Here is a 448,353-nt window from a genome sequence, read left to right as displayed (position 1 = left end):
ATATTGGCCGCCACGCTCCGGCGCAGCAGGATCGGGCGCTGGAACACCATCGCCTGCGCCTCTGGGCGGGGCGATCCATCCGCCCAGAGACACCGGCCCGAGGTCGGCGCGATCAACCCGTGGCACAGCCGCAAGAGCAGGCTCTTGCCCGCCCCGTTCGAGCCCAGCACGACCAGCCGCCGCCCCGGTTCCACCGTCAAGGACACATCCGACAACAGGGGCTTGCCGCCCACGGCATAGCCCACCCCCTCGAGCCGGAGCGGCAGGATCGACGGCACAAGCGCGCGCAGATGCGTCATCCAAGCCGCCCCCTTGCCCATTGCCCCGCCCCCCAGGCCGCCGCGTTCAGCGTCAGGGTCAGCGCAAGCAGGATGATCCCCAAAGCCACCGCAAGGCCCAGGTTGCCCCGGTTGGTCTCCAGCGTGATCGCCGTCGTCATGGTGCGGGTATGGCCCGCGATATTGCCGCCCACGACCAGAACCGCCCCCACCTCGGCACTGGCGCGGCCAAACCCCGCCAGAACCCCGGTCAGCAGACTGACCCGACCATCCCACAAAAGCGTCGGCACTGCCCGCAGGCGACCCGCGCCCAGGCTCTGCAACTGTTCGCGGTATTCGGCCCAGATATCCTCGACCACCGACCGCGTGAGCGACACGACGATGGGCAGGATCAGCACGACCTGCGCAAGGATCATCGCCTCGGGCGTGAACAGCAGCCCCAGATCGCCCAGTGGCCCCGAGCGCGACAGCATCAGGTAGACGATCAGACCCGCCACCACGGGCGGCAGACCCATCAGCGCGTTGAACAGGACAATGACCGCGCCCCGGCCGGGAAACCGTGCCAAGGCCAGCGCCGCCCCGAGCGGCAGACCGATCAGGCAGGCGATCAACACCGCCGTCAGCGTCACGCGCAACGACAGGCCGATGATCTGCATCAGCACCGGATCGGCTGCCAGCAGCAGGCCGAAAGCGGTCGCGAACGGTCCCTCCACAGGCACCCCTTTCCCCGAAACCCGCTGGAAATTAGGAGCAAACTGCAATATCGTTCAACAACGTAATTTTTGCATGGAACTGCAAGATAATGCAGAACTCGACCCCATCCCCCGCGCCCGGCACCGAGGCATCGACCCTCATGACCACGGGCGAAGTCGCGACCTACCTGCGCCTGCGGGAACGCACGATCTACGAGATGGTGGCCCGCCAGACGATTCCCTTCACCCGCGCCACCGGAAAGATTCTCTTTCCGCGCCGCCTCATCGACGCCTGGCTCGAGGCACAGACCGAATTGCCGGATGCGGGCATCGCCCCGGCCCCACCGATCTATGCGGGGTCGAACGATCCCTTGCTGGAATGGGCGCTGCGCCAATCGGGCAGCGGTCTGGCGGTGCTGGCGCGCGGCTCGGCGCAAGGGCTCGACGATCTGGCGGCGGGCCGGGCGGTCATGTCCGGCCTGCACCTGGTCGATCCCCAAAGCGGGGCGTGGAACATCGCGGCTGTCCGCGCGCATCTGCCCGGATCGCGCCACGTCCTGATCCATTGGGCGCGCCGGACCCAGGGCCTTTTGCTGGCACCCGGCAATCCGCAAGGCGTCACGGGACTGGCCGATGCCGTGGCGCGCGGCCTGCGTTTCGCGCTCCGGTCCGAGGGGGCGGGCTCCCAACGCCTGCTCGAGGTGCTGCTCGCCCGCAAGGGTCTTTCGCATGCCGACCTTGTCACCGCCGGTCAGGCCGCCGACACCCATGCCGATCTCGCGGCCCTGATCGAGACCGGACAGGCCGATTGCGGCCTCGGGCTTCAGGCGGCGGCGGGTGCGCTGGATTTCCTGCCGCTGATGTCGGACGAAAGCTTTGACCTGGTGATGACCCGCCGCGCCTATTTCGATCCGCCGATCCAGAAGCTCCTCGCCTTTGCAAGGACCGACACCTTTGCCACGCGTGCAACGCATCTGGGGGGCTACGACCTGAGCGACCTGGGCGCAGTGGTCTGGAACGGCTGAACCCCGACACGCCACCGAAAGACCCCGTTAAAGTTTGGCCTTCACCCCGCTTTCCATTGTTTGTCGGTGGTCAGCAAGCCTGCAATCCTCGGGCGGCACGGGGAAAGGCGAGATGGCGATCTGCAAGGACATCATGCACGGCGCAGGCGCGGCAGCTTGCGATGCGGCCGAATGGCAAGGTGTCGGTCCCAAACCCCGCGCCCTGCCCCTGTCGGACGGGGCCGCGATGAACCCGCCCTTGCGGGTCGGGCGCTTTGATCGGTTGCGCGGCGTCGACGCCTTGGCCCTTCCCGACCCTGGGCCGGCCGGGGCCCGCGCACCTACCATCACGTCGGCCATGCGCGCCGCCGACCTGATCGCTGCGGAGGCCTGAGGCGCATGGACCGGATCACTCGGATCGACAGTTTCACCACCCGCGACGTGGGCTTTGTCCGCGTCACGATGGAGGATGGATCACAGGGCTGGGGGCAGGTTTCGACCTATCACGCCGATATCACCTGCACCGTGCTGCACCGACAGGTCGCGCCCTGGGTCCTGGGGCGTGATGCGACGGACCTCGACGACCTGATGGACTGGGTGACGGAGCGCGAGCACAAATTCCCCGGCTCCTACCTGCGGCGGGCGATGGGGGGCGTGGATACCGCCATCTGGGACATGCGCGGCAAGCGCGCGGGCCTGCCGGTGACCGCCCTGATCGGCGGCGCGCCGGGCCGCGTGCGGGCCTATGCCTCCTCGATGCGGCGCGACATCACGCCCGAGGACGAGGCCGAGCGGCTGAAACGACTGTCGGGCGAGGACGGCTATACCGCCTTCAAGATCCGCGCCGGCTCCGAAGTGGGGCGCGACCGCGACGAATGGCCGGGCCGCACCGAGGCGATCATCCCCGCCATGCGCCGCGCCCTGCCCGAGGCCGAGCTGCTGATCGACGCCAATTCCTGCTATTCCGTCCCGCGCGCGATCGAAGTCGGGCGGATGCTCGAGGACAGCGGCTTTTCCCATTACGAAGAACCCTGCCCCTACTGGGACCTCGACGCGACCAAGGCCGTCGCCGACGCGCTGAGCATCGACGTGACCGGCGGCGAGCAGGATTGCCAGCTCTCGACCTGGAAACGCATGATCGACATGCGCGCGGTCGACGTGGTGCAACCCGACATCATGTATCTCGGCGGCCTCTCCCGCACCTTGCGGGTGTGCAAGATGGCAGCGGCCGCAAACCTCCCCGTGACACCCCATTGCGCTAACCTGTCCATGGTGACGCTGTTCACCCTTCACCTGCTGCGGGCCATTCCCAATGCGGGCAAATACCTCGAATTCTCGATCGAGGGACCCGAATACTACCCGTGGCAATACGATCTTTTCACCACCTCGCCCTACCGGATCGAGGATGGCCACGCGATCCTGTCGGACGCGCCGGGCTGGGGGGTGGACATCTCGTCCGATTGGCTGTCGCGGGCGACGGCGCAGTCCAGCACCTGGCCCGAGCACGCCGCATTTTGGCCGACCGAGTAGCGAAAGGAGGAAAAAACCGGCCTTTCGGGGCAAATCAACGCTTTGTCATGAAGCCCCTGTATGTATGATCGCACCATCACCAACCGGACAGAGCAGGGAAAATCCCCGCATCTGCACCGGGGTCCAACCGGAAAACCGGAAAAAACATGCCCTCGCGATGCTGCGAAACGGGCAGACAAGGGAGGAAGACCGACCATGACACGACCCAGAATTCCCGCAATGCCGCTGTCGCGCAGGGGCGTCCTGAAAGGGGCGGCCGCCGTCACCGCCGCGGGCCTTATCCTGCCCCACACCTCGCTGCCTGCACGCGCACAAGCCCGCGGCGGCACCTTCCGCGTGGGCATCGGCCATGGCTCGACCACCGACAGCCTCGATCCGGGCCTGTGGGAAAACCTCTATGTGCAGACCTTCGCCGCCTGCCGCCACAACTACCTGATCGAAGTCGGATCGGACGGTCAGCTGGTCCCCGAGATCGCCGAAAGCTGGGACAGCACGGACGGCTCCACCTGGGTCTTCTCGATCCGGCAGGGCGTGACCTTCCACTCCGGCAAGGATGTCACCGCCGAGGATGTCGTGGCCTCCATCAACCATCACCGCGGCGACAGCTCGACCTCGGTCGTCAAGCCGCTGCTGGCCGCCATCACCGACGTCCGGGCCGATGGCAATACCGTTGTCGTGACGCTCGAAGCCCCGAACGCCGACCTGCCCTACCTGATGACGGATTACCATATCCCGATCATGCCGGGCATGGACGGGCGCATCGATCCTGCCTCGACCGATGGCTGCGGCGGCTACATCGTCGAAAGCTTCGAACATGGCGTGCAATCGACCGTGAACCGCAACCCGAACTACTGGAAATCGGACCGCGCCTGGTTCGACCGGGTGGAACTGGTCTCGATCCTCGACCCGGCGGCGCGTCTGAACGCGCTGATCACCGGCGAAGTGCACCTGATCGACCAGGTCGATCCGGCCACGATCGGCATGCTGGAATCCCGCGGTGTCGCGCGCATCCTGTCGATCCCGGGCAACGCGCATTACGGCTTCCCGATGGACAGCCGGCAAGGGCCCTATGACGACAACAACGTCCGTCTCGCGCTGAAATACGCGCTCGACCGCGAAGCGATGGTCGACGTGATCCTCGGCGGCCATGGCGCGGTGTCCAACGACAACCCGATCGGGCCCGCGAACCGCTACTTCAACACCGAGATGGAGATGAAGACCTACGATCCCGACCGCGCGCGCTTCCACCTGCGCGAAGCCGGGCTCGAAAGCCTCGATGTCACCATCGCCGTGGCCGATGCGGCCTTCTCGGGCGCGGTCGATGCGGGGACGATGTTCTCGGAAACCGCGCGTGCGGCGGGGATCAACCTCAACGTCAACCGCGTGCCGAACGATGGCTACTGGTCCAACGTCTGGCTCAACCCCAACGGCGACACGCCGTTCTGCGCCACCTATTGGGGCGGCCGCGCGGTCGAGGATCACATGTTCACCACGGCCTATGCCGCCGGTGCGGACTGGAACGAAGGCCATTGGAGCAACGACCGCTTCAACGAGCTGCTCGTCGCCGCCCGCTCGGAGGTGAACGAAAGCCTGCGCCGCGAAATGTACATGGAGATGCAGCAGATCGTGTCCTTCGAGGGTTCGACCATCATCCCGATGTACAACAACTACGTGATGGCCGTGGCCAACGGCGTGGCCACGCCCGATCAGATCTCGGCCAACTGGAACTTCGACGGCTTCCGCTGCGTCGAGCGTTGGTGGATGGCCTGATCTTCCCTCTCGCCCCCGGCGCGCACCGTCGCGCCGGGGGTCTTTCCAACCTGCGAGGGAGGACGGACCCCTGTCCAACGTGATCCGCATGATCGCCCTGCGCCTTGCGCTGGGGATCGGACTTCTTTTCATCGTATCGCTGATCATCTTCGCCGCCACCGAACTTCTGCCCGGCGACCTGGCGCAACAGATCCTCGGTCAGGGCGCCACGCCCGAAACGCTGGCCGCCCTGCGCGAACAGCTGGGCCTGAACGACCCGGCGCCGGTGCGCTACTGGAACTGGCTCTCGGGCGCGCTGACAGGCGATTTCGGAGTGTCGCTTTCGAATGGCCGCCCGATCTCGGAACTGATCGGCGCGCGGCTGGGCAATACCGTCTTCCTCGCGCTCTATGCCGCGGCACTCTCGGTGCCGATCTCGCTCATCCTCGGCATTCTCGCGGCGCTCTGGCGCAACTCGATCTTTGACCGCGCCGCCAATGCGGGCGCGCTGACCGCGATTTCCTTCCCCGAATTCTTCGTCGCCTATATCCTCGTCCTGTGGCTGGCGCAGACGGGGCTGTTTCCCTCGATGGTGCGGATCAGTCCCGCGACCACCTTCGGCGACCGGATCTACATGACCTTCTTGCCCGCGCTGACCCTGACGCTTGTCGTCACCGCGCACATGATGCGCATGACCCGGGCCGCGATCATCAACCTTCTGGCCAGCCCCTATATCGAGATGGCGCGCCTCAAGGGCCTGTCGCCGCTGCGCATCGTGTTGCGCCACGCCCTGCCCAATGCGCTGGCCCCCATCATCAACGTGGTGGCGCTGAACCTCGCCTATCTGATCACCGGCGTCGTCGTGGTGGAGGTCGTCTTCGTCTACCCCGGTCTCGGGCAATTGATGGTCGATGCCGTGTCCAACCGCGATATCGCCGTGGTGCAGGCTGTCGCGCTGATCTTCGCCGGGGCCTATGTCGCCCTCAACCTCCTCGCGGACGTGCTCTCGACGATCACGAACCCGCGCCTGATGCACAGGAGGTAGCGACATGGGTTTCGCCACTTCCGTCATCCTCGGCCTGCTCGGCCTATTCGCGCTGGCATGGGTCATGCGGGCAGCCGGCCGGGTCATTCTGACCGGGCAATCCCGCAGCCTTTTCAACGATATGCCCCTGACGGCCGCCTTTGGCCTCTTGGTCATCGCGATCTATGCCGCGGTCGCGATCGCGGCCCCCGTCCTTGCTCCCTTCCCCGAGCGCGAGATCGTGGGCACGCAATTCGCGGCATGGTCGGCCGACCATCCGCTCGGCACGGACCGGATCGGGCGCGACATGCTCTCGCGGCTGATCTTCGGGGCGCGCAACACGGTGGGGATCGCCTTTGCCACGACCGCGCTCGCCTTTGTCGTGGGCGCGGTGCTGGGGCTTTGGGCGGCGCTGACGGGCGGGTGGCTCGACCAGGTTCTGTCGCGCTTCGTCGATGCGCTGATGTCGATCCCGGCGCTGATCTTCTCGTTGTTGTTGCTCACGATTTTCGGCACCTCGGTGCTGACCCTGATCCTTGTCATCGCGGCGGTCGATGCCACGCGCGTCTTCCGCTTGGCGCGCGCCGTGGCCCAGGGCATCGTGGTGATGGATTACATCGAGGCCGCGAAACTGCGCGGCGAAGGCGCGTGGTTCCTGATCCGGCGCGAGATCCTGCCCAATGCGATGGCGCCCCTCGTGGCCGAATTCGGCCTGCGCTTCTGCTTCGTGTTCCTGACGATTTCCTCGCTCAGCTTCCTCGGTCTCGGGATCAAGCCGCCAACGGCCGACTGGGGCAGCATGGTGCGGGACAATGCGACGCTCATCACCTTCGGCGACGTGACCCCGCTCTTGCCCGCGGGCTGTATCGCGCTCTTGACGGTGGCGGTGAATTTCGTGGTCGACTGGCAGCTCCACCGCGCCTCAGGCCTTAAGGAAGTGTAAAGATGCGCGGCGAAATATTACTGAAGATTGAAGATCTGCGGATCGAGGGACGCTCGGGCGACACCTGGTCCGAGATCGTCAAGGGCGTGAACCTGACGCTGCACCGGGGCGAGGTTCTGGGCCTGATCGGCGAAAGCGGCGCGGGCAAATCGACCGTGGGTCTGGCCGCGATGGGCTTTGCCCGCGACGGCTGCCGGATCACGGGCGGCACCATCGATTTCGACGGGACCGACCTGCGCCGCGCGACCGAGGCGGCCAAACGCGACCTGCGCGGCGCGCGCATCGCCTATGTGGCGCAATCGGCAGCGGCAAGCTTCAACCCCGCCCACAAGCTGATCGACCAGTATTGCGAGGTGCCGGTCGTCCATGACGTGATGTCGCGCGACGCGGCCGAGCGGGACGCGATCGACCTCTACCGCCGCATGCAGCTGCCCGACCCCGAGGGGATCGGCTTTCGTTACCCCCACCAGGTTTCGGGCGGGCAATTGCAGCGCGCGATGACGGCCATGGCCATGGCCTGCCGGCCGGACCTGATCATCTTCGACGAGCCCACCACCGCATTGGACGTGACGACCCAGATCGAGGTTCTGGCCGCGATCCGCGACATCGTCCGGCAGTTCGATACCGCCGCCATCTACATCACCCATGACCTGGCCGTGGTGGCGCAGGCCGCCGACCGGATCAAGGTGCTCTTGCGGGGCGAAGAGGTGGAAGAGGCCGAGACGCGCCAGATGCTCGAGGCACCGCGCGAGGAATATACCAAATCGCTCTGGGCCGTGCGCAGCTTCGCCCGCGCCGAACAGCCTGCCCCCACGGGCACGCCGATCCTGTCGGTGCGCAATGTCACCGCCGCCTATGGCACCGTGAACGTGCTGGAGGATGTCAGCTTCGACATCCACGCGGGCCGCACCGTGGCCGTGGTGGGCGAAAGCGGCTCTGGCAAGTCGACGACCGCGCGAGTCATCACCGGGCTTTTGCCGCCGAAACGGGGCGAGGTGCTGTTCGAGAACAGCGCCCTGCCCCCGGCGCTCAAGGGGCGCACGCGCGAACAGTTGCGCCAGGTCCAGATGATCTACCAGATGGCCGATACCGCGCTGAACCCCAAGCTGCGCCTGCGCGAGCTGATCGGGCGGCCTGCGCAGATGTATCTTGGCTTGCAGGGGCGCAAACTGACCGAAAGGGTCCGCGACCTGCTCGCGCTGATCGAACTGGACCCCGACACCTATATCGACCGCCTGCCCGGCGAATTGTCCGGCGGACAGAAGCAGCGCATCGGCATCGCCCGCGCGCTGGCCGCCGAGCCAAGGCTGATCATCTGCGACGAGGTCACATCGGCGCTCGACCAGATCGTGCAGGAAGGCATCCTGAAGCTCTTGGACCGGTTGCAGGGGGAATTCGGGCTGGCCTACATGTTCATCACCCATGACCTCGGCACGGTGCGGGCCATCGCGGACGAGGTGGTGGTGATGCAGCGCGGCCGGGTCGTGGAACAGGGGCCCAAGGCCGAGATGTTCGCGCTCGCCGCTCCGCACGAACCCTATACGGAGTTGCTCTTGTCCTCGGTGCCCGAGATGGACCCCGATTGGCTGACCCGCCTGCTGGAGGCGCGCGAGGCCGGGCAGGTAGCGGCGGGCGCCTGACCGCGCCCCCTGCCCTTCATGTTTCTCCAAATATGCAGATCCGCGGCCGACGCCCGCCCGACCCGCAAAAGGCCGGGCGCGCAGGGCCAGGCATCTTAGCCCCGCGGCTGGTTCAACACGATGCGGTCGGGCCTGGGATGATCGGCATGGGCCGCGACATAGGCGGCGGTCCGCTCCGCCACGGGGCCTTCGGGGGCCACGACACGCCGGGTCGACAGGTCGACATGCAACAGCAGCGTTTCCACCGTCGCGGCGGGGGTCTCGCCCCCGGTCCAGAAACGGTTGAGCAGGTGCAGCTTGCGCCCGTCGCCCCCCAAAGCCTGTGTCGTCACCGTGACGCGGTCGCCGATGGCGATCTCGGCGAAATAGCGGATGTGGTTCTCGGCGGTGAAATAGCTGAAACCGCCCGCGATATAGGCGTCATCGGCCCCGACCATCGCCATGAAACGGTCCGAGGCGCGCGAGGCCACCTCCATGTAGCGCGCCTCGTTCATGTGGCCGTTGTAATCGACGAAACTGGTCGGCACCTGGATGTCGAGCGTCACCGGCAACCCGTCGGGCCCCGTGCCGCCCAAGGGCAGGCTTTGTTCATGGGCTCGGATCACGCCCCCCGCGCCCGAGCCGGTGCGCTTGAGCGCGCGCATGATCCCGACGAGGTTCTCATCGCGCAGCCGTTCCAGGTCGCGGATCGAGCGATGCCCCGATTGCGCATCGGATTGACCCGCGATCAGGTCGACAAGCGCGTCGTTGAAGTCGGGCACATCCATCAGCTTGGTCCAGGGCCATGTCAGGCAGGGCCCGAACTGCGCGAGGAAATGGCGCATGCCCGCCTCGCCGCCCGCGATCCGGTAGGTTTCGAACAGGCCCATCTGCGCCCAGCGCAGGCCAAAGCCCATGCGGATCGCCTCGTCGATTTCCTCGGTCGTGGCGATGCCGTCCTTCACGAGCCACAGCGCCTCGCGCCAGACGGCTTCGAGAAAGCGGTCGGCGATATGGGCGTCGATCTCCTTGCGGAGCGTCAGGGGGAACATGCCGATGGTGCGCAGGATGTCGGCGGCCTTGGCGGTCTGATCGCTTGCGCCCACCAGTTCGACCAAGGGCAAAAGATAGACCGGGTTGAACGGGTGGGCGACGATGGCGCGCGCGCCTTTCTCGTTCAATTCGGAGGGTTTGAAGCCCGAGGTCGAGCTGCCGATCACGGCGTCCGCTGGGGCTGCCGCCATGATCCGGGTCAGAACCCCGTGCTTGAGGTCCAGCCGTTCGGGCACGCTTTCCTGCACCCAATCCGCACCGGCCACGGCCTCTGCCAGATCGCTGTGATAGCTCAACACCCCCTCGGGCGGCAGCGCGCGTTCATAAAGGCCCGGCAGCGACCGGCGCGCATTGGCCAGCACTTCGCCGATCTTGCGCGCCGCCTCCGGGTCGGGGTCGAAAACCGCCACGTCCCAGCCGTTCAGGAGGAAGCGCGCAGCCCAGCCGCCGCCGATGACGCCGCCCCCGATGATCGCCGCTTTCCGTCCCATCATGTCGTCCTTTCGGTATGTCCATCCACCGCGAGCGCCTGCCCGCTGATCGCCGCCGCCCCCGGCGAGGCAAGAAACAGCGCCATCGCCGCGACCTCGTCCGCGGTCACGAAGCGGCGCAGCGCGGCCCCTTCGGTAAAGCCTGCGCGCACCGCGTCCTCTGTCACGCCACGGGCCGCGGCCTCCATCGCGAGAACACGGTCCATGCGCGGCCCCTCGACTGCGCCGGGGCAGATCGCGTTGACGCGGATACCATGCGGCCCAAGCTCGGAGGCGAGCGCCTTGGTCAGGCCCACGATCCCCCATTTCGCCGCCACATAGGGCGTGCGGAAGGGAAAGCCGAAGAGCCCCGAGACGGAACTGGTGAGCAGGATCAGCCCCGCGCCCTGCCCCTTCATCACGCGGGCCGCCCAGCGGCAGGTCAGAAAGGCCCCGTCGAGATTGACAGACAGGCAGCGTTGCCAATCGTCGAACGCCAGATCTTCGAGCGGGCCTGCGGGTCCGCCGATGCCGGCGTTGGAGATGACCACATCGGCCCCGCCCCAATCGGCCTCGATCTGTCCAAGGAAGCGCCCCATCGCGGCCTCGTCGGTCACGTCGGCCACATCGGCGCGCAGGCCATCGGGTACGGCGGCCACGGCGGCGGGGTCGGCATCGCAGACGGCGACGCGATCGCCCTGCCCCATGAAGGCGCGCGCCATGGCCAGGCCAAGGCCCGAGGCACCGCCGGTGATGACGATGCGGCGGCTCATGCGCCGGGCGCCCGTTTCACCAGCCCCAGTTTCGCGCGCACCTCGGCCGGGGTCATCACGCGGGCGCCCATCCGTTCGACGATGCCCACGGCACGCTCGACCAGTTGCGCGTTGGTGGCCAGCACGCCCTTGTCGAGCCAGAGATTATCCTCGAGCCCGACGCGGACATGGCCCCCCGCCAGCACGGCGGCGGCGGCATAGGCCATCTGGTTGCGGCCCAGCGAAAAGGCCGAAAAGGTCCAGTCCTGCGGCACGTTGTTGACCATCGCCATGAAAGTGTTGAGGTCATCGGGCGCGCCCCATGGCACGCCCATGCACAGCTGGACAAGGGCGGGGCTGTCCAGCACGCCTTCCTTGACCAGTTCCTTGGCGAACCAGAGGTGGCCGGTGTCGAAGGCCTCGATCTCGGGCTTCACGCCCAGATCGGTCATCATCCGCCCCATGGCGCGCAGCATGCCTGGCGTGTTGGTCATGACGTAATCGGCCTCGGCGAAATTCATCGTGCCGCAATCGAGCGTGCAGATCTCGGGCAGGCATTGGGCGACATGCGCCACGCGTTCCTCGGCGCCGACCATGTCGGTTCCGGGGGCCACGGGCAGCGGGCTGTCGGTGCCGCCAAAGACGATGTCGCCGCCCATGCCGGCGGTCAGGTTCAGGACCACGTCCACCTCGGCGTCGCGGATGCGCTCGGTCACCTCGCGGTAGAGGTCGAGCCGGCGCGAGGGCGCGCCCGTCTCCGGGTCGCGGACATGGCAATGGACGATGGCGGCCCCCGCCCGGGCCGCGTCGATGGCGCTCTTGGCGATCGCTTCGGGGCTGCGCGGCACATGGGGGCTGCGGTCCTGCGTGCCGCCCGATCCGGTCACGGCACAGGTGATGAAAACCTCTCGGCTCATGGTCAGCGGCATCTGGGTTATCTCCCTTTCCAGACCGGATCGCGTTTCTCGGCAAAGGCGCGCGCGCCTTCTTTCTGATCATCCGAACGATAGAGACGTTCGACCGTTTCGAACTGGCTGCGCGTGATCCGGTTGAGCGCATCGGTGAAGGCCATCGCCTCGGCCTCGCGCACGATTTCCTTGATCGCGGCAAAGACCAGCGGCGGACCTGCGGCCAGATCATCGGCCATGGCGCGGGCGGCCTCCAACAGCTCGGACCCCGGCAGCACGCGGTTCACAAGACCCCAACGCGCCGCTTCGGCGGCGTCGAACCAGCGGCCGGTGAACAAAAGCTCCATCGCGATGTGATGGGGGATGCGTTTGGGCAGCTTGATCGAGGCCGCATCGGCCACCGTCCCCGAGCGGATTTCCGGCAGGGCAAAGGTCGCGTGATCGGCGGCAAGGATGATGTCGGCACACAGCGCCAGTTCCAGCCCACCCCCGCAGGCGATGCCGTTGACGGCGGCGATGACGGGTTTGTTGAGGCCCCGCAGCTCCTGCAGGCCACCAAAGCCGCCGACACCGTAATCGGTATCCGGGGCCTCGCCCGCGGCGGCGGCCTTGAGATCCCAGCCGGGGCAAAAGAATTTCTCGCCCGCCCCGGTCAGGATGGCCACGCGCAAGTCGGGGTCGTCGCGGAAACCGGTAAAGACCTCGCCCATGATCCGGCTGGTGGCGGCATCGATGGCATTGGCCTTTGGCCGGTCCAGCGTCACCTCGAGCACCGCGCCACGGCGGGTGGTGCGGATGGGGCTGGGGCTGTCGGTCATGGTCTCTCTCCCAGTTGGATCAGGGCATCGACCGCGACGGCGCGGTCAGGGGTGGCGATGAGCGGGTTGATCTCCAGCTCCAGAAGGGTCGCGGCATGGGCCATGGCGCAATCCTGCACGGCAAGGATCGCGGCGATCAGGCCCGCGCGGTCGGCGGCGGGTCTGCCCCGATAACCGCGCAGCAGCGGTGCGATGCGAAGCCGGTCGAGGGCCGCGTCGATGTCATCGGCACGCACGGGAAGCAGGAGCGAGGTCGTGTCGGCCAACACCTCGGTCAGCACACCGCCCGCGCCCAGCGTCAGAACGAAACCATGGGCCGGGTCGCGCAGGATGCCGACAAGGACCTCGGCCACGCTGCCATCCACCATTTCTTCTACAAGAAATTCGGCGCCGCCCATCCGCGCGGCAGCCGCCGCGACCGCAGGGGCGTCGGACAGGTTCAGCGCAATCGCGCCCGCCTCGGTCTTGTGGGCCACGCCCAGCGCCTTGAGCACCACGGGAAAGCCGATCCGCGCTGCGGCCTCTGCCGCCTCGGTCGGCGATGCGGCAAGGGCCCGGCGCGGCACGGGCACGCCATGCTCGGCCAAAAGCGCCTTGGCTTGGGCTTCGGTCAGAAGGCGGGCGTTGACCGGCTCCGGCCCCGGCACAAGCGGATCGCCCGCGCGATGCCCCTGCCCCGGCACCTGTCCCAGCCGCGCGGCCGCCTCGAGCGCGGCCAGACCTTCGGCAAAGCCCGCCAGCGGCACGACACCGCGCGCCATCATCGCCTTGGCCGTCGCCTCGGGCATCGTTTCGGTGAGGCTCGACAGGATCGCCATGGGCTTGCCCGTCGCCGCCATCGCATCGGCGCAGGCCTCGATCACGATCTCCCACGCGGCCGCATCGCAGCGGTCCGGGCGCGGAAAGTCGAGGATGGCGACCCCGATGGCGATATGGGGGGCCAGCATGGCGGCAAAGACACGGGCCAGCGCATCCCGGTCGCCCCAGATATAGGTGTGGTAATCAAGCGGGTTGGCGAGCGCCACCTTGGGCCCAAGGGCCGCGCGCAACCCGTCGCGCTGCGTCTGCGTCAGGGGGGGACAATCGAGCGCGCGATGCTCGACCATATCGGCGATGATCCCGGCCTCACCCCCCGAGCTCGACAGGACCCCGATGCGGGTCGACGACAGCGGGCCGATCGCGTGGAGAAGCTTCAGCGCCTCGACCATTTCGGCCGGTGTGCGGACCCGCGCCATGCCCAGCCGGTCGAAAAGCGCCCCCGCCCCCGCATCATTGCCCGCAAGCGAGCCGGTATGCGACAGGGCGGCGGCACGCGCCCCTTCGGAGGACCCGGATTTCAGGATCACCACGGGCTTGCCCAAGGCCCGCGCGCGCGCGGCCATGGCGATGAAGGCGGGCAGGTGGCCCACCCCCTCCACATGCAGGCCAAGCGCGGTGACGCGCGGATCCTCGAGCAAGGTCTCGGCGATCTCGGGCAGGCCCGATTGCGCCTGATTGCCGACCGTCACGACATAGGCGAGCGGGAGGCCACGCGCCTGCATGGTCAGGTTCAGCGCAAGGTTCGAGGATTGGGTGACGATGGCGACACCGCGCGTCCCCCGTTCGGCCCCATGCTGATCGGGCCAGAGCGATGCCCCGTCGAGCAGGTTGAGAAAGCCGTAGCAATTCGGCCCGAGGATGCGCATCGGACCCGCGGCCGCGACCAGCGCCGCCTCGAGCGCCGCGCCATCCCCGGTTTCGGAGGTGGATTCCCGAAAGCCCGAGGCGAAACAGACAGCCCCCCCTGCCCCCATGGCAGAGAGCGCGCCGAGCACCTCGATGCTGGCCGCGCGATTGACGCCGATGAAAACGGCATCAGGTGCCTCGGGCAGCGCCGCAACAGAGGCAAAGGCGGGGAGGCCCGCGATCTCGGGCCTGGTCGGATGCACCGGCCAGACGGGTCCGGCGAACCCGATGCGGCGACAGCCCTCGACGACCGCCGCGCACCACGTGCCCCCACCCACCACGGCGATGGAAGCTGGGCGCATGAGGCGCGCGAGCGGTTGCATCTCAGGCGCCCTTGGGGCGAAAGATCTCGCGCCCGATGATGTGGCGTTGGATTTCCGATGTGCCATCCCAGATGCGTTCCACGCGCGCATCCCGCCAGAAGCGTTCGATGGGCAGGTCATCCATCAGGCCCATGCCGCCATGGATCTGCAGGGTGGTATCGGTGACGCGCGCCAGCATCTCGGAGGCATAGAGCTTGGCGGAGGCGATCTCGCGGTTGGCGGGCAGGCCCTGGTCCAGCCGCCAGGCCGCCGCAAGCGTCAGCCAATCGGCGGCGTCGATCTCGGTCACCATGTCGGCGACCTGGAAACTGACGCCCTGGAACTTGGCGATCTGTTGGCCGAACTGCCGCCGCTCGGCGGCCCAATCGACGGCCATGTCGAAACAGCGCCGCGCGCGGCCCACCGAAAAGGCCGCAACCGTCAGACGGGTGGCGTAAAGCCATGTGTTCATCACGTCGAAGCCACCATCGACCGCGCCCAGCACCTGGGCGTCCGGCAGGCGGCAATCGTCGAATTCGAGGATGCAGTTCTTGTAGCCCCGGTGGCTCACCGAATTGTAGCCATCGCGCACGGTAAAGCCGGGATGCCCGCGATCGACCAGAAAACAGGTGATCCGCTTTTTCGGCCCATGGGGCGTGTCATCGACGCCGGTGGCGACGAAGACGATGAAGAAATCGGCGTGATCGGCACCCGAGATGAAATGCTTGGTCCCGTTGACGACCCAATCGCCGCCATCGCGTACCGCCGTGCATTTCATCCCCCGCACGTCCGAGCCGGCATCGGGTTCGGTCATGGCCAACGCATCCATCCGCTCGCCGCGCACGGCGGGCAACAGGTAGCGGTCGCGCTGATCGCCCTCGCAGGCCATGAGGATGTTCTGCGGCCGTCCGAAGAAATGCGTCAGCGCCATGGACCCGCGCCCAAGCTCGCGCTCGACCAGCGTGAAATCCAGATGGCCAAGGCCCCCGCCGCCCACCGCTTCGGGAAAATTGCAGGCCCAAAAGCCCATCTCGATGACCTTGCGGCGCAGATCGGCGGCCAGATCGGGGGGCACCCGGCCCGTACGTTCCACCTCGGCCTCATGCGGGTAGATCTCGGTCTCGACGAAGTCGCGGACCGTCGAGACGATCATCTCCTGTTCCGGTGTCAGACCGAAATTCATCACGCCCTCCCCGCATCTCCTTCATTGCTAGGAAGGGCCGCTTTGGCCCATCCTGCAGACTTGGGCGACAACCCTGCAGGATTCGAAAATTGCGCGCATGATCACCTTTGCCGTCCTCCTCTTTCCCGGCTTCTCGAACCTGTGCCTGGCCAATGCGGTGGAACCCTTGCGCGCGGCCAACGGCCTGTCGCGCCGACCGCTCTATCGCTGGACCTACCTGGGGCTCGACGCACTGCCGCTGCACGCCTCGAGCGGGCTGCCGGTCACGCCCGAGATGCGCCTGTCCGAGATGCCGGGGGCCGATTACCTGATGGTGATGCCGGGCTACGGGCACCGCCAATTCGCCACGCCTGAAACGCTGCGCGCGCTGCGCTCGGCCGCGCGGCGCTGTCAGGCGCTGGTGGGGCTCGATACGGGCAGCCTGCTACTGGCGGCGGCGGGGCTGCTCGACGGCTATGCCGCGACCTCGCATTGGGACGTTCTGACCGAGTTCGAAGAAGGCTTTCCCGAGGTGCAGGTGCTGCGTGACCGCACCGTGATCGACCGCGACCGGTTGAGCTGCGGGGGGGCCACCACGACGCTGGAATTGATGCTGGAGCTGATCGCGCGCCACCATGGGCCAAGGCTCAGCCTCGATGTCGCGGCGCTTTTCATGCATGGCGAGCGGCCCGCGATGGGACCGCATCTGCCCGGTTTGACGGGCGACAGGGTGCTGCGCGCCGCCGCGGCGCTGATGCGGCGACACCTCGAACAGCCCTTGCCGATCCCCAAACTGGCCCGACGGCTGGGCGTGAGCCAGCGGGGCCTCGAGACGCGCTGCCGGGCAGCGGCGGGCCGCTCGCCGCAAGGCGTCTACACCGCCATCCGCATGTCCGAGGCCTTGCGGCTGGTGCAAGACAGCGCCCTGTCGGTGACCGAGATCGCGGGGCGCGTGGGCTATGCCGATGCCTCGGCGATGACGCGGCGCTTCCGGGCCGAATTCGGCGCAACCCCGCAAGAGATCCGCCGCCAGCAGAACGGGGGCTGACGCGAGCGCCCGGCATGACCGCCACGCGGGGGCATATGGGCGATCTGCAGTGCCCGAAGGTCCGTGGCGGTGCCGGTGGACCAATTCGGCCGGGACAGGGGCGTTGCGGGTGGCCTTGCAACCGGCTCTGTCGGAGAGGCTGCGATCCAGATTGAAGTTGTTGACGAACAGGATCGTTTTGCAATTTATGGTTGCAATACATGTTTGCTCTTGGATCTGGCGGGCATGCAGCATGTCTTGCCGTCTCGCGCAGGGCGTGCCCCGCTGAAAATCGAGCTGTAGCGTCCCAGCCCTCCAAGTGCCCTTCAAGATCGCGTGCCAGCACGACGCCGGACAAATCAGGGGCGCAGATCGTTTGACCAGGCATCTTCGCCAGATGAGAGAAACCTCAAAGAGCACGAAACAGGATGTCGCGGGCATGACAAACCCACAATTGTGTATGGCACCGGAGCCAAAGGCCCCACGGACCCGGCAATCGGTTTCCGGCACGCAGGCAGGCAAGATGCACGGATCGGCAGACAGAGCCGCATGAAACGCGAAATCACGCTTTTCAAGATCTTGCTGCTGCTCGCCGCCGTCTTCGTGGTGGAAATGTTCGTGATGTTGGTGCTGTTCCAGCTCGAGGCACATTTTCCGTCGATCTTCAGGCACCGCATCATCGAGGCTGTCGTCGATCCGCTCATGCTGAGCGTTCTCATCGGGCCCTTCATCTACGTGTTGCTTGTGCGCCCGATGCAGGTCTCCAATTCGATGAAGTCACGCTTCCTTGACTTGGTCAGCGACCAGCTTCGAAACCCGCTCAACGCGCTTCAGGGGCTGGAAGCGATCGGCCAGGACAGCCCGGACGACCCACTCCGAAAGGCGCGATCAAATGCCGTTTCGATGCTGCAGTTTCGCGTTGACCATATCATCGCCTTCAGTGCGCTGCAGGCCGACGAACCGCTGGCCTGCAACAACGTGCATACGCTGGCGGACCTTGGCACCGAGGCGCATCGGCGCATCGGCTTTGCCTTTGACGCTGCGGGGACCGGCCTCGACATCGCCCCCGACCTTCCCGACCTGCCCTTGGAGGCAATCGATGCCGAGACCCTGCTTCAGATCCTCTTGCTGATGCTGGAAATCGCCATGATCACCTCCGGCACCAGCTCCGTGACCCTCGGAGCGAAGATCCTCGGCCAAGCCAAGCGCGGCACCCGCGCCCGGATCTTGGTTACCCATGACGGCAACGCACATGCCGACAGCGCGGATCCAGAGAGCTATGACCGGATCGATATGGCCTGGGAAATCGCGTCCCACATGGCCCGGCGAATTGGCGCAAGGGTCAGGATGGAACGGGGTCGCACCCTTGTGCTCGAGATCACACTGCCAACAACAGCAATCCCGTCCTGAGATCCGGGGAACCGACATCTGCCGCGGCGCTTCTCCGATCGTCAGGAGAGGCCGCGGATCGAGGCGCGACGCGACGCGGCGCGCATGTCCAGCTGGATGAGGGTCGGGGCGCGGGTCATATCCGCGGCACCCCTCAATGAGCTTCACGAGGTCACTGGTGCGACCACGAAGTCGGCCCTCACGCTGGGATTGATCAGATCGAAGCCGCAGGATTTGCCCGCTACGATTACCTGATCGATGTGGCGCCAATCCATGCAAACCATGGCCACGCCCCCCGGGACGAGTGCGTCAAGCACCCTCCCAAGGAAGGTCCGCAGGAAGATCGCGAACTGATCCTCACTCATTTCGCCCGAAGCCATCGCGAACTCACGGTGCCCGTTTTTGGCGCTGCGCACATGCCCGTTCACCGGAACATTGTAAGGCGGGTCCGTGAACACCATCCGCACCCCTCCCCCATGATCACCGCCAAGGAGCTGAGCATAGGTCTCCCGGTCCAGAGCGTCGCCGCACAACAGCCTGTGACGTCCCAACTGCCAAAGATCGCCACGTCGTGTCACCGGCACCGTAGCGCGATCTGGATGCTCGATGACTTCGCAAGGCGATGCACTCTGCTCCTCAGGATCGAGGATCAGCAGATCGATCTCGGGCGTATCAAAGCCAGTGATGGTAAGATCAAACGCAAGCGCGTCCTCCAGCTGCAGTTCAGCAAGTTCGGCGAACTCGAGGCGCAACGCATCGCGGTTCCAGCTCGACAGCTCGGCCAGACGGTTCTCGGCAATCCGGTAGGCCCGAACCTGCTCCCGCGTAAGGTGGTCGACGCGGATCGCAGGGACGCTCTCAAGACCAAGTCGCCGCGCCGCCTCAATCCGCGCCTCCCCGGAGACGATACCCCCTGCGCCGTCGATCACGACCGGGACAACGAACCCAAACTCGGCAATCGCTTCAGCAAGGCGAGCGAGGCTTTTGTCGTCATGAGACCGAAGTCGCTTACCGTAACGGGTCAGCTCGGTGATTGGCACCTGCTCGATCTGCTGGCTGCACCAGATCGGCCGATTGCGGCGCGTACGGGTTTGGGGTGTTTCGGGTTTCGACATTAAAGCCTCCATTCGTGGTGACGCCGTTCGGGCGCTTGATCGGAATGGATCGCTGCTGATCTCGGGAGCGCTGAACAGACCGCCGCCTCCCGGATCACGCGATCCGGTGAAGTGGCTTCGGACTGCCCAGAGGCCCTCCTCCGAGGGCCCTCATGCCCCAGTCGTGAGGGCTGTTCTGCTGAAGCACTGTCACCTTGCCAAAAGGCGCGAGCGTGTCAAGCGAGATCAAGGGGCCTGACGTAATATTTTTGCTTTATTACAATTGGTTACAGCTACTGATGCTTAGTCAAACCGCTCAATCTATCGCAGCTATGGCACCGCGTAACTTGGCCTCTCAGGCAGCGCAGAACGCGCTCGACTTCCTCTGCGAACAGAGCGGTACTGCACCCACGCCCGGATCACTCCCGGGCCTGCCTCGGTACAAGGACCGACACGTCGTCGGTCCAACCAACCGAGGAGAGAACTCATGTCCAAGCCCAAGCAAACGAAGATAGAGATGGTGCGGGCGCTGCTCGCGCAGCCAAAGGGTGCAAGCCTTGCAGCAATCTGCTCAGCCACCGGCTGGCAACCGCATTCGGCACGCGCAGCCCTCAGCGGGCTTCGCAAGGCCGGGTATGCGGTCGAGCGCACAGCGACTGAAGAGGGCACGACCGGCAGCGCAGTTTACCGCATCATCGCCACGCCCGGATCAGCCACATGATCCGCCTCGCTGATCTTGAAGGTATGGATCGGGCCGCGCTTCTCGCGGCCTGGTCACAGATCTTCGGCAGACCTGCACCAAAGGGAATAGGCCGCACCTGCCTGCGCCGCTTCTTGGCCTTCGAACTCCAGGCCAGAAGATCGGGCGGACTGCCAAAGCAAGTTCTCGCAGCGCTCAGGCGAGACACAGAAGGTGGCTCGGGCCGGAGCATATCCCCCAACCTCAAGCCCGGTGGCCGCCTGTTGCGGGAATGGAACGGCGTCACCCATGTCGTTGAGGTTGTCGAGAATGGCTACCTTTGGAACGGCCAGCGCTGGCGCTCCCTCTCAGTCATTGCCCGCGAGATCACCGGCGCGCACTGGTCCGGACCACGCTTCTTTGGCTTGAATGCGAAGGCCGCGTCATGACCAAGCCGGCTATCCGTTGTGCGATCTACACACGCAAATCCTCCGAAGAGGGTCTCGATCAGGATTACAACTCGCTTGATGCGCAGGCGGAAGCCTGCGCCGCCTACATCGCCAGCCAAAAGCACGAGGGCTGGAAGTGCCTGCCGTCCCGTTATGACGACGGCGGCGTTTCCGGCGGCACGCTGGAGCGCCCTGCGCTACAGCGCTTGCTCAGCGACATCGAGGCAGGGCGCGTCGACATGGTCGTGGTCTACAAGATCGACCGGCTGACGCGATCCCTCGCCGACTTCGCAAAGCTCGTGGACCGCTTTGACGCCGCAAGCTGCTCCTTCGTCTCCGTGACGCAGGCCTTCAACACCTCGTCCTCCATGGGGCGCCTGACCCTCAACGTGCTCCTCTCCTTTGCCCAGTTCGAGCGCGAGGTCACCGCCGAGCGGATCCGCGACAAGATTGCCGCCTCGAAGAAGAAGGGGCTCTGGATGGGTGGTCTGCCGCCTCTCGGCTATGATCCCCATCCCGACACGAACCGACGCGAACTCGTGATCAACAAAGCCGAGGCCGAGACCGTCCTTCGTCTATTCACCCTCTACCTTGAGCGTGGCTGTCTCAATGCCACCGCCCGGGCCGCCGCGGCTGAAGGGCTACGGTCAAAACATCGCTGCTTCACGAGCGGACGCACGCAAGGCGGCGGCCTCCTCGGTCGAGGCCATATCCATCGGATCCTGACCAACCCGATCTACCGCGGTCAGATCCGACACCACGATCGGATCTGGCCGGGAACGCACAGCGCGATCATCGATGAGGTGCTCTGGGAAAGGGTGCAGGTACAGCTACAATCGGCCAGCGCCCGGCAGCGTGGATCGCAACACCCAACCGGATCCCTGAAGGACGCGACCCCGGACGCCCCGCTCTTAGGCAAGCTACGGGACGAGACTGGCGATCTGCTCACGCCCACCCATACGCAGGCACGTGGTCGACGCTTCCGATACTATGTCTCGAACCGCCTTATCTCTGCTGGACCAGACCCCAAAGGCTGGCGCCTTCCCGCCCCGGCGCTTGAAGCCGCCATCGTCGAGGTGATTGCGGGACATCTCGAGACGCAAGCGACACGCCACGAGGTGCTGCAATCGGGATCCGCGACCGAACAGGCCAGCGCCGCAGCTCAGGTCCAAGGCATGGCCAAATCGATCAGAGCCAAGGGCTGCGCCGTCATCGCGCATGCAATAGCCTCTATCGAGATCATCCAGGACCATCTCCACATCCGGCTCGACAGGACAGCCATTGCAAGCCTGTCCGGTCTCGACGGCGCTCTGCTCACATCCAGCTTGCTTGCCTTCCAAGCGCCCCTCTCCCTTCGTCGCCGTGGCGTGGAAACAAAGATCATCGTCGGCTCAAGGGCACCAAAACCAGATCGGACACTTCTTCGAGCCCTACGGCTCGCGCATCGATGGGCTGACATGATGAAGAGTGGATGGTCGCTCAAAGACATCGCCCAAACCGAAGCTCGCTCTGAGAGCTATGTCGCCCGTCTCCTGCCACTGGCCACGCTATCACCCTCCCTGCAGCAAGCCATCATCACCGGCACCCAACCCGTCGAGCTCTCTCTTGAAGTTCTCGTCCGCAGCTCGCTGCCGTTAACTTGGTCTGATCAGGAGCGCCGCTTCGGGCTCACGGCCTGATCGCCTTCCTGCTGCGCACGACAAGATCCCTGTTTCTTGTGGATGTTTCCCTGTTCGACGGGAAAAATTCCCTGTTCCGGGGCGCAGGGAATTTGCGAGCAACCAACTGAAAACGCTGAGCGATTCAGAGCCCCAGACCACCACAATGGCGGAAAACGGCGGGAATTCCCTGTAAAATACCCAGCATCAGGGAAATCCCGAAAAACCACACCGGCAAATCGGGCCAACAGAGACCGCATCCGAAAACCAGCGCAAACGACCAGTTACAGTGAGTCTCTGTTCGCAGGCCTGCCTCGCAAGCCACGGGAATAAGGCGGGAATTTGACGCGGAATCTGTAATAAAAACAGAGACATAGGGCGGTGGCGGAGGAGGTGGGATTCGAACCCACGGTACGCTCTCACGCACGCCGGTTTTCAAGACCGGTGCCTTAAACCGCTCGGCCACTCCTCCGGCCTGGCGCTCTGGTAAGCGCGCTCCGGCGATTCTGAAAGATGCTCCGGGCCGCACCCTATCGGCGATCCGCTGCCGCGCCCTCGGCAAACGGGTTTCCAGACAAGGCCGAACAGGGTATCTATCCGCCAAACGAAAGCGGCACCCTGCCCGAAAGACGGCATCGGGCCGCGAAACCAGAGGCACCATGGTGCCCGTCGAGCGCGGACAGAGCAGCAGATGACCCGATTGCACAAGACACCCAAGCAGGCCCGGCTGGGTCTTGCCGCCTGCGCCCTCCTGGCGCTCACCGCCTGCGGCGAGGGCGGCTCGCCCTTCGCCAATCTCCGCGCGGGTTCCGCGGCCGAGGGCACCCCCGCCCCCATCGGCGCGACGCGGCTTGTCGAACGCGATGTCGAAGCCCCCGAAGTCTTCCAGGTCACCGAGGAAGGTCTGTGGGATGGCCGACCCTCGCTCGGCGGGGTCTGGGTGGCCCATCCCACCGCCGACGACCCCGAGCGCGTGATCATCCGCAACGAGGAAAACGGCCGCTTCGTCATCGGGGCGTTGTTCCGGCGCGAGATCGACCGACCCGGGCCCGCGCTGATGATATCCTCCGATGCCGCGGCGGCGCTCAACATCCTTGCGGGCGATCCGACGCAGGTGCAGGTCACGGCACTCCGCCGCGAGGAACGCCCCGACCCCGTCGTCACCCCCGCCCCCGAGGCTCAGACCGCCGAGGTCGCCGGGGCGGAGACCGCGATCGCCACGCCCGAGATCACCGCCACCCCGATCGGCGACCCCATCGCCGCCGCCGCCGCCGCCATCACCGAGGCCGAACGGGCCGAGGAAACGGCCAGCCCCGCGCCCAGGCCCGCCGCCGCTGCCGCGCCCGCGCCCGCAGCGACAGCAACCAGCACGCTCGAGCGGCCCTTCGTCCAGATCGGCATCTTCTCTGTGCAGGAAAACGCCAACAACACCGGGCAGGCCTTGCGCAATGCCGGTCTTGTGCCGACAATATATGACCAAAGCACCAACGGCCGCCGGTTCTGGCGGGTGGTTGTCGGCCCGGCCCAGACGGAACAGGAACGCGCGACCATGCTGCGCACCGTGCGGGATCTCGGCTTCGCGGACGCCTACCCGGTCACGAGGTGACGCCAAAGACACAGGACCCGGAATGCCCTTTTCGCTGACCCGACTGACCTCCTGCGCCGCCCGGATCGTGGTGGCGCTCTCCCTCGCGCTCGGGGCGGGCGCCGCGCTGGCGCAGGCCTACCAGACCGAGGCGACGGCGGCCTATGTGATCGATCACGGCACCGGCCAGGTCCTGTTTGCCCATGACGCCGAGGTGCCGCTGCCCCCGGCCTCCATGTCCAAGCTCATGGTGCTTCTGACCACCTTCGAGGCGCTGGACGAGGGGCGGCTGTCGCTCGACACGCGCCTGCCGGTCAGCGCCCATGCGATGAGCTTTGGCGGCTCGACCATGTTTCTCAACACCTCCGACCGCCCCACGGTCGAGGATCTGATCCGCGGCGTGATCATCGTCTCGGGCAATGACGCCTCCGTCGCGCTCGCCGAGGCGCTCAGCCCCGACGGGACCGAAGCCGGATGGGCGCGCATCGCCACCGACCGGGCGCGCGAACTGGGCATGAACCAGACGACGCTGATGAATGCCTCGGGCTGGCCCGCGCCGGGCCATGTGATGAGCATGCGCGACCTGGGCATCCTGGCCGAGCGCATCATCACCGAACATCCCGAATACTATCGCTATTTCGCCGAAACCGAATTCGATTACGAGAACCGCTCGCCCGCCAACCGGTTCAACCGCAACCCGCTTCTGTCGTTGGGGATCGGGGCCGACGGGCTCAAGACCGGCCACACCTCCGAGGCGGGCTACGGGCTCGTGGGTTCCGCCGTGCAGGGCACGCGCCGGGTGACCTTCGTGATCACCGGCCTGCCCAGCGCCGAGGCCCGCGCGCGGGAGGCCGAGCGCATCACCACCTGGGCGCTGCGCCAATTCGTCGAACGCCAGGTCGTGACCGGCGGCACGGAAATGGCCCGCGCGCCCGTCTTCATGGGGGCCGCCGCCGATGTGGGCATGGCGCCCGCCAGCGATCTGACGCTGCTCCTGCCCGCCAGCGGCACGCCCGATCTTGCGGCCGAGATCACCTATACCGCGCCCCTCCCCGCGCCCGTTTCGGCGGGTGACCAACTGGGCGAACTGGTCGTGCGCATGGGCGAGGGCGCGGATGCCATCGAACACCGCATCCCCCTGCTCGCGACCGAAGATGTGGCGCAGGGCGGCATTGGCACGCGGCTTGGCACGGCCACGCGCGATGTGCTGCACCGGCTGATCGGGCCGCCGCCGACGCTCGTGGGCGGCTGATGTCGCGCACGGGGCCCGCGGGGGGCGCGCTCTTCATCAGCCTCGAAGGCATCGACGGTTCGGGCAAATCCACACAGGCCCAGCGCCTTGCCGCGCATCTGGCCCATCTTGGCCGCGATCCCTTGCGCACCCGCGAACCGGGCGGCGCGCCGGGGGCCGAGGAGATCCGCCGCCTCCTTGTCGAAGGCGATCCGGACCGCTGGTCGCCCGAGACCGAGATCCTCCTGTTCACCGCCGCGCGCCGCGATCACCTCGAACGCACGATCCGCCCGGCGCTGGCGGCAGGGCGCGACGTGATCACCGACCGCTTCGCCGATTCGACCCGCATCTACCAAGGCGCCACGCGCGGCGACCTGCGCGGGCTGGTCGATGACATCCACGCCCGCGTGATCGGCATCGAACCCGACCTGACGCTGATCCTCGACATGGACCCCGAGGTCGCGCTGACCCGTGGCCTTGCCCGCCGCTCGGGCGAGGACCGGTTCGAGGATTTCGGCCTCGCCTTCCAGCACCGCTTGCGCGAGGGCTTTCGCGCGCTGGCCGGGGAATATCCCGACCGCTGCGTCCTGATCGATGCGGGCCGCGACGCCGACGCCATCGCCACCGATATCGAGGCCGCCGTCGCCCGCCGCCTGCGCTGACCCGAAAAACTGCAGTTTTTCACGCGGGAAATCTGCAGATTTCCCAACCGGAAAACTCGAGTTTTCCGCCCCCTCCCCCCATGCTACCACCATGCCATGACCGAGGACGCCCTCCCAGAACCCGACCGCCTCGACGGTGCGCCGCACCCGCGCCAGACCGCGCGGCTCTTCGGCCAGCCCGAGGCCGAGGCGGCGTTTCTCGCGGCCTTCACCTCGGGCCGGCTGCCCCATGGCTGGCTTCTGACCGGACCCGAGGGCGTGGGCAAAGCCACCTTCGCCTGGCGCGCCGCCCGCTTTCTTCTGGCCACGCCCCCCGATACCGGCGACAGCCTGTTCGGCGCGCCCCCGCCGCCCCAAACGCTCGACATCGACGACGACCACCCCGTCGCCGCCCGCCTGCGCGCGCTCTCCGAACCGGGGCTCTGCCTCATCCGCAGGCCCTGGGACGAAAAGACCAAGAAACTCAAATCGCAGCTCACCGTGGACGAGGTGCGCCGCGTCAAATCCTTCTTCCACATGTCCGCAGGCGACAGCGGCCGCCGCGTCGTCATCGTCGACAGCGCCGACGAGATGAACGCCTCCGCCGCCAATGCGCTCCTCAAGGAGCTGGAGGAACCGCCCGCCGACGCGGTCCTGTTCCTCATCTCGCACCGCCCCTCGGGTCTTTTGCCCACGATCCGCTCGCGTTGCCGGACCCTGCGCTTCGGCCCGCTCTCGCCCGATGACCTGACCGCCGCGCTGGCGCAGGCCGGCCAGACCCCGCCCGAAAACGCGGCAGCCTTGGCCGAACTGGCCGCAGGCTCGGTGGGCGAGGCGGTGCGCCTTGCCGCCCATGGCGGTCTCGGCCTCTACCGCGACCTCGTCATGCTGCTCGATGGCCTGCCCCGGCTCGACCGCGCGCTGGCGCTCCGCCTGTCGGAGGCCACGGCCGGCAAGGGCGGCGAGACGGCCTTTGACCTGACGCTCTCGCTCCTTGACCGCGCGCTGGCCCGCCTTGCCCGGCAAGGGGCCACCGGCCATCCCCTGACCGAGATCGTTCCGGGCGAGGCGAAAACCTTGGCCCGCCTTGCCCCCGATCCCGTCGCCGCCCGCCTCTGGGCCGATCTTGCGGCCAACCTGACCCAACGGGCGCGGCGCGGGCGGGCGGTCAACCTTGACCATGCCGCGCTCACGTTCGATATGTTCCTCGACCTCGACCGGACCGCCGCACAGCTTCCCGCGGCCTGACCCCCGCGAAAGCCCGCCATGCAAGACCCCCTGCCCCAGATCGTCGACAGCCATTGCCATCTGGATTTCGACGACCTCGCCGCCGATCTGCCCGATGTCGTCGCGCGCGCCACGGCGGCGGGCGTCACCCGCATGGTCACGATCTGCACCCGCCTGCGCAACGCGGCCCACGTCCGCGCCATCGCCGAGACGCATGGCCCCGTGTTCTGGGCCGCGGGCACCCATCCGATGAGCGTGGCCGACGAACCCATGGCCACCCTCGACGAGCTGGAAAAGCTCGCCCGCCATCCGAAATTCGTGGGCATCGGCGAAACCGGGCTCGATTATCACTACACCGCCGAAACAAAGGCCCTGCAACAAGACAGCCTGCGCCTGCATATCGAGGCCGCGCGCCGGACCGGCCTGCCGCTCATCATCCATGCCCGCGACGCCGATGACGACATGGCCCGCATCCTGACCGAGGAATATCGCGCAGGCCCCTATAGCTGCGTGATGCACTGCTTTTCCTCGAGCGCGGAACTGGCGCGCGCCGCGCTCGACCTCGGCTTCTATCTGTCCATGTCGGGCATCGCCGCCTTTCCCAAAAGCGCCGAGTTGCGCGCGATCTTTGCAGCAGCACCGCTCGAGCGCATCTTGCTGGAAACCGACAGCCCCTATCTCGCGCCGCCGCCCCATCGCGGCAAGCGCAACGAACCGGCCTATACCGCCCATACCGCACGCGTCGGCGCCGAGGTCTTCGGCCTCGATTACGCGGATTTCGCGGCGGCCACCTCGACCAATTTCGACCGGCTGTTCTGGAAAGCCGCCGCTTGGGCAAAGGCCGCCTGACCCATGGCCCAACTGAGCTTCACCATCCTCGGCTGCGGGTCTTCGGGCGGTGTGCCGCGTCTGGGCGGGCATTGGGGCGATTGCGATCCGACCAATCCCAAAAACGCCCGGCGGCGCTGTTCGCTCCTGATCCGGCGGCGCGATACGGCGGGCGAAACCGCCGTTCTGATCGACGCCTCCCCCGATCTGCGCGCCCAGCTTCTGGATGCCGGGATCGGCGAGCTTGACGCCGTCGTCTTCACCCATGCCCATGCCGATCACGTCCACGGGATCGACGATCTGCGCATGATCGTCTTCAACATGCGCCGCCGCCTGCCGGTCTGGGCCGATGGCCCGACCCAGAACGACCTTCTGAACCGCTTCGGCTATGCCTTCGTGCAACCGCCCAATTCCGCCTATCCCCCGATCCTCGACCTGAACGCGATCGAGGGCGATGTGACGATCACGGGCAAGGGCGGGGCGATCACCCTGACCCCGTTCGAGGTGGAACACGGCAATATCGACGCGCTCGGCTTTCGCATCGGCGACCTGGCCTACCTGCCCGATGTCTCCGACATCCCCGATCCGGCCTGGGCGGTGCTTGAGGGTCTCGATTGCTGGATCCTCGACGCGCTGCGCCGCACGCCCCATCCCAGCCACGCGCATCTGGACCGCTCGCTCGAATGGATCGCGCGTGCGAAACCCCGCCGCGCCGTGCTGACGAACATGCATATCGACCTCGATTACGCGACCGTCGCCGCCGAAACCCCCGATCACGTCACGCCCGCCCATGACGGCCTGACCCTCACCTACGAGGTCTGAGCGATTGCTCGATATCCTTGCCATCGTCGTGCCCGTCTTTCTGGTCGTGGGCGCGGGCTACCTTGCGGTCTGGGCCCGGCTTTTCGCCGACAGCGCCGTCGACGGGCTGATGGTCTTCACCCAGAAATTCGCCATTCCCTGCCTGCTCTTCTCGGCCATCGCGACGCTGGATCTGGGGGCGGATTTCGACCTGTCGCTTCTGGTCAGCTATTATACCGGCTCCACCATCAGCTTTTTCGTGGGGATGCTCGGCGCAAGGCTGATCTTTCGCCGCCCGATGATCGACAGCGTGGTGATCGGCTTTTGCGGCCTCATGGCCAATTCCGTCCTTCTGGGCCTGGCCATCGGGGAAAGCGCCTATGGCATCGACAGCCTTGGGCCGAATTACGCGATCATCGCGCTGCATGCGCCCTTTTGCTACCTGCTCGGGATCATCACGATGGAAATCGTCCGGGCCGAAGCGGGCGGGCCCCGGCTTGCCACACGGGTGCTCAAGGGGATCTTCAGCAATGCGCTGATGATCGGCATCGGGCTTGGCTTTGTCGTGAACCTCTCGGGCCTGCCCATTCCGGGCGTCGTCGATGACGCGCTCGCCCTGATGATCCGGGCTGCGCTGCCCGCAGCGCTCTTCGGCCTTGGCGGTGTGCTCTACCGCTACAAGCCCGAAGGCGACGCGGGCGTGATCGCGATGATCTGCGCCATCTCGCTCGTGCTGCATCCGGCCATCGCCTTTGCCATGGGCAGCACGATCGGCAATCTCTCGCAGGGGCAGCTGCGCGCCGCGGTGATCACGGCGGCCATGGCGCCGGGCGTGAACACCTACATCTTCGCCGACATGTATGGCGCGGCGCGGCGGGTCGTGGCCTCTTCGATCCTCATCGGCACGGCCCTGACCGTGCTGGCCGCCTCGGCCTGGATCTGGATTCTGGGATAACCCGTCCCGCCCGCCCCTGTGCTCAGGCCGCGCGCAGCAGCCGTTCCTCCCGCTCCGACAGAACGGGCAAGGCCGCCTCGGACGGCAGGGGCGCATCGACCATCGGCAAGGCCGGGTGTTCGAAAGCCTCGGCGCAGGCCGCAAGCCCTGCAAGCAACAAGGCCGTTTCCGCACCGGGCCGCAGCGTTTCGCAAGCCACGTTCTCGGCCAGGATGATCTCGTGGCGCTCCAGCATCAGGTGGATATAGGTGACCGTCTCGGCGCTGTCGTCGATCCGGATGCCTGCCCCGTCCACGAAACTCCGCGCGCTGGCCAGAACGGCCCCGGTATCGAAGAGAAGCTCGGCCTGCCAGCCCTCGAACCGGACAAGATGCCCCTGTCCGACGCGCAGCGGCCGGATGTTGTCCATGACGCCCGTCTCGATCAGGACCGGCGCAAAGGCGCCCTGTCCCGGCATCTGGCTCGCCCCTGACCAAAGGATCGTGGCATGCCGTCCATCCGCCGTCAGAACGCTGTCGCCAGCCCGGAGCCGTTCGACCGCGACATAGCCCATGGGCGTGGCGATCCGCGTTCCCGCGACAAAGCCCGTGGCCTCCAGCCCGGCCGCTTCGGGCCCGGTGGAGGGGTCACGCGCCAGCGCGCGCGGCGTGGTTAAGAATTCGTGGCGGAATGGTGCGGACATTTACATACCCTTTGTGACTCTACCCTGCCTGGTAAGGTCTAGGTAAGGTCTCGGGCAGCAATGCGAACCGATCTGGGCATTTTGGGGACCGGCCTTGCGCCCTGCCCCAATTCCGCCACGACACTGCGCCTGTCGCCGTCTCAGACGCCTTCGACGACGAGGATCACGCTGTCGGCCGTGCGGCGACGGATGTCGGCCACCTCCTGGTAGGCGGGATCGTTATAGGCCGCAAGCGCCGCCGCGTAGCTCGGGAATTCGATCACGACATGGCGCATGAGGGTCTCGCCCTCCATCACCTGCGCCTGTCCGCCGCGCACGATGAACTGCCCGCCCAGACCCAGAAGGATCGGCGTGTCGCGTTCCACGTATTCCTTGTAGGCTTCGGGATCGTTCACGGTGATATGGCCGATGATATAGCCCTTGGGCATGGTTTCCTGTCCTCCTCGTTGCAGGGTCGGACCGCTCATAGCGTGATGCCCGCCGCTTGTCTGCCCCGCATCCATCGCGTAAGCCACGGGCTCGACACCTTGCACCGCCTGCGGAGCCGCACCCTGCCGACCGCCGTCTCCACCTCCGCCCACCCCGAGGCCAAGGCCCGTCACCTGTTGGGGCGTCTGTGGCACGATCACGTGCGCGCGCACTTGCCCCGCTTGCTCGTGGCCGCCGTGCTGATGACCATCGAGGGCGCGACGCTCGGCGTTCTGGCCTACATGGTCCAGCCGCTTTTCGACGACATGTTCGGCGCGGGCAGCATGGATGGGGTGGGCTGGATCGCGCTGGCCATCGCGCTGATCTTCGTGGCGCGCGCCATCGCGGGCTTTGCCCAGCGCCTGATCATCGTGACGATCGGCCTCAAGGTCACGACAGAGCTGCAATCGCGCCTCGTGACCCATCTTCTGGCGCTCGACATCGGCTATTTCCGCGACAACCCGCCCGGTGCCCTGATCGAACGGGTGCGGGGCGACACGCTGGCGCTGCAGGGGCTTGCCTCCTCCACCGTCATGTCGCTGGGGCGGGACACGATCACGCTGGTCTCGCTCCTGACGGTGATGCTGACCAATGACTGGGTCTGGACGCTTCTGGCGCTGATCGGCCTGCCGCTTCTGGTGCTGCCGATCATGGCCATCCAGGGCTATATCCGCAAGACCGCCACCGCCAGCCGCGAGGCCGCAGCGCGGCTTTCCACCCAGCTCGACGAGATGTTCCACGGCATCCAGTCGATCAAGCTGAACCGGCTGGAAGCCCATGAAACCGGCCGCTTCGGCGAAGAGGTCAAGGCCTTCTTGCGGCAGGCGGTCCGCTCGCAGCGCGGGCTTGCGGCCAATCCGGCGATGATCGACGTGATCTCGGCGGCAGGGTTCGTCGCGGTGCTCTATTTCGGGGGCGGCCAGATCGTCGCGGGCGAAAAGACCGTGGGCGAATTCATGTCCTTTTTCACCGCGCTGGCCCTCCTGTTCGATCCGCTCCGGCGGCTGTCGAACATCGCGGGGCAGATCCAGGCCGGGATCGCCTCGCTCGACCGGCTTTACGCCGTGCTCGAAGCGCGCCCGACGATCCTGCCGCCCAGCGATCCGCAGCCTGTGCCGCGAGGCGACATCCGGTTCGAGGATGTGCGCTTCGGCTATGACGGCCTGCCCGTCCTGCAAGGTCTGAGCCTGACAGCTGCGGCTGGCCAGACCACGGCGCTGGTCGGCCCGTCGGGCGCGGGCAAGACCACGGTTTTCGGCCTCCTGACGCGGCTGATCGACCCCGATGCCGGGGCAATCACCATCGGCGGCACCGAGCTGCGCCGGCTTGGGCTGGACGGATTGCGCGATGCCATCGCCGTCGTCGGGCAGGAAACCGCGCTGTTCGATGCCAGTATCGCACAGAACATCCGTCTTGGCCGTCTCGACGCGACCGAGGCCGAGGTGCGCGCCGCCGCCGAGGCGGCATCGGTCCTCGAATTCGCCGACAACCTGCCGCAAGGCCTCGATTCGCCCGTCGGGCCGCGCGGCTCCGCCCTGTCGGGGGGGCAGCGCCAGCGCGTGGCGATTGCGCGCGCCATGCTCAAGGCGGCACCGATCCTGTTGCTCGACGAACCGACCTCGGCGCTCGACGCGCGGTCCGAACAGCTGGTGCAGGAAGCCTTGGCCCGCCTTGCCGAGGGTCGCACGACTCTGGTGATCGCGCATCGCCTGTCCACGATCCGCGACGCCGACAAGATCGTCGTGCTCGACCGGGGCCGCGTGATCGAAGAGGGGCGCCACGCCGATCTGATGGCCAAAAACGGGGCCTATGCCCGCCTGCACGATCTGCAGGCCGCAGGGGTCGCCACACCGCTTTGACGCCGGTGTTCGCGGCGACCCGCAGAGGGCCGCCGCCACGTCCGGCTAAAGGCGACTAGACGCGCGCCCTGACCTCCGAACGCTGCGCGCCAAGGCCGTCGATGGACAATTCCACCACATCGCCATTGGCAAGGTAGCGCGGCGGCTTTTGGCCCATGCCCACGCCCGGCGGCGTGCCCGTGACGATCAGGTCGCCCGGCTCGAGCAGGGCGAATTGGCTCAGGTATTCGACGATATGGGCGACGCCGAAAATCATCGTCGCGGTCGTGCCCTTTTGCATGACCGCCCCGTTGACCGACAATTCCATCCCCAGCGCCTGCGGATCGGCGATCTCGTCCCGGGTGACAAGCCACGGGCCGCAGGGGCAGAAATTTGGATAGCTCTTGCCCTTCATCCACTGGCCGCCGCGCTCGATCTGCCAGGCGCGTTCGGACACGTCATTGGCCGCGACATAGCCAAAGACATGATCCATCGCCGTCCCCGGCGCGATGTCGAGCGCGGGCGCGCCGATCACGATGCCCAGTTCCACCTCCCAGTCGATCTTGGTCATGCCGGGCGAAGTCAGGATCGGGTCATTCGGCCCGCAAAGCGCGCTCCCCGGCTTGCTGAAGACGATGGGTTCGGAGGGCACGGGCATCCCCGCTTCGGCGGCATGGTCCGAATAATTCAACCCGATGCACCAGATGTTGCGCGGCCGCGCGATGGGGGACCCGATGCGCTGCCCCGCCATGTCGAGCGCGGGAAGGGTCGACAGATCGACGCCGGCAAGCCTTGCGCCAAGATCCGCGATCGTCTCGGGCCCGATATCGGGCACGATGGTCGAGATATCGCGCGCAACGCCTGCTGCATCCAAGATGGCGGGGCGTTCCGCCCCTGCCGTACCGATCCGCATGAACCGCATGACCGCCCTCCTCCGCTGAATGGTCGGAGGCGACTAACCATAGCTTGGCGTCGGTGTCACGGGAGAAAGGCCGGGGCCGTCCGGCATGGCCTTAAGGCCTGATTGGTGCGGTCGAGAAGACTCGAACTTCCACGGGAGTTACCCCACAGCGACCTCAACGCTGCGCGTCTACCAATTCCGCCACGACCGCACGTGATCAGGTAGTGGCAGGCGTTTAGCCGAGCGTTTCGGGCTTGTGAAGAGGGTGTGACGCGATTTTTCGCATCCGGCCCACAACAAACTTTGCCCGGCCTGAAAAGGGGGCCGGACAAAGCCAAGGGTCAGCGTGGGATCACTGCGTGATGCTGCTGCTCGGAACGGGAACCGGGACGGGCACCGGAACCGGAACCGGCTGGGCCGCGGGCACGGGCATGGGCATCGCACCACCCCCCTGCATCCGCGCCGTGGCAGCACGCAACAGCTGGGTGCGCTCGGGCTGGCCGGGCATGAAGGCGGGCTGCGCGCCCTGTTCCACCGCGCTCAGGCTGGCATTGTACCATTGCTGGGCAAGATCGGGCCGCGTGGTCGTGCCGAACCCTTCGCGCAGGTGGTGGCCCAGCAGTTCGCCATAGGCGACTTCGCCCATCGCGGCGAGGGCAAGGACCGATCCCACCGCCATGCGCATGTTGTCCTGTGCATAGCCGACCGACAGGCAGACCCGCGCGGTGGCCACCAGATCGGCGGGCGGAATGCCCGTGCCCAGCGCGACAGTCGTCACTTGCGGCATCAGCTGCGCCTGCGGCATCAGGGAGGCCTGGTCGATCTGGGTGGCGAACAATTGCGTGAACTGGCCGCATTGGTCGCTGATCTGCGCCGGAGACAGCCCCGCGATGGCCTGCATCAGCTGCTCGCCCTGTGCCATGGCATAGGTCCGCGCGACGCAGAATTGTTCGCTCAGCGCGAAATCGGGATCGCTCAGGTTGGCCAGGGTGACATAGCCGCCATTCGTCGAGGTCTGAAGCATCACGCCATTGCAGGTATTGGCCAGCGAGGCCGTGGGCGCGGCATTGGCAAAGAGATTCGGGACCGCCGGTGCCGTGGCCGCCAGCACACCGGGCGCGGGAACCGGGGCTGCAGGCTGCGGATTGACGATGACGGTCGTCGCGGGCGGCTGCGGCGCGAAAGGCTGCGGGGCAAAGGGTTGGGGGGCTGCCGCAGGCAGGGTCCGCCCCTCGCGGCTGTCCCGATAGGCGAAGAGCAGCGGCTGACCGGCCAGCCCGGTCTGCTGCGCGCCCCCGTTCTGGCCCCAGTAATAGGCATCCATCAGGTAATCGAACTGGTAGCTCGAAAACTCGCGCCCATTGACCGGATAGCCCATCGCGCGCTGGAAGCGTTCGATGGCGGCGCGCGTCCCGTTGCCGACCTGTCCGTCCACGGTCCCGGCGTTGAAACCGAAATAGTTCAGCGCGAGCTGGGTTTCGCGCCCCTGCTGGGTGGCCGGGATGCCGGGGCGCACGACCCGTGTCGTGGTCGTCGTCCGCGTCGTGTTGCGGTTGCCCTGCGTCAAGGCATGGGCGATCACCCCGCCGATGATGGCACCGCCGAGAAATTCGGCGGCATCGGCCTCGGCCCGCTTGGCCGGCACAAGCGCAAGCGCAGCAACAAGGCTGGCCGAGGTCAGGAAACGTGCGATCATGTTTGTCCCTCCAGGTCACGGTACAGGCCCAAAATGCGGCAGCGGGGCCCTTATCGGGCATGAAGCTAGCACAGCTCGTCCGAAACCCGAGGCAAAAATGCCGCAGGGTCAGGAAAACCCGCCCCGTCACGCAGGCGGGGTGGGCAAGGTCTGGAACATCACCCGACCAAGCGCCGCACGGACCGCAGGCGCATGAAACGCATCGAAAGGGCCAAGCCGACGCCACAGATCACGACCACCCCAAGCATGGGACGCTCCGGGAAAAGCAGCGTGTTGAGCGTCCGTCCCGGCAAGAGCGTGAAGCTGCCCGCGATGATCAGCGCCTGCCAGTAAAGCGCGCGCATCCAGCCGGAATGGGTCGCCACATCGCCCGCGCGCGCCGCGAAAACGCCGCGCCACAAACCATAGAACACCAGCACCGACAGCGCGTGAATGGGACCAAATCCATAGCCGATGGGCAGGACCGCCGCCTCGATCCACAAGGCGCTGCCCGCCGTGAGCGCCATCAACCCGACCCAGAGATATCCCGCCCCCTTGTGCCAGATGTCGCGGCGACGCCGGGTCAGGGCAAAGGGACCAAGCACCAGCGCGCCGAGGGCGGGCCACAGATGCAGATGCACGGCAAGCGGCAAGGCGGCGAGTTCGGAAGCGGTCATCGGGTCTTTCCCTGTGTCAGCTGCGCAACGGCTTGTGAGCGCGGCATGGCTTTGGCACCCTCCTGTTCTGACCGCGCGCCGCCGTGCCAGCGCGCCTTCGCAAGAAACGGATGGACTTCGTGACTGACCGCCCGCCGTCATCCGCGCTTCGTGAGTTGCGGGCCCATCTTGGGCGACCGATGACCCTGTCGGGTCTGGCCGGGGCCGTGGCGCTCCTGGTGCTGGCCGGTCCCTTCGGCACGCTCGAAAGCCTGACGCTTACCGCGCGCGCAGGCTATTGGGGGATCGTGGTGATCAGCACCTATGCGACGGGAACCGCCATCGACATCTGGCTGCGGCCCCGTCTTGCCGCGCGGGGTCGGGCGATCCGGCTCGCAGGCGTGGCCATGGCGACGGCATGCGCGGTCACGGGTCTGGTGAGCGTGCTGAACGGGGTGCTTCTGGGGCTATGGCCCCAAGATGACGGCATGATGCCCATCATCGCATCCATCTTTCTTGTGGCCGCCATCGCCAGCTTGCTCTTACAACTGCAGGGACAGGCGACAGCGCCTGCCGGCCCAGTCGAAACCCAACCCATCCTGATGGACCGTCTGCCGCTCGACAAACGCGGGCCGCTCATCGCGCTGTCGGTCGAGGATCATTATGTCCGCATCCGCACGACGCGGGGCGAGACGATGCTCCTGATGCGGCTTGCCGATGCGATCCGGGAAACGGCGCCCACGCCGGGCCTGCAGGTCCACCGCTCGCATTGGATCGCCATCGATGCCGTCCGCGCCGTGCGCCGCGAGGGGGATCGCGCCATTCTCACGATGACGACGGGACGTGACATTCCCGCCTCGCGCTCGCATATGACCGCCCTGAGGGATGCGGGCCTTCTGCCGCGCTGAGAACAGGTGCCACATGGTCGAATGGATCATCTCGGACAGCCCGGTCGCCTATGCGGAGGCCGTCGCCTGGATGGAGGCGCGCGCCGATGCCATCGCGCGCGGCGAAGCGCCCGAGGCGATCTGGCTTCTGGAACACCCCCCGCTCTATACGGCCGGAACCTCGGCCAAGCTGTCCGATCTCAAGGATCCCGACCGTTTCCCGATCTTCGAAACCCGGCGCGGCGGGCAATATACGTATCACGGGCCGGGCCAGCGCGTGGTCTACGTGATGCTCGACCTGAACACGCGCGGGCGCGACGTGCGCGCCTTCGTCGCCGCGCTCGAGGCTTGGGTGATCACGACGCTCGCCAGTTTCAACGTCACGGGAGAGGTGCGCGCGGGCCGTGTCGGCGTCTGGGTCGCGCGACCCGACAAGCCCCCCCTGCCCGACGGCACCCCGCGCGAGGACAAGATCGCGGCCATCGGCGTGCGCCTGCGCAGATGGATCAGCTTTCACGGGCTGTCGATCAATCTCGACCCGGACCTGTCCCATTTCGACGGGATCGTGCCCTGCGGAATCACCGGCCATGGCGTCACGAGCCTGATCGATCTGGGCCTGCCGGTGACGATGGACGACCTCGATGTTGCGCTGCGCGGTGCGTTCGACGCGGTTTTCGGCGAAGAGCGCGAAAGCTGATCCTTCTGGTCGGCACGAATGGTTTCCGCGCGCCTTGATCTGAGACAATTTTCCTCACCCCCCGGCGCGGCTGATTGACGCCAGCAACATTGCGGCACTGACAGGATCGCCCTAGAAGGTCATCATGGAACGCGCGCGCAGCCATCCGGCACTAGCCTGGCTGCCGTGCGACGAGCGACAGACAGGAGTTTCACATGGCAGACGCCGCCATTTCGGGGCATGACCACGAACGCCCGGGTTTCTTCACCCGGTGGTTCATGTCCACAAACCACAAGGATATCGGGATCCTCTACCTGTTCACTGCAGGTATCGTGGGTCTGATCTCGGTCATCTTCACCGTCTACATGCGGATGGAGTTGATGGAACCGGGCGTCCAGTACATGTGCGCCGAAGGCGCGCGGGTGCTTTCTGCGGCCGCCGAGGGTGAATGTACCCCGGACGGGCACCTGTGGAACGTGATGATCACGGGCCACGGCGTTCTGATGATGTTCTTCGTGGTGATTCCCGCGCTGTTCGGCGGCTTCGGCAACTATTTCATGCCGCTGATGATCGGCGCGCCGGACATGGCGTTTCCGCGTCTGAACAACCTGTCCTACTGGCTGTATGTCGCGGGCACGGCGCTGGCTTTCTGCGCGGTGTTCATCGATGGCGGCGCAGGCCCCGGCTGGACCTTCTACCCGCCGCTCTCGTGGCAGGATGCGCCCACCAGCCGCGCGGTCGATTTCGCGATCTTCGCCGTGCACGTTTCGGGGGCGTCCTCGATCCTCGGCTCGATCAACATCATCACGACCTTCCTGAACATGCGCGCACCGGGCATGACGCTGCACAAGGTGCCGCTCTTTGCCTGGTCGATCTTCGTCACCGCCTGGCTGCTGCTTCTGTCGCTGCCGGTTCTGGCGGGCGCGATCACCATGCTTCTGACCGACCGCAACTTCGGCACGGCCTTCTTCGACGTGTCGGGCGGCGGTGACCCGGTCCTGTTCCAGCACATCTTCTGGTTCTTCGGCCACCCCGAGGTCTACATCGTGATCCTGCCGGCCTTCGGCGTGATCAGCCATATCGTCTCGACCTTCTCCAAGAAGCCGATCTTCGGCTACCTGCCGATGGTCTACGCGCTGGTCGCCATCGGGGGCCTGGGCTTCGTCGTGTGGGCGCACCACATGTACACGGTCGGCATGACCCTGACCCAGCAGGCCTATTTCATGGTCGCAACCATGGTGATCGCGGTGCCCACGGGCATCAAGATCTTCAGCTGGATCGCCACGATGTGGCAGGGCTCGATCAGCTTCAAGACGCCGATGCTCTTTGCCGTGGGCTTCATCTTCCTGTTCACGCTGGGGGGTGTGACCGGCATCATCCTGAGCCAGGCAGGCGTGGACCGGGCCTATCACGACACCTATTACGTCGTGGCCCACTTCCACTACGTGATGTCGCTGGGCGCCGTTTTCGGCATCTTCGCGGGCATCTACTACTGGATCGGCAAGATGTCGGGCCGCCAGTATCCCGAGCTGATGGGCAAGGTGCATTTCTGGATGTTCTTCATCGGCACCAACCTGACCTTCTTCCCGCAGCACTTCCTGGGCCGTCAGGGCATGCCGCGCCGCTACATCGACTACCCGGACGCTTTCGCGCTCTGGAACTACGTCAGCTCGATCGGCGCGTTCATCTCCTTCGCCTCGTTCCTGCTTTTCATCGGCATCGTCTTCTACACGCTGCGCGCCGGCAAGAAGATCGAGGAAAACGCCTATTGGGGCGAACATGCCGACACGCTGGAATGGACCCTGCCCAACCCGCCGCCGGAGCACACCTTCGAAGAGCTTCCGACGCGCGAGATGTGGGACCGTCAGCCGCATCACTGACAGGGCCATGCCGGTAGAGATCGAAAACCTGAACGGGGCCCCGGACAAAACCGGGGCCCTTTTCCGTGAGGGGCACGGAACACCCCGGCTGCGCCTGACGCTCAGGCCGCACAAATCGCTGACGCCCGAGGGATTCGTCTGGTTCATCGGGCTGACGGCGGCGCTGATCTCGGTGCCGCTGTTCGCCATCCTCGGCACTGCCGTGTTCTGGGCGCTCCTGCCCTTTCTGGGGGCGGCGGTCTGGGGCATCTGGGCCGCGCTCAAACGCAACTGGCGCGACCATGACATCTACGAGGAAGTCGTGGTCTGGGATGACCTGATCCGGCTGGAACGGCACGAACCGCGCCGCCCGCCCCGCGACTGGGAGGCCAATCCCTACTGGGTCCGCGTCGTGCTGCACGCGCGCGGCGGGCCGGTGCCGCAATACCTGACGCTGCAGGGCGGCGACAGGGAGGTGGAACTGGGCGCCTTCCTGACCCCGCCCGAGCGCGTGGGGCTCAAGGACACGCTGGAACGCGCCCTGCGCGCTGCCTGACGCGGGGCGCGCGGCAAAGACGCACGAAAAAAGGGGCGCACCCATGCCGGATGCGCCCCTTTGCATTTGACCAAGCCCGATCGGTGCTCAGGCCAGCCGCGCCTTCACCATCGGGCCCACGGCGCCGAAATCCATCTGGCCGGTGTATTTTTCCTTGAGCGCCGCCATGACGCGGCCCATGTCGCGCAGGCCCGCAGCGCCGGTATCGGCAATGGCGCGGGTGACCGCGGCCTCGACCTCTTCGGCGGACAATTGGCGCGGCAGGTATTCCTCGATCACGCCGATTTCCGCGCGCTCCTTTTCGGCCAGTTCGAGCCGTCCGCCTTCCTCGTAGGCGCGCGCGCTTTCCTGGCGCTGCTTGACCATCTTGCCGAGGATCGCGAGCACACCCGCCTCGTCCACGCCATCGGCCCGGCCTTCGCCGCGCAGCGCGATGTCCTGATCCTTGATCGCGGCATTGATCAGCCGCAGCGTGCTGAGCCGCGCGGCATCCTTGTCGCGCATGGCCGCTTTCAGGCCCGCGCCGATCCGTTCCCTCAGATCCATACCCATGACAACCCCCACGATGTGTCCAAGCGGGACAGATAGGACAGACAGGGCGCGGCAACAACACCCCCTGCACCGCCTTGACCCGACCCCGCGCCCCCCTTAGACCACGCCCAATTTGCCCGGACCCCTGCACGGAGCTGCCGCCATGCCCGCAAAACCCACCGCCTGTCTCGCACTTGCCGATGGTACGTTGTTCTATGGGCGCGGCTTCGGCGCGACGGGGATGCGCGTGGCCGAGCTGTGCTTCAACACCGCCATGACCGGCTACCAGGAGATCATGACCGACCCGTCCTATGCCGGGCAGATCGTGACCTTCACCTTCCCCCATATCGGCAATACCGGCGTCACCCCCGAGGATGACGAAACCGGCGATCCCGTGGCCGAAGGCATGATCGTGAAATGGGACCCGACCGAGCCGTCGAACTGGCGCGCGACCGGCGATCTGGTGTCCTGGCTGGAAAAGACGGGCCGCATCGGGATGGGCGGCGTCGACACCCGCCGCCTGACCCGCGCCATCCGTCAGCAGGGCGCGCCCCATGTGGCGCTCGCCCATGACCCGGAGGGCAATTTCGACATCGAGGCGCTGGTTCAGGCCGCGCGCGGCTTTCCGGGGCTTGTCGGCCTCGACCTCGCCAAGGGGGTCACCTGCGCGCAATCCTATCGTTGGGATGAAAAGCGGTGGGCCTGGCCCGACGGCTATACCCGCCGCGAAGGTCCCGCCCCCAAGGTCGTGGCCATCGACTATGGCGCCAAGCGCAACATCCTGCGCTGCCTTGCCTCCGTGGGCTGCGACGTGACCGTGATGCCCGCGACCACCACCGCCGAAGAGGTGCTGGCCCAGAACCCCGACGGCGTCTTCCTGTCCAACGGCCCCGGCGATCCGGCCGCGACCGGCACCTATGCCGTTCCCATGATCCAGGGCGTGCTCAAGGCCGATCTGCCGATCTTCGGCATCTGCCTCGGCCACCAGATGCTGGCGCTGGCGCTGGGGGCCAAGACCGTCAAGATGAACCACGGCCACCATGGCGCCAACCACCCGGTCAAGGATCTGGAAAGCGGCAAGGTCGAGATCACCTCGATGAACCATGGCTTTACCGTGGACAGCCAGACCCTGCCCAAGGGCGTGATCGAAACCCATGTGAGCCTGTTCGACGGCTCGAATTGCGGGATCCGCATGGCGGACCGTCCCGTCTATTCGGTGCAATACCACCCCGAGGCCAGCCCCGGCCCGCAGGACAGTTTCTACCTGTTCGAACGCTTCGCCGAAGCCATCCGGGCACGCGGGGCAGCCTGATCCGGTCCCTTGCACCCGCCACGACCAAGGCGGGTGCGGATTAACCGTCCCTTAACCAAACTGCCCCATCCTGACGGCGACCGAAGGTGTACCAGCCGCGCCGGACGTCCTGATGCTGCTTGTCATTGGCCGCCAGGGGCACGTGCGGATGGAACATATCGAGATGCGGGGTGCATCCCCGACCACGGAGCATGCGGCATGGCCGCAGCAGGCCCGCAGTCCTGCACCGGACACAAGCCATCCCCCTCACTCGACACGGGCACGTCTTGAGCGTCGGCTGACCACCGCACACCGCGCGCATGACAGGCTTCCGGCGCTCTTGATGCTGCGTGGCGCGGTCCCGGCGGTGGATATGTCGACCGCGGAACGGCTGCGCGCCACGACGGGGGCCGATCTTGGGGAGGTCCTGCTTGCGCGCGGCTTCGTTTCCGAACCCGACCTGATTGCCGCACAGGCGGAATGCCACGGTCTTGGTCAGGTCGATCTGTCCCTTTCCCGCCCCGATCCTGCGCTTGCACGGTATCTCGACCCGCACGACGCGCTGGCGCTGAACTGTGTGCCGATCCGGCGCGCGGGACCAATCCTGGTGGTCGCGACCTCAAGACCCGAAAATGCGGAGGCCATCCGAGCCGCGACAAAGGCCCAAGCGGATCGGCTTGCCATCCTGCCGGGTTCCGGCCCGGTTTCCGCGCTGCCCTCGGCATGGCAGCGGGACCTGCACACCGTGGTCACCCTTGCCCCGCGCGCGCAGATCACGATGGCGCAGGTCGCGCTCTACGGCCAATCCCTCGCCCGGACGGCAGAGGGTCAGGCGCCCCGGAATTCAAGTTGCCGCACCTGGCGCGCGGCGATGGCCAAGCGTTGGGCGCTGTTGTTTGCGATCTGTATTGTTCTTTCAGCCATGGTGTTCCCGAACATCCTGACAGCCGTCTTGTTCTCGGTCGCCCTGCTCGTCTTTGCAGGCAACATGACGCTCAAGATCGCCGCATTCGCGGCAGCACGGCGTGCCAAGCAGACCTTGGTGACATCGCCGGATCCCGCCCCCCTGACACGTCAACCTGTCGTCTTGCTTCTCGTGCCCCTCTATCGCGAACAGGATATCGCGGCGACACTGGTGTCGCATCTGTCGCGCCTCGACTATCCGCCCGAATTGCTCGACGTGCTGCTGATCACCGAGCTTGATGACACAACCACGCACAAGGCGCTGGCCGACACGTGTCTTCCGCCGACATGGCGGGTGCTCACCGTGCCCCCGGGGACGCCGCGGACCAAGCCGCGCGCGCTGAATTTCGCCCTGCCCTTCGCCCGTGGCGAGATCATCGGGGTTTATGATGCCGAAGATCGACCGGAACCCGACCAGATCGACAAGGTCGCCCGCCGCTTTGCCACATGCCCCCCCGATGTCGCCTGTCTTCAGGGACGGCTCGATTACTTCAATGCCCGCCACAACCTCCTGTCGCGCCTGTTCGCCCTCGAATATGCCAGCTGGTTCCGGGTCATGCTGCCGGGTGTCCAGCACATGGGACTGGTCGTGCCGCTTGGGGGCACGACACAATTCCTGCGCCGGGACGTTTTGATCGCCGTCGGCTGCTGGGATGCCCATAACGTGACCGAGGATGCGGAGCTGGGCCTGAGGCTCGCCCGCAGCGGATACCGGACCGAGATTCTCGAGACCACGACCTACGAGGAGGCGAATGCCGCAATCCTGCCCTGGATCCGGCAACGCGCGCGGTGGCAAAAGGGCTACCTGATGACATGGGCGACGGCGATGCGCGCGCCTCGATCCCTTTGGCGCGATCTGGGCCCGATCCGGTTTCTCGCGCTTCAGGTGCAGATTCTCGGGGCGGTGGCGGGTTTTCTCGTCGCACCGCTCCTGTGGTCGTTGATGATCAAGCCCTTTGGCCAGGCCCATCCGCTCGACGCGATTGTCGGTCCGACGGGATATGGTGTGTTGGGGACAGCTTTCGTGGCCAGCTCGGTCTTGTCGATCGCCGTTACCCTGCAAGCGACGGCTGCGCCGCACCTGCGCCATCTGCGACCCGCGATCCTCTTGATCGAACTCTATTTCCTGCTCGCCACGCTCTCAGCCTGGAAGGCACTGGCGGACATGATCTGGCGGCCATTTCTCTGGGACAAGACGGAGCATGGGAAATTCGGCGGCGCGGCAGCCCCGGATCCGGATACGGATCTCATCCCTCGACCTTCTGGGCCTCTTCCTTCAGACGCACCACGAAGGCGATCGACAGGTGATCCTTGAGCGCTTGGGCCGCGCGCGCACCGTCCCGGGCGGCGATGGCCTCCACGATCTCGGCATGTTCGGCGAGCGCCTTTTGCCCGCGCCCCTGCGCCGCCAGAGAGGTGCGCGCCATCAGCGCCATGGAGCGGTAGACGAGATCCAGTTGCTGGACGAGAAACCGGTTGTGGCTGGCCAGGTGGATCTGGTGGTGGAAACGGCGGTTCGCGCGCGCCAGCGCCTGGGGATCGCCCAGAAGCGCGTGATCGGCCTCGACCATGCCGCGCAGAACCTCGATCTCCTCGATGGCGGCATGCTGGGCCGCAAGCCGGGCCGCCAGCCCCTCCAGCTCCTGGCGGACGGCATATAGCTCGGCCATCTGCGCATGATCGAGCGAGGCGACGATCAGCGACCGTCCGTCGCGGGTCAGCAGGCTTTGGGTTTCCAGCCGCTGGAGCGCCTCGCGGATCGGCGTGCGGCTTACCCCGAAACGGTCGGCCAGTTCCGATTCCACCAGCCGGTCGCCTGGGCGGTAGATGCCCTGGTCTATCGCATCGAGGATCAGGGCATAGGCATCCTTGTGCGGATCGGGGGCGGGTCGCATGGCCATGGGTGCGGTATCCTTTCGTATGCCGCAGGACGCTAGGGGGTGATCCCGCCCCTGTCCAGACTTGCGGCGCGCGCCGCGCGGCCCTAGGCCATGGCGCATGAGCCAGACATATCACGCCCCCGCCGCCCTGCCGGGCTTTGCCCATGTCGAGACCTGGGTCTTTGACCTCGACAACACGCTCTATCCGCCTGAGATGGCGCTGTTTGACCAGATCAACATCCGCATGACGGATTGGGTGATGCGGGCGCTCGGCGTCGACCAGCCCGAGGCGGATCGGCTGCGCCACCGCTACTGGCGCGACCATGGGACGACGCTTGCGGGCCTGATGCGCCACCACGGGGTCGATCCCGGCCCCTATCTCGAAGAGGTGCATGACATCGATTTCACCGTTCTCGCCCCGGATGCGGCGCTGGCCGAGGCCATCGCGGCGCTGCCCGGGCGCAAGATCGTCTATACCAACGGCACCAGGCCCTATGCCGAACGGGTGATCGCGCATCGCGGCCTCGATGGGCTGTTCGACGCGATCTACGGGGTGGAACACGCAGGCCTGATCCCGAAACCGGAACGCGCGGCCTATGAGACGGTCTTTGCCGCCGATGGCCTGACCGCGACGCGGGCCGCGATGTTCGAGGATGATCCGCGCAACCTGGCCGTGCCCCATGCCATGGGGCTGCGCACGATCCATGTCGCCCCCGCGCCCGAACCGGCGGATTTCATCGAGCATCACACCGACGATCTGGCCGGGTTCCTGTCGCGCCTCCGGTAAGCTCAAAAAATTCGTACGAATTTTTTGAGCCGGCGATTTTTTCGTACGAAAAATCGCCTTGGGACAGCCTGTCGCGTCGTCGTGGGCCCCAGATCGCCCTAGCTCTGGACCATGGCTCAGATCGAACACACCGACATCTTCATCTCGGGCGGCGGCATCGCCGGCCTGATCGCCGCCGCAGCCTTCGGGAAAGCGGGCTTGTCGGTGATCTGCGCAGACCCGGCCCCCCCAGTGACCGACGCGGCGGCCGAAGGCTCCGACCTGCGCACCACGGCCTTTCTTCAACCCTCGCGCCAGTTCCTCGACCGCGCGGGGCTCTGGGATCGCCTTGCCCCCCATGCCATGCCGCTGCAGGTGATGCGGATCGTGGATGCGGGCGGCGAGATCGCGGAACCCCGCGTGGCCCATGATTTCAACGCCGCCGATATCTCGGAGCTGCCCTTTGGCTGGAACCTGCCCAATTGGCTCTTGCGGCGCGAGATCTCGGCGCATCTGGCAGAGCTGCCCAATGTGGATTTCCGCCCCGGCAAAGGCACGGCGCAGCTGATGACCCGCGAGGCCGAGGCGCGCGTGAGCCTGAGCGACGGTGCCCGGATTTCGGCGAAACTCGTGATCGGCGCCGATGGCCGCACCAGCCCCGTGCGGGAGGCCGCAGGCATCGCCGCGACCACGCTGCGCTATGGACAAAAGGCGCTGGCCTTTGCCGTGACCCACCCGATCCCGCACGAGAACGTATCGACCGAGATCCACCGCTCGGGCGGGCCCTTTACGCTTGTGCCGCTGCCCGATCATGACGGCAGACCCTGTTCCGCCGTGGTGTGGATGGAACGCGGCCCCGAGGCGCAACGGCTTGCCACCCTGCCCGAGGAGGCCTTCAACGCCGAGATGACGGAACGCTCCGCCCATCTGTTCGGGCCGCTGACCCTGATCCGCCGGCGCACGATCTGGCCCATCATCAGCCAGATCGCCGACCGGATGGAGGCGGAACGGATCGCGCTTGTGGCCGAGGCCGCGCATGTCGTCCCCCCGATCGGGGCGCAGGGATTGAACATGAGCCTCAAGGACCTGCGCGTTCTGCTGGACCTGGTCCTGGCGCAACCGGCCGATCCGGGCGCGCGCGAGCTGTTGCGCGCCTATCATCGCGCGCGTCATGCGGAGGTTCTGGCGCGGGTCACGGGGGTGGATGCGCTCAACCGCGCCTCGATGGCCGAGGCGCAGGGCTTGCGCGACATGCGGATGCGGGCGCTGAACGCGATCTATTCGGTGACGCCCGTCCGGCGCGTCATGATGCGCGCGGGGCTTGGGGCCACCGGGTAAAGGGGGCTCTGCCCCCGCCGCGCCCCTTTGGGTCGCGTCTCCCCCGGAGTTTTCTTGCCAAGATGAAGAGGCTCAGCCCAAGGGACCGGGGCGGCGTTCCTCGGACAGAAGGACATTGGCCTCCACCTGTCCGACACCGGGCAGGGTCATGATCCGGCGGCGCAGCACCCGCTCGAAATCGGGCAGGTCGCGGGCCACGACGCGCAGGCGGAAATCATAGAGACCGAGCACATGTTCGACCGTCTGCACCTCGGGGATGGCGGAAACCGCGCGTTCGAAATCCTGCAGGCTGACGCGGCCCTTGAGCGCGAGTTTCACGCCCAGAAACACCGTGACGCCAAAGCCCAGCGCCTCGAGGTCGAGATCGAGGGAGCGCGCGCCCAGGACACCCGCCTCGGTCAGGCGTTTGATGCGGCGCCAGGCGGCCGGTTGCGACAGGCCGATGCGGCGGCCAAGCGCGGAGGCGGCAAGCGTCGCATCCTGTTGCAGCGCGCGCAGGATCGCGCGGTCGGTGGCGTCAAGGTCGATCATAGGGGCAGTGTTTGCTGGTTCTTGACGCTGGCCACATGCATCAGCGCCTCGATGTCGGCGATATGCGGCAGGGACAGGATGCGGTCGCGGTAGATCTCCTGATAATGCGACATGGAGCGGGCGATCACGGCAAGCCGTGCATCGACGCGGCCCAGAAAGGTCTGGATCTCGATCACCTCGGGCACGTCGCGGGCGGCGGCGAGGAATTCGTCGAAGGCGCGGGGATTGGTCTTGTCGAGGGTGATGCGCAGGCTGACCTCGACCGCGTAGCCCAAGGCGGGCCAGTGGATCGTCATGCGCTGCCCGCGCAAGATGCCCTGCGCCTCGAGCCGTTCGAGACGTTTGTAGGTGGTGGCCAGCGCGAGGCCGGCGGCGCGGGCAAGCTCGGTCACGGGTTGGGCGGGGTCTGCCTGCAACTGGCGCAGGAGACGGCGGTCGCTGTCATCAAGCATTGTTTTTTGCGTATTTCTTTTTATTGCGCATGACTTTCTAACATGTCGATAAAATTTTGCCAATTGCGATGCAGCGGATTGGTGAGGTCTGGGGCAAGTTGCCCGCGACAGACGAGTCAGCCAGACGAGGAGAAACCAAGATGCGCGTCTATTACGATCGCGATTGCGATGTGAACCTGATCAAGGACAAGAAGGTTGCGATCCTGGGCTATGGGTCCCAGGGCCATGCCCATGCGCTGAACCTGCGCGACAGCGGTGCCAAGAACGTCGTCGTGGCGCTGCGCGAGGGATCGCCGAGCGCCAAGAAGGCCGAGAGCGAGGGCCTGAAGGTCATGGGCATCGCGGAAGCGGCGGCCTGGTGCGACCTGATCATGTTCACCATGCCCGACGAATTGCAGGCCGAAACCTACCGCAAATACGTGCATGACAACCTGCGCGAAGGTTCGGCCATCGCCTTTGCCCATGGTCTGAACGTGCATTTCGGCCTGATCGAGCCGAAGGCCGGCGTCGACGTGATCATGATGGCGCCCAAGGGCCCCGGCCACACGGTGCGCGGCGAATACACCAAGGGCGGCGGCGTGCCCTGCCTCGTCGCGGTGCACAACGATGCCTCGGGCAAGGCGCTGGAAATCGGCCTGTCCTATTGCTCGGCCATCGGTGGCGGGCGTTCGGGGATCATCGAGACGAACTTCAAGGAAGAATGTGAAACCGACCTGTTCGGTGAGCAGGCGGTTCTGTGCGGTGGCCTGGTCGAGCTGATCCGGATGGGCTTCGAGACGCTGGTCGAAGCGGGCTATGCCCCTGAAATGGCTTACTTCGAATGCCTGCACGAGGTGAAGCTGATCGTGGACCTGATCTACGAAGGCGGCATCGCGAACATGAACTATTCGATCTCGAACACGGCCGAATACGGCGAATATGTCAGCGGTCCGCGCATCCTGCCCTACGAGGAAACCAAGGCGCGGATGAAGGCGGTTCTGGACGACATCCAGCAAGGCCGGTTCGTGCGCGACTGGATGCAGGAATGTGCCGTGGGTCAGCCGAGCTTCAAGGCGATCCGTCGCAACAACGACGCGCACCAGATCGAGAAGGTCGGGGAAACGCTGCGCGGCATGATGCCCTGGATCACCGCGGGCAAGATGGTCGACAAGGCCAAGAACTGAGCCAAGAACCAAGACCTGACGCTGTCGCCGAGGCGATGGCCGGACGGCCCCGGGGGAGGAACCGGGGCCGTTTTTCTTTTTAAGATCATTTAGTTGGAACGCTCGGGGCGGGTAGCGTCAGGCCCCGCTTTTGCGCGATATGTGTGACCTCAGCACGGGCGCGCAAGGACGAGGACCCACGTGTCGCCGGTGCCGGCGAAGCCGAACTGGGTGACTTGGGGATTGAGGATATTGGCGCGCTGATCGGGGTTTTCCATCCAGGTCGCGATGGTCGAGCGGATGTCGGGCGTGCCTGTGGCGGTGTTTTCGGCGGAGGCGCAGGCGGTGTAGCCCGCGCGGCGCAGGCGGTCGGAGAGCGCGGTTCCGCCCGCGCCGATTTGGCCCATGCTGTTGGAAACATTCAGGTTTTGCGCCTGCTCTTCGGCTGCGGCTTGCAGTTGGGGGGAATGGCTGAGGGGGCGGATGATGCCGCCGCCCGCGCGCTGGAAGGACAGCTGCGTGCCCGCCGAGGCGATGTCGACGGTCGCCCCGGCGGAGAGGCGTTCGGTGCCCGATTGCGGCGCACAGGCGGCAAGGGCTGCGAGAAAGGCGAGCGAAAGCAGGGCGTTGCGGGGGATCATGGGGAGCCTCGGGTCTGCGTTCTTGGGGTTATGGAAACAGGATGAGGCCACGACGGGCGCAAGGCAAGGGCGCGCTGCGGGGGCAGGCGCGCAAAGCTTTCGAAACTGTTAACAAAACTGGGGATAGGTTGCGAAAGTATTAAGAATCTTCGAGATTCGAGGCGTTGGATCAGAGATTGATTGAGAAACTGTTACTCGTTCCGCGCAAGAGCCTCGGCAAGACGCCGCTGATCGGCGAGAACGGCGGGCAGATCGAGGGTGACCACCTGCCCCTCGGCCACGACGCGGCGACCTTCGACGAGGAGGTCGCGGACGCGGGTGGGACCGGCGAGAAGGAGGGACGCGGGATCCCAGGACCCGGCCGCCTCGACGCCCGAGACATCCCAGATGGCGAGATCGGCGCGGTAGCCCGGTGCGATCTGCCCCAGATGATCGTCACGGCCCAGGACCTCGGCCCCGCCGCGCGTGGCGATGCGCAAGGCTTCGCGCGGGGACATGGCGCCGGGGCCGGAGGCAACGCGTTGCAGGAGCATGGCCATCCGCGCCTCGGCCACGAGATTGCCCGCGTCGTTGGAGGCGGAGCCATCGACGCCCAAGCCCACGGGGACGCCCGCGTCGCGCATGGCGCGCACGGGTGCGATGCCCGAGGCGAGGCGGCAATTGGAACAGGGGCAATGCGCGACACCGGTGCGGGTGCGGGCGAAAAGGTCGATCTCGGCGGCGTCGAGCTTCACGCAATGCGCATGCCAGACATCGGGGCCGGTCCAGCCGAGGCTTTCGGCATAATCGCCGGGGCGGCAGCCGAATTTGGCGAGGCTGTAAGCGATATCTTCATCATTCTCGGCCAGATGTGTGTGCAGCATCACGCCCTTGTCGCGGGCCAGGATCGCGGCATCGCGCATCAATTCGCGGCTGACGGAAAAGGGCGAACAGGGAGCCACGCCAATGCGGATCATCGCGCCGGGGGTCGTATCGTGAAAGGCATCGATGACGCGCAGGCAATCGTTCAGGATCGCGGCTTCGTCCTCCACCAGGCTGTCGGGGGGCAGGCCCCCGGCGCTTTGCCCGATGGACATGGCCCCGCGCGTCGCATGCAGGCGCAGGCCGATCATGCCCGCCGCCTCGATCGTGTCGTCGAGCCGGGACCCGTTGGGATAGAGATAGAGGTGATCGGAGGAGGTGGTGCAGCCCGACAGCGCCAGTTCCGCAAGGCCCGTGAGGGCGGAGACACGCATGTGGTCGGGGGTGAAGCGCGCCCAGATCGGGTAGAGCGTGGTGAGCCAGCCGAAGAGCGCCGCATCCTGCGCGCCGGGCACCGCGCGGGTGAGCGTCTGGTAGAGATGGTGGTGGGTGTTCACGAGACCCGGCGTGACGACGCAGCCCGCGCAATCGAGCGTGTCGCCCTGCGTGGCAAGCCCCTGGCCCAGCGCCACGATGACCCCGTCGCGGATCAGGATATCGGCATCGGACAATTCGGTGCCCGCGTCGTCCATGGTGACGAGGGTGCGGGCGTTGCGCAGGAGAAGCTCAGGCATGGCGGTGGACCTTGGGGGAGAGAGGGGTGGTTCGGGCGGTGCGATGGCCGGGGAATGGGTGCGGTCGAGGGCGGCAGGAGACGGATTGGGTGAGGGTGGGGCGTGTGTGGCGGGGCGACGGGGACATGTGGTGGTCGGGTCGGGGGTGCGCCTGAAGGCGGCACCCTACCGAAGGGGTTAGGATGGGGCCTGTTTGGCGGTGCGTTTGGGAGCGGCGGTGCGAGATCGGGTGCGCGTAAAGGCTGCACCCTGCGCAGGAGGGGAACGTGGTTTGCGGATGGTGGGGGATTTGGTGCGCCTGAAGGCGGCACCCTACCGGAGGGGTGAGGGTGGCGTGTTGTTCGCCGCGTGTTTGGGGGTGATGGTAAGGGGGTGGGTGCGCCTGAAGGCGGCACCCTACCGAAGGGGTGAGGGTGGAAAGCGCATGGCGGGGCGACGGGGAAATCTGGTGGTCGGGTCGGGGGTGCGCCTGAAGGCGGCACCCCACCCAAGGAATGAGGGTGGGGCGTTTGTGGGCGCGCCTTTTGGGGCGGTGGTGTGAGGGTTGGTGCGCCTGAAGGCGGCACCCGACCGAAGGGGGGAACGTGGTTTGCGGGTGGTGGGGAGTTCGGTGCGCCGGAAGGCGGCACCCTACGGAAAGAGTGAGGAGGGGGCGCGCGGGCGAGGCCGGGGGCGGCTCAGCCATGGCGGATGGTTTTCAGGATGGCGAGGGCCGCGGCGTGGATGTCGGGATTGGCGGCGGCGAGCGCGCGACCGCCGGCATGGACGGGGCCGCCCTGCCAATCGGTGACGATGCCGCCCGCCGCCTCGATCACGGCGATGGGGGCGCAGATGTCATAGGCGGCCAGCCCCGCCTCGATCACGAGGTCGATCTGGCCTGCGGCCAGCAGCGCATAGGCGTAGCAATCCATGCCGTAGCGGATGAGTTTCACGCGGTCGCGCACCGCCTCGAAGCCCGCGCGTTCCTGGGGCGTGCCGACCTCGGGGAAGGTGGAAAAGAGGATCGCATCGGACAGCGCTGCCGTGGCGCGGGTTTGGAGCGGGTGGGTGCCGCGCGGGCCGGTCAGCTGGGCGCGGCCAAAGCCGCCCTCGAACCTTTCGCCGATATGGGGCTGGTCGATCAGCCCGTAGAGCGGGCCCGTCGCATCGCAAAGCGCGATGAGCACGCCCCAGGTCGGCGTGCCGGACATGAAGGCGCGGGTGCCGTCGATGGGATCGATCACCCAGGTCAGGCCCGATGTGCCGGATTTGGTGCCCTGTTCCTCGCCCAGGATCGCATCCTCGGGGCGGTATTGGGCGAGGATGGCGCGCATTGCGGTTTCGGCGGCGCGGTCGGCCTCGGTCACCGGGTCGAAGCGGCCGATGCCCTTGTCCTCGGTCAAAAGCGCGGGGTTGCGGAAATGGGGCAGGATCGCCGTGCGCGCCGCATCGGCCATCGCATGGGCGCAGGCGACAAGATCAGCTTGGGGAAGGTGGGCAGGGGCGCCGGGCGTGGGATCGTGCATCTGGGGCCTCGGGGCTCTGCGGGTCTGGGACGCAGAGCGGAGGTGGCACGATCCCCCCACCGGGGTCAAGCGGCCAGGGTCGGTTCAGGCGGCCGCATCCGAGAGCACGCGCGCCAGTTCGAAGAGGCGGCGGCGTTGGTTTTCGGGGATCGCGTAATAGGAGCGGACCAGTTCGAGCGCCTCCTTGTCGGCGAGGATGTCGCCCGGCACGCCCTGGAGGTTGGCGGCGGTCTGGGTTTCAGCCTCGTCCCCGTTCATGCCTTCGAAGAAATAGGCGACGGGCACCGAGAGCGTTTCGGCGATGTCCCACAGGCGCGAGGCGCTGATGCGGTTCATGCCGGTTTCGTATTTCTGAATCTGCTGGAACTTGATGCCGACCTTTTCGGCCAGCTGCTGCTGGGTCATTCCGACCATCCAGCGGCGATGCCGGACGCGTTTTCCGACGTGGACGTCTACAGGGTGCTTCACGAGCCCCTCCCTTGATTGCCAAACCGATCCTTGATCGCCCGCGCCGGTCATCCCGGGCGATTTGCACCACGGGAGGCCCGCAGCGCGATACAGATAGCGCGACCCGTTCCGGGATCAATCCTTTGGAGAATTCGGGCACACACGCTCGTCCTATGAGGCAGTTACCCAGGCAAAGGATCAATTCGACGCGAGTTCGGGGCAGGTTAGTCGCCTTTTGCGTGTCAAGCAACGGGGCGTTTGCGCGCGGTGTCCGGGCGGGGCTATGCAGGGGCGACAGAGGCAGGAGGAGGCAGGCGATGCGCGCCTTTCGCGTTACCGAAAGCGGGACGGCCCCCGCATTGGTCGAGATCGCACGGCCGGAGCCCGGACCGGGCGAGATCCTGGTGCGGGTCGCGGCCTGCGGGTTGAATTTCGCCGATCTGCTGATGATCGAGGGGAGCTACCAGGACACGCCCCCCCTGCCCTTCACGCTGGGCATGGAGGTTGCGGGCGTGGTCGAGGCGCTGGGGCCGGGGGTGACGGAGCCTGCGGTGGGCGCGCGCGTGGCGGGGTTCGCGGGGCATGGGGGATTGGCGGAGTTTTGCGTGATCGAGGCGGGCCGCGCCGTGGCCCTGCCCGACGCGATGGGGATGGAGGCGGCGGCGGGGTTTGTCGTGGCCTATGGCACCTCGCACCTCGCGCTGGCGCATCGGGCCAGGTTGCGGGCGGGCGAGCGATTGCTGGTCCTGGGGGCTGCGGGCGGCGTGGGGCTGACGGCGGTGGAGCTGGGCAGTGCCATGGGGGCCGAGGTGATCGCGGTGGCGCGGGGGGAAGAGAAACTGGCCGTGGCGAAGGCTGCGGGGGCCAGGCACCTGATCGACAGCGGGGCGGGCGATCTGCGCGGGGCGCTGAAGGCGCTCGGCGGGGTCGACGTGGTCTATGACGCGGTGGGGGGCGAGGGGTTCGACGCGGCGCTGCGCGCGACACGGCCCGAGGGGCGCATCCTGTGCATCGGCTTTGCCAGCGGGACCGTGCCGCAAATCCCGGCCAATCTGCTGCTGGTCAAGAACGTGACGGTGATGGGGGTCTATTGGGGCGGCTACCTGCGGTTCGCGCCCGAAGTGGTGACCGGATCGCTGGCCGAGGTCATGGGCTGGCAGGCGGAGGGGCGCATCCGCCCGCATGTGAGCGCGGTCTACCCGCTGGAGGAGGCGGGCGCGGCGCTGGCGCTGTTGCGGGCGCGCAAGAGCACGGGGAAGGTCGTGATCCGGCTGTGATCTTCTGCTGTCGCATGTCCGGGGAGCGCAAAACCGGTTCCCACTTTTGCGCGACATGCTCTCTGATTCCGCATGTCCGGGGAGCGCAAAACCGGTTCCCACTTTTGCGCGACGTGCTCTCTGGTTCCGCATGTCCGGGAAGCGCAAAACCGGTTCCCACTTTTGCGCGACATGCTCTTGGCCGCCGTCACAGGCTGCGGAAGCCCGAGCGGGTCAATTCGACGAGCGCGTCGAGCGGCTGGCCCCGGTTCAGGTCGGAGCGGTAGAGGTTGATCTTGATCTGGGGCAAGGGCGGCAGCGCGCCGCCATGGGCGATGCGTTCGACATAGGGCGGTTCGGTGCCTTCGATACAGGCATGGACGGCGAGATCGGCGCTGACGGACGCCTCGACCGTGCGGATCGAATCGGATTCCACCGCCATTTCCCAAGGGATGCCCGCCCGGTCGAGCGCGGCCTGCACGGAATTGCGGAAGATGCAGGCATGTTCGAAGGCAAGCCGCAGGGGGCGCTGTTTCCACATCTGCCCGCCCTCGGCCCCGACCCAGACGAGGGGGCGGGTGATCAGCGTTTCGCCGCCCGCGTCGCAATCGGCTTCGGTCGTGAGGATGGCGTCGACCTCACCGCGGGCGAACATGCGCTTGAGCCGTTCGGTGTAGGAGGAGACGAGCTGCACCTTGACGCGGGGAAAATCGACGGCGAGCCGGTGCAGGACGCGGGGGATCGCGGGATAGACGATGTCATGGGGCACACCGAGCGTCAGTTTGCCCTCGTAGTCGGAGGCGGTGAGGCGCGTCAGAACCTCGTCGTTGAGATCGAGCATCCGCCGCGCATAGCCCAGCATCTGTTCGCCCGGCCCCGTCAGGATCAGCCGCCGGGTGGAGCGGTCGAAGAGGCCCACGCCCAGCATGTCCTCGAGCCGTTTGAGCTGCATCGAGACGGCGGATTGGGTGAGGTTGAGATAGCCCGAGGCCTTGGTCACGCCGCCCGCATCGGCGACGGCGACGAAGGCGCGGAGGGCGGTGAGGTCGAGATTGCGCGGCATATCACATCCTGTGATCTGAAACTTCAGAAACATTCACTTTCAAGATGCATAAGGCTGCGCATATATCAAGACTCGAAATCATTCCCCGATTTTGAATCACGAAACACGAAAGGATACCCCGATGGCCAACCTCATGGCTTCGCACGGGGCGACCGCCATGGGTCGCGCCGTTTTCACCCCTTCGGTTCTGGCGCGGCTGACCGCGTGGACCGGGGCCTATCGTCTGCGCGCGCTCGAAGCGCGATATATGCGCGCGCTCGACGCCCGCCAGCGGCGGGACGCGGGCCTGATCGATCCGGCCGCGCCCGCCGTCGCGGTCCAGCCCGGCTGGGACCTGCGGCTTCAGGGTCTGCGCTGATCCCGGCACCGAACGGCGCCGACCGGAGCATTCAATAGGAAAAAACTATCGCGCCGCAGGCCCCGCTTGCGGCGCGACTTTCTTGAAATGCGGGCCAAGTCCCCCGATATTGGGGTCAAGGATGGAAGCGTGCGCGCGCAACCCGCGCGAGGCGTTTTCCGGACGATGTCTTTCTTGGAGGGATACATGGCAGACTATCAGACGATCCGGGCCGGCATTTCGGGTGCCCGCGCCGCAGCGATCGACGAGGGCCTCAAGGCCCATATGAACAAGGTCTATGCCACCATGTCGGGTGGCATGCTCATCACCGCTGCCGCCGCATGGGCGATCAGCAACCTCGCCACCACGGCCGATCCGGCGATGGCCGCAGCCCAGCTGGGCAACGGCACGCTGCTGACGGGTCTGGGTGCGGCTCTCTACCTGTCGCCGCTGCGCTGGGTCGTGATGCTGGCACCGCTCGCCTTCATCCTGTTCGGCTGGGGCGCACTGATGCGCCGTGGGTCGGCCGCCGCCGTGTCGCTGGGCTTTTTCGCCTTTGCCGCCGCGATGGGCGTCTCGATGAGCTCGATCTTCATCGTCTTCACGACCTATTCCATCGTGCAGACCTTCCTTGTGACGGCCATCGCCTTTGCCGGTCTGAGCCTTTGGGGCTACACCACCAAGCGCGACCTGTCGGGGATGGGCACCTTCCTGATGATGGGCGTGATCGGCCTGTTGGTGGCGATGATCATCAACATCTTCCTGCAGTCGCCCGCGATGATGTTCGCGATCTCGGCGATCGGCGTTCTGGTCTTTGCGGGCCTGACCGCCTTCCACACGCAGGAGATCAAGGGGACCTATGTCGCCCATGCCGCGCATGGCGATCAGGAATGGCTGGACAAGGCGGCCATCGACGGGTCGCTGAGCCTCTACATCTCGTTCCTGAACATGTTCCAGTTCCTGCTCATGTTCATGGGTCAACAGGAATAAGACCCGACCAAGGGTCAAGGTGCGAAGGGCCGGGGATTTCCCCGGCCCTTTTGCTTTTCGGCCCACCGCTTTTCCCGGCACGTCATCCTGTGCTGTCCGACACAACGCCCGACTGCGCGTCGGGTCAGGATGCAACGCAACGGATTTGCAGGTCAGCGGAGGGCGGATCGATGAGTGTGAGCGGGATTGGCGGCGGCATCAGCCCGTTGCGCGGGATGGAGGGTGTTCAGGCCGGTGGCGCCCTGGGCGAGCACAAGGTCGAGCAGATCGAAAACACCCGCGCGGAACCGCGCCAGACCTCGATCGGGAGCAAGATCGCGGCGTTCTTCAAGGGGATCGGCGCGTTCTTTGCCAACCTGAAGGCCGAGCACAATGAAGCGAAAGCCGCGCGGAAGGAGGCGAAAGCCGAAAGGGCAGTTACCGCCAATGCCAAAGCATTTGCCGAAGGTCTGGCAGCCCCCACTCCGACCGCATCGAGCGCAGCGTTCACAAAGGTGATGACACTCTCGGTGCAGCGGCATGGCCCGGAAGAGGGCATGACCGTCGCCTTGGGCAAGATCATGGATGCGATCGACGCCATGCCCGATCCGGGGCGCACCATCGCCGAAAACCATCTGAAGAATTTCAATGAGGCGGGCGGCATCGCGGCGGCGCTGACCGCAACCTTCGACGCGAGCATAGCGCGGGCCTTGGAGCAGGATTCCACGTTGCGCGGATACGGCCTGCCGGGGACGCTGAGCGGCACCGATGATCTGGAGGGCAAGCGCGAGGCCTTTGTCGACCAGCTTGCCGCATTCGGGGATGCGCTTGCCGCTGCGCGTGAGCGTCAGGAGCAGATGGACCATCCGATCACTGCCTTGGTGGAGGGTCAGATGGACGGCGTGCTCTTCGACAAGCTGGACCAGGTTTTCGCGAAGAAATTCGCCGACGAGAACACCAAGTTCATCAAGGCCGTCAACGACTGGAAGGGCGTGATCGAGGGAGGCGATGCCACGCTGGCGCGCGACGGGTTCGAGGCGCTGATGGACAGGTTCGTGCGCGACACCGGCAGCACGCAGGTGGATGTGACCGACCAGGTCATGGCACGGTTGAAAGCCGTGGCCGACGGGGCGCAGCCGCTGACGCAGGACGTGTTCGATGATGCGGTGACTTGGCTGGCCTCGTCCTTGATCCATGATCAGGGCGCGATCAGGGAGTTCCGCGATGATCCGGCCGTCCGGGCCTATGTGCATTACGGCAAGACGGGCGAATGACGCCCCGGGAGAGTATGCGATGAAGACCAAAGACGCGATCAGGAGCCTTGGGGCGGCGATGGGCCTGCCGGGGCTGGCGCTGGATGCCGAGAATACCTGCAACCTGATGATCGACGACCGGCAGGAGGTCTACCTGTCGGGCGATCCCGAGGGCAGCGTGCTGCGGCTCAATGCGGTTCTGGGCGATCTGGCGGAGCTGCGGGTCGATCCGACGAAGATGCTGGAGGTGAATTACACCGCCGCCGAAAGCGGGGGCGGTGCGCTGTCGGTCAACCGCCAGACGCGCGAGGTGGTCTATGTCAGGACGCTCGACCTGACCGGGCATGACGAGAGAAGCGTGACCAAGGCGCTGGAGAGCTTCATCGGCTATGCGGCGTTCTGGCTGGAGAACCTGGGCGACTTGACGGCCCCCGACACGGCGGCGCTGCGCGGCCCGGCGGTTTCGGCGGAGACGGAGACGATCATCCGGGTCTGATCCGGGGGGCGGTGCATCCCGTGGCGGCGCGCGCGCGCGGTGGCTCTGCTGCGCCGTTGCCGTCATGGTGCCGACATGCGAGCACTCTAGGCATGGGTCGAGACAGGAAGGATCACCATGCCCAAGCCGCCTGCCACGATTCCGGATGCAGCGCCGGATGCAGCGCCGGATGCCGCGCGCGATTCTGGCACGGCGAGGGGCGAGATCCTGCGCGTCTTTGGCCGGATCGGGCTTTTGTCCTTTGGCGGGCCCGCGGCGCAGATCGCGTTGATGCACAAGGAGCTGGTCGAGGACAGGCCCTGGCTCAGCGAGGCGGACTTCCTGCGGGCGCTGTCGTTTTGCATGCTTTTGCCGGGACCCGAGGCGATGCAGCTGGCCACCTATGCGGGCTGGAAGCGGGCAGGCGTCACCGGCGGGCTGATCGCGGGGCTGTTGTTCGTCATCCCCGGCGCGCTGGTGATTTTCGCGCTGGCCGCTCTTTATGCGGCCTATGGGGGCGTGCCGCTGGTGCAGGCCTTGTTCCTCGGCATCAAGGCCGCGGTGATCGTGATCGTCGTGCAGGCCTTGGTGAAAGTGGCGCGGCGCGCGCTGACGGGCGGCTTGGCCTATGGGATCGCAGGCGCGGCTTTCGTGGGCATCTATGCTATGCAGCTGCCCTTTCCGGTGATCGTTCTGGGGGCGGGTGTGTTGGGGGCGGTCCTCATGGCCAGGGCCGCGCCGGACGGGGGAGCGGTGGCGCGCGTGCCCGTGGCCGCGACGGTGAGGACCGTGGCGATCTGGGGGGCGATCTGGCTGTTGCCGCTGGGGGCGCTGTGGCTGGTCGATCCGGGTGGCCTGTTGGCTCAGGTGGGGCTGTTCTTTGCCAAGCTGGCGGTCGTGACCTTTGGCGGGGCCTATGCGGTTCTGGCCTATATGGTGCAGGAGGTGGTGGGCGATTACGGCTGGCTGAGCACGGCGCAGATGATGGATGCGCTGGGTCTGGCCGAGACGACGCCGGGGCCGTTGATCCTGGTGACGCAATTCGTGGGCTTCATGGCGGGCGCGCAGGCGGGCGGTTGGGCGCTGGGGCTGGCGGCGGCGCTGGTTACGCTGTGGGTGACCTTCGCGCCCTGTTTCCTGTGGATCTTTGCCGGCGCGCCTTATGTCGACTGGATTGCGAGCCGCCCGCGTCTGACCGGCGCGCTGCAGGCGATCACGGCGGCGGTGGTGGGGGTGATCCTGAACCTGTCGATCTGGTTTTCGGCCCATGTGCTGTTTGGCGCCTTGGACACCCTGCCCGTGGGGCCGCTGGCCGTTCTGGTGCCGGTCTGGACGAGCCTTGACGAGCTGGCGCTGGGGCTGACGGCTGTGGCCGGGGCGCTGATCTGGGGCCTGCGCTGGGACCTGATGCGGGTTCTGCCGGTCATGGCATTGGCGGGGTTGGGGGCCACATGGGCGATCGGCGGGATATGAGCCGGCGAGATGGGGTTGACTCGGGTGTCGGCACGGGTAAAAGGCCCAAACTCAAGACTTGACGCGGTGCGCCCGACGCTCCGCCCCGATTTGTGCAGGAGCCCGACCCATGGCGAAGCCGACGACCATCAAGATCCGCCTGAACTCGACCGCCGGGACGGGCCATTTCTACGTGACCAAGAAAAACGCGCGCACCATGACCGACAAGATGACCGTACGAAAGTACGATCCCGTCGTGCGCAAGCATGTCGAATACAAGGAAGGCAAGATCAAGTAATCCGCCTTTCCATATCCGACCTGAGGGCCGCGACGGGAACACCGCCGCGGCCCTTTTTCGTTTTCAGCGGTCCGAATGACCGATCCCCGAAAGCCAAGACCATGACCGACACGATCACGATCCGGACGACGACCGGCGCCGATCTTGGTGCCATCGACACGCTGCTTGCCACGAGCTACCCGGCGCTCTTGAAGCGCGATTACGCGCCGTCGGTGCTGGTGACGGCGCTGCCGCTGATGTCGCGCGCAGAGCCTGCGCTGCTGCGGTCGGGCAGCTTTTTCATGGCCGAGGACGAGGAGGGCCGCGCCTTGGCGGCGGGCGGCTGGAGCCGCTCACCGCCGCAGGGCGGCGCGGGCCTGCCCGAGATCGGGCATATGCGCCATGTCGCCACCCATCCCGACCATCTGCGCCAAGGGCTGGGTCAGGCCATCGTCACGCGGGTTCTGGCCGATGCGCTGGCCATGGGCGTGGACCGGATGATCTGCCAATCCACCAAGACGGCAGAGACATTCTACCGCGCGATGGGATTCCGGACACGGGGCGAGATCGTCATCGCGCTGCGCCCCGGCATTACCTTTCCGGCGGTGGAGATGGAACGCGCGCTTTAAGAGCTTTGCGCACGCCGTCCCTCAGACCTCGATCGTCACACCCGGATCGGGGTCGAGGACGCGGACACCCGGCAAGGCCGCCTTCATTGGGTCGGCGGATTGTTCGAGGGCCGGGAAGGTCTTGTAATGGTAGGGAATCACGGTCTTGAAGCTGAAGAGTTTCGAGGCCGCATAGGCCGCGCGGCTCATGCCCATCGTGTAATGGCCGCCCGCGCAGAGGATGCCCAGATCGGGGGCGTGGATATCGGCCCAGATCTTCATGTCGGCCATCACGTCGGTATCGCCCGAGACATAGACGGCGCGCCCCTCTCCCTCGATCATGTAGCCTGCGGGCTCGCCGGCATAGATCGGCGGGCCGTCGCGCCCGACGGAGGAGGAATGGACGGCATGGACCATGGTGACGGCGACATCGCCAAGCCGGATCGTGCCGCCCTTGTTGAAGCCGGTGAAGCTGACGCCCTGTTCCTGCGCGCCGAGCCAGCCCATCAGTTCGACCATGCCGTAGACCGGCACATCCAGTTCACGCGCCAGGTCGCCCAGACCCGCGATATGGTCGAAATGGCCATGGGTGATCAGGATCGCGGTCGCGCCCGCGAAAACCGCGGCCCGGTTTTCGGCGGGAAACATCGGATTGCCCTGTTCCCATGGATCGATCAGGAGCACCTGGTCGCCGATGTCGAGCCGCACCCCGGCATGTCCGAGCCATGTGTATTTCATGTTCCCCTCCCTCGGGATGATCCGTATCGGGCGGCAGGATAGACAGGCGCGGGGCACAGCGCAAAGGGGCTGTCCGACATGCTTGCGGGCGGGGCGTGGCGCGGCTAAACCGCCCCCTGTCCCGCCGCATCGGCCCAAGGAGAAATCAGCCCATGTCGATTGACCGCGCCACCGCCGCCAAGGTCGCCAAACTTGCCCGCATCCGCGTGGAAGAGGCCGACCTGCCCGCGCTTGCCGATGAATTCAACGCGATCCTCGGCTTCATCGAGCAATTGCAGGAGCTGGACGTGAGCGACGTGGAACCGATGACCAGCGTCACGCCGATGCGCCTGCCCCGCCGCGAGGATGTGGTGAGCGACGGCAACCAGCAAGCCGCCGTCCTGTCCAACGCGCCCGATGCGCGCGAGGGCTTTTTCGCGGTTCCCAAGGTGGTGGAGTGAACATGTCCGACCTGACGAAACTGACCATCGCCGAGGCCCGCGACGCGCTGCGCCGGGGCGAGACGACGAGCGTGGCGCTGACCGAAGCCTGTCTGGCCGCCATCGATGCCGCCGATGCGCTGGGGGCCTTTGTCCACAAGACGCCCGAGATCGCGCTGGAGCGGGCGCGTGCCGCCGATCAGCGGATCCAGGCGGGCGATGCCCCCGACATGTGCGGCATCCCGGTGGGGATCAAGGATCTGTTCTGCACCGAGGGCGTGGCGAGCCAGGCGGCGTCGCGCATCCTCGAAGGGTTCCGGCCCGAATACGAATCGACCGTGTCGGGGCAGCTGCGCGATGCGGGTGCAGTGATGCTGGGCAAGCTGAACATGGATGAATTCGCCATGGGCTCGTCCAACGAGACCAGCGTCTATGGCAATGCGATCAACCCGTGGCGCGCGGGCAATTCGGATGCGGCGCTGACGCCCGGCGGTTCCTCGGGCGGGTCTGCCGCCGCTGTTGCCGCCGATCTGTGTCTTGCGGCCACCGGCACCGATACGGGCGGGTCGATCCGCCAGCCTGCGGCCTTTACCGGCACGGTGGGGTTGAAGCCGACCTACGGGCGCTGTTCGCGTTGGGGGATCGTGGCCTTCGCCTCGTCGCTCGACCAGGCGGGGCCGATGACGAAAACGGTGCGCGATGCCGCCATCATGGGCGCGGCGATGATGGGCCATGACCCCAAGGATTCGACCAGCGCCGATCTGCCCGTGCCCGATTTCGAGGCGATGCTGACCGGCGACATTCGCGGCAAGGTCATCGGCATTCCGCGCGAATACCGGATGGAGGGCATGCCCGAAGAGATCGAGGCGCTCTGGGCGAAGGGCCGCGAGATGCTGGCCGATGCCGGTGCCGTGATCCGCGACATCAGCCTGCCGCATACGAAATACGCGCTGCCCGCCTATTACGTGATCGCGCCCGCCGAGGCCTCGTCGAACCTGGCGCGCTATGACGGGGTCAGGTTCGGCTATCGCGCCAAGCTGTCGCCGGGCGACGGCATCACCGAGATGTATGAAAAGACCCGCGCCGAAGGCTTTGGCGCGGAGGTGCGCCGCCGGGTGATGGTGGGCACCTATGTGCTGTCGGCGGGCTATTACGACGCCTATTACAACCGCGCCCGCAAGGTCCGCACCCTGATCAAGCGCGATTTCGAGACGGTCTTTGCCGAGGGCATCGACGCGATCCTGACGCCCGCCACGCCGTCGGCCGCCTTTGCCCTGGGACAAAAATTCGACGATCCGGTGCAGATGTATCTCAACGATGTCTTCACGGTGACGGTGAACCTTGCCGGTTTGCCGGGTCTGGCCGTGCCTGCGGGGATCGATGCGCAGGGGCTGCCGCTCGGCCTGCAGCTGATCGGCAGACCCTGGGAAGAGGGCGATCTGCTCAACATCGGCCATGCGCTGGAACAGGCGGCGGGATTTGTGGCGAAACCGGCGAAATGGTGGTAATGTCTCGAAAACGATAATGTTTCGAGGCAGTCATGTTGGCAGGTTTCCGGAAGGGCGGTGTCCCCGCTGTCCTTGGTCTGTGCGTTGTTCTGGGGCTTGCGGGCTGCACGGGTGGCGCGCCGCCCAATGATGTGGCCCAGGGCGTGGGCTTCAGCGATCTTCAGGCTTTCGAGGCGCGGCGCGCGATGCTGCGCGGCGAGGCTGCGGTGCGTGTGCCCGAAACGGTGATCTCGCCGCTCGCCCCGGTGAGCGCGGCCCTGCCGCCTGCGGGGGCGGGTGCGACGCCGGTTGCGGCCCCTGCCCCGGTGATCGTGACCGCTGCCGCGCAGCCCGAGAGCATCGCCGCCGCGACCATGGCCGCCCTGCGCGACAGCCCCGCAGCGCCGGTGGCGCCCGCCCCTGCCCCGGTCGCGCCCGAGCCTGTGGTTCTGGCCAGCGCCCTGCCCGGCAATCCCGGTATCTCGGACGAGCAGGATTTCGACGCCGTGGCCACCCGCGAAACCATCGAAAGCGATGCCGAACGGCGCGCAAGGATGCAGGCCGAACGCGTGGTGGTGGCCCCGAGCGCCCTGCCCGAGCGGCCCGAGGGGCTGGGCCCCAATATCGTGGATTACGCATTGGCGACCAATCATGGCCTGGGCGAGCGGCGCTATACGCGGCGGCCCATCTCGGCCGAGCGGCATGAGCGCGCCTGCCGCGCCTTTCGGTCGGGGGATTTGGCGCAGGAATGGTTCTTGCAAAACGGCGGGCCGGGGCGCGATCGGCAGGGGCTTGACCCCGATGGCGACGGCTATGCCTGTGGCTGGGACCCGTCGGTCTTTCGCAGCGCCGCGGCGGCGGCCCGGAATTGAGCCTGTCGCCCAATTTCGGGCCGCGCCGGGATGGGCTGAGGCCGGAGCTGGTGGTGATCCATTACACCGCCATGCCCGATTGCGAGGTGGCGATCCGGGCGCTCTGCGATCCCGCGCGCGAGGTGTCGGCGCATTACCTGATCCGCCGCGACGGGCAGGTCGTGGCGCTGGTCGAGGAGGGAGCGCGCGCCTGGCATGCGGGGGCGGGGGAATGGCGCGGGCGCGGCGACGTGAATTCGCGCTCGATCGGGATCGAGCTGGACAATGACGGGGCCTCGCCCTTTGCGGCACCCATGATGGATGGGCTGGAGGGGCTTTTGCCCGGGGTCCTGGCGCGCTGGTCGATCCGGCCCGAGGGCGTGATCGGCCATTCCTGCATGGCGCCGGGACGCAAGATCGACCCCGGCCCGCGGTTCGACTGGGAAAGGCTGGCGCGCGGCGGGCTGGCTCTTTGGCCCGAGGGTCGGGCCGCATCGCCGCTTGATCCCGCAAGGTTCCGCGCCGATGCGCTGGCCTATGGTTTTCCCGATGTGGAGGAGGCGCTGCTGCTCGCGGCCTTTCGCCTGCGGTTCCGGCATGGGCGCAAGGGCCCGCTTGACGGGCGCGATTGCGCGATCATGGCCGAGATGGCGGCGCGCATCGGCGCTTGAAGACGGGCGCATTGCAGCGTAGCTGGGGCTTGCGCGGAGGGCTGGATGGCCGCGGGCGGGCAACCGTTCGAGGAAAGTCCGGACTCCCCGAAGCCACGGTGCCGGGTAACGCCCGGGCGGAGCGATCCGACGGACAGCGCCACAGAAATGAAACTACCTTCGGGCATCGCCTCGGCGATACCCTGAGGAAAAGGTGAAACGGTGGGGTAAGAGCCCACCGCGCGACTGGCAACAGGAGCGGCACGGCAAGCCCCACCGGGAGCAATGCCGAATAGGGATGTCGCGGGGGCAACCCCGGGGGATGGCTTCGCCCCCAGGCATCCGGGTTGGCAGCTTGAGGCGCGAGGGCAACCCCGCGTCCAGAGGAATGGCCATCCAGAGGGGGCGACCCCTTGGACAGAATCCGGCTTACAGGCTCTCCGCGCAAATTCTTTCCTGTCGCCCGTGGCGGCTGCGGGAGCCTCCGGCGGGAGTTTTTTCGCCAAGATGAAGGCGCGGCCTCCCCTTCATCTTGGCCGGAAAACTCCGGGGGAGTCGCCAAAGGCGACGGGGGCAGAGCCCCCTTACTTGGGATTCGTCGCCTTTGGCGACGGGGGCAGAGCCCCCTCACTCAGGAATCGTCGCCTTTGGCGACGGGGGCAGAGCCCTCTGATCCGACCTCAGGCGTCGCGGACGGTGTAGGGGGTGGGAAACCAGTGTTCCTCGAGGTTCGCGCCCTCGCCGATCCGGTCGATCACGGCGAAAAGACCCGGCGCGTGAAGGGGGGTCAGAACCCCGTGCCAGGTGTTGCGCGCGATGTTGATCCCCTGCCCGGGCGCGGTGCGGAAGGCCAGAGGGCGGCCCGGGCGCCCGCCCTCGTCGGGGGCGACGATCACGAGGAACGGGTCATGGGACATCGGGAGGAAGGCCTGGCTTCCCAGCGGGTGGCGTTCGACCATGTCGAGACTGTAGGGCAGCGCGCGGGTCTCGGATCGAAAGAGGCTGATGCCCGCCTGCCCATCAAGGATGTCGAGGCGCGCGCGGTCGTGCCAGCGCCCGCAGAGACCCTGGTTGATGATCCGGTCGGGATCGCCCGAGGTCTCGAGCACCTCGCCGAAGGGGGCGAAGGCCGTTTCCGTCAGGGGCTGGATGAGGATCGTCTCGCTCATCCCAGTTTCTCCCGCAGGCGCAATTCGGCGATGCGTTCGACCTGGCGGCAGGCCTCGGCGAATTCGGTGTCGCGGTCCTGCTCGAGGCGGCGGCGGAAAGCGTCGAGGATCGAGGCCTTGGTGTTGTCGCGCACGGCGATGATGAAGGGGAAGCCGAATTTCTGGGTATAGGCCGCGTTGAGCGCGGTGAAATCGGCGCGTTCGGCATCGGTGAGCGCGTCGAGCCCGGCGCTGGCCTGTTCCGCCGTGCTGTCGGGGGTCAGCCGCTTGGCCGCTGCCAGTTTTCCGGCCAGATCGGGATGGGCGGTGAGCACGCCCATGCGGTCCGCCGCGCTCGCGCTGCGGAAGATGCGGGCAAGGGCGGAATGGACGCCCGTGGCCGTGTCATGGGTGGGGCCAAGCTCCAGCCCATGGGCGCGCTCGGCAATCCAGGGGGAATGCTCGAAGATGCCGCCGAATTCCGCGACGAAGGTGGCGCGGTCCATCTCGGAGGGGCGGGTGCGGGCCTGCGGGGGATGGGTGCGCGCCCAATGTTCGGCGATCTGGAGGCGGGTGGCGAACCAGACGCCCTCATGGGAGGCCATGTGGTCGATGGCGCGCTTGAGGGCCAGCGCGCGGCCCGGACGCCCGGCGAGGCGGCAATGCAGGCCGATGGACATCATCGCAGGCCGGCCGGCCTGACCTTCGGCATAGAGGCAGTCGAAGGTGTCGCGGATATACTGCTCGAACTGGGAACCTTCGGTGAAGCCTGCCTGGATGGCGAAGCGCATGTCGTTCACGTCGAGCGTATAGGGGATCATCAGCTGGTCGCGGTCGCCGAAGCGGCGCCAATAGGGCAGATCATCGGCGTAATCATCGGCGATATAGGCGAAAAGCCCGGTTTCGGCCGCGAGCGGCACGGAATTCATCGAGGAGCGGCCGGTGTACCAACCGCGCGGGGGCGCGCCCGTCACCTCCGTATGGAGCGCGATCGCCTGCTCGACCAGGGCGCGTTCCGTCGCCTCGTCCATATCCTTGTGTTCGATCCACTTGAGCCCGTGGGAGGCGATTTCCCAGCCCGCCTGGTTCATCGCGGCGACCTGTTCGGGGGCGCGGGCGAGCGCGCTGGTCACGCCGTAGACGGTGACGGGCAGATGCGCGAGCATCCGGTGCAGCCGCCAGAAGCCCGCACGCGCGCCGTATTCGTAGATCGATTCCATGTTCCAGTGCCGCATCCCCGGCCAGGGCTGGGCGCCGGTGATCTCCGACAGGAAGCCTTCGGAGGCGGCATCGCCATGCAGGATGTTGTTCTCGCCGCCTTCCTCGTAGTTCATCACGATCTGGACGGCGATCCTGGCGCCGTTGGGCCATTGCGGATCGGGGGGGGTGGCACCGTAGCCGGTCAGGTCGCGGGGGTATCTGTGCATGGCGGGGTCTCCGGTTCTGGCGGCACAGCTTTGGCCAAGGGCGCGGGCGGTTGCAAGGGGCGCGCGTGTCGGGCGAGGTGACGCGACGTTCCGACGGATTTCGTTTCACGCGCAAGCGGAGTTGCGCTAGCGTCCGCCGTCAGGAACGACGTGAGAGGGGAGGCTCATGGACCATCCGGACAAACCCTGGACGGCATTCTACCGCGCGGGCGCGCGCACCGAGATTTCGGAGCCCGCCTATCGCAACCTGGCGGAGATGATCCGCAGCGTGGCCGGGACCCATGGGCGCAATCCCGCCTTCACCTGCTGTTTGCCCAACGGCATGAACGGCACGCTGAGTTTTGCCCGCGTCGACGAGATGTCGGATGCGCTGGCCGTCTACCTGCGCGAGATCGCGGGGTTGAAGGCGGGGGACCGGGTGGCCTTGCAGATGCCCAATGGCCTGTCCTTTCCGGTGGCGGCTTTCGGGGTGCTGAAGGCGGGCTGCGTGCTGGTCAATGTCAACCCGCTCTATACCGCCGAGGAAATGGCGCGGCAGTTCGCCGATGCCCGCCCCCATGCGCTGATCATCGCCGACATGTTCGCCGACAAGGTGCCGCAGGCCACCGCGGGCCATCCGATCCCCAATGTCATCGTGACGCGGGTGGCCGAATTCCTGCCCGTCCTGCCGCGCGGGATCGTGGGGTTGGTGCAGAAATACTGGGACCGGTCGGTCAAGCCCATCAGGATCGCCCATATCCGCCTGCCCGAGGCGCTGGCCGCAGGCCGGGCCAAGGCGGCCCAAGCGCGGATCGAGGTCGATGCCTATCACCAGGGCGTGGGTCCGGGCGATGTCGCGGTGCTGCAATATACCGGGGGCACGACGGGCGTGTCCAAGGGCGCGATGCTGAGCCATGCGAACCTGCTCGTGAACATGGAACAGGTGATGGAATTGCTGGTGGGCGACCTGGACAAGGGGCGCGAGGTCGCGCTGACCGCCTTGCCGATGTACCATATCTTTGCCTTTACGGTGAACCTGTTGGGATTCTGGTGGCTGGGGGCGCGCAACGTGCTGATCCCCAATCCCAAGCCCTTGTCGAACCTCAAGAGGGCCTTCGAGAATTACAAGATCACCTGGATGAGCGGGGTGAACACGCTGTTCAACGCGCTCACGAACGAGGTCTGGTTCACCGACAGCCCGCCCCGGCATCTGAAATTCGCAAGCGCGGGCGGCATGGCGCTGCAATCCTCGGTGGCGGAGAAATGGGAGCGGATCACGGGCGCACCGGTCATCCAGGGTTATGGATTGACCGAAACGGCGCCGGTCCTGACCTTTGAGCCGGTGGGCAAGGCGCGGGCCGGGTCCATCGGCGTGCCGGTGCCGGGGACCGAGATCGCCTGTCTGGACGATGCGGGCCAGCCGGTGGCGCAGGGCGAGCCGGGCGAGATCGCGGCGCGCGGGCCGCAGGTGATGCTGGGCTATTGGGAAAAGCCCGAGGAAACCGCCAAGGTCATGCATGGCGATTGGTTTCTGACCGGGGATATCGGGGTGATGGATGCCGATGGCTATGTGCGCATCGTGGACCGCAAGAAGGACATGGTCGTCGTCTCGGGGTTCAATGTCTATCCCAACGAGGTGGAGGATGTCCTGGCCGCCCATCCCGGCGTGCTGGAGGTGGCCGTGATCGGCGTGCCCGACGAGGCCACGGGCGAAGCGGTGAAGGCCTATGTCGTGAAATCCGATGCCGCCCTGTCGGTCGAGGCCTTGCGCGCCTATGCGCGTGAGCATCTGACGGCCTACAAGGTGCCCAAGCGGGTGGAATTCCGCGACGAGCTGCCGAAGTCGAATGTCGGCAAGATCCTGAGAAAAGACCTGCGTGCCGAGGAACTGGCCCGCATCGCGGCGGAGTAGGCGGGATGGTCGACGAGTTTACCCAGACGCTCCTGGGCATCATGGTGGCGGTGATCATGCTGGGCATGGGCGCATCGCTCACGCCGCGGGATTTCTACCTCGCGCTCAAGCGGCCCTACGGGCTGATCATCGGGGTGGTCGCGCAATATGGCATCATGCCGTTCCTGGGCTTTTTGCTGGTCACCTTCCTGACCCTGCCCGAGGCCATCGCCATCGGCGTCCTGATCATGGCCTGTATGCCGGGGGGCACGACCTCGAACATCTTCACCTATTTCTCCAAGGGCAACCTGGCGCTGTCGGTGCTGATGACGGTCACATCGACGGTGACGGGGGTGATCCTGATCCCGATCATCTTGATGCTTTACGCCAATGTGCTGGGCCTGGAGATCCCGAGGGAGGATATCATCCGGGTGCTGATCGTGCTTCTGGTGCCGGTCGCCATCGGCATGGGACTGCGCAAGCTCAACGCCAATGTGGGCGCGGTGATCGAATTCGGGGGATCGGTTCTGGCGCTCTTCTTCATCCTGTTCATCATGGTGACATGGGTGCCGCAGAACTGGCAGTTCCTGCTGTCGACGACGCCCGCCACTTATGTCGCGGCGATCGCGCTGGGGCTGGTGGGGATCACCATCGGCTACCTGTTCGCCAAGTCGCTGCGTCTGCACCCGCGCAATGCGCGGACCATCGCGCTGGAAACGGGGATCCAGAACGGGCCGCTGGCGATCGCGATCATCGCCTTCACCTTTGCGGGGGATGAGGCGCAGAGCTACATGGCGGTCCCGGCGCTCTATTCGCTGTTCATCGTGATCGTCTCGACGCTGGTGACGCTGGTGTTCCGGCGGGCCAATACGGCGGCGGAACAGAAGCTGCCCGAGGGCATGCTGTAGGGTGGGTGCAACCCACCCTTGTCGCGGATGGTTGGGGCGTTTGGTGGGTTTCACCCACCCTAAGGTCATATGGTGATCGGGCGCGTCGGCGGTGCGCCGTGAGCGGCGCACCCTACGGAGCATGGGGTTGGCGTAGGGTGTGCGTTCACGCGCACCATGGCACTGCGTCGGGTGGGATGGCGTAGGGTGGGTGCAACCCACCGTACGTCCCCACCCCACCTCACAAATTCGTTGACGCTGGTAACAAAGTCACCGACACCGCCCTGCCCCATGGCGTAAGCCCCTCTCCGATCAAGGAGAGCATAGCCATGTCCAACATCCACAAACGACCCGCCGACCAATGGTCGCCGCTCTATTTCCTCGCCTCCGTGGGCGCGGGCGGCCTGTCCGTCACCTTCTACATGTACCTGATGCATTGGGTGCCGCATCCCGGCCGCACCGTCGCGGTGTTCGAGGATATCGCGGCGGCCCTTGCCACGGGCAACCCGGCCCTGACCTTTGCCATCGTCGTGGCGCTGGCGGGCATCGCCGTTTTCGGGGCGCTGAACCTGTCGCTCCTGATCTGGAACCTGCGCAAGATGCGCGGCTTCTGGGCCAGCGAAAAGGGCCAGGCACTGGCCAATTCCAACGCCCAGACGCAGATGATGGCCCTGCCGCTGGCGCTGGCCATGTCGATCAATGGCGGTTTCATCCTCGGCCTCGTCTTTGTTCCGGGGCTGTGGTCGGTGGTCGAATACCTGTTCCCGCTGGCGATGGTGGCCTTTCTGGCCGTGGGCTGGCTGGCGTTCACGCAACTGGGCCGGTTCATCGCGCGGGTGACCGCATCGGGCGGGTTCGATTGCGCCAAGAACAATTCCTTTGCCCAGATGCTGCCGGCCTTTGCGCTGGCGATGACGGGTGTGGGTCTTGCGGCGCCTGCGGCCATGAGCGGCAATGTCACCGTCGCGGGCATCGCGCTGATCCTGTCGAGTTTCTTTTTCGTCGCCGCAGTGCTGATCGCGGTTGTCGGTCTGATCCTTGGCCTGCGGTCGATCCTGGAGAATGGCGTGGCCGCCGAACAAGCCCCGACGCTGATGATGGTCGTTCCGATCACGACGATCCTCGGCATCGTGATGCTGCGGCAGGCCCATGGGCTTGGCACGAGCTTCGGGGCGCATATGGAGGCCGCAGATCGCATGATGCTGTTGACGCGGCTCTTGTCGGTCGAGGTTCTGTTCGCGCTTTTCGGTCTGACGGTTCTGGCGGCCACCGGCTATGCGCGCCGGTTCCTTGCCGGTGACGCGATCAGCCCCGGCAATTACGCGCTGGTCTGCCCGCCCGTGGCGCTGTCGGTGCTGGGCCAGTTCTGGATCAACAATGGCCTTGTCGCGGCCGGTCTGATCGAGAAATTCGGGACGGCCTATTGGGCGCTGACTGCCGTGGCGCTGGCCCTGCAGGCCGTGGCGGTGGGGCTGGTGGTCTATCTGCACCGCCGCCATTTCCGGGCGGCCCCCAAGGCAGCGCTGAGCACGGCCTGAGCGCCCCCCTGCCCCGGACGCACCAGACCGGCGCGGTACACCCGCGCCGGTCTTTCGTTTGCCTTGATCCTCCGACGTGGTAGAATCACCGAAAGTCGAAGACGCCGGGGCACCGGGCGCAGGGGCACGATGCAGCATCTCAAACCCAGCTCGAAACACGGGACCGTCATGGCCGTGTCGATGATGAAGGACGAGGCCCCGTTCCTCCTGGAATGGTTCGCCCATCATCTGGCCGTGGGGTTCACCGATATCCTTGTCTACACCAATGATTGTTCCGACGGCACGGACGAGATGCTGATCCGGCTGGAGGAGCTGGGGCTGGGATATCACCGGGCCAACGTGATCCCCGAGGGGGTCAAGCCGCAGCCTTCGGCGCTGAACCATGCGCAAAACGAGCCCCTGGTGGGGGCCGCCGACTGGGTGCTGGTCTTTGACGCGGACGAATTCCTGAGCGTCAATCACCCCTCGGGCAACCTGGAGGGGATGCTGGATGACACGGTGGCGCGCGGCGGCACGGGCGTTGTCATCACCTGGCGCATCTTCGGCTCGGGCGGCGTGGTGGATTGGTCGCGCGCGCCCGTGACCGAGCAATACACCCGCGCGGCCCCGCCGCTCTGGAACAAGGGCTGGGGGGTCAAGACGCTGTTCCGGTTCGATCCCGAATACTGGAAGCTCGGCATCCACCGGCCCACGATCAAGAACAAGCACCTGGAGGACGGGTTTCCCGACCAGGTGAAATGGCTGAACGGATCAGGCCTGCCGATGGAGGATTATTTCAAGTTCCGCGGCTGGCGGTCGATCCGGCGCACCATCGGCTACAACTGGGCGCAGATGAACCATTACGCCGTCAAATCCGTCGACAGCTACGCGGTGCGCAAGTTTCGCGGCAACGTGAACAACAAGAAGGACAAGTACAACGCCGATTACTGGTCGCTGCAGGACCGCAACGAGGTGGAGGATCGCGCCATTCTGCGCCATGCGCCCGAGCGCGCGCGGATCATGGCCGAATTGCTGAAAGACCCGGTGCTGAACCGGCTGCATCACGCGGCCCTCGACAGGGTGGAGGCGCGGCTGGAGGAATATCGCAAGACGCCCGCCTACGAGGAGCTGCGCGCAAGCCTGATCGCGGCGTCGCAGGTGCCGATCACCGATGTGGAGGCGAAACCGCCCAAGGCGCGCGACCCCGCCAAGATCGCCGCCCTGATGAGCGAGGTGGAAAAGAAATCGAGCGCGCGCCCCAAGGAGGAGCGGCGGACCGAAACCGTGGCGGGATGGGCCGTGGAAGGGGGCGATCCCTATATGCCCGCGCCCATCGACCTGAGCCAGGATATCCCCACCGACTGGATCCCCAACCACGAGATCGCGCTGCCGGCCGATGCCCGCGTCTTTCGGCCCGAGGCGCTGACGGCGATCGTGGCGGGACGGTTCGAGCGGCGGCATGCGCGCAACATCGCGGGGTATCTGGAGGGTTGCGCGCGGGTGCTCGAGATCGGGACCGGCGTGGGGTTCTTGCCGATCCGGCTGGTGCGGATCGCGCAAAACGTGACCGTGATGGCGCAGGACATGCGGAGCGAATTGGTCGCGCTGGGCCAGGAGATCGCGCGGCGGGCGGGCGTGGAGAATTCCGCCCGGCTGAAATGGAGCGACGGGCCGTTGCGGCTGGCGGCAGATCGCGGCGCAGAGGCGGGCGGGCTGGCCGCCTATCTGCGCGATTTCCGGCCCGTGGCGTTGCGTCTGAACCGTCCCGCCGATGTTCCGCCCGAGGTTCTGGCGGCGCAGGATCCGGGCACGGTGCGGCGGGTTCTTTTTCCCTTCGTCACGGAGGAGGAGGCGGCAGGACTGCGCGCGGGATATGGTCCGGTTCTGGAGGCCATGGGCTTTGCCGAGACCCCGGATCGGGCGGGGGGCGGCAGCTTGCAATTCGACAGGTCGGGCGCGTGACGGGGGGCGCGGTACGCGTGGGGGTGGTTGTGCGTGGTTGGGTGGTGCGCCTGAAGGCGCACCCTACGGATAGGGTTCGGGACGCGTTGGCGGCGCGCAACGGGAAGGGAGGCCGAGGTGACGGGCAAGGATGAAACCGACCCGGAGCTGATCGCGGGACATGGGGTCGTGGTGCGCGCGGCCAATGGCGACGTGATCCGCTACGATCCCTCGGGGCTCGTGATGCGGCTGTCCGATACGGTGATCGCCGATATCGCGCTGCGCTTGGGGGCTGGGGCGGGCGCAGGGATGGTGCGCCTGAAGGCGCACCCTACGGAGGGGGTTGGAGAGGCGGCGGAGGGGCCTGAGGAGCGGTCGGAGGAGGAACTGCTCGAGGGCATCGACGCCTGGGCTGTCCGCCGGGAGGGCGATTGGCTGCGCTTTACCGCGCGAATGGCGGGGGCGCAGGGGGTGCGGGGGTTCCGCCGCCATGTCACCGGCGGCGCGGTTCTGGGCGACGGGCCGGGGGCGGTTCTGGGGATCCTCGGCCTTGGGGGGCCGCGCGCGGCGCTGGCCAATCCCCGCGCGTCGGATTTTCCGCATCACATCGTGGCGCCCGAAGACGATATCGGCGCGGTCGGCATGGCGGGGATCGAAGCGGCCCCCGAAACCGACCGGCTGGAGCCCCTGCGCGAGGTGACACATGAGGCATTGGTGGGCGAAACCATCCTGCATTGGCAGATCGAGAAATTCGCCCCCCTGCCCCTGATCGTGGCACGGGTGGAAACCGACGCCTCGGCCAGTGCAGCCGATCTGGCGCGGGGTCAGGCGGTGGCCAACCTGATCCGCGCGGCGGGCAACCTGCGGGCGGCGGCCCTGCGCATGGGCAAGCGGGCAAAGATCCTCGCGATCTGCCTCGATTACGCGCTGGAGGATCTGGGCGGCGATACCATCGCCTATCGCGACGGGATGCTCGCCGTCATGCGCCGGATCGAGGGGGAATTGGGGCGGCTGGGCTTTGACAGGCCGCTCTTTGTCGCGCGGTTCGAGGCGGGGCTCGACCCCGAAACGGCGGCGGCGGTGTTGCAGGGCCAGTGGGAATTGGCGTGGAACCATGGCGATCATCGGCTGATTTTCTCCAGCCCCAGCTATGCCTTTGCCCGCGATGCCTATGACCGCCCGACCGACGCGGCCCGGCTGCGCATGGCCGAGATGACGGCGGCGGCGATCTCGATGGGCGAAGGATGGCGCTGCCCGACCCTGTTTCTGGCCGAATGGGAACCGGGGGGTGCGCCGCTGATCCGGGTCACGGCGCAGGCCGAGGGGCCCCTGGTGCTGGAGGGCGGCGGGGCGGCGGGGTTTGCCGTGCTTGGCGGGGGTGTGACGGTCGAGGCGGTGACGCTTGCGCCCGACGATCCGCAGGCCCTGCTCGTGCGGGTGAGCGGCAAGGAACAAGGCCTGCAGCTGGCCTATGGCGCGGGTGTGCCGGGCGGGGTGCGGGATGGTTGGCAGCTGGACAGCCGGAGCGGCGCGCCGCTCAACCGCTGGGCCTTGCCCGCGATCTTGCCGGTGCATGAGGGAAAAAGCGGGGGGGCGGCATGATCGCTTTGTCCGAAAACCTGCCGCCCGGTGTTCTGTGCGATGGGGGTGCGGATATCCTGTCGGAGGCGTTGGATGGGTCCGGTGCGCTCTGGTGGGACGGGGCGCGGGTCGTCACGGACAAGGCCGGGGCGGTGACGGACTGGGCCGACCGGATCCGTGGTGCGCGCGCGCGCCCGACCGCGCCCAATACCGGCAATGGGCTGAGCGGGGCGGCGGGCGATCTGGCGGGTCTGCAGTGCCGCGAGGGGCTACATTGCGGGATGGTGGCCGAGGATGTGGCCCCGGATGCCGCCACCGCCAGTTTCGCCGCGCGCTACCTGCCGGGTTGGGGGGAGGAGGCGAAAACGATCCTCACCTTCAACACGGGCGGCGGGACGAAGAAATCGGCGGTCGAGAATTACCTTTACCTGTCCGAGGCCGAGGGGCGGGTGACGGTCAAGGATGACAAGGGCCTGGTCGAGATCACCCTGCCCGCGCCCGAACCGGAGGCGACGCGGCTGGTGCTTGTCTCGCTGATGCGGGACAGGCTGGCGGTGGCGGTTCTGGGCGGACCGGAGGCGGAAGCACGGGCCAGGGCGCAGGTCCTGTCGGGGGCGGGCAACCTGTTTTTCGGCTGCCGCAACCAGCGCCCCGGCCTGACCAAGACGCTGGGCGCGGCCTTGATCGCGGATGTCTGGTTCTGGCCGGGGCGCGCGCTGCTGCAGGCGGAGGGGGCGGAGGAGCGCGCGGCGCTGGTGGCGCTGAGGCGCTTTCACCTCTGGGCGGAGGTCCTATGAGCTTTGCCCGCGAGACCATCGCCGGTGGCAATATCGTGGTGATCTGGGTCGATGACCTGATCGATGTCTACACCTGGCGCGACGCCTTTGGCCTGAGGATCGAGACGCCGAACCTCGACCGTTTCATGGCGCGGGCGGCGCGCTTCACCAATGCCTATGCGACCGTACCGCTCTGCGCGCCCTGCCGGGCCGAGGTGGCGACAGGCATCAGCCCGTTCCGGTCGGGGTTGGTCGACCTCAACCGGTTCTGGCGCGATATCTACCGGCCCGAGAAAGCCTGGGCCTATGACCTGCGGCGGGCGGGGTTTCACACCTTCACCACCGGCAAGGTCGACAGCAATTACCAGCCCATGCCGGAGGAGTACCGCCGCATCCTGTTCCACGAGGAGCCGGAGGCCACCGACGGCGGCAAGCGCGCAAGGGTGAAGACCTATCTCGACCGCGGTCCCGGCATCAAAGGGGTGAACCACCCCGATGACGACGGATCGCAGGATGACACGTTCTACGATTTCCACGTCGCGCAGAATGCCATCGATTTCCTGCAGCGCGCCGATCCGGGGCGGCGGCACCTGATCCAGCTGGGCTTCAAGCATCCGCATTACAACCTGATCACGCCCGACAGGTTCTATGCGCAATATGACCCGGCCAAGATCCGCTGGCCCTCGATCGCGCATGCCGATGATTACCACGGGCCCCAGCCCGGTTTCGCGGTCTACGAGGCGGCCTATATCGCCAATGGCCAATGGACCCCGGAAAAGGCGGGCGACGAGGCATGGCGGCAGGTGGTGCGCGCCTATTTCGCGGCCATTTCCCACATGGATCACGAATTGGGCCGGTTTCTGCAGGCGCTGGAGGCCTCCCCCCTCGGGGGGAACACGACGGTCGTGTTCTTTTCGGACAACGGCTTCAACCTCGGGACGCATGACAGTTTCCACAAGATGAGCCAGTGGGACAGTGCGGCCCATATCCCGCTGGGCATCCACCATCCTGCGATGGAGGAAGGGCGCGAAATCACCCTGCCCGTGAGCCTGCACAACATCGCACACACGATCATGGATCTGGCCGGTCTGCCGCCGCGCCCCGATTGGACATCGGGTCAATCGCTCTTGCCGCTGATCGATGCGAGTTTCGGGGAATATGACCGGCAATGGTCGCCCGTCACCTGCGTGTTCGGCACGTTGTCGGTCCGCCCCTCGGTCGAGGGGATGACGCAATACCGCTACTTCCGCTACCCCAATGGCGAAGAGCATGTCTATGACCTGATCGCCGATCCGGGCGAGACGGAGAATATCGCGGCCTCTGCCCCGCTGGCGGATTTGCGCGCCGAACTGGTCAAGGGGGCGCTGAACCTCGGCCTCGACCTGCGAGGGATGGAAAACCCCGCCGATGGGGTCAACGCGATGATGGCGGTCGATGGATCGGTGATCCTGGCGGGGGGGCGCGGGAACAACGATTACTGGGCCTATGGGGCGGATGCGGAAAAGATCGTCGAGGAGAAGGACGGCGGCACCGATACCTTGTGGTACATGGCGGGCCCCGACGATTACGTGCTGCACTGCCCGCCCCATGTGGAAAAGATCCGCATCGCCACGGTGGTCAGCCGATCGGAGGCCGATGGCCAGACCGGCAAGGTGATCCGCATCGTCGCCCATCCCGACAGCCCGATCGAATTCGAAACCTCGGAACGGGTGGAGATCGACCTGAAAGGGTCGGATGGCGATGACGTGATGATCGGACCCAAGCACGGGGCGGCCACGTTTTTCGGGGGCAAGGGCAACGACCTGATGATCGCGCGGGCGAAACAGGCGAACCGGCGGCATGCGTTCTACGGCGAGGCGGGGAATGACACGCTGCACGGGGGCCCGGGGCGCGACACGCTCGACGGCGGCACGGGCGACGATGTGATCTACGGCTATACGGGCCGGAACCACATCTACGGCGGCCATGGCAATGACGTGATCGAGGATGGGGAGGGGGCATCGACCATCGATCCGGGGCCGGGGCGGAACCTGGTCCGGTTGGCCGAGGGCGAGCACGAGGTGGTCGTGGGCACGGGCGTCACACGGATCGAGGCAGGCGCCGGGGCGAAACGCTACCGCATCCGCTGGGGCGGCGTCTGCGTGATCGAGGGCTGGGATGCGGGTGCCGTCTATGACCTGTCGGGCTGGCCGGGGGTGCCGGAGGTGCAGGAGATGGGCGGCGGTGTCTGGCGGCTGCGGCTGGGGCTGGGGATCGTGGAGGTCAGGGGCGTGGCCGAGGGGGTGAACCTGGGGGCGCAGGTGCGGTGAGGGGGGGGCGGTGGCCTGCCAGTCCGAGAGACCGGGACCTTTGAGCGCACAAGATTTTCTAGGGTTTTTGAGGGTTCTTGCAGGTCACCTGTTCGATCTTGTCGAGCCAATTGGCAGCGGTCTCGCTCCGCCATGCGACGACCGCGCGAATGCGATCATATTCTTCCCGGATATTGCGGCGGAAAATAGGTTCATGATGCGCGATGCGGTTCCGTAGATCCCGTATCGCCTCCAACATCTGGTATGCGTCCCTGCGCAGGTCCTGAACGGATTTGGCGGCATCGGTATGGGGCAGAACCGTTCGTAAGTGCTTGTTCCAGATCGTGTCATCATGGCGGCGCGTGAACATCCGCTCCCAGAAGACGAACTTCAATTCGGCGATCACCTTGCCTGTCGTGGGTTCGTTGCGATGTTGGATAAGGTTTTGTCGCGGGCTGTAGGCCCGGGAGGGATTGGGCAAAGCGATCTCGAAGCTGCGTTCGTATGGCCAGTTTGGTCCGTAGGTCAGCTCGATGGCTTCGGCGATTGCGTTGCGCACACTGACCTCGCCCATTTGCAAGGGCGCGAGGAAGGCAGACGAAACCTCCATATTCCACTGATACAATTCGAGGGCCCTGACCTTGTCCCCCTGCGTTTCGGCAAGATAGGTCGCAAATCTCGGCGCGGAAAAAACAGTCGGCAGCGCGTGCAACTCGTCCTGAGTGAAGGGCATTGAGCCGCCGTTAATCAAAAACCGTCAAACACGCCCCAAGCGTTCCCGAAAGTCGGCGCCAAATCAACCAAAGATGAAACAGGCATCGACCGTTTGTTGACTATTCAGGGTGTTTTGATACCTTGGCCGTGCAAGGCGTGTGGGGTCGCGGGCTTCGGCCACCCCCACCGTCGACCGACCACGCAAAAAGTCCGCCCTTGGCGGACTTTTTCGTTGATGGGCCAGAGTTGGGTATCACACACACCGTTTAGACCAAGACGCGGATCAAGAACCGCGCCAGTGCTTGCCCCCCCGAAAGCACTGCAAACGCACCAAGCCCCCGCCTCCCCCAGAGGTGAAAAGGGCCGCACCCAAAAGGATGCGGCCCTGTCCTTGTCAGCGGCTTTGCCGTCGCGAGCCGGTCACTCCCCCGGCATCGAGCCGCGGCCGTTGCCGGCCATGCCGCCCGAAACCTCCTCGGTCGCTTCGGCGGCGAGTTCGGTGGGCAGGACGAGGTTCAGAACGATGGCGATCAGCGCTGCGGGCAGGATGCCCGAGGTCGCCAGAACCTTGACCGTATCGGGCAGGTATTGCAGCGCCTGGGGCTCCAGCTGCAGGCCAAGGCCCAAGGACAGCGCGATGGCGAAGATCACCATGTTGCGGCGGTTCCAATCCACGTCCGACAGCATCGAGATGCCCGCCGCGACCACCATGCCGAACATGACGATCACGCCGCCGCCCAGAACCTCGATGGGCACGGTGGAGATCACCGCGCCGACCTTGGGCACGAGGCCGCAGAGGATCAGGAAGATCGCGCCGATGGTCACGACATGGCGGCTCATCACGCCGGTCATGGCGATCAGGCCCACGTTCTGGCTGAAGGAGGTGTTGGGAAGCGCGCCGAAAAGACCCGACACGGCGGTGCCCAGACCGTCGGCATAGGTTGCGCCCTGGATCTCCTTGTCGGTCGCCTCGCGGCCCGCGCCGCCCTTGGTGATGCCCGAGACATCGCCCACGGTTTCGACCGCGCTGACAAAGGACATGGCGCAAAAGCCCACGATCGCGGCGACCGAGAATTCAAGGCCGAAGTGGAACGGATTGGGCAAAGCCACGGGGGCGGCGCGGCCCACGGCGGCGAAGCTCACCATGCCCATGGACCAGGCGACCGCATAGCCCGCGAGCAGCCCCAGAAGAACGGCCGAGACCGACAGCATGCCGCGCGCGAAGAATTTGAGCGCCAGCGTGACGAGGATGACGGTTCCCGCCACGGCCCAGTTCTGCAGGCTGCCGTATTCCGGCGTCCCGATGGCGGGCACGCCACCTGCCGCGTACTGGATGCCGACCTTGACCAGCGCGAGGCCGATCATCATCACGACAAGCCCGGTCACGAGCGGCGGCAGCGCAAAGCGCAGACGGCCGATGAACATGCCCAGACAGGCATGGAAGAGGCCGCCCACAAGGATGCCGCCCATCAGCACGGCGATGGCATCCACCCCCTGCCCCGCCACCAGCGGCACCATGATCGGGATGAAGGCGAAGGACGTGCCCTGCACGATGGGCAGGCGCGCACCGACCGGACCGAAGCCGATGGTCTGGAACAGGGTGGCGATGCCGGCAAAGAACATCGACATCTGGATCATGTAGATCATCTGGGGAAAATCGGGGCTGTTCGAGCCGAAGCCGAAGCCCGCAGCCCCGCAGACGATGATCGCGGGCGTGACGTTCGAGACGAACATCGCCAGCACATGCTGGATGCCGAGCGGCACCGCCTTGACCAGCGGCGGGGTATAGGTTGGATCGCGGAGTTGCTCCGGCGTTCCGAGGGTTGCGTCTGCCATCATTTGTCCTCCCTGACAGGTTCCGCCGCCGCGTCTTGCGGTGGGGAAAGCGGCGGCCCCGGCTCCTCCTTCCGGGGCACGGCCGCGATGGCGGGCAAGCCCGCCTAGAGCATGCCGCCCGGCAGGGCCGGGTGGCGGTTCACGTCCTTGTAAAGCAGGTAGCGAAAGCGCCCCGGCCCACCCGCGTAGCAGGCTTGCGGGCAAAAGGCGCGCAGCCACATGAAATCGCCCGCCTCGACCTCGACCCAGTCGCGGTTGAGCCGGTAGACGGCCTTGCCCTCGAGCACGTAGAGCCCGTGTTCCATCACATGCGTTTCGGCAAAGGGGATGGAGGCGCCGGGTTCGAAGGTCACGATGTTTACATGCATGTCGTGGCGCAGATCGGCGGGATCGACAAAGCGGGTGGTGGCCCAGCGCCCCTCGGTGCCGGGCATCGGCGTGGGGGCGACGGCATCGTCGCTGGTGAAAAACGCCTCGGGGTGGTCGAGCCCCTCGACCGGCTCGTAGCGCTTGCGCACCCAATGGAGCGTGGCGGGCCGGTCGCCTTGGTTGCGGATGGTCCAGCCGCTGCCTGCGGGCAGATAGGCATAGCCGCCGGTCGCAAGATCATGATCCCTGCCGCCCAGCGTGACGGTGACGCTGCCGCCCACGACAAACAGCACGCCCTGCACGCCCGCATCGGGTTCGGGACGGTCCGAGCCGCCGCCCGGTCCGATCTCGAGGATCGATTGGGCGAAGGTTTCGGCGAAACCGCTCAAGGGGCGCGCCAGCACCCAGGCGCGTGTCGCATCCCAAAAGGGCAGCGCGCTGGTGACGATGTCGCGCATGACCCCCTTGGGGATGACGGCATAGGCCTCGGTAAAGACGGCGCGGTCGGTCATCAGCTGGGTCTGGGGCGGGTGGCCGCCAAGGGCGGTGTAATAGCTGCGGTCGGGATTGCTCATGGCATCAGGACATCCGTTAGGCGGTGGTGCGCGATGCGTTCCACCTGGTGGCAGGCTTCCGCGAATTCGCTGTCGCGGTCATGGGTGAGGCGGCGCTCGAAGGTTTCGAGGATCGCTGCCTTGTCATGATCGCGCACCGCGAGGATGAAGGGAAATCCGAACCGCGCGACATAGCGCGCGTTCAGGTCGGAAAAGCGCGCGCGCTCGGCGTCGGTCAGGGCATCGAGACCTGCGCCTGCCTGTTCGGCCGTCGATTCCGGGGTCAGGCGGCGCGCGGCGGCCAGCTTGCCCGCGAGATCGGGATGGGCGGTCAGGACCTGCAGCCGCGCCGCGTCATCGGCGTGGCGGAACACATGGGCCAGCTCCGCGTGGAGCCCCGGCGCGCTGTCCTGATCGGGGCCGATCCCCGCGTCGAAGGCTTGTTCCGCGATCCAGGGCGAATGCTCGTAGATGCCGCCGAAACGCTGCACGAATTCCGCGCGGCCCATCCGGGACGGGCGCGGGGGTGCTGCTTGCATTTCGGGGCGATTGCGTGTCACGTCATCCTCCTGAGATTGATCTTCAGGTTAGACCGGGATGAAAGATCACGGTTTCAAGAATTTCTTGAAAGTGTTTCGCCCAAGGATGCTGTTTGCCGCCCGCATCGAACGGGCCAGAACCGGATGAACCGCAGGAGGACACGATGCCGGGCTACCTGACCACACATGTTCTGGACACCGCGCGCGGGCTGCCCGCCCAAGGCGTCACCATCACGCTCGACCGGGTGGAGGCAGATGGCACGCGCATCCGTCTGGCCGAGACGCGGACCAATTCGGACGGCCGCACCGATGCGCCGATCCTGCCCAAGGACGGCTTTGCCACCGGGGATTACGAACTGGTGTTTCACGCGGGCGATTACCTGCGGGCCCATGGCGCGCCGGATACGTTCCTCGACCTCGTGCCCTTGCGGTTTCGCATGGCGGAGGAGGCGCATTACCACGTGCCGCTGCTGCTCTCGCCCTTCGGCTATTCGACCTATCGCGGGAGCTAACCCGGCGCGCGGAGCCGCGTCTTGATCCGGTCGACCATGTAGTCGATGAACAGGCGGTTCTTGGGGGCCTGGTTGCGTTTGTGCGGAAAGAGCACGGCCAGTTGCGCGCGCGGCGGCGGGGTCTTGCGGCAGACCGGCACCAAGCGCCCCGCGGAAAGGTGGTCGGCCACGTCGAAGACGGGCTTGTTCACGATCCCGCGCCCGTCGAGCGCCCATTGCGTCAGCACGTCGCCATCATCGCAACTGACCGGCCCCGCCACGGCAAAGGATTGCGGGCCGTCGCTGGTGTCGAGCGTCCAGCGAAACTCGGTCGAGCCGGGAAAGCGCAAAAGCAGGCAATCATGCGCATCGTTCACCAGATCGGCCCCGTGTTCGGGCGCGCCGCGCCTGGCGATGTAGTCGGGCGCGGCGCAGAGCACGCGGGCGCATTCGGCAATCACCCGGATGCGATGGGCGGAATCGGGCGGATTGCCGAGGATGAAGGCCACGTCCAACCCTTCGGTCGTCATGTCGATCTTGCGGTCCGACAGGCGCAGGCGGACGTAGATGTCGGGATAAAGCGCCTGGAACCCCGCGATTTCCGGGGCGATCAGGCGGCGACCGACGCCAAGGGGGGCCGCCACGAAAAGCGATCCGCGCGGCTTGCGGGTGACCTCGTGCACTGCGGCCTCGGCATCGTCGACGGCATCGAGGATCGCCACCGCCTTGTCATAGAAGATGCGCCCCTGTTCGGTCGGCTGGATCGAGCGGGTGGTGCGGGTGAAGAGCCGGACGCCCAGGTGCTTTTCCAGCTCGCCCACCCGGGCCGAAGCGACAGCCGCCGACACGCGCAGGTCGCGCGCGGCCGCCGACATGTTTTCCAGCTCGTAGACGCGCACGAACATGCGGATGTTGTTGATGTTGTTCATGGCGGCATTCTTTTGAAATTCTTGAAAGTGCTTGGCACAATCAGGAATTATCAGAAAGTAGCCCACCGCGATAGCCTGAGGGTCCATTCCCGTCGTGAAAGGACCTCTGCCGATGCTCGACCTTGCCATCCTGACAGACTGGATCGCCTTTGCGGTTCGCTGGCTGCATGTGATCACCGCCATGGCCTGGATCGGGTCGAGTTTCTATTTCATCGCGCTGGACCTGAGCCTGCGCAAGGCGCCGGGCCTCCCCCCCGGCGCGCATGGCGAGGAATGGCAGGTGCATGGCGGCGGCTTCTACCAGATCCGCAAGTTCCTGGTCGCGCCCGAGGCGATGCCCGAGCACCTGACCTGGTTCAAATGGGAAAGCTACACGACATGGCTGTCGGGGGCGGCACTTTTGGCGCTGGTCTATTGGGCCGGGGCGGAAATGGTGCTGATCGATTACGACAAGGTCGATCTGGCCGCCTGGCAGGCGGTGGCGATTTCCGCAGGCTCGCTGGGGATCGGCTGGCTGATCTACGACACCCTGTGCAAGAGCCCCTTGGGCAACCGCCCCACGACGCTGATGGTGCTCTTGTTCGGGGTTCTGGTGGCCATGGCCTGGGGCTACGACCAGGTCTTCACCGGGCGCGCGGCGCTGCTGCATCTGGGGGCCTTTACCGCCACGATCATGACGGCGAATGTCTTCCTGATCATCATGCCCAACCAGCGGATTGTCGTGGCCGACCTCAAGGCCGGGCGCGCGCCCGATCCCAAATACGGCAAGATCGCCAAGCTGCGCTCGACCCACAACAATTACCTGACGCTGCCGGTCGTGTTCCTGATGCTGTCGAACCATTACCCGATGGCTTTCGGGACACAAAACGCCTGGATCATCGCAAGCCTCGTCTTCCTGATGGGGGTTCTGATCCGGCATTGGTTCAACACCCGCCACGCGGGCACGGGCAATCCGCATTGGACATGGGGGGCGACGGCGGTGATTTTCGTGGCGATCATCTGGCTGTCCGCCCTGCCCGCCCCCCGCGCGGCAGAGGGTAGCGCCGCCATTCCCGACACCCTGGCCCCGATCGTGGAGAGCGCGGGGTTCGAGGAGGTGACGAATATCGTTCTGGGCCGCTGTTCCATGTGCCATGCGGCAGAGCCTGCCTGGCCCGGCCTGCACTGGGCCCCGCGCGGCGTGCATCTGGATGATGAGGCCGCCATCGCGCGGGCGGCGCGCGCGATCTACCTGCAAGCGGGCGTCAGCCACGCCATGCCGCCCGGCAATGTCAGCTTCATGCAGCCCGAGGAACGCGAGACCATCGCGCGCTGGTATCAAGGGCTGGAGGCAGGGAGCGCCCCCGGCCCCTTGGCACTCTTGTCAGGCCGTTAGGCGCGAACCTTTTGATGGCGCATGTTCGAGAAGCGCAAAACCGGTCCCCCTTTTGCGCAACATGCTTTAGGCCCGCGCAGCTGCCTCGCCCCGCGCGCCCCACCAGTTCGCCCCGAGAATGGCGAGGATCAGGGCCACGCCCGCCACCTCGACCATGATGTCGGGCCAGAAGATCGCGATGACACCGGGCACCAGGGCCACGCGCTGCCAGATGGGCATGGCGCGCCACAAGAACCCTTCGAGCGCGGCGGCAAAGGCCACGAGTGCAATCACGGCGATCACGCCGCTCCAGATCACGAGGGGCAAGGGACCGCCGAGGATGATTTCCTCGTTGAACACCATGAAGAGCGGGATAAGGTAGAGACCCTTGGCGTATTTCCACGCCTGAACGCTCGTCTCCATCGGTTTCGATCCGGCAATGGCCGCGCCCGCAAAGCCCGCAAGCGCCACGGGGGGCGTGACATTGCTGTCTTGCGAATACCAGAAGACGACCAGATGCGCGATCAGGATCGGGATGCCGAATTCCTCGGTCAGGGCGGGACCGACGAGGATGATCAGCACGATATAGGCCGCCGTCACGGGCAGCCCCATCCCGAGGATCAGGCTTGCGATGAGAACAAGGATCAGCGCCAGCACCAGGTTGCCGCCCGAAAACGCGATCATCATGGCCGAGAATTTCAGCCCCAGACCGGTCAGGCCCACGACGCCCACGATGATGCCCGCGACCGCGCAGGCCATGGAGACGGCGACCGCGTTGCGCGCGCCCAGCTCCAGCGCCTGAAGCGTGAGGTCCAGCCCACGCTTGCAGAGCGCGACGAACCCGCCCCAGCTCGGCTGGCTGGAGAAAAAGGTCCAGAGCGCCTTGGCCGACGCGGCGGCCACGACCGAGACGATGGCGTAAAAGCCCACTCGCATCGGCGAATATCCCGCGACGAGAAGCCATGTGAGGGCCACAAGCGGCAACAGGAAATGCCAGCCTTCGGCCAGAACCGAGCGGACGCTGGGCAATTCCTCGGCGCTCATGCCGGTCATGCCCTGTTTCACGGCGGCGATATGCACCAGAAGGTAGACCGCGCCGAAATAGAGAATGGCGGGAAAGATCGACACGAGAACGATGTCGACATAGGGCGTGCGGGTGAATTCGGACATGAGAAAGGCGCCCGCCCCCATCAGGGGCGGCATGATCTGCCCGCCGGTCGAGGCCGCAGCCTCGATCCCGCCGGCCTGCGCGGGGCGGTAGCCCAGTTTCTTCATCAGCGGGATGGTGAAGGCCCCGGTGGTGACCACGTTCGCGATGGCCGAGCCCGAGATGGAGCCCATGCCCGCGCTGGCGATCACGGCGGCCTTGGCCGGGCCGCCGCGCTGCCTTCCGGTGGCGGCATAGGCCAGATCGATGAAGAACTTGCCCGCGCCCGTCACTTCGAGGAACGCACCGAACAGGACGAAGACGAAGATGAAGGTTGCGGCCACACCCAGCGGGATGCCGTAGATCCCCTCGGCCCCGAGCGTCATCTGGCTTGCCACGCGGTCAAGCCCGTAGCCGCGATGGTTCAGGATGCCGGGCATCCAATCGGCGAGGAAGGGCAATTCTCCCCGGCTGCCCGCGAAGGCATAGGCGATGAAGAACGCGCCGATGATCGTCATGCCGAAGCCCACGGCGCGCCGCGCCCCCTCGAGCACCACGATCATGGTCAGAACGCCCATCCACACGTCGATGTCGCGCGGAAAGATCTGGTTGGCGATGATGTCGATGTTGAGCGGCACCCATGCGCCGACCGCGACACCCGCCACGATCAGCGCCCCGTCGATGGCCCAGCCCAGCGCCCCGCGCGGGCGGTGGCGGCCAAAGACCGGGTAGATCAGGAAACACAGGACAAGGATGAAGCCCAGGTGGATGGGCCGTTGAAAGAACAGGCCAAGCGGCTGGAGACCCGCCGCGTAGAGCTGGAACAGCGACAGGGCGATGCCCACGACGGTGATGGCACGCAACGCGAACCGGGGTTGCGGGGCCTCAACGGGGCGGATTTCGGTGTCGCCGCTCATCACTCGTTCCCTTCTGTCAGGGCGATGCGCACCCGGTCGCGCGGGGCCAGCGCCGAAAGCGACACGATGGTGTCGCCCATCTCGATCCGGTGATCGACCGCGCCTGCGCCGGGGCGCAGGACATAGGCGTCACCCGGCACGGCTTCGTCGATGTCGAGGATCCAGTAACCGCCCTCCCCGTCCGAGACCTGACGGCCCCTACCGGGAATATGCCCGAGCCCCGCCGCGAAATCGGGCTGGCGCGAGCGCACCAGCACCATTCGCCCGGACCGGTTCTCGTAGCAATCCGTCACCGGAAAGCCCTGCACCGAATGGTTCCAGAGAATGCACCAGCCCACACCATCGGGCGCGGGCAGCCGCAGGATCTCGGCCCCGTCGCTGCGCGTGACCACCAGGTCCTGCGCAAGGGTCGGGCCCGAGACGAGAGCGGTCAGGAGGAGGGCTGAAAGCCCCCCTCCGATCCTCCTGCTCACGGGCGCAGCGCGTCCGGGATCATGGTGCCGATTTCCTCGTAGTAGCGGATCGCACCGGGGTGCAACGGAACCGGGGTCGCCGCGATGGTGAACTCGACCGTGGTCTCGTTCGCCGCCGGGTGCACGGCCTGCAGATCGGCGATGTTCTCGAACATGGCGCGGGTGATCGCATAGGCCAGATCGTCCGACATCTCTTCGGAGACGACCAGAACGTTCGGGATGCCCAGAACGGTGATGTCGGAGTCGACACCGGTGTAGGTGCCGCCGGCCAGCGTGGTCACCGCAAAGGTCGCATCGGCGGCACGGGCCGCTTCGAGCTGGGCATCGGTCAGTTCGAGGATGACGATGTTGTTGGTGGTCGACAGGTTCAGGATCGAGGAGGTGGGCGCGCCCACCGACCAGAAGCCCGCGTCGATGTCACCATTGGCCAGCGCGTCGGCGGTTTCGTTGAAGTTCAGGCGCTGTTCTTCGATATCGTCATAGCTGATGCCGTTGGCCGACAGGATGGCTGCGGCATTGACCTCGGTGCCCGAACCCGGCGCGCCGATCGACACGCGCTTGCCGCGCAGATCGTCGAGCGAGGTGATGCCCGAGCCGTCCAGCGTCACGATCTGGACCATGTTGGCATAGAGCGAGGCGAGGCCGCGCACCATGGGCAGCTGCTGGCCTTCGAACCGGCCGGTGCCGGCATAGGCCTGTGCAACCGTATCGGCCAGCGCGATGGCGAGATCGGCGTCGCCGGTGGCGATCAGGCCCATGTTCTCGACGGATGCGCCGGTGACCTCGGCGGTGGCCGAATAGCCCTCGACCTGTGCGTTGATGATCTCGGCCAGACCGCCGCCCATCGGGTAATAGACGCCGCCGGTGCCGCCGGTGGCGATGGACAGCTGTTCCTGTGCGAAGGCGGGGGTTGCGACGGCGACCAGTGCACCGGCTGCGAGAGCCTTGAAGAACGACATGATTTTACCTCCCTGAAAGGTTTGTTGTCCGGCCCTTCTAAAGGCTCGGACGCCATGCGCCAAGCCCTTGAGGGATCATGCAATCCTGACGGGATCGAGTAATTTCGCACTCGCCTTCAGATGGAGCCCCGCGTGGACGGAACGGGCCCGGACACGAGCGGGCCAAGGGCCGCCATCTCGGCCACGAGCCAATCGGCGAAAAGCCGCGCCTCGGGGCGGGGATCGGTGGTTTTGGGGACAAGGACGAAATGCGCCTGATCATGCGGCAGCGTCAGGCGGGGTTCGACGCTGATCCGCCCCTGCGCCAGAAAGGGCCGTGCCAGATCGCGGGCCATCAGCGCGACACCAAGACCTGCGGCGACCATTTCGAGCGCGGCATGGGAACTGTCGACCGCGACGGCGCGACCGACGGAGGTTTCGGGGATACCGTGAAGCCGCGCAAAGCCTTCCCAGAAACTGTCGCACCCGATGATGTGGATCGCCCCCTGCCCCAGCATCGGGGCCAGCACGGCGAGCGGGTCAGGCCCGAAATCGATCCCCGGCGGGGCGACGACGACCGACCCCGGTTCCGTCAGCGGGCGGACATCCTCGACCGGCCAGCGCCCATCGCCGTAGCGGATATCGACATCGACCCGATCCTCGGGCGCCGTGTCGGCCCATGTCGACGAGCACAGCCTGAGGGGAATGCCCGGATGCAGCGCGCGAAAGGCGGAAATGCGCGGCGCAAGGCAGAGCACCGCGAAACTGGGCGGGGCGCGCACCACCAGGGGGCGGCCCTGGGCGACACCGAAAAGCCCCGCCGTGGCGCTCGCCAGATCCTCGAAGGCGCGGCGGACAGCGGGCAGATAGGATTGGCCCAGTTCGGTCAGCGCCACGCCGCGCGGCAGGCGGTGGAACAAGGGATAGCCCAGCCGCGCCTCGAGGCTGCGGATCTGCTGGCTGACGGCGGCGGGCGTCAGGCCCAGTTCGGCGGCGGCCGCGGTGAAGCCGCCAAGACGCGCTGCGGCCTCGAAACTGCGCAGCCAGGCAGGGGGCGGGAGATGTCGCATGAATGACCCCATTCCATTTAGGCCTTTCCCCCGTTTTCCATTGTTTGTCCGATGGCATCAAGCCTGCGATTTTCCGCGCGTCGGAGGAGCGATTGGACATCTGGGATTACATCATAATCGGGGCGGGATCGGCCGGATCGGTGCTGGCCGAACGGTTGAGCGCGGATGGGCGCGCGCGCGTTCTGGTGGTCGAGGCCGGCGGCACGGACCGGCGGCCCGACATCCGCGTGCCGATCGGCTATGGCCTTACGTTTCATGGCAAATCCGTGAACTGGCGGATGCATTCGGAACCGGACCCGGAACTGAACGGCCGCCGCATGTATTGGCCGCGCGGCAAGGGTCTGGGCGGATCATCCTCGATCAATGCCATGGTCTATGCCCGTGGCCTGCCCGGTGATTACGAGGATTGGGCGAGTGCCGGAAACCCCGGCTGGGGCGCGGCGGACGTGGCGCAGGTCTACGCCCGCGTCGAACGGCGCATCCATGCGGATGGGACACGGACGGGCAACGGGCCGCTCTGGGTCAGCGACCGCTCGCCGGAATTCCACCCCTTGGGACGGCATTACATCGACGCGATCCGCGCCTTGGGATTGCCCGAGGGCGACACCGTCACCGGCGAGGGCGCAGGCCCCTATTGCACCACGACCCGCAAGGGATGGCGGCATTCGGCGGCCGATGCATTCCTGCGGCCTGCCATGAAACGGCCGAACCTGCGGGTCATCACCGGGGCCGAGGTTCTGGGCCTGATGCTGGAGGGGCGGCGCGCGACCGGCATCCGCTATCGGCGCGGGGGCCAGATCATGACGGCAGAATGCCGGGGCGAGGTGATCTTGTCGGCGGGTGCGGTGAAATCCCCGCAACTTCTGCAAGTGTCGGGCATCGGACCGGGCGATCTGTTGCAGCGGATGGGCCTGCCCGTGGTGCTGGACGCGCCGGGCGTGGGAGGCGCGCTGCAAGATCATCTTGCCGTCACCTATACCTATCGCTGCGAGGAACCGACGCTGAACCAGGTGATGGGCAGCCGAAAGGGTCAGGTGATGGCGGCGCTGCGCTATGCGCTGTTCCGCGACGGCCCCTTCAGCCTGAGCGTGAACCAGATGGGCGGGCTTGTGCGGTCGCGGCCCGATCTGGCGCAGGCCGACATGCAGCTTTACTTCAACCCCTTGTCCTATTCGACCGTCTACCGCGACAAGCGCCCGCTGTTGCGGCCCGATCCATGGCCGGGCTTCATCATCTCGTTCAATCCCTGCCGCCCGACCAGCCGGGGGCGGATCGACATAGCCAGCCCCGATCCGACGGCCCAGCCCGCGATCCGGCCCAATTCGCTGTCCACCGCGCGCGACCTGGACGACATGGTCGCGGGCGGGCGGCTCATCGCCCAGCTGATGGAGGCGGAACCGCTCCGCAAGCTGGCGGTGGCGGCGCATGGGTTCAGCCCTGTCGGGCAGCAAGATGACGCGATCCTTGCCGATGCGCGGGACCGCGCGGGCACGGTCTATCACCCCTGCGGCACCTGTCGCATGGCCCCGCAAGAGGCGGGCGGCGTGGTCGATCCGACCTTGCGCGTGCATGGGATGGACCGGCTGCGCGTGGTCGATGCCTCGATCTTTCCCAACATCACCTCGGCCAACACGAATGCGCCCGTGATCATGGCCGCGATGCGGGCGGCCGATCTGATCCTGTCGGGAGCCTGAGGCGCGAGGCCGGGACGGGTCTCGCCCGCGCCCCGCGCTTTGTCGCGGCGATATGGCTTGACCGGCGCGCGGCGGCGGCGTCTGATGGTGGTGATGGTGACCGGGGGCGATGCCTTCGGTCTGAAAAGGGAACGCGGTGAAAACCCGCGGCTGCCCCCGCAACTGTGAGCGGCGAGCGACCCCGATGAACCACTGGGCAAAAGACCGCCCGGGAAGGATCGGACGAGCCCAGACCCGCAAGCCAGGAGACCTGCCATCGCCCTTGAACCGAAACCCGGGCGGGGTGTCCGGACAGGAGTGATCGACATGCGAGCAGACCCGCGCCGCGCCCCCTCACGCCTGCCCTTTGCGGCACTCGCCCCCTTGCGCGGAGGGCGCAATGCTGACCGAAAAGACGCTGATCCAGCTCTTGAGCCACCAGGGACCGGAGGCCGCGCCTGAGCGGGCGCGCGAGCTGGGGCAATTGGGCTACATGCAATGGCTGGGCGGATTGCCCGGGGATGCCCCCTATCCGCAGACGGCGCTTGCGGCACTGCGGCTGGCCGAACCCTATGCCGGGGCATCGGGCGCGGTGGCGGAATTCTGCGCGCTGCTGGCCGCGTCGCTGACCTTGCCGCTGACACCGCTTGACCTGTCCCTGCCCCTACCCCGCAGGCGCGGCGGCGCGCGGACGCGGCGGCTGTCGCTTTAGGCGAAGGACCGCACAAGGGCCGCGACATCAACCGTCGCGCCCAGTCGCGTGGCGAGCAGATACAGACCCCCGATCTTGCGTTGCAGGAAAAGGGTTTCGGGCGGCGGCAGGTGCCACAATTCGCGCTCGCCGCCGATCTCCATCCCGCGTTTCCGTAGGCGGTCGGCGAAATCATTGCCCCGGAAATCGAAGGGCCCCGGCCCGCGCAACAGCGTGAAGCCCATCTCGGACATGTCGAGGATGGTCTGGCGATGCATGTCTGACAGGCCCGGCTTGATGAACCCGATCCCCTCGAGCGCGGCCAGAACGCCGGGTTGGTCATGGTCAAGGCCCGCGCGCAGAAGGGTGCGATAGGCCTCGGCCACGGGCGAGGAAATCTCGCGCGTGGCGCCGAAATCCAGAAGCACGATCTGACCCGTGTCGGGCCGCCAGCGGTAATTGGCGAAATTCGGGTCCGTCTGCATCAGGCGAAACTCGAACAATTCGCGCAGGCACAGCTCCAGTAGCGCGCTGACCGCCCGGTCGCGGATCGCGGGCGAGGCATGGGCCAGCGTTTCGATGGGTTCGGAGCGTTCAAAGCTCATGGCAAGCGCTGCCGGGCGGGTGCGGCTGTCGTCGAGCCGGGGCACGACGAAGCGCGCATCACCTGCCAGAAGCGCGCCGAAGCGCGCCAGCGCCGCGCCTTCGCGGGCGTAATCGGCTTCTTCGTGGAGTTGGACGCGCGCCTCGGCCATCAGGGGTTTGAGGTCGAGTTCGGCGGGCCAGAGACCGGACCAGCGGATCAGCGCCGCGACATTGTCGAGATCGCTGTCGATGGCCTCGCGGACGCCGGGATATTGCAGTTTCACGGCCAGCGTTTCGCCCTCGGGGGTCGTGGCGCGGTGAACCTGCCCGATGGAGGCGGCGGCAAGTGGCGTCGTGTCGAAACTGCGGAAAAGCTTGCGGAAATCTGGGCCGTAGGCGGTTTGTAGCACCTGCTTCAACTGCTGCGGCGGCATCACATGGGCCTGCGCGCGGAGCCGCGACAGGATCGCCTCCAGCTCGGGCGGCAAAAGATCGCCCGCCTCCATCGACAGAAGCTGGCCGAGTTTCATCGCCGCCCCGCGCATTTCGGACAGGCGGTCGGCCAGGCGGGTGATGTTGGCGGGCGTCATGACCAGATCGGCAAGGCGCGGGCGCTGACCCCGCAACAGCGCCTGCGCACCGCTGAGCGCCACGCCACCCGCAAGGCCGGTGGCCAGCCCGCCCATGCTGCGCGCGCGGGCGAACCGGCCTGCGGGCACGGGATGGGGGCGAAGATCGTTGGACCTGGTCATGGGGGCCTGCGCTGCGACGGATCAGGGCCAGATAGCGCCGCGGTGTCCCCGCTCAATCCCCCGGCGGATATGCCACGCCATCCGCCGCGCGGCGGGCAGCCGGGGCGACAGGCGGGACATGCGCCGCCCAGCGCCGGCGCCCGGCGCGTTTGGCGGCATAAAGCGCGGCATCGGCATCGGCCAGTAGGCGGGTCAGATCGGGCCGCTTGGGATAATCCACGCTGGCCGCGAACCCGATGGAGGCGGAGACCCGGCACAGATGATCCTGAAAGGGCAAGGGTTCCTCGATCGTGGCGATGAGGCGGGCTGCGACCTGTTCCATCTCGGCCCGCCCGGCGCAGTCTCGGAGCAGCACGAGGAATTCGTCGCCGCCGACACGACCCGCCAGATCGCGCTGCCGCAGCTGGTGGCGCAAGATCGCGCCCACGCGTTCCAGGACGGCATCGCCTGCGGCATGTCCGAAACTGTCATTGACCTGTTTGAACAAATCGAGGTCGAGATGCATGATTCCGAAATCCTGTGTCGGGTCGTCAAGGCAGCGGGCGATGGCGGCATCCATCGCGCGGCGGTTGGCCAGACCGGTCAGGGGATCGCTCAGGGCCTGCGCCTCGGCCTCGGCACGGGCGGCGTCGAGGCGTTGGGACAGGTGGCGCGACAGCGCCATCGTCGCGCTGTTGGCCTCGTGCAGGTAGAGCAGTTCGACAGTCTGGTCACAGGGCGAGAAATCGTTGAGCGTCAGGCCGAATTCCGAAACCGCGCGGGCAAAGGACAGGCCCAGCGAAATGTCGAGGATCAGGCCGGTTCCCGCAGGCAGCGTGGTCAGCGCCCCGCGCAGCGGCAGGTCGGGCGCATTGCGCAGGACAAGCCCGAGGCGTTGACCGGCCAGCGCCTCGAGCCCCGGCATCGTGGCGACCCGCGACGGTCGGCGCAATTCGATCAGCCGAAAGAGCGGCAGGCCCGCCAGCGGGCCGCGCCGCGCCATCTTGGTCAGGGTGGGGCCCGCCTGCACCACGCGCCCCTCGGGATCGGCCCAAAGATGCATCGGCATCAGCACGTCGAGCGCACCACCCGACAGGCCGATCACCCGGTCAAGGCTGGGCGGAAGGCCGATCATGCCCGCACCCGCCCCGGATCGAAGCGGCGCCCAGTCGAAAAGGCCGGGTCGAGCAACTGCACCTCGAGCCGTTCGACCGCCCCATCAAGCCCGTCGAGCCGCAAAAGCGCGAGCGCCCCGTAATCATCGGCCATGGCGCGCAGGCAACCCATCAGGATCGGCCCGATTCCCGGCAGCGACCAGCGGGCGTGGATCGTGAACGTCGCCGCATCGCGGCGTTCCAGCACGATCTGCGGCAGGTCCAGATCGGGCATCGCCAGCCGCCCGCGATCGCCCAATTCCTCGAGCGAATGGAGGAAATCGACGAAACCGGCACCGGAAAACCGCATCAGGCGGCGCAACGGTTCAAGGTGCGGATCGGTCACCAGCCAAGTCCCGATGTCCTCCAGCAGCACGTTGGGCGGCTTGTGCAGCACGTGGCAGGCGGCGTCGAAACAGGCCAGCGTCATCGCGTCAGGATAGTCGAGCATCGCTTCGAAATCGTCGAAGGGCAGGCCCGCCTGTCCCCGAACCTCGGCCCAGACGCCGGGTCCGTAGGTCGCAGTCAGAAACCCCTGAAGCGCGCGGTTCACCATGCCATGCATGCCATCCACCCGTTGCAGTCGCGGAGCCGTCACAGCGCCCGCCCCAAAGGGATAGGGGGCGGGACGTAAACGAAACCTTGCGCAATCAGGGCGTTTTCAGGGCATTTGCGGCAGCTTCAGAAATCGGTCGGCGCGCCCCCCTCGGCCTTGCGGCGGGCGACGAAGGCGGCCAGTTCCTCGTGGATGGCCGGGTCCATCGGCGGTGGCTCGAATTCGGCGAGGATCTTCTTGTAGAGCCCATGCGCACGTTCGGCGGTCCACAGGCCCCCCGCGCCCTGCCATGCCTCGTAATTGCGCCAATCCGACAGGAAAGGGCCGTAAAAGGCCTGTTGGTAGCGGTCCTGCGTGTGCTGGCAGCCAAAGAAATGGCCACCCGGCCCGACCTCGGCGATGGCGTCGAGCGCCAGATCGGCCTCGGTCGTGCCAAGGATCGAGGGCTCGAAATAGCGCTGGAATTGCTGCAAGACCTCGCAATCCATGACGAATTTCTCGGGCGAGGCGATCAGCCCGCCCTCCAGCCACCCTGCCGCGTGATAGACCATGTTGGTCCCCGATTGGACGGCAGCCCAGAGCGAATTCATCGTCTCCCACATCGCCTGCGCATCGGGGACATTGGCCGCGCAAACGCCAGACGAGCGCAAGGGCAGGCCGTAGAACCGCGCCATCTGGCCCGTCATCTGGGTCGCGCGGATATATTCGGGCGTGCCGAAGGCGGGCGCGCCCGATTTCATGTCGACATTGGAGGTGAAGGTGCCGATGGCCACGGGGCAACCCGGTGCGATCCACTGCAAGAGGGCGATGGCGGCCAAAGCCTCGGCCAGGCTCAGCATGACGGCGCCCGACAGCGTGACCGGGGCCATGGCGCCGGCCAGCGTGAAGGGGGTGACGACCACCGGTTGCCCGCGCCTGGCGAGCCGCATCGCGCCGTCAAGCATCGGCCAGTCGTGCTTCAACGGACTGACCGAATTGATGTTGGTGAACATGCGAGGGGCGGCATCGAATTCCGCATGGCTCAGGCCGCCCGCGATGCGGACCATCTCCATCACATCCTCGACCCGTTCGGGGCCGAGCGAATAGGCATGGACCGCCTTGTCGGTGAGGGTCAGCTTGTCGAACAGGCAATCGAGATGGCGCACGCCCGCATGCACATCGATGGGTTCGACCGGATAGCCGCCCGCGAAATGGATGCAGTTGAAATACTGCGTCAGCTTGATGAATTCGCGGTAGGTCGCCATGTCGCCCGGCCGCTTGCCGCGCTCCAGGTCCCAGGCATTGGGCGGGGAGGAGACATTGCCGAACAGCATGTGGCCCTCGCCCATGGTGATGGCGCGGTCGGGGTTGCGCGGCGTGATGGTGAAGGAGGGCGGCGCCTTGGCCACCATCTCCTCGACGAAGGCGCGGTCGAAGCGGACCATCTGCCCCTCGACCCGGCAGCCTGCAGCCCGGAGATGGCCCAAAGCCTCGTCGTTGAGGAATTCGATCCCGATCTCGGACAGGACGCGCATCGCGCCATCGTGGATGGCCTGCACCCCCTCGGGCGGGAGGGGTTCTGTCGGGCGGTCGGTGTTGACCGGCACGCGCCACGGCATCTGGTCGATGACATGGCCCCCCGCCCGGGCGGAATGGCCCGCGCGCCCGCCCCCACGGCGGCGTTTCGGGGCGGCTAGGTCGGTCATGTCACTCATCGGGCGGCCTTTCGCTGGCGGGCGGGCTGGTCTGGCCCGCGCCTGTCAGGGGGCAGGTTTGCCCATCGCCCGACCACCTGATTGCCCGGAACCGACGCGCGGAGGTCGCATTTCCGCGCCCCGACCTGCGCACCAGCAATGCCTCAGGCGCGGGTCGACAGCCAATCGGGCAGCGCGCCGATATCGGGCAGCACCGCATCGGCAAGGGGGGTCAGCTCCGCCGGTCCCGCCATGCCGGTCAGGACCGCAACCGTCACCATCCCGGCGGCCCGTCCCGCGACCAGATCATGGGCGCTGTCGCCCACCATCACGCAGGTCGCGGGATCGAGACCATGGGCCTTGGCAAAGCCAAGACACATGCCGGGGGCCGGTTTGGCCCCGTATCCCGAATCATACCCGGCGATATAGTCGAATTTGTCAATTATTTCAGCGCCTTCAAGATGCCTCCGCGCGGCGGATTCCGCGTCGTTGGTGGCAAGACCCACGGCCAGCCCAGAGGCGCGAAACCCCGTCAGAAGCGGGGCCAGCGGCACGGCCGGAACCATCGCCACATGGGCGGCGGCTTGCACCAGATAGCGCTCGATCGCGTCGGTGGACCAATGCGGAAGCGCCGGGGAAAGCACCGCAGCCTGTTCCTTGACCGTGCCCGCGATGGACAGGGCACCGGGCAGGAAACGTTTGTTTTCCCAATCATATTCGAGGCATTCGGCAATATGGGCGCGGCGCGCGTCCACCCCTTCGGACAGGGTGTCGATAAGCCCCGCGATCCAATGCGACCAGCTGAGGTGAAAGTCGAACAGCGTGCCGTCCTTGTCGAACAGGAGGCCCCGGATCGCGGTATTGGACGGCTGGGACAAGATACAACTCCAGGTTGAAAATGAGTGGAATGTCTCGCGCGAACTTCATATCGGCGTGACAGAATGACCTCTTGGCTCTATAGCGCAGGCTCACGATGGACGGCATTGGCAAAAAATTCAGCCTGCAAGACAGCGTAGGCCACCAGATCACCCGCACCGCACGGATTCTCGAGCGGCGGGTGGAGGATGATCTTCGCCGCTTCGGCTTGACGCGTGTGGGATGGTGCGTGCTCGTCGCCGTCGCCGAGGAAGGCAAGAAGAACCCCTCCGACATCGCCAATTTCGTGGGTATCGACCGCACCGCCACATCGCGCGCGCTGCGCCAGCTCGAAAGCGACGGGTTGATCCTGCGCGAGATGGGCCGCGACGACCGCCGCACGACCGAGGTGCGCATGACCGAATTGGGCCAGGCGCAGTTCATCGCGGCCCTGCCCTTTTGCCGGGCGGCATCGATCCATTTCCACAGCAAGCTGAGCGAGCCGGAACTGGAAACGCTCAAGGGGCTCCTGGCGAAACTGACCGCCGACGAACTGCCCTGAGAGAGCTTTCGCAGCGCGCTCAGGTCCAGTGAGGCAGATCGCCCCCCGGCAGCGCGGCGCGGATATGCAGCATCTGTTCGGGCGGGCAGCCCAGCGCCGCGGCGCAGTCGATGACCCAGGCATCATCCATCAAGACGAAATCCAGCACCGCCGCGAGGAATTCGGGATCGCCGGCGCGACGGCGCAGATCGCTCTCGCTGGTGCCGGTCGCACCGAGAAACGCCGGAAAGATCTCGTCCTGCCCGGCAATCCAGCCCAGCACCGCCAAGGCGCGGGTTTCCGCCAATTCTTGATTCATCCCCAAGACAATCCCGCTCGCTAAAGCATTTGTTAACCATTCCAGACCAAAACCGGTGCACAGTCTCCGACCATGACGCGGGTTTGGTGACATACGAGTAACGGGTGCGAGGCGGGCATGACAGGGCGAATACTTGTTGTCGACGACGTCGCGACGAACCGCATCGTCATGAAGGTCAAGCTTGCCGCTGCCTGCTATGCCGTGGAACAGGCCGATTGCGGCCATGCCGCGCTGGCCGCCGCCCGCAGCAATGCGCCCGATCTGATCTTGCTCGATGTCGTGATGCCCGAGATGTCGGGGCTTGAGGTGTGCCGCCGTCTCAAGGCCGATCCGGAAACCGCCGATATTCCCGTCATCCTGATCACCGCTCTGGCCGATCACGCCTCGAAAATGGCGGGGCTGGAGGCGGGAGCGGATGATTTCCTGACCAAGCCCGTGGACGAGGTGACGTTGCTGGCGCGGGTGCGTTCGCTGCTGCGGGCCCGCGATACGGCGCGGGAATTGCGCCAGCGGGGCGAGACGGCACCGGGTTTCGCCGAGGCCGCCGCCGGATTTGCAGCCCGCGAACGCCCCGGCCGGATCGCGTTGATCGCATCGGGCCCCAAGGGCGCGGTGCTGTGGAAGACGGCGCTGGACGACCGCGTCGCGGGCGAGGTGTCGATCCTGCCCCGCGATGCGGCACTGGGGGGGTTCGCGGTCGAGGATCCGGAGGTTCCCGATGTCTTTGTCATCGCCGCCGACCTGTCGCATCGCAACGAGGGGCTGCGCCTGTTGTCCGATCTGCGCTCGCGGCCCGCGACACGCCATGCGGCGACGGTGATGATCCTGCCCGACGGCGATGCCGAACGCGCGGCCATCGCGCTGGATCTCGGTGCGCATGACATCTTGTATGACCCGTTCGACGCGGCCGAACTGGCGATCCGCATCCGTGCGCAGCTGGGGCGCAAGCGGCAGGCCGACCGGCTGCGCGCTTCGGTCAGGCTGGAACTGGAAATGGCCGTGACCGACAGCCTGACCGGGCTGCACAACCGCCGAAAGGGCCTGTTCGAACTGGAGCGGATGCTGGCCCGCAACAGCGACGGCCTGGCCGTGATGCTGCTGGACATCGACCATTTCAAACAGGTCAACGACAGCCTTGGCCATGCGACGGGCGACCGGGTTCTGCACATGGTGGCCCGCAGATTGCGGGGCAAGCTGGACGATGACGCGCTTCTGGCGCGGATCGGCGGCGAGGAATTTCTCGTGGCGCTGCCCGGCTGCAATCAGGCCACCGCACTGGCCAGGGCCGAGGAATTGCGCCAAGCCATCGCGATGCAACCCTTTGGCCTTGGCGGCGCGACGAAACCCCTCGACATCACGTTGAGCGTGGGCATCGCCCTGTCGCAACCGGGCAGCGCGGAAACCGCGCAAAGCCTGCTCGACCGGGCCGATGCGGCGCTTTACGGGGCAAAAGCGCTTGGCCGCGACCAGGTCACGCTGTCGACGGTATCGGCGACCTGACACGGCCAGATGCCCTTGGCCTGCGGCCTGCCCGATCAACGCCCCCCGTCGCGCCCGCCCATCCGGCGCAGCGCACGACCCAGACGTTCGACCAAGGCGGCGCGTTCGGTCGCGTCGAGCGTTTCGAGATGATCGAGCAAGGCGCGATGCCCCTGCCCTTGCGCGGCGCTGGCGGCATCGCGCGACCGGTTCAGCGCAGCCTCGGCAGCGGCCCGGTCGAAAGGCTCGGACAGAAGTGCCGCGCGCAGATCGGCCATCGCCTGCCCCATCTCGCGTCGATCGGCGCGGAGTGCCGCGCGGTCGATCCTGTCGGTCACCGCCTGCCGTTCGTCGCGCGGCAAGGCGATGGCGAAAGGCCCAAGGCCCAGACTGCGCAGGCGCGGATCGTCGTCGCCCATGGGCCGCCCCGACCCGATGGAGGTCACGGCCCCCACGACCAGCCCCACGATCAGGAGGTTCAGACCCAGCGACAGGCCCAGCGCGATCTTCAGACCGCGCGCGCCGCGCCGGGGTGCCTTGTGTTCGCCCGACGGGTCAGACATCGCCCCCCTCCTCCCATGTTCCATCCCAGAGCGCGCCCATCTCGGGCATCGTGCCGGCGCCACCGGACAGGGTCCAGATCTGCCCACCCGACCAGCTGTCCACGACATCGGGCGCGGCAAAGCCGAGGACAAGGCCCGCAACACCGGCAAGCGTCACGCCCGAGACCGCAGGCCAACCCCCAAGCGCCGCGATCCACCGGCCGAACGGGCCGGAGCGGCGGACCGGGGGTGTCGCCGGGGCGGACTGGGCGCGCGTTTCGGCCTGCACCCGGTCCGCATCGGCCAGCACGCGCGCGACCAGCGCATCGGGGGGCGCTGCGGCCTGCCTTGCCGCGTCGAACAGCGCGTCGAGCGCATCATCGTCACGTTCAGTCGTCATGGCCCAGGGCCTCCTTCCTGCCGGCAAGAGCGGCTGTCAGTGCCCGCTTGCCCCGGGCGGTCAGGCTTTCGACGGCCTCCACCCCCACATCCAGTATTTCAGCGATCTCGGGGTTGGACAGCCCCTCGATATGGCGCAGCACCACGGCCTGTCGCTGCCTTTCGGGCAGACGCGCCAGCGCGGCATCGAGCGCGGCCATCCGGTCGGCGGCGACCATCCGCGCCTCGATCCCCGGCATGCCATCGGCGGCAAGATCGGGATCGTCCAAGGGCTCCGTCCGCCCCCGCCGCCTGAGCCGGTCGGTGCACAGGTTCGCCACGACACGGTAAAGCCAGGTCGCGGGTTCGGCTGCCCCATCCTGCCGCCAGCCCCCCGCCGCCCGCCAAAGCCGCAACATCGCCTCTTGCGCGATATCCTCGGCCTCGGCCCGGTCGCCCAGCACGCGGCTGGCATGACGCAGGGCGCGCGGCAAAAGCCTTTCGGTCAAAAGCCGGGCCGCCCCCGGATCGCCATTGGCGAAGAGGACCATCAGCGCCCCGTCGGAGAGCCGGTCGAGCCCGGACATTTCCTGCGTCATGCTTTTGTCTATCGCTCCGTGCCGCGCGCGGAAAGCACCCGGCGCGGAGCATGTCACCTGCCCCGCGCCGGGATCGGTCGGGATCAGCCGCGCCAGAAACCCTGGCCATGCCGCCCGCCGCGCTCGCCGCCATGCTGGCCGCGCCGTGCGCCCATCTGCTCCATGGCGGCCTCGAATTCGGCCTCGGTCACGCTGCCATCGCCATCGGCATCGACGCGCCCGAACATGCGCTCCATCCCCGCCGTCCGACGATCATCGCGCAGCGCCTCGTGTTCGGCGGTGCTGATCGCGCCATCGCCGTCGGTGTCGGCCCGTTCGAGCATCCGGTCCACGCCGGCCTCGGCCCGCGTCATCGCCTGTGCGATCAGCTCGTCCCGGGTCACGAGACCATCGCCATCGGCATCGGCGCGGGCAAACCGGTCCTGGGCGGCGGCCTGCATCTCTTGCAGGGTGAGCGCGCCATTGCCGTCGAGATCGAGCTCGGAAAAGGTCATCCGGGGGCCGGGGCCACGGCCATCTTGCGCCAGCGCGGGGGCTGCGAGGGCCAGGGGGATGAGGGTGGCCAGAAGGCCTGCCTTGAGGATGGACATCTGCATAACTCCTGTTGCTTGCTGTCTCTGCCCCGTTCCACGCAGAGGCCGCAGATTTCCGTCGCGGCTTTTTTGATCGGCGCGTGAGGCGCGGCGAGAGGTCACTGGACGGGGCGCGCGCGGCGGCGCATTTAGGGGGCATGAGCCATGACGACGCGACGCTGCGCCCCGAATTTCTGCCCGGCCCACCCGAGCGGCCCACCGGCCCCGCCATCCTGCGCGGCCTGCGCCGCCGCTGCCCCAATTGCGGCGAGGCGGGGCTGTTCGAGGGCTACCTGAAGCTCAACGGGTCCTGCACCGCCTGCGGCGAGGATCTGAGCCATGCCCGCGCCGATGACGGCCCGGCCTATCTGTCGATCCTCTTGACGGCCAAGGTGATGGGGACCTTGCAGCTCTTCGTCTACGAGATGTTCCAGCCCGGGCCCTGGGTCATGGCGGGGACGTTTTCGATTGGCGTGGTGGCCATGGCCCTCTACCTTCTGCCCCGGTTCAAGGGCATGATCGTGGGGATCCAGTGGGCGAAACGGATGCACGGCTTCTAGTGGACAAAAGCGCCATCAGGAATGCCGCCACGGTGATCGTACTGCGCGACCGCGCCACCCGTCCGAGGGTGCTGATGGGCCAACGCGGGCAGGATGCGGCCTTCATGCCGTCGAAATTCGTCTTTCCGGGTGGGGCCGTTGACGCGGTGGATGCCGTCATCCCGCTCGCCTTCGACCCGACCCCAGGCTGTGCGGCGGCCCTTGCGCGCGAGAGCGATCTGGGCCCCGCACCGCTTGTCGCGGCCGCGACCCGCGAATTGTGGGAAGAAACGGGGCTTTTGATCGGCGCGCCCGATGCACGGGCGGGCAGATTGGACAAGCCGCAGGGTTGGCGCGGCTATCTTGGCACAGGCCATCTGCCCGATGGCACGGATCTGACCTTTCTCTTTCGCGCGATCACGCCCCCCGGCCGCCCGCGCCGCTTCGATGCGCGGTTTTTCCTGGTCGAGGCCGAGGCGCTCAGGAACGATCCCGACGATTTCAGCCGCGCGGAGGCGGAGCTGGGCCATCTGCATTGGGTGCCGCTCGACGAGGTCAGGGGCTATGACATGCCCTTCATCACCGAAGTGGTGCTGGCCGAATTGTCTGCCCGGCTGGAGGGGCGGCAAGCCCCCGGCGTGCCGTTTTTCGACAACCGGACCGAGGTGAGCCGGTTCTCGCGGTTGTAAGAGGTTTCGCCGCGCGTGCCGCGCGCCGACCCGTCGGGGGCTCTGCCCCCGAACCCCCGGCATATTTGGAGAAAGATGAAGGGGGGATCAGAGGCCGAAGACCCATTCCCCGAGACCCAGCCAGAGCGGCATGAGCGCGAAGGCCAGAAGCGTCTGGACCGTGATCATCGCGGCCATGAGCGGCGCATCACCCCCCATCTGGCGCGCGAGCGTATAGGCGGCGACCCCCGTGGGCAGCGCGCCGTAGATCAGCGCCACCTGCGCGGTGAGCGGAGGCAGGCCGAGCGCCAGGGCAAGGGCGAAGATGACGAGGGGGAAAAGCACGAGCTTTCCCCCCGCCGCGATGGCCATGGGCAGGAGATCGGCCTGAAGCCCGCGCAGCTTGAGGCTCGCGCCCACGCACAAGAGCATGATGGGAAGGGCCGCCTGCCCCAGCACCGCAAGCGTTTCGGTCAGAACCGGGATCGGCGCCCAGCCCAGCGCATTCACCACGGCACCTGCAAGGATCGACAGGATCAGCGGGTTCGTGGCAAGCCCGCGCGCGGCATTCACGAGGACCGGACTGCCCGGCTTGGGCAGAAGGACCGAGAAAAGCCCCACGACCGTCAGGTTGACCACGGGCACGAGCACCGCCGCCGCCAGAACCGCCAACTGCAACCCCGCCGCCCCGTAGAGCGTTTCGGCCACGGCCAGCGAGATGAAGGTGTTGAAGCGGCTTGCCCCTTGCAGGATCGAGGTGGCTTGCGGCCCCTCGTAGCGCAAGGTGACGGCAAGGGCGGTGGCCGCCCCCACGGCGAGGAAAAAGCCCGCGTAGAGCGTCGCGGTGAAGGAGAGAAGGTTCGGGTCCGACAGGTCCGTCTGCGAGATCTTCACGAAGAAGAGCGCGGGCATCAGGACGAAATAGACGAGGCGGTCATTGAGGGTCCAGAATTCCTCGGACGGGATGCCGCCGCGCCGGAGCGCGTAGCCGGTGACGATCAGCAGGAAGATCGGCGCGATGGAGAGCGCGATGGCGATCATGGCAGCGCCCCGAGGAAGATGATGAGGACCGATACGACCAGCAGGAGCGCCCCCGCAATCTCCTTGGCCGAGGAGCGTTCGCCAAGCCAGAAGGCCGAGACGAGAAAGGTGAAGACCAGTTCGATCTGGCCCAGAGCCTTGACATAGGCGGCCGTCTGCAGCGCGAAGGCGGTGAACCAGGCGAGACTGCCGAGCATGGAGGTCAGCCCCATCGGCCCCGACACGCGCCAGGAGGCCAGGACGCGCCCGATCTGCCCCGCCTCGCGCCAGGCGAGCCACAGGCCGAGTGTGAGTGTCTGCACGAAAGTGGCCACCACCAGCGCCGTCGCCGCCCGCAACAGGTCATCCCCCCCCTCAAGGCTCAGCGTCGCGCCCCGGTAGCAGACCGCCGACAGCCCGAAGAGCAACCCCGACAGAAGCCCGTAACCCGAGGCGGCATTGAAAAGCCGCGCGCGCAGGCCTAGCGCCACATCGCCCCGCGGCGGATCGGACAGGAGCATGACACCCGCAAAGCCCACCACGATGGCGAGCGCGACGGGCAGCGAAACGGCCTCTCCCAAAAGAACGAGGCCGATGAGCGCGCTCAGGATCACATCGGTCTTGGCCAGCGTCACACCGACCGCGAAATTGCGCCGCCCGAAGAGCGTGACGACACAGGCCGTCGCCAGCATCTGGCCGATGGCCCCGGTCAGCGCATAGCCCCAGAAGGCGGGCGTGGGGCTTGGCAGGGCCTGCCCCGTCACCCCGAGCCAGAGCGCCAGCGCGAGGGCAGCGAGCGGCATGGAAAAGGCGAACCGCGCCCAGGTCGCCCCCATGGTCGACAGCGTCGTGACCTTGAGATGGCGCTGCAGCAGGAACCGGAGGTTCTGGAAGAAGGCAGCGAGTATCGTGGCGATGATCCAGACGGGCATGACCCCTCACATGCGCCGCAAACCCCCGGCCTGCAATCTAATTCTTGGGGTAAAGGGGATGGGGCACCGGGTCTTTCGCGCGCCACAGATAGGCCCGGAAGATCGCGCCATAGCCCGGATAGCTGTAGCCCGCGTTCCGGCCCAGATAGGCCTCGCGGTTGTTCCAGTAGATGCGCGGCAGTCGGTACCAGGGCAGCTTGGGGTGCATGTGGTGAACGACATGGAGGTTGTTGTTGAGAAACAGAAAGGCCAAGGGCCCGCGATCCTCGATGATCACCGTGCGGCCGCGCGCGCGCTCATGGGCCTGGTGTTCGAGAAAGGTCCGGATCTTGAGGATGGCCAGCGCCACGTAGCACGACACCAGGTAGGCCCAGAGCGGCAGAGGCGCGGCCACGACCAGCGCCACAAGGGCGATCGTGGGCGGCAGATGCCAGAGCCAGGCGCGCAGGACGGCCATGTCGCCCGCCCGGATGCTCCGCCAATCGGCGGCCATGAAACCGACCTGCCCGATCAGCGGCCCGAGGATCATCCGACCGGCAAGCGTGTTGTTGGCGTTCAAGAGCCGCCGGTGCAGCGGCGACAGCTGCGCCCAGACGACAGGGTCGAGGTAATTCGATTCCGGATCGTCATAGGGGTCGGTCAGGCGGGCATCCATGTGATGGGCCAGATGCGTGTCGCGGAACCGCAGGTAGGGAATGGCAAGGTTGAAGGCGGGAAAGACCAGCGCCTCGCCCAGCCGCCGTTCGGAAAAGGGATGGCCATGGATGACCTCGTGCTGGAGCGAGGATTGCAGCGCGATGGTGGGGATCAAGACCGCCATGGCCAGCGCCACGCTGATCCCCGGCAGCACGAAAAGGCCCAGCCAAAGCCCGACATAACTGGCAAGGATCAGCGCCAGTGTCGGCCATTCGATGCGCATGATCTGCCCGGTCCCTTGCGTTGCGGGGCCTCCGCGCCCCTGCCCGGGATCACGGATATGTGAGCTTGCGCTTTGCGGGCAGTCGGGGTTTTCTCAGCGGATACTCAACATCGTTGTGGAAAATCAGCAATGCTGGAAAAATCCGACAAACGCAGTGTGGCAGCCACGTTCCGCGACCGGTTGGCGGCGGCGCTGGCGATCTCGGGCCAAAGCCGGGCAGGGCTGGCGCGCGCCATCGGGGTGGATCGCTCCAGCGTCACGCAGATGCTGGCGCCCGGCGAAACGCGGATGCCGGGGGGGCATGTGGTGGCCGCCTGCGCGCAGGCGCTCGATGTTTCGGCCGATTGGCTTTTGGGGCTGACCGACCGGCCGGAACAGGCGGGCGCGCTGTTGGACAGCTCGCTGTCGATCTCGGAAACGGGCCGCGCGACGGGGCTCGATGACCAGATCTTTGCCTGGCACCGCGAGGCCGAGGGTTACAAGATCCGCCATGTGCCCGCGACCCTGCCCGACATGCTGAAAACCAACGCGCTCTTGCGCTGGGAGTATGCGCCGCTGACCCATCGCCGCCCCGATGCCGCCATCGATGCCGCCGCCGAGCGGCTCGACTGGATGCGGCTGACCGAAGGCGATTACGAAATGGCCATGGCGGTCCACGAGATGGAAAGCTTCGCCCGGGGCGAAGGCTATTACGCGGGGCTGGACCCCGACATCCGCCGCGCCCAGATCGATTGGCTGGCCGAGGTCTATGACCAGTTCTACCCGTCGCTGCGGATCTTTCTCTATGACGCGCGGCGGGTCTGGTCGGCCCCTGTCACGGTCTTTGGCCCCAAGATGGCGGTGATCTACCTTGGCCGCCATTACATCGCGTTTCGCGACCGCGACCGGGTGCGCACGGTGACGCGGCATTTCGACTGGCTGGTGCGCGAGGCGCAGGTCTCGGCCCGCGCGATCCCCGGCCATCTGGCGCATCTGCGCGGGCTGGTCGATCAGGGGCGCTGACCGACAGCACCCTCCGCCGCCTGAAGGCCCAACCGCTCCGCCACTGCGCGCGCCAGGGCAGCGCCCAGCGCGTGATGGGCTGCGGCGTCCCAATGCACCCCGTCTACGGGGGACACCGCGACATGCGCGCCCGCATCGAAAAACCCGGCACCGATGCGCGCGGCGGCAGCGCGCAAGTGATCGCTCAACCCCGCCTGGCGCGCTGCGGCGCCTGCAAAGGCATCGTCCAGAACGCCCGTTTCCACGACCGGAACGGGGGCGAGGATCATCAGATCATCCACAACCCCCTCGGCCCGGGCGGACAGGCAGATGCGCTCGACCGAACGGGCGATTTCCCAGGCGGTGACGGAAAACCGGGGCTTGAGGTCATTGGTGCCCAGCATCACCAGCATCAGGTCGATGGGCCGGTGGCTGTGCAGGATCGCGGGCAGCACGGCGATGCCGTTGCGACAGCCCCCTTCGACGGGATCGTCATGCACCGTGGTGCGGCCCGGCAAGCCTTCGGAAATCACCTGCACCTCCGGGCCGAGATGGGCGGCCATCACCTCCGGCCATCGGTCGGCGCGGTCATGCCGGTCCAGATGACCGATCCGCGTGACCGGGCGCGTCCCGTGCGTGTTGCTGTCGCCATAGCATAGCACGACCGGCATGGCCGCATCCTCCCCTGATGTCCCTGCAGCGCAGTCTTGCGCGGCGGATCGGAACTGTCACGGGAAATTGCGGGCGGGCGGCGCAGGAGCAACGGGAGAAAAGGTGGATTCTCGACACAGAACCGCCGCGCAGACCACGCAAGGCCCCTTCGCCTTTCCGTTTCCCGATCTTTCCCCAGCCTTGTCCACAGCCCTCAAAAGGGCATCGGATGCGCCTTGTGGGTGGTGTCGATCGCCTCCATCAGCTCCGCCGACAGGGTCACATCAACCCCCGAGAGGATATGCGCCAGCTGCTCCGACGTGGTCGCGCCAAAGATCGTCGACACCGCAAAGGGCCGCTGGACGGTAAAGGCCAGCGCCATATGGACCGGGTCGACCCCGTGCTGCTTCGCCAGCTCCAGATAGGCCGCAACGGCGGCAAAGGCGCGCTCCGTCTTGCGCCCGCCCAGATCCCCGTTGATCGCCATCCGGCTGCCTTCGGGCAGGGCGCCATCCTGGTATTTCCCGGTCAAGAGCCCCGCACCCAGCGGCGAATAGGCCAGAAGCGTCACCTGCTCGTTCACCGCCAGCTCCGCCATGTCGAGGTCATAGAGACGGCACAGAAGCGAATATTCGTTCTGGATCGACTGCACCCTTGGCAGGCCCCGATCCTCGGCCAGGCGCAGCCATTGCGCCGTGCCCCATGCGCTGTCGTTCGAAAGCGCGAAATGCCGGATCTTGCCCGCCTTCACGGCCTGGTCCGCCGCCTCCAGCACCTCTTCCATATGCGCCAGCGTCACGGCGCGATCCTGTTTCGACGGGTCATAGCGCCAGCACTGGCGGAAATGGTAGCTGCCCCGGTTGGGCCAATGCATCTGGTAGATGTCGATCACGTCCGTTTTCAGCCGCGCGAGCGAGGCGTCGATGGCCGCGGTAAAGGTCGCCCCGGTGATATCCTGCCCCTGCCGGACAAAGGCCGCGTTCTTGCCGGTGATCTTGGTGGCCAGAACGTAATCGCCCCGCCGCCCCGGATTGGCCGCGTTCCAGTTGCCCAGGATCTCCTCGGTCACGCCCACGGTTTCTGCGCGCACCGGGTTCACCGGATACATCTCGGCGGTGTCGACGATGGTGATGCCCGCGTCGAGCGCCATGTCCATCTGGCGATGGGCGTCGGCCTCGGGCGTCTGGTTGCCCCATGTCATCGTGCCAAGGCAGTAATCGGTGATCATCGTGTCGGTCGAGCCGAGGGCGATCTGGCGCATTCTCTTGTCCCCTGTCCTGTGTCGGGCCGGACCCTAGCCGCCGGACCGGGATGTGCAAGGCCGGTTCAGACCCGGCGCTTGAGAACATTTGGTGAACATCTATACTGCCGCGCCATGGACCTGACGAAACTGACTCGCCAATCGCATCGCCATGACCGCCCCGGCCTGCCGCTTCTGGGGCGGTTCCGGCTGGCGGGCGCGCGGGCGCATGAGTTTTGCGGGCCCGCGCGGCGGCGTCTGGCACTCTGGCTTGCGGCAGAGACGGCGGGCACCGTGCTGTGGATCCGGCCCGCATGGCATCCCGACAGGCTGCACATGGCCGGCGTGCGGGGGGAGATCGACCCCGCCCGCCTGATCACGGTCGAACCCGACCGGCCCGAAGACATCCTCTGGACCATGGAGGAGGCGCTGCGCGCGGGGCTTTTGCCCCTCGTCGTGGCCGAATTGCCCGAACCGCCGGGCCTGACCCCGGTGCGCCGCCTGCATCTTGCCGCCGAAACCGGGGTCGAGGCGCGCGGCACATCCCCCCTCGCCCTGCTTCTCACACCGGGCGAGGGCGGGGCAGCAGGCGTGGAAACCCGCTGGAGCCTGACCCCCGCCCATGGGGCCGACGACACCCGCTGGACCCTCGCGCGACTGCGGGGACGGGACGCGCCGCCGGGGGAATGGGGCGTGACACGCGGCGCGGACGGCCGGCCAAGGCTCGTGGCGGAACAACCCCCGCCATACCGCCAGTCAGGCCGCCTCCCACCCATGCGAAAACCGACCAATTCACGATGTCCAAGCGGTAAAAGTGACCCATTCACGAAATGATGCGGCAACTCGGCCCCAGACATTTCACCCAGCCGATATCGCCGACCTATACCTCCGACATGCCGCGGCGCTTTAGATCGTCCCAAACGACCCATTGAGCGCCCGCCTGGCGAATGCTGAGCTGACCGAGGCTTATCGAGTCCTGCGCCACGCAGGGAGGTGTGTGTTTTCTCGTCACTCAGCCCGTCGAAGGGGGCATCCCCGCCCCCTTCGACGGACCCCCGCCTGCTCAGGCCGCAGCCTCCGACGCCAGCCCCGAAATCGCCTGGATCAGGCTGTCCTCGGTCACTTCCTCTGCCGTGAATTCGCGCATGATCGTGCCGTTGTACATCGCTACAATCCGGTCGGAACATTGCAGCACCTCCGGCATCTCGGAGGAGATGACGATCACCGCATAGCCCTGCCGCGCCAGGTCCCGCAAAAGGTTGTGGATCTCGGATTTGGAACCGACATCGATCCCCCGCGTGGGTTCGTCCACGATCAGCACCTCGGGACGCATCGACAGCCATTTGCCGATGACGATCTTTTGCTGATTGCCGCCCGACAGGTTGCCCACCAGGGTGCGCCAGCTGGGGCTCTTGATCGACAGCCGGTCGCGGTATTGGTCATAGATCGAGATTTCGGCCCCATCCGCCACGAAGGGCCCGGCTGTCAGATCGGCCACCTGCGGCAGGGTGATGTTGTCCCGGCAATTCATGCCCAGCACCAGGCCCTGTTCCTTGCGGCTTTCGGGCACGAGCGAAATGCCCTTGCGGATCGCATCGATGGGCGAGGTGATCGTGACCTCCTCCCCCTTCAACAGGATGCGCCCCGCCGTGGGCTTGCGCAGCCCGAACAGCGTTTCCGCGATCTCGGTGCGGCCCGCGCCGACCAGACCGTAAAAGCCCAGAACCTCGCCCTCGCGCACCTCGAAGGTCGCATCGCGGAAAAGCGTGCCGCACGACAACCCCTCGACCCGGAGCGCGACCGCCCCCGGCTCCACCGGCGCGGCAGAGCGGCTGAGGTCGAGCTTGCGGCCGATCATCATCTGCGTGACCTCGGTCTCGTCGGTCTGCGCCGTGGTCAGCGTGCCGCGATATTCGCCATCGCGCAGAACGGAAATCCGGTCGGTGATGCGAAAGATCTCTTCCATGCGGTGCGAAATGTAGATGATCCCCACACCCTGCGCCTTGAGATCCGCGATCACGTCGAAGAGCACGACCTTTTCCGCATCGGTGAGCGAGGCGGTGGGTTCGTCAAAGATCACGGCCTTGGCATCGACCGTCAGGGCGCGGGCGATCTCGACCATCTGCTGGTTCGCGATGGACAGATCGCCCACCCGCGTCCGGGCGGTGAACCCCACACGCAGGCGCTGCAAGATCGCGTCGGTGCGGGCGTAAAGCGTCGCCCAATCCACGCGGCCAAAGCTCTTGCGGGGCAATTCGCCCAGATAGATGTTCTCGGCCACCGACAATTCCTGCGCCAGGCTCAATTCCTGGTGGATGAACATGACGCCATTGGCCTTGGCCTCGAGCGGGCCTTTCATGCGCGTCTCGCGCTCGGCGATGAAAATCCGGCCCGCATCGGGTTGATAGATGCCGCCCAGAACCTTCATCAGCGTGGATTTGCCCGCGCCGTTTTCGCCCATCAGCGCGTGAACCTCGCCCGGCATCACGGTGAAACTCACGCCATCGAGCGCGCGCACGCCCGGAAAATCCTTGACGATCCCGTCGAGCCGCAGCGCGGGGGTTTGCCCGGTCATACTTTCAACTCCCCTGAAGCCTTGCGGTTGAGCTGGCGGTCCAGAAGCAGGACCACGATCAGGATCGTGCCGATCACGATGTTCACCGTCTCGGTATCGGCCCCGATATGGTTGAGGCCCCGCCGCAGCAGCTGGATCGCGATGACACCGCCCAGCGTGCCGATGATCGACCCCTTGCCGCCCGTCAGCTTGGTGCCGCCCAGAACCACCGCCGTGATCGCCCACAATTCGAACAGCATCCCGTCATTGGGGTTCACCGACCCGCTGCCGGAATAAAAGACGACGGCGGAAAGGGCGGCCAGAAACCCGATCACCACGAAATTGATCAGCATGTGGGGGCCGACCCGGATGCCCGCATTCACCGCCGCCTCACGGTTGTCGCCGATGGCATAGGCGTTGCGGCCATGAACCGTGCGCGTCATCACCAGCCAAAAGACGACGACCACGGCCAACAGGACCAAGGCCGGCGTCTGCAGGCCGAAAATGCCCCATTCGGCCATGTCCACCATCGTCCAGTTCAGATGCGAGGTGGGCTGCTCGCCATTGTACATGAAGACGAGGCCCCGATAACCCAGCATCGCGCCCAAGGTGACGATGAAGGCATCGACCCCCGTCTTCCACACGACCAGACCGTTGATCAGCCCCAGCACGCAGCCGGTGACAAGCGCGATGAGCCACGCAAGCGGGATCGCCCCGTCGCCCATCGCCTCCATCATCGGCCAGCCCATGCTGTCGAGCATGACGATCCCGCACAGCGCGTAGATCGCGCCGACCGACAGGTCGATATTGCCGTTCACCATGACGATGGTCATGCCCACCGCGATGATCCCGATGGGCGCGGATTGCTTGAGCAGCAACAACAGGTTGTCCAGATCGATGAAGGTCGTGCTCGACCCCGCCCAATAGCGCCCGGCCAGTTCGAAAAAGACCAGCTGCAGCAGGATGAAGCCCCAGATCGCACCGTTCTGGACAAGTTTCTTGAGGATATCGTTGGTCATGTGCATCCCCATCACGCGATCGGCGACCAGAGCTTCCCGCGCTTGGTGGCGATATCGAGCCAGACCGCGAGAATGATGATGATCCAGGTCACGACGAACTGAACGTAGAATTGCAGACCGGCCAGCAGCAGACCGTTCTGGATGAAGCCAAGGATCAGCACGCCGATCACCGTCTTGAAGATCGTGCCCGACCCACCCAGAAGCGACGCCCCCCCCAGGATCACGGCGGCCAGAACCTCCAGCTCCAGCCCCTGCCCCACGGTGTTCTGCGCGCCCATGGTGCGGCTGGCCTGGATCAGACCCGCCACCGCGACGCAAAAGGCGGAAATCAGGTAGGTCAGGAACACGACCCTTGCGCGCGGGATGCCCGAGAATGTCGCCGCCGTCGGATTGCCCCCCACGGCATAGACCTTGCGGCCAAAGGGCGTCTTGGCGAGCAAGATGCCCAGAAACGCCGCCAGCGCGACAAGGATCAGGACCGGGATCGGGATGCCCAGCGCCGTGCCGCGCCCGAAAACGCCGAACCACGTGGCACTTTGATCGGCGATATCCATGTTCTGCCCGCCCGACCATGTCAGCGTCAGACCATGGATGGCCGACAGCATCCCCAAGGTGACAATCAGCGAATTGAGCCGCAGGTAGCCCACCAGAAACCCGTTGATCGCGCCCAGACACAGGGTCAGGGCGAACATCGCCGGAATGGCCAGCGCCGGGCCAACGGCCGGGTTTTCATGCAGGTCCAGCACCACGATGGCCGAAAAGGACAGCATCGATCCGACCGACAGGTCCAGATTGCCCCCGATCACCACGAAGGTGACGCCAAGCGCCATCACGCCCAGAATGGCCGAGGACCGGATCACGCCAAAGACATTGTCGATGTCGATGAAGCGCGGGTTCCACAGCGTGAAACCCACCATGAACAGGATGAAGGCAACAAGGATGCCTTGGCGGGCCAACAGGCCCCCGAATGTCTTGATAGCCGTGTCGGCCATTCTGTCCGTCCTCCCCTGCGGACGCGCCCCCCTCGGCGCTGGTTCCGGTCTTGCGCGCGGCTTGTGGGCTGCGCGTCAGACCAGTGTCATGCCCCCGTCGATCATCACGATCTGGCCGGTCATGTAATCGCTGGCCCGCGAGGCAAGGAACGTCGTCGTGCCGGTGATATCCGCCGGGCGCGCGACGCGTCCCTTCAGGATCTCGGACGAGAATTCCTCCATCGCCTGGCCGGGGCGCTCGGCGGCCCCGATGTCCATCAGGTCGCGGTCCACCTGCTCCCACATCTCGGTGGCGACCACCCCCGGCGCAAAGCCTGTCACCGTGATACCATGCTTGGCAAGGTCGCGCGCCGCCGACTGCGTCAGGCTGACCACCGCCCATTTCGAGGCGCAATAGGGCGCGACATTGTCGAACCCCTGCCGCGACGCGACCGACGCGGTGTTGACGATCTTGCCCACCGTTCCATCCGGCGCGGGGCCCTGCGCGATCATCTGGCGCGCGGCCTCCTGCATGCCGATCAGGCAGCCCAACCCGTTCACATCCATGATCAGGTGCCAATTGTCCTCGGTCACGTCGAGGAAATTCATCGGCTTGTTCACGCCGGCATTGTTGAACACCACATCGACCCGGCCAAAGGCCTGTGCCGTCGCCTCGACCATCGCGCGGACCTGCGCGCGGTCGCGCACATCGACGCCGACCGACAGGATCGCATCGGGCGCGATGCCGTCACGCGCGCGGTTGGCCTCGGCCACCTCGGCCACCTGGTCGGCGTTCAGATCCGCCAGACAGACCTTTGCGCCCTCGTCCAAAAGCGCCTCTGCAATGGCGCGCCCGATCCCCCGCGCCGCACCGGTCACGATGCAGACACGCCCTTCTACCCCATGCGGTTCAGCCACGGTGAATTCCTTTGTCGTCTGGCAATGCTCTGGAAAAAAGCGGGGCGACGGCAGGCCGCCGCCCCGTCAGGGAGGGGAGGATCAGAACACCGGGCGGGTAAACTCGCCCATGTTGTCTTGCGTGATCTTGGGCGTGTCGAAGTAGTTCAGGAACGGAACATCTTCGCCTGCCAGGATGTCGAGCGCGGTCTGAAGCGCGGCCTCGGCATCATCGACCGGGGATTGGTAGATCGACCCCCAGTATTCGCCGCGCTCCATCGCATCATAGCCGACCGCGAAATTGGTCGCGCCGACAAAGGTGATGCCTTCGGCCCGGCCAGCGGCCAGCGCCGCGTTGAGCGCGCCCACGCCCATGTTGTCGTCGCCCGAATAGACGCCGTCGATATCGTCATATTGGACAAGGAAGGCTTCCATCACGCGCTGGCTGTCTTCGCGGTTCCAGTTGCCGGGCTGGCTGGCCACCAGCGTCACGTTCGGGCAGACCTCGGGCAGGCGCTGCTCGAACCCCTTCGGCGCGTTCGATGGCGGTCGTATAGCCCGGCTGGCCGGTGATCTGCACGATCCGCGCCTCGTCCTGGATGCCCAGCGCGGTGAAGCGCTCGCACATGATTTCCGCCGACCGCGCGCCCTGCGTGACGTTGTCGGGCCCCGAGAAGGAGCGGATGAAATCGAACCCTTCCTCGGCGATGTTCGAATTGGTGATCACGACGGGGATACCCGCCTGATGGGCCTGGCGAACGGCGGGGATGACGGCCTGACCATTGGTCGGCCAGATGATCATCGCGTCGACTTCCTGCTGCACCAGATCCTGGATCTGGGCGATCTGGCGGGCCACGTCGCCGCCTGCATCCAGAACGACGACCTCGACATCGGGGTTGGCTTCCGCCGCCGCGATGAAGGCCTGTTCATAGGTGGTCTGGTAGCTGTCGACGCCCACGTTGTTTTGCGTGATGCCGATGGTGTAGGTCTGCGCCGCCGCCGCGCCGCCCATGGCAATGAGCGCGGTCGTGCAGGCAAGCGAGAGCTTGGTGTTGCGGGTCATGTCTTTCCTCCCTGTGTCGGTCTGGTGATTGCCGCTGCCTCCCAGCCCGGGAATCGCCCGGTGCAATCTGCCCTGATCCAGCGTTGTTTCACCCCCGGATGACCCGGGCCATTTTGTCCGATTTGGACAAATTGATATCCATTTTGAACATTTTCGGCCATCGTGTCCGGATATCAAATTGAACATTGCATGGAGGACAGCCCATGACGCGCTCCCCGATCCGGGTCGCCGGGCAACGTGCCAGCGGAACCATGAACAAGCAACCGAGCGAAATCCTCCAATTCGGACAAGACGCCTCATCGCTTGGCGGCCGTCTTGGCGCGGGTGCCGCCGATGTGGAGCTGGCCCGCGTCGTCGAGTTCCTCGGCGGGCTCTGCCGCGAGATCGACACCTCGCTCGAGCCGACAACACCCAATCCGCACCTGAACATGATCCTCCACCTGATGCGCGGACATATCGAGGGGCGGATGGTCTCCTCCTCCTCGATGGCCTCCGCCTCGGGGGTGCCCTATGCCACCGCGATGCGCAAGCTGGCCGAGATCCAGTCCGCAGGCCTCGTCGAACAGCGCCCGCGCACGAAATCGGGCCGGACCTTCTCGCTCCATCCCAGCGCCCACCTGCTCGAGGAATTCGGCCAGATCGCAAGCCGGATCGGTCGGCTGGCGCGGGCCTCCTTCGACGCCGCGGACCCGGAAGAAACCGAAGATTACTTCTACGGCGGCTCCTATGTCTCGAGCCAGGCGGTCATCGCGCCGCCCCGCGCGCTCCTGTCGCCGCTGAAACTGGCGGGCGGCCTGCGCATCCTCGTGCATGGCGACCCGACCTTCATGGTGATGGAAAACCTCAAGCGCCAGTTCGAACAGATCGTCGGCACCGACATCCACCAGCGCGCCTTTTCCATCGACCGCCTGCACCAGGAAACGCTGCGCAACGCCGAACGCAAGCGCAGCGCCTATGACCTGATCGCCGTCGACCTGCCCTGGATCGGCGAATTCGTGACCAAGGGCGTGATCCGCCCCCTGACCGAGGTGATGGATACCGACAGGCTCGATCCCGGCGATTTCCACACCGCGGGCTGGCGCGCCACGCATTGGAACGGCGTGCCCTACGGCGTGCCCAGCCAGACCACGCCGGAACTGATGTTCTACCGCAAGGATTGGTTCGCCCGCGACGGCATCACGCCCCCCGTCACGGCCGACGAGGTGATCGCGGCCGCCCGCCATTTCCACGACCCCCGCGCCGGGCGCTACGGGGTGGCGTGGAATGCCGCGCGCGGCACGGCGCTGGGCCATACCTTCATGATGACCTGCGCCGCTTTCGGCCAGCCGATCATCGACCTGCCCGAGATCGCGGGCGGCTATGACGCGGCCCGCCTGGGCCGGGGGCCGTGGCGGCCCCGGCTCGACACCGACCGCGCGCTTGCGGCGGCCGAATACCTGATGGAGCTGCTGGATTATTCCCCACCCGATATCCTGTCGATGTCCTGGTATGAACGCGTCCGCCCCTATGCGGCGGGCAAGGTGGCGATGGCCTATGGCTACACGCTGCTGGCCCCGTATTTCGAGCTCGATGAAACCTGCCCCGCCTATGACAACACGGGCTACCTGCCTCATCCCCATGGTCCGGCTGGCGCACCCATCGCGCCCGTGGGCGGCTATGCGCTGTGTATCCCGGCCAATCTCGCCCCCGACCGGGTGAAGGATGCCGCCGAGGCGCTGATCGCCTTCACCTCGCCCGGCGCGCAGAAGCTGTATGTCCAGAATGGCAGTCGCACCGCCCCCCGCTATTCGGTGGGCGCCGATCCCGAGGTGCGCCGCCTGTCCCCGATCTTCGAGACCGTCGACCAGATGTCGTGGCGCGACGAGCTGCAATTCTGGCCGCGCCCGCCGATCCCGCAGGTCTCCGAGATCATCAAGCTATGCGGTCTCGAACTGCACGACATGCTGCGCGGCCTGACCCGGCCCCGCGATGCGCTCGCCCGCATCCAGGCCCGCGCCGAAACGATCCTGGAAGACACAGACCACGAGGGAGGAAACCCATGGACCCCGAACGCCTGAAGGGCAAGAATATCCTGATCACCGGTGCCGCGCGCGGCATGGGTGCCGCCAATGCCGAAGCCTTCGCCGCGCAAGGGGCCAATGTCTGCCTCGGCGACCTGGACCTCGATGCGGCGCAGGAAATGGCCGACCGGATCAATGCCGCCGGCAATGGCCGCGCCATCGCCGTGCGGATGGATGTGACCAAGCGCGCCGACAATGCCGCCGCCGTCGCAGCCACGGTCGAGGCCTTCGGCTCGATCAACGTGGGCCTGTTCAATGCGGGCCTGAACAAACCCCGGTTCTTCATGGATATCGACGAAGACAACTGGGACATGATCATGAACGTCAACACCAAGGCGATGTGGCTGGGCATGCAGGAAACCGCTCGCCAGATGATCGCCCAGGGCAAGGAGGGCGGCCCCTACAAGCTGATCAACGTGGGCTCCATCGCCTCGCGCAAGCCGCTGATCGACGTGACGGTCTATTGCACCTCGAAATACGGCTGCTTGGCCCTGACCCATTGCGGGGCGCTGGCGCTGGCCGAACACAACATCACCGTCAACGGCTATGCCCCCGGTGTCGTGGTCACCCCGCTGTGGGAACAGCTCGACAAGGACCTCGTCGATATCGGCTTCAAGGACCGCGAGGGCCAGGCCTACGAGGACATCGTGCGCGATGCGCTCCAGATCAAGCGCGTCTCCTACCCCGACGACATCACCGGCACCGCGTCCTTCCTTGCCAGCCGCGACAGCGACTACATGACCGGCCAGATGATCCACATCGACGGCGGCTGGTGCATCCAGTAACGCCAGACGTTTTCACCCGACAAACACCCGCAAAACCGGCAGGCCCCGCGCCGCCGGAAGGAGATTTTCATGTCCCGCGCCCTGATGCCGAACCTGCTGACCCCCCAAGACCTGAACCCCAACTGGGAATGGCGCGACCGCTTGCCCGCCTGGGGCCATACCTCGGTCGATTTCGAACGCCGCATCGACCACGACCGCCTGCGCCGCTACCGGCTGGCCCGCACCCGCCAATCGCTGCAGGCCTCGAATGCAGGCTCGCTCCTGCTCTTTGATGTCAACAACATCCGCTATGTCTCGGCCACCAAGATCGGCGAATGGGAACGGGACAAGATGTGCCGCTTCTGCCTGCTGACGGGCGACGACAGCCCCTATGTCTGGGATTTCGGCTCGGCCGCGGTCCATCACAAGCGTCATTCCGACTGGCTGGAACCCGACCATTGCCTTGCGGGCGTGGTGGGCATGCGCGGCACGATCCCGCCCGAATTCGGCCTGATGAAGAAATACGCCAAGATGATCGCCCAGCTGATCCGCGACGCGGGCATGGCCGACATGCCCGTGGGCGTCGATTACGCCGAAACCGCCATGTTCCACGCGCTCCAGGAAGAAGGGATCAAGGTCGTCGACGGCCAGCAGATCATGCTGGCCGCGCGCGAGATCAAGAACTGGGACGAGATCCAGCTGCTCACGCAGGCCGCCGCCATGGTCGATGGCGTCTACCACATGATCTACGAGGAACTGAAACCCGGCGTGCGCGAGAACGACATCGTGGCACTCTCGAACAAGCTCCTCTACGAGATGGGCTCCGATGACGTGGAGGCGATCAACGCCATCTCGGGCGAACGCTGCAACCCCCATCCGCACAATTTCACCGACCGCCTCATCCGGCCCGGTGACCAGTGTTTCTTCGACATCCTGCAAAGCTACCAGGGCTACCGGACCTGCTACTACCGCACCTTCAACGTGGGCCGCGCCACGCCCGCGCAGAATGACGCCTACGTCAAGGCGCGCGAATGGATCGACGCCTCCATCGCCATGATCAAGCCCGGTGTCACCACCGACAAGGTGGCCGAGGTCTGGCCGACGGCAGAAAGCCTTGGCTTCCCCAACGAGGACGCGGCCTTCGGCCTGCAATTCGGCCACGGCCTGGGCCTTGCGCTCCATGAGCGGCCCATCATCAGCCGCGCGGTCAGCCTCGAGCATCCGATGGAGATCCAGACCGGCATGGTCTTCGCGTTGGAGACCTACTGCCCCGCCGCCGACGGCTATTCCGCCGCGCGCATCGAGGAAGAGGTGGTCGTGACCGAGACGGGCTGCGAGGTGATCAGCCTCTTCCCCGCCGAGGAACTGCCCATCGCCAACCGCTACTGAGTGGTGGGGTGGGTTTCACCCACCCTACGCCAGCCTGATGGGATGCCGGACCCCCACGAACCGAACCCCGTAGGGTGGGTGAAACCCACCAATCCCCCCCAACGCGGGTGAAACCCACCACCCGCCAAAGGACCAGACCCATGGCCAAGCCAAAGACCAATACCGAGGATTACCTGCGCATGTATGCCCAGATGGTCCGCATCCGCACCTTCGAGGACAACGCCAACCAGCTCTACCTCTCGGCCAAGATGCCGGGGCTGACCCATATGTATTCCGGCGAAGAGGCCGTCGCCGTCGGCATCTGCGAGGCGCTGACCGACAATGACCACATCACCTCCACCCATCGCGGTCATGGGCATTGCGTGGCCAAGGGCGCGGAATTCAAGGAAATGTTTTGCGAGCTTCTGGGCAAGGCCGAGGGCTATTGCCGGGGCAAGGGCGGCTCGATGCATATCGCCGACCAAAGCCACGGCAACCTTGGCGCCAATGCCATCGTGGGCGGGTCGATGGGGATCGCCACCGGATCGGCCTTGCGCGCGAAACTGATGGGGCAGGACGATGTCACCGTCTGTTTCTTCGGCGATGGCGCCACCGCCCAGGGCCTCATGTACGAGGTGATGAACATGGCAGCCCTTTGGAAGCTGCCGGTCATCTACGCCTGCGAGAACAACGGCTATTCCGAATACACCAGGACCGAGGAAATCGCCGCTGGCTCCATCATCGCGCGGGCCGAGGCCTTCGGGATCGAGGCGCACCAGGTCGACGGTCAGGACGTGCTGGCCGTCAACGAGCTGACCCAGAAACTGGTGGCGCGCGCCCGCAAGGGCGAAGGCCCGTTCTTCATGGAACTGATGACCTATCGCTACCACGGCCACCACGTGGGCGACATCAACCGCGAATATTACCGCTCCAAGGCCGAGGAAAAGGACTGGAAGGACAATCGCGACCCGATCATCCGCTTCCGCGCCTTTCTCGTGGAGCAAGGCATCGCCACCGAAGCCGAGATCGAGGCGATGAACGCCGAGATCGAAAAGGATGCGGCCGAGGCCGTCGCCTATGCCGAACAGGCCCCCTACCCCCCGGCCCATGAGGTCGACATGCACGTTTTCGCGGATTGAGGAGGAATGACGATGCGGGAAATCACCCTGTCCCAAGCCGTGAACGAGGCGCTGGCCGAGGAAATGCGCCGTGATCCCACGGTCTTCATCCTGGGCGAGGATGTGGCCGAGGCGGGCACGCCCTTCAAGGTCCTGTCGGGCCTCGTCGAGGAATTCGGCACGGGCCGCGTCATCGACACGCCGATTTCCGAACCGGGGTTTGTCGGCATGGCAGTGGGCGCGGCCATGACCGGCGCTCGGCCTGTCGTCGACCTGATGTTCGGCGATTTCATCTACCTGGTGATGGATCAGCTCTGCAACCAGGCGGCCAAGCAGCATTACATGTCGGGCGGCAAGCTGACCGTGCCGATGGTGCTGCGCACCAACCTTGGCGCGACGCGGCGCTCGGCGGCGCAGCACAGCCAATCCCTGCAGGCGCTCGTGGCCCATATCCCCGGCCTCAAGGTCGCGCTGCCCTCGTCCGCCTACGAGGCCAAGGGCCTGATGAAGACGGCCATCCGCGACAACAACCCGGTCGTCATCTTCGAAGACAAGCTGATGTACCAGGACAAGGCCCCCGTGCCGGAGGAGGAATACCTGATCCCCTTCGGTGTCGCCAACGTGAAGCGGGAAGGGCGCGACATCACGCTCATTGCCACCTCGTCGATGGTGCAGGTGGCCGAAAAGGCCGCCGCCCTTCTTGCACAAGACGGCATCGAGGCCGAGGTGATCGACCCCCGCACCATCGTGCCCCTGGATGAAAAAACGCTTCTCGACAGCGTGAAAAAGACCAGCCGCGCCATCGTCATCGACGAGGGGCATCAAAGCTACGGCGTGACCGCCGAAATCGCGAGCCGCCTGAACGAAAAGGCCTTCTACCACCTCGATGCGCCCGTCCTGCGGATGGGGGCGATGGATGTGCCCGTCCCCTTCAGCCCCGCGCTCGAGGATCTGACCGTGCCCACCCCCGAAGCCGTGGCCGCCAATGCCCGCAAGCTTTGCGCCGGGGAGATGACAGATGCCGCGTGACGTGACCATGCCCCAGCTCGGCATGGCGCAGGATGCGGGCAAGATCGTGTCCTGGCTCAAATCCCCGGGCGAGGCCGTGACCAAGGGCGATGCGCTCTTCGAGGTGGAAACCGACAAGGCCGTGATGGAGGTCGAAAGCCCCGCCGACGGCTACCTGACCGGCGTGGCCTATCCCGAGGGCGCGGATGTGCCCGTGGGTCAGGTCATCGCCCGCATCACCGACAGCCCCGAAGAGACGGGGACGGACGACACAGGCGACCCCCAAGCGCCCGACGCCACCACGACCGACAGACCCGCCGCAGGCGACAGCCTGCCCGAGGGCCACAAGATCACCATGCCGCAACTGGGCATGGCTCAAGATACCGGCCTCCTCGTGTCCTGGCTCAAGGCACCGGGCGACGAGGTCGCGCCCGAGGATATCCTCTTCGAGGTCGAAACCGACAAGAGCACGATGGAGGTGGAGGCAGGCCGCAAGGGCTGGCTGGCCGCAACGCTCGCCCAACCGGGCGAAGAGGTGCCGGTGGGCGCGCCCGTGGCGATCCTGTCCGACACGCGGCCCGAGGCGCCCGTCGCCCGCGCGCTCAAGGACAGCGCGCCCCAGCCTGCCGCCAAGGCCGACCCGAAACCGGAACCGGAACCGGCCAAGGCGGATACGGCAAAATCCGCCCCGGCCAAACAGGCCCCCGCCGCCGCGAAACCGGCCCCTGCCACGGCCCCAATGTCGGGCGACCGCATCCTCGCCTCGCCCAAGGCCCGCCGCCTTGCGCGGGAACAGGGGCTCGACCTTGCGCGCTTGGTCGAGGCGGGGCATCCCCAACCCTTTCACGTCACCGATCTGGATACGCTCCGGGCGCTGCCCGTTGCCGCTGCGCCCCAGCCCCGGACGGAGGCCCCAGCCTCCCGCCGCCTGACCGCGCTCTGCCCCGAGGATGGGTTGACCGGCTTTGTCGCCTGGGCCGCCCGCGACCTGTCGCTCAGCGATGCCGATGCGATCCTTGCGGGGCTTGTGGGCGCAAGCCTGGGCCAGCCTGAGCCCGTCACGATCGCCATCGACCGGTTCGGCACCACGCGACACTTCACCGTGCCGCCGGGCCGTGCGCTTGGCAGCGTCACCGAAACCGGCACCGACGCGCCACCCGCGCTCCGGCTCCGCGACCTGCGCGCCACGCGCGTGGCCAGTGTCGCGATGGGGGCCGAGGATGCGCCTGTCCTGACGCTCGTCCCGGACGGCACCGGCCTCTCGATCACGCTGGAATGCGCCGCAGACCAGCTCTCCGCCGAGGCCGCTCTCGCGCTTCTGACCGAATTCGCGGGCCGGATGGAGCAGCCGCTCCGCCACCTGCTCTGACACGGGGGATATCCCAGATGCTTCATACCGACCTCTACATCGACGGCGCATGGCACAAGACCGACACGCGCTTCGACGTGATCAACCCGGCCACGGAACAGGTCATCGCCTCCGTCGCCTCTGCCGAGATCGCGGATGCCGATGCAGCCCTCGATGCCGCCGAACGCGCCATGGCCGATTGGGCCAAGCGCACACCCCGCGACCGCTCCGAGGTGCTGCGCCGCGCCTGGGAACTCATGACCGCCCGGCTCGAGGATTTCGCCCGCCTCATCACGCTCGAAAACGGCAAGGCGCGCGCCGATGCCATGGGCGAGGCCGCCTATGCCGCCGAATTCTTCCGCTGGTTCGCCGAAGAAGCCGTGCGCGCCGATGGAATGATCACGCGCGCCCCGGCATCGGGCGCCCGCATAATGGTCCAGCACAAGCCCGCGGGCCTTGCCGTTCTGATCACGCCCTGGAACTATCCCGCCGCCATGGGCACGCGGAAAATCGCGCCGGCGCTCGCGGCAGGCTGCGCCGTGATCATCAAACCGGCCTCCGAGACGCCCCTCACCATGCTCGCGCTGATGCCCCTGTTGGAAGAGGCGGGCGTGCCCAAGGGCCTTGTGAACGTGCTGCCCTCGAAACGCACGGGCGCGCTGGTCGATCACATGCTGCACGACCCCCGCGTCCGCGTGGTCAGCTTCACCGGCTCTACGGGCGTGGGCCGCACGCTTCTGAAATCCGCCGCCGACCAGGTGCTGAAACCGGCCATGGAACTGGGCGGCAATGCGCCGGTCCTGGTGCTCCATGACGCCGACATGGACACCGCCATAAACGGCACGATGCTCGCCAAGATGCGCAACCTGGGCGAGGCCTGCACCGCCGCCAACCGCATCTATGTGCACGAGAGCATCGCCGCCGAATTCACCCAGCGCCTTGCCGCGCGGATGTCGGCGCTGAAAGTCGGCGATGGCAGCGATCCCGGCGTCGATGTCGGCCCGCTGGTCAATGCAGGCACCCGCGACAAGGTGGCGGCCTTCGTCGCCGATGCGCTGGCCAAGGGCGCGACGCTCGAATGCGGCGGCACGATCCCCGAGGGTCCGGGCTATTTCTACCCGCCCACGGTCCTGTCGAATGTCCCGCAGGATGCCGATTGCGTCCATGACGAGATCTTCGGCCCCGTGGCCGCGATCCAGACCTTCACCGACGAGGAAGACGCCATCGCGCGCGCCAATGCCACCGAATACGGGCTTGTCGCTTACGTCTTCAGCCGCGATTTCCGCCGCGCGATGCAGGTTTGCGAGCGGCTCGATTACGGCATGGTGGGCCTGAACCGGGGTCTCGTCTCCGACCCGGCAGCCCCCTTTGGCGGGACCAAGCAATCGGGCTTGGGTCGCGAGGGCGGGCATGAGGGGATGCTCGAATTCATGGAAACCCAGTACATCTCGGCTGATTGGTAAGGGACGCGACCATGACAGATATCGCAGCCAGCCCCACCACCCGGCGTCTCGCACTGGAAAAGGGCATCGACATCGACGCGCTGGCCCAGCGCCTCGGGCGCACCACGATCGGCCCCGAGGATCTGGCGGGCGCGGCCCCCGCCCCCGCCTCTGCGCCCGCCGCCGATACCGCCTATTGGGATGTGGACCATGCCGCCCATGGCCCGGTGACCCATGAAAAGATGAGCCGCTTCGCCCAGGTCGCCGCCCGCAACCTCGCGGCGGCCCAGATGCTCATCCCCGCCGTCACCCACCACGACCGCGCCGACATGACCGCCATCGAGAGCCTGCGCAAAGCCTGGCGCCCCGAGGCCGAGGCGCGCGGCGTGAAACTGACGGCGCTGGCCTTCCATGTCGCGGCCCTGGCGCGCAGCCTTCGCGCCTTTCCCCGCTTCAACGCCTCGCTCTCGCCCGATGGCGAGACGCTGATCCTCAAGGAGTACGTCCATATCGGCATCGCCGTGGACACCGAACATGGCCTCATGGTTCCCGTGATCCGCAACGCCGACCGCAAGGGGCTCTGGACCATCGCGGCCGAGATCGCGGATCTCGCCGCCCGCGCGCAGGCCCGCAAGATCGGCCCGCAAGAGATGGGCGGCGCCTCCATGACCATCACCAACCTGGGCGGCATCGGCGGCACGGCCTTCACCCCCATCGTGAACCCGCCCGAAGTGGCGATCCTCGGCCTGACGCGCACGGAAACCGTGACCGTCTGGGAGGGCGACACGCCGCGCCCGGTGCCCATGGTGCCCCTCGATCTCTCCTATGACCACCGCGTGATCAACGGGGCCGACGCCGCGCGCTTCCTGTCGCATTACGCAAGGCTCATCGCCGATCCCCGCCGGATGCTGATCTGACCGGGGGCGGGCCCCGCCCGCCCCCCTCCGACCTCGGCAAGTCGACACCGTCCTTCCCCGGGGCCTCCGCCCCTTGCCGCCGCAACGCGCCACCGGGCGCGAGGGGGAACACGCGGGGCGGAGAGGCGGTCGATGCCGACCCCCAAACCGCCCGTAGAGGAACGGGTGCAAGGGACGAAGGCCATGACCGGGGCCTCAGCCCGGCCCGAAGCCGCCAAGCGCTCAACCGCTCCGTGCAAGGGGAATGGTGCGGGGTTTGGTCGAAAGCGGCGGGAGGGACGTGGACGGGGTGGAGGTTCATTCACTGCACGGCGAAAGACGGCTTGGAGCCTCTTGCCTTTGTCATGAGGAGCCGCGCGTCGACGGGCCGCGGTACGGCGATCCGTCGGTAGAGCCTTGTGCTTTATGCCAGCCAAGTCCGGAAAAGGTCGAAACGGCGCGCTGGCGTCGACAAATCGCCGGGCCGGGGGGCGGCCCGTCGATGCGCGGCGGCCTGCGGCCTTGGGTCCGCGCGGGTGCGCCGTTCGAACGTCCGCTTTGTCCCGCGTTGGAGACCTTGGCGCCCATCACCCCCCGAAAACCGACCCCCTTCTGACGAAAACACACGTGCATCCCGCCTCCCGGCCCGCTACGCAAGACGGACAAGACCCCAAGGCCCCCCGACCCGATGCGCCTCATCATCTCCTTCGCCGCGCTGTTTCTCTCGGTGCTGCTCTTGCAACTCTCCTCGGGCGGCGTGGGGCCGCTCGACGTGCTCTCGGGCACGGAGCTGGGCTTCACCAACGGGCAGATCGGCCTTCTGGGCTCCGCGCATTTCTTCGGCTTCTTCATCGGCTGCTGGTGGGCCCCGCGCGTCATGGGCTCGGTCGGCCATTCCCGCGCCTTCGCGGCCTTCATCGCGGCAGGCGCCATCGGGCTTCTGGCCCATATGATGGTCGTCGACCCCTATGCCTGGTCGCTGATGCGCGCGGCGACCGGCTTTTGCGTGGCGGGCTGCTACACGGTGATCGAGGCGTGGTTGCAGGCCAAGACCGACAATGCCAACCGGGGCCGCACCATGGGCACCTACCGCATGGTCGATACCGGCGGCAGCCTGGTCGCGCAGCTGATGATCGGGGTTCTCGATCCGGCCTCCTATGTCTCCTACAACCTCCTGGGCATCCTGTGCATCGCAGCACTTCTGCCGCTGACGCTGACCCGCACCCCCCAGCCCGAAACGGGTGAGGCCCCGCGCCTGCGCCCCGGTCTTGCCTGGCGGCTCTCGCCCCTTGCGGTGGCGGGCGTCATCACCTCGGGCGTCTCGGGCGCGGCCTTTCGCATGGTGGGCCCGCTCTATGGCGCGCAGGTGGGGCTGACCGCCGACCAGATCGGCCTGTTTCTCGCGGCCTATGTCCTTGGCGGGGCCTTCGCGCAATGGCCCGCAGGCTGGGCCGCCGACCGCCATGACCGCCGCACGGTCCTGATGTGGTTTTCGGTCTTTTCCATCGCGGCCTGCGGCGTGACCGTCGGCTTTTCCGGCCTTGGCGTGATCGCGATCTTTTTCGCGGCGCTCGTCTTCGGGGCGGCGACCTTTCCGATCTATTCCATCGCCGCCGCCCATGCCCATGACTGGGCCGAGGATGACCAGCGGGTCGAATTGTCCGCAGCCCTCATGTTCTTCTATGCGCTGGGGGCCATCGCCGCCCCCGTCGTCACCGCATGGCTGATCGCGGCCTATGGCCCGGCGGCGCTTTTCGCGCTGATCGCGCTCGCGCATGTGGGGCTCGTGATCTTCGGCCTGATCCGCATGCGCCGCCGCCCCGCCGCGGGCATGCGCAACCCCTATGTCTGGATCCCGCGGACCTCCTTCCTTGTCGGGCGCATCTTCCGCCGCCCGCGCTGACCCTTTCCCCTCCCCCGTCCTTGATCCCGGACAAGGTGGCCCCCCGCCATCCGTGCCAGCCTTGCCCCATCTCACGGACCAGACCCAAGGGGGACACCACCATGGACATTCGTTTCGACGGGAAAACCGCCATCGTCACCGGGGCTGCCTCGGGCATCGGCCTTGCCATCGCGCGCGAGCTTGCCGAAAGCGGCGCGCGCGTCCTTCTGGCCGATCTCGACATGGCCAAGACGACAGCCGCAGCCCGGGCCATCGGCCATGATGCCCTTGCCATCGCCGCCGATGTCTCCGACGCCCACCAGGTCGCGCGCATGGTCGATGCCGCCGTGACACGGACAGGGGGCCTGCACCTCCTGGTGAACAATGCAGGCATCGGCGGACCGCTCGCCCCCTTGGGCGAATATCCCCTCGACGGCTGGCACAGGGTCATCGACGTGAACCTCCATGGCGTCTTCTACGGCATGCGCCACGCCATCCCCGCCATGAAAGCCTCCGGCGCGGGGGGGGCGATCGTCAACATCTCCTCCATTCTCGGCACCGTGGGCTTTGCCGGGGCCTCCGCCTATGTCGCGGCCAAACATGCGCTTTTGGGTCTGACGCGGGCCGCGGCGCTCGACCATGCCGCCGACAAGATCCGCGTCAATGCCGTGGGGCCCGCCTTCATCCACACGCCGCTGGTCGAAGCGGCCCTTGACGCCGACACCCGAAAAGCCCTCGAAGGGATGCATGCCCTCAAGCGCATGGGCACCCCGGAAGAGGTCTCTTCCCTCGTCTGCTACCTCCTGTCGGACCGCGCCGCCTTCGTCACCGGCTCCTACCACCTCGTCGACGGCGGCTATACCGCGCAGTAAACCTGCCCTCTGGCCTTGCCCGCGCCCGCCCGCTAAACGGGGCCTCACGCGCATCCGACGGGCAAGAAGGGCAAGGCACGGCCATGGCACGCATCCTCATCACCTCGGCGATCCCCTATATCAACGGGATCAAGCACCTGGGCAATCTGGTGGGCAGCCAGCTGCCCGCCGATCTCTTCGCCCGCTACAAGCGCGCCCGCGGCGACGAGGTGCTGTTTCTCTGCGCCACCGACGAACACGGCACCCCCGCCGAGCTTGCCGCCGCCAAGGCCGGCAAACCCGTGGCCGACTACTGCGCCGAGATGTGGGCCGTGCAGGACGCGCTCGGGCGCGGCTTCCGGCTGTCCTTCGACCATTTCGGCCGCTCCTCCTCGCCCCAGAACCACCGCCTGACCCAGCATTTCGCGGGCCGTCTGGCCGAGGCCGGCCTGATCCGCGAAGTCGCCGAGAAACAGGTCTATTCCAACGCCGACGGCCGCTTCCTGCCCGACCGCTACATCGAGGGCACCTGCCCCAATTGCGGCTATGACAAGGCGCGCGGGGATCAATGCGAGAATTGCACCAAGCAGCTCGACCCCACCGACCTCATCAACCCCCGCTCCGCGATCTCCGGCTCCACCGACCTCGAGGTGCGCGAGACCAAGCATCTCTACCTGCGCCAATCGGCCATGCGCGACCAGCTGCGCGCCTGGATCGACAGCAAGACGGACTGGCCGATCCTGACCACGTCGATCGCCCGCAAATGGCTCGACGATGGCGACGGGCTGCAGGATCGCGGCATCACCCGCGACCTCGACTGGGGCATCCCGGTGAAAAAGGGCGATCAGGATTGGCCGGGGATGGAGGGCAAGGTCTTCTACGTCTGGTTCGACGCCCCCATCGAATACATCGCCTGCGCCGCCGAATGGGTCGAGGCGGGCAAGGGCCCCGGATCGGAGAAAGGTTGGGAACGCTGGTGGCGCACCGACAAGGGCGCAGAGGACGTGCGCTACGTCCAGTTCATGGGCAAGGACAACGTGCCCTTCCACACGCTCTCCTTCCCCTCCACGATCCTCGGCTCGGGCGAGCCGTGGAAGCTCGTCGATTACATCAAATCCTTCAACTACCTGAATTATGACGGCGGCCAGTTCTCCACCAGCCAGGGGCGCGGCGTCTTCATGGACCAGGCGCTCGAGATCCTGCCCGCCGATTACTGGCGCTGGTGGCTCCTGTCCCATGTCCCCGAAACCTCGGACACGGAATTCACCTGGGAGGCGTTCCAACAGGACGTGAACAAGGACCTCGCCGATGTCCTTGGCAATTTCGTGAGCCGGATCACCAAGTTCTGCCGCTCCAAATTCGGCGAGACCGTGCCCGAGGGCGGCAGCTACGGCCCGCAGGAGGCGGCGCTCATCGCCGATCTGGACACCCGCCTGCGCCGCTACGAGGCGCATATGGACGCGATCGAGATCCGCAAGGCCGCGGCCGAGCTGCGCGCGATCTGGGTCGCAGGCAACGAATACCTGCAATCGGCAGGCCCCTGGACCGTGTTCAAGGAAGACCCCGTCCGCGCCGCAGCCATCACGCGGCTCGCGCTGAACCTCATCCCCTTCTATGCGGGCCTCTCCGCGCCCTTCATCCCCGATGCGGCCCGGACCATGGCCGACGCCATGGGCATGAACCCCACCTGGCCCGAAAGCGCCGAAACGGCACTCGCCGCCCTGAAGCCGGGACAGGCTTTCACCGTGCCCGACGTGCTCTTCGCCAAGATCGACGACGCCACGCGGGAGGATTGGGCCGCGCGCTTCGCAGGCGTCCGGGGCTGACGGAGAGGGCGGAGGGGGGCCAGCCCCCCGTCGCGCCTTGCGCGCCTCCCCCGGGATATTTGGAAAACAGAGACGGCTCTAAACGCTTTCTTTACCCTTTTCGGCGCAGGCTGGTCTTGCGGTACAGGCGGGGACGCCGATGACCGCAAACGGAGAAGCCCCGACCGGCTGCTTGACCGGTCGGGGTCATCCTTGTCCCCATCTTCTCTGTTTCAAAAATATCCCCGCCGGAGGCTCCCACAGACCCCACAGGCCCGCCGCCAGCCATGGCACCGGATACGCCACCACCCCAAGGAGCGCCCCCAACAGGGGCGCGAGGCGGGGCCCCGGCCCGTCAGGCCCGCAGCACCGCGCCTGGGTTCAGGATGCCCAGCGGGTCCAGCGCCGCCTTGATCGCGCGCATCGCCTTGAGCTTGCCCGGATCGCCATAGCGCTCCAGGTCCTCGACCTTCAGCCGCCCGACCCCGTGTTCCGCCGAGACCGACCCGCCCAGCTCCTGCACCAGGTCATGGACCGCCCGCTTGATCGCGCCGCGCTGGTTCTCGTGATCGGCGCGCGATTTGCCGGGCATGGGAAAGACGTTGTAATGCAGGTTCCCGTCGCCCATGTGGCCGAAACAATTCAGCCGGAACTCCCCCACCGCGCCGATCCGTGCCGGGGCCTCCGCGATGAAGCGGGGCACGGCGGCAACAGGCACCGAGATGTCATGCGAGGAAACCGCCCCGATCCGGCGGTTGGCCGCCGGAATGTTTTCCCGAAGCGCCCAGAATTCGGCCCTCTGCGCCTCGGATTGCGCGATCACGCCGTCGCTGACCAGATCCTGCTCGAAGGCTTCGGCGAACAGCTCTTCCAGCGCCGCCTCGGGGCTTGTCCCCGCCCCCATGCCCAGATCGATCAGGCAGATCCAATCGGGGCGCGGATCGAAGGGCTGGCGCGTCTCGGGCCCCACCTCGTCGAGAAACATCAGCCCCTCGCGCCCGATCAGCTCGAAAGCCGAGAGCGAGGGGCCCACGCGCGCCTGCGCCAGTTTCAACAGGCCCAGCGCCGCCTCGGGCGAGGGCACGACCATCATCGCGGCCCCCACAGCCGCCGGTTTCGGGAAAAGCCTGAGCGAGGCTGCCGTGATCACCCCCAGCGTCCCCTCCGAGCCGATCAGCAGATGCCGCAGGTCATAGCCCGTGTTGTCCTTGCGCAGGGGCGACAGCGTGTCGATCACCGTGCCATCGGCCAGCACCGCCTCGACCCCCAGCACCAGATCGCGCGCATTGCCGTAGCGGATCACGTTCACCCCGCCCGCATTGGTGGCCAACAGCCCGCCCAACCGCGCCGATCCCTGGCTGGCCAGCGTGAGCGGGAAAATCCAATCCTCGGCCTCGGCGGCGGCATGGATCTCCGAGAGGATCGCGCCGGCCTCCACGATCATCGTGCCCGCCTCGGCATCGAAGTGCCGGATCACGCGCATCCGTTCCATCGACAAGATGACCGGCGGCGTGCCGTCTTCGGCCAATTGCCCGCCCACCAGCCCCGTGCCCCCGCCATAGGGGATGACCGGCGCGCGCAAGTCGCTGCACAGCCGCAGCACGGCTGCGACCTCCGCCACCGATCCCGGTGCCACGATGGCCGCCGCCTGCCCCTGCCAGCGCCCGCGCGGCTCCTCCAGGTAGCTCGGCGTCACCGCGCGCAGGGCTGCGGCCGGCAGGATCGCGGCCAGTCTTTCGGCGATCTCGGTCATTCTCTCGCTCCCCTCCTCGTGCCGGCAGGGCGTCACCCGATCTCGGTCCGCCCGCGCCGGTCATGGCGCAGATGCGCGTACAGCACATGGTTGCGCCAGCGCCCCGCGATCTGAAGATAGCTCTGCGCCACGCCTTCGTATTTGAACCCCGCCTTTTCCAGCACCCCGCGCGAGGCGGCGTTTTCCGGCAGGCAGGCGGCCTCGACCCGGCTCAGGTCCAATTCGCGAAACGCGTAATGGACCACCGCCCCGATCGCCTCCCGCATGTAGCCCTGGCGGGCATGGACCTCGCCGATCCAATAGCCCAGCGTCGCCGCCTGCGCAGGCCCCCGCCGGATATTGTCGAGCGTGATCGCCCCCAGCAGCACCTCGTCCGCGCGGCGAAAGATGAAGAGCGGCACGGCGCTCCCCTGCCCCAGCGCCCGTTGCGACCAATAGACCCGTCCCGTGAAACTCTTGCGGCTCAGATGGTCGGGGGCCCATGTCGGCTCCCAGGGCGTCAGGAAGGCGTGCGAGGCATCGCGCAGCGCCGCCCAGGACCGGTAATCGGCATGGCGCGGCAGCCGCAGCGTCAGCCGCTCGGTCTCCAGCCGCAGATGCCGTTTGCGCGCCAGCATCACGCCGCCAGACGCTCCCTGACCCGGCCCAGCTCGGGGGCCTTGGCCACCGGCCCGTAAAGCGCCATCGCCGCCTGCCCCGATGCGACCAGCGCCCCCGCATGGTCCCTGAGCCACGCCAGATTGACCGCATCGATCCGCGCAACCGTTTCCTCGAGCGGCGGCACCCGGTTCCAGATCGCCACCAGCCGCGCCAGGCGCTCCGCCCGGGACGAAGGGCTTTCCAGCCCCATCAAAAGCCCCGCCTTCATCTGCGCCCGAGCGCGGGCCAGTTCGGCCTCGCTCATATCCTCGGCCGAGCGGCGCAATTCATCCACTGTCAGCCCCACCAGCTCCGGCAATTCCTTGCCCGATGTCCCGGCATAGATCGTCAGCATCCCCGTATCGTCGTAACTCCCGACCGAGGCATAGATCGTGTAGCACAGGCCCCGCTTTTCCCGGATCTCCTGGAACAGCCTCGACGACATGCCGCCGCCAAGCGCACTGGCATAGATCTGGGCGGTATAGATATCGTCCGACCGGTAGCCGGGCGCCTCCAGCGCAAGGGTGAAATGCGCCTGTTCAAGCTTTTTCACCACCCGCCGCTCACCACCCGCGAAAACGGCGGGTTCCGGCACCACCGGCCGCGATGCCGGCAGATGGCCAAAGGCGGCCTCGGCCAGCCGCACGATCTCGTCGTGATCGACCGCGCCCGCCGCCGACAGGATCAGCTGGCCCGCCCCGTAATGCTCGGCCACGAACCGGTCGAAATCCCCCCGGTCAAAGGCCCGCACCCGCTCCGCCGGCCCCAGGATCGTGCGCCCCAGCGCCTGGCCCGGATAGGCCTCTTCCTGCAACCAGTCGAAAATGATGTCGTCGGGCGTATCGGCGGCCTGCCCGATCTCCTGCAAGATCACGCCCCGCTCCACCTCGATCTCGCGCGGATCGAACACCGGGTTCAGCACGATATCGGCGATCAGGTCGAGCGCGAGGGCCACATCCTGCCGCAACACCCGCGCGTAATAGGCCGTCACCTCGCGGCTCGTATAGGCGTTGATGTAACCGCCCACATCCTCGATCTCTTCGGCGATCTGAAGCGCGCTGCGCCGCGCCGTGCCCTTGAACGCCATGTGTTCCAGGAAATGCGCGACACCGTTTTGCTCGGGCGCCTCGTGGCGTCCCCCCGCCGAGACCCACAGGCCCAGCGCGGCGCTCTCCAGCCCCGGCATATGCTCGGTCACGACCCGCAGACCGTTCGACAATGTATGGACGGAGACGCTCACCGGGCCAACGCCTCGCGCACATGGGCCTCGAGGGCTGTCAGGTCATTGGGCACACGGCTCACCCGCTCGGGCCGCTCGAACAGATCCGCCATGCGCGCGGGCAGCGCGGGCCTGATGCCCGTGGCCGCCTCCACCGCATCGGGGAATTTCGCCGGATGCGCGGTGGCCAGCGTCACCATCGGCACCGCCCCCAGGAAATCTTGCGCCACATGCACACCCACCGCCGAATGCGGGCACAAAAGCTCGCCCATCTCGCCCCTTGATCGCGCGATCATGGCCGAGGTTTCGGCCTCCGACGCGCGCCCGCTCGCGAAATCGCTCCGCAACGCCTCCAGCGCCCCTTGGGAGATATGGAACCCCCCCGCCTTCAACTCCGCCATCAACTGCGCCACCGCCGCCCCGTCGCGCCCATAGGCATCGAACAGCGCGCGCTCGAAATTGGACGACACCTGGATATCCATCGACGGGCTGATCGAGGGGGCAACCCCTTGGGTCACGTAATCCCCCGTCGACAGCGCCCGGTGCAGGATATCGTTCTGGTTCGTCGCCACCACCAGCCGCGCGATGGGCAAGCCCATCCTCTTGGCCAGGTATCCGGCAAAGATATCGCCGAAATTCCCCGTCGGCACACAGAACGACACCTCGCGATGCGGTGCCCCCAGCGCCACGGCGGCGGTGAAATAATAGACCACCTGCGCCAGAACCCGGGCGAAATTGATCGAATTCACGCCCGCCAGCCGCACCTCGTCGCGAAAGACGAAATCGTTGAACATGTCCTTCAACCGCGCCTGCGCATCGTCGAACGTGCCGTCGATGGCCAGCGCATGGGCATTGGCCTCGGACACGGTCGTCATCTGGCGGCGCTGCACATCCGACACCCGGCCATGCGGGTAAAGGATGAAGACATCGACATTCTCGAGCCCCCGGAACGCCTCCATCGCCGCTGATCCGGTATCCCCGCTCGTGGCCCCCACGATGGTCACCCGCTCGCCCGACCGCGCCAGCGCCGTCTGGAACAGCTGGCCGATCAGCTGCATCGCGAAATCCTTGAAGGCCAGCGTCGGCCCGTGGAACAGTTCGAGCAGGAAATGATTGTCCTGCAATTGCTTGAGCGGCGCGCGCGCCGCATGGCCGAACCCCGCATAGGCCCGCGCGATGCAATCGCCGAATTCGGCGTCGGTGAAACTCTCGCCCACGAAGGGCCGCATCACGCGAAAGGCGACGTCCTCATAGGACAGGCCCGCCAGCGCCGCGATCTCGGCGGCACTCATGCGCGGCAGCGTCTCGGGCACGTAAAGCCCGCCATCGCGCGCCAATCCCGTCAGCATCGTGTCTTCGAAGGTGAGCACCGGGGCCTGACCCCGGGTCGAGATATAGCGCATGGGCCGAAACTGTCCCCTAATCTGGTCGCTGCCTGATACGCCAGAGCAGAAACACTGTCATCCCCAACCAGACCAGCGCCAGCAAAAACCATGTCACCGCGTAATTCAGGTGATCATTGGGAATGCCCTCGCTCGTCACCGGCAGGGGCGTCACCCCGGCCTCCGCAGGATCGAGCGCGCGCGCGATCACCAGCACGGGCTCCGTGCCCAGATGCGCGGCCATCACACCCACATCCCGCGCGAACCAGATATTGCCCGCGACATCGTTGTCCGGCGTGAACCCGTCGCGCTCCTCGGGCCAATGCAGATTGCCCAGAACCGCAACCATTCCCTCGGGCGGCGCGGGCAGGTCATCGGCCACCGGCAGCACCCCCCGGTCCAAGAGAACGCGCCGCCCGCCCTCGGTCTCCAGAACCGAAATCAGCCGATAGCCTGCCCCGATCCCGCGCTGGCTCACCAGAACGCGCAAGGCCTCCGCCCCGATCCGCCCCGAAACCGCGACCGGCAGGTAGCGATCGGCCTCCGCATCCGGCACCTCGGGCAGGGCCACGGGCGCATCCGCGATCCGCGCCTCGATCTCGGCCAGGATGCCTTCCTTCCAGCCCAGCCGCTGCAGCTGCCACACGCCCAGCGACACGAGGATGGCAATCCCCACAGCCCCAAAGACCGCAACGCTGATCATCCGCCCCATGGCATCCTCCAAGCAAAAGGCCCGCCGCATCTGGCAGGCCTTCACGTTTCATCAAGGTTAACGCCCCCACCCTTCATCTTGGCCCGAAAACTCCGGGGGGAGGCCGAAGGCCGGGGGGCAGAGCCCCCTTACTAAAAGAGGCGGGGCAGAGCCCCCCAAACTAAAGAATCTTGGCAGAGCCCCCTTTGGTCAGAAACGACGGACAAAGCCGGGGGCATCACCCCCGGCCCCGCCTCAACCGATCACGACCGCCTGGCCCCAGATGTAGACGGCCAGGAACAGGAACAGCCAGACCACATCGACGAAATGCCAGTACCAGGCCGCCGCCTCGAACCCGATATGCTTCTCGGCGGTGAAATGGCCCTTCAGCACCCGCAGCCAGCAGACGAACAGAAAGATCGTCCCGATGATCACATGCGCGCCATGGAACCCGGTGGCGAGAAAGAAGGTGGCAAAGAACTTGTCGCCGCCAAAGCTCCAGCCGTAATGCGCGATCAGCTCGTAATATTCGAACGCCTGCAACCCGGTAAAGATCAGGCCCAGCACCACGCCGATGATCAGACCGTTGGCCACGTCCTTGCGCGGGCCGCCATGGACCAGCGCATGGTGCGACCAGGTGACGGCGCAGCCCGACAACAGCAGGATCAGCGTGTTGATCAGCGGCAGGTGGAACGGGTCCACCGCGTAGATTTCCGGCGGCACATAGGCGGAGGCCACGTATTCGTTCATCGGGTAGAGCGCATGCTTGAAGAAGGCCCAGAACCACGCGACGAAGAACATCACCTCGGACATGATGAACATGATGAAGCCGTAGCGCAGGCCGATCCGCACCACCGGCGTGTGATCGCCCGCATTGCTTTCCGACACCACGTCGGCCCACCAGCCGAACATGACGTAAAGCGTGGCGACAAAGCCCATGGCGAACATCCAGGGCAGGCCGCCATGCATCCAGTTCACCGCCCCGAAGAGCATGACAAAGGCCGCACCGGCCGCCATCAGCGGCCAGATCGACGGGTTGATGATATGGTAATCGTGGTTCTTGGCATGGGCCATGGGTGTCGTCCTCGGTCCGGTTTTCTCTAGTTGGCCACGGGGGCCGGGGTGGCCAGCGCGGCATAATCCTCTGGGATGTCCGTCACGTGGAACGTGTAGGACAGGGTGATCGCGGGCGTGCCGCGGGCCTCCGGGTCGTCAAGAATGGCGGGATCGACAAAGAATGTCACCGGCATCTCCACCCGCTCGCCCGGCTGCAACACCTGCAACTCGAAGCAGAAGCAATGGATCTTGACGAAATATCCGCCCGTCTCGAAGGGCGCGACATTGAAGCTCGCCGTGCCCGCGATGGGCTCGTCGGTCGGGTTGTAGGCCTCGTAGAACGCCAGCCCCGTCTCCCCGATCCGGATGTCCATATGCGGCTGCATCGCCCGGAATTCCCAGGGCATGTCGCGCGCGCGGCTCGCGTCGAAGCGCACCCGGATCGTCTGGTCGAGCACCGTCTCGCTGCCCGCTTCCGCCACTTGCGTCGTCCCGCCAAAGCCCGTGACCCGGCAGAACCAGTCGTAGAACGGCACCGAGGCCCAGGCGAGCCCCCCCATCAGAACGATCACGCCCAGGCAGCGGGCGACGATCTGGCCGTTCGACAGCTTGGCGGTGGTCTCGCTCATCGGCCAGGCTCCACCGGCGGCGTGATCGACACACGCGGCGTGTGGTCAAAGGCCTCCATCGACGCGCCCTCGCGGATCTTGGCGATGGTCAGGCCGAATACGATGGCCGCGAACCCCACAAGGCTCAGCGCCACCCCGATGTTGCGCCCCATGCGGCGCTTGTGCAGGTCATGGGTCTGCGTGATCGGCATCAGAAAACCCCCCAGGCGCGCAACCCGGCATCCGCCAGCAGCGCACCGAAATGCAGGAACAGATAATAGAGCGAGAAGCGGAAGAACCGCTTTTCCACGACATAACCATCGGCCTGCGCGGCCTCCTCGGCCCGGCGCCAGATCTCCCACGCGCCCTTGAGGAAGATCGCGTTCAGAACCACCGCCGCCGCCAGGTAAACCGGGCCCGCCACGCTCGTCAGCCCCAGGCCCAGCGCCACGGGCACCAGCAGAACCGTGTAGATCCAGATCTGCCGCCGCGTCTCGGCGCGGCCATGGGTGACCGTCAGCATCGGCACCTTGGCCTCGTGGTAATCCGACTTCATGAACAGCGCGAGCGCCCAGAAATGCGGCGGCGTCCACATGAAGATCAGCGCGAACATCAGCACCGCCTCGAGGCTCACCGACCCCGTCGCCGCCGCCCAGCCGATCATCGGCGGGAAGGCACCGGCCGCCCCCCCGATCACGATGTTCTGCGGCGTCGCGCGCTTGAGCCACATCGTGTAGATCACCGCGTAGAAAAAGATGGTGAAGGCCAGGATGCCCGCCGCCAGCCAATTGGTCGCCAGCCCCAGCATCGCCACCGAAATCGCCGACAGCCACATCCCCAGCGACAGCGCCTCGCCCGCCGTGACCTTGCCCGCGGGCACCGGGCGCTTGGCGGTCCGGCGCATCACCGCGTCGATATCGGCATCATACCACATGTTCAGCGCGCCCGAGGCCCCGCCGCCCAGCGCGATGAACAAGATCGCGGTGAAGCCGATCATCGGATCGACCGGCACGGGGGCCACCAACAGCCCCACCAGCGCCGTGAAGACGACCAGCGACATCACCCGCGGCTTCAAAAGCGCGACGTAATCGCCGAACCGGGCCTCGCCCTCGGCGGTCTGGATGGTCGTGTTGGTCGTCAGGTCGCTCATGCGTCTTGTCGCTTCATCTTGACCGTAGGCCGGGCGTCTGCCCGGCCTTGCTTTCATTGCTCGGGCCGGGCCGCCGCCCCGCCCGTTCCGATCACTCGGCCGAGGCCAGCTCGATCACGCCCGGCGCGCGCATGTCGCCGATCGACGCGAATTCCTGCGCCTCGCCGTTGATCCAGGCGTCGTATTCTTCCTGTGTCACGGCAAAGACGGTGATCGGCATGAAGGCGTGGTTCACACCGCACAATTCCGAACACTGGCCGAAATAGACGCCTTCCTGGCCTTCCTCGACCTCGAACCACAATTCGGCCAGACGGCCCGGAACGCCGTCCTGCTTCACGCCGAACGCCGGAACGGTCCAGGAATGGATCACGTCGGCCGCCGTCACCTGCACCACCACGGTCGCGCCGGTCGGCACCACCATCGCGGTATCGGTCGCCAGCAGGTGCTCGTCGGGCGAATAGCCGAAATCGGCCAGTTCTTCCTCGGTCAGCATGAAGCTGTCATAGGCGATGCCATGCTCGGGATATTCATAGCCCCAGTACCACTGGTAGCCGGTGGCCTTCACCACGACATCCGCCTCGGGGATGGTCTGCTGCTTGAACAGCACCGGCAGCGAAAAGGCCCCGATCACGACCAGGATGATCAGCGGCACGACCGTCCAGGTCACCTCGATCTTGGTGTTGTGGGTGAATGTCGCGGGCGTGGGGTTGGCGCGCTCGTTGTGGCGGAACACCGACCACAAAAGCAGCGCGGTCACGAACAGCACGATGGCCGTCATGATCACGATGAGCAGGGCGTCCAGCGCCCGGATATCGCGCGCCAGTTCCGTCACACCGGGCTGAAAGCCCGTGGCCCCCGGCACCGGTGCCCCGATGATCTCGAGCCCGTCGCGCAGGCCCGCGGTCTGCGCTGCGACAGCGCCCGCGGCCAAGGTTGCACCAATCCCGGCCCAAAGGCCGTACAGCGTCTTGCGAAGCATCATTTCGGTCTGTCCTGTCGTTCGCGGCAAGCCGACCAGCGCGCTGGCGCGCGGCAGGCATACCGTTGCGTTCTGTCTGGCCAAGACCATATAGCTGAGGGCCGGGCAAGGCATTTGGTCTAAATGTCTCACCCCCTGCCCGATTGATCTGGATCATTTTTGCATCTTCAGCAAATCACCCCGCAAACCGGAGGCCCGATGTCCGAGCAAACCCCCTTCCGCCCCTTCGACACCCATCTCGACGAGGGCGCGGCGCTTGCGATCCTCAGGGCTGCAACCGACGGGGCCGAGGATGGCGAGCTGTTTCTCGAACGCCGCCGCTCCGAGGTGCTGGTGTTCGACGATGGCAGGGTCAAGACCGCAAGCTATGACGCCGCCGAAGGATTCGGCCTGCGCGCCGTCAAGGGCGAGGTCGCAGGCTACGCCCATTCCACCGAAATTTCCGAAAGCGCGCTCAAACGCGCCTCCGAAACCGCGCGCCTTGCCGTGGGCGCAGGCGGCGGCACTTTGGCCGATGCGCCCAAGGGCACCAATGCCCGCCTCTATACCGATGCCGATCCGATGAGCGGCGCGGAATTCTCCGTCAAGCTCGACACGCTCGCCCAGATCGACGCCTATGCCCGCGCGCTCGATCCCCGCGTGGTGCAGGTGTCCGCCTCCATGGCCGCCAGCCATCAGGAGGTCGAGATCCTCCGCCCCGAAGGCACCCGCACCCGCGACATCCGCCCGATGGTCCGCCTCAACGTCTCGGTGATCGTCGAAGAGAATGGTCGCCGCGAATCGGGCAGCGCGGGCGGCGGCGGCCGCATCGGCCTGACCGGTCTCCTGACCGCCGACCATTGGCAGGCACTGGCGCAAGAGGCTTTGCGCATCGCCGTCGTGAACCTCTCCGCCGAAGCCGCGCCTGCGGGCGTGATGGACGTGGTCCTCGGCCCCGGCTGGCCCGGCATCTTGCTGCACGAGGCCGTGGGCCACGGGCTCGAGGGCGATTTCAACCGCAAGAAACAATCGGCCTTCGCCGGATTGATGGGCCAGCGCGTCGCCGCCCCCGGCGTCACCGTTCTGGATGACGGCACCATCCCCGACCGGCGCGGCTCCATCACCGTCGATGACGAAGGCACGCCCAGCGCGAAAAACGTCCTGATCGAGGACGGCATTCTGGTGGGCTACATGCAGGACCGCCAATCCGCCCGCCTGATGGGTGTCGCCCCCACCGGCAACGGTCGGCGCGAAAGCTACGCCCATGCCCCCATGGCGCGGATGACCAACACCTACATGCTCGGCGGCGATGCCGATCCGGCGGGCATCCTGTCCGACCTCAAGTACGGGATCTATGCCGTGGGCTTCGGCGGCGGTCAGGTCGACATCACCAACGGCAAATTCGTGTTCTCCTGCACCGAGGCCTATCGCGTGAAAAACGGGGTCGTCGGCGCACCGGTCAAGGGCGCGACCCTGATCGGCGACGGCGCGACCGCGCTCCAGCAGATCCGCGCCATCGGCAACGACATGGCGCTCGACCCCGGCATGGGAAATTGCGGCAAGGCCGGTCAATGGGTGCCCGTGGGCGTGGGCCAGCCGACGCTCCTGATCGGCGGTCTCACCGTAGGCGGCTCTGCCGCCTGACGGGCGGGGATGGGCGGCATCGGGCCGCCCGACACCCCCCTCACGCAGGGTTTCCTGACGAAACCTTGCAAGCCGCGCGCGGCCTTAACGATCCATCAAGATGTGCCGCCGAAATTTAACCTTTCGGCAACGGATGCCGCCATTCCGTTCAGTTTTGGTAAGCATCCGTTAACCGATTGCCGCCAGTCTCGGCGCATGTGGAGCCTCTCCGAATCCTCGCCCGCCGCCCCCATCGCCCGGCCCGACACTTGGCGGGATTTCGGGGATGACGCCTTTTTCGAAGCGTCCACCTCCTACATCCCGCCCCCCGTCCGCGATCCTGCTGAACGGCTCGCCCGCCTGCGCCTCATCCGCTCCCGGCGCGTCGGTCCCGCCACCTATCTGCGCCTCATGGCCGAACACGGGTCAGCCAGCCAAGCGCTTGAGATATTGCCACAAATCGCCCGCGCTGCCGGGGTCGACAGCTACCAGCCCTGCCCCGAACCGGTGGCGCTGGCCGAACTGAAAGCCGCCAAACGCATGGGCGCCGCGCTCCTTTGCCTTGGCGATCCCGATTATCCCGCATCCCTCGCAGGCATCCCCGACGCCCCGCCCCTTCTCTGGGTCAAGGGCCATAACACCCTGTTTTCAAAGCCTGTTCTGGCCCTCGTCGGCACCCGCAACGCCTCCGCGCTCGGCAGTCGGATGGCCCGCAGCCTCGCCGCCGATCTGGGTGCGGCGGGGTTTGTCATCGCCTCCGGCCTTGCGCGCGGCATCGACGCGCTCGCCCATCGCGCCAGCCTCGACACCGGCACGATCGCGGTGATGGCGGGCGGGCTCGATGTGATCTACCCGACTGAAAACACGGGCCTTTTCCACGACATCGCCCAACGCGGACTTGTCGTTTCGGAAATGCCCTTCGGCTGCGAACCGCAGGCCCGCCACTTCCCCCGCCGCAACCGGATCGTGGCGGGCCTCGCCCAGGCCGTCATCGTGGTGGAGGCCGCCGTGCGCTCGGGTTCCCTCATCACCGCGCGCCTTGCATTGGAACAGGGGCGCGAGGTCATGGCCGTGCCCGGTCACCCGCTCGACAGCCGCGCGGGCGGCGGCAATCTCTTGATCCGCGACGGCGCAGCCCTGATCCGCAACGCCGAGGATGTCCTTGAAATCCTTGGCAATCCCACCGCCGCGCCCAAGCGGCCCCACCGCCCGGAAGCCGCACAAAACCCCAGCACACCCGCCCCCCAAGGCGGCGTCGAAGGCGCCATTCTCGCCATCCTCACCGAAACCCCCGTGGCCGAGGATCAGCTGATCCGCAGCCTTGGCCAACCGCCCCGCGCCGTGGCCCAGGCGCTTGCCATTCTCGAAATGGCAGGCCGCATCACGCGCGGCGCAGGCGGCATGGTCGCCCGCAGCTGACGACGGCCTTTCCGCCGCGACAGGAATTCCCGCATTGAAAATGCGGGCTTTTCCCCTCATCCCCTGCCGCATTGACAAGCCGGGCCCAGACCCCACATGGTCCGCCGCCACATGGCCCCCCGGCCCAACAGGAAGTTCCGCATGCCCGTCGTCGTCGTCGAATCGCCCGCCAAGGCCAAGACAATCAACAAGTATCTGGGCAGCGACTACACCGTTCTCGCCTCCTACGGCCATGTCCGCGACCTGCCTTCCAAGGACGGATCGGTCGACCCCGAGGCGGGATTCGCCATGGAATGGGAAATCGCAACCGACAGTCGCAAGCATGTCAAAGCCATCGCCGAGGCGCTGAAATCCGACCCCGTCCTGATCCTCGCCACCGACCCCGACCGCGAGGGAGAGGCGATTTCCTGGCACCTCCAGGAAGCCCTGACCAAGCAAAAGGCGATCAAATCCGGCACCGAGGTCAGCCGCGTGGTCTTCAACGCCATCACAAAATCCGCCGTGACCGAGGCGATGAAAAAGCCCCGTCAGGTCGATATGGAACTGGTCGAGGCCTATCTCGCCCGCCGCGCGCTGGATTACCTTGTGGGCTTCAACCTCTCGCCGGTGCTATGGCGCAAGCTGCCCGGCGCGAAATCGGCGGGCCGCGTGCAATCGGTGGCACTGCGCATCATCACCGACCGCGAGATGGAGATCGAGGCTTTCCGCGCCCGCGAATACTGGTCGGTCCGCGCCATGCTGCAAACGCCCCGCGGGCAAGAGGTCGAGGCGCGCCTGACCCATCTGCGCGGCAAGAAACTCGACCGCTATGACCTGGCCACCGCCGCCGAAGCGGGCCTTGCCGTGCAGGCCGTCGCCTCCCGCGCGCTCAGCGTCACCGATGTCGAGGCCAAGCCCGCCAACCGCAACCCCGCGCCGCCCTTCATGACCTCCACCCTCCAGCAGGAGGCGAGCCGCAAATACGGCATGGGCGCGCGCCAGACGATGAACGCGGCCCAGCGTCTCTATGAGGCGGGCCACATCACCTACATGCGGACCGACGGCATCGACATGGCCCCCGAGGCCGTCCACGCCGCCCGCGACACGATCAAGGCGCGTTACGGGGCAAATTACGTCCCCGCCGATCCGCGCATGTACAAGAACAAGGCCAAGAATGCGCAGGAAGCGCATGAATGCATCCGGCCCACGGACCTGTCGAAATCGCCCGACGACATCCGCCTGTCCGAGGATGACCAGCGCAAGCTTTACGACCTGATCTGGAAGCGCACCATCGCCAGCCAGATGGAGGCCGCCCGCCTCGAACGCACCACCGTCACCATCGCCAGCGCCGATGCGCAGGTCGAATTGCGCGCCACCGGGCAGGTCGTGCTGTTCGACGGTTTCCTCAAGGTCTACGAGGAAGGCCGCGACGACGAGACCGACGAGGACAGCCGCCGCCTGCCGCAGATGGCGCGTGGCGAGGCGTTGAAACCCGCCGCCGATGCGCTCAAGGGCGAATGGAAAAAGCTGTCGGGCGACGGTGCGACGACGCGGACCGGCGATCTCGCTACATCCGATGCCGCCCTTTTGTCCGCCGATGGCGCGACGCTCGGCCAGCAGCATTTCACCCAAGCCCCCCCCCGCTACACCGAGGCGACACTGGTCAAGCGGATGGAGGAACTGGGCATCGGGCGACCCTCGACCTATGCCAGCATCCTCGACACGATCGTGGCGCGCGGCTACGTCCGCAAGGACAAGAACCGCCTCATCCCAGAGGACAAGGGGCGGCTCGTCACGGCATTCCTCGTCAATTACTTCCGCCGCTACGTCGAATACGACTTCACCGCCGATCTGGAAAACCAGCTCGACGAGGTCAGCGCGGGCGACCGCGCCTACAAGGATGTTCTGACCGCTTTCTGGCGCGATTTCTCGGCCTCGCTGTCGGAAACCTCGGAACTGCGCATCACCGATGTGCTCGACAAGATCAACGAGGTGCTGGAGCCGCATCTCTTCCCGCCGCGCCCCGACGGGTCCGACCCGCGCGCCTGCCCGTCTTGCGGCGCGGGGCGGCTATCGATGCGGACCGCGCGCTCGGGCGGGGCCTTCATCGGCTGCTCGAACTATCCCGAATGCCGCTACACCCGCCCCTTCGGCCCCCCGAACCCCGAGGGCGATGACGGCACGGCCATCGGCCCGGATGGCAAGATGCTGGGCGTCGATCCCGATACGTCGGAACCCGTGACGCTGCGCGATGGGCGCTTTGGCCCCTATGTGCAGCTGGGCGACGCGACCGAGGACAATCCCAAACCCAAGCGCGCCTCCCTGCCCAAGGGTTGGCAGGCCGATGCGATGGACATCGACAAGGCGCTCAAGCTTCTGTCGCTGCCGCGCATGGTCGGCCCCCACCCCGAGGATGGCGCGCCGGTCGAGGCCGCGATCGGCCGCTTCGGCCCCTATGTCAGCTACAAGGCCAAGGAAGCCGCCAAGCCGCTCTACGCCAATCTCCCCGATGTGGAAGAGGTCTGGACCATCGGCATGAACCGCGCGGTGGAATTGCTGGCGGCCAAGGCCGCGGGCCGCAGCGGGCGCGGATCGGCCGCCGCCCCGCTCAAGGAACTGGGCGAGCATCCCGAACATGGCGGACCCATCCAGGTCATGCCGGGACGCTACGGGCCTTACGTGAAATGGGACAAGGTCAACGCCACGATCCCCAAGGATATCGCCCCCGAGGCGGTGACACTGGAACAGGCGGTCGAATGGATCGCCGAAAAGGCCGCGAAAGCCCCCGCCAAGGGCAAGGCAAAGGCAAAAGCTGCCAAGCCAAAGGCCGCCAAGACCACCAAGACCAAGGCGGCGGCGAAACCGAAGCCCAAGGCGGCGACCAAAAAGACCTGACCGCGCCGAGACATCGAAAAACTGCAGTTTTCCGCACCCGTCCTGCATCGGGTTGATCAACGGTCCGCTTCCCCCTTGATCCCCGGCCCAAGACACCTGACATGAGCGGCATGAACACGCGCACCCCCCTGGAGTTTCTCCTGTCCCGTCGCTCGGTCCCGGTGCGGATGCTTGCGACGCCCACCCCCGATGACGCCACGCTCACCCGGCTCTTGACCGCCGCCGCCCGCGTGCCCGATCACGGGAAACTCGTCCCCTTCCGCTTTGCCGTGCTGCGCAAACCCGCCGTCGACCGGCTGGCCCGCATCACGCAAGACATCGGCACGGCACAGGGCCGCGACCCCGAAAAACTGGTCAAACAGGCCCAGGCCTTTCTCGACGCGCCGATGACGGTAGCCGTCATATCCACCCCGCGCCCCGATACGCCGATCCCGCTGGTGGAACAGGAACAGACGGCGGGCCTTGCCTGTCTCAGCCTTGTGAACGCGGCCGAGGCGGCAGGGTTCGGCGGGCATTGGCTGACCGGCTGGATGGCGCGCGACCGCGATTTCCTGCGCGCGGGCCTCGGGTTGGAGCCGCCCGCGACCGTGGCCGGTTTCGTCCATCTGGGCACCCCCAAGGGTGAGCCGATGGAACGCCCCCGCCCCGATCTCGACGCGATCACGGACTGGATCGACACATGATCCTCTCCGCCTTTCTCAAGGCCTTGGGACAGGTTTCGGACCGCCGCTTTCTGTTGGTGCTGGCCCTGGGCATCGGGCTGACGCTCGCGCTGTTGCTGGGCTTTTACATCGCCTTCGTGGCGCTTGTGGGCTGGCTTTTGCCCGACGCCTTCACCCTGCCCTGGATCGGCCAGATCACATGGGCCGAGGCGGCGATCAGCTGGGCGGCGGTGCCGATCTTCCTTGTCCTGTCGGTCTTCCTGATGGTGCCCGTCGCCTCGGCCTTCATGGGGATTTTCCTCGAACGGGTGGCCGATGCGGTGGAAGATCGCCATTACCCCGGCCTGCCCCCCGCGCGCAGCATCGGCCTTTTGGAGGGGATAGGCGATGCCGCGCGGTTTCTGGGGGTGGTGCTGGGCGTGAACCTCGTGGCGCTGGTGGCCTACCTCATGTTCGCGCCAATCGCGCCGATCCTGTTCTGGGTGGTCAACGGCTTCTTGCTGGGCCGGGAATACGGCCAGCTCGTCGCCCTGCGCCGCACCGATGCGGCCGGCGCGCAGGCGTTCCGGCGGCGCAATTCAGGAACGCTGTTTGCAGCAGGCGTGCTGATGGCCGTGCCGCTTACGATCCCGGTGGTGAACCTGCTGGTGCCGATCCTGGGCGCCGCGACCTTCACCCATCTCTATCACACGCTCAACCGGGCTGCCCCATCCCGAACCGGGTGAACAGGTCGATATCCTCGATCGTGATGACGCCGCTCAGGATGACGCCCGCGATCATCGCCCAGATCACCGCCGCGACACCCGAGGTCACGAGAAAACGCCGCTTGAGCTGCGGGTTCACCGGGGCGGAGCCATGGGTGCCCATCACCCGCTCGCCCGCATCCGACTGGCTGGTCACGCCCACCTGCAGCACGACGAACAGCGTCATGAACCAGATGATGGCGTAAAGAACGAGACCCGTGACAACACCCATCAGACCTGCTCCAGCTCGACGAGGGTTCCGGTGAAATCCTTGGGATGCAGGAACAGGACCGGCTTGCCATGCGCGCCGATCTTGGGCTCGCCCGTCCCCAGCACCCGCGCGCCCGCCGCCTTCAGCCTGTCGCGCGCGGCCAGGATATCCTCGACCTCGTAGCAGACATGGTGGATGCCGCCCGAGGGGTTCTTGTCCAGGAAACCCTGGATCGGGGAATTCTCGCCCAACGGGTAGAGCAATTCGATCTTGGTATTGGGCAATTCGATGAAGACGACCGTCACGCCGTGGTCGGGTTCGTCCTGCGGCGGGTTCACCTTCGCGCCCAGCGTGTCGCGGTATTGCGCGGCCGCGGCCTCCAGATCGGGAACGGCGATGGCGACATGGTTCAGGCGACCGATCATGGGCGCATCCTCCTTCTTGGCTTGGCCGAGATATGGCCGCACGCACCCGCCCTGCCAAGGGATGAAGCGCCGCAGGCGGCAAGTTAACCAAAGCTCAACCTTGCGCCGCCCTAATCGGACGCTGACAGCGACTCGGGCAGGTCTGCACCGCCCGGGGCAAGCACCAGGGGGCCGGGGAAAGATGGACGATATCTTGCACAATCTGGCGGGCCGACCGCGCCCGACGCCCGAGCGGCCGTTCCTCGGCCTCACCATCCTTGTGGTGGAGGACAGCCGCTACGCGTCCGAGGCGATGCGGCTCTTGTGCCTGCGGTCGGGGGCGCGCATCCGGCGGGCCGATTGCATCGCCTCCGCACGGCGGCATCTGAATGTCTACCGCCCCTCGGTCGCCATAGTGGACCTTGGCCTGCCCGACGGGTCCGGCCTTGACCTCATCGCGCATATCAGCGCGCTACAGCCCCGCGTGCCGGTCGTGCTCGGCACATCAGGGGCGGATCGCGATACGGCTGCGGCGGAGGCCATGGGCGCCGGGGCCGATGGCTTTCTGCCCAAACCGCTCGAAACGCTTGCGGCATTCCAGGCGGCCATCCTCGCCCATCTGCCCGACACGTTGCGCCCCAAGCTGCCCCGCGTGGCAGAGGGCGGGCGCGTCACGCCCGACCTGATCGCCTATCGCGAGGATCTGAGCCATGCGATGGACTTGCTGGCGCAGGACGACCTGCCCGTGGGCTACCTGCGTCGGTTTCTTCTGGGGGTTGCGCGCAGCGCGCAGGACGGCGCGCTGGAAGACCGCGCCAAGGACCTGCCGCCGGCCACGCTCGACCCCGCCGCACGCCTGGCCCTGCACCAGTTCCTGTCGCATCGGGTCGCGGGATTGCCCCTGGCCATGTAACGCCCCCCGCCGATCCATGGCAGGGGGAAGCGGTCGCTACATCGGCCCCCGCAGGCGTCAGTCGCGCGGGATCACCCGCAGGCCCAGTTCCATCAGCTGGTCGCTGGTGGGCTCCGAGGGTGCGTTCATCATCAGGTCTTCGGCGCGCTGGTTCATCGGGAACAGGATCACCTCGCGGATGTTCGACGTGCCCGCCAGGATCATCACCAACCGGTCGATGCCCGCCGCACAGCCGCCATGGGGCGGTGCGCCGAACTGGAAGGCATTGACCATGCCGCCGAAGCGCTTGCGCACTTCCTCCTCGCCGTAACCTGCCAATTCGAACGCCTTGAACATGATCTCGGGCTTGTGGTTGCGGATCGCCCCCGAGATTACCTCGTAGCCGTTGCAGGCCAGATCGTACTGGTAGCCCAGAACCTTGAGCGGATCGCCCGACAGTGCGTCGAGACCGCCCTGCGGCATGGAGAAGGGGTTGTGGGAAAAGTCGATCTTGCCGGTCGTCTCGTCGCGCTCGTACATCGGGAAATCGACGATCCAGGCGAAGGCGAACCGCCCCTCGTCGATCAGGCCCAGCTCCTGCCCGATGGCCGTGCGCGCGCGGCCCGCGACGGCTTCGAATTCCGCGGGCTTGCCCGCCAGGAAAAACGCCGCATCGCCCGCTTTCAGGCCAAGCTGGGCGCGGATCGCCTCGGTCCGCTCCGGCCCGATGTTCTTGGCCAAGGGGCCAGCGGCCTCGAGGCTGCCATCCTCGGCATCGCGCCAGAAGATATAGCCCATCCCCGGCAGGCCCTGCCCCTGCGCCCAGGAATTCATCCGGTCGCAGAACTTGCGCGACCCGCCCGTCGGCGCGGGAATGGCGCGGACCTGCGTTCCCTCCTGTTCGAGGATCTTCGCGAAAATCGCGAAACCCGAGCCTTTGAAATGCTCGGACACCACCTGCATCTCGATCGGGTTGCGCAGGTCGGGCTTGTCCGTGCCGTATTTCAGCGCGGCCTCGGCATAGGAGATGCGCGGCCATTGATCCGCCGGGTCGGTGCGACGCTCGCCGCCGAATTCCTCGAACACGCCCTGCAGCACCGGGCCGACGGTGGCGAATACGTCTTCCTGCTCGACAAAGGACATCTCCATGTCGAGCTGGTAGAAATCGGTGGGCGAACGGTCGGCGCGCGGATCCTCGTCGCGGAAACAGGGCGCGATCTGGAAATAGCGGTCAAAGCCCGACACCATCAGGAGCTGCTTGAACTGCTGGGGCGCCTGCGGCAGCGCATAGAACTTGCCGGGGTGAAGGCGGCTCGGCACCAGGAAATCGCGCGCCCCCTCGGGGCTGGAGGCGGTGATGATCGGCGTCTGGTATTCACGGAAGCCCAGGTCCCACATCCGCCGCCGGATCGAGGCCACGACATCGGAGCGCAGCTTCATGTTCTCCTGCATCGCCTCGCGGCGCAGGTCGAGGTAGCGGTATTTCAGCCGCGTTTCCTCGGGGTAATCCTGATCGCCGAAGACCTGCAGCGGCAGATCGCCCGCAACCCCGCCCAGAACCTCCATGTCGCGGATGAAGACCTCGATCTCGCCGGTGGGCAGTTTCGGGTTCACGAGCGAGGGATCGCGCGCCTTCACCACGCCGTCGATGCGGATGCAATATTCGGCGCGCAGCTTTTCCACCTTGGAAAAGACCGGGCTGTCGGGATCGCAGAGCACCTGCGTGATCCCGTAATGGTCGCGCAGATCGATGAAGATGACCCCGCCGTGATCGCGCCGACGATGCACCCAGCCCGAAAGGCGGACAGTCTGACCGGTTTCGGCGGCGGTCAGGGCGGCGCAGGTATGGCTGCGGTAGGCGTGCATTTTCGGGTCCCTTCGGGCGGTTCTGGCGTCGCGCCGATAGACCGCCGGCGCGCGTCGAAGTCAACCCCGGCGGGGCGCAAGTGGCAGGCTGCGGGAGCCTCCGGCGGGAGTTTTCGGGCCAAGATGAAGGACGGGTCAGTCCCGGCAGGCCAGCGCCGCGTCCATGGCAGCGGGGGAAAAGGGCGCAAGGGGGCGCGCGCTCAGCCCATCCGCGCCCAGGCGCACCGCCATCACGCGCGACCAATCGGCATCGGCCAGCACGATTTCCGGGCCGCTGCCGCAATCGCGCAGCCCGCCTGTGATGAAGGCCTCCCCGATCCGGTGATTGGTCAGGCCGGACAGGGCCGCGATCTCGGTCAGGCTGCCCCCCTCGAAGCGCCAGACGCGCAGGGTGCGGGCCAGATGGGGGCGGTCGACATAGGCGATTTCGGTCGCGCCATCCCCGTCCAGATCGGCGGCGGCCACCGGGGCAAGCCAGCGGTTGGGCCGCCCGATGTTGGGTGTCGCCGCGACAAGCCCGAGGTCCCCACCCTCCGGCGTCACCCCGTAGACCGCGAGCCGCGCGCCAAGGTCACGATGGGATTGCACCACGATGATCTCGGCCCGCCCGTCCCCGTCGAGATCGGCAAGGCGCGGGGCGAGATCCTCGAACACCTCCGCCTCGGGAAGGGGGAGGCGGGCGACGGGGCAGGATGGATCATCGGAGAGAAGCACGGCAAGCGTGCCCGCCTCGATCCCGTCGCCCAGAACGGCATGGGCGTAGCGGGTGGTGGGATCCTCGAACCAGGCGGCGACGGGGCCGGGGCCGGGATCGGCAAGACGTGCAAGCGATCCCGCCATGGCCCGCTCGGACCACGGCGGCGCGACGCAGGCGGCAGCGGGCGTGGCAGCAAGCAGGGCGGCAAGGACAAACCCGGCCGCCCCGCGCATCAGATCTGCTTTTCCGGCATCTGGACGACGAGACCGTCCAGCGCATCCGACACCTTGAGCTGGCAGGTCAGGCGCGAGCGGCTCGGGTCGGGCTGATAGGCGAATTCCAGCATGTCCTCTTCCATCGGGTCGATCCCGGGCAGCTTCGCGACCCAATCGGGATGGACATAGACATGGCAGGTGGAACAGGCGCAGGCCCCGCCGCAATCGGCCTCGATCCCCGGAATGTTGTTGTCGCGCGCGCCTTCCATCACGGTCAGGCCGTTGGGCACGTCCACGACATGTTCGGTTCCGTTGTGCTCGATATAGGTGATCCTGGCCATCTGGTTCCCTGTTCTGACGATATGGGTCTGGTGTCGGCAGTCAGGTAATACGCGGGCGGCCCGCTTTCCAGCCCGAATTGGACGGCTTGCGCCGCGCGCCACATGTTCTACATTTGTTCCCATGGAACCCGCCACGCGCCCCCCCGATTGGCCCAGACCGCCGGCCTGCCTGCCGCATCACCTGCTGCACCTGCCGCCCGAAGGGGCGCGGGTGGCGGTGGCGGGGCTTGTCCTGGTGCGCCAGCGGCCCGGCACGGCCAAGGGGGTGATCTTCGTCACGCTGGAGGATGAATTTTCCACCTGCAACGTGGTGATCTGGCAAGCCATCTACCAGCGCTTCCGCCGGGCGGTGATCGCGGGGCGGCTGTTGCGCGTCACGGGGCGGGTGCAGCGACAATCGGGGGTGACCCATGTGGTCGCCGAAACGGTGGAGGATCTGTCTCCCCTGCTCGACGACCTGGTGCGGCTGCATGAGCCGACACGCGCCGCCGATCAGCCCTGAGCGACAGCACGCTTTCGCAAAAGGGCAAAACCGGCTATCTTGATCTGCAACAAGACAGCCAAAGCGCGGCGAGCAGTCATCCAGATGCGTCTCCTGTTCCTGATTCCCGGGCTTCTGGCCCTGTCGGCCTGCGGTCCAGCCGCCGAACGCAGCGCCTTTGCCGATCCGATGACGGCAGGCGACAGCGCGATCGAGGTCATGCGCGGTGCAGGCCCGCCCAATGCCGATCCGATGGCCTGTTACGGCCAGCAATCCACTCCCGCCGTGATCGAGACGGTGACCGAACAGGTGATGATCCAGCCCCCGCAACTGACCAGCGACGGGCGCGTTCTGGAACCTGCGATCTTCGTCAGCGAAAGCCAGCAGCGCATCGTGCGGGAGCGTCGCGAATTGTGGTTCGAGGTGCCTTGCGAGATCCAGGTGCGCGACCCCGCCTTCATCACCTCCTTGCAACGGGCGCTTGCCGCGCGCGGGTTCTACAATGGCCCGGTGAACGGCGAGATGACGCGGCGCACCGAACGCGCGGTGCGCGATTTCCAGGCGCCGCAGGGTCTGGACAGCCCGATCCTGTCGCTTGCGGCCGCCCGGCAACTGGGCCTGTCGCTGTGGAACCCGGAACTGGCCTCGGCGACGGGCGGCTGACGCATCAGGCAAAAAGACCCCGGTCCTTAGACCGGGGCCCGTGTCATGGCTTTCACCGCCTTAACGGCTTTCGCGCGGTCACTCTTCGAGGCTGAGGGCCACGAACCGCGGATTGCCCGCCCGCCGGATCAGGAGCAGCACCGATTTCTGACCCGCATCGCTGGCCGCGCGCACCCGTGCGCCGAAATCGGCCACGCTGCTGACGGGCTGCTGTGCCACCTCGGTGATGATGTCGCCGGGCAAAAGCCCCTTGGCGGCGGCATCCGAGGCGGGATCGACGGTTTCGATCACCAGGCCATTCGCCACGCCCTGCGCGCCGAGCTGTTGGCGCAGCTCATCGGTCAGCGGCACCAGCTCCATCCCCAGCACTTCGGCGGACGGGGTCGGCACGGGCGCGCCATCGGGCGTCGTCGCGCCCAGACCCTCGGCGGTCTCGCGACGGCCAAGCGTCACCCGCAGGGTTTCGGTCCCGCCATCGCGGAAGACGACCACGCGCACGGTATCGCCCTCGGCGCTGTCCCCCACGATGCGCACCAGGCCGCGCGTATCCTCGATATCCTGTCCGTCGAAGCTCAGGATGACATCGCCCACCTCGATGCCGCCGTCGAGCGCGGGGCCCTCGGGCACATCGGTCACGAGCGCGCCACGCGCCTGTTCCAGCCCAAGCCCCTCGGCCAGCTCCTCGGTCACGTCCTGGATGCGCACACCCAGCCAGCCGCGCCGCGTCTCGCCGAATTCGCGCAGCTGGTCGACCACGTTGGTCACCACATCCGAGGACATGGCGAAACCGATCCCGATGGAGCCGCCCGTGGGCGACAGGATGGCGGTGTTCACGCCGATCACCTCGCCCGCGAGGTTGAAGAGCGGGCCGCCCGAATTGCCGCGGTTGATGGCGGCATCCGTCTGGATGTAATCGTCATAGGTGCCCGACAGCGCCCGGCCCGAGGCCGAAACGATGCCGACCGAGACGGAAAAGCCCTGTCCCAGCGGGTTGCCCATGGCCATGACCCAATCGCCCACGCGCATCGCCGAACTGTCGCCGAAGGGCACGAAGGGCAGCGCGCTGTCGGCCTCGACCTTCAGCAGCGCGATATCGGTGTTGGGATCGGTGCCGATGATCTCGGCCTCCAGCGTGAAGCCTTCGCGGAATTCGATCAGCACTTCATCCGCGCCTTCGATCACGTGGTTGTTCGTGACGATATATCCGTCTTCGGAAATGACGAAGCCCGACCCCAGCGCCTGGCTGCGGCGCGGTGGGCGCTCGGGATTGCCGCGATCGAGAAAGTCGTTGAAGAAATCCTCGAGCGGCGAGCCCTCGGGCACCATCGGTCCGGGGCCGCCCTGCCGCCCTGCGACGACGGCCGACGTGGTGATGTTGACCACCGCATCGCCCACCTGGTCGACAAGATCGGCAAAGGTGGCGGGGGGCGCGGATTGGGCGCGGGCCTGCATCGCGCCCATGACGGTCGCAAGCGCAAGCATCGCGGCGATCAGTGTCGCAATGGTCCGCCGATAGGCCGACCCCGCATTGTCTTGTGGAATGGCCAGCGCACGGGCACGATGTGGCTGGCGGGCATGTTGGGCCTGTTGGATCGTCACGGAAATTCCCTCCTGTCAAGCCATGCAGGCCATCGCGGTTGGCCGATGACCTCGTTCCAAGATATTCGATCGCGGGGCCCGCTGTTCAATCCCTTTCGCGGCCCCCATGGGTGACATTCGCGTCACGACGGCGTGAAGCCACCGCTCTGGCGCCCGTCACATCGCCCCGGCGCTGATGGCCCAGGACACAAGCACCGCCCCCAATGTCATCGCCGCCAGCCCGATCAACCGGCGCGTTTCGACGGGGATCTGGTTCATCAGCTTCAACAGGTCCTCCAGACGCGAAGGGGCCAGTGCGAACACCAGCCCCTCGATCACGAGAACCATGCCAAGCCCCAGAACAAGGATCAGTCCCAAGGCGCCCCCCGTTACCGGGCCGGTGCGGGCACGGCGAGACCCGAACCCCCGAGATATTCGAAGAATTCGCTGTCGGGCGAGATGACCATGGTCGAATTGCGCTGCATCAGCGCCCGCTCATAGGCCGTCATCGACCGGTAGAATTCAAAGAATTCCTGGTCCTGTCCGAAAGCATTGGCAAAGATCCCGTTGCGCTCGGCATCGGCCTCGCCTCGGATGATCTCGGCCTCGCGGCGGGCATCGGACACAAGCTCGACCACGGTCCGGTCGGCCTGCGCGCGCACCCGCTGGGCGGCTTCCTCACCGCGGGCGCGTTCGTCCGTCGCCTCACGCTCCCGCTCGGCCCGCATCCGGGCGAAGGTCGCCTCGAGGTTCTGGATCGGCAGGTTGGTCTGCTTGAGGCGCACATCGAGCACCTCGAGCCCCAGTGCGGCGGCGCGCAGCCGCGCCTCGGCGGTGATCTGGTCCATCAGCCGCGAACGTTCGGACGACAGGATCGTGTTCGAGGTCACGCCATCGGCACCCAGAACCGCGCGGATCGTGGGGTTCAGGATGCCTTCCAGCCGTTCCTCGCCCGCGCGGATGCCACCTGCACCGACAGCCTGACGGAACTGCACCACGTCCATGATGCGGAACCGCGCAAAGGCGTCGACCACCAGACGCCGGTCATCGGACGGCGTCACCTCGATCGGCGCGGTGTCGAGCGACAGGATACGGTCGTCGTAATAGACCACCTCCTGGATGAACGGGATCTTGAAGTTCAGGCCCGGCTCTTCGATCACCTGCCGGATCTGGCCGAATTGCAGCACCAGCGCGCGCTGGCGTTCGTCGACGACAAAGACCGAGCTGAGCAGAACGGCGACGCCCAGAACGACGACGGGGATGATGTAGGTGATACGGCGCATCAGTTCGAGTTCCCCGTCGTGGTGGTGGTGCCGGGGTTCCGGCGCAATTGGTCAAGCGGCAGGTAGGGCACGACGCCATTCGCTCCGCCGCCCTCCTGGTCGAGGATGACAAGATCGACATCGCCCAGCACACGCTCCATCGTCTCCAGGTAGAGACGGCGGCGCGTCACCTCGGGGGCCTCGCGATATTCGTTGAGAACGGCGAGGAAGCGGCTCGCCTCACCCTCGGCCTCGTTCACGACCTGCGCGCGATAGGCTTCGGCCTGTTCGAGAATCTGGGCCGCTTCACCGCGCGCGCCTGCCAGGACCTGGTTGGCATAGGCATCGGCCCGGCGTTCCAGCTGGTCGCGGTCCTGTTCGGCGGCCTGCACGTCGCGGAACGCGTCGATCACCTCGCCCGGCGGATCGGCCCGGTCAAGGTTCACACGCACCACGTTCACGCCGCTGTCATAGCTGTCCAGCGTCGATTGCGTCAGTTCCAGCACCGTATCGGCGATCAGACCACGGTCGCGGTTCAGGATCGGCGCAAGCTGGCTTGCCGCGATGACCTCGCGCATCGCCGCTTCGGCCACGGCGGTCACGGTCGCCTCGGGGTCGCGCAGGTTGAACAGGAACAACGAGGGATCGGTGATGTTCCAGACCACCTGGAAATCGATGTCGACCACGTTTTCGTCGGTGGTCAGCATCAGGCCGTCATTCGACGATCCCGCGCGCGCCACACCGATGGCCACCGTCCGTTCCGAGGTGACATTGACCACCTCGGCCGTGATGAAGGGCCAGGGCGCGAAATTCAGACCGGGCTGCCCGATCGCATGGAATTCACCGAACAACAGCTCGACCGATTGTTCTTCGGGACGCACCGTGTAGATCGAGTTGAAGGCCCAAAAGCCCACCGCCGCCACAAGACCCGCGATCCAGATCGTGCGCGGGCTGACCGGCATATCGCCGCCGCCATTGCCGCCGCCACCGGACCGGCCACCGCGCCCGCCCATCAGGACGCGCAGCTGTTCCTGGCCCTTGCGGACGATCTCGTCGAGCTCCGGGATCTGCTGCTCGCCACCGGGACGACGACCGCCCGGCCCGTTGTTGCCACGGTCGCCACGGTCGCCACCACCGCCCGAGCCGCCACCGCCGCCCCAAGGTCCGCCATTATTGCCAGCCATCGATCGTCGTTCCCCTCACATCACTGGTCGTCTGTCTCATGTCATATGGGGTGTTTTACCCCGATTGCACCGCAAGCTGTGCGTTTTTCCGGCCAATTCAAGCCGTCCGAACCGGCGTTTTCATCGTCACCAGTTCTTCGGCCATGGTCGGATGCACCGCAACCGTGCGGTCGAAATCCTCTTTCGTCGCGCCCATCTTGACCGCGATGCCCGCCAGCTGGATCATCTCGCCCGCATTGGGCGCGACGATATGACAGCCCAGAACCACCCGCGTCGCCTTGGACACGACCAGTTTCATCAGCACCCGGTCGGACCGCCCGGCAAAGGCGGTGCGCATCGGCCGGAACGACGTGCAATAGATCTCGACCGGTTCGCGGTCCCGCGCCTCTTCCTCGGTCAGGCCCACGGTGCCGAATTCGGGCTGCGTGAACACCGCCGACGGAATCAGGTCGTGATCGACCGGCGTGGGATTGCCCTTGAACACCGTCTCGACGAAAGCCATGCCCTCGCGGATCGCCACCGGCGTCAGGTTCACCCGGTCGGTGACATCGCCGATGGCATAGATGGATGGCACATTGGTCTGGCTGAATTCATCGACCAGGATCTGGCCCCGGCGACCGATCTCGACGCCCGCCTCCTCCAGCCCCAGATCGGTGGTATTGGGCGTGCGGCCTGTCGCAAACAGCACCGCGTCGAATACCCGTTCCATCCCGTTCGAGGCCTTGACCCAAACGGGCCCGCCCGCAGCACCCGCAGGCGGCACCGGACGCTCGACCTCGGGCAGGCCCATCCCCTCCTCGGTCGGAACCGACGGGTGATCGGCATCGGCAGCCGCCATCTCGACGATATTCGTGCCAAGATGCAGGTTCACGCCGCGCTCCTGCATCTGGTCCGCGATCAGGCCGCGCGCCTCCTCGTCGAACCCGCGCAGGATCTGCGCGCCGCGATAGAATTGCGTCACCTCGACGCCCAGACCGTTCAGGATGCAGGCGAATTCGCAGGCGATATAGCCGCCCCCCACGATCAGGATGGATTTGGGCAAGCTTTCCATCTGGAACAGGTCATCCGACACCATCCCCAGATGCGCATTGGGCATGTCGGGCCGCTGCGGCCGCCCCCCTGTCGCGATCAGGATATGCTTGGCCGACCGCGTGCTGCCATCGGCCAGTGTCACGCTATGGGGATCGGCCAACCGGGCGCGCTGGTCGAAGATCTCGACCTTGGAGCCTTCCAAAAGCCCCCGATAGACCCCTTCCAGCCGGTCCAGTTCCCGGTTCAAATGCCCCGAGAACCGCGTCCAGTCGAACGCGCCATCCTCGAGATCCCAGCCATAGGCGCGGGCATCGGCGAACATCTCCCGGTATTCGCTGGCAAAGACCATGAGCTTTTTCGGCACGCAGCCCCGGATCACGCAGGTCCCGCCCAGCCGGCTGTCCTCGGCCAGCGCGACACGCGCCCCACCGGCGGCCGCGACACGGGCGGCGCGCACGCCCCCCGATCCGCCACCGATCACGAAAAGGTCATAGTCGAAATCAGCCATGCCGCATGCGCCCTATCCGTCCGAGGTTTCCCGTCGGGTATCCCACGGTAAAGCCGACGATTCCAGCCCGACCGGGCCAGCCGCGTCATTCGGCGCTGTCGGTGAACAGGTTCTCGCGGTCGGTGATGTCGATGCGCTCATGCTCGACGGTGCCGTTGTTGATGTCGCGCACCTCGACCGTGCCATCGGCATTGCCGATCACCAGAACGTCGCAGATATCGAGGAACAGGCCGTTCTCGACCACGCCCGGGATCTGGTTGAGCACCAAGGACAGCTGCGCGGGATTGGCGATCCGGCGCAGATGCAGGTCGAGAATGTAATTCCCTTCGTCCGTCCGGAACGGGTCGGCCCCGTTCAGCCGCAGGCTGGCGGACCGCCCCAGCACGTCGACATTCGACAGCATTTCCTCGATCAGCGCCTTGGTCGTCTGCCAGCCAAAGGGGATGACCTCGACCGGCAGGGGAAAGGCGCCCAGCGTATCCACCTGCTTGGACAGATCCGCGATCACCACCATCTGGTCCGAGGCCGTCGCCACGATCTTCTCGTGCAGCAACGCCCCGCCACCACCCTTGATGAGGTTGAGATCGGCGTCGTATTCATCCGCCCCGTCGATCGTCAGGTCCAGCCAGCGCACCTCGTCCAGCGTCTTGACCGGAACCCCGACCTCCCGCGCCAGCTGCGCGGTGCGCGCCGATGTGGCCACGCCCGTGATCTTGATGCCGTCCTCGCGGACCATCTCGCCCAGGCAGCGCACCATCCATGCGGCGGTGGACCCCGTTCCCAGACCGACCCGCATACCGTCCTCGACGAATTCGACCGCGCGGCGGGCGGCGATGTACTTGGCCTTGTCGATGGGGGAGAGCGCAGCGGTCATGGGGCAGCCGGTCCTGTCTGGCAATCTGTCACGTGGCTTTCATATCCAAGCCGTCCCCGATGCGCGAGACCAAAGTGACGCCGCGCCATAGGCGGTCAGGACGGCGGGCAGATGCGCGCGCGGCAGGATCAGCAGCATCCCCGGCGCATCCATCGTGATCGTGACCGTCCCGCCCGTGGTCCGGTTCGACGTGCCGATCCGGGTCGCGGGATGAAAGGCATGGCCTGCAAGCGGCCATTCCAGCCCCTCCGACAGCCCCGTGACACCGCTCATCGGAAAGAGCGACAGCCGCGTGCCCTGCGGCAGGTCAAGCGCGATCCTGGGCGGGGCATGCATCACGACATCGCTTGCCCCCACCACGATGCATCGCGTCTCGGCCCGCGCCACGAGCCCGTGGTAAACGGACAATTCGTGATCGACCCGCGCCCCCGTGAACCCCACCGCCAGCACGGCAGGCGCCCGGATATGGCGCAGCGCCTTGTCGAAATCCGTGCTGTCCTGTTCACGGATGGCATGGATGCGATCTGCGGGAACCCTCGCCCGCGCCGCCGCCCCCAGACTGTCCATGTCCCCATAGACCGCCTCTGGCACGATCCCTGCATCGAGCGCCGCGACGGCGCCCCCATCGGCGGCCACCAGACGCGGGGCAAGCGCCAATGCTTGTGACAGATCATCCGGGGCAAGCGGCCCTCCCCCCACGAGGGTCACCCCCTCGGAACAGGAAAAAAGCGGCGCGTCCAAGGGCACATTGTCGCCCATTTTGGGAAAATTCTCCTCCGAAACGCCCAATTCCCGACGCGTTTGTGGGGAATCACTTTGGCAGACAAGGAACTACAGGTAAGAACAATCGGCCCCTCCGGTCGAGCAGAACTGGTTGAGACCCATGAGCGACGCGAACAAGATCCTTACAGTGTCCTATGGCACCTTCTCCTGCACGCTGGAAGGGTTCGACAACCCGTTCCAGGCCATGAAGGTCATTGCGGAATACTTCCGCGACCTCGCCGCAGAGGATCGGTTTTTCGGGGCGGAACCGCCCACGCCGGACACCGAGATGCTGCACCGCATCACCGAAGCGGCCATCCAGCGCCGGGTCGAGGCCCGGATGATGGAAAGCGGTCTGCTGCTGCGCCAGCACGCCGATACGGTCCCAGCGCCCCAAACCGCGCCCCAACCCCCGGCACAGCCTGCCGTGGCCGACACTGCGCCGCAGCCGCAAGCAGGACCGCGTCAGGATGCCGACACGGGCATCGAAAGCGCCCTGCCCGACACGGCCCCGCCCCCCGCCTCCCGGTCGGATGAACCCAAAGCCGCCGCCGCCATAGCGGAGACCAAGGCCGAGCCTGCACCGCCCGCCCCAATCCCGGTCGCGCAAGCCACAGCGCCCGCGCCCGTCCCCTCTGCCGCCGATATCACCGCAGACGCCCCGGTCGAAGGCGAGGGCGCGGGCGATGATACGCTCGCCGCCGTTGCCGCAGCCTTGGCCGCCGACCTGCCCCAAACCGCCACGAATGCGCAATCCGTCGCGGCCACGGCCGCACGCGATGCCGCCATCGACCCGATCCTTCTCGACGAGGCCGAAGACGACGCAGAGCCCGAAGACGAGCCCCACTCGATCTTCGCCGCCGCCGAAAATGACGGCGACACCACCCAGGGCGAGAGCGAAGACGAGGACGATTTTTTCGCCGACACGCCCGCGATGGACGGTGTCTCCGTCGCCGAACGGCTGGCGCGGATCCGTCAGGCCAGTGCCGATGCTTCCGGCGACGACACCTCGGCAATCGTGCGCGAAACGCCCCAAGCCGCCCCCGCACCGGCACCGGCTGCCACCGCAACGCCCCCCGCAGCCTTTGCGGAGGATGATTTCGATGACGCCAACGCGCCCACCGATGACGACGCCGCCATCGCGGCGGCCATCGCCTCCGTGACCGCCCCGCAGCCGGGTCAGCCGGCCCGCCGCGACGGCGCGGGCAACCTGCCGCAGGCCGCAACGGGCGCCCCGACCGCCACGGCAGCGCCACAAGACGCAATCGCCGCCGCAAGCCCCGCACCCGGCGTCGATCTGCGCCTGCTGTCTGAGACCGATCAGGCCGACCGCCTCTTCGATGCGACGGATGCGCGTCTGGCCGATGCCGACACGTCCCGCCGCCGGGCGAATATCGAACACCTCAAAGCGGCCGTCGCCGCGCGCAGCGCCGAACGCCAATTGTCCCCCGGGGACGAGGCGACCATCGGCGACGGCACGGCGGATTACCGTGACGATCTCGCCCAGGTCATGCGCCCGCGCCGCGTCCGGGTCGATGTGACACGCCGGGCCGCCGATGCCCGTCCCGCACCGCTCGTTCTGGTCTCCGAACAGCGGATCGAGGCCGAAGAAACCGCCCCGCCCGTCGAGGCGATCCGCCCGCGCCGCGTGGGCCTTGCCGAGGCTCAGGCGCAATCGCCCCTGCGCCTTGCGGATGCCGCCCCGCAGGCGGCCGCCCCCGCACGCCCGCGCCCGGTGACCAACAGCCTCGTGCAGCTTGCCCAGCGGGCAGGCATGATCATGAGCCGTGGCAAGACCGCCCCGCTTGCCGACACCGCAGCCGATGCGCCCGCGCCCGCTGCCCCTGCCCAAACCGCTGCCGCCACCACGCTCGAGGCCCATGGCGACCGGTTCGCCCAAATCCTCGAAGACAGCGATGCGGTCGAGATCGAAGACGTCGTCGAACTTGCCGCCGTCTATGCAAGCGATGCCTTCGGGACCGGCAGCTTCGACCGCACCGCGTTGTTCGACATGATCGCCGAGGCGACGGAAAACTCGATCCGCCGCCGGGACATCCTCGAAGCCTTCAGCGCATTGATCCGTTCGGGCCGGATCGAACGGCTGCCCAACGGCACCTTCCACCTCGTGGACGACACCGACACGCTCTGAACGCGCGCCTGAAAACGCGAAAGGCCCCGCATCCTCCTGCGGGGCCTTTTCGCATGGATGCGCCCGTGGTCACTCGCGCGGCGGCGCGTCCGGGTCGGCCTGGCCCACCCCTTTGAACACCGCCTTGAGCGGCAGCGCCCACAGGATGCCGAGGATCGTGTAGATCCCCAGCTCCAGCCAGATCGACGGCCTCTCGAACAGGCTCATGATCCACCAGGCCAACGCGATATAGGCAGGCAGGCCGAAGATCAGGATGACCAGCGACAACCTCCGCCGGGTCTTGTAGCTGAGCGCCATGGATGCCCCTTCCGGGTCTGTCTAAGTCAGTCCGCGAACGGGTCGGTGACAAGGATCGTGTCATCCCGCTCGGGTGAGGTGGACAGTAGGGCCACCGGGCATTCGATCAACTCCTCGATGCGGCGCACGTATTTCACCGCCTCGCCCGGCAGATCGGCCCAGCTGCGCGCCCCCTCGGTCGAGGCGGACCACCCCGGCATCTCCTCGTAGACCGGCACGCAGCGCGCCTGTTGCTCGGCCGCCGTCGGCAGGTAATCCAGCCGCTGGCCGTCCAGGTCATAGCCCACGCAGATCCGCAGCGTCTCGAACCCGTCCAGCACGTCGAGCTTGGTCAGCGCGATGCCCTTGACCCCGCTCGTGGCGCAGGTCTGGCGCACGAGGCAGGCGTCGAACCAGCCACAGCGCCGCTTGCGCCCCGTCACCGTGCCGAATTCGCGGCCCCGCTCGCCCAGCCGCTGGCCATCGGCATCGGTCAATTCCGTCGGGAACGGCCCCTCGCCCACGCGGGTCGTATAGGCTTTGACGATGCCCAGAACGTAATCGATGGCCGTGGGCCCGATCCCCACGCCCGTCGCCGCCTGCCCCGCGATCACGTTGGACGAGGTGACGAAAGGATAGGTCCCGAAATCGATGTCCAGTAGAGCGCCCTGCGCCCCTTCGAACAGGATGCGCTTCCCGGCCTTGCGGTTCTCGTTCAGCACTTTCCACACCGGCGCGGCATAGGGCAGGATCTCGGGCGCGATGGCGCGCAATTTGTCGAGCAGCGCGTCGCGGTCGACCTCCTCGATGCCAAGCCCCCGCCGCAGCGGGTTGTGATGCTGCAACGCCCGGTCGACCCGCGCCTGCAACGTCGCATCATCGGCCAGGTCCGCCACCCGCACCGACCGGCGGCCCACCTTGTCCTCATAGGCCGGGCCGATGCCGCGCCCCGTCGTGCCGATCTTGGTCCCGGCGCTTGCCGCTTCCTCCCGCGCGCGATCCAGTTCACCGTGGATCGGCAGGATCAGCGGCGTGTTCTCCGCGATCATCAGCGTCTCGGGCGTGATATCGACGCCCTGCTGCCGGATCGAGGCGATCTCCCCCACCAGGTGCCAGGGGTCCAGCACCACGCCATTGCCGATGACACTCAGCTTGCCGCCGCGCACCACGCCCGAGGGCAGCGCGTTCAGCTTGTAGACCTTGCCGTCGATCACCAGCGTGTGGCCGGCATTGTGACCGCCCTGGAAACGCGCGATCACATCGGCGCGCTCGGACAACCAATCGACGATCTTGCCTTTGCCTTCATCGCCCCACTGGGCGCCGACGACGACAACATTGGCCATGGCGGGTCCTCCGGTTTTCAAGCCACGGGCGGCTATACCGGGGCCGTGCCCGGGTTGAAAGCGGCATCTCGCCCGCCACGCCATCCTTGTCGAAAGATGCGACATGCCGCCGCGCATCGCATCCCGCCACGGGTCGCGGCAAAGTCGCGGTATACATTCGTGTCCCGCCGGGTCCTTCGCTTCACTTGCAACAAAATACTTGCGCAAGAAAGCCCTACTCGCGCTATGGTTGTTGGTACGGGTCTTGCGGCGGCATGCCGCATCCCATAGAGAGACGCGAAATTACGAGCCCGGCCTCGCAAAGGGACCCCGCCCATGGAAAACGTCATCCTCGTCGTGCACCTGATCCTCGCGATCTGCCTCATCGGTGTCGTGCTCTTGCAGCGCTCCGAAGGAGGTGGGCTCGGCATGGGCGGCGGCGGCGGCGTGATGACGGGCCGGCAGGCCGCGACGGCGCTGGGCAAATTGACCTGGGCCTTCGCCATCGCGTTTCTGGCCACCTCGATCACCCTGACGATCATCGCCGCGCAGAACTCCGCCGGGTCCTCCGTGCTCGACCGCGTGGGCGCAGGCACGACCGAGGAAGCACCCGCCGCCGACGGCTCGCTCCTGCCGCCCGCCGATGCGCTCTTGCCGCCGGTCACAGGGGATGCGCCGGCCCTGCCGCCGCGCACCGACTGAGGCGAAAACCCTCGTATATCTGGGGCTTTGCCCGCTTTACCTCACAGGATGTAGCGGTTCGGCTTGCAGCACCGGGCCGAATCCGGTTATTCTCAAATCCCGTGGTATTGGGATTGGCAGACAGGGTTGCGGACGCATCGCAGCCCCACCCGACGCGGGAGAGCTTTCGACATGGCGCGCTATATTTTCATCACCGGCGGTGTGGTCTCCTCGCTTGGCAAGGGTTTGGCCTCGGCGGCGCTGGGCGCGCTGTTGCAGGCACGCGGCTTCACCGTCCGCCTGCGCAAGCTCGACCCCTATCTCAACGTCGATCCCGGCACGATGTCGCCCTTCGAACATGGCGAGGTTTTCGTGACCGATGACGGTGCGGAAACCGATCTCGACCTTGGCCATTACGAACGCTTCACCGGCGTCGCGGCCCGCATGACGGATTCGGTCTCCTCGGGCCGAATCTATTCCAACGTGCTCGAGAAAGAGCGGCGCGGCGATTACCTCGGCAAAACGATCCAGGTGATTCCCCACGTCACCAACGAGATCAAGGATTTCCTCCGCATCGGCGAGGACGAGGTCGATTTCATGCTCTGCGAGATCGGCGGCACCGTCGGCGACATCGAGGGCCTGCCGTTTTTCGAAGCGATCCGCCAGTTCGGCCAGGAAAAGCCGCGCGGCCAATGCATCTTCATGCACCTGACGCTTCTGCCCTTCATCAAGGCCTCGGGCGAGCTGAAAACCAAGCCCACGCAGCATTCGGTCAAGGAACTCCGCTCCATCGGCATCGCGCCCGACATCCTCGTCTGCCGCTCCGAAGGACCGATCCCCGCCAAGGAACGCGAGAAACTCGCGCTTTTCTGCAATGTCCGCCCCGATGCCGTCATCGCGGCCCAGGACCTCGCCTCGATCTACGAGGCCCCGCTCGCCTATCACCGCGAAGGGCTGGACCAGGCCGTCCTCGACGCCTTCCAGATCAGCCCCGCGCCCAAGCCCGACCTCTCGATCTGGGAAGATGTGGCCGACCGCATCCACAACCCCGAGGGCGAGGTGCGGGTTGCCATCGTGGGCAAATACACCCAGCTCGAAGATGCCTACAAATCCATCGCCGAGGCGCTGACGCATGGCGGCATGGCCAACCGCGTCAAGGTCAAGGCCGAATGGATCGACGCCGAGATCTTCGAACGCGAGGACCCGGCGCCGTATCTCGAAGGCTTCGACGCGATCCTCGTGCCCGGCGGCTTCGGCGAACGCGGCACCGAGGGCAAGATCAAGGCCGCCGAATTCGCCCGCACGCGCAAGGTGCCCTATCTGGGGATCTGTCTGGGCATGCAGATGGCCGTGATCGAAGCGGCCCGCAACCTCGCGAGCCTGGGCGATGCAGGCTCCGAGGAATTCGACCACGAGGCCGGGAAAAAGCGGTTCACGCCGGTCGTCTACCACCTCAAGGAATGGGTGCAGGGCAACCACAAGGTCAAGCGCAAGCTGACGGACGCCAAGGGCGGCACGATGCGGCTCGGGGCCTATGACGCCGTGCTGAAAGAAGGCTCCAAGGTGGCCGAGGTCTATGGATCGCTCGCCATCGAGGAACGCCACCGCCACCGCTACGAGGTCGACATCAAGTATCGCGAGGCCTTGGAGGCGCAGGGCCTGTGCTTTTCCGGCATGTCCCCCGATGGCCGCCTGCCCGAGATCGTCGAGGTCGAGGATCACCCCTGGTTCATCGGCGTCCAGTTCCACCCGGAACTGAAATCCAAACCCTTCGCGCCCCACCCGCTGTTCCGCGACTTCGTGCGCGCCGCCAAGGAAAATTCCCGTCTGGTCTGAAGGGCCTCAGGGGTCCGATCACATCATGCGACAGACAAGTGCCGCGACATCCGTTCCGGCACCGGGCAGCTCTCGTTCTATCTGAAGGTGCTCCAGTTTCAGGCCATTGACGGATAATTCGTCAATCAGGTCCTGCAAAGTGCCGTGACCGACCTGGTCCACGATCTTGCGCCGGTCCGAATTCCACAGATCGAGACTTGCCGGCTTCAAGTCGAGCGTAGCCACGAAATGACCGCCCTTGGGCAGCAACAAGCCCATATGGGCAAAGATCCGTCGCCTGATCTTGGCCGGTACATGTTCTATCACGCTGATCGAATAGATGGCGTCAAGCGCGGTGGGAAAGTCCACGGCCTCGAAGCTCTGGTTGAAAGACACGATCCGTGGGTCGAGCGCCGCATAATCGAGAAAACCCCACTCGGTAAGGGTGGCGTCGGGCTTCACTTCGACCGTTCGTTCGCTCCTGTCGACGGTCGCGACAACATTCCCACGCTGCGCCAACATCAACGGGATGGGGGATACGCCAGCCCCGAAATCAGCACAGGACCGCGTCTCCAGCTCGGCGAGCGTCTTGAGAACCCATGGGTATTCGAAAAGCCGTGGCGCGTGGCTGCTGAAGAAACCGAGCTTTTCGCGCGACACGTCGATGACGGGTTCGAGGGGTAGATCAGGAAAACGATTGCGATAGGCGCTGTAGTGACGGGGTGGGCTATCGACCGATGTCGAGGGTCTGGCGGACTTGGGCTTGAGCGCCGGTGCAACCGGTCGCAGCGTGTCGTCCCTTCGTTCGAGAATGGCGCGCGCCTGGGCACGGAAAATTTCGCCCGGGAAAAGATACAGATACCGTTCAGGGAAACCCTTGACCCAATCGGGGATTTTCCGCCCTTCCGGCGGCAAGGTGAACCCGAACGGCTCGCGTTCCAGATTGACCTTCCGCGCGCGCCCGGCCTTTTCAAGGTCCCTGTTTTCCGCGTTGACATAATTCGAGACGAGAACCCAAGCAAAATCGGACGACGCGACATTCGCCAAAAGGTCGAAAATATTGGCGAAAGGCAGGTGGAGCAGGAGATCTCGGCACATCAGAAGATCGGCCGAAGGCAAAGGATCAGTGGTAACGTCCGCAACGAAAAAACGACGTTTTTCGCCTGCGAAACGCTCCACGTTGCGCGCGATCAAGGCGTCGGCGATATCCAGCCCGGTATAGGTCGCATCCCCCAGATCAACCTTGCTCATCCAGTTGAAATCGCCACAAGGCGCATCCACGATCGAGCTTATTCGAAGGTCCCGCAAAAGCGTTTCGAGCTGAGGACGCAGCCCGTGCGTATAGGAAACCGTTGATCCTGACCCGGAAACTGTTTCTGAACCACCTCCCGGCCAGACAATTCCTTCGAAGACCGATTTCAGACCACCTTGCGACATCGTTACTGTTTTCCTGGTACACGGGATACAAAGGGCCGCAACATTTGCTACGGACCGACACTCCGAAAGGGAACATCTTTATTCTGCTGCACGTATTTCTGGCCAACCACGCGCAAGACGAAGCGGATATCCTGGCGCTTCAACATGACAAAACCGCATCCCGACTTGCCCCCATGACCTCGTCCCGGATGATCGACCCGATCAGCCGCACATCGGCCTCCGAGAATGTCAGCGGCAGGCGCATGTCGATCAGCCCCGCAAGGATCGCATCGGTCCTGGGCAGCCGTTGCGGCGGCGCATAACGCCAGCTGTCATAGCGCGAGGTAAAGGCGACAGGCTCCGCCGCCCCGAACCATTTCAGCTCCACCCCCCGCGCGCCACAGGCCGCGACCAGCGCGCGGACCGCCTCGCCCGACCATCCCGGCAACAGGAACTGAAAGGACGACCCGACGATGCTTTCCTGTGGCGGGCGCTCGATCAGCCGCACACCGGGCAGATTGCGCAACCCTTCCTCCAGCGTCCGGTAAAGCGCGTTCCACCGCGCCACCTGCGCGGGCAGGTCCGCGAGTTGCGGGCGCAGGATCGCGGCCCGCAGATGATCCATCCGCCCGGACACATTGGGCGTTTCGTATTTCACCGTCTCGAAATGATCGACCGATGGCCCCGCACCATGCCGCCCGAACAGCATGTAGGAGCCTGACAGCATGATGGCCCGCGCCATCACCTCCGCATCATCCGACACGAGCAACCCGCCCTCGCCCGAATTCATGTGCTTGTAGGTCTGGGTCGAATAGCAGCCGATCACCCCGTGCCGCCCCGACGGCACACCGCGCCACGCCGCCCCCATCGTATGGGCGCAATCCTCGATCACCTGCAGACCATGGGCACGCGCCACCTCCATCAGCCGATCCATGTCGCAGATATGCCCGCGCATATGGCTCAGAAGCAGCACCTTGGCCCCGGTCGCATCCGCCTTTGCGGCCAGATCGTCGATGTCGATGGTCAGGGCTTGCGTCGTCTCGACGAAAACGGGCTCCGCCCCGACGCTCGCAATCGCCCCCGGCACCGGTGCAAGCGTGAAGCCGTTCGACAGAACCCGGTCGCCATGGCCCACGCCCAAAGCCCTCAGCGCGCAGCCCATCGCATAGCCGCCCGAGGCGACGGCCAGGGCATATTTCGCCCCCGTATAGGCCGCGAATTCGCGCTCCAGCGCCGAAACCTCGCCCTCTTCCGCGCCGATCAGGTTGTAGCGATGCAACCGCCCCGAGCGCAGCACGGCGACGGCAGCCTCGATCGCCGCCTCGGGGATCGGCTCTTGCTGGGTGAACTTGCCTGTGAAAACCGGTTTTTCCATAGTGCGAGAATTGGCGGGCACGGCCGCGTCGTCAATGCCCGTCACGGGATCAACCGGTCGATGATCGCATCAAGCCCGTCGTAATGCTCGATCAGCGCCTCGGGCTCCAGATCGGCCACCGCCCGCCCCGTCGGCCCGAAGGTGACCAGCGCGCAGGGCCGCCCGGCGGCGCGCGCCGTCTCGCGGTCCGTCACCGTATCCCCGATCAGGATCGAGCGCTCCACCACGCCCCCCGCGCGGATCACCGCCTCGCGCAGCGGCGCGGGATCGGGTTTGCGCACCGGCAGCGTATCGGCCCCGATCAGCGCCGCGAATTCCCCGCGCACCCCCAGACGGGTCAACAGCGTCTCGGCCAGCCCCTCGGGCTTGTTGGTGCAGATGCCAACGGCCACGCCCCGCGCCTTCAACCGCCCGACCGCCTCCATCGCGCCGGGATAGAGCATCGTGTGGGTGTCGATCGCCTCGCCATAGGCTTCCAGCAGCAGCGGATAGCCCGCCTCGACCATCGCGCCGCCATCCTCGAGCGCCATCCGTTCGGCCGCCAGCCGCAGCATCGCCCGCCCGCCGCGCAGCGCCACGCCGTCATCCTCCCCCATGACCAGTTGCGGGGCATGGCCCATCCTCCCGAGCGCGGCATTGGCCGCCGCGATCAGATCGCCCGCCGTATCCGCCAGCGTTCCGTCGAGGTCGAAAATCACGCAGCGCATGGGTAGCCTTTCGTTAAGGTTTCGGCCGTTTCGTTAAGATCTCGGCAAGTTTCTGCCCCCGTTTGTAACAGGGCGTTAAGCAAAGTGAAGCAGCCCAGCCTTGCGCGGGAACCGCCCATGGGTAAAACGGGCGCAAGCAAGAGAAAGCAGGCAGACCCATGTCCGAACCGCAGGCCACACGGCCCATCGCCCTCATCATTCTTGCTGCCGGACAAGGCACGCGGATGAACTCGGACCTGCCCAAGCCGCTTCACAAGCTGGGGGGCATGCCGCTCATCGCCCATGCGCTTTTCGCGGGCGCCACGCTCGAGCCGTCGCGCATCGTCGTGATCACCGGCCACGGCGCCGAAGCCGTCGAAAAAGCCGTCGAAGACCTCATGCCATTTGCCACCTGCGCCCGGCAGGAACCGCAGCTGGGCACTGGCCATGCCGTCCTGCAAGCCGCTGATGCGCTTGCAGATTTCGAGGGCGACGCCATCGTCCTCTATGCCGATACGCCGTTCATTCGCCCCGAAACGCTGGCCGCGATGCAGGCCGCGCGCGCCGCGCATGACATCGTGGTCCTGGGCTTCCGCGCCGCCGATCCGGGCCGCTACGGACGCCTGATCCTCGACGGCGACCGGCTCGAGCGCATCGTCGAGGCCAAGGATGCCACGCCCGCCGAACTGGCTGTCGACACCTGCAATTCCGGCCTTCTGGCCGCCGACGCCCAAACGCTCCTGCGCCTTTTGTCCAGGGTCACCAACGACAATGCGGCGGGCGAATACTACCTGACCGACCTGCCCGCGCTCGCCCGGGCCGAAGGCCTCAGCGCCACCGCCATCCTCTGCCCCGAGGCGGAAACGCTCGGCATCAATTCCCGCCCCGAACTCGCCGCCGCCGAAACCACGTTCCAGACAAACAAGCGCTTGGAAATGCTGGACAATGGCGTCGCCATGCAGGCCCCCGACACGGTGTTTTTCGCGCTGGACACATGGGTCGGCCGCGATGCCGAGATCGAACCGAACGTCGTCTTCGGCCCCGGCGTCACGGTCGAATCCGGCGCGCAGATCCGTGCCTTTTCCCATCTCGAAGGCTGCCATGTCAGCGCAGGCGCGGTGATCGGCCCCTATGCCCGCCTGCGTCCCGGCGCCGAGATCGGCAATGACGCGCGCATCGGCAATTTCGTCGAGGTGAAAGAGGCCCAGATCGGCGACGGGGCCAAGGTCAACCACCTGACCTATATCGGCGACGCGACCGTGGGCGAGCGCAGCAACATCGGCGCGGGCACCGTCACCTGCAACTACGATGGCGTGATGAAGCACCGCACCATCATCGGGCGTGACACCTTCATCGGGTCCGACACGATGCTGGTCGCCCCCGTCACGCTGGGCGACCGCGCGATGACGGCTTCGGGCTCGGTCATCACCGAGGATGTGCCCCCCGGCGCGCTGGCGCTGGGACGGGCGAAACAGGTCAACAAGCCGGGGCTCGCCGTCAAGCTGATGGACCGGCTGCGCGCGATCAAGGCGGCAAGGAAAGGCTAGACCCATGTGCGGCATCGTCGGCATTCTCGGCACCCACGAGGTCGCCCCCCTGATCCTCGAGGCGCTCAAGCGTCTGGAATATCGCGGGTATGACAGCGCGGGCATCGCCACGCTCGACGGTGGCGATCTCGACCGCCGCCGCGCGGTTGGCAAGCTCATCAACCTGTCCGACCGGCTGGTCCATGACCCCTTGCCCGGCAAGACCGGCATCGGCCACACCCGCTGGGCCACCCATGGCGCGCCGACCGAGGCAAACGCCCATCCCCACCAGAAAGGCCCGGTCGCGGTGGTCCATAACGGGATCATCGAGAATTACCGCGCGCTCCGCGCCGAGCTCTCCGGCTCGAATTTCGAGAGCGAGACGGATACCGAAACCGTCGCTCATCTCTGCGCCCATTACATGGCAGAAGGCCTGCCCCCGCGTGACGCGGCACTGGCGACCATTGCGCGCCTCGAAGGCGCTTTCGCGCTCTGCTTTCTCTTCGAGGGCGAGGACGACCTGATCGTCGCCGCCCGCAAGGGATCGCCCTTGGCCATCGGCCATGGCGAGGGCGAGATGTTCGTGGGCTCGGATGCCATCGCGCTGGCCCCGCTCACCGACCGGATCACCTATCTGGAGGAAGGGGACCACGCCTTCGTCACCCGCTCAGGCGTCGAGATCCTCGATGAAAACCAAGCTCCGGTGACCCGCGCCGAGACGCGGATCGAGGCGCGCGCCGCCGTGATCGACAAGGCCGGCTACAAGCATTTCATGGCCAAGGAGATCCACGAACAGCCCGTGGTCTTCACCGAGGCCTTGGGCCGCTACGCGCCGGGCGCCGCCCCGGTCTTTCCCGAAGCGCTGGATTTCACCCGCTTCGACCGGATCGTGTTGGTCGCCTGCGGCACCGGCTATTATTCCTGCCTGACCGCGAAATACTGGTTCGAACAGGTGGCTGGCCTGCCCTGCGAGGTCGATGTCGCCTCCGAATTCCGCTACCGCGAACCGCCTGTCGCCCCGCGCACGCTGGCCTTGTTCGTCAGCCAATCGGGCGAAACCGCCGACACGCTCGCCGCCCTGCGCTACATGCGCGGGCGTGCCGATCTGGTGGCGAGCCTCGTGAATGTCGGCACCTCCTCCATCGCGCGGGAAAGCGATGTGGCGCTGGCGATCATGGCTGGCGTCGAGGTTTCCGTCGCCTCGACCAAGGCCTATGTGAACCAGCTGGGCGTTCTGGCGCTTCTGGCGCTCCATGCCGCGGGCCAACGCGGCGTGATGACCCCGGCCGAGCTGTCCGCCGAGATCGAGGCGCTGCGCCATCTCCCCGAACAGATGCGCCATGTCCTTGCGCTCGAACCCCGGATCGCGGCCATCGCCACCCGTCTGGCCGAGGCGAAATCGGCCCTCTTCCTCGGGCGGGGCGTCATGTATGCCACGGCGCTCGAGGCGGCGCTGAAACTCAAGGAATTGAGCTACATCCATGCCGAGGCCTATGCCTCGGGCGAGCTGAAACATGGTCCCATCGCGCTCATCGACCGCAGCCTGCCGGTCCTGGTCTTTGCCCCCCATGACGCGCTTTTCGACAAGACCGTCTCGAACATGCAAGAGGTGATGGCGCGCGGCGGACAGGTCACGCTCGTGACCGATGCCGCAGGCGCTGCCACGGCATCCGAAGGCACGGCCGCCGTTCTCACCCTGCCCTCCGCCGGGCGGCTGACGGCGCCCATGCTCTACGCGATCCCGGCCCAGCTGCTGGCCTATCACACCGCCATCGCCAAGGGCACGGACGTGGACCAGCCCCGCAACCTCGCCAAATCCGTGACGGTGGAATGACCCGCCTCGGCCCGCCGGATCTGAGCCTGACCGGGCGACATGTCCGCCTGGTGCCGCTCTCTTCCGACCATGCGACAGCCCTTGCGGAGGCAGTCAGGGCCGGCGGGCTCCACGAGCTCTGGTACACCTTCGTTCCGCCGCCCGAAGGGATGGTGGCCGAGATCGACCGCCGCCTGAGCTTGCGGGACAGGGGCGAGATAATCCCCTTCACCCTCCTCGACGCGACCGGCGCGCCGATCGGTATGACCACCTACATGCATATCGACCACGCCGCCCCAAGGGTCGAGATCGGCTCGACCTGGCTTGTCCCATCCGCGCAGCGCGGACCCGTCAACACCGAAGCCAAGCGCCTGATGCTCGGGCAGGCTTTCGACGTCTGGGGCTGTCTGGCGGTCGAGTTCCGCACCCACCGCCTGAACCAGCAATCGCGCCGCGCCATCGAACGGCTGGGCGCGCAGCTCGACGGTATCCTGCGCGCGCATCTCAGGATGCCCAATGGCACGATCCGCGACACGGCGGTCTATTCGATCACCGCCAGTGATTGGCCCAGCGTGCGCACCCATCTGGACTGGCAGATCGCGCGGCCCCGATGACCCCGACGGATGCAATCGCCACGCTTCGCGCCCATGGCGACCCGGCCCGCGCCGCCGAGATGACCGCCTATCACAAGCAGAGCCGGGAGACCCTTGGCCTGTCGAACGCGCTGACCGGCGAACTGGCCGAGGGGTGGCGCAAATCCCTCGACCAAAGGGGCCTTGTCGCGCTGGCCCAGGGCCTCTGGGCCAGCGACATCTTCGAGGCGCGGATCGCGGCGGGCAAACTTTTCATCCAGGCAAGGATGCGCCCAGATGATAGTCTTGCATGGGAATGCATCGCGGGGTTCGTGCCCGATTTCGACAGCTGGGCCATTGCCGATGCCGTGGCGCAAGGGGGCCAGAAGCGCCTCGTCCAAGACCCGGCCCGCCTCGACGACCTCGAAAGCTGGGTCACGCGCGATCATATGTGGACGCGCCGCGCGGCCCTTGTCTTTTCCCTGCCCTTCACGAAATCCCGCCATCCCAACGTGACCGAACAGGCCGCCCGCACCCGTATCCTCGCATGGTGCGAAACCCTTGCACCGGACCCCGAATGGTTCATCCAGAAAGCCATTGCCTGGTGGCTGCGCGAGCTGTCGAAACGCGACCCTGCGCGGGTCAGGGACTGGCTCGCCACCCATGGCGTCCCCCTCAAATCCTTCGCCCGCCGCGAAGCCGCCCGCCACCTGCCCGATTGACCCCAAATCAAGTTTAGAGCGCATCGCGTTCATCCGCATTCACGCGCCGCTCTCTATTCTTTTGAATTCGCATGTCCGGGGAGCGCAAAACCGGTTCCCACTTTTGCGCGACATGCTCCAAAGGCCCCTTCATCTTGGCCGAAAAACTCCGGGGGAGGCGCGCAAGGCGCGACGGGGGCAGAGCCCCCTTCTTGCCGCGCCCCAAAGCAGGACCCTTGCATTTCATGCCAGCCCCGTTACCCCCGGTGCGCAAGTGACGGGGGAAAGACCATGCATGTTCTGATCACGGGTGCGGGCCGCGGCATCGGCAAGGGCCTCGCCGACGCCTATCGCAGCGCAGGCGCCGAGGTGACGGCAACCGCGCGCGGTGCCGAACCGCCCGCCCGCCTCGACGTGGCCGACCCTGCCTCGGTCGCGGATTTCGCCAAGCGCATGGACTGCCGCGCCATCGATCTCCTGATCTGCAATGCAGGGATCTATCCCGACAAGGGCCAGGGGCTCGAGGAGGGCTTCGCCCCCGCGCTCTGGGCCGAAACCTTCGCGGTGAACGTGACCGGTGTTTTCCTGACCATCCAGGCGCTCCTGCCCAACCTGTCCCTCGCCCAGACCCCGAAAATCGCCATCATCGGCAGCCAGATGGGATCGAACACCCGCGCGCCGGGCGGCAGCTACATCTACCGCGCCTCGAAATCCGCCGTGCTGAACCTGGGGCGCAACCTCGCCGTCGATCTCAAACCGCGCAAGATCGCGGTGGGCATCTACCACCCCGGCTGGGTGCAGACCGACATGGGCGGCACGACAGCCGAGATCACGACCGCCGAGGCGGTATCGGGCCTGATGGCGCGCTTTGCCGAGCTCGATCTTGCGCGGACCGGCTGTTTCGAAACCTGGGACGGACGCGACCATCCGCTCTGATCCCGGACGGCGTGCCGGGTGCTGCCGCGCTCCGTTGCATATTTGAGGAAAGATGAAGGGCAGGCGTCCTCCGCGTCCCGCCCGCTCTTGCAGGCGGGCAGATGCCGTCTTATGACGCGCGGCGTCTGGCAAAGGGACGGGTCATGTCCATTCTGGTGATGAAATTCGGCGGGACCTCCGTCGCCACGCTCGACCGCATCCGCCGCGCCGCCAAGCGCGTCGGCCGCGAGGTCGCCAACGGCCATGACGTGATCGTCATCGTCTCGGCGATGGCGGGCGAGACCAACAAGCTCGTGGGCTTCGTCGAGGAGACCTCGCCGCTCTATGATGCGCGGGAATACGACGCCGTCGTCTCGGCGGGCGAGAACGTGACCGCCGGGCTCATGGCGCTGACCCTGCAGGAAATGGATGTGCCCGCGCGCAGCTGGCAGGGGTGGCAGGTGCCGCTGATCACCACCTCGGCCCATGCGGCAGCCCGGATCGAGGAAATCCCGACCGAGAACATCCTCAAGAAATTCGGCGAAGGCATGAAGGTCGCGGTGATCGCGGGCTTTCAGGGCATCAGCCGCGAGGGGCGGATCACGACGCTGGGCCGCGGCGGGTCGGACACGAGCGCAGTCGCCTTTGCCGCCGCCTTCGACGCGGTGCGCTGTGACATCTACACCGATGTGGACGGGGTCTACACGACCGATCCCCGCATCACCTCCAAGGCGCGCAAGCTTGACCGCATCGCCTTCGAGGAGATGCTGGAGCTTGCCTCGCTGGGGGCCAAGGTCTTGCAGACGCGCTCGGTCGAACTGGCGATGCGCTACAATGTGAAGCTGCGCGTTCTGAGCAGTTTCGAGGAAATGTCGGATGACGCGGGCACGCTCGTCTGTGCCGAGGAGGATATCGTGGAAAGCAATGTCGTGGCCGGTGTGGCCTATTCCCGCGACGAGGCAAAGATGACGCTGCAAGGCGTCGCCGACCGCCCCGGCATCGCCGCCGCCATTTTCGGCCCCCTGGCCGAGGCCGGCGTCAATGTCGACATGATCGTGCAGAACATCTCGGATGGCGGCACGACGGACATGACCTTTTCCTGCCCGGTGAACGAGGTGAAGCGCGCCGAGAAGGCGATGGCCGATGCCAAGGCCGCCGGCGCGATCGATTTCGCGGGGCTCGTGGCCGATACCGATGTCTGCAAGGTCTCGATCGTGGGCATCGGCATGCGCAGCCATGCGGGCGTGGCGGCCAAGATGTTCCAGACCCTGCGCGACGAAGGGATCAACATCAAGGTGATCACCACCTCCGAGATCAAGGTCTCGGTGCTGATCGACCGCAAGTACCTGGAACTGGCGGTGCAGGCGCTGCACGATGCCTTCGGACTGGACCGGGCGGCCTGAGGGCAGCGGGGCTTGCATCCAGCGCAATGCTGCATTGCAGCATCTGGCCTAACCGAGCCGGTCGCCGCGCCCTATTCTCTGTCGGGACACGAACCTGAACCTTTCCGACAGAGGCCATCATGGCAACCCAGACCCTTTCCCCGTTTTCCGCCCCGCATTCCGTGCTCGCGCAGGTCGGCGGCGTTCTCGCTGCCTTCGCCCGCGCCTTTGCCCTGGCCAAGAATGCCGAGGCGCGCTTTGACGAGATCCAGGCGCTGCAGGCGCTGTCCGATGCCGAACTGGCGCGTCGCGGCATCGCGCGCGACAACATCGTGCGCCACGTCTATGCCGATCTGCTGAACGACTGATCGGGAAATTGCGCGCATCGGGGACACCAATCCCGTTGCGCGCCCCCGCCCCCCCGCGCTATCCCTGATCCCCGGAACAAGGGGCGGCCCATCGCAGGTCGCCCGTGGGCGAGGGTGATGCCACAAGGGACCGAAACCGAAAGCCGCAAGCTGCTGAGCCGCTTGCAGGCCGTCATGGCGGATGCCAGCGCCGGGCAGGAACGGCTCGACCGCATCACGCGCCTGATCGCGGATTCGATGGGCACCGAGGTCTGCTCCATCTACCTTTTGCGCGATGCCGACACGCTGGAGCTTTGCGCCACCCAGGGCCTTGCGCCCGAGGCCGTGCATGTCACCCGCATGCGCATCGGTGAGGGCCTCGTGGGTCGCGTCGCCCGCGCCGCCCAACCGATCAACACCGCCAATGCGCCCGCCGAACGCGGTTTCCGCTACATGCCCGAGACGGGCGAGGAGCGCTATTCCAGCTTCCTTGGTGTGCCGATCCAGCGTCTGGGCGAACGTCTGGGCGTTCTGGTCGTGCAATCCAAGGATGCGCGCGAATATTCCGACGACGAGGTCTATGCCCTCGAGGTCGTCGCCATGGTTCTGGCCGAGATGACCGAGCTTGGCGCCTTCATCGGCGAAGGTGCAGCCCTTGCCGAGCGTCACAAAAGCCAGGCGATGTTCCGTGGCGCCTGCGCGCAGGAAGGCACGGCCATGGGCCATGTCTGGCTGCATGAACCCCGCGTGGTCGTGACCCGCCCCGTGGCCGACGATCCCGATGCGGAGCTGGCCCGCCTGCGCGCCGCCGTAGACCAGCTGCGGCTCGACATCGACGACATGCTGACCCGCGCGCCGCTGGCCGATGGCGAACAGCGCGAAGTGCTCGAAGCCTACCGGATGTTCGCCCATTCGCGCGGCTGGATGCGCCGCATGGAAGAGGACATCGCCCGTGGCCTGTCGGCCGAAGCTGCGGTGGAAAAGGAACAATCGACCGCGCGGGCGCGGATGGAAACGGTCGCCGACGCCTATCTGCGCGACCGGCTGCACGATCTTGACGACCTGTCCAACCGGCTCTTGCGGCGACTGACGGGACAGGGAAAGGACACCGGGGCCGAATTGCCCGCCGACCCGGTTCTGGTCGCCCGCAACATCGGGCCCGCCGAGCTTCTGGATTACGGGCGGCGTCTGCGCGGCGTGGTGCTGGAGGAAGGATCGGTCGGCAGCCATGCGGCCATCGTCGCCCGCGCGCTGGCCATCCCGCTCGTGATCCACGCCCGCCCCATCCTGACCGAGGCATTGAACGGCGATGCGATCCTTGTCGACGGGGATCAGGGCATCGTCCACCTGCGCCCCGAGGAAAACGTCGCTGCAGCCTTCCGCGACAAGCTTGCCATGCAGGCCGAGGCGCAGGAGCGTTACGCCTCGATCCGCGACAAACCGGCCGAGGCGCTGTGCGGCACGGTGATCTCGCTCCAGATGAACGCAGGGCTGATGGCCGATCTGCCCTCGCTGCCGTCGTCGGGGGCCGAAGGCGTGGGGCTGTTCCGGACCGAGCTGCAATTCCTGACCCGCAACAAGGTGCCGCGCCGGGGCGAACTGGCCGCGCTGTATTCCCGCGTGATGGATGCGGCGGGGGAAAAGCGCGTGGTGTTCCGCACGCTCGACATCGGCTCGGACAAGGTCCTGCCCTACATGAAGCCGACCGAGGAACCGAACCCAGCGCTCGGCTGGCGCGCGATCCGGGTGGGGCTGGACAAACCCGGCGTCATGCGGATGCAGCTGCAGGCGCTGATCCGCGCGGCCAATGGCAGGCCCTTGTCGGTGATGTTCCCCTTTGTCGCGCAGCTCGAGGAATACACGCAGGCGCGCGATCACCTGTTGCGGGAGATGGACCGCGAGGCGGCACTGGGCCATGTCCTGCCCGAGACGCTGCAAATCGGCGCGATGCTGGAAACCCCGAGCCTCGCCTTTGCGCCGCGCCGGTTCTTCGAGGAATGCGATTTCATCTCGATCGGCGGCAATGACCTGAAACAATTCTTCTTTGCCGCCGACCGCGAGAATGAACGCGTGCGCCGCCGTTACGATACGCTGAACGTCAGCTTCCTGACCTTTCTCGAACAGATCGTGCATCGCTGCGGCGACACCGATACGCCGCTCAGTTTCTGTGGCGAGGATGCGGGCCGCCCGGTCGAAGCGCTGTGTTTCGCCGCCATCGGCCTGCGCACGCTGTCGATGCGGCCTGCCTCCATCGGGCCGGTCAAGTCGTTGATCCGCCGCGTCGACCTGCGCGAGGCGCGGGCGGTGATCAACGAGGCGCGCGCCAGCGGTGCGCAATCGGTGCGCCCAGCCGTGATGGAATGGCTCAAGCGTCAGGGTTGAGCACCCCCTTGCAGCCGCCCCCGACGCGGCGCAAGGATGTGCCGCGGATGCGACTGCCGGGGGACGGCCCCGGACCGGCGTCCACTGAACGTGCCCCATGCTGACGCCCAAGATCATTACCACGCTCCCCCAGAGCACGCCCAAAAGCGTGCTGGCCGATCTTGTCGCGGGTGTGACCGTGGCCATGGTCGCCCTGCCGCTCAGCCTTGCCATCGCCATCGCCTCGGGCGCGGCCCCGGAAACGGGACTGGTGACGGCCATCGTCGCGGGTTTCCTGATCTCGGCGCTTGGGGGCAGCCGGGTTCAGATCGGGGGGCCGACCGGGGCCTTCATCGTGGTTGTGCATGGCGTCATCGCCACCCATGGGTTCGACGGTCTGGTGCTGGCGACCCTGATGGCTGGCGTCATCTTGGTGATCGGTGGGCTGCTCAAGGCCGGAAACCTGATGCGGCTGGTGCCCGAACCCGTGATCAACGGCTTCACCATCGGCATCGCGGCGATCATCGCGCTTAGCCAGTTGCCCGATGCAATGGGCATCACGCTTCCCGCAGGCACGCCCGCCGATGCGCTCGAGCGCATCCCCGCGATCTGGGAGGCGCGCGCGAGCTTTGACTGGCCCAGCTTTGCCATCGGTCTTGGCGCGATCCTCGGCATCATTGCGCTGCGCCGCCTGTTCCCGCGCTTTCCGGGCCTGATCGTGGCGGTGGGCGTGGTCTCGGCAGCGGTGGCGATCCTGTCCCTGCCGGTCGACACGCTTGGCTCGCGCTTCGGGATGTTGCCCGACCGCCTGCCCCTGCCCCGCCTGCCCGAGATCACGCTAGCGCGGCTGATCGACCTTTTGCCCTCGGCGCTCATCATCGCCTTTCTGGCGGGGATCGAATCCCTGCTTTCGGCCATGGTCGCGGATAGGATGGTCGCCGGAAACCACCGCCCCAATGCCGAGATCATGGCGCAGGGCGTGGCCAATGTCGGTTCGGCGCTGATGGGCGGCCTGCCCGCCACGGGGGCCATCGCACGCACCGCGACCAATGTGCGCGCAGGCGGACGGACGCCGCTTGCAGGCATTTTCCACGCGCTGGTGATCCTTGCCGTGATGATGCTGGCCGCCCCCCTTGCGGGCTATCTGGCCATGCCGGCGCTGGCGGGGCTTTTGCTGGTGACGGCCTGGAACATGTCCGAACCCCAGCATTGGCGCGGCTACCTGACGACGGGTCGCGTGTCGGACCGGCTCTTGCTTCTATTGACCATGACGCTCACCGTTCTGGCCGATCTGACCGTGGCCATCGGGGTGGGTGTGGCGCTTGGCCTCGCGCTCAGGCTGGCCCGCCGCGATGTGCCGCCCGCGGACTGGACGCCGCCCGACCGGTAGAGGTAGACCGGGGCCGGGACTGGTGTGGGGAATGGTGGGCAGGATTGCCCACCCTACGGGGGCTACGGGGGCGGGCATGATCACGCAGGATTTCGGCGAGTGGGACGTGGTGATCGTCGGCGCGGGCTCGGCGGGCTGCGTGTTGGCCAATCGCCTGTCCGCAAATCCCAAATGCCGTGTCCTGCTGCTCGAAGCGGGGGGCAGCGACAACCGTCTCTGGGTGCATGTGCCGGTGGGCTATCTTTACGCCATGGGCGACCCCAGCCTTGACTGGTGCCTCAAGACCGAGGCCGAGCCGGGCCTGAACGGGCGCAGCCTGAATTACCCGCGCGGCAAGGTTCTGGGCGGCTGTTCCTCGATCAACGGCATGATCTACATGCGCGGCCAGGCGCGCGACTACGACCTGTGGCGGCAGATGGGCAATACCGGCTGGGGCTGGGACGACGTGCTGCCCTATTTCAAACGCTCCGAGGCCTATCACGGCGGCACGGACGAGGCGCATGGCGACAGCGGCGAATTGCGCGTCGAACGCCAACGCCTGAGCTGGCCGATCCTCGACGCCGTGGCCGAAGCCGCGGGCGAGCTGGGCATTCCCCGCACCCCGGATTTCAACCGCGGCGACAACGAGGGTGCCGGCTATTTCGAGGTCAACCAGAAACGCGGCCTGCGCTGGAACGCGCGCAAGGCCTTTCTCGATCCGGTGCGCCGTCGCCCCAACCTGCGCATCGTGACCGGGGCCGAGGTGCTCTGCCTGTCGCTCGACGGCAAGCGGGCGACAGGCGTGATCTTTCGGCAAGATGGCGCGGCCCATCACGCGCGCTCAGGCGGCGAGGTGGTGCTTGCGGCCGGGGCCATCGGCACGCCCAAGATCCTGGAGCTGTCGGGGATCGGGCGGCCCGACATCCTGCGCCCCCTGGGGATCGCGCCCATCCACGACAGCCCCGGCGTGGGCGAGAACCTTGCCGATCACCTCCAGATCCGCACGATTTTCCGCATCAAGGGCGCCCGGACGCTCAACGATTACTACGCAAGCGCGTTCGGCAAGCTGAAGATCGGCCTCGATTACGCGCTCAAACGCTCGGGCCCCCTGGCCATGGCGCCGTCGCAACTGGGGATCTTCACCCGGTCCTCGCCGGAGCACGAGACCCCCAATATCGAATACCATGTCCAGCCGCTCTCGCTCGACGCCTTCGGCCAGCCGCTCCATGATTTCCCCGCGCTGACCGTGTCGGTCTGCAACCTGCGCCCCGAAAGCCGCGGCGCGGTGCATGTCACCTCGCCCGATCCCAGGGCCGCGCCCGCGATCCGGCCCAATTACCTGTCGGCCGCTGCCGACCAGCGGGTGGCGGTCGATTCGATCCGCCATGCGCGCGCCCTGATGGCGACACGGCGCATGGCCGAATTCGCGCCGGTCGAGATCAAGCCGGGGCCGCAGGTGGATGGCGAAGCGGAGCTCTTGAAAGCTGCGGGCGATATCGCCACGACGATCTTTCACCCCGTCTCCACCGCGCGGATGGGACCGGATCCGGGGGCGGTGGTCAGCCCCGATCTGACCGTGAACGGGATCGGCGGGTTGTCCATCGCCGATGCCTCGGTCATGCCGTCCATTCCCAGCGGCAACACCCATGCGCCCGTGACGATGATCGCGGAAAAAGCGGCCGAGATGATCGCGGCAAGGCTGCGCGCCTGACGCGCCTGACGCGACAGGCGCGGCAAAACTGCAGTTTTGCCCGACGAAAAACTCGAGTTTTTCGACACGGAAAACGCGCGTTTTCCGCCCCCCTCACCGCGCCCAGCGCGTGACCTTGCCCGTGATACCTGCCCATTTGCCGACACCCAGAACCCGTTCGGGGTTCGTTGGTGGCGGCATCTCCACACCCTCGAGCTTCACAAAGCCGAAGCGCCGGTAATAGGGTTCATCGCCCACCAGCATGATGCGCGGCCAGCGGTCTTCCTCCGCCCGCTTCATCCCCTCGCGCATCAGCATGCCGCCCAGACCCTCGCCCTGCCGGGTCGGATGGACCGCCACGGGACCCAGCAACAGGGCCTCAGACCGGCCCACGCGCACCGGCCAGAACCGGATCGCGCCTGCAAGGATGCCATCGGGATCGCGCGCCACGAGGCAAAGCCGCGCCACCGGCGGCACCCCGTCGCGCAGGCGATAGGACGAAAGCGCCTCGCGCCCCGGCGCGAAACAGGTGTCGTAAAGCGCCTCCACCTCCCAACGGTCCGCCGATGTTTCCTGCTCCAGCCGATACATGCCCGCCGTGCCCTGCCTCTGGCCCTTGGCCTAGCATGCCGCTAGGTCTGGCACAAACCCGCGCAAGGAGACACCGTCCATGTTCTATCGCCCCGCCGATGGCCACGGCCTGCCCCACAACCCGTTCAACGCCATCGTGACGCCGCGCCCCATCGGCTGGATCTCGACCCGGGGCGCGGACGGATCGGACAATCTTGCGCCCTATTCCTTCTTCAATGCCGTGGCCTATGTGCCACCGCAGGTCATGTTCGCCTCGACCTCCGCCAAGGAGGATCGCGGCGACACCAAGGACAGCGTCGCCAATATCCGGGAAACGGGCGTCTTTTGCGTGAATATCGTGGAATACGCGATGCGGGACGCGATGAACCAGACTTCGGGGCCCTGGCCCAGGGAAACGGATGAATTCGCGCTCGCGGGCATCGACAGGGCCGACTGCGAAACCATCCAATGTTCGCGCGTGGCGGGCGCGCCCGCAGCGCTCGAATGTCGCCTGACCCGGATCGTGCAGCTGGAAGGTGCGGCCAATTTCGCCGTCTTCGGCGAGGTCATCGGCGTGCATATGCGCGACGATTGTTTGAAGGACGGGGAATTCGACGTGCTGTCCTTCAACCCGCTGACCCGCATGGGCTATAGGGATTATTCGGTCATCCGCGAGAAATTCAGCCTCAAGCGGCCCGGAGAGTGACGGCGCGCGGGATCACCGGCCTTTGGTCTGCATATTTTTGGAAAGATGAAGCAGGCAAGAGGGCTTGCGACACGTGCGGCGCGATGTTTGGCTGAGGCCCGGGGTGGCCGATACGAAAGGGCAAGAGGATGCAGACGATGATCGGGGTGATCGGCGGATCGGGGGTCTACCAGATCGACGGGCTCGAGGATGCGGAATGGGTCGAGGTGCAAAGCCCCTTCGGCGCGCCCTCGGATGCGGTGCTGACCGGGCGGCTCGGCGGCGTGCCCATGGCCTTTCTGCCCCGGCACGGGCGTGGGCATGTGCATAGCCCGACCTCCGTGCCCTACAGGGCCAATATCGATGCGCTGAAGCGTCTGGGCGTAACGGACGTGATTTCCGTTTCGGCCTGCGGCTCCTTCCGCGACGAGATGGCACCGGGCGATTTCGTGATCGTGGACCAGTTCATCGACCGCACCTTCGCGCGGGAAAAGTCGTTCTTCGGCCCCGGCCTTGTCGCCCATGTCTCGGTCGCCCATCCGACCTGTCCCCGGCTGGGTTCTGCCTGCGCGCAGGCGGCTCGTGCCGAAGGGATCACCGTGCATGAGGGCGGCACCTATCTGGCGATGGAGGGGCCGCAGTTCTCGAGCCTCGCCGAGTCGAAGCTCTACCGCGAGGTCTGGGGCTGCGACGTGATCGGCATGACCAACATGCCCGAGGCGAAACTCGCCCGCGAGGCGGAGCTTTGCTATGCCTCCGTCGCCATGATCACCGATTACGACAGCTGGCATCCCGATCACGGCAGCGTCGACATCAGCGACATCGTCCGTGTCCTGACCGGCAATGCCGACAAGGCGCGCGCGCTGGTGGCGCGTCTGCCCGGGCTCCTCGGGGGCGACCGCGCGCCCTGTCCGCATGGCTGCGACCGGGCGCTCGATCACGCGATCCTCACCGCGCCCGAAAAGCGCGATCCGGCCATGGTCGAAAAGCTGTCGGCGGTGGCGGGCCGGGTGTTGTGACACGGCGATGCTGAGCGCCGCGCGTCTGTGGCAGCTTCTGGGCCAGCCGGGCGGCGCGGCCCAGATGGCGCTGGGCGAGCCCGGCGCGGGCGTGGCGCTCGGGGCGCACAGGCTGCACCGTTTCAAGCTCGACATCGGCGGCGCGCAGGTCCCCGCCATCTACCTGTCTCCGCAGGGGCCGGGACCCTATCCCGCGATCCTTTACTGCCATGCCCATGGCAATCGCTACGAGATCGGGGCCGAGGAACTGGTCCTTGGCCGTCCGGCCCTGCAGGCGGCCTATGGGCCGGCGCTGGCGGATCTGGGCTTTGCCAGCCTTGCCATCGACCTGGTGCCCTTCGGCGGTCGGCAGGGCGAGGGGCCCGAAGCGGCGCTGGCCAAGGCAGCCCTTTGGCAGGGGCGGCCCCTGATGGGGCGGATGCTGGCCGAATTGCATGCGGCCTTTCACTGGCTTGCCGCCCGGGCGGAGGTGGACGCCACGCGGATCGCCACGCTCGGCCTGTCGATGGGCGGCACACATGCCTATTGGCTGGCAGCGCTCGAGCCGCGCATCGCGGCCTCTGTGCATCTATGCGTGCTGGCCGATATCGCGCCCCTGATTGCGAGTGGCGCGCATGATCTGCACGGCTCCTACATGACCGTGCCGGGGCTTCTGGCCGAGGGGGACATGGGCGATGTCGCGGCCCTGATCGCGCCCCGCCCGCAGTTCGTGGGGCTGGGCGGCACCGACCCGCTGACCCCAATGGCGGCACGGGACCCTGCGGTGGCGCGGCTTCGGAGCGCCTATGCACGGGCACAGGACGGTCTGCAGCTGCACCTGTCGCCCGATACGGGCCATGTCGAGACGCCCGCGATGCGGCGTGACACATTGGCCTTTCTGACGCGTCACCTGATCGGCTGACCCCTGCCCGCGATCTTCGCGCAACAGCGCGCGCGCGCCTTGGCGCGACCCGCTTGCGCGCAGGCCCCGCTTGCCGTCACTTGGCGGCATGCGTACCGGGCTTTTCCTTGCGACCAGCCTCGCCTTCGCCGCCACTGCGGTCGAGGGCCAGGAATTCGTGCCGGTTCCGGGCCTGATCTCGGATCAGGATTTCTACCGGCTCGTCGCCTGCGGAGCCGAGCCCGGTGGCCCTTGCACCAAGCCGATGATCCGCTGGCCCGAGGCGCGGCGGGGCGAGATGCGCGTGGGCATCGCCGCCGTCGCCCCGACCTTTCCCAGCTACAAGTTCGACCTGATCGACCGCGCCATCGATGAGGCCATCGCGCAGATCAACGCCTCGGGCGCGGATCTCTACCTGACCCGCGTCTACGAAGGCGATCTGGACGTGCCGCTCTTTCTGGTCGACACGCCGCAGGGCGGCACGATCACCGGCACCAGCCTGCCCGATCTCGACGGGGCGGATATGGCGATCGCCCGCGTCGCCCTGCGTTCGCGCGGCGAAGATATCGTGGCCGCCGCCATCGCCATCAGCCAGGACATCAACCGCCGCGAGATCGCCTCGGTCGTGCTCGAGGAACTTGTGCAGGCCATGGGCCTTCCGACCGATATCGACGGCACGGCCTATGACAGGTCGATCTTTGCCGAATACAGCAATTCCACCGTCTGGCTGCGCGGGCAGGATGCCGCCGCGCTCAGGCTCCATTATCCGCGCTTCTAGCCGCGCAGCACCAAGGACAATCCCGCATGACCGCCCACAAGAGTGTTCAGGATTACATCCGCACCATCCCCGATTTCCCGCATGAGGGGATCATGTTCCGCGATGTGACGACGCTCTTCCAGGATCCGCGCGGTTTCCGGCTGGCGGTCGATCAACTGCTCTCGCCCTATGTCGGCGCGCGAATCGACCGCGTCGCGGGGCTCGAGGCGCGGGGCTTCATCCTCGGCGGCGCGGTGGCGCATCAGTTGTCCAAAGGCTTCGTGCCGATCCGGAAAAAGGGCAAATTGCCCGCGCGCACCATCGAACAGGATTACGAACTGGAATACGGGCGCGCGACCGTGGAAATCCACGATGATGCGCTGGAACCGGGCGAAAAGGTCCTGATCGTCGACGATCTCCTGGCCACGGGCGGCACCGCCGAGGCGGGCATCCGCCTGGTCGAACGGCTGGGGGCCGAGGTCGTGGGATGCGCCTTTGTCATCGACCTGCCGGATCTGGGCGGGCGCAAGCGGCTCGAGGCGCTGGGCGTGCCCGTCCACGCGATCTGCGCCTACGAGGGGCTCTGAGCGCCCCCCAGACGGTCGAGGATCATGGCAAGCGTCACCTCCGGGCCGCCGATGACCTGCCCGTCCACGATGACGGAATAGACCGCATCGGGCCGCACGGCGCGGCTTCGTAGCGCACAGGCATCCCCAGGGCAGTCATGCCGCGCCGGGATACGCAGGGCCGACAAGCCGCTCAGCATCCGCCGCGCCCGGTCCGCCAAGGCGCGACATTCGCCGGTGGTCTGGATGACGACACCCGGCCCCAGCGCCTTGGCCCGCGCGTCCCAGTCTCGCGGCAGATGCGGCAGGGCCAAGGGCCCTTGCAAGATGCGCCCGATCAGCCGCACGCCGCCTGGCCCCTCGTCCAGCGTCAACCAGCCGCGCCCCGGCGCGACCTCGGGCGCGATCAGGCCCGGTCCCCGCCCGATCAGCGCCAGAACCGCCGCCAGCCCGTAATACCGCGCGAACCCCTCCACCACGGACCAGAGCCGTGCCGCGCCATCGCGCCCCACCAGGTCCGGCGCGATGCGCAAATCCTGCACCACCAGGGCGCGGTCCGCCCCTTCGATTGGACGCCAGGCAAGCTTGCCCGGCTGAAAGATCACGAGCCCCGTATCGGGTTGTTTCAGCAGCCGGATCTGCAGCCCTTCGGCAAATCGCGCCATCAGCCAGTCGCGGTCCATCGGGGCGTGACCGGCGGGCAGACCGGCATCGACCTGTGCAAAGGCGCTGCGCTCGAACGTCGGCGGGGAAACCGTTACCGTATCGCGTCCGTGGTGGGGCATGGTGCCTCTCCTGGCCATCGGGATCTGCGCGTCGGGTTCCAGACTGCCCCAACGACGGAACCTGCGCCTTGATCTGCCGCAAGGTCAGGCGAAAGCCCGCGACCCGATTGCCAAGCCCGCCCCAAGCCGGTAGCGATGCGCCCGATGCGGGCGTGATGGAATGGTAGACATATCGGACTTAAAATCCGTGGGCCTTCGTGCCGTGGGGGTTCAAGTCCCCCCGCCCGCACCATCACCAGAACACGGACCTTGCCCCAAAACCAAAAACGCGCCCGGATGGGGCGCGTTCTTGCAATCGAGAGGGATCACCCTGTCGCTCAGGCGGCTTCGGCCTCGGCGTCTGCCTGGTGGCGACGCTCGCTTTCCTCGCGGCTGAGCGCGACCGAGGTCCGCACACCCTGTGCCACGAACGCCATCAGACCCTTGACCACACGTTCATTGGGATCGATGCCGGCGCAGCTGAGAACTTCACGACCGTCGCGCGACCGCGCCCAGCGGGCGATCTGCTCGGGGCCGTTCCCATATTTCTTGTCATCCGCGATCGCATCATCGAGCGCGGCAAGAACCACGGCGGCAAAAAGCTTGCGCGCCCGTTGGCCTTGTTCGAAGTTGAAGGCAGTGCCATCAACGAAATCCCGCATTTCGTCGTCCTTTTTTGCTCTTGCGTTTCCGGCGTGGGGACCCTTCTGCCCGATCCTTGTGCGATTCTGTGATGCGAATATCACAAGCTTGATATGCGCTCACTGCATGGCTGTTGAACAATACGCACAGGTTTCAGTAGTTTGTCCGGCTCCAAGACGCCAGATATAGGCGCTGTCGCAATTTCATCAAGATTTTGTCAATATTTTGCCGCAAGCGACCGCACAAAGCCGCTTGCGCAGGCCGATTTTGGCGTTCTCAGTCCTGGCCGCCCGACCACGGCGTGCGCGGCCCCCGACGGCTCCCGCTGCGTGGAATGCGCCCAAGATCGGCCAGGGGCCTCGTTGCGCTGCGGTCCGTCTGGACACGGCGCACCCTCGGGATCGGGCTGCGGCGGCTGCGCTCCATCACATATTCCACTTCGTCATGCGGTGGCTTGCCGTGCCATTCGGCCCAGTAGCGCGGCCCCCCGCGCCGCAGCCAGGCCGGCAGCACCAGAAGCACACCGGCCACGAACCCGCCCGCATGCGCCCAATAGGCGACACCGCCTCCCGCCACATCCATCGACAACCCGTTCACAAGCTGCAGGCCGAACCATAGCCCCAGCATCAGCCAGGCAGGTATGGTAAAGACCCGGATCAGGATGACGATGATCACCAGCACGTCGATCCGCGCGCGCGGAAAGAACAGCAGATAGGCTCCCATCACCCCCGCAATCGCCCCCGAGGCCCCGACCATCGGCACGGTCGATCCCGGCCCCGCGATGATCTGCCCCGCCGCCGCAGCCACGCCCGACGCGAGGTAAAAGGCCAGAAAGGTCACATGGCCCAGCAGATCCTCGAGATTGTCGCCGAAGATATAAAGGAACAGCATGTTCCCGATCAGATGCATCCAGCCCCCGTGCAGGAACATCGAGGTCACGACCGTATGACCATCCTGCCCGCGCAGCACCTCGGCCGGCACCAGCGCCCATTCGGCGTAAAAGCCCATCAGCATCCGCTCGGACCCCGACATCGCCGGATAATAGCTCAGGAAGATCAGCACGTTCACGACGATCAGCCCCCAGGTCACAAAGGGGGTGCGGTTCGACGGGTTGTGATCGCGCAGGGGAAACATGCGCTCTACCTTGGGGCAGGGCCGACAGGGATCAAGGGCAGGCGCGCGGACAGCACGCCCACCTCACTCCAGCTCTTGCGCGGCAAGCGCCAGCCTGACTTCGCGGCGCACCATCTTGCGCACGTTGCGCGTGATGCGCTGACCAAGCACGCCCTGCAATTCCGCGCGCACCACGTCGGCCACGATCTGGCGCAGCGTCTCTTCGTCGAGGATGCCATCCTCGGTTTCGGGAAAGCTGAACGGCTGCGGATCGTCGCCCAGATCCTCCACATCCAGATCGTCATCCTCGTCCATGTCGCTATCGGCATCCGCACCCGTGACAGGCTCCGGGTCGCGCCGGATCGGGCGCGAGAACATCCGGGGCGGGGCCTTTGCCGCCACCTCTGTCTCGGCCACACCCTCGGCGTCAGCCATATTTTCGGCCTCCGCAACAGGGTTCGCCTCAGCCACGGCAGCGGCCTCCACCTCGCCCGGCACCGCCTCTGCCCCTTCGTCTTGGGGCGTGGTGGCATCAGGGGTGGCGCCATCGTCTGCGCTGTCTTCGGCTGGCATCGTTTCGGGCGTTTCAGCCACCCGCGCCGCGTCCGTCACCGCATCATCGTGCTGGGGGGCATCGCCCTCGCCCACCACGGCCATGCCCTCACGGCCTTGCTCGGGCACCTCGGGCTCCGCCCCGACATCCTGCACGGGGTGTCCCCGCACAAGCGCCAGATCGCGCAGCGTGCGCGTGGCGCCTGCGTCCGGCCAATTCGTATCGCCCGTCTCCGCTTCGAAGGCAGGCTGGTCCTGCCCGTCATCCTCCGCCTCGCCCGACAAGGCGGCAACGGCCCCGATCGCGTCCGCAGGCCCCGGCGGAACCGCCACGGACCGTTCGGCCAAGGCCTCTTCGACGGCTTCCTGCCCGCTGCTCTCGATCTCGCCCCAATCCGACAGACGGTCCTCAAGACCCCATGCGGGATCTGCAGCACCCGTAACGGGGGCGGTGGCATCGGGGGCAGTGGCCGCATCGGGCACCGGGGCCCAGGGATCATCCGGCTCCACGACGCGCTGCGCAGGGGTCAGCACCAGCCGGCTTGGCGCGACGCTTGCCTGACCTTCCGACACAAGACGCCGGATCGACGACAGCACGTCCTCGATCTCATTGGCGGATTTCGCAGGTTCCGACATGACCGCTCACTCCTCGACCGGCATGGTGGCGTGCCGCACCAGCACGTTCCTGCCGGACAGCACATCCACGCACCACGTCCCCTCGTCTGGGGGGCTTGGGTGAACCATAGCCGCAACGCTGCGGTCACACAACGGATTGCTGGACCCCGCGCTCAGCGCAAGAAGACGCCGGTCAGTCGCGGCCGATGGCCTGCAGGAGCGCGTCCAACCGGTCGCCCTGCGGCGAGGCGATGCGGGGACGACCACCGGGGAAAGCCGCCGGATAGGCATCCACGTCATATTGCGGCACCGGCAATTCCAGATGCGTGACCGTCAACAGGCCCGCCGCCGCCAGAATGCCATAGGACGCCGAATACAGATCCGATTGCGCCTCGATCCGACCGATGCGGGCCTCCAGCAGATCCTGTTCCGCATCCAGCACATCAAGGGTCGTCCGCGCGCCCAGGGCGGCTTCCTCGCGCACGCCCTCAAAGGCCAGCTGGGCCGCCCGGATCCGCTGATCCGATGCCTGGATCTGCGCCGTCGCGATCCGCAGGCGCGCATAGGCATTGCCGACAGTCTGAAGGTTCACGAGAACCTGCTGGTTCAACCCATAGCGCACGGCCTCCACCTGCGCGAGCGCCTGACGCTCCAGCGCCGGCAGACGCCCCCCGCGATAAAGCGGCTGGGTCAGCGTCAAGCCGATGCTGGCGCTTTCGCCTTCCTGACGCACGGTGGGGGCGCGGACCGTTTCGCCAGCCGACAGATCGATCGAGATCTGGGGACGCGTCGCGCCGCGCGCTTCCTCGACCCCGAATTCAGCCGCCGTCACCTCGAACTGGCGGGCCTGCACCGCCGGGTGCACCTGCCGCGCCAAATCCTGCGCCGCCGCTTCCGAGGCGGGCAGGCGCGGCAATCCGCCGGGATCGGGCAAACCGTTGGGATAGCGCCCAACGGCGATGTTGAACAATTCCCGCGCGATCTCGAGCGTGCCTTGCGCTGCGGCCAGCGCCGAGCGCGCGGTCGCCAGTTGCGATTCGGCCTGCGCCACGTCGGTGCGCGTATCCTCGCCCACCTCGAACCGGTCGCGGGCCGCGCGCAACTGCTCGCTCAGAACCCGCACGTTGCGCTCGCGCACATCCACGATCTGCGTGGCTTCCCAAACTTCCAGATAGGCCGTCACGGCATCGAGCAGCACCTGCTGCTCCAGCGACACAAGCTGCTGACGCGCCGCGTTCACGGCCGCTTCGGCAGACCGGCGCGCGGCAATCCGCGACCCGCCCTGGTAGATCGAGATCTCGCCCAGCAACCGAAAGGTCGTCGTGGTGGTGTTGTTCACCAGGTCGCGCGAGGTGGAGGCGACGAAATCCGCCGTCGGCAACAGTGCCGCATAGGCCAGGTTCACGCTCTCGTCCTGCACGCGCAACAGGTAGCGGTTCTGCTCCAGCAACTGGGAATTGGTATAGGCATCCGCCATGACCTGCCGCAGGCTTTCGGCCGCGGACACGCCCGGCAGGACCAGCGCCAGTGCCGTCGCAGCCAGGGCAACACGCCCGATCCTCGCAAACCTGCCGATCATTGCCTCAATCCTTTTTGTCGCCATGTAGAACCGGTACGCGACCCGCCTGTGGGTCAATAGGTACACAACGCCTCAGAACACGAAGCTGGGTGTCTCGGCAAAGCCCGACAGCACGGGTGCCGTTGCATTGAATTCCATGCGCCACGTGACAAGTCCATGGGTTTTCACACCCAAGCGCACTTCTCCCAGCTGCCCTTGCAGGAATACCGCAATGATCCGGCCACCCTCTTTCACCTGGTCGAGCAAGACTTGCGGAATCTGCTCTACACCCGCGAAAATGGCAATGGCGTCATACGGCCCGTTGCGGCGCGATCCCTCGGCCAGCGGACCGGTCAGAACGGCGGCATTGTCCACGCCTTGCGCCAGCAGCGCGGCCTCGGCATCGCGGGCCAGCGCCTCGTCTTCCTCGACCGCCACGACCGCATCGGCCATCCGCGCCAGGAGCGCCGTGGTATAGCCTGTGCCCGGCCCGATCTCGAGCACCAGGTCGCGCGGCGTGATTTCAAGCGCGCTCAGCATCTTGGCGATCGTGCGCGGCTCCATCAGCTGGCGGCCAGCGCTCAGGGCAACGGGTCCGCCGACATAGGCAAGATCGCGCGCCGCAGGCGGCACGAAAACCTCGCGCGGGACCGCCAACATGGCGTCAATCACGGTGAAACTGGTCACGTCCGACGGACGCACCTGTGTATCGACCATCGTGCGGCGGCGTTCTGCAAAGTCGGCCATGGGAACTGAACCATTCCGTATAGTTATCCTGCAAGAAAGCTCTTGGCACATCCCGCCCTGACGCGCAACGCCAGCGTGGGCGGCTGCGACGATGCCCCCTATCGCGGCTTGCACCGGACCCGTCCTTGGGGTAGGTCACACGCCACACCCTCGGCGGCGAGTTGGCGGAGAGGTTACGCAGCGGATTGCAAATCCGTGTAGACCGGTTCGATTCCGGTACTCGCCTCCACCCTTCACCCCTTCAGACTGAACGCCGCCTGAACCGCCTCGCGCGTCGTGTCGGCCTTGGCCGCCGAAAACACCGTCGCACCCCGGCTCAGCACGTGGAACCGATCCGCCAGCCCATAGGCGAAATCGAAATATTGCTCGACCAGAACGATGGCCATCTCGCCCTCGGCGCGCAGCTGTTCGATCACCCGTCCGATCAGCTGGATGATATTGGGCTGGATGCCCTCGGTCGGCTCGTCCATCAGCAAGAGCCTGGGCCGCGTCACCAGCGCCCGACCGATGGCCAGCTGCTGCTGCTGCCCCCCCGACAGATCGCCACCGCGCCGGTTCTGCATCTCCTTCAGGACCGGGAACATCTCGTAGATCCGCTCGGGCACCACCCGCTCCGCCTTCGGCAGGCAGGCAAGCCCCGTTTCCAGGTTCTCGCGCACCGTCAGCAACGGAAAGATCATCCGCCCCTGCGGCACATATCCCACCCCCATCTGCGCCAGCCTGTGCGCGGGCAGTTTCGGCAGCGCCTGCCCGTTCAGGATCACCTCGCCGCCCGACCGCGCATGCGTCCCCGCAATCGCCTTCATCAGCGATGTCTTGCCCACCCCGTTCGTGCCCATGACGCAGGTCACCTGCCCCTTGGGGGCGGTCAGCGACACGCCGTTCAGGATCTGGCTGCCGCCGTAGTGAAGCGTCAGATCTCGCGTTTCCAGCATCTCAGCGCCCCAGGTAAACTTCGATGACCCGTTCATCGGCCATCACGTGATCAAGCGAGCCTTCGGCCAGAACCGATCCCTCGTGCAGCACCGTCACCCGGCATTCGAGCCGTCGCACGAATTCCATGTCATGTTCGACCACGACGACCGCATGGCTTTGCGCCAACCGCTTGAGCAACGCGGTCGTATGTTCCCGCTCCTCGGTCGTCATGCCCGCTGCCGGCTCATCCACCAGCAACAGCTTGGGGTCCTGCGCCAAAAGCATCCCGATCTCGAGCCATTGCTTCTGCCCATGGCTCAGGATGCCCGCAGGCCGCTCCAGATGCTCGGACAGGCCGATCTCGGCCGCGATCTCGTCGATCCGCGCGCGATCGGCCTCGCTCACCCGGTCGAACAAGGCCGCGATCGGCCCGCGCGGTTTTTTCAGCGATACCCGCAGATTGTCCCAGACGCTCTGGTCTTCGAACACGGTGGGCCGCTGGAACTTGCGCCCAACCCCCACCTGCGCGATCTGCGCCTCCGACATCGCCAGAAGCGACCGGCCCGTCTCCCCCCAGCGCACGCTGCCCGTATCGGGCCGCGTCTTGCCCGTCACGATATCCATGAAGGTCGTCTTGCCCGCACCATTGGGCCCGATCACCGCCCGCATCTCGGGGCAGCCGATGACGAAGCTCAGGTTGTTGATCGCGCGGAACCCGTCGAAGCTGACGGAAATCCCCTGCACCTCCAGAAGCGAGTTCATGCGCGGTCCTTCCTGACGATGTAATCGACCAGCCCGCCCAGCCCCTTGGGCGCAAACAGCGTGACCAGCACGAAGCCCAGACCGAGCAGGACCGGCCACCAATCGACCCAAGCGATGACATAGACGCCCAGATCGATGTCGGGGGCCCGCCCGCCGGTGAAATAGGTCGACAAGAGCGACACTGCCGCAGCCCCGATCACCGCCCCGTAAAGCCGCCCCCTGCCCCCGATGGCGACCCAGACCGCCAGGTAGATGGAGGCGATGGGCGCGATCTCGTCAGGGTTCACGATCCCCGCCTGCGGATAATAAAGCGCCCCCGCGATGCCGCAGATCACCCCCGTCAGGGTGAAGACAAAGAGCTTGTAGCCCTCGACCCGGTAGCCCAGGAACCTGACCCGCTGCTCGTCGTCGCGGATGCCCCGGATGATGTTGCCGAACTTGCCCGACACCAGCCAGACCGCCCCGACATAGGCCAGCCCCAGCGCGGCGGCCGAGGCCCAGAAGAACCAGATCGAGATCCGGTCCTGCCCCACCGCGTCCAGACCGGGGATGTTCTGCAACCCCGACAGGCCGTTGTTGCCGCGCAACCCCGTGTCGTTCTGGAACAGGTAAAGCGACAGGGCGAGCGTCATCGCCTGCGTCAGGATCGACAGGTAGACCCCCGTCACCCGGCTACGAAACGCCAGCCAGCCAAAGACCAGCGCCAGCGCCCCCGGCACCAGCACGACCAGCAAAAGCGTCAGGAACAGGTTGTCAGCCGCCGCCCACATCCAGGGCCAATCGCTCGCCCCCACCACCGAAAAGATCTGCGCCGCCGTCGCCTCGCTCACCTCCGCCTCGGTCGGCGGGATCACCGCGCCCGCAAGGCTGGCGCGCACCACATCCTCGGTCCGGGCCGTCATCAGCCACATGCCGATCACATAGCCCCCCAGCCCGAAAAAGGCGAAATGCCCAAGGCTCAGGATGCCGCAATAGCCCCAGACCAGGTCCATCGCCAAAGCCGCAAGGCACAGGCACAGCGTCATCCCCAGAACCTTGGTGAAACTGACCGACAGCGCGCCGGTGCCATAGGCTTCCGACATCACCGTCACGCCCAGCGCCAACAGCGTCAGCACCCCGATGAAGATCGGCACCGACGGGTTGCGGGCAAAGATCGAGCGTTCCATCTCAATCCCCCGCCGCACGACCGCGCAGCGCGATGATGCCGCGCGGACGGAACTGGATGAACAGGATCACGAAGAGGATCATGTAGGTCTGCGCGGCCAGCGTGTTCGTGGGGTTCAGCCATTCGATGAATTTCTGCAAACCCCCGATCATCCCCGCCCCGATCAGCGTGCCGAAGATATTGCCGACACCGCCCACCACGACCGTCATGAAGCTCTGCACGATGTAGTTGGACCCAAGGTCCGGCACGACCTGCGCGAAGAGCCCGATGGCCACACCGGCGATCCCCGCGATCCCCGACCCAAGGCCGAATGTCAGCATGTTGATCCGGTCCGGGTTGATCCCCATCGAGGCCGCCATGGCCGGGTTCTGCGTGACCGCCCGCACCTCCAGCCCCAGCCGCGTGCGGTTCAGCACCAGCCAGAGCAGCACGAAAAACACCACGCCGAGCAGGAAAATCGCGATCCGGATCGACGAGATCGACACCACGTCATTGATCGCGACCGACCCCGCCAGCCAATCGGGCGGCGTCAGCGGGCGGGCCTGCGTGCCAAAGATCTGGCGCACGATCTGTTGCAGCGCGATGGAAATCCCGAATGTCGCCAGCAGCGTCTCGAGCGGTCGGTGATACAGCCACCGGATCACCAGCCGCTCCATCGCCACCCCGCCCGCGAATGTCACCGCAAAGGCAAGCGGGATCGCGATGGCAATCGACAGCGTGTAATCGGGCACGATGGTCTGCACCACGTAGCCGGTATAGGCCCCGATCATGATGAATTCGCCATGGGCCATGTTGATGACCCCCATCACGCCGAAAGTGATGGCAAGCCCGATGGCCGCAAGAAAATAGATCGAGGCAAGCGACAACCCGTCCAGCGACAGGTCGAGCGCGCGATAGGCGCCCACCCGCATCTCGATCCCCTCCAGCGTGGCGCGCGCCGCATCCGTCACCGCCACGGACGGTTCCCGGTAGACCTCGTAAAACACATGCGCCGCCAGCGCCGCCGCCACCTCCGCCTCCGTGGGCGCGGGCTGGGCCAGTCCTTGGGCCACCAGCGCCGCATAGGCCCGGTCGCGCGCCTCTTCCGTATCGAGCTGCGCCACCGGCACGCCCCCGACCCGCCCCTCGACCACCTGCGCAGCGAGGATGTCGCGCTCTTCGGCGCGGCTGACGAGCGGCGGGGCCAGGCCGTCGGCCACCAGCATCGCATAAGCCGCCGCCGCCTCGATATCGCGCCCCGGCTCCAGCACGCGGGCCAGGTTCACCCCCTCGGGCAGCGCCACGCCCACCCCGCTCGTCACGGCCAAAAGCGGGTTCAGCGTGGCGCGCGCGGCAAGGCTCACGTTGCCCGCAAGGCTTTCGATGGCCGCCACCCGGTCGGCATCGTCATCGTCAAAGGCGATGACAAGCTTGGGCAACAGCACCTCGGCCACTTGGGCAACCTCGGGGTCGCTCTCGACCTCCAAAAGCGCGCGCAACAGCGCCAGATGCCCCTCCTCGGGGGCGTCGTCGATGGCCGCCAGCGCCGCCAACCGTTCCGCCGGATCGTCGGACGCCAACTGGAACGCCACGAGTGCCGAGTCGATGACCGTCTGCACACCCCTGTTGGGCCGCAACTGCGCCACCTCGCGGCTTGTCGCCGTCCCGATCTCCGCCCCCGTGACGATATCGACCAGGACCAGCGGGTCGCCATCGGGATCGGCCACATAGACGAACAGCCCGTCCGATTGCCTCTGGTAGACCTCGCGCGCCGCCCAGCGCGTCAGAAAGCCCGGAACCTCCGGCAGCTCGCTTGCGATCAACCTGTCCAGCACCTGTTGCACCGTCTGCCGCGAGGCATTGGCCACCAGATCGGCCTCGACCTGCAACAAGGCCTGCAGCCCCGCGCCCGCCTCTTGCGCCATGGCGCGCGGGCCATGACCCAGCGCCAGTAACGCCACGGCCAGCACCGCGAAAAAACGTCGTATCATTCTGCAACTGCTCGGAAAAAAGGGGTGCGGGCGGCCCAGGGATCAGGGCCACCCGCCGCAAGCATCGGCTCAGTAATTCGACTGGATCTGCACGCAGGTGTTGGTCTGGGTGTTGTACATCCCGCAGCCCAGGCCCGGCCAATCGCTTTCCAGCACCGCCGATTCCGGCAGGAAATCGGTCCAGGCGTCACCCGGCACGGGATCCGTCTGGCTGATGATGTCGAACTGTCCGTCCGCCCGGATTTCCCCGATCAGAACCGGCTTGGTCAGGTGATGGTTGGGCAGCATTTCCGCGATGCCACCGGTCAGGTTCGGCACCTGGATGCCGTACATCGCCTCGCGCACCGCATCCACATCCGTGGTGCCCGCCGCCTCGACCGCCTGCACCCACATGTTGAAGCCGATGTAATGGGCTTCCATCGGGTCGTTCGTCGGACGGGCCTCATCGCCGATATAGGCGTGCCACGCTTCGATGAAGGCTTCGTTCTCGGGCGTATCGGCGCTCATGAAATAGTTCCATGCCGCCAGATGGCCCGCCAGCGGCGCGGTGTCGAACCCGGCCAGTTCCTCTTCGCCGACCGAAAAGGCCACGACCGGGATATCGTCGGCAGACACGCCCTGCGCCGCCAGTTCCGCGTAAAAGCCCACATTCGCATCGCCGTTGATGGTCGAGATCACGCCGACCTGCTGGCCGCCCGCGCCCAGCGCCACGACATCGGCCACGATCGACGACCAATCCGACTGACCGAAGGGCGTGTAGTTGACGAAGATGTTTTCCTGCGGAATGCCCGCATCGAGCAGGTATTGCTCCAGGATGCGGTTCGTCGTGCGCGGATAGACGTAATCGGTGCCGAGCAGGGCAAAGACCTCGACCCCCAGCTCGTTCAGGTAGTAATCCACCGCCGGGATCGCCTGCTGGTTCGGCGCGGCCCCGGTGTAGAACACGTTGCGGCTCGATTCCTCGCCCTCGTATTGCACCGGGTAGAACATCAGCCCGTTCAGTTCCTCCAGAACCGGTAGCACCGATTTGCGGCTCACGCTGGTCCATGCGCCAAAGATCACGTCGACCTCGTTCACGGTCAGCAATTCGCGCGCGCGCTCGGCAAAGAGCGGCCAATCCGAGGCCGGGTCCACGACCACCGGCACGATCTCCTGCCCCAGCAAGCCACCGGCGGCATTTTGCTGTTCGATCAGCATCAGCATGACATCGCGCAGCGTGGTTTCCGAGATTGCCATCGTCCCGGTCAGCGAATGGAGGATGCCGACTCGGATTTCCGCGCTTGCAGCATGGGCGCAAGCAACCGACATCGCACTGGCAAGAAGGAGTTTTTTCATAATTGGGTCCCAGGTTCACAAGCAGTCACTTCGCTGCCGCAGCAAAGTGAACGCGGATTGACCCTGTGTTGTCTGCCGTTAATTTGACGGCAGAGTGGTGCAATTTCTGCACCACCATCGGGACCTGCGCCAATGCGCCACCTCAAGATCTACCGCGCGATCCGCCTGATCCAGCGCACCGGCTCCATCCGAAAGGCGGCCGAGAACCTCGCGATCTCGCCCTCCGCCCTCAACCGTTCCGTCCAGAGCTTCGAAGAGGAATTGGGCCTGCCCGTCTTCGACCGCGTGCCGGGGGGCGTGCGGCTGACCATGGCGGGCGAATTGCTGCTCAATCTGCTGGACCGCCACCTCGTGGCCTTCGACGACCTGCGCGCCTAGCTTGGCCACCTGCGCGAGGGCGTCAGCGGCACGCTCGACATCTGCCTCGGCTCCGACATCGGCGCGGGCCTTGTCCTGCAAGCGCTGCGCGCCTTCGAGGATGCCTTCCCCGGCGTCTCCGTCACGCTCGTCACCGATGACACCACCCTGCCCCTCCATCGGCGCGAGGCAGATCTCGCGATCCTCACCAATCCCGAAACCGATGACGCGGTCGAGGTGGTCCACGCCATCCGCGTGCCCGTCACCGCCCATTGCGCCCGCCACGATCCCCATGCGCCGACGACGCTCTGGGACATGGTGGACCAGCGCCTGCTCCTGCCGCCTGCGCCCACCGGCACGCGCTCGGCCCTCAGCCACGCCTTGCGCCGCCACCGGCTCGACCCCGGCACGACCACGACACTTGTCGCGGCACAGGTCGCGGACCTTCTGTCGCAACCGGGCCGGATCGCCGTCTTTCCCGAAACCGTCTTTCTGGGCGATGCGCCCGAAACCCGGCGCTTGCCCATGGTGCTTGGCGATGTGCAGCTCTGCGTCCTGCGCCCGGCCCGCGTGCCGATGATCCGCCCGGCCCAGGCCTTTCTCACGATCCTGCAACGCAGCCTCGACAGCGCGCTGCCCCAGACCGCCTGACCCAGAGCATGTCGCGCAAAAGTGGGAACCGGTTTTGCGCTCCCCGGACATGCGAAATCAAAAGGTCAGAGTGCGGCGCTTGAATGCGAATGAACGCGCCGCACTCTAACCCCGCGCCCCGGCGCCCAGCGCCGCCGACAGGTCCGCCGCCGCCCGCGCCACCGCCTCGGCCAACTTTGGCGTCTCGCGCACAGAAACCCGGCTCACCGGCCCCGATACCGACAGCCCCGCCACCGCCTCCCCGTTCCAGTCGAAAACGGCGGCCGCGATGCAGCGCATCCCCTCGTTCTTCTCCTCGTCGTCGATCGCATAGCCCCGCGCCCGCGTCTCCTGCAGATCGGCGCGCAGATCGCCCGGATCGGTCAATGTCCGCGCCGTGAACCGGTCCAGGGGCGCGGTCGCGATGTAGCGCGAAAGCCGGTCATCGCTCATCTGCGCCAAAAGCGCCTTGCCGATGCCCGAGGCATGCATGGGCGACAGCGTGCCCGGCGGAAAGAAAGCCCGGATCGAGGCATGGCTTTCCACCTGGCTCACGAACAGCACATGCGCCTCCCGCGCGATGCCAAGGTTCGCGGTCTCTCCCGTCGCCTCCATCAGCTTGCGCAGGATCGGCCGTGCCCGGTCCACCACCGATGTGCGCCGCAAATAGCGCGCCCCGATCAGGAAGGCGCGCGGCCCGATATGCCACAGCTGCGCGCCTGCCTCGAATTCCACGAGGCCCCGCGCCTCCAGCGTGGTCAGGATGCGATAGGTCGTGGCAGGCGACTGGTCGGTTTCGGCGGCCAGCTCCGACAATGTCGCACCGGGCATGGCCGACAGATGCTCGAAAACCGCCATGGCCCGATCCAGCGATTTGATCGTGTTCTGGTCGGTCTTGTCCTCCCAGGCCTTGGGGCGCCCCCGGGCGCGCTGGCCCCCGGAACGGGCGGAATCGGCGGCTTGATCGTCACGCATTTGACCCTCGCTGCGGTGCAGTGAAAAACTCTTTCACCATGTGAAAAATTATAAGTCACTGAAAAATATTGCAATACCCCTACGCTACCATTTTTGAAAAACCTTTTCAAAAAAATTGTGCGCAGGGCCCGCGCGCTCTACCTTAGCCACAAGAGATGAGGAGAGACCCAGATGAGCCTGCAAAACCCGGTCTTCATTCCCGGCCCGACCAACATGCCCGAAAGCCTGCGCCGGGCCTGCGACATGCCGACGATCGACCACCGCTCCGACCTGTTCAAGGACATCCTCCACCCCGCCCGCAACGGGGTGAAGCGCGTGATCCGCTCCAGCGTCGCCGAGGTGTTCCTCTTCCCCTCCACCGGCACCGGCGGTTGGGAAACGGCCATTACCAACACGCTCAACCCCGGCGATACGGTCCTTGCCGCGCGCAACGGCATGTTCTCCCAGAAATGGATCGACATGTGCCAGCGCCATGGACTGATCGTGGAGATCGTCGAAACCCCCTGGGGCGAAGGCATCCCCACCGCGCGGTTCGAGGAGATCCTCACCGCCGACACGTCGCACAAGATCAAGGCCGTTCTCGCCACCCATAACGAGACCGCGACCGGCGTCCGCTCCGATATCGCGGGCGTGCGCCGCGCCATGGATGCGGCCAAACACCCCGCGCTTCTCTTCGTCGACGGCGTCAGCTCCATCGGCTCCATGCCCTTCGAATTCGACGGCTGGAAGATCGACGTGGCCGTCACCGGCAGCCAAAAGGGCTTCATGCTGCCCGCGGGCCTCGGCATCGCGGCCTTCTCGCCCAAGGCGATGGCTGCCGTCGAAACCGGCGGCCTGCCCCGCACCTATTTCGACATCCGCGACATGGTGAAGGGCTACGCCGTCAACGGCTATCCCTACACGCCTGCCGTGGGCCTCCTGCACGGGCTCAAGGTCGCCTCCGACATGCTGATGGACGAAGGTCTCGACAATGTCTTCGCCCGCCACACCCGCATCGCCTCGGGCGTGCGCGCCGCCGTCGCCGCCTGGGGGATGGAGCTCTGTGCCGCCCGCCCCGATCTCTATTCCGACACGGTCAGCGCGATCCGCACCCCCGAAGGCTTCGACGCGGGCCGCATCGTCACCCATGCCAGCCGCCGCTACGGCATGGCCTTCGGTGCGGGCCTGGGCCAGGTCGCGGGCAAGGTCTTCCGCATCGGCCACCTGGGCAGCCTGACGGACGCGATGATGCTCTCGGGCCTCGCCACGGTCGAAATGGCCATGGCCGATCTGGGTCTCGACATCCGCCTCGGCTCGGGCGTCGCCGCCGCGCAAGAGATCTACCGCACCACCGCCGCGCCCGTGGCGCTGGCCGCCGAATGAGGGGAAGACCATGAAAGACGCGATCGAGAGCCATATCCCGACCTATGACGACGTGCTGGCCGCCCATGAGCGGATCAAGCCCTACATCCACCGCACGCCCGTCCTGACCTCGCAATTCATGAACGAACTGACCGGCGCGGACCTGTTCTTCAAATGCGAGAACTTCCAGAAAGCCGGCGCCTTCAAGGTGCGCGGCGCCTCCAATGCCGTCTTCGGCCTGTCCGAGGAGATGGCGGCCAAGGGTGTTGCGACGCACAGCTCGGGCAACCACGCGCTGTCACTCTCCTATGCCGCAGGGCGTCGCGGCATCCCCTGCCACGTGGTCATGCCCCGCACCGCCCCCGAGGCGAAAAAGGCCGCCGTGCGCGGCTATGGCGGCACGATCACCGAATGCGAACCCTCGACCACCTCGCGCGAAGCCGTCTTTGCCGAGGTGCACGCCCGCACCGGGGCCGATTTCGTCCATCCCTACAACGACCCCCGCGTCATCGCGGGACAGGCCACCTGCTCGCGCGAGCTGATGGAACAGGTCGAAGGCCTCGATGCCGTGATCGCCCCCATCGGCGGCGGCGGCATGGTCTCGGGCTGCTGCCTGACGCTGTCCAACATCGCGCCGCATGTGGAAATCTACGCCGCCGAACCCGAACAGGCCGATGACGCCTACCGCTCGTTCAAGGCGGGCCACATCATCGCCGATGACGCGCCCAACACCATCGCCGACGGGCTCAAGGTGCCGCTCAAGGAAAACACCTGGCATTTCGTCTCGCAGCACGTCACCGATATCCTGACCGCCAGCGAGCAGGAAATCATCGACGCCATGCGCCTGACCTGGGAACGGATGAAGATCGTGATGGAACCCAGCTGCGCCGTGCCGCTGGCCACGATCATCAAGAACCCCGAGGTCTTCCGCGGCAAGCGCGTCGGCGTGATCATCACCGGCGGCAATGTCGACCTGGGCAAGCTGCCCTGGATGTAAGGCAAATGGTGGGCAGAACATGGTGGGCAGGATTGCCCACCCTACGCCCGCATCAAAACCCCCGCAGGGTGGGTGAAACCCACCTCACACGACCCGAAATCCGAATCCCGTAGGGTGGGTGAAACCCACCATCCCGCACCAAAAAATGGAACGCACCATGAAAGACCATATCGATATCGAAACCCTCGAAGTCGGCTACGACATCCCCGCCCTGCCCGGCATGCCCGAGGCCGAAATCCAGACGCCCTGCCTGATCCTCGACCTCGACGCGCTCGAGCGGAACATCAAGAAGATGGGCGATTACGCCAAGGCCCACGGGATGCGCCACCGGGTGCATGGCAAGATGCACAAATCCGTCGACGTGGCGAAACTCCAGGTGGAACTCGGCGGCGCCTGCGGCGTCTGCTGCCAGAAGGTGTCCGAGGCCGAGGTTTTCGCCCGCGGCGGCATCAAGGATGTGCTCGTCTCCAACCAGGTCCGCGAACCCGCCAAGATCGACCGCCTGGCCCGCATGCCGAAACTCGGCGCGCGCACCATCTGCTGCGTCGATGACGTGGCCAATGTCGCCGATCTGTCGGCCGCTGCCGTCAAGCACGGCACCCAGATCGAATGCCTCGTCGAAATCGACTGCGGCGCGGGCCGCTGCGGCGTGACCACCACGCCCGCCGTCGTCGAGATCGCCAAGGCCATCGACGCCGCACCGGGCCTGAAATTCGCGGGCCTCCAGGCCTACCAGGGCGCGATGCAGCACATGGACAGCTACGAAGACCGCAAGGCCAAGATCGCGGTCGCGGTCGCCATGGTGAAAGACGCCGTGGACACGCTCAAAGCCGAGGGGCTCGAGTGCGACATCGTCGGCGGCGGCGGCACCGGCTCCTATTATTTCGAAAGCACCTCGGGCGTCTACAACGAGCTCCAGTGCGGCTCCTACGCCTTCATGGATGCCGATTACGGCCGCATCCTCGATCAAAACGGCAAGCGCATCGACCAGGGCGAATGGGAAAACGCGCTCTTCATCCTGACGAGCGTCATGTCCCACGCCAAGGCCGACAAGGCCATCGTCGATGCTGGCCTCAAGGCGCAATCGGTCGACAGCGGCCTGCCGGTCATCTTCGGCCGCACCGACGTGCAATACGTCAAATGCTCCGATGAACACGGCGTCGTGGCCGACCCCGAGGGCGTGCTGAAAGTGAACGACAAGCTGCGCCTCGTGCCCGGCCATTGCGATCCCACCTGCAACGTCCACGACTGGTATGTCGGCGTGCGCGGCGGCAAGGTCGAGGTCGTCTGGCCCGTCTCCGCACGCGGCAAGGCGTATTGAGCATGGATGGCGGCAAGACCCCCGCCCATGAACTGGCAATCGTCCCGGAAGGGATGATTGCCGATCTCCTGACGCGGCAAGCTTCCTTCGACGCGGTGGAAAAGGTCTTCGCCGCCATGGCCTCGGGCGATGCGGTGAATTTCCCCGTGGTGCGCGAGGCGCTGGGCCACGAGGATGCACTTTACGGCTTCAAGGGCGGCTTCGATGCGGCGGGCGGTGTGCTCGGCCTCAAGGCGGGGGGCTACTGGCCCCACAACCTCGAACGGCGCGGGCTGATCAATCACCAATCGACGGTCTTCCTCTTCGATCCCGACAGCGGTCGGGTCAAGGCGATGGTGGGTGGCAATCTCCTGACCGCGCTCAGGACGGCGGCCGCCTCCTCCGTCTCGATCAAGCACCTGGCCCGGAAAGACGCGAAGGTGCTGGGCATGGTCGGCGCGGGCCACCAGGCGAAATTCCAGCTCCGCGCAGCCCTTGAAACCCATGCTTTCGACGAGGTCATCGGCTGGAACTACCACCCCGAGATGCTGCCGGGCCTCGCCGCCGTGGCCGAGGAAATGGGCCTGCCCTTCCGCGCCGTCGACCTGCCGGGCCTGAGGGCCGCGGATGTGATCATCACCATCACCTCCAGCTTCGCCCCCTCGCTTCTGGCCGACCATGTCTCGCCCGGCACGCACCTGGCCTGCATGGGCACGGACACCAAGGGCAAGCAGGAGGTGGAGGCCGCCCTTCTGGCCCGCGCCTCCGTCTTCTGTGACGAGGTCGCCCAGAGCGTCACCATCGGCGAGGCACAACACGCCGTCGCCTCGGGCCTGATCGATGCCGACAGCGTCACCCCCATCGGCGCGGTGATCAACGGCACCCACAAGGGCCGCCAAAGCGCCGACGAGATCACGCTCTTCGACGGCACCGGCGTCGGTCTTCAGGATCTGGCCGTGGCCGATGCCATCGTGACAACCGCGCTGGCCCGGGGCATGGCGACGGTCGTCCCCATCTGATCCCTTCCGCCGGTGGCACCTTCGGGAGCCTCCGGCGGGAGTTTTTCGGCCAAGATGAAGACGGACCCTCGCGCTTCATCTTGGCGAAAAAACTCCGGGGGAGTCCGAAGGACGGGGGCAGAGCCCCCAGCTACCGCCGCGCCGCGAAGAAGTCCTTCAGGAGTGCCGCCGCCTCCGCCTCCCCGATCCCGCTATAGATCTCCGGCGCCCAATGCGCCTGCGGATGGTCGAAGACGCGCGGCCCCTGCGCCACGCCGCCCGATTTCGGGTCGGAGGCGGCGTAATAAAGCCGCGACAGCCGCGCCGCCGCGATGGCGCCCGCGCAGGCCGGGCAGGGTTCGAGGCTCACCCAGAGATCGCAACCTGTCAGCCGCTCCGATCCCAGCACGCGGCAGGCCTCCCTTATCGCCAGCATCTCGGCATGGGCGGTCGGATCGACCAATTCCCGCATCCGGTTGCGCGCCCGCGCGATCACGACGCCCTCGCGCACCACGACAGCACCCACCGGCACCTCGCCCGCCAGGGCCGCCGCCCGCGCCTCTGCCAGCGCCGCATCCATGAATGAGGTGAAACCGTCCATGCCCCCGTGATCCCGCCTTTCGCTTTGCCTGTCAAACCGCTATGCGGGCGGACATGTCAGACCCCGAACGCATCGCCAAACGTCTCAGCCGCGCCGGCATCGCCTCCCGTCGCGAGGCGGAGCGCATGATCGCCGAGGGCCGCGTCACCGTGAACGGCAAGATCATCGACAGCCCCGCGCTCAATGTCACCGAACGCGACCAGATCACCGTCGACGGCAAACCCGTGGCCGAGGCCGAGCGCCCGCGCCTGTGGCTCTATCACAAGCCCACGGGCCTCGTGACCACGGCCAAGGATGAAAAGGGCCGCGAGACGGTCTTCGACAAGCTCCCCGACGGCATGCCGCGCGTGATGAGCGTGGGCCGGCTCGACCTCAATTCCGAGGGGCTGCTTCTCCTCACCAATGACGGCGGCCTGAAGCGCAAGCTGGAACTGCCCGCGACCGGCTGGCTGCGGAAATACCGGGTGCGGGTCAAGGGCACGCCCACCGATGCCATGCTGGCACCCCTGCGGCAGGGCCTCGTGATCGAAGGCGAGCGGTTCCAGGGGATGGAGGCCACGCTCGACCGCCAGCAGGGGGCCAATGCCTGGCTCACCATCGGGCTGCGCGAAGGCAAGAACCGCGAGATCCGCCGCGCCATGGCCGAGATCGGGCTGGAGGTGAACCGGCTGATCCGCATCTCCTACGGGCCTTTCCGGCTCGGCACGCTGAAACCGGGCGAGGTGGAAGAGATCAAGCCGCGCGTCCTGCGCGATCAGCTGGGGCTCGAGGCCGCCGTCGAAGGCCATGCGGTCGCCAAGGACAAGCCCAAGCGACCGCCAATCCGCAAGAAGACGCCGCTCAAGCCGCAGGACCGCCCGTCCCGTCCCCCCCGGCGCTGAGGCTTTCGCGCTCGAGGAGTTTCGCCTGCGCCATGAAGGCCGCGAACAGGAACGCGGGCAGGCCAAAGGTTTCGAAGGTCACCCAGAATTCCGTCGATTGCGTGCGCCAGACGACTTCGTTGGCCACCGCCATCACCGCAAAGGCCAGCGCGATCCGCCGCGACAGGATCAGCCAGCCGCGATCCGTCATCGGCAGCATCTCCCCCATCAAGACCTTGAGCCAGCCCTGCCCGCGCAAAAGCCCGATGCCGAGCGTCACGGCGAAAAAGCCGTAAACAAGCGTCGTCTTCATCTTGAAGAACCGCTCGTCATTGAGCCAGACGGTCAGCCCGCCGAAGACCACCACCATCACGGCGGTGAAAACCTGCAAGCGGCTGATCTTGCCCGTCAGCTTCCACAGAACGGCCATGGACAACAGGAGCAGCGGCACGAACCCCGCCGTGACCAGGATGAACCCGTCATAGTCGCGGCCCCCGATCGTCCAGCTTGCATCCTGGAACCGCATATAGGCGAGGAAGAACAGGATCGGCGGTCCCAGCTCCAGCGCCTGCCGCAGCCATGGGTTGACGGGTTTTTCGACCTGCATCGGCGATCCTTTCATCGACCCACCTGAACTATCACCGCGCCTGCCGCGATCAACCCCATCAGCGCCAACCGCCGCGGCCCCACCCTTTCGCCCAGCACCAGCCAGCCGATCAGCGCGGCGAATACGGTCGAGGTTTCGCGCAACACCGCAGCCTGCCCCACCTGGTCCAGCCGCGTGGCCAGCATGATCGACCCGAAACTGGCAAAGGCGACAAGGCCTCCGAAAAGGCCGCGGAGCGCCAGCGGGCCCAGGGGCGGCTTCTCGGCCAGACCGCGCCAGAACCTGAGCGCGAGGAACGGGAACAACAGCCCGTCGATGAAGAAAAACCATGCCAAAAAGGTAAAGGGATCTTCCGTCGCCCGGATCGCATAGGCGTCATAGGTCGTGTAAAGCGCGACGAAAAGGCCCGTCAGAACCGCGAACCACAAGGCCGGCACCAGCGTCTCGCGGTCGAGCGTCACATGGATCATGTTGTAGGCCGCAAGCCCGTAAAGCCCCGCCAAAAGCACCGCCACACCCAGCCATTGCAGGGGCGTGAAGACCTCTCCGAACACCAGCCATGCGCCGAGGATGGCAAACAGCGGCCCCGTGCCCCGCATCACCGGGTAGACCACCGTATAGGCCCCGCGCCGGTAGCTCGCCAGCGTCGCCCATTTGTAGAAGGCATGGATGACGAAAGCGCCCGCAAAGATCGGCCACATATGCGGCTCGGGCCATGGCACGACGAAAAAGGCAAAGGGCGCGGCCATCAGCCCGTAACAGGCATCGATCGCGCCCCGCGCCAGAAGCGGATCATGCCGCCCCTTTTGCAGCGCGCCGAAAATCGCGTGCAGCACCGCCGCCAGCAGCGCCAGCAGCGTGGCCCAGCCGCCCGCCGCCGCCGTCCCCTCGATCGAGGCGATCCACGCGCTCATGTCGTTTCACTCACAGGGGCTGTGGACAGAGGTCAGGATTGGTCAAGACCGACCAGCGCATTGGCGAATTCCTCGGGGTCGAAAGGTTGCAGATCGTCAATCTGCTCTCCCACCCCGATGGCATGGATCGGCAGGCCGAACCGGTCGGCCAGCGCCACCAGCACACCGCCCTTGGCCGTGCCGTCAAGCTTGGTCATGACCAGCCCCGACACATCGGCAAGCTTCTGGAAGGTCTCGACCTGGCTCAGCGCATTCTGCCCCGTGGTGGCATCCAGCACGAGGATCGTGTTGTGCGGCGCATCCGGGTCCTTCTTGCGGATCACGCGCACGATCTTGGCCAGCTCCTCCATCAGGTCGGCGCGGTTCTGCAACCGGCCCGCCGTGTCGATCATCAACAGATCCGCCCCCTCGGCCTCGGCCCGGCCCATCGCGTCATAGGCGAGCGCCGCCGGGTCCGATCCTTCGGGCGCGGTCAGGACCGGCACACCGGCGCGCTGCCCCCAGACCTGCAATTGCTCCACCGCCGCCGCGCGGAACGTGTCGCCCGCCGCGATCACCACCGATTTGCCCGCCGCCTTGAACTGGCTCGCGAGCTTGCCGATGGTCGTGGTCTTGCCCGATCCGTTCACACCCACGACCAGCACGACCTGCGGCTTTTTCGGGTAGATCGGCAGGGGGCGGGCCACGGGTTCCATCACGCGGGTGATCTCGGCGGCCAAGAGCCGCTTGATGTCGCTGGCCGACATCATCTTGCCATGCCGCCCCTCGGCCATGTTGGCGGTGACGCGCAGCGCGATATCGACCCCCATGTCCGAGGCGATCAGCAATTCCTCGAGGCTTTCCAGCATCTCGTCATCAAGCGCCCGACGCGGCTCGGCGCTGCGCCCGACCAGGCGGCCCAGGAAACCGGGTTTGGGGGCCGAGGTCTCGGCCACGGGCTCGACCCGGATGGGGGCAGGCGCGGGTTCAGGCGCAGGCTTTGCCTCTGGCTGGGGTTGGGGCTCGGGCGCTGGCGCCGGCTCGGGCGCAGAAGCTGGCGGCGTGGCTTCGGCCTCTCCTGCCCCCTCCTCGATGATCGCGTCCAACCCCTCGTCGATCTTCGAGGATGACCGCAGCATCCGGTCCTTCAGCTTCTTGAAAAACGACATGCGCGGCCTTTCGCCTCGGATCTCACCCGTTTCACCTAATACGGGGCGCGCGCGATGGGAAGGCCATGGTTCCGCCCGCGCTCAAGCGCGGCCCACCCGCAGCCCGCGTCAGATCGTGACGCCCACCAAATCGCTTCAGACGGTGACGCCCGCCTGCCCGCGTCAGATGGTGACGCCGTGCCGCCCCGCCAGGTCGCAGAAAAACTGCCACGCCACCCGGCCCGACCGCGACCCGCGCGTCGCCTGCCATTCGATGGCCTCGGCCACCACCACGGCCTTGTCGACCGTCACGCCATAGGCCGCGCAATAGCCCTCGATCATCGCCAGGTATTCATCCTGCGAACAGGGATGGAACCCCAGCCACAGCCCGAACCGGTCCGACAGGGATACCTTTTCCTCGACCGCCTCCGACGGGTTGATCGCGCTCGAGCGTTCATTCTCGATCATGTCGCGCGGCATCAGGTGGCGACGGTTCGACGTGGCGTAGAAAATCACGTTCTCCGGCCGCCCCTCGACGCCGCCATCCAGCACCGCCTTGAGCGACTTGTAATGATGGTCGTCATGCGAAAACGACAGATCGTCGCAAAACAGGATCACCCGCACCGGGGCCGCGCGCAACAGCGTCAACAGCCGCCCGATGGAGCCCAGATCCTCGCGCTGCACCTCGACCAGCTTCAGATCCGGCGCATCCGCCAGACAGGCGGCATGCACCGCTTTCACGAGCGAGGATTTGCCCATCCCCCGCGCGCCCCACAACAGCGCATTGTTCGCGGGCAATCCCTGCCCGAACCGCGCGGTATTGGCCAAGAGCGTGTCGCGCGACCGGTCCACCCCATGCAGCAGCGACAGGTCCACGCGGTTCACCTTGGCCACCGGCTCCAACCGATCCGGCTCCGCATGCCAGACAAAGGCCGTGGCCCCATGCCAATCGGGTGCGGGCGCGGGCGGCGGCGCGATACGTTCCAGCGCCGCAGCGATGCGGGTCAGGGCCTCGTCATTCATCACGATTACAGCTCTTCGTCTTCGTCCAGGATGCCTTCTTCGCGCAGCCGCCTGATGCGCGACCGCTCGACCAGCCGCACCAGCACGATGGACACCTCGTAAAGCCCGTAGACCACGGTGAACAGGATCAGCTGCGTCACCACGTCGGGCGGCGTCACAAGGGCTGCAAGGGTCAAGATCCCCACGACCGCCCATTTGCGCACATTGCCCAGCCCCTGCGCCGTTACCAGCCCCGCCTTGCCCATCAGCGTCAACAGGACCGGCAACTGGAAACACAGGCCAAAGGCAAAGATGAACTTCAACGTCAGATCGAGGCTTTCGCGCACCGACCCCAAGAAGACGGTCTGTATCCCCTCCTCGGGTCCCGCCGGATTCTGGAACGTGCCATCGCCCGCGATCAGATTGGCCAGCGCCGGGATCGCATCCGAAAAGCCGATGAAGAAATTCATCGCGAGCGGCGTCACGACATAATGCGCAAACGCCGCCCCCATCATGAACAGAACGGGCGAGGCGATCAGGAAAGGCAGGATCGCGCCCTTCTCCGACTTGTAAAGCCCCGGTGCCACGAACCGCCACAGCTGATGGGCGATCACCGGGAAAGACACGGCAAAGCCCATGATGATCGAGATGCGGATCAGGACGAAAAACTTTTCCTGCGGCGCGGTAAAGATCAGCCGCGCATCCTCGCCCCGCGCCCGCAACACTTCGGCCAAGGGCTGCGAGATGAATTCGAGGATCGGCTCGGCCACGGTGAACATCGCCACCATGCCCACGACAAAGGCCAGGACCGACCGGATCAGCCGGGTCCGCAATTCGGCCAGATGCTCGATCAACGGGGCCGAGCTGTCGTCGATCTGGTCTTCCGCGCTCATGATTGGGTCGTTCCGTTCCGGGCCGGTGCCGCCGCCGGGTCTTGGGCAGCCTCGGGTCCTGCCTCCGCGACGGGGGCCTTGGCCGGCGCATCAGCGGGGGCCTTCACCGCAGCCTTGGCCGCGGCAGTCTTGTCGGCGATGGTCTTGTCGATCTTGGCCTGCCGCAGCGCCTCGGCCTCGTCCTTGCGGGCCTTGGCGGCGGCGGCCTTTTCCTCGGCCAGCTTCCGGCTCTGGCTGCCCTCGGGATATTTGTCGGGGTCCAGCTCGAGATCCAGATCGTCACCGAACGCATCCTTTAACGCATTCATCCCCGCCTTGCGGGGGCTGCTGGCGTAACTCGCCGCCTTGCGCAGATCGCGGTTCAGCTCGGTCATGCCGCTTTCGTCCGCGGCCTCGTCCATGGCGCGCTGGAAATCCTTGGCCATGGCCCGGATGCGGCCCGTGAACTGGCCGACCTTGCGGAACATCATCGGAAGATCCTTGGGCCCCACGACGATCAGCGCGACGATGCCGATCACCAGAAGCTCCATCCAGCCGATATCAGGCATCAGCGTCCCTATGCGCTAGGCGGCAAACGACCCCCGTTTTGCACGGCGGGGGTCGGGCCGCGATCAGGCCCCGACGGGGCCCCGGTCAGGCCTCGATCAAGCCCCGATCACGCGTTATCGCGCTCGGCGCGGGGGGTCACGTCACGGGCGGCCGTGCCGTCATCCGACGCGCTGTTGGACGCGTTCTCGATCTCGCCCGTCGAATCCTTCACACCGCGCTTGAACGCCGTGATGCCCTTGCCGACCTCGCCCATCAGGCCCGCGATCTTGCCGCGGCCGAACAGGACAAGGACCACGATGGCAATAAGCAAAAGGCCTGCCGGTCCGATATTGTTGAGCATGGCTCTCTCCCTGACACCGCGCAGGGCCGTTCCCCGGCCGCGCGGTTCTCTGCTGAACTCCGGAGTCCATAGGTAGGCGTTCCCCGCGCCAGATCAAAGCCCCAAAACGCAAGCCGCCCCGCGACGATCAGCGCTTTTTCGCAAAGACGAAACACCGGTCCCGCCGCACGGTCAGCCAAAGCGGCGTTCCGGGCTTGGGCAGGAACACCGCCGGAACCGTCGCCTTCAGGATGCCGCCGTCGAAATCCATGCGGAATTCCACAAGGCTCTCATGCCCCATGAACCTTGCCCGCGCCACGACGCCGCGCGCGGGCGTGCCATCCTGCGGCGTGGGGTTGGGGCCGCGCCCGCCCCGGTCGAAATCGATCTTCACATGCTGCGGGCGGAACACGATCTCCACCTCCGTGCCATCGGCATGGCCAGGGGCCAGGAACTGGCCAAAGGCCGTATCGACCAGCGCGCCCTGCACCTTTCCCGCGATCACGTTGATATCGCTGAAAAAGGCCGCCGCCGCCTTGTCGCACGGCGCATTGTAGATGTTGTAGGGCGCGCCCTTCTGCACGATCACGCCGTCGCGCATCAGCGCGATCTGGTCGGCCATGCGCATCGCTTCCTCGGGCTCGTGGGTGACCAGCACCACGGCCGTTCCCTCGTCCTTCAACAGCTGCAGGGTCTCGTCCCGGATGCCGTCCCGCAACCGGTTGTCGAGGCCCGAGAACGGCTCGTCCATCAGCATGATCCGCGGCCTTGGCGCCAGCGCGCGGGCCAGCGCCACGCGCTGCTGCTCGCCGCCCGACAGCATGTGCGGCACCTTGTCGGCATAGCCGCCCAGATCGACCCGCTCCAGCAATTCGCCCACCCGCGCCTGCACCTCGGCGCGGCTCCCGCGCAGCCCGAATGCGACGTTCTGCCCGACCGTCAGATGCGGAAACAGCGCGAAATCCTGAAAGATGAGGCCCACGCCCCGCGCCTCGGGCGGCAGGTGCTGCTCCCCGTCCGACAGCGCCACGCCATCGGCGCGCACCGCCCCCCCGGTCTGCCGCTCGATGCCCGCGATCACCCGCAGCGTCGTCGACTTGCCGCAACCAGATGGCCCGAGCAGGCACAGGATCTCGCCCGGCCCGACGGCAAAGGACACATCGCGCACCACCTCGCGCCCGTCGAAGCGACAGGTGACATGGTCGACCTCGAGACGCGGCGCGTCAGCCATCCCGGAAATACCCGATCAATTCACTCAAGTGCCGCAGCTAGCAGGCCCGCCCCGAAGGGGCAAGGCGGCACCGCCCCGAAGGGGCGCACGCCCCACCCCTCAGATCGTCGCGCTCGTCTGCCCCCCGTCGAGCAGGATGTTCTGCCCCACGATGAACCCCGCATGCTCCGAACACAGGAAAGCACAGGTGTTGCCGAATTCCGCGATCGTCCCGTAGCGCCCCGACGGGATCGCCTTGCACCGGATCTTGCGCGCCTCCTCCAGTGACACGTCCTGCGCCTTGGCGACACCCTTCTCCAGCGCCACCGCGCGGTCCGTGTCATGCGAGCCGGGCAACAGGTTGTTGATCGTGACCCCATGGCCCGCCACCTGCCGCGCCGTGCCCGCGACATAGCCCGTCAATCCCGTCCGCGCCGCGTTCGACAGGCCCAGCTGCGGGATCGGCGCCTTCACCGATTGCGAGGTGATGTTGACCACCCGGCCCCAGCCCCGCTCCATCATCCCCGGCACCAGCGCCGTCATCAGCGCGATGGGCGTCAGCATGTTGGCATCGAGCGCCTTGATGAAATCCTCCCGACCCCAATCCGACCACAGGCCGGGGGGCGGCCCGCCCGCATTGGTGATCAGGATGTCGACCGCGCCCGCCGCCTCCAGCACCCGCGCCCGGCCCGCCTCGTCGGTGATGTCGGCGGCCACCGCCGTCACGCTCACACCATGCTCGGCCCGGATCGCCGCCGCCGTCGCCTCCAACGCCTCCGCGCCCCGCGCGTTCAGCACCAGCTCGACGCCCGCCGCCGCCAGCGCCTCGGCGCAGCCGCGCCCCAACCCCTTGGACGATGCGCAAACCAGCGCCCGCTTGCCCCTGATCCCCAGATCCATGCCCGGTTTCTCCCCTGTTCGTGGCGTTCGGCCTCTCCTACCAGCCTGCCACCGCACCCGCCAGCCTTGACCCCTCCTCCGCGGCGCTCTACCCCAAAGACGACACCTCCGATCCAAAGTTCCCCGATGACCGATCTCGCGCCCCTCTGCCGATTTGCGACCTATCCCGCAGAGGCACTGCGCGCGCTCACCGGCGCGAACGAGGGCGATCCGATCGGTCTTGGCGACGCGGCCCTGCCCGGCGACACCTATCGCCTCCACCGCGATGCGCGCCCCGCCCGCCTTGCGATCAGCGACCGCCCCGAGATCGGGCCCGGCGGCGGGCAATGCGTGGCCACGGGCTCCGAGGTCGGCATCCCCGGCGAGCCGCTGACCATCGCCGCCTGCCACCGCTTCATGGGCGCCAAGGGCCAGATGATCGAGGTTCTGGTCCTCAAACGCCAGAGCGAGACCCAAGGCACCTTGCTCCACCTCCTGCCGCTCTCCCCCCTCGAACCCGGCACCGAATACGATCTCATCGGCTCCGACGGCCACACCGCCCCGGACCGTTTCGCCGATATCGCCTCGGTCAGCTTCTTCGCCGGAACCCACCTGACGCTTGCGGGCGGCGCGCAGGCCCGGGTCGAGGATCTGCGCGTCGGCGACAGGGTGCTCACCCGCGATCACGGCCCGCGTCCGATCCGCTGGATCGGCCACCAGACCCGCCGCGCCGCGGGCGCCGCCGCCCCCGTCCGCATCGCCCAGGGCACGCTCAGCACCGCCCGCGACCTGCGCCTTTCGCCCCAGCACCGGCTCTTCATCTGGCAACGCCGCGACCGCCTCGGCACCGGCCGGGCCGAGGTGCTGGTCCGCGCCGAGCTTCTGGTCAACGGCACCACCGTCACCCGCGAAGAAGGCGGCCATCTCGACAGCTACCTGATTCTCTTCGACAGCCACGAGATCATCTTCGCCGAAGGCATCGCCGTCGAAAGCCTGCTCGTCACCTCCGACATCCGCGCCCGCCTGCCTGCGGATCTCGCGCTTCAGACGGGCCTGCCCGACAGCCGCGCCGCCCCCCTGTTCGAGATCGACGAAACCATCCTCGGCGACAGCCAGGATGCCGCCACCCGCCTGACAGAGGCCAGCCGCGGCACCGACAGCGACTGACCGCCCCTTCATCTTGGCCAAAAAACTCATCTTGATCTGCCCCATGCGGCGACGGGCCGGCGCGGAGCGCACCACTGCCACCGCCCCGACACGTCGCGGCCAAAGCCCCATCCCGGCCCCATCCCCGCCCCATCCCGGATTGCCCCGACCCCGCCCCGCCGCTATATCGCGCCCATGCTGGACACCGCCCCTACGAACCGCCCCGCCCTGCCGCCCGAAATCGCGCGGCGCCGGACCTTTGCCATCATCTCGCATCCCGATGCGGGCAAGACGACGCTGACCGAGAAATTCCTGCTGTTCGGCGGCGCGATCCAGATGGCGGGACAGGTCCGCGCCAAGGGCGAGGCGCGGCGCACCCGCTCCGACTTCATGCAGATGGAAAAGGACCGCGGCATCTCGGTTTCCGCCTCGGCCATGTCCTTCGATTTCGACCGCTACCGCTTCAACCTCGTCGACACGCCCGGCCACAGCGATTTCTCCGAGGATACCTACCGCACGCTCACCGCCGTCGATGCCGCCGTCATGGTGATCGACGGGGCCAAGGGTGTTGAGTCCCAGACCCGCAAACTCTTCGAGGTTTGCCGGATGCGCGACCTGCCCATCCTGACCTTCTGCAACAAGATGGACCGCGAGGCCCGCGACACCTTCGAGATTATCGACGAGATCCAGGAAAACCTCGCCATCGACGTGACGCCCGCCTCCTGGCCCATCGGCATGGGGCGCGAGTTCATCGGCTGCTACGATATCCTGCACGACCGGCTCGACCTGATGGACCGCGCCGACCGCAATCGCGTGGCCCAAAGCATCCGCATCGACGGCTTGGACGACCCGAAACTCGCCGAACATGTCCCCGCCGACCTGCTGGCGAAACTGCGCGAAGACCTCGAAATGGCGCAGGCGCTCCTGCCCGCCTTCGACCGCGACCGCTTTCTCGAAGGGTCGATGACGCCCATCTGGTTCGGCTCCGCGATCAATTCCTTCGGCGTCAAGGAACTGATGGCGGGCATCGGCGAATTCGGGCCGCCCCCCCAGCCCCAGCGCGCCGAACCGCGCCAGGTCGCCCCCGAAGAACCCAAGGTCACGGGCTTCGTCTTCAAGGTGCAGGCCAACATGGACCCCAAGCACCGCGACCGCGTGGCCTTCGTCCGCCTCGCCTCGGGCCATTTCGAACGCGGCATGAAATTGCACCATGTCCGCGCGGGCAAACCGATGGCGGTGACCAATCCCGTCCTCTTCCTCGCCGCCGACCGCGAATTGGCCGAAGAGGCCTGGGCCGGCGACATCATCGGCATTCCCAACCACGGGCAGCTCCGCATCGGCGACACGCTGACCGAGGGTGAGACGCTCAAGGTCACGGGCATCCCCTCCTTCGCGCCGGAACTCCTGCAGACCGCGCGCGCGGGCGACCCGATGAAGGCCAAGCACATGGAAAAGGCCCTGATGCAATTCGCCGAGGAGGGCGCGGCCAAGGTCTTCAAGCCCATGATCGGCTCGGGCTTTGTCGTAGGCGTCGTGGGCGCACTGCAATTCGAGGTTCTGGCCAGCCGGATCGAGCTGGAATACGGCCTGCCCGTCCGGTTCGAGGGCTCGCAATTCACCTCCGCCCGCTGGGTCCACGGCCCGAAAGACGCGGTGGAGGCCTTCTCGGCCGCCAACAAGCAGCACATGGCCTCCGACAATGACGGCGACCCGGTCTATCTCACCCGCCTGCAATGGGACATCGACCGCGTCGCGCGCGACTATCCGCAGGTGCAGCTCTCCGCGACCAAGGAACTGATGGTCTGACGGCGTCGGGGTCCAAGCAGGCGGGACCACATCACCCGCCCGCGTCGGACCATGCGATCGTCGGCCATCCACGACGCGGGCAAACGGGAACGCAGGACAGCGACACAGGCCCAAGCCTGTTGACGAACGCGCCGCCGCGAAGCACTCTGAACAAAACGGGAACGAGGTTTCGCATGGCACCCCCTGTCCGACTGCCCATCGACTATGTCGAGTTTTCCTCCCCCGTGCTCGAGGAAACCCAAGCCTTCTTCGCTGGCGCCTTCGGTTGGGATTTCGTCGACTACGGCCCCGACTACCGCGATATTCAGGGCGCGGGGACAGGCGGCGGGCTGGAACGCGCAGCCCCCACCGCTCCCCTGATCGTGCTCAAGGCAGAGGATCTGGAAAGCGCTTTGGCACAGGTCCGCGCAGCTGGGGCCGAGATCACGAAAGACATCTTCGCCTTCCCCGGCGGTCGCCGCTTCGAGTTCCGCGCGCCGGGCGGCATCGCCATGGCTGTCTGGTCCAGCTGAATCGCGCCATGCCCCTCCGGAACCGCGTCCTGCCCACGGGCGAGATCGTCGCCAACCCCGCGCGCGGGCTCTTCACCGGCAACCGGGGCATCCTGCACGGACCCGACCGGACGCTTGGCCCCCGCCGCTGGACCCATCCGCATTGGATCACCTGCGCGCTCACCCATCCGCGCGGGCTCTATCATGGTCCCATGCCCGACCGCCGCTGGACCGCGCTGTTCTTCCTCGACGAGGCCGTGGCCCTTGCCGCCGGTCACCGCCCCTGCGCCGAATGCCGCCGCGTGGCCTACACCCGGTTTCGGACGGCCTGGTCCTTGGCCTTCGGCACGCGTCCCCGCGCGCCCGAGATCGACGCATCGCTGCACCAAGCCCGCGTCACCCGGGCCCGCGCGCAGCTCCGCCATCAGGCCCCGGCACGCGACCTGCCCGACGGCAGTTTCCTCCTCTGGCAGGGGCGCGTGCATCTGGTCCTCGGCGACAGTCTCCTGCCCTTCTCCCCCGCAGGCTACGGCGCACCCCTCGACCGGCCCACGGCCCCGGTCACCGTGCTCACCCCGCGCCCGACGCTGGCCGTTCTCACCGCCGGATACCGTCCCGTCCTGCACCCTTCGGCGGGGGCCGGGCCGGAATCTTTCCAAAACCTTGCCGCGCGTTCCCGCCCGTAACGATCGCTTCACGAACGCCCCGCGATCTTAACCCTTCGGCAAGACTTGGCCTCCACGCTTAACCTTTCCCTAACCATGCCCCCCGAAAGGCGCGGTTTGACGGCAGGTCGCTTTTCCCCTATGTGCCACCCATCCCCGCGATCCGCGCGTGGGCATGATCCGTGGGGCGCTACGGTTTTTGATGCGCTCCAACTCACCCCGCCGGGAGTGTCCCGGCCAGACTGGACGCATATGACGAGCTTTTCCGACCTCAACCTTAATCCCAAGGTTCTCAAGGCCGTAGCCGAAGCAGGCTACGAAACTCCCACCCCGATCCAGGCCGGCGCGATCCCCCACGCGCTCGAAGGGCGCGACGTTCTGGGCATCGCCCAGACCGGCACCGGCAAGACCGCCAGCTTCACGCTGCCGATGATCACCATCCTGGCCCGTGGCCGCGCCCGCGCCCGGATGCCGCGCTCCCTCGTGCTCTGCCCGACGCGCGAACTGGCCGCGCAGGTGGCCGAAAACTTCGACACCTACGCGAAATATGTCAAACTTACCAAGGCCTTGCTGATCGGCGGCGTCAGCTTCAAGGAACAGGACGCGCTCATCGACAAGGGCGTCGACGTGCTGATCGCAACGCCCGGTCGCCTGCTCGATCACTTCGAGCGCGGCAAACTGATCCTGACCGACGTCAAGGTCATGGTGGTCGATGAAGCCGACCGGATGCTCGACATGGGCTTTATCCCTGATATCGAACGCATTTTCGGCCTCGTGCCCTTCACCCGCCAGACCTTTTTCTTCTCCGCCACCATGGCGCCCGAGATCGAGCGGATCACCAACACCTTCCTCTCGAACCCCGCGAGAATCGAGGTGGCGCGGCAGGCCAGCGCGTCGGAAACCATCGAACAGCGCCTGCTGGAATTCCGCCCCTCGCGCCGCGACCGCGAAACCGCAGCGCGCGAAAAGCGCGAAATGCTGCGCGCCGCGATCCGGGTGGAGGGCGAGGCCTGCACCAACGCCATCATCTTCTGCAACCGCAAGATCGACGTGGATGTGGTCGCCAAGTCGTTGAAAAAGCACGGCCTTAATGCCGAGCCGATCCACGGCGACCTGGACCAGTCGCAGCGGATGCGCACGCTCGACGGGTTCCGCGAGGGGCGTGTGCGCTTCCTCGTGGCCTCCGACGTGGCCGCGCGCGGGCTCGACATTCCCAGCGTCAGCCATGTGTTCAACTACGACGTCCCCAGCCATGCCGAGGATTACGTCCACCGCATCGGCCGCACCGGCCGCGCCGGACGCTCCGGCGTCGCCATCTCGATCTCGGTTCCCGCAGATGACAAGTATCTGGGCGCAATCGAGAAATTGATCGAAACCACCATCCCGCGCGCCCCCCTCCCCTGGAGCCCGGACGAAGGCAGCGCCGAACCCCGTCCCCGCAGCAATGATGAGGCCGAGGGCGAGGAAACCCCCCGCAGCCGCAGCAGAAGCCGCAGCCGCAGCCGGTCCAAACCCGCCGCGGAAACAGCCGTCGACCAGCCGAAACCCGAGGCCGCGAAACCCGAGACCAAGGACCGCCCGCTTGCCGAAGAGCGCGCGCCGCGAGACCGCGACGACCGCGCCCCGCGTGGACGCGAAGACCGTGGGCGCCAGGATCGCAGCGACCGTGGCGGGCGCGACCGGGGCGACCGGGGTGGGCGCGTCATGGGCATGGGCGACCACCTGCCCGATTTCATCGCGTTGAGCTTTGACGAACGGCGCGGCGGCCCGCCCCGCAGCTTCACCGAAACCGAGGATGAGGCGGTGGAAACACCCGTCGAGGCGGTCGCGGAAACTCCTGAAAAGACAGAGGAAAAGCCCAAGCGCAGCACGCGCCGGGTGCGCAAGCCCCGCACCAGCGCCAAGGCCGCGGCCGAGAGCGAAGCGGCCACCGACGCAGCCCCCGCCACGGGTACGGACAGCGACGCGGTCTGATCCGGCCCGCAGGACGACATGAGAAAACCCGGCCAACTGGCCGGGTTTTTTGTTCGGTGAAGGACGCTTTCGTCAGGCCGCCATCAGCCGCGAGATCAGGACCGCCACCTCGGGCTTCTTGCCGATCTCGGTCAGGCACAGGTTGCGCACGATGCGGCGCACGGCCTCTTCCAGCTTGTCGTCATCCATCACGGTGCGCGCATCGATGCGCGGGATCGCCTCGGCCAGATCATCCTCGATCATCTCGGCCAGATCGGCACCGCCATTCGTGACTTCGGGCAGGCCGCGCAGCTGCACCCAGCTGTCCTCGAGCAGAACGTCATCCTCGTCGACGATGAGCGCCACGGCCACCAGCCCGTTCAGCGCAAGCTTCATCCGGTCGCGGATCACCCCGTCCAGCGCGCCGACAAAGGCCGTGCCGTCGAGATAGGTCTTTGACACATCGACATAATCCACGATGCCCGGCGCATTGCCCGACAATTCCACCATCGTCCCGTTGGCCGCGATGATGCCGGTCATCCCCTTGGACAGCGCCAGTTGCGCATGTTCGCGCAGGTGGCGGTATTCGCCATGGTTCGGGATCAGGATGCGCGGGCGCAGGATGTCATGCATCGCCTCGAGGTCCGGGCGGTTCGCGTGGCCCGAGACATGGTAGAACCCGTGGCTGTCATCGATCACGTCGACGCCTTTTTCGGCAAGCGCGTTCTTGATGCGGGCGACGCCCACCTCGTTGCCCGGGATCGTCTTGGAGGAGAAGAGGAACATATCCCCTTCCTTCAGCTCGTGGCCCAGGTAGCTGCCCCGCCCCAGGGCGGCAGAGGCCGCGCGGCGCTCGCCCTGGCTGCCGGTGACGATCAGCATCAGGTTCTCGCGCGGCACGTCCAGCGCATCCTCGGGGCTGAGCGTCTTGGGGAAATTGGTCAGAACGCCCGCCTCGACACCCGCCGTCACCATGCGCTTCATCGCGCGGCCCATCAGGCAGATCGACCGCCCGTTGGCCACGCCCGCATCGGCCAGCGTCTTGAGGCGGGCGATGTTGCTGGCAAAAGTCGTGGCGACGACCATCCCCTTGGCGCCTGCGATCAATTCGCCGATGGGTTCGGGCAATTGGCTTTCGGACCGGCCGGGATGGCGCGTGAAGACATTGGTCGAATCGCAGATGAAGGCCGTGACGCCATCTTGCGCGATCTGCCGCCAGAGCGTTTCGTCAAAGGCCTCGCCCACAACCGGGTCGCGGTCGATCTTGAAATCGCCCGAATGGACGACGCGACCGCCGGGCGTGTCGATCACCAGCGCGGAGGCCTCGGGGATCGAATGGCTGACCGGGGCGAATTGCACGGTGAAGGGTCCGACCGTGACCGCCTCGGGCCAAGGGAGCGTCACGCGGACCTGGCCTGCGTCATGGCCCGCTTCCTCCAGCTTGCGGATGGCGTGGATCGCGGTGAAGCGGCGGCAATAGACCGGCGCCTTGAGCCGCCCCCAGAGATGGCCGACCGCGCCCACGTGATCCTCGTGCGCATGGGTGATGAAGATGGCGTCGATCCGGTCGCGCCGTTCCTCGAGCCATGCGATGTCGGGAATGATGACATCGACGCCCGGTTGGCCATCCATGTCGGGGAATGCCACGCCAAGGTCCACGACGATCAGGCGCTCCTTGCCTGCGGGGCCGTAGCCGTAGACGTAGCAATTCATCCCGATCTCCCCCGCGCCGCCGAGAGGGAGGTAGATGAGCCGGTTCCGGTCGGTCATAGGGTGCCTTGATCCTTGTTGTATTGGTGGATGACCGTCAGGCCATGCATGGTCAGATCATCCTCGATCCGGTCAAATAGCACATCGCCCTGCGAGAACAACGATGCAAGCCCCCCCGTGCCGATGATCCGCATGGGGCGGTCATATTCCGCGCGCACCCGGTCGCAGATGCCGCGCACAAGCCCGATATAGCCCCAGAACACGCCCGATTGCATGCAGGCCACCGTATTGGTGCCGATGACGCGCTGGGGTTTGGACACGTCGACATGGGGGAGCGCGGCTGCCGCGCGGTGCAGCGCCTCGAGGCTCAGGTTCACGCCGGGCGCGATGATGCCACCGACATAGGCGCCGTCATGGGCCACCACGTCAAAGGTGGTGGCCGTGCCGAAATCCACCACGATCAGATCGCCGCCGTGCCGATTGTAGGCACCTGCCGTGTTGACCAGACGGTCGGGACCGACCTGTGTGCCCTCGTCCACGCGGGGTGGGCGGGGAAGCAGGCATTCGGGTTTGCCCACGACCAGCGGACGGCAATCGAAATAGCGGTCGCACAGGACGCGCAGGTTGAAGACCACGCGCGGCACGGTCGAGGACAGGATGCATTCCGTGATCTCGACCGGGATCTTGTGATGCGCCATGAGCGTCGAGAACCAGACGAAATACTGGTCCGCCGTGCGCTGGTGGTCGGTCGCGGTCCTGAGCGTGCACAGGAACCGCGTGCCGTCCCAGACGCTGAAGACGGTGTTGGTATTGCCGCAATCGATGCACAGAAGCATGAGACCGCCCCTCAGAAAAAGATGTCGGCTGCCGCGATCTTTTGCGGGCCATGGGAGGTTTCCAGCACGAGTTGCCCGTCGCTGTCCACGTCCGCGAAAGTGCCGGTGATGCTGTCGCGCGGGGTGCGGGCGGTGATCAGCTCGCCCAGCCGCGCGGCATCGGCCAGCCATGCGCGGCGGATCGGGGCAAACCCCTGCTGGGTATAGACCCGCTCCCAATGGTCGAAGGCCGTGGCCAGATGGGTCAGAAAGGTCTCGGGCGTGACGGAGACCCCGGTTTCCCCTGCAACGCTGACAGGTGCGACGGCACCGGGTTCCAGCTCGGCAGCGGCTGGGGCAGCGGCTAGGTTCACGCCGATCCCGATGACGAGCGTGTCGATCCGCCCCGCGGCACCCGTGCTTTCCAGCAAGATGCCCGCGACCTTGCCCCCGTTCAGGAGGACGTCATTGGGCCATTTGAGCGACAGCGCGCCCACCCCGCCCGTCACGGCAGACAGCGCTTCGCGCAGGGCAAGGGCCGCGACAAAGGACCGAAGCGCCGCCTCGGCCGCCGTGCCGGTCGGACGCAGGACAAGGGAGGCCGCAAAATTGCCCGGCGGCATGGCCCATGCCCGCCCGCGGCGCCCGCGCGCGGCCGTCTGTTCCAGCGCGCATATCCATGTGGGGCCAGCCATATCGGGGGCGCGGCGCGCCGCCTCGGCCATGGTGCTGTCGGTGGTCTGCAGGATCAGCCGGCCCAGATGGTCGGGCCAGCCGAGCTCTGCCGGGGATGCCTCAGCGGACAAGAGTTTCCGCAGCCACGGCGGCCATCCCTTCCAGTCCCAGGAGGTTCACACCCGGCAGCCACGCCAGCGCGATGATCGCGGCCATGGCCATCAGCCCGGCATAGGGCACAAGACCCATCCGGCCATCGAGACCTTCGCGATCCTCACCGAAATACATCAGGTAGACGAGTCGGAGGTAGTAATAGGCCCCGATCACCGAGGCGATGACACCGGCCACGGCAAGCCATGTCATCCCGCCCTCGACCGCCGCGAACAGCACGGCGTATTTGCCGAAGAAGCCCACCAGCGGCGGCACACCCGCAAGGCTGAACATCAGCACCAGAAGCGCCAGCGCCTTGCCCCCTTCGCGGCTGGCAAAGGACGAGAGCGCATGGATGTCGGTCACATGCCGCCCGTCCTTTTCCATCGACAGGATGAAGGCAAAGGTCCCGATGTTCATCGTGACATAGATGGCGATGTAGATGAGCATCGCCTGCACACCCTGTTCGGTGCCGGAGGCCAGACCCATCAGCGCAAAGCCCATGTGCCCGATCGAGGAATAGGCCATAAGGCGCTTGATATCGGTCTGCCCGATCGCGGCGATGGAGCCGAGGAACATGGACAGAACCGCCAGAAGCGCCACGACCTGCTGCCAATCGGCCACGGCACCGCCAAAGGCGTCATGGACGACGCGGGCGAAAAGCGCCACCGCCGCGACCTTGGGCGCGGTCGCCAGAAGGGCTGTCACCGGCGTCGGCGCGCCTTCGTAGACATCGGGGGTCCACATGTGGAAGGGCGCTGCCGAGACCTTGAAGGCAAGGCCCGAGATCAGGAAGACGAGGCCGATCAGAAGGCCCACGGGCATGTCACCTGCCGTGGCCGTCTCGATGATGCCTGGGAATTGCGTGGTGCCGGCAAAGCCGTAGATCAGGGAGGCGCCATAGAGCAGCAGACCCGAGGAGAGCGCGCCAAGGATGAAGTATTTCAGGCCCGCCTCGGTCGAGCGCACGCTGTCGCGCCGGAGCGAGGCGATCACGTAAAGCGCGAGCGATTGCAGCTCGAGCCCGACGTAGAGCACGATCAGGTCGCCGGATGACACCATGACCATCATCCCGATGACCGACAGGGTCACGAGGATCGGGTATTCGAAGCGCAAGAGATCGGATTTCTGCATGTATTCGATGCCGACGACCAGGATCGCGGCTGCCGACAGAAGGATCGTGATCTTGGCGAAGCGCGCGAAGCCGTCATCGACAAAGCCGCCGTTGAAGCCCACCCGCGCGCCGTCGCCCGTGACGGCGATGTAGAAAGCCATCACGACGAAGATCAGCGCCGTGCCCCATGTCAGCGCCGGGGCGACCCCGTCCTTGGACGTGTAGACGGCGGCCAGCATCGCGGCCATGGCAAAGACCGCAAGGACGATCTCGGGGATCAGGATGGACAGGTCGGCACCGATCATCGGATCACCTCAATGGTTTGCAGCATGCATCGCATCGGGCACATGGGCCGCGACAGCGAGGTCATAAGTGGAAACAAGCGCCTCGACCGAGGGGCCGATCATGTCGGTGATCAGGCTGGGATAGACGCCCAGAAGCAGGGTCATGACGACGAGGGGCGCAAAGATCGCCCGCTCGCGGCTGTCCATGTCGGTGATCGACTTGAGGCTTTCCTTGATCAGGTCGCCGAACACGACCCGGCGATAGAGCCAGAGCGCATAGCAGGCCGACAGGATCACGCCGGTAGCGGCCAGAACGCCGACCCAGGTGTTGACCTGGAAGACGCCCATGAGCGTCAGGAATTCACCGACGAAACCGCTGGTGCCCGGCAGGCCCACATTGGCCATGGTGAAGAGCATGAAGATCGCAGCATAGGCCGGCATCCGCACGACAAGGCCGCCATAGGCGTCGATGTCGCGGGTGTGCATCCGGTCGTAGATCACGCCGACGCACAAAAACAGCGCGCCCGACACGAAACCATGGCTGATCATCTGGAAAATCGCGCCGTCGACGCCCTGCTGGTTCGCGGCGAAAATGCCCATGGTCACGAAACCCATGTGGGCGACGGAGGAATAGGCGATAAGCTTTTTCATGTCCTCCTGCACCATCGCGACAAGCGAGGTGTAGATGATGGCGATCACCGACAGCCACAGCACGAGCGGCGCCATGATGTCGGAGGCCACCGGGAACATCGGGAGCGAGAAGCGAAGGAAGCCGTAGCCGCCCATCTTCAGAAGGATCGCGGCCAGCACGACCGAACCGGCCGTGGGGGCCTGGACGTGGGCATCGGGCAACCAGGTATGCACGGGCCACATCGGCATCTTGACCGCGAAGCTCGCGAAGAAGGCGAGCCACAAGAGCGTCTGCACGCCACCCGCGATCTGCCAGCCCATCAGGCTGATCGGCCCTGCGCTGAATTCATGCGCCAGAAGCGCCACGATATCGGTCGTGCCTGCATCCACATACATCGCGATCATCGCGACGAGCATCAGGACCGAGCCGAGGAAGGTGTAGAGGAAGAACTTGAAGGCCGCGTAGATGCGATCCTTGCCGCCCCAGATGCCGATGATCAGGAACATCGGGATCAGGCCTGCCTCGAAGAACAGGTAGAACAGCACCAGGTCCAGCGCCACGAACACGCCGATCATCAGCGTTTCCAGCACCAGCATGGCGATCATGTATTCCTTGACCCGATGCGTGACACCCCAGCAGGACGCGATGGTGATCGGCATGAGGAAGGTCGTCAGCAGCACGAAGAGCACGCTGATGCCGTCGATGCCGACCTTGTAGGTCAGCCCGAACAGCCATTCGCTTTCCTCCACCAGCTGGAAGCCGGTGTCGTTCGGGTCGAATTCGACAAGGATCGCGAGCGAGATCAGGAAGGTCGCCGTGGTCGCGGCCAGCGCCAGGCGCTTGGCGTTGAGCTGCGCCGCGGCATCATCCCCGCGCAGGAACACGCCGAGGATCACGGCCGCGACAATCGGCAGGAAGGTGACGATGGAAAGCAGGTTGTCCATGACGCGTCTCTCAGCCTCCGGCCCGCAGGGTCACCCAGGTCACAAGGACCACGAGGCCCAGAACCATGGCGAAGGCATAGGTGAAGATGTAGCCGGATTGCGCCCGGCCCGCGAGGCGGGTGAAGAAGGGGATGATCCCCAGTGCGAGGCCGTTGATGCCCCCGTCGATCACGGCGCCATCGCCGCCCTTCCACAGGAAGCGGCCAAGCGCGCGCGCGGGACGCACGAAGAGGAAGTCATAGGCTTCGTCGAAATACCACTTGTTCAGGAGGAACTGGTAGAGCGGGCGCTGGCTTTCGGCGAGGCGGCGGGGCAGCGACGGGTTCACGATGTAGAACCAGAAGGCCACGACAAAGCCCAGAAGCATCGCGAAGAAAGGGCTCCACTTGACCCATTTGGGCACTCCATGGGCCTCGTTCAGGATGTTGTTGTCGGGGGCGGTGTGGATCGCCCCCTCGCCCGGCGCGCCGACGAGGTTGTAATGGGCGTAGCCATGATCGCCCTCGGCGGTGTCGGTCGCATGGGTATCGGCGGCTGCGGCAGCATGGGTGTCGGCCGCGCCATGAGCCTCATCGGTCGCGCCATGCGCGTCCTCTTCGGCTGCGTGACCTTCCTGCGCGTAGGGCACACCGAAGAAGCGGCCCACATCATCGGTATGACCGAAGAAGGAATTGTACCAGACCACGCCAGAAAAGACCGCGCCGACCGCCAGCACGCCAAGGGGTGCGAGCATGGTCCAGGGGCTTTCATGCGCATGTTCATGCGTGTGCTTGTTGCCCCGCGCCTCGCCAAAGAAGGTGAGGAAGATCAGACGCCAGGAATAGAAGCTGGTGAAGACAGCCGCCACGATCAGCGCCCAGAAGGCGAAATGCCCGAGATCCCCGCCAAAGGCAAAGGCGCTTTCGACCACCGCATCCTTGGAGAAGAAGCCCGCAAAGCCGAAATAGGTGGTCGGGACGCCGACCCCGGTGATGGCAAGCGTGCCGATCATCATCGCCCAGAAGGTGAGCGGGATCTTTTTCCTCAGGCCGCCATAGTTCCGCATGTCCTGTTCATGGTGCATCGCATGGATGACCGACCCCGCGCCCAAGAACAGCATCGCCTTGAAGAAGGCATGGGTGAACAGGTGGAACATCGCCACCGAATAGACGCCGACGCCCGCGGCCACGAACATGTAGCCCAGCTGCGAACAGGTCGAATAGGCGATGACGCGCTTGATGTCGTTCTGCACCAGGCCGACGGTCGCCGCGAAAAACGCGGTGACGGCCCCGATGATGATGATGAAATTGCCCGCCATCGGCGCGTATTCGATGATCGGCGACATGCGGCAGACAAGGAACACGCCTGCCGTCACCATGGTCGCGGCATGGATCAGCGCCGACACGGGTGTCGGACCTTCCATCGCGTCGGGCAGCCATGTGTGCAGCAAAAGCTGGGCCGATTTGCCCATCGCGCCGATGAAAAGCAGGAAGGCGATGGTTTCCGCCGCGTTCAACTCCATCCCGAGGAAGGTGATGGTCATCTGCGCAAGCTCGGCCCCCATGGGCAGGATCACGTCGAACTGGATCGAATCCGTCATCCAGAACAGTGCGAAAATCCCCAGAAGAAAGCCGAAATCGCCGACCCGGTTGACGATGAAAGCCTTCATCGCCGCAGCCCCGGCCGAAGGTTTGCGGAAATAGAAGCCGATCAGCAGGTAGGAGGCGACCCCCACCCCTTCCCAGCCGAAGAAGAGCTGCAAGAGGTTGTCGGCCGTCACCAGCATCAGCATCGCAAAGGTGAAGAACGACAGGTAGGCAAAGAACCTCGGCCGGTAGCTTTCACCGTCCTTGAAGTTCTCGTCATGGGCCATGTAGCCGAAGGAATAGAGATGCACGAGCGCCGAGACCGAGGTGATCACGATCAGCATGATCGCGGTCAACCGGTCGATGCGGATCGCCCAGTCGGTGAAGAGCGTGCCGCTTTCGATCCAGGTGAAAAGCGGCACGGTGTAGGTTTCGCCGTCAAAGCCCAGGAACACCGTCCAGGACAAGAGACAGGCGAGAAACAGCATCGCGGTGGCCGCGACCTGCGCACCGGTCTGACCGATCATGCGCCAGCCGAAACCCGCGACCAGCGCGCCGACGAGAGGGGCGAAAAGGAGGATCGTTTCCACGGGTTCAGCCCTTCATGTTCGATACGTCTTCGACCGCGATCGTGCCGCGGTTGCGGAAGAAACAGACAAGGATGGCAAGACCGATGGCCGCTTCGGCGGCGGCGACGGTCAGCACGAACAGCGTGAACACCTGCCCCGTCAGATCGCCCAGAAAGGCCGAAAAGGCGACGAGGTTGATGTTGACCGCCAGAAGCATCAATTCGATCGACATCAAGATGACGATGACGTTCTTGCGGTTGAGAAAGATCCCGAAGATCCCGATGACGAAAAGCGCCGCCGCCACCGTCAGGTAGTGTTCAAGTCCGATCGTCATCTCGTCCCTCCGCAAGGCCCTATCGCCCCGCATGGTCGTTCAACTTGTGCCGCGCTTGGGCGCGGTCTGGTTCAGACAGGGGTGGTCAAAGCCCCTGGCCCGGTTTCACGTCTTTCAGTTCCAGCGCCTTTTTCGGATCGCGCATCATCTGGGCGATGATGTCCTGGCGCTTCACATCAGCCCGGTGGCGCAAGGTCAGCACGATGGCCCCGATCATGGCGACCAGCAGGATCAGCCCCGACACCTGGAAGGCGAGGAAGTAGCGGTCATAAAGGATCAGGCCCAGGGCTTGCGTGTTATGCGCCTGTTCCAGCGCGGGCGTGGGGTTGGCAAGCCGCCCCTCGATCCCGTCGGAAAAGGTCCAGGGCCCGAAGGCCAGCGCCAGTTGCATCAAGAGAACCACGCCGATCAGGCCCGCAAGCGGCATGTATTTCGCCATCTCGGCCTTGAGCTCGGCGAAATCGATGTCGAGCATCATCACCACGAACAAGAACAGGACCGCGACCGCGCCGACATAGACGATGATCAAGAGCATCGCGACGAATTCCGCGCCCACCAGCACGAAAAGCCCAGCCCCCGACAGGAAGGCGAGGATCAGCCACAGGACCGAATGAACGGGGTTGCGCGCCGTCACGGTCAAGAGGCCGGCGATGACCATCACCGCCGCGAAAAGGTAAAAGGTGAAATCCGCAATCGTCATCTCAGGCCTTGCCTTCCGTATCGAGGGCTTCGGTCGCCAGTTCCATTGCCTTGTTCATCGCGGGCACGCCGCCGAAAAGGGCGGCCAGACCGATGGTTTCGGCCACTTCCTGCCGGGTGGCGCCCGCCGCGATCGCGTGGCGCACGGTCAGGCGGATCTGCGCCTCGGCCACCGCGCCCTGGATCGTCAGACCCAGCAGCGTCAGCAACAGGCGCGTCTTGGCCTCCAGCCCGCCGGGGTTGAACTGGCGGCCCAGAAACGCCTCCAGCATCTCGGCAGGCACGGTCGGCCACATCTTGTCCATGGTCGAGGGCGTGAAGCTGGCCAGCGCCGGGTTCAGCGACTTGACCCAGGTTTCCGTCATTTCCTGGGTCTGGCGCATCAACGCCTCGAACGGGTTTGCGGGGGTGTCAGTCATCGGTAGGGCGCATCCAGTTCGAGGTTGCGCGCGATGGCCGCTTCCCAGCGTTCGCCGTTTTCCAGAAGCTTGGCCTTGTCGTAGTACAGCTCTTCGCGCGTTTCGGTGGCGAATTCGAAATTCGGCCCTTCGACGATGGCATCCACCGGACAGGCTTCCTGGCAGAAGCCGCAATAGATGCATTTCGTCATGTCGATGTCATAGCGCGTGGTGCGGCGCGAGCCGTCTTCGCGGGGTTCGGCATCGATGGTGATCGCCTGCGCGGGGCAGATCGCCTCGCACAGCTTGCAGGCGATGCAGCGTTCCTCGCCGTTGGGATAGCGGCGCAGCGCATGTTCCCCCCGGAAGCGCGGCGACAGCGGCCCCTTTTCGTGGGGGTAGTTGATCGTCACCTTGGGGGCGAAGAAATACTTCATCCCCAAACGGAACCCGGCCCAGATATCGGCCAGGAGAAAATACTTGGCGGCGCGGGTATAGTCGATCTGGCTCATGTCACCCTCCGATCGCCCAGCGGGCATAGGCGCCGCCGAACAGTTCGAATTTCGCGGCAAAGGCCACCAGAACGACCCAGGCAAGGCTGAAGGGCAGGAAGACTTTCCACCCCAGCCGCATCAGCTGGTCGTAGCGGTAGCGCGGCACGATGGCCTTCACCATCGCGAAGAGGAAGAAGAAGAACGCCATCTTGGCGACCATCCACAGCGGGCTGTCCGGCAGGAACGGCACCGGCGACAGCCAGCCGCCGAAGAACAAGAGCGTGATCAGCGCGCACATCAGGAAGATGGCGATGTATTCGCCCGCCATGAAGAGCAGGAAGGGCGTGGAGGAATATTCCACCTGGTAGCCCGCCACCAGTTCCGATTCCGCCTCGGGCAGGTCGAAGGGCGGGCGGTTCGTTTCGGCAAGTGCCGAGATGAAGAACAGGAAGACCATCGGCAAATGCGGCAGCCAGTACCAGCTGAACAGGCCCCAATCCCCGTCCTGCGCCGCCACGATCGCCCCGAAATTCAGCGAGCCGGTCGAGATCACGACACCGATGATGATGAGACCGATGGACACCTCGTAGGAGATCATCTGCGCCGCCGAGCGCAGCGAGCCGAGGAACGGGTATTTGGAGTTCGAGGCCCACCCGCCCATGATCACGCCATAGACCTCGAGCGAGGACATGGCGAAAACGTACAGGATGGCCACGTTGATATCGGCCAGAACCCAGTTGTCATTGAAGGGAATGACCGCCCAGGCGATCACGGCCAGAACGAAACTGGTCATCGGGGCAAGCAGGAAAACGGGGCGATCCGCGCCTGCCGGGATCACGACTTCCTTGACGACGTATTTCAGCGCGTCGGCCACCGTCTGCAGCAGGCCGAAGATGCCCACCACGTTCGGGCCGCGCCGCATCATCACGGCCGCCCAGATCTTCCGGTCGCCGTAGACGAGGAACAAGAGACTGACCATGACAAAGCCGAGCACCAGCAGGCTTTGCGCCGCCATGATCGTCATCAGGCCCAGCGTGGTCGAAAAAAAGCCGTCCATGGGTCGTTCCCTAAACCGTCGGTATCCCCTGATCGGCGCACGCGGCCGCCACTACTTCGGCGTCGAGCGTCTGCAACCCCCGCGGGAGCGCCGGCGAGATGGTGTAAACCGCATCTCCGACCCAAACGCCACCCTGTTCCTGCACATTTGTGCGGACATGTCGCGCAAAGCCGAAGCCGCGTATGAGGGCGTATTGCGCAGCTGCGCAACGCGCGTAAGCGTCCACGTCGTCGCGGGTCGCCACACCCGTCATCTGCACGCGGAAATTGACCAGATCATTGTCCAGAAGCCGGGTTTCGACACCGTCATAGCTGGCGGGGGGCATGGAGCCCGGTCGCGGCCCCTCGCCCGCGGCGCAAGCCGCGACAAGGCTCAGGCCCAAAAGGCCCGAAACGCCACCCCGGACCAAAGCCACCGCCCTTACTCCGCCGCCATCCTGGTTTCGGCGCGCGCCTTGGCCCGCGCCGACAGTTCGGCCATCAGGCTCGAGGCCCGCGTGATCGGATTGGTCAGGAAGTGATCCGCAACGGCCATGACGAAATCCGCCTTGCCAAGCGGGCCAAGCGGCAGCGCCTCGCCCGTGTTTTCCGGCACCTCGTCGATCATGGCCAGATGCGGCACGGCTGCGACCAATTCACGCCGCAGCTCGGCCAGCGTGTTCCAGCCCTGCGTCTTGCCCAGTTCGGCAGAGAGCGCGCGCAGGATCGCCCAGTTTTCCTTGGCCTCGCCCGGCGGGAAACCGGCGCGGAGCGCCAGTTGCGGACGGCCCTCGGTGTTGACGAACAGGCCCTGCTCTTCCGTCCAGGCAGCGCCCGGCAGGATCAGGTCGGCACGATGCGCGCCGCGGTCGCCATGGCTGCCCTGGTAGATCACGAAAGCACCCGGCGCGATGTCCACCTCGTCCGCGCCAAGGTTGTAGATCACATCGGCCCCGTCGACGGCGGCGGTCAGACCACCCTCGGTCACGGCACCCACATCCATCGCGCCCACGCGGCCCGCAGCAGTGTGCAGAATCAACAGGCCCGAGCCCGATTCCGCGGCAATCTGCATCGCATGGGCCAGAACGGCGGCCCCATCGGCCTCGCGCAAGGCACCCTGGCCAAGGATCACGAGGCTGTCGACGCCTTGGGCACTATCGTGTTTCGCGCCGATCTGTGCACTCAGCGCTGCCCGGTCGGTGCCCAGATGCGTGTAATCATAGGTCAGATCGACCGCCTGCCCGATCAGCGACACCTTTGCCCCCTGCGTCCAGGCCTTGCGGATGCGCGCATTCAGAACGGGGGCCTCGGTGCGGGGATTCGTGCCGATCAGCAAGATCGCCTTTGCCGTGTCGATATCCTCGATCGCGGCGGTGCCGACATAGGCCGCGCGGTTGCCTGCGGGCAGTTTCGCCCCATCGGTGCGGCACTCCACGGCGCCGCCCATGCCCTCGACCAGATGCTTGAGGGAAAACGCGGCTTCCGTCGGGGCCAGATCGCCGATCAGCCCGGCAAGCTTGGCGGCGCCCTTGATCTTGCGTGCGGCCAGATCCAGCGCCTCGGCCCAGCTGGCCGCGCGCAGTTTGCCGTCCTCGCGGATATAGGGGCGGTCAAGCCGCTGGCGACGGAGCCCGTCCCACACATAGCGCGACTTGTCCGACAGCCATTCCTCGTTCACGCCGTCATGATTGCGCGGCAGGATGCGCATGACTTCGCGCCCCTTGGTGTCGATGCGGATGTTCGACCCCAATGCATCCATCACGTCGATGGATTCGGTCTTGGTCAATTCCCAGGGCCGCGCGGTGAAGGCGTAGGGTTTGGACGTCAGCGCACCCACCGGGCACAGGTCCACGATATTGCCCTGCAGCTCGGATTCGAGCGTCTGGCCGAGATAGCTGGTGATCTCGCTGTCCTCGCCCCGGCCGGTCTGGCCCATTTCGGGCACACCCGCGACCTCGGTGATGAAGCGGACGCACCGCGTGCAAGAAATACAGCGCGTCATCTCGGTCTTGACCAGGGGGCCAAGGTCGAGGTTGTCGGCGGCGCGCTTGGGTTCGCGGTAGCGTGAGAAATCCACGCCATAGGCCATCGCCTGGTCCTGCAGATCGCATTCGCCGCCCTGATCGCAGATCGGGCAATCCAGCGGATGGTTGATCAGGAGAAACTCCATCACCCCTTCGCGGGCCTTCTTGACCATCGGGCTGTTGGTCTTGACCACGGGCGGCTGGCCCTCGGGTCCGGGGCGCAGGTCGCGCACCTGCATCGCGCAAGACGCAGCAGGCTTTGGCGGGCCGCCCACCACCTCGACCAGGCACATCCGGCAATTGCCCGCGATGGACAGGCGTTCGTGGTAGCAAAAGCGCGGGATTTCGATCCCCGCCACTTCACAGGCCTGGATCAGGGTCATGGCGGGATCCACCTCGACCTCGTGGCCGTCGATGATGATCTTGCGCAGGTCGCTCATGGGGTGCGGTCCTTCTTCCGGCGCGGGCGACGGGTCTGATGCATCGCCCCGCACTTCGGTTCGGGCCGCTTTTAGACCTACCGGAGCAATCTGCCAATGGGCGAACCGGCGGCGATTTCGTCGCGGCCAACGCGACAGGCGCCCTCGGTATCGGCATCATCGGTCACACCGCGCTGTGCGAAATAGGCGCGGGCCAGGGTGATGAAGCGTTCCTGTTCGTCATCATCCTCGACATAGGCCGTCACCTCGTCCCGGCTGTAGCCAAGGTCCATCGCGTGACCGGCCAATCCCAGAAGGAACGCGCTGGCCGCAAAGCTGCGCCGTTCGATCGACGGGCAGGTCCGTTCGATGTGCCGCCCGATGGTGATCACCAAAAGCCCGTTGTGCAGCCTTTCGTCACTGCGCAGCGCGTCGAAACGGTCGGCGCGCGCCGCTCCGGCTGCGGTCAACAGGCCGGTCGCGATAACGAGGATCGAAAGGGACATTACCTTTGCGTAGGGTTTCATGCGTGCTGCCTCGACATTGCCCGTGCTTGTTGACCGACAGATGGGCCGCATGACCCCTGTCATTCAATAACAAGCCGGTCCTCGATGGCCTCGATCAGCAACGCACCGCCGATAGGCAGGGCCCCATGGGCCTAAATCCGCACGCCCCAGAAGATCACGATCATCCAGACAGTGCCCGCGATGACCGCAATGGACAGAACGCCATAAAGCGCCGCCTCCATCCGCGCGGGCGTGTTCACCGCCATCGCCACGCCCGAGGCCAGCATCGCACCGATCACGACCCCGAGAATCGAACCACCGATGCCCCATGTATAGCCAAGGATCATGCCCGTGACGCAGAACGCCAGGTAGATGACCGCAAGCCCGTACCAATACAAACGAACCATGTACATTTGCCCTTGCTGCCCGTGCATGCCCGCGCTCTTTCGTTGTCGCGGATCATCTTTGCGGCGAAAGTCTAGGCAAAAGCGCGGCATGGCACAACGCAATGCGACACGCTTTGCGTGGGGCTGCGTCGCTTTCGCAACATCGGTCCTGATCGGGTGGGCGGCTCAGCGTTCCGCGCAACGTCCGGATACGATCGGTTCACCGCCCGCATTGCGCGTCACGGCCCAATCGCCGGTCGCCGGATCGATCGTCCAGTCAACATCGGAAAAACCGGTCCGTTCGATGCAATGGCGTGTCGCCTCGAAGCGGGCGCTTTCGCGGGCCTGCTCCAGCGTCGCCCCCGGTGCCCGCACCAGCACGGTGAAATCGCGCCGCGTTTCGCCGGTCGACAGACGTGCATCGAACGGAAGCCCCGCACTGCGCGGACCATTGTCACGAAAGGCGCAGGCCGAGACGCCGACAACGACCCCAAGAAGCATGGCTAGACGCAGGATTTTGATCGTCATCGTCTTCCGTCCGCAAGCAAAGCCCGGGCGCGAGATCGCCCTGTCCCGGTCTCGCCCATCCAACCCTGTGCGTCAAGCACTCGCCGGTTCGGACGTTTGTCAGCGCTGGCAACGCCCCATGAAATAGAACACCCCGTCATCAAGCCGGATCTGGGTGTAATCCCGTGCGGGCGGCAGGGGTTCGTAGCGCGCGCCAAGAGCGGCGCAATGCGCCCCGGCTGCGGCCTCTGCGGCGATCCAATCTTCGCGCATGAGCGCACTGCCGTCACCCCGCCGCACCTCGATGGCGGGCAAGCTCTGGCTGAAGGGCACGCCGCGATTGATCCCGCCGACCTCGAGACTGGTTTCCGCGGCGACGAAATCGGGTAGCGCCGGCATACAGGCGGCAAGCGCCACTGCCGACAGGATCGTGAGACCGCGCGCGATCACTCCGCCGCGATCTCGACCACGCCGCCGCGCTTTACGCGGATGCGATCCTCGATCTCGTGACGGAAATGGCACACAAGACCCTGGATCGGCCAGGCCGCTGCATCGCCAAGCGCGCAGATCGTATGCCCTTCGACCTGCTTGGTCACGTCGAGCAGCATGTCGATTTCCTCGACCTGCGCCTCGCCCTTCACCAGACGGTCCATGACACGCATCATCCAGCCCGTGCCCTCGCGGCAGGGCGTGCACTGGCCGCAGCTTTCGTGCTTGTAGAACTTGGACAGCCGCCAGATCGCCTTGATGATGTCGGTGGACTGATCCATCACGATCACCGCCGCCGTGCCAAGGCCCGAGCGCTGTTCGCGCAGCCAGTCGAAATCCATGATCGCGCCTTCGCGCATCACCTCGGCCGGCAGCATCGGCACGGAGGATCCGCCGGGGATCACCGCCTTGAGATTGTCCCACCCGCCGCGAATGCCGCCGCAATGACGCTCGATCAGTTCGTCAAAGGGGATGCTCATCGCTTCCTCGACGACGCAGGGGTTGTTCACATGGCCCGAGATGGCGAACAGCTTGGTGCCCGCATTGTTGGGGCGGCCAAAGCCTGCGAACCATTCCGCGCCGCGGCGCAGGATGGTGGGAACGACGGCAATCGATTCGACGTTGTTGACCGTGGTCGGACAGCCATAAAGCCCCGCACCCGCCGGAAACGGCGGCTTCATCCGGGGCATGCCCTTGCGCCCTTCGAGCGATTCCAAGAGCGCGGTTTCCTCGCCGCAGATATAGGCCCCTGCCCCGTGATGCAGGTAGAGGTCGAAATCCCAGCCCGATTTGGCGGCGTTCTTGCCCAGAAGACCCGCCTCGTAGGCTTCGTCGATGGCGGCCTGCAGCGCCTCGCGCTCGCGGATGTATTCGCCCCGGATATAGATGTAGCAGGCATGCGCGCCCATCGCGAACGACGCGATCAGGCAGCCTTCGATCAGGGTGTGGGGATCGTTGCGCATGATCTCCCGGTCCTTGCAGGTGCCCGGTTCGCTTTCATCCGCGTTAACGACCAGGTAGCTGGGCCGTCCATCCGATTCCTTGGGCATGAAAGACCATTTGAGACCGGTCGGGAACCCCGCGCCGCCCCGCCCGCGCAGGCCGGAGGCTTTCATGATCTCCACGATCTTGTCGCGACCCAGGCCGATCAGGTCCTTGGTGCCATCCCAATGGCCGCGCACTTTCGCGCCCGCAAGGCTGCGGTCGTGCATGCCATAGATATTGGTGAAGATCCGGTCCTTGTCCTGAAGCATATGGCCTCTCTCGCGTATCTCTGACCCGGGTCTGGCGGGCCGAATGGCTGGCGTCAGCGCTCTGCGCGGCGCGCTTTCCACACCCAATATGTCACAATCAGCGCCCAGACCAGTGCGGCAATCGCCGCAAGGTCGAACAGGAAGGCAAAGCGCGGCGGCAAGCCAAGCTGCCCACCAAGGAAACTTGCGCCCATCCACAGCACCATGGTCGCCGCCATGACGATGGCCGCCAGCCGGATCTGGCCACGGCGGCGGCGTTCGGTCGCGCTGTCTTCGGGTCGGGTTGGCATGGCTTGCTTCGGTCTGGTCGCGTTCGGCCCTGCCTAGCGGATCGGGACGGGCCGGGGCAATCCCCCGGCCCGTCCCGCAATCTCAGATCATCGCACGGGCCTGCGCCACGATGTCGTGACGCGTGCAGATCATGCGAAACCCCTTTTGCTGGGCATCGAGCCAGGCGATCCCTTCTTCGTCCAGCGTGGCGATCTGGTCGAAATGGAAGATCCCGAAGTCTTTCAGCGCTTCGGCGAGTTTCGGACCGACACCCTTGAGCGCGGTCAGATCATCGCCCACCCCGTCGCGGGGCGCATCCAGCAGATGCGGGGACGGGACGACATGCGCTGCCGGGGTCGGGTCAACGACCGCTGCCACAGGCTCCGATACAGGCTCCGCCAGCGGGACGACTTCCGCCATAGGTCTGGAGATCGGCGCATCCCCGATCGGGATCACCTCCGCCACCGGGGCGGGGGGCACGGCTGCGGCACGGGCCAAGGCTGCCAGATAGCTGCGCGGCGCCGTGAGGCCGAGCTGCATGGCCTGCAGCGCGGCTGTGCCGATAAACGCCGTGCCATAGGAAAAAAGATGAAGGACGTCACGCTGCGCAGCCTGACTGCGCAGCCAGATCATTTCGGTGTTGGTCATACCCATTCCTCGGAATTGATGGTCCATAACCCTCCCGAAGGTCAGTATACCTCACCTTTGTCGACTTTGCGCGAGAATTCCGTATCACCGCCCGCCGCCAGCAGCTTTGCCTGCTCGACCCAGGTGTCGCGCGTCACGCGGCCCTTGAACCCTTCGAGGTTCTCGTCGACCCATGCGACCTCTTCGGCGGTCCAGTTGGCGATCTGGTCGAAATGGTAGAAGCCAAGGCTGTTGCACAGTTTTTCGAGCTTCGGGCCGATCCCCTTGATCCGCTTGAGGTCATCGGCACCCCCGGCGCGCGGCGCATCAAGCGCTGCGGGCCGTGTGCCGGCACCACTTGCTGCGACCGGAGCGGGGGCCGGTGCCGGTGCGGCGGCTGCAGGCGCAGACGCGGCCGGAGCGGCGGCCACGGGGGCTGCCTTGGCAGGGGCTGGCGTTGCCGCACCCGCGGCTGCGGCAGGCTGGGCCTCCGTCAGATCGCGTCCGGCCCAACCTGCCGTGCCCGGTTTGACCGGACCCGGCAGGGGGTTGAGAAACATCAGTGAGAGAACCGCACCAACGACGAAAAAGATCACCGCCGCCGCGAAGATCGCCTGGATGAGGGTCCAATCGCCCAGGATCATCAAGGCGGCCATTCCGCCAAAGCCCACCGCCGAGGCCACGCCCCATGCGATCGCAAAATTCAGGATGCCGCCGGATGTCGATTTCATGTGGATTCCCCCGCTGGACGTGCTTTTGCGGCAAACTAACGCAGCAAAAGCGATTTGTCTCGGGTGATCAGGACGAAGTGTCGCGCCCTGTTGCGCTGTTGCGCCGCGCTTCGAGGATCGCGTCGAAATCGGTGGCAAAGGCGAATTGCAGGAATATGCCGCCCACGACGGTGGTCCCCAGCCCCGCGATGGCCCCGACCGCAACCCACAAACCAAGCCACCCCACAGCGGCCAAGGCCACCGTCAATCCCATGATCGCCGCGATCGTCCAGACCACCATGATCATCACGTAACGCTGTCCACTGCTCATCTTCTTTGTCCTTCCTCGGTTGCACCCCGTTCGGTGTGGGGCGCAACCTAGGAAGCATGAGCACCCCGGCCAGAGGCCGGGCCCGCGACATGGTGACCGCTCAGAAGATCAGCGCGCGGCGGCGAGCGTTGCGGCTTGCGCGATCCAGCCATCACGCTCGATACGGCCCTTGAACTTGAGCCGGGCATCGACCCAGGCGATTTCCGCCGGGGTCCAGGCCGCGATCTGGTCGTAATGCCAAAAACCCAGTTCGTTCAGCAGGGCCTCGAGCTTGGGACCGACGCCCGAGATCTTCTTGAGATCATCGGCGGCTTGCCCGGCGCGGGGGCCGGAGAGCTGTTCGGGAGCCGCCTCTTCGACCTCGGCAGGGGCCGTGGTCTCATCGGCCTTGGTCTTGGCCTTGGCCTTGGGTGCGGGCTTGGGCGCTGTCTTTGGCGGGACGCGATCGGCCGCGGGCGCAGGTGGCCGTTCGGCCAGCGCCACGTCGCCACCCGATTGCTTGCCCCAAGGGGCGAGCATCGGCACCTCGGTCCCGTCGATCCGCTTGATCGTGTCGCCGATATCCGTCGCGCGACGCGCCGAGATGTTGAGCGGGTCGCGTCCGGCCTCGTGATCCTTGAGGGAGGTCAGACCGCCCTTGGGCTCGGAGGCATAGCGCCCGTTCTGCGGCCCGGGCGTCGGCACGCGGCCCGCCGCCATCTCGTCGATGATCCAGGCCAGTTTCTCGGCGGTCAGATCCTCGTAGTAATCCTTGCCGATCTGGGCCATGGGCGCATTGGCACAGGCGCCGAGACATTCCACCTCTTCCCAGCTGAACTTGCCGTCGGCGGAGAGTTGATGGGCTTTCGGCGCAATCTTTTCCTTGCAGACGGCCACGAGATCCTCGGCGCCGCAGATCATGCACGAGGTCGTGCCGCAGATCTGCAGATGCGCGACCGAGCCCACCGGTTGCAGCTGGAACATGAAATAGAATGTCGCGACCTCCAAAGCGCGGATATGCGCAAGTCCCAGCATGTCGGCGACATGTTCGATGGCGGGACGGGTCAGCCACCCCTCCTGCTCCTGGGCGCGCCACAGAAGCGGGATGATGGCGCTGGCCTGCCGCCCCTCGGGGTATTTCGTGATCTGCGCCTCCGCCCAGGCCTGGTTGGCGGGGGTGAAGGCGAAGCTGGCGGGCTGGTCGGGATGGAGACGGCGGAGCATCTGTCGGGTCCTTGAAATGTCGAGCGCGGCGAAGGCGTTACCTGCGGAAGCCTCCGGCGGGAGTTTTTTGGCCAAGATGAAGCAGGGCGCCGCCTGTCACCGGTCCACCTCGCCGAAGACGATGTCGAGCGAGCCGAGGATGGCCGAGACATCGGCAAGCTGGTGGCCCCGGCACAGGTGATCCATCGCCTGGAGATGCGCATAGCCCGGCGCGCGCAGCTTGGCGCGGTAGGGTTTGTTGGTGCCATCGGCCACGAGATAGACGCCGAATTCGCCCTTGGGCGCTTCGACGGCGGCATAGATCTCGCCCTCGGGCACGTGGAAACCCTCGGTGTAGAGCTTGAAGTGATGGATGAGCGCTTCCATCGAGGTCTTCATGTCCGACCGCTTGGGCGGGCTGATCTTGCCGCGGGCCATGATCTCGCCCGGGCCTTCGGCGCGCAGCTTGGCGATGGCCTGCTTGATGATCGAGGTCGATTCCCGCATCTCGGCCATGCGGCAGAGGTAGCGGTCATAGCAATCGCCGTTCTTGCCCACGGGGATCTGGAAGTCGAATTCGTCGTAGCACTCATAGGGCTGCGCGCGACGCAGGTCCCAGGCGAGGCCCGAGCCGCGCGCCATGACGCCCGAAAAGCCCCAATCGAGAATGTCCTGTTCGGTCACGATCCCGATGTCGACATTGCGCTGCTTGAAGATTCGGTTTTCGGTCAGGAGCGTGTCGATATCGGCCAGGGCCTTGGGGAATTCATCGGCCCAGGTGTCGATATCGTCGATCAGCTCGGGCGGCAGGTCCTGGTGGACACCGCCGGGGCGGAAATAGGCGGCGTGGAGCCGCGCGCCACAGGCCCGCTCGTAGAAGATCATCAGCTTCTCGCGTTCCTCGAAGCCCCAGAGCGGAGGCGTCAGCGCGCCCACGTCCATCGCCTGCGTCGTGACGTTGAGAAGATGGTTCAGGATGCGCCCGATCTCGCAGTAAAGCACGCGGATCAGCTGCGCGCGGCGCGGCACGGGGGTGCCCGTCAGCTTTTCGATGGCCAGAACCCAGGCATGTTCCTGGTTCATCGTGCCGACGTAATCGAGCCGGTCGAAATAGGGCAGGTTCTGCAGGTAGGTGCGGCTTTCCATCAGCTTTTCAGTGCCGCGGTGCAGAAGCCCTATATGCGGGTCGCAGCGTTCGCAGATCTCGCCATCGAGCTCGAGAACCAGCCGCAGCACGCCATGCGCCGCCGGATGCTGGGGGCCGAAGTTGATGTTGAAGTTGCGGATCTTCTGTTCGCCGGTCTCGACGTCCTGGAACCCTTTGGAGCCGTCCATCATTTCGCCGCCTCCTTGGCCTTTTCATCGCCGGGCAGGACGTAATCGGCCCCTTCCCACGGCGACATGAAATCGAATTGCCGGTATTCCTGCACCAGTTTCACCGGCTCGTAGACCACGCGCTTGAGCGCCTCGTCATAGCGGACCTCGGTATAGCCCGTGGTCGGGAAATCCTTGCGCAGCGGATGGCCGCGGAACCCGTAATCGGTCAGGATGCGGCGCAGATCGGCATGGCCCGTGAACAGGATGCCGAACATGTCGTAGACTTCGCGCTCGTACCAGCCGGCACCGGGATGGATGCCGGTGATCGAGGGCAGAACCTCGTCCTCGCGCAGCGCGCATTTCACGCGGATGCGGTGGTTCTGGTACATGCTCAGGAAATGCCAGACCACGTCGAACCGGCGGTCGCGGGTGGGCCAATCGACAGCCGTGATATCCACGAGGGTCGAGAACTTGCAGGTCGCATCGGACCGCAGCCATTCGATGAACCCGAGCACCGCACCCGGCACGATCTCGACCGTCAGCTCGCCATGGGCCGAGACCGAAGTCGCGATCACGGCATCGGGATTGCGGTCCGCGATATGGGCGGCCAGTTCCTTGAGGGTTTCGACGCTCATCTGTCGTCTCCTTCGCGCGCGATGGGCGCGTCAGCGGGTGATGGTGCCCGTGCGGCGGATTTTCCGCTGCAACTGGAGGATACCGTAAAGCAGCGCTTCCGCCGTGGGCGGGCAGCCCGGCACGTAGATGTCGACCGGCACGATCCGGTCGCAGCCGCGCACTACGCTGTAGCTGTAATGGTAATAGCCGCCGCCATTGGCACAGGACCCCATGGAGATGACATAGCGCGGCTCGGGCATCTGGTCGTAGACCTTGCGCAGCGCGGGCGCCATCTTGTTGGTCAGCGTGCCCGCCACGATCATCACGTCCGACTGGCGCGGGGAGGCGCGCGGCGCGATCCCGAAGCGTTCGGCATCATAGCGCGGCATCGAGGTGTGCATCATCTCGACCGCGCAGCAGGCAAGACCGAAGGTCATCCAGTGCAGCGAGCCTGTGCGCGCCCAGTTGATGATGTCCTCGGTCGAGGTCAGCAGGAAACCCTTGTCCTGCAACGCGCGGTTCAGCTCGGTCGTGGCGACCTCGCGGTCGGGACCGGCGGCATTGGTGCCCGTCATCACTCCCATTCCAGCGCCCCTTTCTTCCACTCGTAGGCAAAGCCCACCGTCAACACGCCGAGGAAGACCATCATCGACCAGAAGGCGACATCCGACATGGTCGGAAAGGCGACGGCCCAGGGAAACAGGAACGCGATCTCGAGGTCGAAGATGATGAACAGGATCGACACGAGGTAGAAGCGCACGTCGAATTTCATCCGCGCGTCGTCGAAGGCGTTGAACCCGCATTCATAGGCCGACAGCTTTTCCGGGTCGGGGTTGCGCACGGCCAGAACGACGGCGGCGAGGATCAGCACGATTCCCAATCCGATGGCGATGGCCAGGAAGATCAGGATCGGAGCATAGGATGTCAGCAGGTCCGACATGGCGGTCTGGTCGCCTTTCCTGGATAGGTCTGTTGCCGGGGGATTGCACCCCCGGACGGTCCGGTCTCGTTGCGGTTGATTTACGCGCCACCGTCTTGAGGGTCAACGGGGCGCGGTGCGGCAAATCGGGGGGGGGCGGCACCACCCTGACCGACGCAATTCATCATGTATCCGGTTCAAACCAAGATGGCGTAGGGAAGGGTTCTATGGGTTCACCATTTTCAGCGCGCGGTTTTCCACGTGCTGGGTTTTCGAGGTTTGGGGCTGCGCGTCTCGAGACGCGCAGCCCCCATGTCGCAATGGTCACTGGAAACAAGCACAAACCCCATGACGACCCTTCATCCCGCAGACCCGAGGCAGAAGCTCCTGCCCTGATTGCCGACTTGATGTCGGGCGTTGAACTGGTCCAGCCGCGCGCTGCCTCGGACCGACGCGACCCAATAGAAGCGCTGCTTTGTAAGCTATCCCTTCCCGCAGCCGAACCAGATCCACATCGCCAAGCGTCATCAACAGCCAAGGACCATGCTTGCGCCCCTTGGCGTTTGCCGGGTGGTTTCTTCGTGCTCTCCGAAAGTCGGCATGATCACATCGGCCAGCAGGGCGGCCTGTCCCCCCATGCTGGTCCTGCGCCACGGGTGACGACGGGAGGGCCCGCAGTTCAACCCTCGTGAGCTGTCGTTCGCTGTGGCACGGAGGGGATCAGGCGGGCCACTTTCGAGTCGTCCATATGCCGCCAAAACGACATGGAACTGTAGCGACGGAACAGATCCGGGGGCAGGATCGTCGCACGATCGCGGGGGGCCACGATCTTGTGGACACGGTGCAACCCGTCCATGCCGAGCTGCGTGTCGAACTCCGGCGCATCATACTCGACCGCCTCGAAATCATGCTCGAACCACGGCTCGTCGATGAACTCGTAGATCGCGCGGAAGACATCGCGTGGACGCCGCACCAGCAGGTCGTAATCCACCAGCATCAGCCGGTCCGCATAGTCCGCATAGCAGGCCTCTTTCAGCGCGTTCCACGGAAAGCCGACGAGGCTGTTGGGTCCACCCAGCGCCTCGAGCCGGGAATAGACCGTCGCCCGCTGCTGCGGGTTGGCAAAGACGCGCGTGTTCTCGAACGGGTTCTTGCGATACTGCCGCTCCATCGAATCCATGATCCACGCCACGTCGCGGACAAGGCAGATCACCTTGGCATCGGGAAAGACGGTCAGTATCGCCGCGAATTTCGCGGTCCATGATCGGTTGGTGTCAAAGACCACCCGCGCGTCCAGGTCGGCGTAGTAATTCTCGAACAACCCCTTCAGAAGCCGCCGCCGCTGTTCGTAGCTGACCATCGAGGCCATCTCGGACCCCGCCGAGACCTGCGCGATCATCCCCTCGAACAGGCCCGCGATCGGCCCGGACATGGCCGCGTGAAACTCGGGGTTCTGCCGCAGCACAGCCGCCGTCATCGTCGAGCCCGACCGGGGCAGGCCCGAGATGAAGTGAAACCGTCGATCCATATCCGCCTTGCCGAACTCAATGGGGGCTGCCCTGTCATGGCCCGGTAACGCCCCGTTATCCTTGGTCGAACGCCTTGCCCTCAGGCCGCGCCCCGTTGCAGGGTCACCGACATCTCCGGATCGGCCAGTGCCGCGTCCCAATCCACGCCCGCCGCAAGCCGCGCCTTGATCTGCGGCGGCACCTGCCGCGCCGAGGAAATGCGCGGGCGCTCCATCTCGGGGATGATCCGTTCGGCCTCGTATAGCGCCTCGTATTCCGCGTAATTGTCAAAGACCTGCCGCCCGGCATAATCGATGAAGGTTTCCGCCGCCGCGCCATTGGCGAGGATCACATCATGCGCCTCGGTCTCGACGTGGTAATAGGTGAAATATGCCTCCATCTCGGCCATCGGCACGAAACGGATCGTGGAGCCGTTCACCAGCGCACCCGCGTTGATCACCAACCCGTCGATCATGAGGCCGTGATCGGCACTGACATAGAGGTCGCCATGCGGCAGACCCTCGCCCAGAGCGCCCTTGGCAATGCAGACCGGCGCCATGCGGGCGGGCGTGAACATCGAGTTTCTCAGCCGCTGCTCGCCCAGCCATTTCACCGGCACGGCACGGCCATCCGCCGTCGTGACTAGGTCGCCGATCTTCAGATGCTCGACCGGCACCTCGCCCGAGGGCGTGGCGATCAGCGTGCCGGACAGGAAGCAGTAATTGTAGGGTTCTGCAGAAGTGAACCCCAAAAGGGGCTCATTGAATGCATAGTACCTGTTTGTGAGCAAGAACCGCCGGAAACCTCGAGCTACGACAATGCCGTATCTTGTCGTACCGTTGAGGAACATAAGTTCACTGGTACTCGAACCAGGGCCTACCACCCCTATGCGATCCCCGGGCATTGTGACACCGTTGTTCCAATTGTCTTCTGTATCGAAGACGGTGTACCTTGAAGAGCTGGCGCGGCTCTGGGTGGTGTTGCTGCCCGAGAACACCACAGCGACAAAGGAAAAAGTTTCACTCAACATACAATTTACCTACTCGTAATTTACTATGTCCAATAAAAGCACTGGGGCGCGCTATGTCCAGCGCGGCGTTACTTTTTTACGCCAAAAAAACTGATTCCGACAACTATGGCAAGCTTTCGAACGATGCATCAGCCGTCCATCGTCCGGTAACAGGCCTGCTCTCTAAAACACCGCCCTCAATTCCCGGCGCAGGATCTTGCCCGACGCACTCTTCGGCACGCTTTCGACGAAACGATACTCCACCGGGTGCTTGTAATGGGCCAGACAGCCCTCGACATGGGCGCGCAGCGCCGCCTCGTCGATCTCGGCCCCTGCCGCGCGCACGACAAAGGCCACCGGCACCTCGCCCGCTTCGTCATCCGGGCGGCCCACCACGGCGGCATCGGCAACCCCGTCATGGGCGCAAAGCGCTGCCTCGACCTCGGCGGGCGCGACCTGGAAGCCCTTGACCTTGATCAGTTCCTTCAACCGGTCGCGGATATACATGAAGCCTTCGTCATCGATCACCGCCAGATCACCGGTGCGCAGCCAGCCGTCCGGTGTCAGGCTTTCTTCCGTGGCCTGCGGATTGTTCAGATAGCCCAGCATCACCTGCGGGCCGCGCACCCAAAGCTCCCCTTCCACGCCGGGGTCCACGTCCTTCAGGCTGAGCGGGTCGACGATCCGGCATTCGGTAGAGGGCACAGCCTGCCCGCTCGACCCATGCCGCACGTTGCCTGCCACCGTCATGTGGGAAATCGGCGCCATCTCGGTCATGCCATAGCCCTGGACCGAGCGCGCGCCGAACCGCTCTCCGACCGCCTTTTCGATCTCGGGGCCAAGCGGGGCGGCGCCGGAAAAGATCTCCTCGACGCTCGAGACATCGAATTGATCGACCAAGGGATGCTTGGCCAGGGCCAGCGCCACCGGCGGCACGATGTAAAGCCGCGTTGCCCGATGCGCCTCGATCAGGCGCAGGAACAGTTCGAGGTCGAAGCGCGGCATGGTCACAAGCTTGGCGCGCCTCTGCAGGAACAGGTTCATCAGAACCGTCATGCCGTAGATGTGGAAGAACGGCAAAAAGGCGATGGCCACATCCCGCGCGCCGATCCCGGCCACGGCTCCCGATTGCGTGACATTCGCGACAAGGTTGCGATGGGTCAGCATCACCCCCTTGGGTCGCCCCGTCGTGCCGCTCGAATAGGGCAGGACGACCACATGGCTCTCAAGATCCACCGGGGCCTGCGCCATCAGCGGCTGACCCATCACATCCTCGAGCGACAGGCAACGCTCGCCCCCGATCACCACGATCTCGCGCACCGCCGTCCCCTCGATGGCGGCCTGCGCGACTTCGGCGAATGCGGGCACCGTGACCAGCAAAACCGCGCCCGCATCCTCCAGCTGGTGGCGGATCTCGGGCGCGGTATAGGTCGGGTTGATCGTGGTCACCGTCCCCCCGCCCCAGGCCACGGCGTGAAAGACGACCGGATATTCTGGCATGTTCGGCGCAAGGATCGCGACCGTGCCGCCGGGCAGGATGCCGCGCTCGGTCAATCCGCCCGCAAGCCGCCGGATGCCGTCCACGACATCGCCCGCAGTCAGCGCGCGCCCCGTGGGCCCATCGACGATGGCCACCTCGGCCTCGCGGCCCAAAAGCCCCTCGAACAGCTTTTCCGTGATCGACACCGGCGCGACCTCGATCGTGCCGTGGCGGCTGACGTATCCTGTCATCGCGACATCCTCCCCTGCGCGGGGCCCGCGGCCTCCCCGCCGCGACATACCCCCCGTTGCGCAGGCTAGCACGCCTGACCGGTCAGATGTCCAGCACGACTGTGCCCAGCTTCTGGCCCGCAGCGACCATGTCATGCGCCGCCGCACAATCGGACAGGCCCCCGCCCGGAACAACGGCATGGGACAGAACGCCCGCCTCGAGCCAGGCGGTCAATTGCCGTTCACCCGCGCGGCGCTTTTCCCCCGCCAACTGGTAGACGATCAGCATGTGCAGCCGCACGTTCTTGAACATGAACGGATAGAATTCGAGGCGCGGCACCATCTCGGCCGCACTCGCATAGGCCGCGATCACGCCGCCAGGCTTGACCAGCGCCAGGTCCGTGGCCTGGTTCGCGCCGAAATCCACGTCGATGATCCGGTCCACCCCGGCCCCGCCGGTCAGATCCATCACCGCGCCCGCCACATCCGTGTCGCGGTAATTCACCCAGTCCTCCGCCGTGGAATGCGCGCCCTTCGCCGCCGAGGAAACCGTTGTGATCACCCGCGCGCCCGCAGCCCGCGCCATCTGCACGGCATAGCGCCCAACCGTTCCCGCGCCGCCCGTCACCATCAGGGTCTGCCCCGCGACAGGTCCATCCCCCATCACGGCATACCAGGCCGTCATAGCCGGAATGCCGAAACAGGCCCCTTCCGCAAATCCCACCCCATCGGGCAGGCGCACCGCCTGCTCGGCTGGCAGCGCGACACGCTCCGCAGCCGTCCCCATCGCGCGCTGCCAGCCCGCGTTCCAGATCCAGACCCGCTCACCGATCCGCGCCCGATCGACGCCCTCCCCCACGGCCTCGATCACGCCCGCGCCATCCGAATGAGGCACGATGCGCGGATAGGCCATCACCGCACCCGCCCTCGCGCCCGCGCGCAGCTTCACGTCCGACGGGTTGACCCCCGACGCATGGAGCCGCACCACAACCTCGCCCGGCCCCGCCACCGGATCCTGCATCTCGCCAAATTGCAGCACCTCGCCCGCAGGTCCGAACCGCTCGTACCAAACCGCCTTCATCCCTCGCCCTCCCCTTCATCTTGGCCAAAAAACTCCGGGGGAGGCTGAAAGCCGGGGGCAGAGCCCCCCGAATTTTCGCGCGAAAATTCGCTCCCCTCACACCACCCAGGATGCTTTGCGCTTTTCGAAAAACGCGGCAATGCCTTCCGCACTCTCGGCACTTTCCCAGCGCGCGACAAGCGCCTCGATGCTCAGGGCCACCTGCGCCGCATCCGCCCCGCGCGCAAGCTCCGCGACCAGCCTTTTGCCTTGCGCCACCGCGCCCGGGGCCGCCGCCAGGTAGGGCGCGATCTCCGCCTCGATGGCCGCGTCCAGATCCGCCTCCGGAACCGCCCGCGCCAAAAGCCCCAGCTCCACCGCCTCTGCCGCGTCAAAGACACGGCCCGAGAAAAACACCCGCCGCGCCCGGGCAGCCCCCATCCGCGCCACCACATAGGGCCCGATCGTGGCGGGGATCAGTCCCAACCGCACCTCGGTCAGGCCGATCTTGGCCCCCTCGACCCCAATCGCCACGTCGCAGACGCTCATCAACCCCACGCCGCCGCCAAAGGCCTGCCCCTGCACCCGCCCGACAAGCGGCTTGGGCATCGCATCGAGCGCGCCGAGCATTGCGGCCAAGGCCCCCGCCTCCCGCGCCCGCGTGGCCCCATCGGTCTCCATCTGCGCCTGCATCCAGCCCAGGTCCCCCCCGGCACAAAAGGACCGCCCCTTGCCCGTCAACACAACGACGCGCACCGCCGGATCGCGGCCCAACAGCCCCGCAACTTCGGTCAGCTCCGCGATCATCGCGGCATCCATCGCATTGTGCTTTTCGGGCCGGTTCAGCCGCAGCCAGGCGACCCCGCGCCCGTCCACCTCCAGCTCAAGCGTCTCCATCGCGCATCCTCCGTGCCATGGCCGCCGCCGCCTCGACGGCCGCCAGATCAAGCCCCGTCTCGTGGCCCCGCACGGCCAGGTGCCGCGCCACGGCCTCGGTCGCGACATTGCCCGCCGCCCCCGGCGCATAGGGACAGCCGCCAAGCCCGCCCACGGCCGCATCGAACACCCGCACACCGGCCTCCAGCGCGACATCGATATTTGCCAGCGCCCTGCCGCCGGTGTCGTGGAAATGCCCGGCCAGGTTCGCAACCGGCACGGCATCGGCCACAGCAGCCAGCATGGCCGCCACGCGTTCGGGCACCCCCGCCCCGATCGTATCGCCCAGCGACACCTCGTAGCAGCCCATCCCGAAGAGCGCGCCCGCCACATCGGCCACCTCCCCCGGCGCGACCGGCCCATCATAGGGGCAATCGGTGACACAGCTCACATAGCCCCGGACCGGCAGCCCGATGGCCCGCGCCGCCTCCACCACGGGGCGAAACCGCTCCAGGCTCTCGGCGATGCTCGCATTGATATTCGCCTTCGAAAATCCTTCGGATGCGGCGGCGAAAATCGCCACCTCGTCGACACCTGCCGCCACCGCCGCCTCGAACCCTTTCAGGTTCGGCGCCAGCGCCGCGTAGCGCACACCCGGCACCCGCGCGATGCCTGCCATGACCTCGGCCGCATCGGCCATCTGGGGCACCCACCGGGGGCTCACGAAACTCGTGACCTCGATCCGCCGGAACCCGCAGGCCGACAAGGCATCGACCAGCGCGATCTTTTCGGCAGCCGGGATCAGCCGCTTCTCGTTCTGCAACCCGTCGCGGGGGCCGACCTCGAAGATCTCGACCGCATCACACATCCACCGGCACCTCGTAGAAATCCCGCGCGTAGAACGCCTGCGGTCCTTCGATCTCGGCCGCCTGCCGGAACGCGGGCCGCGCCTGCAAGGCCGCCCAATAGGCGCGCAACCTCGGGTAGGGGTCCATCCGCACGTAATAGGGGGCCGCGAACAGGTTGAAGCCCAGCATCGCATCCGCCCCCGAAAACCCCGAGGGCAGGAAGGTCTCGCCCGCGACCATCCCCTCGAGCGCCCGCAAGGTATCGGCCAGCCGCAGCGTGTTGAGCTTGACCACCGTGGGCGAGGGTTTCGCGGGCGGCCGCAGGAACAGGTGGTTCAGGTTCAACTGCTCGATCAGGCTGGCCTGCGTCTCGGCAAATCCGATGGCCTCCAGGAACCGCACCCGTTCCACATCGCCGGGGCCGCGCCCGAACCCGTGATCCGAGCGCGTCTCGCAGAGGTATTGCACGATGGCCCCGCTCTCGAAGATCGTGATCCCGTCGATCTCCAGCGCGGGAATCCGGCCTGCGGGCGAGACATCCATCAACCCCGGCTCGCGCATCGCCCGTTCCCCGATCCGGTAGCGGATGATCTCGTCGGGCGGCGTGCCCATCTCGCACAAAAGCCAGAGCACCCGGAACGACCGCCCCCATGGCACGTGATGCAACCGGATCATTCAACATCCTCCGCGTCCAGAACGATCAAGGCCGCCCCGGCCTCGACCTGCGCACCGGGGGCCACCGGCACCTCGGCCACCACCCCGTCCCGTCCCGCCGTCAGGGAATGCTCCATCTTCATCGCCTCGAGAATGGCCAGCCGGTCACCCACAGCAACCCGGTCGCCGGGCGCCACGAAGACCGCCTTGACGAGGCCCGGCATCGGCGCCTCGATCACGCCGGACCCTGCACCTGCAGCAGCGGCGACAGCCAGGGGATCGACGAGCCCGAAGGTATGGGCATCGCCCGCAAAGACGATCACCTCCGCCCCGGCCACGACCATCCCCGCCGAAACGGCTGCCCCGTCGATGCGCCATCTTGCGCCGTCGCGGGCCAGCTCATGCGCCGTGCCGCCCAGCTCGACGCGGAACCGCCCGCCGGGCCGCACCTCGACCACGGCCCGCACGACCTCGCCCCCATGGTCCAGCACCACCTGCCGCCGCAACGGCGCCCAAAGGGTAAAGCCCGAAACCGGCCCCGGCTCCCTGTCCAGCCCCAAGGCCCCAAGGGCCGCCAGCGCCATGACCTGCGACGAGGCCACGGGGACGGCGGCCAAGACCTCCAGGTCGCGCGCGATCAACCCGGTATCCACATCCCCCGCCGCGAACCCCGCATGCCCCGCCAACCGCCGCAAAAAGGCAAGGTTCGTCACCGACCCGGCCACCTCGGTCCGCGCAAGCGCCTGTTCCAACTGCCGCAGCGCCACATCCCGCGTCGGCCCGTGGACGATGATCTTGGCAATCATCGGATCGTACCAGGGCGAGATCTCGTCCCCCGCCCGGACGCCGGTATCGGCCCGCGCACATTCCGGGAAGCGCAGATGCGTCAAGCGCCCCGTCGCGGGCAAAAACCCCTTGGGCACATCCTCGGCATAAAGCCGCGCCTCGAAAGCATGGCCCGTGATCGACAGATCCTCCTGTGCGCAAGGGAGCCGCTCGCCCGCCGCCACGCGCAATTGCCATTCGACCAGATCGACGCCTGTGATCGCCTCGGTCACCGGATGCTCGACCTGCAACCGCGTGTTCATCTCCATGAACCAGAACCCGTCGGGCCGCAGCCCGCGCGATCCGTCCACGATGAACTCCACCGTCCCCGCGCCCGCATAGCCGATGGCCTCTGCCGCGCGCACGGCGGCCTGCCCCATCGCCGCGCGCATCGCATCGGTCATGCCGGGCGCGGGCGCTTCCTCGATCACCTTCTGGTGGCGGCGCTGGAGCGAACAATCCCGCTCGAACAGATGCACCGCGCGGGTGCCGTCGCCGAACACCTGCACCTCGATGTGGCGGGGCTTGTCGACATATTTCTCGATCAGAACGGCCTCGTTGCCAAAGGCCGTCGCGGCCTCCCCCCTGGCGCTTTCCAGCGCCTCCCTGAAATCCGCCGCGCGCTCGACCCGGCGCATCCCCTTGCCGCCGCCGCCCGCGACCGCCTTGATCAGCACCGGATACCCGATGGCCTCGGCGGCACCCGCCAGATGCTCCGGGTCCTGGTTGGCCCCGTGATAGCCCGGCACGACGGGAACGCCCGCCTCCTCCATCAGGGCCTTGGCCGCATCCTTGAACCCCATGGCTCGGATCGCGCTGGCCGAGGGCCCGATGAAGACAAGCCCCGCCGCCTCCACCGCCTCGACGAAATCGGGGTTCTCGGACAAGAAGCCATAGCCCGGATGGATCGCCTCTGCCCCCGTTGCTTTCGCGGCAGCGATGATCGCATCCCCCCTCAGGTAGCTCTCGGAGGGCTTCGATCCCCCGATATGCACCGCCTCGTCGGCCATCGCGACATGGCGCGAGGCCGCATCGGCATCGGAATGGACGGCGACCGTCGCCACCCCCAATTTGCGGCAGGTCTCGATCACGCGACACGCGATCTCGCCCCGGTTCGCGATCAGGATCTTATGAAACATCTCCGACATCTTCCCTTGGGCGCGCCTTCAGCTCGGTCAAACCCACCATCTTCTCTGTTTCCCAAATATCCCGGGGGAGCGCGGAACGCGCGGGGGCAGAGCCCCCTGCCCCCGGCCTCACATCCGGAAGACGCCAAAGCGCGTCTCCTCCACCGGCGCATTCAACGCCGCCGCAAGCGACAGCCCCAGCACCTCGCGGCTCTTGCGCGGATCGACCACCCCGTCATCCCAAAGCCGCGCCGAGGCATAAAGCGGGTGCGACTGCCGCTCGAACATCTCGATCGTGGGGCGCTTGAATTCGGCCTCGGCCTCCGCCGACCATTCCTGCCCCGCCCGCTCCATCGCCTCGCGCTTGACGGTGGCGAGCACCCCCGCCGCCTGCGCGCCGCCCATCACCGAAATCCGCGAATTGGGCCAGGACCACAGGAACCGGGGGCTATAGGCCCGCCCCGCCATCCCGTAATTCCCCGCGCCAAAGGACCCGCCCACAAGCATCGTGATCTTGGGCACGGCGGTCGTGGCCACAGCCGTCACCATCTTGGCCCCGTGCCGCGCGATCCCCTCGTTCTCGTATTTCCGCCCCACCATGAAGCCGGTGATATTCTGCAAGAACACCAGGGGGATCTTCCGCTGAGAGCACAATTCCACGAAATGCGCCGCCTTCTGCGCGCTCTCGGAAAAGAGCACGCCATTGTTGGCGACGATCCCCACATCCATCCCCATCACCTGGGCGAAACCGGTCACGATGCTCTCGCCGAAGCGCGGCTTGAACTCGTCGAACCAGCTGTCATCGACGATCCGCGCGATCACCTCGCGGATGTCATAGGGCGTGGTCAGCGATGCAGGCACCACGCCCAGCAAGTCCTCCGGATCATAGGCAGGCGGGCGGTTGTCGCGGATGGTGGGTTTCACCCACCCTACACCGTCGCCCCGTAGGGTGGGTGAAACCCACAGCTCCCCCAACGACCTGACCGCCCGCCGCGCCAGCGCGAGCGCATGCGCATCATCCTCCGCCAGGTAATCCGCCACCCCCGACAGGCGCGTATGCACATCGCCCCCGCCCAGATCCTCGGCGCTCACGACCTCCCCCGTCGCCGCCTTTACCAGCGGCGGCCCCGCCAGGAAAATCGTCCCCTGTTCCTTCACGATGATCGACACATCCGACATCGCGGGCACATAGGCCCCTCCGGCGGTGCAGGATCCCATCACCACCGCGATCTGCGCGATCCCCTTGGCCGACATCCGCGCCTGGTTGTAGAAGATCCGCCCGAAATGATCCCGGTCGGGGAAAACCTCGTCCTGGTTGGGCAGGTTCGCGCCCCCGCTGTCCACCAGGTAGACACAGGGCAACCGGTTCTCCTCCGCGATCTCTTGCGCACGAAGGTGCTTTTTCACCGTCACCGGGTAATAGGTGCCGCCCTTCACGGTCGCATCGTTGCACAGGACCATGACCTGCCGCCCCTCGACGAGGCCCACGCCCGCGATCACCCCGCCACAGGGCGCGGCCCCGTCATACATGCCATGACCCGCAACAGCGCCCACCTCCAGGAACGGAGAACCGGGATCGAGCAGGTTCGCCACCCGCTCGCGGGGCAGCATCTTGCCGCGCGCGACATGCCGCTCCCTTGCCTTGTCGCCGCCCCCCGCCGCAGCCAGCGCCGCAGCTTCGGCGATCTCGGAGAGCGCCGCCAGATGCGCCGCCCGATTGGCCCGCGCCTCCTCCGAGCCCGCGATGAATTGCGACTTGAGCCTCATTGTCCCTCCCCCTCGGGTCGCGCCACGGGCCGAAAGGGCATCGCCTGCGCGACCCAACCCAGATCCGCCGCCGCCGCCGCCACACCCATCAACCGCGCGACCTGCCACAGCGCCACCGCCTCGGTCAGCTTCAACCGCGCCTCATGCGTCTCGCACCAGGCGGCCACCGGATCTTCCGCCCCCGCGCAATCATCCCCGGCCGAGATGCCATGCGCCACGTCCCACAATTGCGGATAAAGCCCCGGCAAGACCTCGGGCGCGGCCACATCCTGCGGCGCGGGCAAGCTTGCCAAAAGCCTGTCGCGCAAATCCCGCTGTTCGACCGCAAGCCGCCTCTGGCAGGCCTGCGGCGCCGCCCCCCGGTCGCAGGCCACGATGGCCAGCGATCCGCAATGATGCACCCGGTCCCGCGTCACCAAAGCGTAATCCTCGACCGTCCGGGCCGGGCCGCTCCGGGCGAAGCCCATCTCGAAATGCGCGATGGCGCGCTCGAAACAGGTCGAAAACCCCTCCGCCCCCGCAGGTCCGGCCCAAAGCGCCAGCGCGATCACCGCCCCGCCCCTCACGTGCCCGGCCCCATGTCGGGCAGATCGACCGGGCGGCCCCAGTCGTCCACGGCCATCGCCCAAGCCTCCCCGCAGGTCACGACCAGCCGCACGCCCGGCACCGGCGCGGGCCGCCCCGCGCACTCGGTCGCCGCCCCGCCCGTCTCGGCCACATAGCGCGCCGCCGCCTCGAGGATGATCTCCGTTTCCGACGGCGGCACCGCCCGCATCCCCGCCAAAAGCCCGAAAGCCGCCGCAAAGGCCACCAGCCCCAGAAGCGGCAAGCCGATCCCCCGCATCATGGCCAGAGCCCCTTCATCTTGGCCGAAAAACTCCGGGGGAGCGGCAAGGCCGCGGGGCAGAGCCCCCAGCACCCCCACCCCACGGGAAAGCCGCAGGGGTCCTTTCCCCTGCCCGGCCAAAGCCCCGCCTCTGCGCCCGCCGCCACCTCACCCCATCAACGCCATCAATTCGCGCCCGACGAGCATCCGCCGGATCTCGCTCGTGCCCGCGCCGATCTCCATCAGCTTGGCATCGCGGAACATGCGGCTGACGGCACTGTCGTTCAGGAACCCCGCGCCCCCCATCGCCTGCACCGCCTGGTGGGCGACCTTCATCCCCTCCTCGCTCGCGTAAAGCACGCAAGCCGCCGCATCCTGCCGCGTGACCGCGCCCCGGTCACAGGCTTTCGCAACCTCGTAGGCATAGGCGCGCGCGGAATTCATCGCCGTGTACATGTCCGCGATCTTGCCCTGCATCAGCTGGAAATTGCCGACCGGCTGGCCGAACTGGCGGCGCTCGACCATGTAGGGCATGACCTCGTCCATGCAGCCCGCCATGATCCCGATATTCACCCCCGACAGAACCACCCGCTCGTAATCCAGCCCGCTCATCAGGACGCGGACACCGCGCCCTTCCTCGCCCAGCACGTTCTCGAAGGGCACCTCGACATCCTCGAACACGAGCTCGGCCGTATTCGATCCCCGCATGCCGAGCTTGTCGAAATGCGGGCTCGTGGAAAATCCCTTCATCGTCTTTTCCACGATGAAGGCGGTGATCCCCCGCGATCCGGCCTCGGGATCGGTCTTGGCATAGACGACGAGCGTATCGGCATCGGGTCCGTTGGTGATCCAGTATTTCGTCCCGTTCAGCACGTAGCGGTCATTGCGCTTCTCCGCGCGCAGCTGCATCCCCACAACATCCGATCCCGCGCCCGCCTCCGACATGGCCAACGCGCCCACATGCTCGCCCGACACGAGCTTTGGCAGATAGCGCGCCTTTTGCTCCGCCGTGCCGTTGAGCTTGATCTGGTTGACGCAGAGATTGGAATGCGCCCCGTAACTCAACCCGATCGAGGCCGAGGCGCGGCTGATCTCCTCCACCGCCACGGTATGGGCCAGATAGCCCATCCCCGCACCGCCGAATTCCTCCTCGACCGTGATCCCCAACAGGCCCAGATCGCCCATCTCGCGCCAGAGCGCGTTGGGAAAGGCATTCGTCCGGTCGGTCTCGGCCGCCAGCGGCTTGACCCGCTCCTGTGCGAAGCGATGCACCATCTCGCGCAGCGCGTTCACATCCTCACCCAGATCGAAGGTCATGGACCCGAGGAACATGGCGCCAATCCTCCCATTAATTGAACGCTTGTTCAATTCATACCGCGCGCGCGCCCCTCCTGTCAAAGGATTCGCTCGGGCGCTGACGGAAAACCCCGGTTTTCCGTCCCGCAAAGCGTCAGCTTTGCGCACCGTTTTCCGACAGGAAAACGCCCCCCTTGCCATCCGGCCCGGCCAATGCTCCGCTGACCCACGGCCAAGGGATGACCCGATATGCTTCGCTTCCACATCTACGACGTGTTCACGACCACGCCCTTCACCGGCAATCCGCTGGCCATCGTCGAAGGGGCCGATGACCTGACCACCGCGCAGATGCAGACCCTCGCACGCCAGTTCAACCTGTCCGAAACGCTCTTCATCCAGCGCCCGGAAAACCCGTCCCATACCGCCCGCGTGCGCATCTTCTTTCCCACCGCCGAAATCCCCTTCGCGGGCCACCCGACCATCGGCTGCGCCCTGCACCTGGCAGGCGGCCGAGACACCACCATCACGCTCGAGGAACAGGCAGGCCTCGTGCCCGTCACGATCACGCGGCAGGAGGACGGCGCGGCGCTCGCCGAATTCACTGCGCCCAGGACACCGGAGCGCCACGCCCCGACCCCGCCGCAGGCCCTGATCGCCCGCGCGCTCGGCATTCCGCCCGCAGGGATCGGCCCGCAGGACCCCGGCGTCTGGCAGGGCGGACCGGCCTTTCTCTATATCCCCGTCACCGATCTCTCCACCCTCGCCACAGCCCGCCCCTGCGAACCCGCATGGTCCGAGCTGATGGCCATGGCCGATGTCGACAGCGCCTATCTCTACACCCCGACCGCGACGGGCTACCGCGCGCGCATGTTCTCTCCCACGGCGGGCATCCCCGAGGATCCGGCCACCGGATCGGCCAGTGCCATCCTCGCGGCCCAGCTTCTGGCCACCGGCGCCCTGCCCGAGGGCACGACCACGATCCCCCTCACCCAGGGCGTCGAGATGGGCCGCCCCTCCGACATCCGCCTGACCGCGACCGTCACGGGCGGATCGCTCGGCCCGATCCGCATCGCGGGCCATGCCGTGCCCATCGCCTCCGGCACGATCCGGCTGCCCTGACACGGTCTTTCCAGCCCGCCCGCCCCGGTCTATACCGCTGGCCATGGTTTTCGATCTCTTGCGCCGCCTGACGGCCCCGAACCCCGAACCGCTGCCCTATGACGACGCGCGCCTTGCGCTCGCAGCCCTTCTGGTGCGCATCGCCCGGGCCGATGGCGATTACGCCGCCATCGAAAAGACCCTCATCGACCGGCTTCTCGCCCATCGCTACGACCTGACCGACAGCGCGGCCCAAGCCCTGCGCACCGAGGCCGAGGCGCTCGAGGCCGAAGCCCCCGACACCGTCCGCTTCACCCGCGCGATCAAGGACAGCGTCCCCTATGACGACCGCCTCCACGTGATCGAGGCGCTGTGGTTCATCGTGCTCGCCGATGGCACCCGCGACAGCGAAGAGGATTCGCTCCTGCGCATGATCGCCCCCATGCTCGGCGTGAACGACCGCGACAGCAACCTCGCCCGCAAGCGCGTCGAAGCCAGCCGGTCCCAGAACTAGCGCTGCGCCGATGATCGCCGCCCTGCCCATGTATGACCGCCCCGAACTTCGGGCGGAAACCGATGCGCTCTGGGCATGCATCCGCGACGCGATGCGCGCCCGCGCCATCCCCGCCCCCGATGCGCTGACCCGAGACCGCGACCCCTGGGAAATCTGGCAAAGCCCCGATCTCCTTCTGGCGCAAACCTGCGGCCTGCCCTTCCGCGCGCGGCTTCATCCCCATGTCACCCTTGTGGCCACGCCCGATTACGCCCTGCCCCACTGCCCGCCCGGGCAATACAATTCCGTCATCATCGCCCGCGGCCCCGACCTGCCCAAGACCCCCCGCATCGCGGTGAACGACCCGCTCAGCCAATCGGGCTGGGCCGCATTGCACGGCTGGGCCTCTGCCCGCGCGCTGCCCCTCGGTCCGGTCACGATCACGGGCAGCCATGCCGCCTCCGCCCGCGCGGTGGGTGCGGGCCAGGCCGATCTCGCCGCCATCGACGCGGAGACCTGGCGCCAGCTCCTCCGCTTCGACGCCGCCGACCCCGCGCTCGAGATCGCGCGCACAAATCCCACCCCCGGCCTGCCGCTCATCACCGCAGGCGGACGCGACCCCGCCCCGATCCATGCGGCCCTGTCCGAGGCGCTGACAGCCCTGCCCCCCGCAACCCGCGAGGCCCTCGACCTCATGGGCTTCATATCTATCGATAAAATAAATTATCTTGCGATAGATACGCCGCCCAATCCTTGAACATTTGGCGGAAAAACCGGCCAAAACAGCGCGCTTTTCGCTACGGCACCCTGCACAAGAGCGTTGCATTCCTGCCATGCTTGGGCGCAAATTCGCAGACCACCAAGGGAAGTGCCACCGCATGTCAGCCGCTCCGCCGGTCATCCAGATCACCGGCCTCCACAAGAGTTTTGGCGCGCTCGATGTTCTGCGCGGTGTCGACATGACGGCACGCGCGGGCGATGTCGTCTCGCTCATCGGCTCGTCCGGTTCCGGCAAATCCACGCTCCTGCGCTGCGCCAACCTGCTCGAGGACAGCCAGCAGGGCGACGTGATCTTCGAAGGCGAACCGGTGCGCTGGCATGGCACGGGCCATCACCGCCGCCCCGCCGATGCCGAACAGGTCCGCCGCATCCGCACCAACCTCTCCATGGTGTTCCAGCAGTTCAACCTCTGGTCCCATCTCACGATCCTGCAAAACGTGATGGAGGCGCCCGTCACCGTCCTCGGCCATCCCAGGGCCGAGGTCGAGGAGCGTGCCCGCGCCTATCTCGCCAAGGTCGGCATCGCCGACAAGGCCGATGCCTGGCCCGCGCAATTGTCCGGTGGCCAGCAGCAGCGCGCCGCCATCGCACGCGCGCTCTGCATGGAACCCCGCGCGCTGCTCTTCGATGAACCGACCTCCGCCCTAGACCCCGAACTGGAACAAGAGGTGGTGCGCGTGATCCGTGCCCTCGCCGCCGAGGGCCGCACCATGATCCTCGTCACCCATGACATGCGCATGGCCCGCGATCTGTCGTCCCATGTCGTCTTCCTCCACCAGGGCAGGATCGAGGAGGAAGGCCCCCCCTCCGCCCTTTTCGGCGGCGCGAAATCCGAACGCTTGCAACAATTCCTCAGCCATTCCCAAGCGGCCTGAGGCAACCAACCCGAACCAAAGCAGGGAGACCAAAGATGAAACACCTGATCCTGTCGGCCAGCCTTCTGGCCCTGTCCGTCGGCGCCGCCGCCGCGCAAGATGTCGTGCGCCTGGGCACCGAGGGCGCCTACCCTCCGTACAATTTCATCAACGACAACGGCGAGATCGCAGGCTTCGAGCGCGATCTGGGCGATGAGCTGTGCACCCGCGCGGGCCTGACCTGCGAATGGGTCACCAATGATTGGGACAGCATCATCCCCAACCTGACCTCGGGCAATTACGACGTGATCATCGCGGGCATGTCGATCACCGAGGAACGCGAGGCGATCGTCGATTTCACGCAGGCCTATTTCCCGCCCGCGGAATCACTCTTCGTCAGCCTGTCCGAGGATTTCACCCTCGAAGGTGCCGTGGTCGCGGCCCAGACCAATACGATCCAGGCCGGCTACATCGCGTCATCGGGCGCGACCCTGATCGAATTCGCGACCCCTGACGAAACCGTCGCCGCCGTCCGCAACGGCGAGGCCGACGCCGTCTTCGCCGATGGCGACTACCTGATCCCGATCGCCGCCGAAGACGCCGACCTGATGATCGTGGGCGAAGGTGTCCAGCTCGGCGGTGGCGTCGGCATGGCGCTGCGCGAAGGCGACGACCGGCGCGAAGCCTTCGACGCGGCCATCACCTCGATGAAGGAAGACGGCACGCTGAACGCGCTGATCCTTGAATGGTTCGGCCCCGAAGCCGCGACCTTCTGATCCGACCACACCGGGGGCAGGCCAGGCACCTGCCCCCTTCACCTTTCATCAAGGTTAACGCGCGCCCCCCTTTCCCCTGCCCATCTTCATCTTGGCAGACAAACTCCGGGGGAGGCCGCAGGCCGGGGGCAGAGCCCCCATGATCCCGCCGCCCGCCAAAGGCCCCGATGTTCGCGTTTTGCACCGACCCATCGACCCTCGACACGTTCCGCTGGTTCAGCTGCTACCTGACCAACGGCGCGCATATGCTGTTCTACCAATCCTTCCTCGTCGTTTTCGCGCTTCTGGCCGTCACGGCCCCCACCGCGCTCGCCTTCGGCTTTGCCGCCGCCAGCGCCTCGCGCAGCCACATCCTGCCGGTCTCGTGGCTGGGCAAGCTCTACACCGCCATGGTGCGCGGCGTGCCCGACATCGTCTTCTTCCTCTTCTTCGTCCTCGTCCTCGACCAGGCCATCGAATACCTGCGCCACCAGGTCGCCTGCCCCGACTGGACCGAGGATATCCGCCAGGGCGCGAATTTCCTCGTCTGCCCCGAGGCGCGCACGCCCGCCAGCAACGCGCCCCAATGGGTGCATGAAGTCTACGGCTTCGCGCTCGCCGTCTTCACCTATGCCATCGTCTTCGGCGCGTTTTGCGGCAACGTCCTTTACGGCGCGATGCAGGCCGTGCCCCGCGCGCAGCTCGAAACCGCCGAGGCCTATGGCATGTCCCGCAGGCAAGTCTTCTGGCGGGTCCTCGTCCCGCAGATGTGGATCTACGCGCTGCCGGGCCTCAGCAATATCTGGATGATCCTGATCAAGGCGACGCCGCTCCTCTTCCTTCTGGGGATCGAGGATATCGTCTACTGGGCGCGCGAATTGGGCGGCTCGCGCACCTCCGCCTTCCAGTATCCCCATCCCGACTGGCGCTTTTGGTATTTCCTCGCCCTCCTCGTTTTCTACCTCGCCTTCACGCGGGTCTCGGAAATCGTGCTCTCGCGCCTGAACACCCGCCTCTCGCGCGGACAGGCGACAGCCGGCGGCGAAGCACTGAGAAAGGCCGCCGCATGACCTGCGCCGAGGCTTTCAGCGCATATGCCCTGCGCTCGCTGGGCTATGGCGAGCGGATGCTGCCCACCGCCGATATCGGGCTCTGCGACCAGATCGTGCTGATCGGTTCGGGCCTCATCTGGAACGTCTATTTCGGCCTTCTGGCGCTCGGCTTCGGCTTTGTCTTCGCCGTGGCGCTGGCCGTGGCCAAAAACCAGCCCGGCCGCCTGATCCGCAAACCCGCCGAATGGTTCATCTTCGTCTTTCGCGGCTCGCCCCTCTTCATCCAGTTCTTCATGGCCTACGAGGCATTCGTCATGCTGCCCCGCGTTGGCGTGGAATTCACCCTTCTGGGGGTCGAGATCGCGGCCGAAACCCGCTGGTTCTCGCGCGCGTGGCTGGGCGCGCTGATCGTTCTCTTCCTCAACACCTCCGCCTATGCCGCCGAGATTTTCCACGGCGCGCTGCGCGCCATCCCGCGCGGCGATCTGGAGGCGGCGGATGCCTATGGCCTGTCGGGCTGGACGAAATTCCGCCGCATCACCTTTCCCACCATGATGCGGCTCGCATGGCCCAGCTACACCAACGAGGCGATCTTTCTCTTCCACGCGACAGCGCTCGTCTTCTTCTCCAGCTTCCCCGCTTTCCAGCAACGCGGCGATGCGCTCTATTACGCCAATTACTTTGCCGACCGGACCTTCAACCCCTTTGTTCCCTACCCGATCGTGGCTGTCTATTTCGTTCTCCTGACGCTCTGCATCATCGCGCTCTTCGGGCTGATCAACCGGCGTCTCAACCGGCACCTGCCGCAAAACCAGCGTCAGCGTCTGCGCATCCGGCCCCAGATCATCCGATGAGTATGAGTTGATATGAGCGATTATCTCTTCGAAAACCCCGAGATCAAATCGATCCGCGTCGCCGCCGCCGATCTGAACGGCCAGCCGCGCGGCAAGCGCATCGCGCGCCGCTACGCCCAAAAGGCGATCGAGGACGGCACCCGCTTTCCCTATTCCGTCCTCAACCTCGACATCTGGGGCGAGGATATCGACGACAGCCCGCTGGTGTTCGAAGCAGGCGATCCCGATGGCATCTTGCGGCCCACCGAACGCGGCTTCGTACCCATGCCCTGGATCGATGCGCCCACGGCGCTTTTGCCGATCTGGATGTTCCACGACGATGGCCGCCCCTTTGCGGGCGATCCGCGCCATGCGCTGGCCCGCGTGGTCGAGCGCTACAAGGCGCGCGGCCTGACCCCCGTGGTGGCGACCGAGATGGAATTCTACCTCATCGACGACCGCGGCCGCGAATTGCGCGTGCCGCCCAGCCCCCGCTCGGGCAAGCGCCGCCAGCAGGCCGAGATCCTCGCGCTCCGCCAACTCGACGCCTGGGATGCTTTCTTCACCGCGCTCTACGACGCCTGCGAGGAAATGGACATTCCCGCCGACACCACGATTTCCGAAGCCGGTCCGGGCCAGTTCGAGATCAACCTGATGCACGCCCCCGACGCGCTCAAGGCCGCCGATGACGCGTGGTTCTTCAAGCTCCTCGTCAACGGCCTTGCCCGCCGCCACGGCTTTGCCGCGAGCTTCATGGCCAAACCCTACCCGGAATATTCCGGCAGCGGGCTGCACATGCATTTCTCGATCCTCGACGAGACCGGGCGCAACATCTTCGACGATGGCACGGCCAAGGGCTCGGCGATGCTGCGCCATGCGGTGGCGGGCTGCCTTCAGGCGATGCCGGGCTCCATGCTGATCCTTGCGCCGCACGCCACGAGCTATGACCGTTTCGTGCCCGGCGCCCATGCGCCCACCGGCATCGCCTGGGCCTACGAGAACCGCACCACCGCGCTGCGCATCCCTTCGGGCAACCCCGCCGCGCGCCGCATCGAACACCGCGTCGCGGGCGGCGACATCAACCCCTATCTCCTGATCGCCGCCATCCTGGGCGCAGCGCTCAACGGGATCGAGGATGGGGTCGAACCGCCCCCCGCCATCACCGGCAACGCCTATGACAAGGACCTCGAACAGCTGCCCCGCACATGGGACGCCGCCATCGACGCCTTCGCCAACAGCCCCGAGATCGCGCGCATCTTTCCCGCCGACCTCATCGCCAATTTCCTCGCCACCAAGCGGCAGGAACTGCATTACATGGCGGAACTCGGACCCGAGGAACGTCAGGAACTCTACCTCGACACGATCTGACGCCTGCCCGACCGCGCCTTTGCCCCCCTTGCCCCGTTCCACGGGCAGGCATAGCTTGGCCTCATCCAATCAACATGAGCACCCCATGATCCTCGGCATCCTGCAAACCGGCCACGTCCCTCCGGAGGTCGCCGCGCGCGACGGCACCTATACCGATCTCTTCGGACGGCTCTTTGCCCATCGCGGCTACGAGCTGCGGACCTTTTCGGTCGTGGACATGGACTTTCCCGATGGCCCCGACGCCGCCGATGCCTGGCTTGTCACCGGATCGCGCCACGGCGCCTACGAGGATCACCCCTTCATCCCCCCGCTCGAGGATCTGATCCGCGCCATCCGCGACAGCAGGCGGCCCATGGTCGGCATCTGCTTCGGCCACCAGATCATCGCCCAGGCGCTCGGCGGCCGGGTCGAGAAATTCACCGGCGGCTGGTCCGTCGGGCACCGCAACTACACCGTCGGCGGTTGCCCCGTCTCGCTCTACGCTTGGCACCAGGACCAGGTGGTGGACCTGCCCCCCGGCGCAACCGTGCTCGGCTCGAACGATTTCACCCAAAACGCCGTGATCGCCCATGGCGACCGCATACTGACCGTGCAGCCCCACCCCGAATTCCCCGCCTCCGTGGTCGAGGAACTGATCGCGCATCGCTCTTCCACCGTGCCGGGCGCGCTTCTGGACAGCGCGCGCGCGACCCTCGGCCAGCCGACCGACAGCCGCCTGATCGCCGATTGGCTCGCCGATGTCCTCGAAGGCGCGCCCGCGACCCGCATCCCCTTTGCCGCAAAGGCCAGCGCATGAGCTCCAATTCCGTCGCCGACCTGCTGGAAAAACTGCCCGAGGTCTCCCGCGCCTATCTCGAAGGCCGCGCCATAGACGAGGTCGAATGCATCGTCGCGGACCTTGCCGGCATCGCCCGCGGCAAGGCCATGCCGGGTGGCAAATTCGCACGCCAGCCCTTCTTTTACCTGCCCAATTCGATCTTCTTCCAGACGATCACCGGCGATTGGGCCGACAGCGTGGCCGATGGCTTCACCGAACCCGACATGGTGCTGCGGCCCGATTTCGACACCGCCACCCCCGCGCCCTGGACGGCGGATACAACGCTCCAGGTGATCCACGACATCAACGACCAAAAGGGCGATCCGGTCCCCTTCGCGCCGCGCAACGTGCTCAAGCGCGTCGTCGACCTGTACCGGGCGCGCGGCTGGGAACCCATCGTCGCCCCCGAGATGGAATTCTACCTCGTCGCCCCCAACACCGACCCCGCGCGCGAGATCGAACCGCCCATGGGCCGCTCGGGCAGGCGGGCCGCCGCCCGTCAGGCCTATTCCATGTCCGCCGTCGACGAATACGGCAAGGTCATCGACGACATCTACGATTTCGCGGAAATCATGGGCCTCGAGATCGACGGCATCCTGCAAGAGGGCGGCGCGGGCCAGATCGAGCTGAACCTGCGCCACGGCGACCCGGTGAAACTCGCCGACGAGATGTTCTTCTTCAAGCGCATGATCCGCGAAGCGGCGCTGCGCCACGACACCTACGCCACCTTCATGGCCAAACCGATCGAGGGCGAGCCGGGATCGGCCATGCACATCCATCAATCGGTGGTGGACATCAAAACCGGCGAGAACATCTTTTCCAACGCGGACGGCTCCGAAACGCCCGAATTCCTGCATTTCATCGGCGGCATGCAGCGCAACCTGCCCGCCGTGGTGGCGCTTCTGGCCCCATACGTGAACAGCTACCGCCGCTACGTCCCCGATTTCGCCGCCCCCATCAATCTCGAATGGGGCCGCGACAACCGCACCACGGGCCTGCGCGTCCCGGTCAGCGAACCCTCCGCGCGGCGCGTGGAAAACCGCCTGCCGGGGATGGATTGCAACCCCTATCTCGGCATCGCGGCCTCGCTGGCCTGCGGGCTCGTCGGCCTTCTGGAAAAAACCGACCCCTCCGATCCTTTCGCGGGCGATGCCTACCAGATGCAAAGCGGGGTGCCCCGTGGCCTGGGCGATGCCTTGGGCCTCTTGCGCGCCAACACCACCATCCAGCAGGTTCTGGGCGAGGAATTCTGCCGCGTCTATTCCGCCGTCAAGGAACTGGAATACAACGAATTCCTGCAGGTGATCTCGCCGTGGGAACGTGAACACCTGCTCTTGAACGTATGAACCCGCTCTACCGCAACGACCGTCGCGGCGAACATGCGCCCAGCTGGTATGCCGCAAGCCTGCCGCCCGAGCCGCATCGCCCCGCGCTCACCGGTGCGGTCTCGGCCGATGTCGTCATCCTCGGCGCGGGTTTCACCGGGCTTTGGGCCGCACTGACGCTGGCGCGCGCGGGCCGCCGCGTCATCGTCCTCGAGGCGCATCGCGTGGGCTTCGGCGCATCGGGCCGCAACGGCGGTCAGGTGCAATCGGGCTTCAACAAATCCCAGCGCTGGCTCGAGGGACAACTGGGCATGGGCCCCGCCCGCGCGCTCTGGGACCTGTCGGAAACCGGCAAGCACCAGCTCCGCCAATTCTGCGACAGCCACGCCCCAGACGCCGCCTACCGCCCGGGCGTGGCGCATGGCGAATACAGCCCCCTCGATCTGGCCGAGGCCCGGCTCGAGGCCGATCACATGGCCCGCCACTACGACACCACGATCGAGGTCATGGGCCGCGATGCCTTTGCCGCGCTCGTGAAATCGCCCCTCTACGTCGGCGGCACGCTCGACCGCAGCGCGGGCCATCTCCAGCCGCTCGCCTATGCCCGCGCGCTCGCCCGCGCCGCAGAAGCCGCAGGGGCCGTGATCCACGAACTCAGCGAGGTGACCGCCGTCACCACCCGCCCCCGCCTGACGCTGACCACCCCGCGCGGTCAGGTGACGGCGGGCCATGCGATCATCGCGGGCAACGGCTACCTGCCCAACATCCTGCCGCAGGTGAATGCCCGCGTGATGCCGATCAATTCCTTCATCGCCGCGACCGATCCGATCCCCGACCGCTGGCACGACGTGCTGGCCGAGGATATCGCCGTCTCCGACGCGCGCTTCGTGGTGAATTACTACCGCTTCAGCGCCGACCGGCGGTTCCTCTTCGGGGGCCGCGAAAGCTATTCCATCGGCTTTCCCCGCGACATCTCCACCGCCCTTGTCGCCCGGATGCAGCGGCTTTTCCCCCAGCTTGCGGGCGTGGGCATTTCCCATGTCTGGGGCGGCTCGCTCGGCATCACCATGACGCGCCTGCCCCATGTGGTGCGGGTCGCCCCCAACATCCTGTCCGGCGCGGGGTTTTCGGGCCATGGCGTGGCGCTGTCGGGCATGGCGGGACGCGTCATGGCCGAGGCCGTGATGGGACAGGAAACCGGGCTCACCACGCTTGCGGCCCTCCCCGTGCCCCGATTCCCCGGCGGCACGGCCCTGCGCGCGCCGCTCCTGACGCTCGCCATGACATGGTATGCTTTGCGCGACCGTCTGGGCGTCTGATATCCCCCAGATTGTGGCCCAGCCCCGGTTTTCCACGACATTTTGATGACATCGCCACGTCATGCTGGATTCCGATCCGGTTACAGGATAAGAATTCCTGAAAGGGACATTTCAAAAAGGTGAAACCATGGCAGCTCTCGCGTCTGAGGCCCCGGCCCCGAACGTCTATGACGCCGAACCGATCCCCGACGCCGCCCGCGCCGAGATCGACCGCCTGCTGCAATCGGGCGACCTGTTCCGCTACACCGCCCCCGCCGATGCCCCCGTGGCGCTTCTGGAACGCGAATTCGCCGACATGATGGGCGTGAAATACGCGCTCGCCGTCTCGTCCTGTTCCGCCGCGATCTTCCTCGCGCTCCGCGCTCTCGATCTGCAACCCGGTGCGCGGGTTCTGGTCCCCGCCTTCACCTTCGCCGCCGTTCCCTCTGCGGTCGTGCATGCCTTCTGCCAGCCCGTTCTGGTCGAAGTGGGCGAAAACTACCGCATCGACATGACCGATTTCGAGGCCAAGCTCGATGACAACATCGAGGCCGTCATCATCAGCCACATGCGCGGCCATACCTCCGACATGGATGCGATCATGGCGCTCTGCGATGCGCGCGGCATTCCGGTGATCGAGGATGCGGCCCATTCGCTCGGCACGCTCTGGCATGGCCGGAAAATCGGCACCATCGGCAAGATGGGCTGCTTCTCCTTCCAGTCCTACAAGATGATCAACGCGGGCGAGGGTGGCATCCTCATCACCGATGACGCCGATCTGGTGGCCCGCGCGGTCATCATGTCAGGTGCCTACGAACACAACTGGAAAAAGCACAAGGGCCCCGAGGGGCAGAACGACCCCGAACTGGCCATGGCCTTTGCCCGCTGGCAAAACCAGCTGCCGCTCTACAACATGCGGCTCCAGAACCTCAGCGCCGCCGTGATCCGTCCCCAGATCCCCGAGCTTGCCCGCCGGGTCCGCGACGGTCTCAAGAACCACGATTACGTGGCAGGCCTCCTGAACGGCTCGCCTTGGCTCGACGTGCCGCCGCCGCTGGCACCCGAGGATCGCGCGCCCGACTCGATCCAGTTCAACCTCGTGGGCTTCGACACCGATGCCGAGGCCAAGGCCTTTGCCTCCGCCGCCGAGGCGCGCGGGGTCAAGGTGCAGATCTTCGGCCTGTCCTCCGACAATGCCCGCGCCTTCTGGAACTGGCAGTTCATCCCCGGCGACCGGCCCGACCTGCCCCGCACCCGCGCCATGCTCATGCGCGCCTGCGACGTGCGTCTGCCCGTGCGCCTGACCAAGGCGGAACTGGATTTCATCGCCGACGCGCTCATCGCCGCGGCCGAGGATGTGAAGGGCGAAACCCGCGCCTACGGCACCTGATCCCCGGTCATTCCGACAGCCAAAAGACCAAAGGCCCGGCGCTCTGTCGCCGGGCCTTGGCATTTCGCCCAGCCCGATTGCAGCGATCCGCGCAGCCCGCTAGCCTGCCGTCCAAACCGACCGCAGGAGACGACGATGAAGGATCACGCCCCCAATTCCTGGGAAGCCCGCGCCGAGGCCTATTCGCTCTACGGCTTCACCGACCTGCCCTCGGTTCAGGAACGGGGCACCGTCGTCGTCACCCATGGCGAAGGGCCCTATATCGTCGACACCAACGGCAAGCGCTACCTCGACAGCAACTCGGGCCTCTGGAACATGGTCGCGGGCTTCGACCACAAGGGCCTCGCCGATGCCGCCAAGGCGCAATATGACCGCTTCCCCGGCTACCACGCCTTCTTCGGGCGCATGTCCGACCAGACCGTCGCGCTATCCGAAAAACTGATCGAAGTGTCGCCCTTTGCGCGCGGCAAGGTGTTCTACACCAACTCGGGGTCCGAGGCGAATGACACCATGGTCAAGATGCTGTGGTTCATGAACCGCGCCGAAGACCGCCCCCAGGCGACCAAGATCCTGACGCGCTGGAACGGCTATCACGGCGTGACCGCCATCTCCGCCTCGATGACCGGCAAGCCCTACAATTCCGTCTTCGGCCTGCCCCTACCCGGCTTCATCCACCTGACCTGCCCGCATTACTGGCGCTACGGCGAGGACGGCGAGACCGAGGCCGAATTCACCGCCCGCCTCGCCCGCGAACTCGAGGATGTCATCGCCCGCGAAGGCGCCGACACGATCGCGGGCTTCTTCGCCGAACCCGTGATGGGCGCAGGCGGCGTCATCCCGCCCAGCGCGGGCTATTTCCAGGCGATCCAGCCCATCCTGAAAAAACACGGCATCCCGCTTATCGCGGACGAGGTGATCTGCGGCTTCGGGCGCACCGGCAATGTCTGGGGCTGCCAGACCTATGATTTCATCCCCGACGCGATCATCTCCTCCAAGGCGCTGACGGCGGGCTATTTCCCCATGGGGGCCGTCATCCTCGGCCCCGAGATGACCGATCGCCTGCAAGCCGCCATTGACCCGATCGAGGAATTCCCCCACGGCTTCACCGCCTCCGGCCATCCCGTCGGCTGCGCCGTGGCGCTCAAAGCCATCGACGTGGTGCTGAACGAGGGGCTCTTGGACATGGTCCGCGACGGTGCCCCCCGGATGGAGGCGGGCCTGGCCGAGATCGCCAAGCACCCCAATATCGGGGAACTGCGCGGCATCGGCTACATGTGGGCGCTCGAAGCCGTGCGCGACCGCGACGGCAAGGTGCCCTTCGACGGCAAGCTGTCGGTCAGCGAACGCATCGCCAATACCTGCACCGATCACGGGCTGATCTGCCGCCCCTTGGGCCAATCCGTCGTGCTCTGCCCGCCCTTCACCCTGACGGATGCGCAGATGGACGAGATGTTCGAGAAACTGGACGCCGCCCTGAAACAGGTCTTCGCAGCCCTGGCCTGAGGCGGCCACGACCGGACATTCGGACCCTACGACCCCACAGCCTCGGCGCAATAGCGCGCCGCGGCGCTCACCCGGTCGGCCATGAAGAAATGATCGGGGTCCGTGGGCCGCGCCACCGCCTCCATCCGCGCCGCAGCCTCTCCCAGACGGGCGGCGATCACCGCCCTGAGCGCCGGGTCATCGGTCGTGGCACAATCCGAGAAATCCGCCATCGCCGCGCGATAGACCGCGACCTCCGCGCTGGTCCCGGCCTCGCGCGGGCCGAACACGGCCTGCCACAGCCCGCAGCCCGACAGAACAGGCACCAAAAGCCCCAATACGCAGGGCGCAACCCAACCCACACGGCGCATCGCGTCACATCTTGCTGAGCTTCGATTGCAGATCGGCCAGCTGGCGCTTGATCTCGTCCAGTTCCTGCGCCGCCGAACGGGTATCGCCCTCATCGGCCTCCGCATCCTGACCCGGACCCGACCATTGCTTGCCCAGCCCCCCGGTCATCGCCTTCATGAAGGCCTCTTGCTGCGCGCGCATCGCCTCGAACCCCGGCATCTTTGCCATCGGGTTCATCGCGGTCATGTTCTCGACCATCTTCGACTGGCCCTGCTTGAGCATCTCGAAGGACATGGTCAGGAAATCGGGCACCACCGATCCGGCCTGCGTGGTGTAGCTGCGCACCAGATCCGTCAGCACGGCAATGGGCAGGATCGTGTCCCCCCGGCTCTCGTGTTCGGCGATGATCTGCAGCAGGTATTGCCGCGTCAGGTCGTCGCCGGATTTCAGATCGACGATCTTGACCTCGCGGCCCGTGCGGATGAAGCCCGCGATATCTTCCAGCGTCACGTAGTCGGAGGTTTCGGTATTGTACAACCTGCGGCTCGCATAGCGCTTGATCAGCAACGGCTCGCTTGCGTCTGGACGCGCTTTTGTCATGGTCCCTGCCCTCCTTCGCACGCCGCAGCAATGCCCTCGCGGCGCGGTGGCGATCAGCCTAGCCACCTGACGGGGAATTGCAAATTTATTGTGCAGGGGCAGAAAACGCGAAGGGCGAGCCGGGAGGAGGCTCGCCCTTCTGGCATTCATGCCGGTGGGGAGGACACCGGCACGAAATCTGGTGCAGCGATTACTTCGCTGCGGCTTTCTTGGCAGCGGTCGTCACTTCGGCGGTTGCCTTCTTGACGGCGGCGGTCGCCTCTTCGGTGACTTCCTTGCCGGCAGCCATCATCAGCTCGACGGTTTCCATCTGCACTTTCTTGGCGACTTCGGCGAAAGCGGCCATGGTTTCGGCAGCCATTTCAGCCTGTGCCGATGCGAAATCGGTGACGGCCTTGGAATAGTCGGTCGGCTCTGCCTTGACCGAGGTCACGTCACCCAGCTTGGCGATCGTGTCCTTGGTGAACTTCGAGGAGATCTCGGTCGACTTCTCGGCGGCGTCGAGCATGACCTTGGACATCTTCTCGCCCATTGCGGCCGAAGATTTGAACGCGTCATTCATCGCGGTCATGTCGACGGGGAAAGCCGCCATCATGTCGGTCATGGTCTTGGTGAAATCGGTGGTCTTGGCGGGCATGGGTCTTCTCCGGGTTTGATCCCCCGGCACGGGGGGTTTCTGCAACTGCACTGAATATGCATGCTGCGGTGCAGCATGTCAAGGCATTTGCTGCGCCGCAGCATGACCGAAAGATTTTTCGAGTTGTCAGAAGCTTGACTGCCGCCGCCGGGGAAGGCCTCAGCCCCCGACGGTTTCCTTCACATAGGTGCCGGGCGAATCGCAGAGCGGCGGAAACGCCTCCGACCCCGGCTGCCGCGCAGGCACCATCGCACCCGACCGCCCCGCCAGCCACTGGTCCCAGAACGGCCACCACGACCCCTCGTGATAGGTCGCAGCCTCTTTCCAGGCGGCGGGGGTGCCGATGGGCTCGGGCCCGCGCCAATGGCCGTATTTCTTCTTGGCGGGCGGGTTCACGATCCCCGCGATATGACCCGATTCCGACAAGATGAAGGTCTTGTCCTTCGATCCCATCTGCACCACGCCCCGGAAACTGTCCTTCCAGGCCGCGATATGGTCGGTCTCGCAGGCGATGGCACAGACCGGCAGCGTCACATCCGACAGGTGCAGCCGCTCGCCCAGCATGTCGAACCCGTCACCGGCAAAGCCGTTGCCCTGACACAGACCGCGCAGGTATTGCACCGTCATCTTGCCCGGCAGGTTGGTGCTGTCGCCATTCCAGAACAACAGATCAAAGGCCGGCGGCGGCTCGCCCATCATGTAGCTGCGCACGGCCGGCCCATAGACCAGGTCCTTGGCCCGCAGGTAGGAAAAGGTCTTGGACATGTAATAGCTGTCCAGGTACCCCGCCTCCTCCACCTGCCGCTCGATCGCATCGACGAAATCATCGTCGAGAAACGGGGTGAATTCGCCCTGATCGGTGAAATCGGTCAGGGTCGTAAAGAACGTGGCCGATTTGACGCGGCTCTGCCCGCGCTTGGCCTTCAGCGCCAGGGTCAAGGCCAGCGTCGTGCCCGCCACGCAATAGCCCACCGCGTTGATCTGCTTTTCGCCCGTGATGGCACAGACCGTGTCGATGGCCTTCAGGTAGCCATCCTCGATATAGGTCTCGAAGCCCGTCTCGGCATAGCTCGCATCGGGGTTCTTCCAGCTCACGACGAACAGCGTGTAGCCCTGGTCGACAATCCACTGGATCAGCGAATTCTGCGGCTTGAGGTCGAGGATGTAGTATTTGTTGATCCACGGCGGAAAGATCAGCACCGGCGTCTGATGCACCTCGGCGGTCGTCGGCGCATATTGGATCAGCTCCATCATGTGGTTGCGGAACACCACCGATCCCTTGGCCGTGGCCAGGTTCTCGCCCACCTGGAACGCGGACGGGTCGGCCAGCGTCGGCAGGATCTCCCCCTGCCGCGTCTCAAGATCGTGGACAAGGTTCTCCAACCCCTTCACCAGGCTCTCGCCCTCGGTCGCCACCGCCTTTTCCAGCGCGTCGGGGTTGGTGGCCAGGTAATTGGTCGGCGCGAACAGATCGATGATCTGGCCCGCAAAGAATTCCACCCGCTTCTTGTCGCGCGGGCTCAACCCCTCCAACTCGTCCACCGCCTTCTGCATCGCCTGCGCGGTGACCTGGTACTGGCGCTTGATCAGGTTGAAATAGGGATGCGTCTTCCACAGCGGGTTGGAAAACCGCTTGTCCTCGGGCAGGTCATCCTCCGATTGCAGCGCCAGATGCCCCTGCGCCAGCTCCTTCTGGATCTCGGCGAAATGGGACATGGCCTGCCCCCAGTATTGCACCTGCTGCTCCATCATCTTGGCGGGATTGGTCAGCATCTCCTGCCACATGGCCATCCCGGCCTTCAGATACAGGTCCTGCCCCGGCCCCGACAGACCGGCATCGCCGGGCTTTCGCGCACTCAAGGCGGCGACCATCCGTTTGGACAGTTCCTCGATCCTTTGGAGGTTCTGGTTCAGCCGGTCGAGGTTCTCGCCCACTACAGGCTCCTCTGCATCGTCGCGTGCCACCTTGATTTTACCCTTCCAATGGTTCACCTACATCCTAGCGATGCCAAGGTGAGGGGGCAAAGCGACGATTTGATCCGGGGCCGTGCCCACGCCCCGTTTCTCAGGCAGGAGACGCCGATGCGCTACATGCTCACCTATGATATCATGGAATCCATGCGTGTGACGAACCAATGGATGGGCTCGACCGCCCGCGCCATGTGTTCCTATCCGCAGCTCGGCCTGTTCGCGAATCCGATGATCCAGATGACCGCCGCCTGGGGCGAGGTCACGGAACGCAGCTTCGCCCGGATGGCCGTCAAACCCGACTGGGGCATCTATTCCATTCCCGCCGATGACGGCCGCGACCATACCGTGTCCGTCGAAACCGTCGTCGCCCGCCCCTTCGGCGACCTGATCCGGTTCAAGGTGAACGGCCGCGCCCCCACCGGGCGCAAGGTGCTTCTGGTGGCCCCGATGTCCGGGCATTACGCCACCCTCCTGCGCTCGACCGTCACCAGCCTGCTGCCCGATTGTGACGTCCACATCACCGATTGGCACAACGCGCGCGACATTCCCGTCAGCGCGGGCAAATTCGACATCGAGGATTACACCCTCTACCTCGTCGATTTCCTCCGCGCGCTCGGCCCCGACACCCATGTCATCGCCGTCTGCCAGCCCGCCCCCCTCGCACTCGCCGCCACCGCCTACCTGGCCGAGGAAGATCCCAGCGCCCAACCGCGCACCCTCACGCTGATCGGCGGCCCGATCAACCCCGATGCGGCGGCCACCGATGTCACCGATTTCGGCAATCGCGTGACCATGGGCCAGCTGGAACGCATGGTCATCCAGCGCGTCGGCTTCAAATACGAAGGCGCGGGCCGCCTCGTCTATCCCGGCCTGCAGCAGCTGTCGTCCTTCATGGCGATGAACGCCGAAAAACACGCCAAGGCGTTTTCCGACCAGATCCTGCGCGTCGCCAAGGGCGAGGCCAGCGATCACGACAAGCACAACAAGTTCTACGACGAATATCTCGCCGTGATGGACATGACGGCGGAATTCTACCTCTCGACCGTCGAACGCATCTTCAAGGGTCTGGAAATCGCCCAGAACCGCTTCACCGTCGCGGGCAAGCGGGTCGATATCGGCAAGATCACCACCGTCGCCGTCAAAACCGTCGAAGGCGGCAAGGATGACATCTCCGCCCCCGGCCAATGCGTCGCGGCGCTGGACCTGTGCACCGGCCTGCCAGACCACAAGAAAGCCAATTACCTCGAACCCGATGCCGGCCATTACGGCATCTTCGCCGGGAAAAGCTGGCGCAACCGCATCCGCCCGCTGGTGCTCGAATTCATCGACGCCAATTGCGATGCGCCCAAGACGCCGGTCCGCGCGGTCAGCTGATCCCGCCCATGGAACCCAAAGGGGGGATTGCCGTTTTCCGGCAATCCCCCCTTTTCTTTTCCCGCCATCCGGCCCCGGACCCGCAGCTTTTGCAACCGATCCACAGGCTTGCCCACAGGCCTCCTGATCCGCCCAGATGCAGCCCTAGTCCCGGAACCGGCTCCCGTCCCACCAAAAAACCCGGTCACACTGGCCCTGCGCGCAAGCCCCCGCCGTGCCGCCGAACCGCAGCCCCAAGGCACCATTGGCCGCCGTCGTGACCCTGTAGCCCACGCCCAGAAAGCTTTGCGGCTCCCCCGGTCTGCTCGTCAGGAACACGTCGATCGAACAATTCGCCGCCCCGCAATAGGGCCTCGGGATCGCCCCCTCGCAGATCACGCCCGACCAATCGACGATCCGGTCCGGCTGACCGTCGCGGTCCAGATCATGGGCGGCGATGCCCCGATCCTCGATCCGGTAGGGCGCTTCGCATTCGCGCCGCAGATAGGCGTCGATCTGGGGCGTCATCAGCCCTTGAACAGGGGCCGCCGCCACACCGCCCAAGGCCGGCGGCAGCGCTTGACCCGCCTGCACCCATGCGCCCGCACAGACCGACATGATCCGCGAAAGCCCCTCCGACAACCCATCGACCGGGTAACGCCACGCCTGACCGGTGCCCGCGTCAAACACCATGTCCCCGGCCCCCGACAGCGCCCCGAACAGGGCATCCGCCATGGCCAGTTCCACCATCCATTCGCCATACAGCTCGTTGAACCACAGCTCCGGCAAGCGGTAGCCCGTGCCATCCGCAATCAACGTCGCAGCCGGCAAAAGCGCGGCAGCGTTGCGCGCCACCAACTGCGACGAGACCGACACGAACATCCCGAAGGGTGCGTTCAGCACCGTCTCGTGATCCTCCGTCTCCATCAACGGGCGGCGCTGCGGCGAGGGGGCGTTACAACTGAAGACCAGCGAATATTCCGGCGCAGCCAGGCTGGCATAGACCAGCCCGCCCGTATCGCCGCTATCGCTCCGCCACGTCTGGCCGCTGGCCAGCACGGGCATCAGGACAAGAACGGCAGAGACTAGCGCGGCGCGGATCATGGCCCCATGCTATCGCAGACCGCCGCGCCGGTCCACGATGCCGACGGATCACTCGGCCAGCGCATCCCCCGCCCAATCCAGAATGCGCACTACCACCTCATCCGTCATCCCGGGGCTCAGGATATCGCCCGCGATCACATGGTGGAACGGATCGGCCCCCATTTCGGGCAGGCTCACCGGGGCCAGCGTCACCGCGCCACCCCAACGCGCCATCGCCGCCCGCGTGGCGGGCGCCGACACCACTTGGTCGCTGTCCGCAAACAGCACCAGCACCGGCTGGCCTGCCGCGCCCAGATCGCGCCCCCGCATCTCCCGCAACAGCGTCCCAAGGCTGACCGTCGCCACCGTCGGATATCGAGTCGTCCAATGCGCCGCCTGCCCCGCGTTCAACGGCTCGAACCGCCGCTCCGCACCCGCGACCCATGGCACCCACTGGCGCGCAAAGGGCTGCTCAAGCAAGAAACCCGCCCGGTTTTCCACCGCGAAATTGGGCGAGACCAGCACAACCCCCGCCACATCCACGGCCATCGCCGCATCGCTCATCGCCCAGGCCGCCAGCGTGCCGCCTGTCGAGGTGCCGATGACCAGCACCCTTTCCCCCACCCTGCGCCCAATCTCGAGGAAAAGCGCCGTATCCGCCACCCAATCGCCCGCCCGCGCCTCGGCCATCGCATCCCCGCTGCGGCCATGACCTGCCAGCCGCGCATAGACCAGGTTCGCGCCCAGCGCCTCGGCCACGCGGTCGGGCACGGGCCGGATTTCCTCGGGCCCCGCCGAAAACCCGTGCAGGTAGACGACGGACAGGGGCGTCACCGCCCCCTCTTGCCCGGCCCAGACGATCCGCGCCGCGCCGCCTGCGCGGATATCGCCAAACGCCCCCTCGCGCGCTTCCAGGAACGCCACCGGGTCCCCGATCTCGGGCAAGGACCCGATCTCGACCCGCTCGCGCGGCAGGAACGCGAAAACACCGGCAAAAACAAAAGCAATCCCGAAAGACCGGGCAAACCCACGTGTTACTCTAGGCACGCGTCAGAACCTCCTCCACCGCGCGGGTGATCGTGGCCAGACACCCGGGATCGGAAAACCGGTGATCGGCCCCCTTGACCAGTTCCAGCCGGATATCCTCCCCCTCCAGATGATCGAGCAGGCGAAGCGCCACCGCCATCGGCACATCGGCATCGGCTGTCCCCTGCAACATCCTCACCGGGATCGGCAGCGCCAGCGGCGCGCGCAAGACCAACTGCTTGCGCCCATCCTCGATCATGCGCCGCGTGATGACCATCGGCTCGCCATATTCGGACGGCAGGGCAACCTGCCCCTCCTCCATGCAGGCGCGGCGCTGCTCCTCGGACCATTCGGCCCACATCCCGTCCTCGGTGAAATCGGGGGCGGCGGCGATCGTGACCAGCCCCGCGACCTTCTCCGGCATCCGTTTCGCCATGAGCAGGCTGATCCACCCCCCCATGGACGAGCCCACCAGCACCTGCGGCCCCTCGGTCAGCGCGGTGATCGCGGCCAGCGCATCCTCGGCCCAATCCCCGATGCAGCCTTGGGTGAAATCCCCGCTGCTCTGCCCATGCCCCGAATAATCGAACCGCAGGAATGCGCGCCCGGTGCGCCGCGCCCAATCCTCCAGATGCACGGCCTTGGTTCCCGTCATGTCGGACCTCAGACCGCCCAGGAACACCACACCCGGCTCGCGCCCCGAAAACCGGTGCCACGCGATGCGGCGACCTTGCGCCGTTTCCAGAAATTCGGGCGTTGCCATCATCCTGCCTCCTGTCCTTGCCTTGGGCCGACCCTGCGACAGCGAAGGCCGCGCGGCAATCCCCGCCCCGTCCCATGCGCGGTCTCTCGCCCGCCGTTGACTTCGCCCCGCGCCCCGGCCACATAGCGCCCACGACATACCCGCAACCGGGCGTTCCGTGGGCGCCAAACCGACGAGGAGGCCGACAGATGGCCCAGATCACCCTCACCTTCCCCGATGGCAATACGCGCGACTACCCCTCCGGCACGACACCGGCCGAGGTCGCGGCCTCCATCTCCAAATCGCTGGAAAAAGCCGCGATTTCCGCGACGGTCAATGGCGCGCATTTCGACTTGGCTTGGCCGATCCCCAATGACGCCACCATCGCACTGCACACGATGAAGGATGCGCCGCAGGCGCTCGAACTGATCCGCCACGACATGGCCCATGTCATGGCCCGCGCCGTGCAGGAAATCTGGCCCGATGTGAAGGTCACCATCGGCCCCGTCATCGAGAACGGCTGGTATTACGATTTCGACCGGACCGAGCCCTTCACCCCCGAAGACCTTGGCCGGATCGAGGCCAAGATGCGCGAGATCATCAACCTCCGCGACCCGGTCAAGACCGAGCTCTGGGACCGCGCCCGCGCGGTGGCCCATTACGAGGCCTCGGGCGAACCCTACAAGGTGGAGCTTGTCGGCATGATCCCCGAGGATCAGCCGATCCGCATGTATTGGCATGGCACCTGGCAGGATCTGTGCCGCGGTCCCCACCTGCAACACACCGGCCAACTGCCCGCCGATGCCTTCAAGCTCATGAGCGTCGCGGGCGCCTATTGGCGGGGTGACAGCAATCGCCCGATGCTGCAACGCATCTACGGCGTGGCCTTCCAGAACCGCGACGACCTCAAGGCGCATCTGACCTTCCTCGAGGAAGCCGAAAAGCGCGACCACCGCCGCCTGGGCCGCGAGATGGGCCTGTTCCATATGCAAGAAGAAGCGCGTGGTCAGGTCTTCTGGCACCCCAATGGCTGGACCGTCTACACGACGCTGCAAGACTACATGCGCCGCCAGCAAAAACGCGGCGGCTATGTCGAGGTGAACACGCCCCAGGTCGTCGACCGCAAGCTCTGGGAAGCCTCGGGCCATTGGGACAAGTATCAGGAAAACATGTTCATCGTGGAGGTGGACGAGGATCACGCCCGTGAAAAGGCCGTGAACGCGCTCAAGCCCATGAACTGCCCCTGCCACGTGCAGATCTTCAACGTGGGCCTGAAATCCTACCGCGATCTGCCCTTGCGCATGGCCGAATTCGGATCGTGCAACCGCTACGAGCCCTCGGGCGCGCTCCACGGGATCATGCGCGTGCGCGGCTTCACCCAAGATGACGCGCATATCTTCTGCACCGAGGACCAGATCGAGGCGGAAACCGCCCGTTTCATCACCTTCCTCTCGAACATCTACCGCGATCTGGGCTTCCCGGAATTCGAGGTGCTGTTCTCCACCCGCCCCGAACAGCGGGCAGGCAGCGACGAGGTCTGGGACAAGGCCGAAGCGGCCCTTCTGGCCGCCACCCGCGCCGCAGGCATCGAGCCCAAGGTGAACCCCGGCGAAGGCGCCTTCTACGGCCCGAAGCTCGAATTCACGCTGACCGACGCCATCGGGCGTAAATGGCAATGCGGCACCCACCAGGTCGATTTCGTCCTGCCCGAGCGGCTGGACGCCAATTACATCGGCCCCGATGGCGAGAAACACCGCCCCGTCATGCTGCACCGCGCCTGCCTTGGGTCCTTCGAACGTTTCATCGGCATCCTGATCGAGGAACATGCCGGCAAACTGCCCTTCTGGCTGGCTCCTCGACAAGTCGTCGTCGCCTCGATCGTCTCCGAAGGGGATGATTTCGTCCGACAAGCCGTGGCCCAGTTGCAGGAGGCCGGCGTCCGGGCCGAGGCCGATATCCGCAACGAAAAGATCAACTACAAGATCCGCGAGCATTCCGTGGGCAAGGTCCCCGTGATCCTCGCCATCGGTCGGAAAGAGGTGGAGGAGGGCACCGTGACGCTCCGCCGCCTGGGCGAGGCGCAGACCCGTGTCCTGCCCCTGGCCGATGTGGTGGCGGAACTCGCGGCCGAGGCCGTGCCGCCCGATCTGCGCACCGCAGGCTGAGAGGGGGAAGGGGGCTCTGCCCCCGCCACGGCCCGTTCCGGGCCGCGTCTCCCCCGGGATATTTTCAAAACAGAGAAGGGGCCGGGCCGCTGAGGCCCGCCCCGATGCTGCGGCTCAGGCGGCTTTGTCCAGGCCCCGTCCCTTCAACAACGCCTCAACCCCCGGCATCCGTCCCCGGAAGGCGGTGTAAAGCGCGTCGGCCTCGCGGCTTCCGCCTGCCGACAGGATGAAACGTTCAAGCCGCGCCGCCGTTTCGGCATCGAAAGGCCCGCCCGCCTCCTCGAAAGCGTCGAAAGCATCGGCATCCATCACTTCGGACCACATGTAGCTGTAATAGCCGCTGGAATAGCCGTCGCCTGCAAAGACATGGGCGAAATGCGGCGTCGCATGGCGCATCCCGATGGCGCGCGGCATGCCCAGACGCGCCAGCGTTTCGGCCTCTGCCGCCATCGGATCGGCAGGCGCGGGTCCATCGTGGAAATCCAGGTCGACAAGGGCCGAGGCGACATATTCCACCGTCTGGAACCCCATGTCATAGGTCCGCGCCGCCAAGAGCCTGTCGCGCAAGGCAGGCGGCATCGGCGCGCCGGTTTCCGCATGGCGCGCATGGCGGTCCAGCACCTCGGGCACCTCCAGCCAATGTTCGTAAAGCTGGCTCGGCAATTCCACGAAATCGCGCGCCACGCTCGTGCCGCTGATCGAGCCATGGGTCACATCCGACAGCATCTGGTGCAGCGCATGGCCGAATTCATGGAACAGCGTGCGCGCATCGTCATAGGACAAAAGCGCCGGATCGCCCTTGGCGAAATTGCAGACATTGACCACGATGGGCCGCACATCGCCGCCAAGCTTCTTCTGGCTGCGCATCGCCGAACACCAGGCGCCCGAGCGTTTGGAACCGCGCGCGAAATAATCCCCGATGAAGACGGCGACATGCGCGCCTTTGCGCGTCACCTCCCAGGCCCGCGCATCCGGATGGTAGAGCGCCACGTCAAGCGGGCGGAATTCCAGCCCGAACAGCCTGTTGGCGCAATCGAAGGCCGCCTCGATCATCGCCTCGAGCCGGAAATAGGGCTTCAGCTCCGCCTCGTTCAGATCATGCTCGGCCGCGCGGCGTTTCTCGGAATAATAGCGCCAATCCCAGGGCTCCAGCGCGCCGTTGATCCCGTCCTCGTGCAGCATCGCCTCCAGCCGCTCGGCATCCGCCATGGCCTGCGCGCGCGCGGGCTCCCAGACCCGCATGAGAAGGTCGCGCACCGCCTGCGGGTTGCCCGCCATCTCGGTCTCGAGCTTGTAGGCGGCGAAGCTTTCATAGCCCAGCAATCGCGCTCGCTCCTCCCGCAGGGTCAGGATCTCGGCAGCGATCGCGCGATTGTCGGTCGCCCCCCCGTTTCTCCCCCGCGCGGTCCAGGCCCGCCAGGCCCGCTCGCGCAGATCGCGGCGCGGGCTGAATTGCAGGAACGGCACGATGAGCGAGCGCGACAGGGTCACGACCGGCCCCTCATGCCCCTTTTCCTGCCCCGCCGCACGGGCGGCATCGATGACGAAACCGGGCAACCCCTCCAGATCGGCCTCCGACAGCGGCATGGTCCAATCCCGCTCATCGGCCAGGAGGTTCTGGGTGAACTCGGTCCCCAGCACCGCCAGCCGTGCCTTCACCTCCGTCAGCCGCGCCCGCGCCGCCCCCTCGAGCGCCGCCCCCGACCGGGCAAAGGACCGATGCGTCAGGTAGAGCACCCGCTCCTCCTCCTCGGTCAGCTCCAGCTGGTCCCGCCGCTGCCACAGATCGTCGATCCGGGCAAAAAGCGCCGCATTGTTGGTGATCTCCGAGGAATAGGCCGAAAGCTTGGGCGCAAATTCCCGCTGCAACCCTTCCCGCACGGGGTTCGATGTCGATCCGGCGAGGTTGTAGAAAACCCCCGCCACCCGGTCGAGCAGCGCATCGGCCATTTCCAGCGCCGCGACCGTATTGGCAAAACTCGCAGGCTCGGGGTTCTCCGCGATGGCCGCGATCGCCGCGCGCCCCTCCTCCAGCGCCGCCTCCATCGCGGGCGCGAAATCGCCATCCGCGATGCGGTCAAAGGGCGGCAGGCCAAAGGGCGTGTCCCAGGTCTCGAGCAACGGGTTGGTCATCGACAGCCCTCCTTGGCCTTGGCGGAGATCGCCCCGCCCAATCTTCTCGCATCCTCACAAGCCGCCACACACCGGGCAATCGGCCCGCCGCGCCACCGCGATCTCGCGCGTTTCGGCATGGAGCGCATCATGGATCATCATCCGCCCCCGCAGCGTCTTGCCCGCGCCCGTGATCTCCTTGACCGCCTCCAGCGCCATCACCGACCCGATGACCCCCGGCAGCGCCCCGATCACGCCCGTCTCGGCGCAGGTGGCCGACAGGCCCGGTGCCGGCGCCTTGGGAAAGATGCAGGCCATGCAGGGCGCACCGCCCGCCGGATCATAGATCGTCACCTGCCCCTCCCAGGCGGAAATCGCGCCCGCGATCACGGGCCGCCCCGCGGCCACGGCCGCCGCATTCACCATGGACCTTGTGGCAAAAGCGTCCGTCCCATCGAGGATCAGGTCATGTTCGGCGAAAAGCGCCTCGGCGATCTCGGGCGTGAGCATCCGGTTGTAGGGGCGCAGATCGACATGGGGGTTCAAGGCCGCCACCGCCTTTTGCGCCGAAAAGACCTTGGGCATGCCCTGCCGCTCATCGGTATGGATCACCTGCCGCTGCAGGTTCGACAGGCTGACCTCATCGGCATCGATCACCCCGATCCGCCCAACCCCCGCCGCGGCAAGGTAAAGGATCGCGGGAGATCCAAGCCCGCCTGCCCCCACGACCAGAACCGACGCCTCCTTGAGCGCCTTCTGCCCTGGCCCGCCGATGTCGCGCAACGTGATGTGGCGGGCATAGCGCTCCAGCTCCTCGCCGGAAAAGGGGCCCTGTTGCACCGGCGGGGCGACGCGCCCGGCCTCCACCACCTCCGCCCTCGCCCGGATGCGCGCCAGAACCGCCCGGTAGCCCACCACCAAGGCCGCCAGGGCGCCCAGCGTCAGCCATTCCGCAAGCGACCCGCCAACCGCCTCCCGCAATCCATTGCCCTCCGGCAGCGCGATCTGCACCGCCAGCACCGCCAGATACAACAGGCCCAGCATGTAAAGCCGCGCCTGCACGGGCGTGCGCATCAGATGCCCCACACCCCACAACAGGCCCGCCAGAAACAGAACGAACAGCATCAGCCGACCCCGGTGGAGCCAAAGCCCCCCGCCCCGCGCGCCGTTCCCGCCAACGCCGTCACCACCTCGAACCGCGCCAGCGCCACAGGGGCCACCACCGCCTGCGCGATCCGCGCGCCATGGCGCACCCGATAGGCCTCGCTCCCGAAATTCACCAGGATCACGCCCAAGGGCCCCCGGTAATCGCTGTCGATCGTGCCGGGACTGTTGGGCAAACCCACCCCGTGCTTCAGCGCCAGCCCCGAGCGTGGCCGGATCTGCAGCTCGAACCCTTGCGGGATCGCCACCCGCAGCCCCGTCGGCACCAGCATCCGCGCCCCGGGCTTCAGCAACAAACCCGCCAGCCGATCCGCCTCCCGCAAATTCGCCCGCAGATCGGCCCCCGCCGCCCCCGCCGTGGCATAATCGGGCAAGGGCACGGCCGCATCGGCCCAATCCTCGCGCAAAACCTCGATCAGAACGGCCACGAAGCCCCCTTCATCTTTCCCCAAATATGCATATGCGCCGCGAAAAGCTCAGGCCAAGGCCTGCGCGATGCGCGCGGCCAGACGTCGCGCAACCTCGCCCTTGGCCATGCGCGGCCAGGCCTCCGCCCCCTCCGCCGTGATCAGCGTGACCGCATTCTCCGCGCCCCCCATGATCCCCGTTCCGGGCGAGACATCATTGGCCACGATCCAGTCGCAACCCTTGCGCGCGCGCTTGGCCGTCGCATGGGCCTCCACCGTCTCGGTCTCGGCGGCAAAGCCCACGACCAGCCGGGGCCGCCCCGCCCCCATCCGCGCCACGCCTGCCAGGATGTCGGGGTTCTCGGCAAAGTCCAGCCGGGGCAGCGCGCCCGTGCCATCCTTCTTCATCTTCTGTCCCGCCGCATTGGCCACGCGCCAATCGGCCACCGCCGCGGCAAAGACGGCCGCATCGGCCGGAAGCGCCGCCTCGACCGCCGCTGCCATCTCCTGCGCCGTTTCCACCCGCACCACGTCGACCCCGGCGGGCGGCGGCACGCTCGCCGGCCCGGTGACGAAACTCACCCTTGCCCCCAGGTCGCGCAGCGCCTCGGCCAACGCCGTGCCCTGCGCCCCGGAAGAGCGGTTGGCGATGTAGCGCACCGGGTCGATCGGCTCATGCGTCGGCCCCGATGTCACCAGCACATGCCGCCCCTTGAGCGGTCCGTCGCCCAAGGCGCGCCCCACCGCCGCCACGATCTCGGGCACCTCGGCCATCCGCCCCGGCCCGAATTCGCCGCAGGCCATGGATCCCTCGTTCGGCCCCACGACCAGAACGCCATCCCCCTGCAACACCGACAGGTTGCGCTGCGTGGCGGGATGCTCCCACATCCGCACATTCATCGCAGGCGCGATCAGCACCCGCTTGTCGGTCGCCATCAACAGGGTCGAAGCCAGATCATTCGCCAGACCATGGGCCATCTTGCCCATCAGATCGGCGGTCGCGGGGGCCACCACCACCAGGTCGGCGGCGCGCGACAGCTGGATATGCCCCATCTCCGCCTCGTCGGTCAGATCGAACAGGTCGCGATAGACCTTTTCCCCCGCCAGGGCCGACACCGACAAGGGCGTCACGAATTCCTCGCCCGCCCGCGTCAGGACCGGCACGACAGATGCGCCCGCATCCCGCAAACGCCGGATCAGGTCCAGCGCCTTGTAGGCCGCGATACCGCCGCCGATGATCAGGAGAATCCGCTTGCCCGCCAGCATGATGGCCACCTCATTCCACGGGGGCCGAAGGTAGGGGGCAGCCCGTCCAAGGGCAATCTCTTTCAGCGAAAGGCGGCACAGGGGTCGGGCCGGTCCACCGGCTCCGACAAGGCCCACAGATCAAAGGGCTGATCGCCCTCCGGCACCGCCTCGAACTGGCCAAGGCTGAAAACCGCAACCTCCGGCGCGGCCCGCGCGATCAAGGCGGGCACACCCCAATCGCGGCGCGCATGGCCATTGCCGGTGATCACGGCCACCGGCCCGCCATGGGCGGCCAGGGCTTCAAGCGCCGCCTCGGCCAGCGCCGCATCGCGCAGCCGCTGCGCCTCCACGAAACCGGGCAGGATATCCTCGGGCAATGCATCGCAATGGGCCGCCATCTGCTCGGCCTCGCGCGCGGCCTGTTCCGCCTCGGGCAGGGCCGCGCTCAGACCGAACAGCGCCGCATCGCCTGCGAAAACTTCGGCAGCGCCTTGGGCAAAGGCCCCCTGCGCCGCCTCCCGCCCGATCAGCGCGCCATAAACCGGCACCTCCGCCCCATAGGCAAAGAGCGGCGCGTAATAGGAAAAATCCGGCCAGCCGGAATTGGCCCAATCAAGATAAAAGGCAAGCGCTTGCGCATCCCCCGCCATCTCCGGCGTGATCCCCCGCGCCGCTTCCGCACCGATCATCTCGAACACGATGGCGGATGGCCCGATCCCCTCCAGAACCTCGGCCTGCAGGGCATGATGGCCCGGATTGTCATGCACCTCGCCCAGCACCACGACCTCCGCGCGGGATGCCGCCGCGACGATCTCGGGCAGGCTTGCTTGACCAAGGGCAGGAAGGGCCTGCGCGCCCAGCGCACAGGCCAGCATCACGGCGCGCCGCACCTCAGCGCAGCGCGACAAAGGCCACCGCCATGGACGGCGACCCCTCGGCCAGCGGCAGATCGTGCTCTGGCGCGGCCGTCGCCAGCGAATAGGCGAACAGCGCCACCAAAAGGGCCAGCGGCGCGTGCAGGATCAGGCGACGAAGAATGACCGAACCTCCTTCGACTGCGCTTCCAGCGTCTTGCGCATCTTGGCGAAAGCGGCGGCTTCCAGCTGGCGCACGCGCTCCTTGGACAGGCCCAGTTCCTCGCCCAGGCTCTCCAGCGTCCGGGGCTCCTCGCGCAGCTTGCGCTCGCGCACGATGAACCGTTCCCGGTCGTTCAGCGCCTGCATGGCGACGATCAGCCAATCGCGCAGCTGTTCGGTGTCATGGGCTTCTTCGACGATCTCGGCGGCCTGGGTGCTCGTATCCTCCAGCGCGTCGATCCATTCGCGGCCCTCGTCATCGACGGATTGCGTGGCGTTCAGCGAATAATCCGAACCCGCCAGACGCCCCTCCATCATCTCGACATCATGCAGCGGCACGCCGACCTCGGTCGCGATCATCTGGCGCATCTGGTGCTTGTCGAGGTTCTGGCCCGCGGCCAGCGCCTCGCGCTCCAGCCGCGCCTGGACCCGGCGCATGTTGAAGAAAAGCGATTTCTGGCTCGACGTGGACCCGGTGCGCACCATCGACCAGTTGCGCATCACGTAATCCTGGATCGACGCCTTGATCCACCAGACCGCATAGGTCGAAAAGCGCACGCCACGATCGGGGTCGAACTTGTCGGCCGCCTTCATCAGGCCCAGCCCCGCCTCCTGGATCAGATCGTTCATCGGCGCGCCATAGCGCTTGAACTTGGCCGCCATCGAGATGGCAAGCCGCATATAGGCCGTCACCAGCCGATGCAGCGCTTCCTCGTCGCGATGGTCGCGCCAGGCATAGGCCAGTTTCAGTTCCGTCTCCGCATCCAGCAACTCCGCCCGCATCGCGCGGCGGCTGAGGCTGTGTTCTCCACCCATGTCCAGTGCCATCTGGGAACCCCCCGGTTTGCGTTGATGACGCCATTGGCAAGCAGCGTTCTGATGGGTGTTACGCAGCGAAAGACCATCTGGTTCACTTTTTGGGGTAGAAAATTTCGTGCACCGGCATATGTCGCGCGGGTTTCGCTCATCACGAATGCGCGAGCAGCCACCGCGCGCGCCGGTCCGGCCCGATGCGTTCACCCGCCCGCGACCCGCGCGTCGCCGTCCCCTCCACATCGCCGCACGGGGCGCGAAAGCTGCAATTCTTTCCGATCCGTTACCGCCTTCCGCCGCCGGTCATCTTTCGTCAGGATCCGGCCCGTTTTGTTTACGCTTCGGTAATGTCTCCAGCGTAGCGGTTAACCATGTTCGACACAGCCCGCCCCGAAAGCCTGTCCCGCATCCACACCGTAGCCTTCGAAGGGCTCGAGGCCCGCCGGGTCGAGGTGCAATGCGCCGTGACCCCCGGCGTGCCGGCCTTCGCCGTCGTGGGTCTGCCCGACAAGGCCGTGTCCGAGGCCCGCGAAAGGGTCCGCACCGCGCTTTCGGCCATGGCCATCGCGCTCCCCTCCAAGCGGATCACGGTCAATCTCTCGCCCGCCGACCTGCCCAAGGAAGGCTCGCATTTCGATCTACCCATAGCGCTCGCGCTGCTTGCAGCCCTCGATATTGTGCCCCGTGATCGTGTGGACGGGGCCATGGCGCTGGGCGAATTGTCCCTCGACGGCACGCTCGTCGCCGTCATCGGGGCGCTGCCCACGGCGCTCGCGGCAGGCGAGGATGGGCGCGTCCTCTTCTGTCCCGCCGCCTGCGGGGCCGAGGCCGCCTGGGTCGGCGCAACCCCCGTCTTCGCCGCGCGCACCCTCGCCGAGCTGATCGGCCACCTGACCGACCGCGCCCCCCTCGACCCCGCCCGCCCCGGCGAGGTGATCGAGACCCCGCATCTCAAATGCCTCTCCGAAGTGCGCGGACAGGAACGCGCCAAACGCGCGCTCGAAATCGCTGCAGCCGGTCGCCATCACCTCCTGATGGTGGGCAGTCCCGGTTCCGGGAAATCCATGCTGGCCGCGCGCCTTCCCGGCCTCCTGCCGCCGCTATCGGCTCCCGAAGCCCTTGAAACTTCGATGATTCATTCGCTTGCGGGCCTCCTCGACGAAGGCGGCATTTCCCGCACCCGCCCCTATCGCGCGCCCCATCACACCGCCTCCATGGCCGCCATCGTCGGCGGCGGCCGGGGCGCCAAACCGGGCGAGATCAGCCTTGCGCACAACGGGGTTCTCTTCCTCGACGAATTCCCCGAATATCCCCGCGCCGTCCTCGAAACCCTGCGCCAACCCATCGAAACCGGCGATGTCGTGGTCGCCCGCGCCAATGCGCATGTCACCTATCCCTGCCGCTTCCTGCTGATCGCCGCCGCCAACCCCTGCCGCTGCGGCCAGCTTTACGATGCCGCCCAGGCCTGTGGCCGCGCGCCGCTCTGTGGCGAGGATTACATGGGCCGCATCTCGGGCCCGCTGATGGACCGGTTCGATCTGCGGCTCGAGGTGCCGCCCGTGGCCTATGCCGATCTCGACCTGCCCGCGACCGGCGAGAAAAGCGCCGATATCGCGCTGCGCGTGGCCGCCGCCCGGCGGATCCAGGCCGACCGCTTCGCAGCCTTGGGCGCCCCCGCCCGCGTCAACGCCGATGCCGAAGGCGCGCTGCTCGACGCCATCGCCACCCCCGATCCAGCCGGAAAAGCCTTTCTTGTCAAGGCGGCGGAGCGGTTTCGCCTGACCGCGCGGGGCTATCACCGGCTCTTGCGGCTTGCCCGCACCATCGCCGATCTGGAGGGCGACACCACGGTCGCCACGCCCCATATCGCCGAGGCGCTGGCCTATCGGCTCATCGGCTCGGGGACCGCCAACAGCGATTAGAGCTTGGCCTCGATCGCCGCCCAGATCTTGCCCGCGACATTGATCCCGTCGAACCGCTCCAATTCCTGGATGCCGGTGGGAGAGGTCACGTTGATCTCGGTCAGGTAGCCGCCGATCACGTCGATACCGACGAAAACCTGCCCCATCTCGCGCAGCCGGGGGCCGATGGCCTCGCAGATCTCATGCTCGCGCGCGGTCAGTCCGATCTTTTCCGCCCGCCCGCCCACGTGCAGGTTCGACCGCGTCTCGCCCGTGGCCGGCACGCGGTTGATCGCACCCGCGGCCTGCCCGTCGACGAGGATGATCCGCTTGTCCCCCTCCGACACGGCCGGCAGGAATTTCTGCGCGATAAGCGGCTCGCGATTGATGCCGGTGAACAATTCATGCAGCGAATTGAGGTTGCGGTCGCTGTCGGTCAGCCGGAACACGCCCGCACCGCCATTGCCATAAAGCGGTTTGAGGATGATGTCGCCATGGCGATCCTTGAACTCGCGCAGGACGGACAGATCGCGCGCGATGGTCGTGGGCGGCGTCAGCTCGGGAAAATCCAGAACCAACAGTTTCTCGGGGCAATTGCGCACCCAGAACGGGTCGTTCACCACCAGCGTCTGCCCCTTCAACCGGTCCAGAAGATGCGTGGTGGTGATATAGCCCATGTCGAAAGGCGGATCCTGCCGCAGCCAGACCACGTCGACATCGCCCAGATCCAGATCCTCGACCGGACCCAGATGGGCATGATCGCCCCGCACGCGCTGCACCCGCAGGCTTTGGGCACGCGCCATGATGCGCCCTTCGCGATAGCTCAGGTGATCGGGGGTATAGACCCAAAGATCATGGCCACGCGCCTGCGCCTCTTCGGCGAGGCGAAAGGTGCTGTCGGCATCGATATTGACCGACCCGATCGGGTCCATCTGAAAGGCAACCTTCATGGCCCGCGCTCCGTGCAATTGCATCGCACCCTGTTTGGCGCGTGGCCGCGCCGGGCGCAAGGCTGCGCGGTTGCGCGACCGGGTCAGGCCGCCATCAACGCATTGGGCAGGACATCGATCCGCCCGGCCCGGTCGACCAAGGCGACATCGAACCGCATCTCGGTCAGGGAGCCGCGCAGGAAAAAGCCCAATCCGGCCTCGGCGCTGGTCATCAACCGCGCAATCTGGCGGCGTGACAGGCGCGTGGCCGCCTCGGCCCAGCTTGGCGCGGATTTCACCTCGACGAAAATGACCACATCCCCTTTCGACAGGACCAGATCGATCTCGCCACCGGGACCGCGCCAACGACGACACAGCACCCGGTATCCCTCCTCAGCATAGCGCGCCACGACACTGTCTTCGGCTGCCTTGCCCGCAAGATACGACCGCAATCCGCTCATCCGTCCGATCCTTCCTTCAGCGCAAGCGCGCGTTGATACACATCCCGCCGCGGCAGGCCCAGCGCCTCGGCGACATGGGCGGCGGCATCCTTGAGCCGCATCCGCCCCATCGCCTCGGCAAGCGCGGCATCCACATCCGCCGCGTCCGGAGCCACCTCGAGCGGGCGACCGATCACCAGCACGATCTCACCCTTCGGGGCATCCCCCGCCAGACCATCGCGCAGGCTGCCCAAGGTGCCCCGGCGCACCTCTTCGAAGCGTTTGGTCAATTCCCTGCACAGCGCCGCCTCCCGCATCTCTCCCCAGTGCTCGCAGAATTCCCCTAACAATCGCTGAACGCGCCGTGGACTTTCATAGATGATCAGCGTCGCGGGGATCGTCCCGATTTCCTCGATCCAACGCGCCCGTGCGCCGGCCTGCGCCGGGGGAAAACCCGCAAAGAGGAACCGGTCCGACGGCAGGCCCGAGATGCTCAGCGCCATGATCGCGGCCGAAGGGCCGGGGGCGGCATTCACCGGATGCCCCGCCCCGATGGCCGCGCGCGCCAGCTGATAGCCCGGATCGGCCACGACCGGCGTTCCCGCCTCGGAACAATAGGCCACGCTGCGTCCCTCTACGAGATGGCGCAGGATGCGGGGGCGCGCCTCGGCGCCATTGTGGTCGTGATAGGCGATGAGCGGCCTGTCGCCCAAACGCAGCCCGTGGATTTCCATCAGGTGGCGCAGGGTGCGGGTATCCTCGGCCACCAGCACATCGGCACTGGCCAGGATATCGAGCGCGCGCAGCGTGATGTCGCGCGCAGCCCCGATCGGGGTGGCGACAAACCACAGCCCCGCTGCCAGCGCGACACGGCGGGCCGTGCCCGTCCCTTCCCCGGCGTCTCGATCCATCGGTGACATCCCGCCTGAGCCGGCGCATCCCGCGCGGGCATCGTTTACTTGCCGTGGCGGACGCTCTAGCCTAGTCGGAAACGGTCGGCAGCGCCCCACGGAGGTATCGAGCTCATGTTTTCCGCTTTGCGCACCATCCGCAAGCCCCTGAAGATCCTTGCGAGCCTTGGCCTCGCCACGGCGCTGGGGGCGTGCCAGGTCGCGGGCCCCCGGCTTGGCTCCGGGCCTTCGGTCGGGGGGCAGACGGTGCAGGTGGCGATGCTGCTGCCGGTCACCTCCGCCCAGGGCGGCGATGCGACCATTGCGCAAAGCCTTGAAAACGCGGCCCGTCTCGCTGCGGCCGATTTGCCGGGCGTCACGATCGAGATCACCGTCTACGACACGGCAGGCCTGCCCGCCCAGGCCGCCAATGCCGCGCGCGAGGCCGTTCAGGCCGGGGCCGACATCATCGTGGGCCCGCTGCGTTCGGACAGCGCGGCCGCCGCAGGCGTCGCCGTGGCCAATTCCAACGTCAACATCCTCAGTTTCTCGAACAACACCGAGATCGCGGGCGGCAATGTCTTCGTGCTGGGCCATACCTTCCAGAATTCGGCGGCGCGCATCGTGAGCTATGCCGCATCGCAGGGGCGCGACCGCATCGTCGTGGCCCATGCCCAGAACCTCGCGGGCGAGGTGGCGCGCGATGCCGTCCTGCGCTCGGCGCAAGCGGCGGGGGCGACCGTCGTGCAGACCGTGCCTTACGAATTCTCGCAAAACGGGGTGATCGGCGCGGTGCCGCAGATCATGTCCGCGGTGCGGGACAACCAGGCCAATGCGCTGATGCTGACCTCGGACAGCGCCGGCGCGCTGCCTTTCTTCGCCCAGCTTCTGCCGGAAAACGGGCTCGACCTCGAAGCGGTGCAGATGATGGGTCTGACCCGCTGGGACACGCCGCCCCAGACGCTGGAACTGTCCGGACTTCAGGGCGGTTGGTTCACGGTTCCCGATCCGCAGGCCGCCGCCGATTTCAACGGTCGCTACGAGGCCACATATGCAACCCCGCCCCATATCCTTGCGGCCCTTGGCTATGACGCGATCCGCGCCGTGGGCGAGACTGCGATGGCCTCCGGACGGCTCGGTGCGGCCGACCTGACGGCCAGCGCTGGTTTCGAAGGCGCGAACGGGGTATTCCGACTGCTCACCGATGGCACGAACCAGCGTGCGATGGCCATCGCCCAAGTGACCCAGAACCAGGTGGCCATGATTGACCCCGCCCCAAGACGCCTTGCCGGTTTCGGTTTCTGACCGGAACCCGAGCCTTCCGCCCACACCCTCCGCCCCCGGCGCGCTGATCGCACCGGCCGAGGTCATTCTCGACGAAGCAGCGCTGTGCGCGCGGCTGGATCAGGCCGTGGCGGGCCTGTCCGAGGCCGCTTCCATCCGCGCGGCGGCGACCCGCATCCTGCAAGAGGCCCAGGCCACGGGCCGCCGCGCCATCGAGGAGGGGATCGCCGCGAACCCGCTGACCGCGCGGCGCATCACCCGCGCCTATACCTACCTGACCGATGGCCTCGTGCGCGGCGTCCTGCACGTCGCGCAAACCCATCTGCACCCCAACGCCCTGCCCACACAGGCCGAACGCATGGCAATCATGGCCATCGGCGGCTATGGCCGGGGCGAAATGGCACCCTATTCCGATGTCGACCTTCTGTTCGTCACATCGGGCAAGATCTCCGCCCATGCCGAGAGCGTGATCGAATCCGCCCTCTACATGCTGTGGGACCTGCACATGAAGGTGGGCCATTCCAGCCGCACGATCCGCGACTGCCTGCGGCTGGGCAAACAGGACATCACGATCCGCACCAGCCTGCTGGAGATGCGCTTTCTCAGCGGCGAGGAGGCCATCGCCGACGAGCTGCGCCGCGCGCTGCGCGAGCAGCTCTTCCACGGCACCGTCGGCGAATTCATCGAGGCCAAGCTCGAGGAACGCGCCACCCGCCACCGCAAGCAGGGCGGCCAGCGCTACGTGCTCGAACCCAATGTCAAGGAAGGCAAGGGGGGCCTGCGCGACCTTCAGACACTCTACTGGATCGCCAAATACGAACATGGCGTGAACCGCGCGGGCGAATTGGTGGACCTCGGCGTCTTCACCGCCGAGGAATTCGCCGCCTTCGACGCGGCCGAACGGTTCCTCTGGGCCACGCGCTGTCACCTGCACCTGATCGCGGATCGGGCCCAGGACCAGCTGACCTTCGACAACCAGGTCGCGGTCGCCGAACGGCTGGGCTACCGCGACCATTCCGGGCGGCGCGCGGTCGAGCATTTCATGCAGGATTATTTCCGCCACGCCACCCGCGTCGGCGAATTGACCCGCATCTTCCTGACCGAACTGGAAGCGCGCCACGTCAAGCAAGAACCCAGCATCTTCGGCTTCCTGCGCGGGCGCACCCGGCGCAAGAAGCTCAAACCGGGTTACGTGCTGAAACAGAACCGGCTCGCCATCGCCGACGAACAGGCGTTTTTCACCGACAAGCTCAACATCCTGCGCCTCTTCGAAGAGGCGTTGCGCACAGGCTACCTGATACACCCCGACACGATGCGCGCGCTGTCCGCCAACCTGCGCCTGATCGATGACGAGATGCGCCGCGACCCCGAGGCCTGCGCGATCTTTCTCGACCTGATGCTGAAACAGGGAAATCCCGAACGCGCGCTCCGGCGGATGAACGAATTGGGCGTGCTTTCGGCCTTTCTGCCCGAATTCGCGCCCATCGTCGCGATGATGCAATTCAACATGTATCACAGCTACACGGTGGACGAGCATACGATCCAGGTCATCTCGACGCTGGCGCAGATCGAACGCGGCGAACTGGTCGAGGAATTGCCGGTCGCCTCGAACATCCTCAAGCGCGGGGTGAACCGAAAGGTTCTCTACGTCGCCTGCCTGCTCCATGACATCGGCAAGGGACGGAAAGAGGATCATTCCGTCGTGGGTGCCCGCATCGCGCGCAGCCTCTGCCCCCGGCTGGGCCTGAAACAGGCCGAATGCGACACGGTCGAATGGCTGGTGCGCTATCACCTGCTGATGTCGGACATGGCGCAGAAACGCGACATCGCCGATCCCCGCACGGTGCGCGATTTCGCCAAGGCGGTGAAAACCCGCGAAAGGCTCGAATTGCTGACCGTGCTCACGGTCTGCGACATCCGGGGCGTCGGGCCCAACACCTGGAACAACTGGAAAGCGACGCTTTTGCGCGGCCTTTTCCGGGCGACGGCCACGGCGCTCGACACCGGCCTCGAAGATCTCAACCGCGAGAACCTCGAGGGCGAGGCCAAGCGCGCGCTGCGCGATGCGCTGGCCGATTGGGCCAAACCCGATCTCAAGGCCGAGATGGACCGCCATTACGGCCCCTATTGGCAAGGGCTCGACCTTGCCACGCAAGTCACCTTTGCCGAGATGCTGCGCGGCATCGGGGCGGACGAGATCCGCATCGACACCCGCGAAGACCCCGACCGCGATGCGACCCGCGTCTGTTTCGCGCTCAACGACCATCCCGGCATCTTCTCGCGGCTTGCAGGCGCCCTGTCGCTTGTCGGGGCCAACGTGGTCGACGCGCGCACCTATACCTCCAAGGATGGCTATGCCACCGCCGTCTTCTGGGTGCAGGATGCCGAGGGCAACCCCTACGAATCCCGCCGCCTGCCGCGCCTGCGCGACATGATCGACAAGACGTTGAAGGGCGAGGTCGTGGCCTCCCGCGCGCTGGAAAGCCGCGAAAAGATCAAGAAACGCGAACGTCCCTTCAAGGTGCCGACCAACATCACCTTCGACAACGAAGGCTCGGAAATCTACACGATCATCGAGGTGGATACCCGCGACCGTCCCGGCCTGCTCTATGACCTGACCAAGACGCTGGCGGCCTCCAACATCTACATCTCGTCCGCCGTGATCGCGACCTATGGGGCGCAGGTGGTCGATACCTTCTACGTCAAGGATATGTTCGGCCTGAAACTCCATGCGAAATCCCGGCAAGAGGCGTTGGAGCGCAAGCTGCGCGACGCCATCGCGCGGGTCGCAGAACGCGCGGGGGCCTGACATGGCCGCCATCGCCCGACCGATCCGGCTGATCTCGGGGTTCATCACGGTCGGCATGTGGACGCTGGGCAGCCGGCTTCTGGGCTTCGTGCGTGACATCCTGATCGCGGCCTTCATGGGCACGGGACCTGTGGCCGAGGCGTTCTTCATCGCCTTTTCCTTGCCCAACCTCTTTCGCCGCTTCTTTGCCGAGGGCGCGTTCAACACCGCCTTCGTGCCGATGTTCTCGAAGAAACTGGAGGCGGGCGAAAACGCGCTCGGCTTTGCGCGCGATGCCTTTGCGGCGCTTGCCACAGTCCTGATCGTCCTGACGCTGGTGGCGCAACTGGCCATGCCATGGCTGGTTCTGGCCATGGCGGGGGGCTTTGCGGGCGATGTGCGTTTCGAACTGGCCGTCGATTTCGGGCGCGTGGCCTTTGGCTATATCCTCTTCATCTCGCTGGCCGCGCTCCTGTCGGGGCTCTTGAACGCGACGGGGCGCTTTGCTGCCGCCGCCGCCGCGCCGATCTTGCTCAATGTCGTGCTGATCGCGATGCTCTTGATCGCGGAAACCGATCTTGCCGCAGGCGCGGCTTTCACCATCGACAGCGCAGGGCCGGGCGATGACCTGACGGGCCTGCGCCATGGTACGCTGCTCAGCTGGGGGATCTTGCTTGCGGGTCTGGCGCAGGTGGCCCTGGTCTGGACCGCCGCATCGCGCGCAGGCTTTCGCCTGATCCCGCGCCTGCCCCGCCTGACGCCCGAGATGCGGCAACTGGCGATCATCATGCTGCCCGCGATGCTGGCGGGCGGCGTGGTGCAGATCAACCTTCTGGTCGGTCGCCAGGTCGCCAGCTTCTTCGAAGGGGCCATCGTCTGGATGAGCCTTGCCGACAGGCTTTACCAGCTTCCCCTGGGCGTGGTGGGTGTGGCCATCGGCGTCGTGCTTCTGCCCGACCTGTCGCGCCGCCTGCGGGCTGGGGATGGGGCGGGCGGGCGCTATGCACTCAGCCGCGCGGGCGAGATCTGTCTGGCCCTGACCGTGCCTGCCGCCGTAGCGCTCTGCGTGATCCCCGTGCCGCTTGTGTCGGTCCTGTTCGAACGCGGCGCATTCGAGGCCAGCGATACCGCCCAAACGGCGCTGGCGCTCGCCGCCTACGGGATCGGCCTGCCCGCCTTTGTCCTGCAAAAGGTGCTGCAACCGCTCTATTTCGCGCGCGAGGATACGAAAACGCCGTTCCGCTTCGCACTTGTGGCGATGGTGGTGAATGGCGTCGTGGCCATCGGCCTTGCCTTTGTCATCGGCTTTGTCGGTGCGGCCCTTGCGACCTCGGTTGCGGCCTGGACGATGGTCTGGCTGCTGGCGCGGGGGCGGCGCAGCATGGGCGAGGTGGCGATGTTCGACGACCGCTACCGCCAGCGGCTTGGCCGGATCGTGCTGGCCGCGATGGTGATGGGGCTGGCCCTTGTCATCGGCGCGACGCTTCTGGCCCCTGCCCTCGCCGCGCCGGGTCTGCGTTACCTCGCGCTGGCCGCGCTGGTTCTGGGCGGGCTGGCCGTCTACGGGCTTGCCGGTCAGGCGCTCGGCGCCTTCCGGATTGCGGAATTCCGCGATGCGCTCCGTCGGCGTTAACGGCTGCGCAGCTTCGACAGCACGCGCTGCCAGCCACCGGGGCTGAGCACAAAGGACATCAGGAAGCCTGCGACGAAACCCGACAGATCGGCCACCACATTGCCGAATTCCCCCCCGATCAGCCCGAACAGAAGCTGGATCGCCAAAAGCATCCCGATCAGGCCAAAGGCGCGATAACCCGGCCCCCCGCGCAGGTGTTCCCGCGTCCACAGGATGAAGGTGAAGGCCCCGATCAACCCGTAGACACCGGGATATCCCCCCACCAGCGGATAGGGGCTGTTCATCAGCACGACAAAGCCGATCGCCCCCATGATGGCCGACCCAAGGAACAGCGCGACAAAGGCCAAGGGCGAAAACACCTCCGCCACCATCTTGCCGATGGCCAGGATGAAGACGACGACGAAAGCCGCATGGGCAAAGCCCGTATGGATCAGCGGATAGGTCACAAGCCGCAAAAGCTCGCTCGCGGGCCAGATGTTGTTGACCCACATCGCCCGCGCGATCTCGTCAAAGACGGCGTAATCGCGGATCGCGTTCAGCCGCCAACCGATCCCGCCCTGACCGCCCAGAAACCCCGCCGTCGCGGCCTGGAACATGACCTCGAGGCCAAAGATCACCACGGCCAGCGCCACCACCACCGGGGGCAGCGCGTTGAAGGGGGAAACATTGTGCCGATCCATCGCGGGGCCTGCCCTTGGTTGACGCCATCTGCCCCCGTGGGTAAGCGATGCGGCGGCACTTGGCCAGAGGCGGCCATGGCGCAAAAGGCCAAGGGGCAGGATCATGACGGCACCGCATTTCGCACCGCGCGTATTCTCGGGCATCCAGCCCTCGGGCGGTCTGACGCTGGGCAATTACCTTGGCGCGATGAAACGCTTCGTCACCATGCAGGATGCAGGCACCCACCAGACGATCTATTGCATGGTGGACCTGCACGCGATCACCGCGACCCTGCAAGACCCCGACACGCTCCGCCGCAACACGCGTGAATTGTGCGCAGGCTTCATCGCGGTCGGCATCGACCCGGAAAAATCCATCCTCTTCAACCAGTCGCAGGTTCCCGAACACGCGCAACTGGCCTGGATCTTCAACTGCGTCGCGCGCATGGGCTGGATGGGCCGCATGACCCAGTGGAAGGACAAGGCGGGCAAGAATGCCGAAGCCGCCTCGCTGGGGCTCTTCGCCTATCCCGCCCTGATGGCCGCCGATATCCTCCTTTATCACGCGACCCATGTGCCCGTGGGCGAGGATCAGAAACAGCACCTGGAACTGACCCGCGACATCGCGGCCAAGTTCAACCACGATTACGGGCAGGAATTCTTCCCCATCACCGAACCCGTGATCGAAGGGGCGGCCACCCGCGTCATGAACCTGCAGGACGGGACGAAAAAGATGTCCAAGTCCGACCCCTCGGACAAGACGCGCATCAACCTGACAGACAGCGCCGACGAGATCGCGAAAAAGATCCGCAAGGCCAAGACCGACCCCGATCCCCTGCCCGAGGCTTTGGCGGGCCTCGAAAGCCGCCCCGAGGCGCGCAATCTCGTGAACATCTATGCAGCCCTTGCCGATATCACGCCGCAGGCCGTGCTCGACCAGCATCAGGGCGCGCTGTTCGGCCATTTCAAGATGGCCTTGGCAGATCTGGCGGTCGAAAAGCTCTCGCCCATCACGACAGAGATGTCGCGCCTGATGGACGACCCCGCCGAGATCGACCGCATCCTTGGCCGCGGGGCCGAACGCGCGCGCGAAATCGCGGCCCCGATCCTGGCCCGGACCTATGATATCGTGGGGATGCTGCGCAGCTGAGCGGTCAGCGCGCGCCAGCGCTCTTGGATGTTTTCTGTGGCTTGGTGGTCTTGCCGAAATAGGCCCAGCTTTCCTCCAACAGGCGCAGGGCTGCATCGGCGTCGAAATGGGTCTTGGGGCATGATTTGGACATCGTTAATCTCCTTTTACGTGTAAAAAATCATACCCACTCATCTTAAGGATTTTGCTGCATCGCGGCATTTTCTTTTTGCAACCCCGCCATGCCGCCAGAGTGACCCCCTCCCCGAGCGGAGGGGGAGGGGTTTGGCACCATCCACCCTGCGCATCAGGCCGCGATCGGCAGATCCTCGTAGGCATGGTCTTGCGGCGCGGGCTTCGGCCCGGGGGTGAAATAGGCCCATGCCTCCTCCAACAGGCGCAGGGCCTAGTCGGGGTCGAAGGCGGGGGTTTTCGGCTGCTCAGCCATCGGGATGTCTCCTTGACGGTCACTGCCTCCCTTGCGGGGAAAGCTAGTCACAGTCGACGGCCGCCACATCCCATGATTGTGCAACGCCGCCTTGCCCGGAGCGCACATGCAAAACCCCGCCCTTTCGGGGCGGGGTCACGCGATTATTCGTACGAATAATCGCAGAGCCGAATTTTCGTACGAAAATTCGGCGGCACGCCTCAGAGCTGGCGTTCCACCATCATCTTCTTGATCTCGGCAATCGCCTTGGCCGGGTTCAGACCCTTGGGGCAGGTCTTGGCGCAATTCATGATCGTATGGCAGCGGTAGAGCTTGAAGGGATCTTCCAGATCATCCAACCGCTCGCCCGTCGCCTCGTCACGGCTGTCGATGATCCAGCGATAGGCATGCAGCAGCGCCGCCGGCCCAAGGTAGCGGTCCCCGTTCCACCAATAGCTGGGGCAGGACGTCGAACAGGAGGCGCACATCACGCATTCATAAAGCCCGTCGAGCTTTTTCCGATCCTCGATCGACTGGCGCCATTCCTTTTCGGGGCGCTGCGTCTTCGTCTCGAGCCAGGGCATGATCGAGGCATGCTGCGCATAGAAATGCGTCAGGTCCGGGATCAGGTCCTTGATCACCGGCATATGCGGCAGCGGGTAGATCTTCACGTCGCCCTTGATCTCGTCCATGCCGTAGATGCAGGCCAGCGTGTTGATCCCGTCGATGTTCATCGCGCAGGACCCGCAGATCCCCTCGCGGCAGGACCGGCGGAAGGTCAGCGTGGGGTCGATCTCGTTCTTGATCTTGATCAGCGCGTCCAGAACCATCGGGCCGCAGCTGTCCATGTCGACCCAATAGGTATCGACGCGCGGGTTTTCCCCGTCATCGGGGTTCCAGCGATAGATCTGGAACTTGCGCAGGTTGGTCGCGCCCTCGGGCTTGGGCCATGTCTTGCCCGTGCGGATGCGGGAATTCTTGGGAAGCGTCAGTTCGACCATGGATCATGTCCTCCGGGTCAGAAGATCGTCACAGGATCAGGGGCCGCGTCGGGCCCGCGCCGGTGAGTCTGCGAAAACAGGTGTCATAGACGACGTAAGGGTCACGCCCGCGCAGGAAATCGCTGGTCACGGTCAGATCGAACGCGGCCGATGCCCCGCCCGTTCCACCACCGATCCCGACCGATCCCCTCGGGCGCTCTGCCAGCCGCGCCTGTTCGCTGCATTGCGCATAGGCGCGCTCGGCGCTGACCGGCCTGTTGCAGGCGGTCAGCACCAAGGACAGCAGAACGGATACGGCCAGCATGCGGATCAATAGACCCTCGCCTTGGGCTTGATGCGCTCGAGGTCGATACCGCCCTCGTTGTGACCCATCAGCGGGTTCAGATGGACCGGGCGATAGGACAGATCCACCTGCGCGCCGTCGACGGTGGCCAACGAATGCTTGCGCCATTCCACGTCGTCGCGGTCGGGATAATCCTCGTGGGCATGCGCCCCGCGGCTTTCCTTGCGCGCCTCGGCCGACACGATGGTGGCCATCGCATTGGGCATCAGGTTCGTCAGCTCCAGCGTTTCCATCAGGTCCGAGTTCCAGATCATCGACCGGTCCGTCACCTTGATGTCGTCCATCTTGGACGCCACGCCCTTCATCTTTTCCACGCCTTCGGCCAGCGTCTTGTCGGTGCGGAACACGGCAGCATCGGCCTGCATCGTCTTCTGCATCTCAAGCCGCAATTCGGCGGTCGAGACATTGCCCGACGCATGCCGGATATCGTCGAACCGCGAGATCGCGAAATCGAGCGAGGCCTTGGGCACATCGGGCACGGCACTGTCGGGATCGACGATCTGCCCCGCCTTGATCGCGGCGGCGCGGCCAAAGACGACCAGGTCGATCAGGCTGTTGGAGCCCAGACGGTTCGCGCCATGCACGCTCGCACAGCCCGCCTCGCCCACGGCCATCAGCCCCGGCACGATGGCATCGGGATTGTCCTTGGTCGGGTTCAGCACCTCGCCCCAGTAATTCGTGGGGATGCCGCCCATGTTGTAATGGACCGTGGGCAGAACCGGGATCGGCTCCTTGGTCACGTCGACGCCCGCGAAAATGCGCGCCGATTCCGAAATGCCGGGCAGGCGCAGCGCCAGCGTTTCGGGCGGCAGGTGGTTCAGGTGCAGGTGGATGTGATCCCCTTCCTTGCCCACGCCGCGCCCTTCGCGGATCTCCATCGTCATGCAGCGCGAAACCACGTCGCGCGACGCCAGATCCTTGTAGGTGGGCGCGTAGCGTTCCATGAACCGCTCGCCCTCGGAATTGGTCAGGTAGCCGCCTTCGCCGCGCGCGCCCTCGGTGATCAGACAGCCCGCACCGTAGATGCCGGTGGGGTGGAACTGCACGAATTCCATGTCCTGCAACGGCAGCCCCTGCCGCGCGACCATGCCACCACCGTCCCCGGTGCAGGTATGGGCCGAGGTGGCCGAGAAATAGGCGCGGCCATAGCCGCCGGTGGCCAGCACCACCATCTTGGCGCGGAAGACATGCATCGTGCCGTCGTCCAGCTTCCAGGCCACGACGCCGACGCAATGCCCTTCGTCGTTCATCAACAGATCGGTCGCGAAATACTCGATGTAGAATTCCGCGTTGTTCTTGAGCGACTGACCGTAAAGCGTGTGCAGGATCGCGTGGCCCGTACGGTCGGCTGCGGCACAGGTGCGCTGCACCGGCGGGCCTTCCCCGAACTGGGTCGTGTGGCCGCCAAAGGGGCGCTGGTAGATCTTGCCATCCTCTGTGCGCGAGAACGGCACGCCGTAATGTTCCAGCTCGTAGACCGCCTTGGGCGCTTCACGGGCCAGGTATTCCATCGCATCGGTATCGCCCAGCCAGTCCGACCCTTTCACGGTGTCGTACATGTGCCAGTGCCAATGGTCGGGCCCCATGTTGCCAAGGCTGGCCGCGATGCCGCCCTGCGCGGCAACGGTGTGGCTGCGCGTCGGGAAAACCTTGGAAATGCAGGCAGTCTTGAGCCCCTGTTCGGCCATGCCCAGCGTGGCCCGAAGGCCCGCGCCGCCTGCGCCCACCACGACCACGTCGTAGCTGTGGGTGTTCAGATCGTAGCTCGGGGAAACGGTGTCTTTCATCTCGTCCTCAAAGTGCAATCTGTGCCAGCGCCACGACCCCGCCCGCGGCCAGCGCGTAACACAGGATGGTCGTCGCGATCAGACCGATCTTGCGGCTCAGGCCGCGGGTGTAATCCTCGATCAGCACCTGCATGCCCAGACGCATGTGATGCAGACCCACGACCAGGAAGGCGCCCACGATCAGCGCGGGGATGGGCCGCGACAGGCTCGCCACCACGGCCTCGTGCGGCTGGCCCAAAAGCCCGCCGATGATGGCAAGAAAAAAGGGCGTCAGGATCAACAGCGCGACCGAGGTGACGGTCATCGTCCAATGCTGCGCCGTTCCGGTCTTGGCAGACCCCAGCCCCGTCACGCGCTTGCGGTCAGTTACATATGCCATCGTCTCAGCCCCTCAGATCGCGATCAGCGTCAGCGCGGTCAGAACCACCGAGCCGATGATCATGCCCCAGCCCAGCTTGTCCGAGGTTTCCACGTCCAGCGCCCGGCCCGTATCCCAGATCAGGTGCCGCACGCCGCCCAGCGCGTGATACCACAGCGCCAGAACCGACAGCGCCATCACGATATCGCCGAGGAACGAGGTCACCAGCCCGTCGATCGTCTCGAAATAGGCGGCACCGCTTGCGGCGGCCATCAGCCACCACACGACGGCGATCGCGCCCACGATCAAGCCGTTGCCGGTGATGCGCACGAAGATCGAGGTGATGGAATTCAGCTGCGGACGGTAGATCGTCAGATGCGGGGAAAGCGGCCGGTTTCCCCGGTTCACGTCGGCCATGGCTTGGACCCTTCCGGTTGTTCTCAAAGGTCTGGCGGTTGTCTTTCCCGATGAATAGCGGGTTTTGCCACGCTGTCACCTGCAACGATTGTCGATTCCATGCGTCATCTTGGGTCCAAACGCCGCAGATCGGGGCTTTGTGATCACAGTTTTCAAATCCGTGATCACAAAATCCACACCTCGCGATCACACAGGCATCAGCGCCCAGTAATCAAGGTCGAGCAACACATGCGGCAGGTATTTGCCCTCCGCATCCTTCAGCTCGCCCGCCCGTCCGTCTTCCTTGACCGCGACCAGCCGCAGCCGGATCGCCCCGACACCGGGCGCTGCCGTCGGGGCCGTGTCCAGCACCTCGGACCAGGCGCGCAGCGTGTCGCCCGCGAAACAGGGATTGGCATGGCTGCCGCCGTTGATCGCGACGATCATCTGCGCATTGGCCAGCCCGTTGAAGCTCAGCGCGCGGGCCATCGACATGACATGACCGCCATAGATCAGCCGCCGCCGGTCGGCGCGCGGGGTCACGTCGAAATGGGTCTTCGACGTGTTCTGCCACAACCGCGTGGCCATCATGTGTTCGGCCTCCTCGATGGTCACGCCATCGACATGGTCGATCACCTCGCCCACCGCGTAATCGCCCAGGCGATGCGGCTCGCCCGCCAGCGTCAGGTCATAGCGGCTGAAATCCAGCCCCTCGGGCAGGATCAGCGTGGCGGGGTCCACGACCTTGGCCAATTCCGGCACCACGGTCTCGGGCGCGGGGGCACCCTCGTCGCCTTTGCGCACCATGACCCAGCGCACGTAATCCAGCACCGTTTCCCCGCGCTGGTTGCGCCCTTCGGTGCGGACATGGACCACACCGGTCTTGCCGTTGGAATTCTGCTTCAGCCCGATCACCCGCGACGAAGCCCTCAGCGTGTCGCCGGGCCAGACAGGGCGATGGAACCGCCCCTCCGCATAGCCAAGATTTGCCACCGCATTCAGCGAGATATCGGGAACCGATTTTCCAAAGACCGTGTGAAACGTGATCATGTCATCGACCGGGCTGGCCGTCAGCCCGCAGGACCGCGCGAATTCATCCGAGGAATAAAGCGCATGCCGCGCCGGGTAGAGCGCGTGGTAAAGCGCCCGCTCCCCACCCGATACCGTGCGCGGCACGGCATGTTCGATCACCTCGCCCAGCCGGTAATCCTCGAAAAACCGGCCCGCATTCGTCTTGGTCCCGGCCATCCTATTGCTGCCCCAGCTTCATCTCGGGGCTATAGGGGGCCTCGATCTCCTTGGTGACCGCTTGCGCGCAGCGCATCACGCCAAGCGCCGCGTCAAAGGACATGGCCGGACTGCCGTAAAGCTCCCACCCTTTCGACAGCGCTTCGGACACCTTGTGGCAAAAGGCCGAGGTGTCATCCTCGGTCAGCAGGCGATAGATCTTCATTCCAGCCTCACATCGGGAAAGGATAGTAACCAAGCCAGGTGTGGATCGCCGCGACGATGCCATAGAGCACCGCACCGACGCCAAAGGCCATGGCATCCTTGGCCACGCTCACCTGCACCGGGCGCTCCCACGTCGGCTGGGCCTTGTTGATCAGGATGACCGACACCACCGCCCAGGCCAGCATCCCCCCGAACAGGATGATCGAGGCCAGATCGCCGTTCACCAGCAAATGCGCCACCGCCCAGGATTTCACGCCGGTCAGCTGCTTGTGGCGCACCCGCGCCGCCATCGTCCCGTTGATGTTGGACAGCGCAAAGAACCAGAACCCGATCAGCACCAGCAGGTTGGCGATATGCGTCATGAAGGCGGGCGGCACCCAGACATTGACAAAGCCCGCACCGCGATAGCCCACCACCATCAGCACCACACCGGCCAGCATGGCGACCGACAAGATGCCCTTGCCCTTGTCGCCCCATGCCGCCCGCTTTTCCGGGGCAAGCCGCTTGACCCAATGCCCCCCCGCGAACAGCGCGATCCCGAGAATAAGAAGAATATAGCCCATCACGCAGCCTCCTGTCCGGCGATGGCGCCCGCCTTTGCCAGCGTGGCGCGTGCCGTGTCCACATGGAGGTTCTCGACGATCTGCCCGTCGACAACCGCGACGCCCTCACCGCGCGCCACGGCCTCTTCGTAGGCGGCGATCTGGCGGCGCGCCAGTTCAATCTCGGCCTCCGACGGGGCAAAGGCGGCATTGGCGATGGCGATCTGCGCCGGATGGATCAACGTCTTGCCGTCGAACCCGAAATCGCGCCCCTCCGCGCATTCGCGCGCCAGGCCCTCTTCGTCGCGGAACGCGTTGTAGACGCCATCGACGCACACGATCCCCGCCGCCCGCGCCGCGAGCAGGCAATGCTGCAACGCCATATGCATCGCGCCCCGCGTCCGGCAGCCCAGATCCTTGGCCAGATCATTCGTGCCCATGACAAAGCCCGCCATGCGCGGCGCGCGCGCGATCTCGGCGGCGTTCAGGATGCCCACGGGGCTCTCCATCATCGCCCAGATCTGCGTGCCCGCCGTCCTGGGATGGGCATCGAGCATAGCGGCCACCGCCGCCACATCCGCCGCCGATCCGACCTTGGGCAGCAAGATCGCCTCCGGCCCGATCTCCATCATCGCGGCCAGATCCTCCGCGCCCCAGGGCGTGTCCATCCCGTTGATCCGCACGATCAGCGCCCGGTTGCCATAGCCGCCTTCGGCCAGCCGCTCGGCCAACAGCGCGCGGGCATTGACCTTTTCCTCGACCGCCACCGCATCCTCGAGGTCAAAGATGATGGCATCGGCCGGCAGCTCCTTGGCCTTTTCCAGCGCACGGTCGCGCGATCCGGGAATATAGAGAACGGAGCGGTAGGGGCGGGCGCGAAGGGTCAAGGCACATCTCCTTGGCTTTGGGCTGGCACGGGGCTTTGACCGCATGGGGGACCACAACTCTGCCGCGAAAGCAAGATGATCCCGCCGCATCGCAGCAAAAAAATTTCGCGGACAGCCCCTCGCGCGCAAGAAAACCACCCAATGCCGTCTTCATCACCCGTTAACCCTGCCACGGCATCGTGAATGTCGCGCGGCTCCGATCCGATCGGCCGCGCCATGTCCGAGACCGGCTCAGCGGGGCCGCGATCACCCCCTGCGCCTTGCACAGGGAAAGGTCACAAGATGCCCCGCTTCGTCTTTCCGCTCCTCGCCATCCTGCTGGCCATCCCGCCCGCGCCAGCCTTGGCGCAGGGCCGTGTCACGCTCATCTGCGGCCAGCGCGACCAGATCCTGGGCCAGCTGCGCACCCGCTTCGGCGAGGAGTTGCGGGCGACCGGCCTTGCCGGTCCGACCCGCATCGTCGAGCTTTTCGCCTCCGACGCCACGGGCAGCTGGACGATCACGGTCACCTCGGTCGACGGCACCACCTGCCTCATGGCCTCGGGCCAGAATTACCAGGCCACGGCCCCCCAGCCACCGGGCGAACCGACCTAGAGCGCGTCGCGTTCATTCGCAGTCACGCGCCACTCTCTAACCTTTTGATTTCGCATGTCCGGGGAGCGCAAGACCGGTTCCCACTTTTGCGCGACATGCTCTAGACCCGTTTCAGGTCAGCCCATCCCACAACAGCTTCAGCCCGGTCAGCACCAGCGCGACATGGGCCACCGCGAAAAAGGCGCGCTCGGGGATCACCTGATGCGCCCGCACCCCGGCAAAGGCCCCCAACAGCGCAAAGGGGATCAGTGCCGCGCTCCATCCCAGAAGCGACAGGGTGAACAGGCCCATGACGCTGTAGATCGCGGCCTTGAGCGCATTCACCACCCAGAACACGATCACCGATGTCGCGTGATACTGCGTCTTGCCGATGCCGCCCTGCCCCAGCATGAACACCGCAAAGGGCGGGCCGCCCGCATGGGCCACGAAACTGGTGAAACCCACGCCCAGCCCCGCGATCCAGCCCTTGCGCCGGTCAAACCCCTGCGGGCGCGGCGCGATCAGGCCTCGGGCCAGCGCCACGCGAAAGGCGACGAAGCCCACCGCCAGAACGCCGATCAACACCCGGATGCCATCGGCCGACACGACATAGAAGAGCACAGCCCCCAGCCCCAACCCGGGCAGCGCGCCGGTCAGGATCGCCCCCGCCGAGGGCGCATGCCACTTGCCCCAGAACGCGCGCACGGCGGCCACGTCGATGGCCATCAGCACCGGCAGCATCAGCGCGAGCGCCACCCCCGGCTCCACCACCATGGCGAGAATCGCAGCGCCCGCAAACCCCAGCGACCCGCCGAATCCGCCCTTGGACAGGCCCGCCAGAAACGCGCCGAACGCCGCCAGCGCGAACACCCATCCTTCCAGCATGGGCTCTCCTTTCCCAAGGGTATCAGCGGCTTGGACGCTGCCGCCTGCCACACCTGCGACGTCTGGCACCAGCCGCCGCAGCGCAGCGGGCTTGCGCGCGCCACGGCGCAGGGCTACGCCCATCGCCGATATCAACGAGGGACTTGGAGATCAATCTCATGGCCAGACCCAAGATTGCGCTGATCGGTGCCGGGCAGATCGGGGGCACGCTCGCCCATCTCGCCGCGCTGAAGGAACTGGGTGACATCATCCTGTTCGACATCGCCGAAGGCACGCCGCAGGGCAAGGCGCTCGACATCGCCGAATCGGGACCGTCCGAACGCTTCGACGCCAAGCTCAAGGGCACCAACGATTACGCCGATATCGCGGGCGCCGATGTCTGCATCGTCACCGCGGGTGTTCCGCGCAAGCCGGGCATGTCCCGCGACGATCTTCTGGGCATCAACCTCAAGGTCATGAAATCCGTGGGCGAAGGCATCCGCGACCACGCGCCCAACGCGTTCGTCATCTGCATCACCAACCCGCTCGACGCGATGGTCTGGGCGCTGCAGAAATTCTCCGGCCTGCCGCCCCACATGGTCTGCGGCATGGCGGGCGTTCTGGACAGCGCGCGCTTCCGCCACTTCCTCGCCGAGGAATTCGATGTCTCGATGAAGGATGTGACCGCCTTCGTTCTGGGCGGGCATGGCGACACGATGGTCCCCTCGGTCCGCTACTCGACCGTCGCGGGCATCCCCCTGCCCGACCTGATCGAGATGGGCTGGACCACCAAGGAAAAGATGGACGCCATCGTCCAGCGCACGCGCGACGGCGGCGCGGAAATCGTGGGCCTCTTGAAGACCGGCTCCGCCTTCTACGCGCCCGCCACCTCCGCCATCGAGATGGCCGAGGCCTATCTCAAGGACCAAAAGCGCGTCCTGCCCTGCGCGGCCCATTGCGACGGCGAATTCGGCCTGAAGAAGATGTATGTCGGCGTGCCCACCGTGATCGGCAAAGGCGGCATCGAACGCATCGTCGAGATCAAGCTGACCAAGGACGAACAGGCGATGTTCGACAATTCGGTCAACGCGGTGAAGGGCCTTGTCGACGCCTGCAAGGCGATCGACGAAAGCCTCGCCTGACATGAACCACCGCAGGCGGCACCCCGTGCCGCCTGCCGTTTTCCGGCCCGAACTTCACCGGGCGCGACGGTGGAACCCTGCCGTCCCTGCGATCCATCCCTGCGGGTCCTCGTGCGTATTCTGGTCTTGATGATTGCCCGACAGTGTTGACCTTCGCAAAAAACCTCGCACGCCGCCTCCGCCCGTCAAGGCCCGACTTCGCGCCGCTTGCAAACGGCAAGACCTTCAACGCCGCAAACAAGAGCGTCGGCCTCCTGACGATGGTCAAGGACGAAGACTGCTTCCTGATCCATTGGCTGACGCATTACGCGCGCCACCTCGACGATCCGCGCTTCTACATCATCGATGACGCCTCCCAAGCGGTCGATACCGCCGCTATCCTCCGACAGACGGGGCTCGATCCCCTTTGCAGCCTGCTGCGCCTGCCTGCCGGGCCGTTCTCCGACAGATACAAGGCCAGCCTGCTCTCCTCCATCGCCGCCGGACTTCTGGAACGTCACGCCACGGTGATCGCGTCAGACGTGGACGAAATCGTCACCCCCATCGGCGAGGCCCGCTCCGTTCCGCTCGACGACCTGCTGGCAGCGGCCCCATCGCCCTTTGTCTCCCCGATCGGCGTCTTGCCCGTGCATGAATGGTCGACCGAGAAACCCTTCGACCCCACCGAACCCCTGGCCGGACAGCGCAGCTGGGGCTTCTTGCACGGGGGGTCGACCAAACCCATAATCTGGAAAGGCATGGCCGGGGAATTCACGCCGGGATTGCACACCTTGAAAGGGCGCGATGTCCCGGTTGTTCCCCATCTGGCCACGATGCATCTGCGTTTCGTCGACCGCGATACGGCACTTCTCCGGCAGGAACGTCGCAACCATGTCGTCTATGCGAGCACCCAGACACCCGAACAAGGGGCGCATTGGCGGACAAGTCCGGACAAATTCGCCTTGAACAGCTTGCTCAACCCCAAGGGCCGCGTCGAAGGCGCGCCGGACATCACGGCAGAGGCCCCCCGCTTCATGCAAGATCACATGAAAAAGGTCGGGGACCATTTCATCCTGAAGGAGCGCAAGTTTTCGCGCGCCGTGACGCTCGCCGGATCTATCTGACAGATCCGATGACCCGTCCCCCTTCGCCATATCTCGTCCCCGGTTTCTACGACCGCGCGCTCAGTGACGGTCGCCACCGCGATATCGTCGGCGGCCGGTGGGAAGAAATCGGCCGCCTGCAACTGGCGCTTCTGCGCGCCCATGGGATGGAGACCCACCACCGCCTCCTCGACATCGGCGCGGGCTCCCTGCGGCTGGGCTGCAAGGCGGTGCTGTACCTCGCCCCCGGCCAGTATTGGGCCACCGATGCCAGCCGCGCCCTGATGCTCAGGGGCCGCGCCGTCGAACTGCCCGATCCGGGCAGATTGCCCGAGGATCATCTGGTCGAGGATGCCGATTTCTCCTTTCCCGACCTGCCCGATCACGTGGATTACCTGATGGCCTTTGGCCTCTTCACCCATCTGCCGCCGGGCCAGACAGCCCATGCGCTGGCACAGATCGCGCGCCGCTGGCCTGCCCCCCGCGTTTTTCTGTTCACCGTCTTTCTCGCCCCCGAGGGGCAGGACGGCGCCGCCCTGCGCCAACCCGATGGCGTCGTCACCCACCCCGACCGCCCGCCATGGCACATGACGCAAGCCGCGCTTCACGCCATGGCCGATGCCGCTGGCCTGTCCCTGACCCGCCAACCCGACCGCCTGCCGCGCGGACAGGTGCTGTTCCGCGCCTGAGGGGCGCGTTTTCCTCGCGGAAAACGCTTGGAAAAACTGCAGTTTTTCCAGACGGAAAACGCGCGTTTTCCGCCCCTCACCCAGCAGGCACGTTGCGCTGATGCTGGTAGCGCCCGCCCAGATGCCGCCAGAGTCCATAGGGCTGCGCCACCCCCCGGTATTGCTGCACCCAGATATCGGGAAACCCCTCCGACAGCTGCGCCAGGTCCAGCCACAGGCTCACCCCCGTCGTCGCATAGACCTGCCGGAACGGCCCGCCCGGATCGGCGACAAAGACATAGGTGCCCACCCCCGTGATCCCGTAACTGGCCGTGCTCACCCCATGTTCCGCAACCAGGATGCGCCGACCATCGGGCAGCAATGCGATGCTCGCCACCACATCCGTCCCCGGTTCGCGGGCCAGCACCTCCGCCAAGAGCCCACGGGCCAGCGCCGTCGCCTCCGCATGGGCGAGCCCCGGATCGATCTGCACGAAGCGCGCCGTATCCTGTGCGGGCGTGCCGCCACCCATCCCCGCCGCAGCCGGGGGCACGGCACCGCATCCCGCCATGGCCGCATCCACCGCAGCGGGCCTGTTGCCAAGCCGATAGGGCAGCGGGTTCGACGCCGGATCGTAGACCGCGATCTCGGCAACCTGCCCCCTGCGCAGCGCCGAAAGCAGCGCAGCATGACGCGCGGGGTCATAGGGCACCGCCGCATGCTGGATATCGACCACACTCAGAACGCTCATCGACAGCGCATGAACCGGCCCACCATCGACACGGATGAAAACGGGCAACATCGGCTCCAACCCGAAATTGCCGCCATAGGCCATCAACCCGATCTCGAAAGCTCCGCCATCGCGGCAACTCAGCACCAGGCAGGCGCTGTTCTCCCCCCGGCTCCAACAGGCCGCCTGCCCCCGCCCCAGCCGCGACGGATCACGGATCGTTTGCCACCCATCCATCTGCGCATGGACAGAAGCGGCAGGGAACAGGCCCAGCGCGACCAGCGCCACCAAAAGCTGTCTCGGGATCATGACGATACGCGCCTCCACTCGATACCTTTGCACATCGGGGCAAAGTCTGTGGCTCACGGCACGGCCCGGCAAGCGAAACATCACCCCGCTTGACATCGGCCACGGCCCCCGCCCCTCATCCCCCCAACCCGACAGGAGAAACCCCATGCGCGATTTCGACCATGAGCTGGAAACCCGCCTCTGCCGCTATGCCGCCATCGACAGCCAGTCCGACATGGACAGCCCCGCCCAACCCTCGACCGCCATCCAACACGCGATGCTCGACCTGATGGTCCGCGAACTGGCCGAGATCGGCGCGGCGGATGTGACGAAAACCCCCTATGGCACGGTCATCGCCACCATCCCCGGCAATGCCCCCGGCCCTACCATCGGCTTTCTGGCCCATGTCGACACCGCGCCCCAGTTCAACGCCACCGGCGTCAAACCCCGCGTGATCCGGGGCTACAACGGCGGCGCGATCAGCTTTCCCGACGCGCCCGACCTGACCCTGTCGCCGCAGGATTTTCCCTATCTCGCCACCAAGATCGGCGAGGATATCGTGACCGCCTCGGGCACCACGCTCCTGGGCGCCGATGACAAGGCGGGCATCGCCATCATCATGACCGCCGCCCGCCACCTCATCGCCAACCCCGACCTGCCGCGCCCCACGATCCGCATCGCCTTCACCCCGGACGAAGAGATCGGCCGCGGTGTCGATCCCCGGCTTCCCGCCGATCTGGCCGTCGATTTCGCCTATACCTTCGACGGCGGCGACGCGGGCGAGATCGTCTACGAGACCTTTTCCGCCGATTTCGCCGTGATCACCGTCACCGGCGTCTCGATCCACCCCGGCGAGGCGACGGGCAAGCTGGTGAACGCGATCCACCTCGCCTCCCGCATCGTCGAAACCCTGCCGCAGGCGACGATGACGCCCGAAACCACCGCCGACCGGCAGGGCTTCATCCATGCCATCGACATGAAGGGCAGCGCCGACCAGATGGTCCTGCGCCTGATCCTGCGCGATTTCGAACGCGACGGGCTCGCGGCCAAGGGCGATCTGGTCCGCCAGGTCTGCGCCGCCATCGCCGCCACCGAACCCCGCGCCCGGATCGACGTGCAGATCACGCCGCAATACCGCAACATGCGCTACTGGCTGGAGGAGGACATGACCCCCGTCGATCTCGCCCGCGCCGCGCTCAGCGACATGGGCCACGACCCCATCGAAGCGGTCATTCGCGGCGGCACCGATGGCTCGCGGCTGACCGAAATGGGCGTGCCCTGCCCCAATCTCTTCACCGGCATGCAGAACGTCCACGGCCCGCTCGAATATGTCTCGGTGCAGGACATGGCGCTCGCCACGCAGCTGATGCTGCGCATCGCGGCGCGGGCGGCAGGGGCCGATCCGGCCTGAGTCGCCCCCGGCATACCGCTGCATACCGCTAACATGAAAATCTTGTGATCACACGTTTTCAGACTGTGATCACAAATGTCGCTTTTTTTCCGGAAAGCCCCGTCCTGCGGCACAAAGCCCGTTTATTGCGCGCTTCGGTTGTGCTTAGGCCAATGGAAACACCACCAACGACGGGACAGTTTCGTGAACATTCATGAATACCAGGCGAAGGCGCTGCTTCGCCAATACGGTGCACCGGTCAGCGATGGCCGCGTTGTTCTCAAGGCCGAAGAAGCCAAGACCGCGGCCGGCGAAATGGACGGGCCGCTCTGGGTCGTCAAGGCGCAGATCCACGCCGGCGGACGCGGCAAGGGCAAGTTCAAGGAAGCCGATGCCGGCGAAAAGGGCGGTGTCCGCCTTGCCAAATCGGTCGAGGAAGCCGCCGAAGAAGCCAAGAAGATGCTCGGCCGCACCCTCGTCACCCATCAGACCGGCCCGGCCGGCAAGCAGGTGAACCGCATCTACATCGAGGACGGCTCGGGCATCGAGCGCGAGATGTATCTCGCCCTCCTCGTCGACCGCCAGACCAGCCGCATCTCGTTTGTCTGCTCGACCGAAGGCGGCATGGACATCGAGGAAGTCGCCGCCGCGACCCCTGAGAAAATCCTGTCCTTCTCCGTCGATCCGGCCAGCGGCTACCAGCCCTTCCACGGCCGCCGCGTCGCCTTCTCCCTCGGGCTCGAAGGCAAGCAGGTCAAGGAATGCGTCGCCCTCATGGGTCTCCTCTACAAAGCCTTCGTCGAGAAGGACATGGAGATGCTCGAGATCAACCCGCTGATCGTCACCGACGAGGGCAGCCTGAAGGTGCTCGACGCCAAGGTCGGCTTCGACGGCAACGCGGTCTACCGCCACGCCGATATCGCGGCGCTCCGCGACGAGACCGAGGAAGATCCCAAGGAACTCGCCGCCTCCAAGTATGACCTGAACTACATCGCGCTCGATGGCGAGATCGGCTGCATGGTCAACGGCGCGGGCCTGGCGATGGCCACGATGGACATCATCAAGCTCTACGGCTCCGAACCCGCCAACTTCCTCGACGTGGGCGGATCGGCGACCAAGGAAAAGGTGACCGAAGCCTTCAAGATCATCACGTCCGACAAGAACGTGAAGGGCATCCTCGTGAACATCTTCGGGGGCATCATGCGCTGCGACATCATCGCCGAAGGCGTGGTGGCCGCCGTCAAGGAAGTGGGTCTTCAGGTCCCCCTCGTCGTCCGCCTCGAAGGCACGAACGTCGAAAAGGGCAAGGAGATCATCAACGCCTCCGGCCTGAACGTCATCGCCGCCGACAATCTCTCGGACGCGGCGGAAAAGATCGTGAAAGCGGTCAAGGGCTGAACCGGGAACACCCGCGATGCGCCTGAGCCAGATCAGCGATGAACACCCGCAGGACGGGACCACGGCAGGCCAGCCCGAACTGGCCCGCCCCCTGTCCGCGGGCCTGCGTCGGTCCCGGATCTGGTCGGTGCTGCACCTTCTGGGCGCGGGTCTCTTCGTCCTGGCGATGATCACGCATCTCGCACAGGCCCAGCCCGACAGCGCGCCGTCCCCCACCGGGGCGGGCGCGGCCCAATCCCCCAGCTCGGAGCGCGCCCTGCCCTCCGACCCGCACAAGATTTAAGGAGAAAGACGATGGCCGTCCTCGTCGATGAAAACACCCGCGTGATCTGCCAAGGCTTCACCGGCTCCCAAGGCACCTTCCACTCTGAACAAGCCATCGCCTATGGCACCAAGATGGTCGGCGGCGTGACCCCCGGCAAAGGTGGCTCCACCCACCTCAACCTGCCCGTCTTCAACTCGGTCCACGAGGCCAAGCACGCGACGCAGGCCAATGCCACCGCGATCTACGTCCCCCCGCCCTTCGCGGCGGACAGCATCCTCGAAGCGATCGACGCCGAGATGGAACTGATCGTCTGCATCACCGAAGGCATTCCGGTGCTGGACATGATGAAGGTCAAGCGCGCCCTCGAAGGGTCGAAATCCCGCCTGATCGGGCCGAACTGCCCCGGCGTCATGACCCCCGATGCCTGCAAGATCGGCATCATGCCCGGCTCGATCTTCCGTCGCGGCTCGGTCGGCGTCGTGTCCCGCTCGGGCACGCTCACCTACGAAGCGGTCAAGCAGACCTCGGATGTGGGCCTTGGCCAGTCTTCGGCCGTCGGCATCGGCGGTGACCCGATCAAGGGCACCGAACATATCGACGTGCTGGAAATGTTCCTCGGCGATCCCGAAACGCATTCGATCATCATGATCGGCGAAATCGGCGGCTCCGCCGAAGAAGAAGCCGCGCAATTCCTCGCCGACGAGAAGAAAAAGGGCCGCTGGAAACCCACCGCAGGCTTCATCGCGGGCCGCACCGCCCCTCCGGGCCGCCGCATGGGCCATGCCGGCGCGATCGTCGCGGGCGGCAAGGGCGACGCCGAAAGCAAGATCGAGGCGATGAAATCCGCAGGCATCATCGTGGCCGACAGCCCCGCAGGCCTGGGCGAGGCCGTGCTCAAGGCCATCGGCTGATCCCAACCCACCCCTCTCCCGGGCGGCGAACGACCCCGCCCGGGATGCTCAACCCCAGTCAGGTGCGCACCCATGACCGACCAGAGCTCCAACGACCAGTTCCACGCCTCCTCCTTCATGCAGGGGCATAACGCGGCGTATCTCGAACAGCTTCAGGCACAATACGCCCGCGACCCGAACGCGGTCGACGAGGCTTGGCGGGACTTCTTCGCCGCCATGGGCGACAGCGCCGCCGATGCGCAGGCCGAGGCGCAGGGCCCCTCCTGGGCGCGGCGCGACTGGCCGCCGGTTCCCGGCGATGACCTGACCGCAGCCCTGACCGGCGAATGGCCCGTCGCCGCCGCCGAGATCAAGGGCGCAGGCGACAAGATCAAGGCCAAGGCCGAGGAAAAGGGCGTCGCCGTCACCGACACCCAGATCCAGCGCGCCGTGCTCGATTCGATCCGCGCGCTGATGCTGATCCGCGCCTACCGCATCCGCGGCCATCTGGTGGCCGACCTCGACCCGCTGGGCATGCGCGACCAGACGCAGCACCCCGAGCTTGAGCCCAAATCCTACGGCTTCACCGAAGCCGACATGGACCGCCCGATCTTCATCGACAACGTGCTGGGCCTGCAGATGGCCTCCATGCGCCAGATCGTCGAGATCGTGAAACGCACCTATTGCGGCACTTTCGCCCTGCAATACATGCACATCTCCGACCCCGAACAGGCCGCTTGGCTGAAAGAGCGGATCGAAGGCTACGGCAAGGAAATCGCCTTCACCCAGAACGGGCGCAAGGCGATCCTCAACAAGCTGGTCGAGGCCGAGGGCTTCGAGAAATTCCTCCATGTGAAATACATGGGCACCAAGCGCTTCGGCCTTGATGGCGGCGAGGCGCTGATCCCCGCGATGGAACAGATCATCAAGCGCGGCGGCGCGCTGGGTCTGCAGGAAATCGTCATCGGCATGCCCCACCGGGGCCGCCTGTCGGTTCTGGCCAACGTGATGGGCAAACCCTATCGCGCGATCTTCAACGAATTCCAGGGCGGCAGCTTCAAGCCCGAGGATGTCGACGGCTCGGGCGACGTGAAATACCACCTCGGCGCCTCGTCGGACCGCGAGTTTGACGGCAACACCGTCCACCTGTCGCTCACTGCCAACCCCTCCCACCTCGAGGCGGTGAACCCCGTGGTTCTGGGCAAGGTCCGCGCCAAGCAAGACCAGATCGGCGACACCGAGCGTCGCCGCGTCATGGCCGTCCTCCTGCACGGGGATGCGGCCTTTGCCGGTCAGGGCGTCGTCGCCGAAGGCTTCCAGCTGTCGGGCATCCGCGGCCACCGCACCGGCGGCACGATGCATATCGTGGTGAACAACCAGATCGGCTTCACCACCGCACCGCACTTCAGCCGGTCCTCGCCCTATCCGACCGACATCGCCCTGATGGTCGAGGCACCCATCTTTCACGTCAACGGCGACGATCCCGAAGCGGTCGTCCACGCCGCCCGCGTCGCCACCGAATTCCGCCAGAAATTCGGCAAGGACGTGGTGCTCGACATCTTCTGCTACCGCCGCTTCGGCCATAACGAAGGCGACGAGCCCAACTTCACCAACCCGGTGATGTACAAGCGGATCAAGACCCACAAGACCACGCTCCAGCTCTACACCGAGCGTCTGGTCAAGGACGGCCTGATCCCCGAGGGCGAGATCGAGGACATGAAGGCCGCCTTCCAGGCCCGCCTGAACACCGAATTCGAAGCCGGCAAGGATTACAAACCCAACAAGGCCGACTGGCTCGACGGGCGTTGGTCCCACCTCAACCGCGAGGGCGAGGATTACCAGCGCGGCGAAACCGCCATCAAACCCGAAACCATGGCCGAGGTCGGCCGCGCGCTGACGACCGCGCCCGAGGGCTTCAACCTCCACAAGACGGTCGCCCGCCTGCTGGAGACAAAGGCCGAGATGTTCTCCTCCGGCAAAGGCTTCGACTGGGCCACCGCCGAGGCCCTGGCCTTCGGCTCGCTCCTGACCGAGGGCTATCCCGTCCGCCTCGCAGGGCAGGACAGCACGCGCGGCACCTTCTCCCAGCGCCATTCCGGCCTGATCGACCAGGAAACCGAGGATCGCTATTACCCCCTAAACCACATCCGCGAGGGGCAATCGCGCTACGAAGTCATCGATTCGATGCTCTCCGAATATGCGGTTCTGGGCTTCGAATACGGCTACTCCCTCGCCGAACCCAACGCGCTCGTGATGTGGGAGGCGCAATTCGGCGATTTCGCCAATGGCGCGCAGATCATGTTCGACCAGTTCATCTCGTCGGGCGAACGCAAATGGCTGCGCATGTCGGGCCTCGTCATGCTCCTGCCCCACGGCTTCGAAGGTCAGGGCCCGGAACATTCCTCCGCCCGCCTCGAACGCTTCTTGCAGATGTGCGCCGAGGACAACTGGATCGTCGCCAATTGCACGACGCCCGCCAACTACTTCCACATCCTGCGCCGCCAGATCCACCGGACCTTCCGCAAGCCCCTGGTGCTGATGACGCCCAAGTCGCTCCTGCGCCACAAGCTCGCGATCTCGGATGACGAGGATTTCACCACCGGCTCCTCCTTCCACCGCGTTCTGTGGGACGATGCCGAAAAGGGCCACTCCGACACGGTTCTCGCCAAGGACGACAAGATCCGCCGCGTCGTGATCTGCTCGGGCAAGGTCTATTACGACCTGCTCGAGGAACGCGACGCCCGTGGCCTGACCGATGTCTACCTCCTGCGGCTCGAGCAATTCTATCCTTTCCCGGCGCTCGCGCTGACCAAGGAGCTCGAGCGCTTCAAGAAGGCCGAGATCGTCTGGTGCCAGGAAGAGCCCAAGAACCAGGGCGCCTGGTCCTTCGTCGAACCGAATATCGAGTGGGTCCTGTCCCGCATCGGCGCGAAACACACCCGCCCCCGCTACGCCGGGCGCGCGGCCAGTGCCTCGCCCGCCACGGGTCTGGCCAGCCAGCACAAATCCCAACAGACCGCGCTCGTGAACGATGCGCTGACCATCGAAGGGTAAGAAGATGTCCATAGAAGTCCGCGTGCCCACCCTGGGCGAAAGCGTCACCGAAGCCACCGTCGCCACCTGGTTCAAGAAACCGGGCGATGCCGTCGCGGTCGATGAAATGCTCTGCGAGCTGGAAACCGACAAGGTCACGGTCGAGGTGCCCTCGCCCGCCGCAGGCACGCTCGGCGACATCATCGCCGCCGAAGGCGAAACCGTGGGCGTCAACGCGCTCTTGGCCACGCTCAGCGAAGGTGCAGGCGCCGCCCCGGCCAAGGCATCCGCCCCTGCCGCCGCCCCCACTGATGCGGGTGGCAAGGCCGTCGATGTCATGGTCCCCACGCTGGGCGAAAGCGTGACCGAGGCGACGGTCTCCACCTGGTTCAAAAAGGTCGGCGATACCGTCGCGCAGGATGAAATGCTCTGCGAACTGGAAACCGACAAGGTCTCGGTCGAAGTGCCCGCCCCCGCCGCAGGAATCCTGACCGAAATCCTCGCGCCCGAGGGCGCGACGGTCGAGGCATCGGGCAAACTGGCCGTGATCGGCGGGGCCTCCGGCGCTGCCGCCCCCGCACCGCAGGCCGCAGCAGCCCCCGCCGCCGCCGCCGCCCCCGAGGCTACGGCCAAGAAAGACATCGAACACGCCCCTTCGGCGCAAAAGCTGATGGCGGAAAAGGGCCTTACGCCCGCACAGGTAACCGGCACCGGCCGCGATGGCCGGATCATGAAGGAAGACGTGATGAAGGCCGCCTCCGCCCCGCAGGCCGCAGCGCCCGCCCCCGCCCCCGCAGCCGCCCCCCGCGCGCCCAGCCCGGCCGAGGATGCCGCGCGCGAGGAACGGGTCAAGATGACCCGCCTGCGCCAGACCATCGCCAAGCGCCTCAAGGATGCGCAGAACACGGCGGCGATGCTCACCACCTACAACGAGGTGGACATGACCGGCGTCAGCGAGCTGCGCAACGAATACAAGGACCTCTTCGAGAAAAAGCACGGCGTGCGGCTGGGCTTCATGTCCTTCTTCACCAAGGCCTGCTGCCACGCGCTGCGCGAGGTCCCCGAGGTCAACGCCGAAATCGACGGCACCGACATCGTCTACAAGAACTTCGTCCATATGGGGATCGCGGCGGGCACGCCGCAGGGCCTCGTCGTGCCCGTGATCCGCGATGCCGACCAGAAAAGCTTTGCCGAACTTGAAAAGGAAATCGCCGAAAAAGGCCGCCGCGCGCGGGATGGCAAGCTGTCCATGGCCGAGATGCAGGGCGGCACCTTCACGATCTCCAATGGCGGGGTCTATGGCTCGCTCATGTCCTCGCCCATCCTGAACCCGCCGCAATCGGGCATCCTGGGCATGCACAAGATCCAGGATCGCCCCATGGTCATCGGCGGCCAGATCGTCATCCGCCCGATGATGTATCTGGCGCTCAGCTACGACCACCGCATCGTCGACGGCAAAGGCGCGGTGACCTTCCTCGTCCGCGTGAAGGAAGCCCTGGAAGATCCCCGCCGCTTGCTGATGGACCTGTGATCGCGTTTGGCGGTGCGCCTGAAGGCGCACCCTACGCCTCCCCGGACCTCACTGGGGTAGGGTGCGCCTTCAGGCGCACCACGCCGCCCCGGACCTCACCGGAGTAGGGTGCGCCTTCAGGCGCACCACGCCGCCCCGGACCTCACTGGAGTAGGGTGCGCCTTCAGGCGCACCGCGCCCCGGCACCACGCAAAAAGAGGCCCCCCATGACCACCGAGCTCTACGTCCTGACCCTGGCCGCACTCCTGCAGATGGTGCAGATGGTGCTCTACTCCATCGCCGGGAATGCGCAGGCGGGGTCAAAGGCCGCCATGGGCCCGCGCGACGACAAGATCGAACTGACCGGGGTCGCGGGCCGCCTGCAGCGCGCCATGAACAACCATTTCGAAGGGCTCATCCTCTTCGGCATCGCGGTCATGGTCGTCACCCTGTCGGACAGCTCCAGCACGCTGACACAACTCTGCGCGCACGCCTATCTCGTCGCCCGCATCCTCTACATCCCGGCCTATGCGCAGGGGCTCGCGCCATGGCGCAGCCTGATCTGGGCCGTGGGCTGGATCGCCACCCTCGTCATGCTGCTCGCGGCGCTCTTCGGGGCGGCTTGATGACACCTTTTCCCCGGTCTCCGGTGTAACTACGCAAGCACTACAGATACACTACGGCTTCACGACAGGATCACGACAGCCGTTTCCCGACAGGAGGACCCCATGTCCAGCTATGACGTCATCATCATCGGTTCCGGCCCCGGCGGCTATGTCTGCGCCATCCGCTGCGCGCAACTCGGCCTCAAGACCGCGGTCGTCGAGGGCCGCGAGACGCTCGGCGGAACCTGCCTCAACATCGGCTGCATCCCCTCCAAGGCGCTCCTGCATGCCTCCCACCAACTCCATGAAGCGGAACACAATTTCGCGAAAATGGGCCTCAAGGGAAAGGCGCCCACCGTCGACTGGAAACAGATGCTCGCCTACAAGGACGACGTGATCGGCCAGAACACCAAGGGCATCGAATTCCTGTTCAAAAAGAACAAGATCGACTGGCTGAAAGGCTGGGGCTCGATCCCCGCACCCGGCAAGGTGCAGGTCGGCGACACCACCTATGAGACGAAAAACATAATCATTGCAACGGGTTCCACGCCCTCGACCCTTCCGGGCATCGAGGTGGACGAGAAAATCGTCGTCACCTCCGAAGGCGCGCTCTCACTGCCCAAGATCCCCAAGTCCATGGTCGTGATCGGCGCAGGCGTCATCGGGCTCGAGCTTGGCTCCGTCTATGCCCGCTTGGGCGCTGAGGTGCAGGTGATCGAATTCCTCGACCACATCACCCCCGGCATGGATGCCGAAGTGTCCAAGAATTTCCAGAGATTGCTGGCAAAACAAGGGCTTGGCTTCACCCTCGGGGCCGCCGTCCAGTCGGTGGAAACCGCCAAGGGCAAGGCGAAAGTCACCTACAAACTGCGCAAGGACGACAGCACCCACAGCGTCGAAGCCGACACCGTCCTCGTCGCCACGGGCCGCAAACCCTATGTCGACGGACTGGGCCTCGAGGCGCTCGGCGTCAAGATGACCGACCGCGGCCAGATCGCGACCGACAGCCATTATGCCACGAATATCAAGGGTATATACGCCATCGGCGACGCCATCACCGGGCCGATGCTCGCCCACAAGGCCGAGGATGAAGGCATGGCCGCCGCCGAGGTGGTCGCAGGCAAGCATGGCCATGTGAACTACGGCGTCATCCCCGGCGTGATCTACACCCACCCCGAGGTGGCGAATGTCGGCGAAACCGAGGAAACCCTCAAGAAATCAGGGCGTTCCTACAAGGTCGGCAAATTCTCCTTCATGGGCAACGGCCGCGCCAAGGCGAATTTCGCAGGCGACGGTTTCGTGAAAATCCTCGCCGACAAGGAAACCGACCGCATCCTCGGCGCCCATATCATCGGCCCGATGGCGGGCGACCTGATCCACGAGATCTGCGTCGCCATGGAATTCGGCGCCAGCGCCCAGGATCTCGCCATGACCTGCCACGCGCATCCCACCTATTCCGAAGCGGTGCGCGAGGCGGCACTGGCCTGCGGCGATGGGCCGATCCATTCTTGAACGGGGCTAACCCCCTTCTCTGTTTCAAAAATATCCCGGCGGTCCGGGGGCGTCGTCCATTGTTCTCGAACCAATGGCGCACAATGAACGACCCCCGGTCCTACCCCGCCAAAAGCCGCAAGCCTTGCGTCACATCGGCCCTGACGGCCAGCCGCAACCCCGGCTCGTCCCCGGCCTTGAGTGCTGCCACGATCAGCCGGTGATGCTGCGGCAGTTCCGTCCGGTTCAGCCGCCCGTAAAGCGCCCGCATCGTCGGCCCCAACTGCAGCCAGACGGTTTCGGTCAGGGCCAGCATCGCGGGGGCCTGCGCGCGCAGGTAGAGCGTGCGGTGAAACTCGAGGTTGCGCTTGATATAGGCCACGGCGTCGCGCCGCGCGATCGCCTGTCCGATCGTGGCGTTGATCGCCTCCATCCGTTCGATCAGCGCGGGATGCGCGCGCGGCAGGGCGCGGGCGGCCAGTTCGGGTTCCAGAAGCGCCCTGAGCGCCGCCAGTTCCTCGATCCGCTCGTTGGACAACTCAGGCGTGGAGGCGCGACCAGACGCGGACAGAAACAGCGCCCCCTCGCTCACAAGCCGCCGCACGGCTTCGCGCGCAGGCGTCATCGAGACGCCGAATTCCTGCCCCAGACCGCGCAAGGTCATCGCCTCGCCCGGTCCCACCTCGCCATGCATGATCCGGGTCCGGAGCGCGCGATAGACGCGGTCATGGGCGACGGCGGCGCCGGTTTCGGTCGGGCGCGGGTTCAGCGACATTCGTCCGCCAGATCGAATCGCAGCGCCTGAAGCTCCGCGCCATTGCGCTTGAGCCAGTCGCGATGCTCGCGGAAATCGGGGCGCAGGCGCGCGCAGACCCGCCAGAACGCCTCGGAATGGTTCATCTCGACTAGATGCGCGACCTCGTGGGCGGCGACGTAATCCAGAACGGCGGGCGGGGCCATGATCAGCCGCCACGAGAACATCAGATCGCCCCTGGAGGAACAGCTGCCCCAGCGGCTCTTGGGATCGCGCAGCGTGATCTGGCCATGGGCCCGCCCCAAGGCCGCGGCATGGGTGGCCACGGATCGCGTCAGGCGCTCGCGCGCAAGCGCCGTCAGAAGCGCCTTGATCCTTGGTCCTTCGCGGGGACCGGGCGGCACGGAAATCACGCCATCGGCAAAGCGCGCGGCGCGGCCCGCCCCAGCCACGACAGGGCGCGGCACGCCGCAAACGGGCACGTCGGCCCCGATGCGGGCCTGCGCGGGCAAGGGTGCGGCGGCCAGGTGATGGCGCACCCAATCCTCGCGCGCGCGCAGGAAATCGAGTGCCTCGGCCTCCGAGGCCCAGACCGGCAGGGACAGGCTGACACGGCCATCCGCACGCGACACGCGCAGGCTGTAGCGCGTGGCCCGCGCCGAGCGGCGCAGCGCCACCTCGACCGGCGGATCGCCGGGCAGGACATGGGTGAGACTGCGCGTTTTCGACACCGGATTGCCCGTCTTTTCCATCCCGCGACATGGCCCGCGCGGACGGGGTTTGACACCATCCCTGCACTATGGCAGACGACCGCATCCAGCGATACCGCAGAGTTATTTTGAGGGGGTGCAATGCCCAAAGAGGAATGGGGCGTCAAGCGCGTCTGTCCCACCACCGGCAAGCGGTTCTATGACCTTGGCCGCACGCCGATCATCAGCCCCTACACCGGGGAGGTCGTGACGCTCGACACCGGCAAGGGTGGGCGCAGCCTCGTGGCCGACAAGGCCGACAAGAAATCCGCCAAGGATCTTGTGACCGATGACGAGGATCTGGTCCTCGACGACGACATCGAGCTCGATGATGACGATGCCGATGTCGATATCGACGATGATGACGTTCTGGACGACGACGATGACGGCGATACCGTCGCGCTCGACGACCTGGCGGACGTGCCCGGAAACGACGACGACTGACCGCGGACAGGGCGGGTCGCGGGGGCGGAAAACGATGCGTTTTTCCCTTGCGCGCCCCCCCGCCCTCGCTTAAACCGCCGACCACTCGACGGGGCGTACGCGCCCCATCGACCCAAGGATGGGGCCTTAGCTCAGCTGGGAGAGCGCTTGCATGGCATGCAAGAGGTCAGGGGTTCGATCCCCCTAGGCTCCACCAAATCCCCAATACAAGTTAAAATCAATGCCTTAGCTGGCCATCCTGACCAAGCTGACCTAGCTATTCTGACCAAGTGGAGAGGGCGATGAAGGCGAGACTCGCTTGGGCGGTTGTTGGAGCCCTACTTGGCTGTTTCTTCGGAGCAGGCACCGGTGTCGTCTTTGGAGGCGGCGGTGGCATAAACGGAGTCTGGTTGTTCGGTCCCCTTGGGGCAGTTGTGGGCTTCTTTGCAGCCACAGACCTGAATGGCATCTGGAGAAAGATCACCCAGTCAAACAAATGAGCACCTGCCGTGATCTAAACCTTCATTCTAAGCCCGCTTTCATGGACTGGACCAATGTGGATTTAACCGATTGGTTTGGCCGCCGCAAAGTAGGTCGGGACGAGCCAGCGGTGTGGATTACAGATGGTGAGGCGCGAGTGCTCTGGTCAGCCATTGGGTCGATGCAACTCCGTAAGAGACGTGAGACCGATCAGCGGGATGACGACGACCGTTCGACCATTTCTGCGAAACGCGATGTCCGCATGTCCCAGCGTCTTGTTCACCGGGGTGCATCACCTCCGGCTTGAAGACCATGGTCGCAAGACTAATGTCGAGGTGAGATGCCAGGGCTGCACGAGCCGAGCAGGATGAGTTGGACCTTCGTTACGAAGGCGTCCCTCATGGGGATGCGACCACAGGCAGTTAGAGGTGGGTTGTCATCTCGGCGGATGCCGAGGTCGAGGAAACCAGGCGCTCCCGTGAGTATATACCTCTATAGGGAATGCGGGGTATTTTGTGCGGGGTATCTCCAGGGAGCCCTTGTTTCCTTGACCGCTTAGAAGACATCTGTCTCGTCGATGAGGCAAACGTCATCGACATCGTCGAGGTTGATGGGAGGTATCTGCGCGGTAGCATCATTCCACCAGAGGGTCTTTCCCTCGAAGTTGATCTCTCCGTCCATGAGCGGGCCGAAGTGACCACAGCCCCAATACGGTCCATCAGGTCGAAGAGGGTCGAGAGGCCTTCCGGCTTCATCCTGGTCGGCGACCTTGGTGACTTCCCGGAAGGTGGGCTCAAGAGTGATCTGAGGTGCTCTCGCCGGTGAGACTTCCTCCACGGTCTTACCGTTAAGCAGGGTCGCCTCCATCCACGCGACGAAGGCATTCGCCTTTATCGGGTTCCGGCCTTTGGTCTTCGCCTCGGCAAACATCGTCACAGCCCTCGGGCTGATGAGGCTGCTCCGATTGCGGCGACCATCGGTGAACCGGAAGGTGGTCTCCTCGACCTTGATAATGTCGGGGTGACAGACGCGACGAAGGCGGCGGTTGAAGCCTCCTCCGCCCCCGTCCACCTCGAACCCAAGAGCCATGAAGACTGACGGGGCCGAGAGCCAAAGGCGACCTTCGGACTCGATGACGTCGATGGAGATACCCTCGAAGTCGAGGACCTTATGGGTAAAGGATTCCCCGAAGAGGGGGCAACCGTCGTGGTCGGCCATAGGGGTCATGGTCGGCAATTCCCTTTTGGTGGAGGCGGTGGTCATGGTGATGGAGGAAGTGAAAGAGTGCTGGGCAGGGTGCCTCTGTCCGAGGATGCCCCGCAGACGCGCTAGAAGGGCCCCTAGAGACTCGCTTCGGTCCCCGGCATGTCAGACCCTCGCCCCCGGCACCCGCCATCCGTCCCGCCTGAGGAGGACCGGGAGACCTGCCTCAACAAGCGCGTTCATGACCTCCGCGACGGAGACCTCGGAGCGCGCCGCGTGGGCGGTGTGGTGCTGTGCGAGAAGGCGGGCCAGAGCGGCCACCTCGGGGCGCACCTGAATGGCGACCCATTGGGGCCCCTTGAGGTGGTCTTCGGTGAACTCAGAGGGCAGGACGCGGGCCATGGTGCGGCAAAGGTCATGACGATACTTGGACCGTAGCTCCATGGGTCTCCCTGTTCGCCTCGGCGGGCGCTTGTTGATCTCGATGACCAAGGCGCGGCCTTGCGCGTCTACCCCCGTAGCGGTGGTGGTTGCATTCGTCATGTGCCTGTATTCCTTGTGTGAAGGTGCGTTTCGAACTGACCACACCCCCACTCACGCGAAAGCTTGGGGCTATCAGGGAGCGAAGACGGGGAGGTGATTGCGGGGTATCCCCGGCTACGAGCAGAATGCGAGGCTTGGGGTTTCTCGATCCATGCGCGCAAAGAACCGGCACCCGTGTTAAGGGACCGGCGGTGGCCAAGGCCATGCCTTCTGCACAGGGACACCTCACCCCACCCCACTGTTATGAAAGACCCCAGGGATAGCTGAGGGCCTCTCGGATGCACCTGCTTCGCGGGGCTTGGGGGAAGCTAAAGACTGGAGCCCAGGAGCTTGTTGGTGGCAAACTCAGGGGGGCGTTCGGGAAGGCTGACGCTCTGTTCGCAATGATTTGGGGTGTGAATTGCCTAAGTGGGCACCCCTGTTGAGGAGTTTGATGAAGGGAGTGATGGGGGTGTAATACCCTTCATGGCCATAATGAGCAGAGAACCGTCGCATAACCTTTAAGGTATACCTCACATCAGATAGGGGCTGATGTGTGGGTTAATCTCACAAGAACCCTCGCCCGCGTCACAGACCCCAGCGGGCAAGTGCCGCCTCGGCCTCCGCCATGTCTCCCCGGATGCGAAGGACGGTCTGGCGGCTCAGGCCCGTCGCTCGGGCCACCTCCGAGGTGCCCGCTCCGGTGCCCGTCATGTCCCTGACAAGCGCAAGCTGCGTCCGGTCATAGCTCGGCTTCCGGCCCCGGTAGGCCTCTGCCTTAGTCTCCCTGGCATGCTCGATACCTGCCCTCTGAGCCTCCTTGGTGGCCTCGGCTTGAGCCTGAGCGGTGGCCGCCATGAAGGCGATGAGCGCGTCCCTGACGGCCTGCTGGGTGGGGTCTGTGGTCGCGCCGTCGAAGGTCATGCTGTTGATGACGGTCTTGATCGTGACCCCCTGCCGTATGAAGTGCCGGATGGTGTCGGTCACGTCCTGATAGTTCCGCCCGAGGCGGTCCACCCAGCGCACCACTAGGGTGTCTCCACGGCGGAGCTTGTCGAAGAGCCTGCGCCCCTCGGGTCTCTCCGAGAGGATGGTGGAGACGCCGGATTGCCCGTGGTCGGCGATCACCTCATCAATCGTGAAGCCTGCCTTCCGGGCCTGCGCCACCTGGTGGTCAAGCGTCTGGTCGGAGGTCGAGACGCGGGCATAGAAGATCGCGGTCATGGTATGGTGTCCTCGGAGGGTGTACGAACGGGTTATGTCCGTTGGATGTGCTGTCCGAAATTCCAAGTCAACCCTTACGGACACCCTATCGGCCACCTCCCAAAGTGTCCCCTGAGGTATACTCTATCGAACGACCCAAATTTCTTGCCCTTTCGGTGGCGAAGGACATACTCGCCGCAAGAAAAATCGAACATGAGAAGTCCAATGAAATTGCGCCCATTAGCTCTCTCTGCCCTTTGCCTCGGCATCGCTGCTTGCGGTGGCACCATGCAGGGTGTCATCCGAGGAGAGGGCACTCCGGTGCAGTTTCAGTACGAGCAAGGGTTCGACCGCGACTTCTACCAAACGACAGTTGATGGTGAGAACTTCTCCGGACAGGCCATCAACGCCGGTGCAACAAGTGGGGTTGGAACTGTCTTCGCCGGAGGCGGGACCGGGACGGTTTTCATGTCGAGCACCAACGGGAACTTCGTCGCGGTTCTAATGGGCGACCGGGGGTCAACGATGAGGTGCCAGATGAACTACGCAGACAGTTCCGGCTTTACCTCATTCGGGGGGGTGGGACTCTGCCAGCACAGCGATGGTCGCGTCATCGACGTTACGTGGTGACAACGGAGTCGGTTCGATGAAAGGCTTACCCGCACCGGGGGGACAGCGCGGACCTGCTAATCTATCTGCGGCTCTCGCATCTATGAGGCGGATTATTCCGGGGTGCCGGCCAGTTCACCGACGACGCTGCGGAACTGTTCGAGAGCGGCTTCGAGGTTGTCCATGATCTCCGATGCCAGAACATCGGGAGCGGGCAGGCTGTCGATGTCTTCTAGGCTGTCATCCTTGAGCCAGAAAATATCGAGGTTCAGTTTGTCCCGCGCGACAAGTTCCTCGTAGGTGAAGCACCGGAACCGTTCGGTTTCCTTCCGCTCCCGATAGCAGGTGACGAAGTCGTCGAAATCGGCACGGGTTAACCGCTTTGTCTTCAGCGTCTTGTGGACATTCGTCCGGTAGTCATAGACCCACAGCACCTTGGTCTGCACCTCGCGCGACGCTGGGCGCTTGTCGAAGAACAGGACGTTCGCCTTCACGCCGGGGCTATACCAGATGCCGGTCGGCAGCCGCAGGAGGGTGTGGAAGTTGAACCCCTCCAGAAGCCGCTTGCGGATGCCTTCACCGGCCCGACCGGCCTCGAACAGCACGTTGTCGGGCAGCACCACACCAGCCCGCCCATTCGCCTCAAGGATGGTCATGATGTGCTGGAGGAAGTTGAACTGCTTGTTCGAGGTGGTGAACTTGAAATCCTCGCGCTCGTAATTCTCCCGCTCGGTCGAGACGGTGCCATCCTCGCCCACGACCTTGTAGCTCGACTTCTTGCCGAAGGGCGGGTTGGTCAGCACGATCTTGAAACGGTCCCCACCATCGCTGGCAAGAGCATCGCTTTGCACCACTGGACTGCCGCCGTTGCCGATGCCGTGCAGATAGAGGTTCATGGCGCAAAGTCGGACGACCTCGTCCACGATATCTACGCCGGTGAAGGCCGTGTGGCGCAGGGCGCGCAGCTTTTCGCGGTCTTGCGTCTGGGTCTTCATGTGGTCGTAAGCGGCAAGGAGGAAGCCGCCCGTTCCGCATGCAGGGTCGCAGACGGTTTCCCCGATCTTGGGGTCGATGCATTCGACCATGGCCTCGATCACCGGGCGTGGCGTGAAATATTGTCCGGCCCCTGACTTCACCTCCGAGGCGTTCCGCTCCAACAGGCCCTCGTAAATCTCGCCCTTCACGTCCACCTGAAGGCCAATCCAGGGGCCCTCTTTGTCGATCAGGCTGACCACGCGCTTGAGCTTGGCCGGGTCCGACAGCTTGTTCTGCGCCTTGCGGAAGATCGTTCCGATCAGTCCGTCCTCGCGCGCCAGCGCCTCGAGCGTGTGGCGGTATTGGAGTTCCAGCGCGTCGCCGTCCTTGTTAGCAAGCTGCGCCCAGCTCCATTTCGGGGGGATGGCCGAGCTTTCACCCAACAGCTCCTCGCGCTCTTGGTCCATCTTGAGGAAGAGGAGGTAGGTAATCTGTTCGATGTAATCGCCATAGGACACGCCCTGGTCCCGCAGAACATGGGCATAATTCCAGACCTTGGAGACAAGCTGTTCGTTGGTCATTAAAGGGACCCTGTTTCCGATGCGCTTAATGTGACCTGCGAAGCCAAAAGCGGCAAAGGCCGGTTCTCCAACAGGAAGCCCTCGAATTCATGTTCATCCGCTGGGCGGTCTGTCTTCCGCTGTCTTTTCTCCAAGTGCATGTAAAATCGCAACAGGCCCTGTTTCGTCTCTTGTTGAGCTACACCAGCAAACTCGTTCTTGCTAAAAAACCAGACCTTCTCCCGCGACAGATCGGTCAAGGCAATGAATTGGGCAGGGCAAGACTTGGGCAAAGCCCAAACCAGCTCAAGCTTACCGCGCTTGCCGTTTCGTTTCGGCTGGAGGTTCGACTTGACCTGAATCGTGATCGACTGACCGCTTTCGGGCAAGAAGGCAACCAGATCGACACCGGAGTCAGTTGTCATTGGCGCTGACTCCACCCCGAGTTTCAACAGAAGAAACTGCACCAGAAGTTCACCGCATCGACCAATCTGCGCCGTTTTAAGGGCCAGGGGAGATGGTTCGGCTCCAACAAAATCGTCGATCATGCTCGGGCCTTTCGTCTTGTTCTTCCAGGCGCGGCGGCGCGGGTTTCCTTGATCCGCGCGAGCAGGGCGGCGGCGGGTTCGTCGGTGGGGTCCTGGGGGACGAGGCGGCCTGCGAAGGCGTCCTTAAGGATGGACTGGCGAAGGGCGGCGGAGCGGGCGAGTTCGGTTTGACACCACGCTTCCAAGTCGCCGGTCTTCTCCATGTGCTCGTCGACCAACTCGATGATTTGGGCCTGAACGTCGACAGGCGGAAGGTCGAAGGCGATGGCCTTAACCTCTCCGCTGTTGATGTTGTGGACCCCGCTTGTCGACCTTGCCTGACGCTCGATCCGCGCCCGCACGACCGGGGAACTCAGAACCAGTTGCAGGAAGTCCGGCACCAACCGCTTCCGGTCCAAGCGCAACCTGATCAGATATCCGGCGAAGGCCAAACCGACGGCGTCGTCGCTCACAACGGCACCGCGTCCGACCAGGTTCGCGCTCCCATTTGAGCGGACAATCAGCAGATCTCCTTTCTTGAGCCCCAACGTCCTTATCTCGCGATCATTCAGCTGGGTGTATTTCAGGTCCCGCAGATCGATCTCGCCGTTTGCAACGTTCGGGATGCGGAGAACCGCAACCCCTTCTACGTCCGCGCGGCATTTCTTCGCCGTGCCATAGCGAATGTCTTCGAGCAGGTCACCGAGCGTTACGGACTTCCATGTCGCCGGGTCGCTGCCGGTGAGCTTACCGGTGACGGCGGCCTTCAGGACGGACTGGCGATAGCGGGCAAGCAGTTTCTGCACGTCGCGCAGCGCCTCTTCGCCCTTGTCCAATCGGGCGAACAGCGTCTCAATCTTCTCAACGATGCGATGCTGTTCGTTGAGGGGTGGGAGAGGCATCGCGATGTCGCGCACCGTCAGCGAAGACAAATGCTTCACAGTGACCGAAGATGTGTGATCGTTGATTAACTTCAGATAGCCAGGAAGCGCACAAGCCAAGAATTGTTGCGAGTAGAATTGTTCATGTGCCTCCAGAGTGCAAACTCGTTGGTTGAGCAGCGCACGACCACCCCTCCAAACTCGACAATTGAAGTCGCCGTCCATCCCGATAGCAATTTGGCCATTCTCAATGAAAGTCATTTTGGGGTCGTCAATTGAGCCGCGATAGAAGGTGCCGGGCTCACCTTTTGTCACGTCTCGAATCCTTACAATCGGCATCCCTTCTGTTTCATTGAAGCCGTTCGACTTGAACGCGAAGCCGTTTACTAGAGATGCAATTTCTCCAATCCGCACACGCTCCCATGTCGGGTGTGCCGAATGTAGACCGTTCGTGCTCTTCTTGATGAGCTCGTCGATATTCTCTCCAAAACTCATCGTTACGCGACCAGCGCCCCCTGCAAGTCTTCTAGCATGTCGTTCAACCCTGTCCCCAACACCTTGCGGGCTTGCACGATCCCGCCCCGGTCGGCAAGGCTTGGCACCTCCATGAAGTCGCGCGGCGCGATCTCGGCATTGGCGGCGATGAAGGACGCGATGGCTCGTAGCCAATCTTCCTGCTCCTGGGTGTAGTCGCGGCCCGCCTTCTTCTCGCGGCCCATCCACAGGTTGAACCGCTGTTCAACGATGGTTGCGAAGGGCTCCAACACCTCGGTCTGACCCAGGGCAAAGCGGACAAGGCTGACCACCTCGGTCAGTTGTTCATCGACAGGCGCGCCGCGCACACGGGCGGCATCGAGGCGTTTGTAAGCCTGCCAGACGGTCGCGGTATTCAGATAGGGCGGGCGTTCGCCCATCACCGTCACCAGTTCGCGGATGGCGGCATAGGTCAGCCGCTGCGCGCCGTAGGGCTGGTTGTAGAGGATTTGCAGCGCGGTCAGTTCATCGCGGTTGTCGTCAATGAAGACGCGGAAGCTGGTGATGGTTTCCTCGGCCCGCTTCATGTCAAAGCCCGCGCCGGTTAGCTCATCGGTGGTGATCTCGTCGATGAAGATGTCGGTCTTTTGCTTGATGTCCTTGAGCAGATTTCGGGCAGCGGGGTTGTCGAAGGGACGGCAGGCGGTGTCGGTCAGCTCCTCGATCACGGCGCGTTCTTGCTCGGGCGTGGGCGCAGGGCCGTGACGTTCGCAGGTGGCGGCTTGCTGCTTGTCGATGTCGATGGCGTCGAGGAGCGCGTTTGCCAGATCGCGCGGGGTCTTGCCGCCCGTGACCTCGGCAATGCGGGCACGGTCCTCATCCCCCAGCTTGCGGTCGAGAATGGCGAGGCGCGCGGCAAGGGATGACAGCGCATCCTCATCCCGGCGTCCCATGGCGATCTGTTCGATCAGGGCGTCGAAGCTGAAGGACTTCTTGCGTTCCAGCGGCTGGGAGGCGTTCTTTTTCGTCTCGGACACGCCGACAGCGTCGATCAGGATGAAGCGGGTCTTGGTCTTGGCATCGGGGGTGACGGCTTGCAGGTCGGCATCAGGGATGGTGCGGACGCCGCGCCCCTTCATCTGCTCATAGTAGCCTTCGGATTTCACGTCCCGCATGAAGATCAACACCTCGACCGGCTTGATGTCGGTGCCCGTGGCGATCATGTCGACGGTCACTGCGACGCGGGGGAAGGGGTCGACCCGAAAGGCCTTGATCATCGACTTCGGGTCTTCGCCAGTGTTTCGGTAGGTGATCTTCTTGGCGAAGTCATTGCCTTCGTTGAAGACCTCGCGCACGGCATGGACGATTTCCTCAGCGTGGTTGTCGTCCTTGGCGAAGATCAGGGTCTTGGGGAGCCAGTCGCCGGTGCGGTCGGGGAACAGTTCGGTGAAGACCCGGTCCTTGTAAGTTTGCAGGACGGTCCTGATCTGGTTGGGGTTCACGACGGAGCGGTCGAGTTCCTTGGCGGTGTATTCCAGATCTGCGTCGAGCTGTTCATAGCGGACCTTGCGGGTGCGCTTGTCACGCACGGGGACCTGAAAGCCGGTGTCGTCGGTTTCGACCTTGCCGCCTTCTTCGGTGACGCGGGTGCGGATGCGGTAGATTTCATAGCCGACGTTCACGCCATCCGCGACGGAGCGTTCATAGGGGTATTCCGCGACGAGGTTTTGGTTGAAGAAGCCCAGCGTGTGTTTGGAGGGTGTGGCTGTAAGTCCGATGATCGAGGCGTCGAAATATTCCAGCACCTGCCGCCACAGGCCGTAGATCGAGCGGTGGCATTCGTCGGTTACCACGAAGTCGAAGGTCTCGATGGGGATGTCGGGGTTGTAGGCGAGCGGCAGAGGCTCGCCGTCCTCGCCCTGCCACGTCTCGAAGCCGGATGCCTCTTCATCCTCCTCGAACAGCTCCTGGCCCCGGAGCATGGAATAGAGGCGCTGGATCGTGGTGATCACGACCTTCGCGTCGGGGTCGATCCTGTGAGAGTGCAGGTGCTGGACGATGTATGTGTCCGTGAAGCGATTGGCGGCACCATGGGGGAGGAAGTTCTGAAACTCCTTAAGCGTCTGGTCACCAAGGTTGTTGCGGTCCACCAGGAAGAGGATGCGCTTGGCCCCGCCATGCTTGATCAGGCGGTAGGCGAAGGAACAGGCGGTAAAGGTCTTTCCCGCGCCGGTGGCCAGTTGGATCAAGGCGCGTGGGCGGTCGTTGGCGAAGGACTCCTCAAGGCCGGTGATGGCCTCAACCTGGCAATCCCTGAGGCCTTTGGTGTCCAGAGGTGGAAGGGCCTGAAGACGGGCCCTGAGTGTTGCCGTGTCCTTCAGCCAGGCGTGAAGCGTCTCGGGCCGGTGGAAGGCGAAGAGGCGACGCGAGCGGGGCTTGGGGTCAGCCATGTCGCGGAAGAAGGTCTCATCCCCCGTGCTTTCGTAATCGAACCGCAGGGTGTCTTGCCACCGGGCCAGGTGGTCAGGCAGTTTTGCCATGTACTTTTCGGACTGCTCCGCGACCCCACTGAGGGTGACACCAGTCTTCTTCGCCTCGACGACCCCGGCTGCCTTGCCGTCCACGAACAGGAGGTAATCGCAGGGTCCCGCAGGGAGGGAGAACTCCCGCACCGCCACACCAAGGGCGGCGCTCTTGTTGAACTGGTCGCGGTCTTGCAGGACCCAGCCCGCTGCCGAAAGCAGCGCGTCGATCTTGGTGCGAGCGATCTGTTCGGGGCCAAGCATGTCTTTTCCAGCAATAATCCGCCATAGCGTATCAGGCTGCCGCTTTATGGCAACTCGTCTGCAACAGATTTAGCAGACTGCCGTCGTCAAGGGCGATATCGATAACTCCGAGCAGCTAGTCTTTTTTTCCGGTTGCATCATTTCGTAGTTCGAATTCAGGGAAGAGCTTTCCATACCGAAGAATTGCAGCATCCTTAAACTTGCATAAAATATCCCATGAAATAGGAATGTCTTCGTCTAGCTTTTCAATTATTTGACCTAGCAAGTTATTTAGCCTTGCAGTCATCAGCTCCGCTTGAACTGCGGCACCACCATGAAACGCAGCCTGCATCTGTGTCCCCCCTTCAATATTTCCCTCCACCATATTAGCGCTAAGAAATGTTTGCATCTCCGCTCGCAGGCTTGAGTATTTTTCAACCGATCCCATTATATTGGCAATTCGCATCTGGATTAGATGTATATCATTTAGAAGATCTGACTTTTTCATATGTATTAAAAATGCGGTTTCACTTGGATCGATACTTTGAATTTCATCTGGAGCACCAACCAACTCCATTACCTTAGCCCATGGGTCCATCCCCTCAGCGCCATTTTGAGCTGCATCCAAAAACATCTCACTTATTTGTTGGTCAAGATTTGCCGCTGCATTGTGCGCGTGCAGTAGTTTGAAAAGGGTGCCAAAGGCCCGCTCGGCTTGGAGGCGTTCCAACTCTGCCTCACGCGTCCGAAGCGCAAAACGATTGGACCACCACATCGCGCCAAAGGAGCCCAAAAGCGCCAACATCCCACCCAACAGCGTAGCAGCGATTGGAACCCAAATATCCTCAGTAACCCTTAAGTCACCCACAAAAATTTCCAATGGCCGTTCCTCCGCAAGGGGTCTGAAAAGCTAAAAATGCATTTGACTGCCAAGATGCTGGTATCTCAGGGGGAGGGAACCTTCACAGCCTCTACGCAAGCGCGCATTTGTCGCCCTGAGGACTTCGCTATGTAGGAAGAGCGCGTTGTGTCCTTTTTGTCAGGAACGTGGCCCAAGACATCCTTGATAATCGCATCTCGTACCCCCGCTCGATCAGCCTTTGTTGCAAATGTCCGCCTCGTAGAATGGAAGTTGACGAGCGACCTCCGAACGCCCTCTGGTTTCTCATGCACCCCTAAGGCTTTGCGGAACCTGCCAAAGGCTTTTCCGAGCGTATCGCCGGGGTCCCCAAGCTTTGCACACTCATCAAACAGCCATTCCTTCCCTTTCTTGCCCCTCATGCGCCTTTGAATGATCTCTTGCAACTCAGAGTGTACCGGCACTTTCCGAGCTGCCGCTTCAGTCTTCCCCTGCTGAATATCAAAAACTATTCCTATCTCTGGCCCTTCGTCGCGCACTTCCTCAACCCAGAGTGTCAATATTTCAGCAAGTCGCATTCCAGACAGAAGGCCTATTTTTACGGCATCCCGAAGCGTCGTGTTCCATTTGTTGCGCCCAGGTAGTTGAGCGTAAAGCAGAGTGATGACCTCGTCGTCAGTGAATGGACGCTCTCGCTCCTCTTTCGATCCACGCTCAACTCGCTTTCCATTGCGCTCCATCTCTTGGTCATTCCAAGGCCAGCCGGTCTTGATCTTCTCCCCCGCCGGGAGAGTAACGTGGCCACGACGCGCAAGAAATCTCCAGTAAGAACGGAGTGCCGTAAGGTGTTTTTTCTGAGTTGATGGATGCATTTCATCGATGACCTCAGAAACATACTTTCCTGCAGTCCTTTTATTTATGCGGTCCAGCTTGATCCCTCGCTCTCGGCACCACGCAGCAAATCGACCAATTAACCCGCGCTGCTCTTTAACGGTCTTCGGCGCTAGATCGGCCTTTAAAAGATACTCTTCGAGATAGTGGTCCACGTCTACTCGACCAACGAACGCATCATCGAAGGCACGGCGCTGGCTAGGAATGACAGAGTCCCGCTCCGCCTCTGCAGCAAACGCTATAAGGTCAATCTCGTCTTCATCAACAGCCAAGGCCAGAGCGGCGCTTGATAAAGCTCCACGAGCAGCGGCCTCTAAGTTGACCCTCACCGGGCACCAACCAGGCAATGCGAAGCTTGTTCTTTTGCCCTCTGCAAGCTGCCGAAACTGTATCCGGGTAATGGGGTCGAGTTCGTCTCGTCGCCGCTTTGCTTGAAGGATATCGGATGTGTGAAGGTTCACCATCAACCAAGACTTGCCATCATTGGCAAACCGGGCTGCCTTCGGGACCTCTCGGCGAAACCACCACACGTTACCCTTGAGAGTAAGAAGCCTCTCTCCGCCTTTGCTACTCTTGCCCGGCACTTCAGCATCAACCCTATTCTGACCATTTCATTCTGACCAAAGGATGATCTTGAACTTACTGTTATTCAACAAAAAAGATGATTCATATTGTTTGGTGTCGATCCCCCTAGGCTCCACCAAATCCTCACTCCCACCACCCCAAAGCCAGCCACGCAAATAGGCAGGCATGATGCGCCCGAGCACGTGAAGAGCGCTTGCCCGATGCACTGGTCCGGCTAGGCTGTGGAGAGCCGTGTTTTGTGTGAGGGAGTGCGTGTGATGGCCTGGTTCAAGCGTCATGCCGAAGCGATCGGGGCAATCGGCACGATCCTCATGGCCTTGGCCGCCGTTGCAGCCGCGATCTTGGTGCCCCTGCAGATCGCCGCGAGCGACCGCACCAGCCGCGAGCAGGCCGCGCGGGAAATCTACCGGGAATTCCTGAACATCACGATCCAGCGCCCGGAACTGGCCGCGTCGCAGTCTTGTCCCGCGACCGATCCCCTGCGCCAGCGCGCCTATCAGGCCTATGTCGATTACCTGCTCTACACCGCCGAACAGGTGCTTGACCTGTCGCCCGAGGATTGGCGGGACACCGTGGCGGCCCAGCTTGCGCCCCACCGCGCCTATCTGTGCGGGTTCGACACTGGCGACATGGCCGCCATGACGGTGCAGGTGGCCGATCTGGTGGCGGCCCTGCAGACGGATTGCGAAATGGTCACAACGGACTGCCCGTGAAACGGAAAAAGCCCCGGCGATGGCCGGGGCTTTTCCTTTGGGAAAGATCGTCTTTCAGCCGATGATCGCGTTCAGCGTGGCCGAGGGGCGCATGATCGCGGCGGTCTTGACCGGATCGGGGTGGTAATAGCCGCCCTGATCCACGGCCTGGCCGCGCGCGGCGTGCAGTTCGGCGAGAATCGCCGCCTCGCCATCGGACAGCGCCTTGGCCACCGGGGCGAAATGGGCGGCAAGGCCCGCATCCTCGGTCTGGGCGGCAAGGGCTTCGGCCCAGTAGCGCGCGAACCAGTAGTGGCTGTCGCGGTTGTCGGGCTCACCCGCCTTGCGGCCCGGGCTGCGGTCATGGTCGAGGATGCCTTGGGTCGCGGTATCGACCGCATCGCCCAACACCTTGGCCTTTGCATTGCCCTTGGTCTGCGCGAGGAAGCGGAAGCTTTCGCCAAGCGCGCAGAATTCACCAAGGCTGTCCCACCGCAGGTGGTTTTCGCCCTGCAATTGCTGGACATGCTTGGGGGCAGAGCCACCCGCGCCGGTTTCGAACAGGCCACCGCCCTGCATCAGCTTCACGATCGAGAGCATCTTGGCCGAGGTCGCAAGCTCGAGGATCGGGAACAGGTCGGTCAGGTAGTCGCGCAAGACGTTGCCGGTGATGGCGATGCAATTCTCGCCCTTGGTGATCGTCTCGAGGCTGGCGCGGGTCGCTTCGCGCGGCGCCATGATCTCGAACTTGTCCGCAACGCCACGGGCCTCGAGGATCGGCTTGACCATGGCGATCAGCTGCGCGTCATGGGCGCGGGTCTCGTCGAGCCAGAAGATCGAGCGATAGCCGGTGATCGCCTGCCGCTCGATGGCAAGGTTCACCCAATCCTCGATGGGCGCCTTGCGCGCGCTGGCCGAACGCCAGATGTCGCCTTTCTGCACCTTGTGCTCGTGCAGGATCGTGCCGTCCTCCAGCACCATGCGGACCACGCCATCGGCGGGGATTTCGAAGGTGGTGGGGTGTGAGCCGTATTCTTCCGCCTTCTGCGCCATCAGGCCAAGGTTCTGGACCGTGCCGGCCGTGGCGGGGTTCAGCTTGCCGTTCTGTTTGAAGAATTCGATCGTCTCGTCATAGACGGGCGCATAGCAGGTGTCGGGGATCACGCAGACGGCATCATGTTCCTTGCCGTCGGGGCCCCAGCCCTTGCCGCCTGCCCGGATCAGCGCCGGCATGGAGGCATCGACGATCACGTCCGAGGGGACGTGCAGGTTGGTGATGCCGCGGTCGCTGTCGACCATGTAAAGCGGCGGGCGCTCGCCCATGCAGGCTTCGATGGCGGCCATGATGTCGGCCTCGCCCTTCACCCGCTCCAACAGATCGCCGAGGCCCGAGTTCGGGTTGACGCCCAGGGCCGCCATGCGATCCCCGAACGCCTCGAAGACGGGGGCGAGGAAGGCGCGCACGGCATGGCCGAAGATGATCGGGTCCGAGACCTTCATCATCGTCGCCTTGAGGTGCAGCGAAAAGAGCGTCCCTTCTGCCTTGGTGCGGGCGATTTCCTGCGCGAGGAAGTCGGACAGCGCGGCGGCGCTCATGTAGGTTGCGTCGACCACGGTCCCTGCCGGGTAGCTGACGCCATCCTTGAGCAGATGTTCGCTGCCATCGGCGGCGGTCAGGACGATGCGCGCCTTGGCGGCGGCGCCAAGTGTGGCGGAGGTTTCATTGGCGCGGAAATCGCCACCCGCCATGGAGGCGACACGGGTCTTGCTGTCGCGGGTCCACTCGCCCATGCGGTGCGGGTTGGCCTGGGCGTATTTCTTGACGGCCGTTGCAGCGCGGCGGTCGGAATTGCCCTCGCGCAGGACGGGGTTCACGGCCGAGCCCTTGATCGCGTCATAGCGCGCGCGGGCGGTTTTCTCGGCCTCGGTCGCGGGGGTTTCGGGGTAATCGGGGATCGCATAGCCCTGCCCCTGCAATTCGCGGATCGCGGCGACCAGCTGCGGCACGGAGGCCGAGATGTTGGGCAGCTTGATGACATTGGCCTCGGGCGTCTTGACCAGTTCGCCAAGGATGGCGAGGTCGTCGCTGATGCGCTGCTCGGGCGTCAGGTTCTCGGGGAAAGCGGCCAGGATGCGGCCCGCGAGCGAGATGTCGCGGATGCCGACGCTGACGCCGGCGGCAGCGGCAAAGCTCTGGATGATCGGCAGGAGCGAGGCCGAGGCGAGCTCGGGCGCTTCGTCGACCTTGGTGTAGATGATGTCGGGCGTATTCTGGTCGGTCATGGGTGTCCCCCGGAGGCTCAGGAATTTTGGTATGCAATAGTACACCGAAATCCCGCCGTCCAGCGTGGACAGGGCCAGAGGGGGCGAGACCAGATGCCGCGCCGGGATGTTTCAGCCAAATACGTCCCGAGGATATCCCACGCCCGTCAGGTAAAGCCCCTCGGGCGGGGCGACGGGGCCGCAAGCCGCGCGGTCGGCGGCGGCAAGGGCTGTCGCGACATCCGAAGGCGCCCATGCCCCCGCGCCCACCCGTTCGAGCGTGCCGACGATGGACCGGACCTGGTTGTGCAGAAAGGACCGCGCGCGCAGGTGAAAGCGGATTTCCTGCGCATCGGGGCGGGCGATCTCCTCGACCGTCACCTCGTCCAGCGTCTTGACCGGACTTTGGGCCTGGCAATGGACGGCGCGGAAGGTGGTGAAATCATGCAGACCCACCAGGTGCCGCGCGGCCGCGCGCATCGCCGCCACGTCGAGCGGCTGCTTGACCAGCCACGCCTGCCCCCGGTCATGGACAAGCGGCGCGCGGCGGCAGATCACGCGATAGGTGTAGCGCCGTTCGATGGCCGAAAAGCGCGCATGCCAATCATCGGGAACACGGGCACAGGCAAGCACCGCGACGGGGGCGGGTTTCAGATGCCAGTTCAGCGCCTCGGACAGGCGAAAGGGATCCCAGTCACGGGTCATGTCGCATTGGGCCACCTGCCCCGTGGCATGGACCCCGGCATCGGTCCGCCCCGCCGCCGCGATGGAGGGAACGTCAGCTTCGAGCGCGGCCAATGCCGCCTCGACCGCGCCCTGCACGCTGGGCTGGTCGGCCTGACGCTGCCACCCGGCAAAGGGCGCGCCGTCATATTCGAGTTTCAGGGCATAGCGGGGCATGGGGGGCACATAGGCGCAAAGCCCCCTCCGCGCCAAGGGGGAAGCGCGGGGGCATTCGCCCCCTCGCAATGACCTGCCCCGATGCTTACTGTCAGAAGGCAAGTATGGACCCCGTGCAGGACAGGAACCGCAGTTTGGTCATCGGAACCATCGCCGACGCCGTGGGGCGACAGATCGAAGGGGCGGCGCGCGGCGTGTCGGGCCTGTTGTTCGAGCCGGTGATCCGGCTGGGTGTCACCGGCCTGAGCCGGGCTGGCAAGACGGTTTTCATCACCTCGCTCGTGGCGAACCTGCTGGACCGGGGCCGGATGCCGGGTCTGGAAGCCGCGCAATCGGGTCGGATCGAGGCGGCCTATCTGCAACCCCAACCCGACGATACCGTCCCGCGCTTCGACTTCGAAACCCATCTGGCGGCCCTGACCGGCCCCGCGCCGCATTGGCCCGAAAGCACACGGAGCGTGTCGGAATTGCGCCTGTCGCTGAAGGTGCGGCCCAAGGGGATGCTCGGGGGGCTGTCGGGCCTCAGGACCGTGCATCTGGACATCGTGGATTATCCCGGCGAATGGCTTTTGGACCTTGGGCTTCTGGAACAGGATTTCGCGGGCTGGTCGGCCGAGGCGCTGGCACGGGCGGAAAAGCGGCCCGAGGCCGAGGCGTTTCGCGCGCGACTGGCGACAATCGACCCCGATGCCCCCCTGTCCGAGCCGCAAGCCGCAGCGCTGGCGCGCGACTGGACCGCCTATCTCAAGGACGCGCGGGAGGCGGGGTATTCGGATTGCACGCCGGGGCGGTTCCTGTTGCCCGGCGATCTGGAGGGGTCACCGGTCCTGACCTTCGCGCCGCTGCCCCCGTCGCAAGCGCCGCGCGGATCGCTGGCCCGCGAATGCGCCCGCCGCTTCGAGGCCTACAAGGCGCAGGTGGTGAAGCCGTTTTTCCGCGCGCATTTCGCGCGGATCGACCGGCAGGTGGTGCTGGTGGATGTTCTGGGCGCAATCCATGCAGGCCCCGCGGCGCTGGAGGATTTGCGGCAGGCGATGACAGGCATCCTGGGCGCGTTCCGGCCCGGGAGATCGGCGTTTTTGTCGACGCTTCTGGGGACGCGGCGGGTGGACAGGATCCTGTTTGCCGCGACGAAAGCCGATCATCTGCACCACGAACAGCACGACAGGCTTGCCGCGATCATGGCGGCACTGGTCGCCGAAGCGCGCAGGCGGGCCGATTTCGCGGGGGCCCGGACACAGGCCATGGCGATCGCCGCCTTGCGTGCCACGGTCGAGGAACGGCGCAGCGTCGACGGGGTCGATCTGGGGCTGGTGCGGGGCATCTTGCTGGACACGGGGCGTCAGGCGGCGCTGCATCCGGGCGATCTGCCCGAGGATCCCGCCGCCCTTCTGCACCCGGCGCGGTCCGGGGCGGCCCAGTGGCTTGGCGGCGATTACGGCGTGATGCGCTTTGCGCCTGCGCCCCTGACGCTGCGCCCCGGCGAGGGGCCACCGCATATCCGGCTCGACCGGGCGGCGCAGTTCCTGCTGGGGGATCGGCTGGGATGAGGGGGGTGCCGCCGAAGGGGCGCTGCCCCGTTGTGGACAAAGGGGGGCGCTGCCCCCCGTCGCCTTTGGCGACTCCCCGGAGTATTTGGAAAGCAAAGAGGGCCGGAAGATGAGTGAGCGAAAAGGCCCCGTCCTGATCGAGCTGGAGGGCGCGCAAGGCACCGGGCCGCAGGATGCACCGCCGGTTCCCGATGCGCCGGGACTGCCGCAAGGACAGGCGATGCAGGTGATGGCGACGCTGGGCGCGCGGCGACCGAGCCGGCTTTGGCGGCTGTTCTGGGGGGCCGTTCTGGGGCTTTCGGGATTGGTTCTGTCGCTCGCGACCTGGGATTTCGTTACAGGTCTTTTGACGACGCGACCGATCTTGGGCTGGGTGGCCACGGGATTGGTGGGGGTGGTCCTGCTGTCCCTGATCCTGATCGCGCTGGGCGAGGCGGCGGCCTTTGCCCGGTTGGGGCGGCTTGACGGTTTGCGGCGGGAGGCGGAAGCGGCGCGATCCACCGGCGATCTGGCGGCGGCCCGCCGGGTGGTGGGTCGGCTTGACGCGCTTTACCGGGGCCGGGCGCGGCTGGAGCTGGGTCGGGCCGAGCTGGCGCGGCAAGGCGCGGAGGTGTTCGAGGCGGAGACGCTTTTGACACTGGCCGAGGCGCATCTTCTGGCGCCGCTCGACGCGATGGCACGCGCCGAGGTGGAGGCGGCGGCGCGGCAGGTCGCCACCGTGACGGCCCTGGTGCCCATCGCGCTGGCCGATGTGGTGGCGGCCCTGACCGCCAATATCCGGATGATCCGGCGCATCGCGGAGATCTACGGCGGGCGGTCGGGCATGATGGGATCGGTCCGCCTGCTCCGGGCGGTTCTGACGCATCTGGTGGCGACGGGGGCCGTGGCGATCGGGGATGACCTGATCGGGTCGGTCGCGGGCGGTTCGATCCTGTCCAAGGTCAGCCGCCGGTTCGGCGAAGGGGTCGTGAACGGGGCCTTGACGGCGCGGGTGGGCCTGGCCGCGATGGAAGTCTGCCGCCCATTGCCCTTTGGCGAGGGGCGGCGGCCCGGCGTCGGCTCGCTGGTCAAACGGGCGCTGGCGGGACTTTTCGGGCAGACGGGCGCATGAGCGATCCGTTTCGGCATCATCCGGGGCTGAGGGGGCGGATCAAGCCCTTTGCGGAATCCTATTTCCGGACCATCACCACCGAACGTGTCCGGGCCACGCTGGTCGAGCGGGGCTTGCCCCTGAGCTTTCCCTTTCATCCCGACGCGTTGCGGGAAGGATTGCGGCGGGAGGCGCTGACCGGCCACGCAGGCGATCTGTGGGTTTTTGCCTATGGCTCGCTCATCTGGGACCCGGCGCTCGATTTCGCGGAATTGCGCCGCGCCCATGCGCCGGGGCATGCGCGGCGGTTCATCCTTGTCGACCGGCACGGCGGGCGCGGCACGGCGGAGGCGCCGGGGCTGATGGCGGCGCTCGATCACGGGCCCGGCTGCGAAGGGGTCGCGTTCCGCATCGCGGCGGAAAAGGTCGAGACCGAGACCGAGATCCTGTTCCGGCGCGAGATGATCGGGCCGGGCTATCACGCACGCTTCATCCCCGTGGATATCGCGGGCCAAAAGGTTCGGGCGCTGAGTTTCCTTGCCGATCACGACGATCCGTCGATGGAGGGCGATATCGCGCGCGCGATGCAGGTCCGCTATGCGGCGACGGGTATGGGGTTTCTGGGCACGAGCTACGACTATCTGGCCAGCACCGTCGCGCATCTGGCCGAGGTCGGCATCGAGGACCGGGAGGCAAGCGCGCTTCTGGCGGAGGTGCGGGCGTATCGCGAAGGGATTTCGGGGGCGTGACAAGCGATGCCGGGCACGGCATTGAGAGGTCATGAGCCAGAGCCAGACCGACCGACCGCTGCTGGGCATCCTCTTGATGCTGGGCTTTTGCGTCATGATCCCGTTTTCCGATGCGCTGGCCAAGCTTCTGGGCGGTGTCTTTCCGCTGTTGCAGCTGATCCTTGTCCGCTTTGGCGCACAGGCGGGGCTGTTGCTACCGCTTGCGCTTGTGCGGGGGGCGGTGATCTTTCCCTCGGCGCGGGTGGTGCGGCTGGCGGCGGCGCGGACGCTGTTGCAGATCGGGGGCATCGGGATGATGTTCTCGGCGCTGCGGTTCCTGCCCTTGGCGGATGCGGTGGCCATCGCCTTTGTCATGCCCTTCATCATGCTGATCCTTGGACACTACGTGCTGAAGGAAGAGGTGGGGCCAAGGCGGATGGCGGCCTGTGCCGTGGGTTTCGTGGGGACCTTGATGGTCGTGCAACCGAGCTTTGCCGCCGTGGGTTGGCCCGCGCTCTTGCCGCTGGCGGTCGCGGTGATCTTTGCGCTTTTCATGCTGGTGACCCGCCAGGTCGCCAAGGAGATCGATCCCATCGCCTTGCAGGGGCTGGGCGGGATCATCGGATTGCCGATCCTGTTGCCGCTGTTGCTGCTGCCCGAATTCGGCGGCACGCCGCCCCTGGTCGGATGGATCGCCCCGCCCGATGCCGGGGCCTTGTGGCTTTTGGTGGCGCTTGGGCTGACGGGGACATTCGGGCATCTGTTGATGACCTGGTCGCTGCGGTTCGCGCCGGCATCGACCCTTGCACCGATGCAATACCTTGAAATTCCGGCAGCGGCCTTGGTTGGCCTTGCGATTTTCGGGGAGTTTCCGAACGGGCTGGCCCTGATCGGGATCGGGGTCACCATCGCCTCGGGGCTTTACATCGTGCTGCGCGAGCGGAACCTGAGCCGGGCGGCACGTGTCACGACACCCGCGCCGCCGGCGGGGTGATCCAAGTCGCAAAAAGAATGGCGGCGGGCAGGCCCCATGGGTCTGGGGTTTCTTTGCACATTGAGCTTGGCGCGCCGTCGGCCTATACCGCCGGGCATGGGACAGCGTTCGATCATCATCATTCGAATTAGCCGCCCGGCGCTCTGACCCTGAGCCGCCGGGACATAGGTGCTTGAGCTATCGCACCGCCCCTTCTATTCCCCGACCCGACCCGACAGATGAGGAGCGCCCCCGATGTGCGCCGATACCCCTGCCACTTCCGATGCCGTGGACTACAAGGACACGCTGAACCTGCCCAAGACCGAATTCCCGATGCGCGCGGGCCTGCCCCAGCGCGAACCGGGCTGGCTGGCCCGTTGGGAGGAGATCGGCGTCTACGACCGCCTGCGCGACAAGGCCAAGGATGGATCGCGCAAGCCCTTCACGCTGCATGACGGCCCCCCGTATGCCAACGGGAACCTGCATATCGGGCATGCCTTGAACAAGATTCTCAAGGACATGGTGGTCCGCAGCCAGCAGATGATGGGTCGCGATGCCCGCTATATCCCTGGCTGGGATTGTCACGGTCTGCCCATCGAATGGAAGATCGAGGAAGCCTATCGCGCCAAGGGGCAGGACAAGGACAAGGTCGATGTCGTCGACTTCCGCCAGGAATGCCGCCGCTTTGCCGAGGGCTGGATCGACGTGCAGCGCGAGGAGTTCAAGCGGCTGGGCGTGACCGGCACTTGGGACAAGCCATACTTAACGATGGATTACCATTCCGAGCGAGTCATTACCGAGGAGTTTATGAAATTCCTCATGAACGGCGCGCTCTACCAGGGCTCCAAGCCCGTGATGTGGTCGCCCGTGGAAAAGACCGCGCTCGCCGAAGCGGAGGTAGAATATCACGACCGCCAGACGGATGCGGTCTGGGTGCCGTTTGCGATTGTCAGCGGCGCGACGGGCGAGACGGAGGGCGCGAAGGTCGTCATCTGGACCACCACGCCCTGGACCCTGCCGCAGAACCGGGCGATCTGTTTCGGGCCCGACATCTCCTACGGGCTTTACGAGATCACCGGCACGCCTGCGGAAAGCTGGGCCAAGACCGGCGACCGCTACCTGATCGCGGACAAGCTTGCGCCCGAGGCGCTGGCGGCGATGCGGCTGGAGCCCACGATGCACCGCCGCCTGCGGGATGTGACGGCCGGGGAACTGGCCGCGCTGACCTGCGCGCATCCCTTGCGCGGGGCCGAGGGGGCGCAGGGCGAGTGGGATTACGACGTGCCGCTTTTCCCCGGCGATCACGTGACCGACGATGCGGGCACGGGGTTTGTGCATACCGCGCCGAGTCATGGTGACGACGATTTCGAGATCGGGCGCAAGCATGGCCTGGCCATGACCTACAACATCCTCGACGACTCGTCCTTCCGGCCCGATCTGCCGTTCTTTGCGGGCGAGCAGATCATCAAGCCCAACGGCAAGCCCGGCGATGCCAACAAGGTGGTGATCGACAAGCTGGTGAGCCTTGGCAAGCTCTTGGCCCGCAAGCGGATCACGATCAGCGATGCGCATTCGTGGCGGTCCAAGGCCCCCGTCATCCGCCTGAACCGCCCGCAATGGTTCGCCGCCATCGACAAGCCGCTGGGCGACGGGATGGACCAATACGGCGAGACGATCCGGACCCGCGCGCTGACCTCCATCGACCAACTGGTGGAATGGACGCCCAAGACAGGGCGCAACCGGCTGTATTCCATGATCGAGGCGCGGCCCGATTGGGTTTTGTCGCGCCAGCGCGCCTGGGGCGTGCCGCTGACCTGTTTCATCAAGAAGGGCGCGCAGCCGACCGACCCCGATTTCCTGCTGCGCGATCCGGCCGTGAATGCCCGCATCCTCGACGCCTTCGAGGCCGAAGGGGCCGATGCCTGGTACAAGCCCGGGGCGAAAGCCCGCTTTTTGGGGAACGAATACGACCCCGAGGAGTGGGAACAGGTGTTCGACATCCTCGACGTCTGGTTCGATTCCGGGTCCACCCATGCTTTCGTGCTGCGCGACCGGGAAGACGGGTCCGAAGACGGGATCGCCGATCTGTACCTGGAGGGCACGGACCAGCACCGGGGGTGGTTCCATTCCTCGATGCTGCAGGCCTGCGGCACGATCGGGCGCGCGCCCTATCGGGGGGTTCTGACCCACGGCTTCACGCTGGACGAGAAGGGCATGAAGATGTCCAAGTCCATCGGCAACACCGTCGCCCCGCAAGAGGTCATCGACCAATACGGCGCCGATATCCTGCGGCTTTGGGTGGCGCAGTCGGACTATACCGTCGACCTGCGGATCGGGCCCGAGATCCTGAAAGGCGTGGCCGACAGCTATCGCCGCCTGCGCAACACGATGCGGTTCCTGCTGGGGTCGCTGGGCGATGTGACGGCGGCGGATCGGGTCGATCCGGCGGACATGCCTGAACTGGAACGCTGGGTGCTGCACCGGTTGTCGGAACTGGATGAGGTCGTGCGCAAGGGCTATGCGGCTTACGATTTCCAGGGCGTGTTCCAGGCGCTGTTCAACTTTGCCACCACGGATTTGTCGGCCTTCTACTTCGATATCCGCAAGGATGCGCTCTATTGCGACGGGGATACGCCGCGCCGCAGGGCTGCGCGGACAGTGCTGGAAATGCTCTTCGAGCGGCTGACCACGTGGCTGGCCCCGGTTCTGGTGTTCACCATGGAAGAGGTCTGGCTGGACCGGCATCCGGGCGATGCGTCGAGCGTGCATCTGCAGGATTTCCCCGAAACGCCGGCAAGCTGGCGCGACGCGGCGCTGGCGGCGAAATGGGCCGATATCCGGCGGGTGCGCCGTGTCGTCACCGCCGCGCTGGAGGTGCAGCGCCGGGACAAGGTGATCGGTGCATCGCTGGAAGCGGCCCCGCTGGTGCAGATCGCCGATCCGGCGCTGGCCGCGACCATCAAGGGCGTGGGCATGGATGATTTGTGCATCACATCGGCGTTGAGCGTGATGGAGGGGGAGCCGCAAGACGATGCCTTCCGGCTCGACGATCCGGGGATCGGCGTGGTCTTCCACAAGGCGGAGGGCGAGAAATGCCAGCGCTGCTGGAAGATCCTGCCCGATGTGGGCAGCCATGGGCATGCGGGCGTCTGCGGACGCTGTGCCGAGGCGCTGGGTTAAGACAACCAGACGGGGGGCGCTGCATCCGCGCGCCCCGTCACCGCCGCCTCGGCGCAGGATGTGATGCTGCCGAAGCGGACCGCCCGCGCGCTGAGGCCCGGCGCGTAATGGGCGTATTTGCCGGAATTCGTCATGAGCGTTCGGGCGCCTGGCGGGAAGACCGGCTCGGTGATCGAACACCAGCACAGGTCGGGGATGACCTGCACGCCCGCCTCTTGCAGGCGGTCGAGGAGACCCTCGGCCCGCGCGGCCTCCAACACATCCCGGCCCACGGTCAGGATGGCCGCGACACAAGGCGCGCAGGACCGGCCCGCAAGGGCTGCGTCGAAGGCGCGAAGCTCGGACAGGGAGGCATGGGGGCTGCCGATGGCGACAAGCTCCACCGCCTCGGGGCCCTGGTTGAATTCGGCCCATGCGGCGGCGATGTCGGATTTCGTGATGCGCAGGACCGGCGCGCCGGGGCGGGGCGGCAGATCGCCCTCGGGCGTCACGCCCGCGACATGCAAAAGTGCCGAAGCCGAGGTGGTGCCGAAGGCCGCACACAGCGCGCGCAGGTCGTCGGGGGTGGGGGACAGGCCATCCAGACCGCGCAAGAGCGGCACGGTGTCGGGGGCGCGCAGGCCCGCAAGCCAACCCAGAAGCGGCCAGAGCGCATCATCCGCGCCTGCGGGCGCGTCGATTTCGATCACCACCTGCGCCACCCGGTTGGCATCCAGATAGACGCCCGTTTCCGGCGCGCGGCCCGTCATGGCGATGAAGAGGTCGAGGTAATCGGGATGCTTGGCCGTGCGCGCGCCCAGGACGGAATTGGCGTAGATGACGGCATTGGATTCCGACCAGCCGATGACCTCGCCCCGGTTCGGGACCGACACGCCCTGATAGGGCGCGCAGGTGAAGGTGGGGGTGACGCCCATGGTGACATAGGCCTCGGCCAGGCGGCTGGCCTTGGACCCGAAAAGGGGCGGCACGCCCTGGTCGCGCCAGCCCTGCCGGTCGACCGAGATGGCGTTGATCGTGGTGGGGATGGCGACCCCTGCGCCCATGTCGGCCATGGCTTCGGCAAAGATCAGGTTCGCGTCATGGGCGAGGATGCAGCCGTCGATATGGCCGCGCGTCACGTCGATGAGCCGTGCGGCCCCTTGGGCGGCGGCCATGGTGCCCAGGATCTCTTGGGCCAGTTGCACGGCGCGGCCCGAGGCCCCGGAGAGGCGCGCGTGATCGTTTGCATCGAGCGCCAGATCGTCCGGCGTGACGGGGGTGAGCGGCAGATCGAGCGCGCCCGCGATCAGCCGGTTGCCGGTGATCGTGGCGCGGGGTTCGCGGGCAAGGGCGGCGTAGCTGTCGGGCGTCAGGCGGAGAACGGCCAGGGGCCTGTCGAACATGCGGGCGGCGATGAGCGCGCCGAGCGTCAGAACCTCTTCCGCCTCGCGAAAGACCAGGGCGGCGGGGGCATGGCCCGAGAGCGCCAGTTGCAACAGGACGCCGCTGCCCGAGCAGGAGCCGCGGCTTGTGGGCATCAGGACGATCCGCCCCGCAAGGTCCGCGCCATGGGCCGGGTGGTGTGCATCGATCACGCGGCCCGTATCGGGATCGACCCCGCCCCAGAAACTGAGCCCTTCGGCGCAGACAAGCACCGTGCCCTCGGCCTTTGCGGTGAGGATGATCCTGTCCATATCCTGCATCTGCGCCCCCCTGTTTTGCGGCACGCTGACCTGCGCAGGGCTGTTGTGCAAGCCTGCGTGTTGGGGAATCGCCGTGGCGCGCCTATGTCGTGGGGCAACGTGCACTTGCAGCGACAGGGAAGACAGCGATGACCGAGAGCTACACACCCCCCAAGGTCTGGACCTGGGACAAGGAGAACGGCGGCAAATGGGCGGGTCTGAACCGGCCCATCGCGGGGGCGACCCATGACAAGGACTTGCCCGTCGGCAAGCACCCGTTCCAGCTGTATTCGCTGGCCACGCCCAACGGGGTGAAGGTCACGGTGATGTTCGAGGAATTGCTGGCCGCAGGGCACGCCGCCGAATACGACGCCTGGCTGATCCGGATCGGGGATGGCGACCAGTTCGGCAGCGGCTTTGTCGAGGTGAACCCCAATTCCAAGATCCCCGCGCTGATGGACCGGAGCGGCGAGACGCCGGTGCGCGTCTTCGAATCGGGGGCGATCCTGATGCACCTGGCCGAGAAATTCGGTGATTTCCTGGGTCGGCCCGAGGAACGGCCGGAGCTCTTGTCATGGCTCATGTGGCAGATGGGCAGCGCGCCCTACCTGGGCGGCGGGTTCGGGCATTTCTACGCCTATGCGCCCTATCCGATGGAATATCCGATCAACCGGTTCGCGATGGAGGCCAAGCGCCAGATGGACGTGTTGAACCGGCATCTGGAGGGGCGGGAATGGATGCTGGGCGACAGCTACACGATCGCCGATATCGCGATCTGCCCCTGGTACGGGCGGCTGGCGCTGGGGGAGGCCTATGAGGCGGGCGAATTCCTGTCGGTGCAGGACTATCCCCATGTGATCGCCTGGGCGGAACGGTTCTTTGCCCGTCCCGCGGTGCAGCGCGGACGGATGGTGAACCGGACCTATGGCCCGCCCGAGACGCAGCTGTGGGAACGCCACGATGCGTCGGATTTCGACTTGAAGACGCAAGACAAGGTGAAGGCGGCGGAGTGATCCCCGAGGAGGCCATCGCGGCGACCCTGATGGAGCTGGCGCATCGGCGGGGGCCGCGCGCCAGCTTTTGCCCGTCGGAGGCCGCGCGGCTTTTGTCGCCCGATTGGCGGCCCCTGATGGCAGAGGTGCGGCGTGTGGCGGCAGACCTGCCGCTGGTGGCGACACAGGGCGGCGTGGCGGTGGATGTGCGCAGCGCCAAGGGACCGATCCGGCTGCGGCTGGCGGAATAGGGTGCAAACCTGCAGGTTTGCCGTGCAGGCCCCGGCGGCGAGGAAAGGCTTTCAGAAACCGGATCGCTTCACAGGCTTGCCCACAGGGTCAGGCCGGTTTCCATGTCACTTTTGCATCGCCCGCCGTCATCGGCTCCCCCGCCCGGTCGAAGCGCAGATAGGCGATGCCCTGCCCGCCGGCCTGGGTGTAGAGCACGCCCGCCTCGCGGTCGCCGGCCATGATGGGCGTGCCGACCGGGGCCGCGCCTGTGACCGCGACCGTCACCAGACCTTTGCGCAATTCGGTCTTGTGCTTCATGCGGGCCGTCACCTCCTGGCCGACATAGCAGCCCTTGCGGTGATCGACCCCCGAGAGACGGTCAAAGCCCGCCTCGAGGATATAGGTGTCGTCGGGGATGAGCTCGATGCCCGTCTCGGGGATGCAGGCGGCGACGCGGATCGCATCCCAATCGATCACGGGCGCGCCCCCGTCCATGCCATAGCCGCGCCAGCCCAGCGACGGATCGCGGGGATCGGCAAAGGCTCCCTCGGGCGGATCGCCAAGGCCACGGGCGACCGAAAGCCCGCTGTCGGTGATCGTCACATCAGCGCGCAGGCGATACATGGACAGCCGCTGCGCCAGTTTCGGGGCAAGCTCCGCCTGAACGTCGAGCAAGATGTCATCGCCCCGGTCGAGCAGGAAGAAATCGGCCAGGTACTTGCCCTGCGGCGTCAGGATCGCGGAATAGGTCAGGCCCGCGCCCGGCGGCCCCACATCGCGGGTCACCAGGCCATGCAGGAACTTGGCGCGATCCGCGCCGCCGATCCCGAGAACCACCCGGTCTGTCGCCCGTTCGCCCGGCATCATCACCTCCGTTGAATTCGCATCCCACAGCTAATCATGCCGCGCGGCGCTGCCAAGCCGCCGGGGCCGATTGACCCTGCCCCGGCCGCGATTTACCCCTGATCCGTCCGTGACCGAGGGAGCCCCCGACATGAGCCTTGCCAATGGCCGCCATTATCTTGCGATTCCGGGACCTTCGGTCATGCCCGACCGGGTGCTGCAGGCGATGCACCGCCCCGCGCCGAATATCTACACCGGCGAAATGGTGGAGCTGACCCACAGCCTTGTTCCCGACCTGAAGGCCGTGGCGCGCACCAAGCATAATGTCGCGATGTATATCGCCAATGGCCACGGGGCCTGGGAGGCGGCGCTGGTCAACACGCTGTCGCGGGGCGATCGTATCCTGATCCTGGGCACCGGGCGGTTCTGTCTGGGCTGGGGCGAGATGGCGACCGCCATGGGCGTCGATGCGCAGGTGATCGATTTCGGCCAACGCTCGGACATCGACATGGCCCGCGTGGCCGAGGCGCTGGCCGCCGACACGGGCCACAAGATCAAGGCGGTTCTGGCGGTGCAGGTCGATACCTCGACCAGTGTGCGAAACGACATCCCGGCGCTGCGCCGCACGTTGGACGAGGCGGGGCATCCCGCGCTCTTGTTCTCGGACAATATCGCCTGCCTTGCCTGCGACGAATTCCACATGGACGATTGGGGCGTCGACGTGATGGTCACGGGCAGCCAGAAGGGGCTGATGACACCGCCCGGCATGGCCTTTGTCTTTTTCAACGACAAGGCGGATGCGGCGCGGGGGCGTGCTAACCTCGTGACGCCCTATTGGGATTGGCGGCCGCGCGTCGAGCCCGATGAATATTACAAGTATTTTAACGGTACGGCACCGACCCATCACCTCTATGGGCTGCGGACGGCGCTCGACATGATCAAGGAAGAGGGGCTGGACAACGTCTGGGCCCGGCATGCGACGCTGGCGCGCGCCGTCTGGGCCGCGGTCGAGGTCTGGGGTCAGGCAGGCCCCGCCCGCCCCAACATCGCCGCCGAGACCAGGCGCAGCCATGCCGTGACCACGGTGAATTTCGGCGCGGGCAACGGTCAGCGCCTGCGCGACTGGATGACGGCCAATGCAGGCGTCACGCTGGGCATCCCGCTGGGCGGGGTCGAAGGCGCCGATGGCCAGAAAGAGGATTTCCTGCGGATCGGGCATATGGGCCATGTGAACGCCCATATGGTTCTGGGGCTTCTGGCGGGGCTTCAGGCGGGGATGGCCGCGTTGCAGATCCCGCACGGGCCCACGGGGCTGGAAGCCGCCATCAACGTCATCGCCGAGGGCTGAGGCGTTAGAGCCCGCCCGCGTTCATCCGCATTCACGCGCCGCACTATAACCTTTTGATTTCGCATGTCCGGGAAGCACAAAACCGGGTCCCACTTTTGCGCGACATGCTCTAGCGGCGGAAGGCGCGGAGCCTGTCGTCCTCTGCGGCCTTGCGGGCGGCGGCCAGTTGGCCGTCGTGCTGGCGTTCGGCAAGGCGCAGGAGCGTATGGGTGAGCATGGCGGCCAGGATCACGCCCAAGAGGCCGGTCAGGACCCAGAGAACGAAAAGCGCAAAGACCGTCAGGGCCAGTGCCAAGGTGTAAAGCAGGCGAAAGGCGGTCATGGCGCAGCCCCGAGGGTTCATCACCCCAAGGCAGGTAGTGCCATTTTGTCGCAGGGGAAGGCCGCTCAGTAGCCGTTCCGCGCCAGCCAGTCACGCATCCAGGCGATCTCGGCCTCTTGGGCGGCGATGATCTGTTCGGCCAGGGCGCGGGTTTCGGGATCGTCGCCGTGTTCCAGCACGATGCGGGCCATGGCGACCGCACCTTCGTGGTGGGGGATCATGCCGCGGATGAAATCGGCATCGGCATCGCCGGTATAGGTGATGTCCATCCCGCCATGCATCGCGTCATTGGCGGCACGAAAGGCATCTTCGGCGGGGCCGGTCGAGGGTGTGGCGCCCTGCATGCCATGCGCCCCGTGGCCCGCGTGGCCCCCATGATCGGAATGGTTCATTTGCGCCACGGCAGCCCCTGTCGTCAGAAGCAGGGCCGCGAGGATGGCGAGAGGGCGGGACGGGTAGCGCATGATCGTCATCTCCGGTTGAGGGATGTCGGATGGAGGGTTCCAGCGGCGGGAAGGAAAGTCACATCAGCGTGACCCGGCCTCGGCCAGGGCGCGGGGCAGAGCCTTGGCCAGGAGGGCGAGATCGGCATCGGTGCCTGCGGAGATCCGGATGCAGCGATCCTGCGGCGCGGTGAAGGGCATGCGGACAAAGACACCCTGCCCCACCAGCCCCGCCAGAACAGCACGGGCAAAAGCCCCGTCGCGGCCGCAATCCACGGTGACGAAATTGGTGGCGGATGGCAGGGGCGTCAGGCCGTTGTCGCGCGCGATGGCGGCGATCTTGTCGCGGGCGGCGGCGATGCGGGCCACGGTCGCCTGCAGGTGATCCTGATCGGCCAAGGCCGCGAGCGCGCCCGCCTGTGCCACCCGGCCCAGACCGAAATGATGGCGGATGCGGTTGAAGGCGGCGATGAAATCCGGCTCGGCCAGCGCATAGCCCACGCGCAACCCGGCCAGCCCGTAAGCCTTGGAAAAGGTGCGCAGACGGATCACGCGGGGATGGGTCATGTCGAGCGGCGGGATGGCATTGGCGGGGGCCGTATCGGCATAGGCCTCGTCCAGCGCAAGAACGCAGCCCTCGGGCAGGGCATCGATCATGGCCTGCACGGTGGCGGCGTCATGCCAGCTGCCCATCGGGTTGTCGGGATTGGCGACATAGACGAGCTTTGCGTCAACCTCCCGCGCCTTGGCCAAAAGCGCCTCAGGGTCTTCGTGATCGCCGCGATAGGGGACCTTGTGCAGCGCGCCGCCAAAGCCCGCCACATGGTAGTTGAAGGTCGGATAGGCCCCGTCGGAGGTCACGACCGCATCGCCCGGCCCGATCAGAAGCCGCACGAGATAGCCCAAAAGCCCGTCGATCCCTTCGCCCACCACGACATTCGCCGCCCTGACGCCATGATGCGTAGCGATCGCTTCGCGCAGCTCCCACACCTCGGGGTCGCCATACATCCACGCCTCGGAGGCGGATTTGGCGATGGCGGCGACGGCTTGGGGGCTGGGGCCGAAAACGCTTTCGTTCGCGCCCAGACGGGCGGCGAAGGCCGCGCCGCGCGCACGCTCCTGCGTTTCGGGACCGACGAAAGGAACGGTCGCGGGCAGCGACAGGACAAGATCGGTGTAACGCGGCTTGGTCATGGCCATTTCCTCGAGCATCTTTGTCGCGCGCCATCTGCCCAGATCACGCAGGCGGGTGCAACTGACGCATTGCATCGCGCGCCCCGGTATTGGTACAAAAACCTGACCAATTTCCGGTCGCCTTGGGGGGAGGAATACCGAACATGCCCGTCATCACCGAGATCGAGGACCTCAAGCGGATATACAAGCGCCGCGTGCCCAAGATGTTCTACGATTACGCCGAGACGGGCAGCTGGACGGAACAGACCTTCCGCGAGAATTGCTCGGATTTCGACGAGATCCGGTTGCGCCAGCGCATCGCGGTGGACATGGCCGGACGGACCACCGCCGCCAAGATGGTCGGACAGGATTACACCATGCCCGTGGCGCTGGCCCCGGTGGGGCTGTGCGGGATGCAATCGGCCGATGGCGAGATCAAGGCCGCGCGGGCCGCGGAAAAATTCGGCGTGCCCTTCACGCTGTCGACGATGTCGATCTGTTCCATCGAGGATGTGGCGAGCCACACCACCAAACCCTTCTGGTTTCAGGTCTATACGCTGAAAGACGACGAGTTCATGAAGCGGCTTTTCGCCCGCGCCAAGGATGCGAAATGTTCGGCGCTGGTGATCACGGTCGACCTGCAGATCCTGGGCCAGCGGCACAAGGACCTGAAGAACGGCCTCAGCGCGCCGCCGAAACTGACGCCCTCCTCGATCCTGAACCTTGCGACCAAGGTTCCATGGGGGCTCGAGATGCTGCAGACCAAGCGGCGCTTTTTCGGCAATATCGTGGGCCATGCCAAGGGCGTGACCGATCCGACATCTCTGGGGAGCTGGACCGCCGAAGCCTTCGATCCCTCGCTCGACTGGGAGCGGATCAAGGAATTCCGCAGCTGGTGGGACGGCCCCGTCATCCTCAAGGGCATTCTCGACCCCGAGGATGCGAAGAAAGCGCTCGACGTCGGCGCCGATGCCATCGTCGTATCGAACCACGGTGGCCGCCAGCTTGATGGCGCGCTGTCCTCGATCCGGATGCTGCCGCAGATCATGGATGCGGTGGGCGACAAGATCGAGGTGCATCTCGACAGCGGCATCCGCTCGGGTCAGGACGTGCTCAAGGCGCTGGCGCTCGGGGCCAAGGGCACGATGATCGGCCGCGCCTTTGTCTATGGTCTGGGCGCGATGGGCGAGGCGGGCGTGACCAAGGCGTTGCAGGTGATCCACAAGGAACTGGACACGACCATGGCGCTTTGCGGGGAACGGGACGTGGCCAACCTTGGCCGGCACAACCTTCTCTTGCCCGAGAATTTCGCCACCCGCTGGACGTAAGGCATATCAACGGCCGTTATCCGCCGCATTTTAACCAATTGTTTTGCAATGATTGTTTCCGCCCGCGCTGTTGAGTGCGGGCGGCGTCTTTTCTATTTCGGCCTGCATGGAAACCGACGGCGCAAAGCGCCCGAAGCGGGAAGAACCCCGGTCTCGCAGCAAGGAAAAATGCATGACCTACGATGACGCCACCGAGGCGCTTCTGGAACGGGTGCTGGAGGCGCTGACCCATGCCGAAGGGGATGATACCGTCTTTCTCGACAGCCTGTCCGACCTTGATCGCGACACGCGGGCGCTGGCCCTGATCCGGGCGCTGCTGGCTGCCGATGCTTCCATCGCAGAGGTCTTTTCGGGATCGGACACTGCGCGCGCGCTTGCCCGCACCGCAGCCCTGGCCCTGACGGGCCGGGCCGACCGGATCGAGGCCGAAGCCCCCGATCTGGCCCCGGTGCGGCTGTCGCGCATCCTGGAGGATATCGGGCGCGGCTGACAGGCGCGCGCTGCGCGGTTTGCCTCTCGCCCTCCCGCCCTCTGCGGGCTAGGGTCCGCGCCATGAACGCCCCCGTCATCGCCTATTCCGAGGATCAGGCCCAGGCCCATGACCGCATCGCCGAGGCGCTGCGCGAGATGGGCGTGGATCTCGAGAACGAGACCCTGACGCCCATGGCCGAGGGGCGCGGCCGCGTGATGGCCGTTGTGGGCAAGGCCGGATCGGGCAAGACGCTTTTGCTGGCGGAACTGGTCCGCGCGCTTCAGGCGGCGGGCGTCGACATCATCTCGGGCGATTGGGAGGGACGGCGGCGCAAGGATCGCCGCACCGCCGCCGTTCTTGCCCCCACGAACAAGGCCGCAAGCGTGCTGCGCGGGCGCGGCGTGCCTGCGACCACGATCCACCGCATCCTTTACACCCCCGTCTATGACCCCGAATTCGAAAGGGTCGCGGAATGGCTGGCCGGTCAGGGCGAACGCCCCGTGATCGAGGCCCTGACCGATGCCGCGCTTGACCGCGCGCGCGAGGTTTACGAGGCGACGAAATCGGTGCCTGCGGCGCTGGCCTCGGCCGGGCTCAGGGGATCGGATTTCATCACCGGCTGGAAGCGGCGCGAAGACCCGCTCGACATCGGGCTGATCGACGAAAGCTCGATGCTCGACGACCGGCAATTCGACGATCTGACCGAGATCTTTCCGACCCTGATCCTGTTCGGCGATCCCGCGCAGCTGGCCCCCGTGAACCAATCGGGCCAGATGGTGTTCGACAAGATCAAGGGGGCGAACCGGCTCGATCTGGCGCGCATCCACAGGCAGGATGCCGACAACCCGATCCTCGACCTGGCCCATGCGCTGGCAGATCCGGAGCTGAGCTTCGAACGCTTCGAACGCATGGTCGAAGAGGCCGCGCGGCGCGACCCCCGCGTGGTCATCGCGGGCCGCGCCGACAGCGACCTGATGGCGCGCTCGCCCGTTCTGGTCTGGCGCAATGCCACGCGCATCCGGCTGATCACCGCCTTTCGCGGGGCCCATGGCGCGCCCGAGGATCAGCTGATCCCCGGCGAGCCGCTGATCTGCGACGGGATCGAATTGCCGCTCAAGCACCGCAAGCGCCGCATCGATCTGGAGGCAAGGGGGCTGATCAAGGGGGCGCCCGTCATCTACCTTGGGCCCGGCTCCAAACCCGGATTTTCGCGCCTGCATGTGATCGGTGCGGAAGCGCCGCGGTTTTCCGCCGCCTCCATCGTCAAGATCGAGAAACCGGACGAGGAAGAACCCTTCATCCCCTATGCCGCGCGGATGGGGGCGGCCTTTCTGCACGGGGCGGCGGTGACGATCCACAAGGCGCAGGGGTCGCAATGGCCCGCCGTTCAGGTCTTTGCCCCCGACCTTTACGCCGCCGCCCGCGCCGGTCGGGTCGAGGCGGGACAGGCGCTGTGGAAACGGCTGGCCTATGTCGCCATCACGAGGGCCGAGGAAAAGCTGATCTGGGTGACGCGCTATGCCCTGTCGCGCCCCAGCCGTCCCCTGGGGATCGCGGACCTGCCCGATCCCGCCAGCCCCCTGTCCCTCGAAGCGGAGGAGAGCGCATGACGACCATGCCCCCCAAAACGATGATCGTGACCGGCGCAAGCTCGGGTATCGGCCTGGCCGTGGCCGAACACATGCTGGCGGCGGGCTGGACAATCGGTCTTGTCGCGCGGCGCGCCGACCGTCTGGAAGCGCTGGCAGCGGCGCATGGCGAAAGGGCCATCCCGATGCCGCTCGATGTGACCGATGCGGCAGCGGTCGATGAAGCCTTCGCCCGTTTCGCGGAGCAAACGGGCAGGCTCGACGTGCTCTTCGACAATGCGGGCGTCTTCACCCCCACGGCACCCCTTGACGAAATCGCGGTGGAGGATTGGCGCCGCGCGGTCGATGTGAACCTGACGGGCATGTTTCTGTGCGCCCGCGCGGCGTTCGGCCTGATGCGCCGCCAGTCGCCACAGGGCGGGCGGATCATCCTCAACGGGTCGATCTCGGCCCATGTGCCGCGCGCAGGGGCCGCGCCCTATACGGCGACGAAACATGCGATCACGGGGCTGACGAAACAGATCGCGCTCGATGGCCGCCCCTATGACATCGCGGCCAGCCAGATCGACATCGGCAATGCCGATACCGAGCTTCTGCGCGATGCGGCCAAACAGGCGATGGATCGCGGCGACCCGCCCCCCCATGTGATGGACGTGGCCGATGTCGCCCGCGCGGTCCACCTGATGGCGGATCTGCCGCTGTCCTCGAACATCCTGTTCCAGACCATCATGGCCACCAAGATGCCCTATGTCGGGCGCGGCTGAGCCCCCCTTCATCTTGGCAGGAAAACTCAACCCGGTCCGCGCCAAAGGGACTATGGACGGGCATGGACAGCGACGGGACCAGGCGCCCTGCCCTATCCCCGCATGTAGCGGAAGGCGGCCGAGGCCATCCACCCCGCCCCGACCGCGATGAGGAGCGACAAGATCCCGTAGATCAGCGGGTTCTCATGGGCGAGCCTGTAGATCAGACGCTCCAGCCCGACCTTGCGCACGGGGATCGTCTGTTCGTAGACATCCACCACCTCCCCCCCCCGCGTCAGGAAGATGCGCGCCCGGTAATCCCCCTCGGTCAGGTTCGCGGGCAATCGGACCGAGGTGTCGAACAGCACCTCTTCGCGGAACCGCACAGCCCCCTCGTTCAACTGGTAGGCGTCATCCTCGAGGTTCAGCCGGATCAGCGCCTCGGTGAACCGATCCTGGTCCAAAAGGCCCGTGCCCACCGCGCGGATCGCCATGGGGATCGTGACGCGGTGGCGCAGATCCTCGGTATGGCTGAGCGCCTCGGCCATGGGGGCCGAGCTTTGGACCGCGTAAAAGGTGGGGGCGGCGTCGATCTCGGAGGCGTCTGTATTGATCCAGATGCCGAAGCGGCGATCCTTGCGCCGCACGGTCACCGACCGGTCGGGGCCTTCGACGGTGATGACCACCTGCATCGGCCCGGTGCCGGGGGGCGGCGCGTCGCGCCGGACCGCGCCATAGATCAGGATCTCGGACCCGTCGAAATCCGTGGTGATGGAAATCGCCTCCTGGCTCAGGCCCGCCACCACGCTTTCGGCACGGAGCGGCCCGGCTGCCAGCACAAGCGCGATGAGCATCGCGAAGAGCCGCCCGGCCGTCATCCCGCCCTCCGATCCGCCAGCGAATAGAGCTCGCCCGGCATCAGCAACAGGTCGAGCGCCAGCTTGCCGCAAACCGCCAGCACCAGCAGCGCCAGCAGGATGCGCAGCTGTTCGGCCTTCATCCTGACACCGATCACCGTGCCGATCTGCGCCCCCACGACCCCGCCGAGGATCAGCAGAACGGCAAGGATCAGGTCGACGGTATAATTGGTGGTCGCATGCAAGAGCGTCGCAAAGCCGGTCACGAAAATGATCTGGAACAGCGAGGTGCCGATCACGACCTTGGTCGGCATCCCCAGAAGGTAGATCATCGCAGGCACCATGAAGAAGCCGCCGCCCACGCCCATGATCGCGGCCAGAAGCCCCACGAAAAGCCCCACCAGAACCGGCGGAATGACCGAGATGTAAAGCCCCGAGGTGCGAAACCGCATCTTGAAGGGCAGGGCATGGATCCATGTGCGCTGCTTGCGGATCGGCAAAGCCCCACCCGCCTGCCGCGCCCGCCGGAGCGCGCGCAGGCTTTCGACCAGCATCATCGCGCCGATCGTGCCCAGGAACACGACATAGCAAAGCTGCACCATCAGATCGACCTGGCCCAGCCGGGTGAGCCAGGCAAAGACCTGCACGCCGATGCCCGCCCCGATCAGCCCCCCCACCAGCAAGACGACCCCCATCTTGATGTCGACGGTCTTGCGCTTGAGATGGGCCAGAAGCGCGGAAAAGGACGCGGCCACGATCTGGTTGGTGGAGGTCGCGACCGCGACGGCGGGCGGAATTCCCACAAAGAACAGCAAGGGCGTGATCAGGAAGCCGCCCCCGACGCCGAACATGCCCGACAGCACCCCCACCAGCCCGCCAAGACCCAGCAGCATGAAGGCATTCACGCTGACCTCGGCGATGGGCAGGTAGATTTGCATGGCTCGCGTGCGCCACTTCCTAGGGCTTCACCCAACCCTTAACGCGCAGCGGACCGCATGGCCAGATGCGACAGGGGTCGGCGATGCCGGCCCCCTTTTCATCCATGCCTGTCAGATGACGACCACGTCGAGCGGCGGGAAGCCGTTGAAGCCCACCGAGGAATAGGACGAGGTATAGGCCCCGCAATTGCGGATCATCACCTTGTCCCCCGATTTCAGCGACACGGGCAGGGCCACGGGGCGCTTTTCGTAGAGCACATCGGCGCTGTCGCAGGACGGGCCGGCCAGGATGCAGGGGCCCGTCGCCTCGCCGTCATGGGGGGTGACGAACTGGTAGCGGATCGCCTCGTCCATGGTTTCGGCAAGCCCCGAGAACTTGCCGATGTCCAGATAGACCCAGCGGTGCAGGTCATCCTCGGATTTCTTGGAGACCAGCAGCACTTCGGCGGCGATCATGCCGGCCTCGGCCACAAGACCGCGACCGGGTTCGGCCATGATGCGGATGCCTTCGGGGAAGCGGGCGTTCACCTGCTCCATGACGCGGGCGGCATAGACGGTCGGATGCGGGATCGCTTCCCCGTAGAAGGCCGGGAAGCCGCCACCGATGTTGAGCAGATCGAGATCGAACCCGGCCTCGACCGCGGCCTGCCAGACGGCGGCCACCTGGTCGAGCGTATCGCCCCACATCGCGGGATCGCGGGTCTGGCTGCCGACATGGAAGCTGAGACCTGCGGGGCGCAGGCCCAGGTCGCGCGCCTGCGCCATCAGCGCCAGCGCGGTGTCGCGCGTGGTGCCGAACTTGCGCGTCAGCGGCCAATCGGCGCCCGATGCTTCGACGAGCAGGCGGATATAGACCTCTGCGCCCGGTGCATGTTCGGCGATCTTGGCGATCTCCTCGGCGGCATCGGCTGCGAACATCGTGATGCCCGCGCGATGCGCAAAGGCGATGTCGGAGGGGCGCTTGACGGTATTGCCGAAGGAAATCGCTTGCGGATGCGCGCCATGCGACAGGCACAGCTCGATTTCCCCGCGCGAGGCGGCGTCGAAATGGCTGCCCAGATCGACGAGACGGTCGATGATCGCATCGGCCGGGTTGGCCTTGACCGCGTAATGGATGGTGGCGTTGCCCAGACCCGCGTTCAGCCCGTGATACTGCGCCTCGACGCGCTCGATATCGAGCACGAGCGTCGGACGGTCGAAGCTATGGGCCGCGATGAAGCCTTCGATACGGGACGAGGCAACGGGAAAGGAGGCCGAGAAATCGGCAATCGTAGCGTTCATGGTCATCTCCGACAGACCGGGGGCGAAAGCCCCGCAAAGTTCCAAGGGAGACGTTACCGTCGCTACGTAACTGCGATGGTTAGGCCGGTGACCCGGATTACCACCCGTGACAGAGGCGCGTGCGTTGGCGTCTTGCGGCGGGCATATGAGGCCGTTCGCATATTCGCGCAAGAGATTATTTTGCGCAGGCCGCGAATTTTTTTCTTGGGGTCCCCGGCTGTTTCGCGCGTGTCGCAATCGGGGGAGGACAAGCGCGGTTCGGCCCATGGGCCAAAGGCTTTTGGCGGCGTCAGACGCTCTCGCCCGCCACCTTGCCCGAGAAGATGCACCCACCCAGAAACGTGCCTTCCAGCGCATTGTAACCGTGATACCCGCCGCCGCCGAAGCCCGCCGCCTCGCCCACGGCGAAAAGCCCGTCGAAGGTGCAGCCATCGGGTCTGAGCACCCGCGCCGACAGGTCGGTATGCAGCCCGCCCAGGGATTTGCGGGTCAGGATGTTGAGCCGCACCGCGATCAGGGGGCCATGGGCCGGGTCGAGCATCCGGTGCGGTCTGGCGGTGCGGATCAGCTTGTCGCCCAGATAGCTCCGCGCCGCGCGAATGGCCGTGACCTGCGCATCCTCGGCTGTTCCGTCGATGGCCGCGTCGCGCGCCGCGATCTGGGCGTGGATGCGGGCCGGGTCGAGCGTCGCCTCGGGCGTGATGCGGTTCATCCCCGCCACCAGCGTATCGAGGTCGCGGGCCACGACGAAATCCGCCCCCCTGTCCTTGAAGGCTTCGACGGCCCGTGTCGCCCCTTTGCCCAATCGCTCGCGCAGGACGGACAGCCAGCCGCCGCGTGTCAGATCGGGGTTCTGTTCGCTGCCCGAGAGCGCGAATTCCTTTTCGATCACCGATTGGGTCAGGATGAACCAGCTGTGGGCATGGCCCGTCTGCAGGATGCGCTTGAGCGTGCCGAGCGTGTCGAAGCCGGGAAAGAACGGCGGCTCCATCCGCTGGCCCGTCGCGTCGAGCCAGATTGAGGAGGGGCCGGGCAGGATGCGGATGCCGTGATTGGTCCAGATCGGGTCCCAGTTCTGCAGGCCTTCGCAGTAATGCCACATCCGGTCGCGGTTGATGATGGCCGCACCCGCCCCTTCGGCCAGGCCCAGCATCGCGCCATCGACGTAATCGGGCACACCCGCCACCATCCGCGCGGGCGCGGGCCCAAGCCTGTCCACGGGCCAGACGGCGCGGACAAGGTCATGGTTTGCCCCGATCCCGCCCGTGGCAAGGATGACGGCTTGGGCCTGCGCCTCGAATCGGCCGGTGACGCGGCGGTTGGTCGGGGCGCCGATGGGGGCGGCATCCTCCGCCAGCAGATCGCCTGCCACGCCCGCGATACGGCCCGCCGTCAGCACAAGATCCGTGACGCGGCGGCGAAAGGCCAGGCGGATGCGCGGATGCGCCGTCACGCGCGCGGCATAGGGTTTCACGACCCCCGTCCCGGTGCCCCATGTGATGTGAAAGCGCGGCACGCTGTTGCCATGCCCCTGCCCCGCCCGGTAGCGGCGTTCGGCCCAGCCCACGACCGGAAACCAGCGCATGCCCAATCCGTGCAGATAGGCGCGCATCGGGCCGGAGGCGAAATCGAGATAGGCCTCGGCCCAGGCTTTGGGGTTGGCATCCTCGGGCCGGTCGAAAGCGGCCGACAGGGCCCAATCGGCCCCGGCAAGGTCCCGACTGTCCCGGATGTGCAGGCGGCGCTGTTCGGGCGTGTCGACCATGAAGAGACCGCCAAGGCTCCACCATGCCTGACCGCCGATGGATTGGGACCCTTCCTGATCGATCAAGAGCACCTGTCGCCCGCGCTCTGCGGCGTGCCATGCGGCAACCAATCCCGACAGGCCACTGCCGATGACGATCACATCCGCCCGATCCATCCGCGCCCCCCTCTGCCGCATCGGACGAAAGCCTAGCAGGGCCAGCGCAAGACTGTCGTGCGAAACCTCGCGTCACGCCATGTGCGCACAGGTTTGGTGCGGCAGCGGGGGAGGACAGAAAGCGCCCGATTTGCCATATCGGAGGCAAGAACGGAGACCCTGACCATGACCCAGACCTACACCGCCCATCCCCAGACGCGCATCGGCCATGTCCATCTGAAAGTATCCGATCTGGAACGTTCCATCGCCTTTTACCGCGATGTAATCGGGTTGGAGGTGATGCAGCGCTACGGGGCGCAGGCGGCATTCCTGTCGGCGGGCGGCTATCACCACCACCTTGGCCTGAACACCTGGGAAAGCCTTGGGGGGCCGCGCCCGCCGCGTCATGCCGTGGGTCTCTATCACACGGCCTTTCTCTTTCCTGACCGCGTGGCGCTGGCCCGCGCTTTCAAGCGGGTGCTGGAGGCGGGTGTGGAGCTGGACGGGGCCGCCGATCACGGTGTGTCGGAGGCGCTCTACCTGAGCGATCCGGACGGCAACGGGATCGAGCTCTATGTCGATCGCCCCGAGACGGAATGGCCGCGCGACGCCCAGGGCACGTTGCGCATGGTCAATGACAGGATGGATCTGGGGGCGCTTCTTGCGCTGGCCGAGGACGCTTAGCAAATTTGCACAGAGTTAGCGCCATCTCGGTGTTTGACTTGCAATCTCGCATAGGCCTATAGTCCGCCTCGCGACCCGAGATCGCGGATCAAAGGAGCGTCCCATGCAGACCAAACACACCGAACGGGCCATCGGCCCGAAGGATCGCGCTACCCCGGCGCAAAGCCCCCGGACCGAGACGCGGATCCGGCCCGACCATGCCGCCCAACACGGGCGCAGCACCCCGCGTGACGCGGCGACCCGGCGCGGCAGTGCCCAGACACAGGGCGGCATTTCGATGGATTACCAGCAGGGTTTCTTTTCGGGCTCGTCGAGCTGAGCACCTGCAAGGCCCCGGCTCATCCGCTGTCGACAGGCATGGACAGGCGCAGACGCGCAAGGCAGGATGCGGGTCTTGGAAAGGTGACCGGATGCGCAAGTTCCTCGTCGTGCTCGACGACACCCGTGAATGCCTGAACGCGATGCGCTTTGCCGCGATGCGCGCCGCCCATACGCAGGGCGGCGTGGAGATCCTGTCCGTCATCCCCCCCGATGAATTCAACCACTGGATCGGTGTGGCCGAGGTGATGCGCGCCGAGGCCCGTGAACGGATCGAGGCGCATTTCAACGTCTTCGCCAAATGGATGCGCGACCGGCAGGGCGTGGACCCGTCGCTCGTGATCCGCGAGGGGGAGCCGGTGACCGAGATCCTCGCCCATATCCGGGACGCGCCCGAGATCGGCGTGCTGGTGCTGGGTGCTGGATCGGGCAAATCGGGGCCGGGACCGCTGGTCACGGCGATGGTGAAACAGGCGGGCACCCTGCCCGTGCCGATCACGATCGTGCCTGTGGAACTGAGCAAGGAACAGTTGGAGCAGATCACCTGAGGCAGGGGTTTCGCCGCGCCTTTGGCGCGCCGACCCGCCGGGGGGCCAGCCCCCCGGACCCCCCGGGATATTTGGAAAACAGAGAAGACGGGACCGTGTCGTGTCACGTGGAGTACGGGGACGAGGACCCATAGGAACCGGAGCGGGGCTGCGGCGCGCAGAGTTTAGAACCGTTCCAAATCTTGACTCTGAGCCTGCCTGCACGCATATCTGAGCGGAGCGATAAGGAATAAGCCCCATGTTCATCCAGACCGAATCCACCCCCAACCCGGCCACGCTGAAGTTCCTGCCCGGCCAGACCGTGCTGGACATGGGGACCGCCGATTTCCCCAGCGCCGAGACGGCGCAGAAATCGCCGCTGGCCGCCCGCATCTTTGCGGTGGAGGGCGTGACCGGCGTCTTTTTCGGCAGCGATTTCGTCACCGTCACCAAGGCGGAGGCGATGGCATGGGAACATGTGAAGCCCGCCATCCTTGGTGCGATCATGGAACATTTCCAGTCGGGCGCCCCCGTGATGGAGGGTGAGGGCGGTGGCACCGGCGGTCATGCCGAGCATTCCGGCGAGGATGCCGAGATCGTGGGCCAGATCAAGACGCTGCTCGACACCCGTGTGCGGCCCGCCGTGGCGCAGGATGGGGGCGACATCACCTTCCACGGGTTTGATCGCGGCGTGGTCTACCTGCACATGCAGGGGGCCTGTGCGGGTTGCCCGTCGTCCACCCTCACGCTCAAGATGGGGATCGAGAACCTCTTGCGCCACTACATCCCCGAGGTGGTCGAGGTGCGTCCTGTCAACGTCTGAGCCCCTGATCCTGGCCTTCGACACATCGGCCGCGCATTGCGCGGCCGCTTTGCTGTCGGGCGAGCGCATTCTGGCGAGCGCTTGGGAGCCGATGGGCAAGGGGCAGGCCGAACGGCTGATGCCGCTCGTGGCCGAGGTCGTGGCGGAGGGTGGCGTGGCCCTGTCCGATCTGGACGCCATCGGTGTGGGCATCGGACCGGGCAATTTCACCGGCATCCGCATCTCGGTTTCGGCGGCGCGGGGGCTGGCACTGGCCTTGGGGCGTCCGGCGGTGGGCGTGTCGCTCCTGGAGGCGCTGGCTTGGGGGGCACGCGAACCTGTGCTTGCCGCCATCGATGCGCGGCGCGACCACGTCTACCTGCAACGCTTTGGCGAGGATTGCGGTCGGGGACCGGAGCTTGTCTCGCTTGGGGAGTGCAGCGGCTTGGCCGCGCCCGGCCTGACCGTCACCGGGGACCGGGCAGACGAGATCGCCGCCCGGCTGGGCGCGAACCTGCGGCAAGCCCCCGACAATCCCGCCCCGGCCATCGCCCGGATCACCGCCACCCGCTTTGACGCAGCCGACCTGCCGCGCCCTGCCCCGCTCTACCTGCGGCCTGCCGATGCCGCACCCGCGCGCGACGGCGGGCCCGTGATTCTGCCCCGATGACCCCGGCACGGAGGGCAGCGATCCATGCCGCGGCCTTTGCCGGGCGCGGTCAGATCTGGTCCGAAGCCGATTTCACGGCCTTCGACGCTGCACCGGCCACTTATTCCGTCTTTGGCGAGGACATGGGCTTTGCGCTTATCCGGGTCATCGCCCCGGAGGCGGAGCTTTTGACACTGGCCGTTGACCCTGCGGCACAGGGCCATGGGCTGGGGCGCAAGATCCTGGTGGCCGCGATGGACATCGCCGCCCGCCATGGGGCCGAGGAGATGTTCCTGGAGGTGGCCGAAGACAACATCCCGGCCCGCGCCCTTTATGCGCGGATGGGCTTTGCGGAAAGCGGCCGCCGCCGGGGATATTACGCCAGACCCGGCACAGCCGCCGTTGACGCCATCTTGATGACCTGTTCGCTGAGCGCCGAAAAATCCGGCAAACCCTTCAAAAACTGACGTTGCGGCATCTCCGGCACAGGGCACGGGTGGCAGAATCCGGTTGACCCTGCCCGCCCGCTTTGCCCTTAATCAAGGTGGAGGATCCTAACCGATCTTTGTCCATGCGGGGACCGCAGCCAAGGAATGCGCCGCGGCCCGATCCAACCGGGAGATTTGCAGATGACCATGATGAAGACGCTGATGGGCGCCGCCGCCACGCTGGCCTTGACCGCCACGGGCGCGCTGGCCGAACCGGCGATCATTTTCGACCTCGGCGGCAAGTTCGACCGCTCCTTCAACGAAGCCGCCTTCAACGGGGCCGAGCTTTGGGCGTCGGAGACGGGCGGCACCTATCGCGAGATCGAGCTTCAATCCGATGCCCAGCGCGAGCAGGCGATGCGCCGCCTTGCGGAATCGGGTGCGAACCCGATCGTGATGGCGGGCTTCAGCCAGGCGACGCCGCTGTCGGTCGTGGCCCCCGATTACCCGGACACCACCTTTGTCATCATCGACGGCGTGGTCGATGCCCCGAACGTGCGCTCGGTCATCTTCTCGGAGCATGAAGGCTCCTACCTTGTGGGCATGCTGGCGGCGATGGCGTCCGAAACAGGGACGGTCAGCTTTGTCGGCGGCATGGATATCCCGCTGATCTCGCGCTTTGCCTGTGGCTATGCGCAGGGCGCGGCAGCCGTGAACCCCGATGTCACCGTCATCGCCAACATGACGGGCACCACGCCCGCAGCCTGGAACGACCCGGTGCGGGGCGGCGAACTGACCCGTGGCCAGATCGCGCAAGGCTCCGACGTGGTCTATGCCGCGGCGGGCGGCACGGGTCTGGGCGTTCTGCAGGTGGCGGCTGATGAAGGCATCTTCTCGATCGGTGTGGACAGCAACCAGAACTACCTGCACCCCGGTTCGGTCCTGACCTCGATGCTCAAGCGCGTGGACGTGGCCGTCTATGACGCCTTCACCACCGGCCCCGAAGTGGAAACCGGCATCCATGTCTTCGGCCTTGCCGAGGAAGGCGTGGGCTATGCGCTCGACGAATTCAACGCCGAGCTCATCACCGCCGAGATGCAGGCCGCCGTCGATGCGGCCCGCGCGCAGATCATCGCGGGCGAGATCATGGTCCACAATTTCACCGAGGATGGCAGCTGCCCCGTGCAGATGCAGTGATCCCCTGAGATCGTGACACCGGCGCGGGCCGCGGTGCGCAAGTCGCCGCGGCCCGTTCCGCATCGGACCCAAAGCCGAGGTTGCCATGACCACATCCGCACCCGCCATCGAGCTGAGAGGCATTTCCAAGGCCTTTGGCCCAGTGCAGGCGAACAAGGACATTTCCATGTCCGTCGCGCGCGGCACGATCCACGGCATCGTGGGTGAAAACGGCGCGGGCAAATCCACGCTGATGTCGATCCTCTATGGCTTCTACAAGGCCGACCGAGGCGAGATCTGGATCAACGGCAAGCTCACCCCCATCCCCGACAGCCAGGCCGCGATCCGTGCGGGCATCGGGATGGTTCACCAGCATTTCAAACTGGTCGAGAATTTCACCGTCGTCGAGAACGTGATCCTCGGGGCCGAGGATGGAGCGTTGCTGCGCCCCTCTATCGCCAAGGCGCGCAGGCTTTTGACGGAATTGTCCGAGGAATACGGCCTCAAGGTCGATCCCGACGCGATCATCGAGGATCTGTCGGTCGGTCACCAGCAGCGGGTCGAGATCCTCAAGCAGCTCTACCGCCACGCCGATATCCTGATCCTCGACGAACCGACTGGCGTTCTGACGCCCGCCGAGGCCGATCAATTGTTCCGCATCCTCGAACGGCTCAAGGCCGAGGGGAAGACGATCATCCTGATCACCCACAAGCTGCGCGAGATCATGGAGATCACCGATACCGTCAGCGTGATGCGCCGGGGCGAGATGACGAATACGGTCAGAACCGCCGATACCTCGCCCGCCGAACTGGCCGAGATGATGGTGGGCCGCAAGGTCCTGTTGCAGGTCGACAAGACACCCGCAACGCCCGGTGACGTTGTCCTGTCCGTCGAAGACCTGCGGGTCACGCAGGGCGGCGTGGAGCGGGTGAAAGGCATCTCCTTCCAGATCCGGCGGGGTGAAATCCTTGGCATTGCGGGGGTTGCGGGCAACGGACAGACCGAGTTGCTCGAGGTTCTGGGCGGCATGATCGCGGCGTCCGGCGGGCGCGTGACGCTGTTCGGTGCTCCCATAGACATCATGGGCAAAGAGGCGAACGGCCAGACGCGGCGCGCGCGCGGCATCGGCCACGTGCCCGAGGACCGCCAGACCGAAGGGTTGATCATGCCCTTCGAGGCCTGGGAAAACGTGGCCTTCGGCTATCACAAGGATGCCCGGTTCAATTCCGGCCCCCTGATGGACCATGCCGCGATGAAGGCCGATTGCGTGGACAAGATGGCCCGTTACGACGTGCGCCCGCCGAACCCGCGCCTGCCTGCGCGCAATTTCTCGGGCGGCAACCAGCAAAAGATCGTGGTGGCCCGCGAGATGGACCGCGCGCCCGAGTTGCTCTTGATCGGCCAGCCGACGCGGGGCGTCGATATCGGGGCGATCGAATTCATCCACAAGCAGATCATCGCGCTCCGCGATCAGGGCAAGGCGATCTTGCTCGTGTCCGTGGAACTGGACGAGATCATGGGCCTGTCGGACCGGATCGCCGTGATGTTCGATGGCCATATCATGGGCGAACGCCTGCCCGATCAGACCGACCAGAACGAGCTTGGCCTTCTTATGGCCGGGGTGACCGAAACCGAGGGGGCCGCCTGAGATGGACAAGATGCCGAAATGGGCCGATGTCATCCTGATCCCGCTGATCAGCGTGCTGCTGGCCCTTGTCGTGTCGGGGCTGGTGGTGGCGATCATCGGCGAAAGCCCGTGGCAGGCGATGCAGGTCATGGTGCGGGGCGCGTTCGGCTCCGCCTATGGCTGGGGCTACACGCTCTATTACGCGACCAATTTCATCTTCACCGGGCTGGCCGTGGCCGTGGCCTTTCACGCGCGGCTCTTCAATATCGGGGGCGAGGGGCAGGCGGCCATCGGGGGGCTTGGCGTTGCGATCATCTTGCTCAATGTCGCCTGGCCGCATTGGACCATCGCGCTCATTGCTGCCGTGATCTTTTCGGCGGCCTTTGGCGCGGCTTGGGCGGCTGTGCCCGCCTATCTGCAGGCCAAGCGCGGCAGCCATATCGTGATCACCACGATCATGTTCAATTACATCGCCTCGGCGCTTCTGGTCTATCTCCTCGTGAATGTCTTCCGCGTCGAAGGCTCGATGGCCCCCGAAAGCGCCCGGTTTGCCGCCGAGACGCATCTGCCCGCCGCAGCCGATTTCGCGGGTTTCCTTGGCTTCGGCGGCTCTGCGCCGCTCAACTTCACTTTCTTCATCGCGCTGGCCGCCTGTGTCGGTGTCTGGCTCCTGATCTGGCGGACGCGGCTCGGCTATGAGATCCGGTCCTTCGGACATTCGGAAACAGCCGCTGTCTATGCCGGGATCAACCCGGTCAAGATCACGATGATCACCATGCTGATCTCGGGCGGGCTGGCCGGGATGATGGCCATCAATGTCGTGATGGGCGAGGCCGAGCGACTGGTCCTCGATTTCGTCGAGGGCGCTGGCTTTGTCGGCATCGCGGTGGCGCTGATGGGCCGATCGCATCCGGTCGGGGTCGTGCTGGCCGCGCTGCTCTTCGGCGCGCTCTACCAGGGTGGGGCCGAATTGCAGTTCGAGATGCCCGCGATCAGCCGCGAGATGGTCGTTGTCATCCAGGCCCTCGTGATCCTGTTCACCGGCGCGCTCGACAACATGGTGCGGATGCCGATGCAGGCCTTTTTCCTGTCGCTGCGCCGCCGCCGCGAGGCGCAGGCCCACAACAGCCCGGCGGAGTGAGCGACATGGATTTCCTGACCATCCTCCAGATCCTCGACTCGAGCCTCCGGCTCGCCACGCCGCTGCTTCTGGCCTGTCTGGCGGGGCTGTATTCCGAGCGCGCGGGCGTCTTCGACATCGGGCTCGAGGGCAAGATCCTTGCCGCCGCCTTTTTCTCGGCGGCCATCGCCTTTACCTCGGGCTCGGTCTGGATCGGCCTCTTGGCCGGGATCGCGGCCTCCATGGCGCTGTCGGGACTGCACGGGCTGGCCTCGATCACCTTTCGTGGCAACCAGCTCATTTCGGGCGTGGCGATCAATTTCCTTGCCGCGGGGCTGACCGTGGTCATCGCCCAGACATGGTTCCAGCAAGGCGGGCGCACCCCGCAACTGTCGGGCGCGGCGCGGTTCGACAATATCGTCCTGCCCGGTGCCGCAAGCCGCATCCGCGACATCGCGCAACAGGGTCCCTTGGGGCAGATCTATTCCGAGCTGATCTCGGGCCATTCGATCATCGTCTACCTGGCGCTTCTGATCGTGCCGCTGACCTGGTGGGTGCTCTACCGCACGCGCTTTGGCCTGCGTCTGCGGGCCGTGGGCGAGAACCCCGCCGCTGTCGATACGGCAGGCGTTTCGGTCGTGGGCTTGCGCTTTGCCGCCGTTCTGATCGCGGGCGTTCTGTGCGGTCTGGCGGGGGCCTATCTGGCCACGGCGCTCAACGCGGGCTTCGTCAAGGACATGAGCGCGGGCCGTGGGTTCATCGCGCTGGCCGCCCTCATCTTTGCCAAGTGGCGGCCATGGTATGCGCTGTCGGCTTGCCTGCTCTTCGGCTTCTTCGATGCGGTCGGCAACCGCTACCAGAACATCCAGTTGGGCGAGTTCATCGTGCCCGTCCAGTTCATGCAGGCCCTGCCCTATATCCTCGTCGTCATCGTGCTGGCGGGGCTGGTGGGCAAGGCCATTCCGCCGCGCGCGGGGGGGGAGCCCTATGTCAAGGAACGCTGAAGATCTGGCCGGTTTCATCCGCGACCGCGCAGGCGCGGAGCCGCCCGCCTATGGCATGGTTCTGGGCTCGGGCCTTGGCCATATCGCCGATCAGGTCGATGGCGTGGCGATCGATTATGCAGATCTGTCGGGCTTTCCCCATGCGGGCGTGTCGGGCCACAACCCCAAGCTCGTCATCGGCGATCTGGAGGGGTGCCGCGTCGCCATCTTCGGCGGGCGGGCGCATTACTACGAAAGCGGCCGGGGCGATGCGATGCGCCTGCCCTTGGAGGTGCTGAAGGCGCTGGGGGGTGAGCGGCTGATCCTGACCAATGCGGCAGGGTCGATGCACCCCGATCTGAACCCCGGCGACCTGATGCTGCTCAGCGATCACATCAATTTCTCGGGCCTGAACCCGCTGATCGGGGAAAAGACCGATGCCCGTTTCGTGCCCATGACCGAGGCGCATGACCCCGCCCTGCGTGCAGCGATCCGGGTGGCGGCAGAGGCCGAGGGCATCCCCCTGATGGAAGGGGTCTATGCGTGGTATTCCGGCCCCTCCTTCGAGACGCCCGCCGAGATCCGCGCGATCCGGACGCTGGGCGCGGATGCGGTGGGCATGTCGACCGTGCCCGAGGTGATCCTTGCCCGGTTCCTGGGCCTGAGGGTGGCGGCGATCTCGACCATCACGAACAAGGCGGCGGGCCTGTCGGACGAACAGATCAGCCACGAACATACCAAGGCCATGGCGCCCCTGGGCGCGGCCAAGCTCGAACGCATCCTGCGGCGCATGCTGCGGGGCTGAGGGGGGCGGAAAACTGCAGTTTTCCGCATGGGAAATCTCGAGATTTCCCTGCCGAAAAACTCGAGTTTTTCGGCGCCTTCAGGCGAAGGCGGCTTCCAGCGCGATCTCGACCATATCGCGGAAACTCGATTGCCGGTCCGACGACGGCAGTGCCTCATGCGTCAGCAGGTGGTCGGAAATCGTCAGAACCGCCAGCGCCCTGACCCCGTAACGGGCTGCAAGGATGTACAGTTCCGCCGCCTCCATCTCGACCGCCAGAACCCCGTGCCGGGTCATCTGCTCGTTCAGATCGGGCCGCTCGTCATAGAACACGTCCGAGGAATAGATGCCGCCCACATGGGTGGGTATTCCCTTGCCCTTCGCCGCCGCATGGGCCGCCGCCAAAAGCCCGTAATCGGCACAAGGCGCGAAATTCAGCTCGCGGAACATCCCCCGCGACGGGGTCGACAGGGTAGAGGCCGTCATCGCCAGAACGATGTCACGCAAAGCGACCGAGGCCTGCATGGCCCCCGCCGACCCGATGCGGATCAACGTCCTGGCCCCGTAATCGCGGATCAGTTCATTGGTGTAGATCGACAGGCTGGGCATTCCCATGCCCGAGCCGTGGATCGTCACGCGATGCCCGCGCCATGTCCCGGTAAAGCCGAGCATCCCCCGCACCTCGTTCACGCAAACGGGGTTTTCAAGGAATGTCTCGGCCGCCCATTTCGCGCGGAGCGGATCGCCCGGCATCAGGACCGTTTCGGCGATATCCCCCGGCGCGGCCCCGATGTGGACGGTCATTTTGTCAGATGGCCATGGTGTCGAGCGATTTGCCCGCAGCCAGCGCCTCTTTCACCCATGCGGGCTGGCGGCCACGGCCGGTCCAGGTCTGCGAGGGATCGGCGGGATTGGCGTATTTTGCCACGCCTTTCGCGGTGGTTTTGCCGGTTGCCTTGCCCCCGATCAGCTCCTCGAGGGTGAAACCATGGGTCCGCGCGGTTTCGCGAACAGCCGCCAAAGCATCCGCCTTGCGCTTTTTCTCATAGCCTTTGATCGCGGCTTCCACTTCTTTTTGATACGCCTGCAACTCGTCGAGCGACATGTTTTCGATGGCTTTTGCCATTACCTTGGTCCCTTTTGCACGTAAGTATGCGGCCTAGAAATGCACGAGGGTCATTTCAAAGGCAAGAGAATAAGCAACCGAAACACTTTCAGCCCGAAAACCGAAATCAGACGTTCAGTCTATTCCGCTGCGATCTGCCCTGGATCGGCAAGGGTCACGATATCCATCATGATCCGGTTCAATTCGAAATCCTTGGGCGTATAGACACGGGCAACGCCGAAGGATTTGAGTTTTTCCGCATCCTCGTCGGGAATGATACCCCCCACCATGACAGGCACGTGATCCATTCCCGCCTCGCGCAGACGTTGCATGACTTCCGCAATAAGAGGGACATGGCTACCCGAAAGGATCGAAAGGCCGATCACATGCGCATCTTCGGCCTTGGCGGAAGCGACGATTTCCTCGGGGGTTAAGCGAATTCCCTCGTAAGATATTTCCATTCCGCAATCGCGGGCGCGGAATGCAATCTGTTCGGCCCCGTTGGAATGGCCATCAAGCCCCGGCTTTCCGACAAGGAATTTCAATCGCCGCCCCAGGCTGTCGCTGACCGCATCCACGGCGGCGCGGATATCCTCCAGCCCTTCGGTCTTGTTCGACATCGCCTTGGATACGCCTGTCGGGCCCCGATATTCGCCGTGCACGGCCCGCATGACGCCCGCCCATTCGCCCGTGGTCACACCGGCCTTTGCCGCCGCGATCGAGGCAGGCATGACATTCTTGCCCGCTTCCGCCGCGGCCCGCAGATCGGCCAGCGCGGCGCGCACCGCACCGGCGTCGCGCGCCTCGCGCCAGGCCTGCAGGCGCGCGATCTGGTCCTGCTCGACGGCCGGATCGACGACCATGATCCCGCCATCCTCGCCCATCAGCGGCGACGGTTCGCTTGCCGTATATTTATTGACGCCGACCACCACCGTTTCGCCGCGCTCGATCCGGTTCACGCGTTCCGCATTGCTTTCGACCAATCGCGCCTTCATGTAATCGATCGCGGCAATCGCCCCACCCATGGCATCCAGATTGGCCAATTCGGCCCGGGCGCCCTGCTTCAATTCCGCCACCTTGGCATCGACTGCCGGATTGCCGTCGAAGAGATCGTGGTATTCCAGAAGGTCGGTTTCAAAGGCCATGATCTGCTGCATCCGCATCGACCATTGCTGATCCCACGGACGCGGCAGGCCCAGCGCCTCGTTCCATGCGGGCAATTGAACCGCACGCGCCCGCGCCTTTTTGGAAAGGGTCACGGCCAACATCTCGATCAGGATACGATAGACGTTGTTTTCCGGCTGCTGCTCGGTCAGGCCCAGGGAATTGACCTGAACCCCATAGCGGAACCGGCGGTATTTCGGATCGGTGACGCCATAACGCTCTTCGCAGATTTCATCCCACAGATCGACGAAAGCGCGCATCTTGCACATCTCGGTGACGAACCGGATGCCCGCATTCACGAAGAAAGAGATACGCCCCACCAGAACCGGGAAATCCTCGGCCGGAACGCGCGGGCGCAATTCATCCAGCACCGCAATGGCGGTCGCAAGCGCAAAGGCCAGTTCCTGTTCCGGTGTCGCGCCCGCCTCTTGCAGGTGATAGGAACACACGTTCATCGGGTTCCATTTCGGCACGTTGGTATAGCAGTATTCCGCCACATCCGCGATCATCGCCAAACTGGGTTTGGGCGGGCTGATATAGGTGCCCCGGCTCAGGTATTCCTTGATCAGGTCGTTTTGGACCGTGCCCTGCAATTGCCGCGTATCGGCCCCCTGTTCCTCGGCCACCGCGATATAGAGCGCCAAAAGCCACGGCGCCGTCGCGTTGATCGTCATCGAGGTATTCATCTGCTCCAGCGGGATCTGGTCGAACAGCGTCCGCATATCCCCCAGATGGCAGATCGGTACGCCCACCTTGCCGACCTCGCCCCGCGCCAGCACATGGTCGCTGTCATAGCCCGTCTGCGTCGGCAGATCGAAGGCCACCGAAAGCCCCGTCTGCCCCTTGGCCAGGTTCCCGCGATAGAGCGCATTCGATGCCTTGGCCGTGGAATGGCCCGCATAGGTGCGGATGAGCCAGGGTTTGTCGCGCGTCGGGGCGGTCATGGGCAGGCTCCTGTCGTCAATTCGGCAATAAGATTTCGTCAGGGCGTGTATATTGAGAATATTGTGACCCTGTCAATTCGCTGCGATGCGGCACGAGGACCCTGCAACTGCCCTCTGGCCCAAGGGATCGACGCGCAGTAGCGTGCCCCCATGGTTCGATACCTTCTCACCCGTGCCCTGTCCCTCGGCCTCAGCCTGATCGTGGCGAGCGTGGTGATATTCGCCCTGATCGAGGTCATTCCCGGCGATCCCGCCTCCTACATGATGGGGCTGAACGCGACGCCCGAAAACCTTGCTGCGCTGCGTGCCGAGCTTGGCCTGACCGGTTCGCCGGTCGCGCGCTATCTCGACTGGGTGGGGGGCATGGTCACGGGGGATTTCGGAACTTCCTATACCTACCGCGTGCCGGTCGCCGATCTGGTGGTCGACCGTATCGGGGTGTCGCTGCCGCTTGCGATCTATGCGCTGACCCTCTCGACCCTCATCGCTTTTCCCGTGGGCATGATCGCCGCCGCGCGCCGGGGCACATGGGCCGATCACGGAATCATGGGGGCCACGCAACTGGGCATCGCCATCCCGAATTTCTGGTTCGCCATGCTGCTCGTGCTCTTGTTCGCCGTCACGCTGCGCTGGTTCTCGGCGGGGGGCTTTCCGGGCTGGTCTGACCCTTTGGCCGCGATCAAGGCGCTGACCCTGCCCGCCATCGCCCTTGCCCTGCCCCAAGCCTCGATCCTCGCGCGGGTCATGCGCTCGGCGCTCCTTGATACGCTGGATCAGGATTACATCCGCACCGCCCGCGCCAAGGGCCTCACGCGCGGCCAGGCCATCCGCCGCCATGCGCTTCGGAATGCGCTGATCCCGGTCCTGACCATCATCGGGCTGCAATTCTCCTTTCTCATCGCGGGCGCGATCATCATCGAGAATGTCTTCTTCCTCCCCGGTCTGGGGCGGCTGATCTTTCAGGGCATCACCCAGCGCGACCTGATCGTGGTGGAATCGGTCACGATGCTTCTGGTCTTTGCCGTGATCCTCGTGACCTTTCTGGTCGATCTGACCTATGCGCTGGTCGATCCGCGCCTGCGTCGGGGATAGGCGAATGACAAGGTTGCCCCTTGCCCTGATCCTTGGCGCGGCCCTGTCTGGCCTGTTCCTGTCGGCCGCGCTCGTGTCGCTGTTCTGGGTGCCCCATGCCATCGACGGGGTCGCCATCGCCAGCCGCCTGCAACCGCCCTCGGGCGCGCATCTCTTGGGCACGGACCATCTGGGGCGCGACATGCTGTCGATGCTGATGGTGGGGGCGCAGACCTCCATCGCGGTGGCGGTTCTGGCCGTGGGGATCGGGGTCTGCCTTGGCGTGCCACTGGGGCTTGCCGCCGCCGCGAACCGGGGCGGCTGGCTGGACGAGATCATCATGCGCGGCAATGACCTGATCTTTGCCTTTCCCTCGCTCGTCATCGCCATCCTGATCACGGCGCGGTACGGCCCGTCGGCCACCAATGCGATCCTTGCCATCGGCATCTTCAACATCCCCGTCTTTGCCCGTGTCGCGCGTGGCGCGGCCCTGCCGATCTGGACGCGCGATTTCATCCGCGCGGCCCAGACGGCGGGCAAGGGGCGCATCCGCATCAGCGCCGAACATATCTTGCCCAATATCCTGAACCTCCTGATCGTTCAGGCCACGATCCAGTTCTCGCTCGGGATCCTGGCCGAGGCGGCGCTGTCCTACGTGGGGCTTGGCGCGCAGCCGCCCACGCCCAGCTGGGGCCGGATGCTGTCGGAGGCGCAGACGATGATCTACACCAACCCGATGCTGGCAGTGCTGCCGGGGCTGGCCATCGTCGGCATGGTGCTGGGGCTGAACCTGATGGGCGACGGGTTGCGCGATGCGCTCGACCCGCGGCTGCGCCGGGGGCGGGCATGATTTTTCGTACGAAAAATCACTGCCCCCGAATTTTCGTACGAAAATTCGGGGGCACGCCATGATCGCGATCGACCGCCTGTCGCTGTCCATCCACGGCACCCCGATCCTGCGCAATGTCACGCTCGGCATCGCGCCGGGCGAGATCATGGGCCTTGTCGGCGAATCGGGTTCGGGAAAATCCATGACGGCCCTGGCGCTCATGGGCCTCTTGCCCCAAGGCGCGCAGACCACGGGTGCAGCGCTGCTCGACGGACAAGACCTCCTGACCCTGCCCGAAGCAGCACTTTGCCAGGTCCGGGGCAACCGGATCGGCATGATCTTTCAGGAGCCGATGACCGCGCTGAACCCGGTGCAGAGCATCGGCGCGCAAGTGGCCGAAACGCTGGTGATCCATGGCCGCGCCACCGGGGCCGAGGCGCGCAGGATCGCCCGCGACCGGCTCGACCGGGTGGGCCTGTCGCGGATCGACCTTGACCGTTACCCGCATGAATTGTCGGGTGGCCAGCGCCAGCGCGTCTGCATCGCGGCGGCCATCGCGCTGAACCCACAGCTCCTGATCGCAGATGAACCCACGACCGCGCTCGATGTCACGACACAGGCCCAGATCCTCGACCTGCTCAAGACCCTCGTGGCCGAGGATGGGCTGTCGCTGCTCCTGATCACCCATGATCTTGCCGTGGTGGCCGACATGGCCGACAGCATCGCCGTGATGCAGGCCGGAGAGATCGTCGAACAGGGCCCGACCGCGCAGGTTCTGGCAGAACGCCGCCATCCCTATACCGCAGCCCTCTTTGCCGCCTCCTCCCATGCGCCCGAGCGCCAGCCGCAGCCCGCGCCCGAGCCGCTTCTGGTGGTCGAACACCTCCACCGGCTCTATCCCGGCCCGCGACAGCTGTTCCGGCGCGGCCCGCCCGTGACCGCCGTCCGCGACGTGAGCTTCACCCTCCACCGGGGTGAAAGCCTCGGCCTTGTGGGCGAATCGGGATGCGGGAAATCGACCCTCACCCGTGCGCTTCTGGGGCTCGACCCGGTGCAGGGCGGCGATATCCGCATCTTCGGCCAGTCGATCCTGCCCCGTATGCCCGACGGAACGCGCGCAGGCGTCCAGGTCGTGTTCCAGGACCCTTACGGCAGCTTCAATCCCCGCTGGCGGGTCGACCGCATCGTGGCCGAACCCTTTCACCTGCTGCCCGACGCGCCCAAAGGCGCGGACCGCCGCGCCCGCGTCGCCGAAGCGCTGCGCGCCGTCCAGCTCTCGCCCGACGACATGGACAAATACCCCCATGAATTCTCGGGCGGTCAGCGCCAGCGCATCGCCATCGCCCGCGCCCTGATCACAAGGCCGAAAATCCTGATCCTCGACGAAGCCGTTTCGGCGCTCGATGTGTCGGTCCGTGCCCGCATCCTCGATCTTCTGGCAGGGTTGCAGGGGCAATTCGGTCTCTCTTATCTCTTCATCTCCCATGACCTGACCGTGGTCCGGGCCATCACCGACCGGGTGCTGGTGATGCAGGCAGGAGAAATCGTCGAAGAGGGTCCGACCGGCACCGTTTTCGACAGCCCCACGCATCCCTATACCCGCCAATTGCTTGCCGCCGCACCACGGCTGCCCCCACAGACGGAGCTTTCCGCATGAAACCTTGGTTCGACCCTTCCCGCGTGTTCATCGGCGGCCAGTGGCAGCCCTGCTCCAGTGGTGAAACCCTGCCCGTCATCGACCCCTCCACCGGGTCCGAGGTTGCGCGCATCGCCCGTGGCGGCGCAGCCGATATCGACGCCGCCGTCACCGCCGCCGAAACGGCGCTCGCAGGCACATGGGGCGCGACACCGGCCTTCGAGCGTGGCCGCATCCTGGCCCGGCTCGGCCAGCTGGTGCTCGACCATATCGACCAACTGGCGGTGATGGAGGCGACGGATGTCGGCAAGCCCCTCACCCAGGCCCGCGCCGACGTGATCGCCCTTGCCCGCTATTGCGAATTCTACGCGGGCGCCGCCGACAAGCTGATGGGCGAAACCATCCCCTTCCAGAACGGCTTCACCGTCTACACGCTCCGCGAACCCCATGGGGTGACGGGCCATATCGTGCCGTGGAACTACCCGATGCAGATCATCGGGCGCTCGGTCGGCGGTGCGCTGGCCGCCGGCAATGCCTGCGTCCTCAAACCGGCCGAGGAGGCGTGCCTGACCGCGCTCGCCTTTGCCGATCTGGCCCATCAGGCGGGCCTGCCCCCCGGCGCGCTGAACGTCGTGCCGGGGCTGGGGCTCGAGGCAGGCGCGGCGCTCACCGCCCATCCGGGCATCCACCACATCTCCTTCACCGGGTCGGTCGCCACGGGTCGCCGGGTGCAGGCGGCGGCGGCCGAAAACGTGGTGCCGGTCACGCTGGAGCTGGGCGGCAAATCCCCGCAACTGGTCTTTGCCGATGCCGATCTCGACGCCGCCCTTCCCTTCCTCGTGAATGCGGGCATCCAGAACGCGGGGCAAACCTGTTCCGCCTCCTCCCGCATCCTCGTGGAAAAATCCCGCTATGCCGAGATCTGCGACCGCATGGCCGAGGCCTATCGCGCGCTGACGACCGGCCCCGCAATGGCCGATCTGCGGACCGGCCCCCTGATCTCGGCCCGCCAGAAGGGCATCGTCGAACGCTACCTGTCCATGGCCGACCCCGCCCATATCCTCGCGCGCGGGCAATTGGCCCCCGACCTGCCCGAGGGGGGGCATTACATCGCGCCCGCCCTCATCGCAGGCCCCGGCCCCGATCACGCCTTGGCGCAAGAGGAAATCTTCGGCCCCGTACAGATCATCCTCCCCTTCGAGGATGAGGAGGACGCGATCCGCATCGCCAACGGCACGGCTTACGGCCTTGTCGCCTCGATCTGGTCGCGCGACGGGGGCCGCCAGATGCGGCTCGCCAAACGGCTGCGCGCGGGTCAGGTCTTTCTCAACAATTACGGCGCTGCGGGCGGCGTGGAACTGCCCTTCGGCGGCACGGGCCTGTCGGGTCATGGCCGCGAAAAGGGGTTCGAGGCGCTTTACGCCTTCACCACCCTCAAGACCGTCGCCGCCCATCACGGCTGAGCCATTTACGCCCCCCGCAGCCGCCGCTAGGCTGCACCCAACCAGATGACGGAGCCGCCATGCCGCTCGGCAAATTCCCCACCTTCTTCCTGCTCATGGCCCTTGCCGCGGCTTCGGCGGCGATCTTCGGGGCGCTCCATAACCAGCTCAGCTATTCGGTCGGCCCGGAGTATTTCGAGGGCGTGAAATTCCCCCAATTCGGCATCCCCGAAACCACAGCCCCCCGCATGGGCGCGGCGCAGGTCGGGGTTCTGGCCAGTTGGTGGATGGGCGCGCTCGTCGGGCTGCCCGCCTTTCTCTATGGCCTGTTCACCGTGCCCAATGCCCGCAGCTACCTTGCCGCAGGGATCGGGGCGATCGGCCTTGTCCTTGTCCTTGCCACCTTTGCAGCCCTTGCGGGGCTTGTCGGCGGCATCGCGGCCGTGACGACAGGCATCCTCGACGATGTCCTGACGCTTCCCCAAGGCATCGACCGGGCCGATTTCCTGCGCGCGGGCTTCATGCATGACGCCAGCTATGTCGCGGGTGGCCTGGGCGCGCTTCTCGCCTTCTGGCCGATGCGCCGCGCCCGCGCCATCGACCTTGCCCGGGCCTGAGGCGATGCAGACGCTCTGCCGCCCCGTCGCCGCCCGCGATTGCGACATCCTCGGCCACATGAACGTGGCGGCCTATGTCGATGCGGTTTCGGATGCGATGTTCATCCTTCAGGGTCTCGCCGGCCTTGACCGCGCGACCATGGCGAGCACCCAACGCTCCTTTGTCGCCGCCCGGCTCGAATGCGATTACCGGGCCGAGATGCTGGCGGGCGATGTGCTCAGCATGGACAGCCGCGTCCTGCATGTCGGCACCAAATCCGCCCGCTTCGCCCATGTGATGACGCGCCTCTCGGATGGCGCGACCGTGTTTACAGCCGAAAACGTCTCGGTCCATTTCGACCTTGGCGCGCGGCGCGCCCTGCCCATCCCCGACGATCTGCGGCAGGCACTCGAACGCTTGAGGGAGACATCATGAGACTCATCGGAAAAACCGCCATCGTCACCGGCGCCGGCTCGGGCTTTGGCGCAGGCATCGCGCGCATCTTCGCCCGCGAAGGGGCGCAGGTCATGGTCGCCGACATCAACACCGCCGCGGCCGAGGCCATCGCCCATGAAATCGGCGGCATCGCCTGCACGGTCGACGTGGCAAACGGCCCCTCCGTCGCCGCCATGGCCAAGGCGGCCCACGACGCATGGGGCAAGATCGACATCCTCGTGAACAATGCGGGCATCACCCATCTGCCCAAACCGATGGAGGATGTGACCGAGGAAGAATTCGACCGCGTGCTCGCCGTGAACGCCAAATCCGTCTACCTGACCGCGCGCGAAATCGTGCCGGGGATGAAGGCGGCAGGCCGCGGCGCGATCCTCAACATCGCCTCCACCGCCGGGCTGTCGCCCCGTCCGCGCCTCAACTGGTACAATGCCTCCAAGGGCTGGATGATCACCGCGACCAAGACCATGGCGGTCGAGCTTGCCCCCGCAGGCGTCCGCGTCAACGCGCTTTGCCCCGTTGCGGGCGAAACACCGCTTCTGAGCAGCTTCATGGGCGAGGATACGCCGGAAATGCGGGCCAAGTTCCTGGCCACCATCCCGCTTGGCCGCTTCTCCACCCCCGATGACATGGGCGAGGCGGCGGCGTTTCTGTGTTCCGATGCCGCCTCCATGATCACCGGGGTCGCGATGGAGGTCGATGGGGGCCGCTGCATATGACGGGCTATACCCGCCACGATCTGCCCTGCGATATCGTGGTCCATGCGGGCCAGTTCGCGGGCCAGCCTGCGGCTTACGCCTATCTGCTCGACCATGGCCCCGATCTGGACCTCGAGCATGTGGAGGTCATCCGCGACCGCCCCGCGACGCGCCTGCGCGCCCGGTTCGATCCCGACACGGCCGATGAAATCGCGGCGGCGGGGGCCGCGTGGAACACGCTGCTCCTGATCTTGCCCGCCGCCTATCCGGACCTCGACTGTCCCCTGCCCGATACACCCGCCCTGCCCTGTCTGGGCACATGGCGCGGGCATGTGCCCCGCATGGTCGCGGATCAGCCCGCGCCATGATCCGTCCCGGCCCCCGAAACCTGATCACCGATGTGCCGGGCCTGCGCGTGGGCAATGCGCGCGACGACAGGATCAAGACCGGCGCGACCGTGCTGGTGGGCGACCGCCCCTTCACCGCCGCCGTCCATGTCATGGGCGGCGCGCCCGGCACGCGGGAAACCGACCTCCTCGCCCCCGACAAGCTGGTGCAGGAGGCTGATGCCCTCGTCCTCTCCGGTGGCTCCGCCTTCGGCCTCGATGCAGCCTCGGGCGTGGCCGATGCCCTGCGGGCAATGGGGCGCGGCTTTCCGGTCGGCACCCAGACGGTGCCCATCGTCCCCGGTGCGATCCTCTTCGACCTCCTGAATGGCGGCGACAAGGATTGGACCGAAAACCCCTACAAAGGCCTCGGCGCCCAGGCGCTTGCCAATGCCGCCGATACCTTTGCCATGGGCTCAGAAGGCGCGGGCACCGGCGCGCTCATCGCGGATCTCAAGGGCGGTCTCGGCTCCGCCTCCGCGATGTGGGAGGGGTATACCGTCGGCGCGCTCGTCGCCGTCAACGCGCTGGGGCGCGTGACCATGGGCGAGAACCCGCATTTCTGGGCCGCCCCTTTCGAGATGGCGGGCGAATTCGGCGGGCTTGGCATGGCCCCCGCCTTCGACCCCCAGGCCATTCCCCCGGTCAAGGGGCACGAGGATCGCAACACCACCATCGCCATCATCGCCACCGATGCCGCCCTGACACAGGCACAGGCGACCCGCATGGCCATCGCCGCCCATGACGGCATGGCCCGCGCGATCTGGCCCAGCCACACGCCCATGGATGGCGACATCGTCTTCGCCGCCGCCACCGGCGCGCGCCCCTTGGCCGATCCGTTGCGCGTGCCGCTCATGCTCGGCCATCTGGCGGCGCTCTGCCTTGCCCGCGCCATCGCACGTGGCGTCCATGCCGCCACGGCCACACCGGGCGACACCAAGCCGACATGGCAGGACCGGTTTGGCTAAAGCATGTCGCGCAAAAGTGGGAACCGGTTTTGCGCTCTCCGGACATGCAACATCAGAAGGTTGGAGAGCGGCGCGTAAACGCGGCGCGCTCCAACAAAAAACCCCGGATCAGCGATCCGGGGTTTTTCCTGTCTTGTTCTGCGCGGCGCTCAGTGCAAGCGGCGCTCGACCTGTGCGATGGCATCGTCGATGAAACCATTGGCCTGCGACGCGCCAAGGCTTTTCGCCAGCGTTTCGGCTGCTGCGGCGATGGCAACCTCGACAGCGCGGTTGCGGACGGACCGCACGGCCTTGTCCTCGGCACTGGCGATCTGGTCTTCGGCTGCGGCCAGACGGCGCGCGATGGATTTCTCCAGATCGGCCCGCGCCTGTGCTGCCGCGGCTTCCGCATCGGCCTTGGCCTGCGCCACGATCCGTTCAGCCAGATCGGCGACTTCACGGCTCTTGCGCTCGTAGGAGGCCAGGAGGCTCTGGGCCTCTTCGCGCAGCGCGCGCGCCTCGTCCAGATCGGCCTTGATGCCTTCGGCCCGCTTGTCGAGCATACCGCCCAGCATCGCGGGCACGTTGAAGTAGAAGATGATGGCCACGAACAGCAGAAAGCCGATCAGGACCACGAAATCGGTATTGCCAAGCGAGGGGGCGAACAACCCGTGGGGCTTGTCCTCGGCGGCAAGCGCCACACCGGGAACAAGGAAAAGGCTCAGCGTCAGAAGCGACTTCATCATGGCTTACCCTTTCACACGCGCCGAAACGGCGCTCGCGATGGCATCGGCATCCACGGATGCGCCCGGTGCGACCGCAGCGGCGATATCGCCCGCGATCGACTTGGCCACATCCTCGATGCTCTGCACCGCACCGGCCTGGATCTCGGCGATGCGTGCTTCGCTTTCGGCAGCCTTGGCGGCGATCTCGGCATCCGCCTTGGCGATGGCCTCGTTCAGATCGGCCTGGATGCCCGCGCGGGTCTCCTCGGCGATCTTCTGCGCTTCGGTGCGCGCATCGGCCAATGCCTTGTTGTAGGCGGCTTCGGCCTCGACGGCCTTCCGCTTCAGATCCTCGGCCGCGGCCAGATCATTGGTCAGCGTCCCCTGCCGCTCGGCCAGAACCGCGGCGATCCGGGGCAGCGCGACGCGGCTCAGGATGAAATAGATGACGACCAGCGTAACCACCAGCCAGAAGATCTGGTTGGGGAAGGTCGCGAAATCGAGCTGCGGCATGCCGGGCCCAGCGGAATGGGCGGCGTCGGCGGCAGCGTGGGCGGCGTCTTCGGCCATTGTCGTCCTCCTGGAACCGGGTCTACCCCGAGGCCCGCGTCAAGCGACGCGAGCCCCGGACGTAAGGATGGTCTCTCGAAGGCCCTGGCTCAGACGGCGAACATCAGCAGCAGAGCGACGAGGAAGGCGAAGATGCCCAGCGCTTCGGCGAATGCGATGCCGATGAACAGCGTGGCGGTCTGACCGGCCGCCGCCGAGGGGTTGCGCAGCGCGCCGGCGAGGAAGTTGCCAGCCACATGGCCCACACCGATGGCAGCTGCGCCCGAGCCGATTGCGGCCAAGCCTGCGCCGATGAACTGGCCCATTTGTGCGATATCGCCTTCCATGATGGTATCTCCTTACGTTGGAAGTTCGAGAAATCCGTAGGGTGGGCAATCCTGCCCACCACCACATTCAGTGATGCGGGTGCAATGCGTCCTTCAGGTAGACGCAGGTGAGGATGGTGAACACATAGGCCTGGATGGCGGACACCAGCACCTCTAGCCCGTAGATTGCCACGACGCCCACGATCGGCGCGATGCCCGCGACCCCCATGGCACCGGCAAAGCCCGCGAAAACCTTGAGAACCGCGTGGCCGGCCATCAGGTTGCCGGCCAGACGGATGGAATGGCTGACAGGGCGGACGAAATAGGAAATCAGCTCGATCACAGCCAAGATCGGCCGCAGCGCCAGCGGCGCCGACGACACCCAGAACAGGCTCAGGAAGCCGACGCCGTTCTTGATGAAACCGACAGCCGTCACGGTCAGGAATACGCACGCCGCCAGAATCGCGGTCACCGCGATATGCGAGGTCGTGGTGAAGCTCGTCGGGATCAGCCCGAGGAAGTTCGCGAACAGGATGAACAGGAACAGCGTGAAGATGTAGGGGAAATACGGCAGCGCATCCTTGCCCGCCACATCCTCGACCATCTTTCGCACGAACCCATAGACCAGTTCCGCCATCGACTGGCTGCGCGACGGGATGACCGCGCGGCCCTTGGTGCCCATGACCATCAGCGCCGCGATGGCGGCAATCGCCAGCCCCATCCACAGCGTCGCATTGGTGGGCGTGTACCAGTGGATCGGACCCTCGCCGAACAGCGGTTTGACCTCGAACTGGTCCATCGGGTGGATCGCAAGGCCGCTGTAGCCATCGGCATAGGCCAGCCCGAACAGAACGGCCGCCACCGCGATCAGGACATAAGCCACCACGCGGCCCTTGCCGCCTGCCGAAGCCGAGGTGTTGGTGCTCTCGGTTGCCACGTCGCTACCCCTTTTCCCGTTCCGCCGCAGCCGTCCCGGCCGCGTCAACCTGCTTGCGCTGGACCTCTTCGGCCGAGCGTATCATCGTCTTGATCCCGGCGATCAGGCCAAGGACCACGAAAATCACCATCAGCCACGGCCCGGTGCCCAAAAGCACGTCCAGCCCGTAACCGATCCCGAACCCGATCCCCAAACCGGCGACCAGCTCGATCACCATCCGCCACGCGACTTGCGCTTGCGAATAATGCTCGCCCATGTGGTGTTCCGGCGCCTCGGCCTTGCGGGCCGCCGCGATCCGGGCTTCCAGAGCCTTCAACCGCTCCGCTTCGTCTGACCCGGACATGAATTGAAACCCCCACGGGAATTCGGGCGGACGCTATGCCGGCCAGAGCCCAGAGTCAACGCACGCCGCAGCGCAGAGAAATTCCGTCAAATAGTTGATTTTGCATGGTCTTATCCAGGTGCGTCAAATCGTTCACTCCCTCCGCGCAGGGCGCACAGGCCCGTTTTGCCGTGACAGGCATATTCAACCGATCGGTTGACGATTGCGCCGGACGGGGTCTACTGGCGCGCATGGCCGCCTCGCTCGACATCGTCTTTGCCGCCCTCGCCGATCCCACGCGGCGCGAGATCCTGCGCATGCTGCTCGAGGATGACATGGCCGTCACCGATGTCGCCCATCCCTTCGAGATGTCGCTCGCCGCGATCTCCAAACACCTCGCCATCCTCGCCACGGCGGGTCTGATCGTTCAGGAAAAACGCGGCCGGGTGAAATGGTGCAAACTCGATCCCGACGCGCTCAAACCGGCCTCTGTCTGGATGCAATCCTTCGGCCAGTTCGAGCCGGTCAACCTCGACGATTTCGAAGCCTTCCTCGAACGCGAACTGGGCTCTGCCCCCACCCCCGAGTAGGGTGCGCCGTGCGCGGCATACCCTTCGCGCCTCACGTCTTTTCTGTCGGGATCGGTGCGCCTGAAGGCACACCCTACACAGTCTTGCCCACCGTCTGGGTAGGGTGCGCCTTCAGGCGCACCAATCAACACTACCCCCGCACAGGGCACACCCCACCCTATTCCTTCAACAACAACCCCAGCGCCAGAACCGTCAACCCGATCCCCCCCAGCACCATCACGGGCGGCATCGGCTGGCCCAGCGCCAATTCCCAGAGCAACACCCAGCTCGGCGTCAGATAGGTATAGGCCATGACCTTGGACGACGGCAGCCGCATCGACGCGAATTGCACAAGGAACACCGTCATCGACGACGCCGCGATGGCCGTATAGCCCAGCGTCACCCAGACCAGCGGGCGCAACCCCGCCCAATCCGTCGCCACGATCTCGGCCCGGCCCCAGATCCCGATGATCACCGCCGTGGCCGACAGCGTCCAGAAGGTGAAGCTCAGGATCGGCTCGCCCCGGTTCAGCACCCGCACCATCGGCGTATAGGCCGCATGCGCCATGCAGCCCCAAAAGAATATCGCCTCCCCCCGCCCGATCTCGAAGGCCATCAGCGCCGACAGATCCGCGCGAAAGATCACCCACAACGCGCCCATCGCCCCCAGCGCCAGCGCCAGCCGGATGCGCGCACCCATGATCTGGCGCAGCAGGATATAGCCGAAGACCCCGCTCATCACCGGCGTCAGCGTGAACACCGCCGCCGCCGACACCGGCGGTGCCGTCTTCAGCCCCACGAACATCGTCACGAAATAGAGCGCGAAAAACCCGCCCAGGATCGCGTAGCGCCAGGGTGCCGCCAAGGCCGCGCGCGTCGCCGCCCCCTCGCCCCGCGCCGCGATGACCACACCCACCACCGCCGCCGATATGGCAAAGCGCACCGCGTTCAGCGCGGCGGGGTCGATCTCGTTGGCCACCTGCCCGCCGAGCGAGAAGGATCCCGCCACAAGCGCCGAAAACGTGAGCATCGCCAGATGCCCGTGCCGCGCCTCCACCGAAAGCTGCGCCCGCGCGGTCACGGCGTATCGACGCCCCAGGTCTTCACCTTGTCCTTCAGGAACCGCACGAAGGTCTGGACCTTGGCCGTCCGGTGCAGGTCCATATGGGTGACCAGCCAGATCCTGGCCGACCAATCCTCCAGCGGCGGCAAGACCTCGACCAGGTTCTCGGTCCCCTCCATCTCCCATGTCGGCAGAAAGCCGATCCCCATCCCAGACACCACGGCCACCTTGCCCGCCATCATCGAGGTCGCCCGGAAATGGATCGAACTGGCCGGAACATGTTCGTTGAGCCACCGGTAATAGGGCGCGCGGGGCGAATCCTCGACCGTGCCGATGAAGCGGTGATCCTCGACATTGCCGCGCTCGAGCGTGCCGAACCGCGCGACATAATCCCTGGACGCCATCAACCGGATCGTCTGCGTGAAGAACGGCTGGACCACGTTGTCGGGCTGATCCGGCAGGGTTCCCGCCCGGATCGCGACATGCGCCTCCCCGTATTCCAGCCGGAACAGCCGGTGATCGGTCATCAACCGGACCCGCAGGTCGGGGTGACGCTCCATGAAATCCCCGATCGCGGGCACGATCAGGGGCGACAGAGCATCGAGCGAGGTCACGATCAACTCGCCCGTCACCTCGTCGCCGCGCCCCTTGATGCGGCCTGCAAGCTGGGTGAACTGGTCATCGGTCTGGGCCGCGACATTGAGCAGATCCTGCCCGGCTTCCGTCGGCGTGTAGCCGCGCGCGTGCCGCTGGAACAGCTTGGCCCCCAGCCGCCCTTCCAGCGCGTCGATATGGCGGATGACGGTGGCGTGATGAACCCCCAGCGCCTCGGCTGCACCCGATACGGTGCCCACCCGCGCGACCTGGTAGGCGGTGCGGATCTCGTCCCAGTGGTCAAAGGACATGTATGTGCGTTCCTCCACAGCCCCCCGGCCCTGACCGGATACTGCGTGCAGCCATGCGAAAACACAAGCCACTGGCCGCCTTGCCCACCCGGAGGCCCTGGGAATACAGGATCCTGTCCAGGGCGATGCACGACCACCGCCGCCGCGACGCGCGGCCTTTGCACCGACAGCCGACCGCGCGGCAGACAGGTCTCGACGCCCCGGCCTTCCGGCGCAATGATGCAGCCAGGCCGCGAAACCCTGGCGCGCGCTGCCGTCCGGCGACCCCGCCCGCGATGATCGCCCAACCCTCGGAGATGTCAGACCCTTGGACCACGTGCAGACCGACCGGCTCAAGACCTTCCTTCTCGGGCTTGCTCTGGCGGCTCTGCTGGCGGGGCTGGGGCTCCATGCCGGCGGCCTGCCCGATCTGGCGCGGATGGTCTGGTTCGCGGGCGTGGTGCCCGTTCTGGCCGCGCTGCTGGTCGAGATCGTCCGCAGCCTCGCACGCGGCGAGATGGGCCTCGACATCGTCGCGGCCCTGTCCATGTCGGCGGCCCTCACCTTCGGCGAGACGCTGGCCGCAGCTGTCGTCGCCGTGATGTATTCGGGCGGCACCTTCCTCGAAAGCTTCGCCGAAGGCCGCGCGCGCCGCGAGATGCGCGATCTTCTCTCCCGCGTGCCGCGCACCGCGACGCGCCACCGCGATGGCGGGCTCGAGGACGTGCCGCTCGACGCCATCGCCCCCGGCGACCGCCTGCTGATCCGGCAGGGCGACGTGGTGCCGGTGGACGGGCGGATCGCCTCTGCCACGGCCTTCGTCGACACGGCGGCGCTGACCGGCGAATCCCTGCCCGTCCGGCTCGCGCACGGGGCCGAGACCATGAGCGGGTCGACCAATGCAGGCGATGCCTTCGACCTCGAGGCCACGCGCGAAGCAAAGGACAGCACCTATGCCGGGATCGTCCGCCTCGTCGAGGCGGCGCAGGCCTCCAAAGCCCCCATGGCGCGGCTGGCCGATCGCTGGTCGCTGGGCTTTCTCGCCGTGACCATCGCCATCGCCCTGGCCGCCTGGTGGCTCTCGGGCGATCCGATCCGCGCCGTCGCCGTGCTCGTCGTGGCCACCCCCTGCCCCCTGATCCTCGCCGTGCCGGTGGCGCTGGTGGCGGGCCTGTCGCGCGCGGCGCATTTCGGCGTGCTCGTCAAAGGCGCCAAACCGCTGGAGGCCATGGCCCGCATCCGCACCCTGATCCTCGACAAGACCGGCACGCTGACCGACGGGCGGCCTCGGATCGTCAGCATCGACAGCCATGACGGCATGGGCGCCGATGACATCCTGCGCTATGCCGCAGCCCTCGATCAGGCCTCCAAGCACCCCGTCGCACAGGCCATCGTGGCGGCGGCAAAGGATCGGGGCCTGAGCCTGCCCCTCCCCCGGGATGTGACCGAAATCCCCGGCGAAGGCGTGATCGGCGTCATCGACGGGCAGCAGGTGATCGTGGGCGGCGAAGGTTTCGTCGCGGGCCGCGCGGGCGGCGTGGCAAGCGATCATCCCGATCTTTTGGCGGGGTCGGTGATGGTGGCCGTGGCGGTCGATGGGCGCATGGCCGGGCATCTGGTCATGTCCGACCCCCTGCGCGAGGGTGCGGCCGGGATGCTGGCAGGCCTCCGGCAACAGGGCGTCGCGCGCATCCTCTTGGCCACCGGCGACCGGGCCGAGGTTGCCGCGCGCGTGACCGAAGGCCTTGGCCTCGACGGCATCCGGGCCAGCCTGACGCCGGACGAAAAGGTGCTGCTGGTCCTGACCGAGCGCAAGAACGGCCCGGTGATGATGGTGGGCGATGGCGTCAACGACGCCCCCGCGCTCGCCGCCGCCGATGTGGGGGTGGCCATGGGCGCGCGGGGGGCTGCGGCCAGTGCCGAGGCGGCGGATGTCGTCTTGCTGGTGGACCGGGTGGACCGCATCGCGCCGGGGATCGAGATCGCCCGCCGGTCCCGCCGCATCGCGCTAGAAAGCGTCGTGGCGGGGATCGGCCTCTCCGTGCTTGGCATGATCGCGGCGGCCTTCGGCTATCTCACGCCGGTGCAGGGCGCGCTGTTGCAAGAAGCGATCGACGTGGCCGTCATCCTGAACGCGCTGCGCGCGCTGCGCATTTCGCCCTTGGGTCTCGCTCCGCCGCAATCCCCGATGCCGCGCCCGGCGACCTGACCGGAACCCGCGCGTTACCGCCCCCCGGATCGACCGCGCGGGCCACTATTTTGCCGGGTTGTCCTCCGCTGAAAACCGCGACCCGCCCTGATGTCACACAAGCGTGGCTTCCGTGGCGGCGCGCAGATCGGCCTCGGTCACGCCATCGGCCAGTTCGAGGATTTTCAGACCACCCTCGACCACCTCCAGCACACCCATGTTCGTGATGATCAGATCCACCACACCGGTGCCCGTCAGGGGCAGGGTGCAGTCCTTCAGAACCTTGCTCTCGCCATGCTTGTTGGCGTGATCCATCACGACGACAACCCGGCCCACGCCCGCGACCAGATCCATCGCGCCGCCCATCCCCTTCACCAGCTTGCCGGGGATCATCCAGTTCGCCAGATCGCCCTTTTCGCTGACTTCCATCGCGCCGAGGATCGCCATGGCGATCTTGCCGCCCCGGATCATGCCAAAGCTTGTCGCGCTGTCGAAATAGGCGGTGTGGGGCAGTTCGGTGATGGTCTGCTTGCCCGCATTGATCAGGTCGGCGTCCTCTTCCCCCTCGATGGGGAAGGGGCCCATGCCCAGCATCCCGTTTTCCGATTGCAGGGTCACGGTCATGCCCTCGGGGATGTAGTTCGACACCAGCGTCGGGATGCCGATGCCAAGGTTCACATACATGCCCTGACGCAGTTCTTTCGCGGCGCGGGCGGCCATCTGGTTACGGTCCCAAGGCATTCAGGCGCCCTCCCTCTGACGGATTGTTCTTTGCTCGATCCGCTTCTCGTGCTGCCCTCGGATCAGGCGATGCACATAGATGCCGGGCAGGTGGATCGTGTCGGGGTCAAGCGATCCCGTCGGCACGATCTCCTCCACCTCCATGATGCAGATCTTTCCGCACATCGCAGCAGGCGGGTTGAAGTTGCGGGCCGTCTTGCGGAACACCGCATTGCCCGTCTCATCCGCTTTCCAAGCCTTGACGATCGACAGATCGGCGAAGATCCCGCGTTCGAGGATGTAATCCTGCCCGTCGAAAGTCTTCACTTCCTTGCCCTCGGCGATGACCGTGCCGACGCCCGTCTTGGTGTAGAAACCGGGAATCCCCGCGCCGCCCGCGCGCATGCGCTCGGCCAGCGTCCCTTGGGGGTTGAATTCCAGCTCCAGCTCTCCGCTCAGATACTGGCGCATGAATTCGGCGTTTTCGCCCACGTAGGACGACATCATCTTCTTGATCTGGCGGGTGGCCAAAAGCTTGCCCAAGCCGAAATCATCGACGCCCGCGTTGTTCGACGCCACGGTCAGATCCTTGACGCCCGATGCCACGATCCCGTCGATCAGCAGTTCCGGAATACCGCAGAGGCCAAAGCCCCCCGCCGCGATCAGCATGCCGTCAAACAGAACACCGTCGAGCGCATCCGCCGCGGAAGCGTAGAGCTTTTTCATGCCGCAACCTCCGCCTTGGCGGGCAGACGCAGGCCAAGGATCTTGCGCGCCTCTTCCCATGTGGCGACGGGGCGTTCGTTCTTGTCGCAGATCTCGACCGCGCGGCGGACGAGGGCGGCGTTGGACGGCGCAAGCCGGTCGCGGTCGAGCCGCACGTTATCCTCCAGCCCCGTGCGCGCATGGCCGCCCGCCGCGATGGCCCATTCGTTGAGGGTCAACTGCTGCTGGCCGATGCCAGCGGCGCACCAAGGCGCGTTGTCGCCGAACAGGCGATGGACGGTCTTGATGTAAAAATCAAAGACCTCCCGATCCACGGGCATGGCGTTCTTCACCCCCATCACGAATTGCACGTAGGGCGTGCCGGCCAACTGGCCCTTGTCGGCCATGTCCTTGGCTTTCAGGATATGGCTGAGGTCGAAGGCCTCGATCTCGGGCTTCACATCGTAGGTCAGCATCTCGGACGCCAGCCAATCCACCAGCTCCGGCGGGTTCTCATAGACCCGCGTGGGGAAATTGTTCGATCCCACCGACAACGACGCCATGTCGGGGCGGAGCGGCAACATCGCCCCCCGCGCCTGACCCGCGCCCGAGCGACCACCGGTCGAGAACTGGATGATCATGCCGGGGCAATGTTTCTCCAAACCTTCCTTGAGCCGCGCGAATTTCTCGGGGTCGGACGAGGGGGTCTGATCGTCGTTCCTGACATGGGCGTGGACGATGGTGGCCCCGGCCTCGAAGGCCTCATGGGTGGATTCCACCTGTTCCGAAACCGTGATCGGCACGGCGGGATTGTTCGCCTTGGTGGGCAGCGAGCCCGTGATGGCCACGCAGATGATGCAGGGATTGGTCATGATCCTTGTCCTTTCAGGCGGCATCGGCGCGCGCCACGGGCATCCGCGCCAACGCATCGAGGAAAAAGGGGCGGAACCCCTCGGGGTGTTCGCTCATCGGGAAATGGCCCAGCTCGTCCATCACCGCGATGCTGGCGCCGGGAATGGCGGCGGCGGTGCGGCGCGCATCCTCGGGCGTGCAGGTCAGGTCATAGGCCCCGACCAACAGATGCACCGGCGTTTTCGACGTATCGATCCGGCACAGGCGCCCGATCAGGCTGTCATCCTTGGTGTAGAAACTCAGATCGCCGCGGAACACGCCCGGCCCGCTCTGCATGAACATCCACAGCGTGTTCCAGCGTTCGACGCGCGGCGCATGGGGCGAGATATTGGCCGATACCAGCGCCGCACCCATTTCGCCGCCATGGGCATCGGGGCGGTGGAACCAGTCGATATCATACCAGGCAGGCTGGAAATCCGACGCCTCGATCGCGATGAAGCCGCTGAATGTCTCGGGGTGGAGGGCTGCCAGTTGCAGCGCGATACGCCCGCCCATGGAACAGCCCGCCAGCACGGGGCGGTCCAGCCCCATCCCATCGACCACGGCCAGAACGGTTTCGATATAGGCCTCTGTTGTCAGCAGGTATTCCTCCACCTCCCAGCCCTCGGGCGGCAGCGATTTGCCATGCCAGGGCATGTCGAAGGCGATCAGGCGATTGCCCGCCGTCACGGCGGCATCGTTCATCAGGTGCCGCCATTGCCGCGTATCGGCCCCCGCCGTGTGCAGGCACAAAACCGGGCGGCCCGCGCCCGCTTCCTCGACATAGATGCGGCGCGGCGCGCCCGCGACGCTGACGGTCAGGTAGCGCCCGGTGATCGGCTCGAAACTCATGCTGCTTTCCCCTCGTCCATGCGGGCCAGACCCATGACCTCCTTGAAGAACCGCAGGTTCTTCACAAGGCACAGGATATCGCCGTCGATCCGCCCCCGCCCGATCTTCACCAGGCCAAAGATGTCGTGAAATCCGGGCTCGGGCCGCGCGCGCCAGAATTCTTCCAGCGCCGCGCCATCGGTGCGCAGCGCGAACCGCCAGGGCGTCTTGCGGCTGGGCCCCTCGGTCACGCTGGCGATGCGGCCTTGATCGAAGCTCAGGTAGATCTCCTGCCCGTCGACCTCGACCAGCACGGTTTCCGAAAACAGCCGCCCGAGGCGCAGCAGGTGAGGGGTCGCGTTCAGGCTTTCCTGAACCTCTTGAAAGGTCGTAAGCACCAAAGCCTCCGGATCTTGCGGACTATCCCCCTCCTCGTGCCATGCCGCCGCCGCCGCCTCCATGCCGGGGCGGGTATGGGCCGATACCCGGACATGGCAAAATCATTCTCACTATGAGATCATCTTGACATGATACGGTATCACCCGATACCGTGGCAGGCATGGGAAGGAGACTGGCATCGGACGCAGGATGTCGGGCAACGGGGGCCGCTGGGCCATCCCCGTGACCCGACGCAACCATGCCAGGAGGAGATTGCAACCATGGGCATCGTCAACGAACAGAACATCACCGACGTCGTGATCGCGAGCCTTGGCAAGCATGGCGACATCACCGACCGTGAGCGCGAGATCGCGACCGCGCTGATCCGCCACCTGCATGGCTTCGTGAAGGACGTGAAGCTGCAGCACCACGAATTCCTCGCCGCCTGCGATTACCTCGCCCGCGCCGGCAAGCTCTGCAACGACAACCGGCAGGAATTCATCTTGCTCGGCGACATCCTGGGCATCGAGGTTCTGGTCGACATGATGACCAACCCCGTCGAAGGCAACGAGAGCGAATCGACGGTTCTGGGCCCCTTCTACCGCGAGAACCCGCCGGTCCTGCCCAAGGGTGCCTCCACCATCCAGAAGCATTACGACAACGAGGAAACCGTCTGGTTCGAAGGCTATATCCGCGACGAAGCCGGCAATGGCATCGCGGGCGTCACGCTCGATGTCTGGGAAGATGCGCCCAACGGCATCTACGAAAACCTCGACCCCGACCAGCCGGAATACAACCTGCGCGGCCGCTTCGAGACGGATGAGAACGGCCATTACGCCTTTGTCGCCGTGCGCCCCGTGCCCTACCCGATCCCCGATGACGAAACCGCGGGCGAGCTCTTGCGCTTCATGGGCCACCACCCCAACCGCCCCGGCCACATGCACTTCATCATCTCGCGCGATGGCTATCGCCCGCTGATCAGCCAGATCTACGACGCCGACAGCAAGTGGCTGGACGAAGACAGCGTCTTCGCCGTCAAGGAAAGCCTTATCGGCAAGTTCAAGCCCGCCGCCAAGGAGCTGGGCACGGACCTGCATTTCACCTTCGACTTCGTGCTCAAGGCAGCGGCCGCCGAACAGGCCGTCGCGGCCGAGTGACCCCCGGACCTCTCCCTGAGACTGGCCCCCGGATTTCCATCCGGGGGCCTTCTTTTTTGGCTATGACGCCCGCAACGCCCAAGGAGGACGCGCGATGAATTTCCGTCAACTGACCTATTTCGTCGCCGTGGCCGAGGAATTGCATTTCGGCCGTGCCGCCGAACGGCTGGACATGGCGCAACCGCCCCTCAGCCGCCAGATCAAGCAGCTGGAGGAAGAACTGGGCGCGATCCTGTTCAACCGGGGCCGCAGCGCGATCACGCTGACCCAGGCGGGCGAACGCCTGCTGGCGCGCGGCAAGTCGATCCTGGCCCAGATGGAAGATACACGGCTCGAGGTGCGGCGGCTCGGCCAGGGGGCCGAGGGGCGCTTGCGCATCGGCTTCGTGGGCTCCGCGACCTTTGGCATCCTGCCCAACATCATCAAATCCTTCCGCGCCAATTACCCCGAGGTGAACCTGTCCCTCATCCCGATGAACAACGCGCAGCTGCACCGCGCGCTCGTCTCGCGCGAGATCGACGTGGCCTTTGCCCGGCCCGCGCTCCAGGACGCCGAATTCGTCACCCGCGAATTGCTCGAGGAAAAGCTGATCCTGGCGCTGCCCGATGTCGTCGATACCGGTGGCCGCACGGTGGCGAAACTGGAACGGCTGCAGACCCACAACCTGATCCTATATCCCGAATATCCCCGCCCCAGTTACGCCGATTTCGTCCTGAATGCCTGCGAGGCGGCGGGGTTCATGGTTCCGATGCGCGTCTGGTGCATGGATCTGCAAACCGCGCTCGGCCTCGTCTCGGTGGGCGAGGGCGTGTGCATCGTGCCCGAATCCGTGGCCAATGCCCCCCGCAAGGGAATGAAATTCCTGCGTATCGAGCCCGAGATCGCGCGCACCGCCCTGTCGGTCAGCTACCGGCTCGACGAACAGGGCGTGCATGTGGCGAATTTCGTGAAACTCGCCCAGAAAGTCGCGCGCAAGATCTTGTAAAAGAATAGGGCGGGGGTCCGGCCCCGCCCCATCATGGATCACACGCCAAGCCAGCGGTGCTGCGCCTCTTCATCGGCGCGGATTTCCGCAGGGCTGCCGGACCAGACCACCTGCCCCTTGCTGACCACGGCCACGTCATCGGCCAGCGATGTGGCAAAGCCGAAATTCTGTTCCACCAGAACCATGGACAGGCCCGCGCGCTTCAGATCCATCAGCTTGTCATGGATCAGCTTGACGATGATCGGGGCCAATCCTTCGGTCGGCTCGTCCAGGATCAACAGGCGCGGGTTCATCAACAGGCCGCGCGCGATGGCCAGCATCTGCTGTTCCCCGCCCGACAATTCCGCGCCGCCGTTCTTCATCCGCTCGCCCAGGCGCGGGAACAGGTCGACCACCCGGTCAAGCGTCCATTCCGCCCCCTTGCCCCCGAACCGGGCCGCCGCGATCTCGAGGTTCTCGCGCACGGTGAGCGACGGAAAGATGTCGCGCGTCTCGGGCACATAGGCGATGCCCGATTTCGCCACGTCAAAGGGCCGGGCAGGCATCGCGCGCCCCTCGAAGGTGATCGCACCGCCCTTGGTCGGCAACAGGCCCATGATGGTCTTGAGCGTCGTCGACTTGCCCGCGCCATTGCGCCCGAGGATGGCAAGAACCCTTCCCTGTTCCGCCCTGAGGCTCAGGCCATGCAGCACCTGCGTTTCGCCATAACCCGACGAGACGGCGTTCAGATCAAGCATCTTCCCAACTCCCCAGATAGATGTCCTTGAGCAGCTTCGATCCACGCGCCTCCTCGGGCAGGCCGTCGAAAACGACCTCGCCGTAATTCAGGACGGTGATCGTGTCGGCCACGGCAAAGGCAAGGTCCATGTCATGTTCGATGATCAAAAGCGTCAGATCGCGCGGCAGGTTGTTCAACAGGTCATGGAACCCCTTGGACATCTCCGGCCCCACGCCGCTTGTCGGCTCGTCCATCAACAGGACCAGCGGACGGGTCGCCAGCGCCACGCCCACCTCCAGCTGGCGGCGCACGCCATAGCTGATTTCCGACACGCGGGCATGCAGGTGGGGCATCAGGTTCACCTGTTCGGCCACCTCGGCCACGGTTTGCCGGATTTCCGGCTGGCGCAGGCTGTCGGACCACAGCCGCGTGGCATGGCCCGTCGGCACGGCGGCGGCCAGCGCCAGGTTTTCCTCGACCGTCAGACCGTCGAACAGCGTGTTCTTCTGGTAGCTCCGCGACAGGCCGCGGCGCGCGCGGCGCGGAACGGACAGCGCCGTCACATCCTCGCCCGCCAGGTGGACGCTGCCGCCATCGGGCGTCAACTCGCCCACCAGCAGGTTGAACAGCGTCGTCTTGCCCGCCCCGTTGGGGCCCAGGATCACCCGCCGCTCGCCACGTTCCAGCTTGAGCGAGACGGACCGCGTGACATGCACCGCGCCGAAGCTCTTGGTCAGGTTGCGCGTCTCAAGCATCGGTCGAAACCTCCTTTTTTGCGGGGCTGCGGGTGGCGTCCGTCAGGCGGCGTTCTATGGCAGCCCCCCAGCGCGCCTCGACCCAGCCAAAGATGCCATTGGCCCGGCTCATCACCACGGCGATCAGGATGACGCCGACGACAAGGTGCCAATAGGTCGTGATCTCGCCCAGCTCGTGCTTCATCACGACAAAGGCCGCAGCACCCACCAACGGTCCCACCAGCGTGCCCAGCCCGCCCAGGATGACGACGACCAGCGCCTCGCCCGACACGGTCCAGTTCAGAAGGCCAGGCGAAATGAACATGATGTGCTGCGCGGCCAGAACACCCGCCACGCCCGCGATGATGCCCGACAGGCCAAAGACATCGGCCTTGATCCGCCAGGTGTTCAGCCCCAGCGCCTTCATCCGCTTCTCGTTGTGCATGACGCCCGAGAGCGACCGGCCCAGCCCCGAGCGCAGGATCGCGACGGAAAACAGATAGGCCAGCACGACGACGGCAAGACAGAAAAGCGCAAAGGTCCGGCTGTCGTTCAGGTCAAGACCGATGGCGCCCAGATCGAACCGGTCAATTCCGCCCATTCCGTCATCGCCCCCGAACAGCGGCGATTCAAACACGTAGGAATAGGCCATCTGCCCAAAGGCCAGCGTCGCCATGATGAAATAGATGCCATGGCTGCGCGCGCAGATCGCGCCGATGACCCAGGCCATCGCGGCGGTGATGGCCACGGCGGCCAGCGCCGCAAGCCACGGATCGAGCCCCGCCAGAGTGCCCAGCGCGACGAAGGCATAGGCCCCCACGCCCATCAGCGCGCCGTGGCAGAGCGAGACCATGCCACCGAAGCCCGCGACCAGGTCAAGCGCCAGAACAAGGAGGCACAGGATTAGGATTTCGATAAGAATTTCGAGCCCAAAGTAACCTGCCGTAAAGGTTTGGACGAGCGCGGCAACCGCAAGGATGGCCAGAACCGCGTAGCGAAGAGGGGTGTGACGGAACATGCGGTTATCCTTTCGCGGGGAACAGGCCCACCGGCTTGATCACGAGGACCGCGGCCAAGAGCGCGTAGATGAGAACGGAGGCAAGCTGCGGCGCGAGCACCGCGCCGAATGTCTGGACGAACCCGTAGATCAGCGACCCCGCGACCGCGCCCTTGAGCGAGCCAAGGCCCCCGATCACGATCACGATCAGCGTGGGGATCAGGATCTGCAGACCCATGCCGGGCGTCACGCTAAGGAGCGGTGCAGCGACCGCACCGGCCAGTCCCGCCAGCGCGCAACCCACGCAAAAGACGACGAAAAACAGCCGCTCCACGTTGATGCCAAGGCAGGCAGCCATCGCGTCATTGTCGACGCCCGCGCGGATCATCGCACCGATCTGCGTGCGCGACAGCACCAGCGCGAGTGCTACGAAAATCGCGCCCCCGAGCAGGATGATGAACAGGCGATAGGCCGGATAGCTCACGCCCAAAAGATCGACCTGCCCCGACAGCACCTGCGGCATGGACATGGCCAGCGCCAGATCGCCCCAGAAGATGCGCGTCAGATCAAGGAGCGCGAAAATAAGCCCGAAGGTCACCAGGACCTGCGCCATCGGCCCGGATTTGCGCATCCGCTGGATCAACCCGCCGTAAAGCACGACCCCCACCAGCGCGACGCCGACAGGGGCGGCTATGATCGCGACCCAGAACCCCGCAACGCCTGCGATGCTCGCCGCGATATAGGCCCCCAGCGCATAAAGCGCCCCATGGGCAAGGTTGACGAAATGCATCAGCCCGAAAATCACCGTCAGGCCGATGGAGAGCAGGAAAAGCAGCATGGACAGTTGCAACGCGTTCAGCGTCTGCAAGGTCCAGAACGACAGGTCTTGGGTCATGGCAACGCCTCGTGACAGCATGGGAAAAGGGCCGCCCGATCGTGTCGGGCGGCCCGCCGGGGCTCAGTTCGTGGGCAAGGACGGCATCTGGCAGCCGTTCACCGGATCGGCCTCGGCCGGCAGTTGCGCCAGAACGGTCTGGGTCATGCCGTTGGCACCCTGAACCGTTTCATAGACGTAGATCGGCTGGACCACGTTGTTGGTCGCCGGATCGATGGACAGCGCGCCGCGCGGGCCGTCGAAGCTGACCTGACGCAGCGCCGCGCCCAAAGTTTCGCGGTCGCGTGCGCCGGTTTCCAGCGCCTCGATCAGGGCGCGGGCGGCGTCATAGCCCTGCACCGCATATTCCGACGGCACCCGGCCCGTGGCATCGCGGAACGCCGCGACAAAGGCCGCGTTCTCGGCATTGTCGATGGTCGGCACGTAATGCAGCGCGGTGATCACGCCCTCGGCCGATTGTCCCTGCGCATCGACATAGAGCTGCGAAGTCAGGAAGCCCGAGCCGTAAAGCGGCAGATCATCGCCCGCGCCAAAGCTTGCGTATTGATTGACAAAGGAGATCGCCTCCCCGCCCGCGTAGAAGACGAAAAGCGCATCCGCACCCGAGGCCTGCGCCTGCGCGATATAGGGGCCGAAATCCTGCGTCTGCTGGAAGGGCGTGTAGTCGCTGCCGACGATGGTGCCGCCTGCCTCGACAAAGGCCCCGGTGAAGCCCTCGATCATCTGGCGACCGGCGGCGTAATCGGGGGCAAGCGTATAGACCGTTTCGATCCCCTGCTCGGCCATCCAGCGGCCCATCGGGCGGTTCACCTGGCTGTTGGAGAAGGACACGCGGGTGATCCACGGGCTGCAATCGACCCCGGTGGCGGCATCATTGCCCGCATTGGCGACTATCAGCGGCACGCCCGCGCCGTCGACCATGTCGCGCACGGCGCCCAGCACGCCCGAAGACACGACACCGACGATGGCGTCCACGTCACTTTGCAAGATCAGCTTGCGGGTGCGGGCAAGACCCGTGGCGGGCGTCACCTCGGTATCCTCGCGGTGGAGGATGATCTCGACATCGAGGTCGTTGCCATAGGTCTCGAGGCCCAGGGCAAAGCCCGCCTCGATCTCGTTGCCGAGCGCGGCATAGACGCCCGAAAAGGGCAAAAGCACGCCGATATCGACCGTGTCGGCAGCGGCAGGCAAAGCGAGGGTGGTGGCGGCCGCAAGGGTCGCCAGGGTTGCGCGTTTCATTGTGGTGGTTCCTCCGGTTGAATTAGGTGGTCGGCCCCTCCCCGGGCCTAGCCAAGATCGCCCCCGCCGACCGGCAGCGTGACGCCGGTGATGTAGGAGGCATCGTCCGACGCCAGGAACAGGATCGGGCCTGCCTGTTCGTCGAGCGTTCCATAGCGTTTCATCAGCGAGGACTGGATCGTCTGATCGACGATGGTCTGGTACCAATCCTGTGGCTGTTCCTGTGCCGCATTCGGGTTGCGGGGCGTGAGCCGCGGGGGGGCTTCGGTGCCGCCCGGTGCGGTCGCCACCACGCGGATGCCGCGTTCGGCCACTTCCCAGGCAAGGCTTGCGGTGATCGCGTTCACGCCGCCCTTGGCCGCTGCATAAGGCACGCGGTTCAGGCCACGGGTGGCGATGGACGAGACATTGACGATCACGCCCGCGCCCTGCGGCAACATGTGGTCAAGCGCCGCCCGGCAGCAGTAGATCGTCGGGAAGAGCGACCGGCGGATTTCGGCGTCGATCTGGTTCGGCTCGTAATGCTCAAACGGCTTCGCCCAGATCGTGCCGCCCACGTTGTTGATCAGGATGTCGATCCGGCCCCAATGGCGGACCGCCTCGGCCATCGCCGCGGCACAGCCGTCCCACGTTTCCAGATCGGCGGCAAAAGCCTCCGCCTCGCCACCGGCCGTGCGGATCGCGGCCACCACGTCATTGCGGTGGTCCGAGCGGTCGACGACCAGAACGCGCGCGCCCTCGCCCGCCGCGCGTTCGGCGACACGGCGACCGATGCCTTGGGCGGCCCCCGTGACGACCATCACCTTGTCGGCGAACCGGGTCATGCCGCGACGGCCTCGGCTTCGGTGGGGTTGAACTTCTCGTAGAAGAAGTTGGCGGGCTCGATCCCCAGGGTGGTGAAATGGGCGCGTACGGCATCGACCATCGGCGGCGGACCGCAAAGGTAGACATCCACATCGCCCGCGTTCAGGTCATCGGCAGTCAGGTGGTCGGTGACGAAGCCCTTTTTCGGGTGATCATCCTCGGCTGCGGCAAGGATCGTGATGACCTCGACCTTGCCGATCCGGGCGGCCAGCGCCTGAACGCGGTCCAGCTCCACCAGATCGGCGGCGCGGGTGACGGCGTAGTAGAGCCGCACGGGCTGGTCGCTGCCTTGCTCGGCCAGCTGCTCCAGCATCGACAGGAAGGGGGCAAGCCCCGTGCCGCCCGCAAGCCACAGCTGGGGCCGCGTGACGGGGCGCAGGTAGAACGCGCCCATCGGACCCGTCAGCGTGACGGCATCGCCGGGTTGCGCGCGCTCGGCCAGATAGCCGCTCATCACGCCACCGGGCAGGTTGCGGATGAGAAAGCTCGCCTCGTCGCTGCCGGGGGCCGACGAAAAGGAATAGGACCGATGCGCCTTCGTGCCCGGCACGGTGACGTTGACGTATTGGCCGGGCAAAAAGCCCATGGGCCGAGCCAGTTTCACCCGCAGGCCAAAGGACGTGTCCGACAGGCGGTCAACGCCCAGAACCTCGCCCTGCACCGCCTCGGGCGCGGTCTTGCACACGGCCGACGAGGCCGGCACGCGGATCACGCAATCGCTTTGCGGAACCATCTGGCAGGTGAGCACGTAGCCTTCGGCGGCTTCCTCGTCCGACATGGATTCGTCCATGTAGAATTCGAGCTCGTACTCACCCTTTTCGGCGAAGCATTTGCAGGTGCCGCAGACCCCGTCGCGGCAATCCATCGGCAGGTTGATCTTTTGCCGGAACGCGGCGTCGGTCACCTTTTCGTCACCGTCACAGGTGATGACGCGGGTGACGCCATCCTCGAAATTGAGCGCGATGTTGTAGCTGGACATTTGGCAAACTCCTCCCTTGGCCGCGCGGCCCCTCCTCGGGCGCGCGCGGCGCGGTCAGCCCCGGCTGGCGGGGATCAGATGTGGTAGACGTCGATCACGTGGTGGATACGGTCGTTCTTCAGCACCACCTTCTTGTCGGTGATGAGCGGCCGCCCTTCGGCGGTGTCGATCGTGTAATAGGACGTGCCCCAATGCTGATCCGTCTTGCCGTAGCGGTAGGACAGCGTCAGCCAGTTGAAGCGTAGCCGGATCGTCGTGCCGTCGCGCTCCACAACCTCGATATTCGACAGGTTGTGGTTGGTGCGCGGCTCGGGCAGCGACGTGGCCGAGGACCGGTCGGTCTTGATCCGGAACACGCGATCCTCGATCCCCTGCTTGTTGGGGTAATACATCAAGGACATCTCGTTCGCCGGGTCTTCGGTCAGCTGGTCCTCGTCATCCCATGCGGGCATCCAGAAGGGGCAATCCTTGTGGTAGAAGCTCAGCCAGGTATCCCAGTCGCGATCATCGAGCGCGCGGGCCTCGGCATGCAGAAAGGCCTGGATCTCGTCAAAGGTCATCTCGGCACGGATGGGTGTGGTGATGGTCATTGTCTGGTCCCTCCTCATTCGGCCGCGACGGCGGGGGCGGTGGTGCGTTCCTTGGCGATGGCGTCCGCCATCCGCTCGGTCCACTGGCTGTGCTGGATGACGAAAAGCCCCTCGTCCTCGGTCCGGGCGCCGGACAGGATCGGGTTCACGCCCAGGGCTTTCGCGTCTTCGTCGGGCCCCTGGATCCACTGGGTGGCACCGCGCGTCAGGTCGTTCCACTTGGCATGCGCGGCACCTGCATAGCCCCGCTGGGTGGCGCGGAATTCCTCGGTGTCGTCGGGGGTCGCCATGCCGGACGCGTTGAAGAAATCCTCGTACTGGCGGATGCGGCGGGTGCGGGCCTCCTGCGGCTCGCCCTTGGGGGCGATGCAGTAGATCGTCACCTCGGTCTGGTCGACGCTGATGGGGCGGAACACGCGGATCTGGCTGGAAAACTGATCCATCAGGAAGACGTTGGGATAAAGGCACAGGTTGCGCAGAACGCCCACCATCCATTCGGCCTTGGTCTGCCCGTATTTTTCCGTCCATTCCGCCAGGCGCGGATAGTTGGGGCGGTTGGTCGGATCGGCCCATTGCGTCCACAAGAGCAGGTGACCGTTCTCGTAGGAATGGAAACCGCCGCGCTGCTTGGACCATTTGGAGGCGTCGGTCGCCTTGATCTGGTCCTCTTTCCCATCCTCGGTCCGGTGGGCGGTGGTGGCGACGTAGTTCCAGTGCACCGAGGACACGTGATAGCCATCGGCCCCGTTTTCGGCCTGAAGCTTCCAGTTGCCGTCATAGGTATAGGTGGACGCGCCGCGCAGCACCTCGAGCCCGTCGTCGGCCTGGTCCACGATCATGTCGATCATGTGCCGCGCCTCGCCCAGATATTCTTCGAGCGGTTTCACATCGGCATTGAGCGAACCGAACAGGAAGCCGCGATAATTCTCGAACCGCGCGACCTTGGTCAGATCGTGGCTGCCGTCCTTGTTGAACTGCTCGGGGTAGCCCGCGCCGTTCGGGTCCTTCACCTTCAAGAGCTTGCCGGTGTTGGAAAAGGTCCAGCCGTGGAACGGGCAGGTGAAGGTCTTCTGGTTGCGCCGCTTGAACCGGCACAGCATCGCGCCCCGGTGCGAGCAGGCATTGACCAGCGCGTTCAGATTGCCGTCCTTGTCGCGGGTGATGACGACAGGCGTGCGGCCCATGTGCAGGGTGAAATAATCGCCGGGGTTCGGGATCTGGCTTTCATGGGCCATGTAGATCCAGTTGCCTTCAAAGATGTGCTTCATCTCCAGCTCGAAAAGCTCGGCATCGGTGAACATGTCCCGCCGGGCACGGAAAATGCCGTTTTCGGGATCGTCCTGCACCATGCCGTCAAGACGGTTGGACAGGTCGTCGAGTGTGCTTTGCGTGAACATGGCGGGTCTCCTCCCTTTTGGCGTGGTCTTGCGGGCTATGCGCCCGCCGCCGCGACGCGGGTCGTGCGGTCGCGGCGGTAGAATTCGATCTTGTCGGGGTCGAGGGCTGCACCGATGCCGGGGCCTTGCGGCACCTCGACATGGAAATCGCGGTAGATGATGGGCTGGGCCAGGATGTCGGCGGTCAAAAGCAGCGGTCCGAACAGCTCGGTTCCCCAATCCAGCCGCTCGACCGTGGCAAACAATTGCGATGCCGCCGCCGTGCTGAGACCGGTTTCCAGCATCGTGCCGCCGTACAGGCCAAGCCCTGCGGCCTGCCCGATCGCCACGACTTCGGCCGCGCGCTTGAGGCCACCCGATTGCGCGATCTTGACCGCAAAGACATCGGCGCCCCCCCGGCTGGCCACGGCCAGCGCATCCTCGGGACCATTCAGCGCCTCGTCGGCCATGACCGCGATCTCGTAGGCGCGGGTCAGCTCCGCCATGGCATTGAGATAGCGGGCCGCGACGGGCTGTTCGACCAGGGCGCACCCGGCATCTTGCAGCGCGGGCAGCCCGCGACGGGCATCGGCCAGGGTCCAGGTCTGGTTCACATCCACGCGGATGCTGGCGGCATCGCCCAGGGCGGATTTGATCCGCGCGACATGGGCCACATCCTCGGCGACGGAGCGCTTGCCGATCTTGAGCTTGAAGATGTTGTGGCGACCCTTGGCGATCATCGCCTCGGCCTCGGCGATGTCGGTGTCGGAATTGCCCGAGGCAAGCGTCCAGGCCACCGGCAGGCGGCTGTGGACGGCACCGCCGAACAGCTGCGCGACCGACACGCCCAGCCGCTTGCCCAGACCATCCCAGAGCGCGATTTCAACGGCGGTCTTGGCGATGCGGTTGCCGCGCGCGACATGGTCCATCAGCTGGATCGCGCCGTTCACATCATCGGCGGCGCGGCCCGTCAGGGCAGGTGCCAGATAGGTGTCGATGGCCGAGCGGATGCTTTCGGGGCTTTCGGGACCATAGCTCAAACCGCCGATGGTCGTGCCCTCGCCCAAACCTTCGGAGCCGTCGGAAAACCGGATGCGCACCAGAACGGCGGTCTGGGTCCGCATCGTCGCCATCGACAGGACATGCCCACGGATCGTGGGGATATCGAGGATGAGGGTTTCGATGCGGTCGATCGTGGTCACTTGGGTCACCGTGTCTGGCGTTGCTTTGAGCCGGACCATGCTTGCGGGGGGTGTGATCTGTCGATGACGCGCCGGGTCTTGGTCGATACCCTGAGGCGCGATGTGCGGCAGACCCGGACGCGCGGGCCTGCCGCAGGGCGGTCACTCCGCCGCCATCCGCAGGGATTGCGGGCGGACGGGGGCAAGGGCCGCATCCGCACTGACGGCTTCGGCCAGCATCTCGGCGGTGGCCGCCGACAGCGTCCAGCCCAGGTGCCCGTGGCCGGTGTTGTAGAAGACGCGCGGGCGACGGCCTGCACCCACCTTGGGCATCATGTTGGGCATCATCGGGCGCAGGCCCGCCCATGGGATCGCATGTTCGGTGCTGACACCGGGAAAGAATCGCTCGCACCATTTGACAAGCGGGCGGATGCGATCGTCGCGGATATCGAGGTTCGTTCCGTTGAATTCCGCCGTGCCCGCGATGCGGAACCGGTCGCGGCCAAGCCGGCTGGTGACGATCTTGGCCTCGTCATCGAGCAGGCTGACCCAGGGCGCGGCCTCCTGGCTTGCCGGGTCATCGAGGCGGACGGTGATCGAATAGCCCTTGACCGGGTAGACATTCACCCGGTCGCCCAGCATCGCGGCAAAGCGGCGGCTTTCCACCCCGGCGCAGATCACGATGGCGTCGAAATCCTCGGCCTGACGATCGGCGCCGTTGACCCATGTCACCCGCACACCGGCGCCGGTATGGGCCAGCGTCTCGATCTCGGTGCCAAAGCGCAGATCGGCCCCCTCGCCCGCGATGCCCTGGGCCAGACCCATGGTGTAGCGATGGATATCGCCGGTGAAATCGCTGTCGGTATAATAGCCGCCGACGAAATCGCCCGAGATGGCGGGCTCGAGACTGCGGATCTCTTCGGCCGTCACGGCGCGGCGCGTCAGACCCGCCTCCGCCAACAGCGCCGTCACCCGCCCCGCATGGTCGAATTCGGCGCGGTCGGTATAGATGTGCAGGATGCCCCGATCCTCGGCGTTGAAGTCGAAGCCGTAGCGCGCGGCCTTTTCCTTGAGCAGGCCACGGGCGGCAATTGCCATGCGGGCGGTCGCGATGGTATTGTCGCGATACTGGGGGATGGCGGCGATGAATTCGGCCATCCAGCTGTACTTGTGCCAGCTGGGCTTGGGGTTCACGAGCAAGGGCGCGCCCCGCATCATCATCCAGCGCATGCCCTTGAAGACGGTGGCCCAGCGGTTCCACGTCTCGGCGTTCGAGGCCGACAACTGCCCGCCATTGGCAAAGGATGTCTGCATCGCCGCATAGCGGTTGCGGTCGAAGATCGTGACATCATGGCCCCGGTCCATCAGGGACGAGGCGGTGGAGACGCCGGTGATGCCGGCGCCGATTACGGCTATCTTGGTCATGTGAACCTCCCGCGACCAAAGGGTTTCATGCCCGCCTTGCGGCGGGGTTTCCCCTCTGTTGCGGGTGTTCTTTCTCCCGCTTCAGATCGCCCTGCGCGTCCCGGTCCTTTTGCCTGAGAGGTTCCGGGGGGTTGCTCCTTCGGCGCCGATGATCTCGGCCTCTCGCGGGACGGCTGGTATGGCGGGGCCCGTGTAGCGGATACTCATTCTCAAATCAAGATTATCTTGACTTGAGAATTACTCCTCCAAGAGCCGCTCACGATACGCATCCGAACTGACCCAGGCTGCCAGCCGCTCCAGAAGCGTGTTGAGCGTGTCCAGCTCGGCCCGGGACAGGGGATCGGTCAGGATCGCCTCCAACCTGTCCGAGACACCGCGCGCGATGCGGCGGGCCTCCTGGCCCTTCTCGGTGGTGTGCAGCTCGAAGACGCGGGCGTCATCGGGCGCGTTCTTGCGTTCGATCAACCCCGCCCCGATCAGCGACTGGATCAGGCGCGAGGTCAGGCTGCGTTCGAATCCCGTGACGCGGGCAATGTCGCGAAAGCTGGTGCCGGGCGTGTCGTCGATCAGGCGCAGAACCCGCAATTCGCGGATGCTGCACCCGGTCTCGCGCAGGAAAATCTGGTCGTTCGCCGCGATGGCCTGATCGGCAACGATGTTGAGCTTGTAGGTAAGCCGCTCGTTCCGAAAGGTTTTCTGACCGCTCATCCTGCCCCGCCCCGCTGTGCCCGTGCTTTCGGTATCACCCGATACCTTGGGCATCATCGCCGCCTTTATCTCAGCATGCAACAGTCTCAGCACATTATTCTCAAACTGCAACTATCGCAACGCCGAAACCGACCCGCCGGAGGAGCGGCGGTCAGGCCGCGACAGGGGCCATCGCCAAGGGAGATCCAACCATGACCTGCACCCTACGCCGCACCACCGCGCTTGCCACGGCACTGGCGCTCATGACAGGGGCCGCCAGCGCCCAGAACCTGACGATGTCGTCCTGGGTTCCGCCGACGCATTTCCTGCACACCGATGTTCTGGTGCCCTTCGCCGAACAGGTTGCCGAAGTGACCGAAGGCCGCGTGACCGTCACCATCCTGCCCGCGCCGCTGGGCGGCCCCGCGCAGCATTGGGAACTGGCGCGCACCGGTGTGGCCGACATCGCTTGGGGCAATTTCACCTATGAACCCGAACGTTTCGTGTCGCTGTGGTTCGCGGAATTCCCCAATGCCGGCACCAATGGCGAGGCACAAAGCGTGGCGCTCTGGCGGACCTACCAAGCCCATCTGGCCGATCTGCCGGTCTTTGACGGGGTCGAGATGCTGGCCGTCGGCATGTTCGGCGGGGGCCAGTTGCACCATGGCTCGGCCCAGATGCTGACGCCCGAGGATATCGCCGGGCAGAAATTCCGCATGGGCGGCCCGATCCAGGAACGGCTCCTGACCGAACTGGGTGCCGTGCCGGTCGCGGCCCCCGCCACGCGCGCCTACGAGATGCTGGAAAGCGGCGTCATCGACGGATCGCTGCACACGATGGAATCGGTCGTGAACTTCCGCCTTGAGGATGCGCTGACCCATCACACGATCTTCCCCGACGGGTTCTATGACGCGACCTTCTTCGTGGTGATGAACGGCGCCCGCTGGGACAGCATCGCCCCCGCCGATCAGGCCGCGATCGAGGCCATCGCGGGTGAAACGCTCTCGGCCACCTGGGGCCGCCAGTTCGACCTGCAAAGCCCCGCCGCGACCGAGGCGCTGGCCGCCGCCGGTCACACCATCACGCAAGCCTCTCCCGAGCTGATCGCGGCGGTGGACACGATCCGCGACGCGATGGTCGCCGACTGGATCGTCGCCGCAGCCGAGGCAGGCGTCGCCGACCCCGCGACCATGATGGGTTTCTACATGGAAACCTACGAGGCGCTGGCCGCCGAATAGAGCATGTCGCGCAAAAGTGGGAACCGGTTTTGGGCTCCCCGGACATGCGAAATCAAGAAGCATGTCGCGCAAAAGTGGGAACCGGTTTTGGGCTCCCCGGACATGCGAAATCAGAAGGTTGGAGCGCGACGCGTGACTGCGAATGAACGCGCCGCGCTCCAAGGCATCGGGCCGCAAAGGGACGGGTCCATCCCCGTCCCGCTTTCGGGGGAGGATACCCACATGCTTTCAACCGCCTGGGCGCTGCGGCGCGCGGTCGAGACGGTCATGGCCATCGTCCTGATGTCCATGGTCGTGCTGACCTTTGCCGATGTCATCGGCCGCCGCCTCTTCGGCGCCCCGATCTACGGCGCACATGACATCACCGAACATCTGATGGCGCTCGTGGTCTTTTGCGGCCTGCCGCTGGTGACGGTCGCGGGCGCGCATCTGACCATCGACCTGTTCGACCGGCTGATCGGCCAGGCCTGGATGGGCTGGTGGCGGGCGCTGATCGCCCTCTTGGTGGTGGGCATCCTGTGCCTTCTGGCCTGGCTCTTCTTGCGCCACGGCCTCAATGCCGCCCGCATCTCCGAGGTGAGCCAGGCGCTGCGCCTGCCGCGCGGGCCGCTCTACCTCTTCATCGGGGCAAGCTTCGCCCTCTCCGCCCTTGCCGCAGCCGCCATCGCCATCACCGGACCGATGGTCGACCCCGCGGACAATCACGAGGAGGATCCGCTGTGATCGTCGGAACGATATCCATGGCCGCGGCGATCCTGCTGGCCTTTCTGCGCGTTCCCCTGGGCTTTGCCCTGCAGGCAGTGTCGGTGGCGGGCATCGGCTTCGCGGTGAACTGGAACGTCGCCTTTCAACTCCTGCCCTTCACGATTTCGGATGCGGTGCTGAACTACGATCTGGCCGTGGTGCCGATGTTCATCCTGATGGGCAACATCATCGCCAAGACCGGCATCGCACAGGACCTGTTCCGCGCCGCCCATGCCTTTGTCGGCCATGTGCGGGGCGGGCTGGCGCTCTCGACCATGATGTCCTGCGCGGGCTTTTCGGCGGTCTGCGGCTCGAGCTACGCGACAGCCGCCACCATGGCCAAGGTCGCCTATCCCAGCATGAAGCGCTACGGCTATTCGCAATCGCTGGCGGCTGGCACGATCGCGGCGGGCGGCACTCTGGGCATCCTGATCCCGCCGTCGATCATCATGGTGGTCTACGGCATCCTGACCCAGACCAATATCGGCGATCTCTTCGTCGCGGGTGTCGTGCCGGGGCTGATCGGGCTTGCGCTCTACCTGGTGGTGATCCGGCTCATCGCCGCGCGCAATCCGTCCGAGGCCCCGCAGGGCGCGGCAAGCGGCTGGTCCGAACGCTGGCGGTCGCTGGCGGGCGTCTGGCCCTTCCTCTTGATCTTCGGGCTGATCATCGGGGGGCTCTACGCCAAGCTCTTCACGCCCACCGAAGCCGCCGGGATGGGCGCGGGCCTCGCGCTTGTCGTGGCGGTGATCGGCGGACGGATGTCATGGCGGATGCTGCGCCGGGTCATCGTGGACACGGCCTATACCTCGATCTCGCTCTATACGGTGCTGTTCGGTGCGCTGATGCTGTCCAAGCTGCTCACGCTGTCCGGTCTTGCCGCCGGTGTCCTGGGCCTGGTCGAGGCGACGGGGCTTGAGGGGATGGCGCTGATCCTCGTGATCCTTGCGGTGTTTCTCGTGCTGGGCTGCGTGATGGATTCGATGGCGATCATCCTGATCTTCGTGCCGCTCTTCGCGCCCATCGTGGTGGCCCAGGGCTTCGATCTCGTGTGGTTCGGCATCCTTGTCATCGTGGTCACGGAAATCGCGCTGATCACGCCGCCCGTGGGGATGAATGTCTTTGTCCTGAAAGCGGTCTTGCCCGATGTGCCGGTCGCCCGCATCTTCCGGGGGCTTGTGCCCTTCGTCGGTGTCGACCTCGTGCGGCTCTTGCTCTTGCTGGCCTTTCCGGCCCTGACGCTCTGGCTCGGAACGACCATGGCCTGAGCGCCATGGACTGAGCGCCACGCTGAAACGGCAATCGGCGGGCCATGGCCCGCCGATCGTCTTTTGGGGGTTCGGGCACCGGATCGGGTGCGCCTACCAGCTGTTGTAGCCCAGGAACTTGCCCGACATTTCCAGCTTCACCCGGTCGCCCTTGGGGTTTTCCACGCGGGTGATCTGCATGTCGAAATCGATGGCCGACATGATGCCCACACCGAATTTCTCCTCGATCAGCGCCTTGATGGTCGGCCCGTAGACGCCGACGATCTCATAGAGGCGGTAGATGCAGGGATCGGTCGGCACGGCCTGCGACCAGACCTTGGTGGGCGGCTCGGTCATGACGGAAACCGCCTCTTGCGGCAGGCCCATTTTGGCCACCAGAAGCTCGGCCTTGTCCTTGGGAAAGGCATTCATCCCCATGCAGGCCGAATGGGTCCAGACGGGCGACATGCCGATGCTGTCGGCAATGCCTTCCCAGGTCAGGCCGGCCTGTTTCTTGGCCGACAGGATCATGACGGTCACGTCTTCCATGGTCATCATGACGGGGCGTTCGAACGTGTCTTTCATCGCTGTCTCTCCTCTTGCGAATGGGGCGGCGTCACTCGTTGACGGCGCGCAGCCGGGCCTCGGGTTCGGGGTCGCCGGCGGGCTTTGTCTTGTCGATCACGACGGTCTCGGGCGATTGCGTCTCGCCGCCCGAAGGCTGGCCGGACAGCGCCTTGGACCGCTGCCCGAGGAACTGCACCAGGTGGTTGCGGATCGGGTAATAGTTCGGATGCTCGATGATCTCGGTCCGGTTACGCGGACGCGGGATCGTGATCTCGACGCTTTCGGCGACGCGGGCATAGGGGCCGTTCGTCATCAACAAGATGCGGTCGGCCAACAGGATCGCCTCGTCGATGTCATGGGTGATCATGAACACCGTCTGTTCCGTCTGGCTCCAGACCTTGAGCAATTCCTCCTGGATCGTGCCCCGCGTCAGCGCATCCAGCGCCCCGAAGGGTTCGTCCAGCAGCAAGAGCTTGGGCTGGTTGGCAAAGGCGCGCGCGATGGACACGCGCTGCCGCATGCCCCCCGACAACTGGCTGGGCTTGCGCAGAACCACGTCGCCCTCCAGCCCCACCATCGCCAGGTATTTGCGCGAATGCGCCTCCACCTCGGCCTTGGACCAATCCTTGTGCCGCGCCTGCACCCCGAAGGAGACGTTTTTCAACGCCGACAGCCAGGGCAGAAGCGAATAGTTCTGGAACACCACGCCCCGGTCCAGCGACGGGCCCGATACCTCGGCCCCGTCCATCGTCACCACCCCCGATGTGGGCGAGGCGAGACCGGCAAGAATGTTCATGATCGTCGACTTGCCGCAGCCGGAATGACCGAGGATGCAGACGAATTCCCCCCGCTCGATCCCGAAGCTGGCATTCTCGAACACCGTCGTCTGACCGCCCGCGGCATCCGGGTAGGTCTGGGTCAGGCGTTCCACGCTGAGAAAGGGTTTTGCCATGGGTCCTGTCCTCCTTATTCCGCGTAGGCCACGACCCGCTGGAGCGCGCCAAAGGCGCTATCCAGGGCCATGCCGACAATGCCGATCATGAGGATCGAGAAGATCACCGACGTAAGGTCGAGATTGTTCCACTCGTTCCAGACGTAATAGCCGATGCCGGTTCCCCCCACGAGCATCTCGGCCGCCACGATCACAAGCCATGCAATCCCGATGGAAATCCGCATCCCCGTGACGATGGTGGGGGCGGCAGCAGGCAAGATGACCTGGAATGCCGTGCGCAAGGCGCCCAGCTCATGGGTTCGCGCCACGTTGACCCAATCCTTTCGCACGCCCGCCACGCCAAAGGCGGTGTTGAGCAGCATGGGCCAGATCGAACAGATGAAGATGACGAAAATCGCGCTCGCCTCGCTGTCGCGGATGACGAACAGCGCAAGCGGCATCCAGGCCAAGGGCGAAATCGGGCGCAGCACCTGGATGAACGGGTTGAGCGCGCGATAGGCCACGGGCGACATGCCGATCAGGAACCCCAGCGGGATCGCCACCGCCGCCGCCAGCAGGTAGCCCGACAGCACGCGGTAGATCGAATAGCCGATCTGGATGCCGATGCCCTTGTCGTTGGGGCCTGCATCGTAGAACGGGTTCGACAATTCCTCCCAGGCCTTGGCCAGGATGTCGGAGGGCGGCGGGATGGCGGCACGCGGTGCGCCGCCCCCCATCAGCCGTTCGTATTCCGTCATCTCGGTCGCCAATTGCTGCGGCGGGATCGCGGCCTCCCAGAACAGGAGGCCGACGACCAGGATCACCACGGACAAAAGCGCGCCACGCTGGTTGATGCTGAGGCTTGCCATGGCTCAGGTCCGCCGGATCGCGAAGCTGTCGATATAGCCCACCGGATCCGCCGGATCGAAGGTCTTGCCCATGATCGTATGGGTCCGATAGGTCTCGGTCGGGGCCTCGTAGCCCAGATCTTCCATGATCCGCCGCGCATCCGACGCAAGGTAGACCTGCTCGGCCACCGCGCGGTAATCGATGTCGTTCTCGATATAGCCCCAGCGGCGCATCTGCGTCAGGATCCAGACGCCCATGGAATGCCACGGGAACGGGTCGAAATCGATCCGGTCGGGCACGCGCTGCACATTGCCCAGACCATCGGCAAAGGTGCCGGTCAGAACCTGCTGGATCACCTCGACCGGCTGGTTGAGGTAATTCTCCGGCGCGATGGCGGCCGAGATCTCCTCGCGGTTGGCCGGATCGCTGGCATATTGCGTCGCGTCGATGATCGCCTTCAACAGCGCGCCATAGGTGTTGGGCAGCTCCGTCGCAAAGGACAGGGGCGCGGCAAAGGCGCAGCACGGATGCCCTTCCCAGATGTCCTTGGTCAGCAGGTGGATGAACCCGATCCCTTCCCAGACCGCGCGCTGGTTGAACGGGTCGGGCGACAGGAACCCGTCCAGGTTCCCGGCCCGGAGGTTCGCCACCATCTCGGGCGGGGGCACGACGCGGATCTGGATGTCGGTATCGGGGTCCAGCCCGAATTCCGCCACGTAGTAGCGCAGCAGGAAATTGTGCATCGAATATTCGAAGGGCACGCCGAATGTCATGCCGCGCCACTGGCTCGGGTCGCGCTTGTCGAGGTGGTCATTGTGCAGGACGATGGCCTGCCCGTTGACGTTCTCGACCGCCGGCATGATGTAAGGCGCCGCGACCGACCCCGCGCCGAGCGTCATCGCCAAGGGCATGGGCGTCAGCATGTGGGACGCGTCATATTCCCCCGACAGCGACTTGTCGCGCGCCACGGCCCAACCGGCGGTCTTGATGACCTGCGCATTCAGGCCGTAGCGCTCGTAGAACCCCATGGGCTGGGCCATGATGATCGGCGTGGCGCAGGTGATCGGCACGAAACCGATGTTCAGGTCCGGCTTTTCCGGCGGCCCGAGATTGTCAAGGATCGCGGCCTTGGCCGCATCCATCGGAAAGACCGAAGCCAGGATCGAGGCAAAGGTGCCGCCGCCCAGCATCCCCATGAAGGCGCGGCGCTGGATGTCGTTATGGCCGAAAACAGACCGCACCACGGCGCTTTCGATGGCCCGTTCGACCATCTGCTCGGCGGACATCGTGGTGACGGCGCGGGAAGCTTCGGCCTGCGCATGGGCCGCGCAACCATCGCAACCGCAATCGGCACCATGGCGAAGATCGGTCTTGTCTGAGAACGGGTTCCCAAGGCTCTTGACGGACATGGCTCATCCCCTGTGTTGAATGTCTGTCCCCATCATGAAAGCCGATCGCCCAAGGGAAAAGCATGTGCCTAACATTTAGGCATTTTATGAATTTCCATTTATTTCCAATGGTTAGATAGATCGCATCATCTGCAAATATCACGAATTTTCGTAATTTACGAAATATCGTGATGCCCTGCCGCGTTGCAGCACTACACTTCGGCCATGCTCGACACGCCGCTCACATTCGATTCGCTGGTCGCCACCGTGCCCGAGGCGGCACTGGTGCTCGACACCGCCACCGACCGCATCACCACGCTGAATGCCGCCGCCCGCCGGATGCTCGGCGCGGGCGCGGAACCGGGCGCGGTGTTCTCCGCCTGGCTGGGTCCCGCGCTCCCCCGCTTCATCGTCTTCATCGAAGAGGTGGACCACCGCGGCGAGGCCTGGACACGCGACGCGGACCTGCTCGTCGACGGCCACCCCCTGCCCTGCGAATTGCGCGCCCGCCGCATCCGCGCGGCCGATACCCATGTCTTCGTGATGCTGCTCGACCTCGACGAGCTGGAACGCCGCGCGCAGATGGTGGAAACCGTGCGCCTGCATCGTGCGGGCATCGAGGAATGGAAACGCGCCCATGATTTCTTTGCCGAACTGGAACACCAGAACCAGCTGATCCTCAACGCGGCGGGCGAAGGCATCTACGGCGTCAACGCCGAGGGCAAGACCACCTTCGTCAACCGCGCCGCCCAGGAAATGCTGGGCTGGACGACCGAGGATCTCTTGGGCAAGCCGATCCACGACATGATCCACCACCACCATATCGACGGCGAGATCTACCATTCCCATGATTGCCCGATCTACCGCTCCTTCCGCTTCGAACAGGTGAACCGGATCGAGGACGAGGTGTTCTGGCGCAAGGACGGGTGCCCGATCCGGGTCGAATACGTCTCCACCCCGATCTACGACCAACAGGTGCTGGCCGGCGCCGTCGTGATCTTTCGCGACATCACCGAGCGCAAGGAAAACGAGAAACGCCTCCACGACGCTTTGGCCGAGATTGCCAGCCTGCGCGACCGCCTCGAACAGGAAAACGCCTACCTCCAGGAGGCGATCACCACCGAACGCGCCCATCATGACATCATCGGAACCTCGCAGGCGGTCCGCCAATTGCTCATGCGCGTCGAATTGGTGGCGGGCACGGATGCGACCGTCCTCATCTCGGGCGAGGCGGGCACCGGCAAGGCGCTTGTGGCCCATGCGATCCACAACGCCAGCCCCCGGCGCAGGCGTCCCCTGATCCATGTGCGCTGCGGCTCCGTCGCCCCCGGCGCGATGGAGGCGGAATTGTTCGGCCAGATCCGGGGCGCCTATCCCGGCGCGTTGCGGGACAAACCCGGCAAGCTGGAACTGGCCCATGGCGGCACCCTCTTTCTCGATGACGTAGAGGAATTGCCGCCCGAGGTTCAGGGCCAGTTGCTGCGCGCCCTGCAAGAGCGCGAGGTCACACGCCTTGGCGACACGCGCGGCCGCAGCCTCGATGTGCGCGTGATCGCCGCCTCGACCAAACCGCTCGACCGCGAGGTCGCGGCAGGCCGCCTGCGCGAGGATCTGAACCTCTGGCTCAACGTCTTTCCGGTCTTCTGCCACCCCCTGCGCGAAAAACGCGAGGATATCCCCGCCCTTGCCGCGCATCTTCTGGGCCTTGCCGCCAAACGGATGAACCGCAAGCCGCCCGTGATCACCCAGAACGTGATGGAACGGCTGATGGGATACGACTGGCCGGGCAATGTCCGCGAATTGCGCAACGTGATCGAACGCGCCGTGATCGTGTCGCAAGGGGGCAAGCTGATCGTCGATCTCGGCACACCCGACACGCGGTCGCGCCAGACCAACCGCACGATCCGGACCGAGGCCGACCTCGAGGCCGACATGCGCCGCGCCCTGATCGATTGCCTGCGCGAAACCGTCGGAAAGGTGTCCGGGCGCGCAGGTGCCGCCGAGCTGATGGGCATTCCCGCAACCACCTTCTATTCCCGGATGCGCAAATTCGGCATCACCCGGGCGGATTGGGACAGCGACGACACGCCCTGACCGCGATCCGGCAAAGAGCCCCGCCTCACCGCGCCGCCCGACAGTCTTTGGCGCGCGCCCTGCCCCCGTGCTAGGCTCTTGCCCATGTGGCACCGCCTGCTCTGCACCCTCGCCCTTGCTCTCCCCCTCGCCCCCGCGCTTGCGGCGGCCCCATCCTGCCATGTCGACTTCACCCTCACCGTGACACAGGGCGTCGGCACCACCCGCCCCGGCACGATGCTGTCGGGCGACGCGACCTTTGCCCTCACCGGCCAGATCTTCCCCGGCGAAGGCGGGGCGGCGGTCCACCTGGCCCAGGGCGCGATGCAGCTCGGCCCCGACATCCGGGGCGAGGTCTGGGCGCTTGTCACCACTTCGGGCAATCCGGTGGCCGATCTTCTGGCCATCCATGCCCGCGACGTGACCGGCATGGATTTCGCAGGCATCGCCTATCGCGGTCCCATGACGATCAGCCTCTATGGCCAGCCCGGCAGCCTGCCCGAGGCGCTTGTGCCCACCGACCAGCCCGCATGGGATGCGATGGCGCTCCGGCGCAGCTTCGCTCTCCACGCCCAGGGCTACGACCGGCTCGGCGGCGACATCGACAGCCTGACGCTCGCCTGCGATACCCCTGCCGCGATTGACAGCGCGGGGGAATCCGCCTATCCCGCCCGCCAATAGCCGGAAAGCGCCAGCTTCCCGGTCCCGTGTTTCATCATGGGATCGCCCCCCGTCAGCGAGGTTTCGCCCACGGGGGCAAATGCCGTTTGGGCTTGGCGCATCTCCGGCCGCTCCTTACCTCAAGGGGCAGACCGAGATTGATGAAAGGGGCCAAGGCCCATGTTCGAGAACCTGTCAGAACGCCTCTCCGGCGTCTTCGACCGCCTCACCAAGCAGGGCGCGCTGTCCGAGGATGACGTGCGCACCGCCATGCGCGAGGTGCGCGTGGCGCTTCTCGAGGCCGACGTATCGCTACCCGTCGCGCGCGATTTCATCAAGGCCGTCGAGAAAAAGGCGACCGGCGCCGCCGTCACCAAATCCGTCACCCCCGGTCAGCAGGTCATCAAGATCGTCCATGACGAATTGATCGCCGTCCTGTCCGGCGACGAGGATCCGGGCCGCCTCAAGATCGACAATCCCCCCGCCCCCGTCCTGATGGTCGGCCTTCAGGGCGGCGGCAAGACCACCACCACCGCCAAGATCGCCAAGCGCCTGAAAGAGCGCGAGGGCAAAAAGGTCCTGATGGCCTCGCTCGACGTGAACCGCCCCGCGGCCATGGAACAGCTCGCCATTCTCGGCACCCAGATCGGCGTCGATACGCTCCCCATCGTCAAGGGCGAAGACCCCGTCGCCATCGCCAAGCGCGCGAAAACGCAAGCCTCGCTCGGCGGCTACGATGTCTACCTCCTCGACACCGCCGGTCGCCTGTCGATCGACGAAGAGCTGATGGCGCAGGTCGAAGCCGTCCGTGACGTGGCCAACCCCCGCGAAACGCTGCTCGTCGTCGACGGCCTGACCGGTCAGGATGCCGTGACCACCGCCGAAAACTTTGACAGCCGCATCGGCATCACCGGCGTTGTGCTGACCCGGATGGATGGCGACGGGCGCGGCGGTGCGGCGCTCTCGATGCGCGCGATCACCGGCAAGCCGATCCGCTTCGTGGGTCTGGGCGAAAAGATGGACGCGCTCGAAACCTTCGAACCGCAGCGCATCGCGGGCCGCATCCTGGGCATGGGCGACATCGTGGCGCTTGTGGAACGCGCGCAGGAAACGCTCGAGGCCGAACAGGCCGAGCGCATGATGAAGCGCTTCCAGAAGGGTCAGTTCAACATGAACGACCTCAAAAGCCAGCTCGAACAGATGATGAAGATGGGCGGCATGCAGGGCATGATGTCCATGATGCCCGGCATGGCCAAGATGCAAAAACAGCTCGACGATGCGGGCTTCGACGACAAGGTCATCAAGCGCCAGATCGCGCTCATCAACTCGATGACCAAGAAGGAACGCGCCAACCCCGACCTGATGCAGGCCAGCCGCAAGAAACGCGTAGCCGCCGGCGCGGGTCAGGACGTGTCCGACCTCAACAAGCTCCTCAAGATGCACCGCCAGATGGCCGATGCGATGAAAAAGCTCGGCAAGATGGGCAAAAAGGGCCTCCTGCGCGGCGGCCTCGGCGCGCTGATGGGCAAGGGCGCGCCCGACGCGCTCAAGGGGATGGACCCCGCCTCCATGGACCCCAAGGCGATGGAAGAAGCCGCCCGCCGCATGGGCATGGGCGGCCTGCCGGGTCTGGGCGGCGGCGCCCTGCCCCCGGGTCTGTCGGGCTTCGGGAAAAAGAAGTGATGCCGCACCCCTTCCCCATCTGCGACCGCTCCACAGGCTTGCCCACAGGCAAAGCCCGCGTGGCTTGTCGCTTTGCGACCCATGGGGGCAACCGCGCATGAGAGCCTATCTCGCCAATACCCCGACTCTGGAAACCGAGCGCCTGATCCTGCGCGGGCCCATGGCATCCGATCTGGAGGCCTTTGCCCCCTTCGTCATGTCCGACCGCGCCCGCTATACCGGCGGCGGCGCGGACAAGACGCTGGGACAGGCCTGTCGCACCCTCGCCATCATCACCGGGCATTGGCACCTGCTTGGCTGGGGCCCCTTCGTGCTGCAAGACCGCGCCACCGGCCAGCCCATCGGCTCCGCCGGTCCCTGGATGCCGAGCGACTGGCCCGAGCCGGAATTGGGCTGGTCCATCTGGACGCCCGAGGCCGAGGGCAAGGGCTACGCCCATGAGGCGCTTCTGACGATCCGCCGCCATGCCTATGCCGATCTCGGCTGGCCCACCGCCGTCAGCTACATCGACACCCGCAACGCCCGCTCCATCGCGCTGGCCAAGCGGCTCGGCTGCACGCTCGACCCCGCCGCCGACCGCCCCAACCGCGACGAACCGCTCGAGGTCTGGCGCCACCCCGCCCCGGCCGAGGTTCTGGCCGCATGACCGACACGACCCAAAAGGCACAAGACATGACCGACGCCACTGCCCGCGCCGCCGCGCTGTTGAAAGAGCATCGCGAAAGCATCGACCGGCTTGACGCGATCCTCGTCTACACGCTGGGCGAGCGCTTCAAGCACACGCAGGCTGTCGGCAAGCTGAAAGCCGAACACGACCTTCCCCCGTCCGATCCGGCCCGTGAAGCGGCCCAGATCGCGCGGCTCGAAGACCTGGCCATCCGGGCCGACCTCGACCCCGACTTCGCCAAGAAGTTCCTGCGCTTCGTCATCGACGAAGTCATCCGTCACCACGAACAACACCAATCGTAGGGTGGGTAAAACCCACCCAACACAACCCCGTAGGGTGGGTGCAACCCACCACACAAGACCCCGTAGGGTGGGTGAAACCCACCAAAACAACAGCCAATCCAAGGAGATACCCCAATGGCAATGAAGATCCGACTGGCCCGCGGCGGCACCAAGAAGCGTCCCTTCTACCGCATCGTCGCCACCGACAGCCGCATGCCCCGCGACGGCCGCTTCCTCGAGAAGCTGGGCACCTACAACCCGCTTCTGGCCAAGGACAGCGAGGACCGCATCAAGATGGACCTCGACCGCGTGAAGCATTGGCTGGATCAAGGCGCACAGCCCACCGATCGCGTCGCCCGCTTCCTCGAAGCAGCCGGCCTTCTGACCAAGAAGACCCGCAACAACCCCAACAAGGCCGAGCCGGGCAAGAAAGCCAAGGAACGCGCCGCCGAAAAGGAAGCCAAGGCCGCGAAAGCCGCCGAAGCTGCCGCCGCTCCGGCCGAAGCTCCGGCCGAAGAAGCGACCGAGTAATCGGCCCGCGCATGTCGCGCCTTGGACATATGCTCCCGATGCGGGCCCGGTCATGAGCGACCGGGTCTGTGTCGGGGCCATCGCGGGCGCCTTCGGCGTCCGTGGCGAGGTGCGGCTGAAAAGCTTCTGCGCCGAGGCGGCGGATATCGCCGCCTATGGCCCCCTCTCGACCGAGGATGGCAGCCGCACCTTCGAGGTGACGCTGACCCGCCCCGTGTCGCAGGGGCTGGCCGCCCGGCTGTCGGGCGTCCTGACCAAGGAACAGGCCGACGGCCTGCGCGGCACAAGGCTTTACGCGCCGCGCACGGCCCTGCCTGCCCTGCCCGATGATGAATTCTACCATGCCGATCTTCTGGGCCTGACCGCGCTCGACACCGGCGGGGCCGAACTGGGCAAGATCGCCGCCGTGCTGAACCATGGCGCGGGCGATCTGCTGGAATTGCGCGGCCCCGGCCTCAAGGGCTCGGTCCTCGTGCCCTTCACCCGCGCCATCGTGCCGACCGTCGATCTCGCCTCCCGCCGCGTCATCATCGACCCGCCCGAAGGGCTTTTCGACTGATCTTCCTTCCGCGCCGCGCGCGCCCCGGCAGCAAGGCCAAGCCATGCCCACACCGCCCACCAGGTCCCACGGACGCCTCGCCATCTCGGCCAATGCGCAGCCGCGCGAATTGATGAGCGACACGCCCCGCCTCAAGGGCGCATGGTGCGCCCGTGTCGTGACCCTCTTCCCCGAGGTGTTTCCCGGCGTTCTGGGGGCGTCTCTCACCGGCAAGGCGCTGCAACAGGGGCTCTGGGCGCTCGACCCCATCGACCTGCGCGTCTTTGGCACCGGCAAGCACCGCCAGGTCGATGACACGCCCGCAGGCGGCGGCGCGGGTCTCGTGATGAAACCCGATGTGCTGGGCCGCGCGCTCTCCATGGCCGCCAACGGCACGCCCGACGATCCCGCCCGCTGGCCGCGCGTCTATCTCTCGCCACGCGGCAAACCCTTCACCCAAGCGGACGCCCGTCGCTTTGCCGCCGCCGATGGCATGACGCTGCTCTGTGGCCGCTTCGAAGGCGTGGACCAGCGCGTCATCGACGCCTTCGCGCTCGAGGAAATCAGCCTTGGCGATTTCGTCCTGACGGGGGGCGAGATCGCGGCACAGGCCGTGATCGACGCCACCGTCCGCCTGATCCCCGGCGTCTTGGGCAATGCCGCCTCGACCGAGGAGGAAAGCTTTTCCGACGGTCTTCTGGAACATCCCCAATACACCCAGCCCCGCAGCTGGCAGGGCCGCGACATCCCCGATGTGCTGCTCTCGGGCAACCACGGCGAAATCGCCAAATGGCGCCGCGCGCAATCCGAACGCCTGACCGAAGAACGCCGCCCCGATCTTTGGGCCGCGCACCTTGCAGCCAAGGGCGATTGACCCGGGATTTGGGCTTGATCACGGTGCCAACCGCGCCTATACGCCCCCACAGGCACGCCGGGCTTACCACCCGGCTGCTTTCCGTTTTGCGCGATCTTCCGCGCGAGCCATGACGGATCAAGACGACAAGCAACGGCCAGACGACCTCTGACGGGCGCCCCGCAAAGCGGAAACAGGCGGACCCGGTCGAAGATCAGAGCTCTCGGCGACAGGCCACCAGACCTCCGCGGGCAAACCGTGGGCAGACATGAAGGAGCGGATCAGATGAACCTGATCGCACAGATCGAGGCGGAACAGATCGCCGCCCTCGGGAAGGTCATTCCCGATTTCAAGGCCGGCGACACGATCCGCGTCGGCTTCAAGGTGACCGAAGGCACCCGCACCCGCGTCCAGAACTACGAAGGCGTCTGCATCAGCCGAAAGAACGGCTCGGGCATTGCCGCGTCCTTCACGGTGCGCAAGATTTCCTTCGGCGAAGGCGTGGAGCGCGTGTTCCCCCTGCATTCGACCAACATCGATTCGATCGAGGTTGTCCGCCGCGGCAAGGTCCGTCGCGCCAAGCTCTACTACCTGCGCGCCCGTCGCGGCAAATCGGCCCGGATTTCCGAGGATACAACCTACAAGCCGCAAGGCACGAACGCGTAAGGAGCGACGTGATGAAAAAGGACATCCACCCCGACTATCACGTCATCAACGTCAAGATGACCAACGGCGACGTCGTCCAGATGCGCTCCACCTGGGGCAAGGAAGGCGATACCATGTCGCTCGACATCGACCCCTCGGTCCACCCGGCCTGGACCGGTGGCGGCCAGCGCCTGATGGACACCGGCGGCCGCGTGTCGAAGTTCAAGAAGAAATACGAAGGCCTCGGCTTCTGAGCGAAGCGCGAGCCTGGTGCAAGACCCGCAACGCCGCCCCAGACGGGCGGCGTTCGCGTCTGTCACACAAGGCCTCCATACTTGGCCCCCACACTTGCGATTGGCGCTTAACCTTCGAGCGGCATCCGCGTATATTTACTACAAGTCGCGCCCCGATGAACGAGGGCATCCATATATTGGGCCGTAACCGGGGGACGGGCAGTGGCGCATATCATCGTCTTGGGCAATGAAAAGGGCGGATCGGGGAAATCCACGACCGCCATGCATGTCGCCACGGCCCTCGTGCGGCTGGGCCATGTGGTGGGGGGGCTCGATCTCGACCTGCGCCAGCGCAGTTTCGCGCGCTACATGGAAAACCGCCGCGCCACGATCGCCAACCGCGGCCTCGACCTGGCCGCCCCCGAGCTCAAGGACCTGCCCGAAATCGACCCCGCGACGCTCGCCGAAGGCGAGAACATCCTCGACAAACGCCTGTCGGCTGCCGTCGCCGACCTGGAGACGCGCTGCGATTTCATCGTCATCGACTGCCCCGGCAGCCATACGCGCCTGAGCCAGGTCGCCCATAGCCTCGCCGACACGCTGATCACGCCGATGAACGACAGTTTCGTCGATTTCGACCTTCTGGCCCGGATCGACCCCGAAACCTACGAGATCAAGGGCCCCAGCGTCTATTCCGAGATGGTCTGGCATGCCCGCCAGCTGCGCGCCCGCGCGGGCCTTGCGCCCATGGACTGGATCGCCGTGCGCAACCGCCTGCCGACCCAGCAGATGCACAACAAGCGCAAGGTCGGTCGCGCGCTCGAGGCGCTGTCGAGCCGGATCGGCTTTCGCATCGCGCCGGGCTTTTCCGAGCGCGTGATCTTTCGCGAATTGTTCCCCAGCGGCATGACGCTTTTGGACCTGCGCGAATTGGGCGTGGACCGGCTCAACATCTCGAACCTCGCCGCGCGGCAGGAATTGCGCGACCTGATGCGGGCGCTCAACCTGCCCGGCGTCACCGTCGAATTCTGAGCCGGTTTCGCCGCGCCTTGCGCGTCGACCCGCGGGGGCTCTGCCCCCGGACCCCCGGCATATTTCTGGAAAGATGAAGGGCGGGCCGGATCAGGCCCCGCCCCTCAGTCGTAGCGCAGTTCCGTCGCCTTGCCGCGAAAGATCGTATAGGCGAGCACGGAATAGCCCGCGATGACTGGGACCACGATGCAGGCGCCCACGAAGATGATGAACAGGCTCTCGGGGGCCGAGGCCGCCTCGTAGATCGTCAGCCTGTCGGGCACGACATAGGGATAGAAGCTGTAGGCCATCCCCAGATAGGCCAGCGCGAAGAGCAAGGTGGCCACCGCAAAGGGCAGCCATGACCGCGCATCGCCCGCATAGGGCATGGACCGCAGCATCCGCCAGAGCCACAGGATCAACAGCCCCGACAGGATCGGCAGGGGCGCGAGGTAGATCACCTCCGGGAAACTGAGCCATTTGTCGAAGATCCGGGGGGAGACGAGCGGGGTCGCCAGCGACACCGCCCCGATGCCGAGGATCACCCCCCAGAGGCTTTCGCGCCCCCAGCGCACCGATTTGAGCTGCAAGGCGCCTTCGGTCTTGTGGATCAGCCAGGCCGAGCCGATGAAGGAATAGCCCACCGCCAGAAAGATCGCGGTCAGCGCACCAAAGGCATAGGTCGCGGGCGACTGCTCCAGCCCCATGATGTAGAGGCCCAGCATGAAGCCCTGCGCCAGCGCCGTCATCAGCGACCCGACAAAGAAGAACCTGTTCCACAGCCGTTTGTGATGATCGCGCGCCTTGGCCCGGAATTCGAAGGCGACACCGCGCAGGATCAGCCCCACGAGCATCACGAAAACCGGCAGGTAAAGCGCCGTCAGGATCATCCCATGCGCCGCCGGAAAGGCGACAAGCAGCAGCCCCACCGCCAGGACGAGCCATGTCTCGTTGGCATCCCAGAACGGGCCGATGGACCCGATCATGCGGTCCTGTTCCGCCGGTGTGGCCAGCGGAAACAGGATGCCGACGCCCAGGTCGAACCCGTCGAGCACCACGTAGATCAGGATCGACAGCCCCATGAGCGAGGCAAAGGCCCAGGGCAGCCAATCGGCGGGGTTTGCGAAATCGGGCAACATGGCGCTCACTCCGCCGGGCTCAGGGCCATCACCCCGGCCTTGCCGGAATGGCTCATGTCATCGGCCTGCCCGTCATCCCCCTTCGCCGCCTTGCGGGCGAGATAGGCGATGACGCCGATATAGGCGAAGAGCAGCGCTGCGTAGATCGCGAGATAGGTGACAAGCGTGCCCATCACCATCGGCGCGGGCACATCGGCCACCGCCATCTCGGTCGTCATCACGCCCTGCACCAGCCAGGGCTGGCGGCCGATTTCCGTCGTATACCAGCCCGCCAGCGTGGCGACCCAGCCCGAGAAGGCCATGGGCACGAGCGCCCAAAGCAGCGGCTTGGGCAGCCCCTCGACCGCGAACCAATGGCCCGCGATGCGCCCCTCGTGCAGCGCGCGGCGGCGCCACATGAACCAGGCCGCCGTCCAGCTGAGGAGCAGCATGGCCAATCCTGTCCCCACCATCACGCGGAAGGACCAGAACACCGGGGCCACGGGCGGATGCAACACCGTGCCATCCTCGGCGATGAAATCGTTCAGCCCCGTCAACTCGCCATCCCAGTGATGCGTCAGGATGAAGGAGGCGAGGCCGGGAATTTCCACCGCCATGTGGTTCGTGCGCGCCTCCTCGTCCGGGATGCCGAAGAGCACGAGCGGCGCGCCTTGCTGCGTGTCCCAAAGACCCTCCATCGCGGCGACCTTGGCCGGTTGGTATTCCTTGGTGTTGAGACCGTGCAGATCGCCCATGAAGATCTGGACCGGGATCAGCAGCGCGCCGATCGCGACGCCGGTCTTCAGCATCGCCCGCACCTCGCGCGAGCGGTCGCCCAGGATCCAGCGAAAGGCCGACACGCCCGCGATCAGGAAGCCCACCGTCAGGAAGCTTGCGAGCATCATATGGGCAAAGCGGTAGGGCATCGACGGGTTGAAGATGATGGCCCACCAATCGGTGGCAAAGGCCTGCCCGTCGATCATCTCGAAGCCCTGGGGCGTGTGCATCCAGGAATTCAGCACGATGATCCAGAAGGCCGACATGGTCGTGCCGAAGGCGACAAGCCCCGTGGCCAGCATGTGCAGCCAGCCCGGCACGCGGGAAAAGCCGAAGAGCATGATCCCGATGAACACCGCCTCGAGGAAAAAGGCCGTCAGAACCTCGTAGGCCAGAAGCGGCCCCGCGATATTGCCCACCGTCTCCATGAACCCCGGCCAATTGGTGCCGAACTGGAAGGACATGGTGATGCCCGACACCACCCCCATGGCGAATGACAGGGCAAAGATCTTCACCCAGAACCGGTAGGCGGCCATCCATTTCTCGTCGCCCGTCTGCGCGAAACGCAGCCGGAAAAAGAACAGCACCCAGCCCAGCGCGATGGTGATCGTCGGGAACAGGATGTGGAAGGAGATATTGGCCGCGAACTGGATGCGGCTCAGAAGAAGGGTGTCGAGCGTTTCCATGTCTTTCGTCCCCTACTTGCGTTTCGTGAGCGACGGGATCAGCCCGCCGGTCTTGTCGATCAGCCCCGCGATCTTGCCGCCCAGCGTCATCAGCTTGACCAGCCGCTCGGTCTCGAGGCGTTCCATCTCGGCGTAGAACCCGGTCATCATCTCGATCAGCTCGCGCAATTCGGCGATGCGCGCCTCGGCGTAATCGTCGCCCGCGGGCCCCTGCATCTCCATCTCGCGCAGCTTGCTCAGCGTGGGGTCGATCTCGCGCTTCTTGCGCTCGGCCACGAGCGTGCGCACGATCTCCCACAGGTCATCGGGCGTGGTGAAATAATCGCGCCGGTCGCCCGGAACATGCTTGAGCCGGACAAGGTTCCAGCTTTGCAGCTCCTTCAGCCCCATCGAGGTGTTCGACCGGCTGACCCCGAGGGCCTCGGTGATCGTTTCCGCGTTCAGCGGCTGGGACGACAGGAACAACAGGGCATAGATCTGCCCCACGGTGCGGTTGATGCCCCACCGGCTGCCCATTTCCCCGAAATGCAGGACGAACTCCTGCTGGAGTGGTGTCAGGCGCATGGCCAAAATCCTGTTCGCGCAGAGATTTCAGTAATTTCTGAAATGAAGGTAAGCCGCGAAAGGGGGCCGGCAACGCAGGCAGGGTGCGACATCTCGGCCCGCAACGAAAAAGGCCCCGCCGGTCTGGCGGGGCCCTTCCAATCCTGGTCGGGCCGATGGCCCTGCGGGATCACTCGTCGCGCTTGAGCGCCGCGCCGAGGATGTCGCCCAGCGACGCGCCCGAATCCGAGGATCCGAACTGTTCCACGGCTTCCTTCTCTTCGGCGATCTCGCGGGCCTTGATCGACAGGCCCAGACGGCGGGTCTTGGCGTCGATGTTGGTGACGCGCACGTCCACCTTGTCGCCCACGCCGAAACGCTCGGGGCGCTGCTCGGCACGGTCACGCGACAGGTCGGAGCGGCGGATGAAGGACTTCATGCCTTCGTATTCCACCTCGATCCCGCCATCCTCGATCGCGGTGACCGCAACCGTGATGATGGACCCGCGCTTCACGCCGCCGATGACCTCGGCCAGCGGGTCGCCTTCGACCGCCTTGATCGAGAGCGAGATACGCTCCTTCTCGGTGTCGACCTCGGTGACCACGGCCTTGACCATGTCGCCCTTGCGGTAATCGCCGATCACATCCTCGCCCCGGCCTTCCCAGGTCAGGTCGGACAGGTGGACCATGCCGTCGATGTCGTTCTCGAGACCCACGAACAGACCGAATTCGGTGATGTTCTTGACCTCGCCCTCGACAACGGTGCCCACGGGATGGGTCTCTTCAAAGACTTCCCAGGGGTTGCGCATGGTCTGCTTGAGGCCCAGCGACACGCGGCGCTTGGCGGAGTCGATCTCAAGCACCATGACCTCGACTTCCTGGCTCGTCGAAACGATCTTGCCGGGATGCACGTTCTTCTTGGTCCAGGACATTTCGGACACGTGCACGAGACCCTCGACCCCCGGCTCCAGCTCCACGAAGGCGCCGTAATCGGTGATGTTGGTGACGCGGCCCGTATGGGTCGATTCCAGCGGATAGCGCGTTTCCACGGCATCCCACGGATCGTCCTGCAGCTGCTTCATGCCCAGGCTGATGCGATGCGTGTCCTTGTTGACCTTGATGACCTGCACCTTGATCGTCTCGCCGATCGACAGGACTTCCTTGGGGTCGTTCACGCGGCGCCATGCCATGTCGGTGACATGCAGAAGGCCGTCCACACCGCCCAGATCGACGAAGGCGCCGTATTCGGTGATGTTCTTGACCACACCGTCCACGATATCGCCTTCGGACAGCTTGCCGATGACCTCGGCGCGCTGCTCGGCGCGGGATTCTTCCAGGATCGCGCGGCGCGACACCACGATATTGCCGCGACGACGGTCCATCTTCAGGATCTGGAAGGGCTGCTTCAGACCCATCAGCGGGCCCGCATCGCGCACGGGGCGCACATCGACCTGGCTGCCGGGCAAGAAGGCCACGGCACCGCCCAGATCGACGGTGAACCCGCCCTTGACCCGGCCAAAGATCGCGCCGTCGACGCGCTCTTCGGCGGCATAGGCCTTTTCAAGACGATCCCAGGCAGCTTCGCGGCGCGCCATCTCGCGGCTGAGCACAGCCTCGCCACGGGCGTTTTCCACGTTGCGCAGGTAGACCTCGACCTCGTCGCCGACGGCGATCTCGGGGGCCTCACCGGGATTTGCGAATTCTTTCAGATCGATCCGGCCTTCCATCTTGTAGCCGACATCGATGATGGCCTGGCCCGCTTCGATGGCGATGACCTTGCCCTTGACGACAGACCCTTCGTCGGGCGTGTCGATTTCGAAGCTTTCGTTCAGGAGGGCTTCGAATTCCTCCATGGTTGCTTTAGCGCACATACGGTTCAGTGTTCCTTTTCGGTGCTTTGCTGGCCGTGCGGTTGTCTCCGCCGGTCTTGGGATGATCGTTGGTCTGGCGGTCCGGAAAACAAAGAGGGCCGGTAAACCCGACCCTGCCCGATCTCTCTGCTTCCGACGTGACCCGCCGTGTTGACGGGGGCCTCATACCCCCAAGCCCCGCTCAAGGCAAGGGGTCAGCACCATCTCACCGCCCCCGCCCGCCCTCGCGCGCCGCGCTTACCACCCCGATCGCCGCCGCCACCGCCGCCTCGACGCTCATCTCGCTCGTGTCGAGCAGGACCGCATCCTCCGCCGCCCGCATCGGGGCGGTGCTGCGGCCCGCATCTCGGGCGTCCCGCGCGCGCACCTCGTCCAGAACCGTGGCCAGGTCCGTCGCGTGACCGGCGGCCTGCAACTCGCGGCAGCGCCGCTCGGCGCGCACCTCGGCGCTGGCCGTCACGAAAAGCTTCACCTCCGCCTCGGGACAGATCACCGTCCCGATGTCGCGCCCGTCCAGCACCGCACCGCCCGCCCGCCGCGCGAAAGCGCGCTGGAACTCGACCAGCGCCGCGCGCACCTCGGGGATCACCGCGACCTCGCTCGCCGCCCCGGCAATGGCCGCCGTGCGCAGCGCCTCGGGCTCGGCCATGTCCGAGGGCTCCAGCGCGCGCGCCGCCGCCACAGCCTCCTCGCCCGCCAGCACCCGCCGCCCGACCGCCCGGTAGAGCAACCCGGTATCCAGATGCGCAAAGCCGAAATGCGCCGCCACCGCCCGGCCGATGGTGCCCTTGCCCGCAGCCGCCGGCCCGTCGATGGCGACCGTGAAGCTGTTTTCCGCGCTTTGCGACACCGCGATCACCCTCGTCATCTTCTCTGTTTCACAAATATCCCGGGGGAGTCCCTGAAGGGGACGGGGGCAGAGCCCCCATTCGTCCGACCCTATCCCGCCCGGTTCACCCGGTCGAGCTGCGCCCCCAAGGCCCGCATCAGGGGCTCGAAGACCGGGAATGACGTGGCGATCGGCCCCGCATCATCCACCGTGACAGGCTGGCGCGCGGCCATCCCCGCGCAGAGGAACGACATCGCGATCCGGTGATCCAGATGGGTGGCCACCGTCACGCCTCCCTCCATGCCGCCCGGTCCCTTGCCATGGACGATCCACCAATCGGGGCCCTCCTCGACCTCGATCCCCGCCGCGCGCAGGCCCACGGCCATGGCGTCGATCCGGTCGCTTTCCTTGACGCGCAATTCCTTGACCCCGCGCATGACCGTCGCCCCCCGCGCATTGGCCGCGACCACCGACAGGATCGGGTATTCGTCGATCATGCTGGCCGCGCGCTCGGGCGGCACCTCGATCCCCTCCATATCGGGCGAATAGCGCGCCCGCAGATCGGCGACCGGCTCGCCGCCTTCCTCGCGCAGGTTCTCATAGGTCAGATCGGCGCCCATCTCGCGCAGGGTCTCGAACAATCCCGCCCGCGTCGGGTTCAGGCCGATATTGGGCACCAGCACGTCCGAGCCCTCGACGATCAGCGCGGCACAGACCGGAAAGGCCGCCGAGCTTGGATCGCGCGGCACCACGATGGTCTGGGGTTTCAGCTCCGGCTGGCCGGTCAGCGTGATGACCCGGCCCTCTTGCGTGATCTCGGTCGTGATCTCCGCGCCGAAACCCGCCAGCATCCGCTCGGTATGATCGCGCGTCGCCTCCGCCTCGATCACCACAGTCTGCCCGGGCGCGTTCAGCCCCGCCAGCAGCACGGCCGATTTCACCTGCGCCGAGGGGACGGGCGTCTTGTAGCGCACGGGCACCGGGTTCGCCGCCCCCGTGATCGTCATCGGCAAGCGCCCGCCCTTGCGCCCCACGGCGCGCGCCCCGAACAGCGCAAGCGGGTCCGTCACCCGCGCCATCGGCCGCGACCGGAGCGAGGCATCGCCGGTGAATGTCGCGCTCATCGGCGTCGTGGCCATCGTGCCCATGATCAACCGCACGCCGGTTCCCGAATTGCCGCAATCGATCACGTCCTCGGGCTCGGCGAAACCGCCCACGCCCACGCCATGCACATGCCAGGTGCCGTCCGCATCGCGGCTGACTTCCGCGCCAAAGGCCCGCATCGCTTTCGCCGTGTCGAGCACATCCTGCCCCTCCAGCAATCCGGTGATCACCGTCTCGCCGACCGCCATGGCACCCAGGATCAGCGACCGGTGGCTGATCGACTTGTCGCCCGGCACATCGGCCACGCCCCTCAGGGCAGCGCCCTTGCGGGCGGTCATCGGAACGGGATCGCCATGGGCGGACATGCTGAACCTCTCCTCGGATTGCGCCCCGCCTGATAGCCCCCGGCGCGCGGCCCGTAAACACCCCCCGCATCCCCTGCCTCGGCGCTTGGGCAAGCGCGCTTCAGGTTCCGTTCACCAATTTACCTCTCCTTAAGGTTTTGCCCCGAAAATTAACCGACCCGTAACACTCCGGGCCGTTTCGAGAGGCGATCTTGGCAGATTTCACAGCCACCCATTGGGTCAATCTGTCCGGGGTCAACGTAACCGGCACGACGCGGCTCACATGGTCATCGGCCCATGACCTGTCGCAATCGGGAACTGTCATCGACACCGCACCATTGGGCGAGATGGATGCATCGGATACGTTCCGCACCGGCCATTTCACCGGCTTCTACATCTCGGTCGACGGTCATGCCTATGGCATTTTCCAGAACAGCGGCATCTATGCTGTGCCCTACAACAAGCCTATCCACAATATCGCGGGGTCTGCGGCCCTCGCCTCGGGCGAGACGACAAGCTACCTCATGCCGCTTCCGGGGGCTGCCAATTGCTTTCTCTCCGGCACGCGGATCGCCACGCCCGACGGCCCCCGCCCGATCGAGACACTCGCCCCCGGAGACCTTGTTTTACAGGCCCTTGGCCCTCCCCTCCCCGTGACCTGGCTCTGGCGGCAAGAGGTCCTGAACCTGCCCGGAACGCCAAGGCCGATCCGCCTTCGCGCCCACAGCCTCGGTCCCGACAGGCCCGCGCGCGATCTTGTCGTGACCCCCGATCACGCCATCGCCATCGACGGCCTTCTGGTCACCGCCCAAGCGCTGGGGAATGGCCGCACCATCCACGAGATAGCGTATCAGGACCTGCCGGAACGCTACATCTTGTGGCACCTTGAGCTCGTGGACCATTGCCTCCTGCTGGCCGAAGGCTGCCCTGCCGAAAGCTTTCTCGACTATGGCGGGCGGCACCGGTTCGACGGCCATGACGCCTACCTGCGCCACCACGGCCACGACCGCCCCATCCCCGAGATGCCCCTGCCCCGGATCACCTGCGCCCGCCAGCTTCCCCCTGCGCTCCGGGCGCGACTGGGCCTTGACCGCGCGGCCTGATTGCACCTTTACAAACGGGCGATTCCCCCCTATCCGGCGGCCTTCAACCGGGGCCCGACACCCTTGGAGGCAGCCCCTTCGGATATGGAGAATAGCAATGGCTGGTGAGATTCCAGATCTTATCGCCGAGGCACGGACGGGGACAGGCAAGGGGGCCGCCCGTCAAGCTCGCCGTGAAGGCAAGGTGCCCGGGGTCGTCTATGGTGGCGGCGTGGATCCTTTGGCGATCCAGATCCCCTTCAACGTGCTGCTCAAGCGGCTCAAGCAGGGGCGGTTCATGTCCACCCTGTTCAACCTCAAGGTCGAAGGGCATGACGATGTCCGCGTGATCTGCCGCGGCGTTCAGCGCGACGTGGTCAAGGACATGCCGACCCACGTGGACCTGATGCGCCTGCGCCGCACCTCGCGCGTGGCCCTGTTCATCCCGGTCGAATTCGTGAACCAGGAAAAATCGCCCGGCCTCAAGCGCGGCGGCGTTCTGACCGTGGTCCGCCCCGAAGTCGAACTGGTCGTGACCGCGGGTGACATCCCCGATCACATCACCGTCGACCTCGAAGGCCGCGCCATCGGCGACGTGATCCACATCTCGGACGTGGCCCTGCCCGAAGGCGTGAAGCCCACGATCGACCGTGATTTCGTGATCGCCAACGTCTCGGCACCGTCCGGCCTCGTGAGCGCCGACAATGCCGAAGCCGATGAGGCCGAAGAGGGCTGATCGCCCACAAGCTTCAGGCACGACACCGAAACGCCGCCCCCCGGGGCGGCGTTTTGCGTTTCACTCCTCCGGTCCCGCCGGCGCATCGCCCATCAGCGCATCGGGATCTTCCCCCGCGCCCCAGACCTTGCGGAACCCGAGGATCTTCCCGCGCGAGGTGACGGGGTCATAGGTCAGATCCATGGCAGACATGAAATCCACGATCTTCTTGATGGTGCGCGGGTGGTATTTCCTGGGGTGCAATTCCATCACGCAAAACCGGAGCGGGCATTTCCAGGGCCGGTTGAACATCTCGGCCTCGGCCCCTTCGACATCCATGAGGACGACATGGGGTTTATGCGCCCAGATCAGATCATGGACCGACACGAGCGGCACCTTCACCGCTTTCCCCTTTCCATCCAGACTGGACCCCGTATAGCCCGTCGAGACCGCGAAATCGGCCATCGCATCCGGCGCGACAGGCCCGGTCACAGCCCCGTGGATCAGCGTGACCCCGGGCAGACCATTGCGCGCCAGATTGTCCTCGATCACCGGCAAAAGCGCAGGGTTCGCCTCGACCGACAGCACGTTTTCCGGCCCGGCCCGACGCGCGCAAAGCGCCGTGACATAGCCGATCCCCGCCCCCAGTTCGAGCACGCGCATCCCCTCGCGCACGCAGCGCTCGGCCGATCGCGCCTCGTCGGCCTCGTATGTGCCATCGGCCAGTTTTCCAAGGATTTCCGGCGTGGCAAGCCCGGCAGGAAGGCCAAGGGAAATGCCGTTCAGGGTAAACTCGTGCACGGGTGACGCTGTCCATGGCTGCGGCAAGATACGGGGCGCATCATGGGTGCATCGCTCACCGATGACCATGGCATTTTCAGGGCCGGGTGCGCGACCCTGCGGGGCTTGCGGCTTGGCAAAGCCGGCTCCGGCTGGCATCTACCCGGCAGGGATCGCCAAAGGCGGCCGGAAAGGGGATGCGATGCAGCTTTGGGTCGGATTGGGCAATCCCGGCGCGAAATACGCGGGAAACCGGCACAACATCGGCTGGATGGCGCTGGACCGGATCGCATCCGACCACGGTTTCGGCCCCTGGCGCGGAAAATTCCAGGGCAGCTTGTCCGAGGGCAGCCTCGGTGGGCAAAAGGTCCTGCTGCTCAAGCCCGAAACCTTCATGAACCTCTCCGGCCAATCGGTGGGCGAGGCGGTCCGCTTCTACAAGCTGACGGCGGCGGATGTGACGGTGTTCCACGACGAGCTCGACCTTGCGCCGGGCAAGTGCAGGGTCAAGACGGGCGGGGGACATGCGGGGCACAACGGCCTGCGGTCGCTCCACCAGCACCTGGGCGATGCCTATCACCGGGTCCGGCTGGGCATCGGTCATCCCGGTCACAAGGATCGGGTCGCATCCTATGTCCTGTCGGATTTCGCCAAGGCGGAACAGGATTGGCTCGATGACCTGCTGCGCGGCCTTTCGGACGGCGCGGCCGATCTGGCCAGGGGCGACAGCGCGCGGTTCCTGAATGCCGTGGCGCTGCGCACCGCGCCGCCGCGCTCCTCGACCAGCAAGACCAAGGCCGAAGAGGCGCCCAAAAGCGCCGATAAGGCACCCGCCCCCGATGACCGAAGCCCGATGCAGCGGCTTCTGGACAAGTTCCGCTAGGTCAACTCTGACCCGGCTTGCGGGCTGGCGCGACCGCGTGGTTTCCTGTGTAACAAACGGGGAAACACATGCGCCGGATTTTCAGGACAACCTTGCGGGCACTGGTGGTTCTGGCCGTTCTCGCCTTGGCCGCAGGCCTTTGGAAGCGCGAGGAGATCGCCCGCCTCATGGCCGTGAACACCCTGTTCGAGGCCGACAGGATCGTCGCCAATTTCAGCACCATGAACCGCGCCTTTCTCAACGTGCCGGTGCCGCGCGGCGATGGGCCGGTCAGCCCCCTGCCCCAAGGGCCCGTCGCCGACCTGCCACCCGAGGTGGAGGCCTGGATCACCGACCGGTCGGTCACGGCGTTGATCGTGCTCAAGGACGGGGAAATCCGTCACGAAAGCTACCATCTCGGAACAGGGGCCGACGATCGCCGGATCTCGTGGTCGGTGGCGAAAAGCTATCTCTCGGCGCTTCTGGGGACGCTCGTGGCCGATGGCACCATCCCCGATCTGGACGCGCCCGTGACGCGCTATGCGCCGGGGCTGATCGGCTCGGCCTATGACGGGGCCAGCATCCGCAACGTGCTGCAGATGGCCTCGGGCGTGGACTTCGACGAGGATTACCTGGATTACGAGTCCGACATCAACCGCATGGGCCGCGAGATCGCGCTTGGCGGCACGCTCGACGGCTTCACCGCCGGGCTGACGGCACGGGCGCGTGATCCCGGCAGCGCCTGGCAATACGTGTCGATGGATACCCATGTGATCGGCATGGTGATCCGGGGCGCGACGGGCCGGGGTATCCCGTCGCTCCTGTCCGAACGCATCATCGCGCCCCTGGGGCTGGAGGCGGAGCCCTATTACCTGACCGACGGCGAGGGCGTGGCCTTTGTCCTTGGCGGGCTGAACATGACCACCCGTGATTACGCCCGCTTTGCCCAGATGATCGCGCAAGACGGTGTCTGGCAGGGCAACCGCATCCTGCCCGAGGGTTGGGTCGCGGAATCGACCGCACCTTCGGCCCCGACCGAACCGGGGGCCATTGGCTACGGCTACCAATGGTGGGTGCCGGTCGGTGCGGGCCCGGGCCAGTTCATGGCGCGCGGCATCTATGGCCAGTATCTCTACATCGACCAGCCGCGCGGCGTGGTGATCGCGACGCATGGCGCGGACCGTGGCTTTCGCGAAGATGGCGTGGATGACGCCAACATCGCCATGTTCCGCCTGATCGCCGAAAGCCTGTGACGCGCGCAGGGTCAAAGCTTGCCCGCGCGCCATGAATGGCTAGCTTGCATCAGCAGGACCATAGGAAAGGACCGCCAGATGCCGATCAGGATGGACGCTTCCGTGAACGTGTTGGGCGGGCCCTTGCAGGCCTGTTCCCGCGACCCGATGACAGGCTTTTTCCGCAACGGGGCTTGCGACACCTGCGCCGAGGATCGGGGCAGCCACACGGTCTGCGCGGTGATGACGGCGGAATTCCTCGCCTTCTCGAAATATGTCGGCAACGACCTGTCGACGCCGCGACCGGAATACGGTTTTCCCGGCCTGAAACCGGGCGATCACTGGTGCCTGTGCGCGGGCCGGTTCCTGCAGGCCCACGAGGATGGCGCGGCCCCGCAGGTCAGGCTCGGCGCGACCCATGCCCGCGCGCTCGACATCGTGCCGCTGGAGGTTCTGCGCGACCACGCACTCGACCTGACGGAATGACACCTCAGGCCGCAGCCACCGGGACTGCCTGGCCCATCAGATCCTCGACGAACAGGCTCAACAACTGGGGGCGGCCGCTGACACCGGCCTTTCTGTAGATGGCATTGGTCTGCGCCTTGACCGTGCCTTCGCTGGTCTGGCGCAGGCTGGCGATCTCGGCGATCGACAACCCCTTGAGTGCGAACAGCGCCACATCGCGTTCGGCGGGCGTCAGGCCCCATTCCTCGAAACGCTCTTCCACAAGATCCATGAAAGCCCCCGAGGCCGCGCGCAACGCCCGTTCCGCCGCGCGCGTGCGCTGACGGGATGCGCGCAGCATCAGCGCCGCCACCGTGATCCCCAGGACAAGACCGATGGCGGCCCCGACCTCCATCAGCTCGCGGTAGCGCCAAGGCACCGGATCGACCGGGATGCGCAGCAACGACAACAGGATGTCCGACACGAAAAAGACCGCGCAGACCACCTGCAGCACCAGGAGCGCCCCGAAAAGTCCGGGACGGTTCAGCATGCCGCGGCCCGCACAGGCCGCCCGTCAGTCATCGTCGCCGTCATCGTCCCCGCCGCCATCGTCACCATCGTCGTCATCGCCGCCATCATCGTCGTCGCCATCATCATCGTCGTCATCGTCGTCAACGTCGTCGTCAACGTCGTCGTCATAATCCCCGATATCGGGAATGTTCGATCCACCCGATCCACGGTCGACGAAATCGCGCAAGATGGCGCCGTTCCTCGGGTCGATGACCAGTTCCCGGCTCAGATCGCCCCTGCGGGCCATGATCCGCACCCGGCCGAGAAAGGTTTCCCGCACCTCGACCACGGTGAACCCCTGCCGCTCCAGCTGCCGCACGACGCTGCGCGCGACACGGTCTGCCTGGGCCAGGGCCGGGCTTGCCGCAAAAGCGGCAATACCTGACAGCAAAAGGCGGCGGCGTGTGAGCATTTGGATCGGGAACCCCTCGCTGTATCGCCCGCCGAACGAAGCCGACGGGCGTGTTGAAGTCAAATCGCCAAAGCGGCGGGACGGTCAGTCGTCGTCACCGTCATCATCGCTGCCGCTGTCGTCGTCGCCGTCATCGTCGTCGCCGCCCCGATCATCGGAATCGTCATCATCATCATCATCGTCGTCATCGTAGCCATCGTCATCATCGTCGTAGCTATCGTCATCATCGTCTTCATCGTCATCGAGCGTGAAGTCGCGATCCTCGCGGTTGAATTCGACGCCCGAGCGCCGCATGTCCTCGGCATCCGCAGGGTCAAGCTCGGTATACAGGATCGCGCCCGTGGCGGCATCGTAGACGACTTCGAGCGTCTGGTTGCCCTGCGTGGCTTCCACCTTGATCTGCGTCGGGCCTTGGTAGACCTCGACGTAGGTGGCCCCCCGGGTCTGGTATTCGGTCACGAGAGCGTCAACGTCGACGACGTTCTGGCTTTGGGCCCATGCGGCACCGCCGAGGACGAGGCCGGCGGCGCTCGTGGTCAGGAAAAGGCGTTTCATCATGTCAGGTCTCCTTTGAGGCTGCGCGGCCGGCATGAGGTGCCGACCGTCCCAGCCACAGGAGCGTGACAGGCCGCCTGAGACCATTGGTTAGGGGTTTATCTTGGGGGCCGTAAACCCACGATCCACCGGCATAAACCGAAGTGATAGAGGCCGGTGGACGGTTCAGGCCCCCGTCATGTCCCAACCCAGCGCACGGGCGACGGTAAAGATGTCCTTGTCGCCCCGGCCGCACATGTTCATCACGATCAGGTGGTCGCGCGGCAGGTCGGGCGCGATCTTGGCGACATGGGCCAATGCGTGGCTCGGCTCCAGCGCGGGGATGATTCCCTCGGTCTCGCAGGACAGCTGGAACGCCTCCAGCGCCTCGGTATCCGTGATCGAGACATATTGCGCCCGGCCGATATCATGCAGCCACGCATGTTCCGGGCCGATGCCGGGATAGTCGAGACCGGCCGAAATCGAATGCCCCTCGAGGATCTGACCATCCTCGTCCTGCAACAGGTAGGTGCGGTTGCCATGCAGCACGCCGGGCCGACCGCCGGTCAGGCTGGCGCAATGCTCCATCTTTTCGTTCACGCCCTTGCCACCGGCTTCGACGCCGATGATCGCGACCTCCTTGTCGTCGAGGAAGGGGTAGAACAGGCCCATCGCATTCGACCCGCCGCCGATGGCCGCGATGATCGTATCGGGCAGGCGGCCTTCGGCCTCCATCATCTGGTCACGGGTTTCCTTGCCGATAATCGACTGGAAATCGCGCACCATCGCCGGATAGGGATGCGGGCCCGCCACCGTCCCGATGCAATAGAAGGTGTCGCGCACATTAGTGACCCAATCGCGCAGCGCGTCGTTCATCGCATCCTTGAGCGTGCCGCGCCCGGAGGTGACGGGAACGACCTCGGCCCCCAGAAGCTTCATCCGGAACACGTTGGGCGCCTGGCGCTGCACGTCATGCGCGCCCATGTAGACCACGCATTTCAGCCCGAACTTGGCGCAGACCGTGGCGGTCGCGACCCCGTGCTGGCCAGCCCCCGTTTCGGCGATGATGCGCGTCTTGCCCATGCGGCGGGCAAGGATGATCTGGCCCAGCACGTTGTTGATCTTGTGCGCGCCGGTGTGGTTCAGCTCGTCGCGCTTGAAGTAGATCTTGGCCCCGCCCAGACGCTCGGTCAGACGCTCGGCGAAATAGAGCGGGCTGGGGCGGCCGACATAATGCTTCCAGAGATAATCCATCTCGTCCCAGAAGCTCTGGTCGGTCTTGGCATGTTCGTATTGCGCCTCGAGCTCGAGGATGAGCGGCATCAGGGTTTCGGAGACGAAACGCCCGCCGAAATCGCCGAACCGGCCCTTTTCGTCCGGACCGGTCATGAAGCTGTTCAGGATATCTTCGGGCATGGGCCTGTCTCCCTTGGGTCGCTCCGAGGCGTAGCGCGGCCTGTCCGGGGGGGCAAGGGCAAGGCGTTTCGAAACGCCTTGCTCCCGCGATTTCGAAATCGCGGGAAAGCCCGCGAAAGCGGGCTTCACGGACGGGCGTTCGAACGCCCGTCCACCGCCCGGACCCGGCGGATCGGCATCAGGTTGCAGAAGATCACGAAATGCCGGTTGTTCTGCACCACCTGGAACCCGCGCCGCTCGGCCTCCGCCAGAAAGGCATCGCGCCCCACAAGCCGCTCGATATCGCGGATCTGTCGCTTGACCACGCCGCCACTGCGCGCCTCGGCCGAGGACAGGACCTGTTCCAGCCAGACCTCGGGGGTCAGATGTTCGGGCAACATGCTCATGCCGACAGGCTGCCCGCCCAAGGTGAACGAAGGGTTAACGCCGCCTCACCCCGTGGCCAATGCCCTTGCAAATTCCGCCATCCGCCCGGCATCCTTGATCCCCGGCGCGCTTTCCACACCGGATGAGACATCGACCTGCCGTGCCCCGGTCAGGCGCACGGCTTCGGCCACGTTGTCCGGCGTCAGCCCACCGGCCAGCATCCACGGCCTGGTCCAGTATTTCCGCCCCGCCAACAGCCGCCAGTCGAAAGACAGGCCGTTGCCGCCGGGCAGATCCGCCCCCTCGGGCGGCTTGGCATCGATCAGGAGCTGGTCGGCGACCTCCGAATAGGCATCGATCTGGTCCAGATCGCGGGCCGTGGCGATCCCCAGCGCCTTCATCACCGGCAGACCGTAGCGGGCGCGCACATGGGCGACACGCTCGGGGCTTTCGTGACCATGAAGCTGCAGCATGTCGAGCGGCACCTCTGCGATCAGCGCATCGAGGGCCGCGTCATCGGCATCGACGGTCAAGGCGACCTTGGCAATGCCCGGCGGCACCTCGAGCGCAAGGGCGCGCGCAGCCTCCTGCGTCACATGACGCGGCGATTTCGGGAAAAACACGAAGCCCACATAGCGTGCCCCGGCCTCCGCTGCTGCATGGATATCCTGCGGCCGGGTCAGGCCGCAGAACTTGACGGCTGTCTGCATCGGATCAGCGGGCCGAACCGGACCGGCCATCGACAAGGGCGAGGATCTCGTCCTGGCTGCCCTGCGCGGGGCCCTTCAGCGTCGTCACCTCGCGCTCGAGCGCGCGGGCGGTCTGCTTGTGGGTCTTGGCCTCGACCCGGTAGCGGTGTTCGCGCAGCCACTCCCACACGAACCCGACCAGAACGCCGATGGTCACCGACCCCAGCACGACAAGGAACAAGGGCAGCTCGACCGCGTACTGGATCCCGAACCAGCCCGCCAGATCCGGCGGGATCACCTCCAGCGTCACGCTCTCGCGGTTGGCCATCGCCATCAGCACAAGCGCCAGCGCGACGGTGACGAGAAAGAGGTATTTCAGGTATCGCAGAATGATCATGTCGAGCTTTCCTCGGGGTCGGTCACGCGTCGCCGTTCAACCGATCGCGTAGCAGCTTGCCGGCCTTGAAGAAAGGCACGTGCTTTTCCTCGACCGCGACGCTTTCGCCCGTGCGCGGGTTGCGGCCGGTGCGGGCATCGCGCTGCTTGACCGAAAACGCCCCGAAGCCGCGCAACTCCACCCGGTTGCCGCTGGCCATCGCCTCGATGATCTCTTCGAAGATCGCGTTCACGATCCTTTCGACGTCACGTTGGTAGAGATGCGGGTTTTCGTCCGACAGCTTCTGGATCAGCTCGGAGCGTATCATCGTGGCGTCCCTCCCAGGTGACAGCGCAGGCATTTGGTCGCCACTATAGGCACATTCTTTTTGGATGAATACAGCCAAGCCACGGGAAATGGGGCGGTTTCATGCCTCGGGTCGCGGGCTTGGGGCGGAAATTCCGGCCTCGGACCGCGCCGCCGGGGCTCTCCCGGTCTTGGAACGGGCATGGCCCCGGATGATTCGCGCGATCCCGCTCACGGATCGGACGGGTCGGTGCCGTAATTGCGCGCGGCACTCGCGGCATCGATCAGCCCGGCGTCCAGATCTTCCGCGACGGCCCGGCGGTCCCGCCCCGCCGGATCGCCGTAACCACCCCCACCCGGCAGGGACAGGCGCAGACGTGCCCCCGCCGGAATGGCCTGCCGCCCCTTGGACCGCAGCGGCGTGCCATCGGCAAGCTCGACCCGACCGGGCGCACCCGGCAGCCCGCCCTCGCGGCCCCGCGCGGGATGATCCACCCGGTCGAACATGGCGTTGAACCAAAGCGCATAGCCCTCGCGCGCGCCGATCTCGATCACCTGGCCCAGTCCGCCGCGCCGCGCCCCCGCGCCACCGGAATTGGGCCGCAGATCCTTGCGCCAGACGATGATCGGCCCGACATGTTCAGTCGCCTCCACGCTCATCGTGGACACGCCCGATGGAAAGGCCGTCGCCGACAGCCCGTCCAATGTGGGCCGCGCCCCCGTCCCGCCCGAGTTGAACATCAGGATTTCCGCAGGCGGCAAGCCGCTGTCCGGGTCGACGGGCCGCGCCGAGATCTGGATGTTCCACAAGGCCGAGGCGCCTTCGGCGGGCACGGTTCCCGGCATCGCCAGATGCAACGCGCCCAGCACCACATCGGGCACCAGGTGGCCCAGAACATGGCGCACCGACACGGGCGCGGGACGGCGTGCGGCAAGGATCGACCCTTCCGGCGCGGAAATGACAAAGGGCGCAAGACTGCCCGCATTGTTCGGCACTTCGGGCGCGATGGCGCATTTCAGCGCGTAGCAGGCATAGGCGCGGGTATAGACCTCGGGCACGTTCACGCCGAAACTGCTCATCCCGCTTGTGCCGGTGAAATCCGCCGTCAGGTGGTCGCCCTGCGCCTCCAGCGTCACGGCCATCTCGATCGGGGCCTCGAACCCGTCGACTGTCATCGCGTTGCGATAGGTTCCGGCCGGAACGCGCGCGATCGCCGCCTCGGTCGCCCGCCGACTTGCGGTCAGGATGAACTCGGACAATCCGTCCAGATCGTCGATGCCGAATTCGTCGAGCATCGCCTGCAGCCGCCGGTCCCCCGCCGCGTTGCAGGCCGCCAGCGAATGGAGATCGCCGACCGTCTGATCGGGCGTGCGGACATTGGCGCGCACGATGCGGATCAGCATGTCGTTGACCACGCCCCGTTCCGCGAATTTCGAGATCGGGATCAGCAGCCCCTCCTCGTAGACCTCGCGCCCATCGGGGCCGAAACCGCGCCCGCCGATATCGACCACATGGGCGGTGGAGGCGAAAAAGCCGACCAGGCACCCGCGCCGGAACACCGGCGTGACCACCGTGATGTCATGCAGATGACCCGTGCCCATCCACGGGTCATTGGTCAGGTAGACATCGCCGTCAAAGATATTCTCCACCCCGATGCCCGCGATGAAATGGCCGACGCTTTCGGCCATGGCATTCACATGGCCCGGCGTGCCGGTGACGGCCTGTGCCATCATCCGCCCCTGCCGGTCGAACAATCCCGCCGACAGATCGCCCGCCTCCCTGACCGAGGTGGAAAAGGCGGTGCGGATCAGTGTCGTTGCCTGTTCCTCGACCACCGCGATCAGGCGGTTCCACATGATCTGGAAATCGATGCTGTCAGGCGTCATGCCGCCTCCTCCTTGCGGATCAGCAAAAGGCACCCATCCGCCTGCCCGATGGCCCGAAAGGCCGAGGTGACGATGGTCGAAGTCTCGTCCTCGATGATGATCGCGGGGCCCTCGACCGTCGCGCCGGGGATCATGTCGGCGCGCGCGATTTCCGTGGCCTCGACCTCCTGCCTCAGCCGCGCGTCAAAGAAACGGCGGGGCCGACGCCCTGCGGCGGGCCTGCCGTCGATGAGACGCGCGACCGGCGCCGGATCTGGCGCGCGCGTGGCGACCGTCAGCGACCAATTGGTGATCTCGGGCATCAGCCCGTCGATGATCCGACCGAACAGGCCGCGATAGGCCTCCTCGAAGGCCGCGATCAGCCCCGGCACATCGCCTTGCCCGAACCGATCCTGCGCCAGCGGCACGGGAATTTCCCAACCCTGCCCCCGGTAGCGCATGAACGCGGTCAGCCGCGTCACGGTTTCCGCCCCTGCCGCCCCCGCCTCGACAAAGGCGCGGGCCTCACCCTCCATCGCGGCAAGCGTCGCATTGACCAGGTCGGCATCGAACCCGTCGAGCGGCTGGAACAGCCCGCGCGTCGCCTCGAAACTGATCGGCGCGCGCAGGAAGCCGATGGCCGATCCGACCCCGGCACCGGGCGGGATCAATAGCGCCTTGAGCCCCAGTTTCTCGCACAAACGGCAGGCATGCAGCGGCGCGCCCCCGCCAAAGGCGACCATGGTAAAGGCTTCGATGTCGCGCCCGTTTTCCACCGCATGGACGCGGGCCGCATTGGCCATGTTCTCGTCCACCATCTCGGTCACGCCAAAGGCCGCGTCCTGCACATCCATCGCCTGCCGGTCAGCCACGTCCGCCATCGCCCCTTGGGCCAGCTTGGCCGACAGCGGGATCGCGCCGCCCGCGAAAGCTTCCGGATCGAGCCGCCCGAGGATCAGGTTGGCATCGGTCACCGTGGGCTCGGACCCGCCGCGCTGGTAGCAGGCGGGGCCGGGTTCGGACCCGGCAGACCTTGGGCCGACCTGTATCCGACCCATCGCATCGACCGTGGCGATGGACCCGCCGCCTGCCCCGATCTCGACCATCTCGACCACCGGGGTGGACACGATCATCCCCGAGCCTTTCTTGAACCGATAGGTGCGGGCGATCTCGAAGGAATTCGCCGTCTTGGGCGTCGCCTGTTCCACAAGGCAGATCTTGGCCGTGGTGCCGCCCATGTCGAAACTCAGGACCCGGTCGATCCCATGCGCCCGCGCATATCCGGCCGCAAAGATCGCGCCCCCCGCAGGCCCCGATTCCAGCAAACGCACCGGCTGTTCGGCCGCCGTCTCGACCGAGATCAAGCCGCCCCCCGAATGCATCAGGAAGACAGGCGCGCCGATGCCCGCCGCGCGCAGCTGCTCCACCAGCCGCCCGAGGTAGGCCGAGACCTGCGGCTGCACATAGGCATTGGCGATGACCGTGTTGAACCGGGGCAATTCCCGCAATTGCGGCGAGATGACGGACGAGATCGACACCGAGAGCCCCGGCGCGACCTCGGCCAGCGCCTCTTGCATCATCTTTTCATGGGCATCGTTGGCATAGGCATGGATCAGGCCAATGGCGACCGCCTCGTAGCCTTCGGCCAGGATCCGCGCGGCCAAGGCGCGCGCCTCGGTCCTGTCGAGGGGCAACAGAACCTCGCCCTTGGGCCCGATGCGTTCGGACAGCGTGAAGCGATCCTTGCGCGGCACCAGGGGCGCGGGCAGCGTCAGGTTCAGGTCATATTGCTCGAAGCGGTTCTCGGACCGCATCTCGATCACGTCGCGGAACCCTTCTGTGGTGACAAAGGCCATCCGCGCGCCCCGCCGTTCGATCAGCGCATTGGTGACCAGCGTGGTGCCGTGGATCACCTGCGTAATCTCGCCCGGGTCGATGCCTGCCTGGTGGGCGGCCGACAGGATCGCGGACAGGATCGCGCGCTCGGGCTGGGCGTAATCGGTCAGCACCTTGCCGGTGACCAGACCCCGCCCGGTATCGAGCGCGACATCGGTAAAGGTGCCGCCGATATCGACGCCGACCCGTCTGGGGGGCATGCTCATGTCACAGTCCCTTGAGGAATTGATTGGCGACAAAGGACAGGTCATAGACCCGCCGCATCAAGGGCGCGGTTGCCACCGCCGCCGGGTCGGTGACCGGCAGCGGCAGATCGGCCGGGTCCATCCCCGTCAACAGATCCGCCATCGCCTGACCGAAGATCGTGCCGGTGATGATGCCCCGCCCGTTGTAGCCGATGGGGGTGTAAAGCCCTTCGTCGAGCACATGGATGCGCGGCAGATGGTCGGGGGTCATCGCGATCTGGCCGTGCCAGGCCTCTTCGAACTCTACCGGGCCAAGACCGGGATAAAGCCGCTTCAGCGTCCGCTCGGCCCAGCGCCGCGACAGCCCCCGCTCGCGGCTGCCGATCACCCGCCCCATCGACCCGATGATCAGCCGCCCCCGCGCATCCCGCCGGATCGAGGTCATGACCGGCGCCGTGTCCCAGACCCCCTGCCGCCCCGGCAGGATATGGTCCGCCTCGGGCCCAAGGGGCACGGTGGCGAACTGGAAATAATGGATCGTGGTAAAGGTCGCGTTCAGCCCCGGCCAAAGCCTGTCGGTATAGGCATTCGTCCCCAGCACGACGGCCCGCGCCCGGACCGGGCCGTGATCCGTCTCGACCCGCCAACCGCCGCCCGCCTGCTTGTGCAACCCCGTCACCCGCACGCCGGTGGACAGGCCCGCCCCCGCCGCCCTTGCCGCCCGCGCCAGACCCCGGACATAGCCCATCGGGTTCACCGTCCCCGCCCGGTGATCGAGCAACCCGCCGACATAGCGATCGGTGCCCAGCGCCTCTGCCGTCTGCGCCGCGTCCAGCATCTCGACCGGCTCGCCCATGGCAACCCATTCACGCCAGCGCCCCTCCAGATCCCGCAGGCCTGCGGCGGCATGGGCGGCATGGATCGTGCCCGCCCGCGTCGCCTCGCAACGGATCTGGTGCCGTTCGATCAGGTCGAACACCATCGCGGGCCCATCCGCGAACCGGCGCAGGAACCGCGGCCCGTAATCGGGCCCAAGCGCCGCGCGCACCTGCGCGGGCGGCATCCAGACGCCGGCATTGACCAGGCCGACATTGCGCCCCGATCCGCCATGACCGATCTCATTGGCCTCGATCACATGCGCCGACAGCCCCGCCTGCGCGGCATGCAGCGCGGTGGACAGGCCCGTGTAGCCGCCCCCCACGATGGCCAGATCGACGCTTTCGGGCAAATCCGCCGGATCGGGCCGCACCTCTTCGGAGGTCGCATCCCAGAGCGAGATCTTTTCCTGCCCCAGCCTGTCCATGCCCCGCCCCCGAAATCTGCCCTGCCGCCCTTGATGACGGGGCGGCAAGTCGCTGTCAATTTGCCCCGAACCCTGCACCGCCGCCCCGCCGCTTCAGCGCGATCAGGCGCGGCAGGATCAGGGGCGTCAGATACATCGGCACCTGGAAACAGCCGATCATCAGCAACAGCTCATCGCTCACCGCCGCAGGCAGAACACCCAGGAACAGCGCGACATTGCGATTGCCCGCGATCACCGCGAGCGCCGGCAGATCGGGGCCATCGCGCAACATCCAGACCGCCAGCGCCTGCAACCCGAACCCGATGGCGCAAACCAGCGCCATGGCCAGCCAGAAGCTTTCGGGATCCTCCCTGAGCGTCCGGCCCACGGCACTCATGATGCCGATGACGACCACCGCCAACAACACCGCCGCGATGGCATCGATCCGGACAAAGGTGCGGGGGCTCGCCTGCACCCATCCCCGCGACCGCAGCCACAGCGCCACCCCACCCGCCAGCGCGATGATGACCAAAAGCCGCCCCACCGCCCCGATCACCTCGGAAGCAGTGCCAAAGGCCGGGACCAGCGCGAAAACCGGCACCACCGTCGCAGGCAACAGCGCCGTGCCGATCACCGTCTGGCGCAGCGCGGGCGCAGGGGCCCCCCCCGCCATCACCGCGAAATGCGCAGCCCCGGTCAGGGGCGCGGCCGACAGGAACAGAACCGCCCCGAGCGCAAGGCTGCTCTCCAGCACACCCGCCGCAGCCAGGGGCAGGGCTATGGCCAGGGGCAGGGCCAATTGCAGGACCAGCGCGCGCAATCCCGCGCGCATCAGCCCCGCGCGCCCGATCCGCAAGCCTTCGGGCCCGATCCGCAGCACGGCCAGGAACAGCAAGATCACGACCACCGGGCCGATGATGGGGCGCAGCGCCTCGGCCAGCGTGGGCGAGATCAGCCCGATCGCCAGCCCCCCCGGCAGCATCCAGCGCCCGCTCCGCGCGAGCCAG

General features: G+C 66.0%; 439 protein-coding genes, 5 tRNA genes, 1 other RNA gene, 3 pseudogenes and 2 riboswitches (2 of these 450 only partly in view). Of the genes and pseudogenes, 201 read left to right on the top strand and 247 right to left on the bottom strand.

Translation table 11 applies throughout. The annotated features are described in order from the left end of the window. Both AABA51_RS04175 and AABA51_RS04170 read right to left on the bottom strand, forming a co-directional pair. A protein-coding gene (locus tag AABA51_RS04175) for an ATP-binding cassette domain-containing protein (protein ID WP_338274687.1) crosses the window boundary here: on the bottom strand, positions 1-299 show its beginning. 433 nt of this gene lie to the left of the window's left edge; only the first 299 of its 732 coding nucleotides appear in the window; it begins with the start codon at positions 297-299; the stop codon falls past the left edge of the window. Then, positions 296-991, bottom strand: coding sequence for an ABC transporter permease (locus tag AABA51_RS04170; RefSeq protein WP_338274685.1), 696 nt, complete (start codon positions 989-991; stop codon positions 296-298). The genes AABA51_RS04175 and AABA51_RS04170 overlap by 4 nt, the downstream gene beginning before the upstream one ends. A gap of 89 nt (positions 992-1,080) precedes the next feature. On the opposite strand from AABA51_RS04170, the gene AABA51_RS04165 reads away from it, so the two are divergent. The 7 genes from AABA51_RS04165 (at position 1,081) to AABA51_RS04135 (ending at position 8,860) form a co-directional block, all read left to right on the top strand. After that, positions 1,081-1,995, top strand: coding sequence for a helix-turn-helix transcriptional regulator (locus tag AABA51_RS04165; RefSeq protein WP_338274684.1), 915 nt, complete (start codon positions 1,081-1,083; stop codon positions 1,993-1,995). Positions 1,996-2,107: 112 nt separating this feature from the next. Next, on the top strand, positions 2,108-2,368 hold the full coding sequence (locus tag AABA51_RS04160; RefSeq protein ID WP_338274683.1) for a hypothetical protein: 261 nt from the start codon (positions 2,108-2,110) through the stop codon (positions 2,366-2,368). Between the two features lie 5 nt (positions 2,369-2,373). Next, positions 2,374-3,504 (top strand): mandelate racemase/muconate lactonizing enzyme family protein, encoded by a 1,131-nt coding sequence (locus AABA51_RS04155; RefSeq protein WP_338274681.1) that lies wholly within the window; start codon positions 2,374-2,376, stop codon positions 3,502-3,504. Positions 3,505-3,699: 195 nt separating this feature from the next. Beyond that, on the top strand, positions 3,700-5,274 hold the full coding sequence (locus AABA51_RS04150; protein WP_338274679.1) for an ABC transporter substrate-binding protein: 1,575 nt from the start codon (positions 3,700-3,702) through the stop codon (positions 5,272-5,274). Positions 5,275-5,344: 70 nt separating this feature from the next. Then, the gene (locus tag AABA51_RS04145; protein ID WP_338276433.1) at positions 5,345-6,298 is read left to right on the top strand and encodes an ABC transporter permease; all 954 of its coding nucleotides are present in this window, start codon (positions 5,345-5,347) and stop codon (positions 6,296-6,298) included. A 64-nt stretch (positions 6,299-6,362) separates the two neighbouring features. Then, on the top strand, positions 6,363-7,220 hold the full coding sequence (locus tag AABA51_RS04140; RefSeq protein WP_338276431.1) for an ABC transporter permease: 858 nt from the start codon (positions 6,363-6,365) through the stop codon (positions 7,218-7,220). 2 nt (positions 7,221-7,222) lie between these two features. After that, positions 7,223-8,860: an ABC transporter ATP-binding protein gene (locus AABA51_RS04135; protein WP_338274678.1), complete on the top strand. Its 1,638-nt coding sequence runs from the start codon at positions 7,223-7,225 to the stop codon at positions 8,858-8,860. A 95-nt stretch (positions 8,861-8,955) separates the two neighbouring features. Here AABA51_RS04135 and AABA51_RS04130 read toward each other — a convergent pair whose 3' ends face one another. The 6 genes from AABA51_RS04130 to AABA51_RS04105 are packed head-to-tail and all read right to left on the bottom strand — an operon-like array spanning position 8,956 to position 16,050. After that, positions 8,956-10,383, bottom strand: coding sequence for a carnitine 3-dehydrogenase (locus tag AABA51_RS04130; protein ID WP_338276429.1), 1,428 nt, complete (start codon positions 10,381-10,383; stop codon positions 8,956-8,958). Further along, the gene (locus AABA51_RS04125) at positions 10,383-11,135 is read right to left on the bottom strand and encodes an SDR family oxidoreductase (RefSeq protein ID WP_338274676.1); all 753 of its coding nucleotides are present in this window, start codon (positions 11,133-11,135) and stop codon (positions 10,383-10,385) included. Before AABA51_RS04125 ends, AABA51_RS04130 begins: the two co-directional genes overlap by 1 nt. After that, a complete protein-coding gene (locus AABA51_RS04120; protein WP_338274674.1) occupies positions 11,132-12,043 on the bottom strand; it encodes a 3-keto-5-aminohexanoate cleavage protein in 912 nt (303 codons plus the stop codon). The genes AABA51_RS04125 and AABA51_RS04120 overlap by 4 nt, the downstream gene beginning before the upstream one ends. Before the next feature lie 5 nt (positions 12,044-12,048). Further along, positions 12,049-12,840 (bottom strand): carnitinyl-CoA dehydratase, encoded by a 792-nt coding sequence (locus AABA51_RS04115; protein ID WP_338274672.1) that lies wholly within the window; start codon positions 12,838-12,840, stop codon positions 12,049-12,051. Then, complete coding sequence (locus AABA51_RS04110; protein WP_338274670.1) at positions 12,837-14,867, bottom strand: acetate--CoA ligase family protein; 2,031 nt, start codon at positions 14,865-14,867, stop codon at positions 12,837-12,839. The genes AABA51_RS04115 and AABA51_RS04110 overlap by 4 nt, the downstream gene beginning before the upstream one ends. A 22-nt stretch (positions 14,868-14,889) precedes the next feature. Continuing rightward, positions 14,890-16,050: an acyl-CoA dehydrogenase family protein gene (locus AABA51_RS04105; protein WP_338274668.1), complete on the bottom strand. Its 1,161-nt coding sequence runs from the start codon at positions 16,048-16,050 to the stop codon at positions 14,890-14,892. A gap of 97 nt (positions 16,051-16,147) precedes the next feature. Here AABA51_RS04105 and AABA51_RS04100 point away from each other — a divergent pair, with 97 nt between their 5' ends. Further along, positions 16,148-17,077 (top strand): GlxA family transcriptional regulator, encoded by a 930-nt coding sequence (locus AABA51_RS04100; RefSeq protein ID WP_338274666.1) that lies wholly within the window; start codon positions 16,148-16,150, stop codon positions 17,075-17,077. A gap of 528 nt (positions 17,078-17,605) precedes the next feature. Next, entirely contained in the window at positions 17,606-18,466 is an 861-nt protein-coding gene (locus tag AABA51_RS04095) for a hypothetical protein (RefSeq protein ID WP_338274664.1), read from the top strand. A 143-nt stretch (positions 18,467-18,609) separates the two neighbouring features. On the opposite strand, the gene AABA51_RS04090 is transcribed toward AABA51_RS04095, so the two are convergent. Beyond that, positions 18,610-19,560, bottom strand: coding sequence for a site-specific DNA-methyltransferase (locus tag AABA51_RS04090; protein WP_338274661.1), 951 nt, complete (start codon positions 19,558-19,560; stop codon positions 18,610-18,612). Between the two features lie 466 nt (positions 19,561-20,026). Here AABA51_RS04090 and AABA51_RS04085 point away from each other — a divergent pair, with 466 nt between their 5' ends. The 3 genes from AABA51_RS04085 to AABA51_RS04075 are packed head-to-tail and all read left to right on the top strand — an operon-like array spanning position 20,027 to position 22,346. Further along, on the top strand, positions 20,027-20,260 hold the full coding sequence (locus AABA51_RS04085) for a DUF3489 domain-containing protein (RefSeq protein WP_338274659.1): 234 nt from the start codon (positions 20,027-20,029) through the stop codon (positions 20,258-20,260). Then, positions 20,257-20,667, top strand: a complete 411-nt coding sequence (locus AABA51_RS04080) for a DUF2924 domain-containing protein (protein WP_338274657.1) — start codon at positions 20,257-20,259, stop codon at positions 20,665-20,667. The genes AABA51_RS04085 and AABA51_RS04080 overlap by 4 nt, the downstream gene beginning before the upstream one ends. Then, entirely contained in the window at positions 20,664-22,346 is a 1,683-nt protein-coding gene (locus tag AABA51_RS04075; RefSeq protein WP_338274655.1) for a recombinase family protein, read from the top strand. The genes AABA51_RS04080 and AABA51_RS04075 overlap by 4 nt, the downstream gene beginning before the upstream one ends. A gap of 361 nt (positions 22,347-22,707) precedes the next feature. Here the strand turns inward: AABA51_RS04075 and AABA51_RS04070 are convergent. Then, a tRNA-Ser gene (locus AABA51_RS04070) sits at positions 22,708-22,797 on the bottom strand. Between the two features lie 219 nt (positions 22,798-23,016). On the opposite strand from AABA51_RS04070, the gene AABA51_RS04065 reads away from it, so the two are divergent. The 7 genes from AABA51_RS04065 to AABA51_RS04035 all read left to right on the top strand — a co-directional run bounded on the left by AABA51_RS04065 (position 23,017) and on the right by AABA51_RS04035 (position 29,593). Next, positions 23,017-23,931, top strand: a complete 915-nt coding sequence (locus AABA51_RS04065) for an SPOR domain-containing protein (protein ID WP_338274653.1) — start codon at positions 23,017-23,019, stop codon at positions 23,929-23,931. Positions 23,932-23,953: 22 nt separating this feature from the next. Next, positions 23,954-25,162, top strand: a complete 1,209-nt coding sequence (locus tag AABA51_RS04060; RefSeq protein WP_338274651.1) for a D-alanyl-D-alanine carboxypeptidase family protein — start codon at positions 23,954-23,956, stop codon at positions 25,160-25,162. After that, entirely contained in the window at positions 25,162-25,803 is a 642-nt protein-coding gene (tmk, locus tag AABA51_RS04055; protein ID WP_338274649.1) for a dTMP kinase, read from the top strand. Before AABA51_RS04060 ends, tmk begins: the two co-directional genes overlap by 1 nt. Positions 25,804-25,899: 96 nt before the next feature. Further along, the gene (locus AABA51_RS04050; protein WP_338274647.1) at positions 25,900-27,030 is read left to right on the top strand and encodes a DNA polymerase III subunit delta'; all 1,131 of its coding nucleotides are present in this window, start codon (positions 25,900-25,902) and stop codon (positions 27,028-27,030) included. Positions 27,031-27,048: 18 nt separating this feature from the next. Then, positions 27,049-27,858 carry a TatD family hydrolase gene (locus tag AABA51_RS04045; RefSeq protein ID WP_338274645.1) on the top strand — a complete coding sequence of 270 codons (810 nt, stop codon included), beginning with the start codon at positions 27,049-27,051 and terminating at the stop codon, positions 27,856-27,858. Between the two features lie 3 nt (positions 27,859-27,861). Further along, a complete protein-coding gene (locus AABA51_RS04040) occupies positions 27,862-28,659 on the top strand; it encodes an MBL fold metallo-hydrolase (RefSeq protein WP_338274643.1) in 798 nt (265 codons plus the stop codon). A gap of 4 nt (positions 28,660-28,663) precedes the next feature. Continuing rightward, positions 28,664-29,593, top strand: a complete 930-nt coding sequence (locus AABA51_RS04035; RefSeq protein WP_338274641.1) for an AEC family transporter — start codon at positions 28,664-28,666, stop codon at positions 29,591-29,593. Between the two features lie 22 nt (positions 29,594-29,615). Here the strand turns inward: AABA51_RS04035 and AABA51_RS04030 are convergent, their stop codons facing one another. Both AABA51_RS04030 and AABA51_RS04025 read right to left on the bottom strand, forming a co-directional pair. Beyond that, positions 29,616-30,275: a Hint domain-containing protein gene (locus AABA51_RS04030; protein ID WP_338274639.1), complete on the bottom strand. Its 660-nt coding sequence runs from the start codon at positions 30,273-30,275 to the stop codon at positions 29,616-29,618. 140 nt (positions 30,276-30,415) lie between these two features. Beyond that, a complete protein-coding gene (locus tag AABA51_RS04025; protein WP_338274637.1) occupies positions 30,416-30,703 on the bottom strand; it encodes a DUF1330 domain-containing protein in 288 nt (95 codons plus the stop codon). 45 nt (positions 30,704-30,748) lie between these two features. Between AABA51_RS04025 and AABA51_RS04020 the strand changes: the two genes are divergently transcribed. After that, positions 30,749-32,602, top strand: coding sequence for an ABC transporter ATP-binding protein (locus AABA51_RS04020; protein ID WP_338274635.1), 1,854 nt, complete (start codon positions 30,749-30,751; stop codon positions 32,600-32,602). 55 nt (positions 32,603-32,657) lie between these two features. On the opposite strand, the gene AABA51_RS04015 is transcribed toward AABA51_RS04020, so the two are convergent. The 4 genes from AABA51_RS04015 to AABA51_RS04000 form a co-directional block, all read right to left on the bottom strand. Beyond that, on the bottom strand, positions 32,658-33,503 hold the full coding sequence (locus tag AABA51_RS04015) for a fumarylacetoacetate hydrolase family protein (RefSeq protein WP_338274633.1): 846 nt from the start codon (positions 33,501-33,503) through the stop codon (positions 32,658-32,660). 103 nt (positions 33,504-33,606) lie between these two features. Then, positions 33,607-33,693: transfer RNA gene (locus AABA51_RS04010), tRNA-Leu, on the bottom strand. A gap of 141 nt (positions 33,694-33,834) precedes the next feature. Continuing rightward, positions 33,835-35,178, bottom strand: a complete 1,344-nt coding sequence (locus AABA51_RS04005) for a peptidoglycan-binding domain-containing protein (RefSeq protein ID WP_338274631.1) — start codon at positions 35,176-35,178, stop codon at positions 33,835-33,837. Positions 35,179-35,336: 158 nt separating this feature from the next. Then, positions 35,337-35,834: a DUF2306 domain-containing protein gene (locus tag AABA51_RS04000; RefSeq protein WP_338274629.1), complete on the bottom strand. Its 498-nt coding sequence runs from the start codon at positions 35,832-35,834 to the stop codon at positions 35,337-35,339. Positions 35,835-35,953: 119 nt separating this feature from the next. Here AABA51_RS04000 and AABA51_RS03995 point away from each other — a divergent pair, with 119 nt between their 5' ends. The 4 genes from AABA51_RS03995 (at position 35,954) to AABA51_RS03980 (ending at position 39,791) form a co-directional block, all read left to right on the top strand. Then, positions 35,954-36,721 (top strand): LytTR family DNA-binding domain-containing protein, encoded by a 768-nt coding sequence (locus AABA51_RS03995; RefSeq protein WP_338274627.1) that lies wholly within the window; start codon positions 35,954-35,956, stop codon positions 36,719-36,721. 13 nt (positions 36,722-36,734) lie between these two features. Beyond that, on the top strand, positions 36,735-37,397 hold the full coding sequence (gene lipB / locus AABA51_RS03990; protein WP_338274624.1) for a lipoyl(octanoyl) transferase LipB: 663 nt from the start codon (positions 36,735-36,737) through the stop codon (positions 37,395-37,397). Between the two features lie 194 nt (positions 37,398-37,591). Beyond that, entirely contained in the window at positions 37,592-39,256 is a 1,665-nt protein-coding gene (ctaD, locus tag AABA51_RS03985; RefSeq protein WP_338274623.1) for a cytochrome c oxidase subunit I, read from the top strand. Positions 39,257-39,263: 7 nt separating this feature from the next. Further along, positions 39,264-39,791, top strand: a complete 528-nt coding sequence (locus tag AABA51_RS03980) for a DUF2244 domain-containing protein (protein WP_338274620.1) — start codon at positions 39,264-39,266, stop codon at positions 39,789-39,791. 87 nt (positions 39,792-39,878) lie between these two features. Here AABA51_RS03980 and AABA51_RS03975 read toward each other — a convergent pair whose 3' ends face one another. Further along, complete coding sequence (locus AABA51_RS03975; protein ID WP_338276427.1) at positions 39,879-40,337, bottom strand: GatB/YqeY domain-containing protein; 459 nt, start codon at positions 40,335-40,337, stop codon at positions 39,879-39,881. Between the two features lie 148 nt (positions 40,338-40,485). Here AABA51_RS03975 and carA point away from each other — a divergent pair, with 148 nt between their 5' ends. Both carA and AABA51_RS03965 read left to right on the top strand, forming a co-directional pair. After that, complete coding sequence (gene carA, locus AABA51_RS03970; protein WP_338274618.1) at positions 40,486-41,634, top strand: glutamine-hydrolyzing carbamoyl-phosphate synthase small subunit; 1,149 nt, start codon at positions 40,486-40,488, stop codon at positions 41,632-41,634. A 352-nt stretch (positions 41,635-41,986) separates the two neighbouring features. After that, the gene (locus AABA51_RS03965) at positions 41,987-43,891 is read left to right on the top strand and encodes a glycosyltransferase family 2 protein (protein WP_338276425.1); all 1,905 of its coding nucleotides are present in this window, start codon (positions 41,987-41,989) and stop codon (positions 43,889-43,891) included. Here the strand turns inward: AABA51_RS03965 and AABA51_RS03960 are convergent. Next, positions 43,824-44,471, bottom strand: coding sequence for a GntR family transcriptional regulator (locus AABA51_RS03960; protein ID WP_338276423.1), 648 nt, complete (start codon positions 44,469-44,471; stop codon positions 43,824-43,826). The two genes, AABA51_RS03965 and AABA51_RS03960, sit on opposite strands and share 68 nt — an antisense overlap. A 103-nt stretch (positions 44,472-44,574) precedes the next feature. Between AABA51_RS03960 and AABA51_RS03955 the strand changes: the two genes are divergently transcribed. Both AABA51_RS03955 and AABA51_RS03950 read left to right on the top strand, forming a co-directional pair. Beyond that, positions 44,575-45,243, top strand: coding sequence for a pyrimidine 5'-nucleotidase (locus AABA51_RS03955; protein ID WP_338274616.1), 669 nt, complete (start codon positions 44,575-44,577; stop codon positions 45,241-45,243). A gap of 111 nt (positions 45,244-45,354) precedes the next feature. After that, on the top strand, positions 45,355-46,560 hold the full coding sequence (locus tag AABA51_RS03950) for a UbiH/UbiF family hydroxylase (protein WP_338274615.1): 1,206 nt from the start codon (positions 45,355-45,357) through the stop codon (positions 46,558-46,560). 72 nt (positions 46,561-46,632) lie between these two features. Here the strand turns inward: AABA51_RS03950 and AABA51_RS03945 are convergent, their stop codons facing one another. After that, a complete protein-coding gene (locus AABA51_RS03945; protein ID WP_338274613.1) occupies positions 46,633-47,091 on the bottom strand; it encodes an Lrp/AsnC family transcriptional regulator in 459 nt (152 codons plus the stop codon). Next, positions 47,088-47,543 carry an Lrp/AsnC family transcriptional regulator gene (locus AABA51_RS03940; RefSeq protein WP_338274611.1) on the bottom strand — a complete coding sequence of 152 codons (456 nt, stop codon included), beginning with the start codon at positions 47,541-47,543 and terminating at the stop codon, positions 47,088-47,090. Before AABA51_RS03940 ends, AABA51_RS03945 begins: the two co-directional genes overlap by 4 nt. Positions 47,544-47,611: 68 nt before the next feature. On the opposite strand from AABA51_RS03940, the gene ilvC reads away from it, so the two are divergent. After that, a complete protein-coding gene (gene ilvC / locus AABA51_RS03935) occupies positions 47,612-48,706 on the top strand; it encodes a ketol-acid reductoisomerase (RefSeq protein WP_338274609.1) in 1,095 nt (364 codons plus the stop codon). Positions 48,707-48,855: 149 nt separating this feature from the next. On the opposite strand, the gene AABA51_RS03930 is transcribed toward ilvC, so the two are convergent. From AABA51_RS03930 to AABA51_RS03915, 4 genes are all read right to left on the bottom strand, one after another. Further along, on the bottom strand, positions 48,856-49,326 hold the full coding sequence (locus AABA51_RS03930) for a CAP domain-containing protein (protein ID WP_338274608.1): 471 nt from the start codon (positions 49,324-49,326) through the stop codon (positions 48,856-48,858). A 191-nt stretch (positions 49,327-49,517) separates the two neighbouring features. Then, the gene (locus tag AABA51_RS03925; protein WP_338274606.1) at positions 49,518-50,861 is read right to left on the bottom strand and encodes an 8-oxoguanine deaminase; all 1,344 of its coding nucleotides are present in this window, start codon (positions 50,859-50,861) and stop codon (positions 49,518-49,520) included. A 677-nt stretch (positions 50,862-51,538) separates the two neighbouring features. Then, positions 51,539-52,366 carry a histidinol-phosphatase gene (gene hisN, locus AABA51_RS03920; RefSeq protein ID WP_338274604.1) on the bottom strand — a complete coding sequence of 276 codons (828 nt, stop codon included), beginning with the start codon at positions 52,364-52,366 and terminating at the stop codon, positions 51,539-51,541. Positions 52,367-52,450: 84 nt separating this feature from the next. Beyond that, the gene (locus tag AABA51_RS03915; protein WP_338274602.1) at positions 52,451-52,834 is read right to left on the bottom strand and encodes a helix-turn-helix domain-containing protein; all 384 of its coding nucleotides are present in this window, start codon (positions 52,832-52,834) and stop codon (positions 52,451-52,453) included. A gap of 296 nt (positions 52,835-53,130) precedes the next feature. On the opposite strand from AABA51_RS03915, the gene AABA51_RS03910 reads away from it, so the two are divergent. Further along, on the top strand, positions 53,131-54,090 hold the full coding sequence (locus AABA51_RS03910; RefSeq protein ID WP_338274600.1) for an NADPH:quinone oxidoreductase family protein: 960 nt from the start codon (positions 53,131-53,133) through the stop codon (positions 54,088-54,090). 187 nt (positions 54,091-54,277) lie between these two features. Here AABA51_RS03910 and AABA51_RS03905 read toward each other — a convergent pair whose 3' ends face one another. Continuing rightward, positions 54,278-55,132 (bottom strand): LysR family transcriptional regulator, encoded by an 855-nt coding sequence (locus AABA51_RS03905; protein ID WP_338274598.1) that lies wholly within the window; start codon positions 55,130-55,132, stop codon positions 54,278-54,280. Between the two features lie 121 nt (positions 55,133-55,253). Here AABA51_RS03905 and AABA51_RS03900 point away from each other — a divergent pair, with 121 nt between their 5' ends. The 7 genes from AABA51_RS03900 (at position 55,254) to AABA51_RS03870 (ending at position 60,524) form a co-directional block, all read left to right on the top strand. After that, entirely contained in the window at positions 55,254-55,490 is a 237-nt protein-coding gene (locus AABA51_RS03900) for a hypothetical protein (protein ID WP_338274596.1), read from the top strand. Positions 55,491-55,676: 186 nt separating this feature from the next. Beyond that, complete coding sequence (locus AABA51_RS03895; RefSeq protein WP_338274594.1) at positions 55,677-56,459, top strand: Bax inhibitor-1/YccA family protein; 783 nt, start codon at positions 55,677-55,679, stop codon at positions 56,457-56,459. 176 nt (positions 56,460-56,635) lie between these two features. Then, positions 56,636-57,712: a hypothetical protein gene (locus AABA51_RS03890; RefSeq protein ID WP_338274592.1), complete on the top strand. Its 1,077-nt coding sequence runs from the start codon at positions 56,636-56,638 to the stop codon at positions 57,710-57,712. Between the two features lie 19 nt (positions 57,713-57,731). Then, positions 57,732-58,187, top strand: a complete 456-nt coding sequence (locus AABA51_RS03885) for a type III secretion system chaperone (RefSeq protein WP_338274590.1) — start codon at positions 57,732-57,734, stop codon at positions 58,185-58,187. A 117-nt stretch (positions 58,188-58,304) separates the two neighbouring features. After that, entirely contained in the window at positions 58,305-59,639 is a 1,335-nt protein-coding gene (chrA, locus tag AABA51_RS03880; protein ID WP_338274589.1) for a chromate efflux transporter, read from the top strand. 109 nt (positions 59,640-59,748) lie between these two features. Next, complete coding sequence (gene rpmG, locus AABA51_RS03875) at positions 59,749-59,916, top strand: 50S ribosomal protein L33 (protein WP_109667404.1); 168 nt, start codon at positions 59,749-59,751, stop codon at positions 59,914-59,916. Positions 59,917-60,017: 101 nt separating this feature from the next. Beyond that, positions 60,018-60,524: a GNAT family N-acetyltransferase gene (locus AABA51_RS03870; RefSeq protein WP_338274586.1), complete on the top strand. Its 507-nt coding sequence runs from the start codon at positions 60,018-60,020 to the stop codon at positions 60,522-60,524. Between the two features lie 21 nt (positions 60,525-60,545). Here the strand turns inward: AABA51_RS03870 and AABA51_RS03865 are convergent, their stop codons facing one another. After that, positions 60,546-61,241, bottom strand: coding sequence for a metal-dependent hydrolase (locus AABA51_RS03865; RefSeq protein WP_338274584.1), 696 nt, complete (start codon positions 61,239-61,241; stop codon positions 60,546-60,548). 152 nt (positions 61,242-61,393) lie between these two features. On the opposite strand from AABA51_RS03865, the gene gatC reads away from it, so the two are divergent. The 5 genes from gatC (at position 61,394) to rnpB (ending at position 65,096) form a co-directional block, all read left to right on the top strand. Next, positions 61,394-61,681, top strand: a complete 288-nt coding sequence (gatC, locus tag AABA51_RS03860) for an Asp-tRNA(Asn)/Glu-tRNA(Gln) amidotransferase subunit GatC (RefSeq protein ID WP_338274582.1) — start codon at positions 61,394-61,396, stop codon at positions 61,679-61,681. Between the two features lie 2 nt (positions 61,682-61,683). Continuing rightward, positions 61,684-63,168, top strand: a complete 1,485-nt coding sequence (gatA, locus tag AABA51_RS03855) for an Asp-tRNA(Asn)/Glu-tRNA(Gln) amidotransferase subunit GatA (protein WP_338274580.1) — start codon at positions 61,684-61,686, stop codon at positions 63,166-63,168. 32 nt (positions 63,169-63,200) lie between these two features. Continuing rightward, positions 63,201-64,019, top strand: coding sequence for a hypothetical protein (locus AABA51_RS03850; RefSeq protein ID WP_338274578.1), 819 nt, complete (start codon positions 63,201-63,203; stop codon positions 64,017-64,019). Next, positions 64,016-64,669: an N-acetylmuramoyl-L-alanine amidase gene (locus AABA51_RS03845; RefSeq protein ID WP_338274576.1), complete on the top strand. Its 654-nt coding sequence runs from the start codon at positions 64,016-64,018 to the stop codon at positions 64,667-64,669. The genes AABA51_RS03850 and AABA51_RS03845 overlap by 4 nt, the downstream gene beginning before the upstream one ends. Positions 64,670-64,702: 33 nt before the next feature. Further along, positions 64,703-65,096, top strand: an RNA gene (gene rnpB / locus AABA51_RS03840) — RNase P RNA component class A. A gap of 232 nt (positions 65,097-65,328) precedes the next feature. Here rnpB and AABA51_RS03835 read toward each other — a convergent pair. Further along, the gene (locus AABA51_RS03835; protein WP_338274575.1) at positions 65,329-65,817 is read right to left on the bottom strand and encodes an ureidoglycolate lyase; all 489 of its coding nucleotides are present in this window, start codon (positions 65,815-65,817) and stop codon (positions 65,329-65,331) included. Further along, positions 65,814-67,223 (bottom strand): allantoinase PuuE, encoded by a 1,410-nt coding sequence (puuE, locus tag AABA51_RS03830; protein ID WP_338274573.1) that lies wholly within the window; start codon positions 67,221-67,223, stop codon positions 65,814-65,816. The genes AABA51_RS03835 and puuE overlap by 4 nt, the downstream gene beginning before the upstream one ends. 166 nt (positions 67,224-67,389) lie before the next feature. Between puuE and AABA51_RS03825 the strand changes: the two genes are divergently transcribed. From AABA51_RS03825 to AABA51_RS03795, 7 genes are all read left to right on the top strand, one after another. Beyond that, positions 67,390-69,114 carry an AMP-binding protein gene (locus AABA51_RS03825; protein ID WP_338274571.1) on the top strand — a complete coding sequence of 575 codons (1,725 nt, stop codon included), beginning with the start codon at positions 67,390-67,392 and terminating at the stop codon, positions 69,112-69,114. Positions 69,115-69,119: 5 nt separating this feature from the next. Next, positions 69,120-70,001 (top strand): bile acid:sodium symporter family protein, encoded by an 882-nt coding sequence (locus AABA51_RS03820; protein WP_338274568.1) that lies wholly within the window; start codon positions 69,120-69,122, stop codon positions 69,999-70,001. A gap of 308 nt (positions 70,002-70,309) precedes the next feature. Further along, entirely contained in the window at positions 70,310-71,518 is a 1,209-nt protein-coding gene (locus tag AABA51_RS03815; protein WP_338274566.1) for a TsoY family (seleno)protein, read from the top strand. A gap of 129 nt (positions 71,519-71,647) precedes the next feature. Then, positions 71,648-73,459 (top strand): glycosyltransferase family 2 protein, encoded by a 1,812-nt coding sequence (locus AABA51_RS03810; protein WP_338274564.1) that lies wholly within the window; start codon positions 71,648-71,650, stop codon positions 73,457-73,459. A 117-nt stretch (positions 73,460-73,576) separates the two neighbouring features. Next, positions 73,577-75,040, top strand: coding sequence for a hypothetical protein (locus AABA51_RS03805; RefSeq protein ID WP_338274562.1), 1,464 nt, complete (start codon positions 73,577-73,579; stop codon positions 75,038-75,040). Continuing rightward, the gene (locus AABA51_RS03800; protein ID WP_338274560.1) at positions 75,037-75,816 is read left to right on the top strand and encodes a hypothetical protein; all 780 of its coding nucleotides are present in this window, start codon (positions 75,037-75,039) and stop codon (positions 75,814-75,816) included. Before AABA51_RS03805 ends, AABA51_RS03800 begins: the two co-directional genes overlap by 4 nt. Next, positions 75,813-78,104 carry a sulfatase-like hydrolase/transferase gene (locus AABA51_RS03795; protein ID WP_338274559.1) on the top strand — a complete coding sequence of 764 codons (2,292 nt, stop codon included), beginning with the start codon at positions 75,813-75,815 and terminating at the stop codon, positions 78,102-78,104. The genes AABA51_RS03800 and AABA51_RS03795 overlap by 4 nt, the downstream gene beginning before the upstream one ends. Before the next feature lie 58 nt (positions 78,105-78,162). On the opposite strand, the gene AABA51_RS03790 is transcribed toward AABA51_RS03795, so the two are convergent. The 4 genes and pseudogenes from AABA51_RS03790 to uraD all read right to left on the bottom strand — a co-directional run. Then, entirely contained in the window at positions 78,163-78,816 is a 654-nt protein-coding gene (locus tag AABA51_RS03790; RefSeq protein ID WP_338274556.1) for a hypothetical protein, read from the bottom strand. Positions 78,817-79,217: 401 nt separating this feature from the next. Further along, positions 79,218-80,633, bottom strand: a complete 1,416-nt coding sequence (locus tag AABA51_RS03785) for a uracil-xanthine permease family protein (RefSeq protein WP_338274554.1) — start codon at positions 80,631-80,633, stop codon at positions 79,218-79,220. A gap of 104 nt (positions 80,634-80,737) precedes the next feature. Then, a complete protein-coding gene (locus AABA51_RS03780) occupies positions 80,738-81,577 on the bottom strand; it encodes a bifunctional allantoicase/(S)-ureidoglycine aminohydrolase (protein WP_338274552.1) in 840 nt (279 codons plus the stop codon). Further along, a pseudogene (gene uraD / locus AABA51_RS03775) lies at positions 81,574-82,080 on the bottom strand (2-oxo-4-hydroxy-4-carboxy-5-ureidoimidazoline decarboxylase); the annotation flags it as partial. The pseudogene uraD and the gene AABA51_RS03780, both read right to left, overlap by 4 nt. A gap of 179 nt (positions 82,081-82,259) precedes the next feature. Between uraD and uraH the strand changes: the two are divergent. After that, positions 82,260-82,607 carry a hydroxyisourate hydrolase gene (uraH, locus tag AABA51_RS03770; RefSeq protein WP_338274550.1) on the top strand — a complete coding sequence of 116 codons (348 nt, stop codon included), beginning with the start codon at positions 82,260-82,262 and terminating at the stop codon, positions 82,605-82,607. Here uraH and AABA51_RS03765 read toward each other — a convergent pair. Beyond that, a complete protein-coding gene (locus AABA51_RS03765; RefSeq protein ID WP_338274548.1) occupies positions 82,604-83,515 on the bottom strand; it encodes a LysR family transcriptional regulator in 912 nt (303 codons plus the stop codon). The genes uraH and AABA51_RS03765 overlap by 4 nt on opposite strands. A 112-nt stretch (positions 83,516-83,627) precedes the next feature. On the opposite strand from AABA51_RS03765, the gene AABA51_RS03760 reads away from it, so the two are divergent. Beyond that, a complete protein-coding gene (locus AABA51_RS03760; RefSeq protein ID WP_338274546.1) occupies positions 83,628-84,890 on the top strand; it encodes a urate hydroxylase PuuD in 1,263 nt (420 codons plus the stop codon). Positions 84,891-84,956: 66 nt separating this feature from the next. On the opposite strand, the gene AABA51_RS03755 is transcribed toward AABA51_RS03760, so the two are convergent. The 4 genes from AABA51_RS03755 to AABA51_RS03740 all read right to left on the bottom strand — a co-directional run bounded on the left by AABA51_RS03755 (position 84,957) and on the right by AABA51_RS03740 (position 89,414). After that, positions 84,957-86,933, bottom strand: a complete 1,977-nt coding sequence (locus AABA51_RS03755) for a TRAP transporter permease (protein WP_338274545.1) — start codon at positions 86,931-86,933, stop codon at positions 84,957-84,959. Continuing rightward, positions 86,933-87,406 (bottom strand): DUF1850 domain-containing protein, encoded by a 474-nt coding sequence (locus tag AABA51_RS03750; protein WP_338274543.1) that lies wholly within the window; start codon positions 87,404-87,406, stop codon positions 86,933-86,935. The genes AABA51_RS03755 and AABA51_RS03750 overlap by 1 nt, the downstream gene beginning before the upstream one ends. After that, positions 87,403-88,365 (bottom strand): TAXI family TRAP transporter solute-binding subunit, encoded by a 963-nt coding sequence (locus AABA51_RS03745; protein WP_338274541.1) that lies wholly within the window; start codon positions 88,363-88,365, stop codon positions 87,403-87,405. The genes AABA51_RS03750 and AABA51_RS03745 overlap by 4 nt, the downstream gene beginning before the upstream one ends. Before the next feature lie 116 nt (positions 88,366-88,481). Further along, a complete protein-coding gene (locus AABA51_RS03740) occupies positions 88,482-89,414 on the bottom strand; it encodes a LysR substrate-binding domain-containing protein (protein ID WP_338274539.1) in 933 nt (310 codons plus the stop codon). Between the two features lie 92 nt (positions 89,415-89,506). On the opposite strand from AABA51_RS03740, the gene AABA51_RS03735 reads away from it, so the two are divergent. Together AABA51_RS03735 and AABA51_RS03730 are read left to right on the top strand one after the other, a co-directional pair. Then, positions 89,507-91,108 carry a GMC family oxidoreductase gene (locus tag AABA51_RS03735; protein ID WP_338274537.1) on the top strand — a complete coding sequence of 534 codons (1,602 nt, stop codon included), beginning with the start codon at positions 89,507-89,509 and terminating at the stop codon, positions 91,106-91,108. A 77-nt stretch (positions 91,109-91,185) separates the two neighbouring features. Then, a riboswitch (cobalamin riboswitch) is annotated at positions 91,186-91,380 on the top strand. 107 nt (positions 91,381-91,487) lie between these two features. Then, positions 91,488-91,799, top strand: a complete 312-nt coding sequence (locus AABA51_RS03730; RefSeq protein WP_338274535.1) for a hypothetical protein — start codon at positions 91,488-91,490, stop codon at positions 91,797-91,799. Here the strand turns inward: AABA51_RS03730 and AABA51_RS03725 are convergent. From AABA51_RS03725 to AABA51_RS03705, 5 genes are all read right to left on the bottom strand, one after another. Then, on the bottom strand, positions 91,796-93,115 hold the full coding sequence (locus AABA51_RS03725) for an ABC1 kinase family protein (protein WP_338274533.1): 1,320 nt from the start codon (positions 93,113-93,115) through the stop codon (positions 91,796-91,798). The genes AABA51_RS03730 and AABA51_RS03725 overlap by 4 nt on opposite strands. Before the next feature lie 52 nt (positions 93,116-93,167). Then, the gene (locus tag AABA51_RS03720; protein WP_338274531.1) at positions 93,168-94,229 is read right to left on the bottom strand and encodes a GGDEF domain-containing protein; all 1,062 of its coding nucleotides are present in this window, start codon (positions 94,227-94,229) and stop codon (positions 93,168-93,170) included. Next, positions 94,226-94,846 (bottom strand): heme NO-binding domain-containing protein, encoded by a 621-nt coding sequence (locus tag AABA51_RS03715; protein WP_338274529.1) that lies wholly within the window; start codon positions 94,844-94,846, stop codon positions 94,226-94,228. The genes AABA51_RS03720 and AABA51_RS03715 overlap by 4 nt, the downstream gene beginning before the upstream one ends. Positions 94,847-94,929: 83 nt before the next feature. After that, complete coding sequence (locus AABA51_RS03710; protein WP_416915344.1) at positions 94,930-96,498, bottom strand: trimethylamine methyltransferase family protein; 1,569 nt, start codon at positions 96,496-96,498, stop codon at positions 94,930-94,932. 143 nt (positions 96,499-96,641) lie between these two features. After that, on the bottom strand, positions 96,642-97,355 hold the full coding sequence (locus tag AABA51_RS03705; protein WP_338274527.1) for an HAD family hydrolase: 714 nt from the start codon (positions 97,353-97,355) through the stop codon (positions 96,642-96,644). A 95-nt stretch (positions 97,356-97,450) separates the two neighbouring features. On the opposite strand from AABA51_RS03705, the gene AABA51_RS03700 reads away from it, so the two are divergent. Next, positions 97,451-97,894 carry a MarR family winged helix-turn-helix transcriptional regulator gene (locus AABA51_RS03700; RefSeq protein WP_338274526.1) on the top strand — a complete coding sequence of 148 codons (444 nt, stop codon included), beginning with the start codon at positions 97,451-97,453 and terminating at the stop codon, positions 97,892-97,894. A 19-nt stretch (positions 97,895-97,913) separates the two neighbouring features. On the opposite strand, the gene AABA51_RS03695 is transcribed toward AABA51_RS03700, so the two are convergent. Then, complete coding sequence (locus tag AABA51_RS03695; protein ID WP_338274524.1) at positions 97,914-98,192, bottom strand: DUF3572 domain-containing protein; 279 nt, start codon at positions 98,190-98,192, stop codon at positions 97,914-97,916. A gap of 117 nt (positions 98,193-98,309) precedes the next feature. Between AABA51_RS03695 and AABA51_RS03690 the strand changes: the two genes are divergently transcribed. Further along, positions 98,310-99,692 carry a diguanylate cyclase domain-containing protein gene (locus tag AABA51_RS03690; protein WP_338274522.1) on the top strand — a complete coding sequence of 461 codons (1,383 nt, stop codon included), beginning with the start codon at positions 98,310-98,312 and terminating at the stop codon, positions 99,690-99,692. A 35-nt stretch (positions 99,693-99,727) separates the two neighbouring features. Here the strand turns inward: AABA51_RS03690 and AABA51_RS03685 are convergent, their stop codons facing one another. The 4 genes from AABA51_RS03685 to AABA51_RS03670 all read right to left on the bottom strand — a co-directional run bounded on the left by AABA51_RS03685 (position 99,728) and on the right by AABA51_RS03670 (position 101,780). After that, on the bottom strand, positions 99,728-100,234 hold the full coding sequence (locus tag AABA51_RS03685; RefSeq protein ID WP_338274520.1) for a periplasmic heavy metal sensor: 507 nt from the start codon (positions 100,232-100,234) through the stop codon (positions 99,728-99,730). After that, a complete protein-coding gene (locus AABA51_RS03680; RefSeq protein WP_338274518.1) occupies positions 100,227-100,613 on the bottom strand; it encodes a hypothetical protein in 387 nt (128 codons plus the stop codon). Before AABA51_RS03680 ends, AABA51_RS03685 begins: the two co-directional genes overlap by 8 nt. Then, positions 100,603-101,190 (bottom strand): RNA polymerase sigma factor, encoded by a 588-nt coding sequence (locus AABA51_RS03675; protein WP_338274516.1) that lies wholly within the window; start codon positions 101,188-101,190, stop codon positions 100,603-100,605. The genes AABA51_RS03680 and AABA51_RS03675 overlap by 11 nt, the downstream gene beginning before the upstream one ends. 83 nt (positions 101,191-101,273) lie before the next feature. Further along, positions 101,274-101,780 (bottom strand): EF-hand domain-containing protein, encoded by a 507-nt coding sequence (locus AABA51_RS03670; protein WP_338274514.1) that lies wholly within the window; start codon positions 101,778-101,780, stop codon positions 101,274-101,276. Positions 101,781-101,920: 140 nt separating this feature from the next. Between AABA51_RS03670 and AABA51_RS03665 the strand changes: the two genes are divergently transcribed. Together AABA51_RS03665 and AABA51_RS03660 are read left to right on the top strand one after the other, a co-directional pair. Continuing rightward, positions 101,921-102,322, top strand: coding sequence for a DUF983 domain-containing protein (locus tag AABA51_RS03665; protein ID WP_338274512.1), 402 nt, complete (start codon positions 101,921-101,923; stop codon positions 102,320-102,322). Continuing rightward, positions 102,322-102,990, top strand: a complete 669-nt coding sequence (locus AABA51_RS03660) for an NUDIX hydrolase (protein WP_338274510.1) — start codon at positions 102,322-102,324, stop codon at positions 102,988-102,990. Before AABA51_RS03665 ends, AABA51_RS03660 begins: the two co-directional genes overlap by 1 nt. Positions 102,991-103,077: 87 nt before the next feature. Here AABA51_RS03660 and AABA51_RS03655 read toward each other — a convergent pair whose 3' ends face one another. From AABA51_RS03655 to AABA51_RS03645, 3 genes are read right to left on the bottom strand one after another with little or no spacing between them, the layout of a single operon-like run. After that, on the bottom strand, positions 103,078-104,010 hold the full coding sequence (locus tag AABA51_RS03655) for an AEC family transporter (RefSeq protein ID WP_338274508.1): 933 nt from the start codon (positions 104,008-104,010) through the stop codon (positions 103,078-103,080). Then, a complete protein-coding gene (locus tag AABA51_RS03650) occupies positions 104,007-104,921 on the bottom strand; it encodes a DMT family transporter (RefSeq protein WP_338274506.1) in 915 nt (304 codons plus the stop codon). The genes AABA51_RS03655 and AABA51_RS03650 overlap by 4 nt, the downstream gene beginning before the upstream one ends. 37 nt (positions 104,922-104,958) lie before the next feature. Continuing rightward, entirely contained in the window at positions 104,959-105,840 is an 882-nt protein-coding gene (locus AABA51_RS03645) for a fatty acid desaturase (protein ID WP_338274504.1), read from the bottom strand. Between the two features lie 156 nt (positions 105,841-105,996). Between AABA51_RS03645 and AABA51_RS03640 the strand changes: the two genes are divergently transcribed. Then, positions 105,997-106,842: a helix-turn-helix transcriptional regulator gene (locus AABA51_RS03640; protein WP_338274503.1), complete on the top strand. Its 846-nt coding sequence runs from the start codon at positions 105,997-105,999 to the stop codon at positions 106,840-106,842. On the opposite strand, the gene AABA51_RS03635 is transcribed toward AABA51_RS03640, so the two are convergent. After that, positions 106,830-107,492 (bottom strand): GDSL-type esterase/lipase family protein, encoded by a 663-nt coding sequence (locus tag AABA51_RS03635; RefSeq protein ID WP_338274500.1) that lies wholly within the window; start codon positions 107,490-107,492, stop codon positions 106,830-106,832. The two genes, AABA51_RS03640 and AABA51_RS03635, sit on opposite strands and share 13 nt — an antisense overlap. Positions 107,493-107,686: 194 nt before the next feature. Continuing rightward, positions 107,687-108,733 (bottom strand): aldo/keto reductase, encoded by a 1,047-nt coding sequence (locus AABA51_RS03630; RefSeq protein ID WP_338274498.1) that lies wholly within the window; start codon positions 108,731-108,733, stop codon positions 107,687-107,689. A 114-nt stretch (positions 108,734-108,847) separates the two neighbouring features. Here AABA51_RS03630 and AABA51_RS03625 point away from each other — a divergent pair, with 114 nt between their 5' ends. Continuing rightward, positions 108,848-109,546: an ImuA family protein gene (locus tag AABA51_RS03625; RefSeq protein ID WP_338274497.1), complete on the top strand. Its 699-nt coding sequence runs from the start codon at positions 108,848-108,850 to the stop codon at positions 109,544-109,546. 229 nt (positions 109,547-109,775) lie between these two features. Here AABA51_RS03625 and AABA51_RS03620 read toward each other — a convergent pair whose 3' ends face one another. From AABA51_RS03620 to AABA51_RS03600, 5 genes and pseudogenes are all read right to left on the bottom strand, one after another. Continuing rightward, on the bottom strand, positions 109,776-111,287 hold the full coding sequence (locus AABA51_RS03620) for a sugar ABC transporter ATP-binding protein (RefSeq protein WP_338274495.1): 1,512 nt from the start codon (positions 111,285-111,287) through the stop codon (positions 109,776-109,778). Next, on the bottom strand, positions 111,284-112,285 hold the full coding sequence (locus AABA51_RS03615) for an ABC transporter permease (protein ID WP_338274493.1): 1,002 nt from the start codon (positions 112,283-112,285) through the stop codon (positions 111,284-111,286). The genes AABA51_RS03620 and AABA51_RS03615 overlap by 4 nt, the downstream gene beginning before the upstream one ends. Before the next feature lie 11 nt (positions 112,286-112,296). Next, the gene (locus AABA51_RS03610; protein WP_338274491.1) at positions 112,297-113,277 is read right to left on the bottom strand and encodes an ABC transporter permease; all 981 of its coding nucleotides are present in this window, start codon (positions 113,275-113,277) and stop codon (positions 112,297-112,299) included. A gap of 75 nt (positions 113,278-113,352) precedes the next feature. Beyond that, positions 113,353-114,174 (bottom strand): SDR family NAD(P)-dependent oxidoreductase, encoded by an 822-nt coding sequence (locus AABA51_RS03605; RefSeq protein WP_338274489.1) that lies wholly within the window; start codon positions 114,172-114,174, stop codon positions 113,353-113,355. Between the two features lie 81 nt (positions 114,175-114,255). Then, positions 114,256-115,216, bottom strand: a pseudogene (locus AABA51_RS03600) (sugar ABC transporter substrate-binding protein). 203 nt (positions 115,217-115,419) lie between these two features. On the opposite strand from AABA51_RS03600, the gene AABA51_RS03595 reads away from it, so the two are divergent. The 11 genes from AABA51_RS03595 to metG all read left to right on the top strand — a co-directional run bounded on the left by AABA51_RS03595 (position 115,420) and on the right by metG (position 129,779). Further along, positions 115,420-117,273 (top strand): ABC transporter substrate-binding protein, encoded by a 1,854-nt coding sequence (locus AABA51_RS03595; RefSeq protein ID WP_338274487.1) that lies wholly within the window; start codon positions 115,420-115,422, stop codon positions 117,271-117,273. Beyond that, entirely contained in the window at positions 117,255-118,061 is an 807-nt protein-coding gene (locus AABA51_RS03590; protein ID WP_338274485.1) for an SDR family NAD(P)-dependent oxidoreductase, read from the top strand. Before AABA51_RS03595 ends, AABA51_RS03590 begins: the two co-directional genes overlap by 19 nt. 69 nt (positions 118,062-118,130) lie before the next feature. Then, positions 118,131-119,429 (top strand): M24 family metallopeptidase, encoded by a 1,299-nt coding sequence (locus tag AABA51_RS03585; protein WP_338274483.1) that lies wholly within the window; start codon positions 118,131-118,133, stop codon positions 119,427-119,429. Positions 119,430-119,569: 140 nt separating this feature from the next. Next, positions 119,570-120,547 carry a thiamine pyrophosphate-dependent dehydrogenase E1 component subunit alpha gene (locus AABA51_RS03580; protein ID WP_338274481.1) on the top strand — a complete coding sequence of 326 codons (978 nt, stop codon included), beginning with the start codon at positions 119,570-119,572 and terminating at the stop codon, positions 120,545-120,547. Between the two features lie 12 nt (positions 120,548-120,559). Next, entirely contained in the window at positions 120,560-121,555 is a 996-nt protein-coding gene (locus AABA51_RS03575) for an alpha-ketoacid dehydrogenase subunit beta (RefSeq protein WP_338274479.1), read from the top strand. Next, positions 121,545-122,903 carry a biotin/lipoyl-containing protein gene (locus AABA51_RS03570; protein ID WP_338274477.1) on the top strand — a complete coding sequence of 453 codons (1,359 nt, stop codon included), beginning with the start codon at positions 121,545-121,547 and terminating at the stop codon, positions 122,901-122,903. The genes AABA51_RS03575 and AABA51_RS03570 overlap by 11 nt, the downstream gene beginning before the upstream one ends. Before the next feature lie 17 nt (positions 122,904-122,920). Next, the gene (locus AABA51_RS03565; protein WP_338274475.1) at positions 122,921-124,345 is read left to right on the top strand and encodes an NAD-dependent succinate-semialdehyde dehydrogenase; all 1,425 of its coding nucleotides are present in this window, start codon (positions 122,921-122,923) and stop codon (positions 124,343-124,345) included. A gap of 11 nt (positions 124,346-124,356) precedes the next feature. Further along, on the top strand, positions 124,357-125,241 hold the full coding sequence (locus AABA51_RS03560) for a 2-oxo acid dehydrogenase subunit E2 (protein WP_338274473.1): 885 nt from the start codon (positions 124,357-124,359) through the stop codon (positions 125,239-125,241). A 667-nt stretch (positions 125,242-125,908) separates the two neighbouring features. Continuing rightward, on the top strand, positions 125,909-127,123 hold the full coding sequence (locus tag AABA51_RS03555; RefSeq protein ID WP_338274471.1) for an MFS transporter: 1,215 nt from the start codon (positions 125,909-125,911) through the stop codon (positions 127,121-127,123). A gap of 101 nt (positions 127,124-127,224) precedes the next feature. After that, positions 127,225-127,974 (top strand): SDR family NAD(P)-dependent oxidoreductase, encoded by a 750-nt coding sequence (locus tag AABA51_RS03550; RefSeq protein ID WP_338274469.1) that lies wholly within the window; start codon positions 127,225-127,227, stop codon positions 127,972-127,974. 83 nt (positions 127,975-128,057) lie between these two features. Continuing rightward, a complete protein-coding gene (gene metG / locus AABA51_RS03545) occupies positions 128,058-129,779 on the top strand; it encodes a methionine--tRNA ligase (protein WP_338274467.1) in 1,722 nt (573 codons plus the stop codon). Between the two features lie 334 nt (positions 129,780-130,113). On the opposite strand, the gene AABA51_RS03540 is transcribed toward metG, so the two are convergent. The 10 genes from AABA51_RS03540 to coxB form a co-directional block, all read right to left on the bottom strand. Continuing rightward, positions 130,114-131,511, bottom strand: coding sequence for an FAD-binding oxidoreductase (locus AABA51_RS03540; protein ID WP_338274465.1), 1,398 nt, complete (start codon positions 131,509-131,511; stop codon positions 130,114-130,116). 32 nt (positions 131,512-131,543) lie between these two features. After that, entirely contained in the window at positions 131,544-132,128 is a 585-nt protein-coding gene (locus AABA51_RS03535) for a GNAT family N-acetyltransferase (protein WP_338276420.1), read from the bottom strand. Next, a complete protein-coding gene (locus AABA51_RS03530) occupies positions 132,128-133,390 on the bottom strand; it encodes a M16 family metallopeptidase (protein WP_338274463.1) in 1,263 nt (420 codons plus the stop codon). The genes AABA51_RS03535 and AABA51_RS03530 overlap by 1 nt, the downstream gene beginning before the upstream one ends. Continuing rightward, positions 133,387-134,772 (bottom strand): threonine synthase, encoded by a 1,386-nt coding sequence (thrC, locus tag AABA51_RS03525; protein WP_338274461.1) that lies wholly within the window; start codon positions 134,770-134,772, stop codon positions 133,387-133,389. Before thrC ends, AABA51_RS03530 begins: the two co-directional genes overlap by 4 nt. A gap of 16 nt (positions 134,773-134,788) precedes the next feature. Beyond that, a complete protein-coding gene (locus tag AABA51_RS03520; protein ID WP_338274459.1) occupies positions 134,789-135,463 on the bottom strand; it encodes an SURF1 family protein in 675 nt (224 codons plus the stop codon). A 234-nt stretch (positions 135,464-135,697) separates the two neighbouring features. Continuing rightward, positions 135,698-136,516, bottom strand: a complete 819-nt coding sequence (locus tag AABA51_RS03515) for a cytochrome c oxidase subunit 3 (protein ID WP_338274457.1) — start codon at positions 136,514-136,516, stop codon at positions 135,698-135,700. A gap of 26 nt (positions 136,517-136,542) precedes the next feature. Further along, the gene (locus AABA51_RS03510) at positions 136,543-137,127 is read right to left on the bottom strand and encodes a cytochrome c oxidase assembly protein (RefSeq protein ID WP_338274455.1); all 585 of its coding nucleotides are present in this window, start codon (positions 137,125-137,127) and stop codon (positions 136,543-136,545) included. Further along, complete coding sequence (locus AABA51_RS03505; RefSeq protein ID WP_338274453.1) at positions 137,124-137,318, bottom strand: hypothetical protein; 195 nt, start codon at positions 137,316-137,318, stop codon at positions 137,124-137,126. The genes AABA51_RS03510 and AABA51_RS03505 overlap by 4 nt, the downstream gene beginning before the upstream one ends. Continuing rightward, on the bottom strand, positions 137,318-138,256 hold the full coding sequence (gene cyoE, locus AABA51_RS03500; RefSeq protein ID WP_338274451.1) for a heme o synthase: 939 nt from the start codon (positions 138,254-138,256) through the stop codon (positions 137,318-137,320). Before cyoE ends, AABA51_RS03505 begins: the two co-directional genes overlap by 1 nt. A gap of 91 nt (positions 138,257-138,347) precedes the next feature. Continuing rightward, positions 138,348-139,238: a cytochrome c oxidase subunit II gene (gene coxB, locus AABA51_RS03495; RefSeq protein WP_338274449.1), complete on the bottom strand. Its 891-nt coding sequence runs from the start codon at positions 139,236-139,238 to the stop codon at positions 138,348-138,350. A 195-nt stretch (positions 139,239-139,433) separates the two neighbouring features. Between coxB and tldD the strand changes: the two genes are divergently transcribed. The 5 genes from tldD to AABA51_RS03470 all read left to right on the top strand — a co-directional run bounded on the left by tldD (position 139,434) and on the right by AABA51_RS03470 (position 146,517). Next, the gene (gene tldD, locus AABA51_RS03490; protein WP_338274448.1) at positions 139,434-140,858 is read left to right on the top strand and encodes a metalloprotease TldD; all 1,425 of its coding nucleotides are present in this window, start codon (positions 139,434-139,436) and stop codon (positions 140,856-140,858) included. Positions 140,859-141,053: 195 nt separating this feature from the next. Beyond that, the gene (dprA, locus tag AABA51_RS03485; protein ID WP_338274445.1) at positions 141,054-142,256 is read left to right on the top strand and encodes a DNA-processing protein DprA; all 1,203 of its coding nucleotides are present in this window, start codon (positions 141,054-141,056) and stop codon (positions 142,254-142,256) included. A gap of 141 nt (positions 142,257-142,397) precedes the next feature. After that, positions 142,398-145,130: a type I DNA topoisomerase gene (gene topA, locus AABA51_RS03480; protein WP_338274444.1), complete on the top strand. Its 2,733-nt coding sequence runs from the start codon at positions 142,398-142,400 to the stop codon at positions 145,128-145,130. A 110-nt stretch (positions 145,131-145,240) separates the two neighbouring features. Beyond that, the gene (locus tag AABA51_RS03475) at positions 145,241-145,813 is read left to right on the top strand and encodes a nitroreductase family protein (protein ID WP_338274442.1); all 573 of its coding nucleotides are present in this window, start codon (positions 145,241-145,243) and stop codon (positions 145,811-145,813) included. Continuing rightward, a complete protein-coding gene (locus tag AABA51_RS03470; protein WP_338274440.1) occupies positions 145,810-146,517 on the top strand; it encodes an EI24 domain-containing protein in 708 nt (235 codons plus the stop codon). The genes AABA51_RS03475 and AABA51_RS03470 overlap by 4 nt, the downstream gene beginning before the upstream one ends. Here AABA51_RS03470 and AABA51_RS03465 read toward each other — a convergent pair. Both AABA51_RS03465 and mce read right to left on the bottom strand, forming a co-directional pair. After that, a complete protein-coding gene (locus AABA51_RS03465; protein WP_338274438.1) occupies positions 146,486-146,767 on the bottom strand; it encodes a DUF1467 family protein in 282 nt (93 codons plus the stop codon). The genes AABA51_RS03470 and AABA51_RS03465 overlap by 32 nt on opposite strands. Continuing rightward, positions 146,767-147,171: a methylmalonyl-CoA epimerase gene (mce, locus tag AABA51_RS03460; protein ID WP_338274436.1), complete on the bottom strand. Its 405-nt coding sequence runs from the start codon at positions 147,169-147,171 to the stop codon at positions 146,767-146,769. The genes AABA51_RS03465 and mce overlap by 1 nt, the downstream gene beginning before the upstream one ends. 181 nt (positions 147,172-147,352) lie before the next feature. Here mce and AABA51_RS03455 point away from each other — a divergent pair, with 181 nt between their 5' ends. Then, positions 147,353-148,063: a response regulator gene (locus AABA51_RS03455; protein WP_338274434.1), complete on the top strand. Its 711-nt coding sequence runs from the start codon at positions 147,353-147,355 to the stop codon at positions 148,061-148,063. Positions 148,064-148,120: 57 nt separating this feature from the next. Here the strand turns inward: AABA51_RS03455 and aspS are convergent, their stop codons facing one another. From aspS to AABA51_RS03440, 3 genes are all read right to left on the bottom strand, one after another. After that, the gene (gene aspS, locus AABA51_RS03450; RefSeq protein ID WP_338274432.1) at positions 148,121-149,908 is read right to left on the bottom strand and encodes an aspartate--tRNA ligase; all 1,788 of its coding nucleotides are present in this window, start codon (positions 149,906-149,908) and stop codon (positions 148,121-148,123) included. Positions 149,909-150,043: 135 nt separating this feature from the next. Further along, entirely contained in the window at positions 150,044-150,838 is a 795-nt protein-coding gene (locus tag AABA51_RS03445) for an FG-GAP repeat domain-containing protein (RefSeq protein WP_338274430.1), read from the bottom strand. Next, positions 150,838-151,161, bottom strand: a complete 324-nt coding sequence (locus AABA51_RS03440; protein ID WP_338274429.1) for a 2Fe-2S iron-sulfur cluster-binding protein — start codon at positions 151,159-151,161, stop codon at positions 150,838-150,840. Before AABA51_RS03440 ends, AABA51_RS03445 begins: the two co-directional genes overlap by 1 nt. Before the next feature lie 121 nt (positions 151,162-151,282). Here AABA51_RS03440 and AABA51_RS03435 point away from each other — a divergent pair, with 121 nt between their 5' ends. Next, the gene (locus AABA51_RS03435; RefSeq protein ID WP_338274427.1) at positions 151,283-151,663 is read left to right on the top strand and encodes an OB-fold nucleic acid binding domain-containing protein; all 381 of its coding nucleotides are present in this window, start codon (positions 151,283-151,285) and stop codon (positions 151,661-151,663) included. A gap of 84 nt (positions 151,664-151,747) precedes the next feature. Further along, entirely contained in the window at positions 151,748-152,305 is a 558-nt protein-coding gene (locus AABA51_RS03430) for a peptidoglycan-binding domain-containing protein (protein WP_338274425.1), read from the top strand. A gap of 78 nt (positions 152,306-152,383) precedes the next feature. Here the strand turns inward: AABA51_RS03430 and AABA51_RS03425 are convergent, their stop codons facing one another. The 7 genes from AABA51_RS03425 to AABA51_RS03395 all read right to left on the bottom strand — a co-directional run bounded on the left by AABA51_RS03425 (position 152,384) and on the right by AABA51_RS03395 (position 159,490). Next, complete coding sequence (locus AABA51_RS03425; RefSeq protein WP_338276419.1) at positions 152,384-153,787, bottom strand: Do family serine endopeptidase; 1,404 nt, start codon at positions 153,785-153,787, stop codon at positions 152,384-152,386. A 273-nt stretch (positions 153,788-154,060) separates the two neighbouring features. Beyond that, on the bottom strand, positions 154,061-154,261 hold the full coding sequence (locus AABA51_RS03420) for a DUF2065 domain-containing protein (protein ID WP_338274424.1): 201 nt from the start codon (positions 154,259-154,261) through the stop codon (positions 154,061-154,063). 11 nt (positions 154,262-154,272) lie between these two features. Next, complete coding sequence (hflC, locus tag AABA51_RS03415) at positions 154,273-155,166, bottom strand: protease modulator HflC (RefSeq protein WP_338274421.1); 894 nt, start codon at positions 155,164-155,166, stop codon at positions 154,273-154,275. Beyond that, positions 155,166-156,329, bottom strand: coding sequence for an FtsH protease activity modulator HflK (gene hflK / locus AABA51_RS03410; RefSeq protein WP_338274419.1), 1,164 nt, complete (start codon positions 156,327-156,329; stop codon positions 155,166-155,168). Before hflK ends, hflC begins: the two co-directional genes overlap by 1 nt. A gap of 97 nt (positions 156,330-156,426) precedes the next feature. Continuing rightward, on the bottom strand, positions 156,427-157,869 hold the full coding sequence (gene gorA, locus AABA51_RS03405; protein WP_338274418.1) for a glutathione-disulfide reductase: 1,443 nt from the start codon (positions 157,867-157,869) through the stop codon (positions 156,427-156,429). An 85-nt stretch (positions 157,870-157,954) separates the two neighbouring features. Continuing rightward, entirely contained in the window at positions 157,955-158,743 is a 789-nt protein-coding gene (gene rpiA / locus AABA51_RS03400) for a ribose-5-phosphate isomerase RpiA (protein WP_338274416.1), read from the bottom strand. A gap of 39 nt (positions 158,744-158,782) precedes the next feature. Continuing rightward, positions 158,783-159,490, bottom strand: coding sequence for a thiamine diphosphokinase (locus AABA51_RS03395; protein WP_338276417.1), 708 nt, complete (start codon positions 159,488-159,490; stop codon positions 158,783-158,785). A gap of 136 nt (positions 159,491-159,626) precedes the next feature. On the opposite strand from AABA51_RS03395, the gene AABA51_RS03390 reads away from it, so the two are divergent. Beyond that, positions 159,627-161,654 carry a hypothetical protein gene (locus AABA51_RS03390; protein ID WP_338274414.1) on the top strand — a complete coding sequence of 676 codons (2,028 nt, stop codon included), beginning with the start codon at positions 159,627-159,629 and terminating at the stop codon, positions 161,652-161,654. 69 nt (positions 161,655-161,723) lie between these two features. Here the strand turns inward: AABA51_RS03390 and AABA51_RS03385 are convergent, their stop codons facing one another. Both AABA51_RS03385 and AABA51_RS03380 read right to left on the bottom strand, forming a co-directional pair. Then, a complete protein-coding gene (locus AABA51_RS03385; RefSeq protein WP_338274412.1) occupies positions 161,724-161,951 on the bottom strand; it encodes a DUF2842 domain-containing protein in 228 nt (75 codons plus the stop codon). Between the two features lie 26 nt (positions 161,952-161,977). Next, a complete protein-coding gene (locus tag AABA51_RS03380) occupies positions 161,978-163,273 on the bottom strand; it encodes an adenylosuccinate synthase (protein ID WP_338274410.1) in 1,296 nt (431 codons plus the stop codon). A 315-nt stretch (positions 163,274-163,588) separates the two neighbouring features. Between AABA51_RS03380 and secG the strand changes: the two genes are divergently transcribed. Further along, a complete protein-coding gene (secG, locus tag AABA51_RS03375) occupies positions 163,589-163,954 on the top strand; it encodes a preprotein translocase subunit SecG (protein WP_338274408.1) in 366 nt (121 codons plus the stop codon). Positions 163,955-164,125: 171 nt separating this feature from the next. Beyond that, positions 164,126-165,769, top strand: a complete 1,644-nt coding sequence (locus tag AABA51_RS03370; protein ID WP_338274406.1) for a CTP synthase — start codon at positions 164,126-164,128, stop codon at positions 165,767-165,769. 18 nt (positions 165,770-165,787) lie between these two features. Here AABA51_RS03370 and AABA51_RS03365 read toward each other — a convergent pair whose 3' ends face one another. The 3 genes from AABA51_RS03365 to AABA51_RS03355 all read right to left on the bottom strand — a co-directional run bounded on the left by AABA51_RS03365 (position 165,788) and on the right by AABA51_RS03355 (position 169,246). After that, positions 165,788-167,185: a class I SAM-dependent methyltransferase gene (locus AABA51_RS03365; RefSeq protein ID WP_338274404.1), complete on the bottom strand. Its 1,398-nt coding sequence runs from the start codon at positions 167,183-167,185 to the stop codon at positions 165,788-165,790. 139 nt (positions 167,186-167,324) lie between these two features. After that, positions 167,325-168,539 (bottom strand): DegT/DnrJ/EryC1/StrS family aminotransferase, encoded by a 1,215-nt coding sequence (locus AABA51_RS03360; protein WP_338274402.1) that lies wholly within the window; start codon positions 168,537-168,539, stop codon positions 167,325-167,327. A gap of 41 nt (positions 168,540-168,580) precedes the next feature. Then, positions 168,581-169,246 (bottom strand): HAD-IA family hydrolase, encoded by a 666-nt coding sequence (locus AABA51_RS03355; protein WP_338274400.1) that lies wholly within the window; start codon positions 169,244-169,246, stop codon positions 168,581-168,583. Between the two features lie 158 nt (positions 169,247-169,404). On the opposite strand from AABA51_RS03355, the gene glmU reads away from it, so the two are divergent. The 10 genes from glmU to AABA51_RS03305 all read left to right on the top strand — a co-directional run bounded on the left by glmU (position 169,405) and on the right by AABA51_RS03305 (position 181,922). After that, positions 169,405-170,772 (top strand): bifunctional UDP-N-acetylglucosamine diphosphorylase/glucosamine-1-phosphate N-acetyltransferase GlmU, encoded by a 1,368-nt coding sequence (gene glmU / locus AABA51_RS03350; RefSeq protein ID WP_338274398.1) that lies wholly within the window; start codon positions 169,405-169,407, stop codon positions 170,770-170,772. A gap of 4 nt (positions 170,773-170,776) precedes the next feature. Next, on the top strand, positions 170,777-172,585 hold the full coding sequence (gene glmS / locus AABA51_RS03345; protein ID WP_338274396.1) for a glutamine--fructose-6-phosphate transaminase (isomerizing): 1,809 nt from the start codon (positions 170,777-170,779) through the stop codon (positions 172,583-172,585). Beyond that, the gene (locus tag AABA51_RS03340; RefSeq protein ID WP_338274394.1) at positions 172,582-173,178 is read left to right on the top strand and encodes a GNAT family N-acetyltransferase; all 597 of its coding nucleotides are present in this window, start codon (positions 172,582-172,584) and stop codon (positions 173,176-173,178) included. The genes glmS and AABA51_RS03340 overlap by 4 nt, the downstream gene beginning before the upstream one ends. Beyond that, positions 173,175-173,858: a DNA alkylation repair protein gene (locus AABA51_RS03335; RefSeq protein ID WP_338274392.1), complete on the top strand. Its 684-nt coding sequence runs from the start codon at positions 173,175-173,177 to the stop codon at positions 173,856-173,858. The genes AABA51_RS03340 and AABA51_RS03335 overlap by 4 nt, the downstream gene beginning before the upstream one ends. 270 nt (positions 173,859-174,128) lie before the next feature. Further along, a complete protein-coding gene (locus AABA51_RS03330) occupies positions 174,129-174,773 on the top strand; it encodes an SDR family NAD(P)-dependent oxidoreductase (RefSeq protein WP_338274390.1) in 645 nt (214 codons plus the stop codon). Between the two features lie 143 nt (positions 174,774-174,916). After that, positions 174,917-176,155: an aspartate kinase gene (locus tag AABA51_RS03325; protein ID WP_338274388.1), complete on the top strand. Its 1,239-nt coding sequence runs from the start codon at positions 174,917-174,919 to the stop codon at positions 176,153-176,155. A 119-nt stretch (positions 176,156-176,274) separates the two neighbouring features. Next, positions 176,275-176,502, top strand: coding sequence for a hypothetical protein (locus AABA51_RS03320; RefSeq protein WP_338274387.1), 228 nt, complete (start codon positions 176,275-176,277; stop codon positions 176,500-176,502). Between the two features lie 117 nt (positions 176,503-176,619). Next, entirely contained in the window at positions 176,620-178,863 is a 2,244-nt protein-coding gene (gene ptsP, locus AABA51_RS03315) for a phosphoenolpyruvate--protein phosphotransferase (protein ID WP_338274385.1), read from the top strand. A gap of 97 nt (positions 178,864-178,960) precedes the next feature. Beyond that, positions 178,961-180,232 carry a SulP family inorganic anion transporter gene (locus AABA51_RS03310; RefSeq protein WP_338274383.1) on the top strand — a complete coding sequence of 424 codons (1,272 nt, stop codon included), beginning with the start codon at positions 178,961-178,963 and terminating at the stop codon, positions 180,230-180,232. 76 nt (positions 180,233-180,308) lie between these two features. Continuing rightward, positions 180,309-181,922 (top strand): GMC family oxidoreductase, encoded by a 1,614-nt coding sequence (locus AABA51_RS03305; protein ID WP_338274381.1) that lies wholly within the window; start codon positions 180,309-180,311, stop codon positions 181,920-181,922. 93 nt (positions 181,923-182,015) lie between these two features. Here the strand turns inward: AABA51_RS03305 and AABA51_RS03300 are convergent, their stop codons facing one another. Continuing rightward, complete coding sequence (locus tag AABA51_RS03300; RefSeq protein ID WP_338274379.1) at positions 182,016-182,492, bottom strand: GNAT family N-acetyltransferase; 477 nt, start codon at positions 182,490-182,492, stop codon at positions 182,016-182,018. A 79-nt stretch (positions 182,493-182,571) separates the two neighbouring features. Between AABA51_RS03300 and AABA51_RS03295 the strand changes: the two genes are divergently transcribed. The 5 genes from AABA51_RS03295 to AABA51_RS03275 all read left to right on the top strand — a co-directional run bounded on the left by AABA51_RS03295 (position 182,572) and on the right by AABA51_RS03275 (position 186,399). Next, positions 182,572-183,177 (top strand): flavin reductase family protein, encoded by a 606-nt coding sequence (locus AABA51_RS03295; protein ID WP_338274377.1) that lies wholly within the window; start codon positions 182,572-182,574, stop codon positions 183,175-183,177. A gap of 128 nt (positions 183,178-183,305) precedes the next feature. After that, on the top strand, positions 183,306-184,175 hold the full coding sequence (locus tag AABA51_RS03290) for an S-methyl-5'-thioadenosine phosphorylase (RefSeq protein WP_338274374.1): 870 nt from the start codon (positions 183,306-183,308) through the stop codon (positions 184,173-184,175). A gap of 7 nt (positions 184,176-184,182) precedes the next feature. After that, complete coding sequence (locus AABA51_RS03285; RefSeq protein WP_338274372.1) at positions 184,183-185,076, top strand: alpha/beta hydrolase family protein; 894 nt, start codon at positions 184,183-184,185, stop codon at positions 185,074-185,076. A gap of 88 nt (positions 185,077-185,164) precedes the next feature. Next, positions 185,165-185,833 carry a DUF2927 domain-containing protein gene (locus AABA51_RS03280; protein ID WP_338274370.1) on the top strand — a complete coding sequence of 223 codons (669 nt, stop codon included), beginning with the start codon at positions 185,165-185,167 and terminating at the stop codon, positions 185,831-185,833. Positions 185,834-185,859: 26 nt separating this feature from the next. Then, entirely contained in the window at positions 185,860-186,399 is a 540-nt protein-coding gene (locus tag AABA51_RS03275) for an adenine phosphoribosyltransferase (protein WP_338274368.1), read from the top strand. Here the strand turns inward: AABA51_RS03275 and AABA51_RS03270 are convergent. Then, positions 186,384-187,163 carry a hypothetical protein gene (locus AABA51_RS03270; RefSeq protein ID WP_338274367.1) on the bottom strand — a complete coding sequence of 260 codons (780 nt, stop codon included), beginning with the start codon at positions 187,161-187,163 and terminating at the stop codon, positions 186,384-186,386. The two genes, AABA51_RS03275 and AABA51_RS03270, sit on opposite strands and share 16 nt — an antisense overlap. Positions 187,164-187,309: 146 nt before the next feature. Here AABA51_RS03270 and AABA51_RS03265 point away from each other — a divergent pair. Further along, positions 187,310-187,395, top strand: a tRNA-Leu gene (locus tag AABA51_RS03265). Between the two features lie 85 nt (positions 187,396-187,480). Here AABA51_RS03265 and AABA51_RS03260 read toward each other — a convergent pair. From AABA51_RS03260 to AABA51_RS03240, 5 genes are all read right to left on the bottom strand, one after another. After that, on the bottom strand, positions 187,481-187,804 hold the full coding sequence (locus AABA51_RS03260; protein WP_277824070.1) for a DUF6280 family protein: 324 nt from the start codon (positions 187,802-187,804) through the stop codon (positions 187,481-187,483). A gap of 256 nt (positions 187,805-188,060) precedes the next feature. Next, entirely contained in the window at positions 188,061-188,918 is an 858-nt protein-coding gene (locus tag AABA51_RS03255; RefSeq protein ID WP_338274364.1) for a rhomboid family intramembrane serine protease, read from the bottom strand. Positions 188,919-188,981: 63 nt separating this feature from the next. Beyond that, the gene (locus tag AABA51_RS03250; protein ID WP_338274362.1) at positions 188,982-190,085 is read right to left on the bottom strand and encodes a hypothetical protein; all 1,104 of its coding nucleotides are present in this window, start codon (positions 190,083-190,085) and stop codon (positions 188,982-188,984) included. Positions 190,086-190,257: 172 nt separating this feature from the next. Further along, a complete protein-coding gene (locus AABA51_RS03245) occupies positions 190,258-191,643 on the bottom strand; it encodes a TolC family outer membrane protein (protein ID WP_338274359.1) in 1,386 nt (461 codons plus the stop codon). 72 nt (positions 191,644-191,715) lie between these two features. Continuing rightward, positions 191,716-192,369 (bottom strand): protein-L-isoaspartate O-methyltransferase family protein, encoded by a 654-nt coding sequence (locus AABA51_RS03240; protein WP_338274357.1) that lies wholly within the window; start codon positions 192,367-192,369, stop codon positions 191,716-191,718. Between the two features lie 155 nt (positions 192,370-192,524). Between AABA51_RS03240 and AABA51_RS03235 the strand changes: the two genes are divergently transcribed. Further along, a tRNA-Cys gene (locus AABA51_RS03235) sits at positions 192,525-192,598 on the top strand. 4 nt (positions 192,599-192,602) lie between these two features. Here the strand turns inward: AABA51_RS03235 and urtE are convergent. The 5 genes from urtE to urtA form a co-directional block, all read right to left on the bottom strand. Then, a complete protein-coding gene (gene urtE / locus AABA51_RS03230; RefSeq protein ID WP_338274355.1) occupies positions 192,603-193,304 on the bottom strand; it encodes an urea ABC transporter ATP-binding subunit UrtE in 702 nt (233 codons plus the stop codon). A gap of 1 nt (position 193,305) precedes the next feature. Beyond that, positions 193,306-194,046, bottom strand: coding sequence for an urea ABC transporter ATP-binding protein UrtD (gene urtD / locus AABA51_RS03225; RefSeq protein ID WP_338274354.1), 741 nt, complete (start codon positions 194,044-194,046; stop codon positions 193,306-193,308). After that, positions 194,043-195,212, bottom strand: a complete 1,170-nt coding sequence (gene urtC, locus AABA51_RS03220; protein WP_338274352.1) for an urea ABC transporter permease subunit UrtC — start codon at positions 195,210-195,212, stop codon at positions 194,043-194,045. The genes urtD and urtC overlap by 4 nt, the downstream gene beginning before the upstream one ends. Before the next feature lies 1 nt (position 195,213). Further along, entirely contained in the window at positions 195,214-197,181 is a 1,968-nt protein-coding gene (urtB, locus tag AABA51_RS03215; RefSeq protein WP_338274350.1) for an urea ABC transporter permease subunit UrtB, read from the bottom strand. A 69-nt stretch (positions 197,182-197,250) separates the two neighbouring features. Further along, the gene (gene urtA / locus AABA51_RS03210) at positions 197,251-198,489 is read right to left on the bottom strand and encodes an urea ABC transporter substrate-binding protein (RefSeq protein WP_416916711.1); all 1,239 of its coding nucleotides are present in this window, start codon (positions 198,487-198,489) and stop codon (positions 197,251-197,253) included. 159 nt (positions 198,490-198,648) lie between these two features. Here urtA and AABA51_RS03205 point away from each other — a divergent pair, with 159 nt between their 5' ends. Together AABA51_RS03205 and AABA51_RS03200 are read left to right on the top strand one after the other, a co-directional pair. Next, complete coding sequence (locus tag AABA51_RS03205) at positions 198,649-198,894, top strand: helix-turn-helix domain-containing protein (RefSeq protein WP_338274347.1); 246 nt, start codon at positions 198,649-198,651, stop codon at positions 198,892-198,894. Between the two features lie 9 nt (positions 198,895-198,903). Continuing rightward, positions 198,904-199,524 carry a substrate-binding domain-containing protein gene (locus AABA51_RS03200; protein WP_338276415.1) on the top strand — a complete coding sequence of 207 codons (621 nt, stop codon included), beginning with the start codon at positions 198,904-198,906 and terminating at the stop codon, positions 199,522-199,524. Positions 199,525-199,629: 105 nt separating this feature from the next. On the opposite strand, the gene bhcR is transcribed toward AABA51_RS03200, so the two are convergent. Then, a complete protein-coding gene (gene bhcR, locus AABA51_RS03195) occupies positions 199,630-200,478 on the bottom strand; it encodes an HTH-type transcriptional regulator BhcR (protein ID WP_338274346.1) in 849 nt (282 codons plus the stop codon). Positions 200,479-200,649: 171 nt separating this feature from the next. Here bhcR and bhcA point away from each other — a divergent pair, with 171 nt between their 5' ends. From bhcA to bhcD, 4 genes are all read left to right on the top strand, one after another. Continuing rightward, on the top strand, positions 200,650-201,840 hold the full coding sequence (gene bhcA / locus AABA51_RS03190; RefSeq protein WP_338274344.1) for an L-aspartate--glyoxylate aminotransferase BhcA: 1,191 nt from the start codon (positions 200,650-200,652) through the stop codon (positions 201,838-201,840). A gap of 10 nt (positions 201,841-201,850) precedes the next feature. Further along, complete coding sequence (gene bhcB / locus AABA51_RS03185; protein ID WP_338274342.1) at positions 201,851-202,816, top strand: beta-hydroxyaspartate dehydratase BhcB; 966 nt, start codon at positions 201,851-201,853, stop codon at positions 202,814-202,816. Between the two features lie 157 nt (positions 202,817-202,973). After that, positions 202,974-204,137: a 3-hydroxy-D-aspartate aldolase BhcC gene (gene bhcC / locus AABA51_RS03180; protein ID WP_338274340.1), complete on the top strand. Its 1,164-nt coding sequence runs from the start codon at positions 202,974-202,976 to the stop codon at positions 204,135-204,137. Between the two features lie 32 nt (positions 204,138-204,169). Continuing rightward, positions 204,170-205,135, top strand: a complete 966-nt coding sequence (bhcD, locus tag AABA51_RS03175) for an iminosuccinate reductase BhcD (RefSeq protein ID WP_338276413.1) — start codon at positions 204,170-204,172, stop codon at positions 205,133-205,135. A gap of 130 nt (positions 205,136-205,265) precedes the next feature. On the opposite strand, the gene AABA51_RS03170 is transcribed toward bhcD, so the two are convergent. Then, positions 205,266-205,715, bottom strand: coding sequence for a nucleoside deaminase (locus AABA51_RS03170; protein WP_338274338.1), 450 nt, complete (start codon positions 205,713-205,715; stop codon positions 205,266-205,268). A gap of 53 nt (positions 205,716-205,768) precedes the next feature. Here AABA51_RS03170 and AABA51_RS03165 point away from each other — a divergent pair, with 53 nt between their 5' ends. Further along, positions 205,769-206,596 (top strand): pseudouridine synthase, encoded by an 828-nt coding sequence (locus tag AABA51_RS03165; RefSeq protein ID WP_338274336.1) that lies wholly within the window; start codon positions 205,769-205,771, stop codon positions 206,594-206,596. Here AABA51_RS03165 and AABA51_RS03160 read toward each other — a convergent pair. The 9 genes from AABA51_RS03160 to AABA51_RS03120 all read right to left on the bottom strand — a co-directional run bounded on the left by AABA51_RS03160 (position 206,556) and on the right by AABA51_RS03120 (position 214,096). After that, the gene (locus AABA51_RS03160; protein ID WP_338274335.1) at positions 206,556-207,197 is read right to left on the bottom strand and encodes an inner membrane-spanning protein YciB; all 642 of its coding nucleotides are present in this window, start codon (positions 207,195-207,197) and stop codon (positions 206,556-206,558) included. The genes AABA51_RS03165 and AABA51_RS03160 overlap by 41 nt on opposite strands. Next, positions 207,194-208,096, bottom strand: a complete 903-nt coding sequence (locus tag AABA51_RS03155; RefSeq protein ID WP_338274332.1) for an EamA family transporter — start codon at positions 208,094-208,096, stop codon at positions 207,194-207,196. Before AABA51_RS03155 ends, AABA51_RS03160 begins: the two co-directional genes overlap by 4 nt. 32 nt (positions 208,097-208,128) lie before the next feature. Next, a complete protein-coding gene (ftsY, locus tag AABA51_RS03150; RefSeq protein WP_338274330.1) occupies positions 208,129-209,244 on the bottom strand; it encodes a signal recognition particle-docking protein FtsY in 1,116 nt (371 codons plus the stop codon). Positions 209,245-209,406: 162 nt separating this feature from the next. Beyond that, positions 209,407-210,246 (bottom strand): ATP-binding protein, encoded by an 840-nt coding sequence (locus AABA51_RS03145; protein WP_338274328.1) that lies wholly within the window; start codon positions 210,244-210,246, stop codon positions 209,407-209,409. Between the two features lie 5 nt (positions 210,247-210,251). Next, a complete protein-coding gene (gene tatC, locus AABA51_RS03140; RefSeq protein ID WP_338274326.1) occupies positions 210,252-211,118 on the bottom strand; it encodes a twin-arginine translocase subunit TatC in 867 nt (288 codons plus the stop codon). Beyond that, complete coding sequence (gene tatB / locus AABA51_RS03135; RefSeq protein ID WP_338274324.1) at positions 211,115-211,666, bottom strand: Sec-independent protein translocase protein TatB; 552 nt, start codon at positions 211,664-211,666, stop codon at positions 211,115-211,117. The genes tatC and tatB overlap by 4 nt, the downstream gene beginning before the upstream one ends. Positions 211,667-211,773: 107 nt before the next feature. Further along, on the bottom strand, positions 211,774-212,007 hold the full coding sequence (locus AABA51_RS03130) for a twin-arginine translocase TatA/TatE family subunit (protein WP_338274322.1): 234 nt from the start codon (positions 212,005-212,007) through the stop codon (positions 211,774-211,776). A 127-nt stretch (positions 212,008-212,134) separates the two neighbouring features. Then, the gene (locus tag AABA51_RS03125; protein WP_338274320.1) at positions 212,135-213,217 is read right to left on the bottom strand and encodes an ABC transporter ATP-binding protein; all 1,083 of its coding nucleotides are present in this window, start codon (positions 213,215-213,217) and stop codon (positions 212,135-212,137) included. A 99-nt stretch (positions 213,218-213,316) separates the two neighbouring features. Then, positions 213,317-214,096: an SDR family oxidoreductase gene (locus AABA51_RS03120; protein ID WP_338274318.1), complete on the bottom strand. Its 780-nt coding sequence runs from the start codon at positions 214,094-214,096 to the stop codon at positions 213,317-213,319. 126 nt (positions 214,097-214,222) lie between these two features. Between AABA51_RS03120 and AABA51_RS03115 the strand changes: the two genes are divergently transcribed. The 5 genes from AABA51_RS03115 to AABA51_RS03095 all read left to right on the top strand — a co-directional run bounded on the left by AABA51_RS03115 (position 214,223) and on the right by AABA51_RS03095 (position 220,157). Then, complete coding sequence (locus AABA51_RS03115; protein WP_338274316.1) at positions 214,223-215,242, top strand: Hint domain-containing protein; 1,020 nt, start codon at positions 214,223-214,225, stop codon at positions 215,240-215,242. A gap of 174 nt (positions 215,243-215,416) precedes the next feature. After that, the gene (locus AABA51_RS03110) at positions 215,417-217,027 is read left to right on the top strand and encodes a peptide chain release factor 3 (protein WP_338274314.1); all 1,611 of its coding nucleotides are present in this window, start codon (positions 215,417-215,419) and stop codon (positions 217,025-217,027) included. Between the two features lie 173 nt (positions 217,028-217,200). Beyond that, on the top strand, positions 217,201-217,539 hold the full coding sequence (locus AABA51_RS03105) for a VOC family protein (RefSeq protein ID WP_338274312.1): 339 nt from the start codon (positions 217,201-217,203) through the stop codon (positions 217,537-217,539). Between the two features lie 8 nt (positions 217,540-217,547). Further along, positions 217,548-218,204 carry a hypothetical protein gene (locus tag AABA51_RS03100; RefSeq protein ID WP_338274310.1) on the top strand — a complete coding sequence of 219 codons (657 nt, stop codon included), beginning with the start codon at positions 217,548-217,550 and terminating at the stop codon, positions 218,202-218,204. Positions 218,205-218,435: 231 nt separating this feature from the next. Then, on the top strand, positions 218,436-220,157 hold the full coding sequence (locus tag AABA51_RS03095; RefSeq protein WP_338274308.1) for a DEAD/DEAH box helicase: 1,722 nt from the start codon (positions 218,436-218,438) through the stop codon (positions 220,155-220,157). Positions 220,158-220,229: 72 nt separating this feature from the next. Here the strand turns inward: AABA51_RS03095 and AABA51_RS03090 are convergent, their stop codons facing one another. The 39 genes from AABA51_RS03090 to AABA51_RS02900 all read right to left on the bottom strand — a co-directional run bounded on the left by AABA51_RS03090 (position 220,230) and on the right by AABA51_RS02900 (position 256,650). Further along, positions 220,230-221,906 (bottom strand): ribonuclease J, encoded by a 1,677-nt coding sequence (locus tag AABA51_RS03090; RefSeq protein ID WP_338274306.1) that lies wholly within the window; start codon positions 221,904-221,906, stop codon positions 220,230-220,232. Then, on the bottom strand, positions 221,903-222,682 hold the full coding sequence (locus tag AABA51_RS03085; protein ID WP_338274303.1) for a type III pantothenate kinase: 780 nt from the start codon (positions 222,680-222,682) through the stop codon (positions 221,903-221,905). Before AABA51_RS03085 ends, AABA51_RS03090 begins: the two co-directional genes overlap by 4 nt. Before the next feature lie 11 nt (positions 222,683-222,693). Then, positions 222,694-223,467 (bottom strand): biotin--[acetyl-CoA-carboxylase] ligase, encoded by a 774-nt coding sequence (locus AABA51_RS03080; protein ID WP_338274301.1) that lies wholly within the window; start codon positions 223,465-223,467, stop codon positions 222,694-222,696. Further along, positions 223,457-224,905, bottom strand: coding sequence for an NADH-quinone oxidoreductase subunit NuoN (gene nuoN, locus AABA51_RS03075; protein ID WP_338274299.1), 1,449 nt, complete (start codon positions 224,903-224,905; stop codon positions 223,457-223,459). The genes AABA51_RS03080 and nuoN overlap by 11 nt, the downstream gene beginning before the upstream one ends. Positions 224,906-224,914: 9 nt before the next feature. After that, positions 224,915-226,459, bottom strand: coding sequence for an NADH-quinone oxidoreductase subunit M (locus AABA51_RS03070; protein ID WP_338274297.1), 1,545 nt, complete (start codon positions 226,457-226,459; stop codon positions 224,915-224,917). Between the two features lie 10 nt (positions 226,460-226,469). Beyond that, the gene (gene nuoL, locus AABA51_RS03065) at positions 226,470-228,614 is read right to left on the bottom strand and encodes an NADH-quinone oxidoreductase subunit L (RefSeq protein ID WP_338274295.1); all 2,145 of its coding nucleotides are present in this window, start codon (positions 228,612-228,614) and stop codon (positions 226,470-226,472) included. A 4-nt stretch (positions 228,615-228,618) separates the two neighbouring features. Then, the gene (gene nuoK, locus AABA51_RS03060) at positions 228,619-228,927 is read right to left on the bottom strand and encodes an NADH-quinone oxidoreductase subunit NuoK (RefSeq protein ID WP_277824179.1); all 309 of its coding nucleotides are present in this window, start codon (positions 228,925-228,927) and stop codon (positions 228,619-228,621) included. An 85-nt stretch (positions 228,928-229,012) separates the two neighbouring features. Next, entirely contained in the window at positions 229,013-229,627 is a 615-nt protein-coding gene (locus AABA51_RS03055; protein ID WP_338274292.1) for an NADH-quinone oxidoreductase subunit J, read from the bottom strand. 1 nt (position 229,628) lies between these two features. Next, positions 229,629-230,045 (bottom strand): carboxymuconolactone decarboxylase family protein, encoded by a 417-nt coding sequence (locus AABA51_RS03050; protein WP_338274290.1) that lies wholly within the window; start codon positions 230,043-230,045, stop codon positions 229,629-229,631. Continuing rightward, positions 230,042-230,536 (bottom strand): NADH-quinone oxidoreductase subunit NuoI, encoded by a 495-nt coding sequence (gene nuoI / locus AABA51_RS03045; protein ID WP_277824185.1) that lies wholly within the window; start codon positions 230,534-230,536, stop codon positions 230,042-230,044. Before nuoI ends, AABA51_RS03050 begins: the two co-directional genes overlap by 4 nt. 1 nt (position 230,537) lies before the next feature. Next, on the bottom strand, positions 230,538-231,575 hold the full coding sequence (gene nuoH / locus AABA51_RS03040) for an NADH-quinone oxidoreductase subunit NuoH (protein WP_338274287.1): 1,038 nt from the start codon (positions 231,573-231,575) through the stop codon (positions 230,538-230,540). Between the two features lie 10 nt (positions 231,576-231,585). After that, a complete protein-coding gene (locus tag AABA51_RS03035) occupies positions 231,586-231,984 on the bottom strand; it encodes a hypothetical protein (RefSeq protein WP_416916708.1) in 399 nt (132 codons plus the stop codon). An 11-nt stretch (positions 231,985-231,995) separates the two neighbouring features. After that, on the bottom strand, positions 231,996-234,017 hold the full coding sequence (gene nuoG, locus AABA51_RS03030; RefSeq protein ID WP_338274284.1) for an NADH-quinone oxidoreductase subunit NuoG: 2,022 nt from the start codon (positions 234,015-234,017) through the stop codon (positions 231,996-231,998). A 77-nt stretch (positions 234,018-234,094) separates the two neighbouring features. Continuing rightward, positions 234,095-234,502: a DUF5333 domain-containing protein gene (locus AABA51_RS03025; protein WP_338274282.1), complete on the bottom strand. Its 408-nt coding sequence runs from the start codon at positions 234,500-234,502 to the stop codon at positions 234,095-234,097. 152 nt (positions 234,503-234,654) lie between these two features. Then, complete coding sequence (locus tag AABA51_RS03020; protein WP_338274280.1) at positions 234,655-234,909, bottom strand: hypothetical protein; 255 nt, start codon at positions 234,907-234,909, stop codon at positions 234,655-234,657. Positions 234,910-235,074: 165 nt separating this feature from the next. After that, positions 235,075-235,416, bottom strand: coding sequence for a hypothetical protein (locus AABA51_RS03015; RefSeq protein WP_338274278.1), 342 nt, complete (start codon positions 235,414-235,416; stop codon positions 235,075-235,077). A 99-nt stretch (positions 235,417-235,515) separates the two neighbouring features. Then, positions 235,516-235,845 (bottom strand): hypothetical protein, encoded by a 330-nt coding sequence (locus AABA51_RS03010; protein ID WP_338274276.1) that lies wholly within the window; start codon positions 235,843-235,845, stop codon positions 235,516-235,518. After that, positions 235,842-237,137, bottom strand: coding sequence for an NADH-quinone oxidoreductase subunit NuoF (gene nuoF, locus AABA51_RS03005; RefSeq protein WP_338274274.1), 1,296 nt, complete (start codon positions 237,135-237,137; stop codon positions 235,842-235,844). Before nuoF ends, AABA51_RS03010 begins: the two co-directional genes overlap by 4 nt. Before the next feature lie 53 nt (positions 237,138-237,190). Beyond that, complete coding sequence (locus AABA51_RS03000) at positions 237,191-237,427, bottom strand: DUF5337 domain-containing protein (RefSeq protein ID WP_338274272.1); 237 nt, start codon at positions 237,425-237,427, stop codon at positions 237,191-237,193. Between the two features lie 82 nt (positions 237,428-237,509). Next, positions 237,510-238,055, bottom strand: a complete 546-nt coding sequence (locus tag AABA51_RS02995) for a hypothetical protein (protein WP_338274270.1) — start codon at positions 238,053-238,055, stop codon at positions 237,510-237,512. Between the two features lie 41 nt (positions 238,056-238,096). Further along, entirely contained in the window at positions 238,097-238,765 is a 669-nt protein-coding gene (locus tag AABA51_RS02990) for an NADH:ubiquinone oxidoreductase (protein ID WP_338274268.1), read from the bottom strand. Between the two features lie 67 nt (positions 238,766-238,832). Next, on the bottom strand, positions 238,833-239,075 hold the full coding sequence (locus tag AABA51_RS02985; RefSeq protein WP_338274266.1) for a hypothetical protein: 243 nt from the start codon (positions 239,073-239,075) through the stop codon (positions 238,833-238,835). Positions 239,076-239,183: 108 nt separating this feature from the next. Further along, positions 239,184-240,278 (bottom strand): NADH-quinone oxidoreductase subunit E, encoded by a 1,095-nt coding sequence (locus tag AABA51_RS02980; RefSeq protein WP_338274264.1) that lies wholly within the window; start codon positions 240,276-240,278, stop codon positions 239,184-239,186. 96 nt (positions 240,279-240,374) lie between these two features. Further along, positions 240,375-241,595, bottom strand: coding sequence for an NADH-quinone oxidoreductase subunit D (locus AABA51_RS02975; RefSeq protein WP_338274262.1), 1,221 nt, complete (start codon positions 241,593-241,595; stop codon positions 240,375-240,377). Continuing rightward, positions 241,592-242,209, bottom strand: a complete 618-nt coding sequence (locus tag AABA51_RS02970; RefSeq protein WP_338274260.1) for an NADH-quinone oxidoreductase subunit C — start codon at positions 242,207-242,209, stop codon at positions 241,592-241,594. The genes AABA51_RS02975 and AABA51_RS02970 overlap by 4 nt, the downstream gene beginning before the upstream one ends. Positions 242,210-242,239: 30 nt before the next feature. Next, positions 242,240-242,764 (bottom strand): NuoB/complex I 20 kDa subunit family protein, encoded by a 525-nt coding sequence (locus tag AABA51_RS02965; RefSeq protein ID WP_338276411.1) that lies wholly within the window; start codon positions 242,762-242,764, stop codon positions 242,240-242,242. After that, positions 242,764-243,129 carry an NADH-quinone oxidoreductase subunit A gene (locus AABA51_RS02960; RefSeq protein ID WP_338274258.1) on the bottom strand — a complete coding sequence of 122 codons (366 nt, stop codon included), beginning with the start codon at positions 243,127-243,129 and terminating at the stop codon, positions 242,764-242,766. The genes AABA51_RS02965 and AABA51_RS02960 overlap by 1 nt, the downstream gene beginning before the upstream one ends. A 658-nt stretch (positions 243,130-243,787) precedes the next feature. Further along, entirely contained in the window at positions 243,788-244,636 is an 849-nt protein-coding gene (locus AABA51_RS02955) for a sulfotransferase family protein (protein WP_338274256.1), read from the bottom strand. An 80-nt stretch (positions 244,637-244,716) separates the two neighbouring features. Continuing rightward, positions 244,717-245,367, bottom strand: coding sequence for a Hint domain-containing protein (locus AABA51_RS02950; RefSeq protein ID WP_338274255.1), 651 nt, complete (start codon positions 245,365-245,367; stop codon positions 244,717-244,719). Positions 245,368-245,808: 441 nt separating this feature from the next. Continuing rightward, positions 245,809-247,356, bottom strand: coding sequence for an AMP-binding protein (locus AABA51_RS02945; RefSeq protein WP_338274253.1), 1,548 nt, complete (start codon positions 247,354-247,356; stop codon positions 245,809-245,811). A gap of 82 nt (positions 247,357-247,438) precedes the next feature. Next, entirely contained in the window at positions 247,439-248,416 is a 978-nt protein-coding gene (locus tag AABA51_RS02940) for an NADPH:quinone reductase (protein ID WP_338274251.1), read from the bottom strand. Between the two features lie 96 nt (positions 248,417-248,512). Next, positions 248,513-249,292 carry a crotonase/enoyl-CoA hydratase family protein gene (locus AABA51_RS02935; RefSeq protein ID WP_338274249.1) on the bottom strand — a complete coding sequence of 260 codons (780 nt, stop codon included), beginning with the start codon at positions 249,290-249,292 and terminating at the stop codon, positions 248,513-248,515. Further along, positions 249,279-250,139, bottom strand: coding sequence for a hydroxymethylglutaryl-CoA lyase (locus tag AABA51_RS02930; protein ID WP_338274247.1), 861 nt, complete (start codon positions 250,137-250,139; stop codon positions 249,279-249,281). Before AABA51_RS02930 ends, AABA51_RS02935 begins: the two co-directional genes overlap by 14 nt. Then, positions 250,132-250,794: a glutathione S-transferase family protein gene (locus tag AABA51_RS02925; protein WP_338274245.1), complete on the bottom strand. Its 663-nt coding sequence runs from the start codon at positions 250,792-250,794 to the stop codon at positions 250,132-250,134. Before AABA51_RS02925 ends, AABA51_RS02930 begins: the two co-directional genes overlap by 8 nt. Further along, entirely contained in the window at positions 250,791-252,737 is a 1,947-nt protein-coding gene (locus AABA51_RS02920; protein WP_338274243.1) for an acetyl/propionyl/methylcrotonyl-CoA carboxylase subunit alpha, read from the bottom strand. The genes AABA51_RS02925 and AABA51_RS02920 overlap by 4 nt, the downstream gene beginning before the upstream one ends. Positions 252,738-252,854: 117 nt before the next feature. Continuing rightward, positions 252,855-254,492 (bottom strand): carboxyl transferase domain-containing protein, encoded by a 1,638-nt coding sequence (locus tag AABA51_RS02915; protein ID WP_338274242.1) that lies wholly within the window; start codon positions 254,490-254,492, stop codon positions 252,855-252,857. Further along, the gene (locus tag AABA51_RS02910) at positions 254,489-255,058 is read right to left on the bottom strand and encodes a hypothetical protein (RefSeq protein ID WP_338274239.1); all 570 of its coding nucleotides are present in this window, start codon (positions 255,056-255,058) and stop codon (positions 254,489-254,491) included. Before AABA51_RS02910 ends, AABA51_RS02915 begins: the two co-directional genes overlap by 4 nt. Then, entirely contained in the window at positions 255,055-255,339 is a 285-nt protein-coding gene (locus AABA51_RS02905; protein ID WP_338274238.1) for a hypothetical protein, read from the bottom strand. The genes AABA51_RS02910 and AABA51_RS02905 overlap by 4 nt, the downstream gene beginning before the upstream one ends. A gap of 147 nt (positions 255,340-255,486) precedes the next feature. Further along, positions 255,487-256,650 carry an isovaleryl-CoA dehydrogenase gene (locus AABA51_RS02900; RefSeq protein WP_338274236.1) on the bottom strand — a complete coding sequence of 388 codons (1,164 nt, stop codon included), beginning with the start codon at positions 256,648-256,650 and terminating at the stop codon, positions 255,487-255,489. Positions 256,651-256,863: 213 nt separating this feature from the next. Here AABA51_RS02900 and AABA51_RS02895 point away from each other — a divergent pair, with 213 nt between their 5' ends. The 13 genes from AABA51_RS02895 to AABA51_RS02835 all read left to right on the top strand — a co-directional run bounded on the left by AABA51_RS02895 (position 256,864) and on the right by AABA51_RS02835 (position 270,180). Then, entirely contained in the window at positions 256,864-257,733 is an 870-nt protein-coding gene (locus AABA51_RS02895) for a PhzF family phenazine biosynthesis protein (protein WP_338274235.1), read from the top strand. A 43-nt stretch (positions 257,734-257,776) separates the two neighbouring features. Further along, entirely contained in the window at positions 257,777-258,226 is a 450-nt protein-coding gene (locus AABA51_RS02890; RefSeq protein WP_338274233.1) for a TerB family tellurite resistance protein, read from the top strand. Positions 258,227-258,236: 10 nt separating this feature from the next. Then, positions 258,237-258,962 (top strand): phosphate/phosphite/phosphonate ABC transporter substrate-binding protein, encoded by a 726-nt coding sequence (locus AABA51_RS02885; protein WP_338274231.1) that lies wholly within the window; start codon positions 258,237-258,239, stop codon positions 258,960-258,962. 121 nt (positions 258,963-259,083) lie between these two features. Beyond that, positions 259,084-259,860, top strand: a complete 777-nt coding sequence (locus AABA51_RS02880) for an ABC transporter ATP-binding protein (protein WP_338274229.1) — start codon at positions 259,084-259,086, stop codon at positions 259,858-259,860. 35 nt (positions 259,861-259,895) lie between these two features. Then, positions 259,896-260,615 (top strand): transporter substrate-binding domain-containing protein, encoded by a 720-nt coding sequence (locus tag AABA51_RS02875; protein WP_338274227.1) that lies wholly within the window; start codon positions 259,896-259,898, stop codon positions 260,613-260,615. Between the two features lie 167 nt (positions 260,616-260,782). Beyond that, positions 260,783-261,664: an ABC transporter permease gene (locus AABA51_RS02870; protein WP_338274224.1), complete on the top strand. Its 882-nt coding sequence runs from the start codon at positions 260,783-260,785 to the stop codon at positions 261,662-261,664. Then, positions 261,661-262,500 (top strand): ABC transporter permease, encoded by an 840-nt coding sequence (locus tag AABA51_RS02865; RefSeq protein ID WP_338274223.1) that lies wholly within the window; start codon positions 261,661-261,663, stop codon positions 262,498-262,500. Before AABA51_RS02870 ends, AABA51_RS02865 begins: the two co-directional genes overlap by 4 nt. 12 nt (positions 262,501-262,512) lie before the next feature. Then, the gene (locus AABA51_RS02860; RefSeq protein WP_338274221.1) at positions 262,513-263,847 is read left to right on the top strand and encodes a glutamine synthetase family protein; all 1,335 of its coding nucleotides are present in this window, start codon (positions 262,513-262,515) and stop codon (positions 263,845-263,847) included. A gap of 85 nt (positions 263,848-263,932) precedes the next feature. Further along, complete coding sequence (locus AABA51_RS02855) at positions 263,933-264,643, top strand: type 1 glutamine amidotransferase (protein WP_338274219.1); 711 nt, start codon at positions 263,933-263,935, stop codon at positions 264,641-264,643. Further along, on the top strand, positions 264,640-266,010 hold the full coding sequence (locus AABA51_RS02850) for a glutamine synthetase family protein (protein ID WP_338274217.1): 1,371 nt from the start codon (positions 264,640-264,642) through the stop codon (positions 266,008-266,010). Before AABA51_RS02855 ends, AABA51_RS02850 begins: the two co-directional genes overlap by 4 nt. Continuing rightward, entirely contained in the window at positions 266,007-267,308 is a 1,302-nt protein-coding gene (locus AABA51_RS02845; protein WP_338274216.1) for an NAD(P)/FAD-dependent oxidoreductase, read from the top strand. Before AABA51_RS02850 ends, AABA51_RS02845 begins: the two co-directional genes overlap by 4 nt. A 127-nt stretch (positions 267,309-267,435) precedes the next feature. Next, positions 267,436-268,677, top strand: a complete 1,242-nt coding sequence (locus tag AABA51_RS02840; protein ID WP_338274214.1) for a DegT/DnrJ/EryC1/StrS family aminotransferase — start codon at positions 267,436-267,438, stop codon at positions 268,675-268,677. A 135-nt stretch (positions 268,678-268,812) separates the two neighbouring features. After that, complete coding sequence (locus tag AABA51_RS02835; RefSeq protein WP_338274212.1) at positions 268,813-270,180, top strand: aminotransferase; 1,368 nt, start codon at positions 268,813-268,815, stop codon at positions 270,178-270,180. Between the two features lie 26 nt (positions 270,181-270,206). On the opposite strand, the gene AABA51_RS02830 is transcribed toward AABA51_RS02835, so the two are convergent. The 4 genes from AABA51_RS02830 to AABA51_RS02815 form a co-directional block, all read right to left on the bottom strand. After that, positions 270,207-270,530: a hypothetical protein gene (locus AABA51_RS02830; RefSeq protein ID WP_338274210.1), complete on the bottom strand. Its 324-nt coding sequence runs from the start codon at positions 270,528-270,530 to the stop codon at positions 270,207-270,209. Between the two features lie 4 nt (positions 270,531-270,534). Then, positions 270,535-271,110 (bottom strand): polyhydroxyalkanoate synthesis repressor PhaR, encoded by a 576-nt coding sequence (gene phaR / locus AABA51_RS02825; protein ID WP_338274207.1) that lies wholly within the window; start codon positions 271,108-271,110, stop codon positions 270,535-270,537. Positions 271,111-271,300: 190 nt separating this feature from the next. Beyond that, a complete protein-coding gene (locus tag AABA51_RS02820; protein ID WP_338274205.1) occupies positions 271,301-271,747 on the bottom strand; it encodes a Phasin in 447 nt (148 codons plus the stop codon). A gap of 159 nt (positions 271,748-271,906) precedes the next feature. Further along, positions 271,907-273,712: a PHA/PHB synthase family protein gene (locus AABA51_RS02815; protein ID WP_338274203.1), complete on the bottom strand. Its 1,806-nt coding sequence runs from the start codon at positions 273,710-273,712 to the stop codon at positions 271,907-271,909. Between the two features lie 117 nt (positions 273,713-273,829). Between AABA51_RS02815 and phaZ the strand changes: the two genes are divergently transcribed. Beyond that, a complete protein-coding gene (gene phaZ, locus AABA51_RS02810; protein ID WP_338274201.1) occupies positions 273,830-275,092 on the top strand; it encodes a polyhydroxyalkanoate depolymerase in 1,263 nt (420 codons plus the stop codon). A 144-nt stretch (positions 275,093-275,236) separates the two neighbouring features. Here phaZ and AABA51_RS02805 read toward each other — a convergent pair whose 3' ends face one another. From AABA51_RS02805 to AABA51_RS02795, 3 genes are all read right to left on the bottom strand, one after another. Continuing rightward, positions 275,237-276,175, bottom strand: coding sequence for a hypothetical protein (locus AABA51_RS02805; protein ID WP_338274199.1), 939 nt, complete (start codon positions 276,173-276,175; stop codon positions 275,237-275,239). A 48-nt stretch (positions 276,176-276,223) separates the two neighbouring features. Then, the gene (locus AABA51_RS02800) at positions 276,224-277,078 is read right to left on the bottom strand and encodes an alpha/beta hydrolase (protein ID WP_338274198.1); all 855 of its coding nucleotides are present in this window, start codon (positions 277,076-277,078) and stop codon (positions 276,224-276,226) included. A gap of 115 nt (positions 277,079-277,193) precedes the next feature. Beyond that, positions 277,194-277,943, bottom strand: a complete 750-nt coding sequence (locus AABA51_RS02795; RefSeq protein WP_338276409.1) for an alpha/beta hydrolase — start codon at positions 277,941-277,943, stop codon at positions 277,194-277,196. A 188-nt stretch (positions 277,944-278,131) separates the two neighbouring features. Between AABA51_RS02795 and thrS the strand changes: the two genes are divergently transcribed. Beyond that, positions 278,132-280,087: a threonine--tRNA ligase gene (thrS, locus tag AABA51_RS02790; protein WP_338274196.1), complete on the top strand. Its 1,956-nt coding sequence runs from the start codon at positions 278,132-278,134 to the stop codon at positions 280,085-280,087. 114 nt (positions 280,088-280,201) lie between these two features. On the opposite strand, the gene AABA51_RS02785 is transcribed toward thrS, so the two are convergent. From AABA51_RS02785 to AABA51_RS02760, 6 genes are all read right to left on the bottom strand, one after another. Next, positions 280,202-282,220 (bottom strand): M3 family metallopeptidase, encoded by a 2,019-nt coding sequence (locus tag AABA51_RS02785; RefSeq protein ID WP_338274194.1) that lies wholly within the window; start codon positions 282,218-282,220, stop codon positions 280,202-280,204. Between the two features lie 54 nt (positions 282,221-282,274). Beyond that, complete coding sequence (locus AABA51_RS02780; protein ID WP_338274192.1) at positions 282,275-283,324, bottom strand: HesA/MoeB/ThiF family protein; 1,050 nt, start codon at positions 283,322-283,324, stop codon at positions 282,275-282,277. Then, entirely contained in the window at positions 283,324-283,791 is a 468-nt protein-coding gene (dut, locus tag AABA51_RS02775) for a dUTP diphosphatase (RefSeq protein WP_338274191.1), read from the bottom strand. The genes AABA51_RS02780 and dut overlap by 1 nt, the downstream gene beginning before the upstream one ends. A 48-nt stretch (positions 283,792-283,839) precedes the next feature. Continuing rightward, positions 283,840-285,036 (bottom strand): bifunctional phosphopantothenoylcysteine decarboxylase/phosphopantothenate--cysteine ligase CoaBC, encoded by a 1,197-nt coding sequence (gene coaBC / locus AABA51_RS02770; protein ID WP_338274190.1) that lies wholly within the window; start codon positions 285,034-285,036, stop codon positions 283,840-283,842. Between the two features lie 62 nt (positions 285,037-285,098). Beyond that, on the bottom strand, positions 285,099-285,893 hold the full coding sequence (locus AABA51_RS02765) for a ChaN family lipoprotein (protein WP_338276407.1): 795 nt from the start codon (positions 285,891-285,893) through the stop codon (positions 285,099-285,101). Between the two features lie 147 nt (positions 285,894-286,040). Then, on the bottom strand, positions 286,041-286,922 hold the full coding sequence (locus tag AABA51_RS02760; protein WP_338274188.1) for an RNA polymerase factor sigma-32: 882 nt from the start codon (positions 286,920-286,922) through the stop codon (positions 286,041-286,043). Between the two features lie 356 nt (positions 286,923-287,278). Between AABA51_RS02760 and AABA51_RS02755 the strand changes: the two genes are divergently transcribed. Then, positions 287,279-288,829, top strand: a complete 1,551-nt coding sequence (locus AABA51_RS02755; RefSeq protein WP_338274186.1) for a YifB family Mg chelatase-like AAA ATPase — start codon at positions 287,279-287,281, stop codon at positions 288,827-288,829. Here the strand turns inward: AABA51_RS02755 and gshB are convergent. From gshB to rsmI, 3 genes are all read right to left on the bottom strand, one after another. Then, positions 288,826-289,758 carry a glutathione synthase gene (gshB, locus tag AABA51_RS02750; protein WP_338274184.1) on the bottom strand — a complete coding sequence of 311 codons (933 nt, stop codon included), beginning with the start codon at positions 289,756-289,758 and terminating at the stop codon, positions 288,826-288,828. The genes AABA51_RS02755 and gshB overlap by 4 nt on opposite strands. Before the next feature lie 83 nt (positions 289,759-289,841). Next, positions 289,842-290,198, bottom strand: a complete 357-nt coding sequence (locus tag AABA51_RS02745) for a YraN family protein (RefSeq protein WP_338274182.1) — start codon at positions 290,196-290,198, stop codon at positions 289,842-289,844. Beyond that, entirely contained in the window at positions 290,195-291,088 is an 894-nt protein-coding gene (rsmI, locus tag AABA51_RS02740) for a 16S rRNA (cytidine(1402)-2'-O)-methyltransferase (RefSeq protein ID WP_338274181.1), read from the bottom strand. Before rsmI ends, AABA51_RS02745 begins: the two co-directional genes overlap by 4 nt. 114 nt (positions 291,089-291,202) lie before the next feature. Between rsmI and AABA51_RS02735 the strand changes: the two genes are divergently transcribed. The 3 genes from AABA51_RS02735 to murJ are packed head-to-tail and all read left to right on the top strand — an operon-like array spanning position 291,203 to position 296,772. Next, entirely contained in the window at positions 291,203-292,372 is a 1,170-nt protein-coding gene (locus AABA51_RS02735; RefSeq protein ID WP_338274180.1) for a penicillin-binding protein activator, read from the top strand. Further along, the gene (locus tag AABA51_RS02730; protein ID WP_416915228.1) at positions 292,332-295,160 is read left to right on the top strand and encodes a [protein-PII] uridylyltransferase; all 2,829 of its coding nucleotides are present in this window, start codon (positions 292,332-292,334) and stop codon (positions 295,158-295,160) included. Before AABA51_RS02735 ends, AABA51_RS02730 begins: the two co-directional genes overlap by 41 nt. 1 nt (position 295,161) lies before the next feature. Further along, complete coding sequence (gene murJ, locus AABA51_RS02725) at positions 295,162-296,772, top strand: murein biosynthesis integral membrane protein MurJ (protein WP_338274178.1); 1,611 nt, start codon at positions 295,162-295,164, stop codon at positions 296,770-296,772. On the opposite strand, the gene AABA51_RS02720 is transcribed toward murJ, so the two are convergent. Beyond that, entirely contained in the window at positions 296,769-297,452 is a 684-nt protein-coding gene (locus AABA51_RS02720; protein WP_338274176.1) for a rhomboid family intramembrane serine protease, read from the bottom strand. The genes murJ and AABA51_RS02720 overlap by 4 nt on opposite strands. Before the next feature lie 103 nt (positions 297,453-297,555). Between AABA51_RS02720 and trpS the strand changes: the two genes are divergently transcribed. Then, on the top strand, positions 297,556-298,581 hold the full coding sequence (gene trpS / locus AABA51_RS02715; protein WP_338274174.1) for a tryptophan--tRNA ligase: 1,026 nt from the start codon (positions 297,556-297,558) through the stop codon (positions 298,579-298,581). Between the two features lie 4 nt (positions 298,582-298,585). Here trpS and AABA51_RS02710 read toward each other — a convergent pair whose 3' ends face one another. The 10 genes from AABA51_RS02710 to AABA51_RS02665 all read right to left on the bottom strand — a co-directional run bounded on the left by AABA51_RS02710 (position 298,586) and on the right by AABA51_RS02665 (position 305,753). Beyond that, on the bottom strand, positions 298,586-298,714 hold the full coding sequence (locus AABA51_RS02710) for a hypothetical protein (RefSeq protein ID WP_338274172.1): 129 nt from the start codon (positions 298,712-298,714) through the stop codon (positions 298,586-298,588). A gap of 494 nt (positions 298,715-299,208) precedes the next feature. Continuing rightward, on the bottom strand, positions 299,209-299,988 hold the full coding sequence (locus tag AABA51_RS02705) for a succinate dehydrogenase iron-sulfur subunit (protein WP_277824331.1): 780 nt from the start codon (positions 299,986-299,988) through the stop codon (positions 299,209-299,211). Positions 299,989-300,016: 28 nt separating this feature from the next. Next, positions 300,017-300,292, bottom strand: a complete 276-nt coding sequence (locus AABA51_RS02700) for a hypothetical protein (RefSeq protein ID WP_338274167.1) — start codon at positions 300,290-300,292, stop codon at positions 300,017-300,019. 5 nt (positions 300,293-300,297) lie between these two features. Next, a complete protein-coding gene (sdhA, locus tag AABA51_RS02695) occupies positions 300,298-302,118 on the bottom strand; it encodes a succinate dehydrogenase flavoprotein subunit (protein WP_338274165.1) in 1,821 nt (606 codons plus the stop codon). Positions 302,119-302,125: 7 nt separating this feature from the next. Then, positions 302,126-302,497 (bottom strand): succinate dehydrogenase, hydrophobic membrane anchor protein, encoded by a 372-nt coding sequence (gene sdhD, locus AABA51_RS02690; protein ID WP_338274163.1) that lies wholly within the window; start codon positions 302,495-302,497, stop codon positions 302,126-302,128. Between the two features lie 12 nt (positions 302,498-302,509). After that, on the bottom strand, positions 302,510-302,893 hold the full coding sequence (sdhC, locus tag AABA51_RS02685) for a succinate dehydrogenase, cytochrome b556 subunit (RefSeq protein WP_338274161.1): 384 nt from the start codon (positions 302,891-302,893) through the stop codon (positions 302,510-302,512). A 186-nt stretch (positions 302,894-303,079) separates the two neighbouring features. Next, positions 303,080-304,120 carry a MaoC family dehydratase gene (locus tag AABA51_RS02680; RefSeq protein ID WP_338274159.1) on the bottom strand — a complete coding sequence of 347 codons (1,041 nt, stop codon included), beginning with the start codon at positions 304,118-304,120 and terminating at the stop codon, positions 303,080-303,082. 1 nt (position 304,121) lies between these two features. Continuing rightward, positions 304,122-304,325, bottom strand: coding sequence for a DUF1737 domain-containing protein (locus AABA51_RS02675; RefSeq protein WP_338274157.1), 204 nt, complete (start codon positions 304,323-304,325; stop codon positions 304,122-304,124). Between the two features lie 7 nt (positions 304,326-304,332). Beyond that, positions 304,333-304,887 (bottom strand): NnrU family protein, encoded by a 555-nt coding sequence (locus AABA51_RS02670; protein WP_338274155.1) that lies wholly within the window; start codon positions 304,885-304,887, stop codon positions 304,333-304,335. Further along, positions 304,887-305,753 carry an HpcH/HpaI aldolase/citrate lyase family protein gene (locus AABA51_RS02665; RefSeq protein WP_338274153.1) on the bottom strand — a complete coding sequence of 289 codons (867 nt, stop codon included), beginning with the start codon at positions 305,751-305,753 and terminating at the stop codon, positions 304,887-304,889. Before AABA51_RS02665 ends, AABA51_RS02670 begins: the two co-directional genes overlap by 1 nt. Before the next feature lie 282 nt (positions 305,754-306,035). On the opposite strand from AABA51_RS02665, the gene AABA51_RS02660 reads away from it, so the two are divergent. After that, entirely contained in the window at positions 306,036-306,347 is a 312-nt protein-coding gene (locus tag AABA51_RS02660; protein ID WP_338274151.1) for a hypothetical protein, read from the top strand. Positions 306,348-306,458: 111 nt separating this feature from the next. On the opposite strand, the gene AABA51_RS02655 is transcribed toward AABA51_RS02660, so the two are convergent. After that, positions 306,459-307,211 (bottom strand): sulfite exporter TauE/SafE family protein, encoded by a 753-nt coding sequence (locus AABA51_RS02655; protein ID WP_338274149.1) that lies wholly within the window; start codon positions 307,209-307,211, stop codon positions 306,459-306,461. Between the two features lie 158 nt (positions 307,212-307,369). On the opposite strand from AABA51_RS02655, the gene mdh reads away from it, so the two are divergent. The 3 genes from mdh (at position 307,370) to AABA51_RS02640 (ending at position 310,103) form a co-directional block, all read left to right on the top strand. Further along, positions 307,370-308,332, top strand: a complete 963-nt coding sequence (gene mdh, locus AABA51_RS02650) for a malate dehydrogenase (protein WP_338274147.1) — start codon at positions 307,370-307,372, stop codon at positions 308,330-308,332. Positions 308,333-308,592: 260 nt separating this feature from the next. After that, positions 308,593-309,435 carry a hypothetical protein gene (locus AABA51_RS02645; protein WP_338274145.1) on the top strand — a complete coding sequence of 281 codons (843 nt, stop codon included), beginning with the start codon at positions 308,593-308,595 and terminating at the stop codon, positions 309,433-309,435. An 8-nt stretch (positions 309,436-309,443) separates the two neighbouring features. Further along, positions 309,444-310,103 (top strand): class I SAM-dependent methyltransferase, encoded by a 660-nt coding sequence (locus tag AABA51_RS02640; RefSeq protein WP_338274144.1) that lies wholly within the window; start codon positions 309,444-309,446, stop codon positions 310,101-310,103. A gap of 76 nt (positions 310,104-310,179) precedes the next feature. Here AABA51_RS02640 and AABA51_RS02635 read toward each other — a convergent pair whose 3' ends face one another. Next, positions 310,180-311,121 carry a hypothetical protein gene (locus tag AABA51_RS02635; protein ID WP_338274142.1) on the bottom strand — a complete coding sequence of 314 codons (942 nt, stop codon included), beginning with the start codon at positions 311,119-311,121 and terminating at the stop codon, positions 310,180-310,182. Between the two features lie 145 nt (positions 311,122-311,266). Here AABA51_RS02635 and pepT point away from each other — a divergent pair, with 145 nt between their 5' ends. The 8 genes from pepT to lpdA all read left to right on the top strand — a co-directional run bounded on the left by pepT (position 311,267) and on the right by lpdA (position 321,703). Next, a complete protein-coding gene (gene pepT / locus AABA51_RS02630) occupies positions 311,267-312,511 on the top strand; it encodes a peptidase T (RefSeq protein ID WP_338274139.1) in 1,245 nt (414 codons plus the stop codon). 183 nt (positions 312,512-312,694) lie between these two features. Continuing rightward, positions 312,695-313,888, top strand: coding sequence for an ADP-forming succinate--CoA ligase subunit beta (sucC, locus tag AABA51_RS02625; protein ID WP_338276404.1), 1,194 nt, complete (start codon positions 312,695-312,697; stop codon positions 313,886-313,888). Positions 313,889-313,904: 16 nt separating this feature from the next. After that, positions 313,905-314,171 carry a hypothetical protein gene (locus tag AABA51_RS02620; protein ID WP_338274137.1) on the top strand — a complete coding sequence of 89 codons (267 nt, stop codon included), beginning with the start codon at positions 313,905-313,907 and terminating at the stop codon, positions 314,169-314,171. Between the two features lie 11 nt (positions 314,172-314,182). Further along, on the top strand, positions 314,183-315,064 hold the full coding sequence (gene sucD / locus AABA51_RS02615) for a succinate--CoA ligase subunit alpha (protein ID WP_338274135.1): 882 nt from the start codon (positions 314,183-314,185) through the stop codon (positions 315,062-315,064). 72 nt (positions 315,065-315,136) lie between these two features. Further along, the gene (locus tag AABA51_RS02610; RefSeq protein WP_338274133.1) at positions 315,137-318,097 is read left to right on the top strand and encodes a 2-oxoglutarate dehydrogenase E1 component; all 2,961 of its coding nucleotides are present in this window, start codon (positions 315,137-315,139) and stop codon (positions 318,095-318,097) included. Positions 318,098-318,101: 4 nt separating this feature from the next. Then, complete coding sequence (odhB, locus tag AABA51_RS02605) at positions 318,102-319,607, top strand: 2-oxoglutarate dehydrogenase complex dihydrolipoyllysine-residue succinyltransferase (protein ID WP_338274131.1); 1,506 nt, start codon at positions 318,102-318,104, stop codon at positions 319,605-319,607. A 206-nt stretch (positions 319,608-319,813) separates the two neighbouring features. After that, complete coding sequence (locus tag AABA51_RS02600; RefSeq protein WP_338274129.1) at positions 319,814-320,212, top strand: MAPEG family protein; 399 nt, start codon at positions 319,814-319,816, stop codon at positions 320,210-320,212. A gap of 102 nt (positions 320,213-320,314) precedes the next feature. After that, positions 320,315-321,703: a dihydrolipoyl dehydrogenase gene (gene lpdA, locus AABA51_RS02595; protein ID WP_338274126.1), complete on the top strand. Its 1,389-nt coding sequence runs from the start codon at positions 320,315-320,317 to the stop codon at positions 321,701-321,703. Between the two features lie 100 nt (positions 321,704-321,803). On the opposite strand, the gene AABA51_RS02590 is transcribed toward lpdA, so the two are convergent. Both AABA51_RS02590 and AABA51_RS02585 read right to left on the bottom strand, forming a co-directional pair. Then, positions 321,804-322,457, bottom strand: coding sequence for a GntR family transcriptional regulator (locus AABA51_RS02590; protein WP_338274122.1), 654 nt, complete (start codon positions 322,455-322,457; stop codon positions 321,804-321,806). Continuing rightward, complete coding sequence (locus tag AABA51_RS02585; RefSeq protein WP_338274119.1) at positions 322,448-323,188, bottom strand: M48 family metallopeptidase; 741 nt, start codon at positions 323,186-323,188, stop codon at positions 322,448-322,450. The genes AABA51_RS02590 and AABA51_RS02585 overlap by 10 nt, the downstream gene beginning before the upstream one ends. 99 nt (positions 323,189-323,287) lie before the next feature. Between AABA51_RS02585 and AABA51_RS02580 the strand changes: the two genes are divergently transcribed. Further along, positions 323,288-323,629, top strand: coding sequence for a TIGR02300 family protein (locus tag AABA51_RS02580; protein ID WP_338274117.1), 342 nt, complete (start codon positions 323,288-323,290; stop codon positions 323,627-323,629). 120 nt (positions 323,630-323,749) lie between these two features. Next, positions 323,750-323,825: transfer RNA gene (locus AABA51_RS02575), tRNA-Ala, on the top strand. An 818-nt stretch (positions 323,826-324,643) separates the two neighbouring features. Here AABA51_RS02575 and AABA51_RS02570 read toward each other — a convergent pair. The 3 genes from AABA51_RS02570 to AABA51_RS02560 all read right to left on the bottom strand — a co-directional run bounded on the left by AABA51_RS02570 (position 324,644) and on the right by AABA51_RS02560 (position 327,037). After that, positions 324,644-325,306 (bottom strand): hypothetical protein, encoded by a 663-nt coding sequence (locus AABA51_RS02570; RefSeq protein WP_338274115.1) that lies wholly within the window; start codon positions 325,304-325,306, stop codon positions 324,644-324,646. 150 nt (positions 325,307-325,456) lie between these two features. Beyond that, positions 325,457-325,834, bottom strand: a complete 378-nt coding sequence (locus tag AABA51_RS02565) for a hypothetical protein (RefSeq protein WP_338274113.1) — start codon at positions 325,832-325,834, stop codon at positions 325,457-325,459. Positions 325,835-326,401: 567 nt separating this feature from the next. Then, entirely contained in the window at positions 326,402-327,037 is a 636-nt protein-coding gene (locus AABA51_RS02560) for a recombinase family protein (protein ID WP_338274111.1), read from the bottom strand. 267 nt (positions 327,038-327,304) lie between these two features. On the opposite strand from AABA51_RS02560, the gene AABA51_RS02555 reads away from it, so the two are divergent. After that, complete coding sequence (locus tag AABA51_RS02555) at positions 327,305-327,646, top strand: hypothetical protein (RefSeq protein ID WP_338274109.1); 342 nt, start codon at positions 327,305-327,307, stop codon at positions 327,644-327,646. A 92-nt stretch (positions 327,647-327,738) separates the two neighbouring features. On the opposite strand, the gene AABA51_RS02550 is transcribed toward AABA51_RS02555, so the two are convergent. The 6 genes from AABA51_RS02550 to AABA51_RS02525 all read right to left on the bottom strand — a co-directional run bounded on the left by AABA51_RS02550 (position 327,739) and on the right by AABA51_RS02525 (position 336,021). After that, a complete protein-coding gene (locus AABA51_RS02550) occupies positions 327,739-329,181 on the bottom strand; it encodes a type I restriction-modification system subunit M (RefSeq protein WP_338274107.1) in 1,443 nt (480 codons plus the stop codon). Then, positions 329,181-329,708 carry a hypothetical protein gene (locus AABA51_RS02545; RefSeq protein ID WP_338274105.1) on the bottom strand — a complete coding sequence of 176 codons (528 nt, stop codon included), beginning with the start codon at positions 329,706-329,708 and terminating at the stop codon, positions 329,181-329,183. The genes AABA51_RS02550 and AABA51_RS02545 overlap by 1 nt, the downstream gene beginning before the upstream one ends. Beyond that, a complete protein-coding gene (locus AABA51_RS02540) occupies positions 329,705-331,063 on the bottom strand; it encodes a restriction endonuclease subunit S (protein WP_338274103.1) in 1,359 nt (452 codons plus the stop codon). The genes AABA51_RS02545 and AABA51_RS02540 overlap by 4 nt, the downstream gene beginning before the upstream one ends. A gap of 2 nt (positions 331,064-331,065) precedes the next feature. Next, a complete protein-coding gene (locus AABA51_RS02535) occupies positions 331,066-333,828 on the bottom strand; it encodes a DEAD/DEAH box helicase family protein (RefSeq protein ID WP_338274101.1) in 2,763 nt (920 codons plus the stop codon). A 115-nt stretch (positions 333,829-333,943) separates the two neighbouring features. Then, positions 333,944-334,687: a hypothetical protein gene (locus AABA51_RS02530; RefSeq protein ID WP_338274099.1), complete on the bottom strand. Its 744-nt coding sequence runs from the start codon at positions 334,685-334,687 to the stop codon at positions 333,944-333,946. Positions 334,688-334,752: 65 nt separating this feature from the next. Then, the gene (locus tag AABA51_RS02525) at positions 334,753-336,021 is read right to left on the bottom strand and encodes a tyrosine-type recombinase/integrase (protein WP_338276402.1); all 1,269 of its coding nucleotides are present in this window, start codon (positions 336,019-336,021) and stop codon (positions 334,753-334,755) included. A gap of 378 nt (positions 336,022-336,399) precedes the next feature. On the opposite strand from AABA51_RS02525, the gene AABA51_RS02520 reads away from it, so the two are divergent. After that, entirely contained in the window at positions 336,400-336,855 is a 456-nt protein-coding gene (locus AABA51_RS02520; RefSeq protein WP_338274097.1) for a hypothetical protein, read from the top strand. A 54-nt stretch (positions 336,856-336,909) separates the two neighbouring features. Here the strand turns inward: AABA51_RS02520 and AABA51_RS02515 are convergent, their stop codons facing one another. Continuing rightward, on the bottom strand, positions 336,910-339,117 hold the full coding sequence (locus AABA51_RS02515; protein ID WP_338274094.1) for an NADP-dependent isocitrate dehydrogenase: 2,208 nt from the start codon (positions 339,115-339,117) through the stop codon (positions 336,910-336,912). Between the two features lie 111 nt (positions 339,118-339,228). Beyond that, positions 339,229-339,996 (bottom strand): tRNA pseudouridine(38-40) synthase TruA, encoded by a 768-nt coding sequence (gene truA / locus AABA51_RS02510; RefSeq protein ID WP_338274092.1) that lies wholly within the window; start codon positions 339,994-339,996, stop codon positions 339,229-339,231. 134 nt (positions 339,997-340,130) lie between these two features. On the opposite strand from truA, the gene AABA51_RS02505 reads away from it, so the two are divergent. The 5 genes from AABA51_RS02505 to ileS all read left to right on the top strand — a co-directional run bounded on the left by AABA51_RS02505 (position 340,131) and on the right by ileS (position 347,517). Continuing rightward, a complete protein-coding gene (locus AABA51_RS02505) occupies positions 340,131-341,546 on the top strand; it encodes a YcjX family protein (protein WP_338274090.1) in 1,416 nt (471 codons plus the stop codon). A 109-nt stretch (positions 341,547-341,655) separates the two neighbouring features. Beyond that, entirely contained in the window at positions 341,656-342,657 is a 1,002-nt protein-coding gene (locus AABA51_RS02500) for a YcjF family protein (protein WP_338274088.1), read from the top strand. Continuing rightward, positions 342,654-343,385, top strand: a complete 732-nt coding sequence (locus AABA51_RS02495; protein ID WP_338274087.1) for a gamma-glutamylcyclotransferase — start codon at positions 342,654-342,656, stop codon at positions 343,383-343,385. Before AABA51_RS02500 ends, AABA51_RS02495 begins: the two co-directional genes overlap by 4 nt. A 31-nt stretch (positions 343,386-343,416) precedes the next feature. Then, the gene (locus AABA51_RS02490; protein ID WP_338274085.1) at positions 343,417-344,358 is read left to right on the top strand and encodes a DMT family transporter; all 942 of its coding nucleotides are present in this window, start codon (positions 343,417-343,419) and stop codon (positions 344,356-344,358) included. Between the two features lie 234 nt (positions 344,359-344,592). Beyond that, positions 344,593-347,517, top strand: coding sequence for an isoleucine--tRNA ligase (gene ileS / locus AABA51_RS02485; protein ID WP_338274084.1), 2,925 nt, complete (start codon positions 344,593-344,595; stop codon positions 347,515-347,517). Here the strand turns inward: ileS and AABA51_RS02480 are convergent. Then, on the bottom strand, positions 347,514-349,199 hold the full coding sequence (locus tag AABA51_RS02480) for an aconitase family protein (protein ID WP_338274082.1): 1,686 nt from the start codon (positions 349,197-349,199) through the stop codon (positions 347,514-347,516). The two genes, ileS and AABA51_RS02480, sit on opposite strands and share 4 nt — an antisense overlap. A 128-nt stretch (positions 349,200-349,327) precedes the next feature. On the opposite strand from AABA51_RS02480, the gene yghU reads away from it, so the two are divergent. Continuing rightward, on the top strand, positions 349,328-350,191 hold the full coding sequence (gene yghU, locus AABA51_RS02475) for a glutathione-dependent disulfide-bond oxidoreductase (protein WP_338274080.1): 864 nt from the start codon (positions 349,328-349,330) through the stop codon (positions 350,189-350,191). Next, positions 350,188-350,421 (top strand): DUF3253 domain-containing protein, encoded by a 234-nt coding sequence (locus AABA51_RS02470; protein WP_338274078.1) that lies wholly within the window; start codon positions 350,188-350,190, stop codon positions 350,419-350,421. The genes yghU and AABA51_RS02470 overlap by 4 nt, the downstream gene beginning before the upstream one ends. 88 nt (positions 350,422-350,509) lie before the next feature. On the opposite strand, the gene AABA51_RS02465 is transcribed toward AABA51_RS02470, so the two are convergent. After that, positions 350,510-351,265: a YgfZ/GcvT domain-containing protein gene (locus tag AABA51_RS02465; protein ID WP_338276401.1), complete on the bottom strand. Its 756-nt coding sequence runs from the start codon at positions 351,263-351,265 to the stop codon at positions 350,510-350,512. A gap of 130 nt (positions 351,266-351,395) precedes the next feature. On the opposite strand from AABA51_RS02465, the gene AABA51_RS02460 reads away from it, so the two are divergent. After that, on the top strand, positions 351,396-352,592 hold the full coding sequence (locus tag AABA51_RS02460) for a pyridoxal-phosphate-dependent aminotransferase family protein (protein ID WP_338276399.1): 1,197 nt from the start codon (positions 351,396-351,398) through the stop codon (positions 352,590-352,592). A gap of 109 nt (positions 352,593-352,701) precedes the next feature. Here the strand turns inward: AABA51_RS02460 and AABA51_RS02455 are convergent, their stop codons facing one another. The 3 genes from AABA51_RS02455 to AABA51_RS02445 form a co-directional block, all read right to left on the bottom strand. Beyond that, positions 352,702-352,914: a hypothetical protein gene (locus AABA51_RS02455; protein ID WP_338274075.1), complete on the bottom strand. Its 213-nt coding sequence runs from the start codon at positions 352,912-352,914 to the stop codon at positions 352,702-352,704. Positions 352,915-352,979: 65 nt separating this feature from the next. Next, positions 352,980-353,378, bottom strand: a complete 399-nt coding sequence (gene copM, locus AABA51_RS02450; protein ID WP_338274072.1) for a CopM family metallochaperone — start codon at positions 353,376-353,378, stop codon at positions 352,980-352,982. Between the two features lie 63 nt (positions 353,379-353,441). Then, positions 353,442-354,551 carry a pyridoxal phosphate-dependent aminotransferase gene (locus tag AABA51_RS02445; protein WP_338274069.1) on the bottom strand — a complete coding sequence of 370 codons (1,110 nt, stop codon included), beginning with the start codon at positions 354,549-354,551 and terminating at the stop codon, positions 353,442-353,444. 143 nt (positions 354,552-354,694) lie between these two features. Here AABA51_RS02445 and AABA51_RS02440 point away from each other — a divergent pair, with 143 nt between their 5' ends. The 4 genes from AABA51_RS02440 to AABA51_RS02425 all read left to right on the top strand — a co-directional run bounded on the left by AABA51_RS02440 (position 354,695) and on the right by AABA51_RS02425 (position 358,683). Beyond that, on the top strand, positions 354,695-355,858 hold the full coding sequence (locus tag AABA51_RS02440; protein ID WP_338274068.1) for an alpha-hydroxy acid oxidase: 1,164 nt from the start codon (positions 354,695-354,697) through the stop codon (positions 355,856-355,858). Between the two features lie 172 nt (positions 355,859-356,030). Next, positions 356,031-356,348, top strand: a complete 318-nt coding sequence (locus tag AABA51_RS02435; RefSeq protein WP_338274066.1) for a hypothetical protein — start codon at positions 356,031-356,033, stop codon at positions 356,346-356,348. A 62-nt stretch (positions 356,349-356,410) separates the two neighbouring features. Beyond that, positions 356,411-357,940, top strand: coding sequence for an ATP-dependent DNA helicase (locus AABA51_RS02430; RefSeq protein WP_338274064.1), 1,530 nt, complete (start codon positions 356,411-356,413; stop codon positions 357,938-357,940). Continuing rightward, positions 357,937-358,683: an SDR family oxidoreductase gene (locus tag AABA51_RS02425; protein WP_338274062.1), complete on the top strand. Its 747-nt coding sequence runs from the start codon at positions 357,937-357,939 to the stop codon at positions 358,681-358,683. The genes AABA51_RS02430 and AABA51_RS02425 overlap by 4 nt, the downstream gene beginning before the upstream one ends. 92 nt (positions 358,684-358,775) lie before the next feature. On the opposite strand, the gene AABA51_RS02420 is transcribed toward AABA51_RS02425, so the two are convergent. From AABA51_RS02420 to AABA51_RS02405, 4 genes are all read right to left on the bottom strand, one after another. Then, a complete protein-coding gene (locus tag AABA51_RS02420) occupies positions 358,776-359,540 on the bottom strand; it encodes a TIGR02186 family protein (protein ID WP_338274059.1) in 765 nt (254 codons plus the stop codon). After that, on the bottom strand, positions 359,537-360,457 hold the full coding sequence (locus AABA51_RS02415; protein ID WP_338274057.1) for a sulfite exporter TauE/SafE family protein: 921 nt from the start codon (positions 360,455-360,457) through the stop codon (positions 359,537-359,539). Before AABA51_RS02415 ends, AABA51_RS02420 begins: the two co-directional genes overlap by 4 nt. A 111-nt stretch (positions 360,458-360,568) precedes the next feature. Beyond that, the gene (locus tag AABA51_RS02410; RefSeq protein WP_338274055.1) at positions 360,569-361,738 is read right to left on the bottom strand and encodes a type III PLP-dependent enzyme; all 1,170 of its coding nucleotides are present in this window, start codon (positions 361,736-361,738) and stop codon (positions 360,569-360,571) included. Positions 361,739-362,027: 289 nt separating this feature from the next. Then, positions 362,028-363,659, bottom strand: coding sequence for an FAD-binding dehydrogenase (locus AABA51_RS02405; protein ID WP_338274053.1), 1,632 nt, complete (start codon positions 363,657-363,659; stop codon positions 362,028-362,030). Between the two features lie 165 nt (positions 363,660-363,824). Here AABA51_RS02405 and AABA51_RS02400 point away from each other — a divergent pair, with 165 nt between their 5' ends. From AABA51_RS02400 to AABA51_RS02350, 11 genes are all read left to right on the top strand, one after another. Next, positions 363,825-364,322, top strand: a complete 498-nt coding sequence (locus tag AABA51_RS02400; protein ID WP_338274051.1) for a VOC family protein — start codon at positions 363,825-363,827, stop codon at positions 364,320-364,322. A 103-nt stretch (positions 364,323-364,425) separates the two neighbouring features. Continuing rightward, positions 364,426-364,641, top strand: coding sequence for a hypothetical protein (locus AABA51_RS02395; RefSeq protein ID WP_338274049.1), 216 nt, complete (start codon positions 364,426-364,428; stop codon positions 364,639-364,641). 91 nt (positions 364,642-364,732) lie between these two features. Further along, on the top strand, positions 364,733-365,188 hold the full coding sequence (locus AABA51_RS02390; RefSeq protein ID WP_338274047.1) for a universal stress protein: 456 nt from the start codon (positions 364,733-364,735) through the stop codon (positions 365,186-365,188). 238 nt (positions 365,189-365,426) lie between these two features. Beyond that, a complete protein-coding gene (locus AABA51_RS02385) occupies positions 365,427-365,990 on the top strand; it encodes a NifU family protein (RefSeq protein ID WP_338274045.1) in 564 nt (187 codons plus the stop codon). Beyond that, positions 365,977-366,639, top strand: a complete 663-nt coding sequence (gene tsaB / locus AABA51_RS02380; protein ID WP_338276397.1) for a tRNA (adenosine(37)-N6)-threonylcarbamoyltransferase complex dimerization subunit type 1 TsaB — start codon at positions 365,977-365,979, stop codon at positions 366,637-366,639. The genes AABA51_RS02385 and tsaB overlap by 14 nt, the downstream gene beginning before the upstream one ends. Beyond that, entirely contained in the window at positions 366,636-367,085 is a 450-nt protein-coding gene (rimI, locus tag AABA51_RS02375; protein ID WP_338274044.1) for a ribosomal protein S18-alanine N-acetyltransferase, read from the top strand. Before tsaB ends, rimI begins: the two co-directional genes overlap by 4 nt. 162 nt (positions 367,086-367,247) lie before the next feature. Then, positions 367,248-368,243 (top strand): BMP family lipoprotein, encoded by a 996-nt coding sequence (locus AABA51_RS02370; protein WP_338274042.1) that lies wholly within the window; start codon positions 367,248-367,250, stop codon positions 368,241-368,243. Between the two features lie 85 nt (positions 368,244-368,328). Beyond that, positions 368,329-369,870 (top strand): ABC transporter ATP-binding protein, encoded by a 1,542-nt coding sequence (locus AABA51_RS02365; protein WP_338274040.1) that lies wholly within the window; start codon positions 368,329-368,331, stop codon positions 369,868-369,870. A gap of 1 nt (position 369,871) precedes the next feature. Next, positions 369,872-370,990 carry an ABC transporter permease gene (locus tag AABA51_RS02360; RefSeq protein WP_338274038.1) on the top strand — a complete coding sequence of 373 codons (1,119 nt, stop codon included), beginning with the start codon at positions 369,872-369,874 and terminating at the stop codon, positions 370,988-370,990. A 5-nt stretch (positions 370,991-370,995) separates the two neighbouring features. Next, positions 370,996-371,973: an ABC transporter permease gene (locus AABA51_RS02355; protein WP_338274036.1), complete on the top strand. Its 978-nt coding sequence runs from the start codon at positions 370,996-370,998 to the stop codon at positions 371,971-371,973. After that, positions 371,957-372,757 carry a purine-nucleoside phosphorylase gene (locus AABA51_RS02350; RefSeq protein ID WP_338274034.1) on the top strand — a complete coding sequence of 267 codons (801 nt, stop codon included), beginning with the start codon at positions 371,957-371,959 and terminating at the stop codon, positions 372,755-372,757. The genes AABA51_RS02355 and AABA51_RS02350 overlap by 17 nt, the downstream gene beginning before the upstream one ends. Positions 372,758-372,835: 78 nt before the next feature. Here the strand turns inward: AABA51_RS02350 and deoD are convergent, their stop codons facing one another. From deoD to AABA51_RS02335, 3 genes are all read right to left on the bottom strand, one after another. Further along, a complete protein-coding gene (gene deoD, locus AABA51_RS02345) occupies positions 372,836-373,540 on the bottom strand; it encodes a purine-nucleoside phosphorylase (protein ID WP_338274032.1) in 705 nt (234 codons plus the stop codon). A gap of 4 nt (positions 373,541-373,544) precedes the next feature. Then, the gene (locus AABA51_RS02340; protein ID WP_338274030.1) at positions 373,545-373,841 is read right to left on the bottom strand and encodes an H-NS histone family protein; all 297 of its coding nucleotides are present in this window, start codon (positions 373,839-373,841) and stop codon (positions 373,545-373,547) included. Positions 373,842-373,981: 140 nt separating this feature from the next. Then, on the bottom strand, positions 373,982-375,949 hold the full coding sequence (locus AABA51_RS02335) for a protein meaA (protein WP_338274029.1): 1,968 nt from the start codon (positions 375,947-375,949) through the stop codon (positions 373,982-373,984). Between the two features lie 150 nt (positions 375,950-376,099). Here AABA51_RS02335 and AABA51_RS02330 point away from each other — a divergent pair, with 150 nt between their 5' ends. The 9 genes from AABA51_RS02330 to AABA51_RS02290 are packed head-to-tail and all read left to right on the top strand — an operon-like array spanning position 376,100 to position 384,029. Then, the gene (locus AABA51_RS02330; protein WP_338274026.1) at positions 376,100-377,041 is read left to right on the top strand and encodes an ABC transporter permease; all 942 of its coding nucleotides are present in this window, start codon (positions 376,100-376,102) and stop codon (positions 377,039-377,041) included. 4 nt (positions 377,042-377,045) lie between these two features. Continuing rightward, positions 377,046-377,870, top strand: a complete 825-nt coding sequence (locus tag AABA51_RS02325) for an ABC transporter permease (protein ID WP_425328831.1) — start codon at positions 377,046-377,048, stop codon at positions 377,868-377,870. A gap of 58 nt (positions 377,871-377,928) precedes the next feature. After that, complete coding sequence (locus AABA51_RS02320) at positions 377,929-379,506, top strand: ABC transporter ATP-binding protein (RefSeq protein ID WP_338274024.1); 1,578 nt, start codon at positions 377,929-377,931, stop codon at positions 379,504-379,506. Further along, entirely contained in the window at positions 379,503-380,948 is a 1,446-nt protein-coding gene (locus AABA51_RS02315) for an aldehyde dehydrogenase family protein (protein WP_338274022.1), read from the top strand. Before AABA51_RS02320 ends, AABA51_RS02315 begins: the two co-directional genes overlap by 4 nt. A gap of 59 nt (positions 380,949-381,007) precedes the next feature. Next, complete coding sequence (locus tag AABA51_RS02310; RefSeq protein WP_338274020.1) at positions 381,008-381,544, top strand: hypothetical protein; 537 nt, start codon at positions 381,008-381,010, stop codon at positions 381,542-381,544. 4 nt (positions 381,545-381,548) lie between these two features. Then, entirely contained in the window at positions 381,549-381,959 is a 411-nt protein-coding gene (locus AABA51_RS02305) for an acyl-CoA thioesterase (protein WP_338274018.1), read from the top strand. Then, on the top strand, positions 381,956-382,696 hold the full coding sequence (locus AABA51_RS02300; RefSeq protein ID WP_338274016.1) for a glucose 1-dehydrogenase: 741 nt from the start codon (positions 381,956-381,958) through the stop codon (positions 382,694-382,696). Before AABA51_RS02305 ends, AABA51_RS02300 begins: the two co-directional genes overlap by 4 nt. Further along, positions 382,693-383,043, top strand: coding sequence for a hypothetical protein (locus tag AABA51_RS02295; protein ID WP_338274015.1), 351 nt, complete (start codon positions 382,693-382,695; stop codon positions 383,041-383,043). The genes AABA51_RS02300 and AABA51_RS02295 overlap by 4 nt, the downstream gene beginning before the upstream one ends. Continuing rightward, positions 383,040-384,029 (top strand): P1 family peptidase, encoded by a 990-nt coding sequence (locus tag AABA51_RS02290; protein ID WP_425328830.1) that lies wholly within the window; start codon positions 383,040-383,042, stop codon positions 384,027-384,029. The genes AABA51_RS02295 and AABA51_RS02290 overlap by 4 nt, the downstream gene beginning before the upstream one ends. Positions 384,030-384,178: 149 nt before the next feature. Here AABA51_RS02290 and AABA51_RS02285 read toward each other — a convergent pair whose 3' ends face one another. The 5 genes from AABA51_RS02285 to AABA51_RS02265 all read right to left on the bottom strand — a co-directional run bounded on the left by AABA51_RS02285 (position 384,179) and on the right by AABA51_RS02265 (position 386,888). Beyond that, positions 384,179-384,751: a F0F1 ATP synthase subunit B gene (locus AABA51_RS02285; RefSeq protein ID WP_338276391.1), complete on the bottom strand. Its 573-nt coding sequence runs from the start codon at positions 384,749-384,751 to the stop codon at positions 384,179-384,181. A gap of 6 nt (positions 384,752-384,757) precedes the next feature. Beyond that, entirely contained in the window at positions 384,758-385,303 is a 546-nt protein-coding gene (locus tag AABA51_RS02280; RefSeq protein ID WP_338274012.1) for a F0F1 ATP synthase subunit B', read from the bottom strand. Between the two features lie 89 nt (positions 385,304-385,392). Then, a complete protein-coding gene (locus tag AABA51_RS02275) occupies positions 385,393-385,629 on the bottom strand; it encodes a F0F1 ATP synthase subunit C (RefSeq protein WP_011453893.1) in 237 nt (78 codons plus the stop codon). Positions 385,630-385,696: 67 nt separating this feature from the next. Then, positions 385,697-386,449, bottom strand: a complete 753-nt coding sequence (locus AABA51_RS02270) for a F0F1 ATP synthase subunit A (RefSeq protein ID WP_338276389.1) — start codon at positions 386,447-386,449, stop codon at positions 385,697-385,699. 100 nt (positions 386,450-386,549) lie between these two features. Continuing rightward, the gene (locus AABA51_RS02265) at positions 386,550-386,888 is read right to left on the bottom strand and encodes an AtpZ/AtpI family protein (RefSeq protein WP_338274006.1); all 339 of its coding nucleotides are present in this window, start codon (positions 386,886-386,888) and stop codon (positions 386,550-386,552) included. Between the two features lie 230 nt (positions 386,889-387,118). Between AABA51_RS02265 and AABA51_RS02260 the strand changes: the two genes are divergently transcribed. Continuing rightward, positions 387,119-387,457, top strand: coding sequence for an ArsR/SmtB family transcription factor (locus AABA51_RS02260; protein ID WP_338274004.1), 339 nt, complete (start codon positions 387,119-387,121; stop codon positions 387,455-387,457). A 157-nt stretch (positions 387,458-387,614) separates the two neighbouring features. On the opposite strand, the gene AABA51_RS02255 is transcribed toward AABA51_RS02260, so the two are convergent. Both AABA51_RS02255 and AABA51_RS02250 read right to left on the bottom strand, forming a co-directional pair. Next, positions 387,615-388,466 (bottom strand): DMT family transporter, encoded by an 852-nt coding sequence (locus tag AABA51_RS02255; RefSeq protein WP_338276388.1) that lies wholly within the window; start codon positions 388,464-388,466, stop codon positions 387,615-387,617. A 47-nt stretch (positions 388,467-388,513) separates the two neighbouring features. After that, on the bottom strand, positions 388,514-389,404 hold the full coding sequence (locus tag AABA51_RS02250) for a LysR family transcriptional regulator (RefSeq protein WP_338274002.1): 891 nt from the start codon (positions 389,402-389,404) through the stop codon (positions 388,514-388,516). Positions 389,405-389,711: 307 nt separating this feature from the next. Between AABA51_RS02250 and AABA51_RS02245 the strand changes: the two genes are divergently transcribed. After that, the gene (locus tag AABA51_RS02245; protein WP_338274000.1) at positions 389,712-391,592 is read left to right on the top strand and encodes a heavy metal translocating P-type ATPase; all 1,881 of its coding nucleotides are present in this window, start codon (positions 389,712-389,714) and stop codon (positions 391,590-391,592) included. 93 nt (positions 391,593-391,685) lie between these two features. On the opposite strand, the gene AABA51_RS02240 is transcribed toward AABA51_RS02245, so the two are convergent. The 5 genes from AABA51_RS02240 to AABA51_RS02220 are packed head-to-tail and all read right to left on the bottom strand — an operon-like array spanning position 391,686 to position 395,179. After that, positions 391,686-392,312 carry a 3-oxoacid CoA-transferase subunit B gene (locus AABA51_RS02240; RefSeq protein ID WP_338273998.1) on the bottom strand — a complete coding sequence of 209 codons (627 nt, stop codon included), beginning with the start codon at positions 392,310-392,312 and terminating at the stop codon, positions 391,686-391,688. Further along, positions 392,313-393,017 (bottom strand): CoA transferase subunit A, encoded by a 705-nt coding sequence (locus tag AABA51_RS02235; RefSeq protein WP_338273996.1) that lies wholly within the window; start codon positions 393,015-393,017, stop codon positions 392,313-392,315. Beyond that, positions 393,014-393,868, bottom strand: a complete 855-nt coding sequence (locus AABA51_RS02230) for a 3-keto-5-aminohexanoate cleavage protein (protein WP_338273993.1) — start codon at positions 393,866-393,868, stop codon at positions 393,014-393,016. The genes AABA51_RS02235 and AABA51_RS02230 overlap by 4 nt, the downstream gene beginning before the upstream one ends. A gap of 13 nt (positions 393,869-393,881) precedes the next feature. After that, positions 393,882-394,739 (bottom strand): alpha/beta fold hydrolase, encoded by an 858-nt coding sequence (locus AABA51_RS02225; protein WP_338273991.1) that lies wholly within the window; start codon positions 394,737-394,739, stop codon positions 393,882-393,884. Then, a complete protein-coding gene (locus AABA51_RS02220) occupies positions 394,736-395,179 on the bottom strand; it encodes a hypothetical protein (protein ID WP_338273988.1) in 444 nt (147 codons plus the stop codon). Before AABA51_RS02220 ends, AABA51_RS02225 begins: the two co-directional genes overlap by 4 nt. 198 nt (positions 395,180-395,377) lie before the next feature. On the opposite strand from AABA51_RS02220, the gene AABA51_RS02215 reads away from it, so the two are divergent. Continuing rightward, positions 395,378-396,253: a dioxygenase gene (locus AABA51_RS02215; RefSeq protein WP_338273986.1), complete on the top strand. Its 876-nt coding sequence runs from the start codon at positions 395,378-395,380 to the stop codon at positions 396,251-396,253. A 94-nt stretch (positions 396,254-396,347) separates the two neighbouring features. Further along, complete coding sequence (locus tag AABA51_RS02210; protein WP_338273984.1) at positions 396,348-397,238, top strand: LysR family transcriptional regulator; 891 nt, start codon at positions 396,348-396,350, stop codon at positions 397,236-397,238. A 38-nt stretch (positions 397,239-397,276) separates the two neighbouring features. Here AABA51_RS02210 and AABA51_RS02205 read toward each other — a convergent pair whose 3' ends face one another. The 12 genes and pseudogenes from AABA51_RS02205 to AABA51_RS02150 all read right to left on the bottom strand — a co-directional run bounded on the left by AABA51_RS02205 (position 397,277) and on the right by AABA51_RS02150 (position 408,944). After that, positions 397,277-397,975: an ABC transporter ATP-binding protein gene (locus AABA51_RS02205; protein WP_338273983.1), complete on the bottom strand. Its 699-nt coding sequence runs from the start codon at positions 397,973-397,975 to the stop codon at positions 397,277-397,279. Next, positions 397,968-398,651 (bottom strand): annotated as a pseudogene (locus tag AABA51_RS02200) (ABC transporter ATP-binding protein); the annotation flags it as partial. The gene AABA51_RS02205 and the pseudogene AABA51_RS02200, both read right to left, overlap by 8 nt. A 52-nt stretch (positions 398,652-398,703) precedes the next feature. Continuing rightward, positions 398,704-399,708: a branched-chain amino acid ABC transporter permease gene (locus tag AABA51_RS02195; protein WP_338273979.1), complete on the bottom strand. Its 1,005-nt coding sequence runs from the start codon at positions 399,706-399,708 to the stop codon at positions 398,704-398,706. A 4-nt stretch (positions 399,709-399,712) separates the two neighbouring features. Then, on the bottom strand, positions 399,713-400,582 hold the full coding sequence (locus AABA51_RS02190) for a branched-chain amino acid ABC transporter permease (protein WP_338273977.1): 870 nt from the start codon (positions 400,580-400,582) through the stop codon (positions 399,713-399,715). A 63-nt stretch (positions 400,583-400,645) separates the two neighbouring features. After that, positions 400,646-401,821 (bottom strand): ABC transporter substrate-binding protein, encoded by a 1,176-nt coding sequence (locus tag AABA51_RS02185; protein ID WP_338273975.1) that lies wholly within the window; start codon positions 401,819-401,821, stop codon positions 400,646-400,648. A gap of 47 nt (positions 401,822-401,868) precedes the next feature. Then, positions 401,869-402,645 carry a benzoate diol dehydrogenase BenD gene (gene benD / locus AABA51_RS02180; RefSeq protein ID WP_338273973.1) on the bottom strand — a complete coding sequence of 259 codons (777 nt, stop codon included), beginning with the start codon at positions 402,643-402,645 and terminating at the stop codon, positions 401,869-401,871. Then, positions 402,642-403,664, bottom strand: a complete 1,023-nt coding sequence (gene benC / locus AABA51_RS02175) for a benzoate 1,2-dioxygenase electron transfer component BenC (protein WP_338273971.1) — start codon at positions 403,662-403,664, stop codon at positions 402,642-402,644. The genes benD and benC overlap by 4 nt, the downstream gene beginning before the upstream one ends. Before the next feature lie 74 nt (positions 403,665-403,738). Beyond that, entirely contained in the window at positions 403,739-404,254 is a 516-nt protein-coding gene (gene benB, locus AABA51_RS02170) for a benzoate 1,2-dioxygenase small subunit (RefSeq protein ID WP_338273969.1), read from the bottom strand. Positions 404,255-404,268: 14 nt separating this feature from the next. After that, positions 404,269-405,651 (bottom strand): benzoate 1,2-dioxygenase large subunit, encoded by a 1,383-nt coding sequence (gene benA / locus AABA51_RS02165; RefSeq protein WP_338273967.1) that lies wholly within the window; start codon positions 405,649-405,651, stop codon positions 404,269-404,271. A gap of 35 nt (positions 405,652-405,686) precedes the next feature. Continuing rightward, positions 405,687-406,871 carry a muconate/chloromuconate family cycloisomerase gene (locus AABA51_RS02160; RefSeq protein WP_338273965.1) on the bottom strand — a complete coding sequence of 395 codons (1,185 nt, stop codon included), beginning with the start codon at positions 406,869-406,871 and terminating at the stop codon, positions 405,687-405,689. A 102-nt stretch (positions 406,872-406,973) separates the two neighbouring features. Further along, entirely contained in the window at positions 406,974-408,236 is a 1,263-nt protein-coding gene (locus tag AABA51_RS02155; RefSeq protein ID WP_338273963.1) for a D-amino acid dehydrogenase, read from the bottom strand. A gap of 91 nt (positions 408,237-408,327) precedes the next feature. Then, positions 408,328-408,413: riboswitch (glycine riboswitch) on the bottom strand. 60 nt (positions 408,414-408,473) lie between these two features. Next, positions 408,474-408,944, bottom strand: coding sequence for a MarR family winged helix-turn-helix transcriptional regulator (locus AABA51_RS02150; RefSeq protein WP_338273961.1), 471 nt, complete (start codon positions 408,942-408,944; stop codon positions 408,474-408,476). 191 nt (positions 408,945-409,135) lie between these two features. Here AABA51_RS02150 and AABA51_RS02145 point away from each other — a divergent pair, with 191 nt between their 5' ends. The 3 genes from AABA51_RS02145 to AABA51_RS02135 all read left to right on the top strand — a co-directional run bounded on the left by AABA51_RS02145 (position 409,136) and on the right by AABA51_RS02135 (position 412,173). Continuing rightward, positions 409,136-410,161 (top strand): TRAP transporter substrate-binding protein, encoded by a 1,026-nt coding sequence (locus AABA51_RS02145; RefSeq protein ID WP_338273959.1) that lies wholly within the window; start codon positions 409,136-409,138, stop codon positions 410,159-410,161. A gap of 222 nt (positions 410,162-410,383) precedes the next feature. Next, positions 410,384-410,884, top strand: a complete 501-nt coding sequence (locus AABA51_RS02140; RefSeq protein WP_338273957.1) for a TRAP transporter small permease — start codon at positions 410,384-410,386, stop codon at positions 410,882-410,884. Continuing rightward, positions 410,881-412,173 (top strand): TRAP transporter large permease, encoded by a 1,293-nt coding sequence (locus tag AABA51_RS02135; protein WP_338273955.1) that lies wholly within the window; start codon positions 410,881-410,883, stop codon positions 412,171-412,173. Before AABA51_RS02140 ends, AABA51_RS02135 begins: the two co-directional genes overlap by 4 nt. 93 nt (positions 412,174-412,266) lie before the next feature. On the opposite strand, the gene cynS is transcribed toward AABA51_RS02135, so the two are convergent. Genes cynS through AABA51_RS02115 form a run of 4 tightly spaced genes read right to left on the bottom strand, consistent with a single transcriptional unit; the run spans position 412,267 to position 415,908 of the window. Beyond that, positions 412,267-412,737 carry a cyanase gene (gene cynS / locus AABA51_RS02130; RefSeq protein WP_338273952.1) on the bottom strand — a complete coding sequence of 157 codons (471 nt, stop codon included), beginning with the start codon at positions 412,735-412,737 and terminating at the stop codon, positions 412,267-412,269. 31 nt (positions 412,738-412,768) lie between these two features. Further along, positions 412,769-413,671, bottom strand: coding sequence for an ABC transporter ATP-binding protein (locus tag AABA51_RS02125; RefSeq protein ID WP_338273950.1), 903 nt, complete (start codon positions 413,669-413,671; stop codon positions 412,769-412,771). A 14-nt stretch (positions 413,672-413,685) separates the two neighbouring features. After that, a complete protein-coding gene (gene ntrB / locus AABA51_RS02120; protein ID WP_338273948.1) occupies positions 413,686-414,519 on the bottom strand; it encodes a nitrate ABC transporter permease in 834 nt (277 codons plus the stop codon). A gap of 3 nt (positions 414,520-414,522) precedes the next feature. Then, entirely contained in the window at positions 414,523-415,908 is a 1,386-nt protein-coding gene (locus AABA51_RS02115; protein WP_338273946.1) for a CmpA/NrtA family ABC transporter substrate-binding protein, read from the bottom strand. Between the two features lie 204 nt (positions 415,909-416,112). Here AABA51_RS02115 and AABA51_RS02110 point away from each other — a divergent pair, with 204 nt between their 5' ends. The 11 genes from AABA51_RS02110 (at position 416,113) to AABA51_RS02060 (ending at position 425,083) form a co-directional block, all read left to right on the top strand. Beyond that, positions 416,113-417,981 carry a sigma 54-interacting transcriptional regulator gene (locus AABA51_RS02110; protein ID WP_338273944.1) on the top strand — a complete coding sequence of 623 codons (1,869 nt, stop codon included), beginning with the start codon at positions 416,113-416,115 and terminating at the stop codon, positions 417,979-417,981. Positions 417,982-418,065: 84 nt separating this feature from the next. Further along, complete coding sequence (locus AABA51_RS02105; protein WP_338273942.1) at positions 418,066-418,641, top strand: hypothetical protein; 576 nt, start codon at positions 418,066-418,068, stop codon at positions 418,639-418,641. Positions 418,642-418,800: 159 nt separating this feature from the next. Next, on the top strand, positions 418,801-420,303 hold the full coding sequence (ffh, locus tag AABA51_RS02100) for a signal recognition particle protein (RefSeq protein WP_338273940.1): 1,503 nt from the start codon (positions 418,801-418,803) through the stop codon (positions 420,301-420,303). Between the two features lie 97 nt (positions 420,304-420,400). Continuing rightward, entirely contained in the window at positions 420,401-420,949 is a 549-nt protein-coding gene (locus tag AABA51_RS02095; RefSeq protein WP_338273938.1) for a GNAT family N-acetyltransferase, read from the top strand. Between the two features lie 26 nt (positions 420,950-420,975). Beyond that, positions 420,976-421,272: a chorismate mutase gene (locus AABA51_RS02090; RefSeq protein WP_338276386.1), complete on the top strand. Its 297-nt coding sequence runs from the start codon at positions 420,976-420,978 to the stop codon at positions 421,270-421,272. Positions 421,273-421,386: 114 nt separating this feature from the next. Then, entirely contained in the window at positions 421,387-421,782 is a 396-nt protein-coding gene (rpsP, locus tag AABA51_RS02085) for a 30S ribosomal protein S16 (RefSeq protein WP_277824491.1), read from the top strand. Between the two features lie 52 nt (positions 421,783-421,834). Beyond that, positions 421,835-422,341, top strand: coding sequence for a ribosome maturation factor RimM (gene rimM / locus AABA51_RS02080; protein WP_338273936.1), 507 nt, complete (start codon positions 421,835-421,837; stop codon positions 422,339-422,341). A 43-nt stretch (positions 422,342-422,384) separates the two neighbouring features. Further along, positions 422,385-423,194: a tRNA (guanosine(37)-N1)-methyltransferase TrmD gene (gene trmD / locus AABA51_RS02075; protein ID WP_338273933.1), complete on the top strand. Its 810-nt coding sequence runs from the start codon at positions 422,385-422,387 to the stop codon at positions 423,192-423,194. A 264-nt stretch (positions 423,195-423,458) separates the two neighbouring features. Then, entirely contained in the window at positions 423,459-423,839 is a 381-nt protein-coding gene (gene rplS, locus AABA51_RS02070) for a 50S ribosomal protein L19 (RefSeq protein WP_338273931.1), read from the top strand. Between the two features lie 11 nt (positions 423,840-423,850). Beyond that, positions 423,851-424,072, top strand: coding sequence for a 50S ribosomal protein L31 (gene rpmE, locus AABA51_RS02065; protein ID WP_277824499.1), 222 nt, complete (start codon positions 423,851-423,853; stop codon positions 424,070-424,072). Positions 424,073-424,273: 201 nt separating this feature from the next. Further along, on the top strand, positions 424,274-425,083 hold the full coding sequence (locus AABA51_RS02060; protein ID WP_338273928.1) for a division plane positioning ATPase MipZ: 810 nt from the start codon (positions 424,274-424,276) through the stop codon (positions 425,081-425,083). Positions 425,084-425,187: 104 nt separating this feature from the next. On the opposite strand, the gene AABA51_RS02055 is transcribed toward AABA51_RS02060, so the two are convergent. From AABA51_RS02055 to aroA, 6 genes are all read right to left on the bottom strand, one after another. Beyond that, positions 425,188-426,201: a cytochrome d ubiquinol oxidase subunit II gene (locus tag AABA51_RS02055; RefSeq protein ID WP_338273927.1), complete on the bottom strand. Its 1,014-nt coding sequence runs from the start codon at positions 426,199-426,201 to the stop codon at positions 425,188-425,190. Positions 426,202-426,206: 5 nt separating this feature from the next. Continuing rightward, the gene (locus AABA51_RS02050) at positions 426,207-427,643 is read right to left on the bottom strand and encodes a cytochrome ubiquinol oxidase subunit I (RefSeq protein WP_338273925.1); all 1,437 of its coding nucleotides are present in this window, start codon (positions 427,641-427,643) and stop codon (positions 426,207-426,209) included. A gap of 12 nt (positions 427,644-427,655) precedes the next feature. Further along, positions 427,656-428,207 (bottom strand): GbsR/MarR family transcriptional regulator, encoded by a 552-nt coding sequence (locus tag AABA51_RS02045; RefSeq protein ID WP_338273923.1) that lies wholly within the window; start codon positions 428,205-428,207, stop codon positions 427,656-427,658. 169 nt (positions 428,208-428,376) lie between these two features. Next, positions 428,377-430,056: a 30S ribosomal protein S1 gene (rpsA, locus tag AABA51_RS02040; protein ID WP_338273921.1), complete on the bottom strand. Its 1,680-nt coding sequence runs from the start codon at positions 430,054-430,056 to the stop codon at positions 428,377-428,379. 205 nt (positions 430,057-430,261) lie between these two features. Beyond that, positions 430,262-430,924: a d(CMP) kinase gene (locus tag AABA51_RS02035; RefSeq protein ID WP_338273919.1), complete on the bottom strand. Its 663-nt coding sequence runs from the start codon at positions 430,922-430,924 to the stop codon at positions 430,262-430,264. Between the two features lie 71 nt (positions 430,925-430,995). Continuing rightward, positions 430,996-432,354 carry a 3-phosphoshikimate 1-carboxyvinyltransferase gene (aroA, locus tag AABA51_RS02030; RefSeq protein ID WP_338273917.1) on the bottom strand — a complete coding sequence of 453 codons (1,359 nt, stop codon included), beginning with the start codon at positions 432,352-432,354 and terminating at the stop codon, positions 430,996-430,998. A 191-nt stretch (positions 432,355-432,545) separates the two neighbouring features. Here aroA and AABA51_RS02025 point away from each other — a divergent pair, with 191 nt between their 5' ends. Beyond that, positions 432,546-433,436: a Hint domain-containing protein gene (locus tag AABA51_RS02025; RefSeq protein ID WP_338273915.1), complete on the top strand. Its 891-nt coding sequence runs from the start codon at positions 432,546-432,548 to the stop codon at positions 433,434-433,436. A gap of 97 nt (positions 433,437-433,533) precedes the next feature. Beyond that, positions 433,534-434,151, top strand: a complete 618-nt coding sequence (locus AABA51_RS02020) for a 50S ribosomal protein L25/general stress protein Ctc (RefSeq protein ID WP_338273912.1) — start codon at positions 433,534-433,536, stop codon at positions 434,149-434,151. 60 nt (positions 434,152-434,211) lie between these two features. Here the strand turns inward: AABA51_RS02020 and AABA51_RS02015 are convergent, their stop codons facing one another. Next, a complete protein-coding gene (locus AABA51_RS02015; protein ID WP_338273910.1) occupies positions 434,212-434,931 on the bottom strand; it encodes an FkbM family methyltransferase in 720 nt (239 codons plus the stop codon). A gap of 181 nt (positions 434,932-435,112) precedes the next feature. Between AABA51_RS02015 and pth the strand changes: the two genes are divergently transcribed. The 3 genes from pth to AABA51_RS02000 all read left to right on the top strand — a co-directional run bounded on the left by pth (position 435,113) and on the right by AABA51_RS02000 (position 437,490). After that, a complete protein-coding gene (gene pth, locus AABA51_RS02010) occupies positions 435,113-435,793 on the top strand; it encodes an aminoacyl-tRNA hydrolase (protein ID WP_338273908.1) in 681 nt (226 codons plus the stop codon). A 68-nt stretch (positions 435,794-435,861) separates the two neighbouring features. Further along, positions 435,862-437,025: a serine hydrolase gene (locus AABA51_RS02005; protein ID WP_338273906.1), complete on the top strand. Its 1,164-nt coding sequence runs from the start codon at positions 435,862-435,864 to the stop codon at positions 437,023-437,025. A gap of 78 nt (positions 437,026-437,103) precedes the next feature. Then, positions 437,104-437,490 (top strand): DUF2237 family protein, encoded by a 387-nt coding sequence (locus tag AABA51_RS02000; RefSeq protein WP_338273904.1) that lies wholly within the window; start codon positions 437,104-437,106, stop codon positions 437,488-437,490. Positions 437,491-437,494: 4 nt separating this feature from the next. Here the strand turns inward: AABA51_RS02000 and AABA51_RS01995 are convergent, their stop codons facing one another. From AABA51_RS01995 to AABA51_RS01940, 12 genes are all read right to left on the bottom strand, one after another. Continuing rightward, positions 437,495-437,998 (bottom strand): helix-turn-helix transcriptional regulator, encoded by a 504-nt coding sequence (locus AABA51_RS01995; RefSeq protein WP_338273902.1) that lies wholly within the window; start codon positions 437,996-437,998, stop codon positions 437,495-437,497. Positions 437,999-438,022: 24 nt separating this feature from the next. Further along, entirely contained in the window at positions 438,023-438,430 is a 408-nt protein-coding gene (locus AABA51_RS01990; protein ID WP_338273900.1) for a hypothetical protein, read from the bottom strand. 84 nt (positions 438,431-438,514) lie between these two features. Then, entirely contained in the window at positions 438,515-438,988 is a 474-nt protein-coding gene (locus AABA51_RS01985) for a PepSY domain-containing protein (protein WP_338273899.1), read from the bottom strand. A gap of 162 nt (positions 438,989-439,150) precedes the next feature. Continuing rightward, positions 439,151-440,380: a tryptophan synthase subunit beta gene (gene trpB / locus AABA51_RS01980; RefSeq protein WP_338273897.1), complete on the bottom strand. Its 1,230-nt coding sequence runs from the start codon at positions 440,378-440,380 to the stop codon at positions 439,151-439,153. 125 nt (positions 440,381-440,505) lie between these two features. Beyond that, positions 440,506-440,766, bottom strand: coding sequence for an N-(5'-phosphoribosyl)anthranilate isomerase (locus AABA51_RS01975; RefSeq protein WP_338273895.1), 261 nt, complete (start codon positions 440,764-440,766; stop codon positions 440,506-440,508). Positions 440,767-440,811: 45 nt separating this feature from the next. Beyond that, a complete protein-coding gene (locus AABA51_RS01970; protein ID WP_338273892.1) occupies positions 440,812-441,456 on the bottom strand; it encodes a phosphoribosylanthranilate isomerase in 645 nt (214 codons plus the stop codon). A 4-nt stretch (positions 441,457-441,460) separates the two neighbouring features. Next, positions 441,461-441,832: a LapA family protein gene (locus AABA51_RS01965; RefSeq protein ID WP_338273890.1), complete on the bottom strand. Its 372-nt coding sequence runs from the start codon at positions 441,830-441,832 to the stop codon at positions 441,461-441,463. A 22-nt stretch (positions 441,833-441,854) separates the two neighbouring features. Then, on the bottom strand, positions 441,855-442,139 hold the full coding sequence (gene ihfB, locus AABA51_RS01960) for an integration host factor subunit beta (RefSeq protein ID WP_277824541.1): 285 nt from the start codon (positions 442,137-442,139) through the stop codon (positions 441,855-441,857). Between the two features lie 209 nt (positions 442,140-442,348). Further along, positions 442,349-444,004, bottom strand: a complete 1,656-nt coding sequence (locus AABA51_RS01955) for a hydantoinase B/oxoprolinase family protein (protein ID WP_338273886.1) — start codon at positions 444,002-444,004, stop codon at positions 442,349-442,351. Beyond that, on the bottom strand, positions 444,001-446,085 hold the full coding sequence (locus AABA51_RS01950; protein ID WP_338273884.1) for a hydantoinase/oxoprolinase family protein: 2,085 nt from the start codon (positions 446,083-446,085) through the stop codon (positions 444,001-444,003). The genes AABA51_RS01955 and AABA51_RS01950 overlap by 4 nt, the downstream gene beginning before the upstream one ends. Before the next feature lies 1 nt (position 446,086). Beyond that, positions 446,087-447,367, bottom strand: a complete 1,281-nt coding sequence (locus AABA51_RS01945; protein ID WP_338273882.1) for an NAD(P)/FAD-dependent oxidoreductase — start codon at positions 447,365-447,367, stop codon at positions 446,087-446,089. Between the two features lie 55 nt (positions 447,368-447,422). Beyond that, positions 447,423-448,353: the 3' portion of a hypothetical protein gene (locus tag AABA51_RS01940; protein ID WP_338273880.1), read on the bottom strand. The gene runs 8 nt beyond the window's last position; 931 of the gene's 939 nt are visible here — the last part of the coding sequence; the start codon falls outside the window, past its right edge; it ends in the stop codon at positions 447,423-447,425.

This window comes from Roseicyclus marinus (assembly GCF_036322625.1).
Lineage (GTDB): Bacteria > Pseudomonadota > Alphaproteobacteria > Rhodobacterales > Rhodobacteraceae > Roseicyclus > Roseicyclus marinus_A.
The sequence above is the reverse complement of the archived record's forward strand: the minus strand, read 5'-3'. Positions and strand labels throughout refer to the sequence as shown.

What these genes read in the sequence shown, in the direction of transcription:
- AABA51_RS03535 (WP_338276420.1), bottom strand. Translation starts at nt 132,128, where the DNA reads ATGCTGGCGCGCAAACGGCATCTGCGGCTGGAGACCGAGCGGCTGACG.
- AABA51_RS02265 (WP_338274006.1), bottom strand. Translation starts at nt 386,888, where the DNA reads ATGTCCGGGTCAGACGAAGCGGAGCGGTTGAAGGCTCTGGAAGCCCGG.
- AABA51_RS02875 (WP_338274227.1), top strand. Translation starts at nt 259,896, where the DNA reads ATGAAACACCTGATCCTGTCGGCCAGCCTTCTGGCCCTGTCCGTCGGC.
- AABA51_RS03520 (WP_338274459.1), bottom strand. Translation starts at nt 135,463, where the DNA reads ATGGGGCGGATGATCAGCGTTGCGGTCTTTGGGGCTGTGGGGATTGCC.
- AABA51_RS03300 (WP_338274379.1), bottom strand. Translation starts at nt 182,492, where the DNA reads ATGTATCGGCTGGAGCAGGAAACATCGGCGGACCGTTGGGAGGTGGAG.
- thrC (WP_338274461.1), bottom strand. Translation starts at nt 134,772, where the DNA reads ATGCGCTATATCTCGACCCGGGGTCAGGCCCCGGTGCTCACCTTCGAA.
- AABA51_RS02210 (WP_338273984.1), top strand. Translation starts at nt 396,348, where the DNA reads ATGAATTTCCGTCAACTGACCTATTTCGTCGCCGTGGCCGAGGAATTG.
- AABA51_RS03020 (WP_338274280.1), bottom strand. Translation starts at nt 234,909, where the DNA reads ATGGTTCGTTTGTATTGGTACGGGCTTGCGGTCATCTACCTGGCGTTC.
- AABA51_RS02860 (WP_338274221.1), top strand. Translation starts at nt 262,513, where the DNA reads ATGAGCGATTATCTCTTCGAAAACCCCGAGATCAAATCGATCCGCGTC.
- AABA51_RS02045 (WP_338273923.1), bottom strand. Translation starts at nt 428,207, where the DNA reads ATGCGCCTGACACCACTCCAGCAGGAGTTCGTCCTGCATTTCGGGGAA.
- pepT (WP_338274139.1), top strand. Translation starts at nt 311,267, where the DNA reads ATGCGCGATTTCGACCATGAGCTGGAAACCCGCCTCTGCCGCTATGCC.
- AABA51_RS01955 (WP_338273886.1), bottom strand. Translation starts at nt 444,004, where the DNA reads ATGACGCCTGACAGCATCGATTTCCAGATCATGTGGAACCGCCTGATC.
- AABA51_RS03085 (WP_338274303.1), bottom strand. Translation starts at nt 222,682, where the DNA reads ATGCTTCTGTGCATCGATTGCGGCAATACCAACACCGTCTTCAGCGTC.
- hflC (WP_338274421.1), bottom strand. Translation starts at nt 155,166, where the DNA reads ATGCGCCGTATCACCTACATCATCCCCGTCGTCGTTCTGGGCGTCGCC.
- AABA51_RS02275 (WP_011453893.1), bottom strand. Translation starts at nt 385,629, where the DNA reads ATGGAAGGCGATATCGCACAAATGGGCCAGTTCATCGGCGCAGGCTTG.
- AABA51_RS04135 (WP_338274678.1), top strand. Translation starts at nt 7,223, where the DNA reads ATGCGCGGCGAAATATTACTGAAGATTGAAGATCTGCGGATCGAGGGA.
- AABA51_RS02970 (WP_338274260.1), bottom strand. Translation starts at nt 242,209, where the DNA reads ATGAGCGTCGAAACCCTCAAGGAACTGGCCGCCCATATCGCGGACCGC.
- tldD (WP_338274448.1), top strand. Translation starts at nt 139,434, where the DNA reads ATGTCCGAGCAAACCCCCTTCCGCCCCTTCGACACCCATCTCGACGAG.
- trpB (WP_338273897.1), bottom strand. Translation starts at nt 440,380, where the DNA reads ATGCCCGAAGATATCCTGAACAGCTTCATGACCGGTCCGGACGAAAAG.
- aspS (WP_338274432.1), bottom strand. Translation starts at nt 149,908, where the DNA reads ATGCACGCCTACCGCAGCCATACCTGCGCCGCCCTGACCGCCGCCGAA.
- trmD (WP_338273933.1), top strand. Translation starts at nt 422,385, where the DNA reads ATGCCCACACCGCCCACCAGGTCCCACGGACGCCTCGCCATCTCGGCC.
- urtB (WP_338274350.1), bottom strand. Translation starts at nt 197,181, where the DNA reads ATGATACGACGTTTTTTCGCGGTGCTGGCCGTGGCGTTACTGGCGCTG.
- AABA51_RS02880 (WP_338274229.1), top strand. Translation starts at nt 259,084, where the DNA reads ATGTCAGCCGCTCCGCCGGTCATCCAGATCACCGGCCTCCACAAGAGT.
- AABA51_RS04090 (WP_338274661.1), bottom strand. Translation starts at nt 19,560, where the DNA reads ATGTCGAAACCCGAAACACCCCAAACCCGTACGCGCCGCAATCGGCCG.
- AABA51_RS02215 (WP_338273986.1), top strand. Translation starts at nt 395,378, where the DNA reads ATGGGCATCGTCAACGAACAGAACATCACCGACGTCGTGATCGCGAGC.
- AABA51_RS03320 (WP_338274387.1), top strand. Translation starts at nt 176,275, where the DNA reads ATGGCAACCCAGACCCTTTCCCCGTTTTCCGCCCCGCATTCCGTGCTC.
- AABA51_RS02420 (WP_338274059.1), bottom strand. Translation starts at nt 359,540, where the DNA reads ATGACGGCCGGGCGGCTCTTCGCGATGCTCATCGCGCTTGTGCTGGCA.
- AABA51_RS03165 (WP_338274336.1), top strand. Translation starts at nt 205,769, where the DNA reads ATGTCAGACCCCGAACGCATCGCCAAACGTCTCAGCCGCGCCGGCATC.
- AABA51_RS03070 (WP_338274297.1), bottom strand. Translation starts at nt 226,459, where the DNA reads ATGGACAACCTGCTTTCCATCGTCACCTTCCTGCCGATTGTCGCGGCC.
- AABA51_RS03435 (WP_338274427.1), top strand. Translation starts at nt 151,283, where the DNA reads ATGGAACCCGCCACGCGCCCCCCCGATTGGCCCAGACCGCCGGCCTGC.
- AABA51_RS02305 (WP_338274018.1), top strand. Translation starts at nt 381,549, where the DNA reads ATGCAGACGCTCTGCCGCCCCGTCGCCGCCCGCGATTGCGACATCCTC.
- AABA51_RS02555 (WP_338274109.1), top strand. Translation starts at nt 327,305, where the DNA reads ATGCAGGGTGTCATCCGAGGAGAGGGCACTCCGGTGCAGTTTCAGTAC.
- rpmG (WP_109667404.1), top strand. Translation starts at nt 59,749, where the DNA reads ATGGCGAAGCCGACGACCATCAAGATCCGCCTGAACTCGACCGCCGGG.
- AABA51_RS03670 (WP_338274514.1), bottom strand. Translation starts at nt 101,780, where the DNA reads ATGTCCATCCTCAAGGCAGGCCTTCTGGCCACCCTCATCCCCCTGGCC.
- benA (WP_338273967.1), bottom strand. Translation starts at nt 405,651, where the DNA reads ATGTTCACGCAAAGCACACTCGACGACCTGTCCAACCGTCTTGACGGC.
- AABA51_RS02105 (WP_338273942.1), top strand. Translation starts at nt 418,066, where the DNA reads ATGTGGCACCGCCTGCTCTGCACCCTCGCCCTTGCTCTCCCCCTCGCC.
- AABA51_RS02300 (WP_338274016.1), top strand. Translation starts at nt 381,956, where the DNA reads ATGAGACTCATCGGAAAAACCGCCATCGTCACCGGCGCCGGCTCGGGC.
- AABA51_RS02395 (WP_338274049.1), top strand. Translation starts at nt 364,426, where the DNA reads ATGCAGACCAAACACACCGAACGGGCCATCGGCCCGAAGGATCGCGCT.
- AABA51_RS02905 (WP_338274238.1), bottom strand. Translation starts at nt 255,339, where the DNA reads ATGATGCGGGGGATCGGCTTGCCGCTTCTGGGGCTGGTGGCCTTTGCG.
- AABA51_RS03250 (WP_338274362.1), bottom strand. Translation starts at nt 190,085, where the DNA reads ATGTCGGAACCTGCGAAATCCGCCAATGAGATCGAGGACGTGCTGTCG.
- AABA51_RS03945 (WP_338274613.1), bottom strand. Translation starts at nt 47,091, where the DNA reads ATGATCGACCTTGACGCCACCGACCGCGCGATCCTGCGCGCGCTGCAA.
- AABA51_RS03000 (WP_338274272.1), bottom strand. Translation starts at nt 237,427, where the DNA reads ATGCCAACCCGACCCGAAGACAGCGCGACCGAACGCCGCCGCCGTGGC.
- AABA51_RS02565 (WP_338274113.1), bottom strand. Translation starts at nt 325,834, where the DNA reads ATGACGAATGCAACCACCACCGCTACGGGGGTAGACGCGCAAGGCCGC.
- AABA51_RS02310 (WP_338274020.1), top strand. Translation starts at nt 381,008, where the DNA reads ATGCCGCTCGGCAAATTCCCCACCTTCTTCCTGCTCATGGCCCTTGCC.
- AABA51_RS02670 (WP_338274155.1), bottom strand. Translation starts at nt 304,887, where the DNA reads ATGGGCTATATTCTTCTTATTCTCGGGATCGCGCTGTTCGCGGGGGGG.
- AABA51_RS03980 (WP_338274620.1), top strand. Translation starts at nt 39,264, where the DNA reads ATGCCGGTAGAGATCGAAAACCTGAACGGGGCCCCGGACAAAACCGGG.
- AABA51_RS02890 (WP_338274233.1), top strand. Translation starts at nt 257,777, where the DNA reads ATGGTTTTCGATCTCTTGCGCCGCCTGACGGCCCCGAACCCCGAACCG.
- AABA51_RS02390 (WP_338274047.1), top strand. Translation starts at nt 364,733, where the DNA reads ATGCGCAAGTTCCTCGTCGTGCTCGACGACACCCGTGAATGCCTGAAC.
- AABA51_RS04065 (WP_338274653.1), top strand. Translation starts at nt 23,017, where the DNA reads ATGACCCGATTGCACAAGACACCCAAGCAGGCCCGGCTGGGTCTTGCC.
- AABA51_RS03895 (WP_338274594.1), top strand. Translation starts at nt 55,677, where the DNA reads ATGGCAGACTATCAGACGATCCGGGCCGGCATTTCGGGTGCCCGCGCC.
- AABA51_RS02755 (WP_338274186.1), top strand. Translation starts at nt 287,279, where the DNA reads ATGTTCGACACAGCCCGCCCCGAAAGCCTGTCCCGCATCCACACCGTA.
- mdh (WP_338274147.1), top strand. Translation starts at nt 307,370, where the DNA reads ATGGCCAGACCCAAGATTGCGCTGATCGGTGCCGGGCAGATCGGGGGC.
- tmk (WP_338274649.1), top strand. Translation starts at nt 25,162, where the DNA reads ATGTCGCGCACGGGGCCCGCGGGGGGCGCGCTCTTCATCAGCCTCGAA.
- AABA51_RS04005 (WP_338274631.1), bottom strand. Translation starts at nt 35,178, where the DNA reads ATGATCGCACGTTTCCTGACCTCGGCCAGCCTTGTTGCTGCGCTTGCG.
- AABA51_RS03655 (WP_338274508.1), bottom strand. Translation starts at nt 104,010, where the DNA reads ATGATCGCCATCGCGCTCTCCATCGCGCCGATCTTCCTGCTGATCGTC.
- AABA51_RS02235 (WP_338273996.1), bottom strand. Translation starts at nt 393,017, where the DNA reads ATGAAAAAGCTCTACGCTTCCGCGGCGGATGCGCTCGACGGTGTTCTG.
- AABA51_RS02865 (WP_338274223.1), top strand. Translation starts at nt 261,661, where the DNA reads ATGACCTGCGCCGAGGCTTTCAGCGCATATGCCCTGCGCTCGCTGGGC.
- AABA51_RS02940 (WP_338274251.1), bottom strand. Translation starts at nt 248,416, where the DNA reads ATGAAGGCGGTTTGGTACGAGCGGTTCGGACCTGCGGGCGAGGTGCTG.
- AABA51_RS02155 (WP_338273963.1), bottom strand. Translation starts at nt 408,236, where the DNA reads ATGACCAAGATAGCCGTAATCGGCGCCGGCATCACCGGCGTCTCCACC.
- ffh (WP_338273940.1), top strand. Translation starts at nt 418,801, where the DNA reads ATGTTCGAGAACCTGTCAGAACGCCTCTCCGGCGTCTTCGACCGCCTC.
- AABA51_RS02050 (WP_338273925.1), bottom strand. Translation starts at nt 427,643, where the DNA reads ATGGAAACGCTCGACACCCTTCTTCTGAGCCGCATCCAGTTCGCGGCC.
- AABA51_RS02460 (WP_338276399.1), top strand. Translation starts at nt 351,396, where the DNA reads ATGAGCCTTGCCAATGGCCGCCATTATCTTGCGATTCCGGGACCTTCG.
- bhcR (WP_338274346.1), bottom strand. Translation starts at nt 200,478, where the DNA reads ATGCGTGACGATCAAGCCGCCGATTCCGCCCGTTCCGGGGGCCAGCGC.
- AABA51_RS03720 (WP_338274531.1), bottom strand. Translation starts at nt 94,229, where the DNA reads ATGATCGGCCTTCCGCCCAGCCTTGACCGGGTGATCGGCCTGTCGGGT.
- deoD (WP_338274032.1), bottom strand. Translation starts at nt 373,540, where the DNA reads ATGACCGTCCACATCGGGGCCGCGCCGGGGGATATCGCCGAAACGGTC.
- AABA51_RS02900 (WP_338274236.1), bottom strand. Translation starts at nt 256,650, where the DNA reads ATGTTCCTCGGGTCCATGACCTTCGATCTGGGTGAGGATGTGAACGCG.
- AABA51_RS03255 (WP_338274364.1), bottom strand. Translation starts at nt 188,918, where the DNA reads ATGTTTCCCCTGCGCGATCACAACCCGTCGAACCGCACCCCCTTTGTG.
- AABA51_RS02000 (WP_338273904.1), top strand. Translation starts at nt 437,104, where the DNA reads ATGCCGATCAGGATGGACGCTTCCGTGAACGTGTTGGGCGGGCCCTTG.
- AABA51_RS03440 (WP_338274429.1), bottom strand. Translation starts at nt 151,161, where the DNA reads ATGGCCAGGATCACCTATATCGAGCACAACGGAACCGAACATGTCGTG.
- AABA51_RS03620 (WP_338274495.1), bottom strand. Translation starts at nt 111,287, where the DNA reads ATGACCGGGCAAACCCCCGCGCTGCGGCTCGACGGGATCGTCAAGGAT.
- AABA51_RS02150 (WP_338273961.1), bottom strand. Translation starts at nt 408,944, where the DNA reads ATGAGCGGTCAGAAAACCTTTCGGAACGAGCGGCTTACCTACAAGCTC.
- AABA51_RS03725 (WP_338274533.1), bottom strand. Translation starts at nt 93,115, where the DNA reads ATGACCAGGTCCAACGATCTTCGCCCCCATCCCGTGCCCGCAGGCCGG.
- AABA51_RS03385 (WP_338274412.1), bottom strand. Translation starts at nt 161,951, where the DNA reads ATGGCGCTCAGCTACAAGACCCGGCGGAGGTTGTCGCTGGTCATCCTG.
- AABA51_RS02295 (WP_338274015.1), top strand. Translation starts at nt 382,693, where the DNA reads ATGACGGGCTATACCCGCCACGATCTGCCCTGCGATATCGTGGTCCAT.
- nuoK (WP_277824179.1), bottom strand. Translation starts at nt 228,927, where the DNA reads ATGACGATCGGACTTGAACACTACCTGACGGTGGCGGCGGCGCTTTTC.
- AABA51_RS03645 (WP_338274504.1), bottom strand. Translation starts at nt 105,840, where the DNA reads ATGCGCATCGAATGGCCGACACTGGCGCTGATCCTTGCCAGTTATGTC.
- AABA51_RS02885 (WP_338274231.1), top strand. Translation starts at nt 258,237, where the DNA reads ATGATCGCCGCCCTGCCCATGTATGACCGCCCCGAACTTCGGGCGGAA.
- AABA51_RS03205 (WP_338274347.1), top strand. Translation starts at nt 198,649, where the DNA reads ATGCGCCACCTCAAGATCTACCGCGCGATCCGCCTGATCCAGCGCACC.
- AABA51_RS03850 (WP_338274578.1), top strand. Translation starts at nt 63,201, where the DNA reads ATGTTGGCAGGTTTCCGGAAGGGCGGTGTCCCCGCTGTCCTTGGTCTG.
- ptsP (WP_338274385.1), top strand. Translation starts at nt 176,620, where the DNA reads ATGCCACAAGGGACCGAAACCGAAAGCCGCAAGCTGCTGAGCCGCTTG.
- AABA51_RS03690 (WP_338274522.1), top strand. Translation starts at nt 98,310, where the DNA reads ATGACAGGGCGAATACTTGTTGTCGACGACGTCGCGACGAACCGCATC.
- AABA51_RS03810 (WP_338274564.1), top strand. Translation starts at nt 71,648, where the DNA reads ATGCAGCATCTCAAACCCAGCTCGAAACACGGGACCGTCATGGCCGTG.
- AABA51_RS02455 (WP_338274075.1), bottom strand. Translation starts at nt 352,914, where the DNA reads ATGACCGCCTTTCGCCTGCTTTACACCTTGGCACTGGCCCTGACGGTC.
- AABA51_RS03245 (WP_338274359.1), bottom strand. Translation starts at nt 191,643, where the DNA reads ATGATCGGCAGGTTTGCGAGGATCGGGCGTGTTGCCCTGGCTGCGACG.
- AABA51_RS03335 (WP_338274392.1), top strand. Translation starts at nt 173,175, where the DNA reads ATGACCCCGACGGATGCAATCGCCACGCTTCGCGCCCATGGCGACCCG.
- AABA51_RS02610 (WP_338274133.1), top strand. Translation starts at nt 315,137, where the DNA reads ATGACCGACCAGAGCTCCAACGACCAGTTCCACGCCTCCTCCTTCATG.
- AABA51_RS03585 (WP_338274483.1), top strand. Translation starts at nt 118,131, where the DNA reads ATGTCCCGCGCCCTGATGCCGAACCTGCTGACCCCCCAAGACCTGAAC.
- AABA51_RS04080 (WP_338274657.1), top strand. Translation starts at nt 20,257, where the DNA reads ATGATCCGCCTCGCTGATCTTGAAGGTATGGATCGGGCCGCGCTTCTC.
- AABA51_RS02515 (WP_338274094.1), bottom strand. Translation starts at nt 339,117, where the DNA reads ATGACCGACCAGAATACGCCCGACATCATCTACACCAAGGTCGACGAA.
- AABA51_RS01945 (WP_338273882.1), bottom strand. Translation starts at nt 447,367, where the DNA reads ATGGACAGGCTGGGGCAGGAAAAGATCTCGCTCTGGGATGCGACCTCC.
- AABA51_RS03125 (WP_338274320.1), bottom strand. Translation starts at nt 213,217, where the DNA reads ATGGCTGACGCGCCGCGTCTCGAGGTCGACCATGTCACCTGTCGCTTC.
- AABA51_RS02920 (WP_338274243.1), bottom strand. Translation starts at nt 252,737, where the DNA reads ATGTTTCATAAGATCCTGATCGCGAACCGGGGCGAGATCGCGTGTCGC.
- AABA51_RS03325 (WP_338274388.1), top strand. Translation starts at nt 174,917, where the DNA reads ATGTCCATTCTGGTGATGAAATTCGGCGGGACCTCCGTCGCCACGCTC.
- AABA51_RS03550 (WP_338274469.1), top strand. Translation starts at nt 127,225, where the DNA reads ATGGACATTCGTTTCGACGGGAAAACCGCCATCGTCACCGGGGCTGCC.
- AABA51_RS02340 (WP_338274030.1), bottom strand. Translation starts at nt 373,841, where the DNA reads ATGTCGCTCGACGAGTTGCAGGCGTATCAAAAAGAAGTGGAAGCCGCG.
- AABA51_RS03780 (WP_338274552.1), bottom strand. Translation starts at nt 81,577, where the DNA reads ATGAGCAATCCCGACCGCAGCTATTACACCGCCCTTGGCGGCCACCCG.
- AABA51_RS03650 (WP_338274506.1), bottom strand. Translation starts at nt 104,921, where the DNA reads ATGCCCGTCTGGATCATCGCCACGATACTCGCTGCCTTCTTCCAGAAC.
- AABA51_RS03925 (WP_338274606.1), bottom strand. Translation starts at nt 50,861, where the DNA reads ATGCCTGAGCTTCTCCTGCGCAACGCCCGCACCCTCGTCACCATGGAC.
- rpiA (WP_338274416.1), bottom strand. Translation starts at nt 158,743, where the DNA reads ATGACCGCTGCGCTCTCCCCCATCGACAAGGCCAAGTACATCGCCGCC.
- AABA51_RS04030 (WP_338274639.1), bottom strand. Translation starts at nt 30,275, where the DNA reads ATGTCCGCACCATTCCGCCACGAATTCTTAACCACGCCGCGCGCGCTG.
- metG (WP_338274467.1), top strand. Translation starts at nt 128,058, where the DNA reads ATGGCACGCATCCTCATCACCTCGGCGATCCCCTATATCAACGGGATC.
- AABA51_RS02525 (WP_338276402.1), bottom strand. Translation starts at nt 336,021, where the DNA reads ATGGTGAACCTTCACACATCCGATATCCTTCAAGCAAAGCGGCGACGA.
- gatA (WP_338274580.1), top strand. Translation starts at nt 61,684, where the DNA reads ATGTCCGACCTGACGAAACTGACCATCGCCGAGGCCCGCGACGCGCTG.
- AABA51_RS02760 (WP_338274188.1), bottom strand. Translation starts at nt 286,922, where the DNA reads ATGGCACTGGACATGGGTGGAGAACACAGCCTCAGCCGCCGCGCGATG.
- benB (WP_338273969.1), bottom strand. Translation starts at nt 404,254, where the DNA reads ATGACCATCACCACACCCATCCGTGCCGAGATGACCTTTGACGAGATC.
- AABA51_RS03900 (WP_338274596.1), top strand. Translation starts at nt 55,254, where the DNA reads ATGGCCAACCTCATGGCTTCGCACGGGGCGACCGCCATGGGTCGCGCC.
- ileS (WP_338274084.1), top strand. Translation starts at nt 344,593, where the DNA reads ATGTGCGCCGATACCCCTGCCACTTCCGATGCCGTGGACTACAAGGAC.
- AABA51_RS04060 (WP_338274651.1), top strand. Translation starts at nt 23,954, where the DNA reads ATGCCCTTTTCGCTGACCCGACTGACCTCCTGCGCCGCCCGGATCGTG.
- AABA51_RS02795 (WP_338276409.1), bottom strand. Translation starts at nt 277,943, where the DNA reads ATGGCAACGCCCGAATTTCTGGAAACGGCGCAAGGTCGCCGCATCGCG.
- gorA (WP_338274418.1), bottom strand. Translation starts at nt 157,869, where the DNA reads ATGGCTGATTTCGACTATGACCTTTTCGTGATCGGTGGCGGATCGGGG.
- AABA51_RS02425 (WP_338274062.1), top strand. Translation starts at nt 357,937, where the DNA reads ATGACGACCATGCCCCCCAAAACGATGATCGTGACCGGCGCAAGCTCG.
- gshB (WP_338274184.1), bottom strand. Translation starts at nt 289,758, where the DNA reads ATGAAGGTTGCCTTTCAGATGGACCCGATCGGGTCGGTCAATATCGAT.
- AABA51_RS03800 (WP_338274560.1), top strand. Translation starts at nt 75,037, where the DNA reads ATGATCGCTTTGTCCGAAAACCTGCCGCCCGGTGTTCTGTGCGATGGG.
- urtC (WP_338274352.1), bottom strand. Translation starts at nt 195,212, where the DNA reads ATGGAACGCTCGATCTTTGCCCGCAACCCGTCGGTGCCGATCTTCATC.
- AABA51_RS01970 (WP_338273892.1), bottom strand. Translation starts at nt 441,456, where the DNA reads ATGCAGACAGCCGTCAAGTTCTGCGGCCTGACCCGGCCGCAGGATATC.
- dprA (WP_338274445.1), top strand. Translation starts at nt 141,054, where the DNA reads ATGTGGAGCCTCTCCGAATCCTCGCCCGCCGCCCCCATCGCCCGGCCC.
- AABA51_RS03370 (WP_338274406.1), top strand. Translation starts at nt 164,126, where the DNA reads ATGGCGCGCTATATTTTCATCACCGGCGGTGTGGTCTCCTCGCTTGGC.
- urtA (WP_416916711.1), bottom strand. Translation starts at nt 198,489, where the DNA reads ATGTCGGTTGCTTGCGCCCATGCTGCAAGCGCGGAAATCCGAGTCGGC.
- gatC (WP_338274582.1), top strand. Translation starts at nt 61,394, where the DNA reads ATGTCGATTGACCGCGCCACCGCCGCCAAGGTCGCCAAACTTGCCCGC.
- bhcB (WP_338274342.1), top strand. Translation starts at nt 201,851, where the DNA reads ATGAAAGACGCGATCGAGAGCCATATCCCGACCTATGACGACGTGCTG.
- carA (WP_338274618.1), top strand. Translation starts at nt 40,486, where the DNA reads ATGCCCGCAAAACCCACCGCCTGTCTCGCACTTGCCGATGGTACGTTG.
- AABA51_RS02830 (WP_338274210.1), bottom strand. Translation starts at nt 270,530, where the DNA reads ATGCGCCGTGTGGGTTGGGTTGCGCCCTGCGTATTGGGGCTTTTGGTG.
- AABA51_RS02125 (WP_338273950.1), bottom strand. Translation starts at nt 413,671, where the DNA reads ATGGCAAAACCCTTTCTCAGCGTGGAACGCCTGACCCAGACCTACCCG.
- AABA51_RS03285 (WP_338274372.1), top strand. Translation starts at nt 184,183, where the DNA reads ATGCTGAGCGCCGCGCGTCTGTGGCAGCTTCTGGGCCAGCCGGGCGGC.
- ilvC (WP_338274609.1), top strand. Translation starts at nt 47,612, where the DNA reads ATGCAGCGGATTGGTGAGGTCTGGGGCAAGTTGCCCGCGACAGACGAG.
- AABA51_RS01995 (WP_338273902.1), bottom strand. Translation starts at nt 437,998, where the DNA reads ATGCTGAACCGTCCCGGACTTTTCGGGGCGCTCCTGGTGCTGCAGGTG.
- thrS (WP_338274196.1), top strand. Translation starts at nt 278,132, where the DNA reads ATGGCCCAGATCACCCTCACCTTCCCCGATGGCAATACGCGCGACTAC.
- AABA51_RS02655 (WP_338274149.1), bottom strand. Translation starts at nt 307,211, where the DNA reads ATGCTGGAAGGATGGGTGTTCGCGCTGGCGGCGTTCGGCGCGTTTCTG.
- AABA51_RS02005 (WP_338273906.1), top strand. Translation starts at nt 435,862, where the DNA reads ATGCGCCGGATTTTCAGGACAACCTTGCGGGCACTGGTGGTTCTGGCC.
- AABA51_RS02540 (WP_338274103.1), bottom strand. Translation starts at nt 331,063, where the DNA reads ATGAGTTTTGGAGAGAATATCGACGAGCTCATCAAGAAGAGCACGAAC.
- AABA51_RS02930 (WP_338274247.1), bottom strand. Translation starts at nt 250,139, where the DNA reads ATGTGTGATGCGGTCGAGATCTTCGAGGTCGGCCCCCGCGACGGGTTG.
- AABA51_RS04110 (WP_338274670.1), bottom strand. Translation starts at nt 14,867, where the DNA reads ATGCGCCCAGCTTCCATCGCCGTGGTGGGTGGGGGCACGTGGTGCGCG.
- AABA51_RS03330 (WP_338274390.1), top strand. Translation starts at nt 174,129, where the DNA reads ATGCATGTTCTGATCACGGGTGCGGGCCGCGGCATCGGCAAGGGCCTC.
- AABA51_RS03575 (WP_338274479.1), top strand. Translation starts at nt 120,560, where the DNA reads ATGCGGGAAATCACCCTGTCCCAAGCCGTGAACGAGGCGCTGGCCGAG.
- odhB (WP_338274131.1), top strand. Translation starts at nt 318,102, where the DNA reads ATGTCCATAGAAGTCCGCGTGCCCACCCTGGGCGAAAGCGTCACCGAA.
- AABA51_RS02780 (WP_338274192.1), bottom strand. Translation starts at nt 283,324, where the DNA reads ATGCTGTTCGTTCTGTTTCTGGCGGGCCTGTTGTGGGGTGTGGGGCAT.
- nuoI (WP_277824185.1), bottom strand. Translation starts at nt 230,536, where the DNA reads ATGAGCCAGATCGACTATACCCGCGCCGCCAAGTATTTTCTCCTGGCC.
- rpsA (WP_338273921.1), bottom strand. Translation starts at nt 430,056, where the DNA reads ATGTGCGCTAAAGCAACCATGGAGGAATTCGAAGCCCTCCTGAACGAA.
- AABA51_RS02315 (WP_338274022.1), top strand. Translation starts at nt 379,503, where the DNA reads ATGAAACCTTGGTTCGACCCTTCCCGCGTGTTCATCGGCGGCCAGTGG.
- AABA51_RS02405 (WP_338274053.1), bottom strand. Translation starts at nt 363,659, where the DNA reads ATGGATCGGGCGGATGTGATCGTCATCGGCAGTGGCCTGTCGGGATTG.
- AABA51_RS02705 (WP_277824331.1), bottom strand. Translation starts at nt 299,988, where the DNA reads ATGGTCGAACTGACGCTTCCCAAGAATTCCCGCATCCGCACGGGCAAG.
- AABA51_RS02935 (WP_338274249.1), bottom strand. Translation starts at nt 249,292, where the DNA reads ATGGAGACGCTTGAGCTGGAGGTGGACGGGCGCGGGGTCGCCTGGCTG.
- cyoE (WP_338274451.1), bottom strand. Translation starts at nt 138,256, where the DNA reads ATGAGCGACCTGACGACCAACACGACCATCCAGACCGCCGAGGGCGAG.
- AABA51_RS02195 (WP_338273979.1), bottom strand. Translation starts at nt 399,708, where the DNA reads ATGTTCCGTCACACCCCTCTTCGCTACGCGGTTCTGGCCATCCTTGCG.
- AABA51_RS02850 (WP_338274217.1), top strand. Translation starts at nt 264,640, where the DNA reads ATGAGCTCCAATTCCGTCGCCGACCTGCTGGAAAAACTGCCCGAGGTC.
- AABA51_RS02765 (WP_338276407.1), bottom strand. Translation starts at nt 285,893, where the DNA reads ATGCTGGCCTGTGCGCTGGGCGCGCAGGCCCTTCCTGCCCTTGGTCAA.
- AABA51_RS03105 (WP_338274312.1), top strand. Translation starts at nt 217,201, where the DNA reads ATGGCACCCCCTGTCCGACTGCCCATCGACTATGTCGAGTTTTCCTCC.
- ftsY (WP_338274330.1), bottom strand. Translation starts at nt 209,244, where the DNA reads ATGTCGTTTTTCAAGAAGCTGAAGGACCGGATGCTGCGGTCATCCTCG.
- AABA51_RS03470 (WP_338274440.1), top strand. Translation starts at nt 145,810, where the DNA reads ATGATCCTCTCCGCCTTTCTCAAGGCCTTGGGACAGGTTTCGGACCGC.
- chrA (WP_338274589.1), top strand. Translation starts at nt 58,305, where the DNA reads ATGCCCAAGCCGCCTGCCACGATTCCGGATGCAGCGCCGGATGCAGCG.
- truA (WP_338274092.1), bottom strand. Translation starts at nt 339,996, where the DNA reads ATGCCCCGCTATGCCCTGAAACTCGAATATGACGGCGCGCCCTTTGCC.
- AABA51_RS02820 (WP_338274205.1), bottom strand. Translation starts at nt 271,747, where the DNA reads ATGCCCGCCAAGACCACCGATTTCACCAAGACCATGACCGACATGATG.
- AABA51_RS02445 (WP_338274069.1), bottom strand. Translation starts at nt 354,551, where the DNA reads ATGACCAAGCCGCGTTACACCGATCTTGTCCTGTCGCTGCCCGCGACC.
- coxB (WP_338274449.1), bottom strand. Translation starts at nt 139,238, where the DNA reads ATGATGCTTCGCAAGACGCTGTACGGCCTTTGGGCCGGGATTGGTGCA.
- AABA51_RS02570 (WP_338274115.1), bottom strand. Translation starts at nt 325,306, where the DNA reads ATGGCCGACCACGACGGTTGCCCCCTCTTCGGGGAATCCTTTACCCAT.
- secG (WP_338274408.1), top strand. Translation starts at nt 163,589, where the DNA reads ATGGAAAACGTCATCCTCGTCGTGCACCTGATCCTCGCGATCTGCCTC.
- AABA51_RS03975 (WP_338276427.1), bottom strand. Translation starts at nt 40,337, where the DNA reads ATGGATCTGAGGGAACGGATCGGCGCGGGCCTGAAAGCGGCCATGCGC.
- AABA51_RS02320 (WP_338274024.1), top strand. Translation starts at nt 377,929, where the DNA reads ATGATCGCGATCGACCGCCTGTCGCTGTCCATCCACGGCACCCCGATC.
- AABA51_RS02110 (WP_338273944.1), top strand. Translation starts at nt 416,113, where the DNA reads ATGCTCGACACGCCGCTCACATTCGATTCGCTGGTCGCCACCGTGCCC.
- AABA51_RS03760 (WP_338274546.1), top strand. Translation starts at nt 83,628, where the DNA reads ATGCTCGACCTTGCCATCCTGACAGACTGGATCGCCTTTGCGGTTCGC.
- AABA51_RS03610 (WP_338274491.1), bottom strand. Translation starts at nt 113,277, where the DNA reads ATGGCCGACACGGCTATCAAGACATTCGGGGGCCTGTTGGCCCGCCAA.
- phaR (WP_338274207.1), bottom strand. Translation starts at nt 271,110, where the DNA reads ATGACAAAAGCGCGTCCAGACGCAAGCGAGCCGTTGCTGATCAAGCGC.
- AABA51_RS02585 (WP_338274119.1), bottom strand. Translation starts at nt 323,188, where the DNA reads ATGGAAAAGACGGGCAATCCGGTGTCGAAAACGCGCAGTCTCACCCAT.
- AABA51_RS03815 (WP_338274566.1), top strand. Translation starts at nt 70,310, where the DNA reads ATGTCCAACATCCACAAACGACCCGCCGACCAATGGTCGCCGCTCTAT.
- AABA51_RS02095 (WP_338273938.1), top strand. Translation starts at nt 420,401, where the DNA reads ATGAGAGCCTATCTCGCCAATACCCCGACTCTGGAAACCGAGCGCCTG.
- AABA51_RS03025 (WP_338274282.1), bottom strand. Translation starts at nt 234,502, where the DNA reads ATGTCCCTTTCGATCCTCGTTATCGCGACCGGCCTGTTGACCGCAGCC.
- AABA51_RS03680 (WP_338274518.1), bottom strand. Translation starts at nt 100,613, where the DNA reads ATGACGACTGAACGTGACGATGATGCGCTCGACGCGCTGTTCGACGCG.
- AABA51_RS03765 (WP_338274548.1), bottom strand. Translation starts at nt 83,515, where the DNA reads ATGAACAACATCAACAACATCCGCATGTTCGTGCGCGTCTACGAGCTG.
- urtE (WP_338274355.1), bottom strand. Translation starts at nt 193,304, where the DNA reads ATGCTGGAAACGCGAGATCTGACGCTTCACTACGGCGGCAGCCAGATC.
- AABA51_RS03555 (WP_338274471.1), top strand. Translation starts at nt 125,909, where the DNA reads ATGCGCCTCATCATCTCCTTCGCCGCGCTGTTTCTCTCGGTGCTGCTC.
- AABA51_RS02560 (WP_338274111.1), bottom strand. Translation starts at nt 327,037, where the DNA reads ATGACCGCGATCTTCTATGCCCGCGTCTCGACCTCCGACCAGACGCTT.
- AABA51_RS03465 (WP_338274438.1), bottom strand. Translation starts at nt 146,767, where the DNA reads ATGGGTGTTGTCACGGGTCTCGTTCTTTACGCCATCATCTGGTTCATG.
- AABA51_RS01990 (WP_338273900.1), bottom strand. Translation starts at nt 438,430, where the DNA reads ATGCTCACACGCCGCCGCCTTTTGCTGTCAGGTATTGCCGCTTTTGCG.
- AABA51_RS03275 (WP_338274368.1), top strand. Translation starts at nt 185,860, where the DNA reads ATGACCGCCCACAAGAGTGTTCAGGATTACATCCGCACCATCCCCGAT.
- AABA51_RS03455 (WP_338274434.1), top strand. Translation starts at nt 147,353, where the DNA reads ATGGACGATATCTTGCACAATCTGGCGGGCCGACCGCGCCCGACGCCC.
- AABA51_RS02545 (WP_338274105.1), bottom strand. Translation starts at nt 329,708, where the DNA reads ATGATCGACGATTTTGTTGGAGCCGAACCATCTCCCCTGGCCCTTAAA.
- nuoH (WP_338274287.1), bottom strand. Translation starts at nt 231,575, where the DNA reads ATGGACGGCTTTTTTTCGACCACGCTGGGCCTGATGACGATCATGGCG.
- AABA51_RS02285 (WP_338276391.1), bottom strand. Translation starts at nt 384,751, where the DNA reads ATGAAGTCGCTTCTGACGCTGAGCCTTTTCCTTGTTCCCGGTGTGGCG.
- AABA51_RS03960 (WP_338276423.1), bottom strand. Translation starts at nt 44,471, where the DNA reads ATGCGACCCGCCCCCGATCCGCACAAGGATGCCTATGCCCTGATCCTC.
- pth (WP_338273908.1), top strand. Translation starts at nt 435,113, where the DNA reads ATGCAGCTTTGGGTCGGATTGGGCAATCCCGGCGCGAAATACGCGGGA.
- AABA51_RS03570 (WP_338274477.1), top strand. Translation starts at nt 121,545, where the DNA reads ATGCCGCGTGACGTGACCATGCCCCAGCTCGGCATGGCGCAGGATGCG.
- AABA51_RS02355 (WP_338274036.1), top strand. Translation starts at nt 370,996, where the DNA reads ATGGATTTCCTGACCATCCTCCAGATCCTCGACTCGAGCCTCCGGCTC.
- rimI (WP_338274044.1), top strand. Translation starts at nt 366,636, where the DNA reads ATGACCCCGGCACGGAGGGCAGCGATCCATGCCGCGGCCTTTGCCGGG.
- AABA51_RS02495 (WP_338274087.1), top strand. Translation starts at nt 342,654, where the DNA reads ATGAGCGATCCGTTTCGGCATCATCCGGGGCTGAGGGGGCGGATCAAG.
- AABA51_RS02140 (WP_338273957.1), top strand. Translation starts at nt 410,384, where the DNA reads ATGCTTTCAACCGCCTGGGCGCTGCGGCGCGCGGTCGAGACGGTCATG.
- AABA51_RS03745 (WP_338274541.1), bottom strand. Translation starts at nt 88,365, where the DNA reads ATGTCGTTCTTCAAGGCTCTCGCAGCCGGTGCACTGGTCGCCGTCGCA.
- AABA51_RS02980 (WP_338274264.1), bottom strand. Translation starts at nt 240,278, where the DNA reads ATGCTCCGCCGTCTCCATCCCGACCAGCCCGCCAGCTTCGCCTTCACC.
- AABA51_RS02290 (WP_425328830.1), top strand. Translation starts at nt 383,040, where the DNA reads ATGATCCGTCCCGGCCCCCGAAACCTGATCACCGATGTGCCGGGCCTG.
- AABA51_RS02415 (WP_338274057.1), bottom strand. Translation starts at nt 360,457, where the DNA reads ATGCAAATCTACCTGCCCATCGCCGAGGTCAGCGTGAATGCCTTCATG.
- AABA51_RS03340 (WP_338274394.1), top strand. Translation starts at nt 172,582, where the DNA reads ATGACCCGCCTCGGCCCGCCGGATCTGAGCCTGACCGGGCGACATGTC.
- hflK (WP_338274419.1), bottom strand. Translation starts at nt 156,329, where the DNA reads ATGGCTGGCAATAATGGCGGACCTTGGGGCGGCGGTGGCGGCTCGGGC.
- bhcC (WP_338274340.1), top strand. Translation starts at nt 202,974, where the DNA reads ATGAAAGACCATATCGATATCGAAACCCTCGAAGTCGGCTACGACATC.
- AABA51_RS03260 (WP_277824070.1), bottom strand. Translation starts at nt 187,804, where the DNA reads ATGCGGGATTTCGTTGATGGCACTGCCTTCAACTTCGAACAAGGCCAA.
- AABA51_RS02720 (WP_338274176.1), bottom strand. Translation starts at nt 297,452, where the DNA reads ATGGATCGGCACAATGTTTCCCCCTTCAACGCGCTGCCCCCGGTGGTG.
- AABA51_RS02185 (WP_338273975.1), bottom strand. Translation starts at nt 401,821, where the DNA reads ATGAAACGCGCAACCCTGGCGACCCTTGCGGCCGCCACCACCCTCGCT.
- AABA51_RS02280 (WP_338274012.1), bottom strand. Translation starts at nt 385,303, where the DNA reads ATGGCCGAAGACGCCGCCCACGCTGCCGCCGACGCCGCCCATTCCGCT.
- AABA51_RS03685 (WP_338274520.1), bottom strand. Translation starts at nt 100,234, where the DNA reads ATGTCTGACCCGTCGGGCGAACACAAGGCACCCCGGCGCGGCGCGCGC.
- AABA51_RS03825 (WP_338274571.1), top strand. Translation starts at nt 67,390, where the DNA reads ATGGACCATCCGGACAAACCCTGGACGGCATTCTACCGCGCGGGCGCG.
- AABA51_RS04130 (WP_338276429.1), bottom strand. Translation starts at nt 10,383, where the DNA reads ATGGGACGGAAAGCGGCGATCATCGGGGGCGGCGTCATCGGCGGCGGC.
- AABA51_RS02335 (WP_338274029.1), bottom strand. Translation starts at nt 375,949, where the DNA reads ATGACCGCCCCGACGCGCGACAAACCCTGGCTCATCCGCACCTATGCG.
- rpmE (WP_277824499.1), top strand. Translation starts at nt 423,851, where the DNA reads ATGAAAAAGGACATCCACCCCGACTATCACGTCATCAACGTCAAGATG.
- AABA51_RS04105 (WP_338274668.1), bottom strand. Translation starts at nt 16,050, where the DNA reads ATGAATTTCGGTCTGACACCGGAACAGGAGATGATCGTCTCGACGGTC.
- ntrB (WP_338273948.1), bottom strand. Translation starts at nt 414,519, where the DNA reads ATGGCAAGCCTCAGCATCAACCAGCGTGGCGCGCTTTTGTCCGTGGTG.
- puuE (WP_338274573.1), bottom strand. Translation starts at nt 67,223, where the DNA reads ATGCACAGATACCCCCGCGACCTGACCGGCTACGGTGCCACCCCCCCC.
- benD (WP_338273973.1), bottom strand. Translation starts at nt 402,645, where the DNA reads ATGACCCGGTTCGCCGACAAGGTGATGGTCGTCACGGGGGCCGCCCAA.
- AABA51_RS04120 (WP_338274674.1), bottom strand. Translation starts at nt 12,043, where the DNA reads ATGCCGCTGACCATGAGCCGAGAGGTTTTCATCACCTGTGCCGTGACC.
- AABA51_RS03630 (WP_338274498.1), bottom strand. Translation starts at nt 108,733, where the DNA reads ATGCGCCAGATCGCCCTCGGCTCGACCGACACGATGATCACCGATTAC.
- AABA51_RS02735 (WP_338274180.1), top strand. Translation starts at nt 291,203, where the DNA reads ATGTTTTCCGCTTTGCGCACCATCCGCAAGCCCCTGAAGATCCTTGCG.
- AABA51_RS04015 (WP_338274633.1), bottom strand. Translation starts at nt 33,503, where the DNA reads ATGCGGTTCATGCGGATCGGTACGGCAGGGGCGGAACGCCCCGCCATC.
- AABA51_RS03865 (WP_338274584.1), bottom strand. Translation starts at nt 61,241, where the DNA reads ATGAAATACACATGGCTCGGACATGCCGGGGTGCGGCTCGACATCGGC.
- AABA51_RS02220 (WP_338273988.1), bottom strand. Translation starts at nt 395,179, where the DNA reads ATGGAGGCGGCGGCGGCGGCATGGCACGAGGAGGGGGATAGTCCGCAA.
- AABA51_RS02440 (WP_338274068.1), top strand. Translation starts at nt 354,695, where the DNA reads ATGCCCGTCATCACCGAGATCGAGGACCTCAAGCGGATATACAAGCGC.
- AABA51_RS02635 (WP_338274142.1), bottom strand. Translation starts at nt 311,121, where the DNA reads ATGATCCCGAGACAGCTTTTGGTGGCGCTGGTCGCGCTGGGCCTGTTC.
- AABA51_RS02190 (WP_338273977.1), bottom strand. Translation starts at nt 400,582, where the DNA reads ATGACCCAAGACCTGTCGTTCTGGACCTTGCAGACGCTGAACGCGTTG.
- AABA51_RS02925 (WP_338274245.1), bottom strand. Translation starts at nt 250,794, where the DNA reads ATGATCCGGTTGCATCACGTGCCATGGGGGCGGTCGTTCCGGGTGCTC.
- AABA51_RS03870 (WP_338274586.1), top strand. Translation starts at nt 60,018, where the DNA reads ATGACCGACACGATCACGATCCGGACGACGACCGGCGCCGATCTTGGT.
- sdhC (WP_338274161.1), bottom strand. Translation starts at nt 302,893, where the DNA reads ATGGCCGACGTGAACCGGGGAAACCGGCCGCTTTCCCCGCATCTGACG.
- AABA51_RS03295 (WP_338274377.1), top strand. Translation starts at nt 182,572, where the DNA reads ATGTTCTATCGCCCCGCCGATGGCCACGGCCTGCCCCACAACCCGTTC.
- AABA51_RS04160 (WP_338274683.1), top strand. Translation starts at nt 2,108, where the DNA reads ATGGCGATCTGCAAGGACATCATGCACGGCGCAGGCGCGGCAGCTTGC.
- AABA51_RS02870 (WP_338274224.1), top strand. Translation starts at nt 260,783, where the DNA reads ATGTTCGCGTTTTGCACCGACCCATCGACCCTCGACACGTTCCGCTGG.
- AABA51_RS03515 (WP_338274457.1), bottom strand. Translation starts at nt 136,516, where the DNA reads ATGGCCCATGCCAAGAACCACGATTACCATATCATCAACCCGTCGATC.
- AABA51_RS02580 (WP_338274117.1), top strand. Translation starts at nt 323,288, where the DNA reads ATGCCCAAAGAGGAATGGGGCGTCAAGCGCGTCTGTCCCACCACCGGC.
- AABA51_RS02430 (WP_338274064.1), top strand. Translation starts at nt 356,411, where the DNA reads ATGAACGCCCCCGTCATCGCCTATTCCGAGGATCAGGCCCAGGCCCAT.
- AABA51_RS03940 (WP_338274611.1), bottom strand. Translation starts at nt 47,543, where the DNA reads ATGCTTGATGACAGCGACCGCCGTCTCCTGCGCCAGTTGCAGGCAGAC.
- AABA51_RS03930 (WP_338274608.1), bottom strand. Translation starts at nt 49,326, where the DNA reads ATGATCCCCCGCAACGCCCTGCTTTCGCTCGCCTTTCTCGCAGCCCTT.
- AABA51_RS02550 (WP_338274107.1), bottom strand. Translation starts at nt 329,181, where the DNA reads ATGACCAACGAACAGCTTGTCTCCAAGGTCTGGAATTATGCCCATGTT.
- AABA51_RS01975 (WP_338273895.1), bottom strand. Translation starts at nt 440,766, where the DNA reads ATGAGCATGTTGCCCGAACATCTGACCCCCGAGGTCTGGCTGGAACAG.
- AABA51_RS02710 (WP_338274172.1), bottom strand. Translation starts at nt 298,714, where the DNA reads ATGTCCAAATCATGCCCCAAGACCCATTTCGACGCCGATGCAGCCCTG.
- AABA51_RS02645 (WP_338274145.1), top strand. Translation starts at nt 308,593, where the DNA reads ATGGTCAAGGACGAAGACTGCTTCCTGATCCATTGGCTGACGCATTAC.
- AABA51_RS02255 (WP_338276388.1), bottom strand. Translation starts at nt 388,466, where the DNA reads ATGCTCACGTTTTCGGCGCTTGTGGCGGGATCCTTCTCGCTCGGCGGG.
- AABA51_RS02145 (WP_338273959.1), top strand. Translation starts at nt 409,136, where the DNA reads ATGACCTGCACCCTACGCCGCACCACCGCGCTTGCCACGGCACTGGCG.
- AABA51_RS03790 (WP_338274556.1), bottom strand. Translation starts at nt 78,816, where the DNA reads ATGCCCTTCACTCAGGACGAGTTGCACGCGCTGCCGACTGTTTTTTCC.
- AABA51_RS02360 (WP_338274038.1), top strand. Translation starts at nt 369,872, where the DNA reads ATGGACAAGATGCCGAAATGGGCCGATGTCATCCTGATCCCGCTGATC.
- AABA51_RS02225 (WP_338273991.1), bottom strand. Translation starts at nt 394,739, where the DNA reads ATGAGTTTCGAGCCGATCACCGGGCGCTACCTGACCGTCAGCGTCGCG.
- AABA51_RS02805 (WP_338274199.1), bottom strand. Translation starts at nt 276,175, where the DNA reads ATGATCCGCGCCGCGCTAGTCTCTGCCGTTCTTGTCCTGATGCCCGTG.
- AABA51_RS03425 (WP_338276419.1), bottom strand. Translation starts at nt 153,787, where the DNA reads ATGCTTGCGCTTGCGACCGTCATGGGCGCGATGCAGGCCCGCGCCCAA.
- rpsP (WP_277824491.1), top strand. Translation starts at nt 421,387, where the DNA reads ATGGCAATGAAGATCCGACTGGCCCGCGGCGGCACCAAGAAGCGTCCC.
- AABA51_RS03885 (WP_338274590.1), top strand. Translation starts at nt 57,732, where the DNA reads ATGAAGACCAAAGACGCGATCAGGAGCCTTGGGGCGGCGATGGGCCTG.
- AABA51_RS02330 (WP_338274026.1), top strand. Translation starts at nt 376,100, where the DNA reads ATGGTTCGATACCTTCTCACCCGTGCCCTGTCCCTCGGCCTCAGCCTG.
- AABA51_RS02990 (WP_338274268.1), bottom strand. Translation starts at nt 238,765, where the DNA reads ATGAAATCGACATCCGGCGGCATCCTGAATTTTGCGATCGCATGGGGC.
- AABA51_RS02240 (WP_338273998.1), bottom strand. Translation starts at nt 392,312, where the DNA reads ATGCCTTGGGACCGTAACCAGATGGCCGCCCGCGCCGCGAAAGAACTG.
- phaZ (WP_338274201.1), top strand. Translation starts at nt 273,830, where the DNA reads ATGCGCTACATGCTCACCTATGATATCATGGAATCCATGCGTGTGACG.
- aroA (WP_338273917.1), bottom strand. Translation starts at nt 432,354, where the DNA reads ATGTCCGCCCATGGCGATCCCGTTCCGATGACCGCCCGCAAGGGCGCT.
- AABA51_RS03560 (WP_338274473.1), top strand. Translation starts at nt 124,357, where the DNA reads ATGACAGATATCGCAGCCAGCCCCACCACCCGGCGTCTCGCACTGGAA.
- AABA51_RS04095 (WP_338274664.1), top strand. Translation starts at nt 17,606, where the DNA reads ATGAAACGCGAAATCACGCTTTTCAAGATCTTGCTGCTGCTCGCCGCC.
- yghU (WP_338274080.1), top strand. Translation starts at nt 349,328, where the DNA reads ATGACCGAGAGCTACACACCCCCCAAGGTCTGGACCTGGGACAAGGAG.
- cynS (WP_338273952.1), bottom strand. Translation starts at nt 412,737, where the DNA reads ATGAAAGACACGTTCGAACGCCCCGTCATGATGACCATGGAAGACGTG.
- nuoG (WP_338274284.1), bottom strand. Translation starts at nt 234,017, where the DNA reads ATGAGCGACCTGCGCAAGATCATCATCGACGGCCACGAGGTCGAGGTG.
- AABA51_RS03290 (WP_338274374.1), top strand. Translation starts at nt 183,306, where the DNA reads ATGCAGACGATGATCGGGGTGATCGGCGGATCGGGGGTCTACCAGATC.
- AABA51_RS04100 (WP_338274666.1), top strand. Translation starts at nt 16,148, where the DNA reads ATGATCACCTTTGCCGTCCTCCTCTTTCCCGGCTTCTCGAACCTGTGC.
- AABA51_RS04025 (WP_338274637.1), bottom strand. Translation starts at nt 30,703, where the DNA reads ATGCCCAAGGGCTATATCATCGGCCATATCACCGTGAACGATCCCGAA.
- AABA51_RS04040 (WP_338274643.1), top strand. Translation starts at nt 27,862, where the DNA reads ATGGCCCAACTGAGCTTCACCATCCTCGGCTGCGGGTCTTCGGGCGGT.
- AABA51_RS03820 (WP_338274568.1), top strand. Translation starts at nt 69,120, where the DNA reads ATGGTCGACGAGTTTACCCAGACGCTCCTGGGCATCATGGTGGCGGTG.
- AABA51_RS02365 (WP_338274040.1), top strand. Translation starts at nt 368,329, where the DNA reads ATGACCACATCCGCACCCGCCATCGAGCTGAGAGGCATTTCCAAGGCC.
- AABA51_RS02480 (WP_338274082.1), bottom strand. Translation starts at nt 349,199, where the DNA reads ATGCAGGATATGGACAGGATCATCCTCACCGCAAAGGCCGAGGGCACG.
- AABA51_RS02115 (WP_338273946.1), bottom strand. Translation starts at nt 415,908, where the DNA reads ATGTCCGTCAAGAGCCTTGGGAACCCGTTCTCAGACAAGACCGATCTT.
- rsmI (WP_338274181.1), bottom strand. Translation starts at nt 291,088, where the DNA reads ATGGATCGAGACGCCGGGGAAGGGACGGGCACGGCCCGCCGTGTCGCG.
- nuoF (WP_338274274.1), bottom strand. Translation starts at nt 237,137, where the DNA reads ATGCTTCAGGACAAGGACCGGATCTTCACCAATATCTATGGCATGCAC.
- AABA51_RS02090 (WP_338276386.1), top strand. Translation starts at nt 420,976, where the DNA reads ATGACCGACGCCACTGCCCGCGCCGCCGCGCTGTTGAAAGAGCATCGC.
- AABA51_RS03785 (WP_338274554.1), bottom strand. Translation starts at nt 80,633, where the DNA reads ATGGCAGACGCAACCCTCGGAACGCCGGAGCAACTCCGCGATCCAACC.
- AABA51_RS01985 (WP_338273899.1), bottom strand. Translation starts at nt 438,988, where the DNA reads ATGATGAAACGCCTTTTCCTGACCACGAGCGCCGCCGGCCTCGTCCTC.
- AABA51_RS03445 (WP_338274430.1), bottom strand. Translation starts at nt 150,838, where the DNA reads ATGCGCGGGGCGGCCGGGTTTGTCCTTGCCGCCCTGCTTGCTGCCACG.
- sdhA (WP_338274165.1), bottom strand. Translation starts at nt 302,118, where the DNA reads ATGAAAGACACCGTTTCCCCGAGCTACGATCTGAACACCCACAGCTAC.
- AABA51_RS02590 (WP_338274122.1), bottom strand. Translation starts at nt 322,457, where the DNA reads ATGTCGCTGAACCCGCGCCCGACCGAAACCGGCGCCGCCGTCGCCCAT.
- AABA51_RS04140 (WP_338276431.1), top strand. Translation starts at nt 6,363, where the DNA reads ATGCGGGCAGCCGGCCGGGTCATTCTGACCGGGCAATCCCGCAGCCTT.
- AABA51_RS03355 (WP_338274400.1), bottom strand. Translation starts at nt 169,246, where the DNA reads ATGCGCTGCGTGATTTTCGACCTCGACGGAACGCTGGCGGATACGGCG.
- AABA51_RS03015 (WP_338274278.1), bottom strand. Translation starts at nt 235,416, where the DNA reads ATGACGATCAAAATCCTGCGTCTAGCCATGCTTCTTGGGGTCGTTGTC.
- glmS (WP_338274396.1), top strand. Translation starts at nt 170,777, where the DNA reads ATGTGCGGCATCGTCGGCATTCTCGGCACCCACGAGGTCGCCCCCCTG.
- AABA51_RS02965 (WP_338276411.1), bottom strand. Translation starts at nt 242,764, where the DNA reads ATGACGGGCACCAATGCCGCCGGTCCCGACCGCGAGGTCGCCACGACC.
- AABA51_RS03615 (WP_338274493.1), bottom strand. Translation starts at nt 112,285, where the DNA reads ATGACCAACGATATCCTCAAGAAACTTGTCCAGAACGGTGCGATCTGG.
- hisN (WP_338274604.1), bottom strand. Translation starts at nt 52,366, where the DNA reads ATGCACGATCCCACGCCCGGCGCCCCTGCCCACCTTCCCCAAGCTGAT.
- AABA51_RS03590 (WP_338274485.1), top strand. Translation starts at nt 117,255, where the DNA reads ATGGACCCCGAACGCCTGAAGGGCAAGAATATCCTGATCACCGGTGCC.
- benC (WP_338273971.1), bottom strand. Translation starts at nt 403,664, where the DNA reads ATGTCCAGCTACAACATCGCGCTCAATTTCGAGGATGGCGTCACCCGC.
- AABA51_RS02535 (WP_338274101.1), bottom strand. Translation starts at nt 333,828, where the DNA reads ATGCTTGGCCCCGAACAGATCGCTCGCACCAAGATCGACGCGCTGCTT.
- AABA51_RS02680 (WP_338274159.1), bottom strand. Translation starts at nt 304,120, where the DNA reads ATGGCCGGGACCAAGACGAATGCGGGCCGGTTTTTCGAGGATTACCGG.
- AABA51_RS02600 (WP_338274129.1), top strand. Translation starts at nt 319,814, where the DNA reads ATGACCACCGAGCTCTACGTCCTGACCCTGGCCGCACTCCTGCAGATG.
- nuoN (WP_338274299.1), bottom strand. Translation starts at nt 224,905, where the DNA reads ATGATCGGTGCCGACCTGTCCATCCTGATCCCCGAGATCGTCCTTGCG.
- trpS (WP_338274174.1), top strand. Translation starts at nt 297,556, where the DNA reads ATGACGGCACCGCATTTCGCACCGCGCGTATTCTCGGGCATCCAGCCC.
- copM (WP_338274072.1), bottom strand. Translation starts at nt 353,378, where the DNA reads ATGCGCTACCCGTCCCGCCCTCTCGCCATCCTCGCGGCCCTGCTTCTG.
- AABA51_RS03595 (WP_338274487.1), top strand. Translation starts at nt 115,420, where the DNA reads ATGACGCGCTCCCCGATCCGGGTCGCCGGGCAACGTGCCAGCGGAACC.
- AABA51_RS03100 (WP_338274310.1), top strand. Translation starts at nt 217,548, where the DNA reads ATGCCCCTCCGGAACCGCGTCCTGCCCACGGGCGAGATCGTCGCCAAC.
- AABA51_RS02055 (WP_338273927.1), bottom strand. Translation starts at nt 426,201, where the DNA reads ATGTTGCCCGATTTCGCAAACCCCGCCGATTGGCTGCCCTGGGCCTTT.
- AABA51_RS03835 (WP_338274575.1), bottom strand. Translation starts at nt 65,817, where the DNA reads ATGAGCGAGACGATCCTCATCCAGCCCCTGACGGAAACGGCCTTCGCC.
- AABA51_RS03430 (WP_338274425.1), top strand. Translation starts at nt 151,748, where the DNA reads ATGCGTCTCCTGTTCCTGATTCCCGGGCTTCTGGCCCTGTCGGCCTGC.
- mce (WP_338274436.1), bottom strand. Translation starts at nt 147,171, where the DNA reads ATGATCGGTCGCCTGAACCATGTCGCCATCGCCGTTCCCGATCTGGAG.
- AABA51_RS03160 (WP_338274335.1), bottom strand. Translation starts at nt 207,197, where the DNA reads ATGAAAGGATCGCCGATGCAGGTCGAAAAACCCGTCAACCCATGGCTG.
- AABA51_RS03665 (WP_338274512.1), top strand. Translation starts at nt 101,921, where the DNA reads ATGAGCCATGACGACGCGACGCTGCGCCCCGAATTTCTGCCCGGCCCA.
- rimM (WP_338273936.1), top strand. Translation starts at nt 421,835, where the DNA reads ATGAGCGACCGGGTCTGTGTCGGGGCCATCGCGGGCGCCTTCGGCGTC.
- coaBC (WP_338274190.1), bottom strand. Translation starts at nt 285,036, where the DNA reads ATGCTGGCGGGCAAGCGGATTCTCCTGATCATCGGCGGCGGTATCGCG.
- rplS (WP_338273931.1), top strand. Translation starts at nt 423,459, where the DNA reads ATGAACCTGATCGCACAGATCGAGGCGGAACAGATCGCCGCCCTCGGG.
- AABA51_RS02350 (WP_338274034.1), top strand. Translation starts at nt 371,957, where the DNA reads ATGTCAAGGAACGCTGAAGATCTGGCCGGTTTCATCCGCGACCGCGCA.
- AABA51_RS03115 (WP_338274316.1), top strand. Translation starts at nt 214,223, where the DNA reads ATGACCGATCTCGCGCCCCTCTGCCGATTTGCGACCTATCCCGCAGAG.
- AABA51_RS02895 (WP_338274235.1), top strand. Translation starts at nt 256,864, where the DNA reads ATGCTTCGCTTCCACATCTACGACGTGTTCACGACCACGCCCTTCACC.
- AABA51_RS04000 (WP_338274629.1), bottom strand. Translation starts at nt 35,834, where the DNA reads ATGACCGCTTCCGAACTCGCCGCCTTGCCGCTTGCCGTGCATCTGCAT.
- AABA51_RS03710 (WP_416915344.1), bottom strand. Translation starts at nt 96,498, where the DNA reads ATGAGTGACATGACCGACCTAGCCGCCCCGAAACGCCGCCGTGGGGGC.
- AABA51_RS02985 (WP_338274266.1), bottom strand. Translation starts at nt 239,075, where the DNA reads ATGAGCAGTGGACAGCGTTACGTGATGATCATGGTGGTCTGGACGATC.
- AABA51_RS04075 (WP_338274655.1), top strand. Translation starts at nt 20,664, where the DNA reads ATGACCAAGCCGGCTATCCGTTGTGCGATCTACACACGCAAATCCTCC.
- AABA51_RS02845 (WP_338274216.1), top strand. Translation starts at nt 266,007, where the DNA reads ATGAACCCGCTCTACCGCAACGACCGTCGCGGCGAACATGCGCCCAGC.
- AABA51_RS02960 (WP_338274258.1), bottom strand. Translation starts at nt 243,129, where the DNA reads ATGTCGGACCTGCTGACATCCTATGCTCCGATCCTGATCTTCCTGGCC.
- AABA51_RS03365 (WP_338274404.1), bottom strand. Translation starts at nt 167,185, where the DNA reads ATGTCGCAAGGTGGTCTGAAATCGGTCTTCGAAGGAATTGTCTGGCCG.
- AABA51_RS03170 (WP_338274338.1), bottom strand. Translation starts at nt 205,715, where the DNA reads ATGGACGGTTTCACCTCATTCATGGATGCGGCGCTGGCAGAGGCGCGG.
- AABA51_RS02385 (WP_338274045.1), top strand. Translation starts at nt 365,427, where the DNA reads ATGTTCATCCAGACCGAATCCACCCCCAACCCGGCCACGCTGAAGTTC.
- murJ (WP_338274178.1), top strand. Translation starts at nt 295,162, where the DNA reads ATGGCCGCCATCGCCCGACCGATCCGGCTGATCTCGGGGTTCATCACG.
- AABA51_RS02945 (WP_338274253.1), bottom strand. Translation starts at nt 247,356, where the DNA reads ATGACAGGATACGTCAGCCGCCACGGCACGATCGAGGTCGCGCCGGTG.
- AABA51_RS02700 (WP_338274167.1), bottom strand. Translation starts at nt 300,292, where the DNA reads ATGCTGGCCGTATCCGTTCTGCTGTCCTTGGTGCTGACCGCCTGCAAC.
- AABA51_RS03625 (WP_338274497.1), top strand. Translation starts at nt 108,848, where the DNA reads ATGGACCTGACGAAACTGACTCGCCAATCGCATCGCCATGACCGCCCC.
- AABA51_RS03755 (WP_338274545.1), bottom strand. Translation starts at nt 86,933, where the DNA reads ATGAGCGGCGACACCGAAATCCGCCCCGTTGAGGCCCCGCAACCCCGG.
- AABA51_RS03110 (WP_338274314.1), top strand. Translation starts at nt 215,417, where the DNA reads ATGCTGGACACCGCCCCTACGAACCGCCCCGCCCTGCCGCCCGAAATC.
- AABA51_RS03380 (WP_338274410.1), bottom strand. Translation starts at nt 163,273, where the DNA reads ATGGCCAATGTTGTCGTCGTCGGCGCCCAGTGGGGCGATGAAGGCAAA.
- AABA51_RS03390 (WP_338274414.1), top strand. Translation starts at nt 159,627, where the DNA reads ATGAGCGACGCGAACAAGATCCTTACAGTGTCCTATGGCACCTTCTCC.
- AABA51_RS03565 (WP_338274475.1), top strand. Translation starts at nt 122,921, where the DNA reads ATGCTTCATACCGACCTCTACATCGACGGCGCATGGCACAAGACCGAC.
- AABA51_RS02675 (WP_338274157.1), bottom strand. Translation starts at nt 304,325, where the DNA reads ATGAAGATCTATCGCCTGCTGACCGAGGATGACACCTCGGCCTTTTGC.
- AABA51_RS03120 (WP_338274318.1), bottom strand. Translation starts at nt 214,096, where the DNA reads ATGGATCTGGGGATCAGGGGCAAGCGGGCGCTGGTTTGCGCATCGTCC.
- AABA51_RS03050 (WP_338274290.1), bottom strand. Translation starts at nt 230,045, where the DNA reads ATGACTGACACCCCCGCAAACCCGTTCGAGGCGTTGATGCGCCAGACC.
- AABA51_RS02160 (WP_338273965.1), bottom strand. Translation starts at nt 406,871, where the DNA reads ATGGTCCGGCTCAAAGCAACGCCAGACACGGTGACCCAAGTGACCACG.
- sdhD (WP_338274163.1), bottom strand. Translation starts at nt 302,497, where the DNA reads ATGGCATATGTAACTGACCGCAAGCGCGTGACGGGGCTGGGGTCTGCC.
- AABA51_RS02250 (WP_338274002.1), bottom strand. Translation starts at nt 389,404, where the DNA reads ATGTCCTTTGACCACTGGGACGAGATCCGCACCGCCTACCAGGTCGCG.
- AABA51_RS03310 (WP_338274383.1), top strand. Translation starts at nt 178,961, where the DNA reads ATGCTGACGCCCAAGATCATTACCACGCTCCCCCAGAGCACGCCCAAA.
- glmU (WP_338274398.1), top strand. Translation starts at nt 169,405, where the DNA reads ATGTCCGAACCGCAGGCCACACGGCCCATCGCCCTCATCATTCTTGCT.
- AABA51_RS02500 (WP_338274088.1), top strand. Translation starts at nt 341,656, where the DNA reads ATGAGTGAGCGAAAAGGCCCCGTCCTGATCGAGCTGGAGGGCGCGCAA.
- AABA51_RS02020 (WP_338273912.1), top strand. Translation starts at nt 433,534, where the DNA reads ATGGCTGGTGAGATTCCAGATCTTATCGCCGAGGCACGGACGGGGACA.
- AABA51_RS03740 (WP_338274539.1), bottom strand. Translation starts at nt 89,414, where the DNA reads ATGCGACATCTCCCGCCCCCTGCCTGGCTGCGCAGTTTCGAGGCCGCA.
- AABA51_RS03055 (WP_338274292.1), bottom strand. Translation starts at nt 229,627, where the DNA reads ATGACGATTGCGGATTTCACCTTTTACCTTTTCGCGGCGGTGATGGTC.
- AABA51_RS02995 (WP_338274270.1), bottom strand. Translation starts at nt 238,055, where the DNA reads ATGACCAACACCGAAATGATCTGGCTGCGCAGTCAGGCTGCGCAGCGT.
- AABA51_RS02435 (WP_338274066.1), top strand. Translation starts at nt 356,031, where the DNA reads ATGACCTACGATGACGCCACCGAGGCGCTTCTGGAACGGGTGCTGGAG.
- AABA51_RS02400 (WP_338274051.1), top strand. Translation starts at nt 363,825, where the DNA reads ATGACCCAGACCTACACCGCCCATCCCCAGACGCGCATCGGCCATGTC.
- AABA51_RS02840 (WP_338274214.1), top strand. Translation starts at nt 267,436, where the DNA reads ATGGCAGCTCTCGCGTCTGAGGCCCCGGCCCCGAACGTCTATGACGCC.
- lpdA (WP_338274126.1), top strand. Translation starts at nt 320,315, where the DNA reads ATGTCCAGCTATGACGTCATCATCATCGGTTCCGGCCCCGGCGGCTAT.
- AABA51_RS03090 (WP_338274306.1), bottom strand. Translation starts at nt 221,906, where the DNA reads ATGACCGACCGGAACCGGCTCATCTACCTCCCTCTCGGCGGCGCGGGG.
- sucD (WP_338274135.1), top strand. Translation starts at nt 314,183, where the DNA reads ATGGCCGTCCTCGTCGATGAAAACACCCGCGTGATCTGCCAAGGCTTC.
- bhcA (WP_338274344.1), top strand. Translation starts at nt 200,650, where the DNA reads ATGAGCCTGCAAAACCCGGTCTTCATTCCCGGCCCGACCAACATGCCC.
- AABA51_RS02465 (WP_338276401.1), bottom strand. Translation starts at nt 351,265, where the DNA reads ATGCCGGGCGAACGGGCGACAGACCGGGTGGTTCTCGGGATCGGCGGC.
- AABA51_RS02325 (WP_425328831.1), top strand. Translation starts at nt 377,046, where the DNA reads ATGACAAGGTTGCCCCTTGCCCTGATCCTTGGCGCGGCCCTGTCTGGC.
- tatB (WP_338274324.1), bottom strand. Translation starts at nt 211,666, where the DNA reads ATGCCTGATATCGGCTGGATGGAGCTTCTGGTGATCGGCATCGTCGCG.
- AABA51_RS03905 (WP_338274598.1), bottom strand. Translation starts at nt 55,132, where the DNA reads ATGCCGCGCAATCTCGACCTCACCGCCCTCCGCGCCTTCGTCGCCGTC.
- AABA51_RS03240 (WP_338274357.1), bottom strand. Translation starts at nt 192,369, where the DNA reads ATGGCCGACTTTGCAGAACGCCGCCGCACGATGGTCGATACACAGGTG.
- AABA51_RS02230 (WP_338273993.1), bottom strand. Translation starts at nt 393,868, where the DNA reads ATGACCAATCCCTGCATCATCTGCGTGGCCATCACGGGCTCGCTGCCC.
- AABA51_RS03280 (WP_338274370.1), top strand. Translation starts at nt 185,165, where the DNA reads ATGCGTACCGGGCTTTTCCTTGCGACCAGCCTCGCCTTCGCCGCCACT.
- AABA51_RS02835 (WP_338274212.1), top strand. Translation starts at nt 268,813, where the DNA reads ATGAAGGATCACGCCCCCAATTCCTGGGAAGCCCGCGCCGAGGCCTAT.
- AABA51_RS02490 (WP_338274085.1), top strand. Translation starts at nt 343,417, where the DNA reads ATGAGCCAGAGCCAGACCGACCGACCGCTGCTGGGCATCCTCTTGATG.
- AABA51_RS02410 (WP_338274055.1), bottom strand. Translation starts at nt 361,738, where the DNA reads ATGAACGCTACGATTGCCGATTTCTCGGCCTCCTTTCCCGTTGCCTCG.
- AABA51_RS03695 (WP_338274524.1), bottom strand. Translation starts at nt 98,192, where the DNA reads ATGAATCAAGAATTGGCGGAAACCCGCGCCTTGGCGGTGCTGGGCTGG.
- AABA51_RS02955 (WP_338274256.1), bottom strand. Translation starts at nt 244,636, where the DNA reads ATGGATCGACGGTTTCACTTCATCTCGGGCCTGCCCCGGTCGGGCTCG.
- AABA51_RS02855 (WP_338274219.1), top strand. Translation starts at nt 263,933, where the DNA reads ATGATCCTCGGCATCCTGCAAACCGGCCACGTCCCTCCGGAGGTCGCC.
- AABA51_RS03795 (WP_338274559.1), top strand. Translation starts at nt 75,813, where the DNA reads ATGAGCTTTGCCCGCGAGACCATCGCCGGTGGCAATATCGTGGTGATC.
- AABA51_RS03360 (WP_338274402.1), bottom strand. Translation starts at nt 168,539, where the DNA reads ATGGAAAAACCGGTTTTCACAGGCAAGTTCACCCAGCAAGAGCCGATC.
- AABA51_RS01950 (WP_338273884.1), bottom strand. Translation starts at nt 446,085, where the DNA reads ATGAGCATGCCCCCCAGACGGGTCGGCGTCGATATCGGCGGCACCTTT.
- AABA51_RS03155 (WP_338274332.1), bottom strand. Translation starts at nt 208,096, where the DNA reads ATGAGCGCGTGGATCGCCTCGATCGAGGGGACGGCGGCGGCGGGCGGC.
- AABA51_RS03580 (WP_338274481.1), top strand. Translation starts at nt 119,570, where the DNA reads ATGGCCAAGCCAAAGACCAATACCGAGGATTACCTGCGCATGTATGCC.
- AABA51_RS02640 (WP_338274144.1), top strand. Translation starts at nt 309,444, where the DNA reads ATGACCCGTCCCCCTTCGCCATATCTCGTCCCCGGTTTCTACGACCGC.
- AABA51_RS03095 (WP_338274308.1), top strand. Translation starts at nt 218,436, where the DNA reads ATGACGAGCTTTTCCGACCTCAACCTTAATCCCAAGGTTCTCAAGGCC.
- AABA51_RS04155 (WP_338274681.1), top strand. Translation starts at nt 2,374, where the DNA reads ATGGACCGGATCACTCGGATCGACAGTTTCACCACCCGCGACGTGGGC.
- AABA51_RS03965 (WP_338276425.1), top strand. Translation starts at nt 41,987, where the DNA reads ATGTCGACCGCGGAACGGCTGCGCGCCACGACGGGGGCCGATCTTGGG.
- AABA51_RS03675 (WP_338274516.1), bottom strand. Translation starts at nt 101,190, where the DNA reads ATGACGCAGGAAATGTCCGGGCTCGACCGGCTCTCCGACGGGGCGCTG.
- AABA51_RS04050 (WP_338274647.1), top strand. Translation starts at nt 25,900, where the DNA reads ATGACCGAGGACGCCCTCCCAGAACCCGACCGCCTCGACGGTGCGCCG.
- AABA51_RS02915 (WP_338274242.1), bottom strand. Translation starts at nt 254,492, where the DNA reads ATGAGGCTCAAGTCGCAATTCATCGCGGGCTCGGAGGAGGCGCGGGCC.
- AABA51_RS02745 (WP_338274182.1), bottom strand. Translation starts at nt 290,198, where the DNA reads ATGAGCGGATTGCGGTCGTATCTTGCGGGCAAGGCAGCCGAAGACAGT.
- AABA51_RS02205 (WP_338273983.1), bottom strand. Translation starts at nt 397,975, where the DNA reads ATGCTTGATCTGAACGCCGTCTCGTCGGGTTATGGCGAAACGCAGGTG.
- AABA51_RS04045 (WP_338274645.1), top strand. Translation starts at nt 27,049, where the DNA reads ATGCAAGACCCCCTGCCCCAGATCGTCGACAGCCATTGCCATCTGGAT.
- topA (WP_338274444.1), top strand. Translation starts at nt 142,398, where the DNA reads ATGCCCGTCGTCGTCGTCGAATCGCCCGCCAAGGCCAAGACAATCAAC.
- AABA51_RS04165 (WP_338274684.1), top strand. Translation starts at nt 1,081, where the DNA reads ATGCAGAACTCGACCCCATCCCCCGCGCCCGGCACCGAGGCATCGACC.
- AABA51_RS01965 (WP_338273890.1), bottom strand. Translation starts at nt 441,832, where the DNA reads ATGATCATTCTGCGATACCTGAAATACCTCTTTCTCGTCACCGTCGCG.
- AABA51_RS03475 (WP_338274442.1), top strand. Translation starts at nt 145,241, where the DNA reads ATGAACACGCGCACCCCCCTGGAGTTTCTCCTGTCCCGTCGCTCGGTC.
- AABA51_RS02660 (WP_338274151.1), top strand. Translation starts at nt 306,036, where the DNA reads ATGCCCCGCTTCGTCTTTCCGCTCCTCGCCATCCTGCTGGCCATCCCG.
- uraH (WP_338274550.1), top strand. Translation starts at nt 82,260, where the DNA reads ATGCCGGGCTACCTGACCACACATGTTCTGGACACCGCGCGCGGGCTG.
- AABA51_RS02260 (WP_338274004.1), top strand. Translation starts at nt 387,119, where the DNA reads ATGGCCGCCTCGCTCGACATCGTCTTTGCCGCCCTCGCCGATCCCACG.
- AABA51_RS04125 (WP_338274676.1), bottom strand. Translation starts at nt 11,135, where the DNA reads ATGAGCCGCCGCATCGTCATCACCGGCGGTGCCTCGGGCCTTGGCCTG.
- AABA51_RS03635 (WP_338274500.1), bottom strand. Translation starts at nt 107,492, where the DNA reads ATGCCGGTCGTGCTATGCTATGGCGACAGCAACACGCACGGGACGCGC.
- AABA51_RS03910 (WP_338274600.1), top strand. Translation starts at nt 53,131, where the DNA reads ATGCGCGCCTTTCGCGTTACCGAAAGCGGGACGGCCCCCGCATTGGTC.
- AABA51_RS03730 (WP_338274535.1), top strand. Translation starts at nt 91,488, where the DNA reads ATGCTGACCGAAAAGACGCTGATCCAGCTCTTGAGCCACCAGGGACCG.
- AABA51_RS04115 (WP_338274672.1), bottom strand. Translation starts at nt 12,840, where the DNA reads ATGACCGACAGCCCCAGCCCCATCCGCACCACCCGCCGTGGCGCGGTG.
- AABA51_RS03505 (WP_338274453.1), bottom strand. Translation starts at nt 137,318, where the DNA reads ATGCCGATCACGCAGACCCATGACCTGCACAAGCGCCGCATGGGGCGC.
- tatC (WP_338274326.1), bottom strand. Translation starts at nt 211,118, where the DNA reads ATGAGCGCGGAAGACCAGATCGACGACAGCTCGGCCCCGTTGATCGAG.
- AABA51_RS02620 (WP_338274137.1), top strand. Translation starts at nt 313,905, where the DNA reads ATGCGCCTGAGCCAGATCAGCGATGAACACCCGCAGGACGGGACCACG.
- AABA51_RS03130 (WP_338274322.1), bottom strand. Translation starts at nt 212,007, where the DNA reads ATGCTCAACAATATCGGACCGGCAGGCCTTTTGCTTATTGCCATCGTG.
- AABA51_RS03270 (WP_338274367.1), bottom strand. Translation starts at nt 187,163, where the DNA reads ATGCCCCACCACGGACGCGATACGGTAACGGTTTCCCCGCCGACGTTC.
- AABA51_RS03305 (WP_338274381.1), top strand. Translation starts at nt 180,309, where the DNA reads ATGATCACGCAGGATTTCGGCGAGTGGGACGTGGTGATCGTCGGCGCG.
- ihfB (WP_277824541.1), bottom strand. Translation starts at nt 442,139, where the DNA reads ATGATACGCTCCGAGCTGATCCAGAAGCTGTCGGACGAAAACCCGCAT.
- AABA51_RS03145 (WP_338274328.1), bottom strand. Translation starts at nt 210,246, where the DNA reads ATGAATGACGAGGCCCTGACCCGCATCGCTGCGGCGCTGGAACGTATC.
- AABA51_RS02035 (WP_338273919.1), bottom strand. Translation starts at nt 430,924, where the DNA reads ATGACGAGGGTGATCGCGGTGTCGCAAAGCGCGGAAAACAGCTTCACG.
- AABA51_RS04020 (WP_338274635.1), top strand. Translation starts at nt 30,749, where the DNA reads ATGCCCGCCGCTTGTCTGCCCCGCATCCATCGCGTAAGCCACGGGCTC.
- AABA51_RS04150 (WP_338274679.1), top strand. Translation starts at nt 3,700, where the DNA reads ATGACACGACCCAGAATTCCCGCAATGCCGCTGTCGCGCAGGGGCGTC.
- urtD (WP_338274354.1), bottom strand. Translation starts at nt 194,046, where the DNA reads ATGAACTCGCTTCTGGAGGTGCAGGGGATTTCCGTCAGCTTCGACGGG.
- AABA51_RS03540 (WP_338274465.1), bottom strand. Translation starts at nt 131,511, where the DNA reads ATGACCGAGATCGCCGAAAGACTGGCCGCGATCCTGCCGGCCGCAGCC.
- AABA51_RS03955 (WP_338274616.1), top strand. Translation starts at nt 44,575, where the DNA reads ATGAGCCAGACATATCACGCCCCCGCCGCCCTGCCGGGCTTTGCCCAT.
- AABA51_RS02520 (WP_338274097.1), top strand. Translation starts at nt 336,400, where the DNA reads ATGGCCTGGTTCAAGCGTCATGCCGAAGCGATCGGGGCAATCGGCACG.
- ctaD (WP_338274623.1), top strand. Translation starts at nt 37,592, where the DNA reads ATGGCAGACGCCGCCATTTCGGGGCATGACCACGAACGCCCGGGTTTC.
- AABA51_RS02785 (WP_338274194.1), bottom strand. Translation starts at nt 282,220, where the DNA reads ATGACCAACCCGTTGCTCGAGACCTGGGACACGCCCTTTGGCCTGCCG.
- lipB (WP_338274624.1), top strand. Translation starts at nt 36,735, where the DNA reads ATGGTCGAATGGATCATCTCGGACAGCCCGGTCGCCTATGCGGAGGCC.
- AABA51_RS03510 (WP_338274455.1), bottom strand. Translation starts at nt 137,127, where the DNA reads ATGAGCGAGACCACCGCCAAGCTGTCGAACGGCCAGATCGTCGCCCGC.
- AABA51_RS02370 (WP_338274042.1), top strand. Translation starts at nt 367,248, where the DNA reads ATGACCATGATGAAGACGCTGATGGGCGCCGCCGCCACGCTGGCCTTG.
- AABA51_RS02975 (WP_338274262.1), bottom strand. Translation starts at nt 241,595, where the DNA reads ATGATGGACGGCTCCAAAGGGTTCCAGGACGTCGAGACCGGCGAACAG.
- AABA51_RS03950 (WP_338274615.1), top strand. Translation starts at nt 45,355, where the DNA reads ATGGCTCAGATCGAACACACCGACATCTTCATCTCGGGCGGCGGCATC.
- AABA51_RS03700 (WP_338274526.1), top strand. Translation starts at nt 97,451, where the DNA reads ATGGACGGCATTGGCAAAAAATTCAGCCTGCAAGACAGCGTAGGCCAC.
- AABA51_RS04085 (WP_338274659.1), top strand. Translation starts at nt 20,027, where the DNA reads ATGTCCAAGCCCAAGCAAACGAAGATAGAGATGGTGCGGGCGCTGCTC.